Raw genomic sequence first — 452096 nt, forward strand, 5'->3', positions numbered from 1 at the left:
GGACTTCTTCTTCCGCGCCTGCCCGGCCCGGCGCAAGCGCCGCGCCCATTTCCATGATTTCATGGCCGACGTGCACGACCGGATCGCCGCCCATCGCGCCGCGCTGAAGGCGGGCGAGGTCAAGGGCGACGACCCGATCCCGCCGGTGGCCCGCGCCATCTCCGACCAGGCGCGCGTTCTGTGTTTCGACGAGTTCACCGTGACCGACATCGCCGACGCGATGATCCTGTCACGCCTGTTCACCGCCCTGTTCGAGCGCGGTGTGGTGTTGATTGCGACCTCGAACGTGCCGCCGCACGATCTCTACAAGGACGGTCTCAATCGCGGGCTGTTCACGCCGTTCATCGACGTGCTGATGGCGCACACCGACGTGTTCAGCCTCGATGCGGACCGCGACTACCGGCTTGGCCGCCTCGCCCATACCCCGCTCTACATGACCCCGCTCGGGCCACAGACCGACATGGCGATGGAAGCGGCGTGGGTGAAGATCACCGGCGGCATCGGCGCCGCGCCGGCACGGATCGCGGTCAAGGGGCGGCATATCGAGGTGCCAGCGGCGGTGCTCGATGCGGCCCGGTTCAGCTTCGCCGATCTGTGCGAGGCGCCGCTCGGCGCGCGCGACCATCTGGCGATCGCCCGGCAGTACCGCACGCTCATGGTCGAGAACGTGCCGGTGATCGGCGACGGCCGGCGCAACGAGGCCAAACGGTTCATCAACCTGATCGACACGCTCTATGACAACCGCAACAAGCTGGTCGTCTCGGCCGACGCGCAGCCGGACGCGCTCTATCAGGCAACCAGCGGCACCGAGGCGTTCGAGTTCGAACGCACGGCCTCGCGGCTCAACGAAATGCGGTCCGAGGACTGGCTGGCCGGCGGACAACCCCTCGCAAGGGCGTCGTGAGCGCCCGGATCGCGCTCGTCACGCTGGTGGTGCCCGACTATGACGCGGCGATCGCCTTCTATCGCGACGCGCTCGGCTTCGATCTTCTCGAGGACACGCCGCTCGGCCCGACCAGGCGCTGGGTCCGCGTCGCGCCGAAGGGCGGTGGCACGGCCCTGCTTCTTGCACAGGCGGACGGCGCCGGGCAGCACGCCGCGATCGGCAACCAGACCGGCGGCCGCGTCGCCTTCTTCCTGGAGACGGACGATTTCGAGCGCGACCATGAGCGCTTTCGCCGGGCCGGCGTTCGGTTTGCCAAACGACCGCGCCGGGAACCCTACGGAACGGTCGCGGTGTTCACCGATCCGTTCGGCAATCGCTGGGACCTGATCGAACCGGCCCGTCCGTCGTCGCCCGCGCCGACCTGACGCAGGGGAACCACCCGGACCGATCAGCACGGACAGGGTGACGATGCGCGATCTGATTTACGTTTACGTAAATCCCGGATTGGCTAACCGATTGAAATCGCTGATTACGAAAGTTTTGGTTGATTTCCTTCCGGCCTTGGTCCACGCCCACGGCATCGATCGGGGGAGACCGGGCAGCCGCACGGGTCGTCCCTTCCACAATGACGAACGGGGACGACCGCGCAGATGGCACGCAACAAGATCGCACTCATCGGTTCCGGCATGATCGGCGGAACGCTGGCCCACATGATCGGGCTGAAGGAACTGGGCGATGTTGTCCTGTTCGACATCGCCGAGGGCATCCCCCAGGGCAAGGGGCTCGACATTGCCGAATCCGCGCCGGTCGACGGGTTCGACGCGCGCTTCACCGGTGCCAATTCCTACGAGGCGATCAAGGGCGCCGACGTCTGCATCGTGACCGCCGGCGTGCCGCGCAAGCCCGGCATGAGCCGCGACGATCTGCTCGAGATCAACCTCAAGGTGATGGAGCAGGTCGGCTCGGGCATCCGCAAATATGCTCCCGAGGCATTCGTCATCTGCATCACCAACCCGCTCGACGCGATGGTCTGGGCGCTGCAGAAGTTCTCCGGCCTGCCCCGCAACATGGTCTGCGGCATGGCCGGCGTGCTCGACTCGGCCCGCTTCCGCCATTTTCTCGCCGAGGAGTTCGACGTGTCGGTCGAGGACGTCACCGCCTTCGTGCTCGGCGGCCATGGCGACACGATGGTGCCGCTGACCCGCTATTCGACCGTCGGCGGCATTCCGCTGCCGGACCTGGTCAAGATGGGCTGGACCACCAAGGACAAGCTCGACGCCATCGTCCAGCGCACCCGTGACGGCGGCGCCGAGATCGTCGGCCTGCTGAAAACCGGTTCGGCCTATTATGCGCCCGCCTCCTCGGCGATCGCCATGGCCGAAAGCTACCTGAAGGACAAGAAGCGGGTCATGCCCGTGGCCGCGCACCTGTCGGGCCAGTACGGCGTCAAGGACATGTATGTCGGCGTGCCGACCGTCGTCGGCGCCGGCGGCGTCGAGCGGATCATCGAGATCGACCTGAACAAGTCCGAGCAGAAAATGTTCGACAAGTCGGTGGAATCGGTCGCCGGCCTGTGCGAGGCCTGCGCCAAGATCGCGCCGAACCTGAAGTGAGGCGCGCGGAGACCGGATGATCGTCTTGCGCACCATCTCCACGCTCGCCGCCGCGGGGTTCGCCGCGGCGATCGCCGTTTCAGGTGCCGGAGCGGCCGAGAGCGTCTACACCGACCTCGATCTCGACGCCTGCACGATGCTCGACTTCCACGAGGAGTCGGGCAGCGCCGGTTTCCAATGCGAGGGCCTGCCCGGCTACCCGGTGTTCGCCAGCGAGGGCGATCTGCGCTTCGACGTTGACTTCGGCGTGCCGAACGAGCGCTGGGAGAGCTTTTCTCCGTTCAACGCCATCAACGACGTGGTGGAATGGCGCGTGACGGACGGCGAACCGCATGCGGCGATCCTGCGCTATCTGATCGATACCGGCGTCACCGGCGGTCCCGAGGACAAGGGGCAGTTGCTGGTCGTCTCCAGCGTTGGCCGCGAAGGGGCGCCGGGCTGCGTGGTGGCGCTCGTCGACGCGGCCATCGAGCAGGCCAACGGCGTGGCGCGCGGCGCCGCGGCCATGGCGCCGCTTTTCGCCTGCGGCACCCATGCGCCGGTGGCGATCGGGCCCGAAGGCAGTTTCGCATTCAGCTTCTCCGGCATGGCGCCGGAAGGCCAGTGAAGGTCAACCAGAAGAGGCAGACCGCATGAACATCCACGAATATCAGGCCAAGCGGCTTCTTCATTCCTACGGCGCGCCCGTCGCGCCCGGCGTTGCCGTCTATTCGGTCGAGCAGGCCGAGGAATGGGCCAGGAAGCTGCCGGGGCCGCTCTACGTGGTCAAGAGCCAGATCCATGCCGGCGGACGCGGCAAGGGCAAGTTCAAGGAACTGGGCGATGACGCCAAGGGCGGCGTGCGGCTGGCGCATTCGGTCGAGGAAGTCGTCGACAACGCCCGCGAAATGCTCGGCAACACGCTGGAGACCAAGCAGACCGGTCCGGCCGGCAAGCAGGTCAACCGGCTCTATATCGAGGACGGCGCCGACATCGACCGCGAACTCTACCTGTCGATCCTGATCGACCGCGCGACCGGCAGGCCGGCTTTCGTCGTGTCGACCGAAGGCGGCATGGACATCGAGGCGGTCGCCGAAGAGACGCCCGACAAGATCACCACGCTGCCGATCGATCCGGTCAAGGGCATGACCGAGGCCGACGCCAAGAAGCTCAACCGGGCGCTGAAGCTGACCAAGCAGGCGGCCAAGGACGGGCTGGACCTGTTCCCGACGCTCTACAAGGCGTTCACCGAAAAGGACATGAGCCTGCTCGAGGTGAACCCGCTGATCGTCATGAAGGACGGCCGGCTGCGCGTGCTCGACGCCAAGGTGTCGTTCGACGGCAACGCGCTGTTCCGCCATCCCGACATCGTCGAGTTGCGCGACATATCCGAAGAGGACGAAAAGGAGATCGAGGCCTCAAAGCACGATCTCGCCTATGTCGCGCTCGACGGCAACATCGGCTGCATGGTCAACGGCGCCGGCCTTGCCATGGCGACCATGGACATCATCAAGCTCTATGGCGCCGAGCCGGCGAACTTTCTCGATGTGGGCGGCGGCGCGTCCAAGGAGAAGGTGACGGCCGCCTTCAAGATCATCACCGCCGATCGCAACGTCAAAGGCATCCTCGTCAACATCTTCGGCGGCATCATGCGCTGCGATGTGATCGCCGAGGGCGTGGTCGCGGCGGTCAAGGAAGTCGGCCTCAAGGTGCCGCTCGTCGTGCGGCTCGAAGGCACCAACGTCGATCAGGGCAAGGCGATCCTGAACGACAGCGGCCTCGACATCATCGCCGCCGACGATCTCGACGACGCGGCCAAGAAGATCGTCGCGGCGGTCTCCGAAGGGAAAGAATAATCCATGTCCATTCTGGTCAACAAAGACACCAAGGTCCTCGTTCAGGGCCTGACCGGCAAGACCGGCACCTTCCATACCGAACAGGCGCTCGCCTATTTCGGCACGCAGATGGTCGGTGGCATCCACCCCAAGAAGGGCGGCGAGACCTGGACGGCCGGCGAGGGCGCCGGCGAAAAGGCGGGCGCCGAACTGCCGATCTTCGCCACCGTCGCCGAAGGCAAGAAGGCGACCGGAGCCAACGCCTCGGTCGTCTACGTGCCGCCGGCGGGCGCGGGCGATGCGATCATCGAGGCGATCGACGCCGACATTCCGCTGATCATCTGCATCACCGAGGGCATCCCCGTGATGGACATGGTCAAGGTCAAGGCACGGCTCGACAAGTCCAAGTCGCGCCTGATCGGACCGAACTGCCCCGGCGTTCTGACGCCCGAGGAGTGCAAGATCGGCATCATGCCGGGCCGCATCTTCAAGAAGGGCTCGGTCGGCATCCTGTCGCGCTCGGGCACGCTGACCTACGAGGCCGTCTTCCAGACCACCAACGAGGGGCTCGGCCAGTCGACCGCGGTCGGAATCGGCGGCGATCCGGTCAAGGGGACCGAATTCATCGACATGCTGGATCTGTTCCTCGACGATGACGAGACCGAATCCATCATCATGATCGGCGAGATCGGCGGCAGCGCCGAGGAAGACGCCTGCGAGTGGCTCAAGGCGCAGGCAGAAAAGGGCCGCAAGAAGCCGATGGTCGGTTTCATCGCCGGCCGCACCGCCCCGCCCGGACGCACCATGGGTCACGCCGGCGCGGTGATTTCCGGAGGCAAGGGCGGCGCCGACGACAAGATCAAGGCGATGGAGGATGCGGGCATCCGCGTCTCGCCCTCGCCGGCGCAACTGGGTTCGACGCTGGTCGAGGTGCTGAAGGGCTGACGCATTGACCGACAGTACGCGCACCGCGGTCGACAACTGGTACGCCGCCATCAAGGCCGGCGACTGGGCCGCCCTGCGTGACGCGACCACAACGGACATCGTTGTGGACTATCCCGCGCCGGACGGGGCGTTGCCGTGGTCGGGCGAATGGAAAGGGCCCGATCGATTGCAGGCGTTCTTCAGGACGATCGGCGACCATCTCAGTGTGGACCGGGTCGAAGTCACCGACACTTTCGAAACCGACGATGCGTTCATCACGGTTCTGAAGGGACAGTGGACGGTTCGCAGCAACGGCCGAAAGGTCAATGCCCGGGCGGTCAATATCTTCAGGATCAGAGACGGGCTCGTTGCCCGGTATCAGGTGCATAACGACACGGCCGCGTTCGCAAAGGCGCTGGACTGAAACGAGGCTCTGGGAGACGGCGGAAACGCCCGAGGGAATGAAAATGGCACGCAAGGATCAGGCCAACGACATCTTCGCCGGGACATCGTTCCTCTACGGCGGCAACGCGCTCTACATCGAGCAGATGCAGGCGCGCTACGAGGAGGACCCGGCCTCGGTCTCCGAGGAATGGCGCAGCTTCTTCGAGGGCCTGGCCGACAATCCCGACGATGTCATCAAGGTGGCCGACGGCCCCTCATGGGAGCGCGACAACTGGCCGATCGCGCAGAACGGCGAGCTGACCTCGGCGCTCGACGGCAACTGGGGCGAGGTCGAGGCGCACATGAACGGCAAGCTCGCCGAGAAGGCGCGCGCGGCCGGCGAAGGCATCTCCAGCGAGGAACTGCTGCGCGCCACCCGCGATTCGGTCCGAGCGATCATGATGATCCGCGCCTATCGCATGCGCGGCCATCTGCACGCCGATCTCGATCCGCTCGGCCTGGCCGGCCACAAGGAGGACTATAACGAACTGCACCCGTCCTCCTACGGGTTCCAGGAGAGCGATTACGACCGGCCGATCTTCATCGATCACGTGCTCGGGCTCGAGTATGCGACGATCCCGCAGATGCTCGACATCCTCAAGCGCACCTATTGCGGCACGATGGCGGTCGAATTCATGCACATCTCCAATCCCGAGGAGAAGGCATGGCTGCAGGAACGCATCGAGGGACCGGACAAGGGCGTGGCCTTCACGCCCAACGGCAAGAAGGCGATCCTGCAGAAGCTGATCGAGGCCGAGGGCTTCGAGCAGTTCATCGACGTCAAGTACAAGGGCACCAAGCGCTTTGGCCTCGACGGCGGCGAGGCGCTCATTCCCGCGCTCGAGCAGATCATCAAGCGCGGCGGTCAGCTCGGCCTCAACGACATCGTGCTCGGCATGGCCCACCGCGGCCGTCTGAACGTGTTGACCCAGGTGATGGGCAAGCCGCACCGGGCGCTGTTCAACGAGTTCAAGGGCGGTTCGTTCGTCCCCGATGACGTCGAGGGCTCGGGCGACGTCAAGTATCATCTGGGCGCCTCGTCGGACCGCGAGTTCGACGACAACACGGTGCACCTGTCGCTGACCGCCAACCCTTCGCATCTGGAAATCGTCAATCCGGTCGTTTTGGGCAAGGCGCGCGCCAAGCAGGATCAGCTCGCCGGCGGCGCGCACCGGCCCGAGATCGTGCCGCTGCCCGAACGGGTGAAGGTGCTGCCGCTGCTGCTGCATGGCGATGCGGCGTTCGCCGGCCAGGGCGTGGTGGCCGAGTGCTTCGGGCTTTCGGCGCTGCGCGGCCACCGCGTGGCGGGCTCGATCCACTTCATCATCAACAACCAGATCGGCTTCACGACCAACCCGTACCTGTCGCGCTCGTCGCCCTATCCGTCCGACGTCGCCAAGATGATCGAGGCGCCGATCTTCCACGTCAATGGCGACGATCCGGAAGCGGTCGTCTACGCCGCCAAGGTGGCGACCGAGTTCCGGATGAAGTTCCACAAGCCGGTCGTCATCGACATGTTCTGCTACCGGCGCTTCGGCCACAATGAGGGCGACGAGCCGGCGTTCACCCAGCCGATCATGTACCGGACGATCCGCAAGCACAAAACGTCCGTCCAACTCTATTCCGACAAGCTGATCGCCGAGGGGCACGTGACGGTCGACGACGTGGAGAAGATGAAGACCGACTGGCGCGAGCATCTGGAGATCGAGTTCCAGGCCGGCGAGGACTACAAGCCCAACAAGGCCGACTGGCTGGACGGCAAATGGTCCGGCCTGCAGCGCGCCGACAACCAGGACGAGCGCCGGCGCGGCAAGACCAACGTGCCGCTGAAGACGCTCAAGGAGATCGGCAAGCGGCTGACCACCGTGCCCGAGGACTTCAACATCCACCGCACGGTCAAGCGCTTCCTCGACAACCGCGCCAAGATGATCGACAGCGGCGAGGGCATCGACTGGGCGACCGCCGAGGCGTTGGCCTTCGGCTCGATCCTGCTCGACGGCCAGGGCGTGCGCCTTTCGGGCCAGGACGTCGAGCGCGGCACCTTCTCGCAGCGCCACTCGGTGCTCTACGACCAGGAATCCGAGAAGCGCTATACCCCGCTGAACGAGATCAAGGCCGGGCAGGGCCGCTACGAGGTCATCAACTCGATGCTCTCCGAGGAGGCGGTGCTCGGCTACGAATATGGCTACACGCTCGCCGAGCCGAACGCGCTGACCCTCTGGGAGGCACAATTCGGCGACTTCGCCAACGGCGCCCAGGTGATCTTCGACCAGTTCATCTCGTCGGGCGAGCGCAAATGGCTGCGCATGTCGGGTCTGGTCTGCCTCCTGCCGCACGGCTATGAGGGCCAGGGCCCGGAGCATTCGTCGGCACGGCTGGAACGGTTCCTGCAGATGTGCGCCGAGGACAACATGCAGGTCGCCAACTGCACCACGCCTGCGAACTATTTCCACATCCTGCGCCGGCAGCTCAAGCGCGAGTTCCGCAAGCCGCTCATCCTGATGACGCCGAAATCGCTGCTGCGGCACAAGCGGGCCACCTCGACGCTGACCGAGATGAGCGGCGAGAGCGCCTTCCACCGCCTGCTGTGGGACGATGCCGAGTACCGCAAGGACGACAGCGCCATCAAGCTGGTCACCGATTCCAAGATCCGCCGCGTGATCCTTTGCACCGGCAAGGTCTATTACGACCTCTACGAGGAGCGCGAGGAGCGCGGCATCAACGATGTCTACCTGCTGCGCATCGAACAGCTCTACCCGTTCCCGGCCAAGGCGCTGATCACCGAACTGTCGCGGTTCAGGAACGCCGAGATGGTCTGGTGCCAGGAAGAGCCCAAGAACATGGGCGCCTGGGCGTTCATCGATCCGTATCTGGAATGGGTGCTCGCGCACATCAACGCCAAGCATGACCGCGTGCGCTACACGGGCCGGCCGGCCTCGGCGTCGACCGCCACCGGCCTCATGGGCACCCACAAGGCCCAGCTCGAAGCGTTCCTCGAGGACGCGCTCGGCGACTGAACGGGACCGAACCAAAACCAACACGACTGTCACAGTCCGGGAAAGAGACGATGTCGAAGGAAATCCGCGTACCCACACTCGGTGAGTCGGTCACCGAAGCCACGATCGGCCAATGGTTCAAGAAGCCCGGCGACACCGTCTCCGACGGCGAGACCCTGGTCGAGCTGGAGACCGACAAGGTCACCCTCGAAGTGCCGTCGCCGGGCTCGGGCACGCTGGCCGAGATCGCCGCCAACGAGGGCGACACGGTCGAGGTGGACGCTCTGCTCGGCACGCTGACCGAAGGCGAGGGCGCGCCGGCCAAGGAAGCACCGACAAAGGAAACCCCGGCCCCGTCGGGTTCGGAGGCCGAATCGCCGGGCATGAAGGAAGCCAGGGACGAGCCGCAGCCGATCGGCGACCACGGCGCCGAACCGGAAAACTTCCCCGGCAAGACCGACATGCAGCCCTCCCCGGCCGCAGCCAAACTGATCGACGAGAACGATCTGGACGCCAGCAACATCGGCGGCTCGGGCAAGCGCGGCCAGGTGCTCAAGTCGGACGTGCTCGATGCGATCGCCAAGGGCACTGGCGCCCCGTCGGAGCCCGCCGAGACGCCTAAGGTGGCCCGGGCGCCCTCGGCGCAGGAGGATCAGGTGCGCGAGGAACGGGTGCGCATGACCAAGCTGCGCCAGACCATCGCCCGGCGCCTGAAGGACGCGCAGAACACCGCCGCCATGCTGACCACCTACAACGAGGTGGACATGAGCGCGGTCATGGCGATGCGCTCGAAATACAAGGATCTGTTCGAGAAGAAGCACGATGTGAAGCTCGGCTTCATGGGCTTCTTCACGCGGGCCGTCTGCCATGCCCTCAAGGAGATCCCCTCGGTCAACGCCGAGATCGACGGCACCGACATCATCTACAAGAACTACGCGCACATCGGCGTCGCCGTGGGCACCGACAAGGGGCTCGTCGTGCCCGTCGTGCGCGATGCCGACCGGATGTCGATCGCCGAGGTGGAACTGGAGATCGGGCGGCTCGGCCGGGCGGCCCGCGACGGCAACCTTTCGATGGCCGACATGCAGGGCGGCACCTTCACCATTTCGAACGGCGGCGTCTACGGTTCGCTGATGTCCTCGCCGATCCTGAACGCGCCCCAGTCGGGCATTCTGGGCATGCACAAGATCCAGGAACGCCCCGTCGCGCTGAACGGCGAGGTGGTGATCCGGCCGATGATGTATCTGGCGCTGAGCTACGATCACCGCATCGTCGACGGCAAGGAGGCGGTGACGTTCCTGGTCCGTGTCAAGGAGAGCCTGGAAGACCCCGAACGGTTCGTGCTGGATCTGTAGGGGCGATGAGCGTTCTTCGCCACATAGTACGCCCTTCGGCGCGGTGATTGCGCGATGCCGCGGATTGCCAGCGTTGAGGGCGTGGCGATCTATATGTACGCTGACGATCACCCGCCGCCACATGTCCACGCGCGGTTTGCAGGAGACGATATGATGGTGGAAATCGAAAATGCCGGTGTCCTGCGCGGCGACCTGCCGGCGGGGAAGAAGCAGGCCGTACTTGCCTGGGTCCTCGCGTCGACAAGCCCGCTGATGCAGGCTTGGCTGGACCTGCGAGCCGGACGCCTCCCGGAGAAAATCCGATGAGCATCCCCCAAGACGTGCGCGCCCGCGAGGTAGAGGTCGTATTGCCAGGCGTTCTCAAGATGACGTGGGATGACGGCTATGTCGGCCTCGTCGATATTCGCCCGATCATCAAGGAGGGCCCGATGTTCGCCTTCCTCCGCGACGATCCGGACAGTTTCGCCGGCGTCCGGATCGGCGAGCATGGACACAGCATCTACTGGCAGGATCCGCAGGGCAACGAGATCGACTTCGGTGCCGACACGCTTCGCCAACGTGCCGAACGTCAGGCTGCCATCCTTGAACTTGCCAGCTAACCAACACGCCGCCGCCAGAGGGGACAGCAGGATATGAGCTATGATGTCGTGGTAATCGGTTCGGGCCCGGGCGGCTATGTGTGCGCGATCAAGGCCGCGCAGCTTGGCCTGAAGACGGCGATCGTCGAGAAATGGCCGACGCTCGGCGGCACCTGCCTGAACATCGGCTGCATCCCGTCCAAGGCGCTGCTGCACGCTTCGGAGATGTTCCATCAGGCCGGCCATGACCTCAAGCCGCTCGGCGTCGACGTCGGCAAGCCCAAGCTCGATCTCAAGGCGATGCTCGCCCACAAGGACGCGACGGTCAAAGCCAATGTCGACGGCGTCTCCTTCCTGATGAAGAAGAACAAGGTCGATGTCCTGCAGGGCACCGGGTCGATCCTGGGCGAAGGCAAGGTCAGCGTCACGCCCGAAAAGGGCGAAGCGCAGGAGATCGAGACAAGGAACATCGTCATCGCGACCGGCTCCGATGTCGCCGGCATTCCCGGCGTCGATGTCGCGTTCGACGACAAGGTGATCGTCTCGTCCGAAGGCGCCCTCAAGCTGGAGAAGGTGCCCGCCAAGATGATCGTGGTGGGTGGCGGGGTGATCGGGCTCGAACTGGGCTCGGTCTGGTCGCGTCTCGGCGCCGAGGTGACGGTCGTCGAATATCTCGACACGATCCTTGGCGGCATGGACGGCGATGTATCGCGCCAGTTCCAGAAGCTTCTGGCCAAGCAGGGGCTGACCTTCAAGCTCGGCGCCAAGGTCACCGATGTGCACAAGGCCGGCAAGGGCGGCCATGTCACCTACGAGCCGGTCAAGGGCGGCGACGCCGAAACGCTCAATGCCGATGTCGTGCTCGTCGCCACGGGCCGCAAGCCCTACACCGAGGGGCTTGGCCTCGAGAAGGCGGGCGTCGTGCTCGACGACCGCGGCCGGGTCGACATCAACGAGCACTGGCAGACCTCGGTCACCGGAATCTGGGCGATCGGCGATGTCGTCAGGGGACCGATGCTCGCCCACAAGGCCGAGGACGAGGGCATGGCCGTCGCCGAACGGATCGCCGGCCAGGCCGGCCACGTCAACTACGGCGTCATCCCGAACGTCGTCTATACCGAGCCCGAGGTCGCCTCGGTCGGCAGGACCGAAGAGGAACTGAAGGCCGACGGCGTCGAATACACCGTCGGCAAGTTCCCGTTCAGCGCCAACGGCCGCGCTCGCGCGATGCTGGCGACCGACGGCTTCGTGAAGATCCTTGCCGACAAGACCACCGACCGCGTGCTCGGCGTGCACATCGTCGGCCGCGGTGCCGGCGACCTGATCCACGAATGCGCCGTGCTGATGGAGTTCGGCGGATCGTCCGAGGATCTGGCGCGCACCTGCCATGCCCACCCGACCATGAGCGAGGCCGTCCGCGAAGCCGCGCTCGCCTCGGCCACCGGCAAGCCGCTGCACATGTAACGGTCGCGGCGATGGAACCATCGCCGCCGCCTCCTGTTCCTCATCGGAACAAGGAGGCACGACAGATGGCAGACATTTCCAAGGCCCACACCGATCCCAAGGGACAGCTCTGGGAGGCGGTCGAGAACGCCACCGCAATCATGGTCGGCAGCACCGATCACAGCCAGCACATGCAACCGATGGCGCCGCTTCTGGCACGCGACGAGGAAGCGATCTGGTTCTACACCAAGGCCGACACCGAACTGGCGCAGACCGTGGGATCGCAAGGCGGCACCGTGCATGTCTGCCTGATCGGCAAGGATCACGATTTCCACGCCTGCCTGCGCGGGCACCTGTCGGTGCAACGCAGCCCCGAACACATCGAACGGTTCTGGTCGCCGATGGCCGAGGCCTGGTTCGGCGACAAGGACAATCCCGGCCTGACCATGCTTTGCTTCAAGCCCGGCCATGCCGAAATCTGGGCTTCCACCGACAGCCGTATCCGGTTCGGCTGGGAGATCGCCAAGGCCAACGTCACCGATGCCGAGCCCGATGTGGGCTACAAGACCGAGATCAACTTCTGATTTCGGTCGATGCGCGCCTGCGGCGGTTAACCGAGCGTTAACGCTGTCATTCAAATGCCCGCCGTTTCATCGATCCATCAGGGTTGGTGAGCGTATGATGGTGCGGGGACACGGATTGACTCAGACGCTGATTCATCGTTCGTGCCCGTAACGCGTGCCTGTCGAGGATTTGCATGAACCGGGTCAAGAAAACCGCCGTCGCGGCCCTTTTGCTCACGCTCGGACCGGTCCTGCCGGCCTGGGCCCAGTCGGATGGCTATGGGGCGCCTCCGGCGCAACCGGGCATCGAATTCGAACTTGGCGGCGGCGCCAACGCCGCCCCGCGCTATGAGGGTTCCTCGGAAATTCTCCTGTCGCCCTATCCGATCGTCCGGCTGAAGCGCCTGGCCCTGCCGAACGGCTTCCAGATCGGCGGCGGGCGCGAAGGCGGCTTTTCGGTATCGCCCTCGTTTGCCGTGCGTGGCGAACGCACCGCACGCGACACGCCGGCCCTGACCGGCCTCGCCAATGTCGACCTTGCGGTGGAAGTGGGCGTCGAAGCCTCCTACGAGGCGCAGTGGCTGCGCCTGCATGCCAATCTCCGGCGCGGCTTCGGCGGTCATCATGGCTGGACGGGCGAAGCGGGCATCGACGCGGTCGTGCGCCCCGAAGAGGGCCTCAAGCTTTATGCCGGCCCGCGCATCTCCTATGCCGACAATGGCTATATGGACACCTATTTCAGCGTTCCCGCCGGCACGCCCGGCTTTGCCACCTTCGATGCATCCGCGGGCATCAAGTCGTGGGGCGTCGAGGCCGGCATGCGCTTTGATGTCAGCGAGGGCTGGGCCGTCGAGGGCATGGCCGGTTATCACCGCCTGACCGGCGACGCGGGCGCCTCGCCCGTCACGGCCGTCGGCAGCCGCGACCAGTTTCACGTCCGGTTCGGCGTGCTGCGCAAGTTCCGCATCGATTTCTGATCGTTCGTCGGCCACCGGCCGCAACCTCTTAGAACGAAAACCGGCGCCGGAGGGATCCGGCGCCGGTTTCGTGATCGGAGGTCTGCGAGCGTCGTGATGTCAGGCGTTCTGCCAGGCTTCCAGATACTCGATCAGCCATGCATCCACCGGCGCTTCGGCCACCTCGACCCTGGTCATCTTGCCATGGTCGACGGGCGTCTGCGCGACGACGTCCTTGCTCCAGTTGCAACCTGCCGAGGCAACGGTTGCGCCAGCCAGAAGAAACGCGGCTGTCAGCGACACGGTTTTCATCCGCATTGGACAGTCTCCTTCGTTGCGGCCCCATGACGGGACAATAAAAGGCTAGGGCAGGCTCGCCTGTGCGCAAAGGGCGCAGATCACCATCAATTCTTGCCGCAACGCGTCATCACCGGTGCGACGCGAAACAAATGGTTAACCTTCAGGACGATAGGTCTGGGCGAACCGAACGCACACAAATGGACGGCGGGCGTGAATTTGCAGTCCGACGAGATCGTCGACGCCGAGTTCGAATCGCTCGGCCGCACCGGGTCGACCGGCGGAACCACGGCGCCCAATCACACGTCGGACGCACCGCCGGCGCACGGGCTGGGCCTGTTCCGCGCGGGCACGGCCGAGCCGCGGGGCGGACGGCCGATGCCGCTGCCGGCCTTTGCGGCGATCGCCACGCTGAGTGCGTGCGCATCCTTCTACGTTGCCGGCGGCCATGTGTTCTTCCATGGCATCCCCACGCCTTCGCCGACGCCCGCCGCTGTCCCGGTCACGCCGGTCGTTCTCGACGGGGCGACGACGCGCGTCGACACCTCCGGCGGCCGCGCCGTGATCGTCGTGCGGGCCGGGCTTCGCAACACCGGCACGACGGCGACAACCGCGCCGTCAATTGCGATCACCTTCGACCGCGCCGACGGAAGCGGCTCGGTCACCCACACGGTCAGCCGCGGCGAACGGCTCGCACCGGGCGAGCGGATGGCCTTTACAACCCGCATCCCCGCGGGCGATTATGGCTCCGTCGAGCCGCGAATCGCGTTGACCCCCAGCCATTGAGCAAATGCAGATCGTCCGAGGAAAGCGTATCGAAGTGCTCTTCCCCGCCTCGGCGATCGCCCGGCGGAACCTCGAGCTCGCCAAGGAGATCGCCCAGCGCGAATATCACGACCTGCTCGTCATCTCGGTCCTCAAGGGCTCGTTCATCTTCGCCGGCGACCTGATCCGGGCGATGCATGATGCGGGCCTTTCGCCCGAGGTCGAGTTCATGATGCTGTCGGCCTATGGCGCGGGCACGACCGCCGGCGAGGTCAAGCTGCTGCGCGACATTGACAGCGACGTGCGCGACCGCGACGTGCTGCTGATCGACGACATTCTTGAATCGGGAACGACGCTCACCCATGCCCGGCGGATCCTGCTCGATCGCGGCGCGCGTTCGGTGTCGATCGCCGTTCTGCTCGACAAGCGCACACGGCGGCATGCCGATACGCCGCTCGACGCCGATTTCATCGGCTTTGAATGCCCCGATCACTTCGTGGTCGGCTACGGCATGGATGTCGGCCATGCCTTTCGTGAACTGCCCTATGTGGGCGTTGTGACGGGAGACGCGTGACGATGGCGCAGATTCTGGTTGTCGACGACGATGCTTCGGTTCGCGGCTTCACGGCCCGCGCGCTGACACTGGACGGCCACACGGTCGACGAGGCCGACGATGGCGATCTCGCGCTCGAACAGATCGCCGAGCGCGCGGGCGCCTACGATCTGGTGCTGTCGGACATCCGCATGCCCGCCATGGACGGCATCGCCATGGCCAGGAACGCGGTCAAGGACTTCCCGGATTTGCGGATCCTGCTGATGACCGGCTATGCCGAGCAGCGCGAACGCGCCGCCGACGTCGACAAGATCGTCATCGATGTGGTGTCCAAGCCGTTCACGCTGGCCGATATCCGAGGCGCGGTGAACGAGGCGCTGGCTGCCTGAACCGGGCCCGGTCGGAGGCCGGCCGTTCAGGCGTAGGTGGAGGCGACGGCCGGGTTGTCGCGAACCAGCGCGGCCCGCAATTTCTCGAGCGCCCGATTCTCGATCTGCCGCACGCGTTCCTTGGAGATCCCCAGTTCCGTGCCCAGCGATTCCAGCGTCGCGCCGTCCTCGGACAGGCGACGCTTGGCGATGATGCGCATCTCGCGTTCGTTCAGCACGCCCATCGCTTCCTTCAGCCAGACCGAACGCCGTTCGGTGTCGATCTGGTCTTCGACCAGTTCATCCTGCAGCGGCCGGTCGTCGACCAGAAAGTCCATCCGGGTCGACGACGCGCTTTCATCGTCGGTGAAGGTCTGGCTGAGCGAGGTGTCTGGGCCGGACAGGCGCGAATCCATCAGCGCCACATCCTTCTCGCCGACACCGAGCGCCTCGGAAATCTGGCGATACATGGCCGGCTGGGACAGCGGCTCGTCGGAACGGCTGAGCTTGGCCCGGAGCCGCCGGAGATTGAAAAAGAGCGCCTTTTGCGCGGAGGAGGTTCCGCCGCGCACGATCGACCAGTTGCGCAGGATGTAATCCTGCATCGAGGCGCGGATCCACCATGTCGCATAGGTCGAAAAGCGGACCTCGCGCTCCGGCTCGAACCGGGCGGCCGCTTCGAGCAGGCCGACATAGCCTTCCTGGATCAGGTCGCTCATCGGCAGACCGAACGAGCGGAACTTTGACGCCATGGAAATGACCAGCCGCATATGCGCTGTGGTGATCTTGTGGAGAGCTTCCTGGTCGCGCGCTTCCTTCCACCGCACCGCAAGAGCATGCTCTTCCTCGCGTTCGAGGTAGGGTGCCGTCATGGCGAGGCGCACCATGTCGCGTCGTGCCGGTTCGTTCGTCATCGCGCTCTCCCTTGCACGAGGCTTTCGCCACGATATGCAAGGTTTACGCGGCCGGTGGCGCAGCGGTTCACGGGGATATGTAAAAAGTTAAGACCAAAGTTCCATGGAACGGCCCGTTTCCGGCCAAATCCGGAGCCATTCCAGCCACTTCGGCCGCCCGGGATTTTTCGGCTGCCATCGACGAAAAAAGCCGGCGCGAAATCGCGCCGGCTCACAATTTGGTCGTCAAGCGGTCGGTTCAGGCGGCCTGTTCCTGCGAGCCCGCTTCGTCGTTCTCGGCCTTCGCGGTGCGCTTGGGCCCCATGTTCAGGTGCGTCTCGATCAGGCGGACCGCCTCGGTCTCGGAGACCTTCTTGACGGCGGCGATCTCGCGCGCCATCCGGTCGAGCGCGGCCTCGTAGAGCTGACGCTCCGAATAGGACTGCTCGGGCTGGTTTTCGGCGCGATAAAGGTCGCGAACCACCTCGGCGATCGAGATCAGGTCGCCCGAATTGATCTTCGCGTCATATTCCTGCGCGCGGCGCGACCACATGGTGCGCTTGATCCGGGCCCGGCCCTGCAGGACCTTCAGCGCGCGGTCCACGAAGCCGCCCTCGGCGAGCTTGCGCATGCCGATCGACAGCGCCTTGGCCACCGGCACTTTCAGGCGCATCTTGTCCTTCTGGAATTCGATGACGAACAGTTCCAGCTTGTGACCGGCCACTTCCTGCTCTTCGATGGCCGTGATCTGGCCAACGCCGTGTGCGGGATAGACGATGTACTCGTTCGTCTTGAAACCCTGGCGCTGGGCCGGTTTTTTGGGCGAAGATGCCATGCTTTTCATACTCCCTGCCGGACGACACACATGTCGGGCTATGGTTGCGGCCGAAGCCGGTTAGGCAATGTCATCCGCGCACGACAAAGCCGGGAAGCGACCGCTCTCGGCTGGAAAGCTCCAGACCGCGAACCGATCAAGACCCGGCTCAAACCCTTGTGGAAGTGCGCACGCCGATGCGCGTCATCGTGGCTGAAAACGACATTAGGACATACTTAACATTTTTTGCCCGCATTTTCAACGCAGCGGCCGCCGAATGCGCCCGTTTGACGCGCAATTGCGCCCGTTGGTTAACCGCCGGCTGAAATGCGAAGCCCCGGCCCGTCAGTCGCCTTCACCCGGTTCGGCGGAGAAGAACGCCTCGAACTTGCCGGGCTTACCGTCATAGTCGTCGGCGTCCGGCATCGGGTCCTTCTTGACCGTGATGTTGGGCCATTTGTCGGCATATTCGGTGTTGATCTTCAGCCATTGGTCGAGCCCCGGCTCGGTGTCCGGCTTGATCGCATCGGCCGGGCATTCGGGCTCGCAGACCCCGCAGTCGATGCATTCGTCGGGATGGATGACGAGCATGTTCTCGCCTTCGTAGAAACAGTCGACCGGACACACCTCGACGCAGTCCGTGTATTTGCAGCGGATGCAATTGTCGGTCACGATGTAGGTCACGGTGTCACTCCAAGTTTACACGCCGCAAAGTTGACTTAAAAGGTTCTGTTATCTCGCACAAGGCTTGGCGGCATGCTAGATCCGCGTCTCCGGATGACGCTTCCGGCTGGCTCGGTGATTGTCCCCTGCGCGACCGCGCAACGGGCTTTCACCACGAGTTTCCGTTTGGATCAAGCTTGTCCAGCGCCCGGCGCTCCTTCTTGGTCGGGCGACCGGTACCGGGCTCGCGGCGCAGCGCCGGCGCATCGAGCGGCGAGGCCGGCCGTTCCGGCGGCGGCGGACTGAGGTCCTCGTACAGCAGCCGGGCCTCGCGCGCAGGTCCGCGCCGGGTGCCGCAGTCGACGACCCGGTAGACCAGCACACGGCGTCCGGTGTTGATCGTCAGCACGTCGTCGGGACGCACGGACCGGCTGGGCTGGGTGATCTTGTCGGAATTGACCCGGACGGCGCCGCTGCCGACCATCTTCGCCGCCAGCGCGCGCGACTTGACCACCCGGGCAAAGAACAGCCAGCGATCGACACGCTGCCGGTCCGGACCGGGCGCCGGCAGGCGGGGTTCGGCCTGCCCGGCCTCGCTCATTTGCCGAGCTGATCCTTGAGCGCCTGGAGCTTGGCGAACGGCGAGTCCGGATCGGCGGCCTTTTCGCGCCGGGGCGGTCCGGCGGTCGCCGTGCGCGGCCCCTTGTCGCCCGGCTTGCCGCCCTTGCGCGGCCGCTTGCCCTTGGCGTGCCTTTCGCCCTCGTGCGGCGGCTTGCCCTGCCGTCCGTCGGGCCGGCCGGGACCATCGCCCTTCCGGTTTCCGCGCTGGCCGGGACGCCGGTCGCCGCGCCGTCCGACCGATCCCTGCCGCCAGATGAGCACGGGTTCGGGTTCGGCCGGCGTCTCGTCGACGGGTGCGGCCACCTCCGCCTTGGCAGCCCCTTGCTCGGCCGCCGGAGGCTCGGCGTCCACGGGTGTGGTCTCCGGGGTCTGCGTCGAGGCCGTGCCTGCGGGGGGTTCGGCCGGCGCCTGCCCGCCGCCGTGCGTACCGGCTCCATTGGCGGAAGCCTCGACCGGCTTCTCGGCTTCGGCGGCGATTGCCGTTTCCGGAGCGGGCTCCGTCACGTCGGCGGATGGCGACGATGGCGCGTCCGTCGCAGCAGGCTCCGCCTCCGGCTGCTGCTGCGAAGCCGCCGGGGCTTCCGGCTCGGCCGGCTTCGGCGCATGTTCGGCGCGCAGGTCGGCAAGATGCCGCTCGGCGTCCGCTGCATCGACGCTTTCGTGCCGGTAGCCGAGCGCCTTGAGCACCTCGGTCATGTCGGCCATCGTCGCGCCCAGGATCGACAGCATCGCCGGCGTCACGACGAACCGTCCGCCACCATAGGCGCCCTCGGGGAGCGTCTCGCCGCCGGGCTTGAAGAAGATGCAGGGACGGATCAGGTCGGCCAGCCGCTCGAGAATGTCAACGCGCACCGCGCGCGGGCCGAGGTGACGATAGCCGGCAAGCTTGAAGAACTCCGGATCGAAGCCCTGATCGGTGACGAGCGATGTGCGCCCGCTGGCCAGAAGGTCGACCACGTCGCCATAACCCGGCTTGTCGATCCCGTCGTTCTGCAGCGCCCAGAGCAGCGTCATCAGCCCAGCGGGCGCCGGCTTGATCAGGGCCGGCACGAAGATGTGATAGAAGCCGAAACGCACGCCGTATCGGCGCAGCGCCGCGCGCCCGTCCTGATCGAGCGACTTGATATCGCCGGCGATCTCGCGGCGCTGGACGATCCCGAAATTCTCGATCAGCCGGAAGGCGATGCCGCGCGCGATGCCCGAAAGCTCATCCGCCTTCTTAAGGTCGGTCAGCGGCTTCAGATGGGTTTCGATATGATGGGTGACGAACCGCTCGGCGCGCGCCCGCACCTTGTCGAGCGCAGCGCCGTTGAGCTGCTCGTCTGCGAACAGGATCAGACGGGGAGAAAGCCACTCCTCGCCGGCGGTCAGCGAGCCGACCGGCGCGCCCAGCCAGCGCAAGAGCCCGTCGCGACCGATCGCCAGGTCGCCATTGGGGGCAGCGGCGAACCGTTCGGCGCGCGCCTCGAACTCGCCGGCCAGCGCCTTCTGCGCCGCCGCGCGAACCGCCTTGGCGTCCTCGCCCTGGGCGGCCTGGTCGGCGGTGAAGCGGAACCCTTCCAGCTTCCCCACATGGTGGCTCTCGACGTTTACGTCTCCGGCCTGACTGATTTCCGCTTGCATGGTCCCGTTCTCTTTCAGGCGCTTCATGAGCACAGATGTCCTGCGATCAACGAACCGTTTCGTCAAGCGCTCGTGCAGCGCGTCGGAGAGTTTGTCCTCGATGGCGCGGGTGCGCTCCTTCCAGTGATCGGGATCGGCGAGCCAGCCGGTCTGGTGCGAAACATAGGTCCACGTGCGGATCTGCGCGATGCGGTGCGAGAGCGTGTCGATCTCGCCGTCGGTGCGGTCGGCGCGCCGCACCTGTTCGGCCATGAAGTCCTCGTCGACGTGCCCGTGCCGCACCAGATCGAGGAAGATCGAGGAGATGATGTCGGCATGCTGCGCCGGGGCGATCTTGCGATAGTCCGGCAGCGCGCATACGTCCCAGAGCCGCGCAACCGCGGCCGGCGTCCGGCAGAGCCTTGCAACCGTTTCGTCCCGCGACAGGAATTCGAGCGCTCTCTGGTCGACCGCCGGCAGGGCCCGCGTCAGCCCCGGCATCGTCGGCGGCTCGTCGAGCGAGGCCTTGAGCGCATCGATCGAGGCGAAATCGAGTTGCCGGTTGCGCCATTGCAGCACCCGCAGCGGGTCGAACTCGTGGCCTTCGATCCGCTCGACCAGTTCGTCGTCAAGCGGCGGCACGCGGGCCGACACGCCGAAGGTTCCGTCGCGCACGTGCCGGCCGGCGCGTCCGGCGATCTGCGCCATCTCCGGCGGGGTCAGGTCGCGGAAGGTGTGGCCGTCAAATTTGCGCAACTGGGCGAACGCAACGTGATCGACGTCGAGGTTCAGGCCCATGCCGATCGCGTCCGTGGCGACCAGATAGTCGACATCGCCGGACTGGAACAGATCGACCTGGGCGTTGCGCGTGCGCGGCGAGAGAGCGCCCATGACGACCGCCGCGCCGCCGCGCTGGCGTCGGATCAGTTCGGCCACCGCGTAAACCTCGTCGGCGGAGAAGGCGACGATCGCCGAACGGCGCGGCAGCCGCGTGAGCTTGGCCGGGCCGGCATAGGCAAGATGCGACATGCGCGGCCGCGAGGTGATGGTGACGCCCGGCAGGAGCTGGCGCAGCATCGGGGCGATCGTCGCCGCGCCGAGCAGCAGCGTTTCCTCGCGGCCGCGCACGTTCATCAGCCGGTCCGTGAAGACGTGGCCCCTCTCCAGATCGCCGGCGAGCTGCACCTCATCGATTGCGACGAACGCCGCGTCCGTCTCGCGCGGCATCGCTTCGACCGTGCACACCGTGAACCGCGACTTGTCCGGCACAATCTTTTCCTCACCGGTCACCAGCGCGACGCTGCCCGCCCCGACGCGATCGGCGACGCGGCCATAGACCTCGCGCGCCAGCAGCCGCAGCGGCAGGCCGATCACGCCCGAGGAGTGGGCAACCATGCGCTCGATGGCCAGATGCGTCTTGCCCGTGTTGGTCGGCCCCAGCACGGCGTGAACGCCATGACCGGAGACCGATCGCGGGGCTTGACGGGACGGGAAGGAATTGAACGAGGCGTGTTCGGTGAGCATGGGGCCGGATCGCGTGATGCCGCGCAGATAGGGCTCGCAGCCCGGCGATACCATGGCAAGGGGCAAAATGCAGGTTGCAAAAGGGCCGATCCCTGGGCGGGATGGCAACCTTGAGTCTGCACGCGTTAACAACCGGAACGAGTCTGGAACGAATCGCCGACGAATCGCTGACTCGCATGGGTTGCAGATTTGTTCCCTACCAGATGTGGGTCGCGCCGCCCGCGCGCATACCAGCCCTAGTCGCGGTGGACCGCGCCATCGACGCTTCACGAACATGGCCGTTAACCAATGGCGCCAAAGCCCGCCACGGCCTGCCCTGGGCAAGCTAACAGATTGAATTGCAATGGTTTTGTTTACGCTCTGTTAACCATGTTCGAACGCCTCGGGCGCCGTTTCCGTTAAGGTTCGGAACCGGAAGGGAACGAATCGGCGACGAATCGCTGATCGGACGATGTTCGCGTTTCATTCTCACCATATGTTGTGCGCCGCCTCACCGCGACAACACAACCATAGCGATTCATTCCGCGCCTTGAGGGCTGGATCCGGCGGCTGGCGTTAACTTCTGACGGATTTCATGTGACCTTATTGACACGTGACCATATTGTCACTTATAGGTCGCTCATGGATGCGATTTTCAAGGCGCTTGCCGACGAAACCCGGCGCAATCTGCTCGACATGCTTCGCGAGCGTGACGGACAGACCCTGTCGGAACTCGAGCAGCAAATGGGCATGACGCGCTTCGGCGTGATGAAACATCTCAAGGTGCTTGAGGACGCATCCTTGGTGGTCACGCGGCGATCCGGACGCTTCAAGCACCACTATCTGAACGCGGTTCCACTCCAGCAGGTCATCGACCGGTGGATCGAGCCGCTCGTGCAAAAGCCGATGGCGAGGATGGCCCTCGACCTCAAGGCGCAGTTGGAAGGAACCGGACCGATGACGACAACCAATGACGGCCCACCCGATTTCGTGCTGGAGACCTATATCAGGACGACCCCCGAAACGCTCTGGGATGCGCTCACCGACGGCGGCAAGACCCCGCATTTCTACATCGCCGGCGCCCGCCTGAAGAGCGATCTGAAAAAGGGCGGCCGCTTCGACTATCTCGGCCCCGACGGCAGCCTCATGCTCGGCGGCGAGATCCTTGCGATCGACCCGCCCCGGCGTCTCGAAGCGACGTTCGAGCCCGGCTGGGGCGAGGACAAGAAACCCTCGCGCTGCGTCTACGAGATCGAAAAGCAGGGCGATGCGTGCAAGTTCACCATCCTGCACTACGGCCTGCCCGCCGGTCAGGAGGGCGTGCGCGAAGGATGGGCCCGGATCGCCTCGAGCCTGAAGACCTGGATCGAGACCGGTCAGCCCGCCGCCTTCACCAACGCCGCCTAGCTGCCCTGGCCGCGCACGGAAAGCGCCGCATCGATCAGTGCGAACGCATCCGGGCTCGCCCAGTGGGCGGGCCCGTTCATGTTGGCGATCACGCAATCGTTCTCGTCGATCAGCAGCGTCACCGGCAGGCCCAGCGCCAGCCCCTCGCGCCGCAACGTGTTGAACACGCCGATCGTCGGATCGTGGTAGAAGGCCAGATCGTCGACGCCGATCTCCTCGAGGAACGCGCGGGGCTTTTCGTCCGAGCCGCCATCGACGGAGATCGCCACCACTTCGAAATCATCGCCGCCGCGTTCGACCTGCAGCTCCTCCAGCCAAGGCATCTCCTCGCGGCACGGCGCGCACCAGGTGGCCCACAGATTGACGAGCCGCAGCTTGCCGCCCGTATCGGCCATCGTGATCGGCGCGCCGGACCCGTCGTTGAAGGCCAGCGCCGACAGGTTTTCGGGATCGTCGCGCAGGCCCATGGCGGCCACGTCCCCCGTCAGATAGGGCTCGATCGCCGTGGCATAGGCCCCGTTGCAGGCGCCGGCGGCCTGCTGGCCGTTGTCAGAGGCGCCCCCGCTCCCGTATACGCCGGCGGAACCGAGCGCCGCGGCGACGGCGACGACAAGGGCGGCGATCACGCCCATCGTCAGGCCGCGGCGGCCCTTGCTGCTCTTGTCCTGCTCCGGAGACGGATTGTCCATGTCGCATTCATCCAATTCAAAGGGCGGCGCCGAGGCGGCGTCCAACCAGATGTGGGGCGGCCGCTTCGCCTCCGGCCCCGCCGCCGTCATGGAGGAGATCAACGCCTCGATCGGTTTCGATCGTGCGCTCTACAGCCAGGACATTGACGGGTCCATCGCCCATGCCACCATGTTGGCGGCGACCGGCGTCATTTCCAGTGCCGACCGCGATGCCATCATCGACGGTTTGACCACGATACGGTCGGAAATCGAGGCGGGCACGTTCACTTTTTCGCGCGCGCTCGAGGACATCCACCTGAACATCGAGGCGCGGCTGACCGAACTGATCGGCCCGGCCGGCGGGCGTTTGCACACGGCGCGGTCGCGCAACGACCAGGTCGCGCTCGATTTCCGCATGTGGGTGCGCGACGAATTGCGCCGCACCGAAGCGGCGCTCAAGGCGCTGATCGGCGCGTTCCTGGGCCGCGCCGAGGAACATGCGCGCACCGTCATGCCCGGCTTCACCCATCTGCAGACGGCGCAGCCGGTGACCTTCGGCCATCACTGCATGGCCTATGTGGAAATGTTCGGCCGCGACCTGTCGCGCGTGCGCGACGCGCTGGAACGGCTCGACGAATGCCCGCTCGGCGCGGCCGCGCTGGCCGGCACCGGCTTTCCGATCGACCGGCAGATGACCGCCGAGGCGCTCGGATTTTCCGGTCCGACGCGCAACTCGATCGACACGGTCTCCGACCGGGATTTCGCGCTCGAATTCCTGTCGGTCGCCTCGATCTGCGCCACGCACCTGTCGCGGCTGGCCGAGGAGATCGTCATCTGGTCGACGCCGCAATTCGGCTTCGTGACCCTGTCGGACGCCTTCTCGACCGGCTCGTCGATCATGCCGCAGAAGAAGAACCCGGACGCGGCCGAACTGGTCCGGGCGAAAACCGGCCGGATCAACGGCGCGTTCGTCGCGCTGTCGACCGTCATGAAGGGCCTGCCGCTCGCCTATTCCAAGGACATGCAGGAAGACAAGGAACAGCTGTTCGATGCCGCCCGGGCGCTCGACCTGGCGCTCGCGGCGATGACCGGCATGGTCGCCGACCTGAAGGTCGACGAAAAGGCGATGAAGAAGGCCGCAGGCGCGGGCTATTCGATCGCCACCGATCTGGCCGACTGGCTGGTGCGGGAACTGGGCCTGCCGTTCCGCGAGGCCCATCACGTCACCGGCCGCGCGGTGGCGCTTGCCTCCGAGCGCGGCGTCGGGCTCGAAAGACTGTCGCTCGACGATCTGCGCACGATCCACGACGGCATCACCGCAGATGTCTTCTCGGTTCTGACTGTGACCAGATCCGTCGCCAGCCGCACCAGCTTCGGCGGCACCGCGCCGCGCGAGGTGAAGAAGCAGATACGCCACTGGCGCAAGCGGCTCGAGAAGATGGGGTGATGTTTCCGGGGCTCGCATAATCGCCTCAGGCCGAAACCGTTACCCCCACCCCTCACCCCTCCCCCGCACGCGTGGGAGGGGAGACATCCGCCGCGCGCCACAACCACCATATTCTGAGCCAGGCTCGGAGTAAGCGATGGAGCCCGATGCTAACGCCCCCCTCCCACGCTTGCGGGGGAGGGGTGAGGGGTGGGGGCAACATGGGGGCCGGAACGAACGCGGAAGGGACTTGCTTCAACCGGCCCTTGCAAGCCCGGCCCGTTTGACGCACACAGGCGCCCGACCCGCTCACCGGAAATTCGCCATGGCCGTCCGCACCGTCATGACCCGTTCAGCGCTCGCCGCGCTCCTTCTCGCGCTCGCCGCCTGCGGCCGCGCAGGACCGCTCGAACCGCCGCCTGCCAGCGCCACGGCGACAACGGGTCAGGCGGCCGATCCTGAACCGGCCCCCGCCGACCGCGGTTTCATCCTCGATCCGCTGATCGAGTGAGCGCAGGTCCGTGAACCATTTCCAGTACCGTGATGGCGTCCTTTACGCCGAGGACGTGCCGCTGCCGTCGATCGCCGAGGCCGTCGGCACGCCGTTCTACTGCTATTCGACCGCCACGCTGACGCGCCATTACGAGGTCTTCGCCGGCGCCTTTTCCGACATCGACGCGCTGATCTGCTACGCGCTGAAGGCCAATTCGAACCAGGCAGTGCTGGCGACGCTTGCCAGGCTCGGCGCGGGCGCCGACGTGGTCTCGGAGGGCGAATTGCGGCGCGCGCTCGCCGCCGGCATCACCCCCGACAGGATCATGTTCTCCGGCGTCGGCAAGACCGCCGCCGAAATGGATTTCGCGCTTTCGGTCGGCATCCGCTGCTTCAACGTGGAATCCGAGCCCGAACTGGAACTGCTGTCGGACCGCGCCGTCGCCGCCGGCACGACCGCGCCTGTCTCGATCCGCATCAATCCCGATGTCGATGCCAGGACGCACGCCAAGATCACCACCGGCCGCAGCGGCGACAAGTTCGGCATTTCATGGCTGAAGGCGCGCGACGTCTATCGCCACGCCGCGGCGCTGCCGGGCCTGCGCGTCAACGGCATCGACATGCATATAGGCAGCCAGATCACCGACATGCAGCCCTTCGATGCCGCCTTCGCCCTGCTCGCCGAACTGGTCGGAACGCTGCGCGCCGACGGGCACGCGATCGAGCACGTCGACCTGGGCGGCGGGCTCGGCATTCCCTATCGCGGCGACAACAATCCGCCGCCGCTGCCCGACGACTACAGCGCCATCGTCAGGAAGCATCTGGGTCCGCTCGGCGTGACGACGATCTTCGAGCCCGGCCGGCTGATCGCCGGCAATGCCGGCGTGCTGGTCACGACGACGCTCTTTCTCAAGCAGGCCGACCACAAGAACTATCTGATCGTCGACGCGGCGATGAACGACCTGATCCGGCCGACGCTCTACGACGCCTGGCACGACATCGAACCGGTCCGGCTGCCCGCGGACGACGCGCCGCGCCTGACGCTCGATGTCGTCGGTCCGGTCTGCGAGACCGGCGATTATCTCGGCCATGACAGGGAGATGGCACGGCCCGAACCGGGCGATCTGTTCGCGATCCGCACCGCCGGCGCCTATGGTGCGGTGCAGGCGGGAACCTACAATTCGCGCCTGCTGGTGCCCGAGGTGATCGTCCATGGCGACCGCTGGCATCTGGCGCGCCGGCGGCCTTCCTATGACGAGATGATCGGCATGGACAGCGTGCCCGCCTGGCTCTGAGCGCCCGAACCGCGCTGCGGATTACAAAAGCGTGAGCGGTTTTCGCCTCGCCAACGCCATATATGCTGCTATCTTCGCCATGGTGAGACGAGGACACCGCACCATGGCCGCACCTCCTTCCGCCGCCCCGGAGAACCCCCGCGACGAACACGACCACGAAAGAGACGGCCATGACATCCGCCGCCTGAACGCCGGCGCCGGCCTGGGTTTTGCGCGCTGGTTCAGCCGCGCCGTGATCGTCGCCGAACGCGTCGCCCCGCTCGTCCTGCCGCTGACCCTCGTCGTCTGCCTGTTCCTGATCCTGTCCTGGTTCGGCTTCTTCCGCGCCGTTCCCGACCTGGTCCGGATCGGCACGGCGATCGTGCTCGGCCTCGCCGGTCTGGCATCGCTGTGGCCGCTGCGGCATCTGGTCATGCCGGCCGATTTCGACGTCGACCACCGGCTCGAACGCGACAATCGCCTGGCGCACCGGCCGATCACCACGCAGGACGATGCGCTGGCGCGCGACGACGATCCGTTCGCACGCGCCCTTTGGAAGGCGCATCAGGAACGCATCGCAAGGGGCCTTGGCCGCGTCGATCCGGTCCGCGCCCGGACGACCATCCCGGCGCGCGATCCATGGGCCCTGCGCGCACTGGTGCCGCTGCTCCTCGTGACCGCCTTCGCCTTTTCCTTCGCGCCGGGAGGCGGCGCGCTGACCGACATCGCCCGCAGCCACTCAAGCGAGGTCGTCGTGCCGGCCCGCGTCGATGCCTGGGTCACACCGCCCGCCTATACGGGCATCGCGCCGATCTTCCTGACCTCGGACCTGAACGCCGACAAGTCCGCCTTCACCGTGCCCGAGGGCAGCGTCGTGACGGTCCGCATCGCCGGCGGTAACGGGGCCGAGCAGGTCAGCTTCCCTTCGCCGGACGTCGCGGTCGAGGCAGAAGGCGGCGCCGACGGTCAGGCCCGCGCCTTCGAGACCGTGGTCGACGCGGGCGGCGAACTGGCGATCACCGACGGCGAAACGGCGCTCGGCCGCTGGACCGTCACCATGACCGAGGACGACGCGCCCGAAATCGCCTTTGCCGCCGAGAACCCGCTCGAACGGGCCGCCAACGGTACGATGACGTTGAGCTATGTGACGACGGACGATTACCGCGTCGCCGGCGCGCGCGGCCTGATCGAGCTCGCCGCCCCCGATGCGGAGGGCACGCGGCCGCTCTACGATCCGCCCGAGCTGCCGCTCTCGCTGCCGCGCCGCAATGCCGACGATGGCTCCGCCCGCACCGTCCGCGATCTGACCGAGCATCCGTGGGCCGGCGCCGAGGTTCGCATGACGCTCGAGGCGGAGGACGATCTGGGTCAGATCGGGCAAAGCGCCACCCGCACGCTCGTGCTGCCCGGCCGGCCCTTCTCCAATCCGCTGGCGCGCGCGATCATCGAGCAGCGCCGGCATCTTGCGCTCGACGCCAACCGGCAGGACGCCATCGTCGATCTGTTCGATGCGTTGATGCTCTATCCCGAGGAGACGATCGACAACGCCTCCCATTTCCTCGGCCTGTCGACGGCCCGCACGCGGCTGGCCGACGCACGCAACGACGACCAGTTGCGCGACGTGGTCGACTATCTGTGGGAGGTGGCCCGCCAGATCGAGGATGGCGGACTGACCGATGCCGAGCGCCGCCTGCAGCAGGCCCAGCAGGCGCTGCGCGAAGCGCTCGAGAACGGCGCCTCCGAAGAGGAGATCGCCCGGCTGATGGACGAGCTGCGCCAGGCGATGCAGGACTACATGCGCGAGTTCGCCGAGCGCGCACTGAACGATCCCGACCTCGCGCAGCAGATGCCGCAGATGGACGGGCAGGAACTGACGCCGCAGACGCTCGACGAGATGATGGACCAGCTCGAGGAAATGGCCCAGTCGGGCGCGCGCGAGCAGGCCATGCAGATGCTCGACCAGCTCCAGAACATGATGAACAACCTTCAGATGGCGCGGCCCAATCCCCAGGGCGAGGGCCAGAACCCGGCCCAGCAGCAGATGAACGAACTGGGCGAGATCCTGCGCGAGCAGCAGGAGCTGATGGACGAGACCTTCCGCCAGAACCGGCAGGGACAGCAAGGTCAGCAGGGTCAACCCAACCAGCAGGGCCAGATGGGGCAGAACGGCCAGCAGCCGGGCCAGCAACCCGGACAGCAGCCGGGCCAGCAGGGCCAGCAGCCCGGACAGGGGCAGATGGGACAGAATGGCGAGGGCCAGCAGCGCGGTCCGGGACTGCAGGGACTTGCGCCCGGCCAGCAGGCCCTTCAGCAGCGGCTCGACGACTTCATGGAGGGGCTGCGCGGCATGGGCATCGAGCCGGGCGACGACTTCGGCGAGGCCGGCCGTTCGATGGGCGAGGCCGGCGAGGCGCTGGGCGGCAACGAGGGCGAGCAGGCGCTGGCCGAACAGGGCAACGCGATGGACGCGCTCAGACGCGGCGCCGGCGAGATGATGCAGCAGATGCAGCAGCAGGCCCAGAACGGACAGGCCGGCTCGATGGAACCCGGCGGAACCCGCAACGGTGACAGCCGCGATCCGCTCGGCCGGCCGCAGCGCTCATCGGGCCCCGATTTCGGCGAGTCGGTCGACGTGCCCGACGAGATCGACGTGCGTCGCGCCCGCGAGATCCTCGATGCGATCCGCGAGCGGCTCGGCAACGCGCTGTCGCCGCAGCTCGAGCGCGAATATCTCGAGCGGCTGCTGGATCTGCGCTGAACGGGATAATGCCGGCCGACGCGCCGCCGAGACATGACGGGCGCGATGCCGGCCGAATGCGAGCCGGCGCGGCCGATTCAGTAGGTCACGGTCTTGTAGTACGCGCCCGGAACGAGCCGTTCGTCGGGCTCGAGCCCGTTGAGCACGCGGAAGAAGCCGGCCCGATCCGTGCTGCCAAGCATCGTCCGTGACAGCGTATCCACCGTGTCGCCGGCACCGGCGCGGACGACGCGGATACGCAGCGGCTTGAGTTCGGCTTTTTCAGCGTCCGACAGAAGCCGGAACCCGGTGCGGCTGTTCTGCGCCAATGGTTCGAGCGCGGCCGATCCCACCGGAACGGCCACGAGCACGCGATAGACCTGCGCCGGTCCACGCACCACCGTCACATCGAACGCCCAGCGACCGACGGTCGCCCGAGCCACCGCGGCGTCGAGCCCGTTGACCTTCGTCGCGCGCACGCTCGACCGGTCGAGCCCTTCGACCCAGCCGCTGAGCAGATAATCGGTGAGCGCCTGGGTGCTCGGGACGTCGACACCGTCGAAACGGATGCCGGCGCCGTCGCTCGCACGCGCGGCAAGCACGGCTTCGGGGCGGTTCTCGATCTCGAAGCCGGCCGGGAACTCGAATGCGATGCCGAGTTCGGCATGGGCATAGGTGTTGCCGCGCACATAACCCTCGTCAGGACTGTCGCCGAACAGCATGCCGTCGATGCCCGCCAGATAGGCGTTGCGGTCGCGTTCGCCCACGGTCCCCGGCGCGCCGAGCTTGCGCGCATGGCCGAGCGCCAGCGAGACGCGCTGCGGCGTCGACGGATGCGTCGAAAGAAAGTCGAGGCTGTTCTCCTGCGCGCTCGAACCGCTGCGGAACGCATTGAAGGCGCTCATCGCCTGCTGGAAGTCGGCGGCCGCATAGGGATCGAAGCCCGCTTCACCCATCGCCGCAATGCCGATCGCATCGGCCTCCAGCTCCTGATTACGCGAGAACTGCGCCAGCGCCACCTTGCCGCGCGCCAGGGCGCGCTCTCCGGCCGCCTTGTCCGAAAGGACCTCGGAGACGACGCGGCTCGCCAGAACGGCCTCGGCCTCGCGCTGCTGCCGCAGGACACCGTGATTGGCGGTCACGTGCGCCATCTCGTGCGCGATCACCGCGCCCAGTTCCGCCGAATCGTTGGCGACCGCCAAAAGGCCGCGCGAGACGTAGAGATAGCCGCCGGGCAGGGCGAACGCGTTGATCACCGGCGTGTCGAGGATCGAGACCTGGTAGACCTGGCTGGGATTGTCGGAGACCGTCACCAGCCGGCCGACGATGCCGGCCACCATGCGCTCGAGCCGGGTGTCCGAATATTCGCCGCCATAGGAGGCAAGGATGCGCGGATGCTGGGCCGCGCCGATGCGCGCCAGGCGTCCGGTGCGCACATTGTCGGCGATGACGGGCCGCGCCGACGGCGAAAGGTCGGAATCAAGCCCCATATTGGTCAGCGACGTGCAGCCCGCCAGCGCCACCGCCGCACCGGCGAGCAGCATCGCCCGGCGCAGGCGCCGGCTCACAATCTGCCAGGGTCGGTCCGGTTGGTGCATTGCGCGCCGCCTCTGGTGCGGCCGCTCGCCGCAGGGTCTTCGGGCAATCAGCCCCTTGCTGGTTAAAGCCCGGTTAAGCTTCCCGGGCAACGCCCCTGTGGCGGCCAAATCTGGCAAAAGCGCGTCAAGACGGCGTCTGTCTCGAACCCAGATAGGCACGGACCGTCTCGTTTTCACCGTCATCGAGCAATCGGTCCGTCGGGCCCTGGGCGGCGACACGGCCGCCATCGATGAAGACGAGGTCGGAGGCGATCCGGCGCGCGTCGTCCGGATCGTGGCTGACCATGATCACCGTCATCGCCATCCGCCGGTGGAGGTCGGCCACCAGATCGAGCATCGCCGCGCGCAGCGCGGGCCCGAGCGATCCGAACGCCTCGTCAAGCATCAGCACGGGCCGATCGCGCACCAGCGCGCGGGCGATGGCGACGCGCTGGCGCTCCCCGCCGGACAGCGCGCCGGGCTTGCGGGTCTCGTAGCCGGCAAGTCCGACCGCATCGAGCGCCTCGGCGAGCTTGCCGCGCGCGGCCGAATCGAGCCTGAGATCGGGCGCGATGCCAAGGCCGACATTGGCGGCCACGTCGAGATGGGCGAACAGATTGTTGTCCTGAAAGACGATCGAAACCGGACGACGCGCCGGCGGCAGGCGCGTGATATCCGCATCGCCGATCAGAATGCGGCCACTCTCGGCCCGCTCGAAGCCGGCGATCAGCGCCAGCAGCGTCGACTTGCCCGACCCGCTCGGCCCCATCACCGAGGTCACCCGTCCCGGCGCGAAGGCGCAATCAAAACGCATCGCCGGCTCGTCCGGCCGGTAGCGGAACGACAGCGCCTCGCACCGCACACTGGTGCCGCCCCCGCTCATCGTGCCGCCCCCGGCGCCGACCGACGCGCAAAGTGTTCGGCGGCCAGCATGAGGATCATCGTCATCACCATCAGGATCAGCGCAAGGCCCGCCGCATCGTCCGTGCGATAGGCGCCCATGCGCTGCAGGATGAGGAACGGCATGGTCCGCACCTGCTCGGAACCGAACAGGGCGATCACGCCGAGATCGCCGAGCGACAGGGCGAAGGCGAATGCCGAGGCCGCGATCAGCGGCGCCCGCAACACGGGCCAGGACACGAGCCGCGCGCGCGCAAGGCCGCCGATGCCCAGATGCGCGCACAGCCGGCCGTGCCGTTCCTCGGCGGCGAGCATGGCCGGCAGCATCAGCCGGGCGGCAAACGGCATCGCCATCGCCGCGTTGACCGAAACCACCATGAAGGGTGCGGCCGCATAGACGTCCGTGACCGTGCGCAGGGCGATGAACCAACCCGCCGCGATGACGATCGGCGGCACCACCAGGATCAGCGAGGGCGCCTGCGCAAGAACGGTCTCCCAGGTGCCGGGCGCGCCGGAGAAGCGACGTCGCGCCGCCAGCACGACAGCGCCCCGGCACAGAAGGCCCGCCAGCAGGACGGCGAGCAACGCCGCCAGAAGGCCCAGGCCGATCGAGGTGCCGATCGCGCCCAGAACCGACCGCTGCGTGAACAGACGGCCGAGATCGGCGACCAGTCCGCCGGCGATGATGGCGATGAACGGCAGGGCGACGAAGACGACCGCGACCAGAACGACGAGCGCGGGTACCCGGCCTGCAAGACCGCGCGCCCCGACGACCGGCGCGCGACGGTCGGCCTCGGCGACCGTCATGCCCGACTCGACCGCGCCCCCGGCCAGCGCGAACAGGGCGACGGCCGTGATCGTGATCGCCAGTTGCAGCAGCGTGAGCACGACCGCCCGCGGAATGTCGAAGTCGAAGGTCAGAGCCTGGTAGAGGGCCACCTCCAGCGTGGTGGCGCGCGGGCCGCCGCCGAGGATCAGGACGATGGCGAAGCTGGTCACGCACAGCATGAAGATCAGTGCCGACGCGCTCGCGGCGGCCGGGCGCATGATCGGCCAGTCGACCAGCCGGAACCGGCTGACCGGACCCATGCCGAGCTGGCCGGCAAGCCGGTCATATTCGGCCGGCATCACGGCCAGCGCCCCGAACAGGATGCGCGCCGCCAGCGGCAGGTTGAAGAACACATGCGCGATCAGGATGCCCGAAAGACCGTAGATCGACGGCGCGGCGAGCCCGGCCCTTTCGGCCAGCGCGCGAACAACGCCCTGTTCGCCATAGAGCGCGACGATGCCGAGCACGGCGACGATCTGCGGCAGCGCCAGCGGCAGGGCGAACAGCGCCAGCGCAGCCCGGCGCAGCCAGCCATCGGCGAGACGATGGAAGGCGATCGCCACCGGAATGGCGAGCCCGACCGACAGCAGCGTCGACAGCACCGCCTGCCACAGGGTGAAGCGCACGATGCGCCAGACGGTCGGATCGGCGAGAACCGACATGGCATCGGGCGCCGTGCCGGCCTGGCCAGCGAGCGCGCCGATCGCAACCAGACACAGCCCGATCAGAACGACACCGGCCGCCATGGCACCGGCCAGAGCCGGGCGCATGGCCACCACCGTCATCGCGCCCGCCCGGTCATCGGCTGAACGCCTCGAGCCACTGGTCGGTCCACGCCTTGCGGTTCTCGGAGACCGTTTCCGGGTCGAACAGGAGCGCTTCGTCCGGATCGACCATCTCGCCGAAGACCGGATCGATCGCGTCCACCGGCATGAAGGCCGGCAGCATCCAGTTGGTCTGCGGGATGATCTGCTGGAATGCCTCGCCGGTCATGAACTGCAGGAAGTCGCCGGCCAGTTCGTTGTCCGCCGCCTGGCTGGTGAGCGCGGCGACCTCGATCTGCATGTAGTGGCCTTCCTCGAACGCCATTGCCTGGTAGCGTTCGGTCTCGTCCAGCAGGATATGGACCGCCGGAGACGTCGTGTAGGACAGCACCATCGGCACTTCGCCGTTGGTGAACAGATTGTAGGCCTCCGACCAGCCCGGCGTGACGGTCAGAACCCGGTCGGCCAGCTTCTCGTACGCCGCAGGCGCCTCCTCGCCATAGAGCTTCTTCAGCCACAGCAGCAGACCGAGGCCCGGCGTCGAGGTGCGCGGATCCTGAATGGCGATCTTCGACGCGTCTTCGCTGTTCAGAAACGCCTCCATCGAGGCGTAGGGCTCGTCGATCGTCTCGGTGTCGTAGACGACCGCGAAGTAGCCGAAGTCGAACGGCACGAACATCTCGTCGTCCCAACCGCCGGGGATGGCGGTCTCGGGCATGTCGATACCGTGCGGCGCGAAGAAGCCGCTTTCGCGCGCCTCGGCCATCAGATTGGTGTCGAGGCCGAGCACGATGTCGGCATCGGTACGGCCACCTTCCAGCCGCAGCCGGTTGAGCAGCGCCACGCCATCGGCGACCGAGACGAACTCGAGGTCGCAGGCGCATTGCGCCTCGAAAGCCTCCTCCACCTGCGGGCCCGGGCCCCATTCGGCGGTGAAGCTGTCATAGGTGTAGACGGTCAGCGTCCGGTCGTTCTGCGCCAGGGCGGGCGCGACGAGGATGGAGCCGGCGGCCAGCGCGGCAAGAGTGGAACGGATAAGGGACGGGGCGTGCATTTCGGCACCTCCATGGTTCGTGTTGAACGGGACAGGCGCCGGCGGTCAAAGCCGCACAATCGCGTCTAATCCCTACGCCGGTGCTAACCGGATCAGGTTCATCGGGTTGGCTTTCGCCTCTCAGCCGTTTCCGGCACCCCGTTAGAAGCAACACGGACCTAGCAACGCGGTTCGCACAATTCAAGCCAAACCTGCCGATCCAACCAAACCCTTGGCGCGACGCGGGAAAGCGCGATAAGCGGGGGCATGAACGCGCCCCACGCCGACCGCTTCGCCATCCTTCTGGACGGGGAACTCACACCGACGCCGAGAGTTGCGCGGCAGATCGACGGTGCCCGAGTAATCGCGGCTGACGGCGGCATGCGTCACGCCGAAGCGCTGGGCCTGCGGCCCGAACTGTGGGTCGGCGACTTCGATTCCGCACCCGCCGCGCTGCTCGAGACCCACGCCGGCGTGCCCCGCCAGGATCACCCCTCGCGCAAGGACGTCTCGGACGGCGAGATCGCGATCGGCGAGGCCGTGGCGGCCGGCGCGCGGTCGCTTATCCTGTGCGGCGCGCTCGGGGGTGAGCGCACCGACCACACGCTGTTCAGCATGCTGCTTGCCATCCGCCTTGCCGAACGGCAGGGGCTCGACGTGATCCTGACGAGCGGCCGCGAGGAGGCCGTGCCGCTCCTGCCGGGAATGCGCCGGTGCCCGGACTGGCCCGTCGGCACGCTGTTCTCGGTGATCCCGTTTTCCGACCTTTCGGACCTGACGATTACGGGGGCCGACTGGCCGCTCGACCGCGTCGAAGTGGCCATGGGCAGCTCGCTCACCCTGTCCAACAGCGCCTCCGACGCGCTCGGCCTTACGTTGGGGCATGGAACCGCCGCGGTGGTCGCGGCGTTCGCGCTGTGATATCGGACACTTTGCGAACTTTGTGGTGCGCATAGTTCGAACGATCTCAACAGGGAGACCAAGACATGAAAATTGCATTGACGATCGCCGCTGTGGCGACCGCCGGCATGCTGGCCGCCGGCTGCACGACGACCGAGCAGCGGGCCGCGGGCGGCGCATTGCTGGGCGGCGGTATCGCAGCTGCGACGGGCGGCAATGCCGGCACGATCGCCGCAAGCGCGGCCGCTGGCGCAGGCGCCGGTGTCCTGCTCGATACGCTCGATGACGGCCGGACCTGCCGCTATCGCCGTCCCGACGGCAGCACCTACATCGCGCGCTGCCCGTAAGCGGCAACGCATGAGCGACGGATCGCGGCTCGCCTGACGGCGGGCCGCGTCCGCACGCGACGATAACGGTCGACCCGATGGGTTGATTTCCGTCGGCGCGATCGGCACATGCGCATCGATCCGATGCACTGGACGATGCCATGGCCGCGCCCGCGCCGCTTTTGCGGCTCGAAGACATCTCGTTGACGTTCGGCGGCGCACCGCTGCTGGCCGATGTCGCCGTCTCCGTTCATCAGGGCGACCGCATCGCGCTCGTCGGCCGCAACGGATCGGGCAAGTCCACGCTTCTGAAGATCGCGGCCGGGCTCGTCGAACCCTCGGCGGGCGAGGTCATCACGGAACGCGGCGCGACCGTGCGCTACCTGCCACAGGCCCCCGATCTTGCCGATTATCCGAGCCTTCGGGCCTATGCCGAGGCGGACCTCGGCCCCCTCGACGACCCCCACCGCGCCGAGCGCCTGCTGATCGAACTGGGCCTCGATCCGGAACGGGGCCCCGCCGGCCTTTCGGGCGGTGAGGCGCGCCGCGCCGCGCTTGCGCGCACGCTCGCGCCCGAACCCGATCTCGTCCTGCTCGACGAGCCGACCAACCATCTCGACCTTCCCGCGATCGAATGGCTCGAAGGCGAGATCGCGCGCATGGCATCGGCGGTCGTCGTCATCTCGCACGACCGTCGGTTCCTCGAGAACGTCAGCCGCAAGACCTTCTGGCTCGACCGCGGCACGGTGCGCGAGAATCGCGCCGGCTTCGGCGCGTTCGAAGCCTGGCGCGATAAGGTGCTGGAGGAAGAAGAACGCGACCTGCACAAGCTCAAGCGCAAGATCGTGCGCGAGGAGCACTGGCTGACCTATGGCGTCACCGCGCGCCGCAAGCGCAACCAGCGCCGCCTCGGCGAACTCAACGCCCTGCGCCAGCGCTTCCGGAGCCACGAACGCGCGCCCGGAACCGCGAAGCTCGAGGCGACCGAAACGGCCGCATCGGGCAAGCTGGTCATCGAGGCAGGCTCCGTCTCCAAGACGCTCGGCGGAAAGCCGCTGGTGCGCGACTTCTCCGTCCGGGTCCATCGCGGCGACCGGATCGGGCTTGTCGGCCCGAACGGCGCCGGCAAGACGACGCTCGTCCGCCTCCTCACAGGCGACCTGGACCCGGATGAAGGCACCATACGCCATGGCGCTAATACCGAACTGGCGATGCTCGACCAGCGCCGTGCCGCGCTCGATCCCGACGAGACGCTCGAACACTTCCTGACCGATGGGCGCGGCCAGTCGCTGATCGTCGGCGGTGCTCAAAAGCACGTCGCGTCCTACATGAAGGATTTCCTGTTCAATCCGGAACAGGCCCGAACGCCGGTGCGCGAACTCTCCGGCGGCGAGAAGGCCCGGCTCGTACTGGCAAAGCTTCTGGCGCGACCGGCCAATCTGCTCGTTCTCGACGAGCCGACCAACGATCTCGACATGGAAACCCTCGACCTGCTCGAAGAACTCGTCGCCGGCTTCGACGGCACCGTGCTTCTGGTCAGCCACGACCGCGACTTTCTCGATCGGACGGTCAATGCCGTGATCGCGCCCGATCCCGACCGCGACGGCCGCTGGATCGCCTATGCCGGCGGCTATTCGGACATGGTCGCCCAGCGCGGCGCCGCCAAAGAAAAGCCCCGGTCTGCGACCAGCGACTCGCCTTCCCGGTCCCGGCCAAACCCGCGCGAAAAGGAGAGCCGGCCACCGGCCCCGTCCGGCAAGCTCTCCTACAAGGACAAGTTCGCGCTCGAAACCCTGCCCGGCGAAATCGAGGCGCTCGCCGGCGAGATTGCGGAACTCGAAGCGCGGCTCGCCGATCCGGACTTCTTCGCGCGCGATCCGGCCGGCTTCTCCGCGACAGCCGAGGCGCTCGAAGAACGGCGTGCCGAGCACGCAGCCAAGGAAGAACGCTGGCTGGAACTTGAAATGCTGCGCGAAGAGATAGAGGCGGGCTGAGCCCGGGACGCACCGCCCCGCCGACCACCGTTCATCTGCGGTTCAGCAGGACCCCGTCAGGGTCGGAAGCCTCTACGCCACGGAAAAGGCCGCGCATTCGATGGGGCATGCGCGGCCACCCGACCGTGGCTAGCTGAAGAACTGTCCGCCATTGGCCGAAATCGTCGACCCGGTGATGAAGCCGGCATCGTCGGAGGCGAGGAACGCCACACAGCGGGCGATCTCGTCGGGTTCGCCCAGGCGGCCGGCCGGGATTTGCGCGATGATCTGTTCGCGCACCTTTTCCGGCACCGCCATGACCATTTCGGTTGCGATATAACCCGGACAGATCGCGTTGACCGTGATGTTGGCCCGGGCGCCTTCCTGGGCGAGGCTGCGCACGATGCCGATATCGCCGGCCTTCGTGGCCGCATAGTTGGCCTGCGCGAACTGCCCCTTCTGACCGTTGACCGAACTGATCACGATCACGCGGCCGAACTTGCGCTCGCGCATGCCGGGCCAGACCGGATGGATCGTGTTGAAGACACCGGTCAGATTGGTGTCGATCACCTCTTTCCACTGGTCGGGCGTCATCTTGTGGAATGGCGCATCGCGCGTGATGCCGGCATTGGCGACCACGACATCGATCGGACCGAGGTCGGCCTCGACCTTCTCGATGCCGGCCTTGGACTCGTCATAGTCGGCGACGTTCCACTTGTAGGTCGCAATGCCGGTCGCGTCGGTGAAGGCCTTGGCCTTTTCGTCGTTGCCCGCATAGGTCGCCGCGACCGTGTAGCCGGCATCCTTCAGCGCCTTGGAAATCGCCTCGCCGATTCCGCGCGTTCCTCCCGTGACAAGCGCCACTTTGCTCATGATTGGTTCTCCTCCCTTTTTTGGGCCAACAGCGAATGGCGAGTAGCGAACAGATCGAAACGCGCGCTACGCAGCCACTCCCTATTCACCATTCGCTATTCGCTTCCCTCAGTCCCGTTCCACGCACATCGCAACGCCCATGCCGCCGCCGATGCACAGCGTGGCAAGCCCCTTCCTGGCGTCGCGACGGGCCATTTCGAACAGCAGCGTGTTCAGGATGCGGGCACCCGATGCGCCGACAGGGTGACCGATCGCGATCGCCCCGCCATTGACGTTGACGATCTCCGGGTTCCAGCCCATGTCCTTGTTGACCGCGCAGGCCTGGGCGGCGAACGCCTCGTTGGCCTCGACCAGATCGAGATCGTCGGTCTTCCAGCCCGCCTTTTCGAGCGCCTTGCGCGAGGCCGGGATCGGCCCGGTGCCCATGATCTGCGGATCGACGCCGGCCGTCGCCCAGGAGACGATCCGCGCCATCGGCGTGATGCCCCGCCTTTCGGCTTCGGCCGCGCTCATCAGCACCGCTGCCGCGCCGCCATCGTTGATGCCCGACGCGTTCGCCGCCGTCACCGTGCCCTCCTTGTCGAAGGCCGGGCGCAGCTTGCCGACGCCGTCCAGCGTCACGCCGTGCTTGATGTACTCGTCGTCCTCGACCACCGTCTCGCCCTTGCGGTGCTTGACGGTGTGGGCGACGATCTCGTCCTTGAACTTGCCGGCCTTCTGGGCCGCTTCGGCCTTGTTCTGGCTGGCGACGGCGAACTCGTCCTGCTGATCGCGGGTAAGCTGCCACTGGCGGGCGACGTTCTCGGCCGTATTGCCCATGTGATAGCCGTAGAACGCATCCATCAGGGCGTCCCTGAGCATGGTGTCGACCAGCTTGACGTCGCCCATCTTGGTGCCGCCGCGCAGGTGCTGGCAGTGCGGGGCCATCGACATCGATTCATGGCCGCCGGCGACCACGATCGACGCGTCGCCCGTGGCGATCTGCTGCATGCCGAGCGCCACCGCGCGCAGGCCCGAACCGCACAGCTGGTTGATGCCCCAGGCCGTGGTTTCCTGCGGGCAGCCGGCCGCCATGGCCGCCTGGCGCGCCGGGTTCTGCCCCTCGCCGGCCGAGAGGATCTGGCCCATGATCACCTCGTCGACATCGGCCGGATCGACGCCGGCACGCTCCAGCGCGCCCTTGATCGCCGTCGCGCCCAGTTCGTGGGCGGGGACGGTGGCGAACGCTCCGTTGAAGGCGCCCACGGGCGTGCGCGCGGCGCTTGCGATGACGATGGGTTCCATGACTGAACTCCTGGATTTTCCGTTCTCGGGGGCGCGGCGAGGCGCCGGGTGCGGCACCTGTGCCATATATCGCCGGCCATGCCTATTGGTTAAAGGGCCAAGACTTGGCGGACCGCGATCACCGATTGGTGCGATGCAAGAAACGTTTTGAATTCGATCAGATGACCGACTACTGTTGCGTCAACAGACAAGGTCGTCAGGCGCGCTGACGGCGACGGACGGACCTGAAGGAGATGTCCATGGCCAAGAACGATGGCGCAACGATCATCAAGAAGTACGCCAATCGCCGCCTCTACAACACCGGAACGAGCACCTATGTGACGCTCGACGACCTGGCGACGATGGTCAAGGAGGACGAGGATTTCGTCGTCCAGGACGCCAAGTCCGGTCAGGATATCACCCACTCGGTTCTCACCCAGATCATCTTCGAGCAGGAGGCCAAGTCGGGCCAGACCATGTTGCCGGTCTCGGTGCTGCGCCAGCTCATCTCGTTCTACGGCGACCAGATGCAGATGGTCGTGCCGAGCTATCTCGAACACTCCATGGCCGCCTTCGCCAAGGAGCAGGAACGCATCCGCGAGCAAATGGCCTCGATGGTGGGCAAGTCGCCGATGGACGTCATGGCGACCAGCCAGCAGATGTTCGGCGAACAGACCCAGCGCAACATGGCCCTGTTCCAGGAAGCCATGAAGATGTTCAACCCGTTCGCGGTAATGGCCGACATGCAGGCCAAGTCCGAACAGACCGGTTCCGAACAGGGCACGGGCAACGCCGCCGAAGGCGAACGGGCGGGCGACGATCTGCAGACCATGCGCGATCAGATCGCCGAGATGCAGCGCAAGCTCGACAGGCTCGGCTGAACCCGCCGGCCGGTTATTTCACGGCAACCCGCCCGGTTTCCGCAGGCCGCGACCGGTCTTCGATCACCGTCGCATCGATCTTCGACTTCGGCGTCCGGAGAAGGTCGGCATCGGCGGCGAGTGTCAGTTCATCGGCCCCGCGCGCCCTCGTGCTCTGCAGGACGTCATAGACCGAGGCGGTCGCCAGCATCAGCGCCTCGGCCTCGGTGCGGCCATCCAACAGATGCGCGACCAGCAGCGCGGCGGTCAGATCGCCGGTTCCATTCGGCACGCGGGCGAACGCCGGATGTTCGGCCAGAAGCGCTCCATGCGCCGTCACCAGCAGGTTGCCGGTGCGGTCCGGGGCGCCCGCGAACGCGCTCGTCACCAGAACCTTCGGCGGTCCGAGCGTCCGTGCGGCAGCGATCAGGTCGGCATTGTCCTTTAAGGGCCGACCGACGAGCCAAGCGAGTTCGAACCGGTTCGGCGTTGCAATGTCGGCCGCCGGCACCAAGTGCCCGGCGATGGCGTGCGCGACCTCGTCCGGCACGTAGAGCCCGTTCGCGTCGCCGATCACCGGATCGCAGGCGAACATCAGTCCCGGCCGCCTGCGGCGCAGCGACGTCACGGCATCGGCGATCGCAGGAACCTGATCGGGCGAGCCGATATAGCCCGAAAGAACCGCATCAATCTCGCCGGCGAACGGGCCGCCCGCCAGATCGGACATGAAGCCGGCAAACAAAGCCGGATCGTGCACCATGCGCGTCGCCGACCCGTGTCCGGGATGCCAGGGCAGGATCACCGTGGGCACGGCGATCACCGGATGGCCGAGGGTCTCGATCGCGAACACGGCGGCGCGATTTCCGACCGCGCCCCGCGCAACATGGCTGGAGATGACCGCAACGGCTCCGGGCAGGGGCGTGCGGCCCGCCGCGGATTCGGTCGTCCCGGTCATCGGGCCAGATAGCCGATCAGCCAGATCGCAAGACCGATGAAGGCGATGACCGACAGGCCGCGCCCGACCCGTCGACCCCACACTTCCGCCGGATCGGACGGATCGGCATCGGCGCCAGCCAGATGTTCGCGCGCCCGGCCCGCCGCCCGCACGAAAGAGGACTGGCCGACGACTTCCGCGTCGCGCTGGACACGTTCGAGCGCCTTGCGCGCTTCACGTTCGTTGGCGTGGGGATCGGGCTTGTCGTTCATCTCGTCGTCCACGGCCGGCACGGGGCATGCGTTCATCGCCACCGCCAGTCGCCCTGCATTTTGTAATGCAAACTGCCATGGCGCTGTTATGCTGTCGGTCTAGACCGCAAGGGCTGGCAAGTAAACGATAAAAGACCGACGGGAGGGGACATGGCAAAGGCAATGGCTGCGACGGCGAAGCGCAAGCTGACCCGAATCACCGACACGCTGGAACCGCAGGCCACGGCTCTCGCCGGCCCCCTGATCGCCGACGCGCACGCCGAGGATCTGGCCAATCTGGAAGAAGAGGTGCTCGCGGCCGCCATAGCGCTGGCCGCCGAGACGGTTGCGATCCATCGCGGACCGGATTCGCTGGTGCGGGTCCGCACGATGACCGACCGCGCCGGCCGGCCGGCCACGCTGTTCGCGGTCGTCAACGAGAACAAGCCCTTCCTGTTCGATTCGGTGCTCGGCGAGATCAACGCGGCCGTTCCCTCGGTCGAGTTCGTCGTCCATCCCGTGCTCGACATCCACCATGACGAAAAGGGCTTCGAGGTCGTCGACAAGTCGCGGCCGGGCATGGCGCTGCAGGAGACCGTCCGCACCAGCGTCATCTCCGCGATCGTCACCGGGATCGACGAGGCCCAGGCCGAAAAGATGGCCGACAACATCCGGTCCACCCTCGGTCAGGTGGCCTCGGCCGTGCGCGACTGGCGCGCCATGCTGGACCGGCTGGACGCGGTCGTCGCCGAACTGGAGAACGGCGTCCTGCCGGCACGCAAGAGCGACGTGAAGGAGGCGCTCGAATTCCTGCACTGGCTGCGCGAGGACAATTTCACCTTCCTCGGCATCCGCGAGTACGACTTCGTCGGCGGCGAAAAGCGCGGCAAGCTGCAGCGCGCCGACCAGCCGGCGCTCGGCATCCTCAGCGATCCCGACGTGCGTATCCTGCGGCGCGGCGACGATCCGGTGACCACGACGCCCGAGATTCGCGCCTTCCTGAACAGCCGCGACATCCTGATCGTCACCAAGGCGAACCTCAAGTCGGTCGTCCACCGCCGCACCTACATGGATTACATCGGCATCAAGCGCTACGACGACAAGGGAAAGCTGTCGGGCGAACTGCGGCTGGTCGGCCTGTTCACCTCGACCGCCTACACGCGCTCGGTGCTGCGCATCCCCTATCTGCGTTCGAAGATCGAGGCGGTGATCAAGCGCTCGCACCACGACCCCGACAGCCATTCGGGCAAGGCGCTGCTCAACGTGCTCGAATCCTATCCGCGCGACGAACTGTTCCAGATCGACGCGCCTGTGCTGACCCGTCACGCCGAGGCGATCGTGGCGCTGTCGGACCGTCCGCGCGTGCGCGTGCTCAGCCGCATCGACGCGTTCGACCGTTTCGTCTCGATCATCGTGTTCGTGCCGCGCGACCAGTACGATTCGGACATACGCGAACGGATCAGCGCCTACATGGCGCAGATGTATGACGGCCACGTCTCGGCCTTCTATCCGGCCTTCCCCGAGGGGCAGCTTGCGCGGGTCCACATCATCATCGGCCGGCGCAAGGGCAAGACGCCGACACCGACCCAGGCCTCGCTCGAGCGCGGCGTGGCGGCGATCATTCGCAGCTGGCAGGACGCGCTGCGCGAGGCGATCGTCGAGGCCGGCCTTGCGGTCGACGGCGATCTGTTCGCTTTCCCCGAATCCTACCGCGACACGGTGACGACCGAGCAGGCCGTCTCCGACCTTGCCTTCATCGACGCGATCACCGCCCAGAACCCGATGGCCGTCGATTTCCATCAGGAGGAGACGGCGGAGGAGCACACGGCCTCGCTGCGCATCTTCCACGCCGACGAGCCGGTCGCCCTGTCCGAGCGCGTGCCGCTGCTCGAGAACATGGGCTTCCGCGTCATCGCCGAACTGACCTACCGGATCGGCTGCAACGCGTCGCAGGAGGACCGTCCGCACTGCATCTGGCTGCACGTCATGCAGATCGAAAGCGCCTCGGGCGCGCCGGTCTCGCTCGGTGACGACGGCGAACTGTTCGAGGAGGCGTTCCGCGCCGTCTGGGCACGACAGATCGACAACGACCGTTACAATGCGCTGATCCTGGCGACCGGCATGAGCGCGCGCACGGTCACCGTGCTGCGCAGCTATGGCCGCTATCTGCGGCAGGCCGGCATCGCCTACAGCCAGGACTACATGGCGATCACGCTCGAACGCCACGCCGAACTGGCGCGGCAACTGTTCGAACTGTTCGACGCACGCTTCAATCCGGCGCGCCAGGCCGATCCTGACGAGGACACGGCCGTCACCGAAAAGCACCTGCTCGCCGCCTTCCGCGACGCGCTCGCCGAGGTCCCTTCGATCGACGAGGACCGCATCCTGCGGCGCTTCTGCTCGGCCATCCTGGCAACGCTGCGCACCAGCTTCTACAATCCCGATCCCGACGGCGGGAACCGCACGACGCTGGCGCTCAAGCTCGACCCCAAGGCGATCGATTCGCTGCCCGAGCCACGCCCCTATCGCGAGATCTTCGTGTTCGGTCCCGAGGTCGAGGGGGTGCATCTGCGCTTCGGCCCGATCGCCCGTGGCGGCCTGCGCTGGTCGGACCGTTCGGAGGACTACCGCACCGAGGTGCTCGGCCTGGTCAAGGCGCAACAGGTCAAGAACGCGGTGATCGTGCCCGTCGGCGCCAAGGGCGGCTTCCTGCCCAAGCGGCTGCCCCGGAGCGGCAGCCGCGAGGAGTTCTTCGAGGCTGGGCGGCAGGCCTACATCACCTTCGTCTCCGCGCTTTTGTCGGTGACCGACAATCTCGACGGCGAGACGGTCGTTCCGCCGCCGCACACGGTGCGCCGCGACGGCGAGGACCCCTATCTCGTCGTCGCCGCCGACAAGGGCACGGCAAGCTTCTCCGACACCGCCAACGCAATCTCGCAGGCGCATGGCTTCTGGCTCGACGATGCGTTCGCATCGGGCGGCTCGGCCGGTTACGACCACAAGAAGATGGGCATCACCGCGCGCGGCGCATGGGAGGCGGTCAAGCGCCATTTCCGCGAGATGGACAAGGACATCCAGACCGAACCGTTCACCGTGGTCGGCGTCGGCGACATGTCAGGCGACGTGTTCGGCAACGGCATGCTGCTGTCCGAGCAGATCCGGCTGATCGCCGCCTTCGACCATCGCGACATCTTCATCGACCCGGACCCCGATCCCGCCGCCAGCTTCGCCGAGCGCAAGCGGGTGTTTGAACTGGGCCGGTCGAGCTGGCAGGACTACGACATCTCCAAACTGTCGCGCGGCGGCGGCGTGTTCCCGCGCAGCCAGAAGCTGATCACACTGTCCAAGGCGGCCGCCGACGCGATCGGCCTCGACAAGCAGAAGGCCTCGCCGTTCGAGATCATGCAGGCGATCCTGCAGGCCGACGCGGAGCTGATGTGGTTCGGCGGGATCGGCACCTATATCCGCGCTTCGGACGAACGCGACGCCGAAGTGGGCGACCGCGCCAACGATCCGATCCGCGTCACCGCGCGGCAGGTGCGCGCCAAGGTGATCGGCGAGGGGGCCAATCTGGGCCTGACGCAGCGCGCGCGGATCGAATACGGCCTGCGCGGCGGGCGCTGCAATTCCGACGCGATCGACAATTCGGCCGGCGTCAATTCCTCGGACCTTGAGGTGAACATCAAGATCGCCCTTGCCGGCGCACTTGCCGACGGCACGCTGGCGCGGCCCAAGCGCGACAAGCTGCTTGCCGCGATGACCGGATCGGTCGCCGATCTGGTCCTGCACAACAATTACGAGCAGACGCTCACGATCAGCCGCGCGGAACGGCGCAAGGCCGCCAACCTCGCCCTGCAGGCCCGGCTGATGACCTCGCTCGAGGAACGGGGCATGCTCGACCGGCAGGTGGAGCTGCTGCCCGACGAGGAGACGCTCGCCGAACGACGCCAAGCCGGACAGGGCCTGTCGCGGGCGGAGATCGGCGTGCTTTTGTCCTACGCCAAGATCGTCCTGTTCGACGATCTCGTGCGATCGCAGCTGCCCGACGACCCCTACCTCGAGAAGGACCTTTTCGCCTATTTCCCGCCGCGCATGCGCGAAGCCTATGCCGACAGGATCGCAACGCACCGTCTGCGCCGCGAGATCATCGCCACCCAGCTTGCCAATCAGGTCGTCAACCGTGGCGGCCCCTCCGTGGTCAGCCGCTTCGAGGACGCTACCGGCATGCTGCCCTCTGGCATCACGCGCGCCCACGTCATCTGCCGGGACGCCTATGACATCGAGGCCCTGCACGGCGCGATCGACGCGCTCGACAACAAGGTGTCGGGCGACGCCCAGATGCAGATCTACGACGAACTCGCCGAGGCTCTGCGCACGGCGATCGGCCAGTATCTGAAATGCGGCGACATGACCGGCCCGATCGGGCCGGCCGTCGAGCGGCTCGCCGGCACGCGGGCCGCGCTCGAGCCCGAACTGATGCGGATCGCTCCCGATTACCTGACCGGCTGGATCAGGACCCGGCGCGAGGGGTTCGGCCAGTCCGGCCTCGCCGACACGGCTGCCCGGCGCCTCGCCATGCTGCCGATCATCGCCATGGCGCCGGACATCCAGACGGCGAGCGATGTGACCGGCCTGCCGGTGGTCGAGGCCGCGCGCGGCTATTTCGAGGTCACCAAGAGTTTCCGCATCGGCCGGCTCGAACATCTCGCGCACAAGCTGTCGGCGCACGACTATTTCGACGGTCTCGCCCAGCAGCGCGCGCTCGACACGATCCACGCCGCGCGACTGGCCATTACGACGACCGCGCTTGGCGAAGGCAATGGCGCCGACCCGACCGAGGCGGTGCACGCCTGGGTGGATGCCAACAAGGTGCGCATCGCCCGCGTGCAGGACCGCATCTTCGAGCTGACCGACCATGGCGACCTGACGGTCTCGCGTCTGACCGTCGCGGCGGGGCTGCTGGGAGATCTGGTGGCATAGGGCAGGCGATGACACGATCCGGAGAGCAGCGATGAGCGCGACGGCACAGGAACCCGTACCACTGGTCGGCGCCGGACGGCGCGGCATTTTCAGCTGGATGCTGTTCGACTGGGCGGCGCAGCCGTTCCACACGCTGATCATCACCTTCGTCTTCGCGCCCTATTTCGCCGGCCAGGTCGCCGCCAATCCCGTTGACGGGCAGACCGACTGGGCGATGGCGGCGACGATCGGCGGCTTCATCATCGCCTTTCTGGCGCCCGTGCTCGGCGCGCTGTCGGACGCCACCGGCCCGCGCAAGCCGTGGATCGCGGGCTTTTCGGTGCTCGCGATCCTCGCCGTCTTCTCGCTCTGGTACGTCACGCCCGATCCCGCGCCCGCCAACGTCGCGCTAGCGCTGATCGCCTTCGTCATCGCGCTGATCGGCTTCGAGTTCGCCGCGATCTTCAACAACGCGATGATGCCTGGGCTGGTCGGCCGCGAGAAGCTGGGCGGTCTTTCGGGCAATGCCTGGGCGCTCGGCTATGCGGGCGGTCTGATCTGCCTGATCGCGATGCTCGCTCTGATGGTCGCCGACCCCGACAGCGGCAAGACCCTGCTCGGCCTTGATCCGATCTTCGGGCTCGACCCGTCGGCGGCGGAGGGAGATCGGGCATCGGGCCCTCTGACCGCCATCTGGTTCACCATCTTCGTCATCCCGCTGTTCCTCTTCACGCCCGATGCGGCCCGCCGAAAGGATGCGGTCAACGCCTTCGCGGCCGGCCTGCGCCAGTTGTGGGAAACGATCCGCACGCTGCCGCGCCAGCGCAGCCTGTTCGCGTTCCTGGGCGCCTCGATGTTCTATCGCGATGCGCTAAACGGGCTCTACACGTTCGGCGGCATCTACGCTGTCGGCGTGCTCGGCTGGACCACGATCCAGCTCGGCGTCTTCGGCATCCTCGCCTCGATCACCGGCATCTTCGGCTGCATCCTCGGCGGCTGGCTCGACGCCCGCATCGGAACCAGGACCGTCGTCACGGTCGCCATCCTCACGCTCATCGCCGCGAGCGCACTCGTCATCTCGACGACGGATACGAGCGTCCTGTTCATCGTGCTGGAGGCCGGTTCGGCGGTCCCCGACATCATGTTCTATGTCGCCGGCGCCCTGATCGGCGCCGCCGGCGGCGCATTGCAGGCAGCCTCGCGGCCGCTGCTGGTCGATCAGGTGGGCCACCCCGAACAGATGGGCGAGGCGTTCGGCCTTTATGCCCTGTCAGGCCGGGCCACCGCCTTCCTCGCGCCGGCCGGCATCTGGCTGTTCACCGACTGGTTCGACAGCCAGCGCATCGGCATCACGCCGATCCTGATCCTGTTCGTGCTGGGTCTGCTGCTGCTGGTTCCGGTCCGGTCCCGCACCTGAAAAGGCCCAAAAGGCCACAGTTCGGACATCGTTCGCCACGGGTCCCCCTTGAGCGTCGCGGTGATCCCCAAAAGGTCCCTTTCTCTCCCGAACCTTTTCCACAGGGCTGCTCGACGGCGCCCCGCCGTAACCTCTTGTCAACCAAGCCGATCGGGCAGATCGGCGGCATTTGAGTTCAATCCGCCGATCTCCCCATACCGTTCGTTAACCATGACGCCGCCGCTTCCGCACGAGAATGCGGAATGCCGCGCCCGACAATGCGATACTCGGAGGCGGGCGATGAGAGGGTGGTGGAGCCGTGCGGTGCACGTCTGAAATGATGCGGATCGCGAACATCCTGGCGGGCGATGGCGACCTGTGCGACGACACAATCGAGACGGCGATCGCGGCCGCCGACCGGCGGCTCGACAGCCTTGGCGGCAACGGCAATGTCGTGCCGTTCGATCTCTACCGGGTGCGACGCATCCTTGCGCTCGCCATCCGCCTGCGGCGTGCCGGTTCGGAGCAGGGCTGAACCGCCCGGCTGACCGGCAGACATGCCCGGTCAGATGTTTCGGCCAATGGCGAGAAACTTCTCGCGTCGCTCGCGCCGCAGGGTCTCGCCGTCCTTTTCGCCGAGCGCGGACATGGCCTTCTTCAGATAGGTGTCGGTCTCGGCCATCACGGCAGCCGTGTCGCGGTGCGCTCCGCCCAGCGGCTCGGGGATGATGCCGTCGATGATCTTCAGATCGACAAGGTCCTGCGCGGTGATCTTCATGGCGGTCGCGACGTCCTTGGCCCGCGTCGCGTCGCGCCACAGGATCGATGCGCCCGCTTCCGGAGAGATCACCGAATAGATGGCATGTTCGAGCATGTAGACCTTGTTGGCCGTGGCGATGGCGATCGCGCCACCCGACCCGCCTTCGCCGACGATCACCGAGACGATCGGCACCGAAAGGTTGAGGCACTTCTCTGTCGATCGGGCGATCGCCTCGGCCTGGCCGCGTTCCTCGGCGCCGATGCCCGGGTAGGCGCCCGCCGTGTCCACGAGCGTGATCACCGGCAGTCCGAACCGGTCGGCGAGCTCCATGATGCGCACCGCCTTCCGATAGCCCTCCGGCCGCGCCATGCCGAAATTGTGCTTCAGGCGCGTCTTGGTGTCGTGACCCTTCTCCTGGCCGATCACCGCGACGGGCGTTCCGTGATAGCGGGCAAAGCCGGCCATGATCGCCTGATCCTCGGCGAACTTCCTGTCTCCGGCGAGCGGCGTGAACTCGGTAAACAGTGCCTCGACGAAATCGACGCAATGGGGCCTGTCCGGATGGCGCGCCACCATCGCCTTTTGCCACGGCGTCAGCTTGCGATAGGCCTCCACGAGCGCTTCATGGGACCGCTTTTCCAGCCGGGCGATCTCGTCGGCGACGTCGACGGCGCCTTCCCCGCTCTCGGCGATCTTCTTGAGTTCCAGGATCTGGCCTTCCAGATCGGCAATCGGTTTTTCGAACTCAAGATAGCTGTACATGCGTGATCCGGTGCCCCGTCCTGCCGTTTCGCCGGCTTTTGCGCCCCGCAGGTGGCGGCAAAAGGGCGGCGTGTCAAGAAGCCGCACGGGCGGCGATGTCAGTGCCGCCGTGTCGCAGCGGCCAGCGGATGATGCGCGCTGACCAGCGCGTGCAGGCGCTCGTCGAGCACATGGGTATAGATCTGCGTCGTCGAGATGTCGGCATGTCCGAGCAGTTGCTGCACGACGCGCAGGTCCGCTCCGTTCTGCAGCAGGTGCGTGGCGAAGGCATGCCGCAACACGTGCGGCGAAAGCTGCGCGGCGGCGATGCCGCACCGGGCGCCGAGCGCCTTCAGATCACGCGCCAGCACCTGTCGGGCCACCGGCGCGCCGAAGGTCTCGTTCGGGAAGAGGAACGGGCAATCCACCGCGCGCGGATCGGCGTCCAGCGCCTGCCGGTAGTCGAGACAGGCCGCGCGCGCGGCCTCGGACAGCGGCACGAGCCGCTCCTTGCCGCCCTTGCCCCGGATCGTGAAGAAAGGTTCGGCCCGGCCGAGCAGCGCGGCGGGAAGCCCGGTCAGTTCGCTGATCCGCAGGCCCGTCGCATAAAGCAGTTCAACGACCGCGCGCGTCCGCTTCGCCCGCACCGCATTGGCGCCCGCGCCGTCCGCGTCGGCTTCCGCGCGCGCCCTTTCCAGAAGGCGCGACACGGCGTCCGTGCTCAGGTGCTTCGGCAGGGCGCGGGCCTTCTTCGGCGAGGCGATCGGGCCGGTCGGATCGTCACCGCGAACGCCCTCGGCATAGAGGAACCGGAAGAACTGACGCAGCGCCGACAGCCGCCGCGCCTGCGAACTGGCCGCCAGTCCCTCGCCAGAAAGGGCCCGCAGATAGGAAGCGACATCGGCGGACGCGGCTTGCTGCAGCGGCCTGCCGGTCCTTGTTCGCATATAGCCATCGGCGTCTTCGAGGTCGTGACGATAGGAGGCCAGCGTGTTGGCGGCCGCGCCGCGTTCGGCGCTCATCATTTCCAGAAACGGCTCGATCATGACGCCAGCATATCGCGGGCACCTTACCGAATTCTCGCTATTGCGGATCGGCGGGCTCGTCCTCGCCCCCGGCAGCCTCGACGGCATCGACCGGTTCCGGCTCGGGCTGGCGCACGATGATGCGCTGCGGATCGAGCCGGTCGGCGGGAACCGTCACGCTCATCGGCCGGGTTTGCGGCTCGACGAAGAAGACCAGCGCGGCCATCGCGCCGTAGGCGATGCCCGCCAGGATGCCCAGCACGACGACGAACCGGATCAGACTTGGCATGATGCAGCGCTCGCAATCGTCGGTGGACCAGACATCGAATTCCTTATGCGGCCGGACACGGCCCGAGATCAAGGCCGGCGAATCGCCTTGACTCGGCAATCGTCCTGATGTGCTAACGCCATACGATGACGGAACAATCGACCGACATGGCCGGCGAGGTCGCCGCGCGCCTTAATGGCAGGCCGATCGTGCTGATCGGCATGATGGGCGCCGGCAAGTCGGCGATCGGCCGCAAGCTGGCCGCCCGGCTCGACTGGCCGTTCGTCGATGCCGACCACGAGATCGAGGCGGCGGCCAACATGTCGATTCCCGATATCTTCGAGGCCTATGGCGAGCCGGAGTTCCGTCGCCTCGAGGCCAGCGTGATGGCCCGGTTGCTCGACGCCGGATCCTCGGTGCTGGCGACCGGAGGCGGAGCCTTCATGAACGCCGATACGCGCGCGGCCATCGCCGCGTCGGCCGTCTCGGTCTGGCTGTCGGCCGACATCGATCTTCTGATGGCCCGCGTCGCCCGCAAGTCGACCCGTCCCTTACTGAAGGCGCCCGACCCGCGCGCCGTCATGCAGAAGCTCATCGACGAGCGCTATCCGGTCTACGCCCGGGCCGACGTCACCGTGGCCTCGCGCGATGCCAGCAAGGAGGAGATGGCCCAGACCGTGATCGAGGCGTTGCACGACCATCTGGCCGGCACGCCCGAAAAGGCCGCACAGGACCCGACATGACCACCGACATCGACACCCGCCAGACCGTCCGCGTCGACCTCGGCGCACGTGCCTACGACATCGTCATCGGTCCCGGCGCGCTGCAGGAGACCGGCGAACGGGTCGTGGCGCTGGCGTCCGGTGCCCGATGCGCGATCGTCACCGACGAGAACGTCGCCCCGCTGCATCTGGGCCCACTGGCAGACGCCCTGTCGGCGGCCGGGATCGCCTCGACGCCGATCGTCCTGCCCCCCGGCGAAGCCACCAAGGGTTTCGATCATCTGCAGCAGACGGTCGAGGCGCTGCTCGAGGCGCGGCTCGAGCGCGGCGATCTGGTCGTGGCGCTCGGTGGCGGCGTGATCGGCGATCTGGCCGGCTTCGCGGCCGCCGTCACCCGGCGCGGCATGGATTTCGTTCAGGTGCCGACGTCATTGCTCGCACAGGTGGATTCCTCGGTCGGCGGCAAGACCGGCATCAACGCACCGCAGGGCAAGAACCTCGTCGGCGCGTTCCACCAGCCGCGGCTGGTGATCGCCGACACCGGCGTGCTCGATACCCTGCCGGCACGCGAATTCCGCGCCGGCTACGCCGAGATCGCCAAGTACGGGCTGATCGGCGATGCACCGTTCTTTGCCTGGCTCGAAGAAAACCTCGACGCGATCATGGATGGCGGGCCGGCGCGCACCGATGCCATCGCCCGTTCGTGCCGCGCCAAGGCGGACATCGTCGCCCGCGACGAGCGCGAGGCCGGCGAGCGCGCATTGCTCAATCTGGGCCACACGTTCGGCCATGCGCTCGAGGCGATCACCGGCTACCGGTCGGACATTCTGGTCCATGGCGAGGGCGTCGCCATCGGCATGGTGCTGGCGCACGCCTTTTCGGCGCGCATGAACCTTGCCAGCCCCGACGATGCAAGGCGCGTCGCCGCCCACCTTGAAAGGGCCGGCCTGCCCACCGATCTGTCCGCCATCCGTTCGCACATCGCCGATGCCGACACGCTGATGGACTTCATCGCCCAGGACAAGAAGGTTTCGCGCGGCGCGCTGACCTTCATCCTGACCCGCGGCATCGGCGAGGCCTTCATCGCCCGTGACGTGCCGCCGTCGGAAGTGCGGGCCTTCCTGAAAGACACGCTCGAAAGCTGACCATCATGGAAATCTGGATCACCGCCCTCGCCGTCCTGCTGCTGATCTGCATGTCCGGCTTCTTCTCGGGCTCCGAAACCGCGCTGACCGCGGTCTCGCGCGGCCGCATGAAGCAGCTCGGCAACCAGGGCAACGAACGGGCCGAAGCCGTCAGCCGGCTCACCGAGAACAAGGAACGGCTGATCGGCGCGCTGCTGATCGGCAACAACCTCGTCAACGTGCTTTCGTCGGCGCTGGCGACGAGCCTGTTCCTGTCGCTGTTCGGCGAAACCGGGGTGGTCTACGCCACGCTGCTGATGACGGTCATGCTGGTCATCTTCGCCGAGGTGCTGCCGAAATACCTCGGCATCTCGAAGACCGACCGGTTCGCGATGACCGTGGTGCCGCTGATCCAGCGCTTCGTCGCCATCGTCGCGCCGCTCGCCTATGCGGTCGACGTGATCGTGCGGCGCATCCTGGCGCTGTTCGGCGTCACCTTCGGCAAGGGCGAACAGATCCTGTCGGCGCACGAGGAACTGCGCGGCGCCGTCGAGGTGCTGCACGAGGAGGGCTCGTTCATCAAGGAGGAGCGCGACCGGCTCGGCGGCGTGCTCGATCTGTCCGAACTCGATGTCGGCGACATCATGATCCACCGCACGGCGATGCGCATGGTCAATGCCGACGATCCGCCCGAGACGGTGGTGCGGGAAGTGCTCGAAAGCCCTTATACGCGGCTGCCGGTCTGGCGTGGCGAGACCGACAACATCGTCGGCATCGTCCATGCCAAGGACCTGCTACGCGCGCTGCACGCGGCCGACAACGATCCCACGCGGATCGACATCATGAAGGTCGCCAACAGGCCCTGGTTCGTGCCCGACACGACCATGCTCAAGGACCAGCTCAACGCCTTCCTGCGGCGAAAGGCCCATGTGGCGCTGGTGGTCGACGAATATGGCGAACTCGAAGGGCTCGTCACGCTCGAGGACATCATCGAGGAGATCATCGGCGACATCGCCGACGAGCACGATGTGGAGGTCGCCGGCGTGACGACCGAGGCGGACGGTTCGGTGGTCGTCGACGGTTCGGTGCCGATCCGCGATCTCAACCGCGCGCTCGACTGGGACCTGCCCGACGACGATGCCAACACGATCGCCGGCCTCGTCATCCATGAGGCCAAGACGATACCCGCCGAGAAGCAGGCCTTCACCTTCCACGGCAAGCGCTTCATCATCCTCAAGCGCGAGAAGAACCGGATCAAGCGTCTGCGGGTCAGACCGGTGTGAAGGTTCGGCCGGGCCTCGTCACCACCTGACCGCCTCGCCCGGCGCCGCCGGCTCGATCGCCAGCGCGTGCACTCCATTTGCCAGCTCTTCGGCAAGCGCGGCGTTGACAGCCCGGTGCCGCGCCAGCCGGGCCATGCTGTCAAACGCCGCCGAGACGATCCGCACGCGGAAGTGTGTCTCGCCCGTGCCGTCCATCACCCCGCCCTGATGGCCGGCGTGCAGATGGCTTTCGTTGATCACTTCTAGCCGCTCGGGCGCGAACGCCGCCGTCAATTTGTCGCGCATCGCGCTTTCAATCGAACCTGCCAATGCCTATCTCCCGCTTGTCACGCGCCCCCATGACCGGTACACGAGTGCGTCGCTTTTTCCGCGCCGTCCGGTCCGGCGTAACGCGCGCATTCCCGGTGTCAATCCTTGTCGGCAGGGGCCGCGGCCCCATAATCGGTTACGCATGAAACCCAGCTCGAAATATTTCGATTCGATCCGCATCAAGCCCGGCGGCAAGAAGCGCAAGGCTGAGGAAGAGGCGCGCAATCGTTGCCAGTGGGCCGGCTGCGAGCAGCCCGGTCGCCACAAGGCGCCGGCGGGTCGCAATCGCGAGGGCGAGTATCTGTGGTTCTGCCTCGATCACGTGCGCGAATACAACAAGAATTACAACTACTTCTCGGGCCTGTCGGACGACGACGTCGCCAAATTCCAGAAGGAATCCATGATCGGCAACCGGCCGACCTGGAAGATGGGTACCGCCAACGCCAAGACGACCGCCGCGCCCACCTTCGCCGAGATGAAGTCGGGTTCGGCCAAGGCCATGCGCATGCGCGATCCGGCCGCTTGGGCGCGCGCCCAGAACACAGAACCCGTCCGCAGGCTGAAGCCGCTGGAATCGCGGGCGATGCGCACGCTGGGCCTGAAGGACAGCGCCTCGTCGGACGACATCAAGACCCGCTACAAGGAACTGGTCAAGAAGCACCATCCCGACGCCAATGGTGGCGACCGCACCTCCGAGGAGCGCTTCCGGGACGTCATCCAGGCCTACCAATTGTTAAAGACCGCAGGCCTGTGCTAGCCCGCAATCCGTGAACGCGTAAGCGCGGCGGCGAGGCGTCGCGCCAGGAAAGCCCCATGAACAAGATCGATCTCGATATTGCCGACATGCCCGACACCAGCGTCGACGTGCGCGAGACCTTCGGCCTCGACGTCGACATGACCGTGCCGGCCTTCTCGGCCGGAGATTCGCACGTGCCCGACATCGACCCGGACTACATCTTCGACCGGGCGACGACGCTGGCCATCCTCGCCGGCTTCGCACACAACCGCCGCGTCATGGTCTCGGGCTACCACGGCACCGGCAAGTCGACCCACATCGAGCAGGTCGCCGCACGGCTCAACTGGCCGTGCGTGCGCGTCAATCTCGACAGCCACATTTCGCGGATCGACCTGGTCGGCAAGGACGCCATCGTGGTCCAGGACGGCAAGCAGGTCACCGAGTTCCGCGACGGCATCCTGCCCTGGGCCTATCAGAACAATGTCGCGCTGGTCTTCGACGAGTACGACGCCGGCCGGCCGGACGTCATGTTCGTCATCCAGCGCGTGCTGGAGAGTTCGGGCCGGCTGACGCTGCTCGACCAGTCCCGCGTCATCCGTCCGCACCCGGCCTTCCGCCTGTTCGCCACCGCCAACACGGTCGGCCTCGGCGACACGACCGGTCTCTATCACGGCACCCAGCAGATCAACCAGGCGCAGATGGACCGCTGGTCGATCGTCACCACGCTCAACTATCTGCCGCACGACAACGAGGTCGAGATCGTTCTCGCCAAGGCCAAGCACTACCAGACCAGGGAAGGCCGCGAGACCGTCAACGCGATGGTGCGGCTGGCCGACCTGACCCGGCAGGCCTTCATCAATGGCGACCTGTCGACCGTGATGAGCCCGCGCACGGTCATCACCTGGGCCGAGAACGCCGAGATCTTCGGCGACGTCGCGATGGCCTTCAGGCTGACCTTCCTGAACAAGTGCGACGATCTCGAACGCACGCTGGTCGCCGAGTTCTACCAGCGCTGCTTCGGCGAGGAGCTCAAGGAAAGCGCGGCGAACGTGGCGCTGAGCTAGGGGCACGCGCCGGTGGGCAAGACCATCGAGCGCATGCGCGCCAATCCGAAGGCGGACTGGCAGATACGGGATGTCGAGAGAGCCTGTCGGGAGGCGGGGGCGGAATGTCTGGCGCCGAGTGGCGGGTCCCATTTCAAGATTCGTGGTTCCGATGGGCGCACGCTCTATGTCGTTCCCGCACATCGTCGTATAAAGCCCCGGTACATTCGCGAACTGGTGATCATTCTGGACGAACACACGAGCCATGATTGACCGATCCAAGTTGATCAGAACCGACGGCGTCGTCTTCGATCCCGTGGACTATGCCGTGCTCGTCGAGCCGCTCGGCGAAGACGACGGCGGCGGCTGGATGGCGCGCATCCCGGCCTTGCCCGGCTGCGTCGGCGACGGGGAAACCGAGCAGCAGGCCATCGACGATGTGCGTCTGGCCGCCCTTGAATGGGCCGACGCGACAATCGAGGGTGGCCATACCCTGCCCCCACCAGGTCCGATTTCACTGCAGGCCGCCGAATAGACACCATGCCCCAACCCGGCGACAACATCCGCAAACGGGCGTCCAAACCCGTCGACACCGAGCCGCTCAAGCGCGCGGTGACCGGCTGCATGCGCGCCATTTCCGGCGAGCCAGAGCTCGAAGTCGTCTTCTCCAATGACCGGCCGGCGTTCGCAGGCAAGCACGCGCGCCTGTCCGACCTGCCCAAACGCGTGACCAAGAACGACGTGATGATCACGCGCGGCATGGGCGATTCGATCGCGCTGCGCTCGGCCTGCCACGATCAGGCGACCCACCGCGCGATCGCGCCCGAGGGCGATCAGGCCCGCGCCATCTATGACGCCGTCGAACAGGCCCGTTGCGAGTCGCTGGGCGCCCGCCGCATGGCCGGCGTCGGCGACAATCTCGCCGCCATGCTCGAGGATCGCTACACCCGCAACAATCTCTCTGCAGTCACCGAACGCGACCAGGCCCCGCTCGAGGAGGCAGTCGCGCTGATCGTGCGCGAGAAGCTGACCGGCCGGCCGACGCCCGAGGCCGCCAGTGCCGTCGCCAATCTCTGGCGCGAGTGGATCGACGAGAAGGCGGGCAGCGAGATCGACCAGCTTGCCAACGCGCTCGAGGACCAGGACGCGTTCGCCCGCAACGTTCGCCACATGCTCGCCGCCATGGAGATGGCCGAGGACTATGAGGGCGATGCCTCCGACGAGACCGACGAGAACGACAGCGAGGACCAGGAACCGCCCGAGCAGGATGAAGAGCAGGACGAAGGCGGCCTCGACGACCAGCAGTCGGGCGAGGAAAGCGCCGAAGAGGACCAAGCGCCGGCCGAGAGCGAGGAGACCGAGACCGGCGAGATGGACGCGGCCGACGCGACCACCGACGAGATGGACGACGATTTCGATCTCGACGCCGAGGAGCCCGGCGAGGTCGAGCGTCCCGATCCGCAGTTTCACGACATCCTGTCGGACATCGACTATCGCATCTTCACGACCGAATTCGACGAGACGATCGGCGCCGAGGAACTCTGCGACGAGGCCGAACTGGACCGGCTCCGGGCCTATCTCGACAAGCAACTTGCCAATCTGCAAGGGGTCGTCGGCCGTCTGGCGAACCGCCTGCAGCGCCGCCTGATGGCACAGCAGAACCGGTCCTGGGATTTCGATCTCGAGGAGGGCTATCTCGACCCGGCGCGGCTGCCGCGCGTCGTCGTCGAGGAGATGAAGGGCAGCTTCGGCGCGCTCACATTCAAGCGCGAGCGCGACACCAATTTCCGCGACACCGTCGTCACGCTGCTGATCGACAACTCCGGTTCGATGCGCGGCCGGCCGATCTCGGTCGCCGCGACCTGCGCCGACATTCTGGCGCGCACGCTCGAGCGCTGCGGCGTCAAGGTCGAGATCCTCGGCTTCACCACGCGTGCGTGGAAGGGCGGGCAGGCGCGCGAAGCCTGGCTCAAGCGGGGCAAGCCGGCCGAGCCCGGACGGCTGAACGATCTGCGCCACATCATCTACAAGAGCGCCGATGCGCCCTGGCGCCGGTCGCGGCGCAATCTCGGTCTGATGATGCGCGAGGGGCTCCTGAAGGAAAACATCGACGGCGAGGCGCTGACCTGGGCCTATCGGCGGCTCGCCGCCCGGCCCGAACAGCGCCGCATCCTGATGATGATCTCCGATGGCGCGCCGGTCGATGATTCGACCCTTTCGGTCAATCCGGGCAACTATCTCGAACGGCACCTGCGCGCGGTCATCGAGGAGATCGAGACGCGTTCGAACATCGAACTGCTCGCCATCGGCATCGGTCACGACGTCACGCGCTACTATCGCCGCGCCGTCACCATCGTCGACGCCGAGGAGCTCGCCGGCGCCATGACCGAGCAGCTCGCCGGCCTGTTCGAGGAGGAAACGCGCCGCCGCGAGGGCCGGGGCACGGGCCTTCGCCGGCGGCGAGCGGGCTGAATGCGGAAGGCCTTTCTTGCGCTCGCATTCGTCGCCGCACTGATCGTGGTTCCCCCGCTTCCGGCCGCGCCGGTCGCGTCCGCGTCCGCCAAGATCCATCGGATGGACGTCGTCACGCGGCCGATCGCCCGGTTCCGCATCAGTTCCGACCAGACGCGCTTCGGCGCTCTCGTCTTCGCCGGCGGTCTCGAGATGCATGCCACGTCGGACCATTTCGGCGCGCTGTCGGGGCTCGCCTTCACCGAGGGCCAAACCGGACTCGCGGCCGTCGCCGACACCGGCTTCTGGCTGACTGCCACGCTGCAGCGGGACGAGGCGAACCGACCGATCGGGCTAACCGGTGTGACCATGACCGAAATCACAGGTCCGGGCGGCGTCCCGTTCGCCGGCAAGTGGCTGACCGATGCCGAGGCGATCGCCGTCGATGGCGAGACCGTCCTGGTCTCATTCGAGCGGGAACACAGGATCGCCCGCTATGCGCGCGGCGATGATGGCCTGCAGTGGCGCGAGGAGATGCCGCCGCCCGTACCGACCGACCGGCTCGGTCACAATTCCGGCTTCGAGGGAATTGCGATCGGCGCGCCGGGGAGCGCGCTTGCCGGCGCGCTGATCGGTGTCAGTGAGAACGGCCTCGACGGATCGGCCGATATCATCGGCTTCGTTCAACCCGCAACGGGGCCAGCCTTCCGGTTCGCCGTAAGGCGGCGCGGCGCGTACCGGGTCACCGATCTCGCCATCCTTCCGGGCGGGGATCTGGTTCTGCTCGAGCGTCGCTTTGCCCTTCACACCGGGCTTGCCATGCGTCTGCGCCGCATCGATGACGACGCCGTGACGAGTGACGCGACCGTCGACGGCGAGGTGCTGCTCGAGGCCGACATGGACCACCAGATCGACAACATGGAAGGGCTGGCGATCACCACGGACCCGGACGGCGTGCCGCGCCTGACCATCGTCTCCGATGACAACCATGCGCTGTTGCAGCGCAATCTGCTGATCGAGTTCCGACTGGTCGGACCGGCGGTCAGCCCGCCGCCGGCTGCGGACGGGTGACGCGCAGCACCAGTCCATAGGGCACAAGCATCGCCAGGCCGACGATCAGCTTCACTCCCAGGTCACCGAGCGCCCACGAGACCCAGCGCGGGGCCTCGGCGGCGAAAAGGCCGAGCAGCGGCGCGGCCTCGATGGCGAACGCATCGTTGGACCCGAACAGGACGAAGGCCGGCGCGAACGCGATCGAGAAGAACAGGATCGTGTCGACCACCGAACCGATGACCGACGAGATCAGCGGCGCGTGCCACCAGCGGCGTTCGCGCAGCCGGTCGAAGATGGCCACGTCGAGCAGTTGCGCGGTCAGGAACGCGGTGCCCGAGGCGATCGCGATGCGCGGGCTGGCAAGAAAGATCGACCAGATGACGGCGAGCGCGAAGCCCGAAAGGACGACGATGCGCGCCGCGCCGGGGCCGAACCGCCGGTTGGTCAGATCGGTCACGAGGAACGCCACCGGATAGGTGAAGGCGCCCCAGGTCAGAAGATCGGCGAGGTCGTAGCCGCCGACGGACGCCTGAACCGGAAACTGGACGAGATAGTTCGACGCGGCGACGACCGCGCACATCGCGGCGACGAAACCGGCCGTAGGGATGAGCGAAAGGGAGCGCATTTTTTTATCCTGGGTGATGCCACCAGCCAGATCTGGCCGGCCCCTTGTCGGACCGGCGGTGAGAGGCGCGTCAGGCCTGGGCCTGCTCGGCCTGCTTCTGCGCGATGCGGCGCTTGAGAAGGCGCGCGCGCTGCGACAGTTCGGACGCCTTGGCCTTGGCCAGATAGGCGTCAAGCCCGCCGCGATGCTCGACCGAGCGCAGGGCGGCTGCCGAAACCTTGAACCGGAACGTCTCGCCCAGCGTCTCGCTCATCAGCGTGACATGGCAGAGATTGGGCAGGAAGCGGCGGCGGGTGCGGTTGTTGGCATGGCTGACATTGTTGCCGGCCATGACCGCCTTGTTGGTCAGTTCACATGCGCGCGACATGGCGTTCACCTTCAAGCGTCTTCATCGGTTGGATCCGCCGGCACAAACAGGCCCTGATGCCCAAATCCGGAACCCGGACGCGGCAATGGACCTGGCGCATTGCGGAAAAGTCGCCGCTCTATAGTGTCTGCCGGCGAGCGCGTCAATGGCCGTTCGTTCATGTGTCGTTCAGCCGACCGGTGGCATCGGGTCCACACAAACGACCCAATCGCCGACTATCCGGCTCAACAGTCAGCAAAGCACCGGGACAGGACATGCGACGCACGATCATTGCCGCATCGGTGGCCATGGTGGCCGCTTCCAGCCTTGCACCATCAGCCAATGCCAACAGCTATCGCTCCGACTACGTGGTCTCGGCCTTCGGATTGCGTCTGGCCTCGACGAGCTTCCAGTCGACGATCACCGGCAATGGCTACACAATCAACGGAACCATGCAGGCGAGGGGCCTCGCCCGTCTCTTCACGACCACCAAGGGCGCGGTCACCGCTGCGGGCAGCATCGGAAACGGCGCCGTTGCGCCGCAAAGCTTCGATGTCCGTTACACCGATGACGGCAAGGACAAGCGGACGACCATCGCCTTTTCCGGCGGCCGTGTCGCATCGGCCGAAAACATGCCCGCCGTCACCAGAAAGGACGACTGGATTGCCGTGCCCGGCGCGGAACTTTCGGGCGTGCTCGACCCGATCGGCGCGATGCTGGTGCCGGCACGGTCCGGCGGCGAGGTCTGCGGCCGGACGATCCGCACCTTTTCGGGAGCCCTGCGCGCCGATCTGAAGCTGAGCTATCTGCGCACGATTCCGTTCTCGGCCACGGGCTTCAAGGGCGATGCGGTCACCTGCACGGCGCGTTTCGTGCCGATCGCCGGCTTCAACCGGTCCAAGCGGGAAATCAACAACATGCGCGACAACGGGCGCATCGAGATCAGCTTCGCGCCTGTGGGCCAGACCGGCCTTTACGCGCCGGTCAAGGCACGCATCGTCTACGAGGGCACGACGGTCAACGTGACCGCCACGCGGTTCGAGCAATTGACAAACTGACGGTCCGCGCCGAAACGGCGGACATGGCAGCGGATCGGCATTTGGTGCGAACCAGTGGGATGCGGCACGGAGCACGGCCGTGACGCACGTCCTTTTGGCGGCCGCGTTCGTCTGCGCCGTCGCCTATCTTTTCATGCCGGCCGGCCGAAACCGGGTGCCTCGGGCGATCGTCAAGACCGTTCCCGTCGCCCTGTTCGCCGCGATCGCGATGCTCGCCGGTGCGCCGGTGCTGCTCGTCGCCGCGCTCGTTCACAGCGCCGCCGGCGACCTGCTGCTGGCCTTCGCACGGCCGGCCGGACACGAAGAAACCGCTTCCGGGCCTGATCCAGCCTTCCTCGCCGGCCTGATCGCCTTTCTGGCCGGTCACGTCATCTATGTTGTGCTGTTCCTGCAGACGCGGCTTTCCGACACGCAACCCCTTGCCTGGCCTATCGGCCTTGTCATGACGCTGGCCGCGGCGGCGGTCGGCGCGATCCTGTTCCGACACGCCGGTGCGCTGCGCTGGCCCGTCATGGCCTATGTCGCCGCGATCCTTGCAATGGGCCTCGCCGCGCTGACGACCGGCTCATGGCTGCTCGTCGGCGGCGCCGCGCTGTTCATGGTTTCCGACGCCATTCTGGGGACCGAACGCTTCGTCCTGCCTGCCGGCGACGGGAGGCGAACGCTCACGGGCATCGCCATCTGGGTGCTCTATGTCGCCGCCCAGACGCTGATCCTGTTCGCCTTCATCTGAACTCAGGCCCGGTCCTTGCGGGCGCGGAGCTCGGCGAAGACCGCCTCATCGTCCGCGTCCTCCATGCCAAGCCGCGCCCGGATCGCCGGATCGCCCGCGCGCAGGAACGGGTTCGTGGCAAGTTCGCTCGCAAGCGTGACAGGCAACGTCGCCCTGTCCTCGGCGCGCAGGGCGTCCACCTCGGCCGCCCGCTCCTTCAGCGCCGGATTGTCCGGGTCGACGGTCAGCGCGAAGGCGGCATTCGCCTTCGTGTACTCGTGACCGCAATAGAGCAGCGTATCGCCCGGCAGCCGCTTGAGCTTTTCGAGCGAGGCGAACATGTCGGCCGCGCTGCCCTCGAACAGCCTGCCGCAGCCGAGCGAGAACAGCGTGTCGCCGGCAAACAGCGCCTTGGCCGCAGGGCAATGGAAGTTGATCTGCCCTAGCGTGTGACCGGGCGTCTCGATCACCTTGAACACCATCGCGCCGGCGGCATATTCGGCCCCCTCGACCAGATGCTCGTCAAGCATGCCGATGGCGTCCGCCTCGGCCTTGGGGCCTGCGATCGTGCAGCCATGCGCCTTCTTGAGAGGCGCGAGCCCCTCGACATGGTCCGGATGCTTGTGCGTGACCAGAATATCGGTCAGCGACCAGCCACGCCGCCCAAGCGCCTCTTCGACCGGGCCCGCCTCGGGCGCATCGATCGCCACGGTCCGGCCGCTGTCGTTGTCGTGCACGAGCACGCCGAAATTGTCCGATCGGCACGGAAACTGTTCGATCTCGATCATGGGCGCCGCCTTTCGATCCGCGTTGCATGAGCCCAGCAAATCCGGTTTTGTGATGGCGCGTCAACACGGGACGGCCGCCAGCATGCACACCGACATCGTCGAACTGCGCGCCTTCTATCATTCCGCGCTCGGCCAGCGGGCACGCCGTGCCATCGGACTGGCCCTGTCGCGCATCTGGAAGCCGCTGCCCAATGAGCGTCTGGTCGGTCTTGGCCACGCGCGGCCCTGGCTCGACCGGTTCGAGCCCGACACCGAGCGCACGCTGTGCTTCATGCCCGCCGCCCAGGGCGCCGCGCGCTGGCCGCGTACCGGACCCTCGCGCACCGCGCTGGTCTTCGACGAGGAACTGCCGCTGGCCGATTCCTCGATCGACCGGCTGCTTCTCGTCCATGCCCTCGAGTTCTCCGAAAACCCGCGCGAGACGCTGATGGAACTGTGGCGGGTGCTCGCGCCGAACGGTAGGCTGGTTCTGGTCGTCCCGAACCGGCGCGGCGTCTGGGCGCGCGTCGAACAGACCCCGTTCGGCAACGGCCGGCCCTTCTCGCGGGGCCAGCTCGTCAAGCTGCTGCGCGAGACCAACTTCACCATGACCGCCGAGACCGAGGCGCTGTTCTTTCCGCCCTCGCGGCGGTTCCTGTCGCTGCGCCTGTCGACGCGGCTCGAGGAATGGGGCCTGCGCCTGTGGCCGCTGTTCGGCGGCGTGCTGGTGGTCGAGGCGCAAAAGCGGCTCTATCAGGGCCTGCCGGTGGCCGAACGCCAGTCCCGCCGCGTGTTCGTGCCGGCGCTCGCGCCGCAGGGCACGGTGGCGGGTCGCGACCATGTGCAGGGATAGCGGCTTTGCAATAGCATGGCCAAGTGCCTAAGCATGGCCAAGTGCCCAAGACGGCGCGACACGGAAACCGACGACCGCCATGGCCGACACGCCTCCCAATCCGCAGCGCCTGACCGAACTGCGCGCCAAGATCGATGCGATCGACGAATCGATGCATGGCCTTCTGATGCAGCGGGCCGGCGTGATCGACGAACTGATCCGCATCAAGGGCGCCGACCGGGCAAGGGGCGCCGCGTTCCGGCCCGGACGCGAAGCCCAGATGATGCAGGTTCTCGCCGAGCGGCATCGCGGTTCGGTGCCGCTTTCGATGATCGTCCATGTCTGGCGGGAGATCATCTCGACCTTCACCTTCATGCAGGCGCCCTACCGGGTGCATCTGGCCAAAGGGGACGCCCCCGGGACGATGCGCGACATGGTCCGCTACCAGTTCGGCTTCACGGTCGAGATCGTCGCGCACGAGGACGCGCCATCGGCGATGGCGGCCGCAGGCGGTGAAGCGAACGCGCTGGCTGTTGTTCCGCTCGACGGCGCGGGCATTTGGTGGAACGGGCTCGAGGCGGGCAAGGGCCTGTCGGTCATGGCCCGGCTGCCGATCGCCGAGGTTCCCTTCGCCACCGTCGATGCCTTCGTGCTGGCTCCGCCCCTGTCCGATCCGGTTCCGTTCGACCTGCGCCTCTACACCGGCATCGTCGACCGGCCGGGCGCGCTCGAAGGCTGGCGCGGCGGGCACGTGATCGCCCCCGGCGGGGGCGACGACAGAACCCTGATCGCCATCCCCTCCGGCGGCAGCGCGCCATCGGGCCTACTCGACATACGCGCCGCGGGCGGCTATTTCGCGCCCGCCACCTCCACGGACACGAAGCGATGACCACGCCCGAACCGACGACGCCCCAGCCCAATGCCGGCGTGATGCAGATCGCCGCCTACGTGCCCGGCCGCGACAAGGCCGCGCCCGGCGTCCGGCTGCACAAGCTGTCCTCGAACGAGACACCGCTCGGCGCCAGCCCCGCCGCGATCGACGCCTATCGGGAGGCCGCCGACCGGCTGGAAATCTACCCGGATGGATCGTCGCACGAACTGCGACGGGCGATCGCCGAGGTGCACGGGCTGAACCCGGACAACATCGTCTGCTCGAACGGCTCGGACGAACTGCTCGGCCTTCTGGCCTCGACCTATGTCGGACCGGGCGATGAGGGCATCTTCACCGAGCATGGCTTTCTGGTCTACAGGATCCAGATCCTCGCCGCCGGCGGCACGCCGGTCGTCGCGCCCGAAACCGATCACCGGGCCGACGTCGATGCGATCCTTGCCGCGGTCACCGAGCGCACGAGGATCGTCTTCCTGGCCAATCCCAACAATCCCACGGGCACCTACCTGTCCGACGAAGAGGTACGCCGCCTCCATGCCGGCCTGCCGCCGCACGTCCTTCTGGTCCTCGATGCGGCCTATGCCGAATATGTCCGGCGCAACGACTATGCTTCGGGCATCGAACTGGTCTCGGCCAATCGCAATGTCGTCATGACCCGCACGTTCTCGAAGATCCACGGACTTGCCGGCCTGCGGATCGGCTGGCTCTACGGGCCGGCCGAAATCGTCGATGCCCTCAACCGCGTGCGCGGACCGTTCAACGTCAACGCGCCGGCAATCGCCGCCGGCAGCGCGGCGATCCGCGACCGGGCGCATGTCGACAAGGCCATCGCCCACAACGACAAATGGCTGCCGCGTTTGACCGAAGCCTTCGAGGCGATGGGCCTGAAGGTGACGCCCTCGGTCGGCAATTTCGTTCTTGTCCACTTCCCGGACGGTGACGCGGCCAGATCGGCCGCCGCCGCCGACCGATATCTGGTCGAGCGCGGCTACGTGCTGCGCCAGGTCGTGCCCTACGGCCTTCCCAATGCGCTGCGCATGACGATCGGATCGGACGAGGCCAATCAGGGCGTGATCGACGCGCTGGCCGCCTTCATGCGGCAATGACCGGACGGACCCCCATGTTCGGCCGCATCGCGCTGATCGGCATCGGCCTGATCGGCTCGTCGCTCGCCCACGTCATCCGCCGCGAGGGCCTTGCCGGCCATGTCGCCGTCTCCACGCGCAGCGAGGCGACGCTCGGGCGGGCCAGGGAACTGGGGCTTGGCGACAGCTACACAACCGATCCGGCCGAAGCCGTGCGCGACGCCGATCTGGTCATCGTCTCGGTCCCTGTCGGCGCCTCGGGGGCCGTTGCCGCCGCGATCTCCGGCGCACTCAAGCCCGGCGCCATCATCACCGATGTCGGCTCGACCAAGCGTTCGGTCATCGACCAGATGCTCCCGCACATGCCCGAAGGCGTGCACTTCATCCCCGGCCACCCGATTGCCGGCACCGAATATTCCGGCCCCGATGCGGGCTTTGCCGCGCTGTTCACCAATCGCTGGTGCATCCTGACGCCGCTGCCTGAAACCGATCCGGAGGCGCTCGACACGCTCAAGACCTTCTGGCGGGCCTGCGGCTCGGACATCGACCAGATGGATCCCGACCATCATGACCGCGTGCTGGCCGTCGTCTCCCATCTTCCGCAGCTCATCAGCTACAACATCGTCGGCACCGCCTCGGATCTCGAGACCGTCACCGAATCCGAGGTGATCAAGTACTCGGCGTCCGGCTTCCGCGACTTCACGCGCCTCGCCGCTTCGGACCCGACCATGTGGCGGGACGTCTGCCTGCACAACAAGGAGGCGATCCTGGAGATGCTGTCGCGCTTTTCCGAGGATCTTGCCTCGATGCAGCGCGCCATCCGATGGGAGGACGGCAAGAAGCTCTTCGACCTGTTCACGCGCACCCGCGCCATCCGCAAGTCGATCATCGAGGCTGGCCAGGACGTCGAGATGCCCGATTTCGGCCGCCAGGCCGCGCGCGGCGACGGCTCAAAGAGCTGAGGGGCCACCAAGCCGAAGCGGCGGGATTCGTCCGACCGGAATGATCCCGGCGAAGACGCGGCCCTCGCGCACGGTCAGCGAGATGGTCAGTTCGTCCTCCGGCTCGCCTTCCTGCGTCGGTGTCGACGCGGCCAGCGCTTCGATCTGCGGTGCGAGTTCCGGAAACGTCTCGCGCGCCACTGCGAGCACACCCGGCACGTCGACGACGCGCACGGAGAATTCCCCGCTCAGCAGCCCCTCCGCCGACAGCGAGAACGGGCCGTCGACAATGATGCCGCGATCATCGGTCAGAAGCAGCGCCAGCCGGTTGGCCGTTCCCGACCCTTGCCGGACCGCGCCCGCCCAGTCCGTCTGCCAGTCATCGAGGCGAACGTCGATATCGAGGCCGACCGCGGGCAGAGCGCGCCCGGCCGTCAGCGACGGATCGAGCGAAAGCCCGCGCGGCCGCGCCGCGATGTCGAGCGCGGTGCCCTGCATGCGCGCGAACAGGCTGAACCGATCGGCGGCCGCGAGCCGGCCCTGCTCGCCGGCCGAAAGCGCGGCCTGTTCCGCCTCGATGCCGACCCTTTGCGCGTCGGTCGGGGCGGTAACGAGGCTGGTGCGCGCATTGACCCATGTCAGCGTGTAGCTGCGTCCGGTCGCGGCATCGCGCACGACGACCGGCGCGTCCAGTTCGGCGATGATCGTGCGGGGATCGTAGACCTGTGCGGCGGAACGGACCGCCCCGCCCGACACGTCGATCTGCCCGTCCGCGGTTGCCAGCTCCAGCCGGTCGCAGAACACGCCGATGCGGAACGGGTAGCCGCGCACCTGCTGACCGGGACAGGCGATCTCGATCCGGTCGGACCGGTTCGCCTCGAACGCATCGACCGCCGCGTCCACCTGGCCCGCCGCCCAGAACCAGCCGGCCGTGTAGGCGATTGCGACGACGACCACGGCCGCGAGCAGCCAGCGGATGCGCCGGCCGGCATTGTAGGACGGTTTTTTCTCGGGCGCGCTCATGCTAGCTGGGCTCCTCGCACACGGGCTCGACGGACGCCGCGCTTATGAACCAATTGTGGATATTCGGCTATGCGTCATTGATGTGGCGGCCGGGCTTTTCCTTCGTCGAACGACGCCGGGCCCGGCTGACCGGTTATCACCGCAGCCTGTGCATCCATTCGTTCGAGCATCGCGGCACGCGCGAACGGCCGGGCCTCGTGATGGGTCTCGACCGGGGCGGCGCCTGTGTCGGCGTCGCGTTTCGGGTGGCGCGCGAGGACGAGGACGCGGTGATGGCCTATCTGCGTGCCCGCGAACTGATCACCCGCGTCTACAAGGAGCGGCGCAGCCGCATCGTGCTGTCTGACGGCCAGGCCGCCGAGGCGGTCACCTACGTGGTCGACCGCCACCACGAGCAATATGCGGGACGCCTCAGCGTCGACGCGGCCGTCGAACGCGTCTGCGGCGCGGTTGGACAGGCCGGGCCGAACGAGGACTATGTGCTCAATACGGTCGCACACCTGCACGAGCTCGGGATCGAGGATGCGTGGCTGGAGGCTGTGGCGGCGCGGATCACGCAGCGTCTGTCGTAACGTCCTTGCCCGCGCGCAGCGCCTTCACGCGCGCCTGCGCCTCGGGCGGCAGCGGCGGCGGGTTCGGACCGTCCGCCGCGCGCAGCAGCAGCCGGTCGCAGGCGGCCTCGGTACGCCGCTGCAGTTCGGCCATGAACGCGGCCTTGGTCAGGCCCGGCTCGATCGGATCGAGCACTTCCACCTCGATCAGCCCCGGGTGGCGCAGGAACTTCCGACGCGGCCAGTAGAGGCCCGCCACGTGCGCAACCGGCACGACCGGCACGTTGAGCTTTTCATAAAGATGTCCGATGCCGTTCTTGTAGGCGGGCGCAGCGCCGGGCGGTCGCCGCGTGCCTTCCGGATAGATGATGATCTGCCGGCCGTCGGCGACCGCGTTCTGCGCGCTGGCGTTGATCGCCTTGATCGCCTGGTCGCGATTGCCCCGGTCGATGGCGATCATCTTCATGCGCGCGATGTACCAGCCGAACACCGGGATCCACATCAGCTCGCGCTTGAGGATGTAGATCGGGTCGGGCCACCAGGGCAGAAAGGCGATCGTGTCCCAGGCCGACTGGTGTTTGGGTGCGATAATGTAGCCGCCCTCGGGCAGCTTCTCGCGACCACGCACGACATGGTCCGTGCCGGCGATCACCTTCATCAGCCAAAGGTGCGATCGCGACCAGAAGCGCACGATCCACCAGGCGAAGCTGCGCGGGCCCAGGAAGTAGAACGGCGTCCAGAAGATCATCTGGACGACGTTGTTGGCGTAGAACGCCAGGTTGAAAAGAAGCGACCGGAACACGAGCACGGGCAGCACCTCGAACGGGCCGGCTGGTCCCCGGCTCATGCCGCCCGTTTATCGCGGTCGGCGGTCAGATGGAAAGGCCCCGTGCCTGGGCGACCAGATATTTGGCGTATTCGCCGATCAGCACCCGGTAGCGGTCGACCGTTCCGGTCATGTCGGCTGAACGGGGGTTCTCGTTGATCACGGGATAGGCGGTCAGTTGCTGGCCCGGCATCACCCTGCGCATCTCCAGCATCGAACGCGGTACGTGATAATCGTTGGTGACGACGATCAGGCTCGAATAGCCGTTGCGCGCCGCCCATTCGGCACTGCTCCGCGCGTTGCCGGTCGTGTCCAGCGCCTCCCGGTCGATATCGATGCAACAGGCGTAGAGGTCGGCGCTGACCCCGAGCGTATTCCGCAGCGTTTCCTCGCTGATCGACGCGTCGACGCCACTGATCAGAAGCCGCGCGCCGTGGTCGGCGCGCAGCAGCGCGACTGCGGAATCAAGCCGCGCCCGGCCCCCCGTCAGCACGACGATGCCGTCGGCCTTCGCGGCTGGATCGAGGCGATTGGCCTGCGCGTCGACCTGCGCCGCAAAACCGACGAAGCCGGCCAAGACGAAAGCCGCCCCCGCCAGCAGCGCAAGCGACAGCACGGGAAGCGGCCGGGGCCGGCGGCGACCGGCCGGCCGGTCGGCCTGACCATAGCCATCGACGGTGGGATCGGCTTGCGGGCTCGTCTGCATCACGGGGAAGTGTTAACCACCGAATGGGGCAGGCGATAGGCAAAATCATGCCCGAACGGCGTCGGGAGGGTCCCGTTCCCCGTCAGAATCGCAATTCATGTCCGGCAAAGGCGATCACAATGCCGGATCGGCGCGCTTTTCGTCGATCTCGTGCAGGACGCTCAGCACGGTGATTCGCGTCGTGATCATCGTCAGGAGCCCGACCAGTCCGATCACGACGAGCACGCCCAGATAGGTCCAGGGGCCGATCGCGAAGTCGCCGAAGAAGGCCGACAATTGCTCGTTCTCCGCGCTCGTCAGATTGCGGCGGGCCCACAAGCCGGTGGCGAGGAAGACGAGCATCGCCAGCGCCCCGCCGGCCGCGGCCCCCTGAAGGCCGACCAACAGGAAACGGCGCTCGAACTGCCGGGCGATGAAGCCGGCACGGGCACCGACGAAATGCAGGACCTCGATCACCTCGTGATTGCCGGCCAGAGCGCCGCGCGTGGCGAACACGACCGTCATGACGAGCGCCGCAAGGACCAGCCCCAGGATGGCGATGCCGGCAAGCGTGGTGGTGCGCGCCATGGCGACCAGCCGACCCACCCACGCGCGATGATCGTCGAGCGTCGCGTTCGGCACCGCTTCGGTGATCGCCGCGCGCATGGCGGAGAAGTCCGGCGGCGCCGTCTCGTCGATGGTGATCACCACGAGCCGCGGCACGGGCAGTTCGTCCAGCGCGAGCCCGCTGCCGAGCCATGGCTCGAGCAGCGCCAGCGTCTCGTCCGGGCCGATGATGCGTGCCGCGCGCACGCCGTCGAAGTCCGCCGCGATCGCCCGCGCCTCGGCCAGCGCCGTCTCGATGTCGAAGTCGCGCGCCGGCCTGATCTGCACGGTCGCCTCGCGCGAGATCTGGCTCTGCCACGTCGCCGCGCTCTGCCCGACCAGCGACACCGCGCCGATCGTCAAGCTCGACAGGAACGACATGATCGCCACCACCAGGATCAGCGCCTGGCCCGCGATGTTGCCCGGCGGCACGATCGGCGAGGGCGAAGGTGTGCGCCCGACCACGATGGTCTCGTCCCCGCTCATCCGAACATGTCCAGACGCCCGTTCGACAGGATCATGCGACGCGCGTCGACCTGGTCCATCAGGCCCAGATCGTGCGTTGCGATGACGACGGCGGTGCCGGAGCGGTTGAGTTCGATGAACAGGCGCAGCAGGCGGCGCGCCATGGGCGGATCGACATTGCCGGTCGGCTCATCCGCCAGCAGGATCTCCGGCTGGTCGATCAGCGCGCGCGCGATCGCCACGCGCTGCTTCTCGCCGCCCGAGAGCACCGGCGGGAAGGCGTGCAGCTTGTCGCCGAGCCCGACCCAGTCGAGCAGTTCGGAAACGTCGCGGCGATAGTTCTCGACCTCCTTGCCGCGCACCCGGAGCGGCAGGGCGACGTTTTCGAAGATCGTCATGTGGCTCAGAAGACGGAAATCCTGGAAGACGACGCCGATGCGCCGCCGCAGCAGTGGCAGTTCGTGCCGGTCGAGCGTCAACGCATCCTTGCCGAAGACGGTGATCTGGCCGCGCGTCGGTCTGAGCGACATGAACAGCAGTCGCAGCAGCGACGTCTTGCCGGCGCCCGAGGGACCGGTCAGGAACTGGAAGGACTGGGCCGGAATGTGAAAGGAGATGTCGGACAGCACCTCCGGTTCGAGCCCGTACCGCAATCCCACATTGTCGAACCTGATCAAGGGGTCCACCGTCCGCGAATCGCCGGTTGCATGCATGCCAGCAATAGTGCGGCCGGACCGTGATGAAAACCGGGCCGCCGGACCGGCGGCGCTCAGCGGGCCTGCGCCGTGAGGATCTTGACCGCGAACGCGCCGAAGACGCCGGCGAACAGCCAGTCCAGCGCGCGCGTGACCCTCGGCCGCGCCCGCAGCGCCAGCGCGAAGCGGTCGGCGGCGAAGATCATCGGCAGGATCAGCGGTATCGCGACGATCAGGAAGAACAGGCCGAGAAAGACCAGCTTGCCCGGGGCGTCCGGATCGGTGGTTGAGACGAACTGCGGCAGGAAGGTCAGAAAGAACAGGGCAACCTTGGGATTGAGGATGTTGATGCCGATCCCGGTCAGATAGTGCCCCCACAACGAGCCGGTCCGCTCCGCCTTGCCCTCGCGCATGGTGAAGGACGAGCCGTGCCGGATTGCCTGAAACGCAAGCCAGACGAGATAGCCCGCGCCGACGATCTTCAGCACAAGGAATGCGGTCGGCGCCGCGACGAGCAGCGCCGAAAGACCGAGCGCGACCAGCATCGTATGGACGAGGATGCCGGTCACCGCGCCGGCGAAGCAGGCAAGCCCGACCGCGCGCGAATGGGTGATCGAACGCCCCACATAGAGCGCCATGTCCGGGCCCGGCGTGACCGCAAGGATCGCCGCGGCCAGCGCGAACTGCGCCAGTATCGCCGGATCGGGAATGAACTGCGTCATGGCTCCCCCTGGGCTCGACCATCTTGCTGCACCGCGCGCTTGCCGCCCGATGCACCGCATGCGAAGGCATCGGCGACCAATGACCGCCGCCATGCCTGCCAATCAAGACCCGTTCGGCCTCTGGAGCAACCCGATTCTCGCCCTCGCGCTCGTGATCGGATGGTTCGCTCTTGTCGTCGCGTTCGCCATGCTGCCGGCGGTCGACCTCGCCGCCTCCGCTCTGTTCTTCGACGAGACCGCCTGCGCCCGCTCGGCAGGGGCTGATCGCTGTGCGGGCTTTCCACTTGCCTCTTCGCCCCGCGCCAACGCGGTCCGCGACCTCCTGCAGCATGCGCCGGTGGCGATCGGCCTCGCGCTGTCCGTGCTCTTGGTGCTCGATCTGCGCGACGGCGCGCGCTGGCGCCATGTCCAGCTCCGCACAAAGGCGATCGTGCTTGCGACCCTTGCGCTGGGTCCGGGCGTGATCGTCAATGGCGTTCTCAAGGAGTTTTGGGGCCGGCCGCGCCCCTGGATGACCGAGCCCTTCGGCGGGACGATGCCGTTTGTCGAGGCGGGTTCCATGGCGGGCGCGTGCGCCGGCAACTGCTCGTTCGTCTCCGGCGAAGCGGCCGGCGGCGGCTGGCTGATCTGCCTGACGGTTCTGTTCCCGCCCGAGCTTCGCCGCGCCGCCTTCGTCGTGCTCGCGCTGGCCGGCGTGACGACGGCCATCGGCCGCGTCGCATTCGGCGCGCACTTTTTGTCCGACGCGGTGCTCGGCGTCCTGCTCCCACCGGCGCTGTTCTGCACGTTCGCGGCCATCGCCGCGTCCATGCGGCGGGGTAGGGCGCCTGCCGTCTGATATCGCCGCCAGGATCGCCTTTCGATTGGCTTGCGCCCGTAGGGAAAGCCAATATGGTGCGCGCCGCAACGAACCCTTCTCACGGAACCTTCATGTCGACCGATCTCAAGAACATCAACAAGGTGGTGCTGGCCTATTCGGGCGGGCTGGACACCTCGATCATCCTCAAATGGCTGCAGACCGAACTGGGCGCCGAGGTCGTCACCTTCACCGCCGATTTGGGCCAGGGCGATGAGCTTGAGCCGGCCCGCAAGAAGGCCGAAATGCTCGGCATCCGCGAGATCTACATCGAAGATCTGCGCGAGGAGTTCGTGCGGGACTTCGTCTTTCCGATGTTCCGCGCCAACGCCGTCTATGAAGGGGTCTACCTGCTGGGCACATCGATCGCCCGGCCGCTGATTTCGAAGCGGCTCGTCGAGATCGCCGCCGAAACCGGCGCCGACGCCGTCGCCCATGGCGCGACGGGCAAGGGCAACGACCAGGTACGCTTCGAACTGTCCGCCTATGCGCTCAATCCCGACATCAAGGTGATCGCGCCGTGGCGCGACTGGACGTTCAAGTCCCGCACCGACCTGCTCGACTTCGCCCGCGACCACCAGATCCCGGTGCCAAAGGACAAGCAGGGCGAGGCCCCGTTCTCCGTCGACGCCAACCTGCTGCACTCCTCTTCCGAGGGCAAGGTGCTCGAGGACCCCTGGGTGGAGCCGCCCGAATATGTGCACATGCGCACCGTCTCGCCGATGGATGCGCCCGATACGCCGACCGAGATCGAAATCGGCTTCGAAAAAGGCGATGCGGTCGCGCTGAACGGAAAGGCGATGAGCCCGGCAACCCTGCTCGCCGCGCTGAACGATCTGGGCCGCGACAACGGCATCGGCCGGCTCGATCTGGTCGAGAACCGCTTCGTCGGCATGAAGTCGCGTGGTGTCTACGAGACGCCGGGCGGCACGATCCTGCTGGCCGCCCACCGGGCGATGGAATCGGTGACGCTCGACCGCGGTGCCGCGCATCTGAAGGACGAACTGATGCCGCGCTATGCCGAGCTGATCTACAACGGCTTCTGGTTCTCGCCCGAACGGCTGATGCTGCAGGCGGCGATCGACGAGAGCCAGAGGAGCGTCGAGGGCACGGTGCGGCTCAAGCTCTACAAGGGCAACGTGATCGTCACCGGACGCAAGTCGGACGCCTCGCTTTATGACGACGCGCTCGTCACCTTCGAGGACGATCGCGGCGCCTACGACCAGAAGGACGCGGCCGGCTTCATCCGCCTGAACGCATTGCGGCTGCGCACGCTCGCCGCGCGCGACAGGGGTCGCTGACAACGGAGCACCGGAACGATGGCCGCACGCATGCGACGCGACAAGGGGAGCCGGCGCGGCGCGCGCGGCGCCGCCCCGGCGTCGGCCAACGTGCGATCACGGCGCACGCGGCTGTTCCGCGCAGGCGTCTTCATCACGGTTCTCGCGATGGGCATCGCCGTTGCCCTGACCTGGCAATGGATCAGCCGGGACCGGGCGCCGGAGATCCTCACCATCGGCACCGGGCAGTCCGGTTCGGACGCCTATACGCTGATGCGCGAAGTGGCCGAGGTCGTCGAACGCCATTCGGACCGGCTGCGCCTCGACATTCGCCCGACCCGCGACGCCTCACAGAACATCGCGTTCCTGAACGCCAAACGCATCGATGCGGCCGTGATACGCGCCGACACGCCCGTGTTCAGCGACATTCGCGGCATCGCCGATCTCTATCCGGACCTGTTCCACATCATCGTCCGCGACGGAGTTCGCGCGCGTTCGGTCCATGATCTCGACCGGATCAGCATTTCGATCCCCGATTACGACACCGCCAACTTCCGTTCCTTCTGGGTGGTCGGCGACCATTACGACCTGCCCATCGACGGGTTCGACTGGCGGGCCGAGCCCTTCGTCGACGGCGCCGACAAGCTGCTGCGTGGCGAGGTCGACGCGCTGTTCGCGGTCCGCTCGATCCGCGACCGGCAATTGTTGCGCATGTTCGAGGATGCCCAGCTGACCGGATTGAAGCTGCGCTACATACCGATCCGCCAGGCCGAGGCGATCGCGCTCAAGCGCCCTTTCCTGACCGCCTCTCAGGTGCCGCTCGGCGGGTTCACGGGGGCCCTGCCGGTGCCCGACACCGACACGCCCACTCTCGCCGTCGACCGGGTGCTCGTGACCCGCGCCGATGTCGGCGAGCAGCCCATCCGCGAGCTCACGCGCATCCTGTTCGAGCACCGCAAGGATCTGACCATCCGGTTCGCCCTTGCCTCCGCCATAACGGCGCCCGACGCCGAGCGCGGCCTCTCGGTGCCGCTGCACGACGGCGCCGAAGCCTTCTACAACCGGGACGAGCCGAGCTTCGTGCAGGAGAACGCCGAGCCGCTCGCCCTTCTGGTCACGGTTCTGACCATCCTCGTCTCCGGCCTGATCGCCCTCAGGTCGCGTTTCGTTGCCAGCCAGAAGAACCGCGCCGACGTCTACAATTACGAGCTTCTCGAGATTGAACGGCGGACGGCGGCCGCGACGACACTGGACGAACTCGCGACGCTGAAGGGCGAACTCAACGAGGTGCTGCGCAAGGTCGTCGTCGCGCTCGACACCGACGAGGTCACCGACGAGGGCTTCCAGTCCTTTTCGCTGCTCTGGGACGCGATCCGCGAGACGATCAACGACAAGGCCGACGCGCTTTCGGCCGCCACCGGCCCCACCGCCGTGCGCCGCCGCGCCTGAGGCGTGCCTGCCGCGCTTAATTGTCCACAGCCCGCCGCCGCGAAAACCGGTGGTTTCCCAATGCCAAGACGACCGCGAGGCCCGGGGCGGCCGGCTTTGTCCACAGCGTCGATGACACCGACTCGACTCGACCGCAAGTTTGCGGCAATATTCATGCAGGTAATCGGAAAGCAGGACTTAACGGAAACGCAGAACGATTGCCGCAACCCTAAACAGGTTGCTGTTCCGACTGAGAGGTTGGAGCGATAGACTTCGAAGATGAAGTAATTCATCCTTGATGTCGAACGATGACACTGTTTTCGGACAGTGAAGTCTAGCGCCAGCCATGGGCGCGAACAAAATACGGCAGGCCAGCCCGAGGGATGGTCGGCACGGCCCGGAGAGAGTGATCGAGCGGCTTCGGCCGCAAGGTGCGCGATCCGGTTCTGCTGGGAGAGCCCGGCGTGTGCGTCGCGGAACCGTCAGGTGAAGTGGCGATGACGATCGGGGTCTGTCCAGGCAATGCAGGGGGGCGGTAGCTGCGGCGACCGCCTTCCTCATCTTGCGTGCGCCCCCGGCGCCGTCTTTCCAAACCGGACCCCGCTCCATATATGAAAGCCTTGGCAACCGATGCGAGTTGGGTGTAACCGGCGCGGCCATGGCCATTTTCGACCATCAAAGTGACTGGAAGGACCGGTTTTCGCCCGGTCTCGCCGAGATCGAACAGATCGCGCGGGAAGCCTATGCGCACCTGCCGCGCGAGTTCCGCAAGCTGACCGGCGACGTCCAGATCCGCATCGCCGAATTCCCGACCGAGGACGTCGCCGACGATCTGGGGCTCGAGACGCCGTTCGATCTGCTCGGGCTCTTCGAAGGGCGCGGCATCGCCGAGCTGTGGAACCCGGCGACCGGCGATCAGGTCAATCGCATCACGCTCTACCGGCGGGCGATCCTCGACTACTGGGCCGAGAACGACGAGACGCTTGGCGACATCGTCACCCACGTGCTCATCCACGAACTGGGGCACCATTTCGGCCTGTCGGACGACGACATGGCCCGCATCGAGGCCTCGGCGGGCTGAACCGCACCGGCTATCCAGCGCGAGGAGGGTCCGGCCTGCCGGACGAGTGCCGCGCGCCTCCGATCGGGAACGCCGGACAGGGCGCCCCCGATGATCTCGCGCAAGAGCTTGCGCTTCATCGCCGCCTCGAAATCCGCGAACCCGTCGGCGATCTCGAGAAACGCGCCCGGGCCGTACAGCACATGCTCCTGGTAGAAGGCGACCGGATCGGGCCGTGCGCCGGCGATCACCAGCCCGTTGACCTGCACCCCCTCGAACGGGAAGTTCGCATAGGCCAGTTCAGGCGAAAAACCCTCATTGTTGACGCCGTCGCCGGACACGTCGATCACCTTGCGCGTGCAGTCGAGCGGCGCGGAACGGAACAGCGAGGCCGCGTGTCCGAGCGCATAGCCGAGCGCGGTCGGAAAGGCCGTATGTCCGCGCGGATGGGCCTGCAGCCGGTCGGCAAGCGCGAGCACGGACGCATCGCCGGCAAGAAACGTCCAGGGCGCGATCTCCACCTGCTGGCGCCGCCCGCTCCACTCGTACGCCGTCACCTGGATGCCGCCGACGCGGGTGATCGCCTCGCGTATCTGCGGATCCCGAAAGGCCTCGGCGAGGCCGTCCATCTGCAGCCGGTAGTCGCGATCATCGACGCTGGACGACACGTCGATGGCAAGGATCAGCGAGAGCGCGCACTGCGGCTGGGCGCGCACCGGGGCGACGGTCCAGAGGATCGAGACAAGGAGCAGCGCGAGCATGACGACGGGCGGGCGGGCAGGCAGGATCGGGCCGGTCCGTCGCGTCCATTCGGTCATTCTAAAGCGTGCCAAGCCTGACCGCCGGATCGTAATCCTGGTCGGGGACGTCCTTGACCACCGCCTGGCCGCACCGCATCTGCGCGGCGACCGGATCGAACGCATAGACCGGATCGCCGTGCAGCGACCATCCCTTGTTCAGCGCTTCGGTGACCTTGTGGCAGAAGGCCGAGTCGTCAATTCCCGTGAGCATGCGATAGGCTTTCATCGGCATTGGCCGGCTCCTTTCCTTGTCGATCGGGGTCGGCGATGCGCGCCGCGCGCGCCAGAAGCGCCTCGGCCTGTTCGAGATGCAGCCGTTCGGCCATAGCACCCTCGAACGCGATCACCCCGCGCCCCTCGTTCTGCGGCTCGGCGAACGCCGCAACCAGCCGGCGCGCCCGCGCGACCGCCTCCGGTCCGGGTGAGAAGGCCGCGTTCGCGGCACCGATCTGGCCCGGATGGATCAGCGTCTTTCCATCGAAACCCATCTGCGCGCCCTCTTGGCACTCGGCAGCGCAGCCCACGGCGTCGCGATGATCGTTGTAGACGCCGTCGAGCACGGCGATGTCCGCCGCGCGGGCCGCAAGAACGATCTGCATCAGCCAGGGGTGAGCATGGGCCCGCGCGCCCGGCCCCGCCAGGCCGGTCGCCTTGTAGAGATCGTTGGTGCCGGCGACCAGGCAGGCGAGCGGCACCCCCGCCTCGCGGCCGCGCGCGGCGATCGTCGCGGCGTTGACGATCCCGCCGGGCGTCTCGATCATCGCCCACAGGCGCAACATGTCGGGCGCATCGGTCTGTTCGAGCGCGTCGACCACCGCGAGCAGCGTGTCCGCGCTCTCGACCTTGGGGATCAGCACGGCATCGGGCATCGCCGCGCGCGCAGCGAGCAGATCTTCGGTCCCCCAGGGCGTATCGAGCCCGTTGATGCGGATCACCCGCTCGACAGGCGAGGCGGGCGCGGCGGCGAAATGCGCCCTGACGGCCTCGCGCGCATCCTGCTTGGCGGCGGGCGCGACCGCGTCCTCGAGATCGAAGATCACCACGTCGCTGCCGAGCGTTTCGGCCTTGCGAAGCGCCGACTGCCGGTCTCCGGGTATGAACATTGCCGAGCGGCGCGCGCGAATGAAGGACGGGGCGACCATACGCCCTTCTTGCCGCCGACCCCTGCGGCGCGCAAGGTCCGATCGCGGCTTGACGGCCTCAAGACGAGTGCCGATTGTCCACGCGATGAACCGCTATCGCTCGCCATGGCCCTGACGGCCGACATCGCCATCATCGGCGGCGGCCTTGCCGGCACGGCGACCGCCTGGCACCTGGCCGAATTGGGGTTCGAAGGCACTGTCGCGCTGATCGAGGCCGATCCGACCTTCGCCAGGGCCGCAACCGCGCTGTCGGCCTCCGGCATCCGCCAGCAATTCTCGATCGCCGCCAACATCGCCCTGTCGCGTGCGACCCTTTCGTTCCTGAAACAGGCGCATGAGCGCCTTGACGTGCCCCGGCAATGCGGCCTCGTCGAGAACGGCTATCTCATCCTCGCCTCACAGGCGGGCAAGCCGGCGCTTGCGGCCAATCACGCGGTACAGAGCGAGGCCGGCGCGCCGGTCGCCCTGCTCGATGCCGGTGCGCTCGCGGCGCGCTATCCCTGGTTGAACATTGACGACATCGCCGCCGGCGCGATCGGCGAGCAGGGCGAGGGCTGGTTCGACGCCCTGGGGCTGCTCACCGCCCTGCGCCGCGACCTGAAGGCGCATGGCGCCGCCCGGCTGATCGACGACGCCATCGTCTCCGCGCGGCTTGCCGGTGACCGCATCGCCTCCATCGAACTGGCGTCGGGCGAGACGCTGTCCGCCGGTCGCTACGTTCTCGCCACCGGCGCTGCAGCGGGACGGATCGCCGCGCTTATCGGCCTCGGCCTTCCCGTCGAACCGCGCAAACGCACCGTCTTCTATGTCGAGGCGCCCGAGCACCATCCCGACATGCCGCTGACCGTCGACCCGACCGGCCTTTATGTCAGGCCCGAGGGCGAAGGCTATATCTGCGGCGCGTCGCCGCCCGCCGAAAGCGACGGTCCGGCCGACCCGGACGACTTCGAGCCCGACTGGACACAGTTCGAGGACCGCCTGTGGCCGGCGCTCGCCCACCGCATCCCGTTCTTCGAGCGCCTCAAGTTGCGATCGGCCTGGGCCGGCCACTACGACTACAACCGGTTCGACCAGAACGCGGTGATCGGCCCCGATCCGCGCTGCGCGAACCTGTTCCACATTTCCGGCTTTTCCGGCCACGGCGTGCAACAGGCCCCGGCGGCCGGACGCGCGCTCGCCGAATGGCTGATCGCAGGGCGCTATGAAAGCGTCGACTGCACACCCTTCGGCGTCGAACGGCTGATCGCCGAAACGCCGCTTCTCGAACGCAACATCATCTGATCGTTCCGTCGCAACGGGCGCTTCATTTCCGCGACCGGCTTTGCTAAGCGATCGGCGAACGACGAGAGAAAACCATCATGGAAAAGTTCGACAAGCTCACCGGTGTCGCCGCCCCCCTGCCGATCATCAACATCGACACCGACATGATCATCCCCAAGGATTATCTGAAGACGATCCGGCGCACCGGCCTCGCCAAGGGCCTGTTCGCGGAGATGCGCTATCAGGATGACGGATCGGAGAACCCGGACTTCGTGCTCAACAAGCCCGCCTACCGGAACGCCACCATCCTGGTCGCCGGCGACAATTTCGGCTGCGGCTCGTCACGCGAGCATGCGCCCTGGGCCCTGCTCGACCATGGCATCCGCTGCGTCATCTCGACCAGCTTCGCCGACATCTTCTACAACAACTGCTTCAAGAACGGCATCCTGCCGATCGTCGTCACGCCGGACGAACTCGAAAAGCTGCTCGACGATGCCGATCGCGGCGCCAACGCGACGCTGACCGTCGATCTGGAGGCACAGGAAATCCGCGGGCCCGACGGCGGCGTCATCAGCTTCGACATCGACCCGCACCGCAAGCGCAGCCTGCTGGAAGGCCTTGACGATATCGGCCTGACGCTCGAACGGGCGCCGGCGATCGACACCTACGAAACGAGACTGGCCGAACAGCGGCCCTGGGCCTGAGCGCGATACGCCATGCAGCCTTTCATTCCCAAGAGGCTCGAACCGATCGCGTTCGGTTTCCTGCTGTCGGGCATGATGTCCTGCATTGTCGCCTGCGTCTCCACATGGCTCGCGCTCGGATCGCTCAGCGGCATCCTCGGGGCCTGGCTTTCGTCGTGGGCCGTTGCCTTTCCGGCGGTCCTCGTGGTGGCGCCGATCGTGCGCCGTATCCTCGCGCGGATCGTCAAACCGGCCTGAGTCCGGCCCGGACGGGCAATTGACATTGCACGAACCAGCGACCAGAAGGTTTCGGGGACCATCGAAGCCCGCCCGCCGGGCCACCGCCGTACGAAGGCGATACACATGTCTGACGAGATTTTTGACAAGACGGCACGTATCATTGCCGACAAGATCGAACGTGACCCGTCCGAGATCACGCCGGAAACCGAGCTTTCCACGATCGACATCCAGTCGCTCGAACTGGCCGAGGTGATCTTCGATCTCGAGGACGAGTTCGACATCGAGATCGAGCTCAACGCCGCCGACGCCTGGGAACAGCTCAAGACCGTTGGCGACGTCACCAGCGCGGTACGCGACCTGGTCGAAAAGAGCAGCGCCGCGTGAAACGAGCCCGCATCGTCATCACCGGCATGGGCGGCATCTGCGCCCTTGGCAACGACGCGCCGACGATCTGGTCGGCCATGAAGTCCGGAACGGGCGGCATCGCCCCGATCGACATCCCGGAAAAGGACGAACTGAAGGCCCGGCTCGCCGCGCAGGTGCGCGAACTGCCCGATCACGGTTTCGAGCGCCGCCTGCTTCTGACGACAAGCCGGTTCGGACTGCTCGCCATGATCGCGGCCCGCGAGGCGATCGGTCATGCCGGGCTTGAGGCCGACGGACCCGCCGCCAACAGGATCGGTGCGATCATCGGTTCGGGCATCTTCGGCGGCGACGTCATCGACACCAACTACAAGGCCATCCTGCTCGAAAAGAAGAAGCGGACCGACATCTTCCTCGTCCCTCAGGCGATGCCGTCCTCGCCCGCCGTTCACGTTTCCATGGCCTTCGGGCTCAAGGGACCGGTCTACGGCACCAGTTCGGCCTGTTCGTCGGCCAACCACGCCTTTGCCGCCGCTCTCGACACGCTGCGGGCCGGGCGCGCGGACGTGATGCTCGCCGGCGGCACCGACGCGCCGCTCAATTTCGGTGTCCTGAAGGCCTGGGATTCCATGCGCATCCTGTCGCGCAACGGATGCCGGCCCTTCTCTGCCGATCGCGACGGCCTGGTCCTGGGCGATGGCGCCGGCGTCGTCGTGCTCGAAACGGAAGACCATGCCCGCGCCCGGGGCGCGACCATCCTTGCCGAACTTGCCGGCGCCGGCATGACCGCCGATGCCGGCGACATCGTCGCACCGGACATGGACGGCGCGGCGCGCGCCATGGAACAGTGCCTTGCCGACGCCGACCTTTCGGCTGGCGATATCGGCTATGTGAACGCCCACGGCACCGGCACGCTCGGCAACGACAAGACCGAGACCCAAGCCATCCGCCGCGCGTTCGGCACCCATGCCGACGGCCTTGCCGTCTCGTCGACCAAGTCGATGCATGGCCATTGCATGGGCGCATCCGGCGCGCTCGAGATCATCGCGGCGATCGGCGCGCTGCGCGAAGGCGTCCTGCCGCCCACCATCGGTTACGAGACGCCCGATCCAGAATGCGATCTCGACTATGTGCCGAACGAGGCCCGCAACGCCGACGTTTCCGCCGTCGTCAGCAATTCGTTCGCCTTCGGCGGCTCCAACGCCGTGATCGCCCTGAAGAGAGCCTGAGCCATGCGCAAGCTGATTTCGACCGGATCGCCCTTCGAGGAAACCGCCGGCTATTCGCGCGCCGTCGTCACCGGCGACTGGTGCTTTGTCTCCGGCACCACCGGCTATGACTACAAGACCATGACGATGCCCGACGATGTCGCCGAACAGGCGCGCAACGCGCTGGCGACGATCGACCGGGCGCTCACCGAGGCCGGCTTCGAGCGCGGCCAGGTGGTGCGTGCGCGCTACGTGGTCACCGAGATGGCCCATGCCGACACGGTGTTCCCAGTGCTCGGGGAGTTCTTTGCCGGCATAAGACCGGCGGCGACCATGACCGTCAGCGATCTCATCAAGCCCGAAATGAAGGTCGAGATCGACGTCACCGCCTTCAAGGGCTGAACGGTGGCCGGCGAGACGCTCGACGAGGTCGAGATCGCCGGCGAAGACGACCTGCTTGCCTGGCTCGGCTCTCATCACGATCGCTCGGCAAGCGTCTGGCTCGTCCTGTGGAAGAAGTCCGTTCCCGACCGGTACCTCGACCGCGAGACGCTGCTGCGCGCCCTTCTTCGCTACGGCTGGGTCGATTCGCTGCCTCGCCGGAAGGACGATCGCCGCTCGCTGCTTCTGATCTCGCCGCGCAAGCCCGGCAGTGCCTGGTCCGCGATCAACAAGCGCATCGTCGAGCAGCTCGAAGTCGAGGGTCTGATGCATCCGGCCGGCGCTGCGGTGGTCGCGGCCGCCCGCGCGGACGGTTCATGGTCCTTTCTGGACGATGTCGAACAGGGGCTCGTGCCGGACGATCTGGCCGAAGCGCTGGACAAGGTCCCGCGGGCGCGTGCAAATTTCGATGCCTTTCCCTTTTCGGCCCGGCGCGGCATCCTTGAATGGATCAAGCAGGCAAAGCGCCCCGAAACGCGGTCCAGACGGATCGCGGAGACCGCCAGGCTGGCCGGCCGCAACGAACGCGCGCTGGACTGGAAGGCGGCAAAGGGCCGTTGAGTTGACCGAGCGAACCGCCTAGAAGCGGCCATCTTCCCGCTACGACGAGAACCTTCATGACGACGCGCTCCCTGTTCCTGCTGCCCGGTGACGGCATCGGCCCCGAGGCCATGGCCGAAGTGACCAAGCTGATCGACCATATGAACGCCGCCGAGAACGCCGGCTTCGTCACCGACACCGGTCTTGTCGGCGGATCGGCCTTCGACGCCCATGGCGAAGCGATCTCCGAGGCCGACATGGAAAAGGCGATGGCCGCCGATGCGGTGCTCTTCGGCGCCGTCGGCGGGCCGAAATGGGACGGCGTGCCCTATGACAAGCGGCCCGAGGCCGGGCTGTTGCGGCTGCGCAAGGACATGCAGCTGTTCGCCAATCTGCGACCGGCCATCTGCTATCCGGCGCTGGCCGACGCCTCCTCGCTCAAGCGCGACGTGATCGAGGGGCTCGACATCTTGATCGTCCGCGAACTGACCGGCGGGGTCTATTTCGGCGAGCCCAAGGAGATCGTCGATCTCGGCAACGGCCAGAAGCGCGGCATCGACACGCAGGTCTACGACACGTTCGAGATCGAGCGCATTTCCGGTGTCGCCTTCGAACTTGCGCGCACACGCGCCGGCAAGGTCTGCTCGATGGAAAAGCGCAACGTGATGAAGTCGGGCGTTCTGTGGAACGAGGTGGTGACCGCGACCCATGCGGCGCACTATGCCGATGTCGAACTGACCCACATGCTCGCCGATGCCGGCGGCATGCAGCTCGTGCGCTGGCCCAAGCAGTTCGATGTGATCGTCACCGACAATCTGTTCGGCGACATGCTGTCCGATGTCGCCGCCATGCTCACCGGCTCGCTCGGCATGCTGCCGTCCGCGTCACTTGGCGCGCCGGACGCCGCCACCGGCAAGCGCAAGGCGCTCTACGAGCCGGTCCACGGCTCGGCGCCCGACATCGCCGGGCAGGGTCTTGCCAACCCGATCGCGATGATCGCCTCGTTTGCGATGTGCCTGCGCTATTCGTTCGCCATGACCGACGAAGCGGCGCGGCTCGAAAGCGCCATCGCCAAGGTCCTCGACGATGGCCTGCGCACCGCCGACATCATGGGTGAGGGTGCGCGCAAGGTCTCGACGGCCGAGATGGGCGACGCGATCCTCGCCGCCTATGCCGGCTAGAGCAATTCCCGCGAAAGAGGGAACCGGTCGCGCGCCCGGAACTGCGAAGGTCCGAGGATGTTGAGCGCCCGAGAGACTGAACGAAGAGCGAAGGCGCTCTAGGAAACCAGCCCTTCCGGGCAGGTCGACGTTCGGTCCGAGCGCGCGCCCTGCGCGGTCCAGCCATACCCGGCCTGGATCGACTGCTTGGAAGCATCGGGCATGTCGGTTTCGGGATTGATGGCGTAGAAGTCGAAACAGTTCTCGCTGCGCCGCATGACGACGAAGCAGCCGCCCGTCAGACCCGTGTGGTAGAAGGTGCACAAGAGGTCATCCTCGACGAACCAGTCGCCGCGCGCGGCACGGTAGTCGTCTTCATAGTCCACCTCGCCGTCGACCAGATAGGCTTCGCGCCAACCGGTTCCATCCTGATAGATGCCGCGAAAGACCTTGCCGACGAACGCCGACGTCAGGGCCGCGCCGGTCAGACGCTGCGTGCCGGGCTCGCTGACCGCGCCGGCCGGAACGGCCACACCGGCGAGCATGGCGAGAACGACGAGACCGCGACGGAGCGCACGCACCGCGAGATGGTCCCTGTGCGCCGAGCCGCTTCGAAGCGCCCTGTCGTTCATCGCACGATACTCCTCACTGCCAGGTCGTGTAGCCGATGCTCAATGTCTTCGGCGATCCGGGCGAAATTGCGTTGACGCGGAACTGCGTCACGCGGCCCTCATTGGTTCGCGCGCAGACGTAAGAGCCCGTCGGCATGTCGCCGAGCGAGACGCGGTCGGTCGTCATCCGCGCCGACGAGCAGCCGGCAAGGCCGCGGTTGGAGCGATCGCCGATCCCGATCCGCGCGCCGTTGCGGGGGACGATGTATAGAAGATCGGCCGTCTCCGCCTGAAACCAGAAATCGGCGCCGTCGCTCGTCACGCCGCCCCGGTCGAGATCGAACGCGTAGGTCTGGGGCACGTCCAGCCCACCGGTGGAGAAGGTCCGTGGCGCCGGCGCCGATGCCGTGCATTCGAAGCCGCTGCCTGCGCTGCGGCAGGTGCTGCCCTCGGGTGCCTCGCGCTGCACGCTGCCCGACGACCCGTAGACACAGATCAGCGCCGGCTTGCCGCCGATATCCTGAACCCGGGTCTCCGAGAGCCGGTTGACGATCGGCGTCGTCCACCAACCGCCCGGCAGCGGGTCCGTGATGGTACGGCGTGCCTGATCGAGCGGGCAGGAGATGAACTCGGCCTGCGCGCTGCCGGTCGCTCCGGCCAGCAGGGCCGCGCCGATGGCGAGCTTTGCGATGGTATGCATGGCATGATCCTCCGTCTTGTCGGCCGGACATCGGCCTTTCGGCGAATCTTGCGCATGCCGCCGCGCGGCGATGTTGACTTTCGCACAGTGCTCGACCACAACGTCGCCACCATGCGCATCACGATCAAGAAGACCACCGTGATCTGACCCGTTCCGCCCCACACTCTCCCGGGGGCGGGAAGAGTGGCGCTTGACCGCAAGAGGGGAGACAGGAGACGGGAACCATGGGTTTCAAAATCGCCATAGCGGGCGCGACCGGCAATGTCGGCCGCGAAATGCTCGATATACTGGCCGAACGCGGCTTTCCCGCCGACACGGTCGTTCCGCTCGCCTCGCGCCGTTCGGTCGGCCAGGACGTCTCGTTCGGAGACAAGACGCTCAAGGTTCAGGCACTCGAAACCTTCGACTTCACCGATACCGACATCTGCCTGATGAGCGCTGGCGGCTCGGTCGCCAAGCAGTGGGCGCCGAAGATCGCCGCCAAGGGCTGCGTCGTCATCGATAACTCGTCCGCCTTCCGCTACGACGCCGATGTGCCGCTGATTGTGCCCGAAGTGAATGCCGATGCGGTCGAGGGCTTCACCAGGCGCAACATCATCGCCAACCCGAACTGCTCGACCGCGCAGCTCGTCGTCGCACTCAAGCCGCTGCACGATGCCGCCCGGATCAGGCGCGTCGTCGTCGCCACCTACCAGTCGGTCTCCGGCGCGGGCAAGGAAGGCATGGACGAACTGTTCGCGCAGACGCGTGCGGTCTACGTCGCCGACCCGATCGAGAACAACAAGTTTACCAAGCGCATCGCCTTCAACCTCATCCCGCATATCGACGTGTTCATGGAGGACGGGTCGACCAAGGAGGAGTGGAAGGTGGTCGCCGAGACCAAGAAGATGCTCGATCCGAAGATCAAGGTGACCTGCACCGCCGTCCGGGTGCCCGTCTTCATCGGCCATTCCGAAGCGGTCAACATCGAGTTCGAGAACGAGATCACGGCCGATCAGGCGCGCGACATCCTGCGCGAGGCACCGGGCTGTCTCGTCGTCGACAAGCACGAGGATGGCGGCTACATGACGCCGTACGAATCGGCCGGCGAGGATGCGACCTATATCTCGCGCATCCGCGAGGATCCCACTGTCGACAACGGCCTGAACATCTGGGTCGTCTCGGACAATCTGCGCAAGGGCGCCGGCCTGAACGCCATCCAGATCGCCGAAGTGCTGGTCAATCGCGGCCTGATCTCGCCCAAGAAGCAGGCCGCCTGACCGGTCCGACCCGCCTGCAAGAACCGGGTGGCGCGGCACCGCGCCCCCGGCGATGATTGGTCCCCGCATCCCGGAGACCGATGATGACCTTCCAGATCCACGCCCTGCCGCGCGAGACCTTCGCGCCCCTGTTCGGTCTCGACGAGACCGCGCTCGCCACTCGCCGCGCCGTCTGGCGGATCGCCGAATCCAGCCCCGGCTGGCCCTGCCGCGTCAGTCTGGCGGACGCCGACAAGGGCGAACGGCTTCTGCTGGTCAATCATGAGCATCTGGGCGGGGCGACGCCCTACCGCGCAAGCCACGCCGTCTTCGTGCGCGAGACGGCCCCGCAGGCCCGTCCCGAGCCCGGCGACGTGCCCGACGTCATCGGCCGGCGGCTGATCTCGGTGCGTGCCTTCGACGGCGACTGGATGATGGTCGGCGCCGATGTGGTCGAGGGCGGGGCCGTCGCAGCAACGCTCGAAACGATGCTCGCCGACCGCGCGGTCGCCGAGGTTCACCTGCACATCGCCAGGCCGGGCTGCTATCTGGCGCGCGCGACGCGCGCCTGATCGCGCGGCCTATTCGGCCGCCTTCGGATAGGGGCGCAGATCGTCGGGGAGTTCCTCGGGCGCATCGGGGCGCGGCGCCGGTCGCCGGCCCGGACGTGCTGCGGGTTCCGGTTTCGGCCGATCCGCCGCCCGCTGCCGGTCGATCGCCCTCTTGCGCCGCCAGCGCTTCAGCCGTGCGATCAGGCTGCCCTTGGCAAGGCTTTCATTGTCGCGGGTGAAGATCATCAGCGCCGCGGGCGTCACCACCAGCGTGAGCACGGTCGAAAAGGCAAGGCCGAAGACGATCGCGCTCGACAGCGCGACCCACCATTGCGTCGAGGGCGCCCCGATCGTCACTTCGTGATCGATCAGCGCCAGATTGACGCCGAACGCGATCGGAAGGACGCCGAGGATCGCGGTCACCGCCGTCAGCATCACCGGTCGCACGCGCTCCCGGCAGGTCTCCAGCACCGCCTCCATCTTGTCGACGCCCTTGCGCCTGAGGTGCGCATAGGTGTCGATCAGCACGATGTTGTTGTTCACCACCACGCCGGCCAGCGCGATCGTTCCGATCGCCGTCATGATGATCGAGAACGGCATCTGCATGACAACCAGTCCGAGCAGAACGCCGATCGTCGACATCACCACCGCGCTGAGAACGAGCCAGACATAGGTGAAGCGGTTGAACTGGGCCAGCAGCAACGCAAAGATCAGGAAGATCGCGACGCCGAACGCGTTGCCGAGGAATGCCGCAGCCTCCTCGCTCTCCTGGTCCGAGCCGACCATCTCCCATCTTATGTTGGAGGGGAAATCCATCGTCTCGAGCTGCTCGGCGACCTGCGCCTGAAGCACCGAATCCTGCACGCCCTCGACAAGGTTCGAAGTCACCGTGATGGTTCGCGATCCGTCGATGCGCGTCAGCGTACCCAGCGAGGCCGCCGGTTCGCGGTCGACGAAATTGGTCAGCGGCACGGCGCCCGAGGCGGTCTCGACGCGCAACTCGTCGAGCATCGACAGCGTACGCCGGTCCTCCGGCACACGCAGCCGGATGTCGACGGCGTCGTCCGCGCCTGCCGGCCGATAGTCGGACAGTTTCAGGCCGGTGGTCACGAGCTGCACGACGCGGCCGACCGAATCGGGGCCGAGCCCGTATTTGGCCGCCTCGGTCCTGTCGACCTTGAGCTCCCAGTCGATCGAAAGCGGCGGCAGGCCGTCATCGAGATCGATGACTTCGGGAACCGTTTCCAGATAGCCGGCCACGGCGCGGGCGGCGTCCTCGAGCCCGGTCGGATCGTCCGCCTGAAGCCGCACCTGGATCGGTTTGCCCTGCGGCGGGCCGGCGTCCGGCGTCGAGATCTCGATGTTCACGCCCGCGATATCGGCGAACTGCGTGCGCAGCGAGGTCAGGATCTCGCTGGCCGGCTGGCGTTCGCGCCAGTCGACGAACTCGTACTGGATCGTTCCGACCGTGTCCTCGGTGCCGCCGCCCATGAGCTGCAGGCCGCCCCGGGACGAGCCGGCGCGCGCATAGACCGTCTTGATGCCGGGCCAGTCGAGCAGCCGCTCCTCGGCACGCCGGACGAGTTCGTCCTGCTCCTCGAGCGACAGGTTGCCCCGCGCCTTGACGTACAGAAGGCCATATTCGGGTTCGACCGCCGGGAAGAATTCGACGCCCTGATTGTTGTTGGAATAGGTGTAGACGATCCCGCCCATCAGCCCGGCGACCAGCACCAGCGTGAGCACCGGGAAGCGCACCGCCTTGCGGATCACCGACATGTACATACCGTCCGGCCGGCGCTTCTGCACCGCCGCCCGTCCGACGATCGAACCGATCGTCGGCGCGAAAAGCAGCGCGTAGATGGTGGAAGCCGTCAGCGTCGCGATCAGCGTGATCGGCATGTAGCTCATGAACTCGCCGACGATGCCCGGCCAGAACAACAGTGGCGAGAAAGCGGCGATGCGCGTCAGCGTCGACACGACCACCGGTCCGAACATGCGGCGGGCGGCCTCGGCGAAAGCCGGCGGTGCGGCCACGCCTTCGGCCATCCGGCGCTCGGCATATTCGGTGACGATGATCGCGTCGTCGACGAGCATGCCGACCGCCAGGATCAGGCTGAACAGCACGACAAGGTTCACCGTGTAGCCGGCAAGCGACAGGAACAGGATTCCCATCAGGAACGATGTCGGAATGGCAAGGCCGATCAGCAGCGATGACCGGAAACCGAGATAGAACAGGATGACGATGAAGACGAGGATGACCGCCGTCAGCACCGAGTTCTGAAGATCGTCCAGAAGCGTCCGGATGTTTTCGGACCGATCCTGCGTGAAGGTGATCTCCACGCCCGGCGGCAGCTGGGTCTTGAAGGCTTCGGCTTCCGCCTTCACCGCGTCGACCGTCTCGATCAGGTTGGCGCCGGCGCGCTTGGAAACCTCGATCGCGATCGCCGGCTTTCCGTTCAGCCGCGCCACCGTTTCGCGGTCCTCGAACGTGTTGCGGATCGTCGCCAGATCGCGCGCGCGCACGACCGCGTTGCCGCTGACGGCGATCGGCAGATTGGCGATGTCCTCGACCGTCTCGATCAGCGAGGGAACCTTGACCGCATAGCGGCCCTGGTCGCCCTCCAGCGTGCCGGCGGCTACCAGCCGGTTGTTGGCGCCGACCCCACCGACCAGCGCGTCGAGCTGCAGATTGTACGATGACAGCTTGACCGGATCGATGATGACCTCGACCAGTTCGTCCCGCGCGCCCTGCATGTCGGCGTTCAGAACGCCGCCCACTTCCTCGATCTGGTCGCGCAGGGCCCTGGCGGTGCGCGTCAGCACGCGCTCCGGTGCGTCGCCCGAAAGCGTCACCACGAGGACCGGAAACTCGGAGATGTTGACCTCGACCACCGACGGCTCGTCGGTTCCGGCGGGGAATTCGCCCTTGACCTGATCGACCTCGGTGCGCACGTCCTCGAGCGCCGTTGCCAGATCGGCGCTGGGATCGAACTCGACCACGATGTTGCCACCGCCCTGATAGGCGCTGGCCGTCATCGTATCGACGCCCTTGATGTTCTGAAGCTCGGACTCCAGCGGCCGGATCAGCATCCGCTCGGCGTCCTCGGGCGACACGCCCGACAGCGACAGGCCGACATAGATGACCGGGAACTGGACGTCCGGCTCGGCTTCCTTCGGGATGCTGATATAGGCGAGCGTGCCGGCGATCAGGAAGAACGACAGCGTGACGATCGTCAGCCGCGCATTGCGCACGGCAAGTTCGAGAAATCCCATCATTGGCTCGCCGCCCCGCCCGTCGCTTCCGCGATCAGGCGTTCGATGACCTCGCTTTCGGCCTCGACAGGCTCGACCCGCTGGCCGTCACTGACGAGGTTCTGGCCGACGACGATGACGCGCGCGCCGCGGGGAATGCCGCCAAGCAGCAGCGCATCGGTCGAATCGTCGACCAGGTCAATCGGATAGAACACCACCTGGTCGTCCGCGTCGACAGCGCGCACGCCCAGTTCGCCCGCATCGTTCAGCGTGACGATGGAGCGCGGAACCGGCGTCGCGACCACGGGCTCCCCGCGCAGGATCACCTCGGCGGTCATTCCGGCCGGCACTGCAAGGTCGGGATTGGCCGCCTCGACCTCGACCGTGAAGGTGCGGGTCGAGGGCTGCGCATCGCGGCTGATGTAGCGAATCGTGCCGGTGATGGTCTCGCCGGTGACGAGGCGCAGTTGCGCGTCGCCGCCAACCTCGATCGTGCGCAGATCGCTCTCGTTGACCTCGCCGACCCCGATGATCGGATCGAGAGAGATCAGGTTCGCGACGGGCGTTCCTTGGTTCACCGCGCCGCCGCGTTCGACCATAACCGCATCGACCACGCCGCCGAAGGGCGCGGTGATCTCCAGCCGTTCGAGCTCGGCGACGGTCGCCTCGTACTGGCTTTCGGCAAGGCGCAGCGCCGAGCGCTGCTGTTCGAGCTGCAGACGGGGCAGGGTGCCGTTCTCGACGAGCTGTTCGCGCGCGGTGAATTCGGCCCGCGCCTGTTCGAGCGCCGCCTCCGCGCTGCGCACCGCAGCGTCACGCCCCTCGGGCGCGATCCGCGCGATGGTCTCGCCGGCCTCGACCCGATCGCCCTGTTCGACCGGAAGCTCGGAGATGATGCCGCCGGCACGCGCCGTGATGTCGGTGCGCTTGTCGGCCTGTGTGACGCCCGAGACCCGCACGGTCCGCGTATGATCGATGCTCGGAATGACGGCGACCGCCACCGATTGCAGCGAACGCGCCGCCGCATCCTCATCCGTCGTTGCCGGCTCGGTCTGCTCGACCGGCGCGGACTCCTCGGAATCCTGTCCGGTGGCGCTGCCAACGAAGGAGAAATCGCCCGTCAGGACCCAGGCGGCTGATGCGATGAACACCAGAATGGCCGCATAGCGATGCGCTTTCATCGGAAATTCCAGTCAGTACCTTCTGGCCCCGTGGCGGGACATTTGATCCATCATACGCGCCGACCGTCGTACTGGACCGCGCCGCACACTTTCCGCACTGCACAATATGCCTGTTGCGCAGCGGCATGGAAAGCCCTATCTGACAATTTGACAAAATAACAAAAAATGTCATAAGGTCAAGAGGCCATGCTTCACATCTGTTCGAACGACAAGCGCGGAACCGTCTTGCAGGCGGCCCTCGACGTGTTCATCACCTACGGGTTCCGCAAGACGTCGATGGACGACATCGCACGCGCCGCCGGCATGTCGCGTCCGGCGCTCTATCAGTCCTTCAAGAACAAGACCGAAATCTTCCGCGCGCTCGCCGAGGCGCTGATGTCGGAGGCGGCCCGCAATGCCCGCAGCGGTTTTGCGGTGCCGGGCTGCTTCCGTGACAAGCTGCGCGAGGCGATGGAACGGTCGATTCTCGACATGCATCGCTTCGTCGAGCAAACGGCCCACGGCCAGGAGCTGATCGGCATCAGCGACGAGATCGCCAGCGACATCAGCAAGATATGGACCGATTCGCTGACCGGCGTGATCGCCGAGGGGCTCGCCGGTGCCGAGCGCGACGGGCTCGCCGACCTTTCCCGGTTTGGCGCCGATGCAAAGACCATCGCCCGCGTCTTCGTGTTCGCGCTCGAGGGCCTCAAGGAAGAGGTCAAGAAGGGCAAGCCGATCGAGACCCACATGCATGCCATCATCGAGTTCTTCGCCGACGCGGTGGAGCTGAAGGCCGACACCCGACCGGCAGCGGTTGGCTGAGGGTCAGCCTCTTTGCCCGCCCCCGGCGGCGCGGCTCGCCCGCCTGAGCGCGTCGCGCATGCGCTTGCCGACCGGCTCGCGCTCCGTCGCCGGAAGGATGTCTGCCCGCAATTCCGCACTCAGGTCGAGCGTCGGCCGCACGCCGATATCCTCGAAATGGGCCTCGATGAAGTCCTGCGTCGCCGCCCGGCCCATGTCGCGCATCTCGGTCAGGAACGACCATTCCGCATTGAGCTTGGACGAGGCCGTCAGGCCCTTGACCGCCACGTCGGCGGCGATCCGGTGCATGCGGATGGACCGGTAATCGGTGCCCTCCAGCCGCCCGTCCGCCATCAGCCTCCGCACGAACTCGATCGCCCTGAACTCGCGCAGAAGCCCGGCATTGAAGGTGATCTCGTTCATCCGGTCCTGGATTTCCTGCGCCGTTTGGGGCGTCTCCTCGCGCTCGATCGGATTGATCTGGACGAGCAGGCAGTCCTCGGTGTCCGTCTCGTAGAAGAACGGAAACAGCACCGGGTTGCCGCCGAACCCGCCATCCCAGTAGGGCACGCCGTCGATTTCGACCGCCTTGAAAAGGGTCGGCAGGCAGGCCGAGGCCATCACCGCGTCGAGCGTGATGTCGGTGCCGGTGAACACGCGCACCTTGCCGCTGTGCACGTTGGTCGCCGACACGAACACCTTGAACGCATCGCACGCGTGCACATTGTCGAAGTCGATCTGCCGACCGACCACGTCGCGCAGCGGATTGATGTCGAACAGATTGGTGTCGTAGGGCGAAAAGACCCGGCTGAAGATGTCGAAGAAGCGATAGGTTGGCGAATTCTCGTAGCCGAAATTGCCGAACCACAGATCGGCGGGGGTGCGCTGGATCGGCGAAAAGCGACCCGTGCGCGCCACGCCGGCCCAGAAATCATGCAGGCATTGGCGCGCGCCGTCCGCACCGCCCCTGTGATAGCCGTCGGCAAGCGCCACCGCGTTCATCGCGCCCGCGCTCGTCCCCGAAATGCCCTCGAAGTCGAACCTTCCGTCCTCGAGCAACGCATCGAGCACACCCCAGGTGAACGCGCCGTGCGAGCCGCCGCCCTGAAGCGCCAGGTTGATCCGCCTGGTCTGGGTGCCGTTTCCGGTTTCCGCCATAACCCTTCGATCCCGCGTGCCGGTGCCGGTCAGAGCGCCGTCCAGCCCCCGTCGACGGAAATCGTCGTGCCGGTGATCTGCCTGGCGTGGTCCGAACACAGGAACACGACGGTGCCGCCCATCTCCTCGACGGTGGCGAATTCGCGCGTCGGCTGGCGCTGCAGCATGACCTTCTCCAGCACTTCCTCCCGTCCCATGCCGTGCGCCTTCATCTGGTCCTCGATCTGGTTCTCGACGAGCGGCGTCAGCACATAGCCCGGACAGACCGCGTTGCACGTCGCGGCCACCTTGGCCTCGGCGAATTCGAGCGCGACGGTCTTGGTCAGTCCGACGATGCCGTGCTTGGCCGCGATATAGGCGGACTTATAGGGCGAGGCGGTGAGGCCGTGCGCCGAGGCGATGTTGACGATCCGGCCCCAGCCCTTTTCCTTCATCATAGGCACGGCGGCGGCGGTCGTGTGGAATGCCGACGACAGGTTGATCGCGATGATCGCGTCCCACTTGGCGGTTGGAAACTCCTCCACCGGCGCCACGTGCTGGATGCCCGCATTGTTGACCAGGATGTCGACCGAACCGAATTTCTCCGCGGCCTTTTCGACCAGCATACGCGCCTCGTCCCCGTTGGAGAGGTCGGCCTTGACGTAGACGGTGCGGTTGCCGTGCGCCTCGGCGATCTCCCGCGCAAGGCCGTGGTCGTCCTCACTGTCCGTGTAGGAATTGAGCACCACATTGTGGCCCTCGGCGGCGAGTGCGCGCGCGATCCCGAGCCCGATGCCGGAATTGGATCCGGTCACGACAGCAGTCTTGATGTCTTCGCTGGCCATGGCTTCCCCCGTCTGGCGCCGTTCATTGCGCCGCAACATAACCGGGGCGCCGCGCCCTGTCATCGCCGCGGACGCGTCGAACGCACGGTTTTCGTTCTGCAACGACACCGATCGGCCTGCGGTGATTGCGGGCACGGCGCCGAGCCGCTAAAACCCGACACGAACGGACAGGATTTCACCATGGACTATCTGTCAGCCCCCCTGCCGCGCCGCAGATCGGTCGCCGTCAATGTCGGTGGCGTGACCGTGGGCGGCGATGCGCCGGTCGTGGTCCAGTCGATGACCAACACCGACACCGCCGACATCGACGCCACCGTCGCCCAGTGCGCGGCTCTTCACAAGGCCGGCTCGGAAGTCGTCCGTATCACGGTCGATCGTGATGAGAGCGCGGCGGCGGTTCCGAGAATCCGCGAGCGCCTGCTGCGGCTCGGCCACGATGTGCCGCTTGTCGGCGACTTCCACTATATCGGCCACAAGCTGCTCGCCGATCACCCCGCCTGCGCCGAGGCGCTGGCCAAGTACCGGATCAACCCGGGCAATGTCGGTTTCCGCGACAAGCGCGACCGCCAGTTCATCGACATCGTCGAAATGGCGATCCGCCACGACAAGCCCGTGCGCATCGGCGTCAACTGGGGCTCGCTCGACCAGGAGCTGCTGACCCGGTTGATGGACGAGAACCAGAAGAAGGGCTTTCCGATGTCGGCCGACGAGGTGACGCGGGAAGCGATCGTCCAGTCGGCGCTGCTGTCGGCCGAGCTTGCCGAGCAGACCGGCCTTGCTCGCGACAAGATCCTTTTGTCGGCTAAGGTGTCCCGCGTTCAGGATCTGATCGCCGTCTACACCGACCTCGCCGATCGCTGTGACCATGCGCTGCACCTCGGCCTGACCGAGGCGGGCATGGGATCGAAAGGCATCGTCGCCTCCTCGGCCGCGCTCGCCATTTTGTTGCAGCAGGGGATCGGCGACACGATCCGCATCTCGCTCACACCCGAACCGGGCGGCGACAGGACGCGCGAGGTTCAGGTCGCCCAGGAACTGCTGCAGACGATGGGCTTTCGCCAGTTCCTGCCCGTGGTCGCGGCCTGCCCGGGTTGCGGACGCACCACCTCGACCGTCTTCCAGGAACTGGCGCGCAAGATCGAGGACGATCTGCGCCGCAACATGCCGGTCTGGCGCGAGAAATATCCCGGCGTCGAGGAACTCAAGGTCGCCGTGATGGGCTGCATCGTCAACGGTCCGGGCGAATCCAAGCACGCCGATATCGGCATCTCCCTGCCCGGAACCGGCGAGAGCCCGGCCGCCCCGGTCTTCGTCGACGGTCGCAAGGCCGCGACGCTGCGCGGCGACGACATCGCGGCCCAGTTCGAGGCCATGGTCACCGACTATATCGAGGCCCGTTTCGGGCGGGGCGGCAAGGATGCGGCGGCCTGAGACGTCCGCCTGCGGTGTCTGCCTCGCCGCATTGACGGCCGCGCTTATCTGTTTCGGACCCGTAACGGGCCGCACTTTTCAGGGCACATCGCCGGAGGATGTCGGCCACGGTGCGATCTGTGGGCTGATCGAGCGCGAGGCCGAGCGCAATGGCTTGCCGCCCGCCTTCTTCGCCCGGCTGATCTGGAAGGAAAGCCGGTTCGACCCGCTCGCCGTCTCGCCGAAGGGCGCCGAGGGCATCGCCCAGTTCATGCCCGCCACGGCCGCGCGGCGGGGTCTGTCGAACAGTTTCGACCCGGCCGAGGCCGTGCCCGCCTCGGCGACCTATCTGGCCGCGCTGCGGCTGCAATTCGGCAATCTGGGCCTGGCCGCCGCAGCCTACAATGCGGGCGAGGCGCGCATCGACCGCTGGCTTGTCGGCGCGTCCTCGCTGCCGCTCGAGACAGAGGACTATGTGCGCGACATCACCGGCGAACCGGCCGAGGTCTTCATCGAGCGCCGACGCCAGGTACGCGACGAGCCGCTGGAGCCGGGCAGGCCCTTCGCGGAAGCCTGCGTGCGCATGGCGTCGATCGCCGGCGCCGGGCTGGCCAGCCTGGTCCAGGGTCCGCTGAAGCCGTGGGGCGTGCAGGTCGCCGGAGGCTACAAGCGGGCCGCCGTCATGCGCCGTTGGGACACGATCAAGCGCCGGCACGGGTCGCTCATCGCCGGACTGCCAGCCACGGTGAGCCGGCAAAAGAGCCCGCTCGGGCCGAAGCCGATCTATGCGGTCCGGATCGGCGCCGATTCCCGCACCGAGGCCAACGTGATCTGCAGCCGATTGCGCGCCGTCGGCGAATCCTGCGTCGTCAAGCGCAACTGATACCGGCAATTCGGTCGGCGTCAGGAGGACCGGTCCGCGATGAACCGCGCCGCGCCGCGAAGCACGGCGGCCCGATCGCCAAAGGGTGCAAGAAGCTCTTCGGCCTCGCGCACATAGGCGTCGAGCCGTTCGCGCGCCCAGTCGACGCCGTGCATCGCGACAAGCGTCTTCTTGCCGGCCGCGGCGTCCTTGCCCGTCGCCTTGCCCATCGTCTCGCTGTCCGCGGTGACGTCGAGCAGATCGTCGGCGAGCTGGAACGCCAGGCCCACGATCTCGCCAAACCGGTGCATGCGCGCCCGCTCGCGGTCGCCGGCGACAATGGCACCGGCCTCGCAGGCCGCGCGGATCAGCGCGCCGGTCTTCATCGCGTGGATCGCCGTGATCGTCTCGCCGTCGGCCGCCATCCGTTCGTGCACCAGATCAAGCATCTGGCCGCCGGCCATGCCGCCGAATCCGGCGGCCCGCGCAAGCAGGGCGACGAGATTCCGGCACCTTCCATCATCGCCCTCCGGGTCGCCCGAGACGGCCAGATCGAACGCCAGCGTCAGCAGCGCATCGCCAGCGAGGATCGCCGTCGCCTCGTCGAAGGCGATATGCACCGTGGGCTGTCCGCGCCGCAGCGCGTCATCGTCCATCGCCGGCAGATCATCGTGCACGAGCGAATAGCAATGGATGCATTCGAGCGCGGCTGCCGGTCCGATCGCGGCCTCGTCGCGTCCGCCGAGCAGCGCGCTCACCTCCATGACCAGGAACGGCCGCAGCCTCTTGCCGCCATTGAGGACGGCATGGCGCATCGCCGCGACCAGACGTTCGGGCCGGGCAAATTCACCGTTCGCCGGCCTGGTCGAGAGCGTCCGGTCCAGATGCGCCTCGATCAGCGCCGCGCGCGAGGCCAGCGCGCTCCGAAAAAGTTCATGATCGTTCATCGCTTGCTTTTGGCGTTTTCGCGATCGATCTGCAATAAGCGGTCGGAGCGGCAGGGTTCCGCCGCAGAACCAATCGACGGCGCGGTGCCGACGCGCACGCAGGATCAGGACCGACGGCGGTGAGCCCAGCACGGACAGGACCGAAGACCGATCGCCGCAAGAGGCGCAGCAGGGCCGGGGGCGAGGACACGGGCGCGCCGACGAAGCAGGGCCGTGGCCGCAAGCGGCGCCTCGGCTTTCTGCGCCGACGCTGGGTCTTCTACCCGCTTCTGACGCTTGTGATCATCTGCGCGCTGCCGTTCGTCCTCACGCTGATCTATCGGATCGATGCGGTTCGGCCCGTCTCCACGCTGATGATCGCGCGCGCCGTCACGGGAGACCCGGTCGATCGGCGCTGGGTGGAGATCGACGACGTCGCGCCGCGTCTCTACCAGTCCGTCCTGATGTCCGAGGATGGCCAGTTCTGCTCGCACCACGGCATCGACCTGCGCGAACTGCGAGCGGTGATCGATGATGCTCTCGAAGGTGAACGCCCGCGCGGTGCATCAACGATCACCATGCAGACGGCCAAGAACCTGTTTCTCTGGAGCGGCCGGTCGTTCGTGCGCAAGGGGCTCGAAATGCCTCTGGCGGTCTGGATCGACCTCGTTCTTCCCAAGCAGCGGATCATGGAGATCTATCTGAACATCGCCGAATGGGGTCCGTCCGGCCAGTTCGGTATCGCCGCCGGCGCCGACTATCATTTCGGCCGCCAGCCCGACGGGCTTTCGGCCCGCCAGTCCGCGCTCCTTGCGGTCACGCTCCCCAATCCCCATGTCCGCGATCCGGCAAGGCCGACCGCCGATCTCAACCGCGTCGCCGATGTGATCCAGGGCCGCGCCGCCCAGTCGGGCGGCTATGACTGGTGCCTGCCGGACTGAAACACGGACAATTTGGGCCGAACCCCCTTTTCCAACCCGCACCGATGGTGTATGGCCCGGCCACTTTTCCGCGCATGTCGACCAGACAGCCGCCGGTCACCGGCGCTATCGGCGATTGCGCACGATCCGGAGTAAGACACATGGCTGTACCCAAGAGGAAGGTCACGCGCTCGCGGCGCGGCATGCGCCGCTCGACCGACGCGCTCAAGAACCCGTCCTATGTCGAGGACAAGGCGTCGGGCGAACTGCGCCGGCCGCACCATATCGACCTGAAGACCGGCATGTATCGCGGTCGTCAGGTGCTGGCGCCCAAGGAAGACTGACATCTGCCATGACGGCACGAAAAACCCGCGCCTGTACCGACAGGCGCGGGTTTTGTCGTTGTCACCGGCGGGGCAGGCCCGCCTCGACCGTCTACTGGTCGATTAGGCTCGCCGCATAGGCGATCGCCCGCTGATAGTTGCCGCTGTCGTTCCAGGCCGAAAGAACCCGGAAATTGCCCGAGCCCTGCGTGTAGGGCTGGCCGCCGCGCCAGCCGTTCCGGCGCAGCATGTTCGCGGCCGTCGCCAGCGCGTCGGCCGCATTGTTCGGATCGGCGCGGCCATCGCCATTGCCGTCGACGGCGAAGCGTACCCAGTTGCCGGCCAGAAACTGCATGTGGCCCAGTTCGCCCGAGGGGCCGCCCCGGCTGTTCGCGGAAATGATCCCGCGATCGACGAGCTGCAGCGCTGCGATCGCGTCATCCTCGAAACGCGGATGGCGACGGCAATAGGAGGCGAGCGTCACCGCCCCGCCGACGATCGGCGTGTCGCCCGTATAGCCACCCCAGGAAGTCTCGTAGCCCCAGATCGACACGAGGATCGAGCCGGGAACGCCGTAGCGGCTCTCCAGCGACCGGAACAGCGAGGCGTTCTGGTTCAGCCGGCGCTTGGCGTTCGACACGAACGAATTCACGCTCGAAAAGCGCGCCGTCAGGAACTGCTCCGGGCTGCGGTAGCGCGTGCCGGTCTGCGATGACGGGTTGGATTCAAAACGCCAGGTGATGCCCGAAAGCCGGGCCTGCTGCAGCGCCTGCATGCCCCGCTGACCGACCCCGGCCGACGCCGCCTGCTGGGCGAGCGACTGCTTGTAGGCGTCGAACTGCCCCTGGCTGGTGATGCAACGCGCCGCAAGGGCTTTCGTCGTGATGGCTTGCGTCGTCAAAGTCGCGCTGGCCAGAAATGCGATCATCCCCAGTTTGACCCATTTCGGTGTCATTCCATTTCCTCCTGTGCAAAGGATCGGCCCGGCAAGCGCGGCCGGTGCGCCCCGCGCGAACACTGTCGGATTCGCGTCCGAAAGTCAGGCAAAAAGACTGACAAAACGCGAAAAGACTTTCAGCGCGCCCCGAAAATCGCCGATCCGACACGCACGCTCGTCGCGCCGAAGGCGATGGCCGTCTCGAAATCACCCGACATGCCCATCGAGAGCATGGGGACGCCACTCTCCGACGCCAGCTTCTTCACGAGCGCGAAATGCGGGCCGGGGTTTTCGTCGACCGGCGGAATGCACATCAGCCCCTCGATCCGCAGGCCCAGCTTGTCGCGGCACAGTGTCAGGAAAGCGGGCACGTCTGCGGGCGCGACGCCGGCCTTTTGCGGTTCCTCGCCGGTGTTGACCTGAACATAAAGGCGCGGCGTGCGGCCCTGCTTGTCCATTTCCCTGGCAAGCGCGCGCGCGATCTTCTCGCGGTCGACCGTTTCGATGACGTCGAAGAGCGCCACCGCATCGGCGGCCTTGTTGGACTGCAGCGGCCCGATCAGATGCAGTTCGATATCGCCGTAGCGTTCGCGAAGCTCGGGCCACTTGCCCTGGGCTTCCTGCACGCGGTTCTCGCCGAAGATGCGGTGGCCCCGTTCGAGCACCGGCACGATCGCCTCGGCGTCGAACGTCTTGGTCACCGCCACGAGCGTGACGTCACCGCCCGGCCGACCGGCTGACCGTTCCGCCTCTGCGACGCGCCCGCGCACCGCATCGAACCCGCCAGCGGAACCTTCGTGACCGGCCAATCCGTCCTCGTTCGGCTCCAGCTGACCCATTTCCCGGCGATCTCCGTCCCGCGGTTGACCCTGTGCGCGTTTGGCGGCATGACACCGGCGCGCCGTCGCCCTTCAAGTGCATGGGCGCGCTCCGATTTCAAGCCCGGCGGCATTGTCCCGCCGCTCCGAGCCCGGACCTTCATGAGCACCGAACGATACAATCCGCGCGTCGCCGAACCGAAGTGGCAGAAGGCCTGGGACGAGGCGGCGCTCTTCCGGACCGACAACGACGATCCGCGCCCGAAATATTACGTGCTCGAGATGTTCCCCTATCCGTCCGGGCGTATCCATATCGGTCATACGCGCAACTATACGATGGGCGACGTCGTCGCCCGCTACAAGCGGGCCATGGGCTACAACGTGCTCCATCCGATGGGCTGGGATGCGTTCGGCATGCCCGCCGAGAACGCGGCGATGCAGAACAAGGTGCATCCGCGCGAGTGGACCTATCAGAACATCGACACGATGCGCGCCCAGCTCAAGCTTATGGGCCTGTCGATCGACTGGGACCGCGAATTCGCGACCTGCGATGTCGACTACTATCACCGCCAGCAGATGCTGTTTCTCGATTTCCTCAAGGAGGGCCTCGTCGGTCGGCGTGTCTCCAAGGTCAACTGGGATCCGGTCGACCAGACCGTTCTCGCCAACGAGCAGGTGATCGACGGCAAGGGCTGGCGCTCGGGCGCCGAAGTCGAGCAACGCGAGCTGGCCCAGTGGGTCTTCAGGATCACCGACTTCAGCGAGGATCTGCTCGAGGCGATCGATACGCTGGACGAGTGGCCCGACAAGGTGCGCACCATGCAGCGCAACTGGATCGGCAAGTCGCGCGGCGTCGAGATCCCTTTCCACCTGAGCGAAGCGACGCTCGGCCACACCGCCATCGAATGCTATTCGACGCGGCCTGACACGCTGCATGGGGCAAGTTTCGTGGCCATATCCCCCGACCATCCCTTTTCGATCGCGCTTGAAGCGGGCAATGCGGACCTTGCCGAGTTCAACGCACAATGCCGGCGGACCGGAACGTCCGAAGAAGCGCTGGAAAAGGCCGAAAAGCGCGGCTTCGACACCGGTCTCACCGTTCGTCATCCGGCCGAAGATCGGTTGCTTCCGGTCTGGGTCGGCAATTTCGTGCTGATGGATTACGGCACCGGCGCGGTCTTCGGCTGTCCGGCGCATGACCAGCGCGACCTCGATTTCGCGCGCAAGTACGGGCTGCCGGTGCGCAACGCGTTCTTTCTGCCCGGCGATCAAACGCCGGTCGAAGACGAAGCGCTCGTGCCGCCGAAAACCGACACGGTGGTCTATGTCGACCATTTCGCGGGGATCGGCGAAACAACCGGCGCGGACGGCATCGAGCGGACCATCGACTGGTTCGAGGCGCACGGCAAGGGCCGTGGCGTGACCCGCTTCCGGCTGCGCGACTGGGGCATCTCGCGGCAACGCTACTGGGGCTGCCCGATCCCGATCATCCATTGCGACGATTGCGGGCTGGTGCCCGTGCCGAAGGATCAGCTGCCGGTCCGGCTGCCCGATGACATCAGCTTCGACCGGCCGGGCAATCCGCTCGACCATCATCCGACCTGGAAGAACGTCGACTGCCCGTCCTGCGGCAAGCCGGCGCGGCGCGAGACCGACACGATGGACACGTTCGTCGATTCGTCCTGGTATTTCGCCCGCTTCACCGCGCCGCAAGAAGACGCGCCGACCGACCCGAAGGCGGCCAATGCGTGGCTGCCGGTGGACCAGTATATCGGCGGCATCGAACACGCGATCCTGCATCTTCTCTATTCGCGCTTCTTCGCCCGCGCGATGACCAGGACGGGTCACATGGACGTCGCCGAGCCCTTCAAGGGCCTGTTCACCCAGGGCATGGTCGTCCACGAGACCTACCGGGGCGAGAACGGCGACTGGCTCGATCCGTCCCAGGTGCGCATCGAGGGCCATGACGACGAGCGCAGGGCCTTCGACGCCGAGACCGGCGCAGCGGTCACGATCGGCGGGCTCGAGAAGATGTCCAAGTCCAAGAAGAACACGATCGGGCCCGAGGACATCACGCAAAGCTACGGCGCGGACACCGCGCGCTGGTTCATGCTGTCGGATTCGCCGCCCGACCGCGACGTCGAATGGACCGACGCCGGCGCCGAGGGTGCGCACCGGTTCATCCAGCGCCTGTGGCGGATCGTGGCCGGCGCCGCGCCGTCGATCGGGCCGGGCGATCCGTCCGGCGCATCGGACGACGCCACCGCGATGCGCAAGGCGACCCACAAGGCGCTCAAGGGCGTCGGCGAGGATTTCGCGCGGCTGGCCTTCAACAAGGCGATCGCCCGGATCCATGAACTGGTCAACGCCATCGCCCCCGCCGTGGACAAGGCGGCCCGCTCGGGCGCAGATGCCGACCGGGCGGCAGCGCACGAGACGCTCTCGATCCTCGTCCAGCTCGTCGCACCGATCGCACCGCATCTCGCCGAGGAGTGCTGGGCCACGCTCGGCCACGGCGACATGGTCGCCCGCGCTCCCTGGCCCGCATTCGAACCCGGCCTCGTCGCCGACGACACGATCACCATGCCGGTGCAGATCAACGGCAAGAAGCGGGGCGAACTCGCCGTCGCGCGCGAAGCGGACAAGGCCGATGTCGAGGCCTCGGCGCTGGCGCTCGACTTCGTCCAGCGGCACCTGAACGGAGCCGCGCCGAAAAAGGTGATTGTCGTGCCCGGCCGCATCATCAATATTGTCGCGTGATGGTCATGCCTCATCCCCTTCGCCGGTTCCGCCGCCTCTCACGCCGCGCAGCGTTGGCCGGCGGCCTCATGCTGCTCGCCGGCTGCACGGTTCAGCCGCTCTATCAGACATCTGCTCCCGGCATCGGAGGGACTGTCGCGCCACTGCGCACGGTCATCGTTGCCGACGTCAACGACCGGGTTTCGCAACAGGTCCGTAACCATCTGATATTCCTGCTATATCAGGGTTCGTCACCGGCATCGCAGGCGCAGTACTCCGCTGCGATCACGGCCTCGCCATCGGTGCGCGACGTCTTCGCAACCACCGCACCCGACGGTTCGACCCAGGTGACGGCGAAACGCATCGTGCTGTCCGGTACGGTGACGCTGACCGATATCGCCGACGGATCGGTGATCGCCCAGGCGACGCGCACGGCGACGGCCTCCTTCGACCAGACGCGGCAGGAGTTCGCCAACCTGCGCGCCCAGCGCGATGCCGAGAACCGGGCCGCCGACGAACTTGCCGAGCAATTCCGCATCGTGATCGCCACCGCGCTCGCAGCCCGCTAGCGCGCCCAAGGCCCATGGCGCAGATCAAGAACCACGAGGCGGACCGGTTCATCGCAAGGCCGGACTGGAGCCACGCGATCTTCCTGATCTACGGGCCGGACCACGGGCTGGCCGCCGAAAGGGCCGCCGCCCTTGCCCGCGCGACCGGCATCGATCTCGACGACCCGTTCAACGTCATCCGCATCGATGCGGGCGTTGGCGGCGATCCGGACCGGCTGATCAACGAGGCCTATACCGTGGGCATGTTCGGGGGCCGACGGCTGATCTGGATGCGCGGCGCCGGCGCCGATCGGCAGATAGCGGATCAGGTCGAGCGGCTGCTCGCCGATCCGCCGCCCGACACGATCGTCATCATCGAGGCCGGAGATCTGAAGAAAGGCGGTGTGCGCGCGACCGTCGAGAAGGCGCGCGCGGGCATGGCGATCCCCTGCTATGCCGACAATGAGCGGGACATCCAGAACCTGATCGATCAGACCTTCTCGGGCACCGACCAGCGGCTCGAACTCGATGCGCGCCAGTTCCTGATGAGCCATCTCGGCGGCGATCGCGCCGCCTCGCGGGCCGAACTGGAAAAGGTCGCACTCTACGCGCTCGGTCAGCCGGTGGTTTCGCTCGGCGACGTCCAGGCCGTTTGCGGCGACGCGTCAGCGCTGGGATTCGACGACATCTCGCTGGCCGTTCTCACCGGCGACCTCGACGGACTCGACCGCGCAGTGACCAAGTTCGAAAGCGGCGGCGGGGCGCCGTCCGCGCTGTTCACGATCATACAGCGCCAGTTCCAGCTGCTCGACCGGCTGCGCGCCGACATGGACCGCGAAGGAAAGAGCCCCGCAGCGATCGTCAACGGTGCAAGGCCGCCGATCTTCTTTGCGCGACGCAAGGCGATGGAACGCGCCCTGTCGATCTGGACCCCGCGCGCCATCCGCGCCGCGCTCGACCGTCTGCGCGAGGCCGTTCTGCAGGCGCGCCGCGCGCGACATCTGGAACCGGACGTGTTGCGGATGACGCTCCTTGCGCTGACCGTTCAGAGTGCGCGCCGCCGATAGCAACCGCCGCATTCCATTCCGGCTGCGAATCGAAGCGGATATTTACTGGCGCTGCAGCAGGCGGCAGAGGTCGTCGAACTGTTCGAGCGAGTGATAGCGGATCCGCAATTCCCCGCCCTCGCCCTTCGGCCTGATGTCGACCTTGTAGCCGGTCGAATCCGACAATGTCCGCTCGATCGCGCGGGTATCAGGGTCCTTGCCCGCCTTCTTCGGCGCGTCACCGCCCTTTGTGGTGGTCGGCTCCTGCGCGAGCGCCTCGGCCTGCCGCACCGATAGGCCTTCCCGAACGATGCGCCGGGCGAGCGCCTCCGGATCGTCCGCCGTCACCAGCGTTCGCGCATGGCCCGCAGACAGTTCACCGGCCGACACCATCGCGCGGACGGACTCGGGCAGCTTGAGAAGGCGCAACGTATTCGCCACATGGCTCCGGCTCTTGCCGATCACGTCGCCGAGTTCGGCCTGGCCGTAGCCATGATCCTCCATCAGCTGCTGATAGCCCAGCGCTTCCTCGATCGGATTGAGATCGGAGCGCTGCACGTTCTCGACGATCGCCAGTTCGAGCGCCGCCTTGTCGCCGACCGCCCGGACGATCACCGGCACCTCGGCCAGACCGGCACGCTGCGCGGCGCGCCAGCGCCGCTCGCCGGCGATGATCTCGTGCGTCTGCCCGTCCTGGCGCGGCCGCACGACGATCGGCTGGATGACGCCGTGATCGCGCATCGACCGGGCAAGGTCGTCCAGATCGGCTTCGTCGAAGGCGCGTCGCGGATTGTTCGGACTGCGCACGATCCATTCGATCGGCATGGTCCGGTCGCCGGCCACCGTCGGTTGCGACGCTGCCACCGGCTGGTCCATCTCGCCGATCAGTGCCGCGAGCCCCCGCCCCAAACGCCTGCCCGATCTGTCGTCAGCCATGCTTATATCCGTCTCGTTTCCGGTTCATGCTCTGGCGGCTCATGCCGCCTTGGCGCCACGCTCGCGCTGGATCACTTCCGAGGCGAGATTGAGATAGGCCTGGCTGCCGGCGCATTGCAGGTCGTAAAGGATCGCCGGCTTGCCGTAGGACGGCGCCTCCGACAGACGCACATTGCGCGGTATCACCGTGTTGTAGACCGCATCGCCCATATAGGCGCGCACATCGTCCACCACCTGGTTGGCCAGATTGTTTCGGCCGTCATACATGGTCAGCACGATGCCCTGTATGGCAAGGCCCGGATTGACCGATCCTCGGATCTGCTCGACGGTCTTCAAAAGCTGGCTGAGCCCCTCGAGCGCGAAGAACTCGCATTGCAGCGGCACCAGCACCGAATGGGCGGCCGCCATGGCATTGAGCGTCAGAAGGTTCAGCGACGGCGGGCAATCGATGATGACGTAGGTGAAGCGGCGCGTATCGGGCTGGCTCAGCGCATTGCGGAGGCGGAACACCCGGTCCGACGCCGTGGCGATCTCCATTTCGATGCCGAGAAGGTCCATGGTCGATGGAACGATCGACAGACCGGGCACGGCCGTCGCGATCGCCGCTTCGCTGACTGGCGCCTCACCAAGCAGAATCTCGTAGGCCGAAACCGTGCGGTTGTCGCGCTCGATACCGAGGCCCGTGCTGGCATTGCCCTGCGGGTCGACATCGATCACCAGAACCCGTTCACCGATCGCCGCGAGCGCGGTCGCCAGATTGATCGCCGTGGTCGTCTTGCCCACGCCGCCCTTCTGGTTCGCGATGGTGATGACCTTCGGTCCGCTGGTCATGCCGTTCCCCGGTGTTTCAACCCGATCCGCGCCGGCGCACGGCCGTCAGGTCCAGGATGACGGAACCGGCGGCGATCCGGCTTGGATGTTCTACCAGATCGAATTCCCAATGTGCACGGCATTCCGCCAGTTCGGTCGCATATCCACGGCCTTTGTGGAACAGCGCGCGGGTCCCCGCTTTCATCCATGGCGCTGCCAGTTCGATTAGGTCGGGCAACGGCGCGAGCGCCCGCGCGGTGACGATTTCGGGCTGCGGAATGGTCGGCACGACGGCTTCGATGCGCCCGGCATGCACCCGTGCCGCCGGTGCACACTGGGCCCGCGCGGTCTGCAGGAATGCGGCCTTCTTCCGGTTGCTCTCGATAAGATCGACGCGCGCGTCGGCGGCTTCGGACATGAGGATCGCGACGACCATGCCGGGGAAGCCGCCGCCTGACCCGAGATCCGCCCAATGCCGCGCGTCCGGCGCGATGGCGACGAGCTGGGCGCTGTCGGCGATGTGGCGCGTCCAGAACTCCTCTTCCGTGGAGGCTGCGACGAGATTGATACGGCGCGACCAATCCCGAAACAGCGTCTCGAACCGGTCGAGGCGCTCGAGCGTTTCACGTGAAACATTGCCCGGCAGCGCCGTCTGGATCGATCGCGCGCTCACGCGGTTTTCGCAGCGCGCCGCTCGAGGGCTTCCGCCTGGCGGATACGCGCGATCAGCAACGCGAGTGCGGCCGGCGTCATCCCGTCGATGCGCTGCGCTTCGGCGATCGTGCGGGGGCGCCGGTCCGTCAGCTTCTGCTTGAGCTCGTTCGACAGCCCGGCTATCGCCTCGAACGCGAAGCCATCCGGAATCGCCAAGCCTTCTTCACGCTGAACCGCCGCGATATCGGTCCGCTGGCGCTCCATGTAGACAGCGTATTGCGCTTCTATCTCCAGCCGTTCGCCCGTACGCTCATCGAGCGCCGCCAGTTCCGGCCAAATGGCGCCCAGACGGGCGAGCGTCACGTCGGGATAGGCCATCAGGTCATAGGCGGAGCGCCGGACGCCGTCCTTGTTGATTTCGAGTCCGAATCGACCCGCCTCCTGCGGCGTCAGGCTGAGGCTGCGCGACAGTTCGCGCGCCCGATCGAGCCGCTCCCGAACAGAATTGAAATGCCGAATCCGTTGGGGGCCGGCCAGGCCCAGCTCGATCGCCCGTGGCGTCAGACGCATGTCCGCATTGTCGATCCGCAGCGACAACCGGTACTCGGCACGTGAGGTGAACATGCGATAGGGTTCCGTGACCCCCTTGCTGGTCAGATCGTCGATCATCACGCCGATATAGCTGTCAGTCCGGCTGAAGCGCACGGGATCGTCGCCGCCCGCGTGGCGCGCGGCGTTCAGCCCGGCCACCAGGCCCTGGGCCGCCGCTTCCTCATAGCCGGTCGTGCCGTTGATCTGCCCGGCGAGATAGAAACCGGCGACACCGCGCAGCGCCAGACTCGCATCGAGCGCGCGCGGGTCGACATGGTCATATTCGATCGCATAGCCCGGCTGAAGAATCACCGCATTCTCAAGGCCGGCCATCGTTTTCAGCAGCGCCGCCTGGACATCCTCGGGCAGCGAGGTCGAGATGCCGTTGGGATAAACTGTGTGGTCGTCGAGACCTTCGGGCTCGAGGAACACCTGATGGCCGTCACGATCGCCGAACTTGATGACCTTGTCTTCGATCGAGGGGCAATAGCGCGGGCCGACGCCGCCGATCTGCCCCGAATACATGGCCGACCGCCGGATATTGGCGCGAATCACATCGTGCGTCTCGGCCGTCGTCCGGGTGATGCCGCACTCGATCTGCCGATTGGCGATCCTTTCGGTCATCGTCGAGAACGGTACCGGGTTCTCGTCAGCCGCCTGCATCTCGAGGACCGACCAATTGATCGTGCGTCCGTCAAGCCGTGGCGGGGTCCCCGTCTTGAGGCGACCAAGGGGCACGCCCATCGCGGCAAGCTGGTCCGACAGGCCTTCGCTCGGCTTCTCGCCCATCCGCCCGGCGGGGATGGTTCGCTCGCCGATGTGGATCAGACCGCGCAGGAAGGTCCCCGTCGTCAGAACCACGGCGCCGGCGGCCAGTTGACGTCCGTCGCCAAGCACGACGCCTGCCACGCGATCCGGCGCTTGCATGCGCAACGAAGCGACTTCGCCCTCGACCACTGTGAGGTTGTCGATCGCGCGGATCTCCGCCTGCATCGCCGCGCGGTAGAGCGCCCGGTCCGCCTGCGTCCTCGGCCCGCGCACCGCCGGGCCCTTGCGGCGATTGAGCAGACGGAACTGAATGCCGGCCGCATCGGCGACCCGGCCCATCAACCCGTCCAGCGCATCGATCTCGCGCACCAGATGCCCCTTGCCGAGGCCACCGATCGCCGGGTTGCACGACATCACCCCGATCGTCTCGAAACTGTGCGTGACGAGCGCGGTCCGCGCGCCAACGGCGGCGCTGGCGCGCGCCGCCTCAACGCCGGCATGGCCGCCGCCAACGATGATGACGTCATAGGCCTGTTCCACGTCCCTGCTCCCGTTGTGGAAAGAGACTGCGCCGCACATGGCCCGCCGGACAAAGGCCGTCAAGGGCGGGCATGTTTCACGTGAAACGATCTGCCATCGGCAGGCGCCGGATGTTTCACGTGAATCACCAATAAGTTCGTTTCACGTGAATCATTTACCGACACAGAACCGCGAGAAGACCGCGCCGAGCATTTCCTCGACATCAATTCGACCCGTGATCCGTCCGAGCGTGTCCGCCGCCAGCCGCAACGCCTCGGCGCGCAGTTCAAGCGGCAAACGTTCCGAAAGCGAATCGATCAGATATGTACGGCCCGTCCGAAGCAGTTCGATGTGCCGAGCCCGACCCGGCGCCAACGTGTCGGTTTGGCCGGCACGTCGCCCCACCTCGGATCGGATCGCCCCGACAAGATCGTCGACACCAGAGCCCGACACGCTGCTGAGCGCAAAGTCGGCGTCGCCATCGGCATCACCCCGCACCAGGTCCGTTTTCGTCCTCACCCGCCAGATCGTTCGTCCGTCGCCCAGGGAGAGATCATTGAAGGCGCCCGTTTCGCTGACATGCAGTACGAGGTCGGCCTGTCCGGCACGCAACCGCGCCCGGCGGACGCCCTCCGCCTCGACCAGCCCGTCCGTCTCCCGCAACCCCGCCGTGTCCGCAATAGTGACAAGATAGCCGTCGAGGTCGAGGCGGGCCTCGACGATGTCGCGCGTCGTGCCCGGCTCGGCCGAAACGATTGCGCGCTCGCTGCCCGCCAGCACGTTGAGAAGCGTCGACTTGCCCGCATTCGGCGCACCGACCAGCGCCACGTCGAAACCGGACCTGAGGATCCGGCCCCGGTCCGACGAGGCAATATGTTGATCGATCTCGGCAACAAGCGACGACACATCGGCCCAGACCTCGTCCGAAACCGATCCGGGAACGTCTTCCTCGTCGCTGAAGTCGATTTCCGCCTCGATCATGGCCCTGGCGGTCAGGAGCCGCTCGCGCCAGTTCGCGTATAGTTGCGACTGGGCACCGGTCGCCTGCTCCACCGCGAATCGCCGCTGCGCTTCGGTCTCGGCAAGGATCAGGTCGGACAGCGCCTCCGCTTCAACCAGATCAAGCTTTCCATTGACGAAGGCACGCCGCGAGAATTCGCCGGGCTCAGCAAGCCGCACGCCTTCATGCTCGACTGCGACGGCCAGCAAGCGGTCGACGACCGCCCGGCCGCCATGCACGTGGAACTCGGCGCAATCCTCGCCCGTGAAGCTCGCCGGCCCGGGAAACCAGAGCACAAGTCCGCGGTCGATTTCTGCGCCCGCGCTGTCGCGCAGAACACGCAGCGTCGCGTGCCGCGGGTCGGGCAGCGCGCCGATCAGCGCTTCGGTCAGCGCACCCGATCGCGGTCCCGAAACCCGGACGACCGCCACACCCGACGGCATGGCTCCGCTTGAAAGAGCGATGATCGTGTCGGCCATGGTCGCGTACCGGCCCTTTGCCGGACCCTTCGACGCCGATCGTTACGTTTCAGAATCGAATCGGACGTTCCCGCGCAGATCGTCGTGCGTTTCGCGTGCGAATCGATCAGGCGTTCATCGAGTCGAAGAACTCGGCATTGTTCTTGGTCTGCTTGAGCTTGTCGATCAGGAACTCGATCGCGTCCGTCGTGCCCATCGGCGACAGGATCCGCCGCAGCACGAAGATCTTCGACAGGTCCGATCGCGGCACCAGCAGGTCTTCCTTGCGGGTGCCGGACTTGAGAATGTCCATCGCCGGGAAGATGCGCTTGTCGGCCACCTTGCGGTCGAGCACGATTTCCGAGTTGCCCGTGCCCTTGAACTCCTCGAAGATCACCTCGTCCATGCGGCTGCCCGTGTCGATCAGCGCGGTCGCGATGATCGTCAGCGATCCGCCTTCCTCGATGTTGCGCGCCGCGCCGAAGAAGCGCTTGGGCCGCTGCAAGGCGTTCGCGTCCACACCGCCCGTGAGCACCTTGCCCGAGGACGGCACCACGGTGTTGTAGGCCCGGCCAAGGCGTGTGATCGAATCCAGAAGGATAACGACGTCACGGCCATGTTCGACCAGGCGCTTCGCCTTCTCGATCACCATCTCGGCGACCTGAACATGGCGCACGGCCGGCTCGTCGAAGGTGGACGAGACCACTTCACCCTTCACCGACCGCTGCATGTCGGTCACTTCCTCGGGCCGCTCGTCGATCAGAAGAACGATCAGATAGCATTCGGGGTGATTGGCGGTGATAGAATGGGCAATGTTCTGCAGGAGCACCGTCTTGCCGGTTCGGGGCGGCGCGACGATCAGGCCGCGCTGGCCCTTGCCGAGCGGCGCCACCAGATCGATCACCCGCGAGGACAGGTCCTTGGTCTGCGCGTTCTCGATCTCCATGTTGATCCGCGAATCCGGATAGAGCGGCGTCAGATTGTCGAAATGGCTCTTGTGCCGGATCCGCTCGGGATCGTCGAAATTGATCGTGTTGACCTTGAGCAGCGCGAAATAGCGTTCGCCGTCCTTCGGCGCGCGGATGGTGCCCTGCACCGTATCGCCCGTCTTCAGCGAGAAACGCCGGATCTGGGAGGGCGAGATGTAGATGTCGTCGGGACCGGGCAGGTAGTTCGCGCTCGCCGAGCGCAGAAACCCGAACCCGTCCTGCAGCACTTCGACCACGCCCTCACCGATGATCTCGATATCGTCGGCCGCAAGCCGCTTGAGGATGGCGAACATCAGTTCCTGCTTGCGCAGGACCGAGGCGTTCTCGACCTCAAGGCTCTCGGCGAACTCCACCAGTTCGGGCGCAGACTTCTGCTGCAAATCGTGTAGCTTCATTTGTTCCATGGATAGACCATTGCGGGAATGGGAAAGGCCGGCGCAAGGGAAGGAGAAGAAAGGGCGCCGGAGGTGGCCGCCACATACGCCCACATCATGGCGTTTTCAAGCAGGCAGGGCAAGCCAATTCGGATGACCGCTCAGAACGGCTTGACGATCACGAAGATCACTGCCGCGATCATCGCCAATGTGGGTACTTCGTTGACGATCCGCCAGTGCCGCGCCGGTTTTTCGTTGCGTCCGTCCGCGAACAGCTTCGCCGCCTTGCCCAGATAGCCGTGCGCCCCGGTCATGATCAGCACTGCGACCAGCTTGGCGACGAACCAGCCCGACGTGAAGAACCCCGCCGTCCACGCCAGCCACAGCCCGACGATCCACGAAACCAGCATCGCCGGCAGCATGATCACCTTCAGGAGGCGCCGTTCCATGACCGCGAATGTCCGGTCCTGGGTCGAGCCGGGCTCGGCATCGCAATGGTAGACGAAAAGGCGCGGCAGATAGAGCAGCCCCGCCATCCACGAGATCACGGCGATTACATGGATCGCCTTCGCCCAGTCATAGCGGGCCTGCGGTGACAGAACGAAGACGAACGCGCCGAACGCCAGGAAGACGACGAGCGCCATCGCCGCGCGAACCGCGGCCTTGCTCCCTTTTCCCGCCGATGTCTCGGGTTCGCTCATCGTCATGACGGGCTTGCCGCTACGCCTTTCCGCGCACATGATCGACCAGGAACGCCATATCGTCGGGGTCGGCCTGTGGCGTGATGCCATGGCCGAGGTTGAAGACGAACGGACCACCCGAAAGCGCATCGAGGATCCGGTCGACGCCTTCCCTGATCGCTTCCCGGCCCGCGACAACGCGCAGCGGGTCGAGATTGCCCTGAACCGGGCCTTCCTTCTGCATCTGCGCCGCCACGTCCAGCGGCACCGTCCAGTCGAGCGCGATCATGTCCGCGCCGGTCTTCTCCCGATAGCCGCGGTACTGGTAGCCGGCGCCCTTCGGAAACGCGATCACCGGCGTGCCTGGCCGTTCGCGCTTGATCGTCGCGATCATCTTGCGCACCGGCGCAACCGAATAGCGTTCGAACGCCACTTCATCGAGCACGCCCGACCAGCTGTCGAAGATCTTCACCGCATCGGCGCCGGCGTCGACCTGCGCGATCAGATATTGCGCCGATGCCTCGGCCAGTACGTCGACCAGCCGGTCCAGCCGTTCGGGCTCGCGATACATCATCAGCCGCGACGGCGCCTGGTCCGGCGTACCGTGTCCGGCGATCATGTAGGTCGCCACGGTCCAGGGCGCACCGCAGAAGCCAAGCAGAGTCGTCTCCTCCGGCAGCTCGCCGCGCAATCGCCGCACCGTCTCGAACACCGGCGCAAGATGATCGAGAACGCCGGACGGATCGAGCTTTTCGATCTCGTCGCCGGCCAGCGGCCGCATGCGCGGACCTTCGCCCTGCACGAATTCGACGTCGCGGTCGAGCGCATCGGGAATGACGAGGATGTCGGAGAACAGGATCGCCGCGTCGAACCCGTAGCGCCGGATCGGCTGCAGCGTCGCTTCCACGGCCAGCTCGGGCGTGTAGCAGAAATCGAGGAAGTTCTTCGCGTTCGCGCGCGTCGCCCGATATTCCGGCAGATAGCGGCCGGCCTGCCGCATGATCCAGATCGGTGGCGGGTTCACCGTCTTGCCCTGCATGACCTCCAGGATTTTCCGCTCGCCCATGCAGCACTCCACCTTTTTCACCGCCTCTTTAAGGAACAGATGTCTAACGGAAGGTTTTTGATTTTTCTATGAGTCTGTGAGTTGCGGGCATGGTTCTTTCGTCCCCGCTTTTCCACGCGATTTCCACGGCCAGTTCCATTCGCACATGGATGCGCCACGTCATCCACAGTTCCGCTGGAAAGCGGATTTGTTATTTAATATCAAATAATTAACGGCAATTACACCGCCTGAACCTGTGTATCGGCAATGCAAGGCCCTCGCCTTCCGGTTCTCCCGCCGTGCACCGGTGGCGTGGGATCTCGATCATTCGGCCGCTCGCTGTTCGTGATCCGCGCCGATTTGCCCACCGGAGCGGGCCGCCCTTCGACAATCGTCAAAACCGTCAACAGAGCCGGCCCCGTTCATCCCGCCTGTCTGCCAGGCCTTGACAGCTTGCGGCGCCGCTGCGGGCGCGTTAGGCGGAGGCGATTCGCAACAGCCACGCACCGGTGCCCCTCATGACGCTTGTTCTCGCTTCCAGCAGCCCGTTCCGTGCCGCGATCCTGCGCAATGCGGGGCTTGCGATCGAAACCGAGGCTGCCACCGTCGACGAACGGGCCATCGAGAGGCCATTGCTCGAGGCAGGCCTCGATGCAGCCGACGTCGCCCAGGTTCTCGCCGAAGCGAAGGCGAGCGATGTGTCCTCGCGGCGGCCCGGAGCGCTGGTGATCGGCGCGGACCAGACGATGACGCTCGACGGCGAATTGCTGCACAAGCCTGCCGATATGGAACAGGCGCGTTACCGGCTGCTCGCCATGTCCGGAAAGACGCACACGCTCCATAGCGGATTGGCGCTCGTCCGCGACGGCGAGACCGTCTGGCGCCACGTCGCGGCTGCCCATCTGCACGTTCGTGACCTGGGTCCCGCCCTCATCGGACGTTATCTCGCCTCTGTCGGAGACCGCGCCCTTCAGAGCGTCGGCGCCTACCAGATCGAGGGCGAGGGCATCCAGCTCTTCGACCGGATCGAGGGTGATCACTTCACCATCATCGGTCTGCCTCTGTTGCCGCTTCTGGCGGAACTGCGCGCGCGCGGCGAAATCGATGGCTGAGACGATCCGCGCCTTCGTCGCCGGTCACCCGATCGGCCATTCGCGTTCGCCGTTGATCCACGGCCACTGGCTGGCGGAATTGGGGATCGACGGCAGCTACGAAGCGCTCGACATCGCCCCGGCCGAGTTCCCTTCGTTCGTCACCGGCCTCCCGGCATCGGGCTGGGCGGGCGGCAACGTTACGATCCCGCACAAGGAGGCCGCGTTCGCCGCCGTCTCCCGGCACGACGTGGCCGCAGAAGCGATCGGCGCGGTCAACACGCTCTGGCACGAAGGGGACAGACTGGTCGGCGGCAACACCGACGCCTACGGTTTCGCCGCCAATCTCGACGAACGGACGCCCGGATGGCGCGACGGCACCCGTGCCCTGGTGATCGGCGCCGGTGGCGCGAGCCGGGCGATCATCTTCGCTCTTCTTGAAGCCGGCTTCACCCATGTCGATCTCGCCAACCGGACAATCGCCCGCGCTGAGGCGCTTGCCGGTCGGTTTGGCCCGGCCATCCATCCGGCCGCGCTCGACACGCTTGATGACATGGCCGCCAACGCCGATCTGATCGTCAACACCACGGCGCTTGGCATGGCCGGCCAGCCGCCGCTCGAGATCGACTTCGGGAGCGCGCGCGATGACGCCATCGCCGCCGACATCGTCTACGCGCCGTTGCTCACCCCCTTCCTCGCCGGGGCCCGCGCGCGCGGTCTGCAGACCGCCGACGGTCTGGGGATGTTGTTGCACCAGGCCGTGCCCGGCTTCGAACGCTGGTTCTGCGTCCGCCCGACCGTGACAGCGGCGCTGCGCCGGACTATCGTCGAAGACCTCGGCGAAATTGACGGCGAGGGGGACGCATGATCCGGCTGGGTCTGACCGGCTCGATCGGGATGGGCAAGTCGACGACGGCGCGGATGTTCGCCGACGCAGGTGTGCCGGTGCACGATTCGGACGCGGCCGTGCATGCGCTCTATGCCGGGCGCGCCGCGCCGCTGATCGAGGCGGCCTTTCCGGGGACGGTGCGGGAGGGCGTGGTCGACCGCGCGCTTCTGGGCGAACGGGTGCTGGGCGACGCCGCCGAACTCAAGCGGCTCGAGGCGATCGTGCATCCGCTCGTCGCCGAAGAGGAGCGCGCCTTCATCGCAAGGGCCGAGGCCGGTGGCGCTCCGCTGGTCGTCCTCGATATTCCGCTGCTGTTCGAGATCGACGCGCTCGATCGGGTCGACAGGGTTCTGGTCGTGACCGCGCCAGAAAAGGTCCAGCGCGAGCGCGTTCTGGCCCGCCCTGGAATGACCGAAGCCCGCTTCGAGGCGATCCGCGCCAAACAGGTACCGGACAGGGTCAAGCGCGCCCGCGCCGACTTCATCATCGATACCTCCCTCGGCATGGATTGCGCCCGCGCCAAGGTGGCCGATCTGATCTCGGTTCTCGCGCCTCAGGCCGCTGGTGCGTGAACCGCCATTTCTTTGGATCGCGTCCGCCGGCCCTTGCCGTGCACGCTGGCGCTCCGGCATCGTGCACGGGTGATTTGCCGGACCCGGGACCAATGCGCGAGATCATCTTCGACACCGAAACGACGGGCCTCGACAACAAGGCCGACCGGATCATCGAGATCGGTGCCGTCGAGCTCGACAACCGGTTTCCGACCGGCCGGACCTACCACGTCTTCATCAATCCCGAAGGGCGCCAGGTGCATCCCGATGCCCTCGCCGTGCACGGCATCTCCAACGAGATGCTCGCCGACAAGCCGAGATTCGCCGAGATCATCGAGGACTGGTTCGCGTTCATCAGCGATGCGAAGCTGATCGCCCACAATGCGAACTTCGACGTCGGCTTCTTCAATGCCGAATTCGCACGGCTCGGCTTTCCGCCGATCGATGCCGCGCGCGTGATCGACTCGCTCGCGCTCGCCCGGCGACGCCACCCGATGGGCCCCAACTCGCTCGACGCGCTCTGCCAGCGTTACGGGATCGACAATTCGCACCGCACCAAGCATGGCGCGCTGCTCGACAGCGAACTGCTGGCCGAGGTCTATATCGAACTGTGCGGAGGCAAGCAGGCCGCGCTCGGCCTTCACGTCGAGCCGCAGGACAGCGGCACGGGAGCGACCGGTGACGGACCGGTCCGGACCACGATCACCGTCGCGGCGCGGCCCGAACCGCTGCCGCCACGCCTGACGGCGCAGGAGGCGGCAGCCCATGAAGCCATGCTCGACCTGCTGGGTGAACGCCCGCTCTGGCGCATGCCCGACTAGCCGGAACCGGGGTCGCCGCCCTCAGGAGGCGGACCGCCCGATCAGGCCTGCACCTTCTGCTTGGCCTGCTCCTCGGCGATGCGCTGCTGGAACATCCGTGCGAAGTCGACCGGATCGATCATCAGCGGCGGGAAACCGCCATTGCGGGTGCATTCGGCGACGATCTGCCGCGCGAAGGGGAACAGCATGCGCGGACATTCGATGAAGACGACCGGCAGCACATGATCCTTCTGGAAGCCGGCAACCCGGAACACGCCGCCATAGATCAGTTCGACGTTGAACAGCACCTTGTCGCCATCCTTGGCCGTCGCATTCAGCGTCAGCGCGACGTCATAGTCGGTCTCCGACATCGGATTGGCGTTGACGTTGATGTTGATGTTGATTGCCGGCGCCTTTTCGCGCGGCCGCAGGGAAAGCGGCGCGCCGGGGCTTTCGAAGGACAGGTCCTTCACATACTGCGTCAGCACGCTGAGTTGGGGCTGCTGGCCGTTGCCGGCCTGCGCGCCGCTGCCTGCACCCGCTGCCTCGCCGCCTTCGGTCTTGTCGGTTTCGTCCGCCATGGATGAGCCTTCTGATGTGTCGGAAATCGGCGCCTTGGCGCCTTGGAACGATTGGCCGGTCGCCTAGCATGCAGCCCCACGACTGACAAGCGCGTCCCGGCCGCCGCGGTCAGGACCGTCGATCGGGCGGATCGTCGCCCCACGGCGTGTCGGGATCGGGATCGCGGATGAAATCATCCTCATCGAGATCGATCGTGTGCCCGTCGCGCGGGTCGGACCGATGTTCGGACGGGCCCGCGCGCGTGCCGCCAGGACCGACCACCACGACGCGTTTCCGCAGAAAACTCCAGACCGCGTCCCGCAGCGGCGGCACGAACAGCAGGAAGCCGGCCGTATCCGTCACGAAGCCGGGGGTCAGCAGCAGAACGCCGGCGATCAGCAGCATCACGCCATGCACCAGTTCGCGGGCCGGAACGCGCCCCGCATTCATCTCGTTCTGGATACGGTTGATCAGGCCGAAGCCCTGCACGCGCAGAAGGATCGACCCGATGATGGCGGTGACCACAACGAGCGCGAGCGTCGGGAACACGCCGATCTGTCCGCCGATCACCACGAAGGCGGCGATTTCGAGCAGCGGAATGACGAGCAAGGCGAACGGGATCAGCGAAAACGGCATGCGGCGGGTCCGATCTGGTTGAATGTGTCCATCAATCCCATGTAAGCGTGACGGTCTCCGGTTTGAATGATGCCGGCACGCGTTCTATATCAAAGGCAGCGATAAGCCGCCGAACCGAGACGAAAACGGTACCTTCATGGACACCTCCAATCTTGTCACCCTGATCTTCGTGGTCGCCGCCGTGTTCGTCTTCCTGCAATTGCGCAATGTGCTCGGCCGGCGCACCGGCCACGAGCGTCCCCCGGTCGATCCCTATGCGCGCCGGGGCGATGAGGTGGCCAGGGACGAGGCCGGAGAGGCCGACAACGTCATCACCCTGCCGGGGCGAGGCGACAATGTCGAACCCTATGCGGACATCGACAAGATCGCCAAGCCGGGTACCGATGTGAATAAGGGCCTGCGCGCCATTCGCGACGCTTCACCCGGTTTTCGTCCGGACGAGTTCCTTGCCGGCGCGAAGATGGCCTACGAGATGATCGTCATGGCGTTCGCAGATGGTGACCGCAAGACGCTGCGCAACCTGCTTTCGAAGGAAGTGTACGAGGGTTTCGAAGCCGCGCTCGACGAACGCGAGGCGCGCGGCGAGACGGTGCAGACCAATTTCGTCGGCATAGACACGATCGAGATCGTCGGCGCGCAGATGCGCGGCAGCGAAGCCCATGTCACCGTCTCGGTGGTCAGCCAGCTTGTTTCGGCGACCCGCGACCGCGACGGCGAGATCATCGAGGGCGATCCCGATGCCGTCGCCGAGGTGCAGGATGTCTGGACATTCATGCGCGACGTGCGCTCCGATTCGCCGGACTGGAAGCTGGAAGCCACCGAAGCCGACGAGTAAGCAATGGAGCCCGGCGCCGTCTGGCACGTGCGGCCGGTCTCGTTTGCCGATCTTGACGGCTGGAAGGCGGACGACCACGGCGCGGCGCTTTCCGCGCTGGCGCGACACCGACAAAAGCCCGCCGAACATTCCTACCGGAAAGGCAGACTGGGACTGGATCCCGATCGCCTCCTGGATCTGGCCACGCGGGCTGACGACGCCAGGGCGCGGCACGATCCGCGCGCCTTCTTCGAAAGCCAATACGTTCCGCTTCGTCTTGCAGCCGCCGACGGCGCACGCGGGCGCGTGACGGGCTTCTACGAACCCGAACTTGCCGCATCGCGACGAAAGCGCCCGCCCTTCGAAACACCGTTCCTGCGTCGGCCCGCCGATCTGGTCGCCGTCGACGATACCAGTCGCCCTGCCGGGCTCGATCCGTCATACCGGTTCGCGCGGCGTCAGCCGGGCGGCACGCTGTGTGAATATCATGACCGGGCCGCCATCGAGGCCGGCGCGCTGGACGGCCAAGGCCTCGAAATCGCCTGGGCGGCTGATCCGGTCGACGTCTTCTTCGTGCACGTGCAGGGCGCCGCCCGCCTGACTTTTGCCGATGGAACCGCGACGCGGATTACCTATGACGGCAAGTCGGGCCATCCCTTCACCGCCATCGGCCGGCTGCTGGTCGAACGCGGTGAGATCGATGCACAGCGCGTCTCGATGCAGACGATCCGCCAGTGGCTCGCCGACCATCCCGATCGCTCGCGCGCCCTGATGGCCGAGAACCGGTCCTACATCTTCTTTCGGGAAATGCCCGCAGGCGATCCCGGGGACGGGCCTGTCGCGGCGGCCAAGATCCCGCTGACGGCCGGGCGTTCGCTCGCTGTCGACCGGCTGATCCACACATTCGCAACGCCGGTCTTCGTTGAGGCCGACGCGGTCAATGGCGACCGGTTCCGCCGGCTGATGGTCGCCCAGGAGACCGGCACGGCGATCGTCGGGCCGGCGCGCGGTGACATTTTCTTCGGCACCGGCGATGTGGCCGGCGAACGGGCCGGCGCGGTCAACAGCCCGTGCGATTTCACCGTTCTTGCGCCCCGTGACATGGCTGACACTTTGCCCGCATACTGGACACCATGACCGAGCACCGCAAAGGCAGGCGCGCGCAGCATCCGCTCAACCTCGAGGACCGGATCCTGTGGAACAAGGTGGCGCGGACGGTGAACCCGCTCGATCGCGCGCGCCAGCGCGCCGCCGAACAGGATGTGTGGGATCATTGGGTCGCCGAGGCCTTCGGCACCGACCAGACGACACCGCCGCCCCCGGAGACCGGCCCGTCGGAGCCACGGCGCGCGGCACCGCTGCCAAGCCGGCCCTCCGGGCGGGCAGCGTCGAAATCGCATGCGCGTCCGCAGCACCCCGCGCCGCTCGAACAGCCGACCTGGCGCAAGCTCGCGCGCGGCCGCATGCCGATCGACGCGAGCATCGACCTGCACCACATGAACCAGGACGAGGCGATGAGCCAGCTTCACCGGTTCCTCGTCCAGGCGCGGGCGCGCGAGTGCCGGCATGTCCTCGTCATCACCGGCAAGGGCCGCTCGCCGCAGAGCGAGGGTGTCCTGCGCCGCATGCTGCCGATCTGGCTGGGGCGTGAACCGTTCACGGGTCTGGTCAGCGGCGTGCGTCCGGCCGGGCGCGGCCATGGCGGCGACGGCGCATTCTACGTGCGGCTGCGAAGGGTGGCCGAGCCTGGCCGGGGCGCCGGCCGGCCATGACGCCGTTCGGCGAGCGCCTGCGCGAACTGCGCGCCGAACGCGGCATGACCCAGAAGCAGATGGCCCAGGCGATCGGCGTCTCGCCGGCCTATCTGTCGGCTCTCGAACACGGTAAGCGCGGCGTGCCGCGATGGATCCTCGTCCAGGACATCATCGCCTGCCTGAACATCATCTGGGACGAGGCGGACGAACTGCAGCGGCTCGCCATGCATTCGGCACCGAAGGTGACGATCGACACCACCGCGCTTTCACCGAAGGCCACCGAACTGGCGAACCTGCTGGCGTCGGGAATCGATGTTCTGGGCGAAGAGGCGCTCGAGGACCTGCGGCTCCGGCTCGACGCGGCGATAAGGCGCGCAGGGCGGTGACGAGGGCCGTGCTCCCGCCCCGCCCTTCGAGACCCGCTGATCATCTCCTCATCCTGAGGTGCGAGCGCAGCGAGCCTCGAAGGGTGAGGCGCGAGCGCTCCGCAGTCTACAGGATGTACCGCGACAGGTCGGTGTTGGCGGCCAGTTCGCCGACATTGGTCTTCACATAGTCCGCGTCGATCACGAACGTCTCGCCGGTCTTGTCGCTGGCGGTGAACGAGATGTCGTCGAGCACCCGCTCCATCACCGTCTGCAGCCGCCGGGCGCCGATATTCTCGACCGAAGCATTCAGATCGACCGCGATGTCGGCCAGCGCGTCGATCGCGTCATCGGTGAACTCGAGCGTGACGTCCTCGGTCTTCATCAGCGCCACATACTGCTTGATCAGGCTCGCCTCGGTCTCGGTCAGGATGCGCCGGAAATCCTCGCGTTCGAGGGCCCGCAATTCGACCCGGATCGGCAACCGTCCCTGCAGCTCCGGCAGCAGGTCCGACGGCTTGGAGACGTGGAACGCGCCCGAGGCGATGAACAGGATATGGTCGGTCTTCACCGGCCCGTATTTGGTCGCGACGGTGGTGCCCTCGACCAGCGGCAGCAGGTCGCGCTGCACGCCCTCGCGACTGACCCCGCCGGACATGCGGCCGTCGCCGGCGGCGATCTTGTCGATCTCGTCGAGGAATACGATTCCGTCATTTTCGACGGACTTGAGCGCCTCGGCGGTCACCTGGTCCTCGTCCAGCAGCTTGTCGGATTCGTCGGCGACCAACAGGTCGTGGCTTTCACGCACGCTCGTCTTGACCTGCTTGGTGCGCTGGCCGAACGCCTTGCCCATCAGATCGTTCAGATTGATCATGCCGACATTGGCGCCGGGCATGCCGGGGATCTCGAAGCCGGGCATGCCGCCCTGACCGGTGTCGGCCACCTCGATCTCGATCTCCTTGTCGTCGAGCTGGCCCTCGCGCAGCTTCTTGCGGAACGAATCGCGCGTCGCCGGGCTGGCGTTCTTGCCGACCAGCGCGTCGAGCACCCGCTCCTCGGCGTTGATGCGCGCCTTGGCCTTGACCTGCTCGCGCTTCTTCTCGCGCACCAGCCCGATGCCCACCTCGACCAGATCGCGGATGATCTGCTCGACGTCGCGGCCGACATAACCGACCTCGGTGAACTTGGTCGCCTCGACCTTGATGAAGGGCGCGCCGGCGAGCCGCGCCAGGCGCCGGGAGATCTCGGTCTTACCCACGCCGGTCGGCCCGATCATCAGGATGTTCTTGGGCATCACCTCGTCGCGCAGATCGTCGGCAAGCTGCTGGCGCCGCCAGCGGTTGCGCAGCGCGATCGCGACGGCCCGCTTGGCGTCCTTCTGGCCGATGATGTGCCGGTCGAGTTCCGAGACGGTCTCCCGGGGAGAGAAATTGGTCATACGCTTTGCACTCGTATCGGGGGAAGTTTGTCGAGCAGCGATGTGGGGAGCGTCGGCCCGATGATCAAGCTGCGGATGCGCTGCCAGCCCGCGCCGAACATGATGATCAGCGCGCCGACCACCAGCAGGATCAGCGCAAACGGCGGGATGCCGGTCTGGTTGGCGGCCGAATTGATCAGGTAGTAGATGCCGAGCGAACCGAAATAGGCCAGCGTCGGGATCAGCAGCGAACGCCGGTCGATGGCCAGCGCCACATAGACGAAGGCGGCGATCAGCACGGCCAGCATCACCATCGCCCCCGTGCCCGGTTCGATTTCGCCGAACACCACGTCCTGGCCCGTCGACATGATGAACAGCGGATGCACCAGGAGCGGCGCGGAGATGACGTGCAGCCAGAACGCGCAGTCCGACCAGACCGTGACCCGCTCGCGGTCGTGCAGATCGAACGCCACGCCCACTGCGAAGATGACGAGACCGGAAATCAGAGGCATGTAGAGCGCGTTACGCAAGAGCTCGGGCAGATCGTCGAGCGCGGGCATGTAGAGCCGGCCCTCTGTCACCCCGTCATAAAGGAACAGCGTCACGTAGAAGAAGGCGAGCCCGGTCAGGCAAAGCGCGATCACGCCGGCCATGATCGGCACCCGGAAGCGCCAGAAATAGAGCGCCGCCGAAAGGGCGATGCCGCCAAGAAACAGCGTGCCCGCCATGCCGAGTTGCGGCCGCATGGCGGCGAGCTGCAACGGGTTGTCGGGTATGGCGAGATCGTAGTTGACGATGATCAGATCGGTCAGGATCGCCTGCACGGCGAACACGAAACCCAGTCCGATCACCGTCGAGGCCAGCCGCATGCGCCGCTGGCGGGTGACGAACTCGGCCACGGCCCACAGGAAGACGGCCATGATGGCGAAGACCGTCACGCGCTGATCGCCGATCACGGTCATCAGCGCGGCGAGCAGGCCCGCGCCCAGCATGACGACGCCGATCGTCACGAACACGTCGTTGCCGCCGCCGATCAGCCGCATGTTCTCATCGAGGCTCTGCGCCTGCGGTCGCTCCGCCCTCGCGCCGAGCGTGCCGTCGGCCAGCGCGATCAGCTGGTCGCGCTGTTCGGCATCGATGATCTGGCGGGTAACGGCGTCGTCCAGTTGCGCCCGCGACAGCATTCAGCTTCCCCTCTGCTGGCTGAGTGCGGGATCGAACCGCATGATCAGATAATTGTCCGTTCTGCCTTGCAGATCATCGACCGGATGGAAACCGGCCTTTTCATAGGCCCTGACGGCGCGCGTGTTGGTGGCGTGGGGGTCGATCAGGATCAGCCGATGGCCCTTCTGCCAGAGCATTTCGGCCATCAGACGAACCACGGCCGATCCCAGGCCCTTCGACAGCGATCCGGCTTCGGCAATGAACAGGTCAATGCCCACCGCGCCCTTGGGCAGCAGGTCCAACCATGGGGTTTCGGCGAGCTGGGCGGGCGCCTTGTTGTCGTCGAAGAACGAATACTGGACGTAGCCTGCCGGTACGCCCTCCAGCTCGAAGATGAAGGGCCGGGTCGAGTCCCGACCATCGAGCTTTGCGCGCAGGCGTCCGATCTGGGTATCGACATCGCCCCACCATTGCCGGACATGTTCGCGCGCCAGCCACCGGGCGAGCATTGGAAGGTCGGCTTCGGTGACGGGCCGGATCGTGATTGCGCCGGCGTCAGCCTTCATCGAGCTGTTCCATCACCACCTGATCGTTGGTGTAGACGCAGATCTCGGCTGCGATCGCCATCGCCTTGCGGGCGATGGTCTCGGCGTCCAGATCGCTGTCGGCGAGCGCGCGCGCGGCGGCAAGCGCATAGTTGCCGCCCGAGCCGATCGCCATGATGCCCTGTTCGGGTTCGAGCACGTCGCCATTGCCGGTCACGCACAAGGTGACCTCCTTGTTGGCGACCAGCATCAGCGCTTCGAGATTGCGCAGATATTTGTCCGTGCGCCAGTCCTTGGCCAGTTCGACACAGGCGCGCATGAGCTGGTTCGGATATTGCTCGAGCTTCTTTTCGAGCCGTTCGAGCAGGGTGAAGGCATCGGCGGTTGCGCCCGCGAACCCGGCGATCACTTCCTTGTTCTTGCCGATGCGGCGCACCTTGCGCGCATTACCCTTCATCACCGTGGCCTCACCCATGGTGACCTGGCCGTCGCCGGCGATCACCACCTTGCCGTTCTTGCGCACGGTCACGATGGTCGTCGCATGCATCGATGGCAGTCCGTTCTGTTCGCTCATCGTCGGAATTCCTGTTTGCAAGTCGCGCCCTATGTAGGTGGCCGGCCCGCCGGCGCAAACCGGTTTCCCTTTGCATCGCGCCGGGGCCTTGGTAAGACCCGGCCGATCGAACGCGGGGAAAGCCCATGAGCGCGCGCACGGCCAAGGTCAGCCGCACGACCAACGAAACCGACATCGCCGTCACCGTCAATCTGGACGGCACCGGCAGCCGGTCGATCGCGACCGGCATCGGCTTTTTCGATCACATGCTCGACCAGCTTTCGCGCCATTCGCTGATCGACATGACGATCGAAGCGAAAGGCGACACCCATATCGACGACCATCACACGGTCGAGGATGTCGGCATCGCGCTCGGGCAGGCGATCGATGAGGCGCTCGGCGACCGGCGCGGCGTGACGCGCTATGCCAGCCTCGATCTGGCCATGGACGAGGCGCTGACGCGGGCGGCGATCGACGTGTCCGGCCGGCCGTTCCTGGTCTGGAATGTGGCCTTCACCGCGCTGAAGATCGGAACGTTCGACACCGAACTGGTGCGCGAATTCTTCCAGGCGCTCAGCCAGCACGCCGGCATCACGCTGCATGTGGAGAATTTCCACGCCGCCAACAGCCATCACATCGCCGAGACCTGCTTCAAGGCGGTGGCGCGCGTGCTGCGCACGGCGGTCGAGATCGATCCGCGGCAGGCCGACGCGATCCCGTCGACCAAGGGCTCGCTGGGCGGCTAGGCCATGGCGCGTTATGTGATCCTGCGGCACGAGGATGCCACGCCGTCGGCGAACCGCCCGGCGGTGCTGACGATCCGCGACGGGTTCTCGCTGCTCGCCTTCCTGTTTCCGCTTTTCTGGCTGATCTGGCATCGGCTGTGGATCGCCGCGCTGGCGGTGCTGGCGGCCTCGGTCGCGCTCGCCCTGCTGGCGCGTGATCCGCAATGGGCGCTGCTTGGCCTGCCGCTCAACCTGCTGCTGGGCGCCTTCGTCGGGCTCGAGGCGCAGGGTTGGCGCATCGGCGCGGCGCGGCTGCGTGGCTACCGGCTTGCCGACATCGTCGACGCCGACACCCGCGACGAGGCCGAGCTGCGGTTCGTCGCCATGAACGCCGCAACCAATGACGCGGCGCCGCTGAAGGCGGACATGGTGCCCGGCCGCGGCCTGGCGGCCGCCGAGACGCCCGATTTCCTGTTCGCCGCGCCGGGCGGGGTGAATCGCTGATGCGCGTTGCGATCATCGACTATGGTTCGGGCAATCTGCGCTCGGCGCACAAGGCGTTCGAGCGCGCCGCCCGCGAACGCGGCCTGAATGCGCAGGTCGAGGTCACCGCCGACGCGGAGCGGGTCGCAAGCGCCGACCGGATCGTGCTTCCGGGCGTTGGCGCCTATGCCGACTGCCGCGCCGGGTTGGATGCGGTGCCCGGCATGCACGAGGCGATCGACGAGGCGGTCATCGCCAGGGGCCGGCCGTTTCTGGGCATCTGCGTGGGCATGCAGCTCATGGCGACGCGCGGGCTCGAAAAGACCGTCACGCCGGGCTTTGACTGGATCGGCGGCGACGTCACGCTGATGACCCCGGCCGATCCGGACCTGCGCATCCCGCAGATCGGCTGGAACACGCTCGATGTGGCGCGCGATCACCCGCTGCTGGCCGGCATCCGCACCGGTCCGGACGGCTGGCATGCCTATTTCGTCCATTCCTATCACTTGGCGGCCGAAGATGCCGGCGACGTGGTCGCCACCTGCGACTATGGCGGGCCGGTGACGGCGGTCGTCGCGCGGAACAATCTGGCCGGCACGCAGTTTCATCCCGAAAAGAGCCAGACCCTCGGCTTGGCCCTGATCGGAAATTTCCTGGGCTGGACGCCATGACCGGCACGAAAATCCTCTTCCCCGCCATCGATCTCAAGGACGGCCAATGCGTCCGGCTCAAGCTCGGCGACATGGAGCAGGCCACGATCTACAACGAAGACCCGGCCGCGCAGGCGAAGGCCTTTGAGGATGAGGGCTTCGGCTGGCTGCACGTCGTCGATCTGAACGGTGCGTTCAAGGGCGAGAGCGTCAATGGAGCGGCGGTCGAGGCGATCCTTGCGGCGACGAAGAACCCGGTGCAGCTCGGCGGCGGCATCCGCACCATGGCCGATATCGAGGGCTGGCTCGACAAGGGCCTTGCCCGCGTGATCCTCGGCACCGCGGCGGTGCGCGATCCCGACCTGGTGCGCCAGGCCTGCAAGGCCTTCCCGGGCAAGGTCGCCGTCGGCATCGACGCCAAGGGCGGCAAGGTGGCTGTCGAAGGCTGGGCCGACACCTCCGAACTGGGCGCGATCGAACTGGCGAAACGATTCGAGGGCGCCGGCGTCGCCGCCATCGTCTTCACCGATATCGACCGCGACGGCGTACTGTCCGGCATCAACTGGGACGCGACGATCGATCTGGCCGACGCGGTCTCGATTCCGGTGATCGCCTCGGGCGGCCTTGCCTCGCTGGCCGATGTGGTGCGCATGGTCATGCCCGACGCCGAGCGGCTCGAGGGCGCCATATCCGGCCGCGCGCTCTATGACGGGCGCATCGACCCGCAGATCGCGCTCGGCGTTCTCAAGGGCATATTGCCGCCGGACGAGGGCCTGTTCACCTGACGGGCGCGCGACAGGGCGCGCCGAGCCGTGCTATGATCAACCCATGAACATCCAGGACAAATGGCCGACGACCCCGGACGAATTCCTGCGCTGGAACCAAGGGCGCGAGGGCAAGCGCGAATTCGTGCACGGGCGGGTGGTCGAGTTGATGATCAATGTGACGCGCAATCACGCCAATCTGGCGAACCGGCTGCTCTTTGCCCTGACCAGCCAGCTTGGAACCGACGAGTACATGATCGGCTCGGCCGATTTCGGCGTCCGGACGGCAAGCGGCGTTCGTTTTCCCGATGTGATCGTCGAGCCGGCGGGCGGCGACGGCAAGGCGCTGGCGACCGCCGAACCGCTGCTCATCGCCGAGATCCTGTCGCCGGCCACCATGCGCGACGATTTCGGCCCCAAGGCGGACGAATATCTCGCGATCGCGTCGCTGCGCCACTATCTGATCCTGTCACAGGACGAGCCGCGCATCTGGCTGTGGTCGCGCGACGATGATGGCGCTTTCGGCAAGCCCGCGACCACCGACGTTACGACCACTCCGGTGGAACTGGCCGGTCTGGGGGTAACGCTCGACCTTGCCGCGCTTTACAAGGGCATCGCGGAGCCCGGAAAATGACCATGAAAGCCCGTGTGATACCGTGCCTCGACGTCAAGGACGGCCGCGTCGTCAAGGGCGTCAACTTCGTAGATCTGATCGACGCGGGCGATCCGGTCGAGGCCGCCAGGGCCTATGACGCGGCGGGCGCGGACGAGTTATGTTTTCTCGACATCACCGCCTCGTCGGACGATCGCGAGACGATCTTCGACGTCGTCGCGCGCACGGCCGAGCATTGCTTCATGCCGCTGACGGTCGGCGGTGGGGTGCGCACCATCGAGGACATCCGCAAGCTGCTGCTCGCCGGCGCCGACAAGGTCTCGATCAACACCGCCGCCGTCAGGAACCCGCAATTCGTCGCCGAAGCCGCCGACAAGTTCGGCAACCAGTGCATCGTGGTCGCCATCGACGCCAAGAAGGTGTCCGCCGACGGTGAACCGGACCGCTGGGAGATCTTCACCCATGGCGGGCGCACGCCGACGGGCATCGACGCGGTCGCGTTCGCAAAGAAGGCCGTCGATCTGGGCGCCGGCGAAATCCTGCTGACCTCGATGGATCGCGACGGAACAAAGGCCGGCTTCGACATCGCGCTGACGCGCGCGATTGCCGATGCGGTGCGCGTGCCGGTGATCGCCTCGGGCGGCGTCGGCACGCTCGACCATCTCGTCGAGGGCGTGCGCGATGGTCATGCCACCGGCGTTCTCGCCGCCTCGATCTTTCATTTCGGCACCCACACGATCGGCGAGGCCAAGGCGCACATGGCCGAAGCCGGACTTGCGGTCCGGCTCGATCCGGCGGCATAGACGGCCATGACCGAATTTTCCTTGCGTGATCTCGAACGCATCGTCGCCGCGCGTGCCGGCGCCAGTCCGGATGAATCCTGGACGGCGAAACTGGTTGCCGCAGGCCCGGAGAAGGCCGCCCGGAAGTTCGGTGAGGAGGCGCTGGAGACAGTGATCGCCGCGCTCGGCGAGGACCGCGAGGCGCTGATCGCCGAAAGCGCCGATCTGCTCTACCACTGGCTCGTTCTCTGCCACACGCGGTCGGTGACGCTCGACGAAGTGCTGGCCGAGCTCGAACGGCGCACCGCCCAAAGTGGACTTGCGGAAAAGGCCGCCCGCGACGCATAAAGGCGCCCATCGCTGCCGACCGACGGGGATTGACCCATGGATCGCAACGCCGACAGCGCCGAACAGGCCACAGGGATCGCGTCCGACAGTCTCGACATGACCACCGACGGCCTCTCGCTCGCCGACCAACTCTCGGGCGGCGACCTGTCGCCCTATCGTCACTTCACCGCCGAACGCTGGGCCGAGTTCCGCGCCGACACGCCGCTGACGCTGAGCGCCGATGAGGTCGAAAGGCTGCGCTCGCTCAACGACCCGGTCGACCTCGAGGAGGTCCGCCGCATCTATCTGTCGGTCTCGCGGCTTCTTTCAGCGCACGTTGAATCGTCACAGGCGCTCTTTCAGCAGCGCAAGCACTTCCTGAACTTTCCCGAGGCGATCAAGACGCCCTTCATCATCGGCATCGCCGGCTCGGTGGCGGTCGGCAAGTCGACCACGGCGCGCGTGCTCAAGGAATTGCTCGCCCGCTGGCCGTCGAGCCCCAAGGTCGCGCTGGTGACGACCGATGGCTTCCTGTTGCCCAACGCCGAGTTGCGCAAGCGCGGCCTGATGGAGCGCAAGGGTTTCCCCGAAAGCTACGATGTCGCCACGATCCTGAAGTTCCTGTCGGCGATCAAGGCGGGCGAGGGCAAGGTCTCCGCGCCGCTCTATTCGCATCTGACCTACGATGTGCGCCAGGGCGAATATCTGACCATCGACCGGCCGGACATCCTGATCTTCGAGGGAATCAACGTCCTGCAGGTGCGCGATCTGCCCGAGGACGGAAGGACGATCCCGTTCGTGTCCGACTTCTTCGACTTCTCGATCTATATCGACGCCGACGAGACCATGATCCACGACTGGTACGTCCAGCGTTTCATGCGGCTGCGCGAAACCGCGTTCAGGAATCCGCAATCTTTCTTCCATCGCTACTCGCAATTGTCGGCCGACGCCGCCCGCGCGATCGCCGAAGGCCTCTGGGCGAACATCAACCTGAAGAACCTGCGCGAGAACATCCTGCCGACGCGCCCGCGCGCCGACCTGATCCTGCGCAAGGGCTCGAACCATCTGGTCGAATCGGTGCTGCTCAGGAAGCTTTGATCGCGCTCCATCGGGGAAGCTGCCTCAGTCTGAAGGCTTCGTCACCCGTCTCAGCGTCAGGTTGATACGGCCGGGCTGCTTGAGCAGCATCGAGGTGCCCGGATAGATCCTGTCGACGCCGTGATAGGCGAGGCGCGAGGCACCGCCCAGGACCAGCACATCGCCCGATTGAAGCCTCAGCGAAACCGTCTTGCCGCCGCGTGTCGATCCGCCGACCCGGAACAGGCAATCATCCCCCAGCGAAACCGACAGGACGGGCGCGTCGAAGTCGGCCTCGTCGCGATCCTGATGCAGGCCCATCCTGGTATCGGGCGCGTAGAAGTTGACAAGGCAGGCTTCTGGCGGATGTTCGTAGCCGGCAAAACGGTCCCAGAGCGCCACGATGCTCGGCGGCATGGCCGGCCACGCCTCGCCGGTCACCGGATGGGTCGGCTGGTAGCGATAGCCGTTCTGTTTGTCCGTCACCCATCCGAGCGGGCCGCAATTGCTCATGCGCACACTCATCGGCTTGCCGGTGCGCGGCATGACGGGCGTGAACAGCGGCGCCTTTTCGACGACCGCCCTGATGTCGGCGACCAGGGCGGCCTGTGCGTCCGGGTCGAGCGCGCCCGGAAAGTCCCGGACGCCTTCGGGAAGCGATGTCATGGTGACGATGTAGCGCGTCGCCGATCTGCCGGAAATCGCGGTTCAGTCATAGCGGAGTTCCGTCGCCTTGCCGCCGAACACCCGGTAGGCGAAGATCGAGTAGGCGACGATCACCGGAATGACGACCAGCGCGCCGGCGAGCACGATGATCAGGCTCTCGGGCGCCGCCGCAGCCTCGTAGATCGTCGTCTTCTCGGGAACGACATAGGGGTAGAAGGAGTAGGCGAGCCCGGCAAAACCGAGCACCATGATGCCGGTCATGCCGATGAAAGGGACGAGCGAGAACCGGTCGTTGCGGTCGGGCAGGAAGGCGAGTTGCCAGAACAGGAAGGCGAACAGGAAGCCCGTCATCAGCGGCAACGGCGCGAGCGCCAGGATTTCGGGGACCGAGAACCAGCGATAGAAGATGCGCGGGCTGGCAAACGGGGTCGCGAGCGAAATGATGATCATGCCGACGAGCGCCAGCAGCAGCGCCCGCTGCATCCAGCCGACCGCGCGCTTCTGCAGGTCTCCTTCGGTCTTGTAGATCAGCCACGCCGCACCGATGGCCGCGTAACCCGCCGTCAGGCACAGCGCGACGACGAGACCGAACTGCACCGCGATCACATCGCTGCGCAGGCCGAGGACATAGGCGCCGAGCATGTAGCCCTGGCTGAGCGCTGTGACGAGCGACCCGGCGAAGAAGACGCGGTTCCAGAGCCATTTCTCGTCATCGTTGGCCTTGGCCCGGAACTCGAAGGCGACGCCGCGCGCGATCAGGCCGATCAGCATGATCGCCACGGGCAGGTAGAGCGCGGTCAGTATCTGCCCGTGCGCGATGGGAAAGGCCACCAGCAGGATACCGATCGCCAGTACCAGCCAGGTTTCATTGGCGTCCCAGAACGGTCCGATCGAGGCGATCATGCGGTCGCGGTCGCCGGCGGGCGCCACGGCGAACAGGATGCCGACACCCAGATCGAACCCGTCGAGGACCACATAGACGAGGATCGCGATGCCCATCAGGGCGGCGAAGACGACCGGCAGATAGGGGTAGAGCAGGCTGATATCCATCGCATTCACTCCGCCGGCTGCGGCATCGCATCGGGGCCGCCGGGAATGGCCGTGCCGCCCGCCGGTCCGGCATCGGGCCGTTCCGTGCCGCCGGCCCGCGCCGCCTTGATGGCGAGCCGGACGATGACGAACATATAGGCGCCGAGCAGCAGGACATAGACCGCCAGATAAGCGAGCAGCGTCGACAGGACCATGCCGCCGGCGACCGGACCGAGCGCATCCTTGGTGGTCATCACACCGGTGACGAGCCAGGGCTGACGGCCGATCTCGGTAACGTACCAGCCCGAAAGGGTCGCGACCCAGCCGGAAAGCGCCATTGGGACCAGTCCGAGGGCCAGCCAGCGCGGCAGCGCCTCTTCGCTGGCGCGCCGGCGCCACAGGAACCAGCTCGCCGTCCAGCTGACCAGCAGCATGAGCACGCCGATGCCGACCATGATGCGGAAGGCGAAGAAGACCGGCACGACGGGCGGATGCTTCACTGTTCCATCCTCGAGCACGAAGTCGTTCAGCCCCGGCACCTCGCCGTCGAGCGAATGGGTCAGGATCAGGCTGGCAAGGCCCGGAATGGCGATCTCGAGATTGTTCTCGCGCGTGTCCTCGTCCGGCAGGGCGAACAGGATAAGCGGGGCGCGGCTCTTGGTCTCCCAATGGCCTTCCATCGCGGCGATCTTGGCCGGCTGGTGCTCGAGCGTGTTGAGCCCGTGCAGGTCGCCGGCGAAAATCTGGATCGGGATGAGAATGGCGCCGAGCGCGACGCCGGTGTTCAGCGCCTTGCGCATCGGGGACGACCGGTCACCGAGCAGGTAGCGCAGCGCGGAGACGCCGGCGATCACGAACGCCACCGTCAGACCGGAAGCCAGCAGCATGTGCGCCAACCGGTAAGGCATGGACGGGTTGAAAACGATCGCCCACCAGTCGGTGGCGTGCGCGACACCGTCGCGCATCTCGAAACCGGCGGGCGTCTGCATCCACGAATTGAGGACCAGGATCCAGAAGGCGCTCATCGTCGTGCCGAAGGCGACAAGGAAGGTGGCGAGCGTGTGCACGCGGTTGGAAACGCGGCGGAAGCCGAACAGCATGATGCCGACGAAGACCGCTTCGAGGAAGAAGGCGGTCAGCACCTCGTAGGCAAGCAGAGGACCGGCGACATTGCCGACCGTTTCCATGAAGCCGGGCCAGTTCGTGCCGAACTGGAAGCTCATGGTGATCCCGGAGACGACGCCCATCGCGAACGACAGCGCGAAGACCTTCACCCAGAAGAAATAGGCGCTCATCCACGCCTGGTCGCCCGACCGGTTGTACTGAAGCTTGAAATAGAGCAGCACCCATCCCAGCGCGATCGTGATCGTCGGGAACAGAATGTGGAACGAGATGTTAGCCGCGAACTGGATGCGCGACAGGATGAACGGATCGAATGCGGATTCGGCCATGACGACAACCTTTCGGAGCCGATATGGTTCCCGCACCGCAGCAAAAGGAGATGACAAGCTGCCGCATCCGCCCGAATTCCGGCCGTCGCGCCCTCGGTTGCTGGTGCCGAAAGGCTCGGTTGGTCGGCCGGCTCAGCCCCTGGCAGTGAGTTCGGCCACCTTCTTCGAGTGGGCCACGGCCTGCGCGCCGCCGGTGGTTGCCGAATAAAGCGCCAGATCGTCCTCGTCGGCGACCGGCGTCAGCGCCGTGTCGGTATAGTCCTTCGAGGCCGGATCACGAGCGATCCGCATCGCCCAGAAGGCGCACCGGGCAATCGCGGCGCCGAACAGAACGTGGATACGGACCGTGTCCCAGGCAAGCCGCGGCCAGAACACGAATGCGCTCTCGCGCGGAAGGTCCGGCCGCCGCTCGTCGGGATGGCGCAGGCGCAGGATGCCCGATTCCAGCGGATGGACGTCCTCGAGCCGGATCGTCGTCTCGAACTGCACGAGCAGCTTGACCAGGCTGGTGATCGGAACGCCGGTCGCCGCGGCACGCCGCAGCAGGCGCTTCATGTGGTCCGGCGTGTAATAGAGCCGCCAGGCCTCGTGGTAGATCGCAAGCCATTCCTCCCGGCTCATCCGCTCATGATCCGTGACGACGTGGTGCAGATCGTACGCGTTCAGGTCGGGGTCCATGTCGACACCCTTTTCCCAGAGCACCTTGTGGTCCTCGGAGCCGGGCAGCGGCGTCAGGTTGAAGAACTCGACGATATCGAGCGGCAATTCCTCCTGCAGGATTTTGATGTCGCGGCGGATGGTCTCGGGCGTGTCGCCGGGAAAGCCCAGGATGTAGCCGGCCAGCGTGATGATGCCTTCCGCCTTCCAGGCCAGCAGCATCTTGCGGTACTCGGTGATCTTGTTCTGCCGCTTCTTGGCGGCGATCAGATTGTCAGGATTGACGTTCTCGAGCCCGATGAAGACGCGCGTCACCCCGGCCCGCTTGGCCTTTTCGACGAAACCGTCGATCTTGTGACACAGCGTGTCGACCTGGATCATCAGGCCGAGCGGGATGCCGTCCTCCTCGCGCAGCTTGATCAGCCGGTCGAAGATCGATTCCCATTCCCGGTTGCGGGCGAAATTGTCGTCCGTGATGAAGAATCTGTGGATGCCCTGCTCCCAGTTCATCCGCACGAGCCGCTCGACATCGTCGGCCGACCGGTAACGCGACTTGCGTCCCTGCACGTTGATGATCGTGCAGAAGGAGCACTGGTAAGGGCAGCCTCGGCCGGCATCGAAACTGGTCGAATGGCCGACCGTCCGCTCGACGTAGCGCTTGGGCAGGAACGGCGCCGGTGTGCCCTCGATGCCGGGAAGATCGTTCATGTAGTCGTAGACCGGCTCGAGCCGGCCCTGCGCGGCGTCCGAAAGGATCAGGTCGAACCGGCCTTCCGCTTCGCCCGTGAACATCGCGACGCCGAGATCGCGGCAGGCGTCGAGATCCACCGCATGCCCGTCGAGCATCGCAAGACAGCCCGAGACGTGAAATCCGCCCATCGCCACCTGAACGCCGGCGTCACGGAAGCGGCGCGCCAGATCAAGCGCGCGCGGATACTGGTTCGACTGCACGCCGACCAGCGCGACGAGGCCGAAATTGTTGTGCTCGGCAAGCCGCTTGACGAGTCCCGGCACGTCGATGCGCGTGTTGGTCTCGTCCATCGCATCGATGTCGATCTCCGTATCCGGCCCGAGAACGCGCTGATCGGCGCATTCGGCCGCGATTCCGTAGACGGCGGCGAGCGAGTTGGACGGAATGATCGACCGTGCCCAGCGGATGACGTAGCCGTCATTGCCGTAGTGCGACGGCTTGATCAGGATGAGCTGAAAGCGGCGCTTGGCTGTCGCGGGTGTTTGAAGCACTGTGGTCGTCCCCTGCGCTGCGTCTTTTCGCCCATACCATAGTATGAGGGCAAAAACACCCGGTTGCATCATCGCAAGGTTTCGGGCGGTCAGTCGCCTTCGCCGTGCATGCCCGTCTTGCCGCAACGGGAACAGGCCATGTTGCGCTTGAAGAAGTTGACCCGGGTCTGCGGACCGTGCCGGCTGGCCAGCGCGGCGATGTCGAGGATTTCCGTGTGGCCGCAATGGACGCACTCGAACATCACCACCTTGCCCGCCAAGGCCAGGTCCTCGAGGGTCCAGTAGCCGGGAACGCCGAGGAAATCGCCGCTCGACTGCTTCATGCCGCATCGCCCTTTCTCGCGCGCAGAGCCTAGCACATCGGCGTCATTTTTGCGCGCGCGTTCACCACGCCGGCCGAAAAGCGTCACGTATGCCTTGACTTATCGCCGCAGAAGGCCGATCTGACGGAAAGCGTCCGCCCACTGCCGCGTGAGCAGTTGATACATCCGTGTCCCATGTCGGGCGTTTCGAACACTGTTTCCCCACTCACGCAGGAAGCCGCGCCAGATCAGGCTTGAGCCAAGGGCTCGCCGGTCGGGTTTGTGCGCATGCGATCAGGACCGGGACCCGAAGAGCGGGCACCGGCCATATGTCAATGCGGGCCGATGGTCCGCCAGAAGGAATTTACATGGACTTTCAATCGCTGGGGCTTTCGCCCCGCCTCGTCGGCCGGCTCGAGACGCTCGGCCTCGTCGAACCCACACCGATCCAGGCTCAGGCCATCCCGCACGCCCTTGAAGGTCGCGACGTGATGGGCCTCGCCCAGACCGGTACCGGCAAGACCGCCGCCTTCGGTCTGCCGCTGTTGCAGGCGCTCGGCGCGATCGGCGTAAAGCCGGCGCCCAAGCGGCCCGTGGGCCTTGTGCTCGCGCCGACCCGCGAACTGGCCAAGCAGATTGCCGACACGCTGATCGGCTTTGCGCGCGGTTCGCATCTCAAGGTCGCGCTCGTCGTCGGCGGTGCCTCGATGAACCGGCAGGCCGACGCCCTGCGCAAGGGACCCGATGTCCTGGTCGCCACCCCTGGCCGGCTGATCGACCTGATCGAGCGCAAGGCGCTGTCGCTCGACGAAACCCGCTATCTCGTGCTCGACGAAGCCGACCAGATGCTCGACATGGGCTTCATCCACGCGCTCAAGCGCATCGCGCGGCTGTTGCCGGCCGAGCGGCAGACGATGCTGTTTTCGGCGACCATGCCGGCGCAGATCGAATCGCTGTCGCGCAGCTACCAGAGCGATCCGGTACGGGTCGAAGTGGCCCGTCCCGGCCTTGCCGTCGAGAAGATCGACCAGCAGGTTCATTTCGTCGGCCAGTCCGACAAGCTGGCCCTGCTCAAGTCGCTGCTCGCCGCCCACAAGGACGAGCGCTCGCTGGTCTTCGCGCGCACCAAGCACGGCGCCGAGCGGATGATGAAGCAGCTCGTCAAGGCCGGCTTCTCGGCCGGCTCGATCCACGGCAACAAGAGCCAGAACCAGCGCGAGCGGACGATCGCCCAGTTCCGTGACGGCCGCATCACCATTCTGGTGGCCACCGACGTTGCCGCGCGCGGACTCGACATTGCCGGCGTCGGCCATGTCTACAATTACGACCTGCCGAATGTCGCCGAGAGCTATGTGCACCGGATCGGCCGCACCGCGCGCGCCGGCGCCGAGGGCCGGGCCGTGGCGTTCTGCTCGGCCGAGGAAGCGGCTTCGCTCAAGGCCATCGAGAAGGTGCTGCGCGCGTCGATCCCGGTCGCCGGCGGCAAACCGTGGACGAAGCCGGCCGAGGCCCGGGACAAGCCGAGACGCCCGTCGGGTGCCCGGCCGCGCCGGCGCGGCCAGCGCTCGCGCGGCGGCATGCGCGCCGCGGCCTGATTTGGCCCGAACGACATGAAAGAAGGCCGGCCCCGGCGATGCCCAGTGGCCGGCCTTTTCGTCAGATGTCCAGATTGGCGACCGAAAGCGCGTTGTCCTGGATGAACTCGCGGCGCGGTTCGACCTCGTCGCCCATCAGCCGGCTGAACAGCGTATCGGCGTCCGTCGCGTCGGTGACCCTGACCTGAAGCAGCGAGCGGGCCTCGGGATCGAGCGTGGTCGCCCAGAGCTGTTCGGCATCCATCTCGCCAAGTCCCTTGTAGCGCTGGAGGGTCAGCCCCTTGCGGGCGGTCTCGAACACCGCCTCGATCAGGTCGCGCGGTCCGTTGATCGTGCGGCTCGTGTCCTTGCGGCGCAGCGTGGCCGGCGCATCGAATGATCCCTCGAACCGGGGCAGCACCGCCATCATCGCCCTTGCGTCGGCCGACTGGATCAGGCCGGCATCGAGCACGACCGCCTCCTTCACGCCGCGCACGGTGCGTTCGAAGATGAAGCCGCCATCGCCCTCGTTCGACGGGTTGATCCGTCCGGTCCAGCCGCGCTCGGTTTCCTCGGAGATGGTGTCGAGCCGTTCGGCCACACCGGTCGCGATGTTGGCGGCCCGACCCAGATCGGTCAGAAGCGCCGGATCGAGCGCGCCACCCAGCCAGGCCTGCTCGACCACGGCGCGGTCGTAACGCGAATGAAGCCCGTCGATCAGCGTGCGGGCGTGCAGAGACAGTTCGATCAGCGCGCGCAGATCGTTGCCGGCGCGAATGTCGCCGCCGGCGATCTCGAGCACCGCGTCCTCGAGCCCGACATCGATCAGATAGTCCTCGAGCGCGCCTTCGTCCTTGAGATATTGCGAGGCTTTGCCGCGCGTCACCTTGTAGAGCGGCGGCTGGGCGATATAGAGATGCCCGCGCTCAATGATCTCGGGCATCTGCCGGAAGAAGAAGGTCAGAAGCAGCGTACGGATGTGGGCGCCGTCGACGTCGGCGTCCGTCATGATGATGATCTTGTGATAGCGCAGCTTGTCGGGGTCGAACTCGTCCTTGCCGATGCCCGCGCCCAGCGCGGTGATCAGCGTGCCGACCTGGTCCGACGACAGCATCCGGTCGAAGCGCGCCCGCTCGACGTTCAGGATCTTGCCGCGCAGCGGCAGGATCGCCTGGTTCTTGCGCGAACGGCCGGATTTGGCCGACCCGCCCGCCGAATCGCCCTCGACGATGAAGATCTCGGATTTCGCCGGATCGCGTTCCTGGCAGTCGGCGAGCTTGCCGGGCAGCGAGGTGATGTCGAGCGCGCCCTTGCGGCGGGTCAGTTCGCGCGCCTTGCGCGCCGCCTCGCGCGCCGCGGCCGCCTCGACCACCTTCGAGACGAGCGTCTTGGCCTCGGCCGGATTTTCCTCCAGCCACTCGCCGAGCGCCTCGTTGATCAGCCCTTCGACCACCGGCCGGACCTCCGAGGAGACCAGCTTGTCCTTGGTCTGCGACGAGAATTTCGGGTCCGGCACCTTCACCGACAGCACGCAGGTCAGCCCTTCGCGGCAATCGTCGCCGGTCAGCGAGACCTTTTCCTTTTTCGCAAGGCCCGAAGATTCGGCATAGCCGTTGACCTGCCGCGTCAGCGCGCCGCGAAAGCCGGCCATGTGCGTGCCGCCGTCGCGCTGCGGGATGTTGTTGGTGAAGCAAAGGACGTTTTCGTGGTAGCTGTCGTTCCACCACAGCGCCGCCTCGACGGTGATGCCGTCGCGCTCTCCGGATATGGCGATCGGCCGCTCGATCAGCGGCTTCTTGGCGCGGTCGAGCCAGCGCACGAAGGCTTCAAGACCGCCCTCGTAGATCAGATCGACCTGCTTGACGTCGGCGTGGCGTGCATCGGTCAGCACGATCCGCACGCCCGAATTGAGGAATGCCAGTTCGCGCAGCCGGTGCTCGAGCGTGCCGAAGTCGAAATCGGTCTTCGAGAACGTGTCCGACGACGGCATGAAGGTGATCTCCGTGCCGGTATGCCCGGCCGAATCGCCGGTCACCGCAAGCGGCGCGTCGGCGACGCCGTGCGTGAAGCTCATCTCGTGGAACCTGCCGTTGCGGCCGATCTTCATCTTCAGCCAGACCGACAGCGCGTTGACCACCGAGACGCCGACGCCGTGCAGCCCGCCCGAGACCTTGTAGGAATTCTGGTCGAACTTGCCGCCCGCGTGGAGCTGCGTCATGATCACTTCAGCGGCCGAAATGCCCTCGCCCTCGTGAATGTCGACCGGGATGCCGCGGCCATTGTCGGTCACCGTGACCGACCCGTCGGCATTGAGCGTGACGGTCACCTTGTCGGCATGGCCGGCCAGCGCCTCGTCGATGGCGTTGTCGACCACCTCGTAGACCATGTGATGCAGGCCCGAGCCGTCATCGGTGTCGCCGATATACATGCCAGGACGCTTGCGCACCGCGTCCAGGCCCTTGAGGACCTTGATCGAATCGGCGCCGTAGTCGCCATTGCTCGGTTCGGGAAGGGGATGTGCCGGATCGCTCATGCGGGCCTTTTTTCTCGTTTTCCGCGATCGGCGCGCCGGGCGCGAATCAGCGGTCAATTGCCCAAGATATATAGGCTTTCCGGTGCCCGAATCCAAATCGGCCCCGCTATTTGCAGGGGGATTGCGGAGCGCCCGGGGCGCCCAACCCGCGGGGCTGGCAGCACTCGCCGTCGATCGCTGCTATCTTATTGTATTCATTGACTGTTTACCATCAGGTCAGCAGGATCACCCGATCGCTCATCAGAATGAGAGGTGTTTGAGACGATGCATGGCGATCTGGAACGGCAGCTTGAAGGCTACGGCCTGACGACGGCGCACATTCTCTATCGCATGCCCGACCATCCGGGCATCCTTCAGACCTTCATCTGGCAGCATTACGATCTGGCGCCGAAATTCCCCGAGATGTACCGGTTCCTGGACTTTTGGGAGGAAAACCTGGACGGCCCGCTGCATTCGGTGCGCTACGTGCACAAGCGGATGATCAGCCCCGGCGAGTGGCGCAAGGTCGACGGCGAGATCATCCTGCACTGAGACCGTCGGCCCGACAGGCGCGGTCGTTCGATCGCTACGGCCGCTCAGGCGGCCCGCGCGGGGCGATCCTCGGCGACCGGTTCCGCCCGTGCGTTGCCTGCCGTGTCGACCGGCGCGGACCGGACGCGATGGCCCTGAACTGCCGGCTTGCGCGACAGGCGCGGGCGCCAGATGCCGAGCACGACGTTCGCCACCGACAGCGCCATCACCGTCCACAACGCCGCCCATTCGCTTGCGATCGCCTGCTGCAACAGGTCCTGGGCCGGCTCGCCATCGGCGATCCTCTGGGCGAGCGTCGCCGCGTGCTTGGCTTCGGCGGCGATCACCGTCAGCACGCCCTTGAACATCAGGATGCCCATCGCCGCCTTCAGCAGGGCCCAGCCCTTGTCCATGAACGGCTTGTGAACGACCATCGACAGAAGGCCCGAGACCAGCGCGATCGCAAGCGAGGGCACCAGCACCCAGTCGCTGATGGTCTGGATCGACCGGCGCAGGTCGGCATAGGCCGCCGCCGTATCCTGCGGCGCGACGGCGAGCAGGATCATGTAGCAGGCGAGCCCGCCGATCAGCCCGCAGGCCGAGATCGTGTGAAGGATCTTCAGGGTCTTGCGCATGACCTTATCCAAGCACGCGCGCGGTGGCCGGGCAAGCGGCAGGGCATCGCGTCTATCCGCTCCCGGGTTGCCAGAGTTCGATCGGATTGCCTTCGGGATCGTGGATGCGCGCGAAGCGGCCCACCTCTGGATGGGCGTCCCACTCGGCGCGGGTTTCGACGGCGATCCCCGCCTCTCGGAGCCTGGCGATCATCGCATCGAGATCGTCGACGCGCAGATTGAGCATCCATTGCCTGTCGGCGGCGAAATAGTCCGTTTCAGCGGCGAACGGCGCGAACACGGTCGGCCCGGCCTGCTGCGTCCAGACCGGCGCGCTGTCGACGCCCAGATGTTCCGCATACCAGGTCTTGAGCCAATCGGGATCGCGCGCCCGGAAGAAGAAACCGCCAATGCCCGTCACCTGCGCCATGAGCCATCCTCGTCCACACCGATGCGCCATGCTGCGCCGTTCGCGCCGTCTGCGCAATCGGATCGTAGCCATGCGCCGAAGTCACCAGTCCGGTCGGGCACGGCTTGTCTTTCCGTTTACGTAAAGGTTAGATATGGTCGGACCACGGAGGGCCGACCGGTGAACCTCATCTTCCGCATGATCTGGCTATTCGCCACCGCCTGGCGGCGCCCCGCCGCTGGCATGCTCGATGAAACGCGGATCGCGCTGCGCGTGCTGCCGAGCGATCTCGACACCAACATGCACATGAACAATGGCCGCTACCTGACCATCATGGATCTCGGCCGGGTCGACATGATCATCCGCACGGGCATGTGGCGGCTTGTGCGCGAGCGCAAATGGTATCCGGTGCTTGGCGGCGCGCAGATCAGCTTCCGGCGGCCTCTCGACCCCTTCCAGCGCTACGAACTGACGACCCGGGTCATGGGCTGGGACGAAAAGTGGATCTTCATGGAACAGAGGTTCGAGGTGGCCGGCACCGTGCATGCGCGCGCCGTGGTCAAGTCGCTGTTCCTGAAGGGGCGCGACAAGGTGCCGACGAGCGAGATCGCCCGCGCCATGGGTCATGAGGGCGATCCGCCTGCAATGGACGGAGAATTGATCGCGGCGCTGGGGTAGGGTTGCCGCGCTGGGAGGATGGCCGGTGACCGTAGACGAGGTTCTGCAATGGCTGGAGACGAACGGCACGCCCGAGGGCGTTGCCTCCATGGCCCGCTTCAACATTCCGGTCGACAATGCCTACGGCATCGGCATGGCGCCCCTCAGAGCCATGGCGAAACGGATCGGGACCGATCATGGGTTGGCCATGGCGCTGTGGGACGCCGGTCGCTACGAGGCGCGCATCCTGGCCGCCGAAATCGCCGATCCGCGCCTGCTCGATGCGGCGACGATGGACCGCTGGGCCACCGACTTCGACAGTTGGGCGCTCTGCGATCACACTTGCCTCGCGCTGTTCGACCGGACGCCCCACGCCTGGGAGAAGGTGCATGAGTGGGCGCCGCGCAAGGAAGAGTTCGTCCGTCGCGCCGCCTACGCGCTGATCTGGGCGCTTTCCGTGCACGACAAGAAGGCAGATGATGCGGTCTTCTTGGAGGCGCTGGATCTCATCGGCCATGCTCCGGCGGACGATCGGCCGCTCGTCAGGAAGGCGATCGACATGGCGCTGCGCGCCGTCGGCAAGCGCAACCCGAACCTCAACGCCGCTGCCCGCCGCACATGCGCGCGCCTGATGGCGGCGCCTGACCCGTCACGCCAGTGGATCGGCCGGCATGCGCTGCGCGAACTGGAAAGCGACAAGGTCCAGGCGCGGCTCGCCCGAAGGAAGGCCTGATCCCGGTCCGGCCCGACGCCGCGCGCCTACATCGGGATCGGCCAGCGGCGGTGCACCTGCGCGATGTCCTCGAGCACCGCATCGTCGAGCGTCACGGCGGCGGCGTCGATGCAGGTCTTGAGCTGGTCCATCGAGGTCGCGCCGATGATCACCGAGGTGAGGAACGGCCGCGTCAGGCAGAAAGCGAGCGCCATCTGTGCCGGATCGAGCCCGTGCTTGCGGGCCACGTCCAGATACTGGCCGAGCGCCGGCTCCAGATAGTCCGTCATCCGCCCGCCCATCGATTCGTTGATCGACCGGCGCGAGCCTTCGGGAATCTTGCCGTCTTCATATTTGCCGGACAGCAGGCCGGCGGCCAGCGACGAATAGGACAGCAGGCCGACATCTTCGTGATGGCTCAGTTCGGCGAAGTCGGTGTCGAAGATGCGGTGCAGCAAGGAATATTCGTTCTGGATCGACTGTACCCGGGGCCACCCCTTCGCCTCGGCGAGACGCAGATATTGCGCCGTACCCCAGACCGTCTCGTTGGAAAGGCCGAAATGTCCGATCTTGCCTTCCCTGACCAGCGCATCGGCTGTCTCGAGGATCTCCGCGACGTCGTCGAGCGCCTTCGCGGTGTCCTGCTTTTCCGGTGCATAGGTCCAGGTCTGCCGGAAATGGTAGGAGCCACGGTTCGGCCAGTGGATCTGGTAAAGGTCGATATGGTCGGTCTGCAGTCGCTTGAGCGAGCGCTCGCACGCCTTGCGCATCTTCTCGGCGTCGATCGGCCGCCCCTCGTCGACGCCGTGACCGCCCGGTCCGAGAACCTTTGTCGCCAGAACGATCTTGTCCCGGCGACCGCCCTCGGCGAGCCAGGTTCCGATGATCTCCTCGGTGCGGCCGGCGGTCTCCGTCCTGAACGGCGTGGTCGGATACATTTCCGCCGTGTCGAAGAAATTGATGCCCGCCTCGAGCGCGTAGCTCATCTGCTCGTGCGCTTCCTCCTCGCTGTTCTGCGAGCCCCAGGTCATCGTGCCAAGGCACAGTTCGGACACGTCGAGGCCGGTACGGCCCAACTTGCGCATTTTCATGGTCGTCCCCAGATGGATGGCTGATTGCCGCGATGAGACGTCGAAGATAGAGGTGCGATGGCGACCGTTCCACCCATTGTCTACTCTTTTCGCCGCTGCCCCTATGCCATGCGGGCGCGGCTTGCGCTGGCGGCCGCCGGTCAGACGGTCGAACTCCGCGAGGTGATCCTGCGCGACAAGCCCACCGCAATGATCGCGGCCTCGCCGAAAGCGACCGTGCCGGTCCTCGTTCTGCCCGACGGCACGGTGATCGATGAAAGCCTCGACATCATGCGCTGGGCGCTCGATCGCAACGACCCCGAAGGCTGGTGGCCCGATGACGTGGGCCTGCGGGCCGAGATCGACGCGCTGATCGCCGCCAATGACGGCGCGTTCAAGAACGCGCTCGATCGCTACAAATATCCGGATCGGTTCGAGAGCGAAACGATCGATGGCAGGGAGCAGCGAGACGTGGCGGGTGCCTACCTTGTGTCTTTGGACCGACGACTGGGCGACGGCGGATGGCTTGTCGGCGGCCGTCCGAGCCTGGCCGATTACGCGATCGTGCCCTTCGTGCGCCAGTTCGCCCATGTCGACCGGTCCTGGTTCGACGCGCAGTCGTGGCCGAACCTGATCGCCCGGCTCGACCGGTTCCTCGTCTCGGAGCGCTTTGCGACGATCATGGTCCGGCACAAGCAATGGAAGAACGGCGATCCGGTCACGCTGTTTCCCGGCCCTGCGGCCGAACGCGCCCTTTGACCGCACCGTCTCTTCGCCCATATTGGCTTTGAGCCAGGGAGCGCGATCGCCATGGACGCCACGCCGCAGCCTTTCATTCCGCCCCATCCGGTGCCACGCACCCATGTCCCGTCGCGGCTGGAGGTCGTGCGCACGGTGATGCGCAATCCGATCGAGCTGTGGGGCGAGCCGTCCTACACGCGCACCCACATCCTCGCGCGTTTCCTCAACGAGACGACGCTGATCTGCAACCATCCCGAGCTGATCCGGCACGTGCTCGTCGACAACCAGAAGAACTTCCGCATGGCGCGGGTCCGCCAGCTCATCCTTCGGCCGATCCTGCGCGACGGGCTGCTGACGGCCGAAGGCGAGACGTGGCGGCGTTCGCGCAAGGCCATGGCCCCGGTCTTCACGCCGCGGCACATCAAGGGCTTCGCCAACATGATGAAGTCACGTGCCGACGATTTTCTTGATCGGTACCGGAACCGTAACGAACAGGTGCGCGACGTCGCCGTCGACATGACGGAGCTGACCTACGAAATCCTCGCCTACACGCTGTTCTCCGACGAGGTGGTGACCGCGGGCGTCGACTTCGCCGACGATGTCGACCGGCTCCTTTCGACGATGGGCCGTGTCGATCCGCTCGATCTGCTCAAGGCCCCCGAATGGCTTCCGCGCCTTCAACGGGTCAGGGGACGCGCGACGCTCGCCAAGTTCCGCAAGGTGGTGCGCGACACGATGGACGCGCGCCGCGCCAAGCGACACGAGAGCCCCGACGCGGTGAAGAACGACTTCCTGACGCTTCTGCTCGATGCCGAAGGGCCGGACGGACTGACCGCCGACGAGATCGAGGACAATCTGATCACCTTCATCGGGGCCGGCCACGAGACCACCGCGCGGGCGTTGGGCTGGACGCTCTACCTGCTGGCCAATGCGCCGCACGAACGGGCGCTGGTCGAAGAGGAGATCGCGCAGGTTCTGGCGGACGGTCCGCCGCCGGTCGAATGGCTCGAGAAGATGCCGAAGACGCGCGCGGCCTTCGAGGAGGCGATGCGGCTCTATCCGCCCGCACCGTCGATCAATCGCATGGCCGTCGAGGACGAAACGATCACGCTGAAGGACGGGACGCGGATCGACATCGAGGCCGGGACGACGGTGCTCGTGATGCCTTGGGTCCTGCATCGCCATCGCTTGTACTGGGACAATCCGAACGCCTTCATGCCCGCCCGGTTCTGGCCGGAGAATCGCGATCGCATAGACCGGTTCCAGTATCTGCCGTTCGGCGTCGGCCCGCGCATCTGCATCGGTGCGACCTTTGCATTGCAGGAAGCGGTGATCGCGCTGGCATTGATGCTGAACGAATTCCGTTTCGAGCCGACACCCGGCCTTGCGCCATGGCCGGTGCAGCGTCTGACCGTGCAGGCCCAGAACGGCCTGCCGATGAGGATCACCCGGCGATAGCGGCGGCGCGGCGGGCTTTGCGGCCGACCTGGCGACTGCTAGAAGCGCTGATCGACCACCATCGGCACGCACATGTCCCTTTCCCTCGGCATCGATACGGGCGGCACCTACACCGATGCGGTGATTCTCGACGCGGAGACCGAGACGGTCATCGCCAAGGCCAAGGCACTGACGACGCGCCACGATCTGGCCGTCGGCATCGCGGAAGCGGCGGGCAGGGCGCTGGCCGATGCGACGGTCGACGCGGCGACGATCGGCCTCGTCTCGATCTCGACGACGCTCGCCACAAATGCGCTGGTCGAAGGCCAGGGCGGCCGTGTCGCGCTGGTGATGATCGGCTTCGGCGAGAAGGATCTCGACAAGTCCGGCCTGCGCGCCGCGCTCGGCGACGACCCGGTCGTTTTCGTGCCCGGCGGCCATGACACGCATGGCCGCGCCACGCCCCTCGACCTTGCTCCGCTGGAAGCGCTGCTCGACGACGCGCATGGTGAGGTTTCCGCCTTCGCCGTCGCCGGCTATTTCGCCGTCCGCAATCCCGAGCACGAATGCGCCGCGCGCGATCTGATCCGCGCGCGCACCGGACTGCCGGTCACCTGCAGCCACGAACTGACATCGAAACTGGATGGACCGCGCCGCGCCTTGACGACGCTGCTCAACGCGCGGCTGATCGGCCTTATCGACGGTCTGATCACGGCGACGCGACGCTTTCTTGCCGAGCGAGATGTCGACGCGCCGCTGATGGTCGTTCGCGGCGACGGATCGCTCGTCTCGGCCGAGTTCGCCGCGCTGCGCCCGATCGAGACCATCCTTTCCGGCCCGGCGGCAAGTCTTGTCGGCGCCCGCTTCCTGACCGGGCGCGACGACGCCCATGTCGCCGACATCGGCGGCACGACCACCGACATCGCCCTGCTCGACCAGGGGCGGCCGCGCATCGATCCGGACGGCGCGCAGGTCGGCGGCCACGCCACGATGGTCGAGGCCGTCGCCGTGCGCACGTTTGGCCTCGGCGGTGACAGCGAGGTCAGCCACGAGCAGGGCGCGCTCGACCCCGAGATTCACCTGGGGCCGCGCCGGGTCGTTCCGCTCTCGCTAGCCGAAATGCTGTTTCCCGATCAGGTCGTTCCGCATCTGAAACGACAGATGGAGCGCCCGCTACCGAACCGGCTCGATGGCCGCTTCGCGCTGCGGTCCGGCGTGCCCGATCGCTTCGCCGGCGGGCTGACCCGATCGCAGGCCGACCTTCTCGCGCGCATCACCGCCAGCCCCGAACCGCTCGCCGCGCTGACGCGCTCGACCGCCGAACTGGCGACGCTGAGCCGACTTGCCGCGCGCGGGCTCGTGCTGCTGTGCGGGTTCACGCCCTCGGACGCCCAGCATGTGCTGGGCCGGTTCGACCACTGGAACCGGGAGGCCGCGCACATCGGCGCGGGCGTCATCGCTCGCCAGAGGGATGGCTATGGGCGACCCTTGGCCGCCACGCCCGAGGCGATGGCCTGCAGGGTCGTCGCGCGTCTCGAACGGCTTTCGGCGGAACGCGTGCTCGAGTCGGCCTTCGCCGGCGACGGGTTGACCGCCGCCGGGCTCGCGCAGACCCCGATCGTTCGCAGGGCGCTGGACCGGCAGGGCGGCTTGGTGCGCGCGGCGCTCATCCTCGACCGCCCGGTGATCGCCCTTGGGGCCGGCGCCGGCGCGTACTATCCCGCCGTCGGCGCGCTGCTCGGCACGGAAACCGTGATCCCGGACCATGCCGACGTGGCCAACGCCATCGGCGCCGTTGCCGGCCAGGTGCGGATCACCGCCACCGCGGAGGTGGCGCCGTCTGATACCGGCGAGAGCTTCGTGGTGACCGGCGCCATGTCGGCACGATACGATGACGAGGCGTCCGCCCTCGCCGCCGCGCGCCGGGCCTGCCATGACCTGGCCGACGACCGGGCGCGGGAGGCGGGCGCGGCCACCGTCTCGATCACGCTCGCGGAACGGATCGACGCGCCCGTCGTCGACGAACTGCGCCGCTTCGTCGGCGCCACGGTGACGGCCACGGCCGTCGGGCGACCCGCCACGCGTTGATTGTTTCGATTTCGGAAAAGAAGCTTCGCACTTTCGCCGAATTGACACGAAATCGGCGCAACCCCTATGCGCGGAGCTGAACGGAAACAGCCGAAGGAGACGAGCATGACCGATCGCGTCGAACGCAACGGGCTGAGGATCGACAGGAAGCTGCACGACTTCCTTGTCGACGCGGCGATGCCCGGCACCGGCGTCGATCCGGACGTGTTCTTCGAGGCCTTCGCGGCGATCGTGCGCGATCTGACACCGAAGAACCGCGCGCTGCTCGAGCGGCGCGAGACGTTGCAGACGCAGATCGATGACTGGCACCGCAAGCGCCGCAACCAGCCGCACGATCACGAGGCCTACCGGCGTTTTCTCGAGGAAATCGACTATCTGCTGCCCGAGGGACCCGACTTCGAGATCGAGACCGCCAATGTCGACCCCGAGATCGCGTCGGTAGCCGGACCGCAGCTCGTCGTGCCGATCACCAACGCCCGCTATGCGCTGAACGCGGCCAACGCACGGTGGGGCAGCCTCTATGACGGCTTCTATGGCACCGACGCGATGGGCACCCCGCCCAGGCCCGGCGGCTACGACCGTGGCCGCGGTGCCCGGGTCGTGGCGCGCACCCGCGTCTTCCTCGATCAGGCTTTCCCGATCGAAGGGACCAGCCACGCCGACGCGCGGCGCTACCACGTCAAGGACGGCGTGCTGCTGGTCGACGATCTGCCGCTCGAGCATCCGGAGAAATTTGCCGGCTACAAAGGCAACCCCAAGGCGCCGGACGCGGTGCTGCTGGTCAACAACGGGCTGCATGTCGAACTGGTCTTCGACCGCGCTCACCCGATCGGCAGCCGCGACCAGGCACTGCTCGCCGACGTGGTGATCGAGAGCGCGGTGTCGGCGATCATGGACTGCGAGGATTCGGTCGCCTGCGTCGATGCCGAGGACAAGGTGCTGGCCTATGCCAATTGGCTCGGCCTGATGAAGGGTGATCTTGAAACGACATTCGAGAAGGCCGGCAAGACCGTCACCCGTCGCCTCGAACCCGATCGTGTCTACACCGCCCCCGACGGCAGCGAGAAGACGGTCAAGGGCCGCGCCCTCCTTTGGGTGCGCAATGTCGGTCACCTGATGACCAATCCGGCGATCCTCGATGAGGATGGTAACGAGGTCTATGAGGGCCTCATGGACGCGATGATCACGACGCTCATCGCGATGCACGATCTGGGCAAGTCCGACGGCGCCCGCAATTCGCTGCACGGCTCGGTCTATGTGGTCAAGCCGAAGATGCACGGGCCCGACGAGGTCGCCTTCGCCGACGAGATCTTCGACCGGGTCGAGGAGGCGCTCGGGCTGCCGCGCCACACGGTCAAGCTCGGCGTGATGGACGAGGAACGGCGCACCTCGGTCAACCTGATGGAGTGCATCCGCGCCGCAAGACACCGCGTCGCTTTCATCAATACCGGCTTTCTCGACCGCACCGGCGACGAGATCCACACCTCGATGGAGGCGGGGCCGTTCAGCCGCAAGGACTTCATCAAGCGCAAGTCGTGGATCGGCGCCTACGAGAACCAGAACGTCGACATAGGCCTGAAATGCGGCCTGTCCGGCCGGGCGCAGATCGGCAAGGGTATGTGGGCGATGCCCGACATGATGCATGCCATGCTCGAGCAGAAGATCGAGCATCCCAAAGCGGGCGCGAACTGCGCCTGGGTCCCCTCACCGACGGCCGCGACGCTGCACGCGCTGCATTATCACCAGGTCGACGTGTTCGCGGTTCACGAGAAACTCAGGGCGGCGGGCCGGCGGGCCTATGTCGACGCATTGCTCGAAATTCCGCTTGCCACGTACCGCAAATGGAACGTCCGGCAGACGCTGCGCGAGGTCGAGAACAATGCGCAGGGCATTCTGGGCTACGTGGTGCGCTGGATCGACCAGGGCGTCGGCTGTTCGAAGGTGCCCGACATCAACGATGTCGGCCTGATGGAGGATCGCGCCACGCTGCGCATCTCCTCGCAGCACATCGCCAACTGGCTGCATCACGGTGTGGTCAGCGAAGACCAGGTCGTCGAGATCATGAAGAAGATGGCCCAGATCGTCGACCGGCAGAACGAGGGCGACCCCGCCTACCGTCCGATGGCGGCCGATTTTGACGCCTCGATCGCATTCCAGGCGGCGCTCGATCTGGTCCTGAAGGGCCGCGAGCAGCCCTCGGGCTACACCGAACCGATCCTGCACGCACGACGTCTGGAGCTGAAGAAAGCCGGCTAACCGTCTGCCGTCGTGTCTGTGTCCTCACGCCGTCGCTCGGCGGCCAGCGCCCGTTGGCGTCGCCGTCGTGCGTCCCGACCGGTGATCGTGAACTCGGCGATCTGCTGGATCGCGGCCGCGAACACGCCCAGCCCGATGAAGATGAAGGCGGTGGTGCCGATCTTGCCGAGCGGGGTTTCGGGCACGAGGTTGCCGTAGCCGACCGTCGACAGGGTGACGACCGCGTAGAAATAGCTGTCGAGCCAGCTCCACCCCTCGACGAGGCGGAAGAAGGCCGTGCCGCCGGCGATGATGACGACCAGCGCAACGACGAGGACGGCGATACGAACGGGCGGCATGGCATCAACGCGATTGTTGGCTCAAAACCCGAAACTGGCAAGCCGCGGCCTCCATGGCGAGTCCCGGCGAAGCTACCTCCCCAGAAATCTGGCCCGTGGAGCGAACCAGGCCAAGCCGGACGCGCGCACTGCTCACCGGCCGCCGAACCGGATGTCGGTGATGCGTCCTTCCCAGAACGGGAACGTCTCGCCGCCCGCCGCCCGGGCGATCGTGAAGGAAAACGGGATTCGCACCCCGTCGACCAGACGGTAATCGCTGCGCGCCGTGTGCTCCCCGGAACCGTGATAGGGCGTCTCCAGATCCCCGTCGGCCTCGGCGTCGAACCGGACCAGGGCGCCGCGCGCGTCGAACGTTGCGATCAGCGCGGCCGTCAGCCCGTGGGCGCTGACGATCGCGCGGGCGCGCCTGTCATCGATCGGCTCCCAGGTAACCGGCCCGCCGGGAAGCAGCGCCATCGGATAGGCCGGACTTTCAAGCAGCCAGCGTCGCAGCGAGGTCCTGTCGAGCGCCGGCGTCGAGGTCTCTTCCATCACCGTGACGGTCGACAGCAGCCGTGCGGCCATCTCCATCTCGCCGCCGATATAGATGTCATACGCCGTCGCCCAGACGGGGCCGAACACCGGCACGCGCGCCGAAAAGACAAGGTCCGGCGCGCGCAGCGATATCACCTGGCGCGCGGTGATGTCCGAAAAGGTCTCGGTCAGCGGCCGGCGAAACCGGCCTGCCATGTCGATCTCCACGTAATCATGGGCGGGGACGCCATCGGGAAAAACGAAGGCGAAATAGGCCCTGACCGGAGCGGGCAGGTCGGTCGACCCCGCCCCGCTCCACTTCGTTTCGGCCGCGCGGGCGCGGGTTGCGACGCGCTGTTCGACGTCGGCGATCGTCGCCGACAGGTCGCGGTCGGCGAGGACCACATAGGCCGCCGGCACGAGGACGAGCGCGGTCAGCGCGGCAAGGACAAGCGTTCGGGCATTCATGGCGTGACGCCTTTCTTCAGTTGCTTTCAAGGAAGGGATAGACGGCGGCCGCCATGGCCAACGTCGATGTGACGGTGCGGACCGTGTTCCATGCGGTCCATCGGTCCGCGTATGCGGTCCAGACTGCGGCGGCGTCGACATTGTCTGGTTCGACGTCGGCGAGCGCCTCGTTCATCGGCACGTTGATGATCGCGGTCGGCAGCGCCGCCAGCAGGATGTAGACGAGCGCGGCCAGTGCCATCCATGCCGCCTGGCGCGGTTCGCCGGCCTGATACGCCAGCGCGGCCGCGCCGAACGCGACCAGCGGCGTCAGGAAGAAGGTCACGAAGAAGACCGGGTTGCGCACGGCCTCGTTGATGGCCTGCATGGCGCCGATGGCCGCTGCCGGCGCGAGCCTGTCGAGTCCGGCCATGACGCAGACCGAAAAGGCATAGAAGAAGCCGGCCATCAGACCGAACATGAGGATCGGCGCGATCTGCGCCAGGCGAGCGAATTCCGACATTGTCCTCTCCAGAAACGTAAAAATCATTACGGTTGGACAGGAGCCGTAAACTCATTTACGGAAATGGTCCAGCGAAACTTTCCTGGGGTGCCCGAATGGGGGATTATGCCGGCCGGCGTCGCGCGGCCATCGAAGAGGCCGCGTTCGCGGTGCTGCTCGAAAAAGGCTACAAGGCTGCGTCGATCCTGGAGATCGCCAGGCGCGCCGGCGCCTCCAACGAAACGCTCTACAAGTGGTACGGCAACAAGCAGGGCCTGTTCGCGGCGCTGGTCGAGGCCAACGCGCGCACGGTCGCCGAACTTCTGCGCGCCCGCCTGCAGGGCGAGGCTGCAGACCCGATCGAGACGCTGCGTGACGTCGGGCCGTTGCTGCTCGAACTGGTGACCGGCGAACGGGCCGTCGCGCTCAACCGCGCTGCCGTGGGCGATGTCCACGACACGGCAACCCTTGGGCCGGCGCTTGCGCGCGCCGGGCGGGAAACGGTGGTTCCGCTGATCGCATCCATCCTGCAGAAGGCGCGGCGCGCAGGCCTGATCGATCATGGCGATGACGAGCCGGTCGCCGAAACCTACATAGCCTTGCTGATCGGCGATCTCCAGATCCGCCGGGCGATCGGCGTGCTCGCGCCGCTTTCGGAAGCGGAGATCGCTGCGCGCGCCGAACGCGCCGTGACGCTGCTGCTATCTCTTTACGCGCCGCGCTGAGCTCAGTCCTGCGTGCGGCTGGCAAGCTCGGGCAGGCCGATCCCCGTCGCCGCGAAACCGCCATCGGCCGCGATGACCTGTCCGGTGACGAAACCGGCGTCGGGCGAGCACAGAAACCAGATCACGCCGGCGATCTCGCTTTCGGCGGCATGCCGCGGCAGCGGCATGTGATCATAATAGCTCTGCCGGATCGCGGGAGTATGCACCTTGGTCGCCATCGCCGTTTCGACCGGCCCCGGCGCCACCGCGTTCACGCGGATGCCATGGTCGCCCAGTTCGGCCGCATACTGCTTGGTCAGGTGCGCAAGGCCGGCCTTCGATGTGCCGTAGGCGACGCGCATCGTCGACGCGCGAATGCCAGAGATCGACGTGACGTTGACGATCGAGCCGCCGCGACCGCCCGCGATCATGTGTGGCGCGGCGGCCTGCGTCATCAGGAACGGCCCGTTCAGATTGGTGGCCAGCACCTCGGTCCATGTCTCGAAGCTCGTTTCGAGCAACGGCGCGAACTCGGCGACGCCGGCATTGTTGATCAGCGCGTCGATCCGGCCGGCCCACGCGATCGTCTCCGCGACCGCGGCGGACACCTGATCGGGCACGGATACGTCGCAGACGATCGCACGGGCGCGATTGGTCTCTAGCGTCCTGCTCTCGTCAACGAGCAGGTCGCCGAGTCGGTCGATCATCGCCACGTGCCAACCCTCGGCGAGGAACCGCCTGGCCGTGGCAAGGCCGATGCCGCGCGCCGCGCCGGTGATCAGCGCGACCGGTTGCGTTTGCTCGTTCAAGGCGTGCCCCTCCCCTTCGCAGCGGCCATCTGGATGCCATGCGAAGCGGTTGCCGGCAAGCGATCATCGATCGGTGTCAGGGGCAGTCCTGATCGCGCACGAACCGCGCCTTGACATAGCCCGAAGCGATGTAGTTTCCCGAATAGTGGGTGATCGGGCACCAGCGCTGCGCCCAGGGCCGGGTCTGCGGAACGCATGGCGATGTCAGCCTGATGATCCCGTGCCGGGTCGGGTGCAGGCGGTCGACGATCGTCGACGAGGCCGAGGGCGCCTGCCGGACATTGAGCACGTCATCATCGGCGACATTGACCACCCGGAGACACCCCGGTCCGCTGGTCGCCGAAGCCGGTGTCGCGGCGGTCGCAAGGCCGACGGCCAGCGCGGTGAGGACGATCAATCTGCCGGGCATCGCACCCTCCATTGCTTGCACTGCGCGGTCATCGCATGCCTGCGTGACGAAACGACGTCGATCATTCCGCCAAAGCCGATCCCCGGCAAATTCATGCACTATTGAACCACATTTGGCTTGCCGGCTGACGGTTGGCGCGATACGCCGTCTGTCGCCTTGCATCCGGCGCAGCGCGCAAGACTGCGCACCTGCAGGCCGCGCGCACACGGGTTGGGATCACGCACATGACATTGCGCTACGGCGTCGTCGGCACCGGGATGATGGGCCAGGAGCACATACGCAACATCGCGCTTCTGGGTGAGGCCACGGTGACGGCGATCGCGGACACCCGTGCGGAGATGCGACACGCCGGACTTGCGGCGGCGGAGCAGGCCGGAATGGCGGGCGTTCGCGCCTTCGCCGATCACAAGGCGCTTCTGTCGTCCGACCTGATCGATGCGCTGCTGATCGTCAGCCCGAACGATACGCACTACGAGATCACGCTCGACGCGCTGGCGACGAACCTGCCGATCCTGCTGGAAAAGCCCTCGGCGACCGGCGCCGAACAGGCGCGCGATCTCGCCCGGCGGGCCCACAACCGCCATGCCCCCGTCTGGGTGGCGATGGAGTATCGCTACATGCCGCCCGTCGCCCGCCTGATCGAGGAAGTGCGCGGCGGTGCTGCGGGCGACATCAAGATGGTCTCGATCGTCGAGCACCGCTATCCGTTCCTGGTCAAGCCGGGGAACTGGAACCGGTTCTCGGCGCGTTCGGGCGGTACGATGGTCGAAAAATGCTGCCACTTCTTCGATCTGATGCGACTGATCACAGGCGCCGAACCGGTCCGCATCTTCGGCAGCGGCGGCCATGACCTCAACCACAAGGACGAACTCTACGACGAGGGCTCCCCCGATGTGCTCGACAACGCCTTCGTTGTCGTCGACTTCGACAGCGGCATGCGCGCCGCGCTCGATCTTTGCATGTTCGCCGAGGGCTCGTGGTGGCAGGAACATGTCTCGGTCACCGGCTCTGTCGGCAAGGTCGAGGCGCTGGTTCCCGGCCCGTCCCGTTTCTGGCCCGGCGCGATCGAGCGGGCGTCCGAGATCGTCATCTCGCCGCGCGCCGACAAGGCGCCGCTGCGCGAGGAAATCCTCGTCGACGAGCAGGTTCTCGCCGCCGGCGACCATCACGGGGGCACGTTCTACCAGCACCGGGCGTTCGCCCGGATCGTGCGCGAGGGCGGTCGGCCGGACGTCAGCTTGACGGACGGCGCGCGCGCGGTCGAAATGGGCGAAGCGGCGGAACTGTCGATCCGCAGCGGCACCATCGTGCATCTGGGGGACGGCCGACCATGATCCTGACCTGCGGCGAAGCGCTGTTCGACATGTTCGCCCGGCCGTCCGATACAGCCGCCCATGGCGTGGCGATCGAGGGTGTGGTCGGCGGATCGCCGCTCAACGTCGCGCTCGGCCTAGCGCGCATGGGCACCGATGCGGGCCTGTTCACCCGGATCTCGACAGACATGCTCGGCCGGCGGCTGACCGCCTTCATGGATGACAATTCGGTCGCGCGCGACCATTGCGTGGGCACGGACAATCCGACCACAGTCTCGCTCATTGAGACCGGCCCGGACGGCCATCCGCTCTATTCGATCTACTGCAACGGCACCGCCGACTGCTCGATGGAGCCATCCGACATTCCCGCCGCCCTGGGCGACGCGGTCACGGCGATCCATCTGGGATCGTTCGCTACGGTCGTCGAGCCGACCGGCGAGACCCTGCGCACCTTCGCGCGGCGCGAGGCCGACCGCCGCTTCATCTCGTTCGACCCCAATGTGCGCACGATGGTCGTGTCCGATCTCGACCTGTGGCGCGAGCGGATCGCCGAAATGCTGCCGCTTGCCGGCATCGTCAAGGCCAGCGACGAGGATCTGCGCCTTCTGTGGCCGGACAAGCCGCTCGAATGGTTCGTCGAACAGGCGCTCGTCGCCGGCGCCGACCTCGTCTTCGTCACGCGCGGGCCGGACGGCGCGATCGCCGCCTCCGCCGACGGCCGGCTGATGCATGTGCCTGGCGCCCAGGTCGACGTCGTCGACACCGTCGGCGCCGGCGACACCTTCATGGCGGCCTGCCTGCATCATTTGTCCGCCGTCGGCGCGCTGGGGCGCGGCAGCGCCCGCAATGTCGATGTCGGCGCCATGGCCGCGTTCGCCATTCGCGCCTCCGCCCTGACCTGCACGCGGCGGGGCGCCGATCTGCCGACGCTCGCCCAGATCGAGGCCTTCGCCGCCTGAGCGGGCGCCGTTGCGTCGGGGCAGGCGAGTGCGTATCACTTCGGTCGCCCCAACCGCTGGTCCGCGAGCAAGCCATGATTCTGCATCATCAGCCCATGTCGGCGCCGAGCCGGTTCGTTCGCCTGCTTCTGGCCGAATATGGCGTCAGCGCGGAGCTGCGCGAGGAGCGTCCGTGGGAGCGCCGCGCCGAGTTCCTGGCGCTCAACCCGGCCGGCACGCTGCCGGTGCTCGTCGCCGAAGCGGGCGTTCCGGTCTGCGGCGCCCACCCGATCGCCGAGTATCTGGACGAGACGCGCGGGGTAATGGCCCGCGACCGGCGCCTGATGCCCGAATACCCGCTCGAGCGGGCCGAGGTGCGGCGCCTCGTCGACTGGTTCATCCTCAAACTGGAATCCGACGTTCTGCGCGCGCTCGTCCGCGAACGGATCGACAAGCTGCACATGCCTGCCGACCGAGGCGGCGGCGCGCCCGACAGCGGCGCCATGCGCGCGGCGCGCGCCAATGTGCGTCAGCATCTGCGCTACCTCAACTGGCTGGCCGGCACGCGCGACTGGCTCGGCGCCAAATCGGTTTCCGCGGCCGACATGGCGGCCGGTGCTGCCGTTTCCGTGCTCGACTATATGGGCGAGATCGACTGGAACGAGGCGCCCCAGGCCCGTGACTGGTACAGCCGCGTCAAGTCGCGCCCCGCGTTCCGGCCGCTGCTCGGCGATCGCGTGCGCGGCCTGACGCCGGTCTCGCACTACGCGGACCTCGATTTTTGAGGGCTTTGATCATAGCTTGCGGCCATGCCGCACGCCGTTCGACAGCGCCCGACAGACGCCGAAATCGCCCGCGATGCGCTCGAGCGCGACCTTAAGACGCTCGGGTTCGATGCGGTCGGATTCGCGCCCGCGGACGGGATCGACCGCGCGGCGGAGGGACTTGCCCGGTTCCTCGCGGAAGGCCGGCACGGCATGATGGGATGGATGGAAGAAACGCGGGCCCGCCGCGCCGATCCGCAGACCCTGTGGCCCGCCGCCCGTACCGCGATCATGGTCGCCATGAATTACGGGCCCGGCGATGACTACGACCCTCTGGCGGCGCTGGATCGACCTGACCGGGCGACGATTTCATGTTACGCGCACAACCGCGACTATCACGACGTGATCAAGGGCCGGCTCAAGCAGGCGGCTGGCCGTTTCGCCGCGAAAACGGGCGCGGACGTCAAGGTGTTCGTCGACACCGCCCCGCTGATGGAAAAGCCGCTGGCTGAACGTGCCGGCCTGGGCTGGCAGGGCAAGCACACCAACCTTCTGTCCCGCGAGCTCGGCTCCTGGTTCTTTCTCGGCTCGATCCTGACCGACATGGTTCTGCCCACCGACGCGCCCGAGACCGACCATTGCGGCTCGTGCCGGGCCTGTCTCGACATCTGCCCGACCGACGCCTTTCCGGCGCCCTATCAGCTCGATGCCCGCCGCTGCATTTCCTATCTGACGATCGAGCACAAGGGCCCGATCCCGCATCCCTTCCGCGAGCCGATCGGCAACCGCATCTATGGCTGCGACGATTGCCTCGCCGTCTGCCCATGGAACAAGTTCGCCCGCACCGCCCGCGAGGCGAAACTGCGGGCGCGCGACGACATGATCTCGCCGCCGCTGGCCGAGCTTCTAGACCTTGACGATGCCGCCTTCCGCGTCCGCTTCTCCGGCTCGCCCATCAAGCGCATCGGCCGCGCCCGTTTCGTCCGCAACTGCCTGATCGCCGCAGGCAACAGCGGAGCGCCCGCCTTGATCGGGCCGGTCGAAGCGCTGCTTGACGATGTTGAGCCGGTGGTTCGCGGCGCGGCGGTCTGGGCGCTCGGTCGCCTGGCGCCGGACCGGATTGCGGACGCCCGCGCCGCGCGTTATGGCCGCGAGCCGGACATCTCGGTCCGCGAGGAATGGGACAGGATCGATGGCGGACACTGACGAACCGGTCACGCTGATCTTTGGCGCCGGCTATTCGGGCCGCCCTTACGGGCGCCATCTGGTCGCCCGCGGCCAGACGGTCTTAGGCACGACGCGCAGCCCCGGCAAGGCCGAAGACCTGAAGAACGCCGGCATCGACCCACTTCTTTTCGGAGGCGAAACGGTCGATGATGCCTTGGCCACGGCCATCGGATCGGCAACCGATCTGATTGTCTCGGTCGCGCCCGATGCGGAGGGCGATCCGGTTCTGCGCGCGGCGCGCGAGCAGATCGCAGCCGCACCGCGCCTTCGATGGATCGCCTATCTGTCGACGGTCGGCGTTTACGGCAACCATGACGGCGCCTGGGTCGACGAACGGACGTCGCCGCGCCCGGTGTCCGAGCGGTCGCGCCAGCGCGTGCGCGCCGAGCATGAGTGGCAGAACTTCGCGCGCGAACGCGGCGTGCCGCTGGCCATCGTGCGCCTGTCCGGCATCTACGGTCCCGGCCGCAACGCGCTCGTCAACTTGGCCGAGGGCCGCGCCCGCCGTCTCGTCAAGCCCGGCCAGGTCTTCAACCGCATCCATGTCGACGACATCACCGGCGCGCTCGCCTTCCTCGCCGACCGGCGCCACGACGGCATCGTGAACGTCACCGACGATTGTCCCGCGCCGCCGCAGGATGTTGTCGCTTATGCAGCCTCTGTCATGGAAGTTGATCCGCCGCCCGAAATCGACTTCGAAAACGCCACATTGTCGCCCATGGCCCGGTCCTTTTACGGCGAGAACAAGCGCGTTTCCAACGCGGCCATCAAGGCGCTCGGATATGCCTTCCGCTTCCCCGACCATCGTGCGGCACTCGAACGCATGTGGGCCGAGGACAGCTGGCGGTAGGGCGCCCGGGTCGCTCCCCGGAAGCGCGCACCGACATCAGGGACACTTCATGACTGCTTCTTTCAAACGGGCGGCCCTCGCCGCCGCGATCACCCTTTCTGCGCTCGCAACCATCCCGGCGACGCCGGCGCAGGCCGCCGAACAGTGCGGCAAGGGATCCTGGTACGCGCTTCATTCGCGCACCGCGTCGGGCGAGATGATGAACCCTTCGCTGATGACGGCGGCGCATCGCTCGCTGCCCTTTGGCTCGAAGGTCAAGGTGACAAATCGGACGAACGGCAAGTCGGTCGTCGTGCGGATCAACGATCGCGGCCCGTTCGTACACGGGCGCATCGTCGATGTCTCAAGGGAAGCGGCCCGCCGGCTCGGCATGGTGCGGTCCGGCATCGCCTCGGTGTGCATCGCGCGCGTCGGCTGACGACCCGCGTTCGCGCCTGCCGTCCGGTCAGCCGCTGCGCGCCTTGGCCACCGTGTCGAGCGCGCGGCGCAGATAGCTGTCGCGGTCATAGACGTCCGGATGGTAGTCGACGACGCCCTCGTCGTTCGGCCAGGCTGTGAAATAGGCGACGTAGACCGGCACGGTTTCGGCGAGCTTTTCGACCTGCTCGTAGCCGCCGAGCTGGCTCGACACGTGATCCACCGACGTGCCGAGCACGGCGGCCGCCATGCCACGCGGATCCTCGAGCCGGACGCAGCCGTGGCTGTAGGCGCGATTGTCCCGCGAGAACAGGTTCTTGGCCGGCGTGTCGTGCATGTAGATGGCGTGGCTGTTGGGGAACATGATCTTCAGTTCCCCCAGCGCGTTGCGCGGTCCCGGCTTCTGCCGGACATTGTAGGGCACGCTGCTGCCGAACTGGTACCAGTTGATCGCCGACGAAGAGACCTGCCGCCCCGACGCCGTGGTCACGACATATCCGTTGCGATCGAGATAGCTCGGATCGCGGCGCAGCTTGGGCAGCATCTCGTTGACGATGATCGACTGCGGCACGCCCCAATAGGGGTCGTAGACGACATGCTCGATCTCGTCGTGGAAGAAGTAGGTCTGGTTGGACTTCTTGCCGACGATGGCGCGCATCGACAGCGTCGTCTCGCCGCTTTCCATATAGCGCACGCGATATTCGGGCTGGTTGATGACCACCTGGCGCGCGCCATACTCCTCGGGATGCCAGCGCAGACGTTCGAGCGCCAGTTCGACCCGCTCGATCCGCGACGACAGGCTCTGCCCGTCGAGCCGTGACACCGTCTTGGGACCGACGATGCCGTCGCTCACCAGGTTCAGGTCGGCCTGCACGTCCTTGATCAGCGCGACGAGCGTGTCGTCATAGAGCGTCTCGTCGGCATAGGCGGCAAGCGTGTCGGCATGCTTCTCGCGCGTGTCTTCCGACATCTTCTCGCGCGCCGCCTTGATTACCATGGGCAACGCGTCCGACGTGTCACCGGGACGGATGAAGGTGCCCTGTTCGATCACGATGGCATCCTCGGTGCTGGCGCGCAGCACATTCAGTTCCTCCTGCAGGCGGGCATAGTCGGGCTGGCGCGGCGTCAGGCTTTCCAGCCATTTCGCCGGCGCATCCGCATCGACGAGCGCCGTCATCGCATCGGCAGCCGACAGCCGGTCCTTGGTGAAGTCGTGATAGCCCGACAGCTTGTTGGGATTGACCGCGCCGTCCTTCATGTCCTGGGCATAGCGCAGCGCATGCGCCGTCAGGGTCAGTTCGAACGCCAGCAATTCGCGATAGCGCGCGGCCGGATCGACCGGTGACCAGCCGGAAGGCGGCAGGTCGACCGCATAATGGTCCGGCTGCAGGCCATGCGCCGCCGCATCGTTCACGAGCGCCGCGACAGCCTCGCCGGCCGCGTTGACGTTCATGCCCTCGACCCACAGGAAGGCCGGGTGCTCGGCGTAATGGGCGCGCACCGCGTCCGCGATGCCCGGTTCGATCGAGAGCCCATCCTGCGGAGCGTAGGCCAGCGCTTCCCGGAACCGGTCGTTCTCCAGCACCATCAGCGGCGGCAGCCCGTCCGCGCCCTCCTCGCCGATCGCACCGGTCGTCGTCACGTCGGGCAGCAGCGAAACAAGCGTGATCGTGCTGACCGCCGGTGCCGCATAGGTGTAGTAGGACGGCCCGCTGATCCGCGCCACCGGGCGCGCGGGTGCGGCGTTCGACCGGGAAGACTGGCGCGGCCGCGACTGTTCCCGTGGCGCGGTTCCGCGAATCTCCTGGCGGCGTTTGTCGCGCTTGGCGCGATTGAACAGCAACTCGTGCAACTGCACTTCCGACGCGCCCGCCGGATACGGCGTCGCGGCCCAGCCCGTTGCGATCACGGCGGCTCCGAGCAGCATTTTGCCGATGGATTGATGGACCAACACGATTCTCCCCACGATCTGCGCCCCTGCGGCGCACCCTAACCCGGTGCGCGGCGCCGATAAAGCCTGCGTGCGTCAACACTGCGTTAGGAATGATGAAGAAAGCCTGAACGGCGCCCGGCCTTCCATGGCGCGCTTTCGGATTGCCGCCCGCCGAGCGGCGCGGTAAGCCTGCGCCCATGAAAAAAGGCGATCATCTCTTCCTGGTCGATGGATCGGCCTACATCTTCCGTGCCTTCCACGCGCTGCCGCCCCTGACGCGGAAATCGGACGGTTTGCCGATCGGCGCGGTGTCCGGCTTCTGCAACATGCTCTGGAAGCTGCTGCGCGACGCGCGCGACACCGATGTCGGCGTCACCCCCACCCATTTCGCGGTCATCTTCGATCATTCGTCCAAGACGTTTCGCAACGAACTCTTCGCCGACTACAAGGCCAACCGGTCCGAGCCGCCCGAAGACCTGATCCCGCAGTTCGGGCTGATCCGCCAGGCCACCCGCGCGTTCGGCCTGCCCTGCATCGAGCTTGAAGGCTATGAGGCCGATGACATCATCGCCGCCTACAGCCGCATGGCGGAGCAGGCCGGCGGCGAGGCGACGATCGTGTCCTCCGACAAGGACCTGATGCAGCTCGTGACCGACCATGTGTCCATGTATGACACGATGAAGGACCGGCAGATCGGTCGCGACGAGGTGATCGAGAAGTTCGGCGTCGGCCCGGAGATGATGATCGACCTGCAGGCGCTGTGCGGCGATCCGACGGACAATGTGCCCGGCGTGCCGGGGATCGGACCCAAGACCGCCGCCCAGCTCCTGCTCGAATATGGCGATCTCGACACGCTCCTGGAGCGTGCCGGCGAGATCAAGCAGAACAAGCGCCGCGAGAACCTGATCGAGTTCGCCGACCAGGCGCGCCTGTCGCGCGATCTGGTGCGGCTCGACGTCGACACACCGGTCGAGTTGCCGCTCGATGCGCTCGCGCTCGACGATCAGGACGGCCCCAAACTGATCGCCTTCCTCAAGGCGATGGAATTCAGCTCGCTGACCCGCCGCGTCGCCGAGGCGACCGGCGCCGATGCCGCGGCCATCGAGCCGGCCCATGTCGAGGTCGAATGGGGCGCGGCCGCCCGCGGGCCCGATCTTGATCCCGGCGCCGGAACGGTCGGCGGCGAAAGCGCCGAGGACGCACCTCGCGCGGCGCCACCGGACCCAGCCGACGCGGAGGAGGGGACCTGGAGCCCGTCCGCGCTCGCCAACGCCCGCGCCGAAGCCGCTGCCACCGCGAAGTTCGACGCCGATGCCTATGTCTGCATCCGCGATCTGGAAACGCTCGACGAATGGATCGCCATGGCGCGCGAGGCCGGTGTCGTCGCCTTCGACACCGAGACCGATTCGCTGGACGCGATGGCGGCGAACCTGGTCGGCTTCTCGCTCAGTCACGCCGAGGGTCGGGCCGCCTACGTGCCGCTCCTGCACCGCGACGGCGAGGACGATCTGCTCGGCGAAGGCGGGCTGCTGCCCGATCAGGTCGCGATGGACGAGGCGCTGAGCCGGCTCAGGACCTTGCTCGAAGACCCGTCCATTCTCGTCGTCGGCCAGAACATCAAGTACGACATGCTGGTCATGGCCCGCCATGGCGTCGAGATCGCCGGCTTCGACGACACGATGCTGATTTCCTACGTGCTGGACGGCGGCAACAACAGCCATCACGGCATGGACGCGCTCGCCGAGCGCTGGCTCGGGCACACGCCCATCGCCTACAAGGATATCGCCGGATCGGGCAAGAAGGCGCTGACCTTCGACCGGATCGCCATCGACGTCGCCAGCCGCTATGCCGCCGAGGACGCCGACATCACGCTCAGGCTCTGGCGCGTGCTCAAGCCGCGTCTGGTCGCCGAAGGTCTCGTCTCCGTCTATGAGCGTCTCGAACGGCCGCTGGCCGCCGTCCTGACCCGCATGGAGCGACGGGGCGTCGCCGTCGACCGGCAGATATTGAGCCGGCTGTCGGGCGAGTTCGCGCAGAAGGCCGCCGGCATCGAGGCGGAGATCCACGAGCTTGCCGGCGAACCCTTCAACATCGGTTCGCCCCGCCAGCTCGGCGAGATCCTGTTCGGCAAGATGGGCCTGCCGGGCGGCACCAGGACCAAGTCGGGCCAATGGTCCACGTCGGCGCAGGTGCTCGAGGACCTTGCCGCCGAGGGACATCCGCTGCCGCGACGCATCGTCGACTGGCGCCAGCTCACCAAGCTCAAATCGACCTACACCGACGCCCTGCCCGGCTACATCATGGCGGACACCGGGCGCGTCCACACCTCCTACTCGCTCGCCTCAACCTCGACCGGACGGCTGTCCTCGTCCGAACCGAACCTTCAGAACATCCCGATCCGCACGACCGAAGGCCGGCGCATCCGCACCGCCTTCGTCGCCGAGAAGGGCCACAAGCTGGTCTCGGCCGACTACAGCCAGATCGAACTGCGTGTCCTCGCCCACATGGCCGACATCGCCCAGCTCAAGCAGGCCTTCGCCGACGGGCTCGACATCCACGCCATGACCGCCTCGGAAATGTTCGGCGTGCCGATCAAGGGCATGCCCGGCGAGGTGCGGCGACGAGCCAAGGCGATCAATTTCGGCATCATCTACGGCATCTCGGCCTTCGGCCTGGCCCGTAATCTGGGCATCGAGCGTTCCGAGGCCGCCGATTACATCAAGACCTATTTCGAGCGTTTTCCGGGCATCCGCGACTATATGGACGCGACCAAGGCGTTCGCCCGCGAGCATGGCTATGTCGAGACCGTCTTCGGCCGCCGCGCGCACTATCCGGAAATCCGGTCGTCAAACCCGCAGGTGCGCGCCTTCAACGAGCGCGCGGCGATCAACGCGCCGATCCAGGGTTCGGCCGCCGACATCATCCGCCGCGCCATGGTGCGGATGGAAGACGCGCTCGCGCACAGCCATCTGTCGGCCAAGATGCTGCTGCAGGTCCATGACGAACTGATATTCGAGGCCCCCGACGACGAGGTGGAGCCGACCATCGCCGTGGTTCGCGAGATCATGGAGAACGCCGCCATGCCGGCCGTCTCCCTGGCGGTGCCGTTGCAGGTCGACGCCGCCGCCGCCGACAATTGGGACGAGGCGCACTGAGCCCAAAGAGCCCGACAATCTCGCCGGGCCGCATGAGCCGGAGACGACGAGAAGCGACCGGTTCCTGCTTCAAGGACGATTTGCCGGCAAACCAAGAGAAGCGCGCCGATCACCGGAAATCATCACGCGCATTGCAGGTCGCCGCTCTCGATCGCCTGATAGCATCCGAGCACATGATCGGCGACGGCCCGTGAGCATTCGCCCGCATCGGGCCGCACCCGCATGCGGCTCTGGTAGGTACCGAGTTTCGGCAGGCCCTGCCGTTCGCCGAGGCAGATCAGCGGCGGCTGCACACAGGAGGCCGGCAGCGGCGCCACCGCCAGATCCGAATGCAGCGCCGCGCGCTGCGCCGCCGTGTGCGCGCTCATGTAGGCGATCCGGAATTCGCGGCCCATCTCGGCGAGCGCCTGGACGGCGTTCGCGCGCCAGGCGCAGCCTTCCTCCCACATCGAGACGGGCAGCGGTTCACGCTCCCACGCGCAGCCGCCCTTCAGGCCGGCCCAGACGAGCTGCTCTTCCATGAGCACGGTGGAATCGGCGGGCAGCGCGCTGTCGGGGCGCGCCGTATGGATCACCACGTCGAGATCGCCGCGCTCGAAGCGGGGCTGCAACTGGTCCGAATTCTCGATCACGACGTCGACCGCGACGTTCGGATGGGTCTGCGCGAAGCGGGTGAGCACCAGCGGCAACAGGCGCTCGCCGTGATCGTCGGCCGCGCCGAGCCGGACCGTGCCTTCCACGTCGGGCATCACGAACCGGGCCATCATCTCGTTCGACAGCGCCAGGATGCGACGTGCATAGCCGACCAGCAGTTCCCCCTCTGGCGTCAGCGCCACCGATCGTGAGTCGCGCGTGAAGACGGCAGCGCCCAGCAGGTCCTCGAGCTTCTTCATCTGCATCGAGACGGCGGACGGCGTGCGGAACACGCGTTCGGCCGCCTTGGAGAAACTCGTCGTCTCGGCGATGGCGAGGAAGGTTCGCAGCAGATCGATGTCGATCGGCGCCTGTGGTCGGTTTGGTCTCGGGTCGGGAACGGTCATGGCCATCTTTCAGAAATGATGAATCTAGAGGTCAAATCGTTTCGTTTGATTGAAGTAAGCATGAAGACCATTGTCCAGTCAACCGCCGTCTCGTGCGGCGCATCGAAAGGAGTTGGACCGATGACCGTCTTCGAAAGCAATCATGCAAGCCATGCCCGCCCCCAAGCGGTGACGCTGGCGCGCCGGCTGACCGACGCGGCCGCCCGCTGGCTCGACGCCCGCCGCGCGCTGGCCGCCGAACGGCGCCGGCAGCGACTGAACCGGCAGGCATTCCGCGCACTGCTCGGCAAGGAGGACTGGGTCTATCGTGACATGGGCACCACGAAGGCCGACGTCGAATGGGCGGCCGGTCTGCCGCTGGAAGTCAACGCGTCCCGCGAACTCGACCGTTTGCGCGATCGCGCCCAGATGGGGCGGTAGCCACCCTCGCCACCGCTCCCGCGTCGCCCGGCCCACTCCCGGACTGGCCGGGCGGCGCGATCTCGGTTAACGTCAACCCATGTTGACGCCCGACATGACGCCCGCGCCGCACCGCGCGCTCTGTACAGACTGCGGAGTTTCGCGTTCCTCCGATCCCAAGCGCTGCGGACGCGCCTGTCAGTTCATCGCTCCGGACTATCCGGGCCTCGAGAAGGCCGTGCACGGTCGCCCCCGCGACGGCGCCTTCAAGCCCGACGAGGTCTTCTTCGGCGTCCACCGCTCGATGGTGCGGGCGCGCCTTGCCGAGCCCCGGCCGGGGGCCCAGTGGACCGGTATCGCCACCCGCATCGGCGAGGCCATGCTCGCCTCCGACATGGTTGATGCGGTCCTTGCGGTGGCGCCCGACGCCGATGATCGCTGGAAGCCGGTCCCCATGCTCGTGACGCGTCCCGAGGACATGGCCCGGTGCCGGGGCATGCGCATGGGGTTCGCGCCGCTCCTGTCGCTTCTGGAACCGGCCGCCGCGGCCGGCCACAAGCGGATCGCGGTGATCGGCATTCCCTGCCAGATCTATGCCCTGCGGGCGCTGGAAGCCGAACTGGGCTTCGAGGCGATCTATGTCGTCGGCACGCCCTGCTCGGACAACACGACGACGGAGAACTTCCACGCCTTCCTCGCGCGGCTCGATCCCGAGCCCGATAAGATCTGCTATCTGGAATTCCGCGCCGACTATCGTGTCGAACTGCGCTACGACGATGGACGCGTTCGAACGATCCCGTTCCTCAAGCTGCCCATTTCGGACCTGCCGGCCGACTTCTTTCCGCTGACCTGCCGGACCTGCGTCGACTACACCAACGCCCTGTCCGACATCACGGTCGGCTACATGGGCGGCGAGGGCGACCAGTGGCTGATCGTGCGCAACGAACGCGGCGCGGCTATGCTCGATCTGCTGGAAGGCGAGATCGAACTGGAGGCGCCGGGATCGAAGGGCCGCCGCGAGTCGCCGGTGACAGGTTTCATGGCCAACACCGAGCGCGCCGCCGGGGGCCTGCCGCTGCGCCGCATGCCGGATTTCATGCGCGGCATCGTCGCGTGGCTCCAGCCGAGGACCGGGCCGCGTGGCCTCGAATTCGCGCGGGCGCGGCTCGAGATGAAGGCGATCGAGACCGTTCTTCACCTGCGGCGGCGTCGGCCGGCCGCGATCAAGCACATGGTGCCCGACCACGTCTGGACGCTGGTGGAGCGCTATGGCTTGCGGCCGCAGGAGGGGGAACGCGGCAGCATGCCGGCGAACCCGCCGGAGCCTCAGTCCGATGCTCCCGTTTCGCCACGCCAACTCACCGAATAGAGATCGGCGCGCCGGTCGGCGAGATTGCGCACGGCGCCGTCCCGGCGCGCCGCCTCGAGCAGATCCATGTCGAGATCGGCGAAGATCATCTGCTCGATCTGCGGTTCGGCTTCGGCGGCGATGCCGTCGCGCGCAAAACCGTGGTCGGACGGCGTCAGGATCGCCGACTGCGCATAGGCCATCTCGAGGTTCGCCGTGTTGGCCAGATTGCCGCAAAAGCCGGCCGTGACGACGTAGCACTGATTCTCGACCGTGCGCGCATGGCAGCAATAGCGCACGCGCAGATGCCCGTGCCGCGTGTCGGTCAGGTAGGGCACGAAGATGAGCCGGGCGCCCTGGTCGACCAGCCGCCGCACCGGCTCGGGAAACTCGCTATCATAGCAGATCATCACCCCGACCGGCCCGCAGTCGGTGTCGATCGCATCGCACGCCGCGCCGCCCGATATGCCCCAGACGTCGCGCTCGTCGGGCGTCGGATGCAGCTTGGTCCGCGTTGCGACAGAGCCGTCCCGCCGCGTCACGATGCTCAGATTGCACGCCGAGCCGTCCTCGCGGCGCGTCGCGTGCGATCCGCCGATGATGTTGATGTCGTGCTCGCGGGCCAATTCGCCGAGCAATCCGCGCAGCCATTCGGTGTGTTCCGTCAGCGCGTCGACCGTCGCTTCGGCGGGGATCATGGTCGCGGCGGCGGCCAGCAGTTGCAGCGTGAAATGCTCGGGGAAACAAACGAAGTCGCAGCCATATTCGCCCGCCACGCGGACGAAATGGGCGACACGGTTACGAAAGGCATCGCGCGAGGACGCCGGCTCAAGCGCCATCTGCACGCTCGCCACACGGACCTTCGGTTTCATCGAAGCGGTCTCCAAGGCAAGGGCCGCCGGCGTTGCCACCGGCGGCCCTTCATGTTCTTCGGCAAATGGGGCGTCAGCCCACCGAGCCGTAAGGGCAGTTGTTGTCGGTACGGTAGTCGTGCACCTCGATCTCGCCGGAGATGATCTTCTCGCGGGCCTCTTCGACGGCCTGCATCATCTCGTCGGTCAGCAGCGATTCGTTGTTCTCGTCGACGGCGACGCCGACACCGTCTTCGGCGACGCCGAGAACCTGGACGCCGGTGGTGAACTCGCCCTCGGTTCCGTCCTTCATCGCTTCCATCACGGCCACATCGACGCGCTTGAGCATCGAGGTCAGCACCGAACCGGGCTGCAGATGGTTCTGGTTGGAGTCGACGCCGATCGACAGCTTGTCGGCGTCGGCGGCGGCCTGCAGCACACCGATGCCGGTGCCGCCGGCGGCCGCATAGACCACATCGGCGCCCTGCGAGATCTGCGCGTTGGTGATCTCGCCGCCCCGCACGGGATCGTTCCACGCGGCCGGGGTGTCACCGGTGTAGTTGACGATCACTTCGGCATCCGGATTGACCGACTTGACGCCGCCCACATAGCCGCATGCGAAGGCCGAGATCAGCGGCACGTTCATGCCGCCAACGAAACCGACCGTGCCGGTCTCGGACGCCTTGGCGGCCATGATGCCGGCCAGATAGGAGCCTTCCTGCTCCTTGAAGACCACCGAGCGGACGTTCGGCTGGTCGACCACCATGTCGATGATCGCGAAATTGGTCTCCGGGAACTCCTGGGCGACCTTTTCGACGGCCTGGGCTGCCGAGAAGCCTGCGATGATCACCGGCGAATGGCCCCGTTCGGCGAAGCGGCGGAGCGCCTGCTCGCGCTGGGCTTCGTTCTGGATCTCGAACTCGACATAGTCGGTGCCGGTCTCTTCCTTGAACTGCTCGGCGCCGTTGTAGGCGGCCTCGTTGAACGACTTGTCGAACTTGCCGCCCAGATCGTAGACGATGGCCGGAGTTTCGGCGTGGGCCGTGGCCGTCATCGCGGTTGCGGCCAGAAGGCCAAGTACAAAGCGCTTCATTCTGACTTACCCTGTGTAACTGTTGCGGTTTTGCGCCGCGCGCCGGACGGGCGCGGCCTCCCTATGGACGGCAAAGCGCCGTCTTGGCGCGGACTTTTGCATGGGCCGTCATCGTCTGTCGACAAAAAAGCGATTCGCCATCCCGCGCGCCGAACGGCGCATGGTCCTAGCCGATGGCGGACCTTTTCCGTCTCCGCAGACGGGCCAGAAAGCCGAACAGCAGCGCAAGGCCGGCGAGCACCGCAAAGGTCGGCCAGGTGACGAATGTCGCCAGGACCGGATCGCCGACAAAGGGGTGGACCGTGCTCGCCAGCCAGTCGGCGAGGCTATCGCGGGTGCCCGGCGCGATGCCGTCCCAGCTCTCGGCGAGCGGGGTCAGGACCGGCGCGTCCGCGCCGATCGAGCGCGTCAGATCGAGAACGGCGAAGATCACCGCAAGGGCGAGGCAGATGATCGAGACGGTAACAAGGATGAAGCGGATCATGGGTGTCGCGCACGAATTGGCGCGTGCATATCGCCGCATCGCGCAAAACACAATCGGCCATGCCCGCCCCGTCGGCGGCGCGCGGCCCCGCGCCTTTGCGTCAGCGTTCGAGGGGCGTCCACCCAAGCCGCATGGAAAGGCGCAGCGTCTGTCCGGTCGCGAGTGTCACCAGCCCCGGAAGGCCCGGCTGGTTGTGCGCGTCGACGCCATGGCTGACCGGCTCGAAGCAGAAGAAGCCGCAATCGGGCGCCGGCGAGAAGACGACCGCCACGTCGAGGCCCTCGCCCGCCTCGATCCCGATCGATATGCCAGCGTCGGGCTGGATGATCCGAGCCCGGCCGTCCCAGCCGGTGAACGCGTTGTTGATCCAGCCTCGCGGCAGCAGGGCGCCGTTCGAAAAATCCCAGTGCGGCAGCTCGGAGATCGCCACGTGATCGACCGGAAGATGGTCCTCGGTCTCGGTCCAGACCCGTTTGGCGCGAAAGGCGAGCCGCGTGTCCGGTGAGCGCACGAACCATGGATGAAACCCGCCGCCGAACGGCAGCGGTGCGCCGCGGTTTTCGATGTCGAGTGTGGTCTGAAGGCCCGCATCCGAAAGCGCGTAGCGGACGTTCGCGCGATAGACGAAATCGCCCATGGTCCCGTCATGCGACAGGGTCGCCGCGGACGGGCCGGCGTCCATCACGGTCCATGCGGCCTGGAACCCGTCGCCATGGATCGGATAGGGTTCGCCATCGAGGTTGGGCGCGAGCGGGTGGAAACGCCCCTCGAAACTGAAGCCTCCGCCGGAGATTCGGTTCGAGAAGGGGACCAGCAGGTTCGAGCCCATCGCGAACGGCGCCGGCTCGCCGCCGTGCCAGCCGCGCAGCATCGGTACGGGGCCATCGCGCGTCATCGCGTCGGCACGCGCGATCGCCGCGCCCACTTCGGGCGCGATCGCCACCCGGTGCCGTTCATCGACGATTTCGATCAGCCGCGTCACGCCTCGCCCTCCCCGGATCGTTCGGTCGGACCATACCCGAGCGGCCCGTCCGCCGAAAGGCTTCGACGGCGACAGGGCTTGCGGACCGGGGCCGGCGATCCGATCTTGATTTGCAGCGCGGTTGCGCGCTAGGAGTCGGCCTCTCGTCCGGCCTCAGGGTTGGACAAGAGTGCAAGGTGAGGTGGCCGAGTGGTTGAAGGCGCACCTGCGATTTTCCGCCTTCGGCGGAAAACGCCATCACCGGAAAGGGTGCGTGCGCCCTTCAACCCGCTCGACCGGTTCGGTGGAGCGACGACTGGTAAGGTGAGGTGGCCGAGTGGTTGAAGGCGCACGCCTGGAACGCGTGTAGGCGGGAAACCGTCTCGAGGGTTCGAATCCCTCTCTCACCGCCATCCCATACGTGACCGGTTTTTGCAGCCCCGAACGGGGTCACCGGTCTTCCGTCAGACCTACCGGAACCACGAACGCATCCGCTCCGACCGCAGCAGGTATGTCGCGATGGCGAGGTACAGGACACACTCGAATGCGAATGCCGCGAACCGGTAGCTGTTCGTCATGAAGTCGAATGTCTGGATGAAGCACATCGTCGCCAGCATTGCGAACAGGACAATGACCGCGAACGGCGTGAGTTGCCATCGGGTCGCGTATCCTATCAGGAAGACCGCACCGAACGTGGTTATCAGGACCCAGTGCAGGAACTGGGTTCCCGGCGGAAAGGTCGGATTCTGAAGCGCCATGACGGGCGCCGCGCCCGTCAAATACTCGAGCATCCCGAGCACGCCCCAGCCGAGCATGAAGACCGCCAGGGCGATGATGGCATAGGTCATTGCCTGTGAGGCGAGGGCGCTCATTTGCATGTCGATATCTCTCGTTGTTGGCGTTTCGATGAAACCTGCCAGCCCCGGTTCGGGAGCGGGGATCAGGAAAGGTGGCAATGCGGCTTTGGGCATTCACGGGGGCGGGGCGCCTCCCGGTTGCGCGGGCGCGCGGCGCACGGCCTCCGGCGTCGTGCCGGTCCAGCCATGGAAGGCCCGGATGAAGGAGTTGGGGTCCTCGTAGCCGAGGAGATAGGCGATCTCGGAACTCGAATGGGCCGTGTTGCTCAGAAAATCCTCGGCGAGCCGTTTGCGAAGGTCCCGAAGCTCGGCCTGAAAGCTCGTGCCGTCCTCGCCAAGCCTGCGCTGCAGGCTGCGCGGGCTCAGGCCAAGCCTTGGCGCAATGTCGCCGATCGCCGCCCGACCGCTCGGCAGGGTTTCGACCAGTGCCGCGCGCAGACGTTCCGTCACCGAGGCGCCCGAAGGCAGTTCCTCGAGGCGCCGGCGCAGCTCGGGCTCGAAGACGGAGAAGAGCGCCGGGTTCGCGCTGAGGAACGGCCGCGCGGCATCCTCCGCGCTGAAGACGACGCGATTTGACGAACCCTTCCGGATCCGTACGCCAAAATAGGCCTCGTACGGCCGCCTTTCCGGCGGGTCCACGAACGACACCAGACGGGGCCGGATATCGACGCGCGTCGCCTTGCGGGCCAGAGACACGAGAAAGGCCAGTTCGAGCCCGACGAAATCGGGCGGCAGGTCGATCCCGGGATCCGGGGTGTGGCAGACGCTCAGCACCCCGTCTTCGGACGACACGCTCAACCGGAACGGCCCGAACAGCGGCTTGAAGAGCGCGAGTCGCTCCATGGCCACCTTCAGGTTCGGGCTGCAGAACACCGCCAGCAGCGGCGGGCTGAACGATTCCACGGGCAGCGCCCGAGCGATCTCGAGACCCGGCGCGGACTTGCCGGTCAGCCCGGCGAGCGCCGTCCACAGACGCAGCATGCCGGCGGTATCGACGGTCGGGCGCTCCTGGCGCAGCAGGTCCGCCGGCAGCCGCGCGGCGCGCAACAGGTCGTCCGGCCGGATACGCAACTCGTCCAGAACCGCGGCCCAGCCGATGTCCAGCACGAAGGGCCGGGTCACGAGAACTGGCTCACAATGAGGCGGTCGAACGTCCGGTCGCTCAGGATCCAGCGAAGAAACAGGAGGGGCCGCGCCATCTGTCCCGTCGCGTAGCGTGTGCGCGGGCGGCGTGCCTGCACGGCGCGCGCCACGGTGTCCGCAACGACGCTCGGCGGCGATCCCTCTCCGGTGGTCCTCGCCTTGTCGACGCGCCCCTCGAACCGGCCCGCATATTCGGCGTAGGCACCATCCCTGCGAAAGGTCAGGTTGCCTCCGAGGGTATCGGCGAAGCCCGTGTTGATGAAGCCGGGCTCGATGATGACCACGTCGATGCCAAAGGGCTTCAGTTCCAGTCGCAGGCAGTCGGACCAGCCTTCAAGCGCGTGTTTGGTCGCGTGATACCAGGCGCCAAGCGGGGTGAAGAGCTTGCCGCCGATGGACGAGATGTTCACGATCATGCCTTGCCGCTTGTCGCGCATCGCCGGCAGCAGCAACTGCGTGAGCCCTGCAAGGCCGAAAAGGTTCACCTCGAACTGGTAGCGGGCCGTCTCGACGGGCGTATCCTCGACCGGGCCGTACTGCCCGTAGCCAGCATTGTTGACGAGGACGTCAACGCCGCCATGGCCCTCGACAATGCGCGCGGCGACGGCCTCGATCTGGTCCTGCTTGGTGATGTCGAGGGGAAGAACGATGGCGCCCTTGTCGGCGAGATCGGCCATCTTGTCGACGCTGCGGGCGGCGACGTAGACGGTCAGCCCGTCCTTCAGAAGCCGCTCGGCGATGGATTTGCCGATGCCGGAGGAGGCGCCGGTGACGAGAGCCGTCTGATGTTTCCGTGTCATGCAATGTCTCCTGCTTGCGGTGACACCGATTGGTTCGCATGTCGACCACGACAAAGCACTCGCAATTCACGCCAAACTGCTCGTAGAATACGCCATCTGCGAACCGGGAGAAGAACCGGCTGGGCGGCGGTCGGGCCCGATCCCGTCAGCACCGTCACCAGGTCCCGCTCTGCCGATTGCTCGAATGAGGCGATCGGTAGGGTGCTGCATCGGCGTAGGTGAACGCGCCGCCGTCAGGCCGGCGTGTCGGCCTCGTCTTCGGTCTGGTCCCCGGTCTGATCTTCGGCCTGTTCGGCCGCCCACGCACCGGCGGCTTCCACGGCGACCGGGGATGCCGATGGAATGACCCCGAGATAGCTCTCGGTTTCCTCGGCCGGCGCGCTCGCGCGCTGCGTCATGCGGTAGAGCGCATAGAGCGCCATGACGACGAATGTCGCGCCAAGCACCAGCCAGAAGGCGAAGGCGCCGAAGCCCTGCATCGCCCAGCCGGTGAGCAGCGGCCCGGCGATGGCCCCGAGGCCGAAGGTGAAGACGAGCCCGCCCGAGGCCGCGGGCATGTCCTCCGTCGACAGGAAATCGTTGGTGTAGGCGAGAAACAGCGCGTAGAGCGGCGTCGTCACGCCGCCCGCCAGGAACGCGGCCGCCATGAGCGGCCATATCCCTGCGTCCGCGAAAAAGGCGGCGCCGCTGCCGGCGATCCAGCCGATGCCGCATGACAGCCCGCCGCCGACCGCCAGGCCGAAGATCAGCTTGCGGCGATCGACACGATCGGAAAGCCATCCGATCGGGTATTGCAGCACGAGAGCGCCGGTGAACAGCATCGCCACGAAAAGGGCGATCTGCGCTGCGGTCAGGCCGACCTGCGTGCCGAACACCGCGCCCATACCGGTCTGCGTCGCATAGACGCTTCCCAGAAGAAAGATGCCGACCGTCCCGAGCGGCGAACTCGCGAACAGTTCGCGCAACGACATCGGACGCGTGACTTCGACGACCGGTGCGGGCGCCACCGACAGCAGGATCGGCGCAAAGGAGATCGAAACGAGGATCGAGGCGCCGATGAACAGCGCGGCGGTGCCCGCGTCACCGAGCGTCAGAAGGCCCTGCGCGCCGATGATGCCGAGCGTCTGCGCGATCATGTAGGCCGACAGCAGCTTGCCGCGCGTCTCGTTGGTGGCCGCATTGTTCAGCCAGCTCTCCGCCGCCACGTAGATTCCCGACATGCAAAAACCCAGCAGGATACGCAGGATCGTCCAGGCCCATGGTTCGGCGAGCAGCGTGTAGGCGATCAGCCCCGCGGACATGAAGCTGCCGAGCGCGGCGAAGACGCGGACATGGCCGACGCGGCGGATCATCAGCGGCGTCAGGCGCGCGCCCGACAGGAAGCCGACGAAATAGCCCGAAGTGATGACCGCCAGTTCGGCTGCCGAGAACCCCTCGATGTCGCCGCGCAGGCCGATCAGCGTGAAATGCATGCCGTTACCCAGCATGATCAGCACGATGCCGACGAGAAGCGCCCAGACGCCGGACAGCACGTGAATCATGGTCGGTCCCCTGCGTCAGAGCACGATGATGCTTCCGGCGTCTCACAGCGCGTCTTCTGTAGCCATTGCTGCAGCGCCCAATTGCCGCCGGTTTACGACATTGCCGCCATGGCGGCTCGCTTTCGCCCGGAGTCGGACGCAGGTCATCGCCGGATTGTCCATCGCCGCAATGCGCGGTTAGGCTGGCGGGGCTCCGGATCCATCGGCGTCGGCGTGCATGTCCGGCGCGCGTTGAGATGGCCGGCGGCAACATGAAGAGGGGCGACGCGCATGGTGTTCGAGGTCTTCGCGGTTGGAGCGGCTTTCCTGTTCGGCATCGCCGTGCGCCAGGTCGGGTTGCCGCCGCTGGTCGGCTTTCTCGCCGCCGGCTTCTTCATCAACGCCGTCGGCCCGCGCTTCGGCATGCCGCCGAGCACCGGTCCGATCCTCGACCATCTGGCGCATCTGGGCGTGTTGCTGCTGCTGTTCACCGTCGGGCTGAAGCTGAAGCTCAGGCAGATCGGCGAGCCGCATGTTGTCGGCGGGGCACTTCTTCATTTCGTCGTGTCGGTCGTCATCTTCAGTCCGGTCGCGCGTCTGCTCTTCACGGACGACTGGACCGTCGCGCTGCTCGTCGGCATCGCGCTCGCCTTCTCGTCGACCGTGCTCGCCGCCAAGATGCTGGAAACCAAGCGGGAGCTTGGCAACTTCCACGGTCGCACCGCGATAGGCATCCTGATCGTGCAGGACATCATCGCGCTCGTCGTGCTGGCCGTCTTTTCGGGCGAGGCGCCGGGACCGCTGGCGCTGCTGATCTTCGCGACGCCGCTGCTCCGCCCGATCCTCTACCGGCTTCTCGACTATGCCGGCCATGACGAGGTGCTCGTGCTGACCGGCATGGCGCTCAGCCTGGTGATCGGCGGTTATGGCTTCGAACTGATCGGCCTGAAGGGCGAGATCGGTGCGCTCGTGATGGGGCTGCTTCTGTCCAACCATCCGCGCGCGACCGAACTGTCGGAATCGCTGTGGTCGCTCAAGGAGGTCTTCCTGGTCGGCTTCTTCCTGTCGATCGGCATGTCCGGCCTGCCGGACTGGGAGGCGATCGTCTTCGCGCTCGTGATGGGCGTTCTGCTGCCGCTGAAGGGCCTGTTGTTCTTCGCCCTGCTCGTCGCCTTCCGCCTCAGGGCGCGCACCGCGTTCCTGGCGGCGCTGTCGCTGACCGCATACAGCGAGTTCGGGCTGATCGTCGCCGCCGGCATTCCGGCTGCCGAAGCCTTCCTCGTGCCGCTCGCGATCGCCGTCTCGGTCTCCTTCCTGATTGCAGCCCCGGTCAACCGGCTCGCTCATCCTCTGTTCGAGCGGTATGAGGAACGGCTCCAACCGTTCGAGCGGCGAACACGCCATCCCGACGAGCAGCCCACGGAGCTCGGCGATGCCAACGTGCTGATATTCGGCATGGGCCGCACCGGTTCGGCCGCCTATGACGCGCTGGTCGGGGAGGGCAAACGTCCGGTCGGGCTCGACGCCGACACCTACAAGGCCAGCGCCCATGCGCAGGAAGGGCGCAACGTCATCTTCGCCGATGCCGAGGACAGCAATTTCTGGAACGGGGTAAATCTGGAGGGTATCGAAGCGGCGGTGCTCGCCATGGACGACATCGAGGCCAAGCTGATCGCCGCGCGCACGCTCCGTGCGCGCGGGTTCGAGGGCCCGGTGGTCAGCCATGCGCTCTACGAGGATCATGTCGGCCTGATCAAGAAGGCCGGCGCCGACCAGACCTACCTGACCATGCACGAGGCCGGACGCAGCCTTGCCGACCACGCGCTCGAGGCGATCGAAGACGGCCCGTCCGGACGCGACGGCGACAGGCCGTAGGCCGGGGCGTTTCGGATGCGCGGCTTTCCGCATCATGGCGGCGCGGCTTTGAGGCGCCGGGACGCCATGGTAGGATGAGCAAGCGGGTGCTGGGGAGGGCTGCCATGATCGGCAACGCATTGCGCAATCGGGTCGTCGCGCTGGCATGTGCGGCGGCGACCATCATGCTTCTGGTGCCCGCCGTCCAGGCTCAGGAACCTCTGCTGCTCGAGCGCCACATCATCGTCGACCGTCACGGCTGGCAAAGGCCCGTGGATGCAGCCGCGGCACTCGTTCCGGCCGACTGGAAGACGACAAGCGGCATCGACTGGATGCGCAGGTGCAGCGCCGACAAGATCTTCGATACGCGGTTCGTCACGCGGAGCGCCGATGGAAGGCGCGGCCTGCAGATGCTGCCCGGCCTGAAGCTCGACTTCTTCGACATCCGCTTCAACCCCGACGCCTTCGCGGCGCTGATCCCGGCCGTGCCGGGTACGGAAGGCATGCTGCAGGCGCAGATGCAGCAGCAGCAGATGGAGATGCAGCAGAAGATCGAGGCGCTCAAACGCCAGATCGCTGGCACGGACTGCCACTGGTCGCCCGCCATCGACGCCCGGACGATCGTGGAGCGCTTTGTCATCCCGCGGCGCGCCCCGGGCGGACGCGTCATCGCCGAAGAACCACTTCCGGAGATCGAGCAGATGCTTGCGCGGCAGGCAGCACAGCTCACACCCGTCCAGGGGTCACGCCCGTGGCAGCAGGCAAGGCGCGTCCGGATCGCCTTCAACAATGGCGGCGTGGCGACTGAAGCCGATCTCGTCATTGTCGCTTATGGCGTCGTCGCCGAGGGCAACCCGAACGACATCAACGTCAACACGATGCATACGACCTGGACGTTCCCGATTGTCACCCGCTGGGCGCCGGCCGGCGAGTTGGACGCGATGTCTTCCACCTTCGATACGATCGAGCAGTCATGGCGCTTCAACCCGCGCTGGTCCGCCGCCACAGCCAAGGTTCGCGCCAACATCGCGGCGATCGAACGCGAGGGAGCCCGCCGCCGGCACGAGATCTGGATGCAGACACAGCGGGAAATCTCCGACATGCAGATGCAGTCCTGGCAGAGCCGCCAGGACACGGCGGACCAGGCGCATCAGGATTTCCTCGATGTCATCCACGAGGTTCGCCCCATGCTCGATCCCGTCTCGGGCCACGAGGTCGACATGCCGATCCACTATGACGATTTCTACGTCAGCGATCAGGGACAGTATCTGGCCCTCGAGGCCGGGCAGGATCCCGGCGCCCTCTATCCCGATCAGGTCTGGACCGAAATGACCCCGGCTCGATAGTCGCGGCGATCGCAACGATCGGCGCCGTTCACTGCGCTCCGCCCTCGCCGACGATCATGAACGGGGCCCAGTAGGCCGGATGGCGTTGCCGGCTGCTTGCGGACGGGTCATCGAGCATGGCCAGCATCGATGCGCGCAACGCCTGCGCGCGGCTCATGTCGGACCGGCCCTGAAGCGCCGCGAACAGCCCCGTCGTCAGGCGCGTGGCCGCATCCGAATAGACCGGCCAGTGCGAGACGAGCAGGTTGCGGGCGCCGGCGAAGAAGAAGGCCCCCGCAAGGCCGGAGAGCCCTTCAGCGTCCGCCGCATCGCCGGCCGCCGTGTTGCACGCGGACAGCAGCACGAAATCGGCATCGAGTTCGAGCGTCGCGATCTCCGCACTGGTCAGGAGCCCGTCATCGTCCGAACCGGGCTCGTCGGGCGGCGTCAGAACCAGCCCCGCATTGCTGGCGCCGACTTCACCGGCAATGAGCCCGTGCGTGGCGAACGAGATGACCGAGAAATCATCAAGGCGCCCTTCTGCGCTCAGGTTCTTGATTGCCGCCTCGCTCGCGCGCTCGTGCAGCAGCAGTTCGGCATCGGCGCCGAAGACGTCCGCCGTCGCCACCAGTTCGCATTCCGTATCCGGCAGTGCGGTCAGATTTCGCAGGGCGGTCACGTCCTCAAGGGCCCCGCGCTGCGACAGGGGCAGATCGAGGCCTGCGACATCGATGGTTCTTTCGAGCACCGTGCTGCAATCGAACGCGATCGGGCCGCCGGCCTGCTGCCCGATCAGAGGGTCGCCGATCCCCAGAAATCCCGCCCGCCGTGACGCCAACTCCGCGCCCGCGCGTTCTCGTCGCAGCCCGACGAAGCTGGCGACCGTCGGCGCGACCGTCACGGCGGCCCGCCTCAGAAGCCAGGGCGCGTCCGCGAAATCGGTGCCAGGAGGAACCGGTTCGGTCACCATCAGATGAAACGGCATGGCGACGAGCGAGGAATCGGGGACGATGATCAGCGAATCGATGCCGTCGAGAGTCAGGTCGAGCGGCAGCGGCGCGAGCAGCGTTTCGTAGGCCTCATGAGCCGCCTCATAGTCGAATGCGCGCGTTTCCGTGGCTGACCCGTTCTGCGGTGGCTCATCGACCGCAAAGGCGCCGCGCTGGGTCGACGACGATGGCCCCGTTGACTGGCAGCGCGGATCGGTGAGCGCGGCCGCGCAGCGCAGGCGGCGGGCCAGCGCGCCGAGGTCTCCGTCGTGACCGATCAGGCTTGCCGCATAGCCCCCTCGCGTCAGCACGATCGCCGCGCCGGTCTGCAATGTGGCGTCGGCGTTGCGAACGGGTCGGGTGGCAAAAAGGACAAGCGCCTCGTTCGGCGCCAGCACCGCAGCGGCCTGCTCGAGCGAGGCGACGGTGTCCGACAGATGGTCCGCATAGGCCGGGAAGCGCGCTTCGACATCCGCTTCGAGCGCGGCGATCTCGCCGTCGAGCGCGTCGATACGCTCGCGTACTGGCGTGACGGGCTCTCCCGACGCCAGCGCCAACGCCAGTTCAGCAGCCAGTCCCTCGCGCCGCTCCTGTTCCGCCTGCAGGCGCCGCAGCGCCGCCGAGATCGGACGGCTGCCGGCCGCGCGGCGAAGATTGGCCTGTTCGACATTGCCGCCCACGCGCGCCCTGTTGAGCCTTTGCGCGACGCCGAAGGCTTCCGCAAGAAGCGCCGTGTCGGGGTCGTTTCCATCCTCGTTGGCGGCAATGACAGCCGTCTGCATATGGGCCAGAAAGCCGTCCTGGCGCTCGGCAAGCGTCGTCATCGGACTGTCGGCAAGCAGCGCCTCGGCCTGCCGGTAATGGTTGAGCGCCGCACGATCGTTGCCCCTGCGCGATTCGATCCTGGCCAGGAGCCCGATGGCGTCTATCTCCCAGCCCGTGTCGCCATGCTCCTTGGCAAGGTCGCGCGCGGCCTCTGCGCTCGCCGCCGCCGCATCCCAGTCACCACGGCCAAAGGCAGTGCTGACGTCATCAATTATTCGGCCAAACTCTCGTTCCCGTACCACGATCGGCGCTGGGCTGCCCGATTGCGCGGATGCCGCAGCGTCGCGCGCACGGCGGAGCCCCGGCGGTACGGGTTCGCCGCGCCTTTCGTAGATCTGCATCAGATCGTCGAGGATCGCCGTCTGGATCGGATCGTCCTCGGCGAGCACGCCCGCGGCCATCGCGCGGGCACGGGTCAGCGTGCGTGAGGCCGCGTCGAGCGCGTCCGCGCGCACCTCGAGCGAACCAAGCCGCGCGAGCGTGTAGACGAAGCCCTGACCGTCATCGGCGCCCGTCCGCTCGCTCAGCGCAACGGCCGAGCGATAGACGTCCAGCGCCTGATCGGTGCGTTGCAGTTCGTCGTAGAACGCGCCGAGCCGGGCGAGCAGCTCGGCGCGCAAATCGACCAGGGCCAGCCCTCCGGCCTCCGCGATCCGAAGCGCGTCGGTGAAGCCGGCCTCGGCCTCATCCTCACGTCCCGGCTCTCTTGCGGCCAGCGCCGCCCGTGACGCCACGGCACCGGCATGGCGGCGGCGTTCGGCATCGGTTCGCGCGGCATGGCCGGGGGAGAGATCGTAGTGGGCGATCAATTGGTCCCATGCCGCCTCGGCGGCCCGGCTACGCCCGGAGATTTCCAGAGCGGAGGCCCGCGCCTCCAGTGCCGATGTGTAGTGAAGATTATGGTCGGGTCCGATGGCTTCGGCGATCTCCGCCGCCCTTTCGGCGAGAGCGACCGAAAACGCGGCATCGAAATGCGCGTCCTGACGATAGACGCCGCTGGCCAGAACGAGCGTCTCGATCGGATGCCGATTGTCCGCCATGGCCGATGGATATGCGGCGAGATAAGCAACCGGCATGTCGAGCACCCGTTCGAGCCAGAAGCGACCGGCCGCGACGTTCCGACCGACCGCAACGCCACCCGGACCGTTCGAGCCGATCGTGAGCCGGCGTGCGATCATCAGTGTCGCGAGCGCGGCGAGTGCATCCTCATCCTCGACGAACGCGACGAACTTCTCGGCGGCGGCGTCGATGCGCCCCGTTTCGACGCTCCCGAATGCCTCCACGAACGCGGCGAAGCGCGCCTGCCTTTCAGGTGCATCGGCCGACAGCTCGGCCATGAGCTGCCGCGCCTGCTCGGCCCATGCCGTCCGCATCGCATCGCCGTCGCCGGGTGTTCCGGCGTTCGCGGCGAGCGTAGCCCGCGCATCCTCCAGCCGATCGCGCATGGGCGCGGGCAGACGCGCGAGGGCTTCCGAACCGGCGCCATCGATCAGGTCGAGCAACAGCGTCGCCCGGACCGGATCGTCGTCGGCCAGATAGGTCTGTGTCAGGACGATGAGCGTGCCAAGGCCCATAGCGGCGGCATCGCCGCGTACGCCGCCATCTTCGAGGATGGACCCCAGCACGAGCCGGGCGGCATGCGTGCGTCCCTCATCGGTCAGTGCTGCCGCGTAGCTCAGCAACGCCGGACCCGCCGGCAGCATGACGTCCGTCCGAGGCTGGGCGCGATGCTCGGCCTGCACCGCGGCGAGCGCATTGCGCACCGTCTCCGGCAGGATCGTCTCCACCGTTCCGTCGTGCCCGGCGACAGGGCTGGTTGTCGCACCGGTTTCGCTGGCCCTGCCCGTATCGACGATGGACATGCACACAAGGCAGACCGCCGCGACGAGGGCCGTCCAGCGGCGCTGGTCCTTTGTCAGCCAGCTCGCCGCGGCGGGCGGATCGGCGCACGCATCGGGCCGCTGACGACGGGTCACGGTCTGCCTCATTGCTCCCCCAAGAGGCTACTCGGTTGATTTCGGGACGATAGTAAGCTGTTATGGGGTCACGATTGCAAGCTTGATGACGCAGCGATCTGCCGGGGGCATTGCGATGAACCGGACCAAGCATGCCATGACGGGCCTGCAGCCGTGATCTCCGCGGCCGCTCCGGATCGGCCGCCGTCGAGCGGTCTCGCGCCGGTAGAACCGGGCGCGCCGCCACCCTTCTTCGAACATCGCCAATCTGCCGCCGCGCCGAGCCGCGTGCCGGCCGCGACAGCGTTGACGCGCGTCGGCAGACATGCCGCGTCCATGACAGCCAGGTTACACAGTTCACCGATCGGCCGACAAAGGAGACCTCGATGGCCCACCCTTTGAAGAAAACACTTCTCGGCGCGCTCGCCGGCGCCGCGATCGGCCTCTGGCCGGTCATTGCAGGCGCACAGGACGGATCGCTCACCGACACGACCCTGTCGGACATCGCCCTGCCCGCACCCGACGAACGCACGATCGCCGACTATGTCTTCGAGCAGAAGCGTCAGGCCTCGCTCGCCGCGCCCGGCGAAGCCTCCCGCATCATCGGCGGCCGCGAATCCGAGCCGGGCGCCTGGCCGGGGCAGGCGGCGATCGTGGAGCTCGAGCGCTACGGCGATGACGAGGAAAGCCGCATCCTGTCGCAGTTCTGCGGCGCCACCCTGCTGACCCGCCAGTGGGTGCTGACCGCCGCCCACTGCGTCGTCGACATGGAGGGACGACCGATCGACCCCGCCACGATCGGCGTCGTGACGGGCTCGGTGTTCGTCTTCGATGGCGACCTGCGGCGCGCGGCCGAAATCGTCGTCCACGAGAATTACGACCCGGTGCTGATCGACAACGATATCGCGCTGATCCGGCTTGCCGAGCCGATCACGACCTCTTCCGGACCGGTCGGCGCGGTGCGGGTCGCCCAACAGAACCAGCCGGTGCCGCAGGGGCCGGCCGTCGTCATGGGCTGGGGGCTGATCGCGGCGGCCACCGTTCCCTACCAGTTGCTGGAGACCGACATCGATATCGTGCCGAATGAGGTCTGCAACCGTGGCATGGCCGAGCAGACCAAGCGCGACCTCGGCTCGATGCTGGTGGGTATCGGCGTTTCCAGCAACATACCGATCGACCGCATCCAGGAGGCCTTCGACATCCTGGTCGCCAACATGGGGCCGAGGCTGAACGCCAACATGATCTGTGCGGGAGTTCCGACCGGCGAGCGGACCTCCTGCAATGGCGACAGCGGCGGTCCGCTGATGGTGCGCGAGGAGGATGGTCGCTGGCTGCAGGTCGGCATCGTGTCATGGGGCCAGGAGCCGCTGAACGCGGACGAGCCCTGTGCCCATCCCGAACTGTTTGCCGTCTACACAAATCTCGCCCGCTACTATGACTGGATCGCCGGGCACGTGGCCGGTGGCTAGGGGGCGGACATGAAACGCATTGCACGATCCCTGATGGCCGGAGCCGCACTCGTCGCGCTGGCCTGCACGCCGGCTCTGGCGCAGAACCAGTTCTTCGATGAAGGCAGCTTCGCCGATGGCGGAGCGGGTGCGGCGCCGGCGACCGGGGACGCCGGAACCGCCGGCACAGGCGGCAGCTTCGGCGAGGGCAGTTTCGACAGCGGCAGCTTCGATACGACCGACGACCCGGGCGACGCTGCCCAAGAGGGAGGAGCGGGAAGCTTCGCCGATACCGAATGGGACACGGGGCCGACCGCCGACAACGATCCGCCACCACCGCCTCCACCCCCGCCGCCGCCCGAGGATCTGGTCGACCCGCCGCCTCCGCCCCCACCGCCGCCGCCACCGGAGCAGGCGGAAATCCCTCAGATCCCGACCGAGGTCTTCGCCTTCGAATCGCGCGACTTCGGCGTTGCGCCCACCGACCGGCTGAGGCACGGCCAGTTTCATGCGCCCACGCCGCTCGAGATCGCCGGCGGGAAGGTGGTCAACACGCAAGGGTTGGTCGAAGCCTACGTGAAGGGCATCGACATGGTCGTCGTCGACGTTCTCGGGGGTGAATACAGTCTTCCCGGCGCGATGACCGCGCGAGGCATGGCGCAGGGAGGCAGCTTTTCGGACCGCATACAACAGCAGACCGCCCAGTGGCTCGGCCAGCTCACCCGTGGCAACACGGGGGCACCGATCATCATCTATTGCAGCGATCCGATGTGCTGGCTCAGCCACAACGCGGCGCTGCGCGCGATCGCTGCCGGCTACACGAACGTCTACTGGTATCGCGGCGGTCTTCAGGCCTGGCAGATGGCCGGTCTGAAGGTGGTCCCGTCCGGCTTCTGACCGGCAAGGGGTCGCCGACGGCCGCGCTATTCGCCGTCGATCGCGATGCCGGCGCGGCGGAGCGCCTCGGCGCGCGGCAGGACCTGCCAGGCGAACCTTTCGACCCAGACATCGGCGCCGCCGAACCCGCCCATGGCGCCGCGCGTCGGGCCACCACTCGCAAGTCCGGCGAGATAGTCGAGCGCGGCGCTCCCAGCGCCCGACCGGGTCTGGCCGGCGCAGTTCTCGACGACGCCTTCCAGATTGAAGGCCTCCGCATTGGGGCGCGCCTCGGCGCTCGCCACGTAGAGCCGCTCCGCGCCCACCGAGCGCCCATCCGGGCAGTCCGAGCACATCACCATCGGCGGGCCGATCAGGCCGCCCGACGCGAAATCCTCGATCCGGGCGTAGCTGGCATGCACGCAGAAGCGCGAGTCGATATGGATGCGATTGACGTCGCGCGCGCCGGGAAACAGGCCCTGCGCCGTGACCGCAAGCTGATCGCATTGCTTGACCGCCCATCCGGCCTCCTCGAGCGGAACCGGCGCGCGAAGGCGGCCACCCCGGATGATCGCGATGCACTCGCGGCGGATGGCTTCGCGATCGCTAAGCGCGCGCACCGGCCGGAGCTCGTCGGGTGGGCTGGCTGCAACCGCCACCGACAGTTCGATCGGGCTGTCGCTGCCGAACGGGCTGGCCGTTTCGGCGATCGCTTCGAGCGCCGATGCCAGCCTTTCAGCGCTGGCGATGCGTTCGAAGACGGCCTCGAGCGGCCCGTCCGCAGGCCGCCAGGTCAGGCCGGTCTCGCCCGAACTGCGGCTGAAGCGAAGCCCGTCCGCGGTCGCCGAGACCACGACATCGTGATCGGCCGCATCGATCGCCGCGCCCTGGCCGAACGCGTCGATCGCGGCGGCAAGGCGCTCGGCGGCCGGATGATCCGCCGCCAGCGGGTCGCCGGTCTCGGGGTCGGTCACCGGCGAATAGCGAACGGTGAAGTCGACCGGCGTGGCGATCGGGCGTGCAAAGCGCGCCCCGGATGGAAGGTCCCCGACCGCCGCGCACAGGGACCCGGTCTGCGCACGGCAATCGTCGCCCACCGGCCGGACATATGCCCGAAGGGTCTCGGTTTCGGAGACCTGCGCGAGGCCGAGGCGATTCTCGGGTCCCGCCGCCGCGTCGGCGAAGAGCCCCACAATGGTTCCGACCGCAAGTCCGTGGACCGTGCCCGCATCGATGGTGTCGAAGTCGATCGCGTATTGACGGACACGGTCGATCGCGGCGCCGCCGAACACGGGAGCATCGACGAAGGTGCCCTCCCACAGCGGTGTCTGCAGGCGCGCCGAGGCGGGGATTGCGGCGGTCGCCATGTCGGACATGACGGCCTGGAAAAGTTGCCGGTAGCTCATCGCCGCCGAAGACTGCATGCGGGCGGCCAGCTTGGCCGTGAACAGGCCATACCAGTCCTCGTCTGCTCCGCTTCCGGCAAAATCGACCTCCCGCGCCACCTCCGACGACTGCGCCGAGTAGAATGCCAGAAGTCCGCCGTCCGGCTCTGCCTGCGGGCGATGTTCGGCAAATCCGCCTTCGGGCTCCGGGCCCGGCGCATCGTCCGTCACCGCACCGGATGCCTCGATCCCGAGCACGGCCGGATCGACGAAGCGCGATGCGACACCGATCTCGGCCGCACGCAGGCCGCTGCCCGAATGACAGGAGTCCAGCACGAACCACACGTCGGCGCCGGTGCGCCTGATCGCGTCGATGGCCTCGCCGATCTCCTCGTCGACCAGCGCGTTCGGTATCAGACCCGATCCGCGATCGGCCTTGGCGGCATCGGCCGGCAGGAAGACCTCGTCCCAGCCATCGGTCTCGTCGCCGTTCATGTCCCTTTGCCGCGTGCCGTGACCGCTCATGTGCACATAGACCAGGTCCCCGGCCGTCGCCCGGTCTCGCAGCGCCTCGAACGCAGAAAGGATCGCCGCGCGGGTCGGGGTTGTGCCGTCGCCCACGCCGTCGGCGACGATGGCGATGTCGTCCGCGCCCCGTTCGCGCAGCGTTTCGGCCAGCAGCCGCACATCGTTGCGCGGCCCGCGCAGGTCGGCGATGGCGGTCGCGTCGTCATAGTCCGAAACGCCGATCAGCAACGCCCGCAGTTCCGCGGAGGCCGGCTGGACGGCACCGGCCACTGAACAGGCGAGCGTCGCGGCGAATGCCAACAGTTGGAAGCCCTTCATCGCCGCTTGCCCTCGTGCCTGACCTGGTGTCGTATGCTCCTGGGTGCGATTTTTGAGGTCAATGGTCGCCACATGCAACATTCCGGTACCGAATTGTCGGCCCCTGGCATACTGAGCCGGCTCGTCTTCGCCGCGCTGCTTGCCCTTACCCTGTCGGCGCAGCCGGCCCTTGCGCAGCAGGCCGAGCTCGAGCCGGACCTCGTCGCCCTGGGACTGATGGCCGCCGATACGCCGGCCGAACGGCTTGCGGAGGTCGAGGCGGCGCTCGCCGATGCCGATCGGCAAATGGACCCGCGTTTCGTTTTCGGGCTACTCCAGGAGCGGGTGGAGCTGCTCGAGGCGCTGGACGATCCCCGGCTCGGCGACGCCCTCGTTGCGGTGGCCCGTTTTGGCGTCCGCCACCGCGATCTGCTTCAGGCCGACCCGGCGCCCTGGTTCGAGCGGGCAGCCGACGCTTACGTTGGGGCCGGCGCGACGCGCAACGCGCTCGCCGCGCTGGAGATGGCGATCGATCTGCGCGCCGCGGCAAACGCGCCGACCGAACGGCTTGCCGCGCTGCTCGACCGGATGGCCGAACTTGCGGACGCGGCGGGCAACGAGGCTGCGGCCGAGCGGTCACGCGAGCGAGCGGCCGCGTTGCGAACGGCGCCGTTTGCCGCGACCGATGGCGCCACGCGCAGCGCCGATGAAGGCTTCACCGAGGTCGAGGTCTTCTATGCGACCGATCGGAAACGGACCGGCGCGGACGAACCGAACCGCTTTTTCGGCTTCGAACGCGGCGATCTGCAGTATGGCCGGGCGCAGGTGACCATCCCCAACCGGCACCGCCCCGGCGCGATCGAGGTTCCGTCGATCTGGCGGCTGGAATTCGGCGCTTCGCCGTCGCGGCACGTCATCCTGCAGTCCGTCGAGCCGGTCCCCGCCGACGCCTTCTTCGGCGCGGTCTCCACGCGGCTTCAGGATCGCGGCAGCGACGAGGCCTTCATCTTCGTTCACGGCTACAACGTCACGTTCGAAGCGGCAGCGAAAAGGGCGGCGCAGCTGGCCTACGACATGAAGTTCGCCGGCGTTCCGGTCGTCTACTCATGGCCCTCGCGCGGCGCGACCACCGGCTATATCGCGGACACGGCCGTCGTGCGCCTGAGCGGACGCCGCCTGTCCCATTTCCTCGAGGATTTCGTGCGCCGGTCCGGCGCCAGGCGCGTGCACCTGATCGCGCATTCGATGGGCAACCGGGCGCTCACCGATGCCCTTGAACTGCTGGCGCTGCGCACCGACCCGGCGAACCTGCCACGCCCGGTCTTCGGTCAGGTCGTGTTCGCCGCCCCCGATGTCGATGCCGGCCTGTTCGCCGAGATGATCCGCACGATCCGGCCACTGGCGTTGCGCCAGACGCTGTATGCCTCCGAGAGCGACTGGGCACTCGCCGTCTCGCGCAAGCTGCATGGCGATGCCCCACGCGCCGGGCAGGGCGGCGACAGCATGCTCAAGAGCCCCGTTCTTGACAGCATCGACATGTCTGAGCTCGGTCAGGACATGCTGGCGCATGGCTATTTTGCCGACGAATCATCGGCCCTGATCGATCTGATGGCGCTCTTCTGGCGCAACGCTGCGCCCGAACGCCGATGCGGGCTGGAAGCGGTCGACGATGGCGGCTCGACCCTGCCCCTGTGGCGCTACCGCACGGGGGTCTGCCAGGAGAACGCGCTGCTCGGCGTGCTCGGGCATCTGCGCAACCAGGATACCGACAGCATCTCGGCCGCACGCGAGACGATCGCCGCGATCGTCTCCGACGAGGCGCTCGCCGATGTGGTCGAGCCCGTGGTGATGCGCCTGATCGGCGAGTGACGCCGGCAGGTCACCGACGGGGCGGGGATATGCCCAGAAAGGTCTGAATTCGCTCGTGAAGGGCCATGTCGGGATTTGATGCGAGCGGAACGACGATCAGATAGGCGACGATGAGCCAGAAGACGAACAGGACGGCCGCGCGCAGCCGGGTGTTGTTGCCATAGTCCCGCGCGGTGAGCCATGCCTGGACGGCGCCCGAGGCTCCGCGTGCTTCGAACCGGCGAATGTCGGCGATCGCGGCGACGAGACCGCCATAGGCCTCGTTGAGATTGATGAAGGTGATGATCACGTTGAACGTGTAAAAGCCGAACACGGCGATCCGCGCGACGATATGGTCACCGGGCGCGTTGGCCAGGAAGATGACTACCGCGATCATCCCCACATGGATGTAGATGATCCGGTGCCACAGCGTGTCGATCTTGTTCCCGAGTGCGGTCGCGAATGTCACCAGCTCCGGGAACGTCATTTGCGAGACCCGCTTCGGAGTCGGCTCGCTCGCCTCGGCCACCGCCCGATCCACATCCGGTTCGACATTCATCGATCGCCACCCGCGTGATGTTGCGCAGCGCCATCCTACCGAGGATGCGCGGCAAAGGAAATCGTGGGGAGTTCGCAGCGCGTTAGCGGCGTGCGCTCAGAGGCCGGGCAGGATCGAACGAAGGAAGCCGGCCAGATCGTCGGTGACGTGGTCCACCTGGTCCTCGACATCCTCGCGTTCCCAGATTTCCGAGAACGTCGCCTCGAAATTGTGCGGCACGATCAGCACCGTCTTCATGCCCAGCGACTTCGGCACGACGAGGTTGCGCGCCAGGTCCTCGAACATCGCCGCACGCGCGCAATCGACCCGGTGGATGGCCCGGAACTTGTCATAGGTCGAGCCGGCCGGCTTGGGCACCAGATCGGCGGCGACGATGTCGAAGATCTCGTCGAAATGGTCGAGGATTCCCAGCTGCCGCGCCGCCCGTTCGGCATGTTTCCTGTCGCCATTTGTGAAGATGAACTTGCGGCCGGGCAGCGCCCTTATCGCCTCGCCCAGCGCCGGGTCCGGATCGATCCACGAATAGTCGATGTCGTGCACCTTCTCCAGAAAGTCATCCGGGTCGACGTCGTGGCGGGCGATCAGTCCGGCGAGCGTCGTGCCATACTGCCTGTAATAGTCCTTCTGCAGTTTGCGCGCTTCCTCGCGTGGCAATTGCAAGAGCTCGGAGACATAGCCGGTCATCGCCACGTCGATCTGCGAGAACAGGTTCGAATGGTGCGGGTAGAGCGTGTTGTCGAGATCGAAGACCCATTCGCGCACATGAGCAAAATCGGCCGGGGTCGGAGAATGGACGTTCATGGGTCTGTTATGGCACAGCCTCGATTGGCCCGAAACAAAAACCGCCGCGCGGCCGTCACGGTGACCCCATGGAACTCTGGATACCGATCACGATCGCCGCGGCCTTCGTGCAGAACATGCGCTCCGGCCTGCAGCGCCATCTGCGCACGAAGATGGGCACGACGGGCGCCACATTCGTGCGGTTCGGTTTCGGCCTGCCGGTGGCGTTCGCGCTTCTGGTCTTCGTCCTGTGGTTGACCGGCACAAGTCTGCCGGCGTCCAATGGTTCGTTCTGGCTGTGGGTCACGGTCGGAGCCTTCGCGCAGATCCTCGCCCAGGCCCTGCTCGTCATCATGTTCACGCGGCGCAGCTTCGCGGTCGGTTCGGCCTATTCGCGCACCGAGCCGATCCAGGCCGTCATTTTCGGGCTCGTCTTCCTGTCCGAGCGGGCGGCGCCGTCCGTTCTGGCGGCGATCGCCATCTCGGTCAGCGGCGTGATCGTGCTGACGCTGGCCCGCCAGCCCGTCGGCGAAATGGCGCGCGGCCGTTCGCCGCTGGCGCTTCTGGCCTCGCCCACCGCCCTGATCGGGCTTGTTTCCGGCACCTTCTTCGGCCTTGCGGCCGTCGCGTTTCGCGCCGCCTCGCTCAGCCTTTCGGGCCCGAACTTCCTCGTGCAGGCCGGGCTCACCCTGTGCGTGGCGATCACCATGCAGACCATCGCGATTCTCGTCTGGATGGCCGTCCGCGACCGGGCCGAACTGCGCCGCATCGCCGACGCCTGGCGGATCGGCGCGCTGACCGGACTGGCTGGCGCGCTCGCCTCGTTCGGCTGGTTCTCGGCGATGACGCTGCAGCAGGCCGGCGCGGTCAAGGCGCTGGCGCAGATCGAGATGCTGTTCGCCTATGCGACGACGGTCCTGATCTTCCGCGAACCGATCAACCGGGCCGAAATCGCCGGCTGCGCGCTGGTTGCCGCCGGCGTGATCGTTCTCGTTGTGGCGTAGCGCGCATTTCTCGTGACCCCCCACTTGCTCGGAACGCGCAATCTCCTTGTATTTGCGCGTTGGCACGCGCGAAGAAATCTGCGAGTTCTGCTGAAAGCGCTTCAGGTGCCAAAGCCCTGAAATCTGTTCACCCGGGGCGGGATTGGAAAAAGGTATTGCGGCACACCACCTTCCAACCCGGAGACCCCCGGAACGTTCGCGAAAATGCGCCTCTTGCGCCGCCGGGTCGGGCGGTGATGATCGGTCCGATTGAAGACGAGGGCCGGTCCGTCGCCCGTGCGGCTGCAGCGCCCTGCGCGCCCCGGTTCGGCCGGCTCGAAGAACTGGTCGCCGAAATGGTCGCCAATGGCGGCACGCTGCTCAAGTTCGAGGGCATCCGTGATGTGCGTACCAATCTGGTGCTGAAGAACCACAAGGGTCCGGCGCGACTGCCGCTCGACCACCTGCAGGCGGAGACGGCGCCATGAGTGCTCGCACGATCAAGCTTGTCGGCGACGCACCCGCCGCCCGTGCCTTCGTCGCCATCGAGCGCACGCTCGACGGGGCGGACGATCTGCGCATCGCCGGCGACACCGAAACCGGAGCCGCGATGATCGTCGCCCATGGCGCGCGTGCCGACGCGCTCATCGTCGCGCTGGCGGAGCCACCCGCCGGCTTGTCGCATCTGGCGCTTCTGCATCCGCGCGACCCGCACCTGCCCGCCAGCGCCGCGCTTGACGGGCTGAGCGTGCTGATCACCGCTGGCGCGACCGACCCGGAGACGCCGGCCGACCGGATCGGCACGCTGGCCGATGCGTTCGATGCGGCGGGCGCGAACACCGAAGTGCACTGGAACCGGGGCGGGGGCGAGATCACCGATGAGGAGATCACCCGGCTGACCTTGTGGGTAAACGCGGCGCGCGGCGCGATGGTCGATGTCGCCAGCCTGCCGATCGCCCGCGAGGAATACGATGGCAAGGGCCGCTACCTCATCGCCGCGCCGGGCGGCGCCACCGCCGAGATGAGCTATTCGCGCGTCAATGACGGGCTGATCATCATCGACCACACCGAAGTGCCCGACGCCTTTCGCGGCACCGGCACCGGCCGGCGCCTCCTAGACCAACTGATCGCCGACGCTCGCGCGGCGAACACCCGGATCGTGCCGCTCTGCCCGTTCGCCAAGGCGCAGTTCGACCGCCATCCCGAATGGGTCGACCTTCTGGAGACCCGGGTCCGGGTCAAGCCGAAACCAGAGCGATGAGATCGCGTACCGTCGCCGTACCCGGCGCCATCACCATGCGTTCGATCGGGCCCGCGCGATCGGCGTGACCGGCTTCGCCCATCAGCGCACGATACTTGGCCGTGATCTCGTCGTCCGATAGCGGCGCATCCGCATCGCCGCGCGCGGTCAGCGGAGCCGAACGGATCGTCCGGCCGTCCCGCTGGTCGATTTCCACCTCGGCCCACCGCTCGGCCGGGAAGACCGCGTCGAAACGCGCATCACCGATCAGTTCGATCCGGCCGGCCAGGTCGAGCACCGCCGCGTCGGCAAGGCCCGTGCCGCTGATCTCGGCGACGCCAAGCCGGCCGTGAACGAGCATGGCCGCCATCGGAAAGGGCAGCGAATATTGCGCCTGTTCGGTGTCGGCCGGCCGCCGCGCGGCAAGCCGCGTCGCCTCGTGGAAGGTCCGCACGCGAATCGCCGCGATGTCGGCCGGATCGAGGGCATGATCGCGCCGGAGCGCGAATGCCGCCTCGACCGCCGGCTGCGTCCAACGGCACACTGGCCAGGGCTTGAAATATTGCTCGCCGATGCGCCAGTGCGTGCCCAGATCGGTAAACAGATCGGCGACGGCGGGGTCCTCGATGGTCAGCGCCGGTGCGCCGGTGAAGCCGGAACGGGCCAGCATCAGCGCCGACACGCCGGCCATCGCACCCCAGCCCGAGCCGTCCTTGACCATGGTCGGATGGTCGATGCAGCGCATCATCTGGCTGCGCGGCCCGTGATATTCAGCGATGCCCATCGCATGGCGCATGGCCCCGCGATCGAGCTTAAGGATCGGTGCGCCCGTGGCCGCGATGCCGACGGCGATCCAGGCGCCCGAGGTGTGATAGTCCGGCGCCGTCGCGTGCAGCGCGATGCCGCAGCGTATGGCGATCTCGTATCCGACGGCCAGATGGCCGAGAAATGCCTCGAGCGGCATGTCCGGCGCTTCGGTCTCGGCGAGCGCCAGCAGGGCCGGGAACAGACCGCACCCGGCATGGCCCTTGGTCAGCGGGTGACCGTCATGGGCGTCGATGGCGTCGATCGTCATGCCGCCGGCGAGCGCCGCGCCGGCCGCCGAAGCCTTGCGGCCATGCGGATCGAACAGGATCGAGGCGGGTCTGGCGCCGGCGGCGAACTGGTCGGCTGCATGGGCGGCGATGATCGCGCCGAGTGTGGTCCGGCTGCCGGCTGCGGCGACCCCGATCAGATCGGTCAGACAGCGCCTTGTTTGGTGGCGCACCGTCGCCGGCAATGCGCCGAAGTCGGAAAATTCTGCCTGGAAAGCGGTGATCGCCTCGAGTGCGCCGGAACCGGCGGCGTCCTGGCGGGGATCGGTGCCGGATTCAGGCCCCGCCGGAGCTTCGGCCGGCGCGCTCATCTCGTTCAGCGGCCGGACTTCTGCGCGGCCAGCGCCTGCGCCTGGCTGACCCACCGGTCGCGCTCGATCCGCCCCTTGAAGCTCAGATAGGAATCGACCCAGTCGCGCTCGGCCTTCTGCCACGCCGCGATCTGCTCGAACGTGTAGATTCCCAGATCGTTGAGCCGGCTTTCGATCTTCGGACCGACGCCGGAGATTTTCTTGAGATCGTCGGGCTTGTCGGGCCGGGCCATGCCTTGCGGCCTGTCGGCATCGCCGGTCGAACCACCGCCGTCCCTTTCGCCCGCCGGTCCGCCGCGCGGGGCTTCGTTCAGCCCGCCCGTGGCCTCGTCGGGACGGCTTGCGCCGGTTGCCTGCGGGCCCGCGACATTGACGACGCCGGAGGTTGCAGCACCGCCGGTCACGAGCGTCTTGTCGGGGGATCCCGGCGTCTGCCCGCGTTCGGTCACGGCGCGCGCATGTTCGCGGGCTTGCGGGATCTCGCCGCGGGCCGTCGCGTCGCCTTCCTCGACGGGCGCCGCCTGGACATTGTCCGTATCGACCACCTTCGAGGGGTCGGCCTCGGCCTGTTCGGCCGCGTCGAACGAGATCACCGGCTCCATCGCCTCGAAGTCGGCGCGCGACAGATGGCACTTCATCAGATGGCCGGTGCCCCACTCGACATATGGCGGCACATCGGTCTCGCACAGATTGCCGGGCACCTTCTCCTTCCAGCGGCAGCGCGTCTGGAACGGGCAGCCCGGCGGCGGGTTCAGCGCCGAGGGAATGTCGCCCTCGAGCACGATATGCTTCTTGTTGACCGACGTGTCGGCGATCGGAATCGCCGACAGGAGCGCCTCGGTATAGGGGTGATAGGGCGGCGAGAAGATCTGGTCCGTCGTGCCCTGTTCGACGATATGGCCAAGATACATCACCACGACACGGTCGGCGATGTAGCGCACGACGGAAAGGTCGTGGCTGATGAACAGCATGGTCGTGCGCGATTCGCGCTGGATGTCCATCAGAAGCTCGGTCACGGCCGCCTGCACGGAGACGTCGAGCGCCGAGACCGGTTCGTCGGCGACCACCACCTTGGGCCCGCCGGCAAAGGCGCGGGCAACGCCGATGCGCTGCTTCTGCCCGCCGGAAAGCTGGCGCGGCATGCGCGTTTCGAAGGCGCGGGGCAGCTTGACCAGGTCGAGAAGCTGCAGCATGCGCTCGCGTCGTTCCTCGGTCGAATTGCCGATCTTGAACTTCTCCAGCGTCCGGATGATCTGGCTGCCGACCGAATGGGACGGATTGAGCGTGTCGAACGGGTTCTGGAACACCATCTGGATCTGCGAAACCAGATCGGCGCCCCGGTTCTCGACCTCGATCGACTGGATGTCGCGATTGCCGAGCGTCACCTTGCCCTCGGTCGCCGTCTCGCGGCCGAGCAGGACCTTGGCGAGCGTCGACTTGCCGCAGCCGGATTCGCCGACGATGGCGACCGTTTCGGCCTCGCGCGCGGTGAACGAGATCGTCTCGTTGGCCTTGACGGTGCGCGTCTCGCCGCCGCCGAAGATCTGGTTGGCGGCGACGTTGTAGTACTTCTTCAGTTCGTCGATCTGCAGCACCGGTGCGCCCGGTTCGACCGGCTCGTTCGGCTTGTGCCCCTCGGGGAGCGCCGTCCAGTCGATGTCCTCGAAGCGCACGCAGCGGCTCTTGTGCTCGTGATGGCCCTTGACCGGGATCATCGGGATCGGTCCGGCGTCGCACTTGCCCTCGACGAAATGGTGGCAGCGCGGACCGAAATTGCAGCCGTGCGGCCGTTCGTGCGGCAGCGGGAGCTGGCCGGGAATGGCGATCAGCGGCCGCGAATGCTTGTCGGCGCCCGGCAGCGGGATCGAGCGGAACAGCCCCTGCGTATAGGGGTGGCGCATCCGGTCGAACACGTCGCTGACATCGCCGGTCTCGACGGCTTCGCCCGAATACATCACCGAGATGCGGTCGCACGTCTCCAGGATCAGGCCCAGATTGTGCGAGATGAACAGCATCGACATGCCGAACTTCTTGCCCAGGTCCTTGACCAGTTCGACGATGCCCGCTTCGACCGTAACGTCGAGCGCGGTCGTCGGCTCGTCGAGCAGCAGCAGTTCCGGGTTCGACAGGAGCGCCATCGCAATAACGACGCGCTGCTGCTGGCCGCCGGAGATCTGGTGCGGATAGGCGCCCATGACGCGCTTGGGATCGGGCAGGCGCACCGCCTCGAGCATCTCGACCGAACGCTTGTAGGCGGCGTCCCTTGAGACGCCCTCGTGGATGATCGGCACTTCCATGAGCTGCTGGCCGATCTTCATCGCCGGGTTCAGCGAGGCCATCGGCTCCTGATAGATCATGGCGATCTTCGAGCCGCGCAGATCGCGCAGTTCGGCATCGCTCATCTCACCCATGTCGCGGCCCTTGAACCGGATCGTGCCGGACTTGATGTGCCCCCGGTTGCCCATGTCGCGCATGATGCCGAGCGCCACGGTCGACTTGCCGCATCCGGACTCGCCGACGATGCCGAGCGCTTCGCCCGGCATCACCTTGCACGAATAATCCATCACCGCCGGGATTTCCCCGGCGCGCGTATAGAACGAGATGTGCAGGTTCTCGATCTCGAGGATCGGCGTCTCGTCTGTGGCCGGGGCCGGCGTGCCCCCGGTCTGGGGAGTGATATCGGTTGCTGCTGACATTGTCCGTTCTCCCTCAGTCCTTCAGCGATTCTTCGCGCAGCGCGTCGGCCAGAAGGTTCAGGCCAAGCACGAAGCTCATCAGCGCGATGGCGGGCACCAGCGCCGGCCAGACATAGAGCCGCAGAAGCTGCGAGCCGTCCTTGATCGCCGTGCCCCAGTCGGGGCTCTCGGGCGGCATGCCCAGGCCGAAATAGCCCAGCGTGCCGAGCAGGATGGTGGTGTAGCCGATGCGCAGGCAGGCATCGACGATCAGCGGGCCGCGCGCGTTCGGCAGCACTTCCCACAGCATGATGTACCAGGGGCTTTCGCCGCGGGTCTGCGCGGCGGCGACATAGTCGCGCGTCTTGATGTCCATGACGAGCCCGCGCGTGATCCGGAACACGCCGGGCGAGGAGGCGAAGACGACGGCGACGAAGATGTTGAGCTGGCCCGGTTCGATCGAGATGATCTTGAAGATGTCCAGATCGAACAGCGCGGCCAGCGCGCCGAGCCCGTTGTTGCGCAGCGCTTGCACGACGAAATCATTGGAGACCAGCGAGATCCACACCCATGAGCCGATCACGATCGTCGCCGCGATCGCCGCCCACATGAACTGCGGCCGCGCCTGGTAGCGCGTGTAGAACAGGGTGACGAAGAAGATCATCGGGAAGATGAAGAACAGGCCCGCCAGCGTGTAGGGGATCGGCGTTTCGGTGATGCCCGGCGTGACCAGCAGGTAGAACAGCAGGATCACCGGGAAGGCGAGGACAAGATTGGCAAGGAAGGACAGCACGTTGTCCATCCGTCCGCCGTAATAGCCCGCCGGCAGGCCCAGCGTGATGCCGACCATCAGCGCGAAGGCCGTTGCCGCCGGCGCGATGATCAGCACGATCTGCGAGCCATAGACCATGCGGCTGAACACGTCGCGCGCCAGCTTGTCGCCGCCCAGAAGGAACGCATTGCCCGTTTCCGGGTCGATCGAGCCGGGTACGGCGTTCTTCAGGATCGGCACGACGCCGATCGGATCGAACGGGGCGATCAGCGGCGCGAACAGGGCCGTGAACAGCCAGAAGCCGATGAACGCCAGTCCGGCCATGCCGATGGCGCCGTCATAGAGCTGGCCGTAGAGCCCGAGCCGCGCCCGGTACATGTAGCTGACGCCGCCGACGATCAGCATCGCCGCCCATACCGGCCAGAAGCGGAAGAGGATCTGAAAGACGATCTCGAAGGTGCTCAGTGTCTCGGTCATGTCGTGTCCCCGGCTCGCTTACGACACGCGGATGCGCGGATTGAGGAAGGCGTAGCCGACATCGCTGAGAAGCTGGGTGACCAGCACCACGACGACCGAGACCAGCGCACAGGCAAGGAGCAGGTCGATGTCGTTGTTCGACGCCGCCTCGACCAGAAGGAAGCCGAAGCCCTGATAGCGGAACATAGCCTCGACGATGACGACGCCCGTCAGCAGCCACGGGAACTGCAGCATGATCACCGTGAACGGCGCGATTAGCGCGTTGCGCAGCGCGTGCTTGATGACGACCGACGAGAAGGTCAGCCCCTTGAGCCGCGCGGTGCGGATATATTGGGCGGTCATCACCTCGGCCATGGAGGCGCGCGTCATGCGCGCGATATAACCCATGCCGTAGATCGCCATGGTCATCACGGGCAGGGTGAAATTGGTAAAGGTGATGCCCTCGCGCGTCGCCGTTGCCGCCGACCCGTTCAATATGCCCAGCCATGAGGCGAAGATGACGGTGAAGATGACGCCGGAGACATATTCGGGCGTCGCCGTCGAGGCGATCGAGGCGACCGACAGACTTCGGTCGGTGCGCGACCCTTCGCGCATGCCGGCGAGGATGCCGACGATCAGCGCCCCGGGCACCATCACCAGCATCACGTAGAACATCAGCCAGCCCGTCGCCTGGAGCGCGGGCACGAGCCGTTCCGATACGGGCACCTTGAAGCGGGTCGAACAGCCGAAATCGCCCTGCAGGACCCCCGAATAGCTCGCTTGGGTCGGTTCGTCGCACCAGGGAAAGCGCGCCGAGGCCTCGCCGGTCGCCTCGTCGACGAGCGGCTGCTTGGGCATCACGCCGAGCCATTCGCCGTAGCGGACGAAGAAATTGTCGCGATAGCCGTTGCGCACGAGCCAGCTTTCGATCTGCGCGTCGGTGGCGCGCATGTTGGTCTGGCTGATGGAGAGCTTTCTCAGATTGGGTTCGAGATTGACCAGGAAGAAGACGACGAGCGTCAGGCAGAGCATGGTCAGGGCCATGATGCCCAGACGCCGGATAATGAACGTGATCAAACTGTCTCTCCCCTAAGCGCCGCGCTTCTGCTTGCGATCGATCGCGAACCGTCCCGAACCTTCTGCGGGTTCTTGTTCTTGTCTTGAAAAAGGCGCACCCGGATTTCCGGATGCGCCCTGGTGTTCAGGCTGGTCAGGCGTCCAGCCAGACATTCTCCAAATCCAACTCATAGGTTGGATGCTGGTAGTAGTTCTTCACCGAGGCGTCGTTGAAGTTGAACAGCGAACGCCAGTAGGGCTGGATGATGATGCCCGACTCCTGCAGCATGGCCTGGATTTCGGCCATCACCTCGCGGCGCTGATCGGCATCGGCGATCGCCAGCGCCTCGGTGAGCTTCTCGTCGAACTCGGGGTTCGAATAGCCGGTTTCGTTCCAGGCTTCGCCGGTGCGATAGGCGAGCGCAAGGATCTGCACGCCCAGCGGCCGGTGGTTCCAGTTGGTCGACGAATAGGGATACTTCGTCCAGTCGTTCCAGAACGTCGAGCCGGGCAGGACCGTGCGCTTGACCTTGAAACCGGCCTCGCGGAGCTGGGCGGCCACCGCATCGGTCGTGTTCTTGCGGTAGTCGTCGTCGATCGAGATGATCTCGTGCTCGTAGTCCATCTGGCCGGCCTCTTCCATCAGGGCCCTGGCGCCCTCGATGTCACGTTCGATCGGCGGCAGTTCCGCATATTCGGGGTGGATCGGCGCGACATGATGGTTTTCGGCCACCGTGCCCTGACCGGCAATGCCGAGCTGAAGGATCACGCTGTTGTCGACGGCCTTGGTCAGCGCCTGGCGTACCCGCTGGTCGTCATAGGGCGCGTTGTTGACATTGGTGCGCACAACAACCGTGGCGCCGGTAACCGCTTCGTTCTTCTGAAGTCCAAGGCCCTCCAGAATGTCGACGAAATCGCCTGTCACTTCGTAGTTGGCCTGGACCTCGCCCGATTCGAATGCGGCGATCTGGGCCGACTGATCGGTGCCGTAGTCGACGAATTCGAACCCGTCGAGAAGCGCCTCACCGCCCCACCAGGAGCCGTTCTCGCGGCGCCTGTACTCGGCCCGGTCGCCGACCGCGAACGAGACGAGCTCGAACGGGCCGGTGCCGATCGGGTTGGCCGCCAGTTCACCGGTCTCGGCATAGGAGGGGTGAACGATCAGGCCCGGATAGTCGGTCATGCCGGCGATCAGGGTGATGTCGGGCTTGGGCAGAACCAGCCTGACGGTGTAATCGTCGTCCTTGACGATCGCGCCGTCCATGACCTTGCCGGTCTCATCGTCGATGATCACGGCGAAGCGGGCGGCCATCGAGTTGCCCTCGACATCCCGCTCGCACCAGCGTTCGATGTTGAAGATGACATCGTCGGCGGTGAAATCGTCGCCATTGTTCCAAGTCACGCCCTGGCGCACGCGCAGCGTGTACTCGGTGGCGTCGTCATTGATCTCCCAGCCTTCCAGCAGGCGCGGCTCGAACGTGAAGTCGGTCGTGTACTTGACCAGCGGCTCCAGGAACTGGCGCGCGCCGTTGCCCATCTGCGACCAGTCGAAGGTGCGCGGGTCCTTCAGTTCGCGCACGTCCATGGCGATCGTGATGAAGCCGCCCTTCTTGGGCTCCTGCGCCAGGGCGCGGGTCGGCGCGGCCATACCCAGCATCGAATAGGCCACGGCCGTCGACGCGCCGAACGTCGTCGCCAGCGCGAGAAACTCGCGCCGGTCCATCTTGCCCGCCTTGGTGTCGGCGGCGAGTTTTTCGATATGCGCGGGCAGGGGTTCGCCCTTGCGGTTGAAAAATGCCATGAAAGCCTCCCGGGGTTCTTCAGCATTTGCCGTGGCCTAACTTTGAACACACGGCCGGAGATGTCAAAGCGCTTACAACAATTTTCGTTGAAGCGACCTCATCAGACGCCGTGGCGACAGGGCGGGGTTTTGCCACGGCGACGCGTTCTTGCGTCAGACCGTCGCCGGGGGCGCAAAAAAGACTGTAGGGCATGGGAATTGTAAACCGGTCCGGTATATAGGCCGCGCCGGGCATCCCGCCGCATCGTCAATCGAAAGCTCCCGTCCGAAAGCGCTCATGGCCGATCAAACCATCGTCGCCGCCGCCCTTCTGGGCGTCCTGGAAGGGCTGACCGAGTTCATCCCCGTCTCCTCGACGGGGCATCTGCTGCTGGCCGGGCACTTTCTGGGCTTCGAGTCGACGGGCAAGACCTTCGAGGTGCTGATCCAGCTTGGCGCCATTCTGGCCATCGTCAGCGTCTACGCGGCGCGTCTGTGGCAGATGGCCGTGCGCTTGCCGTCCGATCGCAGAACCCAGCGCTTCGTGCTCGGCATCGTGCTGGCCTTCCTGCCCGCCGCGGTGGTCGGCGTCCTCGCTCACGGCTTCATCAAGGGCGTGCTGTTCGAGTCGCCGCTGACGATCTGCATCGTGCTCATCATCGGCGGTTTCATCCTGCTCTGGATCGACCGGCTGCCGCTGAAGCCGCGCTATGAGGACGTGATGGACTATCCGCCGTCGCTTTGCCTGAAGATCGGCCTGTTCCAGGTGCTCGCCATGATCCCCGGCACGTCCCGCTCCGGCGCGACCATCGCCGGCGCCCTGCTGATGGGCACCGACAAGCGCTCGGCCGCCGAGTTTTCCTTCTTTCTGGCGATGCCGACCATGGCCGGCGCGTTCGCCTATGATCTGTTCCAGAACCGCAACGTGCTGACCGCCGACGATGCGCTGATCATCGGGGTGGGGTTCGTCACCGCCTTCTTCGCCGCCGTGATCGTCGTCCGGCTGCTGCTCGACTATGTCTCGCGCTACGGATTTTCCCTGTTCGCCTGGTGGCGCATCGTCGTCGGCTCGGCCGGACTTCTGGGGCTTTGGCTCGTCGGCTGAGTAACGCTTTTGCGCGCTTTCAGCGCCCTGCGTCGGCCCGGTGCATGCGGAGCGCGCGGCTGACGCCGATCTTGTCGATGCGCTGGCCGTCCATGTCGAGCACCTCGAACCGCCAGCCGTCTGTCTCCAGAGCCTCGCCCTCGACGGGCAGGTGACGCAGCCGGTCCAGCATGAACCCGGCCAGCGTCTGGTAGGCGGGCCTTTCGGGCAGCGTCAGGCGAAACAGTTCGGCGGCCTCGTCGACCGGCATGGCGCCCTCGACCAGCCACGAGCCATCGGCCCGTTTGATCGCGTCGGGCTGCATGGTGCCGGCGTCCGAAAGAAACTCGCCGGCGATCGTCTCCAGAATATCGGCCGGCGTGATCAGTCCTTCGAAATGGGCGTTCTTGTCATGCACGAAGACGACGGGCGTCTCGGCGCGGCGGAGCCGTTCGAGGACCGTGAGCGCCGGCGCGTTCTCGAGCACCGCGTCGACGCGTTTGGCAAGCGCACCCGGATCGAGCCGCTCTCCGCCAAGCAGCGCCGTCAGGGCCGTGCGGGTGCGGATCACGCCGAGCACTGCGTCGAGGCTGCCCTCGGCGACCGGCAGGAAGGTGTGCCCGGTCGTCCTGACGCGCTCTTCCATCTCTTCGGCCGACGCCGTGGTGTCGATCCATTCGATGTCCGGGCGCGGCGTCATCAGGGAGGCGGCGCGACGGTCGGCAAGGCGCATCACGCCGGCGATCATCTGCCGCTCCTCGGCCTCGACGGTGCCGGTTTCCTCGGCCTGGGCGATCAGCGAACGGATTTCCTCGTCGGTGACGGTCTCTCGCGTCTCGCCGGCCTGACCGATCAGCCGCATCACCATCCGGGTGGAGGCCGCCAGCAGCCAGACCGCCGGTGCGGCCAGCCGGGCAAACAGCGTCATGACCGGCGCGACCAGGCACGCGATGGCCTCGGGGTTGCGCAGCGCCAGCGCCTTGGGCACGAGTTCGCCGATCACGACCGACAGGTAGGTGACGACGAGAACGATGACGCCGAAGCCCAGCGTCGCCGCGGTCGCCTCGGCAACACCCATGGCGATCAACGCGCCGGCGGCCGCCTCGCCGAACGTTTCGGCCGAAAAGGCGCCATTGACGATGCCGACCAGCGTGATGCCGATCTGCACCGAGGACAGGAACCGGCCCGGATTGGCGTTCAGGGCAACGGCGGCGTGGGCGCCCGGCCGTCCCTTCTCCGCAAGCGCGTCAAGCCGCGCCCGGTTGGACGACACGACGGCCAGTTCGGCCAGTGCGAAAAGGCCGTTGAGCGCGATCAGCGCGATGACGATGACGAGGCTGGTCAGCATCAGGCGATCACCTGCGGCGGCAATTCGATCAGCGGCGCCGGTTCCGCATTGGTCTTGTCCTTGTAACGGCACAGATCGGCGATCACGCACGCAACGCAATCGGGCTTGCGCGCCTTGCAGGTGTAGCGGCCATGCAGGATCAGCCAGTGATGGGCATGCAGCAGATACTCGTCCGGAATGACCCGCATCAGATTGGCCTCGACCTCGTCGGGCGTCTTGCCGGGCGCAAGTCCAATGCGGTTGGCGATCCGGAAGATGTGCGTGTCGACGGCGATCGCGGGGATCCCGAAGGCCATCTGCAGCACCACATTGGCCGTCTTGCGACCGACGCCGGGCAGGGTCATCAGTTTCTCGCGCGTGTGCGGCACCTCGCCGCCGAATTCGTCGACCAGCTTGCGCGACAGGGCGATCACATTTTTCGCCTTGTTGCGCCAAAGGCCGATCGTGCGGATGTACTCGCCGACCCTCTCCTCGCCGAGCGCCAGCATCTTTTCGGGCGTGTCGGCCACCTTGAACAGGTCGCGCGTCGCCCGGTTGACGCCGACATCGGTCGCCTGCGCCGACAGCGCCACCGCGACAACCAGCGTGTAGGGGTTCACGTGCGACAGTTCGCCTTTCGGCTCCGGCCGCTGTACCGAGAAACGGCGAAAGATCTCGCGCACTTCGTCGGGCGAATATTTCGAGCGCGGCAGGCGCCGGGCGCGCTTCTTTGCCTTTCCGGCCGATTTCGCCGCCGGCTTTTTCCCTTGGCTGACCGCCATGACCGCCTATAACCTCGCTTCATGTCCCCGAACGGAACCGACATAGAACCGACGGCGCCCGCCGAAAAGCCGGTTTTCGCGGCGGAACTGTTTCCGCACCGGTCACTGACACCCGGCGGCTTTGCGGTGCTGATGGGGTTTTTCGCCGCCATCTGCGCGGCCAATGCCGTGTTCTACTTCGCGCTCGGGGCCTGGCCGGTCGCCATCTTCATGATCGTCGACGTTCTCATCCTCTATGCGGCCATCCGCTTCAGCTTCCGCGCCGGCCGAGCGCGCGAGCAGGTCACCGTAACCCGTTCTGACGTGCATATTCGCAAGATCGCGCCGAACGGACGGCGGCAGGACCATCACTACAATCCGTTCTGGGCGCGGTTCCATGTCGACCGGCACCGGGAGATCGGGATCACCGCCATGCGGCTGACCGGCGAGGGCCGGGCGACGACGATCGGCGCGTTCCTCAACCCCGACGACCGCGAGAGCTTCGCGACGGCCTTTTCGCAGGCGCTCGCCACGGCGCGGCGCTGACGGCTCGGCACGTCAAGTTTCGGGTGGCGATCGGTCTCCGTAGCGGTCATATCGGCACCATGACATTGAGCCCGGTGACACATATGGCCGAACCGCACGCCGTCCTGACCCGCCCCGCCGCGATCGCAGACAATGATTACGAGATCGTCCGGCGGGTGATCGAGCACATTTCCGAACGCTGGCGCGACCAGCCTTCGCTCGAAACGCTCGCCGGCGATGTCGGCATGGAGCCGACGGCGCTGCAGAAGCTGTTCACGCGCTGGGCGGGCCTGTCGCCCAAGGCGTTCCTGCAAGCGGTGACCATCGACCATGCGCGCAGGCTTCTCGACGCGGACATGCCGCTTCTTGAAGCCTCCTACGAGCTTGGTCTTTCGGGGCCCGGACGGCTGCACGACCTGTTTGTCACGCACGAGGCGATGTCGCCCGGCGAGATCAAGGCGCGCGGCGCCGGCCTGACGATCCGCTACGGCTATCACGTCTGCCCGTTCGGCATCGCGCTGATCATGGTCACCGAGCGCGGCCTGTGCGGCCTCGCCTTCTGCGACGCGGGTGGCGAGGGCGCCACGTTCGACGACATGGCGGGCCGCTGGCCCTTCGCGGCCTTCGAGGAAGATTTGGGCGCGACCGCGCCCTATGCGGCGCGCATCTTCGCGCCCGGCACGTGGCGTCAGGACCAGCCGCTGCGCGTCGTGCTGATCGGCACCGATTTCCAGGTCAGCGTATGGGAAGCGCTCCTGAAGATCCCGATGGGCCGTGCCGAGGCATATTCGTCGATCGCCGACCGGATCGGCCGTCCCAAGGCCTCGCGCGCGGTCGGCGCGGCGGTCGGCGCGAACCCGATATCGTTCGTGGTGCCGTGCCACCGCGCGGTCGGCAAGTCCGGCGCGCTGACCGGCTATCACTGGGGCCTGACCCGCAAGCGGGCGATCCTGGGCTGGGAGGCGGGGCAGTTGGCAAGCGCATGAGCGCACGGTAGATTGTGGCCCGATGGAGCAAGATGGCGATGGCCCGAAGCTACACAGTAAAGGCGATTTGGGACGCTGACGCTAGCGTCTGGGTGGCCGACAGCGACATTGAGGGCCTGCATATCGAGGCACCGACGATCGATGAGTTCGAGGCCGTGCTGCATGAGGTCGCCGCCGAGATCGTTGCCGCCGACCATGTTACCGACGCCGATCTGGACAGGTTTGCCGCGCGCGACCTGATTCCGGCCATCATTTTCGTCCGGCCCGAGCGGGAAGCGGCGTAAGGTCAGAGGCGCCTGTCGCTGCCGGCCGACTTCGGAATTCCGTTTGCCGTGTGGCGGCTCTTCAGATTTCGCGGCACCACGAGCATCTTGCCGGTCTGCGCATGGCGCCATTTCTCATGGCTGGTTTCCAATAGGCATAGCCAAGCCCGGAAATGAGTGCCGTGACGGCCCCATAAAGGTCGCCGCCCAACGCGCCGATGCCGATCAGACGGCCGAGGCCCAAAGGCGCCAGCCGGCATAGCCGAACATGGCGGCCAGCAGCCCCTCGATGGCGCGGCGTGCTTTGCGATAGGCCGCCATCATCACCGGCGATGCGAAGACGAGCGCGTAGCCCTGGAAGATGACGGCACCGATCACCAGGCAGATGCCGAGCGTGACGATCAGGACCGGCGTGCCGCCACCGCTCGTCTGCGTGAGCGCGACGATGGCGATCCAGGCCAGAACCGCCTTGGGATTGGTCAGGTGCAACAGCGCGCCGCGGCCGAAATGGCCGGCGAGCGAGCGTGCATTGCTGGACGCGGCGGCGACCGGCTTTGCCGACAGCGCGCTGCGCAGGGACTTGAACGCCAGCCAGGCCAGATAGACCGCGCCGGCGATCTTGATCGCGGTCAGACCCCAGGCGATCGTGTTCAGCCAGGCCGACAGCCCGATGGCGGCCGCCGTCGCCCAGGTAAACGAGCCCAGTTGCACGCCGGCGGCAAACGCCATTCCCGCGGCGCGGCCGCGCGCCATGGCGGTGCCCATGATGCCCAGCGTCGCCGGCCCGGGACTGCCCGCCGCGACCGCAAACACGGCGAAGACCGCGACCATGGCGGGCCAGTGGGTCTGAAGCAGGGCGATGAGATCGGTCATGGCAGATATCCGTGGACGATGTCAGGAAAGCACACTCAGCGATCGAGGACCAGAAGCGGAAGCAGTCGACCGGTCGCGGACGACGAACGTTTCTCGCCGATCCGGACCGCGCCCATGCGCGTGTAGAAGGCTTCGGCGTTCGGGTCCGACAGGATCGTCAGCCGCCTCGCGCCCCTGTCGCGCGCAAGCGTCATGAGTGCGGCGAACAGCGCCGCGCCGATGCCTTTGCCCATGTGACCGGGGTCGACGAAGAAGACGCCGATCTCCCAGACTTCGTCACCCTCGTCGACGATCGCGGCAACGCCGGCCGGCAGAGCCCCATGTTCGGCAACCAGCACGAGACCATCGGCGATCCAGTCGGGATCGACGGTGAGTTCGCTCATCGCCCTGGCCATGAACGCGTCGTCATAGCCCCAGTGCGCCTTCGAGCGCACGCAGAGATCGGTCAGCACGCCGGCTTCGCCCAGCCGTGCCGGCCGGATCGTGAAGGGCGGCGTCAATGTGCCCCGGACATGTCGCCAAGGATCTCCTTGGCGGCGACCGTCGAATCGGCGTGCAGCCGGTAGACCATCGGCACGCCTGTGCCCAGGTTGAGCTTGGTGATCGTCTCGGTCGTGTGCCCGTCGAGCACCATGACGAGGGCGCGCAGCGAGTTGCCGTGCGCGGCGACCAGAACCGTCTGTCCGCGCAGCACGCGCGGCAGGATCTCGGTCATGTAGTAGGGCCAGACGCGCGCGCCGGTGTCGCGCAGGCTCTCGCCCTCGTCGCCCGGCGGCGGCACGTCGTAGGAGCGCCGCCAGATGTGCACCTGCTCCTCGCCCCACTTGGCGCGGGCATCGTCCTTGTTCAGGCCGGCCAGATCGCCATAGTTGCGTTCGTTGAGCGCCTGATCGTGGATCGTCTCGAGGTCGGACTGGCCGACCCCGTCGAGGATCATCTGGCAGGTGCGCTCGGCGCGCACCAGCACCGAGGTGAAGGCGATGTCGAACCTCATGCCGCGTTCGGCGAGCACCCGGCCGGCTTCCATGGCTTCCTCGATGCCCTGTTCGGTCAGGTCCGGATCGCGCCAGCCGGTGAACAGGTTCTTCTTGTTCCATTCGCTCTGTCCGTGGCGGACCAGGACCATCGTGCCGGACATGTCGGTTTCCTTTGTAAGTCGGTTGACTGAATCGTGTCTCGTCGGCGTCAGGTGAGCCCCAGGACGTCGCGCATCGAATAAAGGCCCGGCGCCTTGCCGCGCGTCCACAGAGCCGCCTTGACGGCGCCGCGCGCGAAGATCGCGCGGTCCTCGGCATAGTGGGTCAGTTCGACCCGTTCCCCGGCCCCGGCCATGATCACCGAGTGTTCGCCGACGACCGAGCCACCGCGCAGCGTCGCGAACCCGATCGCGCCGGCCGCGCGCGGTCCGGTGTGGCCGTCGCGCATGCGAACGGCATTGTGTTCGAGATCGATGCCGCGCCCGGTCGCGGCCGCCTGGCCGAGCAGCAGCGCCGTGCCCGACGGCGCGTCGACCTTGTGTCGGTGGTGCATCTCCAGCACCTCGATGTCCCAGTCCGACGCTTCGAGCGCGGCAGCCGCCTTTTCGACCAGCACGGACAGCAGGATCACCCCCATCGACATGTTGCCGGACTTGACGATCGGCGTCTTCTCGGCGGCGACGTGGATGTGGGCTTCATCGTCGGTGCTCATGCCCGTCGTGCCGATGATGTGGGCGATGCCGCGTTCGGCGGCCAAGTCGGCGAAGCTGCGCGTCGCCTCGGGCGCGGTGAAGTCGAGGATCGCCTCGGCGTCCTTGAACGCCACGTCCGGATCGGTTGCGACCGCGACATCGAGCGCACCGATGCCGGCCATCGTGCCCGCATCCTCCATGAACTCGTCCGCGCCCTCGCGTTCGAGCGCGCCCACCAGGCGGGCCTTGGGGTCTTCGGCGATGGCGCGGATCAGCGCCCGGCCCATACGCCCGCCCGCGCCGACGACGGCGATCGACAGGGGTTCGCTCATGCGCGTTCCTTCTCCGTTTCCGCAGCGTGCCCGCCAGGCTGGTCGGCCCCGCCGCCCAGCAGGTTGAGCCGCGCATAGAGCCCGCCCTTGCGGCTGGCAAGCTCGGCGTGCGTACCGGTCTCGACGACCTCGCCCTTGTCCATGACGATGATCCGGTCGGCCGAAACGATCGTCGACAGCCGGTGCGCGATCACGATCGTCGTGCGCCCGGCCATCACTTCCTCAAGCGCCTGCTGGACGAGCTTTTCGGATTCGTTGTCGAGCGCCGAGGTCGCCTCGTCGAGCAGCAAAATCGGCGCATTGCGCACGATGGCGCGGGCGATCGAAAGGCGCTGCCTCTGGCCGCCCGAAAGCGTGACGCCGTTCTCGCCGACCGGTGTGTCATAGCCCGCCGACTGCTCCATGATGAAGTCATGGGCGTTTGCCTGCCGGGCAGCCTCTTCGATCTCGTCGTCGGTCGCCTCGGGCCGTCCGTAGCGGATGTTCTCGCGGATCGTGCCCTCGAACAGGTAGGGCTGCTGGGAGACGAAGGCCATCTGGCCGCGCAGCGAGGCGAGCGTCACGCCGGCGATGTCCTGGCCGTCGATCGTGATCGTGCCGGCCTCGATGTCGTAGAAGCGCTGCAGTAGCGAGATGATCGTCGTCTTGCCCGCGCCCGACGGACCGACGATCGCGGTGGTCCGGTGCGCCGGCGCCTCGAAGCTCAGGCCGTGCAGCACCTTCGTGCCATCGGCATAGGAGAAGTCGACATCCTCGAACCGGACGGCGCCGCCGCTGACCTCCAGCGGCACCGCGTCGTGGCGGTCGCGCTGGCGCTCGGGCATGTCGAGGATCTCGTAGATCATCCGCGCATTGACCATGGCCTTTTCGAGATTGACCTTGAGCTGGCCGAGCCGCCGGGCCGGGTCGGCGGCCAGCAGCAGCGCGGTGATGAAGGCGAAGGTGGAGCCCGGCGGCTGGCCTTCGCTCACCGCGCGGATGCCCGCATAGGCGATGACGCCGGCGACGGCGAGGCCGGCGAAGACCTCGGCCGCCGGATTGACCCGCTCGGTGATCGCGGCGAGCCGGTCGGCCTTGGCGCGCGCATCGTCGATGATCGTGCCGATGCGCCGCGCCAGCCGGTCTTCCATCGTGAACGCCTTGACCACCGTGATGCCCTGCACCGATTCCTGCATCGTGCCGACCACGCGCGCGTTCAGTTCGACCGTCTCGCGCACGACGCTGCGCATGCGCGCGGTCACCCATGCGACCGCCAGAACCAGGATCGGCGCGACCGCCAGCACGATCAGCGACAGGATCGGGTCCATCGTCACCATGACGAAGACGAGCCCGATCAGCGAGACGAGATCGCGCCCGAGCGCGGTCAGGGTCAGCGACAGCACGTCGCGTATGCCATTGACGTTCTCGGCGATGCGGGCGGCCAGATGACCCGAGCGGGCTTCGGTGAAATAGTCCACGCCGAGCTTCATCAGCTTGTCGAAGACGCGCGTCTGGTAGCGGGCGACCAGATCGTTGCCGATGCGTGCCAGCACGACGGCCTGCACGTACATAGCAAGGCCGCGCACGAGAAAGACGCCCACCACCGTGCCCGAGATGATGAAGATCAGTTCGCCCCGCTGGCGCACGAAGATTTCGTTGACAACGTCCCGCGTGATCCAGGCGACGAACGCGGTCGTCAGACCGATCACCACGAGGCAGACGATGGTGAGGACGTAGTGTCGGGCGTATTCGCGGCCGTTCTCTTCGAGGATACGGCGCAGGACGGCGATCACGCCCTCGCCCAATCCGCCCCTGATGGCGGCGCTATCCTGCGACCCGTCGCTCATTGGCGGGCTATAGCGCGCGGCGCGGGCAAGCTCAACGCGTCCAATGCCTGCTCTCGAGGGCCACGCCGAAGCGCGAGGGCGTCCTTGCGTAGGCGGCAAGGCCCTCCATCGGCGCGCGGTCGTGCAGGATGGCGAAGACCGGCATTTCGCCGACGAGCGCCTCGTGCGGGGCCTTGTTGTCGAAGGCGGCGCGGAACCGTGTCTGATTGAAGAAGGGCAGGATCTTCTGGGTGATGCCGCCGGTCAGATAGACGCCCCCGCGCGCCATGAAGACCAGCGCCAGATCGCCGGCGACACGGCCTAGATATTCGGCGAACAGATCGAGCGTCTCGACCGCGTCTTCATCGCTGCCCGTCTCGGCGGCGTGCGTGACGTCAGACGGATCGTCGAAGCGCGGCGCGTTTCCGTTGGCCCGCGCGACGGCGCGGTAGAGGTTGACCATGCCGCGCCCGCACAGGACCTGTTCGCCCGACACGCGCCCGCCTATCCGTTCGAGATGCGCGAACACTTCGCCGTCGCGCTCGGTCTGCGGGCCGAGATCGACATGCCCGCCCTCACCGGCGACCGGGATCCAGGTGCTCGCCGCGTGCACGAGGCCGGCGACGCCAAGCCCCGTGCCGGGCCCGATGACGACCCGGTGCGCGGCGGGATCGCGTTCGCCGCCACCGATCTGGCGGAGCTGATCGTCCTCGAGCGCGACGACGGCGAGCGCCTGGGCCTCGTAGTCGTTCAGCACGACGACCTCGTCGAACCCCAGATCGGCGATCATCCGGCGCGGATAAACCACCCAGTCATTGTTGGTCAGGTCGATCGCGTCGCCGTCGGTGGGGCCGGCGACGGCCAGCACGGCGCTGCGCGGCATCAGCGAGGTGTGGTCGAGCACATGGTTCTGGATCGCCGCGTCGAGGCTTTCGAAGTCGCGCGTGCGGATCGTCTCGAACGCCTTGGGTTCGGCATTGGCATCGACCAGGATCGAAAAGCGCGCATTGGTGCCGCCGATGTCGGCGATCAGGATCGGAAAGGGCAGGACGAACGGGCTGGTCGAGCTAGGCATGGGCCTTTTCCGTGTGTTGGGCCAGAAGCGCGTTGAGAAGAATTTCGGCGGTGGCGCCGTTCAGCGCCATCGGTATGTCATAGACGATCGCCAGCCGCATCAGGGCCTTGACGTCGACATCGTGCGGCATCGGCGTCAGCGGATCGACGAAGAACACCAGCGCGTCGATGCCCCCTTCCGCGATCATGGCGCCGATCTGCTGGTCGCCGCCCAGCGGGCCGCTGCGCAGCCGTGTCAGATCGAGCGTCGGAAGCGCCTCGGCGATGCGGCCGCCCGTCGTGCCTGTCGCCACCAGCCGGCAGCGTGACAGAAGCTCGGTGTGGCGGCGGGCGAACGCAACCATGTCGTCCTTCTTCTGGTCGTGCGCGACCAGGGCGATGGTGAGGGCATCGGACATGGCGTGTTCAATCGATTTAGTGGACGCGCCGGTCTTAGACCGTTTGCCGCGGGCTTGAAAGGTGCACGGCCATCTTTTTTGACCCGCGGTTCATGCGATCGCCTGTCCCGCTCAGCGCGCCGGACGCGGCGCGGGCACCGGAAGACGCCCTGTCGCCGGCAATGCGGCACGGCCCGGCGCCGCCGATGCCGCCACCGGCACCGCCGAGGCGATCATGGCGAGCTGGTCGAAGCCGGCGGAGTAGGTGGCCAGATCCTCCGATGCCGGACGCGGCGCGGCCAGCACCGAGCGGCACGCATTCGGCAGGTCGGCGAGCGTCTTTTCGCGGCGCGGCGCCGGCTTGGCGCCGGGCTTGGGTGTCCAGGGCTCGTCCGTGAACCACCAGTCAAGCGAGGCGTCGCAGCCATTGCCAGACGCGGGCACCGGGTCCTGCGGGCGGCAATTGGGCGAATCGGCCGGGCACTTCATGCGGATGTGGAAGTGATAGTGATGGCCGTAATAGGGCCGCAGCTTGATCATCCAGGCATCGTTGGCGCCGTTGTCGCCATAGGCCTCGCACATCGCCTTCTTGATGCCCGGATGGATGAAGATGCGCTCGACTTCGCGATAGGAGGCCGCCCGCCGCAACAGCCGTGCGTGTTCCGGTGTCCAGATGTTCGGATCGACGTTGAGCGTACCGTTCTTGAGCACGGAGACGGCGCTGATGTTCGCGCGTTCGGATCGCGTCAGGCGCCGGTCGGGCATCTTGGTCAGCCAGATGTCGGCGTCGAGCCCGATCTGGTGCGAGGCATGGCCGGTGAGCATCGGGCCGCCGCGCGGCTGCGAGATGTCGCCGACCAGAAGGCCGGGCCAGCCATCGTTGGCGGCCTCCTCGGACAGGCGCTGGACCAGCGCGATCAGGTCGGGATGGCCCCAGCGGCGGTTGCGCTCGAGCCGCATGGCCTGCCAGCGGGGGCCGTCCACGGGCATCGCCACCGCGCCGGCGATGCAGCCGTTCGAATAAAAACCGTGCACCTTCGATTGCGTCGCCGCCGGAAGCGGCATGCTGCCGAAGAGCTGCTTGGCCGGCTGTTCGGCCTGCGCCGCGCCTGCGATGAAGGCCGTTGCAACCGCTGCAAGGACCGCCGCGACCGCCCGTGATCGCCACATGGTCAGGAAAAAGGCCATCGCCGCGCCTCCCGCGCTGGTTTCCCGTCTGGCCCAGAGACTATCGTGATTTGCGCGGCGCGCCAAACCGCCGCGCTGTTGTCGTTTTCGCCGTGCAGTAAGGGATTGTTTTCGTCATCGGGCTATGACCGTGCCATGAAAGCCGACACCGAAAGCAGCGCCGGCAGGAACCGCATGCTGGCACCGCGCCCGGCGCGCACGCGCCTGGGCCGCCTCTTCAGCTTCGCGTTCGCGGGCGGCAGCGGCTTCGTCATCGATGTCGGCGTGCTCTACCTGTTGATGCTCTACACCCCCCTTGGCCCGTTTACCGCGCGCATCGTCTCGATCGGCTGCGCGATGGCCTCGAACTTCATGGTCAACCGTACCTTCACTTTCGGAGCGAGCGGTCGGCACGTGGTCGCCGAGGGCGCGCGCTATTCGTCCATCGCGCTGGTCGGCGCGGGGCTCAACTACCTCATCTATGCCGGGCTGCTGCTCGCCTTTCCCGCGCTCGCCCCGTTCTGGGCGACCTTCGTCGCCGTGGGCGTCGTCGCCGTCTTCTCCTATCTCGGCTATGCGCGCTTCGTCTTCGGGGGCGGCGAGAAGGCTTAAATCCGCCGCGGAACACCCCATATCTCCGGCATGGCCTTCGCATTCTTCGAGCACACGCACGCGATCCATCGTCGCCACCGGGCGCTGAACCGGCTGCACACGCTGCTGCTGGTCGGCGGTTCGCTTGCGCTGCTCGCGGTGACGGCGTGGGCGATCGCCGGCGGTGTCGGGGTCATCTACGCGCTGATCTTCGGCGGCATCAGCCTGATCGCCGCGCGTCGGGTCTCGCCGTCAATGGTGCTGCGCATGTACAAGGCGCGCGAAGTGGGGCCGAACCGGTTTCCGGTGGGCTACCGGCTGGTAAAGGATCTGGCGCAGCGCGCCGGGCTCGACCGCGCGCCGACGCTCTACGTGGTTCCCTCGCGCATGATGAACGCCTTCGCCGTCGGTCGGCCGGACCGTTCGGCGATCGCCGTGACCGACGCGCTGGTGCGCGGCATGACGACGCGCGAACTGGCGGGCATCCTGGCCCACGAGATGACCCACATCCGCAACGACGACATCAAGGTGATGAGCCTGGCCGACGTGGTCTCGCGCCTGACCTCGACGCTCTCCACGGTCGGCATCATCGCGGTGCTGTTCAACCTGTCGGGCTTCTTCCCGACCGTGCCCTGGCTCGGCATCCTGGCGATGATCGGGGCGCCAACGATCGGCGCCCTTCTCCAGCTCGCCCTGTCGCGCACCCGCGAGTTCGACGCCGACTATGGCGCGGCGATGCTGACCGGCGATCCGGACGGGCTGTCCTCGGCGCTGGCCAAGCTGGAGGCCGTGCACCGCCGTCGGCTCGAAGCGATGATGCTGCCGACCGGCCGGATGGCCGAGCCCTCCATGCTGCGGTCCCACCCGCCCACCGACGAGCGCATCGAGCGGCTGCAGGCGCTCAAGCCGACCATGGTCGCCCCGACCGTTCCGACCAACCGTCCGGCCCGCCTGGTTCCCGACCGCATCGGATCCTCGCCCGTGCCGAAAATCCCCCGTCGCACGAGCCGGCGCGAGGAGGAACTGCTGCGCGACTGGTTCTCGTTCGCCGCCAGCCGGCCGCATGTCGCGCCCGTCGCCGACGGGCCGGACGCGGACCGACCCTGTTGCGCCGATCCGCTGCATCCGCCCCAGGGTGATGGTCCGCGCATCCGCATTGGCCGGGGCGGCGTCTGGTGGTGATCAGACCGGCTCGGTCCGTCCCGAAGCGGCGGCCCGGTAGATCGCGTCGATCGCGCGCTGGTTGGCAACCGATTCTTCAAGCGTGAACACGGGCACGTCTTCCCCCCGCGTGCGCCGCACGAATGCATCGACCTGGTGCTGGTATTGCTGCACGCCCGGAAAGGCGAATGTCTCGGCATGGCGGTGATCGGCACTGTGAACGGTGACGCGGTCGGCATCGTAGACGCCGGCGTTGAACGGCGTCCGGACTTCGATGAAGCCCTTGTCGCCATGAAAGACCATCTCCTGCCGCTGGGCGAGTTGGGTGCCGACATAGAACCCCAGGTCGAACCCTTCGAACCGCATCGTCACGTTCGCGAAGATGTCCGTGCCGAACGCGGCGTCGCGATCGATGGTGGCTGCGACACTCTGCGGTTCGGTGCCCGTCACGAACCGGGTCGCGACGGTCGGATAGACGCCGATATCGGGCAGGGCGCCACCGCCCAGTTCGCGCCGGTTGCGCATGTTGTCGCCGTCGCGGTTGAAGTAGGAGAATGCGCCCTGGACCATGCGCAGTTGGCCAATGGCGCCGCCGCCGATCAGATCGCGCACCTTCAGCCATTGAGGATGGTAAGTGATCATGAACGCTTCGGAAACGAGCACGCCTGCCGCGTCGCGCGCTGCGATCACCGGATCGATGTCGTCGGCCTTCAGCGCCAGCGGCTTTTCGACCAGAACGTGCTTTCCCGCCTTCGCGGCCTTGATCGCCCATTCGACATGGGTCGAGGTCACGGTGGGTATGTAGACGCCATCGACCGCGTCGCTTTCGAGAAGCGCTTCGTAAGTCCCGAAAGCATGGGCGATGTTGAACCGGCGCGCGAACGCGTCGGCCCGCCCGGCATCGCGGCTCGCGACGGCGGCCACGATGCCCGTCTCGCTTTGCTGGATCGCCGGCACCACCTGCTCGCGGGCGATCTTGGCGGTCGACAGAATTCCCCAGCGGAACATGGTCTCAGGCCCCGTTTGGGTTCGCGCGATCGCGGATTTCGGCAAAGGTCCAGTCGACCTTCAGGTCGCCGTTCTCCCAGACCGGCCGCATCAGGTTTTCGCGATCGCCCAGATCCTTGAGCGGCACGGCGACAGGCGCGCCGTCTTCCATCACCACCGCCTGCCGGTAGCGCTTGGAGGCCTTGCCCGGGTCGGTCTTGGGGTCTTTCGAGATGCCGTGCCAGTTGCCGCCCGCGTCCTGGCGGGCATTGGCCTTCATGGCAAAGCGCAGCGTATCGCGATTGACCTTCTGCAACAGCCCGGCGCCCATGCCGAAGGCAAGGTTTTCCGCCGACCAGCCGCGCTCGGCCATCGCCTCGAGCAGCACGCGGATCGTGCGCGGGTTGATGCCGTCGCCCTGGATGACGCGCACGCACGGCGCCAGCACCTTGTAGCCCTTGGAATTGACCGAAAAGCCGAAGATCTCGCCGAGCATCTCGATCGTGTCGATCGGCACGCGCGTAGCATCGCCCGAATCGGGCCGGACGACCAGCGTGCCCTTCATCGCCTTGACCTTGTCCTTGAGCTGGCCGCCCCAGATCGTCTGCACGGCGCGGAACAGATCGTAGCTGTCGGAGACGACAGCCACCAGTTTACCCTCGCCGTCGAACTGGTCGATCATGTTCTCGTAGGCGGCCGCCTCGCGCTCCTCGCCCCAGCTCGTCATGGTCGAGTGCTCGGCGGCGGGGATCGAAAAGCCGGCCATCGGCTCGTGATAATATCTGCGCGCGGCGACGAGGCTCGCCACCGTATCGGTGCCCAGAAAACTGACCAGATGCGCCACGCCGCCAAGGCCGGCCTGTTCCTGGCTGGTCGCGCCGCGCGCGCCGAAATCGTGCAGCCGGAACGGCAGGACGGGGCCGGGATCGTCGCAGGTGCGCGCCAGCGCCTCGGCGATCATCTGGCGCACATGCCAGGAAACGGTGGCGACGGTCGACGGATACCAGACCGCGCGCAGCAGCGAGGTTTCAAGGAAGGTCGGCAGCCAGAAGAAATCGGGGTCGGTGTTGCGCACCTGCACCATCGGCGTGCCCGCCGGCACGATCATGCCTTCGGGCAGCGCCTCGATCATCAGCGGCAGATAGCCGCCATGGCGCTCGACCAGCCTCTCCCAGCCGGTTCGGTTGAAGGGCAAGCCGTGCGCCGTGACCAGCTCTTCGGCCTCGTCGATGTGAGCGCGCGTGACCGGCTGCGACAGATATTCCTTCAGGAACATCTGCAGGCCGAAAAACAGCGTGTTGTCATACTCTCCGCCGCGCCGCGATTCGATATAGGCCGAAATACCCGCCGTCTCGGGCGGGTACTGCGCGAAATGGGAGTACTTGTAGCTGTCCGTGTTGAGGATGAAGTTCATGACCGGCTCCGCCCGATGCAGGACAGCCTTGTGTCAGAGGCGTCGGCAAGGGGCAAGGCGCATGAAGCCCCGATCCGTACGGTCGACGCGCCAACGGCCGCGATCGTGATGCGCATTTCGACAAATCACGACATGTGCTACATGTCTTTCACCATCGACATCGAGGAACGACGTCATGAAGTCCGTATCCGTGCGAATCGACGACGACATCAAGGCGCGCTGGGAGCGCCTCTCCGATGAGCATGGGCTCAACGCCAGCCATCTGATGCGTCAGGCGATCGTCGAGAAACTGGAAGAACTCGAGGATTTCTACACGGTCCGCCAGCGCCTGTCGGAACCGTTCGACCCGGTTCCCGACGAAGATGTGTGGAAGCGGGCCGGTCTTGCGGATTGAATGGCATCCGGAAGCCGTCGAAGAACTCATCGCGCTCTCCGAGCCCGATCAGCGGCGCATCAGGAAGGCTCTCCACGAACTCGCCGGGATCGATGACGCGAGAAAGCGCCTTGTACCCTATTCGGGCAACCTCAAGGGGTTCTGGAAGCTGCGATGCGGCGACTTTCGGCTGGTATGCGAACTGACCCGACGCGGTGGTCAGGTAGTGCTCATCATACACCTGGCCCATCGCAGCCGTGTCTATTCCAAGCGAGGAACCCGGACGGTCCGCTCCCGATCGGCCGGGTAGGTGTTCGCTGCTAAGACCGCAAAACACCGCCCGTCGCCTTTGCGACGCTGGCGACGATCTTGCCGCTCAGCGACTCGAAATCCTCGTCGGTGAGGGTGCGCTCGGTCGGCTGGATCTCCACTTCCAGCGCCACCGACTTGCGGCCGTCGCCCAGCGAAGCGCCTTCGAACACGTCGAACACGTTGACGCCGGCGATGAGCTGCTTGTCGGCGGACGACACGGCACGAATCAGTTCGTTCGCGGCAACGCCCGCATCGACGACGAAGGCGAAATCGCGCGTCACCGCCTGATAGGGCGAAACGTCGAGGCGCGGCCGGGTGCGCGTCGCCTTGCGCTTGGATTCGGGGATCGCATCCAGGAACACTTCGAAGCCGCAGAGGGGCCCCTTCACGTCGAGCGTCTCGAGCGTTCCGGGGTGGAACTCGCCGAAATGGCCCAGCACCATCTTCGGCCCCAGCCTGATCACGCCCGAACGGCCGGGATGGTACCAGTCCGGCGCGCCGCGTTCGATCTGCACCTTTTCGACCGGCGCGCCCGCCGCTTCGAGCGCGGCCAGCGCGTCGGCTTTCGCATCGAACACGCCGACCGGATCGGCATGACCGTCCCAGGCACGGCCCGGCCCGGTGAGCTTCGCCGTGCCGCGGCGGACGCCGCTGGCGACACGCTTCTGATCACCCGGCGCATCGCCCAGATAGATGCCCGCCACCTCGAACAGGGCGACATCGCCATGGCCGACATTGGCGTTGCGCTGCGCCGCCGCCAGCAGGCCCGGCAGCAGCGAGGGGCGCATGTCGCTCATCTCCTCGGAAATCGGGTTGGACAGTTTCAGCGCGGCTGCGCCGCCGCCGAACGCCTCGGCATGGGCGGCCGGAATGAACGACCAGGAGACCGCCTCCATCATGCCGCGCGCGGCAAGTGCCCGGCGTGTATCGCGGGTGCGCATCTGTCTGGTGGTCAGGATGCGGCCCGGCACGCCGTCAAGACGCGCCAGCGGCACGGGCGCGATCTTGCCCACACCGTGAATGCGCATGACCTCCTCGACCAGATCGGCCTTGCCCTCGATGTCCGGCCGCCAGGACGGCACGGTGACGGTGGCGGTCTCGCCGCTGGCGTCCACGGCAAATCCGAGGCTTTCGAGGATGGCGGTGCTTTCGGCCCTGTCGACATCGGCGCCGGTCAGCCGTCCGACCTCGGCGAACGGGAACGAAACTTGCTTCGGCTCGTGGCCCCGATAGCCCTCGACGCGCGTTTGAGACGGCGTACCGCCGCACAGATCGAGCACCATGCGGGTTGCCAGTTCGAGGCCCGGCACCATGAATTCGGGATCGACGCCGCGCTCGAACCGGTAGCGCGCATCGGTGATGATGGAAAGATCGCGGCCGGTACGGGCGACGTTGCGCGGGTTCCACAGCGCCGATTCGATCAGAACGTCGGTCGTGCCCTCGTCGCAGCCCGAATGCTCGCCGCCCATGATACCGGCGATGGATTCGGGCCCCTTGTCGTCGGCGATCACGCACATGTCCTCTGTCAGCGTGTAGTCGCGGCCATCGAGACCAAGGATCGTCTCGCCGTTTTGCGCCCGGCGCACGACAAGGTCGCCTGCGACCTTCTTGGCATCGAACACGTGCAGCGGCCGGCCCCAGCCGAAGGTGACATAGTTGGTGATGTCGACCAGCGCGTTGATGGGACGCAGGCCGATGGCGATCAGCCGCTGCTGCATCCACTGCGGCGACGGCCCGTTCCTGACGCCGCGCACCAGCCGCAGCGCGAAGCCGGGGCACAGGTCCGGCGCCTCAATGGTCACGCCGACCGGGCAGGCGCCGTCGCCGGCGACCGGCTCTGCCGGAACCTGTTTCAGCGTGCCCAGCCCGGCGGCGGCCAGATCGCGGGCGATGCCGGCAATGCCCGTGCAGTCGGGCCGGTTCGGCGTCAAGCCGATCTCGATCACCGGATCGTCGAGCCCGGCATAGGCGGAGAACGAGGTGCCGACCGGCGCGTCGTCGGGCAGATCGATGATGCCCTGATGGTCGTCGGACATCTCAAGCTCGCGCTCCGAGCACATCATGCCGAAGCTCTCGACACCCCTGATCTTGCCGACCGACAGTTCCAGATCGATGCCCGGCACATAGGTGCCCGGCGCGGCGAATGCGCCGATCATCCCAGCGCGAGCGTTCGGCGCTCCGCACACCACCTGCACCGGCTTGCCGTCGCCGGCATCGACCGTCAGCACCTTGAGCTTGTCGGCGTCGGGATGCTTTTCGGCGGTCAGCACGCGGGCGATGGTGAACGGCGCGAACCGGCTCTTGTCGTCGAGATGCTCGACCTCGAGGCCGATCATGTCGAGCGTGTCGACGATCTCGGCAAGCGTTGCGTCCGTGTCGAGATGGTCCTTGAGCCAGGACAGGGTCAGTTTCATCGGTTCGGTCTTTCGGTGATGGGGTCAGGCGGCTTGATCGGGCGCTTTCGCGTTGGGTGCCTTCCAGCCCAGCAACAGGGCTTTGATCGATACGCCCTCGTCGATGGCTGGCCACCAGATGCCGCTGTACTGAAGCTCCACCTCGGCGCGCTCGGCTTCCGAGGCTTGCTCCAGGTAGGGATACCACCACAAGGGCGCGCGGATCTGGCGGCCATCGGCCAGCGTGGCGAAGACGTACTGGTCGTCGCACCAGGCGGCAACCGGGCGTGTTCCTTCGGTCTCAAACTCCAAAGAAGTCATTCCACGATCCAATCCAATCGTTCCGATGGTCCGAGACAACCGCAAGAAGTCGACTGAGCTCCTGCTCGCTATAGCCGCGATTGTAGGCAACACTCAAATCACGCAACCACACTTTCGCGGCCTTGTCGCCCTTGATGACATGGACGTGCGGCGGTTCCGGTCCATCGGAGGCATAGAAGCGGAACTTGTGCCCGCGCCAGATCAGCAGTGTCGGCATGTCACCGGCTCAGCCCTCCGAACAGCGTCGGCATGTCGAGCGGGCGGAAGCCGTAATGGCTGAGCCAGCGCACGTCGGCGTCAAAGAACGCGCGCAGGTCCGGCATGCCGTACTTCAGCATTGCCAGGCGATCGATGCCGATGCCCCAGGCAAAGCCCTGATAGACGTCCGGATCGAGCCCGCCGGCGCGCAGCACATTCGGATGGACCATGCCGCAGCCAAGGATCTCCATCCAGTCATTGCCCTCGCCGAAGCGTACCTCGCCGGGCCTTGACCGGTCGCACTGGATGTCGACCTCGAGGCTCGGTTCGGTGAACGGGAAGTAGGACGGCCGGTAACGCATGGCGACCTCGTCCACCTCGAAGAACGCCTTGCAGAACGTTTCGATGGTCCATTTCAGATGCGCGACCGTCGTCACCTCGTCGACCACCAGTGCTTCGAGCTGGTGGAACATGGGCGTGTGGGTGGCGTCCGAATCGTGCCGATAGGTCTTGCCCGGAATGGCGACACGGATTGGCGGCTTCTGCGCTTCCATCGTGCGCATCTGAACGGGCGATGTGTGCGTGCGCAGCACCTTGCGCTCGCCATCCTCGCCCGGCGCGAGGAAGAAGGTGTCGTGCATTTCGCGCGCCGGATGGTCGGGCGGGAAGTTGAGCGCGGTGAAGTTGTAATAGTCCGTCTCGATGTCCGGCCCTTCGGCGATGGCAAAGCCCATGTCCGCGCAAATCGCGGTGATCTCGTCGACCACCTGGGTGATCGGGTGGATGCGGCCGGTCTCGACGGGCGATGGCCGCACCGGCAGGGTGACGTCGACGGTCTCCTCGGCCAGCCTCGCCTCGATGGCGGCGGCACGCAGTTCGGCCTTCCGGTCGGCGATCGCCTCGGTCACGCGCGCCTTCAGCCCGTTCAGCGCCGGACCCATCACCTGCCGCTCTTCCGGGCTCATCCTTCCGAGCGTCTTCATCCGCTCGGAGACCGCGCCCTTCTTGCCGATGGCGGCGACGCGCACCTGTTCGATCGCCGCCTCGTCGGATGCGGCGGCAATGTCGGCCATCAGGTCCCGTTCCAGCTCCGAAAGGTCATCGGAAGCGGTTTCGCTCATCGCGTTCATGGCAGATCTCGTTGATGGTTTCGGCGTTGGTTTGTCACAGTCGTCAAGCAAAGAAAACCCGCGTCCGGCGTTGGCCAGAAGCGGGTTCTCAAACAGGTGTCGATGCGTTGAGAAGCGCGCTGGCCTAGCGGACAGCGGCCTCAAATGCGCCGGGCGTGGTGTTCTTGAGGTAGGCCAGTTCGGACTTGGCCTTCTCGGCGACCGCGGCGAACGCGGCCGGCTCGTGGATTGCCATGTCCGAGAGCACCTTGCGGTCGATCTCGACGCCGGCCTTGTTCAGCCCGTCGATCAGCCGACCATAGGTCAGGCCATGCTCGCGGGCGGCGGCGTTGATGCGCTGGATCCACAGCGAGCGGAAATTGCGCTTTCTGGCCTTGCGGTCGCGATAGGCGTACTGGTCGGCCTTCTCGACGGCCTGCTTGGCCACCCGGATGGTGTTCTTGCGCCGGCCGTAATAGCCCTTGGCGCTCTTCAGAACCTTCTTGTGCTTGGCGTGTGCGGTCACGCCGCGTTTGACGCGTGCCATGGTCTTTGTCCTCGATCCTTGCGTTCGCTCTGCGACTCAGCCGCCATAGGGCATGTGTTTCTTGACGATCCTGCCGGCCGGTTCGGACAGCGTGTCCATGCCGCGCGCGTCGCGGATGAACTTGTTGGACCGCTTGATCATGCCGTGCCGCTTGCCCATCGGGGTGTATTTCACCTTGCCCGTGGCGGTCAGCTTGAAACGCTTCTTGACCGAAGCCTTGGTCTTCAGTTTGGGCATTTTGCTCTCCATTTGCGTGTGCGCGCCAGTTCACCCTTCGGCGAACGCTCCACGAGGCCGTCCGGAAACCGGACCGCGATCGGATGATCGCTGCTCGTTTCGCCCGAATTGTCGATGACGTGCTGATCGTTCAGCATTCATGGATCGACACGGCATGCCCTGCCGGCCGATCCGGACCGCGCGGCTATAGACTCGATCGCCCGGTGATGCAAGCCTGCGCACAAAGGAGGAACCCATGAACGCCGACGCACCCAAACGCTTTCTCGACAAGGCCTATTCGGTCCGATCGGACGAGGAGACGCGCGCGCTCTATGATCGCTGGGCGGAAGTCTATGACGAGGAACTGTCCGAGAACGACTACCGTCAGCCACAGCGCTGCGCCGAGGCGCTCGCTGCCCTGGTGCCGCCGCGGTCCGGGACCGAAGTGCTGGACGTCGGCTGCGGTTCGGGCCTGTCAGGCATTGCCCTGCACGCGGCCGGCTACGGGGTGATCGACGGCTGCGACTTCTCGACCGGAATGCTCGAGAAGGCACGCCTTTCGGGCGCCTACCGCCGCCTGTTCGAGGCCGACCTGAACGCCCCGCCGCTCGACGCGCCCGATGCCGCCTATGACGCGGCGACGTGCGTGGGGGTGTTCTCCTTCGGCCATGTCATGCCCGATGCGCTCGACGACATACTGCGGGTCGTCAGGGCCGGCGGCGGGCTGGTCATCGGCCTGAACGACAAGTTCTACCAGGACGGCGCGCTGACGGCGAAGCTCGATCGGCTCGAGCGCGACGGGCGCATCGCCGACCGTAAGGATGTCCATGGAGAGCATATCGTCGGCACGGGCCTGACCGGCTGGGTGATCTCGGCGCGCAAGGCGGCCTGACCTGCCCGGCGGGCCGACGGGTAAAGACGCCAGCATGAAAAAAGGCCCGCCGCCGGCGAGCCTTTCGGTTTCGCAGTCGGGACGGCGCGCCTATTTCGGCGCAAGCACCATCATCATCTGACGGCCTTCCAGCTTCGGTTCGGCCTCGACCTTGGAAATGTCCTGCACCTCCTCGCGCACGCGTTGCAGAAGCTGCATGCCGAGCTGCTGGTGGGCCATCTCGCGGCCGCGGAAGCGCAACGTCACCTTCACCTTGTCGCCCTCCTCGAAGAAGCGTTTGACCGCCTTCATCTTCACCTCGTAGTCGTGGGTGTCGATGTTCGGCCGCATCTTCACTTCCTTGACCTCGACGGTCTTCTGTTTCTTGCGGGCGGCGGCGGCCTTCTTCTGCTGCTCGTATTTGAGCTTGCCCAGATCGAGGATCTTGGCGACAGGCGGCTTGGCGTTGGGAGATATGAGAACGAGATCGAGGCCGGCCTCGTCGGCCATGCGCCTTGCATCACGCGTTTCGGTCACACCCCTGTTGTTGCCATCGGAATCGATCAGCTGAACTTCAGGTTCGCGAATGTCGTCATTGGCAGGGGGACCGGATTTCTGGGGCGGGGGCGCTCTGAATGGTCTGCGAATGGTCGTAGTCTCCTGATTGTTGACCGGAAGGGTTCAGGCCCGGCACGCGCTGGGCGCCGCCCGAGCCGGCGAGTCCATAGCATGAAGGTGCCCGGAAATCATCCGCTTTCCGGCGGCACGCCTTCACAGGACGCGACAAAGCGCACATAAGGACGCCCGCGCGGTTTGAAAAGCGTCCGGAGGGGACCAATGGACATTCAGCGGCTCGACGTCGACGGCGCCCCCATCGCCGTTCGCCATCGTGACGGCGGGGCGCCGGGCTTCGTCTGGCTGGGTGGCTACCGCTCCGACATGGACGGCACCAAGGCGGTCGAACTCGATCGCTGGTGCGGCGAACGGGGCCTGGCCTGCACGCGGTTCGACTATTCCGGTCACGGCCAGTCGGGCGGCGACTTCAGGGACGGAACGATCTCGCGCTGGCTCGGCGAAGCGATGGCGGTCGTCGACGCGTTCGCGCGCAAACCGGTCATTCTTGTCGGCTCGTCGATGGGCGCCTGGATCGCGCTGCGCATGGTCCAGGAGCTGAACACGGGCCTCCAGAGCGACCCGGTCGCCGGCCTGTTGCTGCTGGCGCCCGCGCCCGACTTCACCTCGGAGCTGCACGAGCCGCACCTGACCGATGCGCAGCGGCGCGATCTCGACGAGAAGGGGTTCTTCGCCGAGCCGACACCCTATGGACCCGATCCGAACATCTTCACCCGGGCGCTGTTCGAGGACGGCCGCGAGAACCGCGTCATGACCGACCCGATCGACACGTTCTGCCCGGTGCACATCATTCAGGGGCAGGCCGATCCGGACGTTCCGTGGCAGCACGCCCAGCGCCTGTTCGAGCTTCTGTCGAAGGACGATGCGGTGATCGGCTACGTCAAGGACGGTGACCACCGCCTGTCGCGGCCGCAGGACATCGCGCTGATCGTCAAGGCTGCCGGCGCGCTTGCCGACCAGGTGGGCGCGCGCTGACACATGTTGCGGCTGACCACCCTGTCCTCGGCGCTCGTCGCCTCCTTCGTCGGCTTCGGCGGCACGATGGCGCTGGTGCTCGGCGCGGCGCAATCGGTCGGCGCGACCGAGGCGCAGACGGCAAGCTGGATCACCGCGATCGCCATCGCCGTGGCGCTCGAGACGTTGATCCTGTCGGTCTGGTTCCGCATGCCGATCATCGCGGCGTGGTCGATCGCCGGCCTTGCGCTTGTGACGGCGAGCACCGGCTACACCATGAACGAAGCGGTCGGCGCGTTCGTCGCCGCCGGCCTGCTGACCGTCGCCACCGGCCTGTTCCGGCCGCTGATGCGGGCCGTCGAGGCGATCCCCGGCGCGATCTCGGCGGGCATGTTGGGCGGCATCCTGTTGCCTTTCGTCGTCGCAGGCGCGCAGGCCGCGACGGTCGATCCGGCCTTCATCCTGCCGCTGGCGGCGGGCTTCTTCGTGTTGCGGGTCTGGGATGCCCAGCTTGCGGTGATCGGGGTGCTTTTCGCCGGGGTGGGGTGGGCCCTCCTCGGCGGCATGGCCGACGCGCCGATCGCCGTCGAGATGTCGGCGCTGACCTTCACCATGCCGGAAATCTCGGTCGGCTCGTTCTTCGGCCTCGCGGTGCCGCTCTATATCGTCACCATGGCCTCGCAGAACCTGCCGGGGCTCGCCGTGCTGCGCGCCGACGGCTATCGCCCGCCGGCCGGCCCGGTCATCGCGGTGACCGGGATCGGCTCGACATTGACCGGCTTCGCCGGCGCTTCGTCGACCAATCTCGCCGCCGTCACGGCGGCCATCTGCACCGGCCCGGACGCCCATCCCGACCCGGAAAGACGCTGGGCCACCGGCGTCTGGTACGGGCTGATCTACTGCGTGTTCGCCGTCTTCGGCGCCTCGCTGGTCGCCCTGGTCGCGACCCTGCCCGAGGCTCTGATCGCCCTCGTGCTCGGCATCGCGCTTCTGGGCCCGCTCGCCAACTCCACCCGCATCGCCGTCGCCGACGAAAAGGACCGCATCGCGGCCATGACGACCTTCGCCGTCACCGCGTCGGGGATCGTCTTCTTCGGCATCGGCGCGGCCTTCTGGGGGCTCCTCATGGGGCTGGCGGTGCATTTTCTTTCGCGCCTAAGGGGCTGAACCTTAACGCGATTTAATCTGAATGCGTCGCAAAAAGCGGTTTGAATGCTTGCGCAGGCCCCCTCGTGTCACCACTTCAGAAACGTGGCGCAGACGACGTCACGACGAAAATGGGGTGAATGACACATGACACAGACTGCGTTGATCCGTCCCGCCTGGACGCCGGCGACCATCGGCCTGATGGTGTTGGGCTTCATCGTGTTCTGGCCGCTCGGCCTTGCGATGCTTGCCTACATCCTGTGGGGCGACCGCCTTGAAGGCTTCAAGGGTGACGTCAACCGCGCCACCGACCAGATGGCCAGGAGCTGGGGCCGTTGCAGCCGTTCGGCGACCATGTCGCCGCGTACCGGCAATGTCGCCTTCGACGACTGGCGTGAGGCCGAACTCAAGCGGATCGAGGAAGAGCGCCGCAAGCTCGACGAGATGCGCCAGGAGTTCGACGACTATCTGCGCGAACTGCGCCGTGCCAAGGACCAGAAGGAATTCGACGAGTTCATGGCCCAGCGCGCACGCGACATGGATGCCGATGCCGACAACGGCAATGGCGCCCGCGGTTCCTCGGTGCCCAACGTTAAGGGTTCGGACGGCCTCTGAGCCAGGTCCCGGCCCGAGCCGGCGTCGCCATGGTGGCGCCGGCCGACCTCCAGACCCGAATTCGGCCGGACCTGCCTCGCGCAGGTCCGGCTTTTTCGTCTGTCAGAGCCCGCGAATCGCGCTAAAAACCGATCATGCTTCAGGGGTTCGCACGTTTTCGCCGCGATGCGCCGCCACGGCCCGACAGCCACGAGGTGGCCGGCCGGACGCTGCCGCTCGCCATTGTCGAGAACCCCCGCGCCAAGCGTCTCACGCTCAGGATCCAGCCCGGCGACCGGGGCCTGAAGGTGACCGTGCCACCCGGCATGGCGCAGGCCGAGATCGACCGTTTCCTCGCACGACAGCAGGACTGGCTGACCCACAAGCTCGCCGCCATGCCCGACCGTCCGCAGGTGCGGCCCGGAATCAAGCTGCCCGTTGGCGGCGTCAACCATTTGATCGTCCATGAACCGGGGCGTGGCGTGACTGCCCCGCGCGCCGGTGCGGACGGGCCCGAACTCGTCGTGCGTGGTCCGGCCGAGCATTTGCCGCGCCGGGTGGCGGACTTTCTCAGGAAGCAGGCGAAGGCCGAGATCGAGCCGCTCGTCGCGCGCCACACGGCCGCGGTCGGCAAGCCGGCCCGCGCGGTGCGCTACAAGGACACGGTCAGCCGCTGGGGCTCGTGCTCGTCGGAGGGCAATCTGTCCTTTTCCTGGCGCATCGCCATGGCGCCGCCGGCGGTCATCAACTACCTCGTCGCGCACGAGGTGGCCCATCTGCGCGAGATGAACCACGGACCGCGCTTCTGGGCGCTGTGCAACGAGCTTTGCCCCGACACCGATCGCTGCAAGGCTTGGCTGAAACGCAACGGCTCGAAGCTGCAGGCGATCGTCTTCTGACTGCCCTCGACTCGCGCACACGCGCGCGTTAAGCGGGTGCGATGAGCCTCGAGATCAAGATTTGCGGCCTTTCGACGATGGACGCGCTTCTGGCGGCCACAGCCGGCGGCGCGAGCCATGCGGGCTTCATCTTCTTTGCGAAGTCGCCCCGGCACGTCACGCCCGAGATGGCCGCCCCGCTCGCGGCGCGTGCGCGCGAGAAAGGCGTGCAGCCGGTCGCCGTGACGGTCGATGCGGACGACTCCAAGCTCGACGCCATCGTCGAAGCGGTTCAGCCGGCCATGCTGCAGCTTCACGGCGCAGAAAGCCCCGGCCGGGTGGTCGACCTCAAGGCGCGCTACGGCCTGCCGGTCATGAAGGCGTTCGCGGTCAGCGTTCCCGCCGACCTCGACCGGCTCGGCCCCTATGCGGGCGTTGCCGACCGGTTCCTGCTCGACGCAAGACCGCCAAGAGGCTCGGACCTGCCGGGCGGCAACGGCGTCAGCTTCGACTGGTCGTTGCTCGAGCGCCTTCCCGCCGGCACGCCCTACATGCTTTCGGGCGGGCTGAACGCGGACAACATCGCCGAAGCGCTGGCGATCGCGGACCCGCCCGGCATCGATGTCTCCTCGGGCGTCGAGAGCGGGCCGGGCGTCAAGGACAGCGCGCTGATCGAGGCCTTTCTTCTGGCCGTCGCCGAGGCACAGGAAGACCGGCGGACCGCCGCCGTGGGAGTATGACATGAACAAGCCGCTCGAACCCAATTCCTTCCGCACCGGACCGGACGATCAGGGCATGTTCGGCATCTTCGGTGGCCGCTTCGTCGCCGAGACGCTGATGCCGCTGATCCTCGATCTGGAGGAGAAGTGGAGCGAGGCGAAGAACGATCCGGCCTTCCATGCCGAACTCGCCGAACTCGGCAAGCACTATACCGGCCGGCCCTCGCCGCTCTATTTCGCCGAACGGCTGACCGAGCATCTGGGCGGCGCGAAGATCTACTTCAAGCGCGACGAGCTCAATCACACCGGCTCGCACAAGATCAACAATTGCCTGGGCCAGATCCTGCTCGCCAGGAGAATGGGCAAGACGCGGATCATCGCCGAGACCGGCGCCGGCCAGCACGGGGTGGCTTCGGCCACCGTGTGCGCGCGTTTCGGCTTTCCGTGCCATGTCTATATGGGCGCCACCGACATCGAGCGGCAGGCGCCGAACGTGTTCCGCATGAAGCTGCTCGGCGCCGAGGTGACGCCGGTCACCTCCGGCCATGGCACGCTCAAGGACGCCATGAACGAGGCGCTGCGCGACTGGGTCACCAACGTCGAGAGCACCTATTACATCATCGGCACGGCGGCGGGCCCGCATCCCTATCCGGAAATGGTGCGCGACTTCCAGTCGGTGATCGGCGAGGAGACGAAGCAGCAGATCATGGAGGCCGAGGGCCGGCTGCCGGACATGCTCGTCGCCGCCGTTGGTGGCGGCTCGAACGCAATCGGCCTGTTCCACCCCTTCCTCGACGACCGCAACGTGCAGATGGTCGGCGTGGAGGCGGGCGGCAAGGGCCTCGATACGGACGAGCATTGCGCCTCGCTGACCGCCGGTTCGCCCGGCGTGCTGCACGGCAATCGCACCTACCTGCTGCAGGATGGCGACGGGCAGATCGAGGAAGGCCATTCGATCTCGGCCGGGCTCGACTATCCCGGCATCGGGCCCGAACATTCCTGGCTCAAGGAGACAAGCCGGGTCGACTATGTGCCGGCGACCGATGACGAAGCGCTCGAAGCCTTCCAACTCCTGTCGAAGATCGAGGGCATCATTCCGGCGCTCGAACCGAGCCACGCGCTGGCCGAGGTGATCAAGCGCGCGCCGAAGATGGGCAAGGACCAGATCATCGTGATGAATCTGTGCGGCCGCGGCGACAAGGACGTGTTCGCGGTCGGCAAGCGGCTCGGCTTCGAGATGTGACGATGGCGGATTTCTCCGACCTCAAGGCGCTGTTCATCAACTGCACGCTGAAGGCCAGCCATCAGGGCGAGAGCCACACCGAGCGTCTGATGCGCAATTCCATGGCGATCATGGACGCGAACGGCGTGACGGTCGATTATCTGCGCGCGGCCGATCACCGGATCGCGCACGGCATCATGCCGGACATGCGCGAGCACGGCGCCGAGCGGGACGACTGGCCGGACATTTTCTGGCCGAAGGTGCGCGACGCGAACATTCTCGTCCTCGGCACGCCGATCTGGCTGGGCGAGGAATCCTCGTTCTGCCGCATGATCATCGAGCGGCTCTATGCCCATTCGAGCCAGCAGAACGAGCGCGGTCAGGGCGTCTTCTACGGCAAGGCGGGCGGCTGCGTCGTCACCGGCAACGAGGACGGCATCAAGCACGTCGCCATGACCTGCCTTTACGCGCTGCAGCACGTCGGCTACGTCATCCCGCCGCAGGCCGATTGCGGCTGGATCGGCGAGGCCGGCCCCGGCGCGTCCTATGGCGACGACGGCGCGGGCTACGACAACGATTTCACCAAGCGCAACACCACCTTCATGAGCTGGAACCTGATGCACATGGCCACACTGCTGGCCGATGCGGGCGGATTTCCCGTCGGCGGCAACCAGCCGGGCAAATGGAGCGAGGGCGAGCGCTTCGACCATCCGGAGATCTCGGCGTGAGCGACATCACCATCTACCACAACCCCAATTGCGGCACCTCGCGCAACGTGCTGGCAATGATCCGCGCGTCGGGCGCCGAGCCCGAAGTGATCGAATACCTGAAGACGCCGCCTGGGCGCGACAGGCTGGTCGAACTGATCGCGGCCACCGGCCTTCCGGTGCGCGACGTGCTGCGCCGCAAGGGCACCCCCTATGACGAACTGGGTCTCGACGATCCGAAATGGACCGACGACCAGCTCATCGACTTCATGGTCGAACACCCGATCCTGATGAACCGGCCGTTCGTCGTCACGCCGCTTGGCACCGTGCTGGCCCGGCCTTCCGAAAAGGTGCTCGAGGTGCTGCCCGATGCCGAAAAGGTCGGCACCTTCACCAAGGAGGATGGCGAGGTGGTCCACGCGGTCGGGGGGAAACGCCAATGAGCAACCGTTTCGACACGCTGTTCGCACGCCTCACCGACGAGGGCCGGCCGGCGCTGGTGACCTATTTCATGGGCGGCGATCCCGATCCCGACACATCGCTCGCCATCATGAAGGCGCTGCCCGGGGCCGGCGCCGACATCATCGAACTCGGCATGCCCTTCTCCGACCCGATGGCGGACGGGCCGGCGATCCAGATGGCCGGTCAGCGCGCCCTCAAGGCCGGGCAGACGCTCGCCGGAACGATCGCCATGGCGCGCGCCTTCCGGGAAACCGACGCCGACACGCCGATCGTGCTGATGGGCTATTACAACCCGATCTACATCTACGGCGTCGACCGCTTCCTGACCGATGCCAGGGCCGCCGGCATCGACGGGCTGATCGTCGTCGACCTGCCGCCGGAGATGGACGGGGAGCTGTGCCTGCCGGCGCTTTCCGCCGGCGTCAGCTTCATCCGCCTCGCCACGCCGACCACCGACGACAAGCGCCTGCCGGCCGTGCTCGCCAACACGTCGGGCTTTGTCTATTATGTCTCGATGACCGGCATCACCGGCTCTGCCATCGCCGACACCGGCGCGGTCGCCGAGGCGGTCAAGCGCATCAAGGGCCACACGCCGCTTCCGGTCTGCGTCGGCTTCGGCGTCAAGACGGCCGAACAGGCCGCGCTGATCGGCCGTGACGCCGATGGCGTCGTGGTCGGCACGGCCATCGTCAACGCCATTGCCGGCTCGCTGGACGGCGACGGCAAGGCGACGGGCGACACGGTGGCGGCGGTTTCCACGCTGGTGCGCGGCCTGGCCGACGGCGTGCGCTCGGCGCGCCTTGAAGCAGCCGAATAGATCGGCCACATCTGCGCGCAAAGGAGTTCGCCATGAACTGGATCACCAACTATGTGCGCCCGCGGCTCAATTCGATGCTGGGCCGCCGCGAGACGCCCGAGAACCTCTGGATCAAATGTCCGGAGACCGGCGAGATGGTGTTCCACGCCGACGTCGAGGAAAACCAATGGGTGATCCCGGTCTCCGGCCATCACATGAAGATCACGGCGCGCGAGCGGCTGCGCCATTTCTATGACGAGGGCGCGTTCGAGGAGATCGCCAATCCCGAGGTGCCGCAGGACCCGCTGCGGTTTCGTGACCAGAAGAAATATGCCGACCGGCTGCGCGAGAACCGGCTGAAGACCGGGCTCGAGGATTCCATCATCAACGCGACCGGCACGCTCGAGGGCATGCGGATCGTCACCACCGTGCACGATTTCTCGTTCATGGGCGGGTCGCTCGGCATGGCGGCGGGCGAAGCGATCATCAGGGGCTTCGAGACGGCGGTGGAAAGGAAGTGCCCGATGGTGCTGTTCGCCGCCTCGGGCGGCGCGCGCATGCAGGAAGGCATCCTGTCGCTGATGCAGTTGCCGCGCACCACTGTCGCCGTGGAGATGCTCAAGGAAGCCGGCCTGCCCTACATCGTCGTTCTGACCAATCCGACCACAGGCGGGGTTTCGGCCTCCTATGCAATGCTCGGCGACATCCATATCGCCGAGCCGGGCGCGGTGATCGGCTTTGCCGGCGCGCGCGTGATCGAGCAGACCATTCGCGAAAAGCTGCCCGAGGGCTTCCAGCGCGCCGAATATCTGCTCGATCACGGCATGGTCGACATGGTCGTGCCGCGACCAGAGCTCAGGCCGACGATCGCGCGGCTCCTGCGCATCCTGACCAAAAAGGATGCGCTCGTCACCGAAGAGCCGGCCGAACCCGCCGTGATCGACAATTCCGACACCGCGCCGGTCGCCGGGCTCGAACCGGCCGAGCCGCCTGCGAACGGATCAGCCGAACCCGGGCCCCCGCAACGTGAACCGGCCGAGACCGGCCAGAAACCGTCCCCCAGCTTCTGACAGGCCGGACGCCGTGACCCACGATCCTCAAGGCCCGCCCCTGGCGGGCGCCGATCTCGTCTCCCCGGACGAGGCCACCCGCGCCATCGAGGCGCTGATGGCGCTCCATCCCAAGGGCTTCGATCTGACGCTGGAACGCATCCGGCGGCTTCTCGCCCGGCTCGGCGATCCCCAGAACAAGCTGCCCCCGACGATCCACATCGCCGGCACCAACGGCAAGGGGTCCTGCGCCGCCTTCTGCCGGGCCCTGCTCGAATCGGGTGGCCACAAGGTGCACGTTCACACCTCGCCGCATCTTGTGCGCTGGCACGAGCGTTTCCGCATCGCCGGCGAACTGGTCGACGACGCCGTGTTGGCCCAGGCCGTCGCGCGTGTCGCCGAGGCCAATGGCGGAGCGCCGATCACCGTCTTCGAGATCCTGACGGCCGTGATGTTCGTTCTGTTCAGCGAGCACGAGGCGGACGCGGCGATCGTCGAGGTCGGGCTCGGCGGCCGCGCCGACGCGACCAATGTCATCGACCGACCGGCGGTCAGCGTCATCATGCCGATCGGCCTCGATCACCAGCTTCATCTGGGCGATACGGTCGATCTGATCGCCGGCGAGAAGGCCGGCATCATGAAGCCGGACGTGCCCGTGGTCATCTCCGCGCAGCCCTATCCGCTGGCGCGCGATGTCCTCGTCGCCCGGGCCGAGGCGGTCGGGGCGCCCGCCCGAATCTATGGCGAGCATTTCATCGCCTTCGAGGAACATGGCCGTTTCGTCTTTCAGGACACCGACGGGCTTCTCGATCTGCCGCTTCCGGCGCTGCCCGGCCGCCACCAGCTTGCCAACGCCGCGACCGCGATCGCCGCCCTGCGCGCCGGCGGGTTCGTGCTGACCGAGGCGGGCGCCGAACGGGCCATGCAGGCGGCAAGCTGGCCCGCGCGCATGCAGCGGATCACCGCCGGCGATCTGGTCGATCTCGCCCCGCAGGGTGCCGAGATCTGGCTCGACGGCGGACACAATCCCGATGGCGCGGCGATGGCGGCCGAGTTCCTGGCCGCGCGCGAGGAGGAGGTGGAGCGGCCCCTGTTCATGATCGCCGGCATGCTCGACACCAAGGACGCGCTCGGCTTCTTCCGGGTCTATGAGGGGCTGGTGCGGCACGTCTTCACCGTGCCGGTGCCCGACAGCGAGGCGGGGCACGACCCGGTGCATCTTGCCGATCTGGCGCTCGAGGCGGGGCTTTCCGCCGAACCGATGGACGATGTCCGATCGGCCCTGCGCCTTCTGGCCGAAAGCTGGAACGGGCTCGAACGGCCGCCGCGCATCCTGATCGGCGGCTCGCTCTATCTCGCCGGACAGGTGCTGCGCGAGAACGGCACGCTGCCGGACTGAACCTCCGGCCACGAAAAACCCGGCGCGATGGCCGGGTTCATCGAAATCATCGTACGCGATGCGTCAGGCGACGGCGTTCTTCATCCAGTCCGAAAGCTTGCTCTTGGGCACGGCGCCGATCATCTGGTCGACCACTTCGCCACCCTTGAACATGTAGAGCGTCGGGATCGAGCGGATACCGTACTGGGCGGCGATCTGCGGGTTTTCGTCGATGTTCACCTTGGCGATCTTGACCTTGCCGTCCATCTCGCCGGACAGTTCCTCGAGCGCCGGGGCGATCATCTTGCACGGCCCGCACCATTCAGCCCAGAAATCCACCACCACGGGCTCGGACGCGCCGAGCACATCGTTCTCGAAATTGTTCGTATCGACTTTCACGGTCGCCATGGCGGACCTCCTTTCAAGCTGGTGCGCCTCATGTGGGCCGCGGCGCGTTCCTATTCAAGGTCGCTTCTATAGTGCGATTCTCACGACGGGGCGAGAGCGGCCAGGGCGCCGTCAAGCCGGCCCGCCGGCACTTCGATCATCGCCGGCCCGGCGGTGAACAGCAAGAATGCCCGTACCGGGCAATGCGGATAGAGCGGGGCGACCAGCGCCCGGTAGAGCGCCATCTGCCGCACATGGCTTTCGGCGATCGCCTCGGCGCCGGTCGGCACCGCCCTTCCGGTCTTGTAGTCGACGATCATCACCGTATCCCCGGTGACGGCGAGCCGGTCGATCACACCCGATATGGCGCGTGGTTCGCCACCAAGTGCGAGCGTGCCCATGACCGGCACCTCGGCCAGCGAGGCCGGCGCGAACAGCGCGCCGAAAGCCGGATCGTCGAGCACGCCGAACACCTGCGCCAGAAGTTCGTCCCTGTGCCCGGCATCCATCGACGGCGCGCAAAGGTCGAGCCAGGCCCGCGCGCGCGCCATGCGCGTATCCGGTGCGATGTCCGGCAGCATCTGCAGCAGCGTGTGGATCATCGTGCCGCGCCGCATCGCGTCGCCCATTGGCAGGTCGGACCCGTTCGCTGCCAGCAGTGACGGCGTGCCGACGTCTGCGTCGGCGCTTTCCCGGTCCACCGCGAACCCGGACGCGCCGGACGGCACGAGCGGTCGGGCCGGCGGCGGCTCGGGGGGAGCCGGATCAACGAAGCCTGCCGGCGGAGGATCAGGCGACTCTTGCGCGCGCGCCGCACCCGGCCCGGTCGTCGTGGCAGCCGGTTCGAGCCCCGCCGGGAACCGCCACACCGGACCCGCCTCGGTCTCGACGTGGTCGCAATGCTCTTCGAGCGCGGAAAGCAACATCGGCTGCCAGGTCGGCTCCGACGGTTCATTGACGCCGCGATAGCCGGCGACGATCAGCCGGTCGGCGGCACGCGTCATGCCCACATAAAGCAACCGGCGGTACTCCTCGCGCGCGGCCTGTTCGAGGCGCGCCATGGCGGTCGCATGGACCTCCGATTTGGTGTCCGGCGTGCCGCGCCACAGCAGCGCGCCGGCCTCGTCCGGCGCCTCGTCGGGAAGATCGATCTTCAGCAGCGAGGGGGCATGCGCGCTGTTGAAGGGCGGGCTGCCCCGATCGACCAGAAAGACGATCGGCGCTTCCAGGCCCTTGGCGCCGTGCACGGTCATGATCCGCACCTCGCCACGCGCCTGATCCATCTCGCGCTTGATCTCCGGAGACTGGTGTTCGAGCGCGTTCAGGAAGGTCTCGAGCGCCGGCGGGCCGGTCCGTTCGGCGGCGAGCGTCAGCGCCAGGAACTCGTCGAGCACGTCGGCGGTTTCCGGCCCCAACCGGCCGACGAGCCGCGCGCGCCCGCCGGACGCCGACAGCACGTGCGCATAGAATTCATGAACAGGGAGGCCGGGCGCCATCTGCGACCATCGCCGCAACCGCGCGCCGATCGTGCGCAGCTTCGGATCATTCTCGCCCGCCGCCAGAAGGCGCGACCAGAGTGTCGCGCCGTCGCGGCCGTGCGCGAGGGCGAACAGCGTCTCCTCGTCGACACCGAACAGCGGGCTCTTCAAAAGGCTCGCGAGCGACAGGTCGTCGCCGCTGTTGAGCATAACGCGGCCGAGCGCGATCAGGTCGAGAATGGCGATATGGTCGGTCAGCCGCAGCCGGTCCGCGCCGGCGACCGGCACGCCCCGGTCCTTGAGCGCCCGCGACAGGGCGCCGACGAAGCTGTCGCGCGAGCGCACGAGCACAAGAATGTCGCCGGCCGCGATCGGCGCGCTCGTCGCCTCGATCGTCTCGCCCGTATCGAGCCAGCCCCGGATCGTCTGGGCGATGCGTGTGGCGACGATCAGCGCGGGCTCCTCGATGGCGTCGACCGGCGCGGTCCAGTCCTCTTCGCGTTCGGTCTTGGGCTTGGCCACGCGGTCCCAGACTTCCACGCGGCCCGGCACGCCGGCGCGCAGCGAGACATGGCGCGTCGGCAGCCCCTCGCGGGTCAGCCCGACGCGGTTGCGCTCGACCGCGAAGACCCGGTCGACCGCGTCGAGAACGGCCTGGGTCGAACGGAAGGACACCTGCAGCTCGACCGGCGCGAAGCGGCGTCTCGCCTCGCTCGTCAGCCGCGCGAAATGGTCGCGCGTATCGGCGAACCCTTCCGGATCGGCGCCCTGGAACGAGTAGATCGACTGCTTCTCGTCCCCGACCGCGAACACGGTTCGTGCTTCTTCCCGGGCCGCCTCGCCGGCGAAGAACTCGTCCGCCAGCGCGCGGATCACGTCCCATTGGGCGGGGCTTGTGTCCTGCGCCTCGTCGACAAGGATATGGTCGATGCCCTGGTCGAGCTTGTAGCGGACCCAAAGCGACGCGCCGGTGAGCATCATCAGCCGGGCGGTACGGTCGATCAGGTCCTCGAAATCGAGAAAACCGCGCTCCCGCTTCAGCGTTTCGTAACGGCCGATCAGCGCGTCCGCGATCGCCAGAACGTCGATCGTGGATTCGATCTCGCGCAGAAGATGCAGGCGGTCGCGCTGGGCGAGGAAGTGGCCGGAGGCCTGGCCGAAGCGTTCTTCAATATCCGGCACAATGGCTTTGGCGGGCTTGGCGAACAGGCTCCCGGTCTTTCTCACTTCGCCCTTTTCGGTCAGGAAGCAGCGTGCCAACCCCTCCATGCGCCGGATCGGATCGGGTCGCCTGCCAGCATCGATTGCACCGTGTACGATGTCTGCAAGTCTCTTGGCCTCACCCGGGCGCAGACCCACCGACAGCGCGTGAAGCGTCTCGGCGTCGAGGCCCGGCAGCGGCCAGAGGGCGGCCGCGATGTCCGCCTCGCCTTCGTCCGGGCCGAACCCGAACGCGGCCCGATAGGCGGCCCGCCGGTCGGCGGCAGGCGAGAAACGGTCGAGCACACGGGCGATCTCCAGCCGGCGCGCGACGATCTCGTCGAGCAGCCGCTCCATGCCGCTTTCGCCGGTGACCATCAGGAGCCGCATCACCGCTTCGCCGGCGCCTCCCTCCCCCCTTTGCAGCGCGCTCGCCAGAAGGCCGCGCCGGGCCTGGGCGATCAGCAGCGCCTGCGCCTCGCCGTCGAGCAGTTCGAAATGGCCGGCGATGTTGGCTTCCAGCGGAAACCGGTGCAGCAGCGCCTCGCAAAAGGCGTGGATCGTCTGGATCTTGAGCCCGCCCGGCGTTTCGAGCGCGCGCGCGAACAAGGTCCGCGCGAAGGCAAGGTGTGCTGCATCCGGTCGCCGGCCTTCGATCGCCTCGAGCTCGGCGGCAAGCTCGGCATCGTCCAGCGCCACCCACGCGCCGAGCCGGTCGAAGACGCGTCCCTTCATCTCGGCGGCGGCGGCGCGCGTATAGGTCAGGCACAGGATCCTGGACGGATCGGTGCCCGAAAGCAGGATGCGGATGACGCGAGTCGACAGGACCCAGGTCTTGCCCGAACCGGCATTGGCCGAGACCCAGGCCGAATTGTCCGGATCGGCCGCCCTGGCCTGATCGGCGCGCGTCCTGTCGTCGGGCAGGGGCTTAGCCATCGCCGCCCCCGTCGGCCGCGTTGAGCCATTCGCGCGCCCGGGCGAGATGGTCGTAATCGCCGTCCAGATCGCCCTCCATGAACAGCGCGGCGCGGCTGGCATAGCCGTTGGCCGCATGGCCGTAATGGGCGCAAAGGCCCTCCAGCTTCTCCCAGGAGCGCTCTGCCAGCACTTCCGCATCCGGGTTTTTCCCGCCCGAAACGATCTTCGGCACGAGTTCGCCGCGCGGACCGAGCCGGACGTAGATGAGTTCGCCCGGTGGCCGGACGCCGGCCTCGGCGAAGGCGCCCCGCGAAACGAGCGCGGCTTCGAGCGGCAATTGCGGCGCGAACATTTTTTCGACCTGCGTGCCGGACGGCGCGCTTCCCGTCTTGTAGTCGACGATGTCGGCCCGGCCGTCCGTACGTATGTCGATCCGGTCGGCCATGCCGCGCAGCGTGACCCCGGTGAGGCCGATGTCGGTGGGCCTTGCCCGGACTTCGGCCAGCGACTGGACGATGCCGCCCTGCCGCGCGCGCTCCCAGGCGACGATGTTCAGCACCGCCGCCAGCATCCGCGCCCACCAGACCGCGTCGATCTCGGGCGGCAGCGCCTCTTCGTCGAAACGGGCGCGGGCCAGCGCTTCGAGACGGTCGCATGCATCGTCGGCCGCCCAGTCGATGCCGGCAACCGTCGCGTTCTCCATGACGGCATGGATCAGCGAACCCCGATCGGCGAAGTCCGGATCGCGGACCAGCGGCTCGAGCGGCGCAAGCCGCAGCACGTGTCGGGCGTAGATCGCGTAGGGATCGCGGCGCAGCAGCTCGACCTCGGTGACCGACAGGGCGGCCGGGCGCGCCTCGAGCGGCGGCGTCGGCTCGGGCCGAAGGGCAGGCGGGGCGACAAGCGGCGCGGAAATGACCGCTGCGAGCCCGGCGAAACGCCGGCCGGCTTCGCGCAACCGTCCGGTCGCTTCGGCTCCGGCCAGCGTTTCGAGCCGCTGCAGCCAGCGCGAGGCGACCGCCGGCGCGCCGCCGGCGCGCTGCGCCCGTGTCAGAAGCACGCGCCGATGACCCATCGCCATCTGGAAATCGTGGGCGGCCAGCCCAATCCGGCGCTCGGGCGGGTCCAGCCCGATCTCGGCCTTCATCGAACGGGTCAGGAACGCGTCGTTTGCGGTCTGCGCCGGCCATGTGCCCTCGTTCAGTCCGCCCAGTACCATGAGGTCGACGCTTTGTAGTCGGGCCTCCAGCGTGCCCCAGATGAAGACGCGCGGATGGCCGCCATGGGTCGGCTTGATCGTCATCGTCGCGGTCAGCGCACGCACCATGTCGGGCCACTGGTCGGCCGGAAAGGCGAGGTCCACCGAACTTGCCAGAAGCCGCGACAGCAGGGCCTCGAGCGCCCGGCCGCTCTCGTCCGAATAGAGCGCTTCGTGCCGTCCCGCCTCGTCGCGGGCGATCGCCTCGAGCACGGCGACACTGTCGCGGACCGTCTCGGGGAGGCGACGGTTTGACGCGGCCTTGGTCGGCGATGCCAGCGGCGCGAACGCGGCTTCGATGCGTCCGGCGAGCGCCCGCACCCGGTCGAAGGCGCTCGCGTCGAGTCTTGCGAACCAGTCCGGCTCGCGCCGCCGTCCATCGGCCCACTGCGCCAGAGCGGTCTCGGCGAAATCGGCGAACGAGGCGAGGCGGATGCGGCCGGTGCCGCCGCGCAGGACGAGCAGTTCGAGATCGGCGACGGCCGCGCGATGATCGCCTTCCGCCATGCCGAGCCGGGCCAGCGGATGCTTGAGCAGCGCCAGCAGGGCGGCCGGGTCGGCTTCGCCGGCGCTGAGTGACAGGGTTAGCGCCAGCAGCGTGCCGTGCGGGGTCAGCTCGAACGGCGTGCCGCCCGAATCGCTGGCCGCGATGCCGAAACGTCCGAGCTCGCCGGCAACACGCCTTGCCAGTTGCCTGTCGGGCGTGACGAGCGCGGCGGTCGCGTCGGGATCGAGGATCGCTTCGCGCAGCGCGCAGGCGATCGCCAGCGCCTCGTCGGTTTCGTTGGCGGCGTGCAGGATCGATACGTCCTCGAACGCGGCGGGCGGGAGCGCCTTCCGGATCTGCGCCCAGTGCGCGGTGCGTTCGGCCGGCTCGAGCGCCGCCGCAACCCAGCGCGCGCGGGCCTCGGACGCGTCCGGCGGCCGCGCGCCGAGCGTGTCGATTGCCGATGGCACGATGCCGATCGTCCGTGTCAGCGTGTGCATGCCGAATTGCGGATGGCCGATCACCGGCGTCGCATCGCCCGCCGCCTCGAGCAGGGCGCGGGTCTCGTCATCCATCGCCGTGTCGTAGCCGGGCAGAACCACCGCGCCCTGTGGCAGCCTGGCGATCGTCGCGATCAGCTCGGCCGTGGCCGGGATCGTGCCCGTCGATCCGGCGACGATGACGGGGCCGTCGGGCGGCGCCGCACGCAGTCGGGCGGCCTCGGCCCGCAGCATCCGGTTGCGGTGATCGGCCGGATCGATGCGGTTGGCCTCGGCGAGGTAGGCCGGCCAGCTTTGCTTGACGATCTGCAGGAAGGTGAGCGTGACGTGCCACCATTCGGAAACGTCGGCGCCGGCGGCCGCCTCGATCTGCGCGAAACCGACGCCTTCGGTCTGAAGCTGGTCGATCAGCGCGGCAAGGTCGCCGGCCATCCAGAAGGCATCGGCGACCGAGACCGGCGTCGTGACCGGTTCGTCACCATAGAGCCGGGTGCGCAGATCGGGAGCGATCGCCTCGGTCCAGTGCGCCGTCAGAAGGCCGAGCGCCAGTTGCCGCTCGAGCGCATCGATCGCCGGCGGGATCGACAGCATCGCGCCGTCGCCGGCGGCCAGGAACGCGGCGTCCTCGTCGAATTCGCCCAGCGGCCGGATGCGTGGCAGCAGGATCGAGGATGCGCCGAGCGCGTCCATGAAGACCGACCGCAGTTCGCGCGCTGCCCGGCGGGTCGGCACATAGATCGTTGCGCGCGCCAGCGCCATCGGATCGCCCGTCCAGGCAAAACCCTCGACAAGCCGGCCGGCGAGCAGTGCTTCGGCCACCGCGCCGAGAAAGGCGGTGCCGGGCGGAACGGTGAAGACCCTCGGCTGGCGGTATCGTGAAACGGCTTGGTTCATGGCACGGGACGATTCGGATCGGCCCGAGTGTGCGGCGCGGCGGCGGGCCGGTCAAACCGCCCGTGCGGCCAGATGCGCCTCGACCGCCGCGAGGCCCTCGGGCGTGCCGACGGTGTACCAGTGCCCGTCCTCGAGCGTGTGCGCGAACAGCCTGTCGGCGGCGATCGCCCGGTCGAAATAGACGTTCAGCGAATGCGGTTCGGCGACCGCGCCCGCGAAGACCGCCGGATCGATGATCGCCGCGCCCGCGTAAATGACGCCATCGTGATGCTGCCCGGTCGCACGGGCGACGCGGCCGTCGGCATCGAGGGTGAAGTCGATGCCGCCCGTGTGTCCCGTCGTGTCGGCAAGCCGCGCGGTCAGCAGCAGCATGTCCATGCGCGCCGGATCGAATCTGGCGATCATGGTTCCGAGCGTCGTCGGCCCCTGGTCCACCCAGAATGTGTCGGCGTTCAGCAGGGCGAACGGCGCTGGTCCGATCAGCGGCAGCGCCTTGACCACACCGCCGCCGGTTTCGAGGATCTGCGCGCGCTCGTCGCTGATGGCGATCTCGGGCGCGTTTCGCCCCGCGCAATGGGCGATGATCCGATCGCCGAGATAATGCACATTGACGACCGCGCGTCCGATCCCGGCGGCTTCGGCCGCGTCGAGCGCACGGTCGAGCATGGTGCGTCCGCCGACCTCGACCAGCGGCTTGGGCACCTTTTCGGTGATCGGACGCAGCCGCTTGCCGAAGCCGGCGGCCAGCACCATCGCGGTCGCGACAGATGTCTCGTTCATGTGTGGTCGGGCTTGGGTTCGAGAACGCCGCGCGCGTCCAGCCAGGCGCGCAGATCGGCGAGCACCGGGTGCGCCAGCGCGCTGCGCAGATACGCCTTCATGCGCGGCAGGTGCGCCAGATAGGCGGGCTTGCCGTCGCGCGCGTCGAGCCGCACGAAGATGCCGAGGATCTTGGCGGCGCGCTGGGCTGCGAGTATGGCCGCCGCCGCCCGGAACGCATCCTCGTCGAAGGCCGGATCGACGGCCCTTCGCGTGCGACAGTAGCGATCGACAAGACCCCGTTGCAGTACAGGGGGAACGTCGACGCGCGCGTCATGGGCGAGCGACATCAGATCGTAGGCCGGATGGCCCCAGAGCGCGTCCTGGAAGTCGATCAGGCCGATCCGGTCGTGCCCTTCGGCCCTTGCGTGCCACAGAAGGTTCGGCGAGTGGAAATCGCGGAGCACCAGCGTCTTCGGGCCGGCATCGACGCGCGCGAACAGGTCGGACCAGATGGCTTGCCACCGGGCAAGATCGGCATCGCTCGCCCTTGTACCGGTCTGCCGCGGCAGGAACCAGTCGATCAACAGGTCGACCTCGATCTGCATCACGTCGGCATCGAAGTCGGGAATGTGGTGGACGCTGCCGTCCTCGAGCGCGAGATCGCGCGACCAGCGGCGCCCGTGCAGCGCCGCAAGAAGATCGACGGCGGCCTCGTAGCGCTCGGCGATCGGCCGGCGCGCGCGATCGACGACAGGCTCGCTGCCGAGGTCCGACATCAGGGCCAGCCCCAGCGCATAGTCGACGGCGAAAATGTCCGGCGCTCGGAAGCCCGCCTGCACGAGCGTCCGGGCCACGGCGATGAAGGGGCGGATATCCTCGGCCAGATGGGCGATCCGCGAATAGGGCTTTCCCGCGCGGATCGGCGGGCCGTCCGGCATGGGCGGGCAATCCATCAGCACCGCCCGCCACGCGCCGTCGGTGACGGTCTCGTAGCGCCGTGTCGACGCATCGCCGGCAAGCGGCGCCCGCAGGGCCCGGCCATGTCCGGCGTTTTCGAGCAGGCCGCGCACGGCAAGGCTGCGCCCAATGCGTTCGATTGCCGCCTCGGTACCCTCGACTGATACGCGGCGCGCGTCGGCGCCCGCCTCGTCCGTCGCTTCTTCAAGCGTCAACCCGATCGCGTCGGCGGGCAGCGACGCCCCGGCACGCTCGGGCCATTCGATCAGAACGATCCCCGTCTCCAGCGCCTCGTCGAGGCCCAGTTCGTCCAGTTCCTCGGGCGCACCGATCCGGTACAGATCGTAGTGCGCGACGGGCGGGCTCGTCGCGTAGGTCTGCACGAGCGTGAATGTCGGGCTCGGCACGTCGAGCGCATCGTCGCCCGCCAGCGCGCGGATGAAGGCGCGGGCCAGCGTCGTCTTGCCGGCGCCCAGATCCCCCGACAGCGCAAAGCAGTCGCCCGGCCGCGCGGCCATCGCCAGATCAGCGGCAAGGCGCGCCATTTCCGGCTCGTCGAGCGGTGCGCTGACCAGAGGCATCGCCACAGGGGCCCTATTCGGCTGCGACGCTGACACGGGCCGGCGTATCCGGGAACGTCACGGTGACCTCGGTACCCTCGTCGGGCGCGGACCGAATTGCCACGGTTCCGTCGTGCAGTTCGACGAAGCTCTTGACGATGGCAAGGCCAAGACCCGAGCCGCGCTCGCGCCCGGTGCGGTCCGTGTGGAAGCGTTCGAACACCTCGTCGAGCGCGCCTTCGGCGATGCCCGGGCCGCGATCGCGGATGCTGAAGGCGACGCCGTGCTCCTCGCGCGTACAGGTGAAGGTGACCTCGCTGTCGGGTGGCGCGAAGTCCGCCGCGTTCGTCAGGATGTTGACAAGCACCTGAACCAGCCGCGCCCGGTCGGCGATGATCGTCCCCGCCTCCGGGTCGATCCGTGTGACCAGGTCGATACCGTGCGCGTCGAGCCGGGGCGCGACTTGGGCGGCCGCTTCGTCCATGGCCGGCGAAACGTCGACCTCGTCAAGCCGCAATTCCATGACGCCCGCGTCGATGCTGGCCAGATCGATGATGTCGCGCGTCAACTCGTTCAGTTCGCCCGTCGACGCGGCGATGTCGGCGAGATATTCGCGCTGGCGGGCATTGAGCGTGCCGGTCTCCTCCATCTCCAGAAGCGCGGTGAAGCCGCCGATCGAGGTCAGCGGCACGCGCAACTCGTGCGAGACGTGGCGGATGAACCGGTCGCGCAGCAATGTGGTCCGCTCGAGCGCCTCGTTGCGTTCGCGTAGGGCCCGCTCGATCTGGTTGGTCGCGGTAATGTCGACGAAGGTGATCATGGTCTGGCCGTTCGGCAGCGGCACGACCCGCCACGACAGCGTGCGCTCCTCGGTCTCGGCCCGTCCGGACTCGGCCGCCCGATCCTCTTCGAAGCCGGTCACGATCCCGGCGAAGCGGCGCCACGGTTCGGCCTCGCCCAGCGCGGCTTCGCACGCCTCGGCGATCTGGCCGATATGGACCCGCTCCTCGCCCATCAGATGGCCGACATGCCAGAACCGCTCGAACGCGGGGTTGGCGAGCTTGAGCGTGCCGTCGGTCTCGAACACGGCGACCCCCTCGGCGAGATTGTCGAGGGTCTCGCCCTGCACCCGCATCAGCGTCTTGTAGCGGCTTTCAAGGTCGATGCGCTCGGTCAGGTTCTCGAATGCCCAGGTCAGCCCGCCGCGCGGATGCGGGCTCGCGATCACGCGCATGGTGCGGCCGTCGGGCAGGTACCAGATGTCCTCGCGCGGCTCGACCGCCTTGAAGATGTCGAGCATGCTTTCCTTCCAGCGCCGCCATTCGGGCTGTTCGGGAAGCTTGCCCTCGGTGCGCATGCGGTCGAGAAACAGCGTCATGTCCGGCTTGCTGGCCAGGAAGCCGCTGTCGACCTCCCAGAGCTGCTCGAACGCCTGGTTGTGGAACCGCAGGCGCGCGTCGGCGTCGAACATGGCGACCGCCGTCGTCAGCAGGTCGAGCGTCTCCTCGTGGCTGCGAATGGTCGTGTTCAGTTCGGCGCGCACCGCCTCGGTCTCGGTGCGATCCCGTCCGATGCCGGCCGAACCATACGGTCCCTCCACATCGAGCACGTCGAACACCAGCCGGTCGCCGCGCACGACCGTCGACGCCTGGCCCTCGAAGGCGCCGGCCTGTCCGCGCTCGTTGGCCATCTGCTTGCCGGCCTGGCTGCCGAACAGTTCGGTCCGGCTGGAGACCACCGCCTCGGCGTCACCGCATTCGACCGCTTCCGCATAGGCCCGGTTGACCCAGGCGAGCGCCCCGTTCTCGTCGCGCAGCCAGACGGGCATGTCGGACCGGTCCATCAGCGCCTGCAGCGTTTCCAGCGTCTCGACGACACGGGCGTGCTCGGCGATCAGGCGGGTGTGTTCGGCGCGCTGTCCGGCGAGCGAGACGAAGCGCACGATCGCGCTGCCGCCGCTGGTCCGGCCGGAAACCTCGATCGGCACGCCGGCCGGCGTCAGCACCATGTCGTCGAACGGTTCCGCGTGATCGCGCAGCCGGCTGATCGCCTGTTCGACACGGGCGGCGGACCGCGGTTCGAGCCAGCGACCGAAGGCCAGGAACTCACCGCGCGATTCCGGCGCTCCGGAGCGTGCGCCAAGGGTTCCGATCACGGCGGCCGGCTTGTTGGGCTCGTCGCTCCAAACCACCGCGCGCTGGCCTTCCGAGGCGGCCAGCGTTTCGAGCTGGTTGATGCGTGCGCCGAGCGCCGAAACCTTGCCGCGCAGGGCGAGGTTCTGCGAGGCCGTGCGCGTGCGCTCGCGGATCAGCCACAGCGCCGAGCCGATCGCCGCTGCGAGGGCGCCGGAGAAGAGCGCGAACTGGACCACCTCGAACGTGTCGAGCGAGCGGCCGAGGATCGTCAGATCGCCCGCTCCGACCTGGGCCATCGCCGGCGCGACGGGGCTGCAAAGGGTCACGCCCGCCGCAAGGATCGCCGCGTTCCGTCTCAACGATGCACTGAAGGTGCGCCACCGGCGGCGCGCACTGCCTTGCTGCGGCATTCGGGTCCCCTTCGCCTTCGCGCGCGGGGCCGCGTGCACGGGTTCCGACCGCGCAGACACGACGCTACCCCGACACACGAATCGGCCCAACATAGCGGCCCGCGGATTCGCCGTGAAGCCTGACCGACGAAAAAGCCGGCCGCGAAATCGCGACCGGCCCTGCGCCGTCGGTGATCGGTGCGATCAGTAGCGATAGTGCTCGGGCTTGTAGGGCCCCTGGGCCGACACGCCGATATAGGCGGCCTGTTCGCCGCTCAGTTCGGTCAGTGTGACGCCGAGCTTTTCCAGATGCAGCCGGGCAACCTTTTCGTCCAGGTGCTTGGGCAGCACATAGACCCGGTTGTCGTACTTTTCGCCATGCGCCCACAGTTCGATCTGGGCGAGCACCTGGTTGGTGAACGAGGCGCTCATGACGAAGCTCGGATGGCCGGTGGCGTTGCCCAGGTTGAGAAGGCGCCCTTCCGACAAGAGGATCATCCGCTTGTCGTCTGGGAAGGTGATCATGTCGACCTGCGGCTTGATGTTGGTCCACTTCAGGTTGCGCAGGGCGGAAACCTGGATCTCGTTGTCGAAATGGCCGATGTTGCCGACGATCGCCATGTCCTTCATCGACCGCATGTGGTCGATGGTGATGACGTCCTTGTTGCCGGTCGTGGTGATGACGATGTCCGCGTTCGGCGCGGCTTCTTCGAGGGTCACGACCTCGTAGCCGTCCATGGCCGCCTGCAGCGCGCAGATCGGGTCGATCTCGGTCACCTTGACCCGGGCGCCGGCGCCACGCAGCGAGGCGGCCGATCCCTTGCCGACATCGCCATAGCCACACACGACGGCCACCTTGCCGGCCATCATCACGTCGGTGGCGCGGCGGATGCCGTCGACCAGCGATTCCTTGCAGCCATACTTGTTGTCGAACTTGGACTTGGTGACCGAATCGTTGACGTTGATGGCCGGGAACGGCAGGTGCCCCTTCTCCATCATCTGGTAGAGACGGTTGACGCCGGTGGTCGTCTCCTCGGTGACGCCCTTGATCATGTGGCGCTGCTTGACGAACCAGCCGGGCGACTGTTCCAGCCGCTTCCTGATCTGCGCGAACAGCGCCTCCTCTTCCTCGTTCGAGGGATTGTCGATCAGGTCGGTCTCGCCCTCCTCGACGCGCGCACCCATCAGGATATAGAGCGTGGCGTCACCGCCGTCGTCGAGGATCATGTTGGCGCCGCCCTCTTCGAACTGGAAGATGCGGTCGGTGTAGGACCAGTATTCGGTCAGCGTCTCGCCTTTCACGGCGAACACCGGAGTGCCGGTAGCGGCGATCGCGGCGGCGGCATGGTCCTGGGTCGAGAAGATGTTGCACGAGGCCCAGCGCACGTCCGCGCCCAGTTCCTTGAGCGTCTCGATCAGAACGGCGGTCTGGATCGTCATGTGCAGCGAGCCGGCGATGCGCGCGCCCTTCAGCGGCTTCTGTTCGCCATACTCTTCGCGCAGCGCCATAAGGCCCGGCATCTCGGTTTCGGCGATATCGAGTTCCTTGCGGCCGAAATCGGCCAGCGCCATGTCGGCAACGACGTAGTCTTTGTCAGCCATCGGAGGCTCCGTTCCATCATGCGGGGTTGCGCGGCTCCTAACAGAGACCGGGCAAGGGCGCAACGGCAATATAAAGAAATCCTTATGTCCGCATATGCATCAATCGATGCGCGGTCATTCACCCTCGCCGAACCGGTCGGCGATCAATGCGCCGATGGCGGCGACGGCCTCTTCTGCGTCCGGCCCGGTGGCGCTGACCTCGATCGAACTGCCCGGCCCGGCCGCCAGCAGCATCAGGCCCATGATCGACGTGCCGCCGACGCGCGTGCCATCCTTGGCGACGGTGATGGTCGCGGCGAAGCGCTCGGCCGTCTGCACGAAACGCGACGATGCGCGCGCGTGAAGGCCACGCTTGTTCGTGATCTCGAACACGGCCTGGACCGGCGCTCGTGCCGGCTCGTCGGATCCCGACCCGCCGACGGGCGCATCGCCGCCGCTCATTTGCCCGCCAGCACCTGGCTTGCCACGTTGATGTATTTGCGGCCGGCGTCGCGCGCCTGTTCGAGCGTTCGGTCCATGTCGTCGGTTTCGCGGGCGCGGGCCAGCTTGATCAGCATGGGCAGGTTGGCGCCGGCGATCACCTCGATCTTCCCGGCCGCCATGACCGAGATCGCCAGATTGGACGGCGTGCCGCCGAACATGTCGGTGACCACGATCACGCCATTGCCGGTGTCCACCTCGCCGACGGCGGCGATGATGTCCTGGCGGCGCTGCTCCATGTCGTCCTCGGCCTCGATGCAGACCGTCTCGAAGGATGCCTGCGGGCCGACCACATGCTCGACCGCCCGCAGGAACGCCTCGGCCAGCGCGCCATGCGTGACCAGCACGACACCAATCATCTCGCTAATGCTCCTTGCCGCCTGGCCATGACGCCCCGTTTGCAGGGCTGTGATCTTGAGCAGCAAAACGGTTGCAATTCAAGGCACAGCCCGGTGCGAGTGAAGCTTCGGCCATGCGACATCCGGCCAAATCGGGCTCCGCTCACAGCCAGACCGGCAGACCGAGCGCGGCGAAGACGGCGGTCGCGGCGGTCGGCGCCGGGCCTTCGGGCAGCCGCAGCGCCGGCAGTTCGCGCCCCGCGACCGGTTCCCTGTGATCGACGGCGAACCGCAGCGCGTGGTCGGCCGGCACGAGGCGGACGATCAGCGCGAGCCGGACCGGACCGGAGACGAGTTCGGGTGCGTCGACGACGCCCCATCCGCGTATCTCCACCTTGCCCGCGATCGGCGGCGGGCAGGCGGCGGTCACGCCGTCGTCGGTGGCGGTTAGCAGGACCCGGTCGTCGGCGACCAGGCCGGCCGAGTATCCCCCGGCGCGCGCCCGGCCGATCAGCGAGAGCGCCAGCGCGGTCTTTCCGGCGCCCGGCGCGCCCGTGATCAGCACGCCGTGCCCGTCAATGGCGATGGCGGTCCCGTGCGGCGGGGTTTCGGGGGCGCTCATTCGCGTGGCAGGCGCACGATGAAGCGCGCCCCGCGCACGGTTTCCGGATCGTCCGGGTCGACGATGTTCTCCGCCATCAGCGTGCCCTGGTGCGCCTCGACGATCTGCCGGGAGATCGAAAGGCCGAGCCCGGAATTCTTGCCGAAATCGTCGACCGCCGGCCGATCGGTATAGAAGCGCTTGAAGATGGTCTCGATGTTCTCGGCGCGGATGCCCGGACCATTGTCCTCGACGCGGATTTCGACCCAGCGCGGACGCGCCGACAGCCGGATGTCGATCCGCCCCGTCTCCGGATCGACGAACGACCGGGCGTTCTCGACGAGGTTGCTGATCACCTGGCCGAGCCGCGATTCATGGCCGGGCACGGTGAAGCTGCCCTGGCCGGGCCGCGCGTCGACATGCAGCTTCGGCGTCACATGGCCGATATGCGCGTCGGCGAGCACCGAGATCATGTTCCTGAGCAGCTTGTGAAGATCGACCGTGCCGGCGTCCTCGCGCGCAAGTTCGGCATCAAGGCGCGAGGCGTCCGAGATGTCCGTGATCAGCCGGTCGAGCCTGCGCACATCGTGCTCGATGACCTTGAGAAGCCGCATGCGCGATTCGTCGGTCGCCGCGCGCGGCAGTGTTTCGACCGCGCTGCGCAGCGAGGTCAGCGGGTTCTTGAGCTCGTGGCTGACGTCCGCGGCGAAGCTCTCGATGGCGTCGATGCGCGCATAGAGCGCATTGGTCATGTCGCGCAGCGCCACCGACAGGTTGCCGATCTCGTCCTGGCGTTCGGAAAAGTCGGGGATCTCCTCGCGGTTCTTGATCGAGCGGCGTACCCGCACGGCCGCCGCGGACAGGCGGCGCAGCGGATTGGCGATGGTGCCGGCCAGCAAGAACGACAGAATGACGTTGACGATCACAGCGACGGCGAAGACGCGGAACATGGCCAGCCGCTCGGCCCGGATGATCTCGTCGATGTCGCCGCCCTGGGTGGACAGTTGCAGAACGCCGAGCACGGCGCGGAAGCGCTGCACCGGAACGGCGACCGAGACGATCATCTCGCCCTGCTCGGAGATGCGCACGATCTGCCGCCGGTCGCCGGCCAGCGCCTGCATCACTTCGGGGTACGCGGTGCCCGTGCCGCCCGGCTGCTCGCGATAGAGCGGCAGGTCGTTGCGCCGGAAGAAACGCGCGATGCGGTTCTGCACCTCTTCCCACCAGCGCGTTTCCGGTGCGTCGAGCGGATCGAGGTCGTAGCGCAGGATCTGCCCGCGCGAATAAAGATGCCGGCTGTCGAGGATCAGATTGCCGTCCGGATCATAGAGCCGGGCGCGGGTCCGCGTCGGCGAGATGAGCTGGCGCAGCACCGGCGCGACTCGCTCGGGATTGATCGGGAAGTCGAGGCTGTCGAAGCCGTCGACCGACGGCACGATGCTCTCGCCCGCCTGCAGTTCGAGCAGCTTCTCCGGATCGATCAGGATCGCGTCGGTCTCGACGCTGGCCGAGGCGGCGATGGCGCCGGCGATGATCTCGCCCTGCGTCATCAGGCTTTCGACGCGCGCGTCGATCAGCCCGTCGCGAAACTGGTTCAGATAGAGAATGCCCGACATCAGAAGGCCGAGCGCGGCCAGATTGAGGATCAGGATGCGCCGGGTGATCGACGAGAACAGGCGCTGTCCGAACAGCCGCCCGAGCCCGGACAGACGACGCCCGGACGCGCGCCGCGAAGCCTGCCGGCCCGCCGCGCGACGCGTCTTGGTCACCGTCATGTGGTCCGTCTCGACGGCCATTGCTCATCGTCCTTCGGGCCGGCCGCCGGCCCCGCCGCGCCCTCAGGCGGCCTCGCGGAACCGGTAGCCGACGCCGTAAAGCGTCTCGATCATGTCGAAGTCGGTATCTGCGGCCTTGAACTTCTTGCGCAGCCGCTTGATGTGGCTGTCGATCGTGCGGTCGTCCACATAGACCTGGTCGTCATAGGCCGCATCCATCAGCGCGTCCCGGCTCTTCACCACGCCCGGGCGCTGCGCGAGCGAGAAAAGGATCAGGAACTCGGTCACCGTCAGCGTCACCGGCTTGTCCTTCCAGGTGCAGGTGTGCCGTTCCTGGTCAAGCACGAGATTGCCGCGCACGAGCGTGGTGGCGGCACCGGCGCCGCCCGGCTTGACGGCGATCTCGCGCGCCGCCGTGCGCCGCAGGATCGCCCGCACGCGCTCGATCAGCAGGCGCTGCGAGAACGGCTTGGTGATGAAGTCGTCGGCGCCCATCTTCAGGCCGAACAGTTCGTCGATCTCGTCGTCCTTGGAGGTCAGGAAGATCACCGGCAGGTCCGATTTCTGGCGCAGCCGGCGCAGCAGTTCCATGCCGTCCATGCGCGGCATCTTGATGTCGAAGATGGCAAGGTTGGGCGGCTTGCCCAGAAGCCCGTCCAGCGCCGAGGCGCCATCGGTATAGGTTTCGACACGAAAGCCTTCAGCCTCGAGCGCGATGGAGACCGAAGTCAGGATGTTGCGATCGTCATCGACAAGCGCAATCGTCTGCATTCCGAAATTCTCCCCCGACATGAGCTGTCCCTTCCGTTCTTGCCCGGTATTTGGTGACGGAAGGCTTTCTGCGCAAACAGGGGACAAAATGTGGCATGAAAGCGCGGCGGTGTCATCGCCGCACGCCCGCGTCCCGCTTGCGGCGGCGCCCGAGGCGGAACGGCGCGATTCGCCAATTCGTTAGCCGGCATGGTAAATCAGCGGTTAATAACCACTGAATCTAAAACGTTTGAAACGATTTTCAAATCTTTAAAACGATTAATCGTTTGAGATTGTTTGCCTATTCTGTTTCACGCTCCGGACCCGCTCGCGATGAGGCGATCGGCCCGCCCGCGGGGCGGCATGCAAACCGAAACGGACCGGTGGCGATCATGAAAACACACGGCGTATTCAATACGGCTCAGGGATTGGAAAGAAACGGCATCGCGGGCGCGACGGCCGCCTATTACAACCTCACCGAGCCGCAGCTTTATGAATACGCCCTGTCGCGCGGCGAGGCCGAAATGGCCGCAGGCGGCGCGCTTGTCGCCCGCACCGGCGAGCACACCGGACGGTCCGCCAAGGACAAGTTCATCGTCCGCGACGGCGTGGTCGACGAGCAGATCTGGTGGGACGGCAACAAGGCGATGTCCGCCGACGCGTTCGAGCGCCTCTACACCGACATGCTGGCGGCGACCAACGGCAGGGAACTGTTCGTCCAGGATCTGACCGGCGGCGCCGATCCGAACCACGCCATCGGCGTGCGCGTGATCACCGAAAAGGCCTGGCATTCGCTGTTCATTCGCAACCTGCTGATACGGCCCGAGCGCGCCGCGCTGAAATCGTTCGTTCCGCAGATGACGATCATCGACCTGCCCTCGTTCACGGCCGATCCCGTCAAGCACGGTTGCCGCGGCGAGACGGTGATCGCGGTCGACCTGACCCGTATGATCGTGCTGATCGGCGGCACCTCCTATGCGGGCGAGATGAAGAAGTCGGTCTTCACCGCGCTCAACTACATCCTGCCGCAAAAGCGCGTCATGCCGATGCACTGTTCGGCCAATGTCGGCCCGGACGGCGACGCGGCCGTGTTCTTCGGCCTGTCGGGCACCGGTAAGACGACCCTTTCGGCCGACCCGGCGCGTACGCTGATCGGCGATGACGAGCACGGCTGGGGCCCCGAGGGCATCTTCAACTTCGAGGGCGGCTGCTATGCCAAGACGATCCGGCTGAGCGCCGAGGCGGAGCCCGAGATCCACGCAACCACCCAGCGCTTCGGCACGGTGCTCGAAAACGTCATCCTCGACGCGGAGCGGCGGCCCGACTTCGACAATGGTGCGCTGACCGAGAACACGCGCTGCGCCTATCCGCTGCATTTCATTCCCAATGCCAGCGACACCGGCCGGGCCGGGCATCCCAGGAACATCGTGATGCTGACCGCCGACGCGTTCGGCGTCATGCCGCCGATCGCACAGCTCACGCCAGCGCAGGCCATGTACCACTTCCTGTCGGGCTACACCGCCAAGGTCGCCGGCACCGAAAAGGGCGTCACCGAGCCCGAGGCGACGTTCTCGACCTGCTTCGGCGCGCCGTTCATGCCGCGTCATCCGTCCGAATACGGCAACCTGCTGCGCGAACTGATCGCCAGGCACGGCGTCAAGTGCTGGCTGGTCAACACCGGCTGGACCGGTGGCGCCTATGGCGTCGGCGAACGCATGCCGATCCGGGCGACGCGCGCCCTGCTGAAGGCGGCGCTCGACGGCACGCTCGACGATGCCGAATATCGCACCGATCCCAATTTCGGCTTCGCTGTCCCGATCGCCGTGGACGGTGTCGACAGCACGATCCTCGATCCGCGCTCGACCTGGGCCGACAAGGCCGCCTACGACGAACAGGCGCGCCGGCTCGCCTCCATGTTCCGCGACAATTTCGACCGGTTCGCCGACCATGTCGATCTCGAGGTGATGGACGCCGCACCCGTTTTTCTTGAAGCCGCCGAATAGGGCGGCCGACCACCATCGGGTTCAGGGGCGCGTCCGCGAGGCGCGCCCTGTTCATTTTCGGGCGCGATTGTGCATTCTGGCCGCGGAGGCCGCCATGACCCAACGCGCACAACCACAGCTCGTCCCGCTCGACTTCATCGCCCGAACGCCGCCGGAGACGGCCGAACGCGCGACCGCCTTCGCCGATCTGATGGCGCGCCGGCGCACCGTGCGCGACTTTTCCGACCGCCCGGTACCCCGCGCCGTGATCGCCGACTGCCTGCGGACGGCGGCGAGCGCCCCCTCGGGCGCCAACCAGCAGCCTTGGCATTTCGTCGCGATCGGGGATCCGGCAACCAAGGCGCGCATTCGCGCAGCGGCCGAGGCCGAGGAGCGGGCGTTCTATGGCGGCCGCGCCGGCGACGAATGGCTGACGGCGCTCGCCCCGCTCGGAACCGACGCGCACAAGCCGTTCCTTGAAACCGCGCCATGGTTGATCGTCATCTTCGCCCAGCGTCACGGCGTCGGCCCGGACGGGGAGCGAATCAAGCACTACTACGTGCCCGAATCGGTCGGCATCGCCACCGGCCTGCTGATCGCCGCACTGCATAATGCCGGCCTCGCCACGCTCACCCATACGCCCTCGCCGATGGGTTTTCTCAGCGACATCTGCGGCCGCCCCGCCAACGAAAAGCCGGTCATCCTGCTCGTCGCCGGCTATCCCGCGCAGGGCGCCGTCGTGCCGGCCATCCACCGCAAGCCGTTCGAGGCGGTCGCTAGCTGGATCGAGGCCGATGGGCGTTGATCCGCTGCGCCTCGGCAACGGTCGCGAGGTCCCGGCCTGGACGCTGACCGAAGCGTTCGTGCAGTCCGCCGGGCCCGGCGGCCAGAACGTCAACAAGGTGGCGACCGCGGTGCAATTGCGCTTTCAGGCCAAGGGGTCGGGCGTCTTCACCGACAGCCAGTATGCCCGCCTGATGCGGCTTGCCGGCAAGCGCGGCACCAAGGCGGGCGAGGTCGTCATCGAGGCGAGCCGGTACCGCACCCAGGAGCGTAACCGGCAGGATGCGCGCGACCGGCTCGCGGCCCTCATAGAGAAGGCCCTGGCGCCGCCTCCGCCGCCGCGCAAGCGCACGCGGCCGACGCGCGGCTCGGTTGAGCGGCGCCTGAAGGCCAAGGCCGGTCGCGGCCAGATCAAGAAGTTGCGCGGACCGGTCGAGGACGAGCAGTAGTGTTCGTGGACCGCGACGCGGCCCGAAACCACTTTGAATTGTCATCTGACCGGTGCAAGACTGCCCCGTCCAACCATGACGAGGAGATGGGGCCATGGGTTTTTTCGATTTCATGAAGGGTGCTGGCAAGCGGCTGGGCTTCGGCAACAGCGACGAGGAGAACGCCGAGGCGCTGAAGACGGAGCTCGATTCGCACAATCTGGGCACCGAGGCCGTGACGGTCGAGGTCAAGGGTGATACCGCGATCGTCAAGGGCGCGGTTGCCGATCAGGCCGCCTTCGAAAAGGCGATCGTCGCGATCGGCAACACCGACGGCATCGCCAAGGTGCAGGCCGACGATCTGCGGGTGGTGGCGCCCGAAAGCGGGCTGAAGCTCGACGCGAACGCGGACATGAACGCGATCATCGCGGCGGCCACTCCGCCGGCCGAACCGAAGTTCCACACGGTCGAAAGCGGCGACACGCTCTGGGCGATCGCCGAAAAGGCCTATGGCAATGGTTCGAAGTATGAGGCGATCTTCGAGGCCAACCGCCCGATGCTGTCGCATCCCGACAAGATCTATCCTGGCCAGGTCTTGCGCATTCCCGATCTGGACGCGGCCTGATCGGTCCGCCGGCGCGTCCGGGGCGGCCTGCCGGTCGCCCCGAACCCGGGCCGGTGCGTCCAATGACCCTCTTTTCGCCCGCCGGCAAAAGCAATAGAGAGCACGCAACCGATCAAGGCCGGCCGCCGGCCGGTCCAATTTGCGTGCGGAGAGCGAACCGATGACGACATTGTCCGACCAGCCCAAGGTGATCACCGTATTCGGCGGTTCGGGGTTTCTGGGTCGCCACGTCACGCGGGCGCTGGCCAAGCGCGGTTACCGGGTGCGCGCGGCCGTGCGCCGGCCCGATCTTGCGTTTCACCTGCAGCCGCTCGGCGATGTCGGCCAGATCGCCGCCATCCAGGCCAATCTGCGGCACAAATGGTCCGTCGAGCGCGCCGTCGAGGGCGCCGATGCGGCAATCAACCTTGTCGGCATCCTGGCCGAGCGGGGCAAGCAGGGGTTCGACACGGTGCAGGCCTATGGCGCGCGCTACGTCGCCGAGGAATGCGAGGACGCCGGCATTCCGCTCGTCCACGTCTCGGCGATCGGCGCCGACCCGGACAGCCCGTCCGGCTACGCAAGATCGAAGGCGCGCGGCGAGGACTGGGTGCGGCAGACGCTCGGCGAGCGCGCGGTCATCATGCGCCCGTCGATCGTGTTCGGGCCGGAGGATGATTTCTTCAACCAGTTCGCGGCGATGGCGCGCTATTCGCCGGCATTGCCGCTGATCGGTGGCGGCGAGACCAGGTTCCAGCCGGTCTATGTGGGCGACGTCGCCGAGGCGATCGCGCGCGGCATAGACGGGCGGCTGAAGGGCGGAACGACCTACGAACTCGGCGGTCCGGAGGTCATGACGTTCCGCAGATGCCTCGAGGAGATGCTCGAGGTGATCGAGCGCAAGCGTGCCCTGATCTCGATCCCCTGGTGGGCCGCCTCCATGCAGGGGCGCTTCTTCCAGATGCTGCCCGGCAAGCCGCTGATCACCGAGGACCAGGTCCGGCTTCTCAGGCAGGACAACGTCGTCTCGCAGGCGGCCATCGACGAGGGCCGCACGCTCGAGGAGATCGGCGTCAAGGCCGCGTCCGTCGAAGCGATCCTGCCGACCTATCTGTGGCGGTTCCGGGTGAGCGGACAGTTCCGCAAGCAGCACGAACCGCAGGACGCCGAGGGCTGAACCGCCACTCGGGCGTCTTCTTCCGGCAAAGCGGTGGCCTCAGGCCGCGGTCGCCGAGCGCGCTTCCCTGTCTGCGATCGCCTTGTGCAGATGCACCATCAGCGCCGCGCCGAACAGCGGCGTCATCAGGTTGACGATCGGAATGGCCATGAACCCGGCGATCAGCAGCCCGGCCATGATCACCGTGCCCGAATTTTTCGAGCGAAGCGCATTTGCGTCCGCCTCGCCCGCAAAACGCATCGCGGCGAACTGGAAGTATTCGCGGCCGAGCAGATAGGCGTTCACCGCAAGGAACGCGATCAGATTGATGCCGGGGACCAGCAGCAGGATCAGCGCCAAAAGGTTGCCGGCGACCACCACGCCGAAGAACTTGATGCCCAGCACGATCGATCGGCCGAGCGGCAGCGGCGCGCCGGTCGGTTCGCCCGGATAGTCCTGCCGCTCGATATGCTCGGCGACGTCGTCGAGGAAGATGCCGGCGATCACGGCGCTGACCGGTCCGATCAGGAAGGCAAGGCCCACGGCCAGCGCGATGCCGGCGGCGATCGCGGCGACCAGACCGACGGTCCCGGTCCAGTCGGGCAGGGCGAAGCCGGAGACGAAGGCCTCGAAATAGGGCAGCGCCGCCCATTCGACGGCATAGCGGACCGCGAACCAGATCGCGATCAGGCCGACGAGCGTCAGACCGATCGATTTCCACAGGACCTGGCGAAGGGCCGGGTCCAGCAGTTCGCCGAGTGCCTTGCGTGCCGATGCGATGACCATGGCGGGCAGATGGGGGCACGGGGCCGGCGATGCAACAAGCACTCCGCCTTCCAATCGTCGGCGCGGCACGTTAAAGCCGGTCCGACCAACCGGGACGGATCATGAGCCAGTACGACGTTCTTTGCATCGGCAACGCGATTGTCGACATCATCGCACGCGCCGAGGACGCTTTCCTGCGCGAGAACAACATCATCAGGGGCGCGATGAACCTCATCGACGCCGAGCGCGCCGAACTCCTCTACGACCGGATGGGTCCGGCCGTGGAGACGTCCGGCGGCAGTGCCGGCAACACGGCGGCCGGCGTCGCAAGCCTCGGCGGCACGGCGGCCTTCTTCGGCAAGGTGTCCGACGATGCCCTGGGCGACATTTACCGGCACGATATCCGCGCCCAGGGCGTTGCCTTCGACACGCCCGCGCTCAATGGCCATCCGCCGACCGCGCGGTCGATGATCTTCGTCACGCCCGACGGCGAGCGTTCGATGAACACCTATCTGGGCGCCTGCGTCGAACTGGGGCCGGAGGATGTCGAGGAAGAAAAGGCGGCCGGCGCCAAGGTGACCTATTTCGAGGGCTATCTGTGGGATCCGCCGCGCGCCAAGACGGCGATCCGCGAAACCGCGCGCATCGCCCATGAGAACGGCCGCGAAGTGGCGATGACGCTGTCGGACCCGTTCTGCGTGGACCGCTATCGCGAGGAGTTTCTCGACCTGATGCGTTCGGGCACGGTCGACATCGTGTTCGCCAACGAGGAAGAGGCCAAGTCGCTCTACCAGACCGCCGACCTCGAAACGGCGCGCGAGGCGCTGGCCGCCGACTGCAAGATCGCCATCGTCACCCGGTCCGAGAAGGGCTCGATGATCATCAATGGCGATGGGACCCATATTCCGATCGACGCCGACCCGGTCGACAATCTGGTCGACACGACCGGCGCCGGCGATCTCTACGCGGCCGGCTTCCTTTACGGCTACACCAACGGCATGGACATGCAGGCCTGCGGCCGGCTGGGCTCGCTCGCCGCTTCGATCATCATCCAGCAGATCGGCCCGCGCGCGCAGGTCTCGCTGCGCCAGGCGGCGATCGACGCGGGCCTAATCAGGTCCTGATCAGGCGTCGCGTTCGGCCTGTTCGTTGGGCGGACCGGGCTCGGCGTCGGGTGGCGTTTCGGCCGGTTGCTTGGGGCCGCCCTTGGCGATACCGACCATCGCCGGGCGCAGCACCCGATCGCCGATCGAGTAGCCGGCCTGCACCACCTGCACGACCGTGCCGTTCGGCACGTCCGGGTTCGGCACCTCGAACATCGCCTGATGGAAGTTCGGATCGAACTTCTCGCCCTCGGGCGCGAGCTGCCTGACGCCGTGGCGCTCCATGGTCGACAGCATCGACTTTTCGGTCAGTTCGACACCTTCGAGCAGGTTCTTGAGCGCCGGATCGGCGTTCTGCCGCTGCTCGTCCGTCACCGCCTCGATGGCGCGGCGCAGATTGTCGGTCACGCCCAGCATGTCGCGGGCAAAGCCGGCGATCGCGAAATTCTTGGCGTCGGCGACCTCGCGCTGCGTGCGCTTGCGCAGGTTCTCCATGTCGGCGGCCAGCCGCAGCAGCCGTTCCTTCATGTCGGTGTTTTCGGCCTGGATCGCCTCGATTTCCTCGGCGATGGCCGAGCCAGCCACGCCGCTTTCGGCCGATTCATAGTCGAAATGCTCGCCGTCCTGGTCGGCCTCGAATTCCGCATAGGCGTCGGCGTCTTCGGCCGCCGCGCGCCGGCGTGCGGCGCGGTCGGCCTTCAGCAGGTCGTCGGCGGCCTTGCGCAGGCTCTCGCGGCTGGCGGGATTGACGTCGGGGCCGGCATCGTCCGGCTTGCGATCATTGTCAGCCATTCATCCTGTCCATCGGTTCGGGAAAGCGTTTCGGCCGCGATATCGAGTTTGCCGGGGCAAAAATCAACCCCGGCGGGCGGCGCTTCACTCGCGCTCGATGATGCGCGAGACCAGTTGGGCTGTGTAGTCGACCATCGGCACGATGCGCGCATAGTTCAGCCGCGTCGGGCCCAGAACGCCGAGCGCGCCGACCACGCGGCGGTTGCCGTCCCGGTAGGGCGCGACGACGAGCGAGGAGCCCGACAGCGAGAAAAGCCGGTTCTCCGAGCCGATGAAGATGCGCACGCCCGACCCCGATTCGGCCATGTCGAGCACCGAGATGATCTCTTCCTTGCGCTCGAGATCGTCGAGCAGCATCTTGGTGCGCTCGATCTCCTCGGCATCGGTGAGGTTTTCGAGAAGGTTCGCCCGCCCGCGCACGATCAGCTGTCGCGGCTGCCCGTCATTGGCGCCCGACCAGACCGCAAGACCCCGCTCGACCAGGCTGGCGCTGAGTTCGTTCAGTTCGGCGCGGACCTCGCGGCGCTTGGCGTTGATGGCGTCACGCGCACCGGCAAGCGTCTGGCCGCGCGCATGGTGATTGAGGAAGTTGGCTGCCTCGGCCAGTTGCGAGGCGGTCATGCCGGCAGGCAGGTCGATGACCCGGTTTTCGACATCGCCCGATTCCCAGACCAGTACGGCGAGCGCCTTGGTCTCCTCGAGCCGGACGAATTCGATGTGCTTGAGCGCCCCGTCGCGTTTGGCGGCCAGCACCAGTCCGGCCCCGTTCGAGACGCGGCTGAGCATCTGGCTGGCTTCGGTCAGCAACTGCTCGGTGTGCGGATGGCCCTCGCCGGCGCCGAGCTGGCTTTCGATCAGCATGCGTTCCTCGTCGCTGACCTCGCCGGTGTCCATGAACGCGTCGACGAAGAACCGCAGACCCTGTTCGGTCGGCAGCCGGCCGGCCGAAACGTGCGGCGAATAGATCAGCCCGAGCGTTTCGAGATCGCTCATCACGTTGCGCACCGAAGCCGGCGACAGCGAGGTCGGCAGCATCTTCGACAGGTTGCGCGAGCCGACCGGCTCGCCCTCGATCAGATAGCTCTCGACGATGCGCCGGAAGATGTCGCGCGAACGCTCGTCGAGCTTGTCGTCGAGATCAGCGTGTTTGGCGGTGATCGGCGTCATGGGCAAGGGGCGGCACCTGTGGTCACCCAGATATATTGCAGCGCCACGCGGCGGAAAAGAGGCGCTTTCGCGCGGCGGCGAAACCGTCTAAACGGGCGCCGACCCTCGAACCGAAGGACTTTCCATGCCCCGTCCCTCCGGGCGAATGCCCGACCAGATGCGCGCCGTCTCGCTTGAGCGCGGCGTCGCCAAGCACGCCGAAGGCTCCTGCCTCGTCAGGTTCGGCGACACCCACGTCCTGTGCACCGCCAGCCTCGAGGAGCGCGTGCCGCCATGGCTGCGCAATGCCGGCCGCGGCTGGGTGACCGCCGAATACGGCATGCTGCCGCGCGCCACCGGCGAGCGCATGCGGCGCGAGGCGAGCGCTGGCAAGCAGGGTGGGCGCACGCTCGAGATCCAGCGCCTGATCGGCCGGTCGATGCGCGCCGTGGTCGATCTCGAGGCGCTCGGCGAACGCCAGATCACCGTCGACTGCGACGTCATCCAGGCCGATGGCGGCACCCGCACCGCCGCCATCACCGGCGGCTGGGTGGCTCTGCACGACTGCCTCGACTGGATGCATTCGCGCCAGATGGCCTCCAAGACGCGCGTCTTGAAGGACCATGTCGCCGCCGTCTCGTGCGGCATCTTCAAGGGCGAGGCGGTCGCCGATCTCGATTATGACGAGGACAGCGCCGCCGAGACCGATGCCAATTTCGTCATGACCGGTTCGGGCGGCATCGTCGAGGTGCAGGGCACCGCCGAGGGCGAGCCGTTCTCGCGGGCCCAGTTCGACGCGCTGTTCGGCCTGGCCGAAAAGGCGATCGCCGATCTGGTCGACCTGCAGAAGCAGGCGATAGGCGGCTGAAGAAAGCCATGCAGCCCGATGGGATCCTCGAAACGGCGCTCTATGCCGACGATCTGGCGGCGGCGAAGGCCTTCTATGGCACGGTGATCGGCCTTACGGTGATCACCGAGGTCGCCGGCCGGCATGTGTTCTTTCGCTGCGGCGACGGCGTCCTGTTGCTGTTCGATCCCGCCGCGACGGCACAGCCGCCGTCCGATCCGTCCATGCCGGTGCCGCCGCACGGCGCGCACGGGCCGGGCCATGCCTGCTTTCGCGTCGCCGGCGACGCGCTCGATGGCTGGCGTGATCATCTCGAAGAGGCGGGCATCGCCATCGAGGCCGATTTCCGCTGGCCGAACGGCGCGCGCTCGCTCTACTTCCGCGATCCGGCCGGCAACAGTCTTGAAATCTCCGAACCCAAGCTGTGGGGCCTTGCATGACGCGCCGTCTCGAACCGGGCCGGCTCGTGCTCGCCACCCACAATGACGGCAAGCTGCGCGAGATGCGCGGCCTGATCGGCCCGTTCGGTTTCGACGTGGTCTCGGCGGGCGAACTGGGCCTTGCCGAGCCCGACGAGGATGGCACGACCTTCGAGCAGAACGCCCGCACCAAGGCGATGGCCGCCATGCAGGCTTCCGGCCTGCCCGCGCTCGCCGACGACAGCGGCATCTGCGTCGAGGCGCTCGACGGTGCCCCCGGCGTCTACACCGCCGACTGGGCCGAGACCGGCAATGGCCGCGACTTCATGATGGCGATGCGCACCGTCGAGGAAAAACTGCAGGCGGCCGGCGCGACCGCGCCCGACGAGCGTCGTGCCGCCTTCGTCGCCGTCCTGTGCCTGGCCTTTCCGGACGGCCATTGCGAATTCTTCCGCGGCGAGGCGCCCGGTCACCTGGTCTGGCCGCCGCGCGGCGATCTTGGCTTCGGCTACGATCCGGTGTTCGTGCCCGACGGGCACGACCGCACCTTCGGCGAGATGACCGCCGACGAGAAACATGGCTGGACGCCGGGCGACGCCGAGGCCTTGTCGCATCGCGCCCGGGCCTTCAGACTGTTTGCCCATGACTGTCTGGGCGTCACCTGAAGACGCGGCCCGCGCGACCATCAATGGCGATGATGGCGCGCCGGGTTTCGGCGTCTATCTGCACTGGCCGTTCTGCGCGGCCAAATGCCCCTATTGCGACTTCAATTCCCACGTCCGGCACGGGCCGGTGGATCAGGCCGACTTCGCCGCCGCCTACGTCGCCGAAATCGCGCATATGCGCGCGCTGACCGGTCCGCGCACCGTCACCTCGATCTTCATCGGCGGCGGCACGCCCTCGCTGATGGCGCCCGAAACGGTCGATACGCTGCTGGAGGCGGTGGCGCGAAGCTGGTCCGTGCCGGCCGGCGTCGAGATCACCATGGAGGCCAACCCGCAGTCGGCCGACGCGGACCGTTTTGCCGGCTATCGGTCGGCGGGCGTCAACCGGCTGTCGCTCGGCGTTCAGGCGCTCGACGACGCCGATCTGCGCTTTCTGGGCCGGCTGCACGATGTCGCCGAAGCCCGCGCGGCGATCGACCTGGCCCGCCGGACCTTCCCGCGCCTGTCCTTCGATCTGATCTATGCAAGGCCCGGTCAGACGCCTGAGGCCTGGGAAGGCGAACTGCGCCAGGCCATCGCGCTCGCCGCCGATCATCTGTCGCTCTACCAACTCACCATTGAGGATGGCACGCCGTTCAGGACGCTGCACGATGCCGGCCGCATCGCCATGCCCGATGGCGATCTGGCGGGCGATCTCTATGCGCTGACCCAGGACGTGACGGCCGCCGCCGGTTTGCCGGCTTATGAAATATCGAACCATGCCGTGCCGGGCGCCGAGAGCCGGCACAATCTGACCTATTGGCGCTATGGCGACAATGCCGGCATCGGCCCCGGGGCGCATGGCCGGTTCGACGCCGATGGGGCAAGGCGCGTCACCATCACCGAGCCGCACCCCGAAACCTGGCTGGGCCGGATTGCCGAGCACGGGCACGGCATCGCCGAGACCGAGACGCTCCTCGCCGATGCACAAGCTGACGAGATGCTGATGATGGGGCTGAGGCTTGTGGAGGGTCTCGATCTCGCCCGCTACGAAACGCTCGGCGGTGGGCCACTCCCGGCCGACAAGCTGCAGGCGATGATCGATCTGGGCATGGTCGAACGGCTCGGCAATGCGCGCATCCGCGCGACGGCGCGCGGGCGCATGGTGCTCGACGCGATCATCGCGGAACTGGCGCGCTGATGGCCGGAACGTTCACGATCGCCGGCCATGCAATCGAGGCGCCGCCGCTCGAACCCGGACTTTACTTGGTGGCGACGCCCATCGGCAATCTGCGCGACATCACCATCCGCGCGCTCGAAACGCTTGCCGCCTGCGACTTGCTTGCCTGCGAGGACACGCGCATCACTCGGCGTCTCCTTGACCGCTATGCGATCGCCCAGAAGTCGGTCGCCTATCACGAGCACAACGCCGCCGAGGCCGGACCGAGACTGCTGGCCGCGCTCGGGGAAGGGCAGGCCGTTGCGCTCGTCTCTGATGCCGGAACGCCGCTCGTCTCCGATCCGGGCTATCGGCTGGTGGGGGAGGCGCTCGCCGCCGGCCACCGCGCCATCCCGATCCCAGGGCCCTCGGCGGTGCTGGCCGGTCTCGCCGCCTCGGGCCTGCCGACGGACGATTTCCGTTTCATCGGCTTTTTGCCGGCAAAGGACAAGGCGCGCCGCGACCGTCTTGCCGGCCTTGCCGACGTGCGATCCACGCTAATCGCGTTCGAATCTCCGCACCGGCTCGCCGCGACGCTGCGCGCCATTGCCGATCTGTGCGGACCGGACCGGCCGGTCTGCGTCGCGCGCGAACTGACCAAGCGGTTCGAGACGGTGGTCACGGGGCCCGCCGGGGAAATGGCCGGCCGGTTCGGGGAAGGCGCGGTCAAGGGCGAGATCGTCGTGATGATCGCACCGGCGCCAGAAGGGCAGACGGTTCCGGACGCCGCCGACATCGACGCCCTGCTGAAGACGCTGCTTGCCGACATGCCGGCCGCCAGGGCGGCCCGCGAGGCTTCGCGCACCACCGGCCTGCCCCGTGCCGATCTCTACAATCGGCTGCTTGCGATGAAGAAGGCCGATGGTTGAGCGCGGCATGGCCGACCGTCGCCGGGCCGAGCGGCGCGGCCAGCGCGGCGAAAGGCGTGCCGCCTGGGCGTTGCGGCTGAAGGGCTTTCGCATCGTCGCCCGGCGCTACCGCTGCAAGGCCGGCGAGATCGACCTGATCGTCCGGCGCGGCGATCTCGTCTTGATCGTCGAGGTCAAGGCGCGCCCCTCGATCGGCGAAGCGATGGACGCGGTGACGCCGGCCGCGCAGCGCCGCATCATCGCCGCCGCCGACCACTGGCTTGCGCGCCAGCCCGATCACGGCCGGCTGAACCTTCGCTTCGATCTGGTCGCGATCGTGCCCGGACGCTGGCCGATCCACGTGCCGGCGCTGTTCACCGCCTGAACCCGATTGATTTTCGGCCCGCCAGCGGCCACTTAGCCACCACCGAAGAGAGGAACGACCATGGCGCTCAAAGTCGCTGTCCAGATGGACCACATCTCCACCATCGCGATCGCCGGCGACACCACCTTCGCGCTGTGTCTTGAGGCGCAGGCGCGGGGCCATGCGCTCTACCACTATACGCCCGACCGCCTGTCGATGCGTGGCGATGCGGTCAGCGCCCGGCTCGAGCCGCTGACCGTTCGCGACGAAGAAGGCGACCATTTCACCCTGGGGCCCGCCACGCCGACCGATCTTTCGGAGATGGACGTGGTGCTGCTGCGCCAGGATCCGCCGTTCGACATGAACTACATCACCACCACGCACATGCTCGAGCGCATCCATCCGCAGACGCTGGTTGTCAACGATCCGGCCTGGGTGCGCAACTCGCCCGAAAAGCTGTTCGTGATGGACTATGCGCGCTTCATGCCCGAAACGCTGATCACCAAGGACATCGATGCGATCCGCCGGTTCCGCGACGAATTCGGCGATATCATCCTCAAGCCGCTCTACGGCAATGGCGGCGCCGGCGTCTTCCATCTGCGCGACGGCGACCGCAACCTGACATCGCTGCTGGAAATGTTCGAGCAGCTTTCGAACGAGCCGATCATCGCCCAGCGTTACCTGTCCGAAGTGCGCGGCGGCGACAAGCGCATCATCCTGATCGACGGCGAACCGGTCGGCGCCATCAACCGGGTGCCCGACGAAAGCGACACGCGCTCGAACATGCATGTCGGGGGCAAGGCGCTGGCGACCGATATGACCGACCGGGAGCGCGAGATCTGCGCGGCGATCGGCCCGGCCCTGCGCGAGCGCGGGTTCATCCTGGTCGGCATCGACGTCATCGGCGGGCTGATGACCGAGATCAACGTCACCTCGCCGACCGGCGTGCGCGAGGTCGCAAAGTTCGGGGGCGCCGACATCGCCGCCCTGTTCTGGGATGCGGTCGAAGCGCGCCGCGCCGCCTGACGCAACGTCATTTGCGTTCCGCGCCACAACCCGGCACAACCGGATCACAGCTTTCGCGCGTATTTGTTCTTAGAATGTTCTTTACTTGTTTCGCCAGTTGTGCTTGGTTGTACTGCACAGGGCGGTGGCAGGCCGTCTGAAACAGGGTGAGGGCACGGACATGGTCGCACGGGTCGCCACGGTCGCCTTTCAGGGCATCGACGCGGTGCCGGTCGACGTCCAGGTCATGGTCTCGCCCGGCAAGATGGCCATGCAGATCGTCGGCCTGCCCGACAAGGCGGTGGCCGAAAGCCGCGAGCGCGTCCAGTCGGCGCTGCATGCCTCCGGCCTCGCCATGCCGCCCAAGCGGGTGACGGTCAATCTGGCCCCGGCCGATCTTCCCAAGGAAGGCAGCCATTTCGATCTTCCGATCGCGCTTGGCCTGATGGCTGCGCTCGGCGCCATTCCCTCCGACGCGCTGGCCGGCTTTTCGGTTCTCGGCGAACTGTCGCTCGACGGCACCATCGCGCCGGTCGCCGGCGTGCTGCCGGCGGCGATCGCCGCCAACGCGGCAGGCAAGGGACTGATCTGCCCGGCCGCCTGCGGGTCCGAGGCGGCGTGGGCGGACGAGACCATGCCGATCCTGGCCCCTGTATCACTGGTCGGCCTTGCCAACCACTTTCGCGGCACGCAGGTCCTGTCCCGGCCCCAGGCCGCGATGCGCGCGCCGGCGTCGGGTCTTCCCGACATGGCCGACATCCGCGGGCAGGAGACCGCGCGCCGCGCTCTCGAGGTCGCGGCCGCCGGTGGCCACAACCTGCTGATGGTCGGCCCGCCCGGTTCCGGCAAATCGATGCTGGCCCAGCGCCTGCCCTCGATCCTGCCGCCCCTTTCGGCGCGGGAACTGCTGGACGTGTCGATGATCGCCTCGATCGCAGGCCAGCTGTCGGGCGGAGAACTGACAGACCGGCGCCCGTTCCGCGCCCCGCACCATTCGGCCTCGATGGCCGCCATGGTCGGCGGCGGCCTGCGGGCGCGACCGGGCGAAGTCTCCATGGCGCACAATGGCGTCCTGTTTCTCGACGAGTTTCCCGAATTCGCGCCGGCCGTGCTCGACAGCCTGCGTCAGCCGCTCGAGACGGGCGAATGCGTCATCGCGCGGGCCAATCACCGCGTGTCCTATCCGGCCCGGATCCAGCTCGTCGCGGCGATGAACCCGTGCCGCTGCGGCATGGCCGGTACGCCCGGCCATGTCTGCGCGCGCGGGCCGCGCTGCGTGAGCGACTATCAGGGCCGCATTTCAGGACCGCTGATCGACCGGATCGACCTGCGCGTCGAGGTGCCGGCCGTCATGCCCGGCGACCTGATCCGCAAACGGCCGGGCGAGGCGAGTGCGTCCGTGGCGGCGCGCGTGGCCGAGGCGCGGGCCCGGCAGGCCGCCCGTTATACCGCCTTCGGCGCCGGCGGCGTGACCGTCAACGCCCATTGCCCGACCGGCCTGATCGAGGATGTCGCGGCGGCCGATGATGGCGCGATGCAGCTTCTGGCCGACGCGGCCGACAAGAAGCGCTTTTCGGCGCGCGCCTATCACCGCATTCTCAAGCTGGCCCGCACGCTCGCCGATCTCGACGGCGCCGACGGCGTGTCCCGCATTCATGTGGCCGAGGCGATCTCCTATCGCATCGCCGGCGAGGCGCTGGCGGTTGCTGCCTGAGCGACGGCGCGCGTTTCGTTTTCGCCGGCCAGACCCAGCTCAGCCGGTTCCCGTCGAGCCGAACCCGCCGGCGCCGCGCCTTGTTGCCTCCGGCGCTTCGGAGACTTCCACGATCGTTGCGCGCACGACTGGCGCGATGACGATCTGCGCGATGCGCATGCCGCGCGTGACCGCGAACGCTTCGGTGCCGAAATTGACGAGCAGCACCTTCACCTCGCCGCGATAATCGCTGTCGATCGTGCCGGGCGTGTTCAGGCAGGTCACCCCGTGCTTTGCCGCAAGCCCGGAGCGCGGCCGAACCTGCGCCTCGAAGCCGTCCGGTATCGCCATCACGAAACCGGTCGGCACCAGCACGCGGGCGCCCGGCGCGATCATCAGCGGCGTCTCCGCGTCGATGGCCGCGCGCACATCCATGCCGGCGGCGCCTTCCGTCGCGTAGGCGGGAAGATCGAGCCCCTCGGCGTGGGCAAGGCGCAACAATGAGATCGACGGCGTGTCCATGGCCGGGTGATGGGCTGGCGGCGGGCCGAAATCAACGCCGTTGGACGGTTCGTGCCCGCAATCCACCGCTACGGTGTGGCCACCCCCATGCCGCCTTGTCGCTCAGTCGGCGCCGGTCCCGGTGCGCCAGAAGCGCAAGGGCGAAGAGGCGCTGCGCGCCATCAGGCCGCGGGCCTCCAGATCGAGCTGCACGGTCTTGGCCCACCATCCCGCCGTCTTCCCGCCCGGAAACAGCGCCTCGGGCAGATGCGGTTTGGCCGCTTCCCTGACTTCCTTGCCGGTCAGGCCCGGCGGCCCGTCCGGCAGGATCGTCAGCATCGCGGCGCGCATGGCCTCGTACTTCGCGCGATCGACCCGTTCGGTCCGACCGGGTACGTTGACGTTGCGCACTTCGACCTTGTCGGCCATGACCTGCCTCCCCGCTTTCAGAAGGCGGCCATCGTGCCACGATTGACAGTCCATTGGCAGCCTGCCACACACCGCGCCATTCACGGAACCTCCGGCATGGCAAACACGCTCGAAACCGAGGTCGCCCGGCGGCGCACCTTCGCGATCATCTCCCACCCGGACGCGGGCAAGACGACACTGACCGAAAAGCTGCTGCTGTTCGGCGGCGCCATCCAGCTTGCCGGCGAGGTAAAGGCCAAGAAGAACCGCACCCAGTCGCGCTCGGACTGGATGAAGATCGAGCGCGAGCGCGGCATCTCGGTCGTCACCTCGGTGATGACGTTCGAATATGGCGGCAATATCTACAATTTGCTGGATACGCCCGGCCATGAGGACTTCGCCGACGACACCTACCGCACGCTGACCGCGGTCGACAGCGCGATCATGGTGATCGACGCCGCGCGCGGCATCGAGCCGCGCACGCTGAAGCTGTTCGAGGTGTGCCGACTGCGCGACATCCCGATCATCACCTTCGTCAACAAGATGGACCGCGAGAGCCGCGATCCGTTCGAGATCCTGGACGAGGTGGAGGAGAAACTGGCGCTCGACACGGCGCCGGTCACCTGGCCGATCGGCCGCGCCAGGACGTTCGCCGGAACCCACCATCTGGCGCAGAACGCGGTGCGCCGCGCCGATACCGAGGTCGAGCGAACCCCGGTCAATGGCCCCGAGGCTGAAAGCGCCGCCGGCCTGTTGCCCGAAAACGAGCGCGAAGCGTTCATCGAGGAGGTGAACCTCGCCCGCGAGGCCTGCCGCCCGTTTGACCGGGAGGCCTATCTGGAAGGCCATCTGACGCCGGTCTTCTTCGGGTCGGCGCTGCGCAATTATGGCGTCCGCGACCTCATCGACGCGCTTGCCGCCCATGCGCCCCGCCCCCGCGCGCAGGAGGCCGACACGCGCCGCGTCGAAGCCTCCGAGCCGGGCATGACCGCGTTCGTCTTCAAGATCCAGGCCAACATGGACCCCAACCACCGCGACCGGATCGCCTTCGCCCGCGTCTGCTCGGGCACGCTTTCGCGCGGCATGAAGGCAAAGCTGGTGCGCACGGGCAAGGCGGTGACCCTGTCGGCGCCGCAGTTCTTCTTCGCCCACCAGCGCCAGACCGCCGACAGCGCCTATGCGGGCGATGTGGTCGGCATTCCGAACCACGGCACGCTGCGCATCGGCGACACGTTGACCGACGGCGAGGCGCTGGTCTTCCGCGGCGTGCCGAACTTCGCCCCGGAGATCCTGCGCCGGGTGCGCCTGATGGACGCGATGAAGGGCAAGAAACTGTCCGAGGCGCTCGGCCAGATGGCCGAGGAGGGCGTCGTCCAGCTCTTCATTCCCGAAGACGGCTCGCCCTCGATCGTCGGCGTGGTCGGCGCGCTGCAGCTCGACGTGCTCAAGGCGCGGCTCGAGGCCGAGTACGCGCTGCCGGTCGACTTCGAGACGGCGCGTTTTTCGGTCTGCCGGTGGATCTCGTCCGACGATCGCGCCGCGCTCGAAGGCTTCCTTGCAAAGCATCGCAGCGCCATTGCCCGCGACCTCGATGGCGATCCGGTGTTCCTGGCCGAGAACGGCTTTTCGCTGAACTATGAGGCCGAACGCGCGCCCGCGATCACCTTCGAGGCGGTCAAGGACTATCAGGTCACGGCCAGGAAGGCGGCCTGACACAGCTCATCGGTTCTCGTCGAGCCGCTTGCGAATGGCCTGCAGGTGCGGCAGGGCGGCGGCGAGGTGATCGAGCGTCTGCGGGTCGAAGACCTGCCGGACCATGGCTTCCACCGCGCCGATCGCGTCGTTGCGGAATCGGCGGCCGTCCTCGGTCAGGAACACCCGCTTGGAGCGCGCGTCGCGTTCGTTCGCCGCAAGCCGGATGAAGCCGCGCCGGTCGAGCAGCGCCAGCGTATGGCTCATCGTGGCGCGCGTGACCTGGAAGGCCGAGGCCAGTTCGGCCGGCGTGCGACCGTCGCCGAGCCGGACCATGTGGTTGAGCACGGCGAAATGCGACGGGTGCATGCCCTCCGGCAGGACTCGCTGGAAACGCGCCGTACCGAGTTGGTTGATGATGCCGATTTCGTTGAAGAACGCGAACGGGCTCGGCTCTTCGGACGCGGTTTCGGTCAGCTTGCGGTCCTTTCGACGATCCGTGATTCCAGCGGCCAGCGCGGTGTCGGGCCGACTGCCGGTCCATAGCCGATCCGCGCCAGCATTTGAACCGTGCCGCCGTCAGGCGCCAGCCGCCGGTGCACCTGCTGATAGAGTTCGTCCATCTCCTCATATTCCTGCAGGCACTGGCTGAGCGGGTGGAACGCGATGCCCGCGGCCGTCGCGGCGAGGTTCATGCGCACCCAGTCCCGCCCGGCTCCGATCTGGGCCACGCGGTCGTTGGTCCCGGTCACCGTCCAGACGAAACCCATCGAGGTTTCCAGCGGCGCCATGACCGTGGCCATGCCCTGCTGGTAGGCGATGGAGCCGGGGTCGAGCGCCGCCTCGCGCGTGAACAGGCCCAGCGCCTTCATCACTTCCAGCGGCGCCCCCGGCAATTCGATCCCGTCGGGGTTCTCGTTGATCTCACGCTTTCCGATGCGGAACAGGTCGACCGATTCCTTGTAGGTGCGCGGCGTTTCGAACTCGATGGCGAGCGCCTTGCGGCTCATCTCGCGCCAGTATGGCAGATCGGCCGCGTCCACCGTGCCGCCCGCGTTGGTCACGTGACTGCGGGCGGTCAGCATGGTGTCGAGGGCTTCGGCCGGCACCGGGCGTGCCATGTCATGCGCCTCCTTGGCTGAACGGCGCGCAATGACATGGGCGAACAGCGGATCGGCGTTCACGCTCGCATCGGACACGAAGCGCGCAAAGGCGACCGGGGCGCCGGTCAGGCCTTCCGGCGAGGAACCTTCCGGAAACAGGTCGAGGTCGACCCTGTATCCGTCCTGCGCGGCGGCCATCACCATCAGTTCGATGAAGCAGCCCATGCCGATCGTCAGCTGCCGGTCGAACGGATCCGTATGCGGCAACTGCCTTTCCGGGTCGAAGCCGATCGAAACACGGTCGTCACCGACGAGTTCGACGGTCCAGGGCTGGCGATTGTGCGGATTGGGCGCCAGGATCGCGAAGGACAGGGCCCGCATGCGCGGGTCTTCATAGTCCGGCGCCCCGGCGCGATCCCAGGGTTCGAGCGCGTCGGTGGGCGTGCGGGTGAGCGCGAACGCGGTCGCCGATGCGCCCGCGGCGACGACAATGCCGCCACCGGCGAGCATCAGGAATTTTCTGCGGTTCAGGGATGACATGTCAGGCTCCAATAGTTCGATATCGAACCAATATAGTAAGGCATCGAATTAAGCAAGCCGTTTGTCGATCACCGCTCGTCGTCGAGAGAGAAGTTGGAGCGCGTTCCCTTGAACGGCCCTTGGCCGGAACCGTATTCCGCCATCGGGACCTGGCGCGCATCGGCTTGGCTCGCAACGCGCGTCGGTCGGCCTTAGCCTTTCGTCGAGGCCGGCCGGATTTGCCCGTGGCGCCACAGCGCGCCCCTTTTTCCGGCTCCCCGGAATGCCTATTGAAGGGGCATCCGATTTCCACAAACGCAGAAAGGACCGGACCATGGGACTGCGCATCAATGACACCATCCCCGACCTGACCGTCACCACCGACCAGGGCAGCTTCTCGCTGCACGAGTGGATCGGCGATGACTGGGCCATCCTGTTCTCGCACCCGAAGGACTTCACGCCCGTCTGCACGACCGAATTCGGCGCCGTGGCCAAGCTTTCCGACGAGTGGGAAAAGCGCGGCACCAAGGTGATCGGCGTGTCGGTCGACGGCGTCGATGACCACGTCAAGTGGAAGGGCGACATCGAGCAGGTCGCCGGCACCAAGGCGGGCTTTCCGATCATCGCCGATGACGGGCTCGAGGTCTCCAAGGCCTTCGACATGCTTCCCGCCGAAGCCTATCTTCCGGACGGTCGCACGCCCGCCGACAGCGCCACGGTGCGCTCGGTCTTCATCATCGGCCCCGACAAGAAGCTCAAGCTCTCGATGACCTATCCGATGAATGTCGGCCGCAACTTCGCCGAGGTGCTGCGCGCGCTCGACGGGCTGCAGACGGCGGCCAAGCACAATGTGGCGACGCCGGCGGACTGGACGGTCGGCGAGGACGTCATCATTCCGACCGCCGTCAGCGACGCGGACGCCAAGGAGAAGTTCGGCGAGTTCGAGACGGTCCTGCCCTATCTGCGCAAGACCAAGGCTCCCAAGGCGGCCTGACGCGCCGAAAGGACGCTACGTACGAAACGGCCGGCGGAGCGCTCCGCCGGCCGTTTCGTGTTCATTGCCATCGCCTCGTCCTTCGACAGGCTCAGGATGAGGCGAGGTGGACGCGAGTTCGCCGGCAAGCGCCAGTCTGCCCGCGCGGACCGATCAGGTCTGGCAAAACCCCGTAGGGGGCAAGGGCCCCGGTACCCTCATCCTGATCCCGGCGCCGCCAACCCTCAACCTGAGCCAACGCTTCCAAACCCTCATCCTGAGCCAACGCCTGCAAACCCTCATCCTGAGCTTGTCGAAGGACGAGGGCATGCCACCGCCACTCACATCCGCGCCTGTTCTCGGATGAAGTTGCCCGAGCGCAGGTCGTTGAACGCCTGGGCCAGTTCCTCCTGCGTGTTCATCACGATCGGGCCGTGCCAGGCGACCGGCTCCTTGATCGGCTTGCCCGTCACGAGCAGGAAGCGGATGCCCTGTTCGCCGGACTGCACGACAACCTCGTCGCCCGTGTCGAAAACCACGAGCGTTCTGTCGCCGGTCATGTCGCGCAGGTGAATCTCCTCGCCGTTCACTTCCTTTTCGACCAGCACGCCGAACGGTTTGGACGCATCGCGGAACGTGCCCGAGCCCTCGAAGATATAGGCGAACGCCGACCGGTACGTGTCGATCGGCAGCACCTTCCTCTTCAGCGGCGGCACATAGACGTCGAGATATTGCGGATCGGCGGCGATGCCGTCGACGGGGCCGCGCTTACCCCAGAACTCGCCGGTGATCACCCGCACGCGCGTGCCGTCATCATCGATGACCTCGGGAATGTCGGCGCCCGAAATGTCCTGATAGCGCGGCGTCGTCATCTTCTCGCTCGAGGGCAGGTTGGCCCAGAGCTGGAAGCCGTGCATGCGGCCGAACGCGTCGCCCTTCGGCATTTCCTGATGCAGAATGCCCGAGCCTGCGGTCATCCATTGCACCGAGCCCGCGCCGAGCGAGCCGGCATTGCCGAGGCTGTCGGCATGGTCGACCGAACCGGCCAAGACATAGGTGATCGTCTCGATCCCCCGGTGCGGGTGCCAGGGAAAGCCTGCGGCATATCTGTCGGGCGTGTCGTTGCGGAAATCGTCCATCATCAGGAACGGGTCGGTCATCGACGGGTCGCCGAAGCCGAACACACGGTGAAGATGGACGCCGGCGCCTTCCATGGTGGGGGTCGTGCCGGAGACGTGCTTGACGGGACGGATGGACATCGTGGTCAACTCCTTTGTTGGCGAGAAGATAGGTCCATCGACACGGCAGGGCGAGTGCTGACCGTGTGAACGCATCGTTCGAAACGCGTGTCAGGTCGTCAGCGTTTGCAGATGCCGGGCGACCAGATCGGCGATGCGCACGGCCACCTCGGCCTTGTCCATTTCCGGCCACCGATCGGCATCATCCTTCGAGACGAGCGTGACCCGATTGCGGTCGCCGCCCATCACCCCGCCTGCACCGCCGATTCCGCTGTCGTGCGAGACGTCGTTGGCGATGATGAAATCGGCGCCCTTGCGCGCCAGCTTGGCCCGCGCGTTTTCGGCCAGTTCCTGCGTTTCGGCGGCAAAGCCGATGACCAGGCGTGGCCTTTGCGTGGCGTGATTGCCCACCGAGGCGAGGATGTCGGGGTTCTCGGCGAGCGCGATCGCATCGATCCCGCCCGCCTGCTTCTTGATCTTCTCGTCCGCTTCGCTGGCCGGCCGGTAGTCGGCGACGGCGGCCGCGAAGATCGCCGCATCGGCCGGCAGCAATTGATGGACCGCGTCGTGCATCTCGCGGGCGCTTTCGACCGCGATCACGTCGACGCCGGGCGGATCGGCAACCTGGACCGGACCGGAGACCAGCCGGACCGTCGCGCCGAGATCGGCGAGCGCGGCGGCGATGGCATGGCCCTGCTTGCCCGAGGAGCGGTTGGCGATGTAGCGCACCGGGTCGATCGGCTCGTGCGTCGGACCGGAGGTGACGATCACGGTCCTTCCGGCGAGCGGTTTGGGCCGATCGTCCAGCAGCCGTACGACGGCTGCGACGATCTCCAGCGGCTCGGCCATGCGGCCTTCGCCCGCCTCGCCGCTCTCGGCCATCTCGCCCGCATTGGGGCCGACGAATGCGATCCCGTCGCCGGAAAGCGTGTCGCGGTTTCTGCGCGTCGCCGGATGGGTCCACATGGCCGGGTTCATCGCCGGCGCGACGAGCACCGGGCTGGACGCGGCCATCAGGACGGTCGACGCCAGATCGCTGGCGAGCCCGTGCGCCATCTTCGCCATCAGATCGGCGGTGGCCGGCGCGACCACGATCAGGTCGGCCTCGCGCGCCAGCCTGATATGGCCGACATCGTGCTCGTCCTGGCGGTCGAACAGATCGGTGAACACGGTATCGGCGGTGAGCGCACCGACCGCGAGCGGCGTGACGAACTGCTCGGCGGCCGAGGTCATGACGCAGCGCACCTGCGCGCCGCGCTCGCGCAGCCGGCGGATCAGGTCGAGACACTTGTAGGCCGCGATCCCGCCGCCGATGATCAGGAGGATGGTCTTGCCGGAAAGGGTCTTGTGCAACGCCGCGCCTCAGCCGGCCGGAAGGGCCGATGCGATGTCGGTATGGACGAAATCGTCGCCCTTGAACAGGAGCGGCAGGTTTCGCGTCCTGGCGAGCGCGTAGGAAAAGCAGTCGCCGAGGTTGAGATCAGCATCATGGCCGGTCCCGCGCCCATACTGGCGATAGGCCGCGATCGCCGTCTCCAGTTGCCGGGCGTCGAACGCCGCCACCTCGAGACGAAGATCGGCAACAAGACCCGCCAATCGTTCGGCCCCGTCTGGTATGCGGCGCCTGATCATCACGCTGTGGCCCTCCAGCACCGATGCGGTCGAGATGGCGCAACGGTCCTCGTCGGCGATTGCTTGGGCGAACGCGAGCGCGCCGGGCTCGTCGAACAGGATGCAGATGAGGGCCGATGTATCGACGACAAACCCCCTCACAGCAGACCTTCGTCCCACATTCGGTCGGTCATCCCTTTGAGATCGAAAGGCCCGTCGGGTCTGCGCGCGTAACGGCGCAGGATTTCCTCGGCACTGACCTTGCCGGGCTCGGCGTTCTCGTGGCGGGCTGGCCTCGCCAGACGGTCCCGCGCCTCCTGCTCCATGGAGACCCCGCGTTCGGCGGCCGCGCGGCGGATGTCGCGCTTGACCTCTTCATCGAGATTCCTGATCGTCAGCGTGGCCATCTCAAGCTCCGTCAATGACTGCAATGTATGCATTGCAAGCAATGCAGTCAAAGGGGCGGACGCCGATCAGCTCACCGCGATCGCCACCCAGATCGCCGCCAGGGCGATGATCCAGAGCGCCACGCGGCCCCAACGGCTCTCGCGGGCTTCGGCCTTGCCGATCGCCTCGACGGTCTCGGGTGCCAGCTTCATGCCGATTTCGGCCATCTCGCCGATCTCGTGGGTCAGCTGCTCGGTCCGCTTTGCCAGATCGGGCAGTTGCCGCGCCAGCCGGTAGGCGGCGTGCAGGCCCTCGCGCGTGTCGTTGACAAGCGCGGCGGGGCCCAGATTGTGCCGCACCCATTCGCCGACGATCGGCTCGGCCGCCGCCCACATGTCGAACTGCGGATCGAGCATGCGCGCATTGCCCTCGGCGACGACCATCGTCTTCTGCAGCAGCAGCAGTTCGGGACGGGTCTGCATGTCGAAGATGTCGGTGACGTCGAACAGAAGCGTCAGCAGATTGCCCATCGAGATCGTGTCGGCCGACTGGTCGCGGATCGGTTCGCCCACCGCGCGCAGCGCCTGGGCGAACGCCTCCACATCGTGCGAGGCCGGCACGTAACCGGCCTCGAAATGCACCTCGGCGACGCGCCGGTAGTCGCGCCGGATGAAGCCGTAGAGGATCTCGGCCAGAAAGCGCCGCTCCTTGATGCCGATCCGCCCGGCAATGCCCAGATCGACGGCGACGATGTCGCCGTTCGGCACGACGAACAGATTGCCCGGATGCATGTCGGCATGAAAGAAGCCGTCGCGCATCGCATGGCGCAGGAAGGACTGGATGACGTTGACGGCAAGCTTGGGCAGATCATGGCCGGCCGCACGCAGCGCATTGACATCGCTCATCTTGATGCCGTCGATCCACTCCATGGTGAGCACGTCGCGGCCGGTGCGCTGCCAGTCCACCTTCGGCACGCGGAAGCCCGGATCGTCCCTGGTGTTCTCGGCAAGCTCGGACAGCGCCGCGCCCTCGAGCCGCAGATCCATCTCGATGCGGGTCGATTGCGCGAGCGTTTCGGCGATGGCGACCGGCCGTAGCCGGCGCGACGACGGGATGTAGCGCTCCTGCAGGCGCGCAAACAGGAAGAACGCTTCCAGATCGCGGTCGAAGCGGGCCCGCACGCCCGGCCGGATCACCTTGACCGCCACCTTGCGCTCACCGCCGTTGGCGCCGCGCGTCACCGCCGGATGCACCTGGGCAATCGAGGCGGCGGCGATCGGATCTTCGATGCGGGCATAGAGGTCATCGACAGGCAGGCCGAGCGACTCCTCGATGCGACGGTAGGCATCGGCGCTCGGAAAGCTCTCCATATTGTCCTGAAGATTGGCCAGATCGACGGCCATCTGCAGGCCGATAATGTCCGGCCGCGTCGCAAGGAACTGGCCCAGCTTGGCATAGGAGGGTCCGAGCCGCGCGATCGCCCTTGTCATGCGCTGGGCGCTGCCGAGCCCTTCGGTGCGCTTGCGGGCAAGGCGGGTCGCGATCGTGTGCCCGGTCAGCGCCGGACCCGACAGGCCCTGCCGCGGCAGCGCCGCGATCACGCCTTCACGCGACAGCACCCAGACCGCACGCACCAGACGCAACGCTGCGAACAGGTTTGCCATGAGGTCAGATTTTCCAGCCCGAGTGCAGCGCGGCGATGCCGCCCGAATAGTTGCGCCAGTTGACGCGGACGAAGCCGGCCGCCTCGATCATCGCGGCGAAATCGCGCTGGCGCGGAAACTTCGCGATCGACTCGACGAGATAGCGATAGGGCTCGGCGTCGCCGGCAACCACTTGGCCGATCCGCGGGATCGCGTTGAACGAGAACGCCTCGTAGATCCGGTCGAGCATCGGCACGTCGACCTCGGAGAATTCGAGGCACAGGAACCGGCCGCCCGGCTTGAGCACGCGGTGCGCCTCGCCCAGCGCGCGGGGGATATCGGGCACGTTGCGGATTCCGAATGCGATCGTATAGGCGTCGAACGAACCGTCGTCGAACGGCAGTTCCTCGGCATTCGCCTCGACGAAGGTCAGATTGTCCGAAAGCCCGCGCTTATCGGCGCGTTCGCGACCGACATCGAGCATCGAGCCATTGATGTCGAGCACGGTAACCTCGGCATTGCGGCGCGATGCCTCCACGGCGCGGAAGGCGATGTCGCCGGTGCCGCCGGCCACGTCCAGCATGCGCCAACCGTCGCGCCTGGGCGGCGCCAGCGCGGCGATCATGGCGTCCTTCCAGATCCGGTGCATGCCGCCCGACATCAGGTCGTTCATCAGATCGTAGCGGCGGGCGACCGAATGGAAGACGGTGTCGACGCGGGCCTGCTTCTCGCCTTCGCCGATCTCGGCGAAGCCGAAGCTGCGTTTCATCGCGTCGCCTGCGCCGGTTCTCGATGTGGACATGTCGGCTCCGCTCGAAAAAAGCTGCGTGCGTTTCAAACGCTTGCCGGTGTAGAGCAAAAAGGCCCGCAGGCAAACGCGTCACCGTATCGGCCAGTTCGGGTGGCCGGCGCAAGCGCCCATTCGTCGCGGGTCAGGGGGAGAACGGCATGGTGCCCAAGGCGGAACTGCATTGCCACATCGAAGGGGCGGTCAGCCCCGCGCTCGCCGCGCGGCAGGCGGCCGCCTATGGCATCGATCTTTCGGCGATCATCGTCGATGGCGCCTATCGCTGGACCGACTTCACCGAATTCCTGCATGTCTACGACACGGTCGCCGCGCTGTTCCGGACGCGGGAAGACTATGCGCTGCTCGCCCACGACTACCTGACCGGCCTTGCCGCCGAGGGCTGCCTTTATTCGGAGTTCTTCATCTCGACCGATCATGCCGAGATGACCGGCCTCGCGCCGCAGGCCTATATCGAGGGACTGGCCGAGGGCATCGAACGGGCAAAGGCCGAAACCGGCATCGAGGGCCGCATGATTGCCACCGGGCTGCGCCATGGCGGCCCCGAGGCGGTCGAACGCGCAGCACGCTTCATCGTCGACCATCCCCATCCGCTGGTCACCGGCTTCGGCATGGCCGGCGACGAGCGCATGCATCACCCGGCCGACTTCGTGCGCGCCTTCGGAATCGCGCGGGAGGCAGGCCTGCGCATCACCGTCCATGCCGGCGAACTGTGCGGTGCGCAAAGCGTCCGTGACGCGCTCGATCATCTTGCGCCCGAGCGGATCGGCCATGGCGTGCGCGCCATCGAGGATCCGGCCCTCGTCGAAAGGCTGGCCGACGAGGCCATCGTGCTGGAAACGTGCCCGGCCTCGAACATCGCGCTGAAGGTGTTTGCCGACTATCCGTCTCACCCGTTCGTGGCGCTGCGCGAGGCCGGCGTGAAGGTCACGCTCAACTCCGACGATCCTCCGCATTTCCATTCCTCGCTCGCAAACGAATATGCGATCGCCCGCGACCATTTCGGCCTCGACGATGCCGCACTGACGAAGGTCACCCGCACGGCCATCGAGGCCGCGTTCTGCGACGAGGAGACGAGAACGCGGCTTCTGGCCAGGCTCGGCGACGGAAAGGCCTGATCTGTGAACGACCGGGCCACGGGCTTCCGCCGGCGCACGGGCCGCGCTAACCTTGCAAGGCTTTCGGTTCAGAGGCGTTTTTCATGAAGCAGGTCACCGTCGTCGATCACCCGCTGGTCCAGCACAAGCTGACGCAGATGCGCAAACGGGAGACCTCCACCGCAGGTTTCCGGCGGCTGCTCGGCGAGGTCTCGCACCTTCTGTGCTACGAGGCGACTCGTGAGCTGCCGATGACGAAGGAGACCATCGAGACGCCGCTGACCGACATGGAGGCGCCGATCCTGGCCGGCAAGAAGCTGGTCTTCGCCTCGGTCCTGCGCGCCGGCAACGGCTTGCTCGAAGGCATGCTCGATCTGGTGCCTTCGGCCCGTGTCGCCCATATCGGCCTTTACCGCGACCCCGAAACGCTGCAGCCGGTCGAATACTATTTCAAATCGCCCGACGACCTCTCCAACCGGCTGACGATCGTCGTCGACCCGATGCTGGCGACGGCGAACTCGGCGATCGCGGCCGTCGACAAGCTCAAGGAGCGCGGCGCGGCGAACCTGCGCTTCGTCTGTCTTCTGGCCGCGCCCGAAGGCATCGAGAAGTTCTCAAGCGCCCATCCGGACGTGCCGATCATCACCGCTTCGATCGACAGTCATCTGAACGATCATGGCTATATCGTGCCCGGGCTGGGCGATGCAGGCGACCGCATGTACGGCACCAAATAGGCGGCATTTGCGCGTTTCCCTCAGCAATTGGTTAACCGGCGCGACAATCGACGTCGCGGCCTAACCGTTTGCCAAGCCGGCCATGGCACTCTGCGCGCGGCGGAGGGAGAGCCGATGCTGCGCTATATGGTCATTCTGGGCATGGTCGCGTTCGCCGCGGTCGCCTTTTCCGATTTCGTCTCCGACAACCCGCAGGCCGTGCAGTCGGCGGCGCGCGTTGGCGCCCCGGTGGTCGACGAGACCGAGCGCGGCAGCGGACCCGTCTCCCTGTCGGGCACCGAGCGCCTGCGCGCCGATCCACGCGGGCATCATGTCGCCGAGTTCCGCCTCAACAATCACCGCGTGGCGGGCATGATCGACACCGGCGCGACGACCATCGCGATCAACCAGAGCACCGCGAAGCGCGCTGGCATCCGGCTGACCGAGGCGGACTTCGTCTATCGTGCCCAGACCGCCAACGGCACGGTCCGGGCCGCCCGCGCGGTGCTCGACGAGGTTCGGGTCGGTTCGATCCGCGTGCGCGATGTCGAAGCGATGGTGCTCGAAGACCGGGCGCTGTCCACGGTGCTCATCGGCATGAGCTTCATGAACCGGCTGCGCAGCTTTTCCTACGAGAACGGAACGCTGGTGCTCAAACGCTAACCGGTGATCGTTTCGGCGATCACCGGGCGCTCGGCCGGCGTCTCATCGCCGATCGTGAGTGCTGCCAGGACCGCCTCGCGGGCGCGCGCCATCGACGCCTCGTCGCGCGCATGAAGCCGCGCGACCGGATCGCCCCGGTCCAGTTTCGTGCCTGTTCCGGCGATCCGGTCGAGCCCGACGGCATGGTCGACATCGTCCTCGCGCCGCCGGCGGCCGCCGCCCATCTCGACCACGGCGACGCCGAGCGCCCGCGTGTCCCAGCCGGCAAGAAACCCGGGCTCGGGCGCGGTCACATCCTCGATCAGCGGCGCGACCGGAAGATGGTCCTCGTAGCGCTCGACGAAGTCGGCCGGTCCGCCGAGACCGGCGACCATCTGCGAAAAGCATTGCGCGGCCGTGCCGTCATCGAGCGCCTGCAGCGCGCGTTCGCCGGCCCGGGCAAGATCGGTCTCGTGCCCGGAAAGGACGATCATCTCGACCACGAGCGCCAGCACCACCTCCTGCAGGCGCGGATCGCGATGCTCGCCCGTCAGGAACCGCACCGCGTTCGCCACCTCGACAGCGTTGCCGGCGGCCGAGGCGAGCGGTTCGTTCATGTCGGTCAGGATCGCGGCGGTCTTCGTTCCCGCGCCATTGGCGACCTCGACCAGGCTTTTCGCCAGCGCCCGCGTGTCGTCCATGTCGTCGATGAACGCCCCGTTTCCGAACTTGACGTCGAGCACCAGCGAGCTGAGCCCGGCGGCGAGCTTCTTGGACAGGATCGAGGCGGTGATCAGCGACAGGTTCTCGACCGTCGCCGTCACGTCGCGCACGCCGTAGATGCGCTTGTCGGCCGGCGCCAGATCGCCGGTCTGTCCGATGATCGCGCAGCCGACCTCGCGCGTGACCTTGTGGAACGTCGCATTGTCGGGCGCGACATCGTAACCGGGGATCGATTCCATCTTGTCGAGCGTGCCGCCGGTGTGTCCCAGACCCCGGCCCGAGATCATCGGCACGGCAAGCCCGCAGGCGGCCGCCATCGGCGCCAGCATCAGCGAGACATTGTCGCCGACCCCGCCGGTCGAATGCTTGTCGGCGACGGGCCGGTCGATGTCCGACCAGTCCAGCACGTCGCCGCTGTCGCGCATGGCGAGCGTCAGCGCCACGGTCTCGTCCCGGTCCATGCCGTTGAAGAAGATCGCCATGGCGAGCCCGGCGATCTGCGCGTCGGTCACCGATCCGTCGGTGACGCCGGCGATGAACTCGGTCACCTGCTCGGGCGTCAGCGCGCGGCCGTCACGCTTGGCGCGGATGATCTCCTGGATCAGCATCAGTGCGAATCCGCGATGAAGCGCGTCAGGATGGTCTGCAGCCGCTTGCCGCCGACCGGCGCCATCTGCTTGGTCTCTTCGTGCGACAGTTCGCCGCCCGTCATGCCGGCGGCGAAATTGGTGATCACCGAACAGGCCGCGCAGTTGAGCCCGACGAAGCGGCCGAGGATCACCTCGGGCACCGTCGACATGCCGACCGCGTCGGCGCCCAGCGTGCGCGCCATGCCGATTTCGGCCGGCGTCTCGAAGCTCGGCCCGGAGAACCACATGTAGACGCCCTCGCCGAGCGCGATGTCCTCGGCCCGGGCGGCGGCGCGCAGCCGGTCGCACAACCCGTCGTCATAGGCGTTCGTCATGCCGACGAAACGGCGGTCGCTTTCCTCGCCGATCAGCGGGTTGGTGCCCGACAGGTTGATGTGATCGGTGATCAGCATGACCGAGCCGGGCGCCAGATCCTCGCGCAGCGAACCGGCCGAATTGGTCAGAACAAGGTTCTTGATGCCGAGCCCGTGCAGGATCTCGATGACCGGCCGCATCACGGCGGCATCGCCCTTCTCGTAATAGTGGGAGCGTCCGGCCAGCATCAGCACGGGCTTGCCGGCGAGCGTGCCGGCGACCAGTTCGCCCGCATGGCCCGAAACGCCCGAGGCCGGAAAGCCGGCGAGCTCCGAATACGGCAGATGGACCGCGTTCTCGATCGCGCCGACGAGCCCGCCAAGGCCCGATCCGAGCACGAACGCGGTCTGCGGCGCCAGCCCTTCGAGCCGCTCGATGATATGGTCGATGGTGGTGATCATCCGGTCAGCACGTCCCCGTCGAACCCGAGCGGGAAGATTTCGGCCATGGTCAGCGTCTGCACGATCGCGCCGTCCGCGCAAAGGTGCAGCCTGGCGTCCGGGGGCGCGAACTCGGCGAGTCGTTGGCGGCAGCCGCCGCATGGCGTGCAGCGCGGCAGCCTTTCGGCGATCACGCAGATGTCGGTGATCGTGCCGCCCTGGCCCATGACGTAGTGCGACAGCGCCGTCGTCTCCGCGCACCAGCCTTCGGGATAGGAGGCGACCTCGATGTTTCCACCCGAAAAGATGCGCCCGTCCGCGGTCAGGATCGCCGCGCCGACGGGAAACTGCGAATAGGTCGGGCGGGACTTGCCCATCGCGTCGATCGCCGCGGCGAGCAGCGCGTCGAGATCGGCCATGCTCAGCGCTCCTTCACATAAGGCTGGCCGCCCGCCTTGGGCGGCACCGCCTTGCCGATGAAGCCGGCCAGCAGCACGACGGTCAGGATGTAGGGCAGGGACTGCATGAATTGCGGCGGAACCTCGAACAGGCCGATGTCGATGCCGGCGAACCGGATCGCGACCGCGTCGAGGAAACCGAACAGCAGGCAGGCGAACATCACCGGCACCGGCTTCCACTTGGCGAAGATCAGCGCTGCGAGCGCGATGAAGCCCTTGCCGGCGGTCATGTCCTTGACGAAGCCGGCATTCTGCGCGACCGCCAGATAGGCGCCGGCGAAGCCACAAAGCACGCCCGTGCACATCACCGCCCGGTAGCGCAGCCAGGTGACCGAGATGCCCGCCGTGTCGACCGCGCCGGGGTTCTCGCCGACCGCGCGCAGCCTGAGGCCGAAGCGCGTGCGGAACAGCACCCACCAGGTGAACGGCACGGCGGCGAAGGCAAGATAGACCAGGATCGAGTGTCCCGAGATCAGTTCCGAATAGATCGGACCGAGGACCGGTACGTCGCGCACGGCCTCGGCGAAGGGCAGTTCGATCGCGGTGAAGCGGCTGCCCTCGGCCATCAACGCCGGCGTGCGCCCGCCCTGCCGGAACCAGGCCTGGCCCAGAATGATCGTCGTGCCGGCGGCGATGAAGTTGATCGCGACGCCCGAGACGATCTGGTTGCCCCTGTGGGTGATCGAGGCGAACCCGTGCACCAGCGCAAGGAAGGTCGACACGATGATGGCGAAGAGCAGGCCGATCCAGGCGTTGCCGTAGACGGCGGCGGCGGCCGCGCCGGCGAAGGCGGCGGCCAGCATCTTGCCCTCCAGGCCGATGTCGAAAATGCCCGAGCGCTCCGAATAGAGCCCGGCGAGGGCGGCGAACATCAGCGGGATCGCCAGCCGGACGGTCGAATCGAGGATCAGGATCAGCGTTTCGAAGATGCCCATCGTGCCGCTCCTATTCGCCCGGCTGCGGTGAAGGCTTGAGCGTGCCCCCGCCGGCCATGTGGAACAGCCGCGCGATGGTCGGCCTGAACATATGCTCGAGCGCGCCGGCGAACAGGATCACAAGGCCTTGGATGATGACGATCATGTCGCGCGAGATCGTCGGCATCTCGAAGGACAGTTCGGCGCCGCCCTGGTAGAGCATGCCGAACAGGATCGCGGCGGGGATGATGCCAGCCGGGTGCGACCGGCCCATCAGCGCCACCGCGATGCCGACGAAGCCGGCGCCGGCGACGAAGTTCATCTGCAGCCTTTGCTGATCGCCCATCACCGGGTTCAGCGCCATCATGCCGGCCAGAGCGCCCGAAACCATCATCGTGATGACGATCACCTTGGTCTGGTTGATGCCGGCATATTTCGCCGCCGTCGGCGAATAGCCCATGGTGCGGATCTCGTAGCCGAGGCGCGTGCGCCAGATCAGCACCCACACGCCGAAGGCGGCCGCGAGCGCCAGAAGGAAGGTGATGTTGAGCGGAGCCGAGCGGATCGTCAGCCCGAACATCTCCAGCATCCAGTCGAGCCTCGGCAGATGCGCGCCTTCGGCGAAGGTACGGGTTTCGGGCGCCATCGAGCCGACCGGCTTGAGCGGGCCGACCAGCAGATAGACCATCAGGCTGGCCGCGATGAAGTTGAACATGATCGTCGTGATGACGACGTGGCTGCCGCGCTTGGCCTGCAGCCAGGCCGGGATCAGCGCCCAGAGGGCGCCTGCGAGCGCCGCCATCATCGTCGCGAGCGGCAGGTTGATCCACCAGGGAAAGACCGAATCGAAGGCGAGGCAGGCAATGGCGACGCCGAGGCCGCCGACATAGGCCTGGCCCTCGCCGCCGATGTTGAACAGGCTGCAATGGAAGGCGACGGCCATGCAAAGGCCGGTGAAGATGAAGTTGGTGGCGTAAAACAGCGTGTAGCCGATCCCGTCGCCCGAGCCGAACGCGCCCTGTACCAGAAGCTGCGCGGCGCGGACCGGATTCTCGCCGACCAGAAGCACCACGAGCCCGGCGACGAGGAACGCCACGATCACGTTGACCAGAGGGATCAGGCCGTAATCGACCCAGGGCGGCAGTTTGGCGTAAGGGGCGGCCATCGGGCGGTCTACTCCATATAGCCGGTTTCGGTCAGAAACAGGCGCAGCGCCTCGGGAAACGGCCGTGAGGCCGTCTCCGCCTCGGGGCAGTCATAGATGGCGACGTCGGCATCGCGGCAATATTCGAGGCCCCAGGTGACGTCGGGGTCGTATTCGGCGTCCGCCCGGGCCAGGGGGTCCGGCTCGCCCAGCAGAAGCTGGATCGCCGCATGGGTCGCCAGCCAGGAATTGCGTGATTCGCCCGCCGCGGGAATGTCGCCCATCCGGTCGAGCCGGGCGCGCACATGCCACTGGAAGTCGGGATCGGCGGTCAGGTCGACCCGCTCGCCTCCACGGACGCCCAGGATCAGCGGCGGCGCATACGAGCCGGCATAGGACGCGAACTGGTAGAGGAACCGGCCGTCATGGGTCATGAACTCGGCCGCGCCGTCGCCATTGCGGTCGGTCAGGCTCTCGGGAACCGGCCCGCCGTCGAACTGGCCGATCTCCACCTCGGTCCAGTCGCCCGAGGCGGTCGCGGTAACGGCGCTGACCAGATTGCAGCAATGGGCACCGCCTGTATAGCTCGACAGAAAGACCTCGCGGCTCTCGTTGGCCGGATCGATCTCCGCGATCTGAACGACCGGAACCTCGAACATGGCGAACAGATCGTCGTAGCGCTTTTCGAAGACGGCGGCGCCGTCCATGCTGACGGTCAGCCGTGCCGCCGTCGCACCGTCGCCATCGGTGCTGACATCGAGCCGCACGTCGAGCGCATCGACCCCGCCCGCGTAGGCGCCCGGCCCGTCCGGCATCAGCGTCACCTGCGCAAGAGCCGGCTGCACCATGAGTGCGGCAAGGACGCCGGCGACGGTCGCGAGCCGCGAACCGGGCCTCACTCTGCCGCCTCCTTGGCTGTCTCACCCTCGACCCCCGCCATCAGCAGGCCGAGTTCGCCCTCGGTCGCGTCCGGACCGCGTTCGCCGACGACGCGGCCGGCGAACATCACGAGGATGCGATCGGACATCGAGCGGATTTCGTCCAGTTCCACCGAGACCAGCAGCACCGCCTTGCCGGCGTCGCGCATCTCGATGATCCGCTTGTGGATGAACTCGATCGCGCCCACATCGACGCCGCGCGTCGGCTGACCGACGATCAGCACGGTCGGATCCTGCTCCATCTCGCGCGCCAGCACGATCTTCTGCTGGTTGCCGCCGGAGAAATTGGCGGTCTTCAGCCGGCAGTTCGGCGGCCGGATGTCGTACTTCTCGATCTTGTCGCGGGCATCGGACCGGATGCCTTCGATGTTCAGCATCGGCCCGTTCACATATTCGGCGTCGCCATGATAGCCGAGGATCGCGTTCTCGTTCTCCTCGAACTGCAGGACCAGACCCATGTGATGACGGTCCTCGGGCACGTGCGCCATGCCGCGCTTGCGCAGCATGAACGGATCTGCTTCCCCGGTCACGCCGATCGGCTCGCCGTCGAGCAGCACACGGCCCGTCTCGGCGCGCCGGATGCCGGCGATCGCCTCGATCATTTGGCTCTGCCCGTTGCCGGCGACCCCGGCGATGCCGACGATCTCGCCGGCGCGCACCTCGAACGAGACATCGTCGACCATCGTCACGCCGCGGCTGTCCTTGACCGTCAGGTTCTCGACCTTGAGCTTGACGTCGCCGGGTTTGGCCTCGCCCTTTTCGACCCGCAGCAGCACGCGCCGGCCGACCATCAGCTCGGCCAGTTCCTCGACCGATGTCTCGGCCGTCTTGCGCGTCGCCACCATCTCGCCCTGGCGCATGACCGAGACATTGTCGGTCACCGCCATGATCTCGCGCAGCTTGTGCGTGATCAGGATGATCGTCTTGCCCTGGTCCTTGAGCTGTTCGAGGATGCGGAACAGATGGTCGGCTTCGGCCGGCGTCAGCACGCCGGTGGGCTCGTCGAGGATAAGGATCTCGGCGCCGCGATAGAGCGCCTTGAGGATTTCCACGCGCTGCTGCAGCCCGACCGGCAGTTCCTCGATGATCGCCGAGGTATCCACCTCGAGCGCGTATTCCTCCTCGAGCCGCTTGAGTTCGGCGCGCGCGCTGGCGATCGATCCGTTCAGGAGCTGCGCGCCCTCGGCGCCCAGCATCACGTTCTCCAGCACGGTGAAGTTCTCGACCAGCATGAAGTGCTGGTGCACCATGCCGATGCCCTTGGCGATCGCGTCGTTCGGCGTGTTGATGGTGACAGGCTTGCCGTCGACTTTGATCGTGCCCGCATCGGCCTGGTAGAAGCCGTAGAGGATCGACATCAGCGTCGATTTGCCGGCGCCGTTCTCGCCGATGATGCCGTGGATCGTGCCCTTCTGGACGGCAAGGTTGATGTCGCGGTTGGCGTGGACGGGCCCGAAACTCTTGTCGATTCCGATCAGCTCGATTGCATAAGGCGCCATGCGCTGTCCGTTTCCCGGGGCCGGAAGAAAGATGCGTGAAACGGGCAAATCCTAGCATTTTCATTGCTTGAATCCAGCCCGAAAAGGCGATCATCTGGTGCCCGGCGGCGCGGGCCCCTCATGCCGCTTGGCCGGCCTTCGCGCCCCGTGCTACGCTGAGGGTCCGCGATGGGATTTCAATGGCCAAGACCGACGGTGAACGACTGGACGATCTGGAGATCCTGGCCGCCCACCAGGCGCAGATGCTCGACGATCTCAACGATGTCGTGGTCGCGCAGGGCGAGGTGATCGCCGACCTGCGCCGCAAGCTGGAAGTCTACGCCCGCCGCCTCGCCGAGACCGAGGAGCGCGTGCGCGGAACCGTCCCCGTCGACAAGCCGCCCCATTGGTGAGCGGACACGCGGCGAACCGCCATGGCGCTTGATCCCGACATGCTCGGCCCGACCCTGACCGGTGCGCTGATCATCGCCATGTTCGTCGCCTTCGCCCGCGAATGGCGCACCCCCGAGGTGATCGCCGGGCTGGGCGTGGCCGTACTCCTGGCCGCCGGCATTCTCGAAACGCCCGACGTGCTGGCGGTCCTCTCCTCGCCGGCCATCGCGACGATCGCGGCGATGTTCGTCGTTTCGGCCGGACTGGTCCGCACCGGCGCGGTCGACCGGTTCGCCCGGTTCGCCACGAACCGCGCCAAGACGCGCCCGGCGCTCGCCTTCTTCGCCTTTCTCGGCGCGGCCGCGGCGATGAGCGCGTTCATGAACAACACCCCGGTCGTGATGCTGATGATCCCGGTCGCCGTGCAGATCGCGCGGCAGACGGGCCAGGCGTCCTCGCAGCTTCTGATCCCGCTGTCCTATGCGGCGATCCTGGGCGGAACCTGTACGCTGATCGGCACGTCGACCAACCTTCTGGTCGATACGGTCGCCCGCGATCAGGGCCTTCAGCCGTTCGGCATCTTCGAGATCGCGCCGGTCGGCATCGTCGCGGCCACGGTCGGCATCTGCGCGATGTTCGTCGCCCGCCGCATCCTGCCGGTGCGCCAGGACATGGCGAGCCTTGGCGGCGGTCAGCAGGGCCGCCGCTTCATCGTACAGGCCGTCATCGACGAGGGCTCGCCCCATGTCGGCGCCCGCGCCCGCGAGGTGATCGCCTTCAACCAGCCCGAACGTCGGATCATCGACGTGCTGCGCGGCGACCTGTCGCTGCGCCGCGACCTCGACAATGTCATCCTCGATCCGGGCGACATCGTCGTGCTGCGCTCGCCGGTGGCCGAAATCCTGTCGATGAAGGAGGAGGGCCAGCTCGGCGGCGACCGGCGCCTGCAGCAGACCGGCGCGCGCTCGTCCGCCCTCGTCGAGATCCTGATCGGCCCGGATGCGCGGGTGCTGGGCCGGACCCTGCGCCATCTGCGGCTGCGGCGGCGCTACGGCATCTATCCGATCGCGCTGCACCGGGGCGGCACCAACATGGCCGACCGGTTCGAGACCACGCCGCTGGCCGTCGGCGACACGCTGCTGATCGAGGGCGCGCCCGAGGACCTGTCGCGCTTTGCCGAGGAGAACGGGCTCGTCAACGTCTCCCAGCCGGCCGAGCGCGGGTTCCGGCGCGACAAGGCCCCGCTTGCGATCGGCATCGCGCTGGCGGTCGTTGTCGCCGCCGCGCTGAACATCGTGCCGATCGCCGGCGCGGCGATGATCGGCGCGGTGCTGGTGCTCGTGACGCGGTGCGTGGAGGCCGACGAGGCGGTGCAGGCCGTCGACTGGCGGGTGCTCGGCCTGATCGCCGGCATGCTGGCGATCGGCACGGCCATGCAGAAGACCGCGCTCGCCGACATCGTCGTCGGCGCGATCGAGCCCTGGCTGATGGGTCTGGCGCCGATCGTCGCGCTCGCCTGCGTCTATCTTCTGACCACGGTGCTCACCGAACTGGTCACCAACAACGCCGTGGCGGTGATCGTCACGCCGGTGGCGATCGGCCTTGCCACGGCGCTCGGGCTCGACCCGCGCCCGTTCGTCGTCGCGGTGATGATCGCCGCCTCGGCGAGCTTCATCACGCCGATCGGCTACCAGACCAACACGCTCGTCTACAATGCCGGCGGCTACCGCTTTACCGATTTCCTGCGGCTTGGCCTGATCATGGACGCGACCACCTTCGTGTCGGCCATGGCGATCATTCCGCTGATCTGGCCGCTCGTGCCGGCCTGAAGCCGCAGGGCATGCCGCAGGCCACCAGGCGGTCGCCCGCGACGAGGTGCGATGCACCAACGATTGCTGCATTGTGGCTGAAAGAAGTGGTGCCGCTGATAGGACTCGAACCTACGACCCCATCATTACGAATGACGTGCTCTACCAACTGAGCTACAGCGGCGAAGACCGTTTCGGTGCCGTCTGGGGCATCCGGCGGACCTCAGCGCTTTACCCGCGCCGGACGGCAGTTTCAAGAGCCCGTCGCGCGAGAGCGCCAACATCGTTTCCATTCTTCCGGCGCTCTGACATGATGGTGTCGCCACGATGGCGCACCAGGGGCGGCGGCCCGCTGATCGGGCGGTCGCTCACGTTCGGGAGGGGATCGAGATGCTCCGATTTTCGCTTGCAAGCCATGCCATGGTTCGTGCGCTGGGCGGCATCGCGCTCGGTGGGCTCGCCGCGTCTCCGGCGGCCGCCGATCCGGCCATCGTCGAACAATGGGTGGCGCGCGCCGCCGAAAGCGCGGTCATCGATCTGACGGTCGACGATATCGGCCACGATCCGCAGGCCGACCGGACCACGGTGACGGGCTTGTCGATCGAACTGTCGCTCGACGAGATGGCCCGCGTCGTCGGCGCGATGGTCGGTGCGTCCGAGGACGCCGAGACCGGGCCCGCTGGCGCGGTCACCTATCGCCTGCGGTTTCCCGCGATCTCCTTTGACGGACTGGCGGCGGAAGGTGGCTATCTGAGCGCCGATGCGGTCGAGGCCGACGTCCTGCTCGTCGATGCCGAAATCGATGTCGGGGATGCCGACATCGGCCCGACGAGCGCGATCTACGAGGGTCTGAGCATCACCGATCTGCGCTGGGCGCAATGGCCTGAGGTTTCCGCGCACCACGACCGACCGGCCTCGCAGTTCCTCCCGCCATTGCGGGCGCTGACCGATGTGAGCTTCGCGCGGATGTCGATCAACCAGGTGATCGCGCGCTCGGCGATCCCCGACCGGGACGGAGAGGTGGTCCAGCGCATCGACGGCATCGGCCTGTCGGATGCGGCGGGCGGCGATATCGGACGGCTGACGGTCGAGGCCTATGCCATGAGCGCGCCCGACGAGGAGAGCGGCGAGCCGGTGGCCGTCGCCGCGGGCCCGATCAGCGCGACCGACTACAATTACGGCACGATGATCGATGTCATGTTCGGCGACACGAACACCGACGATTACGCGACCGCGGTCGGAGCGTTCTCGGTCGCCGACATGCGCGTCTCGGCGCCCGGCGATGGACTGTCGCTGCGGATCGACGCGATCGCGGCGAACGATATCGGCGTGCGAACCCCGCAAACGGACATTCTGTCCTATCTTGACGCGCTGATCGTCGCCGGCCGCGCCGATCCCGACTTCGAGCCAGAGGCCGAAGCGCTGATCCGCTTCGTTGGCGCGATCTACGGCGCTTTTCGCCTGGGCGAGTTCGAGGTCTCGGGGATCGTCTTCGACACCGACGATGAAGCGTCGGGGCTGCTAGCGGCCTACGGCCTGCGCGATCTGTCCGCCGCAGGGCTTGGCTCGGCCTATCTGCGCGGCCTCGACGTTCGCGGCAAGGATGGCGAGCACATCCGCTACGACCAGTTCGAGGTCAACGAGATCGGCTTTCCGGCGCTCGAGGCGCTGATCGCGCTGGGCATGGCGAGCGAGGACGGCGAACCGCCGGCGGAACTGGTGCTCGCCGCGTTGCCGACGCTCGGCCGGATCATCAATGCGGGCGTTCGCGTCCGGGTGCCCGAGCAGGACACCGACTTCGCCCTCGATGGCAGCGTCTTCGAGATGTCCGACCATATCGGTCCGATCCCGACCCGTCTTGCCCTGACCGTCGATCGTCTGCGGGTGAACGTGGCCGATCTCGAACCCCAGATGCGGGAGGCGATCGCCGGGCTCGGCTACGACCAACTCGTCCTGTCCGCCGATATGCTGGCGCGATGGGAGGCGGCAACCAGCGACGTTCATCTCGAGGCCGCCGCCGAACTTGCCGAAGGCGGCAGGCTGGCGCTCGAGGGCCTGATCGGCGGCGTGCCGCGGCTGATCTTTGAAAAGCCCGATCAGACCGCCGCGATGGCCCTGCTCGGCGCAACGTTCAAGCGGCTCGATGCGCGTTTCGACGACGCGTCGATCGTCGAACGCGGCATCGCGCTGGCGGCCGCCGAGCAGGATGAGTCGCCCGAGGCGATCCGCGCCCAGCTTTCGGCCATCGTGCCGGTGATGCTGGCGGAACTGGGGGATGCGGAACTGGCGGCCAGGGCGACCGCCGCGATCGGCCAGCTCGTCGACAACGGAACGCCGGTCGCCCTGAGCATCGGCGCGCCCTCGCCGGTGCCGCTCGTCGCCCTGGGCATGAGCATGCGCTCCAACCCCGCCTCGATCGTCGACGCGCTCGAGATCGACGTGACGAACCCGCAATGAACGGCCCGCCCGCACGGGGCGGACGGGCCGGCGATCGTCAGGTGACGATGATCGGCGCGGGCGGCGGTACCCGCTCGTAGAGGTCGATCACGTCCTGCTGCAGCATGCGCACGCAGCCCGACGAGACCGCCTTGCCGATGGTCCAGTACTCGGGCGAGCCATGGATACGGTAGAGCGTGTCAACGCCGTCCTGGAAGATGTAGAGCGCGCGTGCGCCGAGCGGGTTCTGAAGCCCGGGCGGCATGCCGCCATTGCGCACGCTCCATTTTTCCAGTTCGGGCTGCCGTTCGATCATCTCGTCCGGCGGCGTCCATTTGGGCCACTTTCGCTTGTAGGCGACCGTGCCGCGGCCCGACCACTCGAAGCCGGCCCGGCCGAGGCCGACGCCGTAGCGCATGGCCATGCCGCCCTCCTGCACAAGGTACAGGTAGAAATCGTCGATATCGACGATGATCGTGCCTGGCCTTTCGGCGGTCGGATAGCGCACCTGCTGGCGCCAGTAGCGTTCGGGCACCTTGGAGATGTCGATCGCCGGCAGCGGAAACTGCTCGTTCGGCATCGGCCCGTAGGCGGCCACCACCGTCGGCGACGGGCGCGGGTCCGCTGGCCTCACCGGCACCGCCGCCGCCCTTCGTGACGGCGCGCTGGTGGTGCAGCCGGCCAATGCAAGTCCTGCCAGGCCTGCCGCACCCGCGGCAAACCGGCGTCTGGTCAGATTTTCTTGAGTCATTTCGTGTGCGTTATCCCAGTACCACCACCGGCGTGCCGAGCGGCACGCGGTCGTACAGATCTTCCACATGCGCGTTCAGCATGCGAATGCAGCCATTGGACACCGATCGTCCGATACTTTCCGGCTCCGTCGTGCCGTGAATGCGGTACATGGTGTCCCGGTTCCCCCGATAGAGGTAGAGCGCCCGCGATCCGAGCGGATTGCCCGGCCCGCCGGGCACCCCGTTCGCGTATTTGGCGTATCGGGCAGGATTGCGGCGGATCATGTTGTCGGTCGGCCGCCAACTTGGCCATTCGGCCTTGCGCCTGATGACCGCCTCGCCCCGGAAGGCGAGGCCGGCCCGGCCTACGCCGACGCCGTAGCGGCGTGCGCGGGCGGGCGTTTCGGTCCAGTACAGATAGTGGTTGCGCGGATCGACAACGATCGTGCCGGGCGCATAGCCGCCAAAGCGCACCGACTGCGGTTCGAAACGGGGCTCGAGCCGGAAGTCGGCGTCGTGGGCGTGGGCCGGAAGCACGGGCGCCAATAGGCTCGTGCCCGCTCCGGCTATGAAGATGCGTCGTGAAAGCATGTTGGTCTCCTGAATCAAGACGTGACCGGGCGCGGCCCGGGGCGAGATGCGCCTCAGGAGATCGGCGGCCGCTCCAGACCCTTGCCATAGTGAATGGCGGGACGATGGGCCGGCAACTGGCCGTGCTCGAGCGGCGGTGACTGCGCGCTGAACCGGTGCAGCGGCAGAAGGAAGGCGCAATCGCCGTTCTTGATGCACGGGCCGTTCGTCGACTCGGTCGCCGATGCGGCGCCGGGATCGGTCATGGCGGCGAAGGTCGCCTCGACCACGCCGTCACCGACGGTGGCCACCACATGCATGGCGCCATCGAGCACCTTGGTCGACGCGCGTTCGAGCGCCACCGCATGGGTGGTCAGAACGGACGCGAGCAGAACCATGGCGACGACGATACGCATGCACCGTCTGTACATTCCCGATTGTGAATACGCCATGAATGCCCGATCACGAGCGCGTGAGCGGCATCGGGCGGTGGCGATGGCGCGGCGGGCTCCGGCCGCTACTTCGCCGTGGCCGCCGCGATGTTGCGCCAATTGCGCATCGAGATCAGATGGCAGTAGATCAGGGAAAGCGCGCCGTTCTTGCGCAGCGACAGGAATGTCTCGTCGTCCAGTTCGCCGAGCTTCTGCTCGTCGACCACCTTGAACCCGGTGATGCGGCGTTTGGTCTCGTCGGGGAGCGTCACGTCGGCATTGCGCTCGACGAGGATGCCGGTCTCGGCGATCTGTCCCAGCAGCACATCGGTCTCCAGAAGCTGCCTGTGATAAGTCGTGCAGAACTTGAACGCGTTTTGCGCCGTTTCGCTCGGCTTTCCGTCCTCGAACAGCGGCTCGCCCTTCTTGTCGCCGAACCATCGGCTCTTCAGGTCGGCGGCGAGCGTCAGCTTGTCCTGCTCGGTGTCCTCGACGAGGATGAACGGATAGCGCCGCACATAGGCCGGGATGTAGGCGCCGGTGCGCCATTTGCCGGATTTCTCCACGAACCTGTTTTCGCCCGTCGTGTGCCCGGTGATCACGTGCGCGGCGTGCTTGTCGCCCTGTTCGCTGAAGACGATCGGATAGTGCAGGGCCGCTTCGGGAAACTCGGCGGCGGCGACGATGATCGCGTTCAGACCCGCCGCGCCGGGGAACTTGTTGGCCGGCGTGAACCGCAGGTCGCCATGCAGTCCGGCCGACAGCACCGACACCGTCTCGTACATGGCCGGAAGGCTGCGCTCGGTGTTGGCCTTGCCGTTGGCCGCGTCCGCTGCGGCCGGTTCCTTGGTGGTCGCGTCGCTCATCGTGTCTTCGTCCCCTCCGCCTGCTTGTCGTTCACCGGCTGCGCGCGGCGAGCGTATCGAGCGCCTCGGTCAGCCCGTCGGACGACACGCTGATCGCGAGCAGCTGGCCGCTCGCCACCGGATAGCGCACCGCCGGGTTTTCGTTGTCGAGCAAAAGCCCCGCGACATCCTCGGCGTCCTCGAACTGCACGAAGCAGAAACCGCCCGCGCAGCGGGTGACGCGACCTTCGAGCAGCGTCTGGTCGCCGGAAACCAGCGCCGGTGCACTGTCGAACGAGACGTCGGCGACCATGCGCATGGCCATCACCAGCCCGTCTTCCTCGCCGCCATATCCGAACGCCAGCCGCGCGATCTCCGCGCCCGTGTTGGAGCTCGAATAGACCTGCACCGCCTCGCACACGCGCCGTGGCGGGCTCTGGGTGCCTTCCTCGCCGTCCTGGGCGGGCGCCGTGGCCAGCGTGCAGTCGACGTTCCAGTCTGCGAAGGACTCGCTCGACCGGCTCGGCGTCGGTGTTGCCGTCTCCTGCGCCCAGCCGGGCGCCGCCGCGCTGCAAAGGACGCCGGCGAGCAGCAGTGCCGGCAGACTGTTCATATTGGCCATTCCCAGAGCCATGGTCGTCCCCCCAATACTGTCATCCCGCGTGGCGCTGCACGTCAGGGTTGATGTCCGCTTTCCGTGGCTTAGCTCAAGCCGGTCGCCTTGACCAGCCTTCGGCCGACCGCCCTCGACGCGCCCGTCCGCCTCCGGCAGCCAACACCGGCCGAAACCGGCCGGCCGGCGCATCGCGTACCCCAATTGGCGTAAGCGCCGACGGCCTATGTCGGTCCCGGCCATTTCCCGGAGACCTCGGGCGATATACGATAGGATATGCTGACACGAACCGATACGCTTCCCGTCCTCGACTTCGGTCCGATCCGCGCGCCGCTCGCCGCACTCGCCGAAACGGACGCGCCGGCGGTCCTCGCCTTCATTACCGGCACCGAAGGGCCGTCCTACCGGCCGGTCGGTGCGGCGATGGCGTTCCTCGCCGACGGACGGCGCGTCGGCTCGCTCTCGTCGGGTTGCATCGAGGCCGATCTGGCCCTGCACGCCGAGGCCGCGCTCGCAGACGGCCGCCCGATGGCCGTGCGCTACGGCCGCGGCTCGCCCTATATCGATATCGAACTGCCCTGCGGGGGCGGGCTCGACATCCTCCTCGTTCCGGAACCGGACCGCGCGACGCTGGGCGAACTCGTCGCCACGCTGGATGCGCGTCGGCCCGCAAGGCTGGAGATCGACCGGCAAAGCGGCGCGCTTGGCCTGGCGCGAAAGACCTCCGATGCACGGGGCGATTGGTTCGCCGTTGAGTTCCTGCCCGAGCTGCGGTTCCACATCTTCGGCAAGGGGCCGGAAGCCAGCACGTTCGCCGGGCTTGCCGCCGCCGCCGGCTATCCGAACCTGCTGCTCTCGCCCGACCGGGAAACGCTCGCGGCGGCCGGCGCCTCGGGCTGTCACACGCGCCACCTGGTCTCAAGGGCGATGCCCGCCGATCTGGCGCCCGATGCCTGGACGGCGGTCGTCCTGTTCTTCCACGACCATGACTGGGAGCCGCCGATCCTGAAGGCCGCGCTCGCCAGCGAGGCGTTCTACATCGGGGCGCAGGGCAGCCGCCGCGCCCGCGACGCGCGGTTGGCAGAACTTGAGGCGATGGGCGTGGGCGCAGGCGATCTCGAACGGCTGCGCGGTCCGATCGGACTGGTTCCCTCGAGCCGCGACGCCCGTACGCTTGCCGTCTCGGTGCTGGCCGAGATCCTCGCCGTGGCGAAGGCGGGCGCACCGTGACGGCGCCATCGGCAGCGAATGCTGAGCTCGGTCCCAAACGCGTCTGCGCGGACGGGAAAGGAGCGGTTTAGAGGTGAAGGAAATGGTGCCCGGGGGCGGATTTGAACCACCGACACGCGGATTTTCAATCCGCTGCTCTACCCCTGAGCTACCCGGGCACGGGTCTTGGCAATCATGCTACTGGAAGGGGCGGCAAGCCCCGCTCAGGACCGGCGCTATATAGCATGGGCGGACCGGCTGTCCAGCAGGCCGTTCGGGCTTTTTTGAACCGATCGGAGGTTGGCGGATTGTTGAGGTGCCAATGCCAGGATCGTATCGATGACGGACCCGAAAACCACCCCTGACGCCCTTGCCACAGACGACGCCCATGTGGATGCGGGCGCATTCGGCTGGGGCGTCTGGAGCACCGGCGAGATCGCCACGCAGTTTGCGCGCGACCTTGCGCACGTCCCCGGCGCAGCCCGCGTGGCCGTGTGTTCGCGCAGCGCCGAGACGGCCGAGGCCTTCGCTTCCGCGCACGGTTTTGCGACCCATTATGTCGATGCCGACGCGTTCCTCGCCGATCCGGCCATCGACGCGGTCTACATCGCTTCGCCCCATCCGCTGCATTGCGAACAGGCGCTCGCCGCGATCGACGCAGGCAAGCCGGTGCTGATCGAAAAGCCCATCGCCATGACCGCCGAGCAGGCGCGCAGGATCGGCGATGCGGCATCGGAGGCGGGCGTGTTCGCCATGGAAGCGCTGTGGACGCGGTTTCTGCCGGCGGTCCAGCGCGCGCGTGCGATGATCGGCGAGGGCCGGTTCGGCACGATCGAGCGGGCCGAGGCGAGCCTCGTCTTCCACCGGCCGTTCGACGCCGAGCATCGCCTGTTCAGCAAGGCGCTCGGCGGCGGCGCGCTTCTTGATCTCGGTGTCTACCCGATTTCCACGGCGGCCTTCCTGTTCGGTACGCCGGTACTTGAAAAGGCAAGCTGGCTCGCCGCGCCGACCGAGGTCGACATCGAGGCCGAACTGTCGATCCGCTGCGGCGACGTCCCGGTCGATCTGCGGGTCGGCTTCGTCGAGCGGGCCGACCAGGTCGCCGACAATCATTTCGTCGCGTTCGGCACAAAAGGCGCTTTGCGCATCGACCCGCCGTTTCTGACCGGCCAGTCGCTGACCGTCTGGGACAGATCGCTCGACACAGCGCCTGCTTCGGGCGGCTGGGCGGAACGGATCGCCAGACGCCTGCCCGTGCCCGGGCGGGAAAAGTTCGACTTCTCCCGTCCCTCGCAGGGCCTGAACTTCGAGGCTGCCGCGGTGCAGTCCGCCGTCCGGCGCGGCGAGACGGGCCATCCCGCGATGCCGATCTGCGAAAGCGCGGCCGTGCTCTCGATCATCGAGCAGGCGCTGGCCGTGCCGCCATCGGGGGCCCGGCAATAGGCGGACCGCTCAGGTGCGGCCGTCGCGTTCCTCGAACTCCTCGACGATGCCCATGAAGCGGCGCATGAATTCCTCCATGTAGCCGAGCCCGCGCTCGAACTCCTCGGGATTGGGAAGCCCCTCGCGCGCGATCGCGGCGCTGCCATCCGCGTTCAGACGCCGTTCGAGCACAGCCACGCGCGATTCCAGCGCGTCGAGCGCATCGAGAAAGGCCGAACGTTCGTCGGCGCCCAGCCGGCACACGACCTCCTCGCCCTCGAGCGCGCAGACCGACATCTCGCCGGTCTGCGTGTCCATCCGCACGAAGCCGTTCTCGGTCGGCTCCATCACGTAGCGGCCGGCATCGGCGAGGGCCGGTCCCGCCATCATGGTCAGCAGCGCAAGGCCGCTTGCAGGGATTACTGCCTTCATCGGTTCCTCCTCGGCCGCATCGCGACCGCCATGTCCCTTCAGGACCATGTTCCACCACAATGCGCGAGAAATATGATGGGCCGTGGACAAGAAGCGCGACCCTTGCGCGATGGCTTCCGGCATCGCCTTCGCCGGTCTAAGGGAGAGCCATGACAGCCACCGTCTACAAGATCGCGACCCGCGCCGAATGGGCCGACGCCGAGGCCGCTGGCCGGTTCGACGGTGCGCCGATCGACATCAGGGACGGCTACATCCACCTGTCCACCGCCGCCCAGGTGCGCGAGACCGCGGCCAGGCATTTCGCCGGACAGGACGGACTGGTCCTGATCGCGGTGCCTGCGGCCGCGCTGGGCGCGGCGCTGCGCTGGGAGCCTTCGCGCGGCGGCGCGCTTTTCCCGCATCTGTACGCACCGCTTGATCCTGACAGTGTTGCCTGGGTGAAACCGCTGCCGCTCGGTGATGACGGGGCGCACCTCTTCCCGGAGCTCGACGGCTGATGCTGCAAGGGCTGACCGACCGGCTCGGCCGCTGGCTGATGTTCCGCTTCGATCCGGAAACCGCGCACGCCCTGGCCGTCAGGGGCCTGAGAACCGGGAAGCTCCCGCGCCATCGGGCCGACGTCGACCCGCGCCTCGCCGTGGACCTGGCCGGCCTCCACTTTCCCAACCCCGTCGGCGTCGCCGCAGGGTTCGACAAGAACGCCGAAGTGCCCGACGCGCTGCTCGGGCTCGGCTTCGGCTTCACCGAGGTCGGCACGGTCACCCCCCGTCCGCAGCCGGGCAACCCGAAGCCGCGCGTGTTCCGGTTGCCCGCAGATGCGGCGGTGATCAACCGGCTCGGCTTCAACAACCAGGGGCACGAGGCGGCTTGGTTCCGGCTCGAGGCGCGGAACGGCACCGGCATCGTCGGCGTCAACATCGGCGCCAACAAGGACACCAACGACAAGCCGGCCGACTATGTCGCCGGGCTCGAGCGGTTCTATGCGCTGGCGTCCTATTTCACCGTCAACATCTCCTCGCCGAACACGCCCGGGCTGCGCGATCTTCAGGCGCGCGATGCGCTCGGCGACCTGCTGGCCCGGGTCGGCGAGGCGCGCATCCGCAAGATCGAGGAAACCGGTCGCCGGGTGCCGGTCTTCCTGAAGATCGCCCCGGACGTCACCGAGACCGGCCTCGACGACATCGTCGCCGAGGTGGTCGACAAGGCGATCGACGGGATCGTCGTCTCCAACACGACCCTGTCGCGAGCCGGGCTGACCGCCGATCCGGGCGAGGCGGGCGGGCTGTCCGGCCGGCCGCTGTTCGACCGCGCGACGATCATGCTCGCCAAGACCCGGCAGCGGGTCGGCCCCGACATGGCGCTGATCGGCGTCGGTGGCGTCGACGGGCCCGAGACCGCTCTCGGCAAGATCGAGGCGGGCGCCGATCTGGTCCAGCTCTATACGGGCATGATCTATCGCGGCCCGACGATCGCCCGGCGCATCTGCGAAGGCCTGTCGGCGGCGCTGGACGAGGCGGGGGCGGCATCCATCAGCGATCTTCGCGACCGGACCACGGCACAATGGGCGACGAAGGACCTCCCGGCGGAGTAGATTATCAGCCGAACACGCGCCGCGCGCGCGAGGGCAGCAGCGCCAGCAGGGACAGTCCCCTGAGGCCGAGAAACAGGTTCAGCGCGAACCACAGGCCGTGATTGCCGAAGACGGGCGTCAGCCCGTAGCCGGCGGCGATGAACACGGCCAGCGACAGCAGCATCATGTTGCGCATGTCGACCGACCATGTCGCGCCGATATAGACCCCGTCCATCTGGAAGGCCAAGACGCCGGCGACGGCGGTGAAGGCCGCCCATGCGAGGAACACGCGCGCTTCGGCGCGCACGCCTTCGGCCGTCGTCATGATGTCGATGAACCAGTTGCCGGCGACCAGCACGACGACCGTCGTGAAGCCGGCCAGCACGAAACCCCACAGCGCGGTCAGCTTCACCGCGCGCCAGAACGGCCGGCCATGGCGCGCGCCGATGGCCCGGCCGACGAGCTGTTCGGCGGCGACCGCGAATCCGTCCAGATAATAGCCGGCGATGAAGAAGAAGTTCATCAGGATCGCGTTGGCCGCCAGCGTCACCGCGCCGAACTGCGCGCCGAGCCGCGTGAACAGCGCGAACGCGGCGAGCAGCGCGAACGACCGGATCATGATGTCGCGATTGAGCGCGATCAGCGCCACGAAGGCCGGACGGTCGAAAATGCGGCCGCGCGAGGGCGCCTTGTCGGTGTTGAACCCGCGCCACAGCCAGATCAGCGCGCCGATCGCGACGATGCCCTCGCCGAACACCGTCGCCCAGGCGACGCCGGCCACCTGCCATTGGAGCCACAGGCCGAGCGCGATCGACAGGACGATGTTGATGCCGTTGATGAAGGACTGGACGATCAGCGCGGCGATCGCGCGCGCCTGTCCGAGCAGCAGGCCGAGGATCGCATAGTTGATCAGCGTGAACGGGGCGGCGAGGAAGCGGATCGTCACATAGGTGCGGGTCGCCTCGGCCACCGCGTCGCCGGGGGCCATGATGGCGATGCCGATTTCGCGGATCAGCGGCGACAGCGGCAGCAGGATCAGCCCGCCCGCCAGTGCGATCAGGATGGCGCGCCAGAAGACGGCCTGCTGCTCGGTCTCGTCGCCCCGACCGACCGCCTGGGCGACGAAGCCCGTCGTGCCCATGCGCAGGAAGTTGAAGGTAACGAACACGATATCGAACAGGATCGCGCCGATGGCGAGCCCGCCGATCAGCGCCGCGTCGCCGAACTGGCCGACCACCGCCGTGTCGACGATGCCGAGCAGCGGCGTCGTCAGATAGGCGAGCGTCATCGGCACCGCGATGGCGAACACCATGCGGTTTGTGACCTCGAAGCCGGGCGTGGCCTGTGCCGTTGCGGTCGTATCGGGCGCTGACATCGGCTTGCCCTGCCCGAACCCACGACGCCGGGCAAGCCGGCAATTGTATTGGTGACAGGGCTGGTGACAGTTTGCATTCGCGGCGGGCCGGCTTAGGTGAGCCGCATGACTTTGCCGATCGTCCACAACCCGGCCTATGACGCGCTGTTCGATCCCGACCACCGCTTCCCGATGGGCAAGTATCGTCGTCTCGCCGAGGTCCTGGTCGAGGACGGCCTAGCCGCGCCCGGCACGTTCATCGTGCCCGCGCCCGCCCCGCGCGACTGGGTCAAGCTCGCCCATGATGCGACCTATGTCGATCAGGTCTACGCCTGTGCCGTGCCGCGCCCGATCGAGCGCGAGATCGGTTTCGAGGTGACCGAGCGGACATCGCTGCGCGCCCAGTGCGCGACGACCGGCACCGTGCTGGCCGCCCGGCTGGCGCTCGAACACGGCATCGCCTGCAACACGGCCGGCGGCAGCCATCATGCGCGCTTCGCGCAAGGGGCGGGGTTCTGCACCTTCAACGACGTCGCCGTCGCCGCGCGCGTGCTGCTGGCCGACGGGGAGATCTCCAATGCGCTCGTCGTCGACCTCGACGTGCATCAGGGCGACGGCACCGCCGACATCCTTGCCGGCGACGGCCGCGTTTTCGCGGCCTCGGTTCATGCCGACAAGAACTATCCGGTGCGCAAGAAGGCGTCCGATTTCGATCTCGGCCTGCCCGACGGCATGGACGATACGGCCTATCTGAAGACGCTGGCGCTGGTGCTGGAGGAATTGCGGGGCCGCATGCCATCACCCGACATCGTCTTCTACAATGCCGGCGTCGACGTGCACGCCCCGGACCGGCTCGGCCGGCTGGCGCTGACCGACCGCGGCATCGAGCAGCGCGACCGGATGGTGATCAGCCATTTCCGGGCGCGGGGCGTGCCGGTCTGCGGGGTGATCGGCGGCGGCTATTCGCGCGATCTCGACGCGCTCGCCCGCCGCCACGCGCTGTTGCATCACACGGCGAGCGAATTCGCCTTCAGCGTTCGGAGCGGTAGCTCAGAAGCCGCGCCAGGATGAACAGCGGCACCACGATGCTGGCGCCCAGGATCAGCCAGTCGCCGAACCGGCCGAGCGCCGCCCAGCCGCTGTTCCAGACGCTGACCACGAAATCGCGCAGGCCGAACCAGATATCGAGCGGGGCCAGGCCGAACACGCTCATCACCGCGCCGACGATCAGCGAGACGACGACGAGTTTGATGATCGTGCGGCCGACCGTGTCGCCGAGCAGGCGGCGTGTGTTCATGGCGTTGTGCTCCCGGTTCGTGCCGATCAGCTAGGCGGCAAATGCGGCGCGCGCAAGGTTCACGTCCCGGCCGCCCCCGTCATCCCGGAACTTGATTCCGGGATCCAGTGGCGGCGATGGCGACGATGGATTCCGGAATCGAGTTCCGGAATGACGACGGAGAAGGATGTTCGAAGGCGACCGACACACGCCATGGACCATGGCTTGGACAGTGCAGGCGCACTATTTGCGGTCCTCGAGCATCGCTTCGAGCGCCTCGAGCCGGTCCGCCTCGTGCGGGGGCTTGTCCCATCTGAGCCGCGCAATGCGCGGAAAGCGCATGGCGACGCCCGATTTGTGCCGCGCCGACCGGTTCAGCCCCTCAAAAGCGATCTCCAGAACCAGCCCATGGTCGGGTTCGGCGCGCACCGAGCGGACCGGTCCGAACCGCTCGATCGTGTTGTCGCGGACATATTTGTCGATCTGCTTCAGCTCGGCGTCGGTGAAGCCGAAATAGGCCTTGCCGACCGGCACTAGCGCGGGGTCGTCCACGGCACCGGTCCATACTCCAAAGGTATAGTCCGAATAAAAGGACGAGCGCTTGCCGTGGCCGCGTTGGGCATACATCAGCACCGCGTCGATCAGGAACGGATCGCGCTTGTACTTGAACCAGGGGCCCTTCGGCCGGCCGGGCACATAGGCGCTGTCGCGCCGCTTGAGCATCAGCCCCTCGATCACCGGTTCGGGGGCGGCGTTGCGCATCCGGCCGATCTCGTCCCAGGTCGAAAACGGCACCAGCGCCGACATGTCGAACCGGTCGGCCGGCAGGTCGGCGACGAACTGTTCGAGCCGCGCGCGACGGTCCGCAAAGGGCAGGGCGCGCAAATCCTCCTCGCCCTCTTGCAGAAGATCGTAGGCGCGCACGAAAGCGGGGAACTTCGCCTGCTGCTTCGCCGAGACCGTCTTGCGGTTCAGCCTTTGCTGCAGGTCGCCGAACGTGCCGACACGGATCGCCCCGTCCTGGTAGTGACCGACCAGCAGTTCGCCGTCGATCGCGCCGTCGAAACTCATCGCCGCCAGCAGATCGGGAAAGGCGTGCGAAATGTCGTCACCCGTGCGCGAATAGATGCGCGCGACGCCCTGCTCGGCGGTGGCCTGCACGCGGATGCCGTCCCACTTCCATTCGGCGAGATAATCGGCCGGATCGTAGCGCGCCAGTTCATCGAGATCGGTCGGGTTGGCCAGCATGACCGGCCGGAACGGCGCGGCCGCCGCGCTTTCGGGCTTGTCGGCCGCGCCGTCCAGCCAGGCGAACAGATCGGTGTAGGGAATGGCGAGCCCGTGCCAGAGCTCCTCGATCTCGGTAACGTCCTTTTGCCCGTAATCGGCCAGCGCCTGCTTGATGAGGCGTGAGGAAACGCCGACGCGCATGCCGCCCGTGATCAGCTTCAAAAGCGCGTAACGGCCCGGCGGATCGAGCGCATCGAGCCAGCGCTCGACCAGTCTGGGGCCATCGGAGCGGGAGGAACGCTGCAGCGTTTCGACAACTTCGCCCAATGATAACCCCCACCCGTCATCCCTCCCCCGCAAGCGTGGGAGGGAAGACGCCTGCGCCGACGCGCCTTCTAAGCGTTCAGCGCCTGGCGCCGGGTCGGGAGCTGCCGGCAAGGAAGTTGATGTCCCCCCTCCCACGCTTGCGGGGGAGGGGTGAGGGGTGGGGGCGGGCCAGATCAGGCTCACCGTCTCGGCCAGATCGCCGACGAAATCGTACGAATAGCCGAACAGCACCGGGTCGACGCGTTCTTCGACCAGCGCGCGGATCATCGCCGGCTTGACCGACGGAATGTCGAGATCGCGGGTGATCGCCGCGATGGCATAGCCGCGATCGGGATCGGGCGTCGCGGCGACATAGTCGACGATCAGCCGGAGTTTCGCATTGCGCGATGGCGTTAGGACCAGCCGGTCGAGCAGTTCGGCGAAGGGTTTCATGGGCGGGCCGCTCCGACAACCCTCATCCTGAGGTGCGAGCGACCATCCCCCTCGTCCTTCGAGGCTCGCTGCGCTCGCACCTCAGGATGAGGGTTGTCGGCGCCGGCGCAAACCATCACTCAGCCTCGTCCTCGTAACCCACCAAGTTGAGTGGTCTGGCGCGGATCTGGTGCAGTTCGCACCAGCGCACCAGCGCCTCCTCGCGGCCGTGCGTCACCCAGACCTCCGACGCGCCCGTGTCGCGAATGGTCTGGGTCAGTTCGTCCCAGTCCGAATGGTCCGAGATGATCAGCGGCAGTTCCACGCCGCGCTGTCTGGCGCGCTGGCGCACGCGCATCCAGCCCGAGGCGAAACAGGCCACCGGATCGGGAAAGCGCCGCGCCCACCGGTCGGCGAAGGCCGAAGGCGGGCCGACGATCACTTTGCCGGCGAATTGATCCTTTGCGCCCTTTTCGATCGTCGCCGGCGCGAGCGGGCCCAGATCGATGCCGCGATCACTGTAGTAGCTGCACAGTTTGTCCATCGCGCCGTGGATGAAGATGGTCTCGGTGTAGCCGGCCTGGCGGATCAGCGCGATCACCCGTTGCGCCTTGCCGAGCGCGTAGGCGCCGACCAGATGGGCGCGCTCGGGAAACCGCTTAAGGCTTTCCATCAGCCGGCCGATTTCGCCGGCATCGTCGGGATGGGTGAAGACCGGCAGGCCGAACGTCGCCTCGGTGATGAACACGTCGCACGGCACGACATCGAAGCCGGTGCAGGTCGGGTCGGACCGGCGCTTGTAGTCGCCCGAGGCGACGATGCGCGTGCCATCGCTTTCGACGGCGATCTGCGCCGAGCCGAGCACATGGCCGGCTGGGTGCCAGGAAACGGTCACACCGTTGATCGTGACGACCTCGCCATAGGCGGCTTCCTGCGTGGCGCCGGCGAAATCCTTGCCGTAACGGATGCCCATGATGTCGAGCGTCTCGCGCGTCGCCATCACGTGGGCATGGCCGGCGCGGGCATGGTCGGCATGGCCGTGCGTGATCAGCGCCCGGCCGACCGGCCTGACCGGATCGATGTAGAAATCGCCGGGTGGGCAGTAGAGCCCCTTTTCGGTCGGATGCAGCAGCGCTTCGGGTTTCATTGAACCGAAGATAGATGCCGGCCTTTTTCGCGCAAGCCGATTGCGGAACTTTTCGCGAACGCTATGGTCGACGCCGATGCGCTCCGTCACGCCCCCCGACACCGCGAAGGTGGACATGGTCTCGCTGCCCGAGCCGTTCCTTGGCTGGTTCGCCACCAGGGGCTGGCAGCCGCGCGCCCACCAACTCGAACTGCTCGCCAAATCCGAGGCGGGCCTGTCGACGCTGCTGATCGCGCCGACCGGGGCGGGCAAGACGCTGGCCGGGTTTCTGCCGGCGCTCGTTGATCTCGCGCGCCGCGGCAAGCCGAAGCCGGGCACGATCCGGCCGGGCGTGCATACGCTCTATGTCTCGCCGCTCAAGGCGCTTGCCGTCGACATCGAGCGCAATCTGGGCATGCCGGTCGCCGACATGGGCCTGCCTGTCACGATCGAGACCCGCACCGGCGACACGCCGACATCCAAGCGCCAGCGCCAGAAACTGAACCCGCCCGACATTTTGCTGACGACGCCCGAGCAGGTGGCGCTGCTCCTGTCGCACAAGGATGCCGACCGGTTCTTCGCCGATCTGCGCTACGTGATCTTCGACGAACTGCACTCGCTCGTCACCTCCAAGCGCGGCCAGTTGCTGGCGCTGGGGCTGGCCCGGCTGCGCACATTGCGGCCTTCGCTGCAGACCATCGGCCTGTCGGCCACCGTTTCGGACCCGGACGAACTGCGCCGCTGGCTCGTCCGCCAGACGCCCGAACAAGCGCCCCTTTCGGAGCTGATCACCGTGCCGGGCGGCGCCAAACCCGAGATCACGATCCTCAAGTCGGACGAACGCATTCCGTGGTCGGGCCATTCCGCCCGCTACGCGCTGCCGGAGATCTACGAGGCGATCAGGGCGCATGGCACGACGCTGGTGTTCGTCAACACGCGCAGCCAGGCCGAACTGGTCTTTCAGGCGCTGTGGACGCTGAACGAGGACAGTCTGCCGATCGCCCTGCACCATGGCTCGCTCGATGTCGGCCAGCGGCGGCGGGTGGAGGCGGCGATGACGCAGAATGCGCTGCGGGCGGTGGTCGCCACCTCGACGCTCGATCTCGGCATCGACTGGGGCGATGTCGATCTGGTCGTCCATGTCGGCTCGCCCAAGGGCGCGAGCCGGCTGGCGCAGCGCATCGGCCGCGCCAACCACCGCATGGACGAGCCGTCCAGGGCCATCCTGGTGCCGGCCAACCGGTTCGAGGTGATGGAATGCCAGGCCGCGCTCGATGCGAACTATCTGGGCGCGCAGGACACCCCGCCCATCGAGCCGGGCGCGATCGATGTTCTGTGTCAGCACATCCTCGGCATGGCCTGCTCGGCGCCGTTCGATGCGGACGCGCTGTTCGCCGAAGTGCGGGGCGCGGCGCCCTACCATGACCTGCCGCGCAAGACGTTCGACCGGTGCGTCCATTTCGTCGCCCATGGCGGCTATGCGCTCCAGTCCTATGAGCGTTACGCCAGGATCCGGCAGACAGCGGACGGGCTGTGGCGGATCGCCCATCCGGCCGTCGCCCAGCAGTACCGCCTCAACGCGGGCACCATCGTCGCCGCGCCCGAACTCAATGTGCGTCTCGTGCGCCCCGGCGCGGGCGTCAAGGCGCGTGGCGGACGGATGCTCGGCAAGATCGAGGAGATTTTCCTCGAACAGCTCGTCTACGGCGACACGTTCCTGTTCGCCGGCAAGGTGCTGCGCTTCGAGGGCATACGCGAGAACGAATGCTTCGCATCGAACGCGCCGGCCCTGGAAGCGAAGGTGCCGGCCTATATGGGCGGCAAGTTCCCGACCACGACCTATCTGTCAGCCCAGGTGCGCAGGATGCTCGCCGATCCCGATGCCTGGCACCGCTTGCCGCCGCAGGTGTCCGAATGGCTCGGCTATCAGAAGCAGAAGTCCGTGGTTCCCAATGCCGAAGACATGCTGGTCGAGACCTTTCCGCGCGGCGATCGCTTCTACATGGTCGCCTACCCGTTCGAGGGGCGGCTGGCGCACCAGACGCTGTGCATGCTGCTGACGCGGCGCCTGGAACGGGCCAGGGCCCGGCCGATCGGCTTCGTCGCCTCCGACTATGCGGTCGCCATCTGGGGCCTGCGTGACATGGGCGCGATGATCGCGCGTGGCGACCTTGCGCTGGCCGACCTGTTCGCCGAGGACATGCTGGGCGACGATCTGGAAGCCTGGCTCGACGAGAGCTTCGTCTTCAAGCGCTCGTTCCGCTATTGTGCACTGATCGCAGGGCTGATCGACAAGCGCCATCCGGGCAAGGAGAAGTCGGGCCGGCAGGTGACCGTTTCGACCGATCTCGTCTACGACGTGCTGCGCACGCACGAGCCCGATCACATCCTGCTGCAGGCGACCCGCAACGATGCGCGCGCCGGCTATCTCGACGTCGGACGCGTCAACAGCCTGCTCTCTCGCATCAGGGGGCGAATCGTGCATAAGGGCCTCGACCGGATCTCGCCGCTGGCGGTGCCGGTGATGCTGGAGATCGGCAAGGAGCCCGTCATCTCGTCGGAAACCGGCGACGCGCTGATGGCCGAAAAGGCGCTGGCGACCGACGATCTTGTGCGCGAGGCGATGGGCGAGGATATGGTGGACCGATGAGACCGGCCCTGAGGAGCGTGGAGTCGACACAGGCCGGCGAGGCGCTTGCCATCGACTATGGCGGCGAGAGCGTGCTGCTCGATCCCGCCGGGATAGCCTTCTTCCCGGCCGCCTCCATGCTCGTCGTCGCCGATCTGCATCTTGAAAAGGGCTCGTCGTTCGCGCGCCGGCGCATGTTCCTGCCGCCCTATGACACGCCGGCCACACTGGCCCGGCTCGCCGCGCTCATCGCCAAGTACGAGCCCCGATGCGTCGTATCGCTCGGCGACGGCTTCCATGACGATGCGGCCTGCGAGCGGCTGTCGCCCGCAGCGGTGGCGGCGATCGAGGCGCTTGCCGCCGGGCGCACCATGATCTGGGTCACCGGCAATCACGATCCGTCCCCGCCGGTCAACGTGCCCGGCGACAGCGTCGACACGCTCGCGGCCGGACAGGTGACGTTCCGCCACATCGCCCGGCGCGACTGTGCGACCTGCGAGGTCTCGGGCCACTATCATCCCGCCGCCATCCTGCGCGGGCGCGGCAAGGCGGTACGCCGATCGTGCTTCGCTTCGGACGGCGTGCGTCTGATCCTGCCGGCCTTCGGCGTCTATGCGGGCGGGTTGAACGTGCGCGACCGGGCGTTCGACGGGCTGTTCGATCTTGGCGCCTTCCGCGCCTACATGCAGGGAACCGACCGGCTGTTCCCGATCGGCTGGCGCGATCTGATCGGCTGATCTCAGAGCGCCTGCGACAGCGCGGCCAGAACCATGGTGGGGGCGACAAGCCACGTCAGCGTGACGCGTAGCAGACCGAACCAGGCCGGCGCATGCCCGCGCGCCACCAGCGCCCGGTCCCACCAGCCCATCGCGGCGAACCCGGCGGCGTACATCGCAAAACCCCAGGGGCCCGGCGCGAAGAACGCCGCCCACGCCCACAGGGACGGTACGACCGAAAGCATGAAGGTGCCGATCTCGCTCGAGGTGGAGGGCGAGCGCACCGCGATGCCCCATCTGATGCCGCCCAGGAACGACAGGATGATCGCTGCATAGACGTTGAGCGCGGTCAGCCCCAGCGTCTGCGCCAGCGTCGCGCCCGGCACGAACTGGGCGCCTGTCAGCACCGCGAACGGCACGAAGCCGGCAAGGGCCAGCAGGAAAGGCGTGCGGCTGGCGATCCGGTCGGCGTCTTCGTCTTCGCTCACCATCAGTCCCTTCTGAAGATCACGCGTCCGAGCCAGCCGATCACCAGCGCCAGAACGACCGCGCCGATGCCGTAGGCGAGCGACTGCCGGCGGGCGAAGTCGGAGACCGCGAACTCGAAGCCCGCCTTGGCGATGCGCAGCGTGTCGTCGGTCTGGCCCACCAGCGCGCCGTTCCGGAACAGATAGGCGCGGGCTCGGTGCGCGCCCAGGGGCACATTGGCCGGCAGCGCCAGTTCCGCCCGGAACAGGGACTGGGAGATGAACTGGACACCGCCGGGAAACTCCCGGTAGAGCCCGCTGTCGACCTTCAGCCTGCGCAGGGCGGCAATGAAGGTCTCGAGGTCGCTGGCGCGCGGTCGCTCGGCATCGGGCGTGATCCTGATCTGACCGACCCCGAGCGACAGCCGGGCAAGCGTGTCCAGGCTCGTGATGTCGCGCGCAAGCCGCGTGGAAGCGACGAGGTAGGATTGCGGCGTGTTGTCGAAGGTCTGGCTCTCCACATTCATCCAGATGCCGAAGACGCGCTCCTTGCGGCGGGCGACCAGATCGGCCTGCGGCCCCTCGAGGATGACGAAGATGTCGTAGCGCCCCTGGCGGTGGACGAGCGGATCGGCGTTGTCGATCGCGCCGAAGATCGTCAGAGACTGGCCGGTGAAATCGGAGGTCACCGGTATGATCTCCGTCGAAAGGCCGATCTCGATCCGCTCGGGAATGCGGGCCTGTTCGGCGGCGTTGGCCGCCGCCGCGTCCCGCGTCGCATCGTCCGGCGGCACGCCGGTCTGCGCCCAGGCCGACGCCGCATGCAGCAGCACCGAAAGAAACAGGGCGAACGCCGGCGCGCAGGCAAGCCTTTGCGGGATTGCCGGGCGGGTCATGGCAGCCCTCCCGCCGTCACCGTGAAGATGTCGTCGGGCGTGACGAACAGGGCGTAGCCGAGCCGCAGCGCGACCAGCAGAACGAGGATCGCCAGCATCGCGCGCAACTGTTCGCCGCGCAGGCGCTGGCCGGCGCGTGCGCCATACTGGGCGCCGGCGACGCCACCGATCATCAGCAGCAGCGCCAGCATCACGTCGACGGTCTGGTTGGTGACCGCCTGCACGATCGTGGTGTAGGCGGCCACGAAGATGATCTGGAACAGGGACGTGCCGATGACGACGTTGGTCGGCACCTTGAGCAGGTAGATCATCGCCGGCACCATGATGAAGCCGCCGCCGACGCCCATGATCGCCGCCAGCATGCCGATCACAGCGCCAAGTCCGAGCACCGGAATGACGCTGACATAGAGCCGCGACGTCTTGAACCGCATCTTGAAGGGCAGCTTGTGCACCCAGTTGTGCTGGCCGGGCCGTCGCAGCGAAACCACTTCGCCCGACCGGGTGCGCCGCAACGCCCGGATGCTTTCGATCAGCATCAGCCCGCCGACGACGCCGAGGAACACGACGTAGAGGATCGACACGATCAGATCGAGCTGGCCGACCATCCGCAGGAACGAGTAGATGTAGACGCCGAGCGACGAGCCGGCGAGGCCGCCGGCCAGCAGCACGGTGCCGAGCTTGAAGTCCACGCCGCCGCGCTTGAGGTGCGACAACACGCCGGAGACCGACGAGGCGACGATCTGGTTCGCCCCCGTCGCGACGGCGACCGCCGGCGGAATGTTGTAGAAGATCAAGAGCGGCGTGATCAGGAAACCGCCGCCGACGCCGAACATGCCCGAAAGGAAGCCCACCGCCGCGCCCATGCCGAGAAGTATGAGCATGTTCACCGACATCTCGGCGATCGGCAGGTAGAGCGCCACGTCCAACTCCGGCAGGTACGGTCTGGTTTTGCATCGCGAGCGGCAATGCCGGCACCGTCATGCGCCCGGCGACCGGGAGTGTCAATGAAGACACCGGTTTGGACAGCCGTCGAGGGGACTTATGGCCGGGCCTGGAGGGCCGGGCGGGCCCGGAACCGGCCCGTTCCGGTCAACCCTCGCCGTTGGCCAGCGTCAGCAGCTTCTCGACGAGCGCCTGGTCGACATTGCCGGTCGCCTCGAGGCCGTTGTCGCGCTGGAAGGCGATGATCGCCTCGCGGGTCTTGCCGCCCATGATGCCGTCGACCGGGCCGGCATCGTAGCCCTGATCGTTGAGGATCGCCTGGATGTTGGCGATCGCCCGCTTCATGTCCTCGCCGGAGAGCGGTTCGGCGGCGGCGGTCCTTTGACCGTCGGTCTGCCATGCCTCGGGCACGCTGACGACGTTGACCTCCTGATCGACCGGCTTGGGCTTCCACAGGGCCGTGGCGCCGCGCGCCTGTTCGAGCTGGTCGGGGCGCAGCACGTTGGCGATGTCGTCCCTCTTGGAAGCGGCGTCCTCGTCGCCGCTCTGGGCGGCGAGCGCGAACCATTTGTAGGATTCGCCGAGATCCTGCGGCATCCCCTGGCCCTTGGCCGACAGGATGCCGAGGTTGAACTGGCTGTCGCGCACGCCCAGTTCGGCGGCCCGCAGGAACCAGCGCGCGGCCGAATCGAAGTCCGGCGCCCCGTCGGCGCCGCTGGCGAACAGCACGGCGAGATTGTGCATGGCGCTGGCGTTGCCCTGCTCGGCGGCCAGTTGGTACCAGGTCTTGGCTGCGGCGATGTCGCGTTCGGTGCCAAATCCCTTCTCGTGGAAATTGCCCAGCCGGTATTGCGCCGGCGCATAGCCCAGCTCGGCGGCGCGCTCGTACCAGTCGAACGCCTCGGCGAGCGCGTCCGGATCACTTTCCGCGCCCATTGCGATGCGGTCGCCGATCACGTGCAGCGCCTTGGCGTCACCGCCGATGGCGGCCTGGCGAAGCGCGATCGGCCCGATCTGTTCGGGGATGTCGTCAAAGCCGATCGTCTGCACGTCGGCGAGATCGTCGGAGGCCGCATCGGTCCCGGCCGTTTCGGCCTGCGCGGTCTCGACCGGGGCGGGCGCCTGCGTCACGGCTTCGCCGGCGTTCCGGCTTTCGGCCGTCACCGCGCCCGCCTCGGTGGTGACGTCGCGAACCGGCTCCTGCGGGGTGGCCTCGGCCGGTTCGGCCGTGGCGATCTCGGATTCGGTCTGCGGTTCGCTCTGTGCGACCGCGGCCGGCGGCGTCGTTTCGACGGCGACGTTGCGCGGCTCGGGCGCCATCATGCCCCGCACCAGCGGCACGGCCATCAGCGCAAGCAGGATCGCGCCGGCCGCCATCAGGATCGGCTTGCGGCGCTGCGAAACGAGGCCACCGATCGATCCGGCCACTCCGGACTTGTCGTTCTTGCCGCCCTTGGCGGAGATGCTGGCATCGGCTGCGGCGGCCTGGGCGGCGCGCCGGGCGGCGGCGATGAAGTCGGCCTTGCCCGCCTCCGCGACCGGGGTCTGGGCCGGCCTGCTGCCTTCGGCCGGCGAACCGCCGGCGGAACGTTCCGCCCGCACGCGGGCCATGATGTCGGCCAGCGCCATCTGGTCGCCGACCGGCTCGATCGGCTGATCGTCGATCACCGACGGCCCGTCGTCGTCGATGTCGGCCCGGTCCGCGCCGGCATCGTCGCCTGCGCTGCGGCCACGACCCAGCGGAAGCCGGTCGGTCATCGACTTGAGGAAGCTTCTGGGTTCCCGCTCGCCGCCTTCGGGCGCGGCACGGGTCTGCCCGTCCTCGCTGAGCGCGAACAGCGCCGCTTCTGCGGCCGCCTCCGCCGGCGACAGATCGCCACGAAGGTTCGGCTCGGCCATCGGCCTGTCGTCGAAATCGGCCGCAAGCGGCGGCGCCTCGTCGATCCGCAGCGGTTCGTCGCGAGCCGGAGGCGCCGGTGAAGCGGGCTGCGCCATGGCGGGCATCGTCTGGTCGGCCGCCGGCATCGGCGCGGCGCGGGTGCCGGGCTCGCCGTTGACCTTCTGCTCCAGGCTGGCGAGATGATCGACCACCTGCAACAGCGTGTCGTGGATCGCCTCGAACGTCTTGGCGTTGCGGCTGTCGGTATCGCGGGCCAGCGTTTCCAGCGCGCGCAGATCGTCGGTCAGATGACCGAGCGTGTCGGGCAGGCTGTCGGCACCGGTTCCCACGCGCGCGGCCACTTCCTCGGCTGCGGTGCGCGCCGCGCTCCAGATCGTCTGTTCGTCGAACGGCATGGTGCGATCCGGCGAAAGGCTCGCGGACAGTTCGGCGATCTGCGCCTCGAGCGAGCTCATGTCGACGGGCGCCTGTGCCCCTGCGCCGCTGGACAGCATCGCGGTGATCTCGTCGAGGCGATGTTCGAGCTGCGCGATCGACGGCACGTCGGCCCGATCCTGCTCGCTGCGGTCGATCCGCCGGGCGATCTCGGCCATGCGGTCGTCGACCGAGCGCATCACATCTTCGACAGAGCGCTCGGTCAGGGCGGTGGTCTGGCGCAGTTGCGCGTCGATCGCGTCGAGCCGGTCCTCGAGTTCGGCCGTCACGAAATGCGACTGGTCGCCGGAGAGCGTGTCGGCGCGCGACAGCGTGTGGAGCGCTTCGGCGATCTGGTCGATGCGCGCGTTGAGCGCGTCCATCGCCTCACCTGAAACGGTGCCGGGCGCCACGCTCAGCCGCAGCCCGTCGATCCGGGCGGCCAGCTCCTCGAAATGGGCATCGTAATCGGTCGCCGACAGCGCATGGGCGTACTGGTCGACCTGATTGGCAAGCGCGGTGATGCGCGCCTCGACCCGCTCGAGCGTGTCTTCGCCCGCTGCCGCAGACCGTACGGTCGGGATCGAGGCGATCGCCCGGCTGATCTCGTCCAGCCGGGCATCGATCTCGTCGAGCGCCGCAGGCGATGCCTGCGTGCTGTGTCTTGCGACCTGCTCGACCGCGCTCGCCAGCGTGTGCAGATGCGCGTCGAGCGTGTCGAGCTGGGAGGAGCGGGGCAGGTCGCCGATCGCCCGGTGCATTTCGTCAAGCCGGCCCGACAGGCCCGTCATGTCCTCGCGCGAGGCGAGCGAATGCGGCAGATCGGCAATCTCGCGCTCGATCACCGACCAGCGATCGGTGAGTTCGCGCACCGTGTCCTCGCGCGCGAGCGCGGCGACCTCGGACTTGAGCTGTTCGATATCGCCGCGCAGTCCGGCAAGGTCGGCCGTACCGGACCGTGTCGCGCGCGCCTGATCCCGCCGCCCGTCACCGGCGCCGCGCATCGACCGGATCTCGTCGCGCAGCGCGTCGAACCCGCCGGTCGACGACTTGATCTGACGGCCGACATCCTCGCGCAGCCGTCCGATCTCCCGCTGCAGCTGTTCGGCCCGCGAACGTTCCTGCGGCGCCCTGCGGCGGCCGCTGCGATCCTCGTCGATCCGGCTTTGCCGGGCGCGGATGGCCGCAAGGTCACCCTGCGCGCCCTGTCGCCCGTGGCGGGGCTGGCGTGCGCTGCCTTCGACGCGTCGTTCGAGCGTCGTCAGCGCCTCCTGCAGACGCTCGAGTGTGTTGGCGGTGTCAAAACGCTCACGCATGAAATGCCTGTTCCCTTGCGGGCGGTGCGAATCGGCGCACCGCGGTCAAGCCGGCCGGCGGTCGAACGTCGGCCGCAGGCGAACCGGCATGACCAACTCTTTAACCAACGTGGTAAACAACGCGTTAACCAGTGTGACTTCCGGCAAGTCGGACCCAATGCCGCCCGCTCCGGCCGAAACTGTAACCATGGTGTAACCGTCCGAAACCTTCCCGCGCGCCAGCCGGATTCCTAGGGCTCCTGCGAAAAGGGGCGACGCTCCCGGTGCTACCGGCGCCGGAAGCGCAGACGGGGTGCGAAGATGACGATGGCGGAAACCATTGAAGGCGCGGCGGACGCGGAACCGATCTACAGGATCGGCGAACTGGCGAGCGAGTTCGATATCACGCTCAGGGCTCTGCGCTTTTACGAAGACAAGGGGCTCGTCGAGCCCAGGCGCGTCGGCAACACCCGGCTTTTTTCCCGCCGCGACCGGGCGCGCCTGAAGCTCATCCTGCTGGGCAAGCGGGTGGGGCTCTCGCTGCAGGATATCAGCGACCTGCTCGATCTTTACGATCCGGCGGGCGACAACAGGCTCCAGCTCGAACGCGCCGAAGCGATGGGTACCGAACAGCTTGCCCGCCTGCGCGAGGAGCGTGCCTCGCTCGATGCGGCGATCGAGGAACTCGACGCCACGCTCGCCACAGTGCGCGCGCAACTTGCCGAAAGCGGTTAGCTGCCCGGGCCGCTCGACGCGCGGTAACGTCTCCATGATCCGCCGTTCTGCCCGTGGCCCCGGCCGTCGCGATGCTGCCATGCACTGTTCGTATGCATGCGCCGGTGCGCCTGCCCGCAGGCCGCGAAAGAGTCGCACGTAATTTTGACGTTTACGCAAACGTCAAAATTTGCTAGGCCGCGACGAGAACAGGCTGCCATCGCCGCGATGGCGGCGCACGCATGATGCGGAGGAACCCATGCCGAGCTACCACGCCCCGGTCGACGACACGCTCTTCATCCTCAACGATGTCCTCAAATACGAGCGCTTCAACAATCTCCCCGGCTTCGCCGACGCCACGCCCGACATCGTCGAGGCGGTGCTGCGCGAGGGCGCAAAGCTCGCCGAGGAGGTCTTCTTCCCGCTCAACCAGATCGGCGACCAGCAGGGCTGCGTGCGTCACGACGATGGCACGGTGACGACGCCCGAGGGCTTCAAGGACGCCTTCGACCAGTTCAAGGAAGGCGGCTGGATGGGCCTTGCCTTCGACGAGACCTACGGCGGCCAAGGTCTGCCCTACACGCTGCACACCGCCGTCGGCGAGTACTTCTCCTCGGCCAACATGGCGCTGATGATGTATCCGGGCCTGACCCAGGGCGCGATGGCGGCGATCGCCGTGCACGGGTCCGACGAGCAGAAGCAGACCTATCTGCCGAAGATGGTCGAGGGTGCCTGGACCGGCACCATGAACCTGACCGAGCCCCACTGCGGCACCGATCTGGGCCTTCTGCGCACAAAGGCCGTGCCGCAGGGCGACGGCACCTACAAGATTTCCGGCCAGAAGATCTTCATCTCGGCCGGTGAGCACGACATGAGCGACAACATCATCCATCTGGTGCTGGCGCGCATCGAGGGCGCGCCGGAAGGCACCAAGGGCATCTCGCTGTTCATCGTGCCCAAGTACAAGGTCGGCGAGGACGGCTCCGTCGGCGAGCCAAACGGCGTCACCTGCGGCTCGATCGAAGAGAAGATGGGCATCCACGGCAACGCCACCTGCGTGATGAATTACGACGACGCGGTGGGCACGCTGGTCGGCGAGGAGCACAAGGGCCTGAAGGCCATGTTCATCATGATGAACGAGGCGCGCCTCGGCGTCGGCCTGCAGGGCCTATCCATGTCCGAGATCGCCTATCAGAACGCCGCCGACTATGCGCGCGAGCGCATCCAGGGCCGGGCGCTGTCGGGCGCGAAATACCCCGACAGGAAGGCCGATCCGATCATCGTCCATCCGGACGTGCGGCGGAACCTGATGACCATGCGCGCCTTCAACGAGGCCGGTCGCGCCTTCATCCTCTGGGCCGCGCTGAAATCGGACGTCGCGCATCGCTCCGAGGACGAGAGCGACCGCGAGCTGAACGAGGAGATGATGGGCCTGCTCACGCCGGTCATCAAGGGCGTGCTGACCGACAAGGGCTTCGATCATGCCGTCATGGCCCAGCAGATGTATGGCGGGCACGGCTACATCGAGGAATGGGGCATGAGCCAGTACGTGCGCGACGCGCGCATCGCCATGATCTACGAGGGCGCCAACGGCATCCAGGCGCTCGATCTGGTCGGCCGCAAGCTGCCCGCCAATGGCGGCCGCGCGGTGCAGGCCTTCTTCAAGGAGATCGGCGATTTCTGCGAGGACAATCGCGACAACGAGCAGCTGAGTTTCTTCACCAAGCACCTGAAGAAGGGACTGAACGACCTGCAGGCCGCGACCATGTGGTTCGTCCAGAACGCGATGGCCAAGCCCGACAATGCCGGTGCCGGCAGCCACGACTACATGCACCTGTTCGGCCTGGTGGCGCTTGGCTACATGTGGGGCCTTCAGGCCAAGGCCGCCCAGGAGAAGATCGCCGAGGGTGCCAATGGCAATGCCAGCTACCTCGAGAACAAGCTGGTCACGGCGCGCTATTTCTTCGAACGCGTGATGCCGGAATCGTCGGCCCACGTGGCTCGGATTTCGGCCGGCGCCGAAACGATGATGGCCATTCCCGAAGAGGCGTTTTAGGGTCTTCCCTTCTCCCCGCGTGCGGGGAGAAGGTGGATGCGCCGGTTCGAGGAACCGGCGCAGACGGATGAGGGGCGGTCGCCGCATGACGGGTTTCGTCTACATCCTCGCCAACAAGCGGAACGGTACGCTCTATGCTGGCGTCACCTCGGACCTTGAAGGCCGGATGCATGATCACAGGAACGGACTGACGCCCGGCTTTGCGACAAAATACGGCTGCGACCGGCTGGTCTGGCTCGAGCGACGCCCGAACATCGTGCTGGCGATCCGTCGAGAGAAATCTCTGAAGGACTACAAGCGGGCGTGGAAACTCGATCTGATTGCGAAGCTGAATCCGAATTGGGACGATTTGACCGACAGCATCCATGTCATCGACAATCCATACAAACCCAAAGCCGGCTCCAGATGGAGTGAATTGTATGAATGAAGCACCGCACACACCTGTGTCATTCCGGAACTTGATTCCGGAATCCATTGTCTCGGTCGGCGCCGTGGATTCCGGAATCAAGTTCCGGAATGACGGATCCGTGTTCGGTCACGCGTGTTCTGAGTTTGATTTGCAGTCCACCTGTATCCCGGCGACAAGTGCCGGGATCACGGAAATGCGCGGAAACCACCCATGACCCAATTCACCCTTCACGGCTTCTGGGAGAGCGGCAACGCCTACAAGGTGGCGCTGATGCTCGAACTCAACGACGCCGACTGGCGCTGCGAGCATGTCGCCTTCATGACCGGCGCGACGCGGCGGCCGGAGTTCCGCGCGCTGAACGTGATGGGCGAGGTGCCGGTGCTGATCCATCACCGCGACGGCGGTGATTTCAAGTTGACCCAGTCGGGCGCGTGTCTGACCTATCTGGCCAAGCACTTCGGTACCTACGGCCCGCAGACCGAGGCCGAGGAGTATGACGTCCTGCGCTGGCTTCTGTTCGACAGCCAGAAGGTCTCCGGCCAGGTCGGGCCCCTGCGCTTTCTGCGCTACATGGCCGGACGGCCCGATGGTCCGGAAACCGACTATCTGCACGGCCGCGCCGTCAGCGCGCTCAAGGTGCTCGATGCCGCCCTTGAGGGAACCGACTGGCTGGTCGGTGGGCGGCCGACGATCGCCGACATCGCCTGCCAGGGCTATCTGCACTGGCCCGGCCAGATCGGCGTGACCTATGACGAAACGCCCAACATCGGACCCTGGCTGGAGCGCATCCGCGCCCTGCCCGGTTTCAAGCATTCCGAAGACCTGATGCCCTCGGGCCGCGAGCCACAGACGGCAACGGCCTGACACGAGAACAGACGGGAGATCCCAATGGCAGACGCCTATGTTTACGACGCGGTGCGCACACCGCGCGGACGCGGCAAGAAGGACGGCAGCCTGCACGAGGTGCCGACGCCGCGCCTTGGCGCGCACGTTCTGAGCGCGCTGCGCGACCGCAACGGACTGGACACCGGCAAGGTCGACGACGTGATCTTCGGCTGCGTCGATCCGGTCTACGAGGCCGGCGGCGACATCGCCCGCGCAGCGGTCTTCGAAGCCGGCTACGCAACCGAAGCGCCCGGCATGCAGATCAACCGGTTCTGCGCGTCCGGGCTCGACGCGATCAATTTCGGTGCCGCCAAGATCGCGCAAGGGGCCGACGATATCGTCATCGCCGGCGGCGTCGAATCGATGAGCCGCGTCGGCATGGGCGCCTCGGGCGGTGCCTGGTACATGGACCCGTCCGTGAACATCCCTGCCTATTTCATGCCGCAGGGCGTCTCCGCCGACCTGATTGCCACCAAGTACGGCTTTTCCCGCGACGATGTGGACGCCTACGCGGTTGAAAGCCAGAAGCGGTCCGCCGAAAGCTGGCAGAACGGGCATTTCAAGAGGTCGGTAATCCCGGTGAAGGATCAGAACGGGCTGACCATCCTCGACAGGGACGAGCACATGCGTCCCGGCACCGACATGCAGTCGCTCGGCCAGCTCAACCCGTCCTTCGTCATGCCCGGCCAGATGGGCGGCTTCGAAGCGGTCGGCATTTCCGGCCATCCGGAAGTGGAAGCGATCAACTATGTCCACCATGCCGGCAATTCATCGGGCATCGTCGACGGCGCGGCCGGCGTTCTGCTCGGCTCGAAGAAGGGTGGCCGGATGATGGGCCTCGAACCGCGCGCCAGGATCAAGGCGTTCGCCAACATCGGCTCGGATCCAACGCTGATGCTGACGGGCCCGGTCGACGTCACCGAGAAGCTGCTCAAGAAGGCGAAGATGACGCTCGACGACATCGACCTGTTCGAGCTGAACGAGGCGTTCGCCGCAGTCGTCCTGCGCTACATGCAGGCCTTCGACATCGACCATTCGAAGATCAACGTCGCCGGCGGCGCGATCGCCATGGGCCACCCCTTGGGCGCCACCGGCGCGATGATCTTCGGCACCGTGCTCGACGAACTCGAACGCCGCGACCTGAACACCGCGCTCGTGACGCTGTGCATCGGCGCCGGCATGGGCACGGCGACCATCATCGAGCGGGTGTGAACGATGTTCCAGCCTGACGAACACAGGCTCGACGACCCGGCCGCGATCGCCGAAGCGGCCCGGGCCATCCAGTTCGCCTGCATCGTGACGTCGACCGGATCGGCGTTGCAGGCGACGCACGCGCCATGCGTCGTCAAGGAGCGGGACGGCGACATCGCCGTCGAGTTCCATGTCGCCCGCGCCAATCCGCACTGGAAGCACGCGACCGAGGGGCCGTCGCTCGCCATCTTTCAGGGCGAGCAGGCCTACATCCATCCGGGCTGGTATCCGACAAAGGCCGAGACCGGAAAGGCCGTGCCGACGTGGAACTACGTGACGGTGCATCTGCACGGCATGCTCGAGACCATGCGGCCGGGCGAGGAACTGCACCGGCACCTTGAGGAACTGACCGCGCTCAACGAGGCGCACCGGGACGAGCCGTGGGCGATCAGCGATGCCCCGGACCGGTACATCGAGACCATGAAGCGCGGCCTTGTCGGCCTGCGCCTGCGGGTCAGCGAAGCGCATGGCGCGCTCAAGCTGAGCCAGAACAAGAACGATGCCGATCATGCCGGCGTGCTCGCCGGACTGAATGCGTCCGGGGGCGCGGCCGGAGTGATGGCCGCGCAGATGGCGGAGATCCGGCGCCGGCAAGACACGGGAGAAAACCAGTGACCTACACCAACTTCACCATCGAGACCGACGCAGACGGCATTGCGCTCGTCACCTGGGACATGCCGGACAAGTCGATGAACGTGTTCACCGTCGAGGTGCTCGACGAACTCGACGCGATCGTCGACCAGATCGCCGGCGACGACGCGGTCAAGGGCGCCGTCATCACTTCGGGCAAGAAGGATTCGTTCTCCGGCGGCGCCGACATTTCCATGCTCAAGAAGATGTTCGACATCTTCAACGCCGAAAAGACCCGCGATCCGGATCAGGCCGTCAAGCTGCTGTTCGACAATGCCGGCCGCATGAGCCAGGTCTTCCGCAAGCTGGAAACGTGCGGCAAGCCGTTCGTCTCGGCGATCAACGGCACCTGCATGGGCGGCGCGTTCGAACTGTCGCTGGCCTGCCATGGCCGCGTGGCCGCCGACACCGACGCGGTCAAGATCGCCCTGCCGGAAGTCAAGATCGGCATCTTCCCCGGTGCTGGCGGCACTCAGCGCGTGCCACGCCTGACAAACCAGCAGGACGCGCTGCAGATGATGACCACGGGCCAGAACCTGAAGCCCGCGCGCGCCAAGGCCATGGGGCTCGTGCACGAGGTTGTCCCGCCGAAAAAGCTCATCGATGCGGCCAAGAAGATGATCGGCGACGGGCTCAAGCCCGTTCAGCCCTGGGACGAAAAGGGCTTCAAGCTGCCCGGCGGCAACATCTATTCGGCGTCCGGGGCCAATGTCTGGCCCGCGGCCTCGGCGATCCTGCGCCGCGAGACGCACATGAACTATCCGGGCGCCGCGGCGATCCTCAAATGCGTCTATGAGGGCCTGCAGGTGCCGTTCGACACCGCTCTCGTCGTCGAGCAGCGCTATTTCGCCCAGGTCCTTCAGACGCGCGAAGCCGGCGCCATGCTGCGCTCGCTGTTCGTTTCGCTGCAGGAACTGAACAAGGGCGCGCGCCGCCCCGAGGACGTCAAGTCGACAAAGTTCAAGAAGATCGGCGTCGTCGGCGCCGGCTTCATGGGCGCCGGTATCGCCTTCGTCACCGCCAAGGCCGGCATTCCGGTCGTGCTGATCGACCGCGAGCAGGAGGCCGCCGACAAGGGCAAGGCCCATTCGGCCGACCTGATGAAGAAGGCGATCCAGAAAGGTCGCGCGGCGCAGGACGACGCCGACAAGCTTCTGTCGCTGATCACGCCGACGACCGATTACGCCGATCTGGACGGATGCGATCTGGTCATCGAGGCGGTTTTCGAGGACTCCGGCATCAAGAAGGCGGTCACCGAACAGGCCGAAGCCAATCTCAAGCGCACGGCCGTGTTCGCTTCCAACACGTCCACCATTCCAATCACCGATCTTGCGAAGAACTCGGCCCGCCCGAAGAACTTCATCGGCATCCACTTCTTCTCGCCGGTCGACAAGATGATGCTGGTCGAGGTGATCCTGGGCAAGAAGACGTCCGACAAGGCGCTCGCCGTCGCGCTCGACTATGTGCGCGCGATCAAGAAGACGCCGATCGTCGTCAACGACACGCGCGGTTTCTACGTCAACCGCTGCGTGCTGCGTTACATGTCCGAGGCCTACAACATGCTCATCGAAGGCGTGCCGCCGGCGATGATCGAGAACGCGGCGAAGATGGCCGGCATGCCGGTCGGCCCGCTCGCGCTGAACGACGAAACGGCGATCGACCTGTCGCAGAAGATCCTCAAGCAGACGCTGAATGATCTGGGCGAGAAGGCCGTCGATCCGCGCCATGTCGACCTCGTCAACACCATGGTCGACAAGCACGGCCGGCACGGGCGCAAGAACGGCAAGGGCTTTTACGACTATCCGCAGAAGCCGGCCCAAAAGCACCTGTGGCCGGAGCTGAAGACGCTCTATCCGCAGCAGGATCCCGATGCGATCGATTTCGCCGAGCTCAAGGAGCGGTTCCTGTACGTGATCGCGCTCGAGGCGGCGCGGGTGATGGGCGAGGGCATCGTCACCGATCCGCGCGAGGCCGATGTCGGCTCGATCCTCGCCTTCGGCTTTGCGCCCTATACCGGCGGGACGTTGTCCTACATCGACGGCATCGGCGCGGAGGCCTTCGTCGCCCGCGCCCGGCAGTTGCAGAAGAAATACGGCACCCAGTTCAAGCCGCCGCGCCTGCTGACCGACATGGCCAAGACCGGCGAGACCTTCTACGGCCGGTTCAACCCTTATCCGGAACTGGAGCAGGCCGACGCGGCATAGGCGGCCGCATTGCCGCATCCGGGACCCGGCGGTCGCGCCGGGTCTTGCGGCGCGGCCGCCTCAGTTGACGTTGCAGCCGCGCCGCTGTTCCTCGTCCCGGATTTCGTCGACGCGCCTTTGCTCGTAGGTCGACAGGGCCGGATTCCGTGTCCAGCACTCGAATTCGGCGAACGCTCTCCGGGCAAGATCGGTCTGGAAGCAGTAGCCGTTCTCGGCGAAGATCAGGTTGCGTTCGTACCAAAGATCATAGCAGCTCGTCTGCGCGGCAGCGGACCCTGCGCCCGCAACCAGGAACAGCGCCACCGCGCCAGCACGCGCGATCAACATCCCGCCTGTCCTCCTTGTTGCACCCCGCAGCGACCTTAGCCGTTTTCGCCATTCCGGCAAACATCGCCGTGTGCGACGATCGTTCCATCCGCACGGACCGAATGTCGTAGTGTCTGCGCCAGCGATATTGGCTATCAGCGGGCATGTCCGCGCCCGAAACGGCCTTTCGTCCACCCGCTCCGATCCCGCGTTCGCCGATCGCGGCGTTGCTGGCGTCCCTTTTCGCGCGGGACCGCGATCTGCTGACGCTTCTGCCCGAACAGGCCTATCGCACCCGCATCGAGCGCCTGGGCCGGTCACGGCGCGGCATCGTGCTGGTCAACGACCCCGCCAGCGTCCGCGAGGTCATGGTCGACCGCGTCGACGCGTTCGCCAAGAACGACCTGTTCACCGGCGCCCTTGCGCCGCTCGTCGGTGACGGTGTCTTCATCGCCCACGGTGCGGACTGGCAGCGCCAGCGCGCCATGATCGAGCCCGGTTTCGAGCACCTTCGGGCCGGTCGCTCGTTTGCGCCGATGCGGGCGGCGACCGAGGCCTTCGTCGCGCGGCTTCACGAAAAGGCCGGCGCGCCTGTGCGCCTCGACGCCGAGTTGAGCCGGCTGACCGCCGACATCATTCACAGGGTGATCTTCTCGGGCCCCCTCGACGGGTCCGATGCCGAGGCGCTGTTCGCCGACTTCGCCCGCTTTCAGGCCGAGGTCGCCAACGTCCGCGTGATGCAGTTGCTCCTGGGCCGACCCTTCGCACCCGTGGAACAGCCCGAGCGGGCGCGCGCTGCAGCGACGGCCATCAGGTCGCGGCTTTCGGCGATGATCGAGGCGCGCCGGGCCTCGGGCGAGGAAAAGGGCGATCTGCTGGGCGCCGCGCTTGCGGCGCGCGATGACGAGGGGCGGCAGTTCTCGCCGAGGGAACTCGTCGACCAGATGGCGGTGTTTCTGCTGGCCGGCCACGAGACGACCGCCAGCACGCTGACATGGCTGTTCCTGATCCTGTCGCAACGGCCGCATCTGGCCGCCGATCTTCGCGCGGAAGCCGAGCGCTGCATGGGCGAAGGAGCGGCCGAGTTCGGTGCCCTCAGGCAAATGACCCGTATGCGGGCCGCGCTCCAGGAGACCCTGCGGCTCTATCCGCCGGGGGCGTTCCTGCCGCGTGTGGCGCTCCACGACACCCGGCTCGGCGACATTGCGCTCAGGCGCGGCACGATGGTGCTGATCTCGCCCTGGATCATCCACCGGCATCGCGAACTGTGGCGCGCGCCCGACGACTTCATACCCGAACGCTTCGGCCCCGATGCGCCACGGCCCGTTGCCGGCAGCTATCTGCCCTTCGGCCTCGGACCGCGCGGCTGCATCGGCGGCGCGTTCGCCATGGCCGAGGCGCAACTGGTCGCGGCGTCCGTGCTGAGGCGCTTCGACATCGTCATCGACAGGGCTGCCGCCGTGCGGCCCGCCGTTCACCTGACCCTGCGGCCGCGCGATCCGGTCACGGTTCGTTTCATGCCGCGCCGGCCGCCCGATTCAGCGCGAAACGGGCAATGATGCCGGTGTGGCTTTCGTCTTGAAACGGCAACAAACCTGTGCGCATGTCACCGGCTATCGAAGTTTCGGCCGAACGGAAACAGCCTAACCGCCGCACCAGAAGCGGCACGCCTAGTCCTTTCTGCAGACATCGATGACCACCGGCAGGCCTGTCCTGCCACACTACGTGCCTACCGTCTTGAAAGGACATCTCATGGCAAGCGGAACCGTCAAATGGTTCAACACCACCAAGGGCTATGGCTTCATCGCCCCCGATGAGGGCGGCAACGATGTGTTCGTGCACATCTCGGCCGTCCAGCGCTCCGGCATGGAGAGCCTCGCCGAAGGGCAGAAGGTCTCCTACGAACTGGTCACCGACCGCCGCACCGGCAAGACCGCAGCCGGCAACCTCGTCGCCGAGTAACCGACCGAAGGGGCCTCGCCGGATCAACGCGCGGGGCCCTGACCACCCCACATCCTGATCGGCCTTCGTTGGGACCCGGTCGCTTAAGTCGCCGTGCCCCGGGCGCCTCAGTCCCTGCCGTCGCGGTCGCGTTGCCGCCGGCCGTCACGGAACGCCGGCAATGCTCGCAGATCACCGCGCGCGCGGCGCACCCGAACCGGCGCGGGTCGATGCGTCAGGCGGCTCTGCACCCGGCTGGTGGCGAGAGCCAGGAACGTGGCGATGCTGAAGGCGATCATCCAGTCCACACCCGTGATGACGCCGAGGAAAAGAAACGCGGTGAAATCGACAAAGAAAAAGCTGCTCATTGCAGTCTCCAGAAATTGCGAGCGATCGATTGCCCGTTGCGCCTGTCCCGCCTGACCTCTTCTTATCCCTACGAAAGTAGTAGGTTCGACCTGTTCGGCAAGCACAAGCGCGGCGGATTTGCCGCCCGCACCGGAAATCGCATGGGGATGGCCGGTCCGGCGCGCTTGCGGCACAGGCGTCCCGCAGGTATTTATTCCTTGATTCCGACGGCCTGAAGCCATGCCACGACTGACCCATGATCAAGTCTGGGGCGCCATCGACCGTTTGGCCGAGCGCCATGATCTGTCGCCGTCGGGCCTCGCCCGGCGGGCGGGTCTCGACTCGACCACGTTCAACAAGTCCAAGCGCTTCGCCGCCGACGGGCGCGCGCGCTGGCCGTCGACCGAGTCGCTCTCCAAGGTGATGGAGGCGACCGGCGCCACGGTGGACGAGTTCATGGCGATGCTCGCGCCCGAAGCCGACCGTTACGGCTTCGCCGAGACCGGACAGTCACCGGTCACCGGGCCGGGAGTGCGGTCGGTTCCCTTGCTGGGGCTCGCGCAGGCGGGCGGGGGCGGCTATTTCGACGATGCCGGCTACCCGGCCGGCGAGGGCTGGGATCATGTCGACTTTCCGGACGCCGGTCTTGGCGCCCATGTCTACGCGCTCGAGATCAGCGGTGATTCGATGGAACCGCTCTACCGGGCGGGCGACCGGATCATCGTCTCGCCGACGGCGACGATCCGGCGCGGCGACCGCGTCGTCGCCCGCACGCGCGACGGCGAGGTGATGGCCAAGATCCTCAAGCGTCGAAGCGCGGCCGGGGTCCAGCTGGCCTCGGTCAATCCCGACTTCCCCGATCGCACCTTCGCGCCGGACGACCTTGAATGGATCGCCCGCATCCTGTGGGCGAGCCAGTAGTCCGGACCAACTGCCGATGGGTGCCCGTCAGGCGGCCGCCAGTTCGCCGCTGAGCGCCTTGTCGATCAGCGCGCGCGTCTCGTCGATGCCGTAGAGCGCGATGAACGAGCCAAGACGCGGCCCGCGCTCCTGGCCGAGAAGGGTCCGGTAGAGCGCATTGAACCAGTCGCCGGTTACCGCCGGCTTGCCCTCCGGGCTCTTCTTGCCCGGATCCTGGTAGCGTTCGAACTGCCGGCCGACATCGAGCAGCGCGTCCTGGATCGCCGCGCCGTCGGTCGCCTTGTCCGCCGGAAGCGCGGCAAGCGCCGCCGACAGGTCTTCGAGCGCCTGCCGCTCGGTGTCGTCGGGGGCGTGGAACCGCTTGGTCGGCCGGACAAAGTCCTCGAAGTAGCGGATGGCGTAACCGGCGAGCGCGTCGAGCTGCGGATGCGACTGCGGCGTCACGCCGGGCGCATAACGCGAGATGAACCCCCACAAAACGCCCTTGTTCTCGGCGTTCGAGGCGCTGACGAGGTTGAGCAGCATCGCGAACGGCACCGGCATCTGCGCATCGGGCGGATTGCCCGAATGGATGTGCCAGACCGGGTTCTGCAGACGCTGCGCCGGCTCCTGCCGGCCATAGGCCGCAAGGAAGCTGTAATATTCGTCGACGGCCTTGGGGATGACGTCGAAATAGAGCCGCTTGGCGGTGCGCGGCTTCTGGAACATGAACAGCGCCAGGCTCTCGGTCGGCGCATAGGTCAGCCACTCGTCGATGGTCAGCCCGTTGCCCTTGGACTTGGAGATCTTCTCGCCCTTGTCGTCCAGAAACAGCTCATAGACGAAGTGTTCCGGCGGCCGGCCGCCCAGGATCGCGCAGATGCGGTCGTAGATGACGGCATTGGTCTGATGGTCCTTGCCGAACATCTCGAAGTCGACGCCGAGCGCCGCCCAGCGCATGCCGAAATCGGGCTTCCACTGCATCTTCACCTGCCCGCCGGTGACCGGCAGGGTCGTCTCGGTGCCATCCTCGTCGTCGAAGGTGATCGTGCCCTCGGCCGCATCGACATGTTTCATCGGCACGTAGAGCACGCGGCCCGTCTTAGGCGAGATCGGCAGGAACGGCGAATAGGTGGCCTGCCGCTCCTCGCCCAGCGTCGGCAGCATCACCGCCATGATCTCGTCATAGCGGGCGCAAGCCTCCATCAGCACGGTGTCGAAGCGGCCCGACCTGTAATAGTCGGTTGCGCTGGCGAACTCGTAGTCGAAGCCGAACGTGTCCAGGAACCGCCGCAGCATCGCGTTGTTGTGATGACCGAAGCTCTCATGGTCGCCGCCGAACGGGTTCGGCACGGCGGTCAGCGGCTTGTGCAGATGCGGCTCCAGCGCGGCCCGGTCGGGCACGTTCTCTGGGATTTTGCGCATCCCGTCCATGTCGTCGGAAAAGCACAGAAGACGCGTCGGCACGCTGTCCTCGGTCAGCACGCGGAATGCGTGGCGCACCATCGTCGTGCGCGCCACCTCGCCGAACGTGCCGATATGCGGCAGGCCGGACGGGCCATAGCCGGTCTCGAACAGGACCGCCTCGGGAAAGCCGGTCTTCTCGTAGCGCTTGATGATCTTGCGCGCTTCCTCGAACGGCCACGCTTTCGACGAGCGGGCGGCTTCGACGAGGGCGGGATCGAGATCGGCAGGCGGCAGCGGTGCGGCGCTCATGGCGGTTCCCCGTGGACGGGCTGGTTTGGCCGGAAAGCCGCTCCCTAGCCCAGCGCCGAGGCAAAGGAAAGTGGCCCGATGTGCCGGCACGTTCATGACAAGTGTGGCTTGCGCGCACGGTCCGCCGGCCATACAGACGGGCACAGATCGCACGAGGTGACATCATGGCGAAGATCGACGAAGCGCGCGCCCTCATCTACATCATGGTCACGGTGGCCGCGGCCGACGCACAGCTCTCCGACCGCGAGCTCAACCGCATCGGCGTGATCACCGACACGCTGCCGATCTTCGAGGGCATCGATCGGGACGTCTTGGTCGAACAGGCCAACAATTGCACCGCGATCCTGGCCGACGAGGCCGGTCTGGAGACGATCCTGACGCTCGTGCACGACACGATCCCGCCGCGCCTTTACGAGACCGCCTACGCCGTGGCGGTGGAGATCGCCGCAGCCGACCTGCATGTCGAACAGGAGGAGCTGCGTTTCCTGCAGATGCTGCGCGACGCGCTCGATCTGGACGCGCTGGTCATCGCGGCCATCGAGCATTCGGCACGCGTGCGCTTCCGGCTGCCCTCGCAGGACTGATGCCGCTCGCTGCGCTCACGGCAATGTGCGCATCGGCCGCGTTGACCCGCCGCCCCGGCAGCGCCATTTCGGTTCCATGATCGAGAACGAGCCGCTCATCCGTTTTGGCGCCTTCGTGGCGATCTTCACGGCCATGGCCGCGTTCGAACTGTGGGCGCCGAGGCTTGAACGGCCGGAGATGGCCGGCGCGCTGCGCTCGCGTCGCTGGCTCGTCAACGTCTCGATGGTCGTCATCTCGTCGGTATGCCTGCGGATCATCTTTCCCGCTGCCGCCGTCGGCACGGCCATCTATGCGCAAAGCCAGGGCTGGGGCCTGTTTCCGGCGATCGGAATGCCCGTGGTCGTTGCCGGGATCCTCGCTTTCATCGTGCTGGATTTCGCCGTCTGGCTCGAACATCTGGTCAGCCACAAATGGCCGCTGCTCTGGCGCATCCACCGCATGCACCATTCCGATCAGGGGTTCGACCTGACAACGGCGCTGCGGTTTCATCCGCTGGAAATCGTCCTGTCCATGATCTGGAAGGCGGCCGTGATCGTCGTTCTGGGCGCGCCGGTCGTCGCGGTGCTCGTCTTCGAGATCGTGCTGAACGGCATGGCGATGTTCAACCACGCCAATGCGCGCCTGCCGCTTGGTCTGGACCGCGTGCTTCGCGCGCTGGTCGTCACCCCGGACATGCACCGTGTCCATCACTCCGTCGTCCGGCGCGAGACCGATTCCAACTACGGCTTCAACCTTTCGGTCTGGGACCGGCTGTTCGGGACCTACACCGATCAGCCCGAAGCGGGCCATGACGGCATGCGCCTCGGCCTGACCGACTATGATGGCCCGCAGACCGCAAATCTGGGCTGGGCGCTCGTCCTGCCCTTCCGCCGCGCCGGCTACCGGCTGGCGCGTGGCGCCGAGGCCGAACCGCCCCGGCCTGGCTATGTCCCGAAGGGATCGACCGGGAAATAGCGCGCGTAGATTTCCGCGTAGGCGCCGCTGTCCTCGACCGCCTTCAGCGCCCCGTTTATCGCATCGAGCAGCCGCTGGTCCTGTGTCCGCGTCACCGCGACCATGCCCTGACCGAGATGTCTGTCGGACATGTAGGGTCCCGACAGGAACCGGCAGCAATCGTCGGCGGCCGGCGACGTCAGCCAGAACGACAGGAGCACCCCGTCTCCGAACACGAGGTCAGCCTCTTGCTCCCGCAGCGCGGTGTAGGCGGCGGGCATGTCCGCCACCGGCATGGCCTCGGCGTCGGGAAAGAAGGCGGCGAGCATCTCCGCGTGCGGAGAATTGGCCACCACCGCCACCTTGCCCTGCGCCAGACGTGCGTCGAACCCGTCCTCGTCGTCACCGTCCGCATCGCGACCGACGAAACGGGCCGGAAACCGGAAGTACGGCTCGGACAGGCCGAACCGCGCGCGCAGGCTCGCATCCGGCGCATGGCCAGCCAGTATGACCTCGCCGCGCCGCGCTTCCAGAGAGGCTTCCAGTTCCTCCCACGGCATTGCCTGGATTTCGCAGCGATCGACGAGGTCGAGTTCCTCGCAGACCGCCCGGGCGAGATCGACGTTGAAGCCGGTCGGCTTCCGGTTGGCATCGGCGAAATTGAACGGCGGAAAGTCCAGGCTGGTCAGAAAGCGCAGCCTTTGCAGACCGCCAAGATCGACGGTTGCCGTGCGATATCCCGGATCCCACAGTCGAGGAGGCTCGGCGAGCGCCCGGCCCGACCCGGCAACGGCGATGAAGAGCGCAAGAGCGGCAAGGACGGTCCAGCGCCACCGCTGGGCGGCACGGCCGAAAACGTCGCACGCCGACCTGGCCACGAACGCTCCGGACAATATCGACAAGTGAACGCAAATCATTGCCGGGTTTTTTTGGTTGTTTCCGCTCATCAATACTAAACCTGTGGTCGATTGTTCAATTGGTGTAAGCAGGTATGCTGAAGGCCGGGTGAGGTATAGAAGTATGTTGTCAGCGTGACGCGGATGGCCGCGGAGAGCGGACCCGTGCCGGCCGGAGATCTGGCTGGCGAGGCCGGCGTGATCGGCGAGGCCCTTGCGCGCGTCATCGCCCCGCAGCCCGGTCCGGCCCTGTCGCAGCCCGGCACGCCACAGGCGAACGATGATCTTGCGCTGAGCCCATGCTGCGCATTCTTGGCGGCCGCCGGATTTCCGGTCAAGCGCCTGCAACGTGCCATGCAGCTGGCCCGGATGAACGGCACCAGCGCGGGGGTCGAACTGCTGGCGCACGGCGCCGTGTCCCACGACGTCTACTATCGCACGCTCGCCGCGCGCCTTGGCCTGGCGTTCGTCGATGCCGATCAGGTCGACCGGCTGCTCGACGCGCCGGACCGGTCCTCGGGCGACGTCGACGCGCGCACGCCGCTGGTCTGGTGCCAGTTGCACGACGGCCGGCCTGTCCGGGTCACCGCGCCGGACCCGCGCGCCGTCGGACGCCTTGTCGCGGCCGCCGACCGCGGCACGCTCACGGGCCCGCTCGCGATCGCAACGCCGCGGACGTTGCGCGATCTCGTCACCCGCCACCACGAGCCGCAACTGCTCGAGAACGCGATCCGCAGGCTTGCCTATCTGGAGCCGGCCATGTCGGCGCATTCCGGCGCCCGGTTCTGGCAGGGCGTGGTCTCGGCACTGGTCGTCACCGGCGCCCTGGTTGCGTTCGCGAGCAGGCCCGGCCTGACCACGGCAGTCCTGCACGGCTTCATGTCGGTCTTCTTCTTCGCCTGTGTCCTCCTGCGGGCACTGGCCGCCGTCACCTTCCGGCCCGTCGCCGAACGCCCCCTTGCGAAAACGCCACCCGGGGCCAAGCCCGTCTACACCGTACTCGTCTGCCTTTATCGCGAGGCAGCCGTGATCCCCGATCTGATCGCCAGCCTCAAGCGGATCAACTGGCCGCGCTCCAAGCTGCAGATATTGCTGGTGTGCGAGCATGACGACGCCGAGACGCTGGCTGCGCTCGCCACAGAGCAACTGCCGCCCTTCTTCGAGATCGTCCGGGTGCCGCCCGCACAGCCGCGCACCAAGCCAAAGGCGCTGAACTATGCCATGGCGTTCGCGCGCGGCCAGTTTGTCACCCTGTACGACGCCGAAGACCGGCCGCATCCCGACCAGCTCGAAGAGGCCTGGCAGACCTTCGCCCGGAGCGACGAGGCGATCGCCTGCTTGCAGGCGCCGCTGGTCAAGGCCAACACCGGCCGCAACGCGCTGACCGCGCTGTTCCACCTCGAATATGCCGGCCTGTTCGGCGGCCTGATGCCGTGGCTTGCCCGCGCCGGCGCGCCGATCATGCTCGGCGGCACCTCGAACCATTTCCGCCGCGACGCGCTCGAAAAGGTCGGCCGGTGGGATCCGTTCAACGTGACCGAGGATGCCGATCTCGGCATGCGTCTCTGGCGCAGCGGCTACCGCACCGCGATGATCACGCGGCCGACGCTCGAGGACGCGCCCTCGCGCTTCGCCGACTGGTTGCCGCAGCGCACGCGCTGGTTCAAGGGCTGGATGCAGACCTGGATCGTCCACACGCGCGAGCCGCTGAGACTTCTTCGGAACATGGATGCGCGCGCCTTCCTGATCACCCAGCTCCTGCTCACCGGCACGGTCGTCTCGGCGCTTCTTTATCCGCTCGTTCTCGTCAACGCCGCCTTTCTGAGCGCCTGGCTGCTGATCGATCCGCCCGAGCAGATCTACATGGGCCTGATCGCCTGGCTCGACTGGCTGATGATCCTGTCGAGCTACGTCGCCGTGATGACGCTCGGCTGGATCGCCACCGACCGCGACGCGCGCGGGGCCATCGGCTGGCGGCTGCTTCTGGTGCCCGCCTACTGGCTGGCGCAGTCGGTCGCCGCCTGGCGCGCCGTCCACCACCTGTTCACGCGCCCCTTCGAATGGGAGAAGACCCCGCACGGGCCGCACGAACGCCCATGAACCTTGTGCGCCGCACAAGCGCGCATTTTCATTCGGCGCACGCGTCCATATATTGGCGCCTCAACCTCTTGCGCGGGTGCCCGGATCCTCATGGAAAAACTCAGATCGATCGTCGAGAGCCAGCGTTTCGAACGCGCCATCATCGTGCTGATCATCATCAACGCGGTCACCCTGGGCATGGAGACCTCGCCGGTCCTGATGGCGGCGATCGGCCCGGTGCTGCTGACGATCGACCGGCTGATCCTCGCCGTCTTCGTGGTCGAACTGATCATGAAGTTCATGGTCTACCGGGCCGGCTTCTTCCGCAGCCCCTGGCGCATCTTCGATCTGGTCATCGTCGGCATCGCCCTGATCCCGGCGGCCGGTCCGTTCGCGGTGCTGCGCGCGCTGCGCATCCTGCGCGTGCTGCGCCTGATCAGCGCCGTCCCCTCGATGCGGCGGGTCGTCGGCGGGCTGCTGACGGCGCTGCCGGGGCTCGGCTCGATCGTGCTCCTGCTGTTGCTGGTCTTCTACGTGTTCTCGGTCATGGCGACCAAGCTGTTCGGCGGCGCGTTTCCGCAATGGTTCGGCTCGATCGCCGCGTCGGCCTATTCGCTGTTCCAGATCATGACGCTGGAAAGCTGGTCGATGGGGATCGTGCGGCCGGTGATGGACGCCTTCCCCTGGGCCTGGGCGTTCTTCATCCCGTTCATCGCCGCAACGACCTTCACCGTCCTCAACCTGTTCATCGGCGTTGTCGTCTCGGCGATGCAGGCCGAACACGACGCCGAGGCGGCCGGCGAGCGCAAGTCGATCCATGACGAGCAGGCGCTGATCTTAGAGGAACTGAAGGCCCTGCGCGTCGAGGTTCGCGCGCTCCGCGCCGAGCGCGATGGCGAGCCTGTCAGCGAAAGTGCTTCGACAGCTTGAGGCCCTGGGCCTGGTAGTTCGAGCTCAGATCGGCGCCGTACAGCGCCGTGGGCCGACCGACCATGTGCTCGTAGACGAGCCGGCCGACGATCTGCCCGTGCTCGAGAACGAAAGGGACTTCGTGGCTGCGCACTTCCAGCACGGCGCGGCTGCCGGTGCCCCCGGCGGCCGAGTGGCCGAAGCCGGGATCGAAGAAGCCGGCATAGTGGACGCGAAATTCGCCGACCAGCGGGTCGAACGGCGTCATCTCGGCCGCATGGTGCGGCGGCACATGCACCGCCTCGCGGCTGACGAGGATGTAGAACTGGTCCGGATCGAGGATCAGCTCCTTGCGGGCGCGCACATGGACCGGCTCCCAATAGTCGAGCACCTCGTGCGCGCCGGGCCTGTCGACATCGACCAGCGCGGTGTGACGCTTGCCGCGATAGCCGACCAGGCCGTCGCCGTCTCCGGTCAGGTCGACCGACAGTGCGATGCCGCTGTTGGAGATGTTTGGCCGTTCGTCGGCGACCAGCGTCTCGGCATCGTGCAGGGCCGCCAATGCGTCCGCATCGAGCGTGGCCTGACCGCGCCGGAAGCGGATCTGCGTCAGCCGCGAGCCGGTGCGCGCGACGATCGGGAAGGTGCGCGGGCTGACCTCGAGAAACAGCGGTCCCCGGTAGCCGGCCGGGACCTTGTCGAACTCGACGGCATGGTCGGCGATCACGCGCGTGAAGATGTCTAGCCGGCCGGTCGAACTTTTCGGGTTTGCGGCCGCAGCCACCTCGGCCGGCAGGGCCAGCCCTTCGAGCAGCGGCACGATGTAGACGCAGCCGGTTTCGAGCACCGCGCCGTCCGTCAGGTCGATCCGGTGCAGCTCGAACTGCCTGAGCTTGTCTTGGACCGTGTGCGCCGCGCCCGGCATGAAGCTGGCGCGCACCCGGTAGGCGACTTCGCCCAGGCGCAGATCGAGGCTCGCGGGCTGGACCTGTCGATCGTCGAGCGGCCGGGGGACGGTGATCGCCCCCGCCTCGATCAGTGCCGCAATGTCGTGATCGGCGAGAATGCCGCTGCCGCGCCGCGCCATGCCGTCTCCGCCTGCCAGTGGTTGCGGCACGATGGAGAGGCGTGCCGATTGACGCAAGCGGGCCGACCCCTTATGGACAGCTTATTGTGTGGTGATTTGGCCGGCCGGCTTGCAGCCACGGGAGCACGCTCCCAGAACTCGCTAAAAGGCCGCGGACGATGCCAGCATCGATATGGCGAGGACCCGGCTTCATGGCGGCATGAGGCCGGGATTTTTGTATGGAGGATCGGCCATGGGGGACGGACGGGACGGCTGGGGGCCGTCGACGGCGATGGTCCATGCGGGGACGATGCGCTCGGGCTTTGGCGAGACGTCCGAAGCTCTCTTCCTGACGCAGGGCTTCGTCTATGAGAGCGCGGAAGCCGCCGAGGCCCGGTTCAAGGGCGACGAGCCGGGCTTCGTCTATTCGCGCTATGCCAACCCCACCGTCGAAATGTTCGAGCGCCGCATGTGCGCGCTCGAGGGCGCCGAGGCCGCCCGCGCCACCGCTTCGGGCATGGCGGCGGTCGCTTCCGCCCTGATGTGCCAGCTTTCGGCCGGCGATCATGTCGTTGCCGCGCGCGCCCTGTTCGGCTCGTGCCGCTGGATCGTCGAGAAGCTGCTGCCGCGCTACGGCGTCGCCACGACGCTGGTCGACGGCACCGACCCGGCCGCCTGGGAACGCGCCGTGCGGCCGAACACGAAGCTGTTCTTCTTCGAAAGCCCGACCAACCCGACGCTCGAAGTGATCGACATCGCCCATGTCGTCTCGGTGGCGCGGTCGTGCGGCGCGCGCACGGTCATCGACAATGTGTTCGCCACCCCGCTGCACCAGAAGCCGATCGAGCTGGGCGTCGACATCGTCGTCTATTCGACCACCAAGCACATCGACGGGCAGGGGCGCTGTCTGGGCGGCGTCGTGCTCGGGCGGCAGGACTGGATCGACGAGCATCTGCACGATTTCTTCCGTCACACCGGCCCTTCGATGAGCCCGTTCAACGCCTGGGTCATGCTGAAGGGGCTCGAGACCCTGCCGCTGCGTGTCGCCCGGCAGGCAGGCAGCGCCCGCGCGGTGGCCGATTTCCTCGCCGATCACGGCGGCGTGTCTCGCGTCGTCTATCCGGGCCGGCCCGATCACCCGCAGGCCAACATCATCCCAAGACAGATGTCGGGCGGCTCGACGCTCGTCGCCTTCGACGTCGCCGGTGGCAAGAAGGCCGCGTTCGCCTTCGAGAACGCGCTCGAGATCATCGGCATCTCCAACAATCTGGGCGACGCCAAGAGCCTGATCACCCATCCGGCGACGACCACGCACAAGAACCTGTCGGACGAGGACAGGGCCGAATTGTCGATCGGCGGCGGCACGCTGCGGCTTTCGGTCGGGCTCGAGGATACCGAGGACCTGATCGCCGACCTCGACCGGGCACTCGCCGTGGGTGGACGGCCATGATGTCACCAACGCTTGTTCCCAAATTGGGAAGATGCTAACGTTCGACATGCGCGTGATTGCCAAGCGGACGCTGATACAATTCTGGCAAAGGCACAATCAGGCGGAACAGCCCTTGCGGGCATGGTATGGCATCGCGGACAAGTCGGTTTGGAAGACGCCGCAGGACATCCGGGACACTTTCGGCAACAGCGTGGATCTTGTCGCCGACAACCGCGTCATCTTCGATATCGGCGGCAACAAATATCGTCTGATCGTGCGCGTTTCCTACGAGTATCAGAGAGTGCTGATCAAGTTCGTGGGCACGCACCGGCAATATGACAGGATCGATCCGGAGACCGTGTGATGGAAAACATTCGCCCGATCCGCAATGAGGACGACTACAATTGGGCGCTCGCCGAGATCGAGCGTTATTTCGACGATGCGCCTGAGCCGGGGACGGACGATGCCGACAGGTTCGACATCTTGGCCGACCTTATCGAGACCTATGAGAACCGTCACTGGCCAATAGAGGCGCTTGACCCAGTCGAGGCGCTGACCTGTTTCATGAAGGACACGGGTCGATCGCAAGCCGACCTTGCCAGGCTGCTGGGCTCGGCATCACGCGCGTCGGAGATACTCAATCGGAAACGGGCTTTGACCGTGGCGATGATCCACCGGCTGAACAGCGAATGGAAGATTCCCGGCGACGTCCTGATCCGGCCATATGCGATCGCAGGCCCCGGCCATCGGACCGAAAAGGGCCGGGCGGCGGGGTAGCTTTTCCTACCGCAGCGTCCTCGCCGCCAGAACGATCCGCGACAGGGCCGTGTAGAAGCAGATCGCCGCGAAGACGTAGGCGATCGTGGCGAACCATTGCGGGAAGACGCACATCAGCACGAAAACGGCCAGCGTCTCGGTCGCTTCCGCAAGGCCCGTCGTGAAGAAGATCGATTTCTCGCCATGGCTTTGGCCCTCAAGACCGTGGCGCTCGGCCATGATCGCATAGGCCAGAAAGCTCGCCCCGTTGACGTAGAAGGACAGGACCAGGACCGCGCCCGCCACCGCGTTCGCCTGCGGATCGGCCAGCACGAAGCCGACCGGGATCAGCCCGTAGAAGGCGAAATCCAGCACGATGTCCAGAAAGCCGCCATAGTCCGACTTGCCGGCGATGCGGGCGACCGGACCGTCGAGCCCGTCGCAGAGACGGCTTGCCAGCACCAGAACGAGCCCCAGCCAGAAAAATTGCGCCGCGATGGCGCCTGCCGCGGCGATGCCGATCGCAAGGCCGGCCCAGGTGACCTGGTTGGCGGAGATGCCCGCACGGGCGATCGTCGCCGCAAGGCGTTCGAGGAGGGGATCGAGCTTCGGGCGCAGCGTGCTGTCGAACATGGGGCCGGTGGGCGTTGGATTCGTGCCGGCCATACGGCATCGGCGCGCCTGCGTCACGAGGCGGGCGTCGTCGACATCATCACGACCGCTCACGTTCGCGTGCCGCCGGGGTCTTTGCGGCGCGGCCCGGTTTGGCTACATTCGCCCCATGTATCGCCAGACCACCGAAGGCATCGAAGTGACCGTGCGGCCGGACTTCCTCGACCAGGAGTCCGATCCGGACGAAGGCCGCTGGTTTTGGGCCTACACCGTCGTGATCGCCAACCATTCCGACGAGACCGTGCAGCTCGAGAGCCGCTACTGGCGCGTGACCAACGCGCTCGGCGAGGTGCAGGAGGTCAGCGGGCCCGGCGTGATCGGCGAGCAACCGGTGCTGTCGCCCGGCGACAGTTTCCAGTACACCTCCGGCTGTCCGCTGAACACGCCGTCGGGCACCATGGTCGGCCATTACATCATGCGCCGCGAGAGCGGCGAGCGGATGCGTGCGCTGATCCCGCCGTTCTCGCTCGACATGCCGAACATCGCGCGCACGCTGAACTGAAGCGCTATTCGCCCGCGATCGGGCCGGGCCGCGACGCCGGGCGCGCACGATCGCCGTAGAGCGCCGACAGGGCCCTGCGGATATCCTCGCCGATGCCGATGAAGACCGGCACCAGAAACAGCACCAGCACCGTCGCAGTCGCCAGCCCGAACACCATGGTGATCGCCATGGGCATGAGGAACTGCGCCTGCAGCGAGGTCTCGAACAGGAGCGGAATCAGGCCGCCGATCGTCGTCAGCGACGTCAGCAGCACGGCGCGGAACCGGTCGCAGCTTGCGTTCACGCACGCCTCGGCCACCGGCTCGCCGGTCGCCAGCCGCTCCTCGAGCCGCGACACCAGGATGATCGAATCGTTGACCAGGATGCCGGCGAGGCCGAGCAGGCCGATCATCGACAGGATGGTGAGCTGATAGCCCAGAAGCCAGTGGCCGATCACTGCCCCGACCACGCCGAACGGAATGATCAGCATCACCGCGAAGGGCCGGAAATAGCTGCCGAACACCCAGGCGAGAATGATGTAGATCACGCTCATGGCAACCAGCGTGCCGAGACCGAGATCGGCGAACGCGTCGCGCTGCTCCTCGCTGCGCCCGCCGAACCCGTACTCGATGCCGTACTTGCGGGCGACTGCGTCGAGCGCGCCCGATTCGACCAGTTGCTCGACGACCCCGTCGGTCGTGTTGACCGCCGCGTCGATCTCGCCGGAGACGGAAATCGTCGTCTGGCCGTTGCGGCGCTGGATCGCCGAGAATCCCTGCTGCTCGCTGAGCGTGACGATTTCGGTCAGCGGGACCAGGTTGCTCGAAGGCGATGTCAGCATCATCGAGCGCAGCATCGCCGTTCCCTGGCCCGCCGTCTGCTGGCTGACCCGGATCGTGACCTCGTCATTGCCCCGGGCGAAACGGCGCGGAACCATGCCCTCGACCGCGTTGCTCACCTGCGTGCCGACCTCGTCGAGCGTGAAGCCGAGCGCGGCGGCGCGCGGGGTCAGCGTCATCACCAGTTCGGGCTTGCCGTAGGGCAGATCGTCCTCGACCCCGGTGACGCCGGGTATCGCCGCTACGAGTTGCGTGACCTCCACCGCGGCCTGCTTGAGAACGCCGATCGACGATCCGCGCAGTTCGACATCGATGTCCGCGCCGGGCGGGCCGCCGCGCGCCTGACGGATCGCGAAGCGCCGAACCTGCGGCAGTTCGGGCGCCTCGGCCTGCCATGCCCGCACGATCTCCGGGGTGCGCACCGTACGCCGTTCGGAGATGGTGAGTTGCACCTTGATGCGGGCCAGATTGTCGCCCTGCGAACGGCCCGAGGAGCCGAGCGTCACGAACACCGCCTCGATCAGTGCCTCGTCGCCTTCGGCCAGGCTTGCCTCGGCGCGGCGCAGCGCCGCCTCGTAGGCGCGCACGGCCTCCAGCGCCTCCGCCTCAGGGGTGCCGGGATGCAGGATGACCGAGCCGGATATGTTGTCCGACTCCGGCGAGGGGAAGAAGACGAAGCCGACATGCCCGCCGGCCCGCAGACCCCAAGCAAACACCATGACCAGCCCGATGGCGATCGCCATTGACACGTAGCGCCAGTTGAAGGCGAGCCGCACCAGCCAGGCGAAGGGTCCGCGTCGGAACCAGTCGAAACCGGCATCGAAATTGCGCCGGAACCAGCCGTCCTCGGGCGCCTCGCCCGGTGCCAGTTTCCGGCCGTTGCGGCCGAACCCGACGCGCGCCGCATAGAGAACGAACTCGATCGCCATGGCCAGCAGCAGCGCCGCCGAAGCCATCGCCGCGCCGAACAGCAACGGGCTGACCTCCTGGCGCCAGGCGTCCAGTTCGGCGAGCAGCGGCAGCGAGGCGGCCACACCGCCCTCGCCGCCGGCGCGGGTGAAGAAGGCGGCGACGAACAGAACGGCGATCAGGCCGACGATGAACACCCGCCAGTGCGACCAGCGCGGCCCGGACCGGCCCTGCAGCGCGTGGCTGAGATGGCCCGGCAGGATCAGGAAGCACTCGACGATCGAGGCGATCGCCACGGCCATGACCACCATCGGCAGCACGCTGACGATCTGGCCGACCGTGTCGCCGATCAGCAGCAGCGGTGCGAACGTGGCAACGGTCGTCGCCAGCGCCGCCGAGACGGGCGTGAACATGGCGCCGACGCCGTTCTCGGCCGCCGTGACCGGATCGTCGCCCATGGCAAGCCGCGTGTCGGTGTGTTCGCCGACCACGATCGCGTCGTCGACGATGACGCCGAGCATCATGATCAGCGCGAACAGGCTCATCATGTTGATCGTCTCGCCGAACAGGAAGATCAGCCCGACGGTCGCCATCAGCGCGACCGGTATGCCCGCCGCGACCCAGATGGCGATGCGCGCATGCAGAAAGGCGAACAGGACGACGAGCACCAGCAGCAGTCCGGTCGCGCCGTTCTTGACCAGCAGCATGATGCGCTCGTTGAGCGCCTCGGCGCTCACCTCGTAGACCTGAAGGTCGAGATTGTCGGGCAGTTCGGGACGGATTTCGGCGATATAGTCCTGCAGGATCGCATTGGTGGTGAGCGTGTCTGCGGTCGCGGTCGACTGCACGTCGATCTCGATCGCCGGACGCTGGTTGGAGAAGCCCCGGATCGCGCCGTCCTCGAAGCCGTCCTCGATGGTCGCGATGTCGCCGAGCAGCAGCGTCTCACCGGTCGGCAGCGCCCGCACCTCGATCGCGCCCAGTTCGCGCGCCGTGTCCACATCGGCGATGGCGCGCAGCTGTCGCTCGATCGACCCCTCGAGGCTTCCCGAAGGCAGATCGCGGGAATTGGCGCCGATCGCGCGCGAGATGTCGGCGATGGTCAGGTCGTGTCGCCGCAATGCGCGTTCGGGCACGGTGACGCGCAGTTCCGGGTCGCGCATGCCGGTGAAGCTGACCTTGTCGATGCCCCGCTCGATCAGATCGTCGCGTATCCGGTAGGCCCAGTCGCGCACCACGGCCTCGGGCACGTCGCCGCCGATCGAAAGCGAGGCGACGCGGTCGAAGAACTGGCTCGTCGAGACCGTCGGCTCGTCGGCGCCCTCGGGCAGATTGCCGATCGCCTTGGCCGCCGCGTCCACGTCGGCGACGGCCTGCTGCATGTCGGTGCCTTCCTCGAACTCGAGCCGGATCGAGGCCGATCCCTCCCGCGCATAGGAGGTGACGTCGCCGACGCCTTCGATGAAGCGCAGTTCGGGTTCGGCAACCGCCAGAATGTTGCGCTCGACATCCTCCGCGCTCGCCCCGGACCATGCGATCGACACCGAAACCGTCGATGTCTCGATGGTCGGAAAGAACTGCGTGTTGATCCGGGCCAGCGCGAACACGCCGAACAGGATCATCAGCACCATCAGAAGGTTGGCGGCGTTCGAATGGCGCAGGAACGCGCCGATGATCGGGTGGGGAGCACCTCGTCCGGCAAGCATGGCTCAGCCGTCCTGCGCCGGATCGTCGGTCGCGGCGGCCTCGCTGCCGGGGATGGTGACCTTCAGGCCGTCCTCGACGTTCGACAGGCGCGTCGTCAGCACGCGCTCGCCGTCGCCAAGCCCGGCACCGACGATCACGTCGTTGCCGTCGAACGCGACGATCTCGACGTCGCGGCGGGCGAGCCGGCCGTCCTCGATCACATACATCGTCCCGGCATCGTAGAGCGCCGTTTCGGGCAGGCGCACCGCGTTCTCGTAGAGCCGGTCGGGCACGGAGACGGCGACGAAAGCGCCCGGCCGAATCTGCACCGGCGCCTCGCTCTCGGCAATCCGCGCGAAGACGTCGACGCCGCCGCGGTCTGCGGCGATGTCAGCGCCGATCCGTTCGACCCGCGCCGTGTAATCATAGTCGACATTGCCGACTGTCCATGTCAGCGACACCTGTCGTCCGATCAGCGGATCGGCGTCGGTGGCGATGCGGCCATATTGCGCGTCGGTCAGCGTGAAGCGCACATCGAGCGCGCTGTCGTCATACATGGCGACCGCCACATCGTTGGCCGCAACGATCCGGCCGGTCTCGACGGTCGAGGAGCGGATCACCCCGGCAAAGGGCGCACGCACGGCGCTGTCGCCGAGGTTGCGCTCGGCGCGGCGAACGCCCAGTTCCTGCCGGGCAAGAACGGCGCGCTGCTGGTCCAGTCGCGCCTCTTCGATGGCGAGGTTGTTGACGCGCTGCGAGACGGCCTGCTGGCGCTGCGAGACCACCAGCGTCCGGTCCTCGACCTGCTTGGCGGTCAGCGTGCCGTTGGCCCGCAGCTGTTCGGCCCGCTCGAGGTCGCTGCGCGCCAGCGCGAGCTGTTCGCGCGCGCTTTCGAGCTGCGCCTGCTCGGAGACGAGCCGCGCCTCGATCTCGGCCACGGTCGCTTCGGTCTGCGCCAGGTTCGCGCGGGCCTCGGCCAGTGCCACCTCCACATCGAACGGATCGATGGCGAAGAGGAGTTCGCCCTGTTCGACCCGGTTGCCGGCCGACAGCGCCGGGTTGATCTCGACGATCTCGCCGGAAACCGGCGGGCGGATGTCGATGGCCCGCGCCGCCGTCACCTCGCCGAAGACATCGACGCGCGGCCGCTGGTCGCGGACCTGCGCGGTCATGGCCTCGACCGGCACCGAGACTTCCGGCCGTGGCCGGGCGGTCCGTTCGGGTGCGGCGGCAATCAGCCGTTCCATGACCAGATAAGCGCCGGCCAGCACCGCGACCATCAGGACGATCTGAAGCACGGCGCGCGCCGTCGTCGCGAGCGGGCGCCGCTTCGGGCGCTCGGCGACATCGGGACCATCGTCGACGATCTGGTTTTCCCGGACGGTTTTCAGCATCGGTGCGCCTTTCACGCAGACCTTATTGGCCGGCGCTGCCACGACAAGTTAACTCTTCGTCATAAACGCGGGCCGCGCCGGCCGTGCCTGACCGACCGGAAACGCCCCGCAGCCCGCCGAGGATCAGTCTTCGGTGCGGAAGGTATAGACGGTCGAGCAGAACTCGCAGGTGATCGTGATCGTGCCGTCGGTCTCGGCTTCGGCCTTGTCGGCGTCCGAGAGCGACTCGAGAACGGCGGCCACCTTCTCGCGCGAGCAGGTGCACCGCTCGCCGATCGCCTGCGGATCGTAGACACGCACGCCGCGCTCGTGGAACAGCCGGAACAGCAGCCGGTGCACGCCGACGCCCTCGTCGATCAATTCGTCGTCGTCGATGGTGGCGAGCAGCGCCTTGACCTCCGCCCAGGCGTCGTCGTCCTCCAGCGCGTGGATTTCGGCCCCTTCGGGGGCATCGCCCGGATGAAGGTCGGCGTGCCGCATGCGTTCGGGCGCCTCGGGCAGGAACTGCGCGACGATGCCGCCGGCGCGCCAGGACTGCTCGACCGAACCGTCGGCGGCGCGCGTGGAGAGCCGGCCCACGGCGAGCCGCACCTCGGTGGGGATCTGCTCGGACTGGCGGAAATAGTTGCGCGCGATCTCCTCGAGCGAGGCGCCATCGAGCTCAACGATGCCCTGATAGCGCTGCATGTGCGCACCCTGATCGACAGTCAGCGCCAGCGTGCCGTGGCCGAGCAGGTCCTCTGGCAGGGCCTGGCCGGCCGCTTCGGCGGCGGCGACTTCTTCGGCGTCGAACCGCGCATAGCCGCGGACCGCGCCGGGCGTGACGAAATCGACCACCAGCAGCGAGACCGGTCCGTCGGTCTGCGCCTGGACGATGAACTTGCCCTCGAACTTCAGCGAGGAGCCGAGCAGCACGGTGAGCACGGCCATCTCGCCGAGCAGCCGCGCGACGGGCTCGGGATAGGCGTGACGCGACAGGATCGCGTCGAGCGCGTCGCCAAGAAGCACGGCGCGGCCGCGCGCATCCAGCGCATCGACCTGGAACGGCACCACGGCATCGAGGCCGACGGGCATCGGGTCCGCCGGCTGGTCAAATCCGGCCGGCGTTGAGGAGATATCGGACATCGTGTCGTCTTTCGTTTGCTCGCTCAGAGCGTCTCGCCCAGACACCAGGCGATGATCGCCTTCTGGACGTGCATCCGGTTCTCGGCCTCGTCCAGGACCACCGACTGCGGACCGTCGATGACGTCGTCCGTGACTTCCTCGCCGCGATGGGCCGGCAGGCAGTGCATGAACAGCGCGTCGGGTCTGGCGTGCGCCATGAGCGCCTGATTGACCTGATAGGGCATGAACACATTGTGGCCGCGGGCACGTTCTTCCTGGCCCATCGAGACCCAGGTGTCGGTGACAACGGCGTCGGCATCGCGCACGGCCACTTCCGGATCGTGGGTGACGGAGACCTTGCCGCCATGGCCGCGCGCCCACTCCATATAGGAACGATCGGGTTCGTTGCCAGCGGGCACCGCGACCGCCAGTTCGAAGCCGAACCGGGCGCTGGCCTCGATCATCGAATGCAGCACGTTGTTGCCGTCGCCGGACCAGGCGACGCGCTTGCCGGCGATGGCGCCGCGATGCTCCTCGAAGGTCATCACGTCGGCCATGATCTGGCAGGGGTGGGTGGCGTCGGTCAGGGCGTTGATCACCGGCACGGTCGCCGCGTCGGCCAGTTCCTTCAGCCGATCATGGGCATGCGTGCGGATCATGATGATGTCGACATAGCGCGACAGCACGCGGGCCGTGTCGGCGATCGTCTCGTCGCGGCCAAGCTGCATCTCGCCGCCGGTCAGCATGATCGTCTCTCCGCCGAGCTGGCGCATGCCGACATCGAACGACACGCGCGTGCGTGTCGACGGCTTCTCGAAGATCATCGCCAGCGCCTTGCCTTCGAGCGGCTTACCGGCCGTGCCCGCCCTGAGCGCGGCCTTGCCGGCCCGGGCCCCGTCGACGATGGCGCGCAGCTGGTCCGCTTCGACGGCGGAAAGATCTAGGAAATGGCGAGCACTCATGTCGGCACCGGATGGCGGGTTGGCGGGGAAACGGCTCAGGCCGCGTGGCTGGCCGACAGGCCGCGCGCGGCGGCCTCGAGGCGCGAGATGCCCTCGGCGATCTCCGCGTCGGTGGCGATCAGCGGGGGCAGGATGCGGATGACATTGTCTCCGGCGGGAACGACAAGCATGTGACCGTCAAACAATGCCGCAACGACCTGCGTGTTCGGCAGGGCGCATTGAAGGCCGGCCATCAGCCCGGTGCCGCGCACCTCGGTGAAGACGTCCGGGAACTGGTCGACCAGACCGTGCAGGCCCTGCTTGAGCCTCAGGGCGCGGCGTTCGACCGTTTCGAGGAACCCGTCCGCCAGCATCACGTCGAGCACGGCATTGCCGACGGCCATCGCCAGCGGATTGCCGCCATAGGTGGTGCCGTGCACGCCCGGCACCATGCCGCTTGCGGCATCCTCGGTGGCGAGGCACGCACCGACCGGAAAACCGCCGCCGAGCGCCTTGGCCGAGGCCATGATGTCCGGCGTGACGCCTGCATGCTCGTGCGCGAACAGCCGCCCCGTCCGCCCCATGCCGCACTGGATCTCGTCGAAGATCAGCAGCAGGCCGTGCTCGTCGCACAGCGCCCGCAACTCGCGCAGCGTCTGCTCGGAAACGACGCGAATGCCGCCCTCGCCCTGGATCGGCTCGATCAGGATCGCCGCCGTCGTCTCGGTGACGGCGGCCCTGGCGGCCTCGATGTCCGCGAACGGCACCTGCACGAAGCCGGGCGCCTTGGGGCCGAAGCCCTCCAGATATTTCGCCTGGCCGCCGGCGGCGATCGTCGCCAGCGTCCGGCCGTGGAAGGCGCCCTCGAATGTGATGATGTCGACGCGCCCGGGCTCGCCGCGCACGTGGAAATAGCGGCGCGCGGTCTTGATCGCGCATTCGATCGCCTCGGCGCCCGAATTGGCGAAGAAGACCCGGTCGGCGAAGGTCGCCTCGCAAAGCCGGTCGGCAAGCCGTGTCTGGCCCGGGATCTCGTAAAGGTTCGACGTGTGCCAGAGCTTTTTCGCCTGCTCGGTGAGCGCCTCGACCAGATGGGGATGGGCGTGGCCCAGCGCGTTCACCGCGATGCCGCTGCCGAAGTCGAGATAAGCGGCGCCCGCCACGTCGTGCAGCCAGACGCCTTCGCCGCGTTCGACGGTGAGCGGCGCGCGCTTGTAGGTATCGAACAGGGGCATGTGCGTGTTCATGACCGGAACCTGCGAACATTGCCGGCGATGGTCGCCAAACGAAAATGCCGCCCATTGCGAGCGGCCCGTCATGCATAGTCGGGCGCCGGCGTTTCGTCAATTGCGCCGCAAACAAGCCGCCACCCGGCGGGTCCACAGAAGCTTTTGGGCGGTTGGCCAAACTGGGGATAAAGGGAAAAATCGATTCAGTCCCCGTTGGCGACTCTTGAACAGGAGTCAACCGCTATTGTAGCTTGAGCGGACGGAGCAGGACGCCCCGCAGAATATCGTTCCCAGGTCGCGCGTAGGTTCGCCGGTCCTTCCCAGTGAGACCGAGCAACAGGTCCGGATTCTGCGTATGGAAATGGAGACGATCGTGAGCTGGACTGACGAACGTGTTGAATTGCTTAAGAAACTCTGGGCGGACGGTCTGAGCGCAAGCCAGATCGCGGCCAAGCTCGGCGGTGTCAGCCGCAACGCGGTGATCGGCAAGGTGCACCGTCTCAAGCTTTCGGGCCGCGCCAAGAGCACCAAGAGCAGCGCACCGCGGCCGAAACGGACGACCGCGCCGCCGCGGGTCGCCGGCGCCGTCCACCAGGGCGGTGGAACGCGTACGAGCGCCTATGGCGGGTCGACCGTGCGCGGCGGCACGGCCGTATCGCGCGGCATGACGGCGACCGCGCTCAAGCAGAGCCCGGACGCCGAGGCGCTGGTCGCGCCGGACCTTCGGCCGATCGAGGACGTGGTCGTTCCGATCGCCAAGCGTCTGCCGCTGACCGAGTTGAGCGAGAATACCTGCAAGTGGCCCTATGGCGATCCGCTGACGGACGAGTTCTACTTCTGCGGTCATTCGACCGAGGAGAAGTCACCCTATTGCAAGTATCACGGCAAGCTGGCCTTCCAGCAGAACGAGCGCAGGAGACCGCGCTGACACAGAGCTTCTCCCCAAAAACAATGGCGTAACAGATTGGCCGTGGCGACCCCGCCGCGGCCTTTTGTTTGTCTGCCTGGAAAATGCCGGGAGGGTTGCCGTGTCCGACCGGGTCCGCAAAGGCGGAAAGCGCTCTCAGTTGCCCTCGAGCGCGTAGCCGGCGCCGCGCACGGTGCGGATCGGGTCGCGCAGCCGGCCATAATTGATCGACTTGCGCAGCCGGCCGATATGCACGTCGACCGTGCGGTCGTCGACATAGATGTTCTCGCCCCAAACGCCGTCGAGCAGCTGGCCGCGCGAGAAGACCCGACCCGGCGCCTGCAGGAAGAACTCGAGCAGGCGGAATTCGGTCGGACCCAGCTTGATCTCGCGGCCGTTGCGGTAGACCCGATGGGTCTCCCGGTCGAGTTCGATGTCGCCGACCTTGAGCAGGGAGGCGACGATTTCCGGCCGCGCGCGGCGCAGCATCGCCTTGACGCGGGCCATCAGTTCCGGCGTCGAGAACGGCTTGACCACATAGTCGTCGGCACCCGTCGACAGGCCGCGAATGCGCTCGCTTTCCTCGCCCCGCGCGGTCAGCATGATGATCGGAAGGCGCTGCGTCTCGGTGCGCGCGCGCAGGCGCCGGCACAGCTCGATGCCGCTCAGGCCCGGCAGCATCCAGTCCAGGATCAAAAGGTCGGGCGGCGTCTCCTGCAGGGCGATCTCGGCCTCGTCGCCGCGCAGCACCGTGCTGACCTTGTAGCCTTCCGATTCCAGATTGTAGCGAAGGAGGACGCTCAGTGCTTCCTCGTCCTCGGCGACCATGATCGTGGGTGTCGCACTCATGGCTGTCGTCTTCCGTCAGTAATCTCGACCCTAGTCGTCCTCGTTCGGGTCCACGCTGATGCGGTGGCTCTTGTCTTCCTTGGGCCGGTAGGGCGGCATCTTCTCGCCTTCCACCATGTAGTAGACCGCCTCGGCGATGTTGGTGGCATGGTCGCCGATGCGTTCGATGTTCTTGGCGCAGAACAGAAGGTGCGTACAGGTCGTGATGTTGCGCGGATCTTCCATCATGTAGGTGAGAAGCTCGCGGAACAGCGAGGTGTACATCGCGTCGATCTCGTCGTCGCGATCGCGGATCATCGACAGCTTGTCGGTCGACCGCGTGCCGTAGGCGTCGAGCACCTCCTTGAGCTGGGCCAGCGCCAGTTCGCACAGATGGTCGATGCCGCGCGCCAGGCGCACGCCGTGGCTGCCCTCGTTGATCGCCTCGACGCGCTTGGCGATGTTCTTGGCCAGATCGCCGATCCGTTCGAGATCGGTCGAGATGCGGATCGCCGCGAACACCTCGCGCAGGTCGCTGGCGACCGGCTGACGCTGGGCGATGACGAGCACCGACTTGTCGTCGATCAGCGCCAGCGCCTCGTCGAGCACCAGATCATCGGTGATGACCCGACGCGCGAGCTGGCGGTCGTTCTCGACCAGCGAGCGGACGGCCTGCTCCAGCATGCGCTCGGCGTGACCGCCCATTTCGGCGATCTTGTGCGCCAGGAAGCTCATGTCTTCCTCGAACGCGGTGACGGTGTGCTGTGACATCATGGCGGGTCCGCTCGGGTCGGTGTTTTCGGGTTGTTCGTCCATCTCAGCCGAAGCGTCCCGTAATGTAGTCCTGCGTGCGCTTTTCGGACGGGTTGGTGAACATCGTTTCGGTATCGTCGACTTCGACCAGTTCGCCCAAATGGAACATGGCGGTGCGCTGCGACACGCGCGCGGCCTGCTGCATGGAGTGGGTGACGATCGCGATCGTGTAGTTCTGGCGCAGCTCGTCGATCAGCTCCTCGACGATGGCCGTGGCGATCGGGTCGAGCGCCGAGCAGGGCTCATCCATCAGGATGACCTCTGGCGACACGGCGATGGCGCGCGCGATGCAAAGGCGCTGCTGCTGACCGCCCGAAAGGCCCGTGCCGGGCTCCAGCAGCCGGTCCTTGACCTCCTCCCACAGGCCGGCGCCGCGCAGGCTGGCCTCGACCACCTCGTCCAGTTCGGCCTTGTTGCGGGCCAGGCCGTGAATGCGCGGGCCGTAGGAGACGTTCTCGTAGATCGACTTGGGGAACGGGTTCGGCTTCTGGAAGACCATGCCGACCCGCGCGCGCAGTTCGACCACGTCGACGTTCGGATCGTAGACGTCCTCCTCGTCGAGCGTGATCTCGCCGGTCACGCGGCAACCCTCGATCGTGTCGTTCATCCGGTTCAGGCAGCGCAGATAGGTCGACTTGCCGCAACCGGACGGGCCGATCAGCGCGGTCACCTGCCGTTCGCGGATCTCGAGGTTCACGTCGATGATGGCCTGCTTCTCGCCGTAGAAGACGTTGACGTTCCTGCCATTCATCTTGACCGGGAATTCGTTGGATCCGGCCACCGCCGCGCTGGTATCGGCGAAGCCCTGTTCGGTGTCGACTTTCATGTCCGTGGTCCTCATGTTCGTTACCACCGGCGCTCGAAGCGGCGGCGCAGGATGATCGCCGTGATGTTCATCACCGCCAGGAACCCGAGAAGGATGATGATCGCGCCCGACGTGCGCTCGACGAAGGCGCGTTCGGCCTGGTTCGACCACATGTAGATCTGCACCGGCAGGGCCGTGGACGGATCGAACGGCGTGGCCGGATAGTCGGCGACGAACGCGACCATGCCGATCAGCAGCAGCGGCGCGGTCTCGCCCAGCGCCGTCGCCAGGCCGATGATGGTTCCGGTCAGGATGCCGGGCGCGGCGAGCGGCAGCACATGGTGGAAGACGGTCTGCATCTTCGAGGCGCCGACGCCGAGCGCCGCGTCGCGGATCGACGGCGGCACCGCCTTCAGCGCGGCGCGCGTGGCGATGATGATGGTCGGCAGCGTCATCAGCGTCAGCACCAGACCGCCGACGATCGCCGCCGATCGCGGCAGGCCGACGAAGTTGATGAAGACGGCAAGGCCCAGTAGTCCGTAGACGATCGACGGTACCGCGGCGAGGTTGTTGATGTTCACCTCGATGATGTCGGTCAGCCTGTTCTTGGGCGCGAATTCCTCAAGATAGATGGAGGCCGCCACGCCGATCGGCAACGCCAGGACCAGGACGATCAGCATCATGTAGAACGAGCCCACGATTGCAACGCCCATGCCGGCGGTCTCTGGGCGGCTGGAGGCGCCGTTGACGAACAGGCCGGTGTTGAACCGCTGCTGCAGGACATTGTCCTCGGCAAGCTGGTCCATGTACGCGACCTGACGGTCGTTGACGCGCCGCCGGCTTTCGTCGATCGACAGATCGAACTGCCCCTTGAAGGCCGAATCGACGTCGCCATGCGCGAGCACCCAGACCGGCTGCGTCGTGCCGATGATGTCGGGGTTGCTTATCACCATGTCCCGAAGCTGTGTCCGCACGCCTTGCGACAGGAGCGCGTTCGCGTCGCGCTGGGCGTCGCTGTCGTCCTCGCCGATGCCGAGCTCGTCGTACAGTGCCCTTTGCGCCAGCAGCGGGTAGTTGGCCGTCAGCATCGCCATCGAGCTCGTGTCGCGCCCGCCGTCGGGATCGATCACCTGCTCGTCGAAATTGATGTTGAGCTGGATGCTCGTCTGCCGGAAGGCGGTGTAGCCGTCCATGATGATCGAGGCGAGCAGCAGGAAAAGGAACAGAAGGCCAAGGCCGATGGCGATCAGCCCGTAGGCGCGGAAGCGGCGCTCGGCGGCGTACCGGCCCTTCAGGCCGATGTCGCGGCGCCCCGTCTTGCGGGCGGGCGCAGTCTTCCCGGACGTCAGCGTGGCGTCGGTCATTCGTACTGCTCCCGGTACTTGCGGACGATGTAGAGCGCGTAGACGTTCAGCGCCAGCGTGATGAAGAACAACGTGATGCCGAGCGCGAAGGCGACCAGCGTCTGCGGGGAGGTGAACTCGAGGTCGCCGGTGAGCTGGCTGACGATCTTCACCGTCACCGTCGTCATCGGTTCGAACGGATTGATGGTCAGGTTGGCGGCGATGCCGGCGGCCATGACCACGATCATCGTCTCGCCGATCGCCCGCGAGGCGGTCATCAGGAGCGCGCCGACGACGCCGGGCAGCGCGGCGGGCAGGATCACCCGTTTGACGGTTTCGGACCGCGTGGCGCCGAGGCCGAGCGAGCCGTCGCGCATCGAGCGCGGCACTGCGCTGATGATGTCGTCGGACAGCGAGGAGACGAACGGGATCAGCATGATCCCCATCACGAGGCCCGCCGTGAGCACGGACTGCGCCGAGATGAACCCGCTGACATCACCGGTGGCGATGCCGCTGATCTGCGCGGAAAGATCGCGCAGGAACGGGCCAACCGTGATCAGCGCGAAGAAGCCGTAGACGATCGTCGGGATGCCGGCGAGCACTTCCAGCAGCGGCTTGGCGATCGCGCGGAAGCGCGGACCGGCATATTCGGACATGTAGACGGCGGCGAACAGGCCGATCGGCACCGCGACGAGCATCGCGACGAAGGCGATGTAAAGCGTGCCGGCAAGCAGCGGGATCAGGCCGAACTGACCGGCGGCGTCGGGATCCTCGGCGTTGGCGAAGCGCGGATCCCACACCGTGCCGAAGAAGAAGTCCTGCGGCGGCACCTCGGAGAAGAAGCGTCCGGTCTCCGACAGCATCGAAAGGACGATGCCGATGGTCGTCAGGATGGCGACGGTCGATGCGAGGACGAGACCGGCATGGATGACGCCCTCGACCCGGTTGCGCGCCCGCAGCCGGGCCCTGATCTGGATGAAGGCGAGTGCGAATCCGCCAAACGACAGGCCCAGAACGAGGATCGAGCGCCACAGGCGGCTCGTGTCGGTCAGGCGGTTGAGAAGCTGGGCCGAGCCGATCATCCAGTCCTCGCCCTCGCCGGCGAGGGCCACGCCCTTTTCGGCGAGCAGCGGGCGCAGGCGGACGAAGCCCGCCGTGGCCTGCGTCATCTCCTGTTCGGTCAGAAGGCGCAGGCCGCGTGCGATCGATTCGACCATGTTGACCGCCAGCCCCTGCTGGGTCGGCGACATGTCGATGCGTTCGTTGGCGGGGATCGAGGCCTGGATCTGGTTCTCGATGACGACCGGCGCGGTGAAGACCCACGCCGCGAGCACGAGAAGGGCGGGAATGGTGGCCCAGATCAGAACGTACGATCCGTAATATCCGGGACGGGAATGAAGCTTGGACGTCTCGCCGGCGACCACGTTGCGCGAGCGCGCCGCGCCCACCAGATAGCCGACCGCACCCAGAACGAGCACGATCGTTACGAGCAATGCGACAGACATGCCAAGCCAACCCCGGTTCTCAGCGTCGCGTCATGCCTGAGGCGGCTGCGCGGACGTCGGTTCTTATTCGGGCTCCGGCCGGCCATCGGGGCCGAAGCGGGATGACGCGGCCGTAGCCGCGTCATCGATGTGTGCCGGACGCGGACCCTTAAAGGGTTTCGCCGGACTCGAAGCCTTCGCGGACGGCTTCACGCTCTTCTTCCGGCGCGGCCACCAGGCCGTAGTCGGACAGCGGGCTGTTCGGGCCGATCATCGCGTCGGAGGTGAAGAAGGCCACATACTCGCGCAGGCCCGGAATGACGTCCAGGTGAGCCTTCTTGACGTAGAAGAACAGCGGACGCGAGACCGGGTATTCGCCCGAGGCGATCGACTCGGTCGACGGGGTCACGCCGCTCATCGTGGCGACCTTCAGCTTGTCGGTGTTGTTTTCGTAGAAGGCCAGGCCAAACACGCCCATGCCTTCCTTGTTGGCGTCGATGCGGGCGAGGGTCTCGGTGTAGTCACCGTCGATGTCGACCGCAGCGCCGTCCTTGCGGACCGCGTAGCAGTTCTCTTCGGCGGTGTCCTCGTCCATGCCGGCATCCATGCGGGCCTGCATGTCGCCGGCTTCTTCACAGCCGACCAGCAGCACCTTTTCCTCGAACACTTCACGGGTGCCGTGCTTTTCGCCCGGGATGTAGGCGGCGATGTCCCAATCGGGGAAGTCGGGGTTCACGTCGGCCCAGGTTTCGTTCGGGTTGTCGACCAGTTCGCCGTCGACGGTGATCTGCGCGGCCAGGGCCTTGTAGACGTCGATCGGCTCGAGCGCGAAGTCCGGGCCGTTGATGTCGGTGGCGAAGACGATGCCGTCATAACCGATCCGGATTTCCTGGATTTCGGTGACGCCGTTGTTGGCGCACTCTTCGACTTCGCTGTCGCGGATCTGGCGCGAAGCGTTGGCGATGTCGATGAACTCGGTGCCGACGCCGCGGCAGAATTCCTTCAGGCCGGCCGACGAACCGCCCGACTCGACGATCGGCGTGGGGAAGTCGGGGAAGGTCTCGCCGAAGTTCTCGGCAACGATCGTGGCGTAGGGAAGAACGGTCGAAGAGCCGGCGATCTGCACCTGATCGCGCGCCTGGGCGGCGGTCGTCAGCGCAGTTGCGCCAAGGGCTGCAACGAGTGCAACTTTCAAGGATTTCATGGGTAACTCCCGATAGGGCTCGTGTCCAAAATGCCGCAAGGCGGCCGTGGCTGCCAACTAGGGCTGGCGGGCCTCGTTGTAGCGGCCCCGCGATGTGGCTTTTATGACAGGCGTGAAACAGTTTTGTGACAGTTCAACTGTCTGTTTCTACAGTATTTTCCATTTTCCGGATCGGCTTTTCCGGTGTCAGGGCGGGAATTGTGACAAGCACCGTCGTGCCTTCGCCCGGCCGTGAGCGGATCGTCAGGCGTCCCTCGTGGCGGGTGACGATGTGCTTGACGATCGCAAGACCGAGACCGGTCCCCTGCTTGCCGCGGCTGGTTTCCACGTCGACCCGGTAGAACCGCTCGGTCAGGCGCGGCAGATGTTCCTCGGCGATGCCCGGCCCGTGGTCCCGGACCTCGACCGCGATCGCGGCCAGTCCGCCAAGCTCGGCCGGCCGGGCGGTGATGTCGATGCGCTTGCCGTCGCCGCCATACTTGATCGCGTTCTCGACCAGATTGTCGAACAGCTGGATCAGCTCGTCGCGGCTGCCATGCACCTCGCATCGGGCCCCGGGAACCGAGGCGCGGTCGAAGGCGATGGTGATGTCGTCGCGCGCGGCCACGGGCTGGAAGGCGCCGACGACATGGACGAGCGCATCGATCAGGTCGACGCGGGCGAAGTCGGACCGGCCCAGCGCGGTCTCGAAGCGGCTCAGGGAGAGAAGGTCGTCGATCAGCCGGGACATCCGCTCGGCCTGCTCGTGCATGATCGCCAGGAAGCGGTCGCGGGCGGCGGCATCGTCGCGCGCCGGTCCCGACAGGGTCTCGATGAAGCCGGCGAGCGAGGCCAGCGGCGTGCGCAGCTCGTGGCTGGCATTGGCGATGAAGTCCGTGCGCATCCGCTCGGCGCGGCGCACCTCGGAAAGGTCGCGGAAGTGGACGAGGAAGTCGCGCTGGCCCTCGCCGACGCGCGGCAGTGCGGCGATCGACACCAGGAACCAGTGTTCGCGCGGGGTCCGCTCGACCAGTTCGACCGGCGCCGGCGAGCCGCCCGCGAGCGCCGACTGTATCATGTCGAGCACTTCGGGCGACCGGTACCGGATCAGCACCGAGGTGCCCGGCTGCATGGAGCCGAGCACGCGCCGATATTGCGCGTTGGCGTGGCGCACCGTGCCGCGCCGGTCGATCAGCAGCAGCGGATCGGGGATGCCGTCGAGCGCGGCGCCGTAGAGACTGACCTCCTGGCGCAGCGCACCGCCGGCGCCGGCCGCCGCGCGGCGCCGCTCGGAGATGGTGCGCACCGGCGCGAAGGCGCTGACCAGCACCATGATCGCGCCGAGGACGGCGAACTGCCCCGTCGTGATGTGGCCGCCTACGACGAGCGCGCCGAACAGGAACAGCGCGGCGCCAAGCGGGAACCGGTTGGAGACGAGGCGTCGGCGCATTCCGGCCATCCGGCTTGCCCAGTTCGGTTTGTCGTCGTCGGGATGCATCGCGTACCTGCAGCGCCGGAAAGGCTAACCCTGATTATGGCGCAACGGCGCCCAACGGAAGCCGGTTTGTTGCGACCGGGCCGCTTGCATTGCGCCGGCGCCGGGTTAGCGTGCGCCCTGTTGCATGGTGATGACAAGGTGTGGCGCGGGGGCGCCGCAGGAAGGGGCGATATGACAGCACTGGACGTGGAGTATGGACGGCAGATCGAGGTGGACGTCGAAGGCGAAACGCGCGTGTTCGATATCGACGATCCGGACCTGCCGGACTGGGTGGACGATCGCGACCTGATCGCCGGCGGCTATCCCTATGACGACAAGATGGACGGCGACCTCTACGACGAACAGCTGCGCGCCCTGCAGGAACAGCTCGTCCAGCTCCAGGGCCACATGCAGCGGACCGGCGAGCGGATCATCGCGCTGTTCGAGGGCCGCGACGCGGCCGGCAAGGGCGGGACGATCAGCCGCTTCCGCCAATATCTCAATCCGCGTCACGCGCGTGTCGTCGCCCTGCCCAAGCCGTCCGACCGCGAGCGCGGCCAATGGTACTTCCAGCGCTATGTCGACCATTTCCCCACCGAAAGCGAGATCGTCGCCTTCGACCGCTCCTGGTACAATCGCGGCGGCGTCGAGCCGGTGATGGGGTTCTGCACGACCGAGCAGCACACCGCCTTCCTCGGCGACGCGCCCAACTTCGAGCGCATCATCGTCGACGAGGGCATCCACTTCTTCAAGCTGTGGCTGAACATCGGCCGCGAGACCCAGCTCAAGCGGTTCCACGACCGCCGCCATTCCACGCTCAAGCACTGGAAGCTGTCGGACATCGACATCATCGGCATGCACAAATGGGACGACTACACGCGTGCCCGCAACCAGATGATCGCGGCGACGCACACCCGCCACGCGCCATGGACGGTGGTCCGCTTCAACGACAAGCGGCGCGGCCGCATCGCGGTGCTCCGGCACATCCTGCGGGCGATCGAGTTCGACGGTCGCGACCTCGAGGCGATCGGCGAGCCCGATCCCAACATCATCGGCGATGGCCTGGAGATGCTCGACGACTGAGCGTCCGCTACTCGGCGGCTGCGGGCCTGATCCGCGCCGAGAGCAGATTGACCGCCCGGTCGCCGCCCTCGATGTCGGTCTGCAGGATGACGAAGCCGGGCTCGCGCGGCGCCGAGCCCTGCGGCAGGTCGACATGGAAAAGGAACTCGGTCTCGGCCTGGTCGACGTTGAAACGCCGCCGGCCGCAATCGCCGAGCGGCCCGAACTCGCAGGTCACCGACATCTGCGTCGGCTCGCCGTCGTCCGAGCGCGCGCGCAGGCTGATCTGGACACGGCCGCCGGCCAGCCGCTGCAGCACGCCGGGCGGCACGTCGATATAGACGCGACCTTCGCCGCCGGGCGTGATCAGGCGCGCATAGTCGCCGAACGGGTCGCTCTCGATCGAGGCGGTGGCCCCGCCCTCGAGCCGCAGCACGGCCGGGTCGGCGGGATCGAAAAGCTGCACCCACTCGCCGTCTCCGCGCGTTTCGTTCGCCCGTTGCGGCGCGGTCGCCGTACCCGGGTCGCGGCCGGCGAAGTCCTCGCCCTCGATCTGCGGCGGCGGATTGCGCACCGACGTGTCGCGCGCCTCCTGGCTGACGAACGCGCCCGAGGTGAACACCCACCAGAGCCCGCCGAACACCAGCGCAACGGCGACGACGACCGCGAAGATCGTCGCGAACGGCCCGCGATCGGTACGCAGCGGCGATCGGCGCACGGGCGGCGCGCGTTCGGCGCGCACCGCTTCGGCCTCGCGCCGGCGGGCATCGGGGCGCGCCTCGACATAAAGATGATCACCGCCTGCCTGGCCGGCGCCCGCGGCGGGCGATACCGGATCGTCGGCGGCAGGGGCGTCGATCCGGGGTTCGGGCGGGCCGAGATCGGGTGCCGGGCTGACGGCCGGGGCGGGCTCGGGCGTCTGGCGTCGCGGTTCGGGATCGATCGGTGGCACCACATCGTCGGCGCGGCGTGCCGGCGTCTCGACGGGAGGGGGCGCTGGCGGCGCAATGTCCGCCGGATCGACCGGCGCGCCGGCGCCCCGCAACTCGGTCTCCACGGTCCGGATCGCCTCGCCCAGCCTGCGTGTCTGTTCGTCGAGCCGTTCCGGGGTGGCCTCGTTGCGCTCGGTCAGCGAGCGCCGCATCGCCGTGGCGGCCGCCTCGTAGACCCGCCGGCGAAAGGCGGGGTCGGTTGCGTCGCCCTTTTCGAGCGCCCTGCGCAACGCTTGTTCGAGGCTGTTCACCGTCGCGATCCCCATCCACTCGCTCGGCCGGCGGCGTTCGGGCCGCGTGTCTTCATTGGCCATGACACAATTGCGGGACACTGAAAAGCCCGCGGCCGAAGCGCCCCACAGGGCGTTTTCGCGGCCAAATCCGGCTTGAACCGGCGAATGCGGCCACATTTCGGCGCGCCAAAGCCGGCATGCCTTGCACGGTGGCGCAAACCTGATAGAGCTTACGTTTACGAAAACGTCAAAAAATCGAGCGTCTCATGGCCCTGCCCGATATCCTCAAGACGAACCTGCGGCTGCCCGTCGTCGCTGCGCCGATGTTTATCCTGTCGCATCCGCCGATGGTTCTGGCCCAGTGCAAGGCGGGCATCGTCGGATCGTTCCCGGCGCTGAACGCGCGGCCCGAAAGCCAGCTTGACGAGTGGCTCGCCCAGATCACCGAGGAACTGGCGACGCACGACAAGGCCAATCCGGACCGGCCCGCCGCGCCTTTCGCGGTCAACCAGATCGTTCACACCTCCAACACGCGCCTCGAGCACGATCTGCGCATGTGCGTGAAGTACAAGGTGCCGATCGTCATCTCCTCGCTTGGAGCGGTGCCGGAGGTCAACGAGGCGATCCATTCCTATGGCGGCATCGTGCTGCACGACGTGATCAACAACCGCCACGCCAATTCGGCGATCCGCAAGGGCGCCGACGGGCTGATCGCGGTCGCCGCGGGCGCGGGCGGTCATGCCGGCCCGCTGTCGCCGTTCGCGCTGGTGCAGGAGATCCGGCAATGGTTCGACGGCCCGCTCTTGCTGTCCGGCTCGATCGCCACCGGCGGCGCGGTTCTGGCGGCCGAGGCGATGGGCGCGGACATGGCCTATATCGGCTCGCCCTTCATCGCCACCGACGAGGCGCGCGCCGTCGACGACTACAAGCAGATGGTCGTCGACTGCGAGGCCAAGGACATCGTCTATTCGAACTATTTCACCGGCATCTCGGGCAACTATCTCAAGCCTTCCATCGAAAAGGCCGGCATGGATCCCGACGACCTGCCGCAGGCCGATCCGTCCAAGATGGACTTCTCGCAGGCGACCGGCGCCAAGGCATGGAAGGACATCTGGGGTTGCGGCCAGGGCATCGGCGCGGTCAGGGCCGTCCGCCCGGTCGCCGACTATGTCGACCAGCTCGACGCCGAATACCGCGCCGCCCGGACTGCGCTTTGCGGCGGGGCGTCGACGCCGTAGCGTCCGGCCGCCATCCTTCAACCGACCGTTCCCCCTGTCGACGTCGCGCGGTCTTCGCGGTTGGCGACGCGCGGGCGTGCACGCCCTTCTTCGTCCAACGGCGCATATGAATATAAGCCAAGTTTGATATAGATCATGCTCCACGGTCGCCGATCCGGCTATCAGGACGGCGGGACAACACGTTCGGGAGGATGACATGGCTTTCGAAATCGGGCGGCGTCAGTTTCTGACCGCCGCGCTCGGCTCATCGGCGCTGACCTATGGCGCGGTGCGCGCGCGTCCCGTCAGCGCGCAGGTGGCAACGTCGGCGAAGATCGTCATCATCGGCGCGGGCGCGGCCGGCGCGTCGCTCGCCAACCGCCTTTCGGCGCGCCTTGACGGCGCCGAGATCACCATCATCGACGCGCGCAAGCGCCATCTCTACCAGCCCGGCTTCACGCTCATCGCGGCCGGGCTCAAGCCATCGGGCTACTCGGTCAGCGGCACGTCCGACTGGCTGCCCCGCTCGGTCAACTGGATCGAGGAGGGCGCCGCCGAGATCGACCCGGAGGCGAAGACCGTGACCACCGACAGCGGCACCACGGTCGGCTATGACTATCTTGTCGTCGCCGCGGGACTGAAGCTCAACTACGACCAGATCGAGGGCATGGACGTCAGCCTGATCGGCAAGGACGGCATCGGCTCGGTCTATGCGAGCCCCGAGGCGGCCGAGGCCACGTGGCGCCAAATGGACCGGTTCACCGACGAGGGCGGCGTCGGCCTGTTCACCCGGCCGGCGACCGAGATGAAATGCGCCGGCGCGCCGCTCAAATACACCTTCCTCACGGACGACTATGCGCGCCGCAAAGGCAATCGCGGTAAGACCGAAATCGTCTATGCGGCCCATTCGAAATCGCTGTTCGGCGTGCCGATCGTCAACGAGAAGGTGCGCATGCTCTATGACGAGCGCGGCTTCGACACGCGCTACGAGCATGTGATGAAGGCGATCGATCCGGGCCGCAAGGTGGCCACCTTTGCGACCCCCGAGGGCGATCAGGAAATCCCGTTCGATTTCACCAACGTCATCCCGCCGATGAGCGCACCTGACGTGGTGCGCAACTCGCCGTTGCCATGGGCCGACAAATGGGTCGGCGAGGGCTATGTCGAGGTCGATCCCTTTACGCTGCGCCATCGCCGCTATCCGGAGGTGTTCGCAGCCGGCGATGTCGCCGGCGTGCCCAAGGGCAAGACGGCGGCGTCGGCCAAGTGGCAGGTGCCGGTCGTCGAGGACCAGCTCGTCGCGCAGATCGAGGGCAGGGAGGGCGAGGAGGTCTACAACGGCTATACCTCGTGCCCGCTGATCACCCGCGTCGGCCGGGCCATGCTGATCGAGTTCGACTACGACAACAACCTCGTGCCCTCATTCCCCGGCGTGATCGCGCCGCTCGAGGAACTGTGGGTCTCGTGGTTGATGAAGGAGATCGCGCTCAAGGCGACCTACAACGCCATGCTGCGCGGCCGGGCCTGAGCGAAAAGGAGGAGCAGGACCATGGAAGAACTCACATTCGGAACCCTGATCGCCGTGCTCGAGGAGATGTTTGGCCAGGCCCTTTTCTGGGTCATGGTCGCGGCCGCGGCGCTGATCACCGTCGCGTTCGTCTATGTGGTGATCCGCGACCGGTCGCTGCGCAGCCGCTGGTTCCTGCGCGCCGAACTGGTCGCGCCCGTCGGCGCGTTCGCGGCGATCTGGTTCGTCTTCTTCATCACCCGGTCGGGTTTCGGCGACATCGGCGGCCCGATCGACGTGATCGCGCTGATCCTGATCGGGCTTGCCGGCGCGATCGGACTGACGTTCCTGGCCTATACCGTTCAGGCCCTGCTGGGCGGCGGCTGACGCGAGGCGTAGCGGCGCCTCAGCTGTCGGGGAAGTCGAAGACGAAACGCGCGCCCGAGGACCGCCGATCGATCTGCGGGTGCGCGCCCAGTTCGGCCGAGATCGACCGGACGATCCGCATGCCGATGCCTTCGTCGCTGTCCGGGTCGAACTCGGTCGGCAGGCCCTCGCCATCGTCTTCCACAACAAGGCGCCGACGATCGCCCTCGTCCATGAATGCCACGTGCACGAGCAGCCGATCGCGGCCGCTGCCATGCTTGAACGCGTTGGTGATCAGTTCGCTGACGATCAGCGCGAGCTTGAGCGCGGCCTGACCGTCGACATTCTCGTCGACGATATCGGTCGTCACTTCGAGCCGGCCATCCTCGGCGAACGTCTCGACGAGATCGGCGCAGGTCGTCTCCAGATAGTCCCTGATGTTCACCCAGCCATGCGCGTTGCCCGCCGCCAGCTTGCCGTGGAAGCGGGCGATCGACTGCAACTGGCCTTCGGCGTTGCGCAACGCTTCGCGCGCGGCCGCATCGCCGGATTCGCGTCGCTGCATGCGCAGCAGCGTCTGCGCGATGAGCAGGCTGTTCTTGATGCGGTGGTTGGCCTCGTCGGCGAGCGTCAGAGCCGAATCCGGAAGCCGCGTCGCCACGCAGCTCACGCCGACGGCGGATCCGTGATCGTCCATGACGGGCTTGATGAACAGGTCGTGCGTCTCGTCATGGCCGTCGCGAAGGGTGCGCACCGTCTCGCGCACATCCTCGCCCGAATTCATGGCCTTGCGCTTGAGGGCCGTCAGACGATCGGCGGTGGGCTCGTCGAGCACATCGCGATCGGTCTTGCCGATCATGGTCTCGGCCGACAGGCCCATCGACGGGTTGAAGATCCACAGATAGCGAAGATCGGCGTCCTGCGCCCACACGGCGACCGGCGAGCCATCTAGAGTGGATGCAAGCCCGCCTTGATCCGGCACAGTTTCGCTTGTTGACGTGCCCGACACGGTCACCCGACACAAAACGACAGAAGCGGAACGCGACGAGAATATCCTCAGTGTCCCGAGTTGGCAACGGCCGGCCGGGGCACGCTACCGCTTCGGCTGCGGCTCGATGCGTTCTTCGCGGGCGCGCACGACCTTCTCGCGGTCCGCCGCCGACTCGGTGTGGTTCTTGCGGTCACGACGGGCGCGCAGCATCGACGCAATGGCAAATCCGATCGCCACGGCGAATGTCGCCATGGCGAGAAAGAAAATCCAGCTTGGTTCGGGCATTGGCAAGCTCCTTGCTTGGTTCACGTGCCCAACGACGCCGCGCCGCAACGGTTCCGGGCGCGGCAAGTAGAAAGGCCGACATCCGCGCCGATCAGTTCGCCAGCAAGGTCTGTTCTTCCTCTTCTTCGTCGTCTTCCGGCTCCGGGATATCACCAAAGATGCCTTCGATGCCGTCGCCGAACGTCACCCGTACGCCGCCGGCAGCCAGCGGACCCGCCGACGTGAACGGATCGAAGCCGAAGCCGCCGGGGAACCGCTGCGGAAGGTTGCGGTTGCCGCCGGCCGCAGGTGGCGGCGTGCGCACCAGGCTGCCGCCGCCGGCGGTTCCGTCGGCGACGATCAGATCGACATAAACGCCCGGCGCGACGAGATCGGCGACGCCGACCGGCAGTGTCGCGACGGTGCCATTGTCGAAGCGCTGGACGATGGTGACGCCGCCGGGGCCGACGATACTGACCGGATCGGGTGCGACCAGCCGGCCGACGCGCACCGTACCCGTCGAGCGCAGCGCGACCGGGCCGGTCGCGGACGCCACGCCCTCGGCATCGAGCCGGGCGTCGGGGCTGTCGATGACGACCGACCCGGTGGCGATGGCGATCAGCCGGCCGATCCCGCCCGTGCCGAGCGGCAGCGGATCGCCCGGCGTGCCCATGCTGCCGTCGAGCGCGGTCAGGAAGAGGCGGCCGGCGGTGACGGGGATCGGCTGGCCGGCAAAGCCCCCGATGTCGCTGAGCGCGGTCAGCACGACATCGCCGCCAGCGCTCGTTACCGGTCCGGCAAGGCGCAGATCGCCGCGATTGACCAGATCGATCGTGTCGCCGCCGGTGTTGACGAGCCGGGCGACGATCGCATCGCGGCCGTTGGCCAGATGCATCGCGCCGCCACGCACGCGCGCGTCGATCACGCTCGCGTACATGCGGAAGCCTTCGGGGCCGGTGTTGGCGATGGCGCCGGCCTCGATCCGGGCGATGCCGAAAGCGCTCGGCGCGGAGATGAAGGGGCCGGCGCCCAGGCCCGTCAACGTTCCCTCCGCCGACACCCGGACGGCCGGCTCGTCGAGATCGAGGGTGGCGCTGCGCACGTCGGTGATCGTCACGTCCTCGCTGCCGGCGATGCGCACCGTGCCGGCCGCGCCCGCATCGATCCGCGTGCCGGCCTCCTGCACGATGTCGCCGCCACCGACGGTTTCGAGATGGATGTCGCCTCCGCCCGAGCCGATATTGCCGCCGACGAGCAGTGTGGTCAGACCGGAAAAGCGCGGGCCGGCCGTCGCCGTGATCGCCCCGCCTTCCGACCGGACGTCGCCGCGAAGCTGGACGATCGTGCCGGTCAGCGTGATGTCGCCGCCGCCCGAGCGCGTCTCGGCTTCGAGGATCGAGGCGATCAGCCCGTTCGTCGTGGCGTTGATGGCGATGTCGCCGCCGGCGCTGTCGACCGGCGCGTCCTGGCGGTAGAACTCGCTTTCGATGTCGATCGCCGCGCCGTTCGACGTGAGCCCGTCGCCGGCGACGGTCAGCAGCGCGTCGGGCGCGCGCAGGTGGATGCCGATGCCGAGCGGGTCGATGTCGGCGAGTTCGGGATTGTCGGCGATCAGGTCGGCAAGGTTCGCCCACTCATTGCCGTCGGCGTCGATGAACGCGCCGTCACCGCGCATCGCGGTTTCGACCGAGGTGAGCGTGACCGGCGTTTCGCCCTCGAATGTCAGGTTGACGCCGAACTCGCCGGCCAGCTGCACCTGCTCGAGCGTGTCGTTGGTCAGGATCGTCAGCGACGGGTTGTCGAGATCGTCGATGCCGAGGCCCGACGACGACCACAAATCGATGGAGGTCACGACGTCGAACGTGCCGGAGACGTTGCCATAAACGTCGATGTCGACGCTGTCGGCGGTAACCGCCCCGAAATCGGCGTCACCGAAGAAGGTGCTTGCGGTCAGCGTGCCGGTCTGGACGGCGCCGATCTCGATGGTGCCGATGTCGGCCATGGTCAGCGTGGTGTTGGCCGCTGCAAGGCGTTCAAGGCCGATATGGTGCTCGCCGACGATCGTCACGTCGCCGAGCGCGTCGACCTCGGCGTCGCCGAGCGGGCCGACCGCTTCGAGCCGGCTGGTGATGAAGGCGCCGTCGCCGAACAGCGTGACGTCGGCGCCGTCGGCCAGATCGATGCGGCCGGGCGCGACCAGACGCAACGTGTCGCCGGTGAAGGTCAGCGCCTCGTTGATCTCGATATTGTCGAACGTGCCGATCGCGGCGATGTTGACGAAGTCCGCCTCAAGGCTGGTGCCCGCGCCGAGCACCACCTCGCCCTGGTTGATCAGCGTGAAGGAGCGGTAGCCCGCGCCGGTGAAAAGGATATCGCCCAGTTCCAGCGCGCCCGGGGTCGGGCTGGTGTTGGCGATCACCGCGGTCCGGTCCGTGTCGAGGCCGAAGGCGACCAGATCGAGCGTTTCGAATTCGGTGACGACGGGCTCGGCGAGCGTGCCGATATCGGCCTCGGTGTAAAGGTCGGCTGTCAGCGCCTTCAGGTCGAGCCCGGTGCCCGGCGCCGAGACGATCGAGCCGCCGACGTCCAGATCGAGAAGGTCGTCCGCATGGATCGCGGCGATGGCGGTCGAGTTGGCGAGCGTCAGATCGCCCTGATCGACCCTGAAGGTGACATCGCCGTCGAGCGCGCCGACGCCGGCGACGGTCACATTGCCCTGGGGGACGCGCAGGGCGATCTCGCCGACGGTCGAGACTGCCGACAGCAGGCCGTCCGGGTCACGCAGTTCGACATCGAGCGGGTTCGCCGCGCGGCCGATATCGTCGAGCGCCAGGAACGTGGCCGATCCGGCGACGATGTCGGTGGCGTCGTCGCGGCCAAAGTCGAGAATGTTCCCCTCGGCGGCGGTCAGCACGAGCGCGCCGCCGGCGAAGATCTCGCTGACGGCCACGTTCGAGGTCGGCGCCAGCACGCGCACATCGCCATCGGCGCGGGCGACGAAGGTGCCGCCGACGCCCTGTTCGACGGTGACCGGCTCGAGCGGCGCGCCGATGGCGCCGGCGCCGCCTTCGAGCACGATGTCCATGCCGGTGACGTTGGCGCCGAGGCCGAGCGTGTCGGTGCCGGTCAGGCCCTCGGCGCCCTTGATGCGCACGCGCGCGCCGCCTTCGACCAAGCCGAGCGCAAGCGGGTCTTCCGAGCCGATGAACAGATCCTCGCCGGCCAGCGCGATCAGCCGTCCGGTGGCCGACACGTCGACATCTTCGAACTGGTCGACGAAGGCGGTGTCGCCCTCGACCGTGATGTCGCCGCGCTCGGCCGTCCACAGTTGCAGCAGCGTCGCCTCGTCGAGGACCTGGCCGCGCGTGATGACCAGATCGTCGAACTGGGCGCCGATATCGTCGCCGGCCGCCAGGTTGACGTTGATGCCGGCGAAGTTCGGGTCCTCGATGACGAGTTGCGTGTCGCCGGTCTCCAGCACCAGATCGGCGCGGATGCCAAGGCCAAGCTGCCTGTCGGTCCAGAAGATCTGCTCGGTCAGTGCGGCGACCTCCTCGGCCGGCGCGGCATATTCGAAGTCCGGATCGAAGGCGTCGACGCCGAACCGGGCGTGCAGCGCGTGATAGCGGTCCGTGCGCGCCGCCTCGGCATCGGCGATCTGGGCATCGGTCAGCCCGGCAGCGACGAGCGCGTCGCGCTCCGCTCCGGTGAGCGTCAGCTCTGTCGCCGGATCGTAGGCTTGGATGCTCTGGACGACGCGGTTGCCGTCGCCGTCCTCGGTCCAGGTCACGCCGCGCGTGCGCCAGTAGTCGAAATATTCCGCCGTGCGCAGCGCGTCGTTGCGGATGACCGCCGCCTCGTCGCGGAAGCTGCCGGCGCCCTCGCGCAGGCCCAGTTCGTCCCACAGCGTCTCGAGCAGGTTCTCGGTGGCGCGCCGGTCGACGATGCTGGCCGTGTTGACGTCGACGATGTCGGCGAAATCGCCCTGGGCAACGATGTTGACGTCGCCATTGCGCGAGATGATCTGGTCGGCCCGGATCGTGCCGTCGTGGACGATGTTTATGTCGAAGCCGGCATCGGCGTCGAGCCCGGTGCTGTTGACGCGCAGCGGGTCCGTGATCAGGCCGATCGAGCCGCTGGTGGCATTGAGCGAGACCTCGCCGCCCTCGACGAGCGATCCCGTGTCGTCGGCGAGATCATGCACCAGGATCGAGCCCGGCGCCGACAGGGCGACATCGCCCAGATCGCCCGACCGCGCCAGGCGCACATTCATGTCGCCGGCCTGTTCGGCGATGCGGATGGCGTTGGTCGCCTCCACCTCGAGCCCGCGCCCGGCAAGCTGGTCGATCTGTAGCGGCGCGGTGCCGGAGATGGTGCGCCCGGACGAGACAAGCCCGGCGCCGCCGCCACCGCCACCAAAGGCGAGGCCGCCCAGGATCGGTTTGGGAATCGTGTCGACCGCCCGGCCGATGCTGTCGCCGGCGCTCATGAAGGTCAGCGCGGTCTCCATGACCGTGTTGCCTGCGGTTGCGATGTTGCCGTTCTCGGAGGTGATGACCGAGACGCCGCCCTGGTTGTGCACCGGCCCGTCGAAGATCACGTCGCCGGCATGGGTGATGCGCAGTTCAGACGTCTCGTAGCCGTGAAAGCCGATATCGACCGGATAGTTGGCCGCCAGCCGGTGCGTGACCCATTCGGTGTCGACCGAGAAATCGGTGCGCGGCCGCTCGTATAGGTCGTACGTGACACCGATGCCGGCGAACACGTTGGCGGCGACCAGCACTTCCGGGCCGTCATAGGTGGTCACCTTGTCGCCGGCGAACTCGAAGCCGCGCTCGTACTTGTAGGGTTCGGCGGCGAGCAGGTCGGCGGTGGTCACGAACACCTGCTCGGTGCGGATGTCGACCGGATCGCCGAACACGGTGCTCGGGCTGCGCGTGGTGATCAGATCCGGCCGGCCGTCGCTGTATTCGAACCGCTGCTCGATCAGGCTCGTGGTGAACGATTCCGAGGTGCCCAGATAGTAGGTGACGCCGCGCGCCAGCACGTCGTCGGGGCCGAAGAACGCAGAATCGCTGGTCGCCTCGGCGATCTCGAACTGCGGATCGGTGACCGGGACCGAAACGATCAGGGCGCTGCCATCGTCGATCGTCCGCCAGATCGTGTTGTCGGGGCGCTTCTCGAAGGTCGTCGTCGTGAAGACGCCGGGCGTGACGCCCTCGTCGCTGAGATCGACGATGCGGATGACGCCGCTGGCGCCATCGCCATAGCCGGTGGAGATGGCGGTGAAGACGAGCGGGATGTCGGAGTCGCTGTCGACGTCGATCCGGCCGTAGCCGTCGGCCGCCTCGATGCGCCCGCCGCCTGTCGAGATGATCTTGCCGACCAGTTCGACATAGCCGCCCTTGGACAGGATCGGGTCGACCAGCAGTTCGTGCGCCTCGGGATCGTAGCGCACGCCGACATTGCCCATGATCGCGGTGTCGCCATCGGTGTTGATCACCGTCTCGCCGAGCGGCGGATTGACGTCCGAATTGGTGCCGGGCGAATAGACGACGACCGGTTCGTCGGAGGTGAAGGTCGCGCCGTCGATGATGGTGTCGAGGTTCTGCGCGATCGTCAGGTCCCAGTCGGTGATGCCCGACTGGATCAGCCCGTTCACGTTCAGATAGTTGGCGTAGATGAAGACGCTGCCCGTGGCGATGATCTCGCCGCCAGCGATCGGCTCGAACACCGGTTCGGGGCCCGAGGCAGCCCCGGCGATGTACCAGGCCTCGTATTCGTCGAAGAAGTCGGCATAGATGCCGAACGGGCTGCCGCCGGTATCGGTGATGTAATCGTCGAGCGCCGCCGACAGGAGGAAATCGCCGCCCGACCGGATGTCGACGGTCTTGGCGTCGATCGTGCCGCCGAGCACCAGGATGTCGCCGTCGGCGGTCGACAGCGCGACCGTGCCGTTGAGGTTCTCGATGGTGCCGGTGACGAGCAGGTCGCCCGAAGCGTCCGTGCCCGTGCCGATGAAATTGTTCTGGATCGACACGAGCGGGTCGTCTGGGTTGGTGACGTTGGTGACGAGCTCGAATGCCGCGTCCGGCCCATCGCCCGGGATCGTCACGCCGAGGACGGCCTCGGTGGCGTTGGCGTCGTTGATCTCGTTGACCGTCTCGACGTCGTTGACCTCGACGCCGTTGTAGCGGACGAAGCCGGCATCGCGGAACGGGATGGTCACGTCGCGCACCTCGACGATACGCGGTGCCTCGTTGGTGACCTCGACGACCACGTCGCTGCGCGCCTCGATCACGCCCGCCCCGCCCAGCGCCGTGCCGACGATGGCGACATTGCCGCCCGAGGCGTAAAGGTCGTCGATGATGACCATGTCGGCGGTGCCGGAAGCGCCCAGACCGGCGATGATCTGCTCGATGCGCGCGATCTCCGCGTCGAGCCGGGCGACGATGGCCGCATCGTCGGCGAACGCGTCGCGCTGGGCTTCGAGCTCGTCGATATAGGATTCGAGATTGGCGTAAAGGTCGACATCGTCCTCGAACGTCACCTCGGCGTCGCCGCGCGTGAAGACGACGTCGCCGTCCGGGTCGATCTGCACGATCAGTTCGGCGAACGCGCCGGCGGTGACTTCTCCATCGACGATGATCTCGCCGAACAGATCGTCGACATCGGTGCCGGTGACCGTGTCGAACGAGACCTCGTCGGCGCCGACCAGGCTGCCGAACGCGTTGACAACGGCTTCGGCGCCCTCGCGATAAAGATCGGACGAGGCGCCGAAGGCGTAGGCGTCGGTGTCGCCGCGTCCGGCGATCAGGCTGACATCGGCGGCGGCGAGCACGGTCGAGGTCGGGCTGACATCGACGCTGGCGGTCTGCGCGATGCGCGCTTCTGCAACCGGCTTCCTGGTGACGGGGAAGGCGGTCGCGTTCCAGATCCTGAGCTCCGAGGACAGGTCGATGCGCTGGCCGGTCCCGTCCTCGGTGCCGGCCGAAAGGACCACGTCGCCGGCGCGGCTGATGATCGCGCTGCCGCCGAACAGGTCGATCTGCTGGTCGTTGTCGAACCCGGTCGTAGCATCGCCCGAGGGCCGGCCAGCAAGGCCGTAGACATTGACATGGACCTCGTTGGAAAGATCCGCGTCCGCGAGCGCAATCAGTTCGACATCGCCCTCGGCGTCGATGGCCGCACCGTCGAGGTCAATGTCGGCGACATTGTCGACCTCAATCGCGCTGTCCGCGTTCGGGATCAGGATGCCGCCGCCCGTGTCGATCTTCAGCCGGTCCTCGATGTCGAAGCTGTTGGCGATCTGGATCAGCACACCGTCCGTCGTGCTGGCCGACCGCTGGAGGATCGTCGCGTCGTTCAGGTCGATGTCGGTGTCGGCATCGACGGTGACCTCGGACTTGAGCGAGGTGCCCGAAACGATGCCGACATCGCCGATGCGCCCGTCATAGTCCTTCGAAACCTTGTCGACCGCGCTGGCGGCGATGATCGAGACGTTTTCGGCTTCGAGCGTGGCGTCGTCGATGGCGATGGTCGTCGTCAGATCGACATCGGTGACGGTTTTGGTCGCGCCATAACCGGCAAGGCTGGCGCGCAGGGACGAGCCGACATTCTGCGTCGTCACCGTACGGCTCGCGGCGATCTCGATGTCCTCGGCGGAAAGCGTGAAATCGTCGGTGCCGTCGGTGGTGATTTCGATCTCGGTGACCGGGTCGGCGTCGATGGTCGAACGCGCCGCCTGCAGCGAAACGAGCCCGCCCTGGCCAGAGCGCGTGTCCGCGTGAAGATCATCCTCGCCATAGGCTTCGGCGATGAAATCGCCTTGGACGTCCGGGCTGCCGCTCAGTTCGATGCCGACCTTCGTCGTGGTCGCCGCGTCGGCGACGGATTCGTTGGCGCCGAGCGCGGCAAGGCCGAGCACGAACCCGTCGGATTCGGCGTCCACATCGCCGCGCGTGGCCGCCGCGAACCGGGCAAAGCCGGTCACGTCCAGTTCGCGCAGCTTGATGTCGATTTCCGCACGCGACGTGTTGGAGGCGTCCGCCCGGCTGCCGCCGGCGGTGCCGAGCCCGCCCGTGGCCGAGAAGGCGGTCGCCGCGACGGTCGCCGGCGCGCTGGTCTCGCTGATCGTGTCGAGCGCCAGCATGGTCACCGATGCCGCATCGAAGCGCGAGGACGTGCCGTTCGAGACGATCTCGGACACCGCCGAGCGGCGCGCCGTGGCCAGCGAGAAGCCGAGCGCGCCGGTGCCGCCGATCGTGACCGAATTGGAAGTCGCGTTGACATCGGCGCTGTTGCGGGCGGCGATCTCGACCGTGCCGCCGGCGGTCTGGAAATCCGCGCGGCCCAGGTCGATGGTGACGCGCGCGTCGTCCTCGGCGGTCGTGTCGACGCCGTTGCCGGCGAACGCCCCGCCTGCGGCCGCGGTTGCCTCGGCATCGACGCCGCCGTCGCGTCGGGCGACGATGGTCACGTCGCCGCCGGTCAGCACCGGCCGGGTCGGGCCTTCGAACGCGATGTCGATGTCGGTCTCGTGGCGGGTGAAGGCGACCGTGCCGCCGAGCGCCACGCCGCCGAAGGTGGCGCCGAGCGCCTTGGCCCTGGTTTCGGCGGTCTCCTCGGCGCGGATCGTGATATCCTCGCCGTCACCGCTTTCGAGCCGGACAGCCTCGCCGATCGCGATGTCGATATCGCGCTCGGTGACCACCCGCGCCACCGCGCCGGCGCCCGAGACCAGCCCGCCCGAGGCGGCGAACGCGGTCGGCACGGCGTCGGGGTTGGACGTATCGACGGTCGCATCGGCCTTGATGGCGATGTCGTCGCCGGCGGTCAGTGTCGCGCTTTCGCCGATGCCGACGATCAGCGAGGAGCCGCGCCGGATGTTGGCGACGCCGCCGGTCATCGCCGCGGCGCCGCCGGCCGCCCCGCCGGAGATCACGTCGATGTCACCGGTTTCGAGCGCGGTCACGTCGATGTCGTCGCCGGCGTCGAGTTCGGCCTCCGCGCCGATCCGCGCTTCGATCGTGTCGGCCTGGGCGCCGTCGGGATCGGACAGCGCGAACAGGTCGAGCGTGCCGCGCCCGGCATTGGCGTCGGCCATGAACGCGGCGGTTTCGGCGTCGCCGCCCGAATAATCGTCGCCGTCGCCGTACGGATCGTCGTTTTCAAGGCTGTCGTCGACGGCGGCCATGTGATCGCCGGTCTCCTCGGTCTCGGTCGGCTTGCCGAAGGCCAGATTGAGGATCGAGCCCTGGAAGGCGAACGCGCCGCCGCCGGCCGCCACGGCCGTGCCCTCGAAGCTGCGGTCGCCCGAAGCGGTGACGGCGATGTCGCCGGAGACGTCGACCGCAGCGCCGTCGCCGATTTCGGCCAGCACGGCGTTGGACATGGAGATGGCGCCGATGGTCGCGCCGGCGCCGACGAAACCGCCGGTCGCCGAGCCGAGGCCCACCGCCTGGTCGAACGCCTGGCTGGCGGTGACGGTGAGCGCGTTGGCGCGGCCCAGATCGACGCGGTTGTGATCGCCAAGCCGCGCGGTGACGCTCTGCTCGGACCGTGCGACGAAGATGGTCGCGTTGATGCCGACCGTGCCGGCGCCGATGCCGACCATGGTCGTGTCGTGTTCGGTGCCGGCGGTCGCCTCGATGGCGACGGTGCCGTCGGCGTCGATCCCGGTGGCGAACGCATGGCCGGCGCTCGGCGCGTCCTCGACCTCGGCGATCACCTGGTCGCGCGCGGTGAAGACGACCACCGAGCCGCCGATGCCGACCGTGCCGCCGGCGCCGAGCGTGCCAACCACCTGGTCGATCGTCCGGTCGGCCCAGCCGCCCAGGAATACGTCGCCGCCGGCGATCAGGTCGGCGTCGTGGATGCGGGCGCGGGTCTCGGTCTCGGCGAGCGCGACCTGCACGATGCCGCCGATGCCGACCGCGCCGCCCGCAGCGCCGGCCAGCGAGACGGTCGTCAGCGCATCGGGTGACCGCGCGGCGATGGCGATATCGTCGGCCGCATCGAGGGTTGCGCCCTGAACGCTCGCTTCGGTGGTCTTGGCCAGCGACAGATATTCGACGTCCGCGCCGACGCCGACCGAGCCGGCGGCCGAGCCGACCAGCGAGAAGGTCTCGATGTCCGTCTCGTTCGCCGCCAGCACGGCGACGTCGGTTTCGGAGGCAAGCTCGGGCCTTCCGCCGACATTGTCGACCGCCGCGCGCACCGCGTCGTCGACGAACAGGAGCGGCACCTGCGCGGCCACCGCCGCCGAGCCGGCACCGGCGATCGTGGCGGCCATGGCGCTGATATCGGTCTGGTTGTCGGCGACGATCGCGATGCCGTGATAGGGCGTTGCGAACGTGGTCCGGTAGTCGCTGAAGGGCGAGCGCCCGATGCCGGTGACCCCGCCATCGGCCACCGTGCCGTTCGCCGTCAGCACGCTTGTGCCGGTCACCAGCGCCTCGACGCTGTTGGCCGCCTTGACCAAGGCAACCGACACGCCGACGCCGACCGAACCGCCGAACGACGCGGACACGGTGCCGGACAGCATGTCGCCGACCAGCGTCTCCTCGCCCCCGCCGAGCGTCGTGTAGAGCGTGCCGCCGAGCGCCTGCACGAGGATCGAATCGTCGGCCGTCAGCGTGCTGTCATCGGCCTGGGCGAGCACCGTGTCGGCGCGCGTGGCGATCGCCGTCGAGCCGGTCACGCCCAGATTGCCGCCCACGGCGATGCCGACCGCCGCCGAAGCGAGATCGGCGTCCGCGCCCGCCTTGACGATGATATCGTTGCCGGACACCACCGTGCTGTTCTCGGCCAGCGCGCTCGTGTCACCGCCCATATGCGCCACGGAAATCGCCGCGCCGGCGGCGTTCGACGTGCCGATGCCGACCTGGAAGACGAAGCCGCTGAGCGTCGGGTCGCGGTCGGCGCGCACCTTCGCGCTCGCCGTGCCTGTAATGATGGTGGCGTCGCGGACGATCGCCTCGGTCGTGCCGCGCATGGAGGCGACACCGACCGACGCGCCGAACGCGTTCGCGCCGCCGCCGCCGGCCAGCGCCACGCCGAGCGCCCGCGAACGGTCCTCGGCATCGACGATCAGCCCGTTCGCGGGGCCGGTCTGCACGGTCGCTCCGTCGATCTCGGCGCGGGTCTCGATGTCGGTGTCGTTGACCGAGACCGTGCCGCCGATGGCCAGATCGCCGGAGACGAGGGCAAGCCCGGCAATCGACCAGTTGCTGGCGTCGGCCGTCGAAAGGACGTGTACATCCGCGCCGGTCACGGTGCCGTCGCCCTGCACCTGCGACAGAACGAGCTGCTTCTGGTTGGCGAGCGCCACCGAGCCGGCCAGGTTCGATCCGGTCGAGATCTGTGCGCCGACGCTGACCGCCGCCGTGCGCGCGGTCGACAGCGCCTCGACCGAAACGTCGCCGCCCGCATCGACGGTGGCGCCGGCCGATGCTTCGACCGTTGCGGCGGTCACGCCGCCAAGCTCTATCCGCGCCACCGATGCGCCGAACGACCAGCCGCCGCCACCGCCCGAGCCCGCGGCTGTCTCGGAGGCGAATTCATCGGCGGAATCGGCATCCTCGGAGCCCAGATCAGCCTCGTCCTCCTCGTCGGCGTCGCCGGACGCCGGCGCGAAGGGCCGGATGGCGATCGCAAAGCCGCTCGCATTGAGGTCTTCGACCTCGAAATAGCGGTCGACGAACGTGCCGGCCGGCCCGACGATGCCCGCCTGGAACTGGCCGGCGACCGCATAGCCGCGCCGGTCGTCGGTCGCCGTGACTGAGATGTCGCCGCCAATGTCGGCGGTGCCGGTCGCCTGCCGCAGCGTGGCGAGGATTTCGACGTCCCGCACCACGTCAAGCGCGCTCGCATCGCCCGACACATCGGCGAACACGCCCATGATCTCGGCGCGCGCGGCGGCCGAGGCGGCCCGTTCGGTCGCGCCGCGCTCATTGTCGGCCCGCGCGGCGGCCAGCGGCGACAGCCTGCCCATCTCCAGATAGGCGTACGAGCCGACGCCGCCGATCGCGCCGGGCGTGCCGGCGCCAAGACCAACGGAGAAGGCCTTCGAGGCCTCGGTCGCGGCGATGGTCAGATCGCCGGCGACGGACAGGGTATCGGGATCGGCGACGCGCGCCTCTGTCCGGCCGCCGGTCAGCAGCACGCCGGCGCCGAAGCCGACGGACTGGCTCGAATCCGATGTGGTGCCCTGAAGCAGCAGATGCACGTCCGACCGATCGGCCGTCACCGCCATCGCGCCGGAGACCGACACCGTGCCGCCATCGACGGTCGCCGCCACGTCGCGGTCGTCGACGATCCAGCTCGCCAGCGCCGCCGCGCCGATCACGTCGCCGCCATTGGCGCGCCCCAGCGCGGTCGATGTGGCGCGTGTGTCGGACCCGGCGCTGACGGCCAGATCGCCGAAACTGGTGTTCAGCGTGCTCGCGTCGGACCGCGCGAAGGTGTCGCGCTGGTAGCGGTCGCGGCTGAGCCCGCCGGCGATGCCGACCGCGTCGGCGGTGGCGGCGCTCGACGCGGCGATCTCGCGCCACGTCGCATCGCTCGCCTCGATCGTGATTGATGTCGCCGTGACCTCGGCATCGTCGACCGATGCGCGCGTCTCGCCGGTCGAAAGCTGGTCGGCGAAGACCGTGGCGACGGCGTTCGCCGCCTCGCCGCTGCGCACTGCGCGGGTGCGGATCACGCTGTCGCCTTGCGCCTCGGCCGTGACCGCGCCGCCGGCGAGAACGATCGTGCTGCCGCCGGCGATCTCGGCAACGACGTCGGAACCGTAGACCGTCTGCGACAGGCCGACCGTGCCGGCGCCACTGGACGCGTCGACCAGCGCGCCCTGCCGGTTGGAAACAGACGCCTGCTCAAATGCCGAGAGCGTGACCGCACCGGGGTAGGTCAGGTCGGAGCCGTCGATCGCGGCCTCGGTCACCCAGTCGGTGGTGAGCGCCGAGACCGAAAGATCGCCCGCCACGCCGCCATCGGCGCCGGCGCCAGAGGTCTGGAACGCGATGCTCTCGCCGATCAGGGCGGCGTCGACCGTGATGGCAGGCCGCGCGCCGATGAAGGGGCCGGTAACTTCCGCTGTTTCAAGGGCGGCCCGCGTGGTCCGTTCATCGGTCTGGGCGATTGCGCCGGCACCGAAGCCGACCCGTTCGCCGTCACCCTCGACTCCGATCGACGACCGCACCGTCGCCTCGTTGGTGGCGGTGACATCGAGCGCGCCGGTTCCGGCCAGCGTCAGCCCTCCGCCATTGGTCGAAACGAGCGCCTCGGTGGTCTGCGCTGTGTTCTGGACGATCGCCGCGCCGGTAATCGCCTGCGCAGAGGAGGTCGCCCGGGACTGGGCGTTGGCGACGGTCAGCGAATCGTCGAGCGCGGTGATCGAGGCCGACTCGGCATCGGACGGGCCCGCAAACGCCGCGTTGGCGCGCACCGTGCCGTCGGTGTCATTGCGGGCATAGGACAGGCCGATGGCCGTGCCCTTCTTGTCTTCCTCGTCGGGCGTAGCCGAACCGTCGGGGATCGCCTCGATGGCGCCGGCGGCGATTAGCGCGCCGCCGGTGCGCAACGCATCGACCGACACGGTGCTGGTATCGGTGACCGACGCGCCCTCGACCAGCGCCTCGGTCAGGCTGGTCGCGTCGACAATGGCGACCGAGCCGATCACGCCAAGGCTCAACGTTGACCCGCCGCGCCCGCTCGACAGAACGCGCGCGATCGTCCCGTCCGTCGCCGTCACGTCGACCGGTTCGCCGACGACCCCGCCGGGATTGTTGGCAAAGAGCGCGGCGTTGCGGATCGCCGCGCGCGTCGTCCGGTCACTGTCGATGCGCGCCATGGCGCCGCCGAGCCCGGCCGTGCCGGCGCCCGAGACCGCCGCGCCGGCACCGGCGAACATCACCGTGTCGTTGACCGCGTCGATCGCGACCGTGTCGTAACCGACCGGCCGGTTGGAATTGAGGTCGGCCTCGGCGACATCGGTCAGCGCGACGCGCGCATAGTCGCCGGCAAGCGCCAGACCGAAACCGAGCCCGGCCAGCGCGCCGCCGGACGCGGTGCCGCCCGATGCGCCCGCTGCCGCATCGGCATTGCCAAAATCGGGCATCGGGCCGGGCGATTCGCTGCCGGCCTCTTGGGCGGTCTGTGCGCCGGCATCGGAGACGGCAACGAACAGGCCGGTCATGGCCGCGTCCATGTCCAGAAGTCCGACCGTGTGGGCGGCAGGATCGGGGCGCCACGGGTCGACGTGCGGGCCGGTCGGCGCGAAGCCGTCGAGCCCGGTCAGCAGCGCCGTCGCCTGCCGCGATCCGGTGACCAGCGCGCGCGCGACCCCGACGCCGGCCGATCCGGCCTGGCTGCCGGCCGCCGCATCGGCAAAGCCGACGCTGGTGTCGCGGGCGCGGATCGTCACCGTGCCGACATCGAGCGCCGTGGCGTCGTCGACGCCTGCAAAGGCCGTGCCGTCATAGTCGACCAGCGCGAACGCGCCGGCGCCTCCGACCTGTTCCGCGCTGCCATAGGAGCGGGTCTGCGCGCCCAGCACCATCGCGTTCGTGGCCGAGACGGTCAGTTCGTCAAGCGAGAGGAGGCCGCCGAACTCGACGTTCAGGAAGCCGCCGACCAGCGCCCGCGTCGTGGCGGCAACGTCGACGGTCTGGAAGGCGGCGCCGGCGCCGAACCCGCCGCTGGTCGCATCCGACCAGTCCGGCGAGGGCGCGCGCAGGGCGAACAGGCCGCCATCGGTCCTCGCCGTCACGGCAAGGGTGTTGGAGCGGTCGGAAAGGATCTGCGCCCAGTCCTCGATCACCGCATCGGTGGTGATGTCGACATCGTGCAACGCCCGGTCGGCGACCACCGCCAGCGTGCCGCCGGCGACCTGCACATCCGACAGGAAGGTCGTGTCGGTCCCGTCGAGCACGTCGTCCATCGGCGGCACGAGCAGATCGACGGGCACGAGCGGCACATCGCTCGCCAGATCGAAGCCGGCGCGCGTCTGCGCGGCCAGCAGGTCCGCCTCGCTGCGGTCGATCGCCGGAAGATGGGTGCGTGCGTCGACGGAAAGGTCGGCATCGTACTCGGCCGAGCCCGCCGAACCGAACAGTGCGGTCGTCTCGACGTCCCAGAGGTTGGTGGTCAGGGCGGCGGCGATGGCGCGCGGCGCGTTGGTCTGGTCGCCAAGCCGAACCGCCGTCTCGCCCGAAAGCGATGCGATGTCGGTCGTCGCGGTCAGATCGAGCGGCGCGGCGCCGCCCGCCGCATCGGGCGCGAAATAGGCGCCGCCCAGATCGCGCTGGCCGCCGGCAAGCACGTCGGCAACCTGGAAATCATAGTCGCCGAACCGGGTCTCGGTGGTGATCGCGTGATGGGTCGAGCCGAACGCGCCGGAGATGGCGAGCGTGTCATCGAACAGATCGCCGACCTGCAGCAGGCTGGCGACCGTATCGGCGGCATTGAGCAGCATAGCCGCATAATCGTCCTCGGGGTCGGGGCCGATGGCGGCGTTCGAATAGTCCGCAGGCCCGCCCGTCGCCGTCGTCACCGCGCGGCTTGCAAACGCGTCGAACCGCGTTTCGGCGTCCATGGTCAGGCCCTGTTCGCCGGTGAACGCGCCGCCGCCGAGCGCCGTCGTCGCGCGGGTTTCGTCGATCGAGATGGCATGGGCCAGTCCGCGCGCCTCGGAATTGGTCGCCACCTCGGCGTCGAGCGCGATGTCCTTGATCACATGCGCTTCCATCGAGATGCCGTTGCCGGCGGTCAGCGCCGCATAGGTCGGCGTGATGCCCAGATCCGGGTGCGGAAACTCGAAAAGGTCGCCGCTGACGATGGCCTCGGCGCTCGTCTTGCGCACCGAGGCGGCGAGCGCGGCGTTGGAGACGAGCGTCGTCGCCGCCGCCGTATCGAGGTTCGAACGCGCCGTCAGCCTGACGGTCTCGTTGGTCGTCGCCGAAAGGGCGACGTCGCGCCCCGCCTCGGTCTGGCTGTCCTGCACGATCACGCCCGCATGGGTGTCGGTGGCGCCGAAGGCGATCGAGATCGTCTCGGCGTCCGGTTCGATGATGGTGCGCGTGGTCGCGTCGGCCGTCAGAGTCACGTCGCGGTCGGCGATCAGGTAGCTTTCGGCGACCTCGATCTTCGCGGAGGCGCGCAGATAGGAGGGCGCGTCCTCGATGTCGGCCGATGCGACATTGGCGCTGAAGGCGGCATCGAGATCGTTCACCTTGCCGCGGATCAGCCCGTCGATGAACGATATGCCCAGTTCGTCGGTGATCGCGTCGGCATAGTCGGTGACCGCGCCGTTGGGCACGATGTCGTTGGCCTTGAAGACGGTTGCGCTCAGGGTCACGTCGCGGCCCTTCAAGAGCGCGCCGGTCACCGAAATGCGTGCTTCGCCGACCGGGTTGAGCGCCAGCGCCGGATCGAGCGTGTCGTCGATGCGCGCATCGAGCAGAACCTCGCCGCCGACGAAGCCGTTGTCGGCGAAGGCCAGCAGCGCGGCGCCGTCCCCGACCTCGATGACCGGCGCTTCAAGATGTAGATCCCCGGAGGGGCCGGTCGACCCGGCCGTGAAATGGCTGGCGCCGGCGGCCACCTGGCGCGTCGACAGCACGATGTCCTCGCCGATGGTGATCCGCTCGAGCGCCTCGATGTGCAGCCGGGCGCCGTTCGAGAACATGTCCGTGGCGACGATCTCGACGATCTCGGGGTCGATGTAGATCGTGCCCGCCTCGCCGCCCGCCGACGCCGCCTGCAGTTCGCCCGACACGCGGACCAGTTCCTCGGCGCTGAACTCGACGAATCCGCCGTCGCCGTCACCCTGCGCCGAGACCGAGATGGTTGAGCCGGCATCCAGATAGGCCGCCTCGCCGCCGAACAGATAGGCGAACCCGCCATCGCCGCCGGCGATGCCTTCGGCGAGGATCCGCGCGCCGCCGTCGACGGTGATGTCGCCGCTCGAGGTGATTGTGACCGCGCCGCCGCCCTCGCCGCGCACCGCGTTCACCCGGCCGCCGGACATGGTGACGTTGCGGCCCGCCTCGATCTGGACATGCCCGGTGTTGACGGCCGCGCCCATGGCCGCGGCCCGGTCGCCGGCGGTCACTTCGCCGGAGATCGATATGTCACGGCCGGCGCGCAGGCGCACCCGCTCCGTCCCGGTGACCCGGCCGTCGACGACGATGTCGGCCTCGCCCTGCGGCGCGGTGCCGTCGACGAGCGCGCCGACATGGCCCTCGCGCGGCGCCCCGTCCGGGCCGAACAGCGTGTCGACGAAATCGCGGCTCGGCGTCGAGAGCCCGACCGTGCCGGCCTGCACCGAGCCGTTCGGACCGACCACGACGCCGTTGGGATTGGCGAAATAGAGGTCGCCGCCGACCGTGCCGCCCTGCACCGAGCGCACCGCGCCATTGAGAACGCTGCGCGGGCCGTCGACGATGTTGACCGTACCGGCGGCGCCGCCGGGCACGTGCAGATTGGCCGTGTGGCCGGCGCCGACCGAGAAGCTCGAGAATGTGTTGACGCCGTGGCCGGCGGTGACGGTCGACGTGCGGATGTCGGTGACCGAGCCCGACACGGTCACCGAGGTCGCCGTGCGTCCGTCGGCGGTGATCGACTGGCCGAGCGCGGAGCCGCCAAGCGCGACATGGCAGGCGGCGGCGAGCGCAAGCCCGGACACCGTCGCCCTGAGCCCGGAAAGGCGCTTGACGATCGGTGCCGGACGCCCGGCGCTATGTGCCCTTGCGGTCAGACCATCACTCCCTGCACGACGCGACGGGCGCCTGCGCCGTGCCGCCCCATCGTCACGATGCGCCCCGTTCTGATTAGGCCGCAGGGTCGCCCGGCGCATGCGACGTTTGTGCGAGGTGTTCCAGGCCCTTTCGCGCCAACGCATTGACTTGCAGGGAAAATAGACATTTCCTGCCGGGCCAGGATCCCACGGGGATGTCGGCTCGGCAGTCAGCGGTCGGAGCGGCATACGGCGCGATGGACCGACTTGAGGGCATACTCGACGCGATCTACGAGAGCGCGCTGGAAACCGGCGACTGGTCGGCGACGATCACGCGGATCGCCGACTTCTGCGGTGTCGAAAATGCCTCGCTCGTCGCCATCGATCCGCGCATCGATCTGGCGCTGGTGACATCGCCGCGCGCCGATCCGGACATCATCCGGCAGTACAACGAAACCTGGTGGCAGCATGATCCGACCGCGGCGGCCACGGCCGACGCGTCCCCGGGCACGGTCACCGATCTGGCGACGACCGGGCGGGAGCTGTTCTTTTCCAGCGATTTCTACGGTGAATACTGGTCGCGGTCGGGCCTGGGCGCCGAGCGGATCGCCAGCAACCTCTATGTCGATGACGGCGCGTTCAGTTCCGTGGTTCTGCAGGCCGGCGCGCGCAACGACGAGATCGGCGACGAGACGCGCGCCCGCTTCGACATCCTCCTCCCCCATCTCATTCGCGCCCTGCGCGCAAACCGGCGCCTGCACGCGCTGGAAATGGAGGCGACGGCGGTCAGGCTGGGCGGCCATGGCGGGTTCATCGCGGTCGACGGCGCCTGCCGCATTCACGGCATGGATGCCGTCGCCGAAAGGCTCGTCGGGCAGCAACGCGGCGTCGGCGTGCGGCGCGGGCAGGTCGTCTTCGATGACGTCGCGGTGCACCGGACCGTGGTGCATCGCGTTCACCGCTGCATGGCAGGACAGCTGGCCGGCGGCGGCGTTGCGCCGCTTCGCTTTGGCTGCCCGAAGGCGGACCGGGCCCTTTCGGTCGAGGTGCTTCCTTTGCGGGGCGGCCAGCATCCGCCCATGCCCGGCCTGGCCGATGGCAGCGGAACGCTCGTCCTGCTCGTCTTCCGCGACCCCGACGCCGAGGCCCGGCGCAAGATCGAGGCGCTCCGCCAGACGTTCGGCCTGACCAATGCGGAGGCTCAATTGGCGATCGAAGTCGCCAGGGGCGACGGGCGGGAGGCTGCCGCTGCCCGGTGCGGCATCACCGTCAACACCGCGCGCTCGCACCTGTCGCGCATCTTCGAGAAGACCGGCGTGTCGCGACAGGCCGAACTGGTCAACCTGATCGCCAGCGCGTCCGATCGGTTCTGAGCCGTCCGGCCCGCCCATGGCGTGAGGGCTCTGAATGCCTATATGCGGTGGCGAACGCGAAAGAGAGCCGATGACGATCCATTTCGACAATTCCTACGTGCGCCTGCCCGACCGGCTCTACACCCGTCAGGCACCGGCCCCCGTGCCCGAACCGGCGCTGGTGCGGCTCAACCGCGCGCTCGCCGGGGAACTGGGGCTCGATGCGGACTGGCTCGCCTCGCCCGAGGGCTTGGCCATGCTGGCCGGCAACGCCTTTCCCGAAAACGCCGCGCCGATCGCCATGGCCTATGCCGGGCACCAGTTCGGCAACTGGGTGCCGCAACTGGGCGACGGCCGCGCGCTGCTGATCGGCGAGGTGGTCGATGCGAACGGCATCCGGCGCGACATCCAACTCAAGGGCTCGGGCAAGACGCCGTTCTCGCGCATGGGCGACGGGCGCGCCGCGCTCGGACCGGTGTTGCGCGAATATGTCCTCTCGGAGGCGATGGCCGCGCTCGGCGTGCCGACCACGCGCGCCCTGGCTGCCGTGACCACCGGCGAATATGTGCTGCGCGAGGACCGGCTGCCCGGCGGCGTGCTGACCCGCGTTGCGTCAAGCCATATCCGCGTCGGCACCTTCCAGTATTTCTATGCCCGCCAGGACACCGAAGCGCTGACCGCGCTCGCCGACCATGCCATCGACCGGCATGATACGGCCGCGCGCCAGGCCGATAATCCCTATGCGGCGCTGCTCGACGGCGTCATCGCCCGGCAGGCGAGGCTGATCGCCCGCTGGTTGGCGCTGGGCTTCATCCATGGCGTGATGAATACCGACAACATGACTCTGTCGGGCGAGACGATCGACTACGGTCCCTGCGCCTTCATGGACGGGTTCGATCCGGGCGCTGTCTACAGCTCCATCGACCAGTTCGGCCGCTACGCCTATGGCAACCAGCCGGCGATCGGGCATTGGAACCTCGCCAATCTCGCCCAGTCGCTGGTGCCGCTGCTCGACGACGATCCCGACAGGGCCGTCGAGATCGCCAAGGCGAGCCTTGAACGCTACGGCACCGTTTTCGCCGAGGCCTATGCGGCCGAGATGACCGCCAAGATCGGGCTCGAAACGCCGCGCGAGGGCGACATGGACCTCGTCGACGGCCTGCTCAAGCGGATGGCCGAAGCCGGCGCCGACTTCACCAACACGTTCCGCGCCCTGAGCGCGCTCGGACGCGAGACAGGTGAGGCCGACGAGCGCTTTCTCGCCGGATTTGAGGACCGCGGACCGGTGAGCGAATGGCTCGCCGCATGGCGGGCCCGGCTGGCGGACGAAAACCGATCCGATGACGCGCGCATCGCCGCCATGAAGGCGGTCAATCCTGCGATCATCCCGCGCAACCATCAGGTGGAGAAGGCGATCGCGGCCGCCTATGGCGGCGATATGAGCGTCTTCCAAGCGCTCGTCGACGCGCTCACCGATCCGTTCGCGGACCGGCCGACCGGCGATCCGCTGACGCTGCCACCCGCACCCGACGAGGTCGTGCACCAGACCTTCTGCGGCACTTGAACCTTCGCAAAAAAGCGGCAACTCTCCCGGTTCATCGGGAGGAGCGGCCATGGACGCAGCGATCACCGGCTGGGCGCATACGCGCTTCGGCAGGCTTGAGGATGAAACCGCCGAAACGCTGATCGGGCAGGTGGCCGAGGAGGCGCTCGGCCATGCCGGGCTCGATCCGGCCGAGGTCGATGCCGTCTTCGTCGGCACCTTCAACGAAGGCTTTTCGCCACAGGGCTTTCCGTCGACGCTCGCCTCGCTTCGGGTCGGCGAACTCAGGCACGCGCCTTCCGTCCGGCTCGAGAACGCCTGCGCGACCGGCAGCGCGGCGATCCATGCCGCGCTCGACGCGCTCGCGGCCCGGCGCATCCGCACCGCGCTCGTCATCGGCGTCGAGAAGATGACCGCCGTCTCCGGCGCCGAGGTCGGCGATATCCTGCTCAAGGCGTCCTATGTGCCCGAGGAGGCTGATATCGAGGGCGGGTTCGCCGGCATGTTCGGCCGCATCGCCGAACTCTACTTCCAGCGCTACGGCGACAGGCGCGATGCGCTCGCGCGGATCGCCGCCAAGAACCACGCCAACGGCGCCCAGAACCCGCTTGCCCACATCCAGAAGGATCTCGGCTACGAATTCTGTGCGACGGTCTCCGACAAGAACCCAATCGTCGCCGGTCCCCTGCGGCGGACCGATTGCTCGCTCGTTTCCGACGGCGCGGCGGCGCTCGTGATCACCGATCTCGACCATGCCTGGCATGCCCCGCGCGCGATCGGCTTTCGCGCCACCGCCCATGTCAGCGACTACATGCCGATCTCGCGGCGTGATGTGATCGCGTTCGAGGGGGCGCGCAAGGCCTGGGGCGAGGCGCTCGACCGGTCGCGGCTTTCGCTCGACGATCTCAGCTTCGTCGAGACGCACGACTGCTTCACCATCGCCGAACTGATCGAATACGAGGCGATGGGGCTGGCCGACCCCGGCGAGGGCGCCCGCGTGATCGAGGAAGGCGTGACCGAGATCGGCGGACGGCTGCCCGTCAATCCCTCGGGCGGGCTCAAGGCCAAGGGCCATCCGGTCGGCGCGACGGGCGTGTCGATGCACGTGATGGCCGCCCGGCAGCTTTGCGACGAGCCGGCCGGCGCCCCTGTGCCCGACGCGACGACGGCCGGCGTCTTCAACATGGGCGGCACGGCGGTCGCCAACTACGTCTCGATCATCGAGCGGTTGAGGTAGGCCAATGGCGTTCGATTTCCCCCGCCGCTCGAACCGGGTGATGAATCTGGGCCATTTCCTGACGCAGGCGGCCGGTCGGCGGGGCAGCCACCCGGCGATCGTCCGGGGCAATCAGGTGCGCTCCTACGCCGAAATGAACGCGCGTGCCGATGCGATCGCGCACGCGCTGACGAAGATGGGGGTGCGCAAGGGCGACAGGGTGCTGATGCATTCGGCCAACGAACTCGACTATCCCGAGGCGATGTACGCGGTCTGGAAGACGGGCGCGGTGATCGTGCCGACCAATTTTCGTCTCGGTCCCGAGGAGATCGCCCGGATGGGCGTCGCCGCCGGCGCGAACGCCTTCATAGGCAATGCCCGATTTGCCGACCATGTCGATGCCGTGCGCGCGGCGGGATTCGCCCGTGACCGCGAGATCGTCATCGGCGATAATTATGAAGGGCTGGTCGAAGGCCATGCGGCCGACGGGCCCTATCGTGAAGCCGAGGTCGATTATGACGATCCGGCCTGGTTCTTCTTCACCTCGGGCACGACGGGCAATCCGAAGATGGCCGTGCTGACCCACGGCCAGCTCGCCTTCGTCTTCAACAACCATGCCGCAGACCTGATGCCAGGCCTGAGCCACACCGACGCCTCGCTCGTCATCGCGCCGCTGTCGCACGGCGCCGGCCTGCACCTGTTCATCCAGGTCGCCCGCTGCGCCACGAACGTCCTGATGTCCGGCGACGGGTTCGACCCGGCCGAAGCCTGGGCTCTGATCGAGAAGCATCGGGTCAGCAACATGTTCACGGTGCCGACCATCGTCAAACGGCTCGTGGAACACGAGGCGGCCGGCCGCCACGACGGCTCGAGCCTGAAGCATGTCATCTATGCGGGCGCGCCCATGTACAGGGCGGACCAGAAGAAGGCTCTGGAGGTGCTCGGTCCGGTGCTGGTGCAGTATTTCGGCATGGGCGAGGTGACCGGCGCCATCGCCTGGCTGCCGGCCGACGAGCATTCGCTCGACGACGACAAGATGCGGGTGGGATCGTGCGGGTTCGCACGCATGGGCATGGAATTGGCGATCCTCGACGACGACGGCAAGGCGCTTCCGGCCGGGGCCACCGGCGTGATCGCAACGCGCGGGCCGGCGGTGTGCGCCGGCTATTACGACAATGACAGGGCCAACGAGGAGGCCTTCGTCAATGGCTGGTTCGTCACCGGCGATGTCGGCCACATGGATGCCGACGGCTATCTCTACATCACCGGGCGCAAGTCCGACATGTACATCTCGGGCGGCTCGAACATCTATCCGCGCGAGGTCGAGGAGAAGCTCCTCGAACATGAGGCGATCGCGGAGGTGGCGATCGTCGGCGTGCCCGATCCGGAATGGGGCGAGGTTGGCGCGGCGGCCGTCGTGGTCGAGGAGGGCGCCGCACTCGACGAGGCCGCCCTGCGCGCATGGATCGCCGGCAACGTGCCGCGCTACAAGCAACCGCGATACATCGCCTTCTGGGACGAACTGCCGAAATCGGGCTACGGCAAGGTCGAAAAGAAGACGGTCAGGGCGCGCCTGATCGAGACCGGCGCGGCGCCCGCGCTTCAGGCGGCGCAGTGAGCGGCGACGCCGTGGCCGAGCGCGCCGCCTTCCACATGGTCCATCCCGGTCCTGTGGCGGAGCGGCGCATCGAATGGGCCGGCGCCCGGCTGGTCCGGTTAAGCGAGAGGGTCGATGCAGATGGTGAGAGCCTGCTCGCCGCGATCGCAGCCCTGGCCGACCGGTTCGGCATCGCGGCGGGGACCGGGCGAATCGCGCAATGCACGCTGGCTGCCACGCGCTTCACGACCGGCGGCCCGGCCCGCGACGGCAAGGCCGCCAATTACACCTACATCCGCGAATTCGGCCCCGGTCGTCTGCCCTGGGGCACGTTCAGCTTCGGACGCACGCCGGGCGGCGCTCCGTTCGTCCATTGCCATGCCATGGTCGAGGCAGGCGAAATCACGGAACCGGCCGGCGGCCATCTGTTTCCGGCCGACTGTCCGGTCTCGGGGGCGTTCGACGTCGAACTGTTCGGGCTCGACGGGGTCGACCTTGTCCAGCAGCCCGACGCCGAGACGCTGCATTCGGTGTTCGAGATCGGCGCCCATCGCCCGGTTGCAGGCCCCGAGGCGCTGTTTGTTCGCGTCAGGCCGAACGAGGATCTGACCGAAGCCGTAGAAACCGCGTGTCGCGCCGCCGGCCTGACCGACGCCGAACTCGGCCCCAGCCTCGGCAGCCTGAATGCGCCGGACCTGATGTCCGAAGACGGCGCCGGGCACGCTTTGCCGAGCGTCGGCATGGAGGCGCTGTGCCTGTCGGGCTCGATCGTCGATGGCACGGCGCACCTGTCCGGAACGTTGGTCGACGAAGCGGGTACGCCCTTTCGCGGCGTGCTGGTGCGCGGTCACGCACCGGTCTGCGTGACCGCCGAGGTGCTGGTCATCGCCCGTTAGGGACATCGTCCGGGCGTGACCGGACCATTCAGCCCTGTGCGGCTTCGTAGAGCTTGGCCGAGCGGGCGCCGGACCGGCAGTAGGCAAGAACCGGTTTGGGCAGTTCGGCGAGCGCGGCCTTCATGTCGGCCACGTTCTCCGGTGTCAGGCCCACCTGGTTGGAAACCGGAATGTAGCGCGCCTGAAGGCCCGCATTGCGCGCGGCCTCGCCGATCGCGTCAAACTGCGGCTCGTCCGGCGCTTCGCCATCGGGCCGGTTGCAGATGATCGCGCCGAAGCCCGCCGCCGCCAGCGCGTCGATGTCCCCGGGCTGCAGTTGACCCATCACGGCGAAATCGTCCGTCACCGCCTTCCACTGGGTTTCATCTGGCTTTTCCGACATGTTCGTTCCCCGTCTTGTCGCGGCCAGCGCCATTCGCCGCCGTCTTGATCGCCCTGACTTAAGCGCTCGTGCCTCCGGTTTGAAGCGCTTTCAACCGTTCGTCGAAGCTGCAGGTCTCGCATTTGCGACCCGGTCGACCGTGGTGTCGGTCCGCGCCGTTTGCGATCTGTTTACCCTGCCGCCGGTTTCTGTGGTGGGTAAACCTTTCTTCGGGCTTGTAGCGATAGGCTCTGCGCTGATGGGATGCCCGGATGGAGGGCAGCGTGGACGCAAACGGCCAACTCTGCGACAATGGAACGGATCGCCTGATCCGCCGCATGCGCGTTGGCTACTGGACCGCGCTTCTGGTCATCGCGCTGATGGCGATGGTCACCTTCGTTCTCGTCGACAGCGCCATCTCGACGCAGCGCAATGTCAGCCGGCTGGTGCATCTGGCGGGCGACCAGCAGATGCTGTCGCAGCGGATCGTGCTTCTGACCAACACCGCCAAGATCGAGAACTCGCGCTACCGGCGCGCCTCCTCGCTCAGCCATCTGCGCGATGCGCTCGCCGCGTTCGAACAGAACTTCGCGACACTTCAGTCCAAGCTTGCACGCGACAAGGCGAGCGATTCCGTGCGCGCCATCATGACCGCGGTGCCGCACGACGTCACCTTCTTCACCCAGGACCTGATCGCCAAGACCAGGGCCTATCTCGCCGAGGCCGGCGCGAACCCTCAAAGCGACGTGCAGCCATTGCCGCAGCTGTCGGCGACCGCCGTGCTCGCCGGCTATGCCGCGCTCGCCGAGCAGGTCGCGGCCGAAGCCGAGGGCGGCATCGCCAACACGCTGCGCCTGCACCGGATCGTCTTCATGGCGATGATGATCGTTCTGGCGCTGGAGGCGATCCTGATCTTCCGGCCGATCCTCGGCGACGTCTCGCGCAAGACCCGCGAGCTCATCCGCGCCCGGAACGAGATGGCGCACATGGCCCGGCACGACCAGCTCACCGGTCTGCTCAACCGCAAGTCGATCGAGGACCATGTCCAGGACCTGATCAGCGGCGATCCGACGGAAAAGCCGTTCGCGCTGATGCATATCGACATCGACGACTTCAAGTCGATCAACGACACCTATGGCCACGCGGTCGGCGACACGTTCCTGATCGAGATCGCCCGGCGCGTGACCAACGGTCTGCGCGGCAAGGACGCCGTGGCCCGCTATGGCGGCGACGAGTTCGTGATCGTGCTCGACGGCGTCCGCAGCCGCCAGAACGCGCGCGCGGTCGCCGAACATGTGGCGTCGCTGCTCGGCAAGCCCTTCGATCTGGGCGACATCACCATCGACCCCAGGGCCTCCATTGGCATCGCGCTGTGTCCCGAGGACGCTGTCAGCTTCGACGATCTGATGTTCGCCTCCGACCTTGCGATGTATCATGCAAAGAGCGAGGGACGCGGCCGCGCCAGCGCCTTCGACCCGACGATGAAGACCGACTACGAGCGGCGCCTGCGGATGGGCGTCAAGCCGGTCGCCTCGCCGCCGCTCGCCCAGTCCGCCTGACGCACGCCGCCTGTTCATAAGCGGCGCCTGTGGTTCACCGCGATCTTCTGGCCGCCTATAATGGGTCATGCCCATCCGCCGACTCGATGAGACCATCGTCAACCGGATTGCCGCCGGCGAAGTCGTCGAGCGGCCCGCCTCGGTCGTCAAGGAACTGGTCGAGAACGCGCTCGACGCCGGCGCCCGTCGGGTCGAGATCGCCACCGCGGCCGGCGGCAAGGGACTGATCCGCGTCATCGACGACGGACACGGCATGGGCGCTGACGAACTGGCGCTGGCCGTCTCGCGGCACTGCACCTCCAAGCTCGACGGCGGCCTCGATGCGATCGCCACGCTCGGCTTCCGGGGCGAGGCCCTGCCGTCGATCGGCTCGGTCGCCCGGCTGCGCATCAGGACCAGGCGCCATGGCGCCGAGACGGGCGCCGAGATCACCGTCGAGGGCGGCCATGTCGAGGGGCCGCGCCCGGCGCCTGCCAACCGCGGCACGCTCGTCGAGGTGCGCGATCTGTTCCATGCCACGCCCGCGCGCCTGAAGTTCCTGAAGGGCGAAAGGGCCGAGAACAGCGCCGTCACCGAGACCGTGCGGCGCATCGCCCTGGCCTTCCCCGACGTGCATTTCGTGCTCAGCGGCCCCGATCGCGCCACGTGCGACTACCCGGCCTGCGGCCAAGGCGAGGGCGCGAGCCTCAGGCGAATCGCGCAGGTGCTCGACCAGAGCTTCGTCGACAACGCGGTCTCCGTCGCCGCGGACAAGGAGGGCGTCCGCCTTGCGGGGCTTGCCGGCCTGCCGTCCTGGCACCATGCGACGGCGAACCGCCAGTTCGCCTTCGTCAACGGCCGTCCGGTGCGCGACCGGCAGATCCTCGGGGCGCTGCGCGGCGCCTATACGGACATGCTCGAACGCGGTCGCCACCCGGCCGCAGTGCTGTTCATCGACATCGATCCGGCCGAGGTCGACGTGAACGTGCACCCGGCCAAGGCCGATGTCCGCTTCCGCGATCCGGGCCTCGTCCGGGCGCTGATCGTCGGCGGCGTCCGCCGCGCCCTGCTCGAAGGGGGCGTGCGCGCGTCGACCCGCGATGCGCAGAAGATGGCGGCCGCCTTCGCCGTGCCGGAGAACGGTCTGGCGGTCGGTGGCGGACAGGCCATGCCGAATGGCTGGCAGGCCCCGCTCGCATCGCCGGGTTCGGCGAACGGCGCGGCCGCCGGGTTCGCCGAGACCGGGCAGGCGGGATTCACGGTGATGCCGCAGGCCCGGCCTGGCGATGCCGGGGACGCATCGGAGAGCGACGACTTCCCGCTCGGCGCGGCGCGGGCGCAGGTGCACGGCACCTACATCCTCGCCCAGACCGGCGACAGCGTCGTCCTCGTCGATCAGCACGCCGCGCATGAGCGGCTCGTCTTCGAAGCGCTCAAACGCGCCATGGCCGACCGGCCGCTCCCCGCGCAGATGCTGCTCGTCCCCGAGATCGTCGATCTCGATCCCGAACGCGCCGAGGCGCTCTGCGCGGCGGCCGTGACCCTTGCGCGCTTCGGCCTCGAGATCGAACCGTTCGGTCCCGGCGCGGTCGCGGTGCGGGCGACGCCCGCCATGCTCGGCGAGACCGATGCGGCCGGCCTGATCCGCGAACTTGCCGAAACGCTCGATCCCGAACTCGGTGAGGCCGAACCCGAGCGCCTGCGCGCGCGGCTGGAGGCGATCGCCTCGACCATGGCGTGCCACGGCTCGGTGCGCGCCGGCCGGGCCATGCGGCCGGCCGAGATGAACGCGCTGCTGCGCCAGATGGAACGGACGCCCGGCTCGGGCACCTGCAACCACGGCCGGCCGACCTTCATCGAACTGAAGCTGAACGACATCGAACGTCTGTTCGGGCGGCGATAGGTTACGGGAACCGCCGGCGCCGGTCGCCGGTTTTGCTTGACGGGCGGGGCCAAATGTGGCCTTTCGCTGCCATCCGGAGTCCATCATGAACATTCATGACATCCCGAGCGCCAACGAGGCGCGCATCCGCTTTCTGGACGCCGACTTCCGCGTCGTCACACCGGGCACGTTCGTGCGCTGCGCCATCACCGGCAAGCCGATCCCGATCGACGAGCTGAAATACTGGAGCGTGGCGCGGCAGGAGGCCTATGTCGACGTGCACGCCTCGCTGGAAGCCGAGCGCCAGGCCGGCGCCCTGCCGTCGAAGCCTAGCTGACCACCGTTACCCGCCGATGCGCCTTTGATGATAGCGCCGCTCGGTCGCGGCGATGATGTGTTCGGCGTCGGCCCTGGTCTCGAAGACGAGAGACACCGGCAGCACGTGGGTGCGTTGGCGCAGCGTCGCCAGCGGGCCTTCATTGTGCGACAGGCGGACGAAGTCCTTCTCGGTCGTCACCAGTTCCAGCCCCTCGGCCTCCGCCTTGCCGACGAGGGCGCGCGCATCGGCCTCGGTGAACATGTGATGGTCGCCGAACGAGCGCGTCGCAGCCAGCATGCATCCATAATGGTGCAGCGTCTCGTAGAACTTGCCCGGATCGCCGATGCCGCAATAGGCCAGCACCTGGCGGCCGGAAATAGCGCGCACGTTCGCCGGCTGAAGGTGTGCCTGCATGACCGGTTTGCCGGCGCGGGCGGCGGCGCGCACGACCTGGTCGCCCGCCTCGCCCGTACCGATCCGCAGGACCGCATCGGCGAGCCGCATCTGGTCGCGCAGCGGCGCGCGCAGCGGGCCGGCCGGGATCACCCTGCCATTGCCGATGCCGCGCCGCGCATCGAGCGTGATCAGCGCATGGTCCGTCCGCAGCGACCGGCTCTGGAAGCCGTCATCCATGATGATGAAGTCGCACCCCGCGTCGATCAGCATCTGCGCGTTTCGTGCCCGGTTGGCGCCGATCACCGTGGGTGCGGCGCGCGCCAGCAGCAGCGCCTCGTCGCCGACCGACCGTGCCGTATCGGTTTCCGGATCGACGCGGTGCGGGCGGATGTGGCCGCCGCCATAGCCGCGCGAGACGATGCCGGGCCGGTAGCGGTGCCGTTCGGCCGCCCGCGCAAGCGCGATCGCCGTGGGCGTCTTGCCGGTCCCGCCGACCGTCAGATTGCCGATGCACAGAACCGGGGCGTCGACCGCGGGCGGATCGGCACGATCCATGCGCCGCCGGGCGATGCCGCCGTAAACGAGCGACGCCGGCCACAGAAGGCGTGCCTGCAGACCCGGCGGCCGGTACCAGAAGGGCGGCGCCTCGCTACCAGCCAATGAGCCCGCCCTGGCTCGCGCGTGCCGCGTCATCGCCGCCGTCAAGCGCCGCTTCGCCGGGCGCGAGCCGCGCCTTGACGACCAGCGGCTGGACGTAGGGGCTGAGCGTCTGCCAGGTCCGGTCGAGCGCACCGCTCATGTCGGCGATCACGCCGCGGCCGGCCTCGGCCATCGCGTCGCACAGCGCCGCGTTGCCCAGCAGGAAATTGACCGCCTTGGCCAGCATCATCTCGTCGTCGACGACCCGCGCCGCGCGCGCTTCGCAGAACCGTCCGTAGATCTCTTCGAAATTGGCCAGGTTCGGCCCGGTCAGCACGGCGCAGCCGAGCATCGCCGGCTCCAGCGGGTTCTGTCCGCCCTCGGCGGTCAGGGAGCGTCCGACGAAGGCGATCTTGCCCATCCGGAGGTAAAGGCCCATCTCGCCGATCGTGTCGCCGAGGAAGATGTCCGATGCCGCCGCCGGCATCTTGTCGACGGTCCGCCGCGCCACCGAAAGGCCCATGCCGCCCATCGCCGCCGCCAGTTCCTCCGCCCGCGTGGGATGGCGCGGCACGATCACCGTCAGAAGGCCCGGCCAGCGCTTCTTGAGCATCTTGTGCACGCGCGCCGCGACCATCTCTTCGCCCTCATGGGTCGACACGGCCAGCCAGACCGGGCGGCCGTCGAGCCGCGCCTGCATCTGCGCGTAGGTGCCCGGATCGACCGATGGCACCGGGACGTCCGCCTTCAGGTTGCCCGACACCGTCACCGGGCGTGCGCCGAGCGCGCGGAAGCGCTCGCCGTCCTTCTCGGTCTGCGCGGCGACGTGCGACAGGTTTTCGAACAGCGACTCTGCCAGCGCCAACCGGTTCTGCCAGCGCTTGAACGACCGGTCGGACATGCGGCCGTTGATCAGCACCTGCGGGATACGACGCGCACCGAGTTCGAGGATCGTCATCGGCCAGATCTCGGACTCGGCGAAGACCGCCAGATCGGGCTGCCAGTAGTTCAGGAAGCGGCTCACCGCCGGCTTGAGGTCGAGCGGCACATACTGGTGCAGCACGTCGTCGCCGAACCGGTCGCGGGCCAGCGCCGCCGACGTCACCGTACCGGTCGTCAGGACGACCGGAATGTCGTGCGCGCGCAGGCGCCCGATCAGGCCCGAAACGGCGCCGGTCTCGCCGACCGAGACCGCGTGCACCCAGACCAGTGGACCCAGCGGCCGCGTCGCCGACGGCTTTCCGTAGCGCTCTCCGCGCCGGTCATGCTGTTCCTTGCCGCGTGTCGCGCGCATTCCGACATAGATGCCCATGAAAGGGTATGCCGCCATGCCGGCCCAGCGATAGGTCTGAAGCGCCAGACGCGCCCAGCGTTCGCTCATTGCGTATTGTCCAAGCTCGCCCGTTTGTCGTCGTGTGCGCCCCGGCTCGTCTTGTACTGCGCCCGGGGCCGGCGGACCAGTGCAAAGGACGGGTCATGCCGCGCAAAGACGGCGAATTTCCGGTCGGCCATGCCGACCGTGCTCCGATCCGCCATCGGGATCATTGCTGGTCGGGTTCGAGCAGGCGGTGCAGATGGACCACGAAATAGCGCATGTGCGCGTTGTCGACGGTCATCTGCGCCTTCGCCTTCCAGGCCGCGACGGCGCTGGCATAGTCCGGATAGATGCCGACGATGTCGAGCGCCTCCAGGTCGCGGAAGCGCAGGCCGTCGGGCGACTCCAGTTCGCCGCCGAAGACCAGATGCAGCAACTGCTTGTCGCGAGGTTCGTCAGACATGAAGTTCAGCCTTGAAGTGAGGTGAGGGCCTGTTGCCGGCCTGATTATCGGAACGATAGTCCGGCGACAACTCCGACCATCGGCTGCTGCAGGCCCCGGTGGCACGCGATCAGCGTTCCCTTCAGCGGGTCCGTGCCGTTCATGACCACCGGCTGGCCGGCCCCGTCGGTGAACAGCGCTCCGGCCTCGGTCAGGATCAGCGCCGCGGCGGCGATGTCCCAGTCGGCGGCATAGGGCTTGACGAAGGTCGCGTCCATCGCGCCGCGCGCCACCATGGCGAGCCTGTAGGCCAGCGAGGGCACGTGCGGGTGCCGGCGCGCCGCCACCGTTCCGGACGCCTTCAGGCGGTCGACCAGCGCGCGGGGCCCGCCAATCAGCGGTTCGTCCCGCAGCGGACCGGTGCCGATGCGCTCGCCGTCGATGTAGGCGCCGCCTCCGAGCGTCGCCGTGATCGTCTCGCCAACGGCGGGGCACTCGAGAATGCCCGCCACCGGCCGGCCGTTCTCGACAAGGCCGATCGACACGCACCACACTTCGTGGCCCTCGATGAAGGCGCGGGTGCCGTCGAGCGGGTCGACGATGAATGTACGCGGTGCGTTGCGCCGGTGCGTGATGTCGGTGTCGGCGGTTTCCTCGGACAGCCAGCCATAGGTTGGCCGCGCCGCCAGCAGTCCCTGTCTGAGCAGGTCGTCGACGGCATAGTCGACCTTGGTGACCGGCGATTCGCCGTCCTTGAGTCGCACATCGAGATTGTCGCCGCCGAAATGGGCCAGAGCCATGGCGCCGGCCTGGCGCGCGAGGCCGGCCATCAGGTCGAGTTCCTCGTCGAGTCCCGGCAGGTCGGTCGTGTCGGCGTGCGAACCGTCCATGCGGCCTCAGGTCCCGGCGAGCGTCATCGGCTCGGTCATCAGCGTCGGTGCGGCGGTGGGGAAGGTGCGGTCGAGATCGTTCGCCGGCTGCATGGCCATGAACATGTCGGCCAGATTGCCCGCGATCGTCACTTCCGACACCGGGAAGGCGAGTTCGCCGTTCTCGATCCAGAAGCCGGAGGCGCCGCGGCTGTATTCGCCGGTAACGAGATTGACGCCCTGTCCGAACACTTCGGTGACGTAGAAGCCGGTTCCGACAGCGTCGAGCATCTGTTCGGGCGAGACGTCGCCAGGCTCGATGGAAAGGTTTGTCGAGCCCGCATTGACGACCGTGCCGCCGCGCACGCCGCGCCCGTTCGTCTCAAGCTCCAGTTCGCGGCCGATCGCGGTCGACAGGAACCAGTGGTTCAGGACGCCCTGGTCGACCATCGTCAGTGGCGCGGCGACCACGCCTTCGCCGTCGAACAGGCGCGAACCGGCGCCGCGCGGACGCAGCGGATCGTCGATCACGGTGATCGCGGCATTGGCGATCTGCTGGCCCATCTTGCCGCCAAGGAAGGTCGACCGGCGCGCCACCGAGCCGCCATTGATGGCGCCCGACAGATGCCCGAGGATCGACCGGGCCACCCGCGGATCGAACACCGCCTTGATCCGGCCGGTCGGCATCTTGCGCGGATTGATCCGGCGCGCGGTCCGTTCGCCGGCCTTGCGGCCGATGTCGGCGGGATCGTCGAGATCGGCGAAATGGGTCCGGCTGGAGAATTCGTAGTCGCGTTCCATCGCCGTGCCTTCGCCGGCGATCACGGCCACCGAGCGGCCGAACCGGGAACGCCGGTAGGCACCCGAAAAGCCGTCCGTCGTGACCAGCACGAACCCCGCTTCGCCGGCCGAGGCCGAGCCGCCTGACGAATTGGTGATGCCGTCCACCGCCAGCGCCGCCGCTTCGGCCGCCAGCGCGTCCTCGGTCAGGCGCTCGGCGGAGACCTCGGTTGCATCGTAGAGGTCCAGATCGGGCAAGTCGCGCGCCAGCCGGTCCTGATCGGGCAGGCCGTTATAGGGATCGTCCGGCGAGACCTTCGCCATCGCCACGGCCCGCTCGGCCAGTTGCGCCGGATCGCTCGTCGCCGCGGCCGACACGCTGGCCACCTTGCGGCCGACGAACACCCTCAGGGACATGTCGTCGCTCTCGGACGCATCGGTGCCCTCGACCTTGCCGTTGCGCACGCTGACCGCGCGCGAACGCGACCGCACCGACACGGCGTCGGCGGCATCGGCGCCGGCCCGCCTTGCCGCCTCGACCAGGCGGGAGGCGCGGTCGAGCAGGGTTTGGCTGTGATCGTCCATTGCGGTCTTTCCGGGAAAGAGGCGACACGGACGCGCCGCGCCCGGGGTCACATTGTTTTCATTCGGCTGCGCTTCATCTATTGCTGGTTGCGACGTTCATCAAGGCCGCCTGCGGCGTGCCCGCAAACGATCGGGGAGACCGGCATGGCCGGCGCTGAAGCACCCGGGTTCTACAGCGAAGCGATCCTGCTGCTCGGCGGGGCGGTGGTGGCCGCGCCGCTCTTCAAGCGGCTCGGGCTCGGCACGGTGCTTGGCTACCTGGCGGCCGGCACGGTGATCGGACCGATCCTGGGCCTGTTCAGTGACGCCGAGTCGATCCTGCAGGTCGCCGAACTGGGCGTTGTGATGCTCCTGTTCGTCATCGGGCTCGAACTCAAACCGCAACGATTATGGTCGATGCGGCGCGTCATCTTCGGTCTGGGCGCCGCGCAGGTCGGCATCACCGGGCTCGTTCTGGCCGGTCTGGGGCTTGTGCTCGGTGGCTTGAGCCCGTCGGCGGCGCTCGTCGTCGGCTTCGGCCTCGCCTTGTCCTCGACGGCTTTCGCGCTGCAGATTCTGGAGGAACGCGGCGAGATGAGCCGCGCGCACGGGCAGAAATCATTCGCCATCCTGCTGTTCCAGGACATGGCGATCGTGCCGCTGCTGGCGATCATTCCGCTGCTCGCGCCGGGCGGTGCGGATGCCGCCGAGATGAGCGCCACCGGTTTCGCCCTCGCCATCGGCGCGGTCGCGGTGCTGATCGCCTCGGGCCGCTACCTGCTCAACCCCCTGTTCCGCGTCATCGGCAACACCGGCGCACGCGAGGCGATGATCGCAACGGCGCTGTTCGTGGTGATGGCGTCGGCCATGCTCATGCAGGTGGTCGGCCTGTCGATGGCGCTGGGCGCGTTCATCGCAGGCGTGATGCTGGCCGAATCCTCCTACCGGCACGAACTGGAAGCGGACATCGAACCGTTCCGCGGCCTTCTGCTGGGCCTCTTCTTCATGGCGATCGGCATGAGCCTCGATCTCGCCGTGCTGGCCGGCAACTGGCTGGTCATCGTGCTCGCCGTACCGCTTCTGATGATCGTCAAGGCGGCGATCATCTACGGGCTCGGCCGCGCCTTCGGCTCGCCGCCGGACGTTGCGGTGCGCACCGCGCTGGTGCTGCCCCAGGGCGGCGAATTCGGCTTCGTGATGTTCTCGTCGGCCGTGGCGCTCGGCATCTTCGACGGCCAGACCGCGTCCATCCTGATCGCCATCGTCACGCTGTCGATGGCGCTGACGCCGATCTCGGTGGCGCTGGCGCCGTTCCTGATCGGTGAGGAGAAGCCCGAGGAGATGGAGGAGGATTTCGACGGCGCGGACCGCGGCGCCGACGTCCTGATGATCGGCTTTTCCCGCTTCGGCCAGATCGCCTCGCAGATTCTTCTGTCGGGCGGCTCGGACGTGACCATCATCGATCATTCGGCGGACCGCGTCCGCGCGGCGCAGAGGTTCGGTTTCCGCATCTATTTCGGCGACGGCACCCGCAAGGAGGTGCTGGAGGCCGCCGGCATCAGAAGCGCCAAGATCGTCGCCGTCACCACCCAGAAAAAGGAAATCACCGACCGGATCGTCGAACTGGTGCAGCGCGAATATCCCGAGGCCCGCCTTTTCGTGCGGTCCTACGACCGGGCCCACACGCTCGAACTGCGGGCGGCCAACATCGAGTATGAACTGCGCGAGACGTTCGAATCCGGGCTCGTCTTTGGCGCCCGGACGCTGCAGGCCCTGGGCGTTTCCGAGGATCTGGCCACGCAGATTCGCGACGATGTCCGCAAGCGCGACGAGGAACGCCTGCGCATCCAGGCCGTCGACGGCATTTACGCGGGTGGCCACATGCTGCACACCCAGCCCGTCTCGCCCGAGCCGCTGACCAAGCCCACGCGCGAGGCCAAGATCATCAACACCGAGCGGACCGACGCGTCCGCCGAACAGGAGCCTGCCGAGAACCGATGACCCACTCCCTGATGCCCTTCCACCTCGCCTTCCCCGTGCGGGACCTCGAGCAGACGCGCACCTTCTACCGCGACGTGCTCGGCTGCACCGAGGGCCGCTCGTCCGATCACTGGGTCGATTTCTCCCTGTTCGGGCACCAGATCGTCGCCCATGTGCGCGACACGCCGGCCGGCGAGACCAGGACCCATGTCGACACGATCGACGTGCCGGTGCCGCACTTCGGCGTCGTGCTGCCGATGGATGAGTGGAAGACGCTGGCCGAGCGACTGGAAGCGCGCGACGACATCGACTGGATCGAACGGCCGCTGACGCGCTTTGCCGGCGAGGTCGGTGAACAGGCGACCCTGTTCATCCGCGATCCTTCCGGCAACGCGCTCGAGTTCAAGGGTTTTGCGTCGATGGACCAGCTCTTCGCCGCATGAGCCAGCCGGCCGCCGCGCAGGCGAAATTCCTGACCGGCCCGACCATGGGCCATGTGATCGTGATGACCGCCACCGGCTCGATCGGGCTGGTGGCGATCTTCATGGTCGATGCGCTCAACCTGTTCTACATCTCGCTGCTCGGCCAGCAGGAGCTGGCCGCCGCGATCGGCTATGCCGGCACGCTGATGTTCTTTGCGGTCTCGATCGCCATCGGCATGACGATTGCCACCGGCGCGATCGTCGCCCGGGCGCTCGGCGCCGGCGACCGGGAGCGTGCCGCGCGCAACGGCGGCGCTGCGCTGGTCTTCATCGGCTTGGCGATGACGCTTATCGCGGCGCTGATCTGGCCCAACCTGCACGTTCTGACCGGGCTTCTGGGCGCGCGGGGCGAAACGCGCGAGATCGCCGTGCATTTCCTGCAGATCGTCGTGCCGTCGATGCCGGCGGTGGCGATCGGCATGGGCGCGTCGGGCATTTTGCGCGCGGTCGGCGACGCCCGCCGCGCCATGTACGTGACCCTGATCGGCGGTGCGGTCTCCGCCATTCTCGACCCGATGCTGATCTTCGGCTTCGATCTGGGGGTCACGGGCGCGGCGATCGCCACCAACATCTCGCGCCTTGCGATCCTCGGCATCGGCCTGCACGGCGCGATCGTCGTGCACGATCTGGTGCGGCTGCCCGATCCGCGCGCGCTTTTCTCCGTCGCGCGACCGTTCTTCGTCATCGCCGGGCCGGCGGTGATGACCCAGCTCGCCACGCCCGTCGGCAACGCCTACGTGACCGCGCAGATCGCGCGGTTCGGCGACGACGCGGTGGCCGGTTGGGCCGTGATCGGCCGGCTCATTCCGGTCGCCTTCGGGGCGATCTTCGCGCTGTCGGGGGCCGTCGGGCCGATCCTTGCGCAGAACCTCGGCGGCCGTCGCTACGACCGGCTGCGCTCGGCCATGCGCGACGCGCTGGTCTTCACCATCGTCTACGTGCTGGTGGTCTGCGCGATCCTGGCCGCCTTCGCCGGTCCGATCGCCGATCTGTTCGGCGCGACGGGCCACGCGCGCGAACTGATCGTCTTCTTCTGCGTGTTCGCGGCGATCAGCTTCCTGTTCAATGGCGGGCTTTTCGTCGCCAACGCCGCCTTCAACAATCTGGGTTATGCGTTCTATTCGACCGTCTTCAACTGGGGCCGGTCGACGCTCGGCGTCATCCCGTTCGTCTGGGTCGGCGCGCAGCTCTACGGCGCGATCGGCGTCATCGCCGGCTGGGCGCTGGGCGCGGTCGTGTTCGGCATCGCGGCGGTGATCGTCTGCTTCCGGGTAATCGCAACGATCGAACATCGCGACGACGCCGAACCGCCGGTCGGACCGGTGCCACCGACCGCGCAGTCCCCCTTCACCAGCGCCAAGGGCGCAACGCTCGGTTAGGCGCTCACTTGCCGCGGCGCACCGCGACCGGGTCCATCTCCCAGGCGGCGATGGCCGCTTCCATCTTGCGGCGGAACTCGTCGCGCACCGTCGCGGTCGCGTCGAGGATCTGCTGCGCCTTCAGGAAGTCGAGCACGCGGAAACGCGACACCGGCGGCCGCACGAAGACATCGGGCGGCTCGACCATCAGCTTGAGCTGGATCATCGACTGGTTCATCAGCTGGGCGACGCCGAACAGGCTTTCCATGGTGGTCGGCGACTTGGACGGGTCGCCCTCGGGCGCGCCGACCACGTCGACGCCGACGACGATGTCGGCCTTGCCCATCAGATGGTCGTAGGGAACCGGATTGAAGATGCCGCCGTCGACATAGAACCGGCCGTCGCGCTTGACCGGCTTGAACACGGCCGGGATCGCCGCCGAGGCCGCGATGGCCGCGTGAAGATCGCCGCCGTCGAACACGGTCTGCCGATGGCCGTAATAGTCCGTCGCGACGATCTGCATCGGAATGCCCAGTTCCTCGAACGTCTCGGGAATGTCCGGCGGCAGGAACGTCTTGACGATTCGCTCGATGTTGAACTGGCCGAAACGGAACCCGCCATCGACCAGTTCGCTCAACCGCGAGGGCCGGGTCTGCCAGAACTTGGCCATCACCTCGGCCCGGTTGCCGGCAAGCTTGAGCGTGTACTCGCGAATCTCGCGGCCCGTCATGCCGGCGGCGACGCCCGCACCCATGATGGCGCCGATCGAGGCGCCGCAGATGGCCACCGGCCGGATGCCCATCTCGTCGAGCATCTCGATGATGTGGATGTGCGCGTAGCCGCGCGCGCCGCCGCCGCCGAAGGCGATCGCGACCGTCGGCCGCGAAACCGTGTTTGCGATGGCCGGTGCCGGAGGCGGGTCGGTCAGAACGGTCATTGTCACTCCCGGGCGGCAATGAAATGCAGGGCCGTGTCGCCGGCCGCGCGACGCTCGATCACTGCAAAGCCCTCGGGCAGGTCGAGCCGTGCATCTGCGTCCTCTTCTAGCACGACCAGTGCCTCGTTGCGCAACCAGCCGCCTTGCCGCAGGGCAGCGAGCGCCTTCTCGCCCAGTCCGCGTCCATAGGGCGGATCGGCGAACGCCAGATCGAACGGCGTCATCGTGCCGATCGGTCCGAGCCGCGTGGCGTCGCGCTTGAACACCTTGGCAACGCCGTTGAGCGCCAGGTCCTCCATGGTCCTGCGGATCAGGGCCCGGCCCTGCACCGAGGGCTCGACGAACAGCGCCGCCGACGCGCCGCGCGACAGCGCCTCGAAACCCAGCGCGCCGGTGCCGGCGAACAGATCGATCACGCGCGCGCCCTCGAGCCGGTCCGGCCAGTTGTGGGCGATCATGTTGAACAGCGTTTCGCGCATCCGGTCGGTCGTCGGCCGGATGGACCGGTCGCCGGGCCTGGGCGCCGAGATCGCGCGGCCGCGCAGCCGCCCGCCGACGATCCGCATCGGTCAGCCGCGCCGCGGCTTCTTGGGCCCGCCGGGCTTGCCACCCGGCGCCGGCTTGCCGCGGCCGCCGACGGCCGGCTTTTCGCTCCGCTGGCGCTTGCCGCCTTCGGGGCGCGCGCCCGGCGCCATCCATACGTTGGAGGCGCGGTTGGCCCGGCCATGCGGCTTGCCGCTTTCCTCGGCCTTGTCCTGCCGGGGCGGCTTGGTCGACCAGCGTTCGCGCACCCGCTCGCGGCGCTCGCCCGGTTTCTCGAACCGCTTGGGCTTGCCGCCCCTGTCGTCCTCGCCACCGGCGCGGCGGGTTCCCGAAACCCAGTCGCCGGACTTCTCCACCGAGACCGACGGAGCGTCGTCGCCGGCCTTGACCGGCCGGTTCGGAAACGATCGCAGCACCGGCGCTTCGAAGTCCGCGCCCGATTCCTCGATCATCCGCGCGCCGAGCTGGTCGCGCAGCGTCTTGCCGCGCACCTCCAGAACGGCGCCGGGCTCGAGCGAACCGAGCTGAAACGGACCGTAGGAGACGCGGATCAGCCGGTTGACCTCCAGGCCAAGCGCGCCGAGCACGTTCTTGACCTCGCGGTTCTTGCCCTCGCGCAGACCGATCTCGATCCACACGTTCGAACCCTGCTCGCGTTCGAGCGTCGCCTCGATGGCGCCGTAGAAGACGCCGTCGACCGCCATGCCGTCCTTGAGTTCGTCGAGCCGCTTCTGGGTGATGCGGCCATGGGCACGCACGCGGTAACGGCGCAGCCAGCCGGTCTGCGGCAGTTCGAGCATGCGCGCCAGCCCGCCATCGTTGGTCAGCAGCAGCAGCCCCTCGGTGTTGATGTCGAGCCGGCCCACGCTGATCACGCGCGGCAGGTCGGCGGGCAGCCGGTCGAACACGGTCGGGCGGCCCTGCGGATCGCGGTTGGACGTCACCAGCCCCGGCGGTTTGTGATAGAGCCAGAGCCGGGTCCGCTCGACCGCCGGGATCGGCTTGCCGTCGAGCTCGATGCGGTCGGTCGGCGTCACGTTGACCGCCGGCGAAGAAAGCACCTTGCCATTGACGGCGACGCGGCCGGCGGCGATCAGCCCCTCGGCCTCGCGGCGCGAGGCGACGCCGGCGCGGGCCAGCCGTTTGGCGATCCGCTCTTCGGTCTGCGGGGCCGTCTCGGTCGGCGTCGCTCCGCCGGCGTCCGGCCTGGCATCGTCCCTTCTGCGTGGCGCGCCCTTGCCGCTCCCGCTCGCGTCCTTGCGGGGCGGGCCCTTGCCGCGCGCCGGCACCGTGCTCTTCGGAGCGCTCTTGTAGCCGCGACTGCCGCGCGGCGCCCGATCGTCGGACGCCGGACGGCTTCCGCCACCGCCGGGCCGGCCCTTGAAGCCGCGGCTGCGCAGCGGCTTGCCGCCGGCCTTCGGCTTTCCGCCGCTCCTTGTGTCGTCGTCGCTCATATGGTGTTTGCCTTTCGGCGCGTGACTATCAGGTCGCGCCGTTCCGCGCGAGGGAAACTTGCCGATGACGCCCCCCGGCCAGCAGAGCTTCATGCAGATCGCGCTCGACGAGGCGCGCGCCGCCGCCGAACGCGGCGAGGTGCCGGTCGGCGCGGTCATCGTCCGCGACGGCGCCGTCATAGCCCGGGCCGGCAACCGGCCGCGCGAGGCCCACGATCCGAGCGCGCATGCCGAGATGCTCGCCATCCGTCAGGCGTGCGCGGCGCTACGCAGCGAGCGTCTGCCGGGCTGCGACCTCTACGTCACGCTCGAACCATGCACCATGTGCGCGGCCGCGATCTCCTTTGCGCGCATCCGGCGGCTCTATTTCGGGGCGGTCGACGAGAAGGGGGGCGCGGTCGTCTCCGGCGTCCGCTTCTTCGATCAGCCGGGCTGTCATCATGCGCCGGACGTCTATCCGGGCATCGGCGAGGCCGAGGCCGCCACGCTGCTGAGGGATTTCTTCCGGACGAGGCGGTGACCCCGGCCGTCAGCTCAGAACGGCAGCCAGCGACGCCACGCCGGCCGGTCTCCGCTCGCCCGCTTGGCCGCGCGTTCCTTGTCGCGTTCGGACAGGCCGCGGTCGCCGTAGGGCGCCGAGGCGGCCGGAATGCGGTACTCGGTCGGCGGGTCGGTCAGGTAGACGCGCTGGCCGGCGGTTCCGGCCGTGCGGGACGGGCCCTCGCCGGCACCGACCGCGTCGGCATTGTCGCGGCCGACGATGAAGTTCGGATCGCGGCGGCCTTCATCGGCTTCCCGGCGCACGCGTGCGCGCATCTCCTCGGGGCTCTCGGGCCACAGATCGCCCGAAGCGGTGACGATGTTCTCCTGCGGCGGGGGCAGCGTGGTCGTATCGGTCGGCTCGACCAGCCCGGGCCGCGGCGTGTAGTTGATCGGCGGCGGCGGGCTGCGGTCGCGCAGCGAGATCGCGTTGCCCAGATCGTCCATGAGCTGGTCCGAGGCGGTCACGCCGGTTCCGTAGGTCGGCCCGAAGCAGCCCGTGACGGCAAGGCCGCCGGCGCAAACGAGCGCGAGCGTGACGGTGGGTCGTAGGGCGGTGCGGTTCATGGCGGACCTTGGATCTTGTCGGGGCCGGGTCGGCGCGCCGGCCCGGACCTGCTGCACGGAAAATCCGGCAATTTCGTGAAGGCGCCCTAGCACATCCTGCCGCCGGGCGTAAATCGGCTCGATCATGGTTGGTTAACCATGACCGAACACCGTTCAGATGCGGCCGAGCGCCCGCAGTTCCTTCAGCGCGGCGGCATCGCGCCCGGAAACGTCCGGGAACTCCGGATCGGCGCCGACATCGCGGGTGACCCGCCACGAGCGCGCGCACTTTCGGCCCTCCGCCTTGCGCGGCACGACGGCGACGCCGGCGACGTCGTCCAGCGTGTAGGCTCCGTCCGGCGCGGGCTCGGCGCTGATCGCGATATCCGAGGTGATCGAGACCTCGGCCATGTCGACGCCGTCGATCGCCGCGCGCAGCGCATCGTCTGTCACGTGGACGACCGGCGCGGCCTCCAGCGAGGCGCCGATGCGCTTGTCGCGCCGCTCGATCTCCAGCGCGCCGGTCACGACCCGGCGTACCTTGCGGACCTTCTTCCACTTCTCGGCCAGCGCATCGTCGCGCCAGTGATCGGGGCATTTGCGGAACTGTTCCAGATGCACCGACTCCGCATCCGGATAGCGCGACAGCCACGCCTCCTCCATGGTGAAGGGCAGCATCGGCGCCAGCCAGGTCACCAGCCGGTTGAACAGATGATGGACCACGTGCAGTGCCGCCTTGCGCCGCATGGAGGATGGCGGATCGCAGTAGAGCGCGTCCTTGCGTACGTCGAAATAGAACGCCGAAAGCTCCAGCACCATGAAGTCGAGCAGGGCGCGGGTGATGCGCTTGAAGTCGAACGCGTCGTAGCCGGCATCGACCAGCCGGTCGAGTTCCCACAGCCGGTGCAGCATCAGCCGTTCGAGTTCGGGCATGTCGCCATATTCGACGCTTTCGCCTTCGTCATGGGCGAGCGTGCCCAGCATCCAGCGGATCGTGTTGCGCATCTTGCGATAGGCATCGATGTTGGTCTGGATGACCGACTTGCCAAGGCGCTGGTCCTCCCAATAGTCGGTCGTCATGACCCACAGGCGCAGGATGTCGGCGCCCGACTGGTTCATCACGTCCTGCGGAAAGACCTGGTTGCCGAGCGATTTCGACATCTTGCGGCCGTCCTCGGCCATCGTGAAGCCGTGCGTGATGACCGTGTCGTAGGGCGCCCGGCCGCGCGTGCCGCAGCTTTCCAGAAGCGAGGAATGGAACCAGCCGCGATGCTGGTCCGAGCCTTCCAGATAGACGTCGGCGGGCCATTTCAGGTCCGGCCGGTCCTCCAGCGTGAAGGTGTGCGTCGAGCCCGAATCGAACCAGACGTCGAGGATGTCGGTGACCTGGTGCCATTTGGCCGGGTCGTGATCGTTGCCAAGGAACCGCTCCTTGGCGCCTTCCTCGAACCATGCGTCGGCGCCCTCGGTCTTGAACGCATCCAGGATGCGGGCATTGACCGCGTCGTCCTGCAGCACGCTGCCGTCGTCGTCGGCGAACACGCAGATCGGCACGCCCCAGGCCCTTTGTCTGGAGAGCACCCAGTCGGGCCGGTCGGCAATCATGCCGCGCAGGCGCGTCTGGCCGGATTTCGGCACGAAGCGGGTGGCGTCGATGGCCGCCAGCGCACGGCTGCGCAGCGTGTCGGATGTTTTCTGCTCGCCGGTTTGCGTTTGCCCCTCACCCTTACCCTCTCCCCGCGAGCGGGGAGAGGGGGTGGCAAGCGACGTGCCCGAAGTGTTGGCCGCCTGGGGCGGTGCCACGCTCTGATCCTTCTCCCCGCCGGCGGGGAGAAGGTGGTCCGAAGGACCGGATGAGGGGCCCTTGAGACCGTACCCGTCCAGTTCCTTGTCCATATGGACGAACCATTGCGGCGTGTTGCGGAAGATGACCGGCTTCTTGGACCGCCACGAATGCGGATAGGTGTGCTTGAGCCGGCCGCGCGCGAACAGCATGTCCTTTTCGATCAGCGCGGCGATCACCGCCTTGTTGGCGTCGCCCTTCTTGCCCTTGTCGTCGATGACGCGCGCCGGCCCACCCTCGCGGTCCGGGCCGAAGCCGGGCGCGTCCCTGGTGAAGAAGCCCGCATCGTCGACGGTGAACGGGATGGCGGACGAGATGCCGCGCGCTTCGAGATCGCGGGCATGGTCCATCCACGCCTCGAAGTCCTCGCGTCCATGGCCCGGCGCGGTGTGCACGAACCCGGTACCGGCATCGTCGGTGACGTGGTCACCCTCGATCAGCGGGACAGTGAAGTCGTATCCGCCGGCGAGACCCTTGAGCGGGTGGGCGCAGGTGATCGACGCCAGTTCATCGGCCGCCACATCGCGCAGTCGCGTGAATTCGAGCTTGGCCTTGGCGAAGCTCTCCTCGGCGAGCGTGTCGGCAAAAACGAGCTTCTCGCCCGGCTGAGGCCCGAAATCGTTCTCCGCGGCGGTGACTTCGTACAGACCGTAGCTGATGCGCGGCGAATAGCTGATCGCCCGGTTGCCGGGGATGGTCCAGGGGGTGGTCGTCCAGATGACGATAAAGGCATCTTCCAGGTCGGGGCTGAAGACCGTCTTCGGTACGTCTCGGATTGGACCATCATCGGCCGGATACGTCTCTATCTCGATTGGCTGAACCGGAAACTTCACCCAGACCGTGTCGCTCTCGTAGTCCTGATATTCGACCTCGGCCTCGGCCAGCGCGGTGCGTTCGACCACCGACCACATCACCGGCTTGGAGCCGCGATAAAGCTGGCCGCTTCTGGCGAATTTCAGAAGTTCGCCGGCGATCCGCGCCTCGGCGTGATAGCTCATCGTCAGATAGGGGTCGTCGAAGTCGCCCTCGATTCCGAGCCGCTTGAACTCGTCGGTCTGCACCTTGATCCAGTGTTCGGCGAAGTCGCGGCATTCCTTGCGGAACTCGTTGACCGGCACCTGGTCCTTGTCTCGGCCCTTGGCCCGGTACTGCTCCTCGATCTTCCATTCGATCGGCAGGCCGTGGCAGTCCCAGCCCGGCACATAGTTGGAATCATGACCGCGCATCTGGAACGAGCGGGTGATGACGTCTTTCAGGATCTTGTTGAGCGCGTGGCCGATATGGATGTTGCCGTTGGCATAGGGCGGGCCATCGTGCAGCACGAATTTCGGCCGCCCGGCGGCGTCCTCGCGAAGGCGTCTGTAAAGGCCCATCTCCTGCCAGCGGGCGACCAGTTCCGGCTCCTTCTTCGGGAGGCCGGCGCGCATCGGAAAGTTGGTCTGGGGAAGATAGAGCGTCTTGGAATAGTCGAGCGCCTCGGAATTGTCGTTGGCGCTGGGCGTCTTGGTATCGGTCATCGGTTCTGCCGTCTTGAACGGGTGCGGCGCGGCGGGCGCGGCAACATTGAATTTTTCGGGCGAAGGCGGGCGGACCCGCAATAACGAACTCCCGGTCCCGCAGCGCTAGGTCAGCGGCGGGCCGGGCCAGTAATTCGAATGATGGCGCGGACGCGGATCAACATGGGCCGGCTTCTAGCAATGGTGCGGTGCGAATGGAAGGCGCAATTCAGGTCACCGGCCCGTCGAGCCGGTCGTGGATGATGCGTTTCATCATCGCAGTGACCGGCCCGGGCGCGATCCGGCCGGCGAGCGAGATCAGACGCGCGGCCCCGCCCGGCACGATCATCGCGCGGCCGCGCTCGGCTCCGGCGAGGATCAGCCGCGCCGCCACGCCCGGGTCCATGCGCCGTGCCGCATCGGCGCCTTGCGGCGCGTGCCGGGCCGCATGGTCCGTGCGCAAGGGGCCCGGAAAGGCGACCGAGACGCCGACGCCCAGGCGCTTTGCGAAGGGCCTGCGGATCGACAGTGCGTAGACCGCGAGCGCGTCCTTCGACGCCGCATAGCTCGCAGCCCCCGGATAGCCGGTGAAGCGGCTGAGCGAGGAGACGAAGACGATCCGGCCGCCGCGTGCGAATGCTCCGGAGTTGGCGAGCGCGGCGCACAGCACCATCGGCGCTTCCAGATTGACCGCCAGAAGCCGCGCATGCGCCTCGGCGGGGATCACCGAGAACGGGCCGGTCGCCGAAATGCCGGCATTGAAGATGACGCGGTCGAACGGGCCGGCCTCGGCAAGGCGTTTGGCGAGAGCGTCGACGGCGGCGCCGTCGGCGAGATCGCAGCGCCAGTGCTCGAACGGGGCCTCCTTGCCGGGGTCATCGCGGTCGACGCCGATGACGCGGTATCCGTCGCCGGCCAGCCGTTCGGCCATCGCCCGGCCGAGCCCCGCCGTGGCGCCGGTGACGAACGCGGTGCCAGGCGCGCTCACAACCGACCGCTCCACAGCGCGCCGCCGGCGAGATGGCGTCCGAAGGAAACCGTCACCGGCGAGCGCCGCGCCGCGATCGCGCCTTCCATCATCGCCGCGACGCGGTCGGCCGGCAGAAACAGCGCGCGCATCCGGCCCGGATCGTGTCCGGCCTTTTCGTGCATGTCGGTGCGCGTCGGCCCCGGATGGATCACCTGCACGGCGACGCGGCCGGCCCATTCGGCTTTCAGCGCGCGGGCAAAACCGTGCAGGCCGGCCTTGGACGCCGCATAGGCGGGAAACAGCCCCTGGCCCCGGTGCGCAACCGAGCCGACGAAGCTCAGCGTGCCGCCGGCCTTTTCGAGCCAGGGAAACAGCGCCCGGGCGAGCAGCACCGACGATGTCAGGTTGACGGCCAGCGTCTCGCGCACCTGCTGCGGTGTCTCGATGCCGTCGGCGACCGCGAACCCCGTGCCCGCATTGAGCACCAGATTGTCGAGCTTCACCCAGCCGGCGCGCAGAAGCGCCTCGGCGATGGTCACCGTCGCGCCCTCGGGATCGGTGAGCGGCGCGCAGACATACCGCACGCCGGCCGGCAGCGCGGGCAGCGCGTCGGCCTCCGCCCGGCGCCCCGCAACGAGGACGTCGTGACGCGGCGCCAGCCGCCGGACCAGTTCGAGCCCGATCCCGCTGGTGCCGCCGGTGATGACGATCCTGAGGCGGCCGGCCATGTCAGCCTCCGAAGGTCAGTTTGGCGTCGAGCGGCGACAGGGGCGCGATCGCCTCAAGCGTTGCCCGTGCCGTCGCCTCGTCGCGCTTCATCTGGGCGATCAGCGCGTCCAGATCGTCGAACTTCTCCTCGCCGCGCTGGAAGGCGACCAGGCACACCGTGGCCTCCTCGCCGTAGAGATCGCCGTCGAAGTCGAACACAAAGGTCTCCAGCAGCGGCGCGCCGTCCTCGGTCACGGTCGGCCGGCGGCCGAAACTGGCGACACCGTCATGGATCGCCCCGTCCGGCCGGATGAAGCGCACCGCATAGATGCCGTGCGCGAGCGGGGTTTCTTCCGGCAGCGCCATGTTGGCGGTGGGATAGCCGAGCGTGCGGCCGAGTCTTTCGCCCTGAACGACCGGCGCGCGCACCCGGTAGCGATAGCCGAGCAGCGCGTTGGCATGGTCGAGCCGGCCCGCCGCCAGTTCCTCGCGAATGCGGCTCGACGAGATGACGTGGATGTCCGTGTCGCGCTCGGCGTCGACCAGGATCACGTCGAACCCGCGCGTCGTGCCCGCTTCCATCAGAAAGGCCGGCCCGCCCTGGCGGCGCGCGCCGAAGTGAAAGTCGAAGCCCGTGACGACATGGCGGACGCCGAAACCGCCCACCAGCACGTCGTCGATGAACTGGTCGGCGCTCAGAGCGGCGAAATCGAGCGTGAACGGCATCTCGACGACCGCCTGGAAGCTGAGCGCGCCCAGGATCTCGGCCTTCATCGGCGCCGGCGTGATCCGCGCCGGCGCCCGATCGGGCGTGAACACGGCGCGCGGATGCGGCTCGAAGGTCAGCACGACAAGCGGCGTGCCGTCGCGCGTCGCCGCCGCGCGGGCCGTTTCCAGCACGGCCTGATGGCCCCGGTGGACGCCGTCGAAATTGCCGATCGCCACGGTGCCGCCGCGCAGATCGCCGTCGAGCGCGCCGAGCGAGGAAATGCGTGCGATCATCGCCGGGGTCCGCCGACAAGGCCGCGCACGGGCTGTGGCGCCGAATGTTCATGCATGCGTGGAAGCCTCGAAGCCGTGCGGCGAAAGTGCATACTTTGGAGGCCGTTTCAAGCCTGCCGCGGGCCTGCCATGGCCGTCGATGGGCGCGGTTCCGACAGCACGCTTCGCCGTTGCGATTGAATGGCCGTCGCGGATCGGTCACCATGGTGCCGGGAGGAAGCGCCATGCCGGACGCGTTCATCGCTCATCTCGAGGAGAGTCTTGCGACCATGGAGCGCGACGGGCTGATCAAGCGCGAGCGCGAGATCACCTCGCCGCAGGGTGCCCGAATCGCGGTCGGCGACCGGCAGGTGATCAATCTGTGCGCCAACAACTATCTGGGCCTTGCCGACCATCCGGACCTGATCGCCGCGGCGAAAGGGGCGATGGACGATCACGGCTTCGGCATGGCCTCGGTCCGCTTCATCTGCGGCACCCAGGACCTGCACAGGGCGCTGGAGCACCGGCTGGCCGCGTTCCTGGGCAAGGACGACGCGATCCTGTTCGCGGCGTGCTTCGATGCCAATGGCGGCCTGTTCGAGCCGCTGCTCGGGCCCGAGGACGCGATCGTCTCCGACGCGCTCAACCATGCCTCGATCATCGACGGCATCCGCCTGTGCAAGGCCAAACGCCACCGCTACGCCAATTCGGACATGGACGATCTCGAAGCGCAACTGAAGGCCGCGCGGGCCGACGGCGCGCGCTTCGTGATGATCGCAACCGATGGCGTCTTCTCGATGGACGGCTATCTGGCGAGACTTCCCGAGATCGCCATGCTGGCGGGCCAGTACGACGCGCTCGTCATGGTCGACGACTGCCATGCCACCGGCTTCATGGGGCCGCAGGGGCGCGGAACCCATGCCCATTTCGGCGTCGGCGACCAGATCGACATCCTCACCGGCACGCTCGGCAAGGCGCTGGGCGGAGCGCTGGGCGGCTACATCGCCGGCCCGCAGGCGGTTATCGACATGTTGCGCCAGCGCGCCAGGCCCTACCTGTTCTCGAACGCGCTGCCGCCGGCGATCGTCGCCGCCGGGATCGCCGCGATCGATCTGGTCGAAAAGGCCGACGATCTGCGCGCCGCCCTGTTCGGCAATGCCGATCACTGGCGAGCCGGGCTCACCGATCTGGGTTTCGAGCTGTTGCCGGGCGAACACCCGATCGTGCCGGTCATGCTGGGCGAGGCGCGCCTCGCCCAGGACATGGCCGCCGCCCTTTTCGAGGAGGGCGTTTATGTCTCGGGTTTCTTCTTTCCGGTCGTGCCGAAGGGCCAGGCGCGCATCCGCACGCAGATGAACGCGGCCCTGAGCCGCGACGATCTCGATGCAGCCCTGCGTGCCTTCGAGCGGGCGGGCAAGCGCACGGGAGTGCTGTGATGGTCGAAAGCCTGGTCAGATCCGGCCGCGAGGTCGAAGCCCAACGCCGCCCCAACATGATGCGGGCATTGGTCAAGGCCGAGGCGGGGCCGGGCCTTGAGATGCAGCGCGTGCCGGTGCCCGAGATCGGCCCGGACGATGTGCTCATCCGCATCCGCAAGACCGGCATCTGCGGCACCGACATCCACATCTGGAACTGGGACGAATGGGCCGAACGGACCGTGCCCGTGCCGCTCGTGACCGGGCACGAATTCGCCGGCGTGATCGTCGACAAGGGACGCAACGTCACCGACCTGACGCTCGGCCAGCGCGTGTCGGGCGAGGGCCATCTGGTCGGCAAGCAGAGCCGGGCGAGCCGCGCCGGGCGCTTTCATCTCGATCCTGAAACGCGTGGCATCGGCGTCAACGAGCAGGGCGCGTTCGCCGACTATCTGCGCCTGCCCGCCTTCAACGTCGTGCCGCTGCCCGACGGCGTTCCCGACGAGATCGGCGCGATCCTCGACCCGCTCGGCAATGCGGTGCACACCGCGCTCTCGTTCGACCTGGTCGGCGAGGACGTTCTGATCACCGGCGCCGGGCCGATCGGCATCATGGCCGGCGCGGTCGCCCGCCACATCGGCGCGCGCCATGTGGTGATCACCGACATTAATCCCGAGCGGCTGGCGCTCGCCGGGAAGGTCGCCGATGTGGTGCCGGTGAACGTGGCGACGACCGACCTCAAATCGGTGACCGAACGGCTCGGCATGAAGGAAGGCTTCGATGTGGGCCTTGAGATGAGCGGCTCGCAGGCGGCGTTCGACCAGATGGTCGAGGCGCTCGTCATGGGCGGTCGCATCGCCATGCTCGGCATTCCGCCGGGCAAGTCGCCGGTCGACTGGTCGCGCATCGTCTTCAAGGCGATCACCATCAAGGGCGTCTATGGCCGCGAGATCTTCGAGACCTGGTACAAGATGATCGCCATGCTCGAGAACGGGCTCGACGTCGCGCCCGTGATCACGCACCGGTTCTCCGCCGATGCGTTCGAGCAGGGCTTCGCCGTGATGCGCTCGGGCGACAGCGGCAAGGTCGTGCTGGACTGGAGCTGAGCGGACCGGACGCGGAGGCACGCCTTTCTCGGAGGCCGAGCCGCTACCGGCCGTCCGGTTGCCGGATCAGGAAGATCGAGGCACCTATGAGCCATAAGAGCATGATGCCGGCCGCCACGCGTTCGAGGAGTCCGTCCCAGCCGGTGGGTACCGTGAACATCAGCGGGCCGGCGACGAACCATGCCGCGCCGAGCGCATAGGAGCCCAGCCACAGCCGACGATCGATCGGCTTGAGATCGTGTGCGGCGAGAAGCGGTACGGCCGTGAAGATGATGCCGAGCGCATAGACGAGCCGGTAGTGGAAAGTCCAGCTGTCGTTGACGTCACCGTCCCCATACTCGTTGAAGAGGGCAATGGCGGCGATGATGCCGGCGACCGCCAGCAAGGCAATGATCACGGCCCGCCAGCGCCAGCCCGGCAGCCTTTGCCGCCAGAGCCCGAATGCGATGGCCACAATGCCGCCAACCAGAATGAGCAGCGCCGTATCCATGATCATCGCACCGCGTCCGGCGGCCATCGCGCTGATCGTGTCGGCGAACAGGCCGAGCCGCTCGTAGATGGTCGCGGTGGTGAAGTCCGCCATGATGACGATCATGCAGCTGGCCAGCCCGGCGATGCCGCAGACGAGTGTGGCCCGATCCCTGGTCCGCCGTGCGGACGGCGCTGTGAGCGTGGCATGCATGTCAGGCAAACCGCCCCGGACGCAGATCGTTCCCTTCGAACCGGCCGACGCGCGCGATGATGGTTCAGACCGTCGAGCGGCAGGCGATCACCGATCACGTCCATGTGGACACACCGCGCGGCGAAGGGCGTCCACGCGCTCAGTCCGAAAGGCCGGACGGCGCTCGAAGCGCACGCGCCGGACATCGCCGCGCTGATCGATACCGGATCGGTATCAGTGCGCGCCGCCCAGCGATCCGATCCTGACGCCATAGTCGACGGCCACGCCATAGTCCGGATCGTCGTCGGAATCGACGATGAGCTGGCCGGCGCGGTTGAGAAGCTGATGGCAGTCGCGCGACAGGTGGCGCAGCTGCAGCGTCTTGCCGGCCGCTTCGTAACGTCCGGCGATCTGCTCGATCGCCTGCAGGGCCGACTGGTCGGCGACGCGGCTGTTCATGAAATCGGCGATTACCAGCGCCGGATCGTTGTCCGGGTCGAACAGTTCGACGAAGCCATCGGCGGAGCCGAAGAACAGCGGCCCCTCGATCTGGTAGGTCTTGGCGCCTTCGGGGGTTATGTGCGTCGTCGCGCGGATGCGCGTGGCGTTGCTCCACGCATAGGCGAGCGCCGAGACGATGACGCCGACGATGACCGCGATGGCAAGGTCGGTCAGAACGGTGACGATGGTGACCAGAAAAATGACGAAGGCGTCGGTCGTCGGAATGCGGCGCAGAATCGTCAGGCTCTGCCAGGCGAACGTGCAGATCACGACCATGAACATGACGCCGACCAGCGCGGCAAGCGGGATCTGCTTGATCAGAGACGAGGCGAACAGGATGAAGGCGAGCAGGAACAGCGCGGCCGAAATGCCCGACAGGCGCGTTCGTCCGCCCGATTTGACGTTGATCATGGACTGACCGATCATCGCGCAGCCGCCCATGCCGCCAAAGAAGCCGGTTACGGTGTTGGCGGTGCCCTGGGCGACGCATTCCTTCGATGCGCCGCCGCGCTGGCCGGTGATCTCGCCGACCAGATTGAGCGTCAGAAGGCTCTCGATCAGGCCGATGGCCGCAAGGATCAGCGCATAGGGCAGGACAATCCACAGCGTCTCCAGCGTCAGGGGCACCGCGGGCACATGGAATTGCGGCAAGCCGCCCTCGATCGAGGCCAGATCGCCGACGCGCGGCACATCGATACCGAAGGCGATCACCAGCGTGGCAACGACCGCGATGCCGGCGAGCGGCGCGGGCACGGCCCTGGTGAGTTTGGGCAGGGCCCAGATGATCGCCATCGTCAGCGCGACGAGGCCGAGCATGAGGGCGAGCGGCCAGCCGGTCATCCAGACCTGGCCGCCATCGGGTCCGGGCACCCTGAACTGGGACAGCTGCGCCATGAAGATGACGATCGCCAGCCCGTTGACGAAACCGAGCATGACCGGATGCGGCACCAGGCGAATGAACTTGCCCAGGTGGAAAAGGCCGGCGAGGATCTGAATGATGCCCATCAGCACGACGGCGGCGAACAGGTATTCGACGCCATGCTGGGCGACCAGCGACACCATCACCACGGCGAGCGCGCCGGTGGCGCCGGAGATCATGCCCGGCCGGCCGCCCATTATGGCGGTGATCAGGCCGACGATGAACGCCGCATAGAGCCCGACCAGCGGATGAACCCCGGCGACGAAGGCAAAGGCCACCGCTTCGGGAACGAGCGCGAGCGCCACGGTCAGACCCGACAGAAGCTCTGTCCTGATGCGCGAGGGGGTGAGCGGAGGTGGTGAGTGCGGAACGGTGTCGGCAAACGACATGCGCCCGGCCAGGGCTGCCAGGGTGGCTTTCATGAAACAAGCGGTCCGGAAGACGATCAAGGAATACGTCCTCCTACAGCATCGTGTGTGCAATGCAACACGGGCTATCGGTCAGCTGACATGCACAGATGCATGACGCGATCGGGTCTGGACCCCAAAAGAAAAGGCGGGGATCGCTCCCCGCCCTGATTGGTCGCGATGAAGCCGCGTGGCCTGCATCATGCCCATGCCGCCAGCGGTCGCGCGCTTGCGCGCCACCGCCACGAGGAAATGGGCGGCATGAAAAAGAAGCCAGCATGAAAAGAGGCGGGGATCGCTCCCCGCCTTGATTGGTCGCGATGAAGCCGCGTGGCTTACATCATGCCCATGCCGCCAGCGGTCGCGCGCTTGCGCGCCACCGCCACGAGGAAATGGGCGGCATGAAAGAGAAGCCAGCATGAAAAAGGCGGGGATCGCTCCCCGCCTTGATTGGTCGCGATGAAGCCGCGTGGCTTTTATCATGCCCATGCCGCCAGCGGTCGCGCGCTTGCGCGCCACCGCCACGAGGAAATGGGCGGCATTAAAAAGAAGCCAGCATGAAAAAGGCGGGGATCGCTCCCCGCCTTGATTGGTCGCGATGAAGCCGCGTGGCTTACATCATGCCCATGCCGCCCATGTCGGGCATGCCGCCGCCACCGGCCGGGGCCGACTCCTTCTTGGGCGCATCGGCGATCATCGCTTCGGTGGTGATTAGCAGGCCTGCAACCGAACCTGCGTCCTCGAGCGCGGTGCGCACGACCTTGACCGGATCGACGATGCCCATGGCGACCATGTCGCCGAACTCGCCGGTCTGGGCGTTGTAGCCGAACTTCTCGTCATCGCTTTCGAGGATCTTGCCGGCGATGATCGAGGCTTCGGCGCCCGCATTGGTCGCGATCTGGCGTGCCGGCGACTGCAGGGCACGGCGCACGATGGCGATACCGGCATCCTGGTCGTCGTTCTCGCCGGTGACCGTGATCTTCTTGGAAGCGCGCAGCAGCGCGGTGCCGCCGCCCGGCACGATGCCTTCCTCGACGGCCGCGCGGGTTGCGTTCAGCGCGTCGTCGACACGGTCCTTGCGTTCCTTGACCTCGACCTCGGTCGAACCGCCGACGCGGATCACGGCGACGCCGCCTGCGAGCTTGGCAAGGCGCTCCTGCAGCTTCTCGCGGTCATAGTCCGAGGAGGTTTCCTCGATCTGCTGCTTGATCTGCGCGACGCGGCCCTCAATGTCGGCCTTCTGGCCGGCGCCGTCGACGATCGTCGTCTCTTCCTTGGTGATCGTGACCTTCTTGGCCGTGCCGAGCATGTCGAGCGTGACGTTCTCGAGCTTGATGCCCAGGTCCTCGGAGATCACCTGGCCACCGGTCAGGATGGCGATGTCCTCGAGCATGGCCTTGCGGCGATCGCCGAAGCCCGGAGCCTTGACGGCCGCGATCTTCAGGCCGCCGCGCAGCTTGTTGACGACCAGCGTCGCCAGCGCTTCGCCTTCGACGTCCTCGGCGATGATCAGCAGCGGACGCGAGGACTGCACGACCGATTCCAGGATCGGCAGCATGGCCTGCAGGTTGGAGAGCTTCTTCTCGTGGATCAGGATGTAGGGATCCTCGAGGTCGGCCACCATCTTCTCGGGGTTGGTGACGAAGTAGGGCGACAGGTAGCCGCGGTCGAACTGCATGCCTTCGACGACTTCCAGTTCGGTCTCGGCGGTCTTGGCTTCCTCGACCGTGATCACGCCCTCGTTGCCGACCTTCTGCATGGCTTCGGAAATCATCGTGCCGATTTCCTTTTCGCCATTTGCCGAGATCGTGCCGACCTGGGCGACCTCGTCGGAGGTGTTGATCTTGGTGGCGCTCGAAAGCAGGGTCTCGACGACCTGATGAACGGCCAGATCGATGCCGCGCTTCAGATCCATCGGGTTCATGCCGGCGGCGACCGCCTTGTGGCCTTCCTGGACGATCGACTGGGCGAGGACGGTCGCGGTGGTGGTGCCGTCACCGGCGATGTCGTTGGTCTTGGAGGCGACCTCGCGCACCATCTGCGCGCCCATGTTCTCGAACTTGTCTTCCAGTTCGATTTCCTTGGCGACGGTCACGCCGTCCTTGGTGATGCGCGGTGCGCCGAACGACTTGTCGAGGACCACGTTGCGGCCTTTCGGGCCCAGCGTGACCTTGACGGCATCGGCGAGGATGTTGACGCCATCGAGCATGCGCTCGCGGGCCGTACGGCCGAATTTGACTTCCTTGGCGGACATGTTTGCTTACTCCCGGGCGGAACGCCCATTTTCAATTCGGGTTGACGGGACGACGGGATCGGCTCAGGCGAGCACGCCCATGATGTCGCTTTCCTTCATGATCAGCAGGTCTTCGCCATTGAGCTTGACCTCGGTGCCCGACCACTTGCCGAACAGCACGCGGTCGCCGGCCTTGACGTCCATCGGGATCAGGTCGCCGTCATCGTCGCGGCCGCCCGGACCCACGGCGATCACTTCGCCTTCCTGCGGCTTTTCCTTGGCGGTGTCGGGAATGATGATGCCGCCGGCCGTCTTCTCTTCGGACTCGACGCGGCGAACGACCACGCGGTCGTGCAGCGGACGAAAGTTCATCTCTGCCATTTTCGTTACCCTTGATTGCATGAACTGGGTTGCCGGCCCGCGGGCCGGTGCGCAAAGCGCCGCTAGCACTCACTGATGGCGAGTGCTAGCGGCGGTCAGATAGGCGTGCGTAATTTTGCTGTCAAGAGCGGCCGAAACGAAAACGGGCGCCCGCTGGCGCCCGTCATCGGCGATGGTTACCGGCTCATTCGTCCGGCGGCGTGTAGTGGGTCAAGCGCAACTTGCCGATGTCGTCGCCGATCTTGCGGAAGGCGGCCTTGAGTTCCTCGTCGTCGGCGGCGGAGATGGCCGTGTCGTCGGACGTGGCGCAATGCTCCATGACGTCTGTGGCCGCGGCGCTCGGCGAACCGAAATAGACGAAGTAGATCTTCACGCCGCGCGCCTTGATCTGGGTGCAGAACCGCTTCGACGCCTCGTCCAGCGCCCCGTTGGCCTGCCACTGGGCCGGATTGTCGCCCCAGCCCTCGCGCATCGGGTCGTCCTTCCAGTAGCCGAAGCTCGACATGCTCATCGCATATTCCTGCGGGAGCGTCGCCGAGTTGTCGCCGTCGGTCATGAAGACCAGGATCTTCTCGGCCTCGCCGAAGTCGGCCGCGCCGGTCATTGGCTCCCACGGCGTCAGCGTGTTCATCGCCCAGGAAAGGCCGATCGACAGGTCGGTGCCGCCATTGGCGTCCATCTGGTTGATGGCGCTCTGGATGCGGCCGTTATTGTCGGTCAGGCCCTGCACCTTGGCGACGTTGCACTTGCCGTTCGGCCCGGTGCTGTAGCCCCACGGATGCCAGTTGTTCTTGACGTTGCCGGAGACCGCGTACTTGGCGGTGTTGAAGGTCCGCGCCCGATAGATATCGTCGTAGGAATAGTCGCTGTCGCGATACCGGATGTTGAGGTGCTCCGTGTCACCCCAGTCGTTGTAGTCGCTGTCGCCGCCAAGGTCGTCGACATAGTCGTTCCGGTAGCGCCAGTAGCTGTCATAGCCGGCGCTGTTGTCATATTCGTCCGGCGCCATATGCGGCAGGAAGAGCGAATCGCCATCCTGGTCGTTCGGCGCATCGAAGCTGTAGCGGTAGTCGCCCGCGCGATGCTGGAAGCAGCCGTTCCACTGCACGTTGTCGAACGCGTCATAGACATCGCGCCGGGTGACGATGTTGATGCCCGGCAGGTTCCGCAGCGCGACCAGATCGACGCCGTTGCCGTCCGGTTCGAGCGGCAGCACGTCGGTCAGCGTGTTGGGCGTGTAGTAGATGAACTCGTCAGCGCGCGCGACGTCCCAGTGGCCCGCCCGCCGGTCCATGTCGAAATACATGTCGCCATTGTTGTCATAGGGCGGCAGGTAGCGGAAATGCTCGGTCGACTTTCCGTCCCAGTCGATCCACCACGCGTTCTGCGAATTGCCACCCAGATACTCGTTGGGTACGCTCACATGGGTGTGCCAGGGCACGATCGAGAACTTGATCTCGGCGTTCGAATAGTCCTCGACCGCTTCGGTGGCGGCCTCGATCAGGATACGGGTCGCGTCCTTGGCCGCGTCCATCTTGCGCGACGAGCCGGCGTACCAGTCCATCGAGCCTGAATTGTCGATCGCGATCGCGACCTCGACGTTGCGGCGGGCGAACTGGGCCTGCTTGCGTCCGACCACGCTGAGTTCATCCTGCCCGAACAGGTGCATCGCGTAGGTCGGAACGTCCGACCGGGCGACGATCTGCACCATGCCGCTCAGCGGGTCGACATGAAAGCGGTCGTAATAGACCTCGCGCGACTTGACCATCCGGGCCATCATCGCCTTGCCCTCGGCGATCAGGTCTTCGGCGGGGATGTTCGGATTGAGCGTGGTCCGCTTGGCCAGATGCAGCGCGACGGACTGCGCGGCGGTGTTGATCTCGGTTTCGATGCGCACGGCGTTCGTGTAGTCGACGGCCAGCGCGGTCATGCCGAACAGCGGCACCACGGCGAATCCGGCCATGATGTAGGCCGCGCCCCGTTCGTCGTCGGCAAATCGTCTGAACAGCTTCCTCAACATGTCCGCCTCGTCCTTCTCCGCAAATCCTGCGGTCCGGGGCGCGCAGCGCGCTCCTTGGGGATTTTTCGACGGTTTTACCGCAAACTGTTGAAAGGCCGTTTAACCGGCCGGTCGAGTTTGAACGATCGGCGAAAACGGAAAAGAAACGGTTGACGGCTAGGATCGGCGGCGAAGTCAGGGGCTCATTGCCGATGATCAGCCGGATCAGACATTTCATCGTCGCAGACAGGAAAGGCGTGGCCGCCATCGAGTTCGGCCTGCTCGCGCCGGCCTTCTTCATGCTGATGATCGCGATCTTCGAGATCTGCTATTACGTCTACATGTCCACCGCGGCCCAGCGCGCGGTGGAGAAGGCCGTCTTCGACCTGCGCACCGATCACGCGGCAACGGTAGCGCTTCAAAACGGCTTCACAATCGAGCAGTGGTATCGCGACGCCATCTGCGGGCGGCTGAACCTTTCGACCTGCGAGGACACGCTGGTCGTCTCGATCGAACTTTACGACGACGACATGAACCCGGTCTGGTCGACCTCCGAGCCCGACGAGCTGACCTTCGGCCCGCGCGAAACGCTGATGCGCGTGGAGGCGCATGTCGAGATGCCGACGGTCATGTTCACCGACCTGATGTTCGGCGATGCCGCCGCGCAGCTGGGCACCGGCATCACCTTCATGACGGAGCCATGATCATGATGTTCCTCGTCCGCGCCGCGCGCCGCCTTGTCCGCCGTGCCGATGCGCGCATGCGCCGGTTCGCCGCCGATGCGCGTGCGTCCGTCGCCGTGGAGATGGCGTTCGTGCTGCCCATATTCGCGACGATGGCGTTCCTGACCTGGGACGCCGGAACGGTCTACACCCAGTACAACCGGTCGACCTCCAACCTCTATTCGCTCGGCGACATCATCGCGACGCGCACGTCCGACCTGACGTGCGACCAGCTCGATTCGATCGCCGAACTGGTCTACGATTCCTACGCCTATGGGAACTGGGCGCGCCGCACCGGGTCGGGGATGGACTTCGACCGCAACGGTGCGCTCGACTTCCGCTTCCGCATCACGATGGTGCGCGCCGAGACCCGTCCCAACGGATCGGTGCGCGGCCTCATCGAATGGGAATATGTGCGCGCCGGCCGGTCGGCCCGCGATCCGGGCAACTACATCAGAATTCCCGACGAGATGCAGATCGACGGCATGCGTTTCGTCATCGTCGACGGGTTCATCTTCCTGGCGCCGACCTTCAACTATCTGGGCATCTTCGACATGGACCCGGACCGCGGCGGTTCCGAGGGCCGGTTCGATCTCGAGCAGTTCTTTCCCTTGCGCTTTGTCCCCAACATCGCCCTCGTCGAGGAGCCTGGCGACCTGTTCGACGACAAGTGCAAGGGCTGAAGGCGCCGCGCCAACGCGAAATCAGCGCAAACACCGTGACAGACCGCGCCGGCCGGGTTAAGCGCCCGGCGGGCGCGTTTTCCATGCGGTGAGGCTGACTTGTCATTACGGACGATCGAGGCGCTGGACGCGCTCCACGAGGACTATGACGCGTTCCTGTGCGACGTCTGGGGCGTTCTGCACAATGGCGTGACGGCCTGGCCGGAGGCTTTCGGCGCGCTGCAGCGCGCGCGGTCGGCGGGCAAGACGGTCGTGCTGATCACCAACGCGCCGCGCCCGCACGCCCAGGTCCGCCAGCAGCTCGGCCTGCTCGGCGTCCCCGAGGATGCCTATGACGATGTCGTCACCTCGGGCGATGTGACGCGCGTCCTCATCTCCGAGGCGCCGCGCCGGCTCTTCCACATCGGCACCGAGCGCGACCTCGCCCTGTTCGACGGGCTCGATGTCGAGTTGGTCGAGGAACCCGAAGCGTCGGCCGTCGTCGTCTCCGGCCCCTATGACGACGAGACCGAGACGCCGGACGACTATGCGGACATGCTGCGCCGGCTGCGGGCCCGCGACCTGCCGATGATCTGCGCCAATCCCGACATCGTGGTCGAGCGCGGCGACCGGCTCGTCTACTGCGCCGGCGCGATCGCCCGCGCCTATGCGCTGCTCGGCGGCCGGACGCTGATCGCCGGCAAGCCGCACGGGCCGATCTATGCCGAGGCGATGCGGCGCATCGAGGCCGCCCGGGGGGCGCCGGTCGACCGCGCCCGCGTTCTGGCGATCGGCGACGGGCTGACCACCGACGTCAAGGGGGCCATGGACAACGGGTTCGATCTGCTGTTCGTCTCCAACGGGATCCATGCCCGCGACTATGGCGAGCCGGGCCGACCGGATCCGCAGCGCCTCGATGCCTATCTGCGCGACTTCGGCGCCGATCCCGTCGCCACCATGGTGCGGCTCACCTGACCGGCCGCGATCATGTGATCGAAGTCAAGGCGCGCTTTGGCGGCGCTTGCCAATCTGGCCGAAAACGAGCGGAGGAAATCCCATGTTCAAGACGATCATCGCCGCCTATGACGGATCGGATCATGCCAAGAAGGCCGTCGAAATGGCCTGCGACGTTGCCCGCCGCTACGAGGCGACCCTGCACATCGTGCACACCCCGCAGGTGCCCGGCGAGACCATGATGGTCGGCTATTCCGCCGTGCCGCTGCCGCCGAGCGCCGAGGAACTCGAAAAGGCCGGCGAAGAAGCGATCGGCAAGGCGAAGGCCATCGCCGCCGAGCATGGCGTCGCCGAGCCGGTGACCCATGTCCGGCCCGGTGATCCCGGCCGGACGATCGTTGAATACGCAAAGACCAACGAGGCCGATCTGATCGTCATGGGCCGGCGCGGGCTTGGCAATTTCGGCGCAATGCTGGTCGGAAGCGTGACGCACAAGGTCTCGCAACTGGCCGAATGCGCCGTGCTGACGGTCAAATAGCCTAATCGCGCGGCGGCTGGACGAGCCCGCGCTCGGAGGCCGGCCGCGCGATGCATCGCTCGAGCCAGGCCATAACACGGGGCCGCGTGTCCATCTCGAAGGCCTCCTCGGCCTCGTAGAACACCTTGGCGCCGCGCACCCACGGGAAGATCGCGATGTCGGCGATCGTGTAGTCCTCGCCCATGATCCAGTCGCGCCCGTCGGCAAGCTGGCCTTCGAGCACGCCGAGCAGCCGGCGCGATTCGTTCATGTAGCGCTCACGCGGCCGCGGATCGTCGATCTCCTTGCCGCCGAACACTCCGAAGAAGCCGTACTGGCCGAACATCGGACCGACGCCGCCCATCTGGAACATGAGCCACTGGATCGTCTCCAGCCGCCGCGCCGGATCGGCCGGCAGCAGGCCGCCGTGCTTTTCGGCCAGGTAGATCAGGATCGCGCCCGATTCCCACAGGCCAAAGGGCTCGCCGCCCGGTCCGTCGGGATCGATGATCGCGGGGATCTTGTTGTTGGGATTGAGCGACAGGAAGGCGGGCGTCGTCGTCTCCGACAGCTTCACCGTGTGCGCCTCGTACGGCACACCCAGTTCCTCGAGCGCGATCGAGACCTTCACCCCGTTCGGCGTCGGATAGGAATAAAGCTGCAGAAGGCCCGGGTCGCGCGGCGCCCACTGGCGGGTGATCGGAAAGTCGGCAAGCGATCTGGTCATGATGTCCCCTCGTGCGGCGGCCGGCTTCGCGGCCGCTCGATCTGTTCCGGCGCGCCAGAGATAGGTCCGCCCGGGATCGAAACAAGCGAGAAGCTTGACACGGCGCTCTCACAAAAACGTGCTGCACCGATTGGCGCACGATGGCCGCCTTCCCATATCCGGAGGCGGAGGCCTTCATGACCGACAGACCCAAACGCACCGAAACCGACACGATGGGCGCGCTCGAAGTGCCCGCCGAACGCTACTGGGGCGCGCAGACGCAGCGCTCGATCGGCAACTTTCCGATCGGCGAGGAACGCATGCCGGCGCCGCTGATCGCCGCGCTCGGGCTGATCAAGAAGGCGGCCGCCGAGACCAACGCCGCGCTCGGCGTGATCGATGCCGAACTAGCCGGCACGATCGCGCGCGCCGCCAGCGAGGTCGCCGAGGGCAGGCTGGACGAGCATTTCCCGCTGGTCGTCTGGCAGACGGGGTCGGGCACCCAGACCAACATGAACGCCAACGAGGTGATCGCCAACCGGGCGATCGAGATGCTGGGCGGGGAGATGGGGACCAAGACGCCGGTCCATCCGAACGACCACGTCAACGCCAGCCAGTCGTCCAACGACACGTTCCCGACCGCGATGCACATCGCGACCGCGCTCGAAACCCATGACCGGCTGTTGCCGGCGCTCGATACGATGATCGCTGCGCTGAACGAAAAGGCGAAGGACTTCGCCGACATCGTCAAGATCGGCCGCACCCACACCCAGGATGCGACGCCCCTGACGCTCGGTCAGGAGTTTTCCGGCTATGCGGCGGCACTTGAACTGTCGCGCACGCGCATCGACCACGATCTGGTCAATGTTTACGCGCTCGCGCAGGGCGGAACGGCGGTCGGCACCGGCCTGAACGCGCCCGAGGGCTTTGCCACAGGGTTCGCCGCGCGCATCGCCGAGGCGACGGGCCTGCCGTTCAAGACCGCGCCCAACAAGTTCGCCGCGCTCGCCAGCCACGCCGCGCTGACCGATTTCCACGGCTCGCTGAACGCGCTCGCGGCCGACCTGTTCAAGATCGCCAACGACATCCGCTTTCTGGGCTCGGGGCCGCGCTCGGGGCTGGGCGAACTGATCCTGCCGGCCAACGAGCCGGGCTCGTCCATCATGCCCGGCAAGGTCAACCCGACCCAGGCCGAGGCGCTGTCGATGGTCGCCACGCAGATCATGGGCAACCACACCACCATCACCATGGCCGCCGCGCAGGGTCATTTCGAACTGAACGTGTTCAAGCCGGTGATCGCGCTGAACGTGCTGCAATCGATCCGGCTCGCCGCCGACGCGATGGCCTCGTTCACCGAGCGCTGCCTTGCCGGCATCGAGCCCGACCGCGAGCGGATCGCCGAACTGGTCGAGCGCTCGCTGATGCTGGTGACCGCGTTGACGCCTCATATCGGTTATGACAAGGCGGCGGCGATCGCCAAGGCCGCGCATACGAACGGCACCACCTTGCGCGAGGAAGCGGTCGGCGGCGGCTACGTCACCGAGGACGAGTTCGACCGCATCGTCAGGCCCGAGGCCATGGTCGGCAGGTCGGCCTGACGAGGGGGAAGCCCATGACCGGACCGATCAGACGCGTGATCGAAAATGTCGAGGACTATCCACGCCCGCCGGCGCTCGAGCCGACCGACGACATCATCCGCATCGTCTTCGCCGGCCGGACCATCGCCGAGACCGACGAGGCCTTTCGCGTGCTCGAGACGTTTCACGCGCCAACCTACTATTTGCCGATGGCTGCCTTCGCCGAAGGCGTTTTGCAGCCGGTCAAGGGCACGTCGCTCTGCGAGTGGAAAGGCCGCGCCAGCTATTTCGACATCGTCGCCGACGGCCAGCGGGCGCAGCGCGCGGCCTGGTCCTATCTCGCTCCGACGACCGCCTTCGCGCCGATCAAGGGCTATTTCGCCGTCTATGCCGAGCCGATGGATGCCTGTTTCGTCGGTGGCGAGCGCGTCGAGCCGCAGCCGGGCAACTTCTATGGCGGCTGGGTGACGAGCTGGATCGCCGGGCCGGTCAAGGGCGCGCCCGGCACGACGCACTGGTGATCGGGCCGGCCGGCGCGAAAAATCGTCGATCGCGGTGATCCGTCCGCCGCGCGCGGCGTAAAGCGGATCAGCCGGATCGATGGTTCCCCCGATCAACCGCTCGCCGGCCGCTTGGACGGGCTTCCCGATCGCCCCGAAAGGCTTTCACGCCGCGCCAGACCGTCAAGACGGTGGCGCGGCCTTTTTTTGCGCCGCGCGCAGCCGTCCGGCGATGTCGGCGATCTGCGGCGGCACGTTCTCGGGCGCCGTGAACAGGCACGCCTCGGACCGAAGGATCACTCCGTCGGTGAGGACCTTGAGCTGGTTGGCCCGCAGCGTCGAGCCGGTCGAGGTGATGTCGACGATCGCGTCGGCCTGGCCGGCCGCCGGCGCGCCTTCGGTCGCGCCCAGGCTCTCGATGATCCGGTAGAGCTGGATGCCGTGCTCCTGACTGAAATGGCGCTGGGTCAGCCGCCAGTATTTGGTGGCGATCCGGAACCGGCGCCCGTGCCGGGCGCGGAACCCGGCGGCGACCTCGCCCAGATCGGCCATCGTCTCGACATCGAACCAGGCCTCGGGCACGGCGACGACGACGTCCGCCTGGCCGAAGCCGAGCCGCGCGGCGAGGTCGAGCCGCGTTTCGCTGTCGGCAAAGCCCTCGCGCACCAGATCCTCGCCGGTGATGCCCGCATCGATCCGGCCCGCGCCCAGTTCGCGCGCGATTTCGGACGCCGAAAGGAACGCGATCTCCAGATCGTCGCGGCCCTCGACACGGGCGCGGTAGGAGCGGCTGTCAGCCGGCGGGATGACCGTGATCCCGATCCCGGCAAGAAGGGCGAGCGCATCGTCCCTGAGCCGGCCCTTCGATGGCATGGCGAGCGTTGCAGGGTTCATGGCGCGTCTCCCGCGACGGCCGCCACCCGGTCGAGCCAGACCGAAAAGCCGACGCCGGGGGTCGGGTGCGGCGCGCCGAGCAGCGGCAGCAGCCGGTCGTAGCGCCCGCCGCCGGCCAGGACCGCGCCGTCGGCGCCGCGCATCTCGAAGACGAGCCCGGTGTAATAGTCGAGCTGGCGGCCGAAGCTCGCCCGGTAGACGATCGCGCCCGGATCGAGCCCGTGGCCCTCGAGCGCTTCGATCCGCGCACCGAACGCGGCGATCGCCGCCGCCAGATCGAGGCCCGCCGTGCTCTGCCACGCCGCGAGCGCATCGGGCGCGTTTTGCAGCGGCACGGCGATCGCCAGGAAGGCGCGCAGCGCATCGAGCCGGGCGGGGTCGGGCGCAAGGCGCGCCGCTTCGACCTTGGCGAGCAACCGGCCGGCGATGTCGGCGGCGGTGCGTCCGCCCGTCCCGGGCAGGCTGGCCGCGCGCATCTGCGCGCTTATCGCCTCTTCAAGCGCGGCGCGGTCGCCGGCGCGCGCCGGTTCGGCGATCGCCTCGGGCATCGCCGGCATCGGCGCCGGTCTGCCGAGCCGTTCGAGCGTGGCTGCGAGCGCCGCATCGCTGCCGAACGCATGCGCCAGCGTCAGCCGCCAGCCGGCCGGCAGCCCCAGTTCGGCGAGCACGGCGTCGAACACGGTCTGGTCGCCGATCACGATGGCGCGGTCGTCGGCCACAACGCCGAGCCGTTCGAGCACGGCGGCCGCATCGGCGACCGAGCGCGCATCGGCGGCGACGGTGTCGGTCGCGCCGATGTCCTCGATGCCCGCCTGCAGGAACTCGCTCGGCCCGGCGCGGCGCTGGCGGAAGACGGTGCCGACATAGCCGTAGCGCGCCGGCCCGCCGCCCGCGGCTACATGGTCGCGGCAGACGGGAATGGTAAATTCGGGCCGCAGGCACAGCGCCTCGCCGGTCTCGCTTTGCGTGACGAAGATGCGCCGGCGCAGTTCCTCGCCGGCCATGTCGAGAAACGGGTCGGCCGGCTGCAGCACCGGCACGTCGATGCGCGCCGCGCCGAGCCCGGCGAGGATCGTCTCGATATCGGCCCGGGCCGCGAAGGATCGAAGCGCGTTCATCGGGCGGCGGCCGTGGTCGGCATAACCTTGTCGCAATACCCCCACCCTTCATCCCTCCCCTCAAGGGGGAGGGAGGACAAAGGCACCTCGCGCAATTGATCAACGGCTGTGCCGGGCTCGACCTTCAGCAGATCGGGGTGCGATGCCAAGGTCCTCCCTCCCCCTTGAGGGGAGGGATGAAGGGTGGGGGTGGAAATTCGTCCCATTACGTCACGCCCAAATCGCGCAATATGGTCTCAATGCAGCCATCGAGGTTTTCGTCGAGTTCGCCGGTTTTGATCCGGTGCACGCGATAACCCAGATCGGCGAGTTTTGCATCCCGCCGCGCATCGCGCGTCATGCCATCGGCGGTGACGTGGTGTTCGCCATCGAGTTCGATGACGAGGCGGTGCGATTGAACGACGAAATCGACAACATACGGGCCGATCGGTGCCTGTCGGCGGACGTGGACGTTGTAGTTGCCGCGAAACTGTCTCAGCTCGGACCATAGACGCCGTTCACCTTCGGTCATCTCGCGGCGCAACGAACGGGCGCGCTTGATCGCAGAACGTTCGACGCGCGTCGGAGACATGGCTACCCCCACCCTTCATCCCTCCCCTCAAGGGGGAGGGAGGACACGCGCACGGTCGCGGGGTTGGCAACGTCTGTGCCCGGCGCCGTGTTCTGAGGTGCGGATGCGGCTGCTGAGGTCTCCCCTCCCACGCTTGCGGGGGAGGGGTAAGGGGTGGGGGTGACTGCGCCGGCAGAGGCCACCTCACCCGTCCCTTTGCGCGGCGAGCAGCTTTTGCACCTCGGCCACCAGATCGGCTTCGTCGATCTCGAACTGACCGGGGCGGGCGGCGCGGTATTCCTCGTTGCTTTCGATTGCGGCGGCTTCCTTGCGGCCCTCGATCATGTCCTTGATCTGGATCTTGCCCGCCGCGCGCTCGTCCGAGCCCTGGATGATGGCGATCGGGCATCCGCGCCGGTCGGCATAGCGCAATTGATTGCCGAACTTCTTGAAGTTGCCCTGATACATCTCGGCGCGGATGCCGGCTTCGCGCAGGGCCTGCGTCATCTTCTGGTAGCGCCCGAGCGCCTCCGTGTCGCCATCCATGACGGTCACCAGCACGGGCGCGACGACCTCCTCGGTGCCGAGCTGGCCGAGATTCTTGAGCGCCGTCATCAGCCGCGAGACGCCGATCGAAAAGCCCGTCGCCGGCACGTCCTGGCCGGTGAAGCGTTTCACCAGGCCGTCATAGCGCCCGCCACCGCCGACCGAGCCGAACTGCACCGTCTCGCCTTTTTCGTTGACGACATCGAAGAGGAGCTCGGCCTCGTAGACAGGGCCGGTATAATATTCGAGGCCACGGACGACCGAGGGGTCGATACGGATGCGGTCTGGGCCGTAGCCCGCCGCAAAGAGAATTCTTCTGATTTCTGACAGTTCTTCAATGCCCAGCGCGAACACTTCGTTCTCCAACAAGGCGTTGACATCGAAATCGAACATAGTGTTGGGCATGAGCGTAGTTGCTGCCGCTTGCTGCCCAGGCTTGGTGGAAAGGTCGTAGGATTTGATCGAGACCGTTGATTTTGACAAGCCAACGAGAGCCTTGATCTGCTCCTCGTCCAGCCCCGCACCCGGCGTGAAGTCACCGCTCTCATCCCTACGCCCTGCACCTAAAAGCTCCCGCACGCCATCGATGCCGAGCCGGTCCAGCTTGTCGATTGCGCGCAGAACCGCAAGCTTCTGGCCTTCATCGGTGACGCCGATCGCCTCCATCACGCCGTCCAGCACCTTGCGGTTGTTCACCCTGATCACATAGTCGCCGCGCGCGATCCCCAGCGCCTCCATCGTGTCGGCCATCATCATCGCCATTTCGGCGTCGGCCTGCACGCCCGGCGCGCCGACCGTATCGGCGTCGAACTGCATGAACTGGCGGAACCGGCCCGGCCCGGGCTTTTCGTTGCGGAACACCCAGCCCTGCCGGTAGGTCCGATAGGGCAGCGCGATCTCGTTGATGTTCTGCGCCACGTGCCGGGCGAGCGGCGCGGTGAGGTCGTAGCGCAGGCTCATCCACTGCTCGTCATCGTCCTGCAGCGAGAAGACGCCCTCGTTCGGCCGGTCCTGATCGGGCAGGAACTTGCCGAGCGCATCGGTATATTCGAAGGCCGGCGTTTCGACCGGATCGAAGCCGTAGCGCTCGAACACGGTGCGGATCTTCGCCACCATCTCGTCGGTCGCGCGAATGTCGGCGGCGGAACGATCGGCGAAACCGCGCGGCAGGCGGGCCTTCAGCTTGGAGGGCTTTTTCTTCTTGTCGGACATCAGGGATGCTTTTTCGGGGAAACCTGAACGGAAAAAAGCGCGCGAAAACGCGCGCTTTCCCTAGACGAGCGGCACCGGTGCCGCAAGGGCGGGGCCCGGCGGCCCCGCGATCAGTAGTAGGGCGACACGCAGGGCTTGCGCGGGCCGTGATAGGGCTGGAACGTGTTGTCGCTGACGCGGTACGACCGGTACTTGGCGTCGCACCAGCGCACATGGGCGTGGCTCAGCCGGATGATGCGCGGCGCCACGCGCCGTGGCGGCTGGTACGGCCGCACCGGGATGTAGCGCTGGCGCGGCACCACGATCACGAAGGCGCGATGCGGGAACCAGTGGCCGCGATAGTGGCGATAGCCGTGCCGCTTGTAGCGGTAGCCGCGATGGCCATTGTAGTAGACATGGCCGCCATGCCAGCGGATGCCGACGCTGACATGGCCGCGTCCGCCCACCTTGATGACATCGCCGGCGGTCGTCGGCGCGGCGGCGGGCAGTTTGGCGGCCGGCATGGCGCTGGCTGCGGGCGACATGGCAAGGCCGGCTGCAATCGCCAGTCCGGCGGCAAGCGCGATGCGCCTCATGCCCTTGGTGGCGTGGTTCATTCTTCCGGGGCTCGGTATGCTGGGGGTCATCGGAACTCTCCCGTTCCTGTCGTGGCGGTCCCTTCCACGGTTAATAAAGCATGAATCGCCCGATGGTTCAAAGAAACCGCCGTGAGATCGCCCGGAAGGTCGACCGATAGGGTTAACGATCGCGGTGCCGCTTGCGCCGGTGGTAGGTCAGCGCCAGCGCGATGCAGTGCCGCACCGCCGCCTCGTCGACGGGCTCGCCGTACGGCAGGACGATCGCCCGGTTTCCTTCCAGATGCAGGCGATCGCCATAAAGGTCGCGGAACGTGTCGACCAGGCCCGTATGGCAGATGAACATCAGCGCCTCGTCGCCATTGTCGCGCGTCTGAATGCGCACCGAACTGCCGGTACGCGGTTGTTGCGGTGTGAAACTGTGCTCGCCCCACTTGATGCTTTCGGCGAGCGGCCCGAGGTCCGGCACCGTCTCGGCGGCCTGGACGATCAGCGTGCGCGCCCGGCCTGTCATGGCCGCACGAAGGCGGCGCGGGCCACCTCCACCTCGCGCCGGCACCAGCAGCCCTCGACATGGTCGTTGACCAGCCCCATCGCCTGCATGAAGGCGTAGACCGTCGTCGGCCCGACGAACGACCAGCCGCGCTTTTTCAGTTCCTTCGAGATGGCGGTCGAGGTCGGCGTCTTCGTCATGGCGGTCAGCCCCGGATAGTCGGCGACCGCCGGACGCTCGTCCGGGCCCGGCTCGCGGGCCCAGAACCAGGCGGCGAGCGAACCGGCCTCTTCTCGAAGCTCGATCGCGCGGCGGGCATTGTTGATCGTGCTTTCGATCTTGCCCCTGTGGCGCACGATGCCGGCGTCGCCCAGAAGGCGCGTCACGTCGTCCTCGCCGAAACGGGCGACCGCCTCGATGTCGAAGTCGGCGAACGCCGCGCGGAAATTGTCGCGCTTCCTGAGGATCGTCAGCCAGGACAGGCCCGACTGGAAGCCCTCGAGACAGAGCTTTTCGAACAGGCGCCGGTCGTCATCCACGGGCCGTCCCCATTCGTCGTCATGATAGGCCAGATAGTCCGGCTTGCCGCCATGCCACCAGCAACGCACCCTGCCGTCCTCGCCGCGCATCAGCCCCTCGGGCAGCGTCTCATCGTCCATTAACCGCGTTCCTTCACTGCCCGTTCACCGCGTGCGCCAACCGCCCGCTAACCTTGCCAAAGGCTTTCCGCGCCGGCGACGGGTTTATCAATGGCGATTCATATTTTGCTTGGCGGCCGGAGTCATGGTCCGCAACCAGCGCTCCTGACAGATCTGTCCGGAGCGGATCGGCAACACGTTTCGAGCAGGACCGATGATGACCATGACACTTCGCGCCGCGGCCGCAGCCGCCGCCCTGACGTTCGCCTTCGGCACGGCCGCCCACGCCAACGACCGCTACGCCACGCCGCCACCGGTTGTGCTCAGCCCCGATCTGAGCCGGCCCTGGGTGATGCAATTGCAGGGCCCGGCCGCCCAGGGCGTCCGGTCGGGCGCACCGCGCGTCGTCGTCCGCCGGCCCGCCGGCCAGCGGCAGGTCTACCAGCCGCGTGCCGTCCAGCAGCAGGCCGCGCTCGCCCAGCCGCCCAAGCCGCGGGTGCGCGACATCGACCCGGTCTACCTGCCGCAGACCGTCGCCTACCATGGCGGCGAGAAGGCCGGCACCATCGTCATCGATACGCGCGACCGGTTCCTCTATCTGGTCAACGGCGACGGCACGGCCAAGCGCTACGGCGTCGGCGTCGGCAAGGAAGGGTTCGAATGGCGCGGCACCGAGACGATCACCCGCAAGGCGGAATGGCCGAGCTGGCGGCCGCCCGCCGAGATGATCCGCCGCGAGGCGAAGAAGGGCCGGCACCTGCCGACCTACATGCCCGGGGGGCCGCAGAACCCGCTCGGCGCCCGCGCGCTCTATCTGGGTTCGACGCTTTATCGCATCCACGGAACCAACCAGCCATGGACGATCGGCCAGGCCGTGTCGTCGGGCTGCATCCGCATGCGCAACCAGGACGTCGAGGACCTCTATACGCGCGTCGGCGTCGGCACCAGGGTCATCGTGCGCTGACATCGCCGCGCCACGCGCGCGGCAGGGCGGGCTCCAGCGGCCTTTTGGGGCTTGGCGGGGCCGCCCGTCTGGGCTAAGAGCGGGCAAAAGACGAGGTATTTCAAGCTGCGCCGCCCGCTTCTCACCGTTGCCCTTCTTCTGTCGTCGAGCTCTCTGGCTGCCGCCGAGTTCCAGTTCTCGGCCTATGGCGGCTGGCAGACCGCGCCGCACAGCCTGGTCGAGATCACCGGCATCGGCGCCGAAAGCTTCACCGCCGGCTGGCAGGGCAAGTCGTTCCAGACGCCGCCCTACTGGGGCCTTCGCGGCACCTACTGGTTCGACCGCTGGGCGCCGCAATGGGGCGTGTCCATCGATTTGACCCACGCCAAGGTCTATGCGGACCCCGAGACGTTCGCCAACGACATTCCGGACTGGTCGCGGTTCGAGTTCTCCGACGGCATCAACATCCTGACCGTCAACGCGATGCGCCGCTTCCAGCGCTGGAACGGGTTCGAGCCCTATCTGGGCGCCGGCGTCGGCCTGTCGATCCCGCATGTCGAGGTGACCCGTCCCGAAGGAACCACCTTCAACTACCAGGTCGGCGGCGCCGCCTTCCAGGCGCAGATCGGCGCCAACTACTATTTCAACGACTGGCTGTCGGTGTTCGGCGAGTATCAGTTCAACTACGCCATGAACGATCTGACCCTCAGCGAGGGCGCCACGCTGAAGACCAACATCATCACCAACGCGGTCGTCGGCGGCGTCTCCGTCCACTTCTGAGACCTGCGCTGTCAGCGTCCCGTACTGCTCCGGGCCTCGCCGGCAGGCCGGGCACGCAACATGCGCGCAGACTTAACCGCACATTAACCGCGACGGTTAACCATAAGGGCCGTGAAAGAAGGCCGCGCGTATGGTCGCGCCGCCTGTCTCGGTCAGGGTTCAAGTCAATGAAACGGTTTCTGCTCACGCTCGGCGCTGGCGCGCTTTCAGCCTCGGCCGCCCATGCGGCCGATATCGACATCATCGAGGCTCCGATGCCCGCCAGCAGCGGCGCCTACGTCGCCGCGCGCATCGCCGGCGCATTTCCCGCCAACACCGATTTCGACCTTACGGTCGTGCCGACCAACATCGTCAACGACTACAAGACGATCGGCTATGGCGGCGCGTTCGCGGTCGGTTACGGCTATGGCATCGGCGTTGGCGCGGTGCGCGCCGAACTGGAGGCGGGCATGCTCTCGCAGGAGATCGAAAGCCACACGCTGACCGCGCTGCCCGCGACGCTCAGCGATCCGCTCGCCTTCGGCACAACCGAGATCCTCTACGGCACGATCAACGCGGCCGTCGACATCGAGGCCGGCATGGGCTTTCGGCCCTTCCTCGCCGGCGGCGTCGGCTTGGCCCAGGTCAACTTCAAGAACCACGGCGTGACGCTGGGCGCGCCGGTCGGCCCGCTCGGTCCGGGCCCCGTCACCGCGATGAACGACAAGGATACGGGCATCGCCTGGCACGTCGGCGGCGGCGTCGGCTACGCCATCGACGACCAGGTCACGATCGAGGCGGCCTACCGCTATTTCGGCGTCAGCAACGTCGAACTGACCGCCGTCGACGGAACGGTCTCTTCGGTGCCGATCCGCCAGCACCAGGTCACGCTGGGCATGCGCTACGGCTTCTGATCCACAGCGGTTCTGGAGAAGCAACGGGCGGCCTCGTGCCGCCCCTTTTGCGCGTTGGCCGGTTCTTGAGCGCTTTCGCCGGGATTGCGCTACCCGGCCGCCTCGACGAGGGCGTCCAGCGACGTGCGCGTGGCGGGCTTCGCCTCGGGCACGCCGTCGGGCCGGTCGCCGCCATAGGCCCATTCGAGCAGTTCGACCGTGTGCACGATCGGGATGTCGGTGCCCGAGCCGATCTGCGTGATGCAGCCGATATTGCCCGTGGCGATCAGGTCGGGCCGGGTCGCCTCGATGTTGCGCACCTTGCGCGCCTTCAGTTCGGCGGCGATCTCGGGCTGCATGATGTTGTAGGTGCCGGCCGAGCCGCAGCACAGATGCCCCTCGGGCGGGTCCTTGACCGCAAAGCCGGCCTTCGAGAGCAGGTCCTTGGGCGCGCGGGTGATCTTCTGGCCATGCTGCATCGAGCAGGCCGAATGATAGGCGACCGTCAGGTTCGGTTCGATCGCCGGTTCGGGCAGGTCGAGCGTCGCCAGATACTCGGTCACGTCCATCGCCAGCGCGCTGACCTTGGCGGCCTTGTCCGCATAGTCCGGATCGAGCCGCAGCATGTGGCCGTAATCCTTGATCGTCGTGCCGCAGCCCGACGCGGTGATGACGATCGCGTCGAGACCGCCGCGCTCGATCTGGGCTGTCCAGGCATCGACGTTGCGGCGCGCGGCTTCGAGCGCGTCGTCCTCGCGGCCCATGTGATGGACGAGCGCGCCGCAGCAGCCCTCGCCCTCGGGCACGACGACCTCGACGCCGAGCCGGGTCAGGAGCCGGATCGTCGCCGCATTGGTCTCGGGCCGCAGCACCGGCTGGGCGCAGCCGGTCAGGATCGCCACGCGGCCGCGCCGTTCGCCCCTGCCCGGATAGGCGGCTGGCACGGCGTAGATCGTCGGACGCGCGATCTGTCGCGGCGCCAGATCGAGCATCGCGCCGAACCGCCTGAGCGGCCCGACCGCCTTGAAAAGCGGCGCGAAGGGTCGGCCCAGCCGCGCCGCCTGGAGCGCCGCCCTGAACCGGCCGGGATGGGGCAGCACGAAGGCGAGAACGCCACGGGTCAGCCGGTCGAAGAACGGGCGCCGGTAGGTCTTTTCGATATGCGCGCGGGCATGATCGACCAGATGCATGTAGTTGACGCCCGACGGGCAGGTCGTCATGCAGGCCAGGCACGACAGGCAGCGGTCGATGTGCAGCACGGTCTTTTCGTCCGCCGGCCGGTCGTTTTCCAGCATGTCCTTGATCAGGTAGATGCGCCCGCGCGGACTGTCGAGCTCGTTGCCGAGCGTGACATAGGTCGGACAGGTCGCCGTGCAGAAGCCGCAATGGACGCAACTGCGCAGGATCTTCTCCGAGTGCGCGGTGTGCGGGTCGGCGAGTTGCTCCTGCGTGAAGCTCGTCTGCATGGCAAATTGTCCTTGCGGTTCAGATCCACCAGGTCTGCGGGTCGTCGATCGGCTCGCCGCGTCCGAGGCGCTGGATACCCTTGATCAGCCGGATGATCGCCCAGATGAACACGGCGACCATGATCAGGAAGCCGATGCCGATGAAGGCGAGGATGAGGCCGACCAGCGAGAACAGGACGGCGATCCAGAAGGTGCGGATCAGCCAGGTGTAGTGCGTCTCGACATAGCCGCCCGCCTTGCCACGGTTCATGTAGGCCATGATCACGCCGACGATTGAAGTCAGGCCGACGATGACGGAAAGGAAATAGAGAATGTAGATGAGCTGGGCGTTCTTCGGGCCGGCGTCGAACCAGCCATCCGTCGAAAGCGGTTGATGGTTGCCCGGTTCGGGCGTCTGCGGTGCGTTGCTCATGATCGGCTATCCTTGCTGCGGTTCGGTCAGGCCGCCCTGCGCACGGACGCGAAGGGTCGGCGGCCGCAATTGAACACGCCATCGGGATCGATTGAAGAACGGATTTTCTCGCTGAGCGCGGCGACCGGCGCCGGCTCGGGCTGGAAGACCGATGTCCGCGCCCGCGCATCTTCGCCAGTCCGCACCAGAAGCGCGTGACCGCCGCCATGGGCGGCAAGGCTCGTCCGGACGCGGTCGGCCTGCGGGTCTTCGCCGGAAATCCGCAGCCAGACCAGTCCGCCCTGCCAGTCGAAGAAGGCCTCGCCCTCGGTCTGGCCGAGGATATCGGCCGCAACGGCATGGCCGGCCATGGGCGCGGCCGAGATGCGCCAAACCGGTGTCTCCGTGCCGTCGGCAAACGGCGCAACGTCGCGGATCGCCGCCCAGGCGCGTTGGGAGGCCGCCGCGTCGAGCTGGGCGATATCGTGACCCGCCCCCAGTTGCGGTGTCAGCCGCCCGATCCGTTCGGCGATCGACACGGCAAAGCCCTCAAGCCGCAGCAGCGTCGTCGGCCGTCCGGCGCGTCCATCGGCCAGAACACGACCGGCGATCGGACCCGGCAGATTCGCGGCACCGGAAACCTCGGCGCTGGTGCCCATCGCGCGGGCCATCAGCTTCGCCGCGTCCGCCGCCCCGGGCCCGTCGACGGCGAGCGTGACCTCGGTTTCGGGGCGCGGCAGCACCTTGAACGCGACTTCGGTGATCAGTCCCAGCGTGCCCCACGAGCCCGCCATCAGCTTGACCAGATCGAGCCCGGTGACGTTCTTCATCACCCGGCCGCCATTGCGGATCGCCTCGCCGCGCCCGTTGACGAAACGCACCCCCAGCAGCGCGTCGCGCGCCGCGCCGGCCAGGATGCGCCGCGGGCCGGACATGTTGGTCGCCGCGATGCCGCCGATCGTCTGCCCGGCGTTCGAGCCCAGAAGGCGGCTCCAGTCGGCCGGCTCGAACATCAGTGCCTGGCCGTTTTCGGCGAGCGCCGCTTCGATGTCGGCAAGCGGCGTGCCGGCGCGGGCGACGACAACCAGTTCTTCGGGATTGTATTCGACGATGCCCGCAAGGCCGGTCGACGCGATCGCCGCGTCCGCCGTGACGGGCTGGCCGACCCCGGCTTTCGATCCGGCGCCGGCGATGGCGAGGGTCCGTCCCGCGCCCCGGGCCTCGGCGACCATCGCGCAGGCCTCGGCCTCGTCGGCGGGGACGAGGGTCTGAAGATCAGTCACCGTCACGATGCGCCCTGCCGCGAAAAGGACAGCGGAAACACCTTGGACGGGTTGAGGATCCAGCCCGGATCGAAGGCCGCGCGCACGGCCATCTGCTGGTTCAGATCGGTCTCGGAGAACTGGTGCAGCATCAGGTCGCGCTTTTCGATGCCGACGCCGTGCTCGCCGGTCAGGCAGCCGCCGGCATCGACGCACAGCTTGAGGATGTCGGCGCCCGCCAGTTCGGCCTTTTCCGCCTCGGCCGGATCGTTGACGTCATAGAGGATCAGCGGGTGCATGTTGCCGTCGCCGGCATGGAAGACGTTGGCGACGCGCAACCCGTAGCCGGCGACGATCCGGTAGGTTTCGCGCAGGACGTGCGAGAGCTGGCCGAGCGGCACCGTGCCGTCCATGCAGATATAGTCGGCGATGCGGCCGGTCGCGCCGAAGGCGCTCTTGCGCCCCTTCCAGATCTGGGCCGCCTCGGTCGCCGACTGGCTTTCCTTGATAGAGGCGACGCCGTGCCTTCTGGCGATGGCGATGATGCGCGCGAGCATGTCATCCATCTCCGCCTCAGAGCCCTCCACCTCGATGATCAGAAGCGCCTCGACGTCGAGCGGATAGCCGGCCTTTGCGAACGCCTCGCAGATCTCGATCGCCGGCTTGTCCATGAACTCGATGGCGACCGGAATGATGCCCGCGCCGATGATCTCGGAGACACAGGCGCCGGCGACTTCCGACGAGTCGAAGCCGAACAGGACCGGCCGCGCGCCCTCCGGTTTGGCGAGCAGCCGCACGGTCGCCTCGGTGATGATGCCGAGCTGGCCTTCGGAGCCGCACAGCAGGCCGAGCAGATCGAGCCCGGGCGCATCGAGCGCCTTGCCGCCCAGATCGACGATCGTGCCGTCGAGCAGCACGACCTTCGCGCCGAGCAGATTGTTGGTGGTCACGCCATATTTGAGGCAGTGCGCGCCGCCCGAATTCATGCCGATATTGCCGGCGATCGTGCAGGCGAGCTGCGAGGACGGATCGGGCGCATAGAAGAAGCCGTCGGCGGCGACACGGTCCGAAATGGCAAGGTTCGTCACGCCCGCCTGCACGGTGCAGGTGCGGTTGTCGTGGTCGATCTCGAGGATGCGGTTCATCCGGCTGACGCCGATGACGACGGCATCCTCCTGCGGGATCGCGCCGCCGGCGAGCGAGGTCCCGGCGCCGCGCGGCACCACCGGAACGCCCTGTTCGGCGCAATAGGCCAGTACGGCGGCGACCTCCTCGGTCGTGCCCGGCAGGACGACGGCCAGCGGAACGCGCCGATAGGCGGTGAACGCGTCGGTCTCGAAAGGCACGAGCTCGCGCGGATCGGTGACCAGTGCTTCGGTCGGGACCAGATCCGCGAGTCCCGCGACGATCGCCTCGCGGCGGGCGAGCACGTCCGGGTCGGGCGTCAGAAATGCGATCTCGTTCATCGTGTGTCCTCCCGACCGGCGGTCGTGCGACAGATCCGGTCATTGCGCCATCGCGCCCGGCGTCGGGCAGGTCAAGCCGGCTTTCGCGCGATACCGGCAAAGTGGTAAAGAAAGATTACCACTTGTGCAAGCCTGCCGCAACCACGTATGCCGCATCGGCGCGCGCTGGACTTCCGGACGCGCCGCGCCACATCCGATGATGATGGCCGGGCATTGCCGCGCCGCCGTCGGCTGCGGCATTTTGTCATCCCGGCGTGATCACGCGTGCCTCTTGCCGGTGGGAGAAGGTGGCACACTATTTGTTCGCGGGTGGATCGAAAAGGCACTGCGGTGGGCATGAGCAACTTCGGCGATCTGGAAATCTTCGCCCGCGTGGTGGCGGCAGGCAGCATGTCGGCCGCCGGCCGCGAACTTGGCCTGTCGCCGGCCGTGGTCTCCAAACGCCTGCGCCGGCTCGAAGACCGGCTCGGCACCCGCCTTCTTCAACGCACAACCCGGCAGATCGCGCTCACCGAAGCCGGACAGGGCTTCTACGAACGCGTGGTTGCGATCCTCGCCGGTGTCGAGGAGGCGGAGGCCTTCGTCTCGCGCCGGTCCGCGATGGCGCGCGGCACGCTGAAGGTGAGCGCGCCGACCTCGTTCGGGCGGATGCACATCGCGCCGCATCTGATCCCGTTCATGAAGGCCAATCCCGACCTTTCGGTGAACATGCTGCTGTCGGACGATCTGGTCGACATCGTCGGCGATGGCTTCGACGTGGCGATCCGGATCGCCGAACTGGCCGATTCGAGCCTTGTCGCCCGCAAGCTTGCGCCCGTGCGCCGGGTGCTGTGCGCAACGCCGGACTATCTGGAGGAGAACGGCACGCCCGAGACGCTGGCCGAGCTCGCCGAGCACAATTGCCTGACGCACCAGACCTCCGACACCTGGCGCCTCGAGGGCCCCGACGGCCCGGTCACCGTGCGCCCGCACGGCAACCTGTCGACCAACTCTTCCGAAGTGATCCGCGAGGCGGTCCTCGCCGGGCTCGGCATCGCCCTTCGTTCGACCTGGGACATCGGCAAGGAACTGTCGGCGGGCAAGCTCGTCCAGGTGCTGCCGGACCATCACGGCTCGACCAACACCGCGATCTACGCGATCTATCCGTCGCGCCAGTTCCTGCCGGTCAAGGTGCGCTTGTTCATCGACTATTTCGCCGAGCTGTTCGGCTCCGAACCCTATTGGGAGCGCGGCGTGCCGGCGACGGTGCCGGACATCAGGCCTCAGCCGGACGGCGCGGACGGCACCGAAGCGGGCGGCTCGGGCGGTCGCACCGCGACCGGTCCCGTGCGCGGCGGCTACCGCGCCAACGGCCAAGGCCGCGACGAGACGGCCCCCGCCGGCGAATAGCGGCGAGTGGAAAGCCCGTTCAGGCGAGCATGGCGCACAGCAAGGCTTCGGTGCGGCTGACGACGATGCCGTCGACGATCATGTGATCGCCATCGGCGAAGTCGCGACTGCACTGTTCGGCGACCAGCCGCCTGCGCGTCGTCTCGCAATCCGTGCGGTGCGCCTGGGCCAACAGTGCCTTGCTGCCGAGCTCATCGGCAATGCGCCGCGCGCAGCGATATTCGGGGGCCTCGCGGACCACGGCGCGACCGAATATGCGAAGGGTCTGTTGGTCCGCGCCGGCGAAGAAGGCCGGTGTGTTGCGCGGCACCGCGCGGCACGCCAGAAGGCCGCCGCCATAGGCCGCGACCGGTACGGCCATCAGCGCGCCGGACAGGAGCAGAAGCGATCGTCGTGTCATCTTCGGCATTGTCCTCAAAGGGCCAGCGTTTCGGCGAGATGGTCGGCCATGCGGATCGCCAGCGCCACGATGGTCAGTGTGGGGTTGGCTGCGCCGCCGGTAGGAAATACGGAACTGCCGGCGATGTACAGATTGGGTACGGTGTGCATCCGGCCGTCGCCGTCGACCACGCCGCGACGGGGATCGGTGTGCATGCGCGTCGTCCCCATATGATGATAGGCCGTGTAAATGCCGCTCAGATCGCCGTCTTCAGGCAAGCCGATCCGCAACCGGCCGAGGCCGGCTTCGCCGAATGCGCGGCCGATGATCTCGTGGGTGCGTCGCAGGCTTTCCAGATCGGCGGGCAGAATGCGCCAGTCGAGCGTCGTGCGGCGCAGACCGAGCGCGTCGCGATCGGCGTTCAGGAGCACGCGGCTGTCCGGATTGGGCGCCTGCTCGGCATCTTGCCAAAGCAGGACATCATCGATCTCGCCCCCTTCGCTGATCCGGCGTCGAATATGCCGCGACAGGCCGGTGATGACCGAACCCGGTGACTCGGCGACATTGCAGACCCGCTCCGCAAACCGGTCGGGCACTTCCCCGCGCGCGAACGTCTTGGCGAGCGCGGAAAAGGACAACCAGGCATGATCGCGGAAATCGTCGTTCTGCGCCTGGTCCTTCCATACGATCGTGAAGAAGGCCGTGTTGTTGAGCAGGTTCTGCCGGCGCATGAGCGCAGCCTGGACCTTCAGTCCGATCAGAAGCGAACTCGTATCGGTGACCTGGCGGTAATAGCCTAGATCGCGCCGACTGTCCGACAGCGCGATCTGGCTCGCCTCGATGTGCAGATGGTCCATGAAATGGCGCCCGACCAGATCGTTCTCGTTGCCGAGTCCGGCCGGCCGCTGGCTGTCGGCGTTCAGCAGCAGGCGCGCATTCTCGATGCCGCCGCAGGCCAGAACGAACTTTTTCGCCTTCACTGTGGCGGTTGTGCCCGACAGCGCGCCGACGGTGACATGATCGACCATGTCGCCGCTCTCGCCCAGAACGATGTCGGTCACGTTGGCATTGATCAGGCAGCGTATGGTCCGCGCCTTCTCGATGTCGCCCAAATAGGCGTCCGCAAAGCGTGTGGGCGGGCTCTGCTGATAGAAACCGTGATCGAGCAACGCGCCGGGCAGCGGCAACGGGTCTCCGGCAAGCAGGCCTTCCCACTGCTCGGTTGAATAGCGGTACTCGCCCAGTTCCAGATAGTCGTGGGCGCGGGCATAGAAGGCGTCGAGAGCCGAGCGCGCAAACGGCCATTCGATGTTGCCGTTGCACGCGCGCGCTTCAAAGTCGATTTCGTCGAGTGGCGCGCACATACCGGTCCAGTGCTGCGTGGTGCCGCCGAACTGACGCAGGCGCGAATAGACAAGATCGGTGTTGTCATGGCCGGCCAGCGTGCCCTCATAGAGCGCCTGGGTCGCGTTGTCGTAGCCGACGGCGCCGCCTTCGAGCAGCACGACCCCGACGCCCTTGGCGGCCAGTTCGAGCGCCAGCGGAATGCCGGCCGCTCCGGCGCCGACGATACAGACTTCAGCCTCGAACTTCTCTGCCGTTGCGATCGACTGGAGATCGACAATCATGGGGCGCCCCCGACGTTCAGGGGGCCGCATGGAGTGAACCGGCGCAGCGACGCCCCGCATGCATGATCGGACCCCCGAAGTCGGACCTCGACGGTCCGGTCGTGGTTCGGGCGGCGGCGAATAGCGGCCACCGGTCAGTTCTCGAGCCGGTCGCGCTCCGCATTGCGGTGCCGGATGCGCCGCACGATCATCCAGATCGTGAAGATCGTCACCGGCACGAACAGCGCGATCATCACGTCCGTGCTCAGCCCCGGCAGCTGGCCGCCGACGCCCTTGATCGCATAGGCGAACAGCCCGACGATGTAATAGGAGACGGCGGCCACCGACAGGCCTTCGACCGTCTGCTGCAGGCGAAGCTGCAGCTTTGCGCGCCGGTCCATCGATTCCAGAAGATCGCGGTTCTGCTTTTCCACCTCGACGTCGATGCGCGTGCGCAACAAATTGGCCGCGCGCGCCAGCTTGCGCGACAGATTGGCCTGGCGTTCCTCGACCGCCCGGCACGTGCGCATCGCGGGCGCCAGCCGCCGTTCCAGAAACGAGCGCCACATGTCGAAGCCGGGCAGGGGCTCTTCCTCCAGCGCCTTGAGCCGGTCGCTGACGATCTCGTCATAGGCCCGGCTCGCACCGAACCGGTAAAGGCTCGAGGCGGCGTCCGCTTCCAGTTCGCCGGCCAGCACCGTGATGTCGTCGAGCAGATGCTCGGCACCGCCCGGCTCGATCTTGCGCATCCGGTGCGTCAGTTCGGCCAGCCGGTCCTCCGCGCTGCGCATGCGCGGCGACAGGCTCTGAGCGAGCGGCAGGCCGAGCATCGCCATCGTCCGGTAGATCTCGATGTCGAAGAGGCGCTGGGCCAGCGCGCCGGTCCGCTGCGGGGTCAGGCCCTTGTCGAGCACGAGGATGCGGGTCAGCCCGTTCATGTCCTGCCGGAAATCGGTGGCGACCAGCGCGCGGCCGCCTTCGGTGGCCGACATGCACAGCGTCTGCCGGTCGAACGGCTCCAGCCATTTCTCGTAATCGTCGTCGTAGGGCCGCACGTCGATGCGGACCGCCGAGATCAGCGAGCCGGGCGCGGGAAACGCGTCGCCGAACGGGTGGCCGCTGAGCGGCTCGTCCGGCGAACCCGGCAGCGGGCCCTCCCACAGATAGGTCGAGGCCTCGGTATGCCGTTCCCACCACAGGCTGCCCGGCCCGGTGCGGATGCGGTGGTGCCGCGCCGCTTCGGTGGGAGGCGCGACGCCGTGCTGGCGCGACAGTTCGGCGAGAACCGCCTGGTCGACCGATGCCCCGCCATCGGTGATGAAGCACAGCTTCAGGAGGGCGCGCGGCGACTTGACCGATGGCGCCGGCCGCGCATGGACCTCGCCGGTCGCAGCGGCACGCTGCTCATGCACCGGAAAGCCGAACGGTCCCGACCGTGCCACGGTCTCGGGGCGATCGGACAGTTTCTCATTTCGGGTCCTCGGCCGGTCCTGTTCAGCGCCGCCGGCCCGTTCCTGATCGAGTGTGGTCACATGGTTCTCCTCTTGAGCGCACCGTACCGTGTATCGCCAATCCGGCTTGCGTGCCCGGGTGGCGGGGCCGATGAAGGCACGGAGCGCGCGCCGCAATGAAACACATTGGACGGGCCGCGCCAAATTCAATGTGCCCGGCGCGCGGCCGGTCCGCATCAACTGGACAATCAAATTGACCAGTCAGCGCCGGGGCGGGTACACTCGCGTTGGAGGAGCATCGGCCATCATGAGCGCAGACCTGTTTCACAGGGTCAATCATGCGCGCACCGCCGACGAGGTTTGCGCGCAGATCGAGGCACTCGTGCTCGAAGGCGTTCTGCGGGTCGGCGACAAGCTGCCCGGCGAACGCGATCTGGCGCATCAGTTCAACATCTCCCGTCCGATTGTCCGCGAGGCGCTGAAGAACCTGGAGGAGCGCGGCCTGCTCTGCACGCGTCACGGCGGCGGCACCTTCATCGCCGACGTGATCGGCGACGTGTTCTCCAAGACCATGCTCGAACTGATCGCCGACCACCCCAAGGCGACCGACGATTATCTGGAATATCGCCGCGAGGTCGAAGCGATCGCCGCCGAAATGGCCGCGCGCCGGGCGACGGACGACGACAAGGCGCTCCTGACCTCGATCATGACCCGCATGGAGGCCGCGCACGGCAAGGAGGATATCGCCGACGAGGCGGCGCTCGATGTGGAGTTCCATCAGGCCGTCAGCGAAGCGGCCCACAACGTGATCCTCATGCACACGCTGCGATCGTGCTACCGGCTGCTGACCAACGGCTCGTTCTTCTCGCGCTCGCTGGTCTATGGCTATCCGGGTGCCCGCGACCAGTTGCTCGGCCAGCACCGCGCGGTCTTCGAGGCGATCATGGCCGGCGACGGGCCCGCCGCGCGGCGCGCCGCGCAGGCGCACATCGAATTCGTCGAGCAGTGCAAGCGCGACGCCGAACGGGCCAAGGCCTGGCAGACCGTCTCGCGGCTGCGGCGCGCCCACAGGAGCGCCGTCTGACGGAAAGCCCTAGACGTTGTGCGGCCAGGGGCGCGGCGTTTCCAGCAGATTGTGCCGGCCGACCTTCCTGATGTCGGTCTCGCCGGCCAGCCCCATCGTGATGTCGAGCTCCTTGTGGATGATCTCGAGCGCCTTGGCGACGCCTGCCTCGCCCATCGCGCCCAGACCGTAGATGTAGGCGCGCCCGACGAAGGTCGACTTGGCGCCGAGCGCGATCGCCTTGAACACGTCCTGGCCCGAGCGGATGCCGCTGTCGAAATGGATCTCGATCGCATCCCCCACCGCATCGACGATCGGCGCCAGCATGTCGATCGAGGCGGCCGCCCCGTCAAGCTGCCGCCCGCCATGGTTGGAGACCACCATCGCGTCGGCGCCGATCTTCGCGGCGATCTCGGCGTCCTCGACATCGTTGATGCCCTTGAGGATCAGCTTGCCGTCCCACTTCGACTTGATCCATTCGATCGAATCCCAGTCGAGCGTCGGGTCGAACTGGCTGTGCGTCCATTCCGAAAGGGAGGTCATGTTGGTCACGCCGGGCGCATGGCCGACGATGTTGCCGAAGGTGCGGTTCTTCGTGCCCAGCATGCCGAGGCACCATTGCGGCCTCAGCGCCAGATCGGCCATGGCTTTCAGGGTCGGCTTGGGCGGCGCCGAAAGGCCGTTCTTGATGTCCTTGTGGCGCTGGCCCAAAACCTGAAGATCGAGCGTCAGCACCAGCGCCTCGCAACCGGCGGCCTTGGCCCGGGCGATCAGATCCTCGACAAAGCCGCGGTCGCGCATCACGTAGAGCTGGAACCAGAACGGCTTGGTGGTCGCCTCGGCCACCGCCTCGATCGAGCAGATGCTCATCGTCGACAGGGTGAACGGCACACCGAACTTCTCGGCGGCGCGGGCGGCGGCGATCTCGCCGTCCGGATGCTGCATGCCGGTCAGGCCGACCGGAGCGAGCGCCACGGGCATCGCCACGTCGCGGCCGATCATCTGCGTCTTTACCGAGCGTTCGTCGATGTTGCGCGCCACGCGCTGTCTGATCTTGATGCGGCCGAACGCGTCCGAATTGTCGAGATATGTGGACTGGGTCCAAGCCCCCGAATCCGCGTAGTCATAGAACATCTTCGGCACGCGGAACTTCGCGCGCCGCTGCAGGTCGCGTATTTCGGTCACCGGTCCGAACATGTCGCCACTCCTCATTCGATGCGGGCCTGTTAGCCCGTCCGGAGCGCGGTGAAAAGACGGTGGATGGTCGCCCGGGCTCGCGTGCTCAGCGGTCCTGGGCTGCCGCCGAAACGCCGTAGCCGTCGGTGGCGACGTTGCCGGCCAGCGACGTGCCCGAATAGATGCCGAGGCCCCAAAGGGTGATCCCCAGCAGCGTTGCAAGTGACAGAAGCGTGGCGCGCACGGTCATGACGGCTCCCCATCGTTCGATTCTGGAACCGAAAGGCCGAAGCCGGCCCGGCGGTTCCCTCCCAATCGTCATGTGCACGGACAGGATGGACCAGAAACCTTTTCGGCAAAGTGACCAAATGCACACGATGCCCGCCGCGCGCGTCGGAGCTAGCCTGTCGCCGGCCCTTTTGCCAGCCCAAAATTTGGGCGGTGCAGCATTTTTCGCGCCGCGCCGGACCCGCATCGAAGACCGCGCTTGACCGGCGCGCGGCGGCGGTCCATCGCGGGGCCATGCGCGCCAATTACAAGCTGCAGCGTCTGTTCGTCGATGCGCCCCTTGACGGTGGCGCGCGCATCGATGCCGACGCCAAACAGGCCAACTATCTGCGCAACGTGCTGCGCATGAAGGACGGCGCGGAACTGCTCGTCTTCAACGGTCGTGACGGGGAATGGCGCGCACGCCTGAGCGTGTCCGGCAGGCGGGATGCCGCCCTCGTTCTCGAAACGCGCGAACGGCCGCAGCCTGCGGCGCCGGATCTCGTCTACGCCTTCGCACCGCTCAAGGCGGGCCGGCTCGATTACCTGGTGCAGAAGGCCGTCGAGATGGGCGCGGGCGTTCTGCAGCCGGTCTTCACCCGGCACACGCAGGTCGCGCGGATCAATTTGGACAAGGTGCGCGCCAACGCGCTCGAGGCGGCCGAACAGTGCGGCGTTCTTTCGATCCCGGACTGCAACGAGCCGGTCGCGCTCGATGCGCTGCTTGAGGCGTGGAAGCCGGATCGGGCGCTGGTCTTCTGCGACGAGGACCATCGCACCGACAATCCGCTCGACCGCCTTGCGCCGCTTGCGGGCAGGCCGCTCGGGCTGCTGGTCGGCCCGGAGGGCGGGTTCTCCGATGAGGAGCGAGCCACGCTGCGTGCGTTGCCGTTCGTGACCGCGATCCCGCTCGGACCGCGCATCCTGCGCGCCGATACGGCCGCCGTCGCCGCCCTCGCCGTGATCCAGGCCGTGGCGGGCGACTGGTGAGGGCTACTGCTTGAGCACGTTGCGCTTGAAGTCGGCGAGCACGATCTGCCACCAGTCGATCGTGTCTTCCAGATTGCGCGTGGTCACGCTGTCGTAGAGATTGACGTCCATCTCCAGCACCGGGTCGTCGACATCGTCCAGATAGGCCTTGCCGAACCGCTTGTCGCGGTTCCAGGCGTTCAGGTCCGAAAGCGCATACTCTCCATCGGTCTCCCAGGCCGCACGGAACTGGATCGCACGGCACCCCGTGCCGCCATCGTCGCAGCCATAGAACAGCACCAGATACCGCGTCCCGTCGATCCGACCGACGATCATCGGGTCGCCGACGCTGTCGCTTTCGAGGATTGCGCTGCCGAACCCGCGCAGCAGGCCGATGATCCGCTCCGGATCGGTCGCGTCGACCAGCGTCTGCGCCAATGCCGGGGCAGGCAGGAGAAACAGGGCCACGCACGCGGCTCGGATCGTCGGTCCCATGATATCCCCCGGCTCTTTTCGTACCGGCGCATATTACCGGGGCTGCATGATTGTTCAACTGCCGTGCGGCGCCTGGTTCAGTTCCGCTTGACGACCGGACAAGAAATTGCACTTGCCGCGCCCGGTCCGATCGGCCATGCACGCGACGAGACGATTGGCGATCACGGGACCCATGGCGCGCGACACCACAGACGACAGGCCGGTCGAGGACATCGCCGAACTGGCGGCCTATCTCGAAGCCGGCTGCAAGCCCGTCGAGGACTGGCGGATCGGCACCGAGCACGAGAAATTCCCCTTCTATGCCAGCAACAACGCGCCCGTCCCCTATGAGGGAGACCGGGGCATCGCGCGCCTGCTCGAAGGCATGCAGGACAAGCTCGGCTGGCAGCCGATCCTCGACGACGGGCGGATCATCGGTCTTTACGATCCGACCGGTCTGGGCGGCGCGATTTCCCTGGAGCCGGGCGGCCAGTTCGAACTGTCCGGCGCCCCGCTCGAGACGATCCACCAGACCTGTCGCGAATCGAACGCCCATCTGGCCCAACTCCGCCTGATCGCCGATCCGCTCGGCATCAAGTTTCTCGGCCTTGGCGCCAGTCCGAAATGGTCGCTCGCCGACACGCCGAAAATGCCCAAGTCGCGCTACGACATCATGCGCGCCTACATGCCCAAGAAGGGCACGCAGGGCCTCGACATGATGCACCGCACCTCGACCATCCAGGTCAATCTGGATTTTTCGAGCGAGGCGGACATGCGCAGAAAAATGCAGGTCGCCTATCGGCTGCAGCCGGTCGCGACGGCGCTGTTCGCCAATTCGCCCTTCACCGAGGGCCGGCCGAACGGGTTGCAGTCATGGCGCGCCGACATCTGGCGCGACACCGACAATGACCGGTGCGGCGTGCTGCCCTTCGTCTTCGCAGACGATTTCGGCTTCATGGACTATGTCCAGTGGGTGCTCGACGTCCCGATGTATTTCGTCCTCCGCGAGGGCCGCTACATCGACTGCACCCGCGTCACCTTCCGCCAGTTCATGGACGGCGCGCTGGACGGGGAAATTCCCAACCCGCGACCGACATGGGGCGACTGGACAAACCATCTGTCGACCGTCTTTCCCGAAGTGCGGCTGAAGCGTTTCATCGAGATGCGCGGCGCCGATGGCGGGCCGTGGCGACGCATCTGCGCGCTGCCGGCGCTCTGGGTCGGCCTTCTCTACGACGAGACGGCGCTGGACGCCGCCGACGCGCTGACCCGGTCATGGAGCTACCAGGACGTGGTCGCCCTGCGCGATGCGGTGCCGGTCGAGGGCCTTGGCGCGTCCATCGGCAACCAGTCCGTGCGCGACATCGCCTATCAGGTGCTCGGCATCGCCCGCGAGGGGCTGAAGGCGCGCGCCCGCCTGAACGCCGAGGGGTTCGACGAGACCCATTTCCTTGCCCCGCTCGAGGAGATCGCCGCGCGCGGCACCACCGCCGCCGAGCAGATGGTGACGAAGTATCACAGCGTCTGGGGCGGCTCGGTCGAGCCGGCGTTCCTCGAGTACGCCTACTAAATTCGGCGGAACGCTGCCGCACCGCATGCATTGAACCATCAAGATGAAGGGCCGGGCGACGGCCCGCAACGATGGAGGAATGTGATGCCACGCAATCTGATTGCAATCGCCCTGATGGCGAGCACCGCGGCCGTGCCCGCCGCCGCGCAGACAACCGACGACAATGGCACCGGTGAAACGATGACGGAGGGGTCCACGATCAACCAGATCGATCCCGGCCGCGTCGTGCCGCTTGGCGCCTGGAGCCAGACCGTGCGCGACGAGTTGAGCGGCTGGAGCGTGCGGGCGCTGCGCGGCAGCGACGTTTACGGCCCGAGCGGCGAGGAAATCGGCGCGGTCGAGGACATCATCGTCGGCCCCGAGGGCAATCTGACCTCGCTGGTCGCCGAAGTTGGGGGCTTCTGGGACATCGGCGACACCCACGTAAACGTTCCGTGGGACCAGGTCGAGATCCGGATCGACGACGATGACGGCTTCTTCGACACCGATATCGAGGTGACGATCCCGGTCAGCGAGGACAATGTCGACGATTTCGGTCTGTTCACGGATGGCGATCCGATCGCTCTCGGCTCCGGCGCGACCGGCGGGGTCGACGATGTCGACTTCGGCGACCGGGCCTGGCGCACGAGCGAGCTGATCGGCGACTACGCCCGCCTCGTCGGCGCCGACGGTCCGGTGACCTATGGCTACGTGACCGATCTGATGATCGAGAACGATCAGGTCGCCGCCACCATCGTCAATGCCGGCTATCCGGGCATGGGCGGCTATTACGCCTATCCCAACTACGCCGCGCGCGGCTATGGCTGGCAGCCGGGCAGCCCCTATTACGATCTGCCCTACGATCCCGAGCAGATCGAGGCGCTAGAACCGATGGAACGCCGCGTCTACAACTGACGGCAGGCGCGTGATGGCCGGCCGGCCTGACGTCGTCAGAGCCGGTCGAGCATCGCATACCAGGACAGTGCTAAAGTAAGCAGAGGCTTACGGAAACGTCGGCCGCCTGGGAATGGCGGCACGACCAGTTCCTTGAACAGGCCGAGGCGGTCGCGATTGCCCGCGACCGCCTCGGCCCACATCTTGCCGGTGAAGTTCGACAGCATCACGCCATGGCCGGAATAGCCGCCCATCGCGGTGACGCCGGGCATGACCTCGCGCACGAACGGCTCGCGCGGTACCGTTATGCCGACCGAACCGCCCCAGGCATGCGTGATCTCGATATCCCTCAGGGCCGGATAGATCTCGGTCATCTGCCGGCGGACACCGGCTTCGATGTCGGCCGGGGTTTCGCCGCCATAGGCCTCGCGGCCGCCGAACAGCAGGCGCCCGTCCTTCAGGCGCCGGAAATAGCGGACGACGAACCGGCTGTCGTCGACGCTTTGCCGGCCCGGCAGGACCGTCTTGTCGAACTCGCCTTCGAGCGGCACCGTCGCCCCGATGAACGACCGGATCGGCATGACATGGGATGCCATTGTCCGTTCGAGCTTTTCGTCGCCATGGGCGTTGACCGCCAGCAGCACCCGGTCGGCGGAGATCGTCCCCGACGCGGTTTCGACCGTGATTCTGCCGTTCGCACGGCCCAGACCTGTCACCTTCGTGTTTTCGTGCAGGCGCGCGCCGCGCGCTGCGGCCACCTTCGCTGTTCCGACCACCAGCTTGAGCGGATGGATATGCCCCGTGCCGCTGTCGTAGACGCCGCCGAAATAGCGCTCCGAACCGACGATGCGCGCGGTTTCGGCACGATCGACGAAGCGCAGATGCGGGTAGCCGAACCGCTCTGCCATCATGTCGGGGTAGGCGCGGAACTCGTCGACATAGCGCGCCTTGTGCGCGACCGAGATGTGCCCCTGCGTGTAGTCGATGTCGATGCCGTTCTGTTCGGTGAACGCCAGCATGTGCTGCTTGGCTTCCTCGGCCAGATCGAACAGCGCCTTTGCACGCTCATGGCCCAGCGCCGCCTCGTGCTCGTCGGCGGTCGAGCGCTGGCCGGTGTTCAACTGGCCGCCATTACGGCCCGAGGCGCCGTCGCCGAAGCGGGCGGCATCGACGAGCACGACCGACGCGCCGAGCTTGGCCGCCTCGGCGGCCGCAGAAAGCCCGGTGAAGCCGCCGCCGACGATGGCGAGATCGACGTTGGCATCCCCGTCGAGCGGCAGGTAGGCCGGCCGATCGCCGACCGAGGCCTCGTACCAGGACACGCCCGGCGAAATGGGGCTTTGGTAAGTCATCGCCTACACATTGAGCAGCAGATATTCGCGCTCCCAGGGGCTGATCACCTGCATGAAGGTCTCGAACTCGCCGCGCTTGACGCCGGCATAGTTGGCCATGAATTCTCGGCCCAGAATGCCGTCGAACGCGTGCTCCTCCTCGAAAAGCGAGACCGCTTCCAGAAGGCCGCGCGGCAGATCGATCTCGCCCTCGTTCGCCGTTTCGGCGGTCGGATCGGTCGGCACCAGACCGTAGACCATCCCCAGATAGCCGCAGGCAAGCGAGGCGGCGAGCGCCAGATAGGGGTTGGCGTCGGACGATGGCAGCCGGTTCTCGACCCGGCGCGCCTGAGGGTCGGAGGCGGGCACCCGGAACGCGGTGGTGCGATTGTCATAGCCCCATGCCGTGTTGACGGGCGCGGCGATCGCCTGGGTCAACCGGCGATAGGAGTTCACGTAAGGGGCGATCATCACCAGCGCCTTGGGCATGTAGTGCTGCATGCCGCCGATGAAGGCGCGGAACAGCGGGCTTTCCGAGCCGTCCTCTTCGGAGAAGATGTTGGCGCCCGTCTTCGCGTCGACGACCGACTGGTGGATGTGCATCGCGTTGCCCGGCGCGCCCTGGATCGGTTTGGCCATGAAGGTGGCATACATGTCCGCCTTCAGCGCGGCCTCCCGGATCGTGCGCTTGAACAGGAACACCTGGTCGGCGAGCGCCAGCGGGTCGCCATGGCGCAGATTGATCTCGAGCTGGCTGGGGCCTTCCTCGTGGATCAGCGTGTCGATCTCCAGACCCTGCGCCTCGCAGAAATGGTAGATGTCGTCGATCAGCTCGTCGAACTCGTTGATGCCGGCGATCGAATAGCTCTGTCCGCCCGAGATCGGCCGCCCCGAACGGCCGACGGGCGGCTGCAGCGGATAGTCCGGATCGGTGTTCTTGGCGACCAGGTAGAATTCGATCTCCGGCGCGACGACCGGGCGCCAGCCCTTATCGGCATAGGCGTCGATGACCCGCTTGAGCACCTGGCGCGGCGTGATCCAGGACGGCTCGCCCGTGCGCTGGTCGACCAGGTCGCAGACCACCTGGGCGGTCGGATCGGTTTCCCAGGGCACCACCGACAGCGTCGCAAGGTCCGGCTCGAGCTTCAGGTCGCCGTCGCGCGGATCGTAGCGGAACTCGCCGGTCTCGTCGGGATATTCGCCCGAGATCGTCTGCCGGAACAGCGCCGAGGGGAGCGCCAGCGCGGTGTTGGATGTGAACTTGTTGGACGGCATCATCTTGCCGCGTGGCACCCCGGCCAGATCGGGCGTGATGCACTCGATATCCTCGATCGAGCGCGCCGCCAGCCACGGGCCGGCCTCCGACCAGTTGCCGACGCCGCGAAGATT

General features: G+C 67.1%; 419 protein-coding genes, 3 tRNA genes, 5 pseudogenes and 2 riboswitches (2 of these 429 cut by a window edge). Of the genes and pseudogenes, 211 read left to right on the plus strand and 216 right to left on the minus strand.

Annotated features, from left to right (window positions below; genetic code table 11):
* From zapE to E0E05_RS00330, 14 genes are all read left to right on the plus strand, one after another.
* Positions 1-904: the 3' portion of a cell division protein ZapE gene (zapE, locus tag E0E05_RS00265; protein WP_131614863.1), read on the plus strand. The gene continues 260 nt to the left of window position 1, outside the view; 904 of the gene's 1164 nt are visible here — the last part of the coding sequence; its start codon lies beyond the left edge, outside the window; it ends in the stop codon at positions 902-904.
* Positions 901-1311 (plus strand): VOC family protein, encoded by a 411-nt coding sequence (locus E0E05_RS00270; RefSeq protein WP_131614864.1) that lies wholly within the window; start codon positions 901-903, stop codon positions 1309-1311. The genes zapE and E0E05_RS00270 overlap by 4 nt, the downstream gene beginning before the upstream one ends.
* Positions 1312-1536: 225 nt before the next feature.
* Positions 1537-2499, plus strand: a complete 963-nt coding sequence (gene mdh / locus E0E05_RS00275) for a malate dehydrogenase (protein ID WP_131614865.1) — start codon at positions 1537-1539, stop codon at positions 2497-2499.
* 16 nt (positions 2500-2515) lie between these two features.
* Positions 2516-3106 carry a hypothetical protein gene (locus tag E0E05_RS00280; RefSeq protein ID WP_131614866.1) on the plus strand — a complete coding sequence of 197 codons (591 nt, stop codon included), beginning with the start codon at positions 2516-2518 and terminating at the stop codon, positions 3104-3106.
* Between the two features lie 25 nt (positions 3107-3131).
* Entirely contained in the window at positions 3132-4334 is a 1203-nt protein-coding gene (gene sucC, locus E0E05_RS00285; RefSeq protein WP_131614867.1) for an ADP-forming succinate--CoA ligase subunit beta, read from the plus strand.
* Positions 4335-4337: 3 nt separating this feature from the next.
* On the plus strand, positions 4338-5258 hold the full coding sequence (gene sucD / locus E0E05_RS00290) for a succinate--CoA ligase subunit alpha (protein WP_131614868.1): 921 nt from the start codon (positions 4338-4340) through the stop codon (positions 5256-5258).
* Positions 5259-5262: 4 nt separating this feature from the next.
* Positions 5263-5661 (plus strand): nuclear transport factor 2 family protein, encoded by a 399-nt coding sequence (locus E0E05_RS00295; RefSeq protein ID WP_131614869.1) that lies wholly within the window; start codon positions 5263-5265, stop codon positions 5659-5661.
* Positions 5662-5704: 43 nt separating this feature from the next.
* The gene (locus tag E0E05_RS00300) at positions 5705-8698 is read left to right on the plus strand and encodes a 2-oxoglutarate dehydrogenase E1 component (protein ID WP_131614870.1); all 2994 of its coding nucleotides are present in this window, start codon (positions 5705-5707) and stop codon (positions 8696-8698) included.
* A 50-nt stretch (positions 8699-8748) separates the two neighbouring features.
* Positions 8749-10032 (plus strand): 2-oxoglutarate dehydrogenase complex dihydrolipoyllysine-residue succinyltransferase, encoded by a 1284-nt coding sequence (odhB, locus tag E0E05_RS00305; RefSeq protein ID WP_131614871.1) that lies wholly within the window; start codon positions 8749-8751, stop codon positions 10030-10032.
* A gap of 54 nt (positions 10033-10086) precedes the next feature.
* Positions 10087-10338, plus strand: a complete 252-nt coding sequence (locus E0E05_RS00310) for a DUF4160 domain-containing protein (RefSeq protein ID WP_131614872.1) — start codon at positions 10087-10089, stop codon at positions 10336-10338.
* The gene (locus E0E05_RS00315) at positions 10335-10631 is read left to right on the plus strand and encodes a DUF2442 domain-containing protein (protein ID WP_131614873.1); all 297 of its coding nucleotides are present in this window, start codon (positions 10335-10337) and stop codon (positions 10629-10631) included. The genes E0E05_RS00310 and E0E05_RS00315 overlap by 4 nt, the downstream gene beginning before the upstream one ends.
* 33 nt (positions 10632-10664) lie before the next feature.
* Positions 10665-12074: a dihydrolipoyl dehydrogenase gene (gene lpdA / locus E0E05_RS00320; RefSeq protein WP_131614874.1), complete on the plus strand. Its 1410-nt coding sequence runs from the start codon at positions 10665-10667 to the stop codon at positions 12072-12074.
* A gap of 65 nt (positions 12075-12139) precedes the next feature.
* The gene (locus tag E0E05_RS00325; RefSeq protein ID WP_158629234.1) at positions 12140-12637 is read left to right on the plus strand and encodes a pyridoxamine 5'-phosphate oxidase family protein; all 498 of its coding nucleotides are present in this window, start codon (positions 12140-12142) and stop codon (positions 12635-12637) included.
* A gap of 173 nt (positions 12638-12810) precedes the next feature.
* Entirely contained in the window at positions 12811-13593 is a 783-nt protein-coding gene (locus tag E0E05_RS00330; RefSeq protein ID WP_131614876.1) for a MipA/OmpV family protein, read from the plus strand.
* Between the two features lie 99 nt (positions 13594-13692).
* Here the strand turns inward: E0E05_RS00330 and E0E05_RS00335 are convergent, their stop codons facing one another.
* Positions 13693-13890: a hypothetical protein gene (locus E0E05_RS00335; RefSeq protein ID WP_131614877.1), complete on the minus strand. Its 198-nt coding sequence runs from the start codon at positions 13888-13890 to the stop codon at positions 13693-13695.
* A gap of 192 nt (positions 13891-14082) precedes the next feature.
* Between E0E05_RS00335 and E0E05_RS00340 the strand changes: the two genes are divergently transcribed.
* Genes E0E05_RS00340 through E0E05_RS00350 form a run of 3 tightly spaced genes read left to right on the plus strand, consistent with a single transcriptional unit; the run spans position 14083 to position 15576 of the window.
* Complete coding sequence (locus E0E05_RS00340; RefSeq protein WP_131614878.1) at positions 14083-14655, plus strand: hypothetical protein; 573 nt, start codon at positions 14083-14085, stop codon at positions 14653-14655.
* A 4-nt stretch (positions 14656-14659) separates the two neighbouring features.
* Entirely contained in the window at positions 14660-15208 is a 549-nt protein-coding gene (hpt, locus tag E0E05_RS00345) for a hypoxanthine phosphoribosyltransferase (RefSeq protein WP_131614879.1), read from the plus strand.
* 2 nt (positions 15209-15210) lie between these two features.
* Positions 15211-15576 (plus strand): response regulator, encoded by a 366-nt coding sequence (locus E0E05_RS00350; RefSeq protein WP_131614880.1) that lies wholly within the window; start codon positions 15211-15213, stop codon positions 15574-15576.
* Between the two features lie 26 nt (positions 15577-15602).
* On the opposite strand, the gene E0E05_RS00355 is transcribed toward E0E05_RS00350, so the two are convergent.
* The 5 genes from E0E05_RS00355 to E0E05_RS00375 all read right to left on the minus strand — a co-directional run bounded on the left by E0E05_RS00355 (position 15603) and on the right by E0E05_RS00375 (position 21672).
* A complete protein-coding gene (locus E0E05_RS00355; RefSeq protein ID WP_131614881.1) occupies positions 15603-16469 on the minus strand; it encodes an RNA polymerase factor sigma-32 in 867 nt (288 codons plus the stop codon).
* 238 nt (positions 16470-16707) lie between these two features.
* Positions 16708-17283: a CarD family transcriptional regulator gene (locus tag E0E05_RS00360; protein WP_131614882.1), complete on the minus strand. Its 576-nt coding sequence runs from the start codon at positions 17281-17283 to the stop codon at positions 16708-16710.
* A gap of 324 nt (positions 17284-17607) precedes the next feature.
* Positions 17608-17946 carry a ferredoxin FdxA gene (fdxA, locus tag E0E05_RS00365; protein ID WP_039723866.1) on the minus strand — a complete coding sequence of 113 codons (339 nt, stop codon included), beginning with the start codon at positions 17944-17946 and terminating at the stop codon, positions 17608-17610.
* 148 nt (positions 17947-18094) lie between these two features.
* Positions 18095-18526 (minus strand): RNA-binding S4 domain-containing protein, encoded by a 432-nt coding sequence (locus tag E0E05_RS00370; protein ID WP_131614883.1) that lies wholly within the window; start codon positions 18524-18526, stop codon positions 18095-18097.
* Complete coding sequence (locus E0E05_RS00375; RefSeq protein WP_131614884.1) at positions 18523-21672, minus strand: helicase-related protein; 3150 nt, start codon at positions 21670-21672, stop codon at positions 18523-18525. The genes E0E05_RS00370 and E0E05_RS00375 overlap by 4 nt, the downstream gene beginning before the upstream one ends.
* A 576-nt stretch (positions 21673-22248) precedes the next feature.
* Between E0E05_RS00375 and E0E05_RS00380 the strand changes: the two genes are divergently transcribed.
* On the plus strand, positions 22249-23058 hold the full coding sequence (locus E0E05_RS00380; protein ID WP_244597849.1) for an ArsR/SmtB family transcription factor: 810 nt from the start codon (positions 22249-22251) through the stop codon (positions 23056-23058).
* Here the strand turns inward: E0E05_RS00380 and tlpA are convergent.
* Positions 23055-23747 (minus strand): thiol:disulfide interchange protein TlpA, encoded by a 693-nt coding sequence (gene tlpA / locus E0E05_RS00385; RefSeq protein ID WP_244597851.1) that lies wholly within the window; start codon positions 23745-23747, stop codon positions 23055-23057. The two genes, E0E05_RS00380 and tlpA, sit on opposite strands and share 4 nt — an antisense overlap.
* On the opposite strand from tlpA, the gene argH reads away from it, so the two are divergent.
* From argH to E0E05_RS00405, 4 genes are all read left to right on the plus strand, one after another.
* Positions 23746-25173, plus strand: coding sequence for an argininosuccinate lyase (gene argH / locus E0E05_RS00390; RefSeq protein ID WP_131614885.1), 1428 nt, complete (start codon positions 23746-23748; stop codon positions 25171-25173). The two genes, tlpA and argH, sit on opposite strands and share 2 nt — an antisense overlap.
* 304 nt (positions 25174-25477) lie before the next feature.
* On the plus strand, positions 25478-25663 hold the full coding sequence (gene lptM, locus E0E05_RS00395; RefSeq protein WP_131614886.1) for an LPS translocon maturation chaperone LptM: 186 nt from the start codon (positions 25478-25480) through the stop codon (positions 25661-25663).
* 10 nt (positions 25664-25673) lie between these two features.
* Complete coding sequence (gene lysA, locus E0E05_RS00400; RefSeq protein ID WP_131614887.1) at positions 25674-26939, plus strand: diaminopimelate decarboxylase; 1266 nt, start codon at positions 25674-25676, stop codon at positions 26937-26939.
* A gap of 103 nt (positions 26940-27042) precedes the next feature.
* Positions 27043-29676 (plus strand): TIGR02302 family protein, encoded by a 2634-nt coding sequence (locus E0E05_RS00405; RefSeq protein ID WP_131614888.1) that lies wholly within the window; start codon positions 27043-27045, stop codon positions 29674-29676.
* 77 nt (positions 29677-29753) lie between these two features.
* Here E0E05_RS00405 and E0E05_RS00410 read toward each other — a convergent pair whose 3' ends face one another.
* From E0E05_RS00410 to thiB, 4 genes are all read right to left on the minus strand, one after another.
* A complete protein-coding gene (locus tag E0E05_RS00410) occupies positions 29754-31199 on the minus strand; it encodes a M48 family metalloprotease (RefSeq protein WP_244598091.1) in 1446 nt (481 codons plus the stop codon).
* Between the two features lie 178 nt (positions 31200-31377).
* Positions 31378-32115: a thiamine ABC transporter ATP-binding protein gene (locus E0E05_RS00415; RefSeq protein WP_131614890.1), complete on the minus strand. Its 738-nt coding sequence runs from the start codon at positions 32113-32115 to the stop codon at positions 31378-31380.
* Positions 32112-33731: an ABC transporter permease subunit gene (locus E0E05_RS00420; RefSeq protein ID WP_244597853.1), complete on the minus strand. Its 1620-nt coding sequence runs from the start codon at positions 33729-33731 to the stop codon at positions 32112-32114. Before E0E05_RS00420 ends, E0E05_RS00415 begins: the two co-directional genes overlap by 4 nt.
* A 28-nt stretch (positions 33732-33759) precedes the next feature.
* Positions 33760-34779, minus strand: a complete 1020-nt coding sequence (thiB, locus tag E0E05_RS00425) for a thiamine ABC transporter substrate binding subunit (RefSeq protein ID WP_131614892.1) — start codon at positions 34777-34779, stop codon at positions 33760-33762.
* Positions 34780-34831: 52 nt separating this feature from the next.
* Positions 34832-34930, minus strand: a riboswitch (TPP riboswitch).
* A 95-nt stretch (positions 34931-35025) separates the two neighbouring features.
* Here thiB and E0E05_RS00430 point away from each other — a divergent pair.
* From E0E05_RS00430 to E0E05_RS00440, 3 genes are all read left to right on the plus strand, one after another.
* Complete coding sequence (locus E0E05_RS00430) at positions 35026-35679, plus strand: thiamine diphosphokinase (RefSeq protein ID WP_131614893.1); 654 nt, start codon at positions 35026-35028, stop codon at positions 35677-35679.
* A gap of 65 nt (positions 35680-35744) precedes the next feature.
* Entirely contained in the window at positions 35745-36005 is a 261-nt protein-coding gene (locus tag E0E05_RS00435) for a hypothetical protein (protein ID WP_131614894.1), read from the plus strand.
* Positions 36006-36145: 140 nt separating this feature from the next.
* A complete protein-coding gene (locus E0E05_RS00440; RefSeq protein ID WP_131614895.1) occupies positions 36146-37978 on the plus strand; it encodes an ABC-F family ATP-binding cassette domain-containing protein in 1833 nt (610 codons plus the stop codon).
* 129 nt (positions 37979-38107) lie between these two features.
* On the opposite strand, the gene phbB is transcribed toward E0E05_RS00440, so the two are convergent.
* Both phbB and E0E05_RS00450 read right to left on the minus strand, forming a co-directional pair.
* On the minus strand, positions 38108-38830 hold the full coding sequence (phbB, locus tag E0E05_RS00445) for an acetoacetyl-CoA reductase (protein ID WP_131614896.1): 723 nt from the start codon (positions 38828-38830) through the stop codon (positions 38108-38110).
* Positions 38831-38938: 108 nt separating this feature from the next.
* Positions 38939-40114 (minus strand): acetyl-CoA C-acetyltransferase, encoded by a 1176-nt coding sequence (locus E0E05_RS00450; protein WP_131614897.1) that lies wholly within the window; start codon positions 40112-40114, stop codon positions 38939-38941.
* 239 nt (positions 40115-40353) lie between these two features.
* On the opposite strand from E0E05_RS00450, the gene phaR reads away from it, so the two are divergent.
* Positions 40354-40974: a polyhydroxyalkanoate synthesis repressor PhaR gene (gene phaR / locus E0E05_RS00455; protein ID WP_131614898.1), complete on the plus strand. Its 621-nt coding sequence runs from the start codon at positions 40354-40356 to the stop codon at positions 40972-40974.
* 13 nt (positions 40975-40987) lie between these two features.
* Here phaR and pdxY read toward each other — a convergent pair whose 3' ends face one another.
* Together pdxY and E0E05_RS00465 are read right to left on the minus strand one after the other, a co-directional pair.
* Complete coding sequence (pdxY, locus tag E0E05_RS00460; RefSeq protein WP_131614899.1) at positions 40988-41908, minus strand: pyridoxal kinase PdxY; 921 nt, start codon at positions 41906-41908, stop codon at positions 40988-40990.
* Positions 41905-42195: a hypothetical protein gene (locus E0E05_RS00465; RefSeq protein ID WP_244597855.1), complete on the minus strand. Its 291-nt coding sequence runs from the start codon at positions 42193-42195 to the stop codon at positions 41905-41907. The genes pdxY and E0E05_RS00465 overlap by 4 nt, the downstream gene beginning before the upstream one ends.
* A gap of 114 nt (positions 42196-42309) precedes the next feature.
* Here E0E05_RS00465 and E0E05_RS00470 point away from each other — a divergent pair, with 114 nt between their 5' ends.
* The 3 genes from E0E05_RS00470 (at position 42310) to E0E05_RS00480 (ending at position 49028) form a co-directional block, all read left to right on the plus strand.
* Complete coding sequence (locus tag E0E05_RS00470) at positions 42310-47118, plus strand: NAD-glutamate dehydrogenase (protein WP_131614900.1); 4809 nt, start codon at positions 42310-42312, stop codon at positions 47116-47118.
* Positions 47119-47149: 31 nt separating this feature from the next.
* Positions 47150-48514, plus strand: a complete 1365-nt coding sequence (locus tag E0E05_RS00475) for an MFS transporter (RefSeq protein ID WP_131614901.1) — start codon at positions 47150-47152, stop codon at positions 48512-48514.
* A gap of 316 nt (positions 48515-48830) precedes the next feature.
* Positions 48831-49028: a hypothetical protein gene (locus E0E05_RS00480; protein WP_131614902.1), complete on the plus strand. Its 198-nt coding sequence runs from the start codon at positions 48831-48833 to the stop codon at positions 49026-49028.
* 30 nt (positions 49029-49058) lie between these two features.
* Here the strand turns inward: E0E05_RS00480 and E0E05_RS00485 are convergent, their stop codons facing one another.
* The 3 genes from E0E05_RS00485 to E0E05_RS17850 all read right to left on the minus strand — a co-directional run bounded on the left by E0E05_RS00485 (position 49059) and on the right by E0E05_RS17850 (position 51308).
* Positions 49059-50015 (minus strand): acetyl-CoA carboxylase carboxyltransferase subunit alpha, encoded by a 957-nt coding sequence (locus tag E0E05_RS00485; protein ID WP_131614903.1) that lies wholly within the window; start codon positions 50013-50015, stop codon positions 49059-49061.
* 98 nt (positions 50016-50113) lie between these two features.
* Positions 50114-51040 carry a site-specific tyrosine recombinase XerD gene (locus tag E0E05_RS00490; RefSeq protein ID WP_131614904.1) on the minus strand — a complete coding sequence of 309 codons (927 nt, stop codon included), beginning with the start codon at positions 51038-51040 and terminating at the stop codon, positions 50114-50116.
* A 37-nt stretch (positions 51041-51077) separates the two neighbouring features.
* Positions 51078-51308: a hypothetical protein gene (locus E0E05_RS17850; RefSeq protein ID WP_428977584.1), complete on the minus strand. Its 231-nt coding sequence runs from the start codon at positions 51306-51308 to the stop codon at positions 51078-51080.
* Between the two features lie 125 nt (positions 51309-51433).
* Here E0E05_RS17850 and E0E05_RS00500 point away from each other — a divergent pair, with 125 nt between their 5' ends.
* From E0E05_RS00500 to E0E05_RS00510, 3 genes are read left to right on the plus strand one after another with little or no spacing between them, the layout of a single operon-like run.
* Positions 51434-52030, plus strand: coding sequence for a shikimate kinase (locus E0E05_RS00500; protein ID WP_131614905.1), 597 nt, complete (start codon positions 51434-51436; stop codon positions 52028-52030).
* On the plus strand, positions 52027-53154 hold the full coding sequence (aroB, locus tag E0E05_RS00505) for a 3-dehydroquinate synthase (RefSeq protein ID WP_131614906.1): 1128 nt from the start codon (positions 52027-52029) through the stop codon (positions 53152-53154). Before E0E05_RS00500 ends, aroB begins: the two co-directional genes overlap by 4 nt.
* Positions 53155-53159: 5 nt before the next feature.
* On the plus strand, positions 53160-54416 hold the full coding sequence (locus E0E05_RS00510; protein ID WP_131614907.1) for an HlyC/CorC family transporter: 1257 nt from the start codon (positions 53160-53162) through the stop codon (positions 54414-54416).
* A gap of 18 nt (positions 54417-54434) precedes the next feature.
* On the opposite strand, the gene E0E05_RS00515 is transcribed toward E0E05_RS00510, so the two are convergent.
* Entirely contained in the window at positions 54435-54701 is a 267-nt protein-coding gene (locus tag E0E05_RS00515; RefSeq protein ID WP_131614908.1) for a BolA family protein, read from the minus strand.
* 166 nt (positions 54702-54867) lie between these two features.
* On the opposite strand from E0E05_RS00515, the gene E0E05_RS00520 reads away from it, so the two are divergent.
* Genes E0E05_RS00520 through E0E05_RS00545 form a run of 6 tightly spaced genes read left to right on the plus strand, consistent with a single transcriptional unit; the run spans position 54868 to position 60026 of the window.
* Positions 54868-55482, plus strand: a complete 615-nt coding sequence (locus tag E0E05_RS00520; protein ID WP_131614909.1) for a J domain-containing protein — start codon at positions 54868-54870, stop codon at positions 55480-55482.
* Positions 55483-55538: 56 nt separating this feature from the next.
* Positions 55539-56525 (plus strand): cobaltochelatase subunit CobS, encoded by a 987-nt coding sequence (gene cobS, locus E0E05_RS00525; protein ID WP_131614910.1) that lies wholly within the window; start codon positions 55539-55541, stop codon positions 56523-56525.
* Positions 56526-56537: 12 nt separating this feature from the next.
* A complete protein-coding gene (locus E0E05_RS00530; RefSeq protein WP_131614911.1) occupies positions 56538-56777 on the plus strand; it encodes a type II toxin-antitoxin system HicA family toxin in 240 nt (79 codons plus the stop codon).
* A complete protein-coding gene (locus E0E05_RS00535; protein WP_131614912.1) occupies positions 56770-57039 on the plus strand; it encodes a type II toxin-antitoxin system HicB family antitoxin in 270 nt (89 codons plus the stop codon). The genes E0E05_RS00530 and E0E05_RS00535 overlap by 8 nt, the downstream gene beginning before the upstream one ends.
* A 5-nt stretch (positions 57040-57044) precedes the next feature.
* Positions 57045-58976: a cobaltochelatase subunit CobT gene (gene cobT / locus E0E05_RS00540; protein ID WP_131614913.1), complete on the plus strand. Its 1932-nt coding sequence runs from the start codon at positions 57045-57047 to the stop codon at positions 58974-58976.
* A complete protein-coding gene (locus tag E0E05_RS00545; protein ID WP_131614914.1) occupies positions 58977-60026 on the plus strand; it encodes an esterase-like activity of phytase family protein in 1050 nt (349 codons plus the stop codon).
* On the opposite strand, the gene E0E05_RS00550 is transcribed toward E0E05_RS00545, so the two are convergent.
* Entirely contained in the window at positions 59998-60633 is a 636-nt protein-coding gene (locus E0E05_RS00550) for a queuosine precursor transporter (RefSeq protein WP_131614915.1), read from the minus strand. The two genes, E0E05_RS00545 and E0E05_RS00550, sit on opposite strands and share 29 nt — an antisense overlap.
* Before the next feature lie 70 nt (positions 60634-60703).
* Positions 60704-61000, minus strand: coding sequence for a 50S ribosomal protein L28 (gene rpmB, locus E0E05_RS00555; RefSeq protein WP_131614916.1), 297 nt, complete (start codon positions 60998-61000; stop codon positions 60704-60706).
* On the opposite strand from rpmB, the gene E0E05_RS00560 reads away from it, so the two are divergent.
* On the plus strand, positions 60988-62037 hold the full coding sequence (locus tag E0E05_RS00560) for a DUF3108 domain-containing protein (RefSeq protein WP_131614917.1): 1050 nt from the start codon (positions 60988-60990) through the stop codon (positions 62035-62037). The two genes, rpmB and E0E05_RS00560, sit on opposite strands and share 13 nt — an antisense overlap.
* Before the next feature lie 79 nt (positions 62038-62116).
* Complete coding sequence (locus E0E05_RS00565) at positions 62117-62770, plus strand: lysoplasmalogenase (protein WP_131614918.1); 654 nt, start codon at positions 62117-62119, stop codon at positions 62768-62770.
* A 2-nt stretch (positions 62771-62772) separates the two neighbouring features.
* On the opposite strand, the gene gloB is transcribed toward E0E05_RS00565, so the two are convergent.
* Positions 62773-63537 carry a hydroxyacylglutathione hydrolase gene (gloB, locus tag E0E05_RS00570; RefSeq protein ID WP_131614919.1) on the minus strand — a complete coding sequence of 255 codons (765 nt, stop codon included), beginning with the start codon at positions 63535-63537 and terminating at the stop codon, positions 62773-62775.
* A gap of 82 nt (positions 63538-63619) precedes the next feature.
* Between gloB and E0E05_RS00575 the strand changes: the two genes are divergently transcribed.
* The 4 genes from E0E05_RS00575 to E0E05_RS00590 all read left to right on the plus strand — a co-directional run bounded on the left by E0E05_RS00575 (position 63620) and on the right by E0E05_RS00590 (position 67284).
* Entirely contained in the window at positions 63620-64369 is a 750-nt protein-coding gene (locus E0E05_RS00575) for a class I SAM-dependent methyltransferase (RefSeq protein WP_131614920.1), read from the plus strand.
* A gap of 79 nt (positions 64370-64448) precedes the next feature.
* Complete coding sequence (locus tag E0E05_RS00580; RefSeq protein WP_131614921.1) at positions 64449-65237, plus strand: chorismate mutase; 789 nt, start codon at positions 64449-64451, stop codon at positions 65235-65237.
* Positions 65234-66343 carry a histidinol-phosphate transaminase gene (gene hisC / locus E0E05_RS00585; RefSeq protein ID WP_131614922.1) on the plus strand — a complete coding sequence of 370 codons (1110 nt, stop codon included), beginning with the start codon at positions 65234-65236 and terminating at the stop codon, positions 66341-66343. The genes E0E05_RS00580 and hisC overlap by 4 nt, the downstream gene beginning before the upstream one ends.
* A 14-nt stretch (positions 66344-66357) precedes the next feature.
* Positions 66358-67284 (plus strand): prephenate/arogenate dehydrogenase family protein, encoded by a 927-nt coding sequence (locus tag E0E05_RS00590; RefSeq protein ID WP_131614923.1) that lies wholly within the window; start codon positions 66358-66360, stop codon positions 67282-67284.
* Here the strand turns inward: E0E05_RS00590 and E0E05_RS00595 are convergent.
* Positions 67273-68286 carry a DUF2125 domain-containing protein gene (locus E0E05_RS00595; RefSeq protein ID WP_131614924.1) on the minus strand — a complete coding sequence of 338 codons (1014 nt, stop codon included), beginning with the start codon at positions 68284-68286 and terminating at the stop codon, positions 67273-67275. The genes E0E05_RS00590 and E0E05_RS00595 overlap by 12 nt on opposite strands.
* A gap of 44 nt (positions 68287-68330) precedes the next feature.
* Here E0E05_RS00595 and E0E05_RS00600 point away from each other — a divergent pair, with 44 nt between their 5' ends.
* Entirely contained in the window at positions 68331-68858 is a 528-nt protein-coding gene (locus tag E0E05_RS00600; RefSeq protein WP_131614925.1) for a gamma-glutamylcyclotransferase, read from the plus strand.
* On the opposite strand, the gene E0E05_RS00605 is transcribed toward E0E05_RS00600, so the two are convergent.
* The 5 genes from E0E05_RS00605 to E0E05_RS00625 form a co-directional block, all read right to left on the minus strand.
* Positions 68839-69645 carry a lysophospholipid acyltransferase family protein gene (locus tag E0E05_RS00605; protein WP_131617830.1) on the minus strand — a complete coding sequence of 269 codons (807 nt, stop codon included), beginning with the start codon at positions 69643-69645 and terminating at the stop codon, positions 68839-68841. The genes E0E05_RS00600 and E0E05_RS00605 overlap by 20 nt on opposite strands.
* A gap of 64 nt (positions 69646-69709) precedes the next feature.
* Positions 69710-70369 (minus strand): YdcF family protein, encoded by a 660-nt coding sequence (locus tag E0E05_RS00610; RefSeq protein WP_244598020.1) that lies wholly within the window; start codon positions 70367-70369, stop codon positions 69710-69712.
* Between the two features lie 114 nt (positions 70370-70483).
* The gene (locus E0E05_RS00615) at positions 70484-71440 is read right to left on the minus strand and encodes a cell division protein FtsX (protein ID WP_131614927.1); all 957 of its coding nucleotides are present in this window, start codon (positions 71438-71440) and stop codon (positions 70484-70486) included.
* A complete protein-coding gene (ftsE, locus tag E0E05_RS00620; RefSeq protein WP_131614928.1) occupies positions 71437-72096 on the minus strand; it encodes a cell division ATP-binding protein FtsE in 660 nt (219 codons plus the stop codon). The genes E0E05_RS00615 and ftsE overlap by 4 nt, the downstream gene beginning before the upstream one ends.
* Before the next feature lie 92 nt (positions 72097-72188).
* Positions 72189-72836 (minus strand): LysE family translocator, encoded by a 648-nt coding sequence (locus E0E05_RS00625; RefSeq protein ID WP_131614929.1) that lies wholly within the window; start codon positions 72834-72836, stop codon positions 72189-72191.
* 91 nt (positions 72837-72927) lie between these two features.
* Between E0E05_RS00625 and E0E05_RS00630 the strand changes: the two genes are divergently transcribed.
* The 4 genes from E0E05_RS00630 (at position 72928) to E0E05_RS17610 (ending at position 77481) form a co-directional block, all read left to right on the plus strand.
* Positions 72928-73674: a phosphatase PAP2 family protein gene (locus tag E0E05_RS00630; protein WP_158629235.1), complete on the plus strand. Its 747-nt coding sequence runs from the start codon at positions 72928-72930 to the stop codon at positions 73672-73674.
* A 92-nt stretch (positions 73675-73766) separates the two neighbouring features.
* A complete protein-coding gene (locus E0E05_RS00635) occupies positions 73767-74993 on the plus strand; it encodes an argininosuccinate synthase (protein ID WP_131614931.1) in 1227 nt (408 codons plus the stop codon).
* Positions 74994-75011: 18 nt separating this feature from the next.
* The gene (locus E0E05_RS00640) at positions 75012-76421 is read left to right on the plus strand and encodes a TAXI family TRAP transporter solute-binding subunit (protein ID WP_131614932.1); all 1410 of its coding nucleotides are present in this window, start codon (positions 75012-75014) and stop codon (positions 76419-76421) included.
* 637 nt (positions 76422-77058) lie between these two features.
* Positions 77059-77481, plus strand: a complete 423-nt coding sequence (locus tag E0E05_RS17610; protein WP_131614933.1) for a metallopeptidase family protein — start codon at positions 77059-77061, stop codon at positions 77479-77481.
* Between the two features lie 146 nt (positions 77482-77627).
* Here E0E05_RS17610 and E0E05_RS00650 read toward each other — a convergent pair.
* The 3 genes and pseudogenes from E0E05_RS00650 to E0E05_RS00660 all read right to left on the minus strand — a co-directional run.
* Positions 77628-78278 (minus strand): annotated as a pseudogene (locus tag E0E05_RS00650) (DUF1194 domain-containing protein); the annotation flags it as partial.
* A gap of 1 nt (position 78279) precedes the next feature.
* On the minus strand, positions 78280-78486 hold the full coding sequence (locus tag E0E05_RS00655) for a DUF1737 domain-containing protein (protein WP_039722571.1): 207 nt from the start codon (positions 78484-78486) through the stop codon (positions 78280-78282).
* Complete coding sequence (locus E0E05_RS00660; protein WP_244597859.1) at positions 78455-79363, minus strand: HpcH/HpaI aldolase/citrate lyase family protein; 909 nt, start codon at positions 79361-79363, stop codon at positions 78455-78457. Before E0E05_RS00660 ends, E0E05_RS00655 begins: the two co-directional genes overlap by 32 nt.
* 144 nt (positions 79364-79507) lie before the next feature.
* Here E0E05_RS00660 and E0E05_RS00665 point away from each other — a divergent pair, with 144 nt between their 5' ends.
* The 8 genes from E0E05_RS00665 to leuB all read left to right on the plus strand — a co-directional run bounded on the left by E0E05_RS00665 (position 79508) and on the right by leuB (position 85318).
* Positions 79508-80683 carry an NAD(P)/FAD-dependent oxidoreductase gene (locus E0E05_RS00665; RefSeq protein WP_131614935.1) on the plus strand — a complete coding sequence of 392 codons (1176 nt, stop codon included), beginning with the start codon at positions 79508-79510 and terminating at the stop codon, positions 80681-80683.
* A gap of 77 nt (positions 80684-80760) precedes the next feature.
* Positions 80761-81366, plus strand: a complete 606-nt coding sequence (leuD, locus tag E0E05_RS00670; protein ID WP_131614936.1) for a 3-isopropylmalate dehydratase small subunit — start codon at positions 80761-80763, stop codon at positions 81364-81366.
* Between the two features lie 12 nt (positions 81367-81378).
* Positions 81379-81603, plus strand: coding sequence for a DUF2798 domain-containing protein (locus E0E05_RS00675; protein WP_131614937.1), 225 nt, complete (start codon positions 81379-81381; stop codon positions 81601-81603).
* A gap of 105 nt (positions 81604-81708) precedes the next feature.
* A complete protein-coding gene (locus E0E05_RS00680) occupies positions 81709-81969 on the plus strand; it encodes a phosphopantetheine-binding protein (RefSeq protein WP_052287823.1) in 261 nt (86 codons plus the stop codon).
* Positions 81966-83177 (plus strand): beta-ketoacyl-[acyl-carrier-protein] synthase family protein, encoded by a 1212-nt coding sequence (locus tag E0E05_RS00685; RefSeq protein WP_131614938.1) that lies wholly within the window; start codon positions 81966-81968, stop codon positions 83175-83177. Before E0E05_RS00680 ends, E0E05_RS00685 begins: the two co-directional genes overlap by 4 nt.
* A 3-nt stretch (positions 83178-83180) precedes the next feature.
* Entirely contained in the window at positions 83181-83558 is a 378-nt protein-coding gene (locus E0E05_RS00690; RefSeq protein WP_131614939.1) for a RidA family protein, read from the plus strand.
* Between the two features lie 3 nt (positions 83559-83561).
* The gene (locus E0E05_RS00695) at positions 83562-84158 is read left to right on the plus strand and encodes a YdeI/OmpD-associated family protein (RefSeq protein WP_210215741.1); all 597 of its coding nucleotides are present in this window, start codon (positions 83562-83564) and stop codon (positions 84156-84158) included.
* Between the two features lie 56 nt (positions 84159-84214).
* On the plus strand, positions 84215-85318 hold the full coding sequence (gene leuB, locus E0E05_RS00700; RefSeq protein ID WP_131614940.1) for a 3-isopropylmalate dehydrogenase: 1104 nt from the start codon (positions 84215-84217) through the stop codon (positions 85316-85318).
* 98 nt (positions 85319-85416) lie between these two features.
* Here leuB and E0E05_RS00705 read toward each other — a convergent pair whose 3' ends face one another.
* Together E0E05_RS00705 and E0E05_RS00710 are read right to left on the minus strand one after the other, a co-directional pair.
* A complete protein-coding gene (locus E0E05_RS00705) occupies positions 85417-85929 on the minus strand; it encodes a hypothetical protein (RefSeq protein ID WP_131614941.1) in 513 nt (170 codons plus the stop codon).
* Positions 85930-85942: 13 nt separating this feature from the next.
* Entirely contained in the window at positions 85943-86608 is a 666-nt protein-coding gene (locus tag E0E05_RS00710; RefSeq protein WP_131614942.1) for a hypothetical protein, read from the minus strand.
* Between the two features lie 224 nt (positions 86609-86832).
* On the opposite strand from E0E05_RS00710, the gene E0E05_RS00715 reads away from it, so the two are divergent.
* On the plus strand, positions 86833-87867 hold the full coding sequence (locus E0E05_RS00715) for an aspartate-semialdehyde dehydrogenase (RefSeq protein ID WP_131614943.1): 1035 nt from the start codon (positions 86833-86835) through the stop codon (positions 87865-87867).
* Positions 87868-87950: 83 nt separating this feature from the next.
* On the plus strand, positions 87951-88418 hold the full coding sequence (locus E0E05_RS00720; protein WP_131614944.1) for a DUF1203 domain-containing protein: 468 nt from the start codon (positions 87951-87953) through the stop codon (positions 88416-88418).
* Between the two features lie 9 nt (positions 88419-88427).
* Here the strand turns inward: E0E05_RS00720 and E0E05_RS00725 are convergent, their stop codons facing one another.
* Positions 88428-91670 (minus strand): efflux RND transporter permease subunit, encoded by a 3243-nt coding sequence (locus E0E05_RS00725; protein ID WP_131617833.1) that lies wholly within the window; start codon positions 91668-91670, stop codon positions 88428-88430.
* Entirely contained in the window at positions 91670-92830 is a 1161-nt protein-coding gene (locus tag E0E05_RS00730; protein ID WP_131614945.1) for an efflux RND transporter periplasmic adaptor subunit, read from the minus strand. The genes E0E05_RS00725 and E0E05_RS00730 overlap by 1 nt, the downstream gene beginning before the upstream one ends.
* A 186-nt stretch (positions 92831-93016) precedes the next feature.
* Here E0E05_RS00730 and E0E05_RS00735 point away from each other — a divergent pair, with 186 nt between their 5' ends.
* Complete coding sequence (locus E0E05_RS00735) at positions 93017-93634, plus strand: TetR/AcrR family transcriptional regulator (protein ID WP_131614946.1); 618 nt, start codon at positions 93017-93019, stop codon at positions 93632-93634.
* A gap of 3 nt (positions 93635-93637) precedes the next feature.
* Here E0E05_RS00735 and E0E05_RS00740 read toward each other — a convergent pair whose 3' ends face one another.
* Both E0E05_RS00740 and E0E05_RS00745 read right to left on the minus strand, forming a co-directional pair.
* Entirely contained in the window at positions 93638-94771 is a 1134-nt protein-coding gene (locus E0E05_RS00740) for a patatin-like phospholipase family protein (protein WP_131614947.1), read from the minus strand.
* A 29-nt stretch (positions 94772-94800) separates the two neighbouring features.
* Positions 94801-95595: a 3-hydroxybutyrate dehydrogenase gene (locus E0E05_RS00745; RefSeq protein ID WP_131614948.1), complete on the minus strand. Its 795-nt coding sequence runs from the start codon at positions 95593-95595 to the stop codon at positions 94801-94803.
* A 180-nt stretch (positions 95596-95775) separates the two neighbouring features.
* Here E0E05_RS00745 and ispG point away from each other — a divergent pair, with 180 nt between their 5' ends.
* Both ispG and E0E05_RS00755 read left to right on the plus strand, forming a co-directional pair.
* Complete coding sequence (gene ispG, locus E0E05_RS00750; protein ID WP_131614949.1) at positions 95776-97026, plus strand: flavodoxin-dependent (E)-4-hydroxy-3-methylbut-2-enyl-diphosphate synthase; 1251 nt, start codon at positions 95776-95778, stop codon at positions 97024-97026.
* A complete protein-coding gene (locus E0E05_RS00755) occupies positions 97013-97888 on the plus strand; it encodes a lytic transglycosylase domain-containing protein (RefSeq protein WP_131614950.1) in 876 nt (291 codons plus the stop codon). Before ispG ends, E0E05_RS00755 begins: the two co-directional genes overlap by 14 nt.
* A 20-nt stretch (positions 97889-97908) precedes the next feature.
* Here E0E05_RS00755 and E0E05_RS00760 read toward each other — a convergent pair whose 3' ends face one another.
* Complete coding sequence (locus E0E05_RS00760) at positions 97909-98814, minus strand: polyprenyl synthetase family protein (protein WP_131614951.1); 906 nt, start codon at positions 98812-98814, stop codon at positions 97909-97911.
* Positions 98815-98933: 119 nt separating this feature from the next.
* Here E0E05_RS00760 and E0E05_RS00765 point away from each other — a divergent pair, with 119 nt between their 5' ends.
* The gene (locus E0E05_RS00765; protein WP_428977585.1) at positions 98934-99734 is read left to right on the plus strand and encodes a biosynthetic peptidoglycan transglycosylase; all 801 of its coding nucleotides are present in this window, start codon (positions 98934-98936) and stop codon (positions 99732-99734) included.
* 140 nt (positions 99735-99874) lie between these two features.
* Positions 99875-100057 (plus strand): 50S ribosomal protein L32, encoded by a 183-nt coding sequence (gene rpmF / locus E0E05_RS00770; RefSeq protein WP_131614952.1) that lies wholly within the window; start codon positions 99875-99877, stop codon positions 100055-100057.
* A 91-nt stretch (positions 100058-100148) separates the two neighbouring features.
* Here rpmF and E0E05_RS00775 read toward each other — a convergent pair whose 3' ends face one another.
* The gene (locus E0E05_RS00775; protein ID WP_131614953.1) at positions 100149-100991 is read right to left on the minus strand and encodes a lytic murein transglycosylase; all 843 of its coding nucleotides are present in this window, start codon (positions 100989-100991) and stop codon (positions 100149-100151) included.
* A gap of 119 nt (positions 100992-101110) precedes the next feature.
* Positions 101111-101812, minus strand: coding sequence for a YggS family pyridoxal phosphate-dependent enzyme (locus tag E0E05_RS00780; protein ID WP_131614954.1), 702 nt, complete (start codon positions 101810-101812; stop codon positions 101111-101113).
* A 141-nt stretch (positions 101813-101953) separates the two neighbouring features.
* Between E0E05_RS00780 and leuS the strand changes: the two genes are divergently transcribed.
* From leuS to holA, 3 genes are all read left to right on the plus strand, one after another.
* A complete protein-coding gene (gene leuS / locus E0E05_RS00785; RefSeq protein WP_131614955.1) occupies positions 101954-104551 on the plus strand; it encodes a leucine--tRNA ligase in 2598 nt (865 codons plus the stop codon).
* Between the two features lie 68 nt (positions 104552-104619).
* Complete coding sequence (lptE, locus tag E0E05_RS00790) at positions 104620-105099, plus strand: LPS assembly lipoprotein LptE (RefSeq protein WP_158629236.1); 480 nt, start codon at positions 104620-104622, stop codon at positions 105097-105099.
* A 14-nt stretch (positions 105100-105113) separates the two neighbouring features.
* A complete protein-coding gene (gene holA, locus E0E05_RS00795) occupies positions 105114-106145 on the plus strand; it encodes a DNA polymerase III subunit delta (RefSeq protein ID WP_131614957.1) in 1032 nt (343 codons plus the stop codon).
* A 42-nt stretch (positions 106146-106187) separates the two neighbouring features.
* On the opposite strand, the gene E0E05_RS00800 is transcribed toward holA, so the two are convergent.
* From E0E05_RS00800 to hemE, 8 genes are all read right to left on the minus strand, one after another.
* Complete coding sequence (locus E0E05_RS00800) at positions 106188-107060, minus strand: ParB/RepB/Spo0J family partition protein (RefSeq protein ID WP_131614958.1); 873 nt, start codon at positions 107058-107060, stop codon at positions 106188-106190.
* Between the two features lie 39 nt (positions 107061-107099).
* Entirely contained in the window at positions 107100-107891 is a 792-nt protein-coding gene (locus E0E05_RS00805) for a ParA family protein (protein WP_131614959.1), read from the minus strand.
* Positions 107892-107907: 16 nt separating this feature from the next.
* Complete coding sequence (gene rsmG, locus E0E05_RS00810; RefSeq protein ID WP_131614960.1) at positions 107908-108543, minus strand: 16S rRNA (guanine(527)-N(7))-methyltransferase RsmG; 636 nt, start codon at positions 108541-108543, stop codon at positions 107908-107910.
* Entirely contained in the window at positions 108540-110462 is a 1923-nt protein-coding gene (mnmG, locus tag E0E05_RS00815; RefSeq protein ID WP_131614961.1) for a tRNA uridine-5-carboxymethylaminomethyl(34) synthesis enzyme MnmG, read from the minus strand. Before mnmG ends, rsmG begins: the two co-directional genes overlap by 4 nt.
* A 111-nt stretch (positions 110463-110573) precedes the next feature.
* Complete coding sequence (gene mnmE / locus E0E05_RS00820) at positions 110574-111881, minus strand: tRNA uridine-5-carboxymethylaminomethyl(34) synthesis GTPase MnmE (RefSeq protein ID WP_131614962.1); 1308 nt, start codon at positions 111879-111881, stop codon at positions 110574-110576.
* A 106-nt stretch (positions 111882-111987) separates the two neighbouring features.
* On the minus strand, positions 111988-113253 hold the full coding sequence (gene rho, locus E0E05_RS00825; protein ID WP_131614963.1) for a transcription termination factor Rho: 1266 nt from the start codon (positions 113251-113253) through the stop codon (positions 111988-111990).
* Positions 113254-113384: 131 nt separating this feature from the next.
* Positions 113385-113930: a protoporphyrinogen oxidase HemJ gene (gene hemJ, locus E0E05_RS00830; RefSeq protein WP_342212172.1), complete on the minus strand. Its 546-nt coding sequence runs from the start codon at positions 113928-113930 to the stop codon at positions 113385-113387.
* Positions 113931-113943: 13 nt separating this feature from the next.
* Complete coding sequence (gene hemE, locus E0E05_RS00835) at positions 113944-114969, minus strand: uroporphyrinogen decarboxylase (RefSeq protein ID WP_131614964.1); 1026 nt, start codon at positions 114967-114969, stop codon at positions 113944-113946.
* A 497-nt stretch (positions 114970-115466) separates the two neighbouring features.
* Here hemE and E0E05_RS00840 point away from each other — a divergent pair, with 497 nt between their 5' ends.
* The 4 genes from E0E05_RS00840 to dnaQ all read left to right on the plus strand — a co-directional run bounded on the left by E0E05_RS00840 (position 115467) and on the right by dnaQ (position 118300).
* Complete coding sequence (locus E0E05_RS00840) at positions 115467-116060, plus strand: Maf-like protein (RefSeq protein ID WP_131614965.1); 594 nt, start codon at positions 115467-115469, stop codon at positions 116058-116060.
* A complete protein-coding gene (locus E0E05_RS00845; RefSeq protein ID WP_131614966.1) occupies positions 116053-116907 on the plus strand; it encodes a shikimate dehydrogenase in 855 nt (284 codons plus the stop codon). Before E0E05_RS00840 ends, E0E05_RS00845 begins: the two co-directional genes overlap by 8 nt.
* On the plus strand, positions 116904-117500 hold the full coding sequence (gene coaE / locus E0E05_RS00850; protein WP_131614967.1) for a dephospho-CoA kinase: 597 nt from the start codon (positions 116904-116906) through the stop codon (positions 117498-117500). Before E0E05_RS00845 ends, coaE begins: the two co-directional genes overlap by 4 nt.
* 92 nt (positions 117501-117592) lie before the next feature.
* Complete coding sequence (gene dnaQ, locus E0E05_RS00855; RefSeq protein WP_131614968.1) at positions 117593-118300, plus strand: DNA polymerase III subunit epsilon; 708 nt, start codon at positions 117593-117595, stop codon at positions 118298-118300.
* Positions 118301-118341: 41 nt separating this feature from the next.
* On the opposite strand, the gene secB is transcribed toward dnaQ, so the two are convergent.
* Together secB and E0E05_RS00865 are read right to left on the minus strand one after the other, a co-directional pair.
* The gene (gene secB, locus E0E05_RS00860; RefSeq protein WP_131614969.1) at positions 118342-118860 is read right to left on the minus strand and encodes a protein-export chaperone SecB; all 519 of its coding nucleotides are present in this window, start codon (positions 118858-118860) and stop codon (positions 118342-118344) included.
* Positions 118861-118969: 109 nt separating this feature from the next.
* Positions 118970-119476: an FxsA family protein gene (locus E0E05_RS00865; RefSeq protein ID WP_131614970.1), complete on the minus strand. Its 507-nt coding sequence runs from the start codon at positions 119474-119476 to the stop codon at positions 118970-118972.
* Between the two features lie 136 nt (positions 119477-119612).
* Between E0E05_RS00865 and E0E05_RS00870 the strand changes: the two genes are divergently transcribed.
* Genes E0E05_RS00870 through E0E05_RS00885 form a run of 4 tightly spaced genes read left to right on the plus strand, consistent with a single transcriptional unit; the run spans position 119613 to position 122430 of the window.
* Positions 119613-120311 carry a Tim44/TimA family putative adaptor protein gene (locus E0E05_RS00870; protein ID WP_131614971.1) on the plus strand — a complete coding sequence of 233 codons (699 nt, stop codon included), beginning with the start codon at positions 119613-119615 and terminating at the stop codon, positions 120309-120311.
* A gap of 3 nt (positions 120312-120314) precedes the next feature.
* The gene (mltA, locus tag E0E05_RS00875; protein WP_131614972.1) at positions 120315-121427 is read left to right on the plus strand and encodes a murein transglycosylase A; all 1113 of its coding nucleotides are present in this window, start codon (positions 120315-120317) and stop codon (positions 121425-121427) included.
* The gene (locus E0E05_RS00880; protein WP_131614973.1) at positions 121424-122062 is read left to right on the plus strand and encodes a Smr/MutS family protein; all 639 of its coding nucleotides are present in this window, start codon (positions 121424-121426) and stop codon (positions 122060-122062) included. The genes mltA and E0E05_RS00880 overlap by 4 nt, the downstream gene beginning before the upstream one ends.
* On the plus strand, positions 122059-122430 hold the full coding sequence (locus E0E05_RS00885; protein WP_131614974.1) for a helix-turn-helix domain-containing protein: 372 nt from the start codon (positions 122059-122061) through the stop codon (positions 122428-122430). Before E0E05_RS00880 ends, E0E05_RS00885 begins: the two co-directional genes overlap by 4 nt.
* A gap of 106 nt (positions 122431-122536) precedes the next feature.
* Here E0E05_RS00885 and hslU read toward each other — a convergent pair whose 3' ends face one another.
* The 4 genes from hslU to hslV are packed head-to-tail and all read right to left on the minus strand — an operon-like array spanning position 122537 to position 126109.
* Positions 122537-123847 carry an ATP-dependent protease ATPase subunit HslU gene (hslU, locus tag E0E05_RS00890; protein WP_131614975.1) on the minus strand — a complete coding sequence of 437 codons (1311 nt, stop codon included), beginning with the start codon at positions 123845-123847 and terminating at the stop codon, positions 122537-122539.
* Complete coding sequence (locus tag E0E05_RS00895) at positions 123844-125010, minus strand: hypothetical protein (protein WP_131614976.1); 1167 nt, start codon at positions 125008-125010, stop codon at positions 123844-123846. The genes hslU and E0E05_RS00895 overlap by 4 nt, the downstream gene beginning before the upstream one ends.
* On the minus strand, positions 125011-125556 hold the full coding sequence (locus tag E0E05_RS00900) for a GNAT family N-acetyltransferase (RefSeq protein ID WP_131614977.1): 546 nt from the start codon (positions 125554-125556) through the stop codon (positions 125011-125013).
* Positions 125546-126109: an ATP-dependent protease subunit HslV gene (hslV, locus tag E0E05_RS00905; RefSeq protein ID WP_131614978.1), complete on the minus strand. Its 564-nt coding sequence runs from the start codon at positions 126107-126109 to the stop codon at positions 125546-125548. The genes E0E05_RS00900 and hslV overlap by 11 nt, the downstream gene beginning before the upstream one ends.
* Positions 126110-126234: 125 nt before the next feature.
* Here hslV and hisB point away from each other — a divergent pair, with 125 nt between their 5' ends.
* The 8 genes from hisB to coaA all read left to right on the plus strand — a co-directional run bounded on the left by hisB (position 126235) and on the right by coaA (position 131530).
* Entirely contained in the window at positions 126235-126834 is a 600-nt protein-coding gene (hisB, locus tag E0E05_RS00910) for an imidazoleglycerol-phosphate dehydratase HisB (RefSeq protein WP_131614979.1), read from the plus strand.
* 3 nt (positions 126835-126837) lie between these two features.
* Positions 126838-127317: a DUF2628 domain-containing protein gene (locus tag E0E05_RS00915; RefSeq protein ID WP_131614980.1), complete on the plus strand. Its 480-nt coding sequence runs from the start codon at positions 126838-126840 to the stop codon at positions 127315-127317.
* The gene (gene hisH, locus E0E05_RS00920; protein ID WP_131614981.1) at positions 127317-127967 is read left to right on the plus strand and encodes an imidazole glycerol phosphate synthase subunit HisH; all 651 of its coding nucleotides are present in this window, start codon (positions 127317-127319) and stop codon (positions 127965-127967) included. The genes E0E05_RS00915 and hisH overlap by 1 nt, the downstream gene beginning before the upstream one ends.
* Complete coding sequence (hisA, locus tag E0E05_RS00925; RefSeq protein WP_131614982.1) at positions 127964-128731, plus strand: 1-(5-phosphoribosyl)-5-[(5-phosphoribosylamino)methylideneamino]imidazole-4-carboxamide isomerase; 768 nt, start codon at positions 127964-127966, stop codon at positions 128729-128731. The genes hisH and hisA overlap by 4 nt, the downstream gene beginning before the upstream one ends.
* A gap of 43 nt (positions 128732-128774) precedes the next feature.
* Positions 128775-129344 (plus strand): Uma2 family endonuclease, encoded by a 570-nt coding sequence (locus E0E05_RS00930; protein ID WP_158629237.1) that lies wholly within the window; start codon positions 128775-128777, stop codon positions 129342-129344.
* Entirely contained in the window at positions 129341-130126 is a 786-nt protein-coding gene (hisF, locus tag E0E05_RS00935; RefSeq protein ID WP_131614984.1) for an imidazole glycerol phosphate synthase subunit HisF, read from the plus strand. The genes E0E05_RS00930 and hisF overlap by 4 nt, the downstream gene beginning before the upstream one ends.
* Positions 130127-130132: 6 nt before the next feature.
* Entirely contained in the window at positions 130133-130453 is a 321-nt protein-coding gene (locus E0E05_RS00940) for a phosphoribosyl-ATP diphosphatase (RefSeq protein WP_131614985.1), read from the plus strand.
* 96 nt (positions 130454-130549) lie between these two features.
* Positions 130550-131530 carry a type I pantothenate kinase gene (gene coaA / locus E0E05_RS00945; RefSeq protein ID WP_131617836.1) on the plus strand — a complete coding sequence of 327 codons (981 nt, stop codon included), beginning with the start codon at positions 130550-130552 and terminating at the stop codon, positions 131528-131530.
* Positions 131531-131554: 24 nt separating this feature from the next.
* Here coaA and E0E05_RS00950 read toward each other — a convergent pair whose 3' ends face one another.
* The 5 genes from E0E05_RS00950 to E0E05_RS00970 all read right to left on the minus strand — a co-directional run bounded on the left by E0E05_RS00950 (position 131555) and on the right by E0E05_RS00970 (position 136877).
* Positions 131555-132175 carry an alpha-ketoglutarate-dependent dioxygenase AlkB family protein gene (locus E0E05_RS00950; RefSeq protein WP_131614986.1) on the minus strand — a complete coding sequence of 207 codons (621 nt, stop codon included), beginning with the start codon at positions 132173-132175 and terminating at the stop codon, positions 131555-131557.
* Positions 132176-132217: 42 nt separating this feature from the next.
* A complete protein-coding gene (locus tag E0E05_RS00955) occupies positions 132218-133225 on the minus strand; it encodes a cytochrome d ubiquinol oxidase subunit II (protein ID WP_192900426.1) in 1008 nt (335 codons plus the stop codon).
* Positions 133226-133230: 5 nt separating this feature from the next.
* Positions 133231-134655: a cytochrome ubiquinol oxidase subunit I gene (locus E0E05_RS00960; RefSeq protein ID WP_131614987.1), complete on the minus strand. Its 1425-nt coding sequence runs from the start codon at positions 134653-134655 to the stop codon at positions 133231-133233.
* 132 nt (positions 134656-134787) lie between these two features.
* On the minus strand, positions 134788-136554 hold the full coding sequence (locus E0E05_RS00965) for a B12-binding domain-containing radical SAM protein (RefSeq protein ID WP_244597861.1): 1767 nt from the start codon (positions 136552-136554) through the stop codon (positions 134788-134790).
* A gap of 89 nt (positions 136555-136643) precedes the next feature.
* A complete protein-coding gene (locus E0E05_RS00970; RefSeq protein WP_131614988.1) occupies positions 136644-136877 on the minus strand; it encodes a hypothetical protein in 234 nt (77 codons plus the stop codon).
* A 347-nt stretch (positions 136878-137224) separates the two neighbouring features.
* On the opposite strand from E0E05_RS00970, the gene E0E05_RS00975 reads away from it, so the two are divergent.
* Positions 137225-138451 carry a DEAD/DEAH box helicase gene (locus E0E05_RS00975; protein ID WP_131614989.1) on the plus strand — a complete coding sequence of 409 codons (1227 nt, stop codon included), beginning with the start codon at positions 137225-137227 and terminating at the stop codon, positions 138449-138451.
* 61 nt (positions 138452-138512) lie between these two features.
* On the opposite strand, the gene gyrB is transcribed toward E0E05_RS00975, so the two are convergent.
* Complete coding sequence (gyrB, locus tag E0E05_RS00980) at positions 138513-140963, minus strand: DNA topoisomerase (ATP-hydrolyzing) subunit B (protein WP_131614990.1); 2451 nt, start codon at positions 140961-140963, stop codon at positions 138513-138515.
* A 264-nt stretch (positions 140964-141227) separates the two neighbouring features.
* On the opposite strand from gyrB, the gene E0E05_RS00985 reads away from it, so the two are divergent.
* Positions 141228-141494 (plus strand): usg protein, encoded by a 267-nt coding sequence (locus E0E05_RS00985; protein WP_039724248.1) that lies wholly within the window; start codon positions 141228-141230, stop codon positions 141492-141494.
* 44 nt (positions 141495-141538) lie between these two features.
* Here the strand turns inward: E0E05_RS00985 and E0E05_RS00990 are convergent, their stop codons facing one another.
* Both E0E05_RS00990 and E0E05_RS00995 read right to left on the minus strand, forming a co-directional pair.
* Positions 141539-142108: a DUF2269 family protein gene (locus E0E05_RS00990; RefSeq protein ID WP_131614991.1), complete on the minus strand. Its 570-nt coding sequence runs from the start codon at positions 142106-142108 to the stop codon at positions 141539-141541.
* A 52-nt stretch (positions 142109-142160) separates the two neighbouring features.
* Entirely contained in the window at positions 142161-142517 is a 357-nt protein-coding gene (locus E0E05_RS00995; RefSeq protein ID WP_131614992.1) for a VOC family protein, read from the minus strand.
* Positions 142518-142676: 159 nt separating this feature from the next.
* On the opposite strand from E0E05_RS00995, the gene E0E05_RS01000 reads away from it, so the two are divergent.
* Positions 142677-143174 (plus strand): thioesterase family protein, encoded by a 498-nt coding sequence (locus E0E05_RS01000; protein WP_158629238.1) that lies wholly within the window; start codon positions 142677-142679, stop codon positions 143172-143174.
* A gap of 25 nt (positions 143175-143199) precedes the next feature.
* Positions 143200-143886, plus strand: coding sequence for a DNA alkylation repair protein (locus tag E0E05_RS01005; RefSeq protein ID WP_131614994.1), 687 nt, complete (start codon positions 143200-143202; stop codon positions 143884-143886).
* A gap of 26 nt (positions 143887-143912) precedes the next feature.
* Here E0E05_RS01005 and E0E05_RS01010 read toward each other — a convergent pair whose 3' ends face one another.
* On the minus strand, positions 143913-144956 hold the full coding sequence (locus tag E0E05_RS01010) for an aldo/keto reductase (RefSeq protein WP_131614995.1): 1044 nt from the start codon (positions 144954-144956) through the stop codon (positions 143913-143915).
* A 57-nt stretch (positions 144957-145013) separates the two neighbouring features.
* On the opposite strand from E0E05_RS01010, the gene E0E05_RS01015 reads away from it, so the two are divergent.
* From E0E05_RS01015 to E0E05_RS01030, 4 genes are all read left to right on the plus strand, one after another.
* Complete coding sequence (locus E0E05_RS01015; protein WP_131614996.1) at positions 145014-145694, plus strand: glutathione S-transferase; 681 nt, start codon at positions 145014-145016, stop codon at positions 145692-145694.
* Positions 145695-145745: 51 nt separating this feature from the next.
* Positions 145746-147134, plus strand: a complete 1389-nt coding sequence (locus tag E0E05_RS01020) for a cytochrome P450 (RefSeq protein WP_131614997.1) — start codon at positions 145746-145748, stop codon at positions 147132-147134.
* A gap of 72 nt (positions 147135-147206) precedes the next feature.
* Complete coding sequence (locus E0E05_RS01025) at positions 147207-149201, plus strand: hydantoinase/oxoprolinase family protein (protein WP_131614998.1); 1995 nt, start codon at positions 147207-147209, stop codon at positions 149199-149201.
* A gap of 105 nt (positions 149202-149306) precedes the next feature.
* Positions 149307-151457: a malate synthase G gene (locus E0E05_RS01030; protein WP_131614999.1), complete on the plus strand. Its 2151-nt coding sequence runs from the start codon at positions 149307-149309 to the stop codon at positions 151455-151457.
* On the opposite strand, the gene E0E05_RS01035 is transcribed toward E0E05_RS01030, so the two are convergent.
* From E0E05_RS01035 to E0E05_RS01045, 3 genes are all read right to left on the minus strand, one after another.
* Positions 151454-151795, minus strand: coding sequence for a potassium channel family protein (locus E0E05_RS01035; protein WP_131615000.1), 342 nt, complete (start codon positions 151793-151795; stop codon positions 151454-151456). The genes E0E05_RS01030 and E0E05_RS01035 overlap by 4 nt on opposite strands.
* Before the next feature lie 132 nt (positions 151796-151927).
* Positions 151928-152776 (minus strand): DUF6920 family protein, encoded by an 849-nt coding sequence (locus E0E05_RS01040; protein ID WP_131615001.1) that lies wholly within the window; start codon positions 152774-152776, stop codon positions 151928-151930.
* 16 nt (positions 152777-152792) lie between these two features.
* A complete protein-coding gene (locus E0E05_RS01045; protein ID WP_158629239.1) occupies positions 152793-153278 on the minus strand; it encodes an anthrone oxygenase family protein in 486 nt (161 codons plus the stop codon).
* Positions 153279-153373: 95 nt separating this feature from the next.
* On the opposite strand from E0E05_RS01045, the gene E0E05_RS01050 reads away from it, so the two are divergent.
* Positions 153374-153982 (plus strand): TetR/AcrR family transcriptional regulator, encoded by a 609-nt coding sequence (locus tag E0E05_RS01050; protein ID WP_131615003.1) that lies wholly within the window; start codon positions 153374-153376, stop codon positions 153980-153982.
* 2 nt (positions 153983-153984) lie between these two features.
* Here E0E05_RS01050 and E0E05_RS01055 read toward each other — a convergent pair whose 3' ends face one another.
* Positions 153985-154770: an SDR family NAD(P)-dependent oxidoreductase gene (locus E0E05_RS01055; RefSeq protein ID WP_131615004.1), complete on the minus strand. Its 786-nt coding sequence runs from the start codon at positions 154768-154770 to the stop codon at positions 153985-153987.
* Between the two features lie 76 nt (positions 154771-154846).
* Positions 154847-155179: a hypothetical protein gene (locus E0E05_RS01060; protein WP_131615005.1), complete on the minus strand. Its 333-nt coding sequence runs from the start codon at positions 155177-155179 to the stop codon at positions 154847-154849.
* A 224-nt stretch (positions 155180-155403) separates the two neighbouring features.
* On the opposite strand from E0E05_RS01060, the gene E0E05_RS01065 reads away from it, so the two are divergent.
* The 6 genes from E0E05_RS01065 (at position 155404) to E0E05_RS01090 (ending at position 160689) form a co-directional block, all read left to right on the plus strand.
* Positions 155404-156513 carry a Gfo/Idh/MocA family protein gene (locus E0E05_RS01065; protein WP_131615006.1) on the plus strand — a complete coding sequence of 370 codons (1110 nt, stop codon included), beginning with the start codon at positions 155404-155406 and terminating at the stop codon, positions 156511-156513.
* The gene (locus E0E05_RS01070; protein WP_131615007.1) at positions 156510-157451 is read left to right on the plus strand and encodes a carbohydrate kinase family protein; all 942 of its coding nucleotides are present in this window, start codon (positions 156510-156512) and stop codon (positions 157449-157451) included. Before E0E05_RS01065 ends, E0E05_RS01070 begins: the two co-directional genes overlap by 4 nt.
* A 74-nt stretch (positions 157452-157525) precedes the next feature.
* Positions 157526-158215, plus strand: a complete 690-nt coding sequence (locus E0E05_RS01075; RefSeq protein ID WP_131615008.1) for a glutathione S-transferase family protein — start codon at positions 157526-157528, stop codon at positions 158213-158215.
* Positions 158216-158239: 24 nt separating this feature from the next.
* Positions 158240-159400: a tRNA epoxyqueuosine(34) reductase QueG gene (gene queG / locus E0E05_RS01080; RefSeq protein ID WP_131615009.1), complete on the plus strand. Its 1161-nt coding sequence runs from the start codon at positions 158240-158242 to the stop codon at positions 159398-159400.
* On the plus strand, positions 159387-160271 hold the full coding sequence (locus E0E05_RS01085) for an SDR family oxidoreductase (RefSeq protein WP_131615010.1): 885 nt from the start codon (positions 159387-159389) through the stop codon (positions 160269-160271). The genes queG and E0E05_RS01085 overlap by 14 nt, the downstream gene beginning before the upstream one ends.
* 49 nt (positions 160272-160320) lie before the next feature.
* On the plus strand, positions 160321-160689 hold the full coding sequence (locus E0E05_RS01090) for a septal ring lytic transglycosylase RlpA family protein (RefSeq protein WP_131615011.1): 369 nt from the start codon (positions 160321-160323) through the stop codon (positions 160687-160689).
* A 27-nt stretch (positions 160690-160716) separates the two neighbouring features.
* Here the strand turns inward: E0E05_RS01090 and E0E05_RS01095 are convergent, their stop codons facing one another.
* Positions 160717-162639 (minus strand): L,D-transpeptidase family protein, encoded by a 1923-nt coding sequence (locus tag E0E05_RS01095; RefSeq protein WP_131615012.1) that lies wholly within the window; start codon positions 162637-162639, stop codon positions 160717-160719.
* A 179-nt stretch (positions 162640-162818) separates the two neighbouring features.
* On the opposite strand from E0E05_RS01095, the gene polA reads away from it, so the two are divergent.
* A complete protein-coding gene (polA, locus tag E0E05_RS01100) occupies positions 162819-165776 on the plus strand; it encodes a DNA polymerase I (protein ID WP_131615013.1) in 2958 nt (985 codons plus the stop codon).
* 122 nt (positions 165777-165898) lie between these two features.
* On the opposite strand, the gene E0E05_RS01105 is transcribed toward polA, so the two are convergent.
* On the minus strand, positions 165899-166816 hold the full coding sequence (locus E0E05_RS01105) for a LysR family transcriptional regulator (RefSeq protein WP_131615014.1): 918 nt from the start codon (positions 166814-166816) through the stop codon (positions 165899-165901).
* Between the two features lie 120 nt (positions 166817-166936).
* Between E0E05_RS01105 and E0E05_RS01110 the strand changes: the two genes are divergently transcribed.
* Entirely contained in the window at positions 166937-167236 is a 300-nt protein-coding gene (locus E0E05_RS01110) for a hypothetical protein (protein WP_131615015.1), read from the plus strand.
* Between the two features lie 79 nt (positions 167237-167315).
* Positions 167316-168584 (plus strand): Coenzyme F420 hydrogenase/dehydrogenase, beta subunit C-terminal domain, encoded by a 1269-nt coding sequence (locus tag E0E05_RS01115; protein WP_131615016.1) that lies wholly within the window; start codon positions 167316-167318, stop codon positions 168582-168584.
* Here the strand turns inward: E0E05_RS01115 and E0E05_RS01120 are convergent.
* From E0E05_RS01120 to E0E05_RS01135, 4 genes are all read right to left on the minus strand, one after another.
* Positions 168542-169435, minus strand: a complete 894-nt coding sequence (locus E0E05_RS01120; RefSeq protein ID WP_131615017.1) for a carbon-nitrogen hydrolase family protein — start codon at positions 169433-169435, stop codon at positions 168542-168544. The two genes, E0E05_RS01115 and E0E05_RS01120, sit on opposite strands and share 43 nt — an antisense overlap.
* 73 nt (positions 169436-169508) lie before the next feature.
* On the minus strand, positions 169509-170507 hold the full coding sequence (locus E0E05_RS01125) for a BMP family lipoprotein (protein WP_131615018.1): 999 nt from the start codon (positions 170505-170507) through the stop codon (positions 169509-169511).
* A gap of 166 nt (positions 170508-170673) precedes the next feature.
* Positions 170674-170991, minus strand: a complete 318-nt coding sequence (locus E0E05_RS01130; RefSeq protein ID WP_131615019.1) for a hypothetical protein — start codon at positions 170989-170991, stop codon at positions 170674-170676.
* A gap of 100 nt (positions 170992-171091) precedes the next feature.
* Complete coding sequence (locus E0E05_RS01135; protein WP_131615020.1) at positions 171092-171973, minus strand: aldose 1-epimerase; 882 nt, start codon at positions 171971-171973, stop codon at positions 171092-171094.
* 302 nt (positions 171974-172275) lie between these two features.
* Here E0E05_RS01135 and E0E05_RS01140 point away from each other — a divergent pair.
* A tRNA-Ser gene (locus E0E05_RS01140) sits at positions 172276-172365 on the plus strand.
* Between the two features lie 57 nt (positions 172366-172422).
* Here the strand turns inward: E0E05_RS01140 and E0E05_RS01145 are convergent.
* The 4 genes from E0E05_RS01145 to E0E05_RS01160 form a co-directional block, all read right to left on the minus strand.
* The gene (locus E0E05_RS01145; RefSeq protein WP_131615021.1) at positions 172423-172923 is read right to left on the minus strand and encodes a hypothetical protein; all 501 of its coding nucleotides are present in this window, start codon (positions 172921-172923) and stop codon (positions 172423-172425) included.
* Entirely contained in the window at positions 172924-173931 is a 1008-nt protein-coding gene (locus E0E05_RS01150; RefSeq protein WP_131615022.1) for an AraC family transcriptional regulator, read from the minus strand.
* Positions 173928-174752 (minus strand): oxidoreductase, encoded by an 825-nt coding sequence (locus E0E05_RS01155; RefSeq protein ID WP_131615023.1) that lies wholly within the window; start codon positions 174750-174752, stop codon positions 173928-173930. The genes E0E05_RS01150 and E0E05_RS01155 overlap by 4 nt, the downstream gene beginning before the upstream one ends.
* A gap of 233 nt (positions 174753-174985) precedes the next feature.
* Positions 174986-176293: an MFS transporter gene (locus E0E05_RS01160; protein WP_131615024.1), complete on the minus strand. Its 1308-nt coding sequence runs from the start codon at positions 176291-176293 to the stop codon at positions 174986-174988.
* A 270-nt stretch (positions 176294-176563) separates the two neighbouring features.
* Between E0E05_RS01160 and E0E05_RS01165 the strand changes: the two genes are divergently transcribed.
* Both E0E05_RS01165 and E0E05_RS01170 read left to right on the plus strand, forming a co-directional pair.
* Positions 176564-178147: a cation:proton antiporter family protein gene (locus E0E05_RS01165; protein WP_131615025.1), complete on the plus strand. Its 1584-nt coding sequence runs from the start codon at positions 176564-176566 to the stop codon at positions 178145-178147.
* 104 nt (positions 178148-178251) lie between these two features.
* The gene (locus E0E05_RS01170; RefSeq protein WP_131615026.1) at positions 178252-179472 is read left to right on the plus strand and encodes a hypothetical protein; all 1221 of its coding nucleotides are present in this window, start codon (positions 178252-178254) and stop codon (positions 179470-179472) included.
* A gap of 28 nt (positions 179473-179500) precedes the next feature.
* Here E0E05_RS01170 and E0E05_RS01175 read toward each other — a convergent pair whose 3' ends face one another.
* On the minus strand, positions 179501-183241 hold the full coding sequence (locus E0E05_RS01175) for a CHAT domain-containing protein (protein ID WP_131615027.1): 3741 nt from the start codon (positions 183239-183241) through the stop codon (positions 179501-179503).
* A gap of 365 nt (positions 183242-183606) precedes the next feature.
* Here E0E05_RS01175 and E0E05_RS01180 point away from each other — a divergent pair, with 365 nt between their 5' ends.
* Both E0E05_RS01180 and E0E05_RS01185 read left to right on the plus strand, forming a co-directional pair.
* The gene (locus tag E0E05_RS01180; RefSeq protein WP_131615028.1) at positions 183607-184689 is read left to right on the plus strand and encodes a S1 family serine peptidase; all 1083 of its coding nucleotides are present in this window, start codon (positions 183607-183609) and stop codon (positions 184687-184689) included.
* 9 nt (positions 184690-184698) lie between these two features.
* Positions 184699-185565, plus strand: coding sequence for a rhodanese-like domain-containing protein (locus E0E05_RS01185; protein WP_131615029.1), 867 nt, complete (start codon positions 184699-184701; stop codon positions 185563-185565).
* Between the two features lie 26 nt (positions 185566-185591).
* On the opposite strand, the gene E0E05_RS01190 is transcribed toward E0E05_RS01185, so the two are convergent.
* Complete coding sequence (locus tag E0E05_RS01190; protein WP_158629240.1) at positions 185592-187775, minus strand: caspase family protein; 2184 nt, start codon at positions 187773-187775, stop codon at positions 185592-185594.
* Positions 187776-187847: 72 nt separating this feature from the next.
* Between E0E05_RS01190 and E0E05_RS01195 the strand changes: the two genes are divergently transcribed.
* Positions 187848-189623 carry an alpha/beta hydrolase gene (locus tag E0E05_RS01195; RefSeq protein ID WP_131615031.1) on the plus strand — a complete coding sequence of 592 codons (1776 nt, stop codon included), beginning with the start codon at positions 187848-187850 and terminating at the stop codon, positions 189621-189623.
* A gap of 10 nt (positions 189624-189633) precedes the next feature.
* Here the strand turns inward: E0E05_RS01195 and E0E05_RS01200 are convergent, their stop codons facing one another.
* Complete coding sequence (locus E0E05_RS01200) at positions 189634-190161, minus strand: hypothetical protein (protein ID WP_131615032.1); 528 nt, start codon at positions 190159-190161, stop codon at positions 189634-189636.
* Between the two features lie 96 nt (positions 190162-190257).
* Positions 190258-190962: a pyrimidine 5'-nucleotidase gene (locus E0E05_RS01205; protein ID WP_131615033.1), complete on the minus strand. Its 705-nt coding sequence runs from the start codon at positions 190960-190962 to the stop codon at positions 190258-190260.
* Between the two features lie 68 nt (positions 190963-191030).
* Between E0E05_RS01205 and E0E05_RS01210 the strand changes: the two genes are divergently transcribed.
* The 3 genes from E0E05_RS01210 (at position 191031) to E0E05_RS17810 (ending at position 193185) form a co-directional block, all read left to right on the plus strand.
* Positions 191031-191945 carry a DMT family transporter gene (locus E0E05_RS01210; RefSeq protein ID WP_131615034.1) on the plus strand — a complete coding sequence of 305 codons (915 nt, stop codon included), beginning with the start codon at positions 191031-191033 and terminating at the stop codon, positions 191943-191945.
* Positions 191946-192181: 236 nt separating this feature from the next.
* Positions 192182-192412, plus strand: coding sequence for a hypothetical protein (locus E0E05_RS01215; RefSeq protein WP_131615035.1), 231 nt, complete (start codon positions 192182-192184; stop codon positions 192410-192412).
* On the plus strand, positions 192409-193185 hold the full coding sequence (locus E0E05_RS17810) for an N-acetyltransferase (protein WP_342212177.1): 777 nt from the start codon (positions 192409-192411) through the stop codon (positions 193183-193185). The genes E0E05_RS01215 and E0E05_RS17810 overlap by 4 nt, the downstream gene beginning before the upstream one ends.
* Here the strand turns inward: E0E05_RS17810 and E0E05_RS01225 are convergent.
* From E0E05_RS01225 to E0E05_RS01245, 6 genes and pseudogenes are all read right to left on the minus strand, one after another.
* Positions 193163-194569, minus strand: coding sequence for an MmgE/PrpD family protein (locus tag E0E05_RS01225; RefSeq protein WP_131615036.1), 1407 nt, complete (start codon positions 194567-194569; stop codon positions 193163-193165). The genes E0E05_RS17810 and E0E05_RS01225 overlap by 23 nt on opposite strands.
* Before the next feature lie 5 nt (positions 194570-194574).
* Complete coding sequence (locus E0E05_RS17950) at positions 194575-194802, minus strand: hypothetical protein (RefSeq protein WP_487399497.1); 228 nt, start codon at positions 194800-194802, stop codon at positions 194575-194577.
* A gap of 330 nt (positions 194803-195132) precedes the next feature.
* Positions 195133-197265: pseudogene (locus E0E05_RS01230) on the minus strand (ABC transporter ATP-binding protein); the annotation flags it as partial.
* A gap of 13 nt (positions 197266-197278) precedes the next feature.
* Positions 197279-198493: an ABC transporter permease gene (locus tag E0E05_RS01235; protein WP_131615038.1), complete on the minus strand. Its 1215-nt coding sequence runs from the start codon at positions 198491-198493 to the stop codon at positions 197279-197281.
* A gap of 18 nt (positions 198494-198511) precedes the next feature.
* Positions 198512-199549, minus strand: coding sequence for an ABC transporter permease (locus E0E05_RS01240; RefSeq protein WP_131615039.1), 1038 nt, complete (start codon positions 199547-199549; stop codon positions 198512-198514).
* A 133-nt stretch (positions 199550-199682) separates the two neighbouring features.
* On the minus strand, positions 199683-201329 hold the full coding sequence (locus E0E05_RS01245) for an ABC transporter substrate-binding protein (protein WP_131615040.1): 1647 nt from the start codon (positions 201327-201329) through the stop codon (positions 199683-199685).
* Between the two features lie 277 nt (positions 201330-201606).
* Here E0E05_RS01245 and E0E05_RS01250 point away from each other — a divergent pair, with 277 nt between their 5' ends.
* A complete protein-coding gene (locus E0E05_RS01250) occupies positions 201607-202413 on the plus strand; it encodes an undecaprenyl-diphosphate phosphatase (protein WP_131615041.1) in 807 nt (268 codons plus the stop codon).
* Positions 202414-202432: 19 nt separating this feature from the next.
* Here the strand turns inward: E0E05_RS01250 and E0E05_RS01255 are convergent, their stop codons facing one another.
* Together E0E05_RS01255 and nth are read right to left on the minus strand one after the other, a co-directional pair.
* Positions 202433-203740: a hemolysin family protein gene (locus E0E05_RS01255; protein ID WP_131615042.1), complete on the minus strand. Its 1308-nt coding sequence runs from the start codon at positions 203738-203740 to the stop codon at positions 202433-202435.
* Positions 203740-204501: an endonuclease III gene (nth, locus tag E0E05_RS01260; protein WP_131615043.1), complete on the minus strand. Its 762-nt coding sequence runs from the start codon at positions 204499-204501 to the stop codon at positions 203740-203742. Before nth ends, E0E05_RS01255 begins: the two co-directional genes overlap by 1 nt.
* Positions 204502-204522: 21 nt before the next feature.
* Between nth and E0E05_RS01265 the strand changes: the two genes are divergently transcribed.
* From E0E05_RS01265 to E0E05_RS01275, 3 genes are all read left to right on the plus strand, one after another.
* Complete coding sequence (locus E0E05_RS01265) at positions 204523-205026, plus strand: DUF2244 domain-containing protein (protein ID WP_131615044.1); 504 nt, start codon at positions 204523-204525, stop codon at positions 205024-205026.
* A gap of 83 nt (positions 205027-205109) precedes the next feature.
* A complete protein-coding gene (locus tag E0E05_RS01270) occupies positions 205110-205991 on the plus strand; it encodes a methylated-DNA--[protein]-cysteine S-methyltransferase (RefSeq protein ID WP_131615045.1) in 882 nt (293 codons plus the stop codon).
* Between the two features lie 92 nt (positions 205992-206083).
* Positions 206084-206275, plus strand: coding sequence for a hypothetical protein (locus tag E0E05_RS01275; protein WP_244597864.1), 192 nt, complete (start codon positions 206084-206086; stop codon positions 206273-206275).
* A gap of 204 nt (positions 206276-206479) precedes the next feature.
* Here the strand turns inward: E0E05_RS01275 and E0E05_RS01280 are convergent, their stop codons facing one another.
* From E0E05_RS01280 to mepA, 8 genes are all read right to left on the minus strand, one after another.
* The gene (locus E0E05_RS01280) at positions 206480-207127 is read right to left on the minus strand and encodes a LysE family translocator (protein WP_131615047.1); all 648 of its coding nucleotides are present in this window, start codon (positions 207125-207127) and stop codon (positions 206480-206482) included.
* 35 nt (positions 207128-207162) lie between these two features.
* Positions 207163-207627, minus strand: a complete 465-nt coding sequence (locus tag E0E05_RS01285; RefSeq protein ID WP_244597867.1) for a GNAT family N-acetyltransferase — start codon at positions 207625-207627, stop codon at positions 207163-207165.
* A complete protein-coding gene (locus tag E0E05_RS01290; RefSeq protein WP_131615048.1) occupies positions 207624-208265 on the minus strand; it encodes a 2,3-bisphosphoglycerate-dependent phosphoglycerate mutase in 642 nt (213 codons plus the stop codon). Before E0E05_RS01290 ends, E0E05_RS01285 begins: the two co-directional genes overlap by 4 nt.
* Before the next feature lie 47 nt (positions 208266-208312).
* Positions 208313-209128: a 4-hydroxy-tetrahydrodipicolinate reductase gene (dapB, locus tag E0E05_RS01295; protein WP_131615049.1), complete on the minus strand. Its 816-nt coding sequence runs from the start codon at positions 209126-209128 to the stop codon at positions 208313-208315.
* Positions 209125-210954 carry an ABC transporter ATP-binding protein gene (locus E0E05_RS01300; RefSeq protein ID WP_131615050.1) on the minus strand — a complete coding sequence of 610 codons (1830 nt, stop codon included), beginning with the start codon at positions 210952-210954 and terminating at the stop codon, positions 209125-209127. Before E0E05_RS01300 ends, dapB begins: the two co-directional genes overlap by 4 nt.
* Before the next feature lie 31 nt (positions 210955-210985).
* Positions 210986-212008, minus strand: coding sequence for a glucokinase (locus E0E05_RS01305; protein ID WP_131615051.1), 1023 nt, complete (start codon positions 212006-212008; stop codon positions 210986-210988).
* On the minus strand, positions 212001-212405 hold the full coding sequence (locus tag E0E05_RS01310; RefSeq protein WP_131615052.1) for a methylglyoxal synthase: 405 nt from the start codon (positions 212403-212405) through the stop codon (positions 212001-212003). Before E0E05_RS01310 ends, E0E05_RS01305 begins: the two co-directional genes overlap by 8 nt.
* Before the next feature lie 111 nt (positions 212406-212516).
* Positions 212517-213572 (minus strand): penicillin-insensitive murein endopeptidase, encoded by a 1056-nt coding sequence (gene mepA / locus E0E05_RS01315; protein WP_192900427.1) that lies wholly within the window; start codon positions 213570-213572, stop codon positions 212517-212519.
* A gap of 135 nt (positions 213573-213707) precedes the next feature.
* On the opposite strand from mepA, the gene E0E05_RS01320 reads away from it, so the two are divergent.
* Both E0E05_RS01320 and E0E05_RS01325 read left to right on the plus strand, forming a co-directional pair.
* A complete protein-coding gene (locus tag E0E05_RS01320; protein WP_244597869.1) occupies positions 213708-214163 on the plus strand; it encodes a GtrA family protein in 456 nt (151 codons plus the stop codon).
* Positions 214164-214193: 30 nt separating this feature from the next.
* Positions 214194-215324 carry a zinc metalloprotease HtpX gene (locus E0E05_RS01325; protein ID WP_131615053.1) on the plus strand — a complete coding sequence of 377 codons (1131 nt, stop codon included), beginning with the start codon at positions 214194-214196 and terminating at the stop codon, positions 215322-215324.
* Here E0E05_RS01325 and E0E05_RS01330 read toward each other — a convergent pair whose 3' ends face one another.
* On the minus strand, positions 215325-216311 hold the full coding sequence (locus E0E05_RS01330) for a Gfo/Idh/MocA family protein (RefSeq protein WP_131615054.1): 987 nt from the start codon (positions 216309-216311) through the stop codon (positions 215325-215327). It abuts the gene before it with no gap.
* A gap of 4 nt (positions 216312-216315) precedes the next feature.
* Positions 216316-217704, minus strand: coding sequence for a nicotinate phosphoribosyltransferase (locus E0E05_RS01335; RefSeq protein WP_131615055.1), 1389 nt, complete (start codon positions 217702-217704; stop codon positions 216316-216318).
* Between the two features lie 175 nt (positions 217705-217879).
* Here E0E05_RS01335 and relB point away from each other — a divergent pair, with 175 nt between their 5' ends.
* Together relB and E0E05_RS17855 are read left to right on the plus strand one after the other, a co-directional pair.
* Positions 217880-218098 (plus strand): type II toxin-antitoxin system RelB family antitoxin, encoded by a 219-nt coding sequence (gene relB / locus E0E05_RS01340; RefSeq protein WP_131615056.1) that lies wholly within the window; start codon positions 217880-217882, stop codon positions 218096-218098.
* Positions 218067-218387 carry a type II toxin-antitoxin system RelE family toxin gene (locus E0E05_RS17855; RefSeq protein WP_131615057.1) on the plus strand — a complete coding sequence of 107 codons (321 nt, stop codon included), beginning with the start codon at positions 218067-218069 and terminating at the stop codon, positions 218385-218387. The genes relB and E0E05_RS17855 overlap by 32 nt, the downstream gene beginning before the upstream one ends.
* Before the next feature lie 10 nt (positions 218388-218397).
* On the opposite strand, the gene pheT is transcribed toward E0E05_RS17855, so the two are convergent.
* From pheT to rpmI, 6 genes are all read right to left on the minus strand, one after another.
* The gene (gene pheT, locus E0E05_RS01350; RefSeq protein ID WP_131615058.1) at positions 218398-220803 is read right to left on the minus strand and encodes a phenylalanine--tRNA ligase subunit beta; all 2406 of its coding nucleotides are present in this window, start codon (positions 220801-220803) and stop codon (positions 218398-218400) included.
* 24 nt (positions 220804-220827) lie between these two features.
* Positions 220828-221103 carry a DUF2442 domain-containing protein gene (locus E0E05_RS01355; protein ID WP_131615059.1) on the minus strand — a complete coding sequence of 92 codons (276 nt, stop codon included), beginning with the start codon at positions 221101-221103 and terminating at the stop codon, positions 220828-220830.
* A complete protein-coding gene (locus tag E0E05_RS01360; RefSeq protein ID WP_131615060.1) occupies positions 221084-221320 on the minus strand; it encodes a DUF4160 domain-containing protein in 237 nt (78 codons plus the stop codon). Before E0E05_RS01360 ends, E0E05_RS01355 begins: the two co-directional genes overlap by 20 nt.
* Position 221321: 1 nt before the next feature.
* Positions 221322-222422 carry a phenylalanine--tRNA ligase subunit alpha gene (gene pheS, locus E0E05_RS01365; RefSeq protein ID WP_131617843.1) on the minus strand — a complete coding sequence of 367 codons (1101 nt, stop codon included), beginning with the start codon at positions 222420-222422 and terminating at the stop codon, positions 221322-221324.
* A gap of 133 nt (positions 222423-222555) precedes the next feature.
* Positions 222556-222957, minus strand: a complete 402-nt coding sequence (rplT, locus tag E0E05_RS01370) for a 50S ribosomal protein L20 (protein WP_131615061.1) — start codon at positions 222955-222957, stop codon at positions 222556-222558.
* A gap of 36 nt (positions 222958-222993) precedes the next feature.
* Complete coding sequence (gene rpmI, locus E0E05_RS01375) at positions 222994-223194, minus strand: 50S ribosomal protein L35 (protein ID WP_039730582.1); 201 nt, start codon at positions 223192-223194, stop codon at positions 222994-222996.
* Between the two features lie 235 nt (positions 223195-223429).
* On the opposite strand from rpmI, the gene E0E05_RS01380 reads away from it, so the two are divergent.
* Positions 223430-224065 (plus strand): class I SAM-dependent DNA methyltransferase, encoded by a 636-nt coding sequence (locus E0E05_RS01380; protein WP_131615062.1) that lies wholly within the window; start codon positions 223430-223432, stop codon positions 224063-224065.
* 90 nt (positions 224066-224155) lie between these two features.
* Here E0E05_RS01380 and infC read toward each other — a convergent pair whose 3' ends face one another.
* The gene (gene infC / locus E0E05_RS01385) at positions 224156-224692 is read right to left on the minus strand and encodes a translation initiation factor IF-3 (protein WP_131615063.1); all 537 of its coding nucleotides are present in this window, start codon (positions 224690-224692) and stop codon (positions 224156-224158) included.
* 189 nt (positions 224693-224881) lie between these two features.
* Here infC and E0E05_RS01390 point away from each other — a divergent pair, with 189 nt between their 5' ends.
* From E0E05_RS01390 to E0E05_RS01440, 11 genes are all read left to right on the plus strand, one after another.
* Positions 224882-225652, plus strand: a complete 771-nt coding sequence (locus tag E0E05_RS01390; protein WP_131615064.1) for an alpha/beta hydrolase — start codon at positions 224882-224884, stop codon at positions 225650-225652.
* Between the two features lie 6 nt (positions 225653-225658).
* Positions 225659-226798 carry a benzoate/H(+) symporter BenE family transporter gene (locus E0E05_RS01395; RefSeq protein WP_131617844.1) on the plus strand — a complete coding sequence of 380 codons (1140 nt, stop codon included), beginning with the start codon at positions 225659-225661 and terminating at the stop codon, positions 226796-226798.
* 126 nt (positions 226799-226924) lie between these two features.
* Positions 226925-227392 carry a DUF2852 domain-containing protein gene (locus E0E05_RS01400; RefSeq protein WP_131615067.1) on the plus strand — a complete coding sequence of 156 codons (468 nt, stop codon included), beginning with the start codon at positions 226925-226927 and terminating at the stop codon, positions 227390-227392.
* A gap of 134 nt (positions 227393-227526) precedes the next feature.
* Positions 227527-228270 (plus strand): M48 family metallopeptidase, encoded by a 744-nt coding sequence (locus tag E0E05_RS01405; protein ID WP_131615068.1) that lies wholly within the window; start codon positions 227527-227529, stop codon positions 228268-228270.
* A gap of 41 nt (positions 228271-228311) precedes the next feature.
* A complete protein-coding gene (locus tag E0E05_RS01410; RefSeq protein ID WP_131615069.1) occupies positions 228312-228989 on the plus strand; it encodes a phosphoribosylanthranilate isomerase in 678 nt (225 codons plus the stop codon).
* Position 228990: 1 nt separating this feature from the next.
* The gene (gene trpB, locus E0E05_RS01415) at positions 228991-230211 is read left to right on the plus strand and encodes a tryptophan synthase subunit beta (protein ID WP_131615070.1); all 1221 of its coding nucleotides are present in this window, start codon (positions 228991-228993) and stop codon (positions 230209-230211) included.
* 2 nt (positions 230212-230213) lie between these two features.
* Positions 230214-230918 carry a flavodoxin family protein gene (locus E0E05_RS01420; RefSeq protein ID WP_131615071.1) on the plus strand — a complete coding sequence of 235 codons (705 nt, stop codon included), beginning with the start codon at positions 230214-230216 and terminating at the stop codon, positions 230916-230918.
* A 56-nt stretch (positions 230919-230974) separates the two neighbouring features.
* On the plus strand, positions 230975-231340 hold the full coding sequence (locus E0E05_RS01425; RefSeq protein ID WP_428977598.1) for an ArsC/Spx/MgsR family protein: 366 nt from the start codon (positions 230975-230977) through the stop codon (positions 231338-231340).
* On the plus strand, positions 231337-232176 hold the full coding sequence (trpA, locus tag E0E05_RS01430) for a tryptophan synthase subunit alpha (protein ID WP_131615073.1): 840 nt from the start codon (positions 231337-231339) through the stop codon (positions 232174-232176). Before E0E05_RS01425 ends, trpA begins: the two co-directional genes overlap by 4 nt.
* 32 nt (positions 232177-232208) lie before the next feature.
* A complete protein-coding gene (accD, locus tag E0E05_RS01435; protein ID WP_131615074.1) occupies positions 232209-233225 on the plus strand; it encodes an acetyl-CoA carboxylase, carboxyltransferase subunit beta in 1017 nt (338 codons plus the stop codon).
* Positions 233226-233322: 97 nt separating this feature from the next.
* A complete protein-coding gene (locus tag E0E05_RS01440; protein ID WP_131617845.1) occupies positions 233323-234603 on the plus strand; it encodes a bifunctional folylpolyglutamate synthase/dihydrofolate synthase in 1281 nt (426 codons plus the stop codon).
* A gap of 63 nt (positions 234604-234666) precedes the next feature.
* Here E0E05_RS01440 and trxA read toward each other — a convergent pair whose 3' ends face one another.
* The 12 genes from trxA to E0E05_RS01500 all read right to left on the minus strand — a co-directional run bounded on the left by trxA (position 234667) and on the right by E0E05_RS01500 (position 252074).
* Positions 234667-234990: a thioredoxin gene (gene trxA, locus E0E05_RS01445; RefSeq protein WP_131615075.1), complete on the minus strand. Its 324-nt coding sequence runs from the start codon at positions 234988-234990 to the stop codon at positions 234667-234669.
* Between the two features lie 80 nt (positions 234991-235070).
* Positions 235071-238583, minus strand: a complete 3513-nt coding sequence (gene addA, locus E0E05_RS01450) for a double-strand break repair helicase AddA (protein WP_131615076.1) — start codon at positions 238581-238583, stop codon at positions 235071-235073.
* Entirely contained in the window at positions 238576-241704 is a 3129-nt protein-coding gene (addB, locus tag E0E05_RS01455; protein ID WP_131615077.1) for a double-strand break repair protein AddB, read from the minus strand. The genes addA and addB overlap by 8 nt, the downstream gene beginning before the upstream one ends.
* 51 nt (positions 241705-241755) lie before the next feature.
* Entirely contained in the window at positions 241756-242484 is a 729-nt protein-coding gene (locus E0E05_RS01460) for a nucleotidyltransferase family protein (RefSeq protein WP_131615078.1), read from the minus strand.
* Positions 242481-244004: a tRNA (adenosine(37)-N6)-threonylcarbamoyltransferase complex ATPase subunit type 1 TsaE gene (tsaE, locus tag E0E05_RS01465; RefSeq protein WP_131617846.1), complete on the minus strand. Its 1524-nt coding sequence runs from the start codon at positions 244002-244004 to the stop codon at positions 242481-242483. The genes E0E05_RS01460 and tsaE overlap by 4 nt, the downstream gene beginning before the upstream one ends.
* A gap of 13 nt (positions 244005-244017) precedes the next feature.
* Entirely contained in the window at positions 244018-246528 is a 2511-nt protein-coding gene (locus E0E05_RS01470; protein ID WP_158629243.1) for a sensor histidine kinase, read from the minus strand.
* Positions 246529-246711: 183 nt separating this feature from the next.
* Complete coding sequence (ahcY, locus tag E0E05_RS01475) at positions 246712-248109, minus strand: adenosylhomocysteinase (protein WP_131615080.1); 1398 nt, start codon at positions 248107-248109, stop codon at positions 246712-246714.
* Positions 248110-248223: 114 nt separating this feature from the next.
* Positions 248224-248550, minus strand: coding sequence for an HPr family phosphocarrier protein (locus E0E05_RS01480; RefSeq protein WP_131615081.1), 327 nt, complete (start codon positions 248548-248550; stop codon positions 248224-248226).
* Positions 248547-248948, minus strand: a complete 402-nt coding sequence (locus E0E05_RS01485; RefSeq protein ID WP_131615083.1) for a PTS sugar transporter subunit IIA — start codon at positions 248946-248948, stop codon at positions 248547-248549. The genes E0E05_RS01480 and E0E05_RS01485 overlap by 4 nt, the downstream gene beginning before the upstream one ends.
* A 142-nt stretch (positions 248949-249090) precedes the next feature.
* Positions 249091-249549 carry an HPr kinase/phosphorylase gene (locus tag E0E05_RS01490; protein WP_131615084.1) on the minus strand — a complete coding sequence of 153 codons (459 nt, stop codon included), beginning with the start codon at positions 249547-249549 and terminating at the stop codon, positions 249091-249093.
* Positions 249546-251324 carry a sensor histidine kinase gene (locus E0E05_RS01495; RefSeq protein WP_131615085.1) on the minus strand — a complete coding sequence of 593 codons (1779 nt, stop codon included), beginning with the start codon at positions 251322-251324 and terminating at the stop codon, positions 249546-249548. Before E0E05_RS01495 ends, E0E05_RS01490 begins: the two co-directional genes overlap by 4 nt.
* A 42-nt stretch (positions 251325-251366) precedes the next feature.
* Complete coding sequence (locus E0E05_RS01500; RefSeq protein ID WP_039724068.1) at positions 251367-252074, minus strand: response regulator transcription factor; 708 nt, start codon at positions 252072-252074, stop codon at positions 251367-251369.
* Positions 252075-252445: 371 nt separating this feature from the next.
* Here E0E05_RS01500 and E0E05_RS01505 point away from each other — a divergent pair, with 371 nt between their 5' ends.
* The 5 genes from E0E05_RS01505 (at position 252446) to E0E05_RS01525 (ending at position 257027) form a co-directional block, all read left to right on the plus strand.
* Positions 252446-254056, plus strand: coding sequence for a phosphoenolpyruvate carboxykinase (locus E0E05_RS01505; protein ID WP_131615086.1), 1611 nt, complete (start codon positions 252446-252448; stop codon positions 254054-254056).
* 94 nt (positions 254057-254150) lie between these two features.
* Positions 254151-254840, plus strand: a complete 690-nt coding sequence (locus E0E05_RS01510; protein ID WP_131615087.1) for a nitroreductase family protein — start codon at positions 254151-254153, stop codon at positions 254838-254840.
* The gene (arfB, locus tag E0E05_RS01515; protein ID WP_131615089.1) at positions 254830-255267 is read left to right on the plus strand and encodes an alternative ribosome rescue aminoacyl-tRNA hydrolase ArfB; all 438 of its coding nucleotides are present in this window, start codon (positions 254830-254832) and stop codon (positions 255265-255267) included. Before E0E05_RS01510 ends, arfB begins: the two co-directional genes overlap by 11 nt.
* 94 nt (positions 255268-255361) lie before the next feature.
* Positions 255362-255871 carry a peptidoglycan-binding protein LysM gene (gene lysM / locus E0E05_RS01520; protein ID WP_131615090.1) on the plus strand — a complete coding sequence of 170 codons (510 nt, stop codon included), beginning with the start codon at positions 255362-255364 and terminating at the stop codon, positions 255869-255871.
* Positions 255872-256031: 160 nt separating this feature from the next.
* Complete coding sequence (locus tag E0E05_RS01525) at positions 256032-257027, plus strand: complex I NDUFA9 subunit family protein (RefSeq protein ID WP_131615091.1); 996 nt, start codon at positions 256032-256034, stop codon at positions 257025-257027.
* Between the two features lie 39 nt (positions 257028-257066).
* On the opposite strand, the gene E0E05_RS01530 is transcribed toward E0E05_RS01525, so the two are convergent.
* Positions 257067-257792, minus strand: a complete 726-nt coding sequence (locus tag E0E05_RS01530; RefSeq protein WP_131617847.1) for a sulfate transporter family protein — start codon at positions 257790-257792, stop codon at positions 257067-257069.
* A 101-nt stretch (positions 257793-257893) separates the two neighbouring features.
* On the opposite strand from E0E05_RS01530, the gene E0E05_RS01535 reads away from it, so the two are divergent.
* Positions 257894-258895, plus strand: coding sequence for an adenosine kinase (locus E0E05_RS01535; protein WP_131615092.1), 1002 nt, complete (start codon positions 257894-257896; stop codon positions 258893-258895).
* Here E0E05_RS01535 and grpE read toward each other — a convergent pair whose 3' ends face one another.
* Entirely contained in the window at positions 258896-259666 is a 771-nt protein-coding gene (gene grpE, locus E0E05_RS01540) for a nucleotide exchange factor GrpE (protein ID WP_131615093.1), read from the minus strand. It lies immediately after the preceding gene.
* Positions 259667-259750: 84 nt separating this feature from the next.
* Positions 259751-260833, minus strand: a complete 1083-nt coding sequence (gene hrcA, locus E0E05_RS01545) for a heat-inducible transcriptional repressor HrcA (protein WP_131617848.1) — start codon at positions 260831-260833, stop codon at positions 259751-259753.
* 124 nt (positions 260834-260957) lie between these two features.
* On the opposite strand from hrcA, the gene rph reads away from it, so the two are divergent.
* From rph to E0E05_RS01585, 8 genes are all read left to right on the plus strand, one after another.
* On the plus strand, positions 260958-261680 hold the full coding sequence (rph, locus tag E0E05_RS01550) for a ribonuclease PH (protein ID WP_131615094.1): 723 nt from the start codon (positions 260958-260960) through the stop codon (positions 261678-261680).
* A gap of 8 nt (positions 261681-261688) precedes the next feature.
* Positions 261689-262099, plus strand: coding sequence for a VOC family protein (locus E0E05_RS01555; RefSeq protein ID WP_131615095.1), 411 nt, complete (start codon positions 261689-261691; stop codon positions 262097-262099).
* Positions 262096-262743: an RdgB/HAM1 family non-canonical purine NTP pyrophosphatase gene (rdgB, locus tag E0E05_RS01560; protein ID WP_131615096.1), complete on the plus strand. Its 648-nt coding sequence runs from the start codon at positions 262096-262098 to the stop codon at positions 262741-262743. The genes E0E05_RS01555 and rdgB overlap by 4 nt, the downstream gene beginning before the upstream one ends.
* Complete coding sequence (gene hemW, locus E0E05_RS01565) at positions 262721-263923, plus strand: radical SAM family heme chaperone HemW (protein ID WP_131615097.1); 1203 nt, start codon at positions 262721-262723, stop codon at positions 263921-263923. Before rdgB ends, hemW begins: the two co-directional genes overlap by 23 nt.
* Positions 263923-264810 (plus strand): 16S rRNA (cytidine(1402)-2'-O)-methyltransferase, encoded by an 888-nt coding sequence (rsmI, locus tag E0E05_RS01570; RefSeq protein WP_131615098.1) that lies wholly within the window; start codon positions 263923-263925, stop codon positions 264808-264810. Before hemW ends, rsmI begins: the two co-directional genes overlap by 1 nt.
* A gap of 7 nt (positions 264811-264817) precedes the next feature.
* Positions 264818-265174: a YraN family protein gene (locus E0E05_RS01575; RefSeq protein WP_244597871.1), complete on the plus strand. Its 357-nt coding sequence runs from the start codon at positions 264818-264820 to the stop codon at positions 265172-265174.
* A gap of 60 nt (positions 265175-265234) precedes the next feature.
* Positions 265235-266179, plus strand: a complete 945-nt coding sequence (gshB, locus tag E0E05_RS01580; RefSeq protein ID WP_131615100.1) for a glutathione synthase — start codon at positions 265235-265237, stop codon at positions 266177-266179.
* Positions 266180-266339: 160 nt separating this feature from the next.
* Positions 266340-267872, plus strand: coding sequence for a YifB family Mg chelatase-like AAA ATPase (locus E0E05_RS01585; protein WP_131615101.1), 1533 nt, complete (start codon positions 266340-266342; stop codon positions 267870-267872).
* 39 nt (positions 267873-267911) lie between these two features.
* Here the strand turns inward: E0E05_RS01585 and dut are convergent, their stop codons facing one another.
* Both dut and E0E05_RS01595 read right to left on the minus strand, forming a co-directional pair.
* The gene (gene dut / locus E0E05_RS01590; protein ID WP_131615102.1) at positions 267912-268373 is read right to left on the minus strand and encodes a dUTP diphosphatase; all 462 of its coding nucleotides are present in this window, start codon (positions 268371-268373) and stop codon (positions 267912-267914) included.
* A gap of 102 nt (positions 268374-268475) precedes the next feature.
* Positions 268476-268781: a DUF6958 family protein gene (locus tag E0E05_RS01595; protein ID WP_131615103.1), complete on the minus strand. Its 306-nt coding sequence runs from the start codon at positions 268779-268781 to the stop codon at positions 268476-268478.
* Positions 268782-268877: 96 nt separating this feature from the next.
* Here E0E05_RS01595 and E0E05_RS01600 point away from each other — a divergent pair, with 96 nt between their 5' ends.
* Entirely contained in the window at positions 268878-270473 is a 1596-nt protein-coding gene (locus tag E0E05_RS01600; RefSeq protein WP_131615104.1) for a peptide chain release factor 3, read from the plus strand.
* A gap of 6 nt (positions 270474-270479) precedes the next feature.
* On the opposite strand, the gene E0E05_RS01605 is transcribed toward E0E05_RS01600, so the two are convergent.
* Positions 270480-270821: a MarR family winged helix-turn-helix transcriptional regulator gene (locus E0E05_RS01605; RefSeq protein ID WP_131615105.1), complete on the minus strand. Its 342-nt coding sequence runs from the start codon at positions 270819-270821 to the stop codon at positions 270480-270482.
* Between the two features lie 104 nt (positions 270822-270925).
* Positions 270926-272095 (minus strand): Acg family FMN-binding oxidoreductase, encoded by a 1170-nt coding sequence (locus E0E05_RS01610; RefSeq protein WP_210215742.1) that lies wholly within the window; start codon positions 272093-272095, stop codon positions 270926-270928.
* 313 nt (positions 272096-272408) lie between these two features.
* Between E0E05_RS01610 and E0E05_RS01615 the strand changes: the two genes are divergently transcribed.
* Positions 272409-273068, plus strand: coding sequence for a peroxiredoxin (locus E0E05_RS01615; RefSeq protein WP_131615106.1), 660 nt, complete (start codon positions 272409-272411; stop codon positions 273066-273068).
* A 320-nt stretch (positions 273069-273388) separates the two neighbouring features.
* Here the strand turns inward: E0E05_RS01615 and E0E05_RS01620 are convergent, their stop codons facing one another.
* The 6 genes from E0E05_RS01620 to ubiE form a co-directional block, all read right to left on the minus strand.
* Positions 273389-274306: a pirin family protein gene (locus tag E0E05_RS01620; RefSeq protein WP_131615107.1), complete on the minus strand. Its 918-nt coding sequence runs from the start codon at positions 274304-274306 to the stop codon at positions 273389-273391.
* Between the two features lie 90 nt (positions 274307-274396).
* Positions 274397-275638 carry a bifunctional phosphopantothenoylcysteine decarboxylase/phosphopantothenate--cysteine ligase CoaBC gene (gene coaBC, locus E0E05_RS01625; protein WP_131615108.1) on the minus strand — a complete coding sequence of 414 codons (1242 nt, stop codon included), beginning with the start codon at positions 275636-275638 and terminating at the stop codon, positions 274397-274399.
* Between the two features lie 9 nt (positions 275639-275647).
* Positions 275648-276058, minus strand: coding sequence for a type II toxin-antitoxin system VapC family toxin (locus E0E05_RS01630; protein WP_131615109.1), 411 nt, complete (start codon positions 276056-276058; stop codon positions 275648-275650).
* Positions 276055-276303, minus strand: coding sequence for a FitA-like ribbon-helix-helix domain-containing protein (locus E0E05_RS01635; protein WP_131615110.1), 249 nt, complete (start codon positions 276301-276303; stop codon positions 276055-276057). The genes E0E05_RS01630 and E0E05_RS01635 overlap by 4 nt, the downstream gene beginning before the upstream one ends.
* A gap of 66 nt (positions 276304-276369) precedes the next feature.
* A complete protein-coding gene (gene ubiB / locus E0E05_RS01640) occupies positions 276370-277947 on the minus strand; it encodes a 2-polyprenylphenol 6-hydroxylase (RefSeq protein ID WP_131615111.1) in 1578 nt (525 codons plus the stop codon).
* Positions 277948-277951: 4 nt separating this feature from the next.
* On the minus strand, positions 277952-278728 hold the full coding sequence (ubiE, locus tag E0E05_RS01645; protein ID WP_131615112.1) for a bifunctional demethylmenaquinone methyltransferase/2-methoxy-6-polyprenyl-1,4-benzoquinol methylase UbiE: 777 nt from the start codon (positions 278726-278728) through the stop codon (positions 277952-277954).
* Between the two features lie 146 nt (positions 278729-278874).
* On the opposite strand from ubiE, the gene E0E05_RS01650 reads away from it, so the two are divergent.
* The 3 genes from E0E05_RS01650 (at position 278875) to E0E05_RS01660 (ending at position 281204) form a co-directional block, all read left to right on the plus strand.
* Positions 278875-279849 carry an adenosine deaminase gene (locus E0E05_RS01650; protein ID WP_131615113.1) on the plus strand — a complete coding sequence of 325 codons (975 nt, stop codon included), beginning with the start codon at positions 278875-278877 and terminating at the stop codon, positions 279847-279849.
* Between the two features lie 83 nt (positions 279850-279932).
* Positions 279933-280562, plus strand: a complete 630-nt coding sequence (upp, locus tag E0E05_RS01655) for a uracil phosphoribosyltransferase (protein ID WP_039722501.1) — start codon at positions 279933-279935, stop codon at positions 280560-280562.
* A 114-nt stretch (positions 280563-280676) separates the two neighbouring features.
* Positions 280677-281204: a retropepsin-like aspartic protease family protein gene (locus E0E05_RS01660; RefSeq protein ID WP_131615114.1), complete on the plus strand. Its 528-nt coding sequence runs from the start codon at positions 280677-280679 to the stop codon at positions 281202-281204.
* On the opposite strand, the gene deoA is transcribed toward E0E05_RS01660, so the two are convergent.
* From deoA to E0E05_RS01695, 7 genes are read right to left on the minus strand one after another with little or no spacing between them, the layout of a single operon-like run.
* The gene (gene deoA / locus E0E05_RS01665; protein WP_131615115.1) at positions 281201-282514 is read right to left on the minus strand and encodes a thymidine phosphorylase; all 1314 of its coding nucleotides are present in this window, start codon (positions 282512-282514) and stop codon (positions 281201-281203) included. The genes E0E05_RS01660 and deoA overlap by 4 nt on opposite strands.
* Entirely contained in the window at positions 282514-283311 is a 798-nt protein-coding gene (locus E0E05_RS01670; RefSeq protein WP_131615116.1) for a purine-nucleoside phosphorylase, read from the minus strand. Before E0E05_RS01670 ends, deoA begins: the two co-directional genes overlap by 1 nt.
* Positions 283308-283709, minus strand: a complete 402-nt coding sequence (cdd, locus tag E0E05_RS01675) for a cytidine deaminase (RefSeq protein ID WP_131615117.1) — start codon at positions 283707-283709, stop codon at positions 283308-283310. Before cdd ends, E0E05_RS01670 begins: the two co-directional genes overlap by 4 nt.
* A 2-nt stretch (positions 283710-283711) precedes the next feature.
* The gene (locus E0E05_RS01680) at positions 283712-284683 is read right to left on the minus strand and encodes an ABC transporter permease (protein WP_131615118.1); all 972 of its coding nucleotides are present in this window, start codon (positions 284681-284683) and stop codon (positions 283712-283714) included.
* 10 nt (positions 284684-284693) lie between these two features.
* A complete protein-coding gene (locus E0E05_RS01685; RefSeq protein ID WP_131615119.1) occupies positions 284694-285827 on the minus strand; it encodes an ABC transporter permease in 1134 nt (377 codons plus the stop codon).
* Between the two features lie 8 nt (positions 285828-285835).
* Complete coding sequence (locus E0E05_RS01690; RefSeq protein WP_131615120.1) at positions 285836-286705, minus strand: hypothetical protein; 870 nt, start codon at positions 286703-286705, stop codon at positions 285836-285838.
* Positions 286702-288243, minus strand: coding sequence for an ABC transporter ATP-binding protein (locus E0E05_RS01695; protein ID WP_131615121.1), 1542 nt, complete (start codon positions 288241-288243; stop codon positions 286702-286704). Before E0E05_RS01695 ends, E0E05_RS01690 begins: the two co-directional genes overlap by 4 nt.
* 179 nt (positions 288244-288422) lie before the next feature.
* On the opposite strand from E0E05_RS01695, the gene E0E05_RS01700 reads away from it, so the two are divergent.
* Both E0E05_RS01700 and E0E05_RS01705 read left to right on the plus strand, forming a co-directional pair.
* Positions 288423-288635, plus strand: coding sequence for a SlyX family protein (locus E0E05_RS01700; protein ID WP_131615122.1), 213 nt, complete (start codon positions 288423-288425; stop codon positions 288633-288635).
* Positions 288636-288656: 21 nt separating this feature from the next.
* A complete protein-coding gene (locus E0E05_RS01705; RefSeq protein ID WP_131615123.1) occupies positions 288657-290444 on the plus strand; it encodes an SLC13 family permease in 1788 nt (595 codons plus the stop codon).
* Between the two features lie 87 nt (positions 290445-290531).
* Here the strand turns inward: E0E05_RS01705 and E0E05_RS01710 are convergent.
* Positions 290532-290607 (minus strand) — tRNA-Thr (locus tag E0E05_RS01710).
* 206 nt (positions 290608-290813) lie between these two features.
* Here E0E05_RS01710 and E0E05_RS01715 point away from each other — a divergent pair.
* The gene (locus E0E05_RS01715; RefSeq protein ID WP_131615124.1) at positions 290814-292880 is read left to right on the plus strand and encodes a hypothetical protein; all 2067 of its coding nucleotides are present in this window, start codon (positions 290814-290816) and stop codon (positions 292878-292880) included.
* Between the two features lie 37 nt (positions 292881-292917).
* Here the strand turns inward: E0E05_RS01715 and E0E05_RS01720 are convergent, their stop codons facing one another.
* The 5 genes from E0E05_RS01720 to E0E05_RS01740 all read right to left on the minus strand — a co-directional run bounded on the left by E0E05_RS01720 (position 292918) and on the right by E0E05_RS01740 (position 296049).
* The gene (locus tag E0E05_RS01720) at positions 292918-293610 is read right to left on the minus strand and encodes a L,D-transpeptidase (protein ID WP_131615125.1); all 693 of its coding nucleotides are present in this window, start codon (positions 293608-293610) and stop codon (positions 292918-292920) included.
* Positions 293611-293620: 10 nt separating this feature from the next.
* Positions 293621-294181: a L,D-transpeptidase gene (locus E0E05_RS01725; protein ID WP_131615126.1), complete on the minus strand. Its 561-nt coding sequence runs from the start codon at positions 294179-294181 to the stop codon at positions 293621-293623.
* 53 nt (positions 294182-294234) lie between these two features.
* The gene (locus tag E0E05_RS01730) at positions 294235-294576 is read right to left on the minus strand and encodes a hypothetical protein (RefSeq protein ID WP_131615127.1); all 342 of its coding nucleotides are present in this window, start codon (positions 294574-294576) and stop codon (positions 294235-294237) included.
* A 101-nt stretch (positions 294577-294677) separates the two neighbouring features.
* Positions 294678-295457 (minus strand): SapC family protein, encoded by a 780-nt coding sequence (locus E0E05_RS01735; protein ID WP_131615128.1) that lies wholly within the window; start codon positions 295455-295457, stop codon positions 294678-294680.
* Positions 295458-295488: 31 nt separating this feature from the next.
* Positions 295489-296049, minus strand: a complete 561-nt coding sequence (locus E0E05_RS01740; RefSeq protein ID WP_158629244.1) for an invasion associated locus B family protein — start codon at positions 296047-296049, stop codon at positions 295489-295491.
* 276 nt (positions 296050-296325) lie between these two features.
* Between E0E05_RS01740 and E0E05_RS01745 the strand changes: the two genes are divergently transcribed.
* Positions 296326-297279 (plus strand): XdhC family protein, encoded by a 954-nt coding sequence (locus E0E05_RS01745; RefSeq protein WP_131615130.1) that lies wholly within the window; start codon positions 296326-296328, stop codon positions 297277-297279.
* Positions 297280-297362: 83 nt separating this feature from the next.
* Here E0E05_RS01745 and E0E05_RS01750 read toward each other — a convergent pair.
* A tRNA-Phe gene (locus E0E05_RS01750) sits at positions 297363-297437 on the minus strand.
* A gap of 160 nt (positions 297438-297597) precedes the next feature.
* Here E0E05_RS01750 and E0E05_RS01755 point away from each other — a divergent pair.
* Positions 297598-298701, plus strand: coding sequence for a Gfo/Idh/MocA family protein (locus E0E05_RS01755; protein WP_131615131.1), 1104 nt, complete (start codon positions 297598-297600; stop codon positions 298699-298701).
* Positions 298702-298710: 9 nt separating this feature from the next.
* Here E0E05_RS01755 and E0E05_RS01760 read toward each other — a convergent pair whose 3' ends face one another.
* Entirely contained in the window at positions 298711-299112 is a 402-nt protein-coding gene (locus E0E05_RS01760) for a hypothetical protein (RefSeq protein ID WP_131615132.1), read from the minus strand.
* Positions 299113-299261: 149 nt separating this feature from the next.
* On the opposite strand from E0E05_RS01760, the gene E0E05_RS01765 reads away from it, so the two are divergent.
* Positions 299262-299609: a DUF952 domain-containing protein gene (locus E0E05_RS01765; protein ID WP_131615133.1), complete on the plus strand. Its 348-nt coding sequence runs from the start codon at positions 299262-299264 to the stop codon at positions 299607-299609.
* Positions 299610-299611: 2 nt separating this feature from the next.
* Positions 299612-300703 (plus strand): quinone-dependent dihydroorotate dehydrogenase, encoded by a 1092-nt coding sequence (locus E0E05_RS01770; RefSeq protein ID WP_131617850.1) that lies wholly within the window; start codon positions 299612-299614, stop codon positions 300701-300703.
* Positions 300704-300707: 4 nt separating this feature from the next.
* On the opposite strand, the gene E0E05_RS01775 is transcribed toward E0E05_RS01770, so the two are convergent.
* The gene (locus E0E05_RS01775; RefSeq protein ID WP_131615134.1) at positions 300708-302057 is read right to left on the minus strand and encodes an MATE family efflux transporter; all 1350 of its coding nucleotides are present in this window, start codon (positions 302055-302057) and stop codon (positions 300708-300710) included.
* A gap of 105 nt (positions 302058-302162) precedes the next feature.
* On the opposite strand from E0E05_RS01775, the gene E0E05_RS01780 reads away from it, so the two are divergent.
* Positions 302163-303107, plus strand: a complete 945-nt coding sequence (locus tag E0E05_RS01780; protein ID WP_131615135.1) for a histone deacetylase family protein — start codon at positions 302163-302165, stop codon at positions 303105-303107.
* On the opposite strand, the gene E0E05_RS01785 is transcribed toward E0E05_RS01780, so the two are convergent.
* From E0E05_RS01785 to E0E05_RS01795, 3 genes are all read right to left on the minus strand, one after another.
* The gene (locus E0E05_RS01785) at positions 303067-303333 is read right to left on the minus strand and encodes a DUF6460 domain-containing protein (protein ID WP_131615136.1); all 267 of its coding nucleotides are present in this window, start codon (positions 303331-303333) and stop codon (positions 303067-303069) included. The two genes, E0E05_RS01780 and E0E05_RS01785, sit on opposite strands and share 41 nt — an antisense overlap.
* A 222-nt stretch (positions 303334-303555) precedes the next feature.
* Positions 303556-305301: a cisplatin damage response ATP-dependent DNA ligase gene (locus tag E0E05_RS01790; protein ID WP_131615137.1), complete on the minus strand. Its 1746-nt coding sequence runs from the start codon at positions 305299-305301 to the stop codon at positions 303556-303558.
* 115 nt (positions 305302-305416) lie between these two features.
* Positions 305417-306427, minus strand: a complete 1011-nt coding sequence (locus E0E05_RS01795) for a ligase-associated DNA damage response exonuclease (protein ID WP_131615138.1) — start codon at positions 306425-306427, stop codon at positions 305417-305419.
* 76 nt (positions 306428-306503) lie between these two features.
* On the opposite strand from E0E05_RS01795, the gene E0E05_RS01800 reads away from it, so the two are divergent.
* Both E0E05_RS01800 and pdeM read left to right on the plus strand, forming a co-directional pair.
* On the plus strand, positions 306504-309056 hold the full coding sequence (locus E0E05_RS01800; RefSeq protein ID WP_428977586.1) for a ligase-associated DNA damage response DEXH box helicase: 2553 nt from the start codon (positions 306504-306506) through the stop codon (positions 309054-309056).
* Complete coding sequence (gene pdeM / locus E0E05_RS01805; RefSeq protein WP_131615140.1) at positions 309053-309772, plus strand: ligase-associated DNA damage response endonuclease PdeM; 720 nt, start codon at positions 309053-309055, stop codon at positions 309770-309772. The genes E0E05_RS01800 and pdeM overlap by 4 nt, the downstream gene beginning before the upstream one ends.
* 2 nt (positions 309773-309774) lie before the next feature.
* On the opposite strand, the gene E0E05_RS01810 is transcribed toward pdeM, so the two are convergent.
* From E0E05_RS01810 to E0E05_RS01825, 4 genes are all read right to left on the minus strand, one after another.
* Positions 309775-310242, minus strand: a complete 468-nt coding sequence (locus E0E05_RS01810; protein ID WP_131615141.1) for a DUF3429 domain-containing protein — start codon at positions 310240-310242, stop codon at positions 309775-309777.
* Positions 310242-311114, minus strand: coding sequence for a TIGR02186 family protein (locus E0E05_RS01815; protein WP_131615142.1), 873 nt, complete (start codon positions 311112-311114; stop codon positions 310242-310244). Before E0E05_RS01815 ends, E0E05_RS01810 begins: the two co-directional genes overlap by 1 nt.
* Positions 311111-312034, minus strand: a complete 924-nt coding sequence (locus E0E05_RS01820; RefSeq protein ID WP_131615143.1) for a sulfite exporter TauE/SafE family protein — start codon at positions 312032-312034, stop codon at positions 311111-311113. Before E0E05_RS01820 ends, E0E05_RS01815 begins: the two co-directional genes overlap by 4 nt.
* Before the next feature lie 169 nt (positions 312035-312203).
* Positions 312204-315686: a peptidoglycan-binding protein gene (locus tag E0E05_RS01825; protein WP_131615144.1), complete on the minus strand. Its 3483-nt coding sequence runs from the start codon at positions 315684-315686 to the stop codon at positions 312204-312206.
* 306 nt (positions 315687-315992) lie between these two features.
* Here E0E05_RS01825 and E0E05_RS01830 point away from each other — a divergent pair, with 306 nt between their 5' ends.
* The 7 genes from E0E05_RS01830 to E0E05_RS01860 all read left to right on the plus strand — a co-directional run bounded on the left by E0E05_RS01830 (position 315993) and on the right by E0E05_RS01860 (position 323814).
* Positions 315993-316400 carry a MerR family transcriptional regulator gene (locus E0E05_RS01830; protein WP_131615145.1) on the plus strand — a complete coding sequence of 136 codons (408 nt, stop codon included), beginning with the start codon at positions 315993-315995 and terminating at the stop codon, positions 316398-316400.
* Positions 316401-316638: 238 nt separating this feature from the next.
* Positions 316639-318435, plus strand: a complete 1797-nt coding sequence (locus tag E0E05_RS01835; RefSeq protein WP_131615146.1) for an acyl-CoA dehydrogenase C-terminal domain-containing protein — start codon at positions 316639-316641, stop codon at positions 318433-318435.
* An 85-nt stretch (positions 318436-318520) separates the two neighbouring features.
* Positions 318521-318862 carry a GIY-YIG nuclease family protein gene (locus E0E05_RS01840; RefSeq protein ID WP_131615147.1) on the plus strand — a complete coding sequence of 114 codons (342 nt, stop codon included), beginning with the start codon at positions 318521-318523 and terminating at the stop codon, positions 318860-318862.
* 192 nt (positions 318863-319054) lie between these two features.
* Positions 319055-319708, plus strand: a complete 654-nt coding sequence (locus tag E0E05_RS01845; protein ID WP_131615148.1) for a glutathione S-transferase family protein — start codon at positions 319055-319057, stop codon at positions 319706-319708.
* A gap of 24 nt (positions 319709-319732) precedes the next feature.
* Complete coding sequence (locus E0E05_RS01850) at positions 319733-320941, plus strand: acetyl-CoA C-acetyltransferase (RefSeq protein WP_131615149.1); 1209 nt, start codon at positions 319733-319735, stop codon at positions 320939-320941.
* A 3-nt stretch (positions 320942-320944) separates the two neighbouring features.
* Positions 320945-321595, plus strand: coding sequence for an FMN-binding negative transcriptional regulator (locus E0E05_RS01855; protein ID WP_131615150.1), 651 nt, complete (start codon positions 320945-320947; stop codon positions 321593-321595).
* Complete coding sequence (locus E0E05_RS01860; RefSeq protein ID WP_131615151.1) at positions 321592-323814, plus strand: 3-hydroxyacyl-CoA dehydrogenase NAD-binding domain-containing protein; 2223 nt, start codon at positions 321592-321594, stop codon at positions 323812-323814. Before E0E05_RS01855 ends, E0E05_RS01860 begins: the two co-directional genes overlap by 4 nt.
* 60 nt (positions 323815-323874) lie before the next feature.
* On the opposite strand, the gene E0E05_RS01865 is transcribed toward E0E05_RS01860, so the two are convergent.
* Positions 323875-324141 carry a YARHG domain-containing protein gene (locus E0E05_RS01865; protein WP_131615152.1) on the minus strand — a complete coding sequence of 89 codons (267 nt, stop codon included), beginning with the start codon at positions 324139-324141 and terminating at the stop codon, positions 323875-323877.
* 143 nt (positions 324142-324284) lie between these two features.
* On the opposite strand from E0E05_RS01865, the gene E0E05_RS01870 reads away from it, so the two are divergent.
* Together E0E05_RS01870 and E0E05_RS01875 are read left to right on the plus strand one after the other, a co-directional pair.
* Positions 324285-325679: a cytochrome P450 gene (locus E0E05_RS01870; RefSeq protein WP_131615153.1), complete on the plus strand. Its 1395-nt coding sequence runs from the start codon at positions 324285-324287 to the stop codon at positions 325677-325679.
* 193 nt (positions 325680-325872) lie between these two features.
* The gene (locus E0E05_RS01875) at positions 325873-326082 is read left to right on the plus strand and encodes a cold-shock protein (RefSeq protein ID WP_131615154.1); all 210 of its coding nucleotides are present in this window, start codon (positions 325873-325875) and stop codon (positions 326080-326082) included.
* A gap of 107 nt (positions 326083-326189) precedes the next feature.
* Here the strand turns inward: E0E05_RS01875 and E0E05_RS01880 are convergent, their stop codons facing one another.
* Positions 326190-326429, minus strand: a complete 240-nt coding sequence (locus E0E05_RS01880; RefSeq protein WP_131615155.1) for a hypothetical protein — start codon at positions 326427-326429, stop codon at positions 326190-326192.
* 220 nt (positions 326430-326649) lie between these two features.
* Between E0E05_RS01880 and E0E05_RS17860 the strand changes: the two are divergent.
* Both E0E05_RS17860 and E0E05_RS17865 read left to right on the plus strand, forming a co-directional pair.
* Positions 326650-326872 (plus strand): annotated as a pseudogene (locus E0E05_RS17860) (helix-turn-helix domain-containing protein); the annotation flags it as partial.
* A gap of 77 nt (positions 326873-326949) precedes the next feature.
* Positions 326950-327330, plus strand: a pseudogene (locus tag E0E05_RS17865) (S24 family peptidase); the annotation flags it as partial.
* 27 nt (positions 327331-327357) lie between these two features.
* Here the strand turns inward: E0E05_RS17865 and E0E05_RS01890 are convergent.
* The gene (locus E0E05_RS01890; protein WP_131615157.1) at positions 327358-329025 is read right to left on the minus strand and encodes a lysine--tRNA ligase; all 1668 of its coding nucleotides are present in this window, start codon (positions 329023-329025) and stop codon (positions 327358-327360) included.
* A 164-nt stretch (positions 329026-329189) separates the two neighbouring features.
* Here E0E05_RS01890 and E0E05_RS01895 point away from each other — a divergent pair, with 164 nt between their 5' ends.
* Both E0E05_RS01895 and E0E05_RS01900 read left to right on the plus strand, forming a co-directional pair.
* Positions 329190-329609 (plus strand): tellurite resistance TerB family protein, encoded by a 420-nt coding sequence (locus E0E05_RS01895; protein ID WP_131615158.1) that lies wholly within the window; start codon positions 329190-329192, stop codon positions 329607-329609.
* Positions 329610-329685: 76 nt separating this feature from the next.
* A complete protein-coding gene (locus E0E05_RS01900; RefSeq protein ID WP_131615159.1) occupies positions 329686-330564 on the plus strand; it encodes a sterol desaturase family protein in 879 nt (292 codons plus the stop codon).
* Here the strand turns inward: E0E05_RS01900 and E0E05_RS01905 are convergent.
* Positions 330534-331847 (minus strand): transporter substrate-binding domain-containing protein, encoded by a 1314-nt coding sequence (locus E0E05_RS01905; protein ID WP_158629245.1) that lies wholly within the window; start codon positions 331845-331847, stop codon positions 330534-330536. The genes E0E05_RS01900 and E0E05_RS01905 overlap by 31 nt on opposite strands.
* Here E0E05_RS01905 and E0E05_RS01910 point away from each other — a divergent pair.
* Both E0E05_RS01910 and E0E05_RS01915 read left to right on the plus strand, forming a co-directional pair.
* Positions 331809-333539, plus strand: a complete 1731-nt coding sequence (locus tag E0E05_RS01910; RefSeq protein ID WP_158629246.1) for a glycosyltransferase family 2 protein — start codon at positions 331809-331811, stop codon at positions 333537-333539. The two genes, E0E05_RS01905 and E0E05_RS01910, sit on opposite strands and share 39 nt — an antisense overlap.
* 90 nt (positions 333540-333629) lie before the next feature.
* Positions 333630-334448 (plus strand): ion transporter, encoded by an 819-nt coding sequence (locus tag E0E05_RS01915; RefSeq protein WP_131615161.1) that lies wholly within the window; start codon positions 333630-333632, stop codon positions 334446-334448.
* Here E0E05_RS01915 and E0E05_RS01920 read toward each other — a convergent pair.
* Complete coding sequence (locus E0E05_RS01920) at positions 334423-335514, minus strand: 2'-deoxycytidine 5'-triphosphate deaminase (RefSeq protein ID WP_131615162.1); 1092 nt, start codon at positions 335512-335514, stop codon at positions 334423-334425. The genes E0E05_RS01915 and E0E05_RS01920 overlap by 26 nt on opposite strands.
* Positions 335515-335592: 78 nt before the next feature.
* A riboswitch (SAM riboswitch) is annotated at positions 335593-335679 on the plus strand.
* 67 nt (positions 335680-335746) lie between these two features.
* Here E0E05_RS01920 and E0E05_RS01925 point away from each other — a divergent pair.
* From E0E05_RS01925 to E0E05_RS01935, 3 genes are read left to right on the plus strand one after another with little or no spacing between them, the layout of a single operon-like run.
* Positions 335747-336943 (plus strand): O-succinylhomoserine sulfhydrylase, encoded by a 1197-nt coding sequence (locus E0E05_RS01925; protein WP_131615163.1) that lies wholly within the window; start codon positions 335747-335749, stop codon positions 336941-336943.
* A gap of 46 nt (positions 336944-336989) precedes the next feature.
* Entirely contained in the window at positions 336990-337286 is a 297-nt protein-coding gene (locus tag E0E05_RS01930) for a type II toxin-antitoxin system HigB family toxin (protein WP_131617852.1), read from the plus strand.
* On the plus strand, positions 337286-337699 hold the full coding sequence (locus tag E0E05_RS01935) for a helix-turn-helix domain-containing protein (protein WP_131615164.1): 414 nt from the start codon (positions 337286-337288) through the stop codon (positions 337697-337699). The genes E0E05_RS01930 and E0E05_RS01935 overlap by 1 nt, the downstream gene beginning before the upstream one ends.
* A gap of 6 nt (positions 337700-337705) precedes the next feature.
* Here the strand turns inward: E0E05_RS01935 and E0E05_RS01940 are convergent, their stop codons facing one another.
* Positions 337706-338311 (minus strand): CDP-alcohol phosphatidyltransferase family protein, encoded by a 606-nt coding sequence (locus E0E05_RS01940; protein WP_131615165.1) that lies wholly within the window; start codon positions 338309-338311, stop codon positions 337706-337708.
* 148 nt (positions 338312-338459) lie between these two features.
* Here E0E05_RS01940 and apaG point away from each other — a divergent pair, with 148 nt between their 5' ends.
* Positions 338460-338852 (plus strand): Co2+/Mg2+ efflux protein ApaG, encoded by a 393-nt coding sequence (gene apaG, locus E0E05_RS01945; protein WP_131615166.1) that lies wholly within the window; start codon positions 338460-338462, stop codon positions 338850-338852.
* Positions 338853-338856: 4 nt separating this feature from the next.
* On the opposite strand, the gene E0E05_RS01950 is transcribed toward apaG, so the two are convergent.
* The 5 genes from E0E05_RS01950 to E0E05_RS01970 all read right to left on the minus strand — a co-directional run bounded on the left by E0E05_RS01950 (position 338857) and on the right by E0E05_RS01970 (position 346951).
* Entirely contained in the window at positions 338857-342285 is a 3429-nt protein-coding gene (locus E0E05_RS01950; RefSeq protein WP_131615167.1) for an efflux RND transporter permease subunit, read from the minus strand.
* Between the two features lie 3 nt (positions 342286-342288).
* A complete protein-coding gene (locus E0E05_RS01955; RefSeq protein WP_131615168.1) occupies positions 342289-343659 on the minus strand; it encodes an efflux RND transporter periplasmic adaptor subunit in 1371 nt (456 codons plus the stop codon).
* 123 nt (positions 343660-343782) lie between these two features.
* The gene (locus E0E05_RS01960; protein WP_428977587.1) at positions 343783-344784 is read right to left on the minus strand and encodes an Hsp33 family molecular chaperone; all 1002 of its coding nucleotides are present in this window, start codon (positions 344782-344784) and stop codon (positions 343783-343785) included.
* 23 nt (positions 344785-344807) lie between these two features.
* On the minus strand, positions 344808-345725 hold the full coding sequence (gene argF, locus E0E05_RS01965; RefSeq protein WP_131615169.1) for an ornithine carbamoyltransferase: 918 nt from the start codon (positions 345723-345725) through the stop codon (positions 344808-344810).
* Between the two features lie 35 nt (positions 345726-345760).
* Complete coding sequence (locus E0E05_RS01970) at positions 345761-346951, minus strand: aspartate aminotransferase family protein (protein WP_131615170.1); 1191 nt, start codon at positions 346949-346951, stop codon at positions 345761-345763.
* Positions 346952-347306: 355 nt separating this feature from the next.
* Here E0E05_RS01970 and E0E05_RS01975 point away from each other — a divergent pair, with 355 nt between their 5' ends.
* A complete protein-coding gene (locus E0E05_RS01975; protein WP_131615171.1) occupies positions 347307-347861 on the plus strand; it encodes a GcrA family cell cycle regulator in 555 nt (184 codons plus the stop codon).
* Positions 347862-347996: 135 nt separating this feature from the next.
* Here the strand turns inward: E0E05_RS01975 and phoB are convergent, their stop codons facing one another.
* The 7 genes from phoB to E0E05_RS02010 all read right to left on the minus strand — a co-directional run bounded on the left by phoB (position 347997) and on the right by E0E05_RS02010 (position 355746).
* On the minus strand, positions 347997-348689 hold the full coding sequence (phoB, locus tag E0E05_RS01980; protein WP_131615172.1) for a phosphate regulon transcriptional regulator PhoB: 693 nt from the start codon (positions 348687-348689) through the stop codon (positions 347997-347999).
* A 30-nt stretch (positions 348690-348719) separates the two neighbouring features.
* Positions 348720-349442 carry a phosphate signaling complex protein PhoU gene (phoU, locus tag E0E05_RS01985; RefSeq protein WP_131615173.1) on the minus strand — a complete coding sequence of 241 codons (723 nt, stop codon included), beginning with the start codon at positions 349440-349442 and terminating at the stop codon, positions 348720-348722.
* 43 nt (positions 349443-349485) lie between these two features.
* Positions 349486-350232, minus strand: a complete 747-nt coding sequence (gene pstB, locus E0E05_RS01990; RefSeq protein ID WP_244598024.1) for a phosphate ABC transporter ATP-binding protein PstB — start codon at positions 350230-350232, stop codon at positions 349486-349488.
* A gap of 95 nt (positions 350233-350327) precedes the next feature.
* Positions 350328-351650 carry a phosphate ABC transporter permease PstA gene (gene pstA / locus E0E05_RS01995; protein WP_131615175.1) on the minus strand — a complete coding sequence of 441 codons (1323 nt, stop codon included), beginning with the start codon at positions 351648-351650 and terminating at the stop codon, positions 350328-350330.
* A complete protein-coding gene (gene pstC / locus E0E05_RS02000; protein ID WP_131615176.1) occupies positions 351647-353134 on the minus strand; it encodes a phosphate ABC transporter permease subunit PstC in 1488 nt (495 codons plus the stop codon). Before pstC ends, pstA begins: the two co-directional genes overlap by 4 nt.
* A 148-nt stretch (positions 353135-353282) precedes the next feature.
* Entirely contained in the window at positions 353283-354317 is a 1035-nt protein-coding gene (locus tag E0E05_RS02005; protein ID WP_039730541.1) for a substrate-binding domain-containing protein, read from the minus strand.
* A gap of 133 nt (positions 354318-354450) precedes the next feature.
* On the minus strand, positions 354451-355746 hold the full coding sequence (locus E0E05_RS02010) for an ATP-binding protein (protein WP_244597874.1): 1296 nt from the start codon (positions 355744-355746) through the stop codon (positions 354451-354453).
* Between the two features lie 219 nt (positions 355747-355965).
* Here E0E05_RS02010 and ppk2 point away from each other — a divergent pair, with 219 nt between their 5' ends.
* Positions 355966-356856: a polyphosphate kinase 2 gene (ppk2, locus tag E0E05_RS02015; RefSeq protein WP_131615178.1), complete on the plus strand. Its 891-nt coding sequence runs from the start codon at positions 355966-355968 to the stop codon at positions 356854-356856.
* Between the two features lie 7 nt (positions 356857-356863).
* Here the strand turns inward: ppk2 and E0E05_RS02020 are convergent, their stop codons facing one another.
* Positions 356864-358141: a hypothetical protein gene (locus E0E05_RS02020; RefSeq protein WP_131615179.1), complete on the minus strand. Its 1278-nt coding sequence runs from the start codon at positions 358139-358141 to the stop codon at positions 356864-356866.
* Positions 358142-358326: 185 nt separating this feature from the next.
* Between E0E05_RS02020 and E0E05_RS02025 the strand changes: the two genes are divergently transcribed.
* The 3 genes from E0E05_RS02025 (at position 358327) to E0E05_RS02035 (ending at position 361171) form a co-directional block, all read left to right on the plus strand.
* A complete protein-coding gene (locus E0E05_RS02025; protein WP_131615180.1) occupies positions 358327-359298 on the plus strand; it encodes an NAD(P)H-dependent flavin oxidoreductase in 972 nt (323 codons plus the stop codon).
* Between the two features lie 196 nt (positions 359299-359494).
* Complete coding sequence (locus tag E0E05_RS02030) at positions 359495-360805, plus strand: NAD(P)/FAD-dependent oxidoreductase (protein ID WP_131615181.1); 1311 nt, start codon at positions 359495-359497, stop codon at positions 360803-360805.
* 21 nt (positions 360806-360826) lie between these two features.
* Positions 360827-361171: a DUF5368 domain-containing protein gene (locus tag E0E05_RS02035; RefSeq protein WP_131615182.1), complete on the plus strand. Its 345-nt coding sequence runs from the start codon at positions 360827-360829 to the stop codon at positions 361169-361171.
* A 19-nt stretch (positions 361172-361190) separates the two neighbouring features.
* Here E0E05_RS02035 and E0E05_RS02040 read toward each other — a convergent pair whose 3' ends face one another.
* From E0E05_RS02040 to E0E05_RS02050, 3 genes are all read right to left on the minus strand, one after another.
* Positions 361191-362132 (minus strand): histidine kinase dimerization/phosphoacceptor domain -containing protein, encoded by a 942-nt coding sequence (locus E0E05_RS02040; RefSeq protein WP_131615183.1) that lies wholly within the window; start codon positions 362130-362132, stop codon positions 361191-361193.
* A 111-nt stretch (positions 362133-362243) separates the two neighbouring features.
* Positions 362244-362426, minus strand: coding sequence for a hypothetical protein (locus E0E05_RS02045; protein ID WP_131615184.1), 183 nt, complete (start codon positions 362424-362426; stop codon positions 362244-362246).
* Between the two features lie 91 nt (positions 362427-362517).
* On the minus strand, positions 362518-380094 hold the full coding sequence (locus E0E05_RS02050) for a leukotoxin LktA family filamentous adhesin (protein ID WP_158629247.1): 17577 nt from the start codon (positions 380092-380094) through the stop codon (positions 362518-362520).
* A gap of 215 nt (positions 380095-380309) precedes the next feature.
* Here E0E05_RS02050 and E0E05_RS02055 point away from each other — a divergent pair, with 215 nt between their 5' ends.
* From E0E05_RS02055 to E0E05_RS02075, 5 genes are all read left to right on the plus strand, one after another.
* Positions 380310-381518, plus strand: a complete 1209-nt coding sequence (locus tag E0E05_RS02055; protein WP_158629248.1) for a helix-turn-helix transcriptional regulator — start codon at positions 380310-380312, stop codon at positions 381516-381518.
* A gap of 70 nt (positions 381519-381588) precedes the next feature.
* Entirely contained in the window at positions 381589-383061 is a 1473-nt protein-coding gene (locus tag E0E05_RS02060) for a protein adenylyltransferase SelO (protein WP_131615187.1), read from the plus strand.
* 49 nt (positions 383062-383110) lie between these two features.
* Positions 383111-384277, plus strand: coding sequence for an acetyl-CoA acetyltransferase (locus E0E05_RS02065; RefSeq protein WP_131615188.1), 1167 nt, complete (start codon positions 383111-383113; stop codon positions 384275-384277).
* Between the two features lie 4 nt (positions 384278-384281).
* Positions 384282-385874 (plus strand): acyl-CoA synthetase, encoded by a 1593-nt coding sequence (locus E0E05_RS02070; RefSeq protein ID WP_131615189.1) that lies wholly within the window; start codon positions 384282-384284, stop codon positions 385872-385874.
* The gene (locus E0E05_RS02075; protein ID WP_131615190.1) at positions 385871-386749 is read left to right on the plus strand and encodes a PCC domain-containing protein; all 879 of its coding nucleotides are present in this window, start codon (positions 385871-385873) and stop codon (positions 386747-386749) included. The genes E0E05_RS02070 and E0E05_RS02075 overlap by 4 nt, the downstream gene beginning before the upstream one ends.
* A gap of 28 nt (positions 386750-386777) precedes the next feature.
* Here E0E05_RS02075 and E0E05_RS02080 read toward each other — a convergent pair whose 3' ends face one another.
* Positions 386778-387131: a protein tyrosine phosphatase family protein gene (locus E0E05_RS02080; protein WP_131615191.1), complete on the minus strand. Its 354-nt coding sequence runs from the start codon at positions 387129-387131 to the stop codon at positions 386778-386780.
* A gap of 263 nt (positions 387132-387394) precedes the next feature.
* On the opposite strand from E0E05_RS02080, the gene E0E05_RS02085 reads away from it, so the two are divergent.
* The 3 genes from E0E05_RS02085 (at position 387395) to E0E05_RS02095 (ending at position 390867) form a co-directional block, all read left to right on the plus strand.
* Positions 387395-388669, plus strand: coding sequence for a diguanylate cyclase (locus E0E05_RS02085; protein WP_158629249.1), 1275 nt, complete (start codon positions 387395-387397; stop codon positions 388667-388669).
* A 67-nt stretch (positions 388670-388736) separates the two neighbouring features.
* Entirely contained in the window at positions 388737-390551 is a 1815-nt protein-coding gene (gene mutL, locus E0E05_RS02090; RefSeq protein ID WP_131615193.1) for a DNA mismatch repair endonuclease MutL, read from the plus strand.
* 82 nt (positions 390552-390633) lie between these two features.
* Entirely contained in the window at positions 390634-390867 is a 234-nt protein-coding gene (locus E0E05_RS02095; RefSeq protein WP_192900462.1) for a DUF2093 domain-containing protein, read from the plus strand.
* Positions 390868-390873: 6 nt separating this feature from the next.
* Here the strand turns inward: E0E05_RS02095 and lpxK are convergent, their stop codons facing one another.
* The 5 genes from lpxK to E0E05_RS02120 form a co-directional block, all read right to left on the minus strand.
* Positions 390874-391905 carry a tetraacyldisaccharide 4'-kinase gene (gene lpxK, locus E0E05_RS02100; protein WP_131615195.1) on the minus strand — a complete coding sequence of 344 codons (1032 nt, stop codon included), beginning with the start codon at positions 391903-391905 and terminating at the stop codon, positions 390874-390876.
* A complete protein-coding gene (gene waaA / locus E0E05_RS02105; RefSeq protein WP_131615196.1) occupies positions 391895-393265 on the minus strand; it encodes a lipid IV(A) 3-deoxy-D-manno-octulosonic acid transferase in 1371 nt (456 codons plus the stop codon). Before waaA ends, lpxK begins: the two co-directional genes overlap by 11 nt.
* Positions 393266-393425: 160 nt before the next feature.
* A complete protein-coding gene (locus E0E05_RS02110; protein ID WP_039722747.1) occupies positions 393426-393662 on the minus strand; it encodes a DUF4170 domain-containing protein in 237 nt (78 codons plus the stop codon).
* A 44-nt stretch (positions 393663-393706) separates the two neighbouring features.
* The gene (locus E0E05_RS02115; protein WP_131615197.1) at positions 393707-394531 is read right to left on the minus strand and encodes a 3'(2'),5'-bisphosphate nucleotidase CysQ; all 825 of its coding nucleotides are present in this window, start codon (positions 394529-394531) and stop codon (positions 393707-393709) included.
* Between the two features lie 6 nt (positions 394532-394537).
* On the minus strand, positions 394538-395875 hold the full coding sequence (locus E0E05_RS02120) for a TldD/PmbA family protein (RefSeq protein WP_131615198.1): 1338 nt from the start codon (positions 395873-395875) through the stop codon (positions 394538-394540).
* Positions 395876-396019: 144 nt separating this feature from the next.
* On the opposite strand from E0E05_RS02120, the gene E0E05_RS02125 reads away from it, so the two are divergent.
* Genes E0E05_RS02125 through E0E05_RS02135 form a run of 3 tightly spaced genes read left to right on the plus strand, consistent with a single transcriptional unit; the run spans position 396020 to position 399695 of the window.
* The gene (locus E0E05_RS02125; RefSeq protein WP_131615199.1) at positions 396020-397855 is read left to right on the plus strand and encodes a monovalent cation:proton antiporter-2 (CPA2) family protein; all 1836 of its coding nucleotides are present in this window, start codon (positions 396020-396022) and stop codon (positions 397853-397855) included.
* Positions 397856-397863: 8 nt separating this feature from the next.
* On the plus strand, positions 397864-398277 hold the full coding sequence (locus E0E05_RS02130) for a VOC family protein (RefSeq protein ID WP_131617854.1): 414 nt from the start codon (positions 397864-397866) through the stop codon (positions 398275-398277).
* Positions 398274-399695: an MATE family efflux transporter gene (locus E0E05_RS02135; RefSeq protein ID WP_192900430.1), complete on the plus strand. Its 1422-nt coding sequence runs from the start codon at positions 398274-398276 to the stop codon at positions 399693-399695. Before E0E05_RS02130 ends, E0E05_RS02135 begins: the two co-directional genes overlap by 4 nt.
* A gap of 4 nt (positions 399696-399699) precedes the next feature.
* Here E0E05_RS02135 and E0E05_RS02140 read toward each other — a convergent pair whose 3' ends face one another.
* From E0E05_RS02140 to E0E05_RS02150, 3 genes and pseudogenes are all read right to left on the minus strand, one after another.
* Positions 399700-400611: a patatin-like phospholipase family protein gene (locus E0E05_RS02140; RefSeq protein ID WP_063719688.1), complete on the minus strand. Its 912-nt coding sequence runs from the start codon at positions 400609-400611 to the stop codon at positions 399700-399702.
* Positions 400612-400613: 2 nt separating this feature from the next.
* Positions 400614-401177 carry a 16S rRNA (guanine(966)-N(2))-methyltransferase RsmD gene (gene rsmD, locus E0E05_RS02145; protein ID WP_131615200.1) on the minus strand — a complete coding sequence of 188 codons (564 nt, stop codon included), beginning with the start codon at positions 401175-401177 and terminating at the stop codon, positions 400614-400616.
* Between the two features lie 9 nt (positions 401178-401186).
* A pseudogene (locus E0E05_RS02150) lies at positions 401187-402608 on the minus strand (pseudouridine synthase); the annotation flags it as partial.
* A gap of 64 nt (positions 402609-402672) precedes the next feature.
* On the opposite strand from E0E05_RS02150, the gene E0E05_RS02155 reads away from it, so the two are divergent.
* Positions 402673-403128 carry a nucleoside deaminase gene (locus E0E05_RS02155; protein WP_244597877.1) on the plus strand — a complete coding sequence of 152 codons (456 nt, stop codon included), beginning with the start codon at positions 402673-402675 and terminating at the stop codon, positions 403126-403128.
* 14 nt (positions 403129-403142) lie between these two features.
* Here the strand turns inward: E0E05_RS02155 and E0E05_RS02160 are convergent, their stop codons facing one another.
* The 5 genes from E0E05_RS02160 to E0E05_RS02185 form a co-directional block, all read right to left on the minus strand.
* On the minus strand, positions 403143-403715 hold the full coding sequence (locus E0E05_RS02160) for a hypothetical protein (RefSeq protein ID WP_131615202.1): 573 nt from the start codon (positions 403713-403715) through the stop codon (positions 403143-403145).
* Between the two features lie 153 nt (positions 403716-403868).
* Positions 403869-407054 (minus strand): isoleucine--tRNA ligase, encoded by a 3186-nt coding sequence (locus E0E05_RS17445; protein ID WP_192900431.1) that lies wholly within the window; start codon positions 407052-407054, stop codon positions 403869-403871.
* 208 nt (positions 407055-407262) lie between these two features.
* Positions 407263-408021, minus strand: a complete 759-nt coding sequence (locus E0E05_RS02175; RefSeq protein ID WP_210215745.1) for an SDR family NAD(P)-dependent oxidoreductase — start codon at positions 408019-408021, stop codon at positions 407263-407265.
* Positions 408018-408731 (minus strand): SDR family NAD(P)-dependent oxidoreductase, encoded by a 714-nt coding sequence (locus E0E05_RS02180; RefSeq protein WP_131615203.1) that lies wholly within the window; start codon positions 408729-408731, stop codon positions 408018-408020. The genes E0E05_RS02175 and E0E05_RS02180 overlap by 4 nt, the downstream gene beginning before the upstream one ends.
* A 1-nt stretch (position 408732) precedes the next feature.
* Positions 408733-409713, minus strand: a complete 981-nt coding sequence (locus tag E0E05_RS02185) for a bifunctional riboflavin kinase/FAD synthetase (RefSeq protein ID WP_131615204.1) — start codon at positions 409711-409713, stop codon at positions 408733-408735.
* Positions 409714-409937: 224 nt separating this feature from the next.
* Here E0E05_RS02185 and E0E05_RS02190 point away from each other — a divergent pair, with 224 nt between their 5' ends.
* Together E0E05_RS02190 and tdh are read left to right on the plus strand one after the other, a co-directional pair.
* Complete coding sequence (locus E0E05_RS02190; RefSeq protein ID WP_131615205.1) at positions 409938-411128, plus strand: glycine C-acetyltransferase; 1191 nt, start codon at positions 409938-409940, stop codon at positions 411126-411128.
* Positions 411128-412213: an L-threonine 3-dehydrogenase gene (gene tdh / locus E0E05_RS02195; RefSeq protein ID WP_244597879.1), complete on the plus strand. Its 1086-nt coding sequence runs from the start codon at positions 411128-411130 to the stop codon at positions 412211-412213. The genes E0E05_RS02190 and tdh overlap by 1 nt, the downstream gene beginning before the upstream one ends.
* A gap of 43 nt (positions 412214-412256) precedes the next feature.
* Here tdh and E0E05_RS02200 read toward each other — a convergent pair whose 3' ends face one another.
* The 5 genes from E0E05_RS02200 to E0E05_RS02220 all read right to left on the minus strand — a co-directional run bounded on the left by E0E05_RS02200 (position 412257) and on the right by E0E05_RS02220 (position 419335).
* The gene (locus E0E05_RS02200) at positions 412257-412895 is read right to left on the minus strand and encodes a DUF998 domain-containing protein (RefSeq protein ID WP_131615206.1); all 639 of its coding nucleotides are present in this window, start codon (positions 412893-412895) and stop codon (positions 412257-412259) included.
* 213 nt (positions 412896-413108) lie between these two features.
* Positions 413109-414716: a SulP family inorganic anion transporter gene (locus E0E05_RS02205; RefSeq protein WP_131615207.1), complete on the minus strand. Its 1608-nt coding sequence runs from the start codon at positions 414714-414716 to the stop codon at positions 413109-413111.
* 598 nt (positions 414717-415314) lie between these two features.
* A complete protein-coding gene (groL, locus tag E0E05_RS02210) occupies positions 415315-416955 on the minus strand; it encodes a chaperonin GroEL (RefSeq protein WP_131615208.1) in 1641 nt (546 codons plus the stop codon).
* A gap of 63 nt (positions 416956-417018) precedes the next feature.
* Entirely contained in the window at positions 417019-417315 is a 297-nt protein-coding gene (groES, locus tag E0E05_RS02215; RefSeq protein ID WP_039723116.1) for a co-chaperone GroES, read from the minus strand.
* 184 nt (positions 417316-417499) lie between these two features.
* On the minus strand, positions 417500-419335 hold the full coding sequence (locus E0E05_RS02220; protein WP_131615210.1) for a hypothetical protein: 1836 nt from the start codon (positions 419333-419335) through the stop codon (positions 417500-417502).
* A 191-nt stretch (positions 419336-419526) separates the two neighbouring features.
* Between E0E05_RS02220 and E0E05_RS02225 the strand changes: the two genes are divergently transcribed.
* The 4 genes from E0E05_RS02225 (at position 419527) to E0E05_RS02240 (ending at position 422190) form a co-directional block, all read left to right on the plus strand.
* Positions 419527-420018 (plus strand): TadE/TadG family type IV pilus assembly protein, encoded by a 492-nt coding sequence (locus E0E05_RS02225; RefSeq protein ID WP_131615211.1) that lies wholly within the window; start codon positions 419527-419529, stop codon positions 420016-420018.
* Positions 420019-420020: 2 nt separating this feature from the next.
* On the plus strand, positions 420021-420719 hold the full coding sequence (locus E0E05_RS02230) for a TadE/TadG family type IV pilus assembly protein (RefSeq protein ID WP_131615213.1): 699 nt from the start codon (positions 420021-420023) through the stop codon (positions 420717-420719).
* A 99-nt stretch (positions 420720-420818) separates the two neighbouring features.
* Complete coding sequence (locus E0E05_RS02235; protein ID WP_131615214.1) at positions 420819-421673, plus strand: TIGR01459 family HAD-type hydrolase; 855 nt, start codon at positions 420819-420821, stop codon at positions 421671-421673.
* Positions 421674-421755: 82 nt separating this feature from the next.
* Complete coding sequence (locus tag E0E05_RS02240) at positions 421756-422190, plus strand: universal stress protein (protein WP_158629250.1); 435 nt, start codon at positions 421756-421758, stop codon at positions 422188-422190.
* Position 422191: 1 nt separating this feature from the next.
* On the opposite strand, the gene E0E05_RS02245 is transcribed toward E0E05_RS02240, so the two are convergent.
* Positions 422192-422896, minus strand: a complete 705-nt coding sequence (locus tag E0E05_RS02245; protein ID WP_131615218.1) for a glutathione S-transferase family protein — start codon at positions 422894-422896, stop codon at positions 422192-422194.
* A gap of 176 nt (positions 422897-423072) precedes the next feature.
* Here E0E05_RS02245 and fumC point away from each other — a divergent pair, with 176 nt between their 5' ends.
* Both fumC and E0E05_RS02255 read left to right on the plus strand, forming a co-directional pair.
* Positions 423073-424473 carry a class II fumarate hydratase gene (gene fumC, locus E0E05_RS02250; RefSeq protein WP_131615219.1) on the plus strand — a complete coding sequence of 467 codons (1401 nt, stop codon included), beginning with the start codon at positions 423073-423075 and terminating at the stop codon, positions 424471-424473.
* A gap of 14 nt (positions 424474-424487) precedes the next feature.
* Positions 424488-424973 (plus strand): DUF427 domain-containing protein, encoded by a 486-nt coding sequence (locus E0E05_RS02255; RefSeq protein WP_131615220.1) that lies wholly within the window; start codon positions 424488-424490, stop codon positions 424971-424973.
* Positions 424974-425135: 162 nt separating this feature from the next.
* Here E0E05_RS02255 and hisG read toward each other — a convergent pair whose 3' ends face one another.
* The 7 genes from hisG to E0E05_RS02290 form a co-directional block, all read right to left on the minus strand.
* Entirely contained in the window at positions 425136-425846 is a 711-nt protein-coding gene (gene hisG / locus E0E05_RS02260) for an ATP phosphoribosyltransferase (RefSeq protein ID WP_131615222.1), read from the minus strand.
* Positions 425843-426964, minus strand: a complete 1122-nt coding sequence (locus E0E05_RS02265; RefSeq protein ID WP_131615223.1) for an ATP phosphoribosyltransferase regulatory subunit — start codon at positions 426962-426964, stop codon at positions 425843-425845. Before E0E05_RS02265 ends, hisG begins: the two co-directional genes overlap by 4 nt.
* A gap of 205 nt (positions 426965-427169) precedes the next feature.
* Positions 427170-427535, minus strand: coding sequence for an endonuclease domain-containing protein (locus tag E0E05_RS02270; RefSeq protein WP_131615225.1), 366 nt, complete (start codon positions 427533-427535; stop codon positions 427170-427172).
* A 183-nt stretch (positions 427536-427718) separates the two neighbouring features.
* A complete protein-coding gene (hisS, locus tag E0E05_RS02275; RefSeq protein WP_131615226.1) occupies positions 427719-429272 on the minus strand; it encodes a histidine--tRNA ligase in 1554 nt (517 codons plus the stop codon).
* Between the two features lie 110 nt (positions 429273-429382).
* Complete coding sequence (locus E0E05_RS02280; RefSeq protein ID WP_244597881.1) at positions 429383-429868, minus strand: BA14K family protein; 486 nt, start codon at positions 429866-429868, stop codon at positions 429383-429385.
* 142 nt (positions 429869-430010) lie between these two features.
* The gene (locus tag E0E05_RS02285; RefSeq protein ID WP_131615228.1) at positions 430011-430361 is read right to left on the minus strand and encodes a DUF1801 domain-containing protein; all 351 of its coding nucleotides are present in this window, start codon (positions 430359-430361) and stop codon (positions 430011-430013) included.
* A complete protein-coding gene (locus E0E05_RS02290; RefSeq protein WP_131615229.1) occupies positions 430358-430999 on the minus strand; it encodes a DNA-3-methyladenine glycosylase I in 642 nt (213 codons plus the stop codon). Before E0E05_RS02290 ends, E0E05_RS02285 begins: the two co-directional genes overlap by 4 nt.
* 196 nt (positions 431000-431195) lie before the next feature.
* Here E0E05_RS02290 and E0E05_RS02295 point away from each other — a divergent pair, with 196 nt between their 5' ends.
* The 3 genes from E0E05_RS02295 (at position 431196) to E0E05_RS02305 (ending at position 433594) form a co-directional block, all read left to right on the plus strand.
* Positions 431196-431942, plus strand: a complete 747-nt coding sequence (locus tag E0E05_RS02295; protein WP_428977588.1) for a L,D-transpeptidase — start codon at positions 431196-431198, stop codon at positions 431940-431942.
* 105 nt (positions 431943-432047) lie between these two features.
* Positions 432048-432701 carry an outer membrane protein gene (locus tag E0E05_RS02300; RefSeq protein WP_131617860.1) on the plus strand — a complete coding sequence of 218 codons (654 nt, stop codon included), beginning with the start codon at positions 432048-432050 and terminating at the stop codon, positions 432699-432701.
* Between the two features lie 167 nt (positions 432702-432868).
* Positions 432869-433594, plus strand: coding sequence for an outer membrane protein (locus E0E05_RS02305; RefSeq protein WP_131615232.1), 726 nt, complete (start codon positions 432869-432871; stop codon positions 433592-433594).
* 89 nt (positions 433595-433683) lie between these two features.
* Here E0E05_RS02305 and glcF read toward each other — a convergent pair whose 3' ends face one another.
* Genes glcF through E0E05_RS02325 form a run of 4 tightly spaced genes read right to left on the minus strand, consistent with a single transcriptional unit; the run spans position 433684 to position 438158 of the window.
* Entirely contained in the window at positions 433684-435039 is a 1356-nt protein-coding gene (gene glcF, locus E0E05_RS02310; RefSeq protein WP_131615234.1) for a glycolate oxidase subunit GlcF, read from the minus strand.
* A gap of 19 nt (positions 435040-435058) precedes the next feature.
* Positions 435059-435451, minus strand: coding sequence for a DUF4870 family protein (locus E0E05_RS02315; RefSeq protein WP_131615235.1), 393 nt, complete (start codon positions 435449-435451; stop codon positions 435059-435061).
* 26 nt (positions 435452-435477) lie between these two features.
* Positions 435478-436662 carry an FAD-binding protein gene (locus tag E0E05_RS02320; RefSeq protein ID WP_131617861.1) on the minus strand — a complete coding sequence of 395 codons (1185 nt, stop codon included), beginning with the start codon at positions 436660-436662 and terminating at the stop codon, positions 435478-435480.
* Between the two features lie 53 nt (positions 436663-436715).
* Entirely contained in the window at positions 436716-438158 is a 1443-nt protein-coding gene (locus E0E05_RS02325) for an FAD-linked oxidase C-terminal domain-containing protein (RefSeq protein WP_131615236.1), read from the minus strand.
* A 336-nt stretch (positions 438159-438494) separates the two neighbouring features.
* On the opposite strand from E0E05_RS02325, the gene E0E05_RS02330 reads away from it, so the two are divergent.
* Positions 438495-439547, plus strand: coding sequence for a LysR family transcriptional regulator (locus tag E0E05_RS02330; RefSeq protein ID WP_131615238.1), 1053 nt, complete (start codon positions 438495-438497; stop codon positions 439545-439547).
* 19 nt (positions 439548-439566) lie between these two features.
* On the opposite strand, the gene E0E05_RS02335 is transcribed toward E0E05_RS02330, so the two are convergent.
* From E0E05_RS02335 to E0E05_RS02345, 3 genes are all read right to left on the minus strand, one after another.
* Complete coding sequence (locus E0E05_RS02335) at positions 439567-439947, minus strand: hypothetical protein (protein ID WP_131615240.1); 381 nt, start codon at positions 439945-439947, stop codon at positions 439567-439569.
* A gap of 14 nt (positions 439948-439961) precedes the next feature.
* Positions 439962-441554, minus strand: coding sequence for an FAD-dependent oxidoreductase (locus E0E05_RS02340; RefSeq protein WP_131615241.1), 1593 nt, complete (start codon positions 441552-441554; stop codon positions 439962-439964).
* A 134-nt stretch (positions 441555-441688) separates the two neighbouring features.
* Positions 441689-442996, minus strand: a complete 1308-nt coding sequence (locus E0E05_RS02345) for a DUF3422 family protein (RefSeq protein ID WP_244598029.1) — start codon at positions 442994-442996, stop codon at positions 441689-441691.
* Positions 442997-443291: 295 nt separating this feature from the next.
* Between E0E05_RS02345 and E0E05_RS02350 the strand changes: the two genes are divergently transcribed.
* Positions 443292-444068, plus strand: coding sequence for a FadR/GntR family transcriptional regulator (locus E0E05_RS02350; RefSeq protein ID WP_131615245.1), 777 nt, complete (start codon positions 443292-443294; stop codon positions 444066-444068).
* A 9-nt stretch (positions 444069-444077) separates the two neighbouring features.
* On the opposite strand, the gene E0E05_RS02355 is transcribed toward E0E05_RS02350, so the two are convergent.
* The gene (locus E0E05_RS02355; RefSeq protein ID WP_131615246.1) at positions 444078-445244 is read right to left on the minus strand and encodes an alpha-hydroxy acid oxidase; all 1167 of its coding nucleotides are present in this window, start codon (positions 445242-445244) and stop codon (positions 444078-444080) included.
* Positions 445245-445329: 85 nt separating this feature from the next.
* Positions 445330-445473 (minus strand): hypothetical protein, encoded by a 144-nt coding sequence (locus E0E05_RS17450; RefSeq protein ID WP_192900432.1) that lies wholly within the window; start codon positions 445471-445473, stop codon positions 445330-445332.
* A 272-nt stretch (positions 445474-445745) separates the two neighbouring features.
* Between E0E05_RS17450 and E0E05_RS02360 the strand changes: the two genes are divergently transcribed.
* Positions 445746-446480, plus strand: coding sequence for a 16S rRNA (uracil(1498)-N(3))-methyltransferase (locus E0E05_RS02360; protein ID WP_131617862.1), 735 nt, complete (start codon positions 445746-445748; stop codon positions 446478-446480).
* Between the two features lie 3 nt (positions 446481-446483).
* Here the strand turns inward: E0E05_RS02360 and E0E05_RS02365 are convergent, their stop codons facing one another.
* Positions 446484-446927, minus strand: coding sequence for a YbjN domain-containing protein (locus E0E05_RS02365; protein WP_210215746.1), 444 nt, complete (start codon positions 446925-446927; stop codon positions 446484-446486).
* Between the two features lie 199 nt (positions 446928-447126).
* On the opposite strand from E0E05_RS02365, the gene E0E05_RS02370 reads away from it, so the two are divergent.
* Both E0E05_RS02370 and E0E05_RS02375 read left to right on the plus strand, forming a co-directional pair.
* Positions 447127-448503, plus strand: a complete 1377-nt coding sequence (locus E0E05_RS02370; protein WP_131615248.1) for a glutamate--cysteine ligase — start codon at positions 447127-447129, stop codon at positions 448501-448503.
* An 84-nt stretch (positions 448504-448587) separates the two neighbouring features.
* On the plus strand, positions 448588-449397 hold the full coding sequence (locus tag E0E05_RS02375) for a PRC-barrel domain-containing protein (RefSeq protein WP_131615249.1): 810 nt from the start codon (positions 448588-448590) through the stop codon (positions 449395-449397).
* Between the two features lie 35 nt (positions 449398-449432).
* Here the strand turns inward: E0E05_RS02375 and E0E05_RS02380 are convergent, their stop codons facing one another.
* Entirely contained in the window at positions 449433-450728 is a 1296-nt protein-coding gene (locus E0E05_RS02380; RefSeq protein ID WP_131615251.1) for an NAD(P)/FAD-dependent oxidoreductase, read from the minus strand.
* 3 nt (positions 450729-450731) lie between these two features.
* Positions 450732-452096 carry the 3' portion of a glutamine synthetase family protein gene (locus tag E0E05_RS02385; RefSeq protein WP_210215780.1) on the minus strand. It continues 102 nt past the right edge of the window, so 1365 of the gene's 1467 nt are visible here — the last part of the coding sequence; the start codon falls outside the window, past its right edge; the stop codon is at positions 450732-450734.

This window comes from Roseitalea porphyridii (assembly GCF_004331955.1).
Taxonomy (GTDB): domain Bacteria; phylum Pseudomonadota; class Alphaproteobacteria; order Rhizobiales; family Rhizobiaceae; genus Roseitalea; species Roseitalea porphyridii.

Excerpts from the sequence above, each read along its gene's own strand:
- E0E05_RS01840 (WP_131615147.1), top strand. The coding sequence starts at position 318,521 with ATGACGGGTTTCGTCTACATCCTCGCCAACAAGCGGAACGGTACGCTC.
- E0E05_RS01555 (WP_131615095.1), top strand. The coding sequence starts at position 261,689 with ATGCAGCCCGATGGGATCCTCGAAACGGCGCTCTATGCCGACGATCTG.
- E0E05_RS01470 (WP_158629243.1), bottom strand. The coding sequence starts at position 246,528 with ATGCCGCAGCAAGGCAGTGCGCGCCGCCGGTGGCGCACCTTCAGTGCA.
- E0E05_RS02270 (WP_131615225.1), bottom strand. The coding sequence starts at position 427,535 with ATGTCTCCGACGCGCGTCGAACGTTCTGCGATCAAGCGCGCCCGTTCG.
- E0E05_RS02110 (WP_039722747.1), bottom strand. The coding sequence starts at position 393,662 with ATGTCTGACGAACCTCGCGACAAGCAGTTGCTGCATCTGGTCTTCGGC.
- waaA (WP_131615196.1), bottom strand. The coding sequence starts at position 393,265 with ATGAGCGAACGCTGGGCGCGTCTGGCGCTTCAGACCTATCGCTGGGCC.
- ubiE (WP_131615112.1), bottom strand. The coding sequence starts at position 278,728 with ATGTCCACATCGAGAACCGGCGCAGGCGACGCGATGAAACGCAGCTTC.
- E0E05_RS02320 (WP_131617861.1), bottom strand. The coding sequence starts at position 436,662 with ATGGTCGCCGAGGCCCGGGGCGCGGGACGGACCCTCGCCATCGCCGGC.
- hemW (WP_131615097.1), top strand. The coding sequence starts at position 262,721 with ATGACTGTCTGGGCGTCACCTGAAGACGCGGCCCGCGCGACCATCAAT.
- E0E05_RS01145 (WP_131615021.1), bottom strand. The coding sequence starts at position 172,923 with ATGCCCAAAGCCGCATTGCCACCTTTCCTGATCCCCGCTCCCGAACCG.
- E0E05_RS00720 (WP_131614944.1), top strand. The coding sequence starts at position 87,951 with ATGACCTTCCAGATCCACGCCCTGCCGCGCGAGACCTTCGCGCCCCTG.
- pstB (WP_244598024.1), bottom strand. The coding sequence starts at position 350,232 with ATGAATGGCAGGAACGTCAACGTCTTCTACGGCGAGAAGCAGGCCATC.
- E0E05_RS02030 (WP_131615181.1), top strand. The coding sequence starts at position 359,495 with ATGGCTTTCGAAATCGGGCGGCGTCAGTTTCTGACCGCCGCGCTCGGC.
- E0E05_RS01070 (WP_131615007.1), top strand. The coding sequence starts at position 156,510 with ATGATCCTGACCTGCGGCGAAGCGCTGTTCGACATGTTCGCCCGGCCG.
- E0E05_RS01075 (WP_131615008.1), top strand. The coding sequence starts at position 157,526 with ATGATTCTGCATCATCAGCCCATGTCGGCGCCGAGCCGGTTCGTTCGC.
- E0E05_RS00740 (WP_131614947.1), bottom strand. The coding sequence starts at position 94,771 with ATGGCGGAAACCGGAAACGGCACCCAGACCAGGCGGATCAACCTGGCG.
- holA (WP_131614957.1), top strand. The coding sequence starts at position 105,114 with ATGGCGCAGATCAAGAACCACGAGGCGGACCGGTTCATCGCAAGGCCG.
- sucD (WP_131614868.1), top strand. The coding sequence starts at position 4,338 with ATGTCCATTCTGGTCAACAAAGACACCAAGGTCCTCGTTCAGGGCCTG.
- rph (WP_131615094.1), top strand. The coding sequence starts at position 260,958 with ATGCCCCGTCCCTCCGGGCGAATGCCCGACCAGATGCGCGCCGTCTCG.
- E0E05_RS01125 (WP_131615018.1), bottom strand. The coding sequence starts at position 170,507 with ATGAAGCGCTTTGTACTTGGCCTTCTGGCCGCAACCGCGATGACGGCC.
- E0E05_RS01605 (WP_131615105.1), bottom strand. The coding sequence starts at position 270,821 with ATGCACCCGTCGCATTTCGCCGTGCTCAACCACATGGTCCGGCTCGGC.
- nth (WP_131615043.1), bottom strand. The coding sequence starts at position 204,501 with ATGGCGGTCAGCCAAGGGAAAAAGCCGGCGGCGAAATCGGCCGGAAAG.
- E0E05_RS01270 (WP_131615045.1), top strand. The coding sequence starts at position 205,110 with ATGGCCGAACCGCACGCCGTCCTGACCCGCCCCGCCGCGATCGCAGAC.
- E0E05_RS00735 (WP_131614946.1), top strand. The coding sequence starts at position 93,017 with ATGCTTCACATCTGTTCGAACGACAAGCGCGGAACCGTCTTGCAGGCG.
- rpmI (WP_039730582.1), bottom strand. The coding sequence starts at position 223,194 with ATGCCCAAACTGAAGACCAAGGCTTCGGTCAAGAAGCGTTTCAAGCTG.
- E0E05_RS00755 (WP_131614950.1), top strand. The coding sequence starts at position 97,013 with ATGCGGCGGCCTGAGACGTCCGCCTGCGGTGTCTGCCTCGCCGCATTG.
- lptM (WP_131614886.1), top strand. The coding sequence starts at position 25,478 with ATGGCCGTCCGCACCGTCATGACCCGTTCAGCGCTCGCCGCGCTCCTT.
- E0E05_RS00560 (WP_131614917.1), top strand. The coding sequence starts at position 60,988 with ATGCGCGCGACATGGCGTTCACCTTCAAGCGTCTTCATCGGTTGGATC.
- lptE (WP_158629236.1), top strand. The coding sequence starts at position 104,620 with ATGCTGCTCGCCGGCTGCACGGTTCAGCCGCTCTATCAGACATCTGCT.
- E0E05_RS01320 (WP_244597869.1), top strand. The coding sequence starts at position 213,708 with ATGAAAGCCGACACCGAAAGCAGCGCCGGCAGGAACCGCATGCTGGCA.
- E0E05_RS00990 (WP_131614991.1), bottom strand. The coding sequence starts at position 142,108 with ATGCGCAAGACCCTGAAGATCCTTCACACGATCTCGGCCTGCGGGCTG.
- E0E05_RS00660 (WP_244597859.1), bottom strand. The coding sequence starts at position 79,363 with ATGTTCATACCCGGAGACCGGCAGTCGGCGCTTCGCAAGGCCGAAACG.
- E0E05_RS00880 (WP_131614973.1), top strand. The coding sequence starts at position 121,424 with ATGACCGAGCACCGCAAAGGCAGGCGCGCGCAGCATCCGCTCAACCTC.
- leuD (WP_131614936.1), top strand. The coding sequence starts at position 80,761 with ATGGAAAAGTTCGACAAGCTCACCGGTGTCGCCGCCCCCCTGCCGATC.
- E0E05_RS01705 (WP_131615123.1), top strand. The coding sequence starts at position 288,657 with ATGGCGCTTGATCCCGACATGCTCGGCCCGACCCTGACCGGTGCGCTG.
- E0E05_RS01425 (WP_428977598.1), top strand. The coding sequence starts at position 230,975 with ATGATCCGCGCGTCGGGCGCCGAGCCCGAAGTGATCGAATACCTGAAG.
- aroB (WP_131614906.1), top strand. The coding sequence starts at position 52,027 with ATGACCACCGACATCGACACCCGCCAGACCGTCCGCGTCGACCTCGGC.
- hisS (WP_131615226.1), bottom strand. The coding sequence starts at position 429,272 with ATGTCCGACAAGAAGAAAAAGCCCTCCAAGCTGAAGGCCCGCCTGCCG.
- E0E05_RS01745 (WP_131615130.1), top strand. The coding sequence starts at position 296,326 with ATGCTGACACGAACCGATACGCTTCCCGTCCTCGACTTCGGTCCGATC.
- E0E05_RS00680 (WP_052287823.1), top strand. The coding sequence starts at position 81,709 with ATGTCTGACGAGATTTTTGACAAGACGGCACGTATCATTGCCGACAAG.
- mnmG (WP_131614961.1), bottom strand. The coding sequence starts at position 110,462 with ATGTGCGGCGCAGTCTCTTTCCACAACGGGAGCAGGGACGTGGAACAG.
- E0E05_RS01210 (WP_131615034.1), top strand. The coding sequence starts at position 191,031 with ATGGAACTCTGGATACCGATCACGATCGCCGCGGCCTTCGTGCAGAAC.
- E0E05_RS01205 (WP_131615033.1), bottom strand. The coding sequence starts at position 190,962 with ATGAACGTCCATTCTCCGACCCCGGCCGATTTTGCTCATGTGCGCGAA.
- hisH (WP_131614981.1), top strand. The coding sequence starts at position 127,317 with ATGCGCGTTGCGATCATCGACTATGGTTCGGGCAATCTGCGCTCGGCG.
- arfB (WP_131615089.1), top strand. The coding sequence starts at position 254,830 with ATGGGCGTTGATCCGCTGCGCCTCGGCAACGGTCGCGAGGTCCCGGCC.
- E0E05_RS00580 (WP_131614921.1), top strand. The coding sequence starts at position 64,449 with ATGGCCGACACGCCTCCCAATCCGCAGCGCCTGACCGAACTGCGCGCC.
- E0E05_RS01900 (WP_131615159.1), top strand. The coding sequence starts at position 329,686 with ATGATCGAGAACGAGCCGCTCATCCGTTTTGGCGCCTTCGTGGCGATC.
- E0E05_RS02200 (WP_131615206.1), bottom strand. The coding sequence starts at position 412,895 with ATGCATGCCACGCTCACAGCGCCGTCCGCACGGCGGACCAGGGATCGG.
- E0E05_RS02295 (WP_428977588.1), top strand. The coding sequence starts at position 431,196 with ATGACCATGACACTTCGCGCCGCGGCCGCAGCCGCCGCCCTGACGTTC.
- E0E05_RS02325 (WP_131615236.1), bottom strand. The coding sequence starts at position 438,158 with ATGAACGAGATCGCATTTCTGACGCCCGACCCGGACGTGCTCGCCCGC.
- E0E05_RS01890 (WP_131615157.1), bottom strand. The coding sequence starts at position 329,025 with ATGAGCGCCGCACCGCTGCCGCCTGCCGATCTCGATCCCGCCCTCGTC.
- E0E05_RS01615 (WP_131615106.1), top strand. The coding sequence starts at position 272,409 with ATGGGACTGCGCATCAATGACACCATCCCCGACCTGACCGTCACCACC.
- E0E05_RS01735 (WP_131615128.1), bottom strand. The coding sequence starts at position 295,457 with ATGAGCGACGCGACCACCAAGGAACCGGCCGCAGCGGACGCGGCCAAC.
- coaA (WP_131617836.1), top strand. The coding sequence starts at position 130,550 with ATGACCACCGACGGCCTCTCGCTCGCCGACCAACTCTCGGGCGGCGAC.
- E0E05_RS01775 (WP_131615134.1), bottom strand. The coding sequence starts at position 302,057 with ATGTCAGCGCCCGATACGACCGCAACGGCACAGGCCACGCCCGGCTTC.
- E0E05_RS00420 (WP_244597853.1), bottom strand. The coding sequence starts at position 33,731 with ATGCGCCCGGCTCTGGCCGGTGCCATGGCGGCCGGTGTCGTTCTGATC.
- E0E05_RS01855 (WP_131615150.1), top strand. The coding sequence starts at position 320,945 with ATGTTCCAGCCTGACGAACACAGGCTCGACGACCCGGCCGCGATCGCC.
- E0E05_RS01950 (WP_131615167.1), bottom strand. The coding sequence starts at position 342,285 with ATGCTTGCCGGACGAGGTGCTCCCCACCCGATCATCGGCGCGTTCCTG.
- E0E05_RS00350 (WP_131614880.1), top strand. The coding sequence starts at position 15,211 with ATGGCGCAGATTCTGGTTGTCGACGACGATGCTTCGGTTCGCGGCTTC.
- E0E05_RS01215 (WP_131615035.1), top strand. The coding sequence starts at position 192,182 with ATGATCGGTCCGATTGAAGACGAGGGCCGGTCCGTCGCCCGTGCGGCT.
- E0E05_RS01920 (WP_131615162.1), bottom strand. The coding sequence starts at position 335,514 with ATGGCGCGGCGCGGCAGCGGCATTCTCGCCGATCACGACATTGCGGCA.
- E0E05_RS01525 (WP_131615091.1), top strand. The coding sequence starts at position 256,032 with ATGACGACATTGTCCGACCAGCCCAAGGTGATCACCGTATTCGGCGGT.
- E0E05_RS17855 (WP_131615057.1), top strand. The coding sequence starts at position 218,067 with ATGTGTGGAAGCGGGCCGGTCTTGCGGATTGAATGGCATCCGGAAGCC.
- E0E05_RS02240 (WP_158629250.1), top strand. The coding sequence starts at position 421,756 with ATGTTCAAGACGATCATCGCCGCCTATGACGGATCGGATCATGCCAAG.
- E0E05_RS00970 (WP_131614988.1), bottom strand. The coding sequence starts at position 136,877 with ATGAAGCAGTCGAGCGGCGATTTCCTCGGCGTTCCCGGCTACTGGACC.
- E0E05_RS02135 (WP_192900430.1), top strand. The coding sequence starts at position 398,274 with ATGAGCCAGCCGGCCGCCGCGCAGGCGAAATTCCTGACCGGCCCGACC.
- E0E05_RS00405 (WP_131614888.1), top strand. The coding sequence starts at position 27,043 with ATGGCCGCACCTCCTTCCGCCGCCCCGGAGAACCCCCGCGACGAACAC.
- E0E05_RS00600 (WP_131614925.1), top strand. The coding sequence starts at position 68,331 with ATGAACCAATTGTGGATATTCGGCTATGCGTCATTGATGTGGCGGCCG.
- E0E05_RS01420 (WP_131615071.1), top strand. The coding sequence starts at position 230,214 with ATGGCGGATTTCTCCGACCTCAAGGCGCTGTTCATCAACTGCACGCTG.
- E0E05_RS01280 (WP_131615047.1), bottom strand. The coding sequence starts at position 207,127 with ATGACCGATCTCATCGCCCTGCTTCAGACCCACTGGCCCGCCATGGTC.
- E0E05_RS01265 (WP_131615044.1), top strand. The coding sequence starts at position 204,523 with ATGTCCCCGAACGGAACCGACATAGAACCGACGGCGCCCGCCGAAAAG.
- fumC (WP_131615219.1), top strand. The coding sequence starts at position 423,073 with ATGACCGACAGACCCAAACGCACCGAAACCGACACGATGGGCGCGCTC.
- E0E05_RS02370 (WP_131615248.1), top strand. The coding sequence starts at position 447,127 with ATGGCGCGCGACACCACAGACGACAGGCCGGTCGAGGACATCGCCGAA.
- E0E05_RS02220 (WP_131615210.1), bottom strand. The coding sequence starts at position 419,335 with ATGTTGAGGAAGCTGTTCAGACGATTTGCCGACGACGAACGGGGCGCG.
- E0E05_RS01935 (WP_131615164.1), top strand. The coding sequence starts at position 337,286 with ATGGAAAACATTCGCCCGATCCGCAATGAGGACGACTACAATTGGGCG.
- E0E05_RS02285 (WP_131615228.1), bottom strand. The coding sequence starts at position 430,361 with ATGACAGGCCGGGCGCGCACGCTGATCGTCCAGGCCGCCGAGACGGTG.
- glcF (WP_131615234.1), bottom strand. The coding sequence starts at position 435,039 with ATGCAGACGAGCTTCACGCAGGAGCAACTCGCCGACCCGCACACCGCG.
- E0E05_RS02185 (WP_131615204.1), bottom strand. The coding sequence starts at position 409,713 with ATGATCGCACGCATTTCCTCGCTCGGCGCGCTCGACGGCGATCTGCGC.
- E0E05_RS00895 (WP_131614976.1), bottom strand. The coding sequence starts at position 125,010 with ATGCTGTCGCGGGCGCAACTGGACGACGCCGTTACCCGCCAGATCATC.
- dut (WP_131615102.1), bottom strand. The coding sequence starts at position 268,373 with ATGGACACGCCGTCGATCTCATTGTTGCGCCTTGCCCACGCCGAGGGG.
- E0E05_RS01895 (WP_131615158.1), top strand. The coding sequence starts at position 329,190 with ATGGCGAAGATCGACGAAGCGCGCGCCCTCATCTACATCATGGTCACG.
- E0E05_RS01120 (WP_131615017.1), bottom strand. The coding sequence starts at position 169,435 with ATGAAACCGAAGGTCCGTGTGGCGAGCGTGCAGATGGCGCTTGAGCCG.
- pstA (WP_131615175.1), bottom strand. The coding sequence starts at position 351,650 with ATGACCGACGCCACGCTGACGTCCGGGAAGACTGCGCCCGCCCGCAAG.
- E0E05_RS01490 (WP_131615084.1), bottom strand. The coding sequence starts at position 249,549 with ATGAGCGCCCCCGAAACCCCGCCGCACGGGACCGCCATCGCCATTGAC.
- rho (WP_131614963.1), bottom strand. The coding sequence starts at position 113,253 with ATGGAACAAATGAAGCTACACGATTTGCAGCAGAAGTCTGCGCCCGAA.
- rdgB (WP_131615096.1), top strand. The coding sequence starts at position 262,096 with ATGACGCGCCGTCTCGAACCGGGCCGGCTCGTGCTCGCCACCCACAAT.
- rsmD (WP_131615200.1), bottom strand. The coding sequence starts at position 401,177 with ATGCGGATCGTCGGCGGGCGGCTGCGCGGCCGCGCGATCTCGGCGCCC.
- E0E05_RS01130 (WP_131615019.1), bottom strand. The coding sequence starts at position 170,991 with ATGATCCGCTTCATCCTTGTTACCGTCTCGATCATCTGCCTCGCCCTT.
- E0E05_RS01010 (WP_131614995.1), bottom strand. The coding sequence starts at position 144,956 with ATGAAAATGCGCAAGTTGGGCCGTACCGGCCTCGACGTGTCCGAACTG.
- E0E05_RS01600 (WP_131615104.1), top strand. The coding sequence starts at position 268,878 with ATGGCAAACACGCTCGAAACCGAGGTCGCCCGGCGGCGCACCTTCGCG.
- E0E05_RS00300 (WP_131614870.1), top strand. The coding sequence starts at position 5,705 with ATGGCACGCAAGGATCAGGCCAACGACATCTTCGCCGGGACATCGTTC.
- tlpA (WP_244597851.1), bottom strand. The coding sequence starts at position 23,747 with ATGGACAATCCGTCTCCGGAGCAGGACAAGAGCAGCAAGGGCCGCCGC.
- E0E05_RS01875 (WP_131615154.1), top strand. The coding sequence starts at position 325,873 with ATGGCAAGCGGAACCGTCAAATGGTTCAACACCACCAAGGGCTATGGC.
- E0E05_RS01065 (WP_131615006.1), top strand. The coding sequence starts at position 155,404 with ATGACATTGCGCTACGGCGTCGTCGGCACCGGGATGATGGGCCAGGAG.
- E0E05_RS02255 (WP_131615220.1), top strand. The coding sequence starts at position 424,488 with ATGACCGGACCGATCAGACGCGTGATCGAAAATGTCGAGGACTATCCA.
- E0E05_RS01045 (WP_158629239.1), bottom strand. The coding sequence starts at position 153,278 with ATGTCGGAATTCGCTCGCCTGGCGCAGATCGCGCCGATCCTCATGTTC.
- hslU (WP_131614975.1), bottom strand. The coding sequence starts at position 123,847 with ATGACCAATTTCTCTCCCCGGGAGACCGTCTCGGAACTCGACCGGCAC.
- E0E05_RS00410 (WP_244598091.1), bottom strand. The coding sequence starts at position 31,199 with ATGCTGCTCGCCGGTGCGGCGGTGGCGCTGGCGGGCTGCACGTCGCTG.
- ahcY (WP_131615080.1), bottom strand. The coding sequence starts at position 248,109 with ATGGCTGACAAAGACTACGTCGTTGCCGACATGGCGCTGGCCGATTTC.
- addB (WP_131615077.1), bottom strand. The coding sequence starts at position 241,704 with ATGAACCAAGCCGTTTCACGATACCGCCAGCCGAGGGTCTTCACCGTT.
- E0E05_RS01030 (WP_131614999.1), top strand. The coding sequence starts at position 149,307 with ATGACCGATCGCGTCGAACGCAACGGGCTGAGGATCGACAGGAAGCTG.
- cobT (WP_131614913.1), top strand. The coding sequence starts at position 57,045 with ATGCCCCAACCCGGCGACAACATCCGCAAACGGGCGTCCAAACCCGTC.
- E0E05_RS02330 (WP_131615238.1), top strand. The coding sequence starts at position 438,495 with ATGAGCAACTTCGGCGATCTGGAAATCTTCGCCCGCGTGGTGGCGGCA.
- E0E05_RS01440 (WP_131617845.1), top strand. The coding sequence starts at position 233,323 with ATGGCGCTCCATCCCAAGGGCTTCGATCTGACGCTGGAACGCATCCGG.
- E0E05_RS02180 (WP_131615203.1), bottom strand. The coding sequence starts at position 408,731 with ATGGCCGGCCGCCTCAGGATCGTCATCACCGGCGGCACCAGCGGGATC.
- E0E05_RS00655 (WP_039722571.1), bottom strand. The coding sequence starts at position 78,486 with ATGAAAGCCTATCGCATGCTCACGGGAATTGACGACTCGGCCTTCTGC.
- E0E05_RS00725 (WP_131617833.1), bottom strand. The coding sequence starts at position 91,670 with ATGGGATTTCTCGAACTTGCCGTGCGCAATGCGCGGCTGACGATCGTC.
- E0E05_RS01730 (WP_131615127.1), bottom strand. The coding sequence starts at position 294,576 with ATGCGTATCGTCGTCGCCATGGTTCTGCTCGCGTCCGTTCTGACCACC.
- E0E05_RS17810 (WP_342212177.1), top strand. The coding sequence starts at position 192,409 with ATGAGTGCTCGCACGATCAAGCTTGTCGGCGACGCACCCGCCGCCCGT.
- E0E05_RS01020 (WP_131614997.1), top strand. The coding sequence starts at position 145,746 with ATGGACGCCACGCCGCAGCCTTTCATTCCGCCCCATCCGGTGCCACGC.
- E0E05_RS01880 (WP_131615155.1), bottom strand. The coding sequence starts at position 326,429 with ATGAGCAGCTTTTTCTTTGTCGATTTCACCGCGTTTCTTTTCCTCGGC.
- secB (WP_131614969.1), bottom strand. The coding sequence starts at position 118,860 with ATGGCGGACGAAACCGACAAGACCGAAGGCGGCGAGGCAGCGGGTGCA.
- E0E05_RS00360 (WP_131614882.1), bottom strand. The coding sequence starts at position 17,283 with ATGGCATCTTCGCCCAAAAAACCGGCCCAGCGCCAGGGTTTCAAGACG.
- E0E05_RS02335 (WP_131615240.1), bottom strand. The coding sequence starts at position 439,947 with ATGACACGACGATCGCTTCTGCTCCTGTCCGGCGCGCTGATGGCCGTA.
- E0E05_RS01835 (WP_131615146.1), top strand. The coding sequence starts at position 316,639 with ATGCCGAGCTACCACGCCCCGGTCGACGACACGCTCTTCATCCTCAAC.
- E0E05_RS00280 (WP_131614866.1), top strand. The coding sequence starts at position 2,516 with ATGATCGTCTTGCGCACCATCTCCACGCTCGCCGCCGCGGGGTTCGCC.
- E0E05_RS00470 (WP_131614900.1), top strand. The coding sequence starts at position 42,310 with ATGGCAAAGGCAATGGCTGCGACGGCGAAGCGCAAGCTGACCCGAATC.
- E0E05_RS00485 (WP_131614903.1), bottom strand. The coding sequence starts at position 50,015 with ATGTACAGCTATCTTGAGTTCGAAAAACCGATTGCCGATCTGGAAGGC.
- queG (WP_131615009.1), top strand. The coding sequence starts at position 158,240 with ATGCCGCACGCCGTTCGACAGCGCCCGACAGACGCCGAAATCGCCCGC.
- E0E05_RS00745 (WP_131614948.1), bottom strand. The coding sequence starts at position 95,595 with ATGGCCAGCGAAGACATCAAGACTGCTGTCGTGACCGGATCCAATTCC.
- grpE (WP_131615093.1), bottom strand. The coding sequence starts at position 259,666 with ATGGCTGACAATGATCGCAAGCCGGACGATGCCGGCCCCGACGTCAAT.
- E0E05_RS02140 (WP_063719688.1), bottom strand. The coding sequence starts at position 400,611 with ATGACCGTTCTGACCGACCCGCCTCCGGCACCGGCCATCGCAAACACG.
- E0E05_RS01105 (WP_131615014.1), bottom strand. The coding sequence starts at position 166,816 with ATGACCGTTCCCGACCCGAGACCAAACCGACCACAGGCGCCGATCGAC.
- E0E05_RS00315 (WP_131614873.1), top strand. The coding sequence starts at position 10,335 with ATGAGCATCCCCCAAGACGTGCGCGCCCGCGAGGTAGAGGTCGTATTG.
- E0E05_RS01790 (WP_131615137.1), bottom strand. The coding sequence starts at position 305,301 with ATGAAACCCTTCGCCGAACTGCTCGACCGGCTGGTCCTAACGCCATCG.
- pheS (WP_131617843.1), bottom strand. The coding sequence starts at position 222,422 with ATGAGCGAAACCGCTTCCGATGACCTTTCGGAGCTGGAACGGGACCTG.
- E0E05_RS01865 (WP_131615152.1), bottom strand. The coding sequence starts at position 324,141 with ATGTTGATCGCGCGTGCTGGCGCGGTGGCGCTGTTCCTGGTTGCGGGC.
- mnmE (WP_131614962.1), bottom strand. The coding sequence starts at position 111,881 with ATGGCCGACACGATCATCGCTCTTTCAAGCGGAGCCATGCCGTCGGGT.
- E0E05_RS01300 (WP_131615050.1), bottom strand. The coding sequence starts at position 210,954 with ATGAGCGACGGGTCGCAGGATAGCGCCGCCATCAGGGGCGGATTGGGC.
- E0E05_RS01795 (WP_131615138.1), bottom strand. The coding sequence starts at position 306,427 with ATGAAACCCGAAGCGCTGCTGCATCCGACCGAAAAGGGGCTCTACTGC.
- accD (WP_131615074.1), top strand. The coding sequence starts at position 232,209 with ATGAACTGGATCACCAACTATGTGCGCCCGCGGCTCAATTCGATGCTG.
- E0E05_RS17610 (WP_131614933.1), top strand. The coding sequence starts at position 77,059 with ATGGCCATTTTCGACCATCAAAGTGACTGGAAGGACCGGTTTTCGCCC.
- apaG (WP_131615166.1), top strand. The coding sequence starts at position 338,460 with ATGTATCGCCAGACCACCGAAGGCATCGAAGTGACCGTGCGGCCGGAC.
- E0E05_RS00870 (WP_131614971.1), top strand. The coding sequence starts at position 119,613 with ATGGACACCTCCAATCTTGTCACCCTGATCTTCGTGGTCGCCGCCGTG.
- E0E05_RS02360 (WP_131617862.1), top strand. The coding sequence starts at position 445,746 with ATGCGCGCCAATTACAAGCTGCAGCGTCTGTTCGTCGATGCGCCCCTT.
- E0E05_RS02120 (WP_131615198.1), bottom strand. The coding sequence starts at position 395,875 with ATGGACGATCACAGCCAAACCCTGCTCGACCGCGCCTCCCGCCTGGTC.
- E0E05_RS00985 (WP_039724248.1), top strand. The coding sequence starts at position 141,228 with ATGCATGGCGATCTGGAACGGCAGCTTGAAGGCTACGGCCTGACGACG.
- E0E05_RS01925 (WP_131615163.1), top strand. The coding sequence starts at position 335,747 with ATGGGGGACGGACGGGACGGCTGGGGGCCGTCGACGGCGATGGTCCAT.
- E0E05_RS01830 (WP_131615145.1), top strand. The coding sequence starts at position 315,993 with ATGGCGGAAACCATTGAAGGCGCGGCGGACGCGGAACCGATCTACAGG.
- ubiB (WP_131615111.1), bottom strand. The coding sequence starts at position 277,947 with ATGGCAAACCTGTTCGCAGCGTTGCGTCTGGTGCGTGCGGTCTGGGTG.
- odhB (WP_131614871.1), top strand. The coding sequence starts at position 8,749 with ATGTCGAAGGAAATCCGCGTACCCACACTCGGTGAGTCGGTCACCGAA.
- E0E05_RS00325 (WP_158629234.1), top strand. The coding sequence starts at position 12,140 with ATGGCAGACATTTCCAAGGCCCACACCGATCCCAAGGGACAGCTCTGG.
- tsaE (WP_131617846.1), bottom strand. The coding sequence starts at position 244,004 with ATGCCTCTGGTCAGCGCACCGCTCGACGAGCCGGAAATGGCGCGCCTT.
- hisA (WP_131614982.1), top strand. The coding sequence starts at position 127,964 with ATGACCGGCACGAAAATCCTCTTCCCCGCCATCGATCTCAAGGACGGC.
- E0E05_RS01025 (WP_131614998.1), top strand. The coding sequence starts at position 147,207 with ATGTCCCTTTCCCTCGGCATCGATACGGGCGGCACCTACACCGATGCG.
- E0E05_RS00800 (WP_131614958.1), bottom strand. The coding sequence starts at position 107,060 with ATGGCTGACGACAGATCGGGCAGGCGTTTGGGGCGGGGGCTCGCGGCA.
- E0E05_RS01720 (WP_131615125.1), bottom strand. The coding sequence starts at position 293,610 with ATGACTCAAGAAAATCTGACCAGACGCCGGTTTGCCGCGGGTGCGGCA.
- E0E05_RS00545 (WP_131614914.1), top strand. The coding sequence starts at position 58,977 with ATGCGGAAGGCCTTTCTTGCGCTCGCATTCGTCGCCGCACTGATCGTG.
- groES (WP_039723116.1), bottom strand. The coding sequence starts at position 417,315 with ATGGCAGAGATGAACTTTCGTCCGCTGCACGACCGCGTGGTCGTTCGC.
- E0E05_RS00615 (WP_131614927.1), bottom strand. The coding sequence starts at position 71,440 with ATGAGCGGGGACGAGACCATCGTGGTCGGGCGCACACCTTCGCCCTCG.
- E0E05_RS00465 (WP_244597855.1), bottom strand. The coding sequence starts at position 42,195 with ATGAACGCATGCCCCGTGCCGGCCGTGGACGACGAGATGAACGACAAG.
- E0E05_RS01530 (WP_131617847.1), bottom strand. The coding sequence starts at position 257,792 with ATGGTCATCGCATCGGCACGCAAGGCACTCGGCGAACTGCTGGACCCG.
- E0E05_RS00705 (WP_131614941.1), bottom strand. The coding sequence starts at position 85,929 with ATGAACGACAGGGCGCTTCGAAGCGGCTCGGCGCACAGGGACCATCTC.
- addA (WP_131615076.1), bottom strand. The coding sequence starts at position 238,583 with ATGGCTAAGCCCCTGCCCGACGACAGGACGCGCGCCGATCAGGCCAGG.
- gloB (WP_131614919.1), bottom strand. The coding sequence starts at position 63,537 with ATGATCGAGATCGAACAGTTTCCGTGCCGATCGGACAATTTCGGCGTG.
- E0E05_RS00885 (WP_131614974.1), top strand. The coding sequence starts at position 122,059 with ATGACGCCGTTCGGCGAGCGCCTGCGCGAACTGCGCGCCGAACGCGGC.
- E0E05_RS01305 (WP_131615051.1), bottom strand. The coding sequence starts at position 212,008 with ATGCCTAGCTCGACCAGCCCGTTCGTCCTGCCCTTTCCGATCCTGATC.
- E0E05_RS00375 (WP_131614884.1), bottom strand. The coding sequence starts at position 21,672 with ATGCTCACCGAACACGCCTCGTTCAATTCCTTCCCGTCCCGTCAAGCC.
- E0E05_RS01290 (WP_131615048.1), bottom strand. The coding sequence starts at position 208,265 with ATGTCCGGCACGATGGTCCTGGTCCGCCACGGACAGAGCGAATGGAAC.
- E0E05_RS01110 (WP_131615015.1), top strand. The coding sequence starts at position 166,937 with ATGACCGTCTTCGAAAGCAATCATGCAAGCCATGCCCGCCCCCAAGCG.
- E0E05_RS01310 (WP_131615052.1), bottom strand. The coding sequence starts at position 212,405 with ATGTCCGATGCCCTCACCATCGCCCTGGTCGCGCACGACCAGAAGAAG.
- E0E05_RS00490 (WP_131614904.1), bottom strand. The coding sequence starts at position 51,040 with ATGATCGAGCCGTTTCTGGAAATGATGAGCGCCGAACGCGGCGCGGCC.
- E0E05_RS00845 (WP_131614966.1), top strand. The coding sequence starts at position 116,053 with ATGGCTGAGACGATCCGCGCCTTCGTCGCCGGTCACCCGATCGGCCAT.
- ppk2 (WP_131615178.1), top strand. The coding sequence starts at position 355,966 with ATGACAGCACTGGACGTGGAGTATGGACGGCAGATCGAGGTGGACGTC.
- E0E05_RS02245 (WP_131615218.1), bottom strand. The coding sequence starts at position 422,896 with ATGACCAGATCGCTTGCCGACTTTCCGATCACCCGCCAGTGGGCGCCG.
- E0E05_RS00995 (WP_131614992.1), bottom strand. The coding sequence starts at position 142,517 with ATGGCGCAGGTGACGGGCATTGGCGGTTTCTTCTTCCGGGCGCGCGAT.
- E0E05_RS01250 (WP_131615041.1), top strand. The coding sequence starts at position 201,607 with ATGGCCGATCAAACCATCGTCGCCGCCGCCCTTCTGGGCGTCCTGGAA.
- E0E05_RS01335 (WP_131615055.1), bottom strand. The coding sequence starts at position 217,704 with ATGAACTTCATCCTCAACACGGACAGCTACAAGTACTCCCATTTCGCG.
- phaR (WP_131614898.1), top strand. The coding sequence starts at position 40,354 with ATGGCCAAGAACGATGGCGCAACGATCATCAAGAAGTACGCCAATCGC.
- E0E05_RS01155 (WP_131615023.1), bottom strand. The coding sequence starts at position 174,752 with ATGACACGGAAACATCAGACGGCTCTCGTCACCGGCGCCTCCTCCGGC.
- E0E05_RS02265 (WP_131615223.1), bottom strand. The coding sequence starts at position 426,964 with ATGAACGCGCTTCGATCCTTCGCGGCCCGGGCCGATATCGAGACGATC.
- E0E05_RS01610 (WP_210215742.1), bottom strand. The coding sequence starts at position 272,095 with ATGTCATCCCTGAACCGCAGAAAATTCCTGATGCTCGCCGGTGGCGGC.
- coaE (WP_131614967.1), top strand. The coding sequence starts at position 116,904 with ATGATCCGGCTGGGTCTGACCGGCTCGATCGGGATGGGCAAGTCGACG.
- E0E05_RS00775 (WP_131614953.1), bottom strand. The coding sequence starts at position 100,991 with ATGACACCGAAATGGGTCAAACTGGGGATGATCGCATTTCTGGCCAGC.
- trpB (WP_131615070.1), top strand. The coding sequence starts at position 228,991 with ATGAACAAGCCGCTCGAACCCAATTCCTTCCGCACCGGACCGGACGAT.
- E0E05_RS01405 (WP_131615068.1), top strand. The coding sequence starts at position 227,527 with ATGCTTCAGGGGTTCGCACGTTTTCGCCGCGATGCGCCGCCACGGCCC.
- E0E05_RS01355 (WP_131615059.1), bottom strand. The coding sequence starts at position 221,103 with ATGACTTCTTTGGAGTTTGAGACCGAAGGAACACGCCCGGTTGCCGCC.
- E0E05_RS01190 (WP_158629240.1), bottom strand. The coding sequence starts at position 187,775 with ATGAAGGGCTTCCAACTGTTGGCATTCGCCGCGACGCTCGCCTGTTCA.
- E0E05_RS01535 (WP_131615092.1), top strand. The coding sequence starts at position 257,894 with ATGAGCCAGTACGACGTTCTTTGCATCGGCAACGCGATTGTCGACATC.
- E0E05_RS02080 (WP_131615191.1), bottom strand. The coding sequence starts at position 387,131 with ATGTCGGAAAAGCCAGATGAAACCCAGTGGAAGGCGGTGACGGACGAT.
- E0E05_RS00635 (WP_131614931.1), top strand. The coding sequence starts at position 73,767 with ATGTCGACCGATCTCAAGAACATCAACAAGGTGGTGCTGGCCTATTCG.
- E0E05_RS01015 (WP_131614996.1), top strand. The coding sequence starts at position 145,014 with ATGGCGACCGTTCCACCCATTGTCTACTCTTTTCGCCGCTGCCCCTAT.
- leuB (WP_131614940.1), top strand. The coding sequence starts at position 84,215 with ATGACGACGCGCTCCCTGTTCCTGCTGCCCGGTGACGGCATCGGCCCC.
- ispG (WP_131614949.1), top strand. The coding sequence starts at position 95,776 with ATGGACTATCTGTCAGCCCCCCTGCCGCGCCGCAGATCGGTCGCCGTC.
- E0E05_RS01505 (WP_131615086.1), top strand. The coding sequence starts at position 252,446 with ATGAAAACACACGGCGTATTCAATACGGCTCAGGGATTGGAAAGAAAC.
- E0E05_RS00625 (WP_131614929.1), bottom strand. The coding sequence starts at position 72,836 with ATGACGCAGTTCATTCCCGATCCGGCGATACTGGCGCAGTTCGCGCTG.
- E0E05_RS01620 (WP_131615107.1), bottom strand. The coding sequence starts at position 274,306 with ATGTCCATCCGTCCCGTCAAGCACGTCTCCGGCACGACCCCCACCATG.
- E0E05_RS01575 (WP_244597871.1), top strand. The coding sequence starts at position 264,818 with ATGGCCGACCGTCGCCGGGCCGAGCGGCGCGGCCAGCGCGGCGAAAGG.
- E0E05_RS00675 (WP_131614937.1), top strand. The coding sequence starts at position 81,379 with ATGCAGCCTTTCATTCCCAAGAGGCTCGAACCGATCGCGTTCGGTTTC.
- E0E05_RS02160 (WP_131615202.1), bottom strand. The coding sequence starts at position 403,715 with ATGAACCGCACCGCCCTACGACCCACCGTCACGCTCGCGCTCGTTTGC.
- E0E05_RS01660 (WP_131615114.1), top strand. The coding sequence starts at position 280,677 with ATGCTGCGCTATATGGTCATTCTGGGCATGGTCGCGTTCGCCGCGGTC.
- E0E05_RS00780 (WP_131614954.1), bottom strand. The coding sequence starts at position 101,812 with ATGGGTCAGCTGGAGCCGAACGAGGACGGATTGGCCGGTCACGAAGGT.
- E0E05_RS01040 (WP_131615001.1), bottom strand. The coding sequence starts at position 152,776 with ATGAATGCCCGAACGCTTGTCCTTGCCGCGCTGACCGCGCTCGTCCTC.
- E0E05_RS01225 (WP_131615036.1), bottom strand. The coding sequence starts at position 194,569 with ATGAGCGCGCCGGCCGAAGCTCCGGCGGGGCCTGAATCCGGCACCGAT.
- E0E05_RS01195 (WP_131615031.1), top strand. The coding sequence starts at position 187,848 with ATGCAACATTCCGGTACCGAATTGTCGGCCCCTGGCATACTGAGCCGG.
- E0E05_RS00730 (WP_131614945.1), bottom strand. The coding sequence starts at position 92,830 with ATGAAAGCGCATCGCTATGCGGCCATTCTGGTGTTCATCGCATCAGCC.
- E0E05_RS00535 (WP_131614912.1), top strand. The coding sequence starts at position 56,770 with ATGATTGACCGATCCAAGTTGATCAGAACCGACGGCGTCGTCTTCGAT.
- E0E05_RS00900 (WP_131614977.1), bottom strand. The coding sequence starts at position 125,556 with ATGAAGGCTGACGCCGGCGCAATCACGATCCGGCCCGTCACCGAAGCC.
- E0E05_RS02305 (WP_131615232.1), top strand. The coding sequence starts at position 432,869 with ATGAAACGGTTTCTGCTCACGCTCGGCGCTGGCGCGCTTTCAGCCTCG.
- E0E05_RS01700 (WP_131615122.1), top strand. The coding sequence starts at position 288,423 with ATGGCCAAGACCGACGGTGAACGACTGGACGATCTGGAGATCCTGGCC.
- E0E05_RS00475 (WP_131614901.1), top strand. The coding sequence starts at position 47,150 with ATGAGCGCGACGGCACAGGAACCCGTACCACTGGTCGGCGCCGGACGG.
- E0E05_RS00690 (WP_131614939.1), top strand. The coding sequence starts at position 83,181 with ATGCGCAAGCTGATTTCGACCGGATCGCCCTTCGAGGAAACCGCCGGC.
- hemE (WP_131614964.1), bottom strand. The coding sequence starts at position 114,969 with ATGGGCGAGCGGAAAATCCTGGAGGTCATGCAGGGCAAGACGGTGAAC.
- E0E05_RS17850 (WP_428977584.1), bottom strand. The coding sequence starts at position 51,308 with ATGCCAAGTCTGATCCGGTTCGTCGTCGTGCTGGGCATCCTGGCGGGC.
- E0E05_RS01090 (WP_131615011.1), top strand. The coding sequence starts at position 160,321 with ATGACTGCTTCTTTCAAACGGGCGGCCCTCGCCGCCGCGATCACCCTT.
- E0E05_RS01785 (WP_131615136.1), bottom strand. The coding sequence starts at position 303,333 with ATGAACACACGCCGCCTGCTCGGCGACACGGTCGGCCGCACGATCATC.
- E0E05_RS02155 (WP_244597877.1), top strand. The coding sequence starts at position 402,673 with ATGACGCCCCCCGGCCAGCAGAGCTTCATGCAGATCGCGCTCGACGAG.
- E0E05_RS01180 (WP_131615028.1), top strand. The coding sequence starts at position 183,607 with ATGGCCCACCCTTTGAAGAAAACACTTCTCGGCGCGCTCGCCGGCGCC.
- E0E05_RS02205 (WP_131615207.1), bottom strand. The coding sequence starts at position 414,716 with ATGAAAGCCACCCTGGCAGCCCTGGCCGGGCGCATGTCGTTTGCCGAC.
- E0E05_RS17450 (WP_192900432.1), bottom strand. The coding sequence starts at position 445,473 with ATGACCGTGCGCGCCACGCTTCTGTCACTTGCAACGCTGCTGGGGATC.
- E0E05_RS00575 (WP_131614920.1), top strand. The coding sequence starts at position 63,620 with ATGCACACCGACATCGTCGAACTGCGCGCCTTCTATCATTCCGCGCTC.
- E0E05_RS01160 (WP_131615024.1), bottom strand. The coding sequence starts at position 176,293 with ATGATTCACGTGCTGTCCGGCGTCTGGGCGCTTCTCGTCGGCATCGTG.
- rsmI (WP_131615098.1), top strand. The coding sequence starts at position 263,923 with ATGGCCGGAACGTTCACGATCGCCGGCCATGCAATCGAGGCGCCGCCG.
- hisB (WP_131614979.1), top strand. The coding sequence starts at position 126,235 with ATGAGCGCGCGCACGGCCAAGGTCAGCCGCACGACCAACGAAACCGAC.
- E0E05_RS01760 (WP_131615132.1), bottom strand. The coding sequence starts at position 299,112 with ATGAAGGCAGTAATCCCTGCAAGCGGCCTTGCGCTGCTGACCATGATG.
- E0E05_RS01810 (WP_131615141.1), bottom strand. The coding sequence starts at position 310,242 with ATGGTGAGCGAAGACGAAGACGCCGACCGGATCGCCAGCCGCACGCCT.
- E0E05_RS02290 (WP_131615229.1), bottom strand. The coding sequence starts at position 430,999 with ATGGACGATGAGACGCTGCCCGAGGGGCTGATGCGCGGCGAGGACGGC.
- E0E05_RS00955 (WP_192900426.1), bottom strand. The coding sequence starts at position 133,225 with ATGGATATCAGCCTGCTCTACCCCTATCTGCCGGTCGTCTTCGCCGCC.
- E0E05_RS00915 (WP_131614980.1), top strand. The coding sequence starts at position 126,838 with ATGGCGCGTTATGTGATCCTGCGGCACGAGGATGCCACGCCGTCGGCG.
- E0E05_RS01715 (WP_131615124.1), top strand. The coding sequence starts at position 290,814 with ATGCTCCGATTTTCGCTTGCAAGCCATGCCATGGTTCGTGCGCTGGGC.
- E0E05_RS01585 (WP_131615101.1), top strand. The coding sequence starts at position 266,340 with ATGGTCGCACGGGTCGCCACGGTCGCCTTTCAGGGCATCGACGCGGTG.
- E0E05_RS01380 (WP_131615062.1), top strand. The coding sequence starts at position 223,430 with ATGAACGCCGACGCACCCAAACGCTTTCTCGACAAGGCCTATTCGGTC.
- E0E05_RS01970 (WP_131615170.1), bottom strand. The coding sequence starts at position 346,951 with ATGAACACGCACATGCCCCTGTTCGATACCTACAAGCGCGCGCCGCTC.
- E0E05_RS02020 (WP_131615179.1), bottom strand. The coding sequence starts at position 358,141 with ATGGCCAATGAAGACACGCGGCCCGAACGCCGCCGGCCGAGCGAGTGG.
- hslV (WP_131614978.1), bottom strand. The coding sequence starts at position 126,109 with ATGAGCGAACAGAACGGACTGCCATCGATGCATGCGACGACCATCGTG.
- argH (WP_131614885.1), top strand. The coding sequence starts at position 23,746 with ATGTCGCATTCATCCAATTCAAAGGGCGGCGCCGAGGCGGCGTCCAAC.
- E0E05_RS00440 (WP_131614895.1), top strand. The coding sequence starts at position 36,146 with ATGGCCGCGCCCGCGCCGCTTTTGCGGCTCGAAGACATCTCGTTGACG.
- E0E05_RS01410 (WP_131615069.1), top strand. The coding sequence starts at position 228,312 with ATGAGCCTCGAGATCAAGATTTGCGGCCTTTCGACGATGGACGCGCTT.
- leuS (WP_131614955.1), top strand. The coding sequence starts at position 101,954 with ATGAGCACCGAACGATACAATCCGCGCGTCGCCGAACCGAAGTGGCAG.
- E0E05_RS00480 (WP_131614902.1), top strand. The coding sequence starts at position 48,831 with ATGATGCGGATCGCGAACATCCTGGCGGGCGATGGCGACCTGTGCGAC.
- E0E05_RS00435 (WP_131614894.1), top strand. The coding sequence starts at position 35,745 with ATGAAAATTGCATTGACGATCGCCGCTGTGGCGACCGCCGGCATGCTG.
- E0E05_RS01115 (WP_131615016.1), top strand. The coding sequence starts at position 167,316 with ATGTTGACGCCCGACATGACGCCCGCGCCGCACCGCGCGCTCTGTACA.
- E0E05_RS01500 (WP_039724068.1), bottom strand. The coding sequence starts at position 252,074 with ATGCAGACGATTGCGCTTGTCGATGACGATCGCAACATCCTGACTTCG.
- E0E05_RS02190 (WP_131615205.1), top strand. The coding sequence starts at position 409,938 with ATGCCGGACGCGTTCATCGCTCATCTCGAGGAGAGTCTTGCGACCATG.
- E0E05_RS00510 (WP_131614907.1), top strand. The coding sequence starts at position 53,160 with ATGGAAATCTGGATCACCGCCCTCGCCGTCCTGCTGCTGATCTGCATG.
- E0E05_RS02010 (WP_244597874.1), bottom strand. The coding sequence starts at position 355,746 with ATGCGCCGACGCCTCGTCTCCAACCGGTTCCCGCTTGGCGCCGCGCTG.
- hrcA (WP_131617848.1), bottom strand. The coding sequence starts at position 260,833 with ATGACGCCGATCACCGCCAAACACGCTGATCTCGACGACAAGCTCGAC.
- hemJ (WP_342212172.1), bottom strand. The coding sequence starts at position 113,930 with ATGACGATGAGCGAACCCGAGACATCGGCGGGAAAAGGGAGCAAGGCC.
- E0E05_RS00450 (WP_131614897.1), bottom strand. The coding sequence starts at position 40,114 with ATGGAACCCATCGTCATCGCAAGCGCCGCGCGCACGCCCGTGGGCGCC.
- E0E05_RS00950 (WP_131614986.1), bottom strand. The coding sequence starts at position 132,175 with ATGACATCGCTTCCCGAAGGCGTCCGGGACTTTCCGGGCGCGCTCGAC.
- E0E05_RS00805 (WP_131614959.1), bottom strand. The coding sequence starts at position 107,891 with ATGACCAGCGGACCGAAGGTCATCACCATCGCGAACCAGAAGGGCGGC.
- E0E05_RS01085 (WP_131615010.1), top strand. The coding sequence starts at position 159,387 with ATGGCGGACACTGACGAACCGGTCACGCTGATCTTTGGCGCCGGCTAT.
- E0E05_RS01170 (WP_131615026.1), top strand. The coding sequence starts at position 178,252 with ATGATCGGCAACGCATTGCGCAATCGGGTCGTCGCGCTGGCATGTGCG.
- gyrB (WP_131614990.1), bottom strand. The coding sequence starts at position 140,963 with ATGAGCGATCCGGCACATCCCCTTCCCGAACCGAGCAATGGCGACTAC.
- phoU (WP_131615173.1), bottom strand. The coding sequence starts at position 349,442 with ATGATGTCACAGCACACCGTCACCGCGTTCGAGGAAGACATGAGCTTC.
- E0E05_RS00610 (WP_244598020.1), bottom strand. The coding sequence starts at position 70,369 with ATGCAGACGAGCCCGCAAGCCGATCCCACCGTCGATGGCTATGGTCAG.
- phbB (WP_131614896.1), bottom strand. The coding sequence starts at position 38,830 with ATGAGCAAAGTGGCGCTTGTCACGGGAGGAACGCGCGGAATCGGCGAG.
- thiB (WP_131614892.1), bottom strand. The coding sequence starts at position 34,779 with ATGCACGCCCCGTCCCTTATCCGTTCCACTCTTGCCGCGCTGGCCGCC.
- E0E05_RS02350 (WP_131615245.1), top strand. The coding sequence starts at position 443,292 with ATGAGCGCAGACCTGTTTCACAGGGTCAATCATGCGCGCACCGCCGAC.
- rpmF (WP_131614952.1), top strand. The coding sequence starts at position 99,875 with ATGGCTGTACCCAAGAGGAAGGTCACGCGCTCGCGGCGCGGCATGCGC.
- E0E05_RS01725 (WP_131615126.1), bottom strand. The coding sequence starts at position 294,181 with ATGCTTTCACGACGCATCTTCATAGCCGGAGCGGGCACGAGCCTATTG.
- mutL (WP_131615193.1), top strand. The coding sequence starts at position 388,737 with ATGCCCATCCGCCGACTCGATGAGACCATCGTCAACCGGATTGCCGCC.
- E0E05_RS02065 (WP_131615188.1), top strand. The coding sequence starts at position 383,111 with ATGGACGCAGCGATCACCGGCTGGGCGCATACGCGCTTCGGCAGGCTT.
- hisG (WP_131615222.1), bottom strand. The coding sequence starts at position 425,846 with ATGAACCCTGCAACGCTCGCCATGCCATCGAAGGGCCGGCTCAGGGAC.
- E0E05_RS02035 (WP_131615182.1), top strand. The coding sequence starts at position 360,827 with ATGGAAGAACTCACATTCGGAACCCTGATCGCCGTGCTCGAGGAGATG.
- tdh (WP_244597879.1), top strand. The coding sequence starts at position 411,128 with ATGGTCGAAAGCCTGGTCAGATCCGGCCGCGAGGTCGAAGCCCAACGC.
- lpdA (WP_131614874.1), top strand. The coding sequence starts at position 10,665 with ATGAGCTATGATGTCGTGGTAATCGGTTCGGGCCCGGGCGGCTATGTG.
- E0E05_RS17950 (WP_487399497.1), bottom strand. The coding sequence starts at position 194,802 with ATGGCCCGGCCCGACAAGCCCGACGATCTCAAGAAAATCTCCGGCGTC.
- E0E05_RS02340 (WP_131615241.1), bottom strand. The coding sequence starts at position 441,554 with ATGATTGTCGATCTCCAGTCGATCGCAACGGCAGAGAAGTTCGAGGCT.
- E0E05_RS01635 (WP_131615110.1), bottom strand. The coding sequence starts at position 276,303 with ATGGCCACGCTGACGATCAGGAATCTCGATGAAGAGGTCAAGCGCGAC.
- lysM (WP_131615090.1), top strand. The coding sequence starts at position 255,362 with ATGGGTTTTTTCGATTTCATGAAGGGTGCTGGCAAGCGGCTGGGCTTC.
- E0E05_RS01765 (WP_131615133.1), top strand. The coding sequence starts at position 299,262 with ATGACAGCCACCGTCTACAAGATCGCGACCCGCGCCGAATGGGCCGAC.
- relB (WP_131615056.1), top strand. The coding sequence starts at position 217,880 with ATGAAGTCCGTATCCGTGCGAATCGACGACGACATCAAGGCGCGCTGG.
- E0E05_RS02355 (WP_131615246.1), bottom strand. The coding sequence starts at position 445,244 with ATGTTCGGACCGGTGACCGAAATACGCGACCTGCAGCGGCGCGCGAAG.
- E0E05_RS01695 (WP_131615121.1), bottom strand. The coding sequence starts at position 288,243 with ATGGCGCCTTATGCAATCGAGCTGATCGGAATCGACAAGAGTTTCGGG.
- E0E05_RS00975 (WP_131614989.1), top strand. The coding sequence starts at position 137,225 with ATGGACTTTCAATCGCTGGGGCTTTCGCCCCGCCTCGTCGGCCGGCTC.
- E0E05_RS01815 (WP_131615142.1), bottom strand. The coding sequence starts at position 311,114 with ATGACCCGCCCGGCAATCCCGCAAAGGCTTGCCTGCGCGCCGGCGTTC.
- mdh (WP_131614865.1), top strand. The coding sequence starts at position 1,537 with ATGGCACGCAACAAGATCGCACTCATCGGTTCCGGCATGATCGGCGGA.
- E0E05_RS02315 (WP_131615235.1), bottom strand. The coding sequence starts at position 435,451 with ATGAGCAACGCACCGCAGACGCCCGAACCGGGCAACCATCAACCGCTT.
- E0E05_RS00665 (WP_131614935.1), top strand. The coding sequence starts at position 79,508 with ATGGCCCTGACGGCCGACATCGCCATCATCGGCGGCGGCCTTGCCGGC.
- gshB (WP_131615100.1), top strand. The coding sequence starts at position 265,235 with ATGGCGCTCAAAGTCGCTGTCCAGATGGACCACATCTCCACCATCGCG.
- E0E05_RS02225 (WP_131615211.1), top strand. The coding sequence starts at position 419,527 with ATGATCAGCCGGATCAGACATTTCATCGTCGCAGACAGGAAAGGCGTG.
- pheT (WP_131615058.1), bottom strand. The coding sequence starts at position 220,803 with ATGAAACTGACCCTGTCCTGGCTCAAGGACCATCTCGACACGGACGCA.
- E0E05_RS00550 (WP_131614915.1), bottom strand. The coding sequence starts at position 60,633 with ATGCGCTCCCTTTCGCTCATCCCTACGGCCGGTTTCGTCGCCGCGATG.
- E0E05_RS01780 (WP_131615135.1), top strand. The coding sequence starts at position 302,163 with ATGACTTTGCCGATCGTCCACAACCCGGCCTATGACGCGCTGTTCGAT.
- E0E05_RS01685 (WP_131615119.1), bottom strand. The coding sequence starts at position 285,827 with ATGGCCGCCCCTTACGCCAAACTGCCGCCCTGGGTCGATTACGGCCTG.
- E0E05_RS00330 (WP_131614876.1), top strand. The coding sequence starts at position 12,811 with ATGAACCGGGTCAAGAAAACCGCCGTCGCGGCCCTTTTGCTCACGCTC.
- E0E05_RS01200 (WP_131615032.1), bottom strand. The coding sequence starts at position 190,161 with ATGAATGTCGAACCGGATGTGGATCGGGCGGTGGCCGAGGCGAGCGAG.
- polA (WP_131615013.1), top strand. The coding sequence starts at position 162,819 with ATGAAAAAAGGCGATCATCTCTTCCTGGTCGATGGATCGGCCTACATC.
- trxA (WP_131615075.1), bottom strand. The coding sequence starts at position 234,990 with ATGGCGACCGTGAAAGTCGATACGAACAATTTCGAGAACGATGTGCTC.
- E0E05_RS01650 (WP_131615113.1), top strand. The coding sequence starts at position 278,875 with ATGGTGCCCAAGGCGGAACTGCATTGCCACATCGAAGGGGCGGTCAGC.
- E0E05_RS01955 (WP_131615168.1), bottom strand. The coding sequence starts at position 343,659 with ATGCTGAAAACCGTCCGGGAAAACCAGATCGTCGACGATGGTCCCGAT.
- E0E05_RS01510 (WP_131615087.1), top strand. The coding sequence starts at position 254,151 with ATGACCCAACGCGCACAACCACAGCTCGTCCCGCTCGACTTCATCGCC.
- E0E05_RS00415 (WP_131614890.1), bottom strand. The coding sequence starts at position 32,115 with ATGAGCGGGGGCGGCACCAGTGTGCGGTGCGAGGCGCTGTCGTTCCGC.
- E0E05_RS01485 (WP_131615083.1), bottom strand. The coding sequence starts at position 248,948 with ATGATTGGTGTCGTGCTGGTCACGCATGGCGCGCTGGCCGAGGCGTTC.
- E0E05_RS00930 (WP_158629237.1), top strand. The coding sequence starts at position 128,775 with ATGAACATCCAGGACAAATGGCCGACGACCCCGGACGAATTCCTGCGC.
- groL (WP_131615208.1), bottom strand. The coding sequence starts at position 416,955 with ATGTCCGCCAAGGAAGTCAAATTCGGCCGTACGGCCCGCGAGCGCATG.
- E0E05_RS01960 (WP_428977587.1), bottom strand. The coding sequence starts at position 344,784 with ATGTCCGATATCTCCTCAACGCCGGCCGGATTTGACCAGCCGGCGGAC.
- E0E05_RS01165 (WP_131615025.1), top strand. The coding sequence starts at position 176,564 with ATGGTGTTCGAGGTCTTCGCGGTTGGAGCGGCTTTCCTGTTCGGCATC.
- E0E05_RS01390 (WP_131615064.1), top strand. The coding sequence starts at position 224,882 with ATGGACATTCAGCGGCTCGACGTCGACGGCGCCCCCATCGCCGTTCGC.
- pstC (WP_131615176.1), bottom strand. The coding sequence starts at position 353,134 with ATGTCTGTCGCATTGCTCGTAACGATCGTGCTCGTTCTGGGTGCGGTC.
- E0E05_RS17445 (WP_192900431.1), bottom strand. The coding sequence starts at position 407,054 with ATGACCGATACCAAGACGCCCAGCGCCAACGACAATTCCGAGGCGCTC.
- E0E05_RS01495 (WP_131615085.1), bottom strand. The coding sequence starts at position 251,324 with ATGGCCGTCGAGACGGACCACATGACGGTGACCAAGACGCGTCGCGCG.
- hpt (WP_131614879.1), top strand. The coding sequence starts at position 14,660 with ATGCAGATCGTCCGAGGAAAGCGTATCGAAGTGCTCTTCCCCGCCTCG.
- E0E05_RS01235 (WP_131615038.1), bottom strand. The coding sequence starts at position 198,493 with ATGACCGAGACACTGAGCACCTTCGAGATCGTCTTTCAGATCCTCTTC.
- E0E05_RS00310 (WP_131614872.1), top strand. The coding sequence starts at position 10,087 with ATGCCGCGGATTGCCAGCGTTGAGGGCGTGGCGATCTATATGTACGCT.
- E0E05_RS00595 (WP_131614924.1), bottom strand. The coding sequence starts at position 68,286 with ATGAGCGCGCCCGAGAAAAAACCGTCCTACAATGCCGGCCGGCGCATC.
- E0E05_RS00370 (WP_131614883.1), bottom strand. The coding sequence starts at position 18,526 with ATGAGCGAGGCCGGGCAGGCCGAACCCCGCCTGCCGGCGCCCGGTCCG.
- E0E05_RS00840 (WP_131614965.1), top strand. The coding sequence starts at position 115,467 with ATGACGCTTGTTCTCGCTTCCAGCAGCCCGTTCCGTGCCGCGATCCTG.
- E0E05_RS02070 (WP_131615189.1), top strand. The coding sequence starts at position 384,282 with ATGGCGTTCGATTTCCCCCGCCGCTCGAACCGGGTGATGAATCTGGGC.
- phoB (WP_131615172.1), bottom strand. The coding sequence starts at position 348,689 with ATGAGTGCGACACCCACGATCATGGTCGCCGAGGACGAGGAAGCACTG.
- dnaQ (WP_131614968.1), top strand. The coding sequence starts at position 117,593 with ATGCGCGAGATCATCTTCGACACCGAAACGACGGGCCTCGACAACAAG.
- trpA (WP_131615073.1), top strand. The coding sequence starts at position 231,337 with ATGAGCAACCGTTTCGACACGCTGTTCGCACGCCTCACCGACGAGGGC.
- rpmB (WP_131614916.1), bottom strand. The coding sequence starts at position 61,000 with ATGTCGCGCGCATGTGAACTGACCAACAAGGCGGTCATGGCCGGCAAC.
- E0E05_RS02280 (WP_244597881.1), bottom strand. The coding sequence starts at position 429,868 with ATGAACCACGCCACCAAGGGCATGAGGCGCATCGCGCTTGCCGCCGGA.
- upp (WP_039722501.1), top strand. The coding sequence starts at position 279,933 with ATGAAGCAGGTCACCGTCGTCGATCACCCGCTGGTCCAGCACAAGCTG.
- E0E05_RS01755 (WP_131615131.1), top strand. The coding sequence starts at position 297,598 with ATGACGGACCCGAAAACCACCCCTGACGCCCTTGCCACAGACGACGCC.
- E0E05_RS02230 (WP_131615213.1), top strand. The coding sequence starts at position 420,021 with ATGATGTTCCTCGTCCGCGCCGCGCGCCGCCTTGTCCGCCGTGCCGAT.
- E0E05_RS00430 (WP_131614893.1), top strand. The coding sequence starts at position 35,026 with ATGAACGCGCCCCACGCCGACCGCTTCGCCATCCTTCTGGACGGGGAA.
- E0E05_RS00335 (WP_131614877.1), bottom strand. The coding sequence starts at position 13,890 with ATGCGGATGAAAACCGTGTCGCTGACAGCCGCGTTTCTTCTGGCTGGC.
- hisF (WP_131614984.1), top strand. The coding sequence starts at position 129,341 with ATGACCATGAAAGCCCGTGTGATACCGTGCCTCGACGTCAAGGACGGC.
- E0E05_RS01035 (WP_131615000.1), bottom strand. The coding sequence starts at position 151,795 with ATGCCGCCCGTTCGTATCGCCGTCCTCGTCGTTGCGCTGGTCGTCATC.
- E0E05_RS00640 (WP_131614932.1), top strand. The coding sequence starts at position 75,012 with ATGGCCGCACGCATGCGACGCGACAAGGGGAGCCGGCGCGGCGCGCGC.
- E0E05_RS00940 (WP_131614985.1), top strand. The coding sequence starts at position 130,133 with ATGACCGAATTTTCCTTGCGTGATCTCGAACGCATCGTCGCCGCGCGT.
- E0E05_RS01825 (WP_131615144.1), bottom strand. The coding sequence starts at position 315,686 with ATGCGTGAGCGTTTTGACACCGCCAACACACTCGAGCGTCTGCAGGAG.
- E0E05_RS00960 (WP_131614987.1), bottom strand. The coding sequence starts at position 134,655 with ATGGCCGAATCCGCATTCGATCCGTTCATCCTGTCGCGCATCCAGTTC.
- E0E05_RS01910 (WP_158629246.1), top strand. The coding sequence starts at position 331,809 with ATGAACGGCACCAGCGCGGGGGTCGAACTGCTGGCGCACGGCGCCGTG.
- E0E05_RS01255 (WP_131615042.1), bottom strand. The coding sequence starts at position 203,740 with ATGCTGACCAGCCTCGTCATCGTCATCGCGCTGATCGCGCTCAACGGC.
- sucC (WP_131614867.1), top strand. The coding sequence starts at position 3,132 with ATGAACATCCACGAATATCAGGCCAAGCGGCTTCTTCATTCCTACGGC.
- E0E05_RS01325 (WP_131615053.1), top strand. The coding sequence starts at position 214,194 with ATGGCCTTCGCATTCTTCGAGCACACGCACGCGATCCATCGTCGCCAC.
- E0E05_RS01940 (WP_131615165.1), bottom strand. The coding sequence starts at position 338,311 with ATGTTCGACAGCACGCTGCGCCCGAAGCTCGATCCCCTCCTCGAACGC.
- cdd (WP_131615117.1), bottom strand. The coding sequence starts at position 283,709 with ATGGCCGATCTCGACGCGCTGCTCGCCGCGGCGATCGACGCGATGGGC.
- hisC (WP_131614922.1), top strand. The coding sequence starts at position 65,234 with ATGACCACGCCCGAACCGACGACGCCCCAGCCCAATGCCGGCGTGATG.
- E0E05_RS02375 (WP_131615249.1), top strand. The coding sequence starts at position 448,588 with ATGCCACGCAATCTGATTGCAATCGCCCTGATGGCGAGCACCGCGGCC.
- E0E05_RS01185 (WP_131615029.1), top strand. The coding sequence starts at position 184,699 with ATGAAACGCATTGCACGATCCCTGATGGCCGGAGCCGCACTCGTCGCG.
- E0E05_RS01060 (WP_131615005.1), bottom strand. The coding sequence starts at position 155,179 with ATGCCCGGCAGATTGATCGTCCTCACCGCGCTGGCCGTCGGCCTTGCG.
- E0E05_RS02025 (WP_131615180.1), top strand. The coding sequence starts at position 358,327 with ATGGCCCTGCCCGATATCCTCAAGACGAACCTGCGGCTGCCCGTCGTC.
- E0E05_RS01930 (WP_131617852.1), top strand. The coding sequence starts at position 336,990 with ATGCGCGTGATTGCCAAGCGGACGCTGATACAATTCTGGCAAAGGCAC.
- E0E05_RS00865 (WP_131614970.1), bottom strand. The coding sequence starts at position 119,476 with ATGCCGTTTTCGCTGATCCCGTTCGCCTTGCTCGTCATTCCGCTGCTC.
- cobS (WP_131614910.1), top strand. The coding sequence starts at position 55,539 with ATGAACAAGATCGATCTCGATATTGCCGACATGCCCGACACCAGCGTC.
- E0E05_RS02045 (WP_131615184.1), bottom strand. The coding sequence starts at position 362,426 with ATGCCCGAACCAAGCTGGATTTTCTTTCTCGCCATGGCGACATTCGCC.
- E0E05_RS01400 (WP_131615067.1), top strand. The coding sequence starts at position 226,925 with ATGACACAGACTGCGTTGATCCGTCCCGCCTGGACGCCGGCGACCATC.
- E0E05_RS01845 (WP_131615148.1), top strand. The coding sequence starts at position 319,055 with ATGACCCAATTCACCCTTCACGGCTTCTGGGAGAGCGGCAACGCCTAC.
- E0E05_RS01460 (WP_131615078.1), bottom strand. The coding sequence starts at position 242,484 with ATGAACGAGACATCTGTCGCGACCGCGATGGTGCTGGCCGCCGGCTTC.
- E0E05_RS02380 (WP_131615251.1), bottom strand. The coding sequence starts at position 450,728 with ATGACTTACCAAAGCCCCATTTCGCCGGGCGTGTCCTGGTACGAGGCC.
- E0E05_RS00500 (WP_131614905.1), top strand. The coding sequence starts at position 51,434 with ATGACGGAACAATCGACCGACATGGCCGGCGAGGTCGCCGCGCGCCTT.
- pdeM (WP_131615140.1), top strand. The coding sequence starts at position 309,053 with ATGAGACCGGCCCTGAGGAGCGTGGAGTCGACACAGGCCGGCGAGGCG.
- E0E05_RS01915 (WP_131615161.1), top strand. The coding sequence starts at position 333,630 with ATGGAAAAACTCAGATCGATCGTCGAGAGCCAGCGTTTCGAACGCGCC.
- E0E05_RS01740 (WP_158629244.1), bottom strand. The coding sequence starts at position 296,049 with ATGAACAGTCTGCCGGCACTGCTGCTCGCCGGCGTCCTTTGCAGCGCG.
- E0E05_RS00710 (WP_131614942.1), bottom strand. The coding sequence starts at position 86,608 with ATGCATACCATCGCAAAGCTCGCCATCGGCGCGGCCCTGCTGGCCGGA.
- E0E05_RS00515 (WP_131614908.1), bottom strand. The coding sequence starts at position 54,701 with ATGCGCGACAAATTGACGGCGGCGTTCGCGCCCGAGCGGCTAGAAGTG.
- E0E05_RS01245 (WP_131615040.1), bottom strand. The coding sequence starts at position 201,329 with ATGGCATTTTTCAACCGCAAGGGCGAACCCCTGCCCGCGCATATCGAA.
- mltA (WP_131614972.1), top strand. The coding sequence starts at position 120,315 with ATGGAGCCCGGCGCCGTCTGGCACGTGCGGCCGGTCTCGTTTGCCGAT.
- E0E05_RS02115 (WP_131615197.1), bottom strand. The coding sequence starts at position 394,531 with ATGGACGGTTCGCACGCCGACACGACCGACCTGCCGGGACTCGACGAG.
- E0E05_RS01360 (WP_131615060.1), bottom strand. The coding sequence starts at position 221,320 with ATGCCGACACTGCTGATCTGGCGCGGGCACAAGTTCCGCTTCTATGCC.
- E0E05_RS00355 (WP_131614881.1), bottom strand. The coding sequence starts at position 16,469 with ATGACGAACGAACCGGCACGACGCGACATGGTGCGCCTCGCCATGACG.
- E0E05_RS01800 (WP_428977586.1), top strand. The coding sequence starts at position 306,504 with ATGCGCTCCGTCACGCCCCCCGACACCGCGAAGGTGGACATGGTCTCG.
- E0E05_RS00590 (WP_131614923.1), top strand. The coding sequence starts at position 66,358 with ATGTTCGGCCGCATCGCGCTGATCGGCATCGGCCTGATCGGCTCGTCG.
- E0E05_RS00760 (WP_131614951.1), bottom strand. The coding sequence starts at position 98,814 with ATGAACGATCATGAACTTTTTCGGAGCGCGCTGGCCTCGCGCGCGGCG.
- rplT (WP_131615061.1), bottom strand. The coding sequence starts at position 222,957 with ATGGCACGCGTCAAACGCGGCGTGACCGCACACGCCAAGCACAAGAAG.
- E0E05_RS02005 (WP_039730541.1), bottom strand. The coding sequence starts at position 354,317 with ATGAAATCCTTGAAAGTTGCACTCGTTGCAGCCCTTGGCGCAACTGCG.
- dapB (WP_131615049.1), bottom strand. The coding sequence starts at position 209,128 with ATGAGCGAACCCCTGTCGATCGCCGTCGTCGGCGCGGGCGGGCGTATG.
- argF (WP_131615169.1), bottom strand. The coding sequence starts at position 345,725 with ATGAGTGCTCGCCATTTCCTAGATCTTTCCGCCGTCGAAGCGGACCAG.
- E0E05_RS01870 (WP_131615153.1), top strand. The coding sequence starts at position 324,285 with ATGTCCGCGCCCGAAACGGCCTTTCGTCCACCCGCTCCGATCCCGCGT.
- E0E05_RS00630 (WP_158629235.1), top strand. The coding sequence starts at position 72,928 with ATGCCTGCCAATCAAGACCCGTTCGGCCTCTGGAGCAACCCGATTCTC.
- mepA (WP_192900427.1), bottom strand. The coding sequence starts at position 213,572 with ATGGCCTTTTTCCTGACCATGTGGCGATCACGGGCGGTCGCGGCGGTC.
- E0E05_RS01680 (WP_131615118.1), bottom strand. The coding sequence starts at position 284,683 with ATGGGCATCTTCGAAACGCTGATCCTGATCCTCGATTCGACCGTCCGG.
- E0E05_RS01050 (WP_131615003.1), top strand. The coding sequence starts at position 153,374 with ATGGGGGATTATGCCGGCCGGCGTCGCGCGGCCATCGAAGAGGCCGCG.
- E0E05_RS02125 (WP_131615199.1), top strand. The coding sequence starts at position 396,020 with ATGGCCGGCGCTGAAGCACCCGGGTTCTACAGCGAAGCGATCCTGCTG.
- E0E05_RS00520 (WP_131614909.1), top strand. The coding sequence starts at position 54,868 with ATGAAACCCAGCTCGAAATATTTCGATTCGATCCGCATCAAGCCCGGC.
- E0E05_RS01480 (WP_131615081.1), bottom strand. The coding sequence starts at position 248,550 with ATGAGCGGCGGCGATGCGCCCGTCGGCGGGTCGGGATCCGACGAGCCG.
- E0E05_RS01670 (WP_131615116.1), bottom strand. The coding sequence starts at position 283,311 with ATGATCACCACCATCGACCATATCATCGAGCGGCTCGAAGGGCTGGCG.
- E0E05_RS00715 (WP_131614943.1), top strand. The coding sequence starts at position 86,833 with ATGGGTTTCAAAATCGCCATAGCGGGCGCGACCGGCAATGTCGGCCGC.
- E0E05_RS01330 (WP_131615054.1), bottom strand. The coding sequence starts at position 216,311 with ATGTTCCGCTGGGGAATTCTGTCGACCGCCAAGATCGCCCGCGAGCAG.
- E0E05_RS02060 (WP_131615187.1), top strand. The coding sequence starts at position 381,589 with ATGACGATCCATTTCGACAATTCCTACGTGCGCCTGCCCGACCGGCTC.
- E0E05_RS01595 (WP_131615103.1), bottom strand. The coding sequence starts at position 268,781 with ATGGCCGACAAGGTCGAAGTGCGCAACGTCAACGTACCCGGTCGGACC.
- pdxY (WP_131614899.1), bottom strand. The coding sequence starts at position 41,908 with ATGACCGGGACGACCGAATCCGCGGCGGGCCGCACGCCCCTGCCCGGA.
- E0E05_RS01850 (WP_131615149.1), top strand. The coding sequence starts at position 319,733 with ATGGCAGACGCCTATGTTTACGACGCGGTGCGCACACCGCGCGGACGC.
- deoA (WP_131615115.1), bottom strand. The coding sequence starts at position 282,514 with ATGCTGATCCAGGAGATCATCCGCGCCAAGCGTGACGGCCGCGCGCTG.